This window comes from Variovorax sp. LjRoot84, assembly GCF_964254305.1.
In the GTDB taxonomy this organism is placed as follows: Bacteria; Pseudomonadota; Gammaproteobacteria; order Burkholderiales; family Burkholderiaceae_C; genus Variovorax.
In genome coordinates, this window is record NZ_CAXUTE020000001.1 from 5,456,161 (window position 1) to 5,899,963 (window position 443,803).

Here is a 443,803-nt window from a genome sequence, read left to right on the forward strand (position 1 = left end):
CCGGCCTCCACCAGCGATCTCAGAAATCGAAACTGCTCGGGGAGATGCGGATCGAAATGATGCAGGGATCCATAGCGGGGCAACCCATTCCATGCGAGGTGCACGACGATGTCAGGCCGTCCCATCCGTTCGAAGGCATCGGGAAGAGGCGCGGCGAGATCCAGTATCAGGTGTTCGAAAGGCTTCGGGAGCCACTCGCCCGGCGCGCCCCTGGACACTGCCAACACATCGACGCCGGTCTGCCCGGCCAGCACCTGCAGGACATGGCGGCCGACAAAGCCGCTTGCACCAGTGACGGCGATTCTCATTCGACCTGCAGCTTCGGTACTGCGCATACGAACTTGCCGCCCCATTCCCGCACATAGGCCAGTTGGTCGAAGACTTCCGTCCGCAAATTCCACGGAAGTATCAACACAAAGGCGGGGCGCTCTCGCCGCAGATGCGATTCATCGAGGATGGGGATGCGGCTCCCCGGCATGAAGTGCCCTTGCTTTGCGGGATTGCGATCGATCACCCAGGGAAGCAGGCTGGGCCGGATGCCTGCGTAGTTGAGCAACGTGCTCCCCTTGGCGGCGGCGCCATAAGCCCCGACGGCATGGCCGGAACGACGGGCCTCGACGAGAAAGGTCAGCAATCCGTCGCGGATATCGTCTGCCCGCCGCTGGAATCCTTCGTAGTAGACCGCGGTCGAGAGGCCCGCCGACGTTTCGATGTCCAGCAGGCGCTTCACGGCCGGTTCGATGGCGCGGGTGCCGGCATCACGCCGCTGTGCGTAGACCCGCAGGCTGCCGCCATGGGTCGGCAACTCCTCGACATCGAAGACGCTCAGGCCGTTGGCGTCGAACATTCGGCTCACCGTCGCGAGCGACAGATAAGAGAAATGTTCGTGATAGATCGTGTCGAACTGACAATCCGCCACCAGTCGCATGAGGTGCGGGAACTCGAAGCTTGCGACGCCGCTCGGCTTCAGAAGCCGCGCAAAGCCTCCGATGAAATCGTTGATGTCCGGCACATGCGCAAGCACATTGTTGGCAATCGTCAGATCGGCCGCGCCACCGGCTGCAGAGAGTTCCTGACCTAGCACCCGGCCAAAGAATTTCTCGACCACCTTGATGCCCTTGGCACGCGCGGCGCTGGCGGTGCTGGTCGTCGGCTCGATGCCGGTACAGGGAATGCCCGCTTCTTGCACGAACTGAAGCAGGTATCCGTCGTTCGACCCGATCTCCACCACATGGGACGCTCCCGACAGGCCGAAACGGCGCACGGCCTTTTCGACGAAACGCCGACTGTGGTCGAGCCAGGTCGTGGAAAACGAACTGAAGTAGGCGTACTCGCTGGAGAAGAGCTCGGCGTAGTGCGCATAGTCTTCGGTCTGCACCAGCCAGCATTGCGTGCAGGTGAAAACTCGCAACGGATACCAGCTTTCCGGTTGCGCGAGTTGCGTCTTTTTCAGATAAGCATTCGAAGGCGGCGAGGTGCCCAGGTCCATGAAGGGAAGGCTGAGCTCCGCGTGGCAATGGCGGCATTTCATCTAGAGGCCTCTGAACGCAGGGACGAGATGCGCCTGCTTGGAATCACGCTCGGAGACGTCGGCGAACGGCAAGGGCCAACGAATCGCAAGGGCGGGGTCCGTCGGGTTCAATCCGCCTTCGGATCCGGGTACATAGGGCGTGGTGTGAAGGTATAACAATTCCGCGTCGTCGCTCAAGGTTTGAAAGCCGTGCGCGAAACCCTTCGGTATCAGAAGGCTCCGACCATTGTCTGCACTCAGGGTCTCTGCATGCCAGTGAAGAAAGGTCTCGGACCCGCGTCGCAGGTCCACCGCGACGTCGAACACAACGCCCCGTAGGCAACTCACCAGCTTGTCTTCAGCATGAGGAGGGTGCTGGAAGTGCATCCCTCGCACCGAGCCGGTCCGGCGCGTCAGTGTGTGATTGATTTGAGAGACCGGTAGCGCGAAACCGGCATCCCGCAGTTCCTCGGCGCAGAACAGGCGGGAGAAGAAACCTCGCGCGTCCTGCTGCTTCTGGCGCTCGATCAGCTTGAGACCGGCCAAAGGTGTATCGATTACGTGGAACCTGGACATGACGATGGCGGGATCAAGGACTTGTGAGCGATCTGCTCGGTAATATTCGGAGGGCTTCGCAATCGCCGCTGGAATTGCAAGCTCCCGACCACCGCAATCAAGACGCGGTGCCGCGAGGGTTTCGCATCATATGGAAGATCTTTCGCGCCAAGCGCTTCGGCACGTAACGCAACGAACCGGTCCGGTTTGCCTCGCTCAGCTCAAGCTCCAGACGCGTCGATGACGCGCGGCTTTCTTGCAGCGCCTCCTCCAGGTCTTGTTGCGAGGCCTGCAATGCCTCGATTCGTTCCGAAGCGACCTGCGCCGCGGCATTGGCCTGCGAACTCCGCTCTGCCACGCGACGCTCTGCCTCGGCGACCGCAGCTTGAGCGCGCAATGCCTGCGTCTGCAGGCTGTGAAAGGATGGAAGTCCGAAGGGAATCGGACCGGCGTCGAAACCGAGGAGCGACGTCGCCACCTGAACCGCGCCGGCAATATCCTTCACGCCCAGCGCCGCCGCATCGAGGCTCAGGGAATTTCCGTCATAGCCGAGTCGCGCGGGCCGGAAGGTGAACGGCGGTGCCGGCGGCAGCGACGGCGCTTCCCGGTCGAACCAGCGCAAGAGTTCTGCGTCGTCGACTAACGAGTCACGAATGACGCTTCGCGCGGCCGTACGCTGGTCAGGGTCCGTTTCGGTGATCGAGGCGAGGTAGCGAAGGGTGATGGCCTTGCGATCGAGTTGAAGCGCATCGTCGTTTGGAAAAATCGCATCCTTCGCATGCAGGAAGCAGTCCACGACGTGCACTGGCATCAGGGCCATCTTCTTCGGCACCAACGGATGCGGTAGGTATCCGAATCGGGCGTTGAGCTGATCGAAATCGGTCGCAACGGCGTTCCGCTTCTCGTTCATCAACGTAGCGACGCCATTGCTGGCATGCGACAAGCCCGCGATGTTCATCGGAACGCTGACCGACACGTAGCGTTCAGCCAGGTACCCGAAGCCGAAGGCCGAATAGACGTCCGGATAGACGTTCAGGAAGACGCGGCCAGCCAGTGCCTTGTGCTTCTCGATCAGCTCGCGGTGGATCACCGAGCAATAGATCATCGGCAGCGAATCTGCACCGGCTTCGAAGCGAATGACTCGGTTGATCTGGTCACGGCCATCGACCTCAGTGATGGTTCGTGCGAGCGGAACCTGAAGCAGACTTGCTTCGCCGGCGATGCCGATCGTGGGCCAAGTGTAGATCCCCCGATTCCATTGGATCGCCTTGGCGCCGGTGCCCGAAATCAGCTGATCCAGCTCGCGCAGCGCGTAGGGCATGAATCCATCGTCGTCGCCGAGCACCGTCACGTACTCGCCTCGTGCTTCTTCGAGCGCGCGCTCCCAGTTGGCGCTCATCGCCAGCGGCTGGCTCGGGGCGAGGTAGCGCACGCGCGGCGACGCCGCAGCGGCAACCACTTCGGCCGCTGCCGACGAGTCGCCGTTGTCGCACACGACAACCTCGTAGTCCTCGAAGCTCTGGTTCAGGCAGGTCGCCAGGGCGGGGCCCAAGGTCTCCGGACGGTTCCTGGTCGGTATGACGATGCTGAATCGCGGTCGTGCCATGGCAGGTCGAAGCTGTTTCAATCGAAGATCTCGGCACTCAAGAACGCGCTGCCGGCTGCATCCTTTGCTGACAACTGCGGGCCGCCACTGGGCCATTCGATGCCAAGCTCGTTGTCGTTCCAAACGATGCATCGCTCGTGGAGCGGCGCATAGTAGTCGGTGGTCTTGTACAGGAATTCGGCGACATCGCTCAGCACCAAAAAACCATGCGCGAAGCCCTCGGGCACCCACAACTGCTTGTGATTCTCTTCCGTGAGCTCCACCCCCACCCACTTCCCAAACGTGGGCGACGACCGGCGAATATCCACCGCTACATCGAACACGCTCCCCCGCACGCAGCGCACCAGCTTTCCCTGCGGCTGCTGGATCTGGTAGTGCAACCCGCGCAGCACGCCTTTCGCCGAACGCGAATGATTGTCCTGAACGAATTCGACATGCTTCTCCACGGCCTCATCGAAGGCTTTGCCGTTGAAGCTCTCATAGAAAAATCCGCGCGCGTCGCCGAACACCTTGGGTTCGATCACGAGCACGTCAGGGATGGCAGTCGGCGTAACCTTCACGAGCGCACCTCATCGGTCAGCAGGCGATTCAGGTACTTGCCGTAGCCGCTCTTCTCCAGCGGCTTCGCCAGCGCCGCGAGCTGCTCGGTGCTGATGAATCCATGCCGCCATGCCACCTCTTCGGGACATGCAATCTTGAGTCCCTGCCGATGCTCGAGCGTCGCGATGAACTGCCCGGCCTCCAGCAGGCTGTCGTGCGTGCCGGTATCCAACCACGCATATCCACGCTGCATGATCTGCACATTGAGCTTGCCGAGGTCCAAGTAGGCTTGGTTGACGGCGGTGATCTCCAACTCGCCGCGGGCGCTCGGCTTTACGGCTTTGGCGATTTCGATCACCTGCTTGTCGTAGAAATAGAGTCCCGTCACCGCATAGCTGCTCTTGGGCTTGAGGGGCTTTTCCTCGATGCTGCTGGCCTTGCCCTTGGCGTCGAACGAGACCACACCGTAGCGCTCCGGATCGTGCACATGGTAGGCGAACACGGTCGCACCCGTCTGCTTGGCGTCGGCATCGGAGAGCAGATGTTCGAAGTCGTGGCCGTAGAAGATGTTGTCGCCGAGCACCAGTGCACTTGGAGCATCGCCGATAAACTTGTCGCCAATGATGAAGGCCTGCGCCAGGCCGTCCGGGCTCGGCTGCACCGCGTACTGCAGGTTGATGCCCCACTGGCTGCCATCGCCCAGCAATTGCTGGAAGCGCGGCGTGTCCTGCGGCGTGCTGATGATCAGGATGTCACGAATGCCACCGAGCATCAGCGTACTGAGCGGGTAGTAGATCATCGGCTTGTCGTACACCGGCAGCAGTTGCTTGCTCAGCGCGAGCGTGGCCGGATGCAGCCGGGTGCCGGAGCCGCCGGCGAGGATGATGCCTTTGCGTTGCGTCATGGGTTTTCTTCTCGGTCGTGATTCAGAGCGTCTCGTCCAGCATGCGCGCGACGCTGGCCTGCCAGGGCGGCAGGCGGAGGCCGAAGGTGGACTGAAGCTTGATGGTACTCAGGCGCGAGTTGTGCGGCCGCTTGGCGGGCGTAGGAAAGGCGCTGGTCGGGACCGGATCGACGCTGGCAGGCGTTGCCTTCAACTCGACACCCGCGTCCAGCGCCTGTTGAAGCACGAGGCGCGCATAGCCATGCCAGGTGGTTTCGCCGCCCGCCGCCAGGTGATAAAGCCCGGCCTTGGCCGGATCGCGCAGCGTGTCGCGGATCGCGTGCGCGGTCACGTCCGCGAGCAGCTCGGCACCGGTCGGCGCGCCGAACTGGTCGTCGATGACGGTGAACCGCTCGCGTTCCTTGGCCAGCCGCAGCATGGTCTTCGCGAAGTTGCCGCCACGTGCGGCGTAGACCCAGCTGGTGCGAAAGATCAGGTGGCGCGGGCAATGCTCGGCGATCAGTTGCTCGCCCTCGAGCTTGGTGCGACCGTACACGCTGAGCGGGCCCGTGGGGTCGTCTTCCTGCCACGGCTTGCTGCCGCTGCCGTCGAATACATAGTCGGTCGAGTAGTGCACCATCAGCGCGCCGATCTGCTGCGCGGCCTGCGCGATCGCGCCGGGCGCTGTCGCATTCAAGGTGCGCGCGAGTTCGGGTTCGCTCTCGGCCTTGTCGACCGCCGTGTGCGCCGCGGCATTGACGATCACGTCGGGCCGCAGCCTCAGCACCGTCTGCGCCACCTGCTCGGGGTGCCGGAAGTCGGCATGGAACTCGCTGCTTGCGGAATCCAGCGCGACCAGCTCGCCGAGCGGCGCCAGGCTGCGCTGGAGCTCCCAGCCCACCTGTCCCGTCTTGCCGAGCAGCAATAGCCTCATACCGCCTCGTACTGTTTCTGCACCCACTCGCGGTATGCGCCGCTTTGCACGTTGCGCACCCATTCGGCATGGTCCAGGTACCACTCGACCGTCTTGCGGATGCCGGTGTCGAAGGTCTCGGCCGGTTTCCAGCCCAGCTCGCGCTCCAGCTTGCGCGCATCGATGGCGTAGCGCCGGTCGTGCCCCGGACGGTCGGTCACATAAGTGATCTGTTCGCGGTAGCTCCTGCCGTCGGCACACGGGCGCAGTTCGTCGAGCAGCGCGCACACGGTGTTGACGATCTCGATGTTGGGCTTCTCGTTCCAGCCGCCGACGTTGTAGGTCTCGCCGAGCCTGCCGGCTTCTAGCACGCGGCGGATCGCGCTGCAGTGGTCCTTGACGTAGAGCCAGTCGCGCACCTGCATACCGTCGCCGTACACAGGCAGCGGTTTGCCGGCGAGCGCGTTGACGATCATCAGCGGGATCAGCTTCTCGGGGAAGTGGAAGGGGCCGTAGTTGTTCGAGCAGTTGGTGGTGAGCACCGGCAAGCCGTAGGTGTGGTGCCATGCGCGCACCAGATGGTCGCTGGCGGCCTTGCTGGCCGAGTAGGGGCTGTTGGGCTCGTACTTGTTGTCTTCGGTGAAGGCCGGGTCGGTGGCCGACAGCGAGCCGTAGACCTCGTCAGTCGAAACGTGCAGAAAGCGGAAAGCGGCCTTCTGGTCGGCCGGCAATGCGCTCCAGTAGCCACGCACGGATTCGAGCAGGCGGAACGTCCCCAGCACATTGGTCTGCACGAAGTCTTCGGGGCCATGGATCGAGCGGTCCACATGCGATTCGGCCGCGAAGTTGAGCACGGCGCGCGGCTTGCGCTCGGCCAGCAGGCGGTCGACCAGGGCGCTGTCGCCGATGTCGCCCTGCACGAACACATGCTTGGGGTTGCCGTTGAGCGAGGCCAGGGTCTCGAGGTTGCCGGCGTAGGTCAGCTTGTCGAGATTGACGACCGCTTCGTCGCTTTGCGCCACCCAATCGAGGACGAAATTGGCGCCGATGAAGCCGGCGCCGCCGGTAACCAGGATCATGGAGTCTCCCGCTAGTGGAAAAAAACCGCCGGGTGGCGGTCGAGCCGCGATTATCCCATTGGGGAATGTTTCAAGAGATGGCTAGAGACCAGTCCCTACCGGGCAACCCGAAGCGCGGATAGAGTGCTTCCGACGTACTTCAAGGAATGCCCATGGCCAGCAAAGACGACGACAAGACCGACCGCATCAAGGACTCCGCCCAACAGATCTGGCTCGCCGGCCTGGGCGCCTTCGCCAAGATGCAGCAGGAAGGCAGCAAGGCCTTCGAGGCGCTGGTGAAAGATGGCATCGGGGTGCAGAAGAAGACCCAGCAGGCCGCCGAGGAAACGCTGGCGCAGGCCCAGGCCCGGATGGCGGGCTTCGCGAGCGAGTTCGGCACCAAGGCCGCGGGCGGCTGGGGCAAGCTGGAGACCATCTTCGAAGACCGCGTGGCTCGCGCCCTCGAAAAGCTCGGCATGCCCTCGGCCCAGGAAGTGGCCGCGCTGCAGGCGCGGGTAGAGGCGCTCGAGGCTCAGTTAAAACGAAAGAACGCGACTGGCGCCGGACGCAAGACCGCCGCGCGCACGCCTCCCGAGGCCGCGAAGCCGTCGCGGCGGCACAAACCGGGCAGCCAGGCCTGAGGGGCAGGAAGAACACCCACCCCGGCCGGCACAGACTTGCGCTAGAGTGGCCCCAGGAGACAAAAACCAGGGCTACGACATGGCCAAGAAAGCGCCACGCCGCACTGCACAACGCATCCTCGAAGCCGCGCTTGACCTGTTCAACCGCTTCGGGGAGCCGAACGTCTCGACCACGCTGGTGGCGGGCGAGCTCAACATCAGCCCCGGCAATCTCTACTATCACTACCCCGCCAAGGACGAGCTGATCAACCGGCTCTACGAGGCCTACGAGACCGAGCTCAACGAGCTGCTGCATGCCAGCGAAGGCGTGCACGATGTCGAGGATGCCTGGTTCTTCATGCACAGCCTGTTCGAGCTGATCTGGCGCTACCGCTTTCTCTACCGCGACCTCAACGATCTGCTGAGCAAGAACCGGCACCTGGAAACGCAGTTCCAGCTGGTCCTGAAGAACAAGGCGCGCGCCATCCGCACCCTGCTCGCCGGCATGAGCCGCGCCGGCCACCTCGACATCGACATGCGCGAGGTCGACCCGCTGGCGCAGAGCATGGTGGTGGTGCTGACCTACTGGCTCAGCTACGAGTACGTGCGCAACCCGCGCGAAGCGCTGGAGCCGGCGCACGCCCAGGGCGCCCTGCTGCGCGGCGCCCACCATACGCTGCATCTGCTGGCACCCTACTTGGCGACGGAACAACGGCGGCATTTGCTGACACTGAGCAGCGCTTACGCGGGCGAAGATCACACCGCAACCGTCTGAAATTCCAACCTTCCATCGCATGCCCCACCACGACATCCAACCCCTTTCGCTGCTGTCGACCGGCTCGGTGCCTGCAACGGAGCCATGGACACTTTTGCCCTACAGAGACGCGCCGTACTTCGACACGGCCAACCTGCTCAGCCACTGGCCGCGGCTGCATGCCGGCCAGGGCATGCAGCCGCCGGTGCCCGGACCGCTGGCCGAGGGCTGGGCGCTCTATCACAGCGGCGAATTCGAGCGAGCCGCCGCCGTGGGCCTGCGACACGGCCACGAGGGGCTAGCGCTCGCGAACCAGGCCACCGCCATCTATGCCAACTACCTGGAACCGCGCGAAGCCGTGCGGCAGGCCTTGTTCAGGCAGGTGGTCGAACGCGCCACCGCGCAGGTCGGGGCTGAACCGGACAACTGCCAGGCGCTCTTTTGGCAGGCCTATGCGCTGGGGCGCTACAGCCAGGGCATCAGCGTGGCACGCGCGCTGGCGCAGGGCCTGGGCACCAAGGTCAAGGGCGCGCTCGAGCGCGTGATCGAGTTGCAGCCGCACCATGCCGATGCGCACATCGCACTCGCCGCCTTCCATGCCGAAGTCATCGACAAGGTCGGGATGCTGGTGGGCCGCATGACCTACGGGGTGCGCGCGGAAACCGCGATCGAGCTGTTCGGGCGCGGCCTGCAGCTCAATCCCCATTCGGCCAGCGCGCTGATGGAATACGCCCGCGGTCTTTTGATGCTGGAGGGCGATTCGCGCATGGCCGAAGCCACGCGCCTCTATGAGAAAGCGGCTGCCCTGGAGCCGGCCGATGCGCGAGAACGGCTTGACGTGGAACTGGCGCGCGCGGGGCTCTCCGACTGATCTTTATCAACGACAGCGTCACTTAAGATGCGCGTCCTTGTTCCACCCGCCTGCCGCCATGTCCGATCTGAACGCCCTGTTCGAAGCCGCCCAAGCCAATTCCAAACTGCTCGCCGAACGGCCGGACAACCCGACGCTGCTCAAGATCTACGGCCTCTTCAAGCAGGCCACCCAGGGCGACAACGCCGAGAAGAAGCCCAGCTTCAGCGACATCGTCGCGCGCGCCAAGTGGGACGCCTGGACGGCTCAGAAAGGCCTGGGCGCCGACGAGGCCAAGCAGAAGTACATCGACCTCATCGAATCGCTGCGCTGAACGCGCCCGCGCCTACAACCAATCTTTATCGTTGTAGGCGTCGTCGTCCGCCTCGCTCGCGCCCAGCAGCTCATCGAGGTTGCGCTGCAGGCGCTGCTCGATCTGATCGCTGAAGCTGGCGTACAAAAGGCCGAGCGTCGCGCACAACCTGAAGCTGTCGGCGGTGACTTCGACGCTGCCGTCGATGCCGGGGCGCGTGAACTGGGCGACATCGCGGCGCTCGCCTTCGTCGTAGCTGCATGCGAGGCCGTAGTCGCGCTCGACTTTCTGCATCCACTGGCGCGCCACCGCGCGCGCGGCCTCGATGCCCAGGGTGTGGCTGCGTTCGATATGGATGTCAGGCACCGCGGCCTCCCTTGTCGTGGTTGTGGGGTTGTGGGGTGTGCGTGTCCGCCGTGGCGGGGACGGCAGCGGCTTTCAGCGCCTGCGCACGCCCGGCCTTGGGCAGCGCGGCGAAGCGCTTGACCGCGGCGTAGAAGCGCGGCCAGTCCCGGCCCTCGCGTTCGAACAGCGCTTCGAAGGCAGGCACCAGTTCGTCGTAGGCGGCCTGCGCGCCGAACATCGCATTGTTGGCGCGCGCCACCCAGCCGTCGTAGGCGCCCTGGCGCGGGCCGGTCCAGCCTATGCGCAGCACGGCGTAGCGCTGGCGGAAGTCGTCCAAGGCCGCCTTCTTCATCGCATCGACCGCCGGCCAATCGCCGGCCTGCGCCTCCTTCGAGGCATAGATGCCCGCGAGCGCGCGGCGCGTCTCGTTTGCAAGGGCGCGGAACTGCTGGCGCCGCCCGTCGAACTGCGCGTACTCGAGCCGCGCGGCCTCGCCGGCCTCGGTCTGCAGCCAGCGCGCACCGCCGATGCGCTCCACCGCGGTCGCGAAGGACTCGTTGAACATCGTGTCGTCCGGCACATAGAGCACCTGGTGCGCGAGTTCGTGGAACACAATGCGCGCCAGCTCGCCTTCCGGGTAGCCGATGAAGGTGGAGAGCAGCGGATCGCCACCGGCCCAGTTCATCCAGCCCAGCGTGGAATAGGCCGGCACCGGGTAGACGGCCGCCTCCAGGCCCAGCGCGCGCTGGGCCTCCGCCTCGGCCCTGGCATCGGCGTCGTTGTAGTAGCCGCGATAGCCGACGCAGCCCGCGACCGGGAAGCACCAGGTCTTGAGCGTGAGCGAATATGGCGGCGCGGCCACCACGTTCCAGACCGCGGCCGGGCGATGTAGGTTGGCATAGGCCTTGTAGCTCGGGTTGTCGGGCAGGCCGAGCTCGGAGGAGGCGAAGCGGCGGATGCGTTGGGTGAGTTCCAGCTTGGCCTTGAGCGCGTCGGATGCGCCGGGATCCTGCAGCCATTCGGGTACCGGCCGCGCCGCGCGCATGAGCCCGAGATGGCCGCTGGCCGACTGCCAGTAATAGCCGAGGTCGGCGCAGCCGGCCAGGCACAGCATGGCAGCCGCAGCGAAGACCGCGCGCCTCCTGTTCACGCGTGCCTCTCAGGCATCTGGAGCTACCTCGACCAGGCAGTCGTAGAAGGTCGGCCCACGCCCGATGTCGGTCAGCCGCTGGCTCGTGAGCTGGTTGACGTTGGTGCCGTCGATCCCCAGCTTGCGCCACCAGATGCCGAGGCCGTGCACCACGCCGGGCCGGGCCCGGCGCGAGACTTCGGCGCGGCAGCGGTGCTCGCCGCGCTGGTTGAACACGCGCACCGTGGCGCCGTCGACGATGCCGCGCGCCGCGGCATCGGCTTCGTGGATCTCGAGCAGCGGCTCGCCCTCGATGGCACGCAGGCTTTTCACGTTGACGAAGCTCGAATTGAGGAAGTTGCGCGCCGGCGGCGAGATCATCGCGAGCGGAAACTCCTTGGAGCTGCCGGCCGGCTCGTAGTTCGGCACATGGTCGGGCAGGCCGTCCTGGCCCATCGCGGCCAGCCGGGCGCTGAAGAACTCGCAGCGGCCCGAGGGCGTGGGGAATGCGCCTTCGGCGAAGGGCGCATCGGGCAGCTTCAGACTGGTGAAGCCCTGGGCCTGCAGCTGGTCGAAGTCGACCGCGCCGGGCGCGAAGGCGCTGCGGCACAGCGTCTCATCGTCGTCCGAGAAGCAGGGCTCGTCGAAGCCCATGCGCCGCGCGAGTTCGCGGAACACCCAGGTGTTGCTGCGGGCCTCGCCACGCGGCGCCACGGCCGGGCGGTTGAGCAGCACGTCGGTGTGGCCATAGCTCGTGTGGATGTCCCAGTGCTCGAGCTGCGTGGTGGCCGGCAGCACGTAGTCGGCATAGTCGGCGGTGTCGGTCTGGAACTGCTCGAGCACCACCGTGAACAGGTCCTCGCGCGCAAAGCCGGCCACCACCTTGCCCGACTCCGGCGCGACCGCGACCGGGTTGCTGTTGTAGACCACCAGCGCGTGGATCGGATTCGCGGCGTCGAGCAGCGCATCGCCGATCGCGCTCATGTTGATGGTGCGCGGGCGCCGGCCGGCCAGCAGGTCGGGCCGCTGCAGCGCGGCGCGGTCCACCGGGAACAGGCCCGAGCTGCTCAGGAGCAGGCCGCCGGCCCGATCCCGCCAGGCGCCGACCAGCGCGGGCAGGCAGGCGATGGCGCGTGCCGCATTGCCGCCGCCGCGCACGCGCTGCATGCCGTAGTTGAGGCGGATCGCGGCCGGCTTCGTGGTTCCGTAGGCGCGCGCGAGCGCCACGATCTGCGCCTCGGGCACGCCGCAGACTTCGGCCGCGCGCGCGGGCGGCCATTGCAGCGCGCGCTCGCGCAGCTGCTCCCAGCCCAGGGTGTGCTGCGCGATGTAGTCGTGGTCCAGCCAGTCGTTGACGATCAGCTCGTGCATCAACGCCAAGGCCAGCGCCGCGTCGGTGCCTGGCAGCAAGGCGACGTGCTCGTCGCACTTGTCTGCGGTCTCGGTCTTGCGCGGATCGATGCACACCAGCCGCGCGCCGGCGCGCTTGGCGGCTTGCGCGTGGCGCCAGAAATGCAGATTGCTCGCGATCGAGTTGCTGCCCCAGATCAGGATCAGCTTCGCCTCGGCGAAAAACTCGACCCGCATGCCGACCTTGCCGCCCAAAGTAAAACTTAAGGCCTCACCGCCTGCGGTCGAGCAGATCGTACGGTCCAGCAGCGACGCACCGAGCTTGTGAAAAAAACGACGGTCCATCGATTCGCCTTGCACCAAACCCATGGTTCCGGCGTAGCTGTAAGGCACAATCGTTTCCGGATTGTTACTTTTGCACTCGCTCAAGCGCGCGGCGATGTCGTCAAGGGCAGCTTCCCATGTCACAGCTTCGAAGCGGCCGCTGCCCTTGGGGCCGATGCGCTTCAAGGGCTGGACAAGACGCTCGGCATGGTCGTTGCGTTCGATGTAGCGCGAGACCTTGGTGCAGAGCACGCCGGCCGTGTGCGGATGCGCCGGGTTGCCTTGCAGCTTGACGGCGACGCCGTCCTGCACGGTGGTCACGAGTGCGCAGGTGTCGGGGCAATCGTGCGGACAGGCGCCGAGCACCTGGATCGAAGAAGTCATGGTGGGCCGGGGACAACGAGTATTCAGTCGAGTCTAAGTTGCGCGCCGAAGATGCGCTGAGGGGTTTTCACGATGATCAATCGCAGGCACTTTTCGGTCGCGGCGGGCGCTGCGGCGCTCGGCGGCTTTCATATCGCGCGGGCACAGAGCGAAACGCCGATCGTGCTCGGCCAGTCGGCGCCCTTCTCGGGGCCGGCCGCGCAGCTGGGCATCCAGTTCTACCAGGGCGCCAAGCTGTTCCTGGACCAGTACAACGCGCAGCCCGGCCATCGCGACATCGAGATCAAGTTCCTCGACGACGGCTACGAGCCCGACCGCTGCGTCGCCAACACCAGGAAGCTGATCGACGAGGAGGCCTTCGCGCTGTTCGGCTACATCGGCACGCCCACCAGCCTGGCGGCCTTGCCGCTGGCCGTGGGCGCGAAGATCCCGTTCATTGCGCCCTTCACCGGCGCGATGGCGCTGCGCGAGCCCTTCCACAGGAACGTGTTTCACCTGCGCGCCTCGTACAACGACGAGACCGCGCTGATCGTGAAGCAGCTCACCCACCTGGGCCTGAAGAAGATCGCGGTCTTCTACCAGAACGACGCCTACGGCAAGGCCGGTCTCGACGGCACGACGCTCGCGCTGTCGCAGCTGGACCTGAAGCCGGCAGCGCTCGCGACGGTCGAGCGCAACTCGGTCGACGTTGCGGCAGCGGTCAAGACCATCGTGGCCGCGAAGCCGGATGCCGTGGTCCAGGTCAGCGCCTACAAGTCCTGCGCCGCCTTCATCCGTGAGGCGCGCAAGGCCGGCTATGGCGGCACCTTCTACAACGTGTCTTTCGTCGGCACGCAGGCGCTGGCCGACGAACTCGGCAAGGACGGCGCCGGCGTCGTCGTCACCCAGGTCGTGCCCTCTCCCTACTACGCCGCGAACGGCATCACGCGCGAGTTCAACGACGCGGTGAAGAAGAGCGGCGGCGCCACCAAGGCCAACTTCTCCAGCATGGAAGGCTATCTGGCCGCCAAGGTACTGACCGAAGGCCTGCGCCGCGCGCCGGGCAAGCTCACGCGCGACGGGTTGATCGCGGGACTGGAATCCATCGACCGGCAGCAGTTCGGCGGCTTCGAGGTGTCCTTCTCGCCGCGCAACCACGTGGCTTCGAAGTTCGTCGAGCTGTCGATGATCACGGGGGATGGGCGAATTCGGACCTGATGGCTCCCTCTCCCTCTGGGAGAGGGTTGGGGTGAGGGCACTCGGGCCTTTGATTTGTACGCTGCGCCTGTGTGAGGCCGGGGCCGGAAAGTCGCCCCGGCGGGCGACTCACTTTTCTTGTCTCGCTGTACGGGCCGGGGACCTGGGTAACGGGTGCGGGGACATAGTAAACACCTTGAATGCTCAGGATGGAGTGGCGGGGTTACGCAGATCCAGCCGCATGAAGCGGTGATGACAGATGCGTCGAAGCAGGCATCTGCCTTGGGGTCCGGGCGCATCGCCACAGGCAGCCTGTGCAAGGCACTGGACAGGCGCAGCTTGCGACCCTCGAAGTACACCCAGCCGTTCCAGCCCACCGTCAGCACTCGGTCATTGGGTCCATATTCAATCGGTGCCAGCGCGGCAGGCAAGGCCCGAGGGCTTACTTGATAGCGCGCCGCTGGCGTTTGCATGTCCAGCGCCTCTTGCGGGCGCTCGTGGTTGTACACGCTGCGCCAGTGCTCGAAGGCGTCCTGGGCCTGAGCCAGGTCCATGAAGCTGCGCCCATTGAGCACCTCGGCCTTGAGCGAGCGATGGATGCCATCTCCCGGCGTTCGTATTCCTGCATGAGGGGGGACGTATGACCGAGTGGATTCCGCATCTCAACATCGAGATACTGCCGAGCGGCCTTATCAGGCTCGAGAACCGAATCGATGGGCGACAGCTACATAGTCGATCTACATCCGATCCATCTGCGCTACATCGCCGAGAAGACGGGTCTGGTCCGCGAGGTGTTCGCATCGGAAGCGGACGCGCTGCGGATGGTCGTGAAGCTCAAGCGCCGACTGCTGGTGCTCAAGGCCCGCATCGATCACCTCGGGCAGTTTCTGTCGTGCTTCTCGGACTCCGAGCACGCGGACCTTGAGTACGAGCAGACCTATGCGACAGCGACGGCCGACATCTGCGACGAGTTCTGTGCTGACCTCGACGACATCTGCAGCGGGCCTGAAACGTTACAGGTAACGACAGCGAGCGTCACGCCGAACGCCCCCGAAAGCGGTGTTCTTGAAGAACCCCAAAAGCGGGGGGCTTCGGAAGCAGGGCCGAAATCGGGACCGCTAAGCAGTCCCAAAAACGGCACCACCTCGCAGCTTCGGCTGGAGGTGTCGCCATGAACACCAAGCCCGCGCCGCCTTTCTCGGTGCACTCATATTTCGGCGCTGCAAAGCGGGGCAAGCCTCGCGCGCGGCCAGAACATCACGCCACGAAGGATTGAAATGAAGCAGAAATGCATTGAAGCGGTTCAAGCCGCTGCAAAATCGATGGGCCGCAAGCCCTTGACCGACGCCCAGACTCAGGCCGTCGATGACCGGATCAGCGCGACCATGCGCCAGCTCGCGCGCACCAACCCCGAATGGCAGGCCAAGAGCCGGGACGATCGGGTGATGGCCGCCTCGCAGCAGGCCATGGCCGACATCCAGGCCGAAGCCGCGCGCAAGGTCGAGAACACCCAGCGCCAGATCCTGAAGCCCGCAGCGACTGAAGCCCGCATCGCCGAACTCACAGCTAGCCGCGAAAAACTCGCCGCCGCGCTCCAGGTGCTGCAGGACAACCCGCCGCCGGCCGACGACGGCACCAAGAAATCGAAGCGCGCAATCAAGGATTGGGCACTCGACATCGCCAGCTTCGAAAAGCTGATCGCGCAGATCGACGCCACACTTCCATGCCCTACTGACGCAGCTCCCGATAGTGCGGCGGGGGACGCGGCGTCATGGGTTCAGCGCGGAATCAACATCGCGAGCATTCCGAAAGGTTAGCGTGCCGAGTTGCGCGTCTCGGTCAACGAATGGCAAGGGCTGCGCACGATCGATGTGCGGCACTGGTACATCCCGAAGGGCGGCGGGCATTGGGGGCCGAGCCGCAAGGGAGTGAGCTTCGAGGCTGGAAAGGCGGATGCGCTGCTTGATGCGCTGCTGTTGGCGAAGCAGCATGTCGGCGCCCAGGTGTGAAGGATGGCGCCTGGTCTACGTCTTTGTGATCGAGTTGGCGGTGGCGTCTTGACTCAGAGACTTCACGATAGCGAGCACGGCGTGATTGGCGGCAAGCGCTTCGCGCTCAGTGCCTTGTTGCGTGCCATATCGCACGCTGGTGGAACAGGCGGCTTGTCCAGTAACCTTGGGATCAAGAGCGATGCCAGTGCTTTCAAATAGCTTGCCCGCAAGCACAGGCAAGTCGTGCCCATCTTTGCCGGTGGGATATTTGACGTGCACTCGCTGCAAGAGCCCTTTGATGGTTTTCTCGACAGCCTGCTGCGCGCCCCACATCGCCTGGTTGTAGCGCCGGCCCAGAAGATCCGACGTGGCGCTGTCGTAGTCGTTCCGCGCCATTACAAACAGGTCATCCCGCGGCAGCGCATCTCGCCACATCAATGCGATACAGCCCGTTTGAAACTCATTCTTGAAGCGCTCAAGTTCGGTCATCGGGAGGCGGTCGGCCAACGCTTGCGACAGGCCTTCGACCGAGGCGAGCATGTTTGCGCTCGCCCCGTCAACCCGCCCGATGCCATCGTCCCCTTGATCGGTGAGGTCGCGATTGAGGAAGAACAGGCATTGGCCATAGATGACTGGAATGCGAACGCGCCAGATTGCATTGCCGAGTTTGACGGGCATGCGGCTGAACATGGCGTCGTTCTGGATCTGATTTTCGAACAGTGTGTCGTACCACCGCAAAGCCTTCGCCATAAGCACGTCGCCCTGGTATCCTCCTTCACCCGCAAGTGCTCGGTCGGGGAAAACCGCCCCGCCCCAGCCAAGTGCTTCCCACAACAAGCGCCCGACGTGCATCGGCCTTTGGTCAGGGCGTAGCCCGCGCGAATCGAGTTCTCGGTCAATCGCGCTCATAAGCGCTTCGAACTCGTCTTCGGTCAGAGGATATGCGTTCCAGCGAAACTTCTTTTTCTGGGCTTTCATACTGGTTCGCTGCGAAGAATGGGGGTCGCGCGCGCATTTTCACATGTAGGGCAGGCGCGACCCCGGCCCGGGCCGCCTGCGCAGCTCCGATGTTTCCATGACGATGCGGTCCTTCTTGGCCGGGTTCCTCAGTCGCGATCGCGGCGACGCTGTTTCATCGCCCGATCAAGGCGGCCAGCTGCCCACCACATACCTCCAAGCCAAATGCCGGCGACGGTGGTGCCCGCCAGTAGCTGCATAACGACGCCGTCGTGCTCGGCCCGCATCAGCAGCGCTGGGCCAGATGCGAACGCGCATAAGAGGAGAAGCGTGTCTTTCGCCCACCAGGGCATTGCAACCTTTCAGGAGCGGAGCTGCGGCCGCGTGTGACAGGGCAGCATCTTGCGGTCGGAATGCAGTCTCGTCGAGCAGTTCGCGATGCTTGGGCTCGGTCAAGTGCGGAGGATGTGCGCTTTTGGCAGTTGATGGCCCGGACGATTATGTGCCCGGGCGCGCGGGCGATCCGGGCGAACCCCGTGCGCATCGGCAAAGGGCATATCGCCGGGATTCCGGCAGGCGTACAGCGTGAAATCTGGCGGCCCACATCGGGCATCCATGAAGTCACGCTGGAGTCCTCTGAATGACCGTCCCCGTCCAAAGCCCGGTCTCGAACCATGTGGGCAACGGCGTCACCAAGACGTTTGCCTACACGTTCAAGCTGCTGAACCAGACCGACCTGAAGGTGAGAGTCAGCGGCGTGCTCAAGTGCTCAAGACGCTGAACGTCGATTACACCGTCACTGGCGTCGGTGTCGAGGCCGGCGGCTCTGTGGTCTTCGGCGCTGCGCCCGCTGCGCTGGTCGCTATCGGCCTGGTGCGCCAGGTTGCAATCAAGCGCGATACCGATTACCAGCACGCGGGCGACTTCGAGAGCACCGATGTGAATCGGGATTTCGACCGTATCGTGATGATGCTCAGGACAGCGGGCTCGCGACTGCCAACGCCCTGCGCTTCCCGCCCGGTGATCCTGCCGATGGCGTGCTGCCGAGCGCGGCCAATCGTGCCCTCAAGGACTTGGCTTTCGATGCGGCGGGCAACCCTGTAGCGACTGCTGGCGCAGGCGATGCCGACGTGCTGGCCGCAGCGCTGATCTCGACCACTCCAGCCACTGGCGGGGCACTCGTCGGCTTCGATCAGGCGAACACCTATCCGGCCGGGACCGTGGGTCTCGCACTAAAGAATGCCGCTGTGTTCAACACCGACGTGTCCAGCATTGCCGACGTGGCAAAGGGCGCGGCCCTCGTCGGCTACAAATTGAATGCGCCGGGCTCGGTGGGCCGCACGCTCCCCGACAAGCTCGCCGAACGGATCAGCGTCAAGGACTTCGGCGCGGTCGGGGATGGCGTGGCGGACGATCTTGCGGCGATCACCGCGGCGATTGCAGCACTCGGCGCCGGCGCGGATCTCTATTTCCCGCCCGGCGTCTACAAGGTCAGCGGGACGATCGTGATGAACAAGCAGGCGCGCATGTACGGCTGCGGCACGCTGTCGGTGATCCAAACGTCGCACGCCACGGCCGACGTGCTTCAGATCGTCTCGTTCCACAACATCGTCAAGGATCTGACGTTCGAGACCTCGGTCACACGCACAGGTGGCTACTTCGTCAACGTCGTCAACGGCAGCCGCTGCACTCTCGACGGTCTGATCATGACGAACTGGTTCAACGGCATCGGCCTGACCGGCGCCGGCGGGGCGTTCTATCGCATCCTGAATTGCCAGATCGGAACGAATGTCATCGGCGGCATCGGCGGCATCGGCGGCATCGGCGGCATCGGCGGCATCGGCATCAACGTCGGCACCACGGCGGTGGTTGACGCGGCTATCCAGAATTGCCTGATCGCGGGCGGCGTTGCCACGCAACCGCTCATCGGCGTGCAGCTTCTGAACGTCGGAGACCTCACGATTGACCACGTTTCTACAGTTTGGTGCCAGGTTGGTCTGCACGTCGCTCCTGTTGGGGCGACCACGTCCGGGCCCTCTTCGTCACGAATTAGTTTTTTGACTCTGGCTCATCTACGGGCGTCAATCTGAACCCTGGCAGCGGCTCACAGGTGCAGCTGGCCAAGTTCTCGAACGTCTGGTCGGCGAGCAACGCCAATGGCTTTGTGATCGGGGCTACTGGCACGGGCGCGGTGCTGAAGTCCGAATTCATCAACTGCTCGGGCGTCAACAACGCCGCTGGCGCGGGCCTCAACATCGCGAGCACGAACAACATCGATGTGCTGGTGGTGGGCGGGAACTACGCGGCGAACACGCACGGCCGTCGCAGCAAGCGTACAGAAATTCAAGTTCATCGGCGTGAAGCCTGGAGCCTCTGGTCAGTTCGGGCCGAACAGCGGCTACGGCGTGGTCATGGGGAACAACCCCGACCTTTTCACCATCACCGATTGCGACTTCAACAACAACACGACCGGCCCCTTCGCGTTCGGCACACTGCCGGCGACAGGCGGCCAGACGTTCTTCATCAAGGGCAATCAAGGCATCACCACCTACAACAGCGCGACGATCACCCTGAATGCGCCGGTTGACGCAGGAGCGCACCTCACACATGAATCGCATCGGCTCGCTGCTGGTGCTGCACAACCTGCGCCCGCACATCACCATCGGCGGGCGCGACTGGGCGCGCTGGTGGGAACGTACCTGCGAGCAGGTGCCGCCTGTCTTGCGGGCCGAGATCGAGCGCGAGAGCGCGCGGCTTGCGCTAATCAAGCAGCAGGTCAAGGTGCTGGAGGCCTGCAGCGTGAGCAGGTGGCGACTGGCAAGCAGCCGCTGGTGGCGCAACTGGCCCAGCTGCGCGCCATCGGGCCCAAGGGCGCTTGGGTGTTGGTCAAGGAGGTGTTCGGCTGGCGGCGCTTCGCCAACCGGCGCGAGCTGGCCGGCTGCATAGGGCTGACGCCCACGCCCTACGACAGCGGCGGCACCCAGATTAGCCTTGGCGCGCTCAGCCTTTGGCTTCGGCGCCTTCGGCGAGAGCGGCCTTTGCGTTCGCGTCTGTCTACCGTCACAGTTGTTGGAACCACAGATTCGCGAACAAGCATCGCGCTGCTGATCAAACGCCGCATCACAGCTACGATGCGCGCCAAAGGAACCAACAAGATGCTGAGTCGAGAAGAGGTAGTGGATGCTTTTCAAGAATTGCTGGGGCGAGGACCAGAGTCCGACGTGACCATCGAGCTGTATCGAGCGGCTCATCAGACGGCTCTGACCCTCAAGGCAGACCTGCGCCAGTCAGACGAGTACAAGCTGGGTGAGGCTACTCGCGCAGAGCGAAAAAAACGACGCGACGAGTTCACGCGCGAAGCCCTCATCGCGACCTACCGTCAAGTGCTCCGGCGCCCTCCCGAGAGCGAGGCAGCCATTGCATTGCATCTTGCCGCACACGAAGACCTCGACTCCTTTCGCTCGAGCCTCATGCAGTGCGAAGAGTACCGTTTGCTGCAGAACTTCAGCGCCGGCCGGAAGGTCCAGCTCGCCGACCTCGATGCAGAGGTGGCCCTGCTCGAGCGGCTGCAGAACGAAGATCCAGCCGAATTCCATCGCCTCATGAGCGATTTCTGGCTGGAGATTGCCCCCTGTAGCGCGGCACCGTCATCACCCGAGTACCTGACCTGGGTCATGGACAGCTATGCGACCATCGCGAACCGCTCCTACGAACACGCCAGCGAGGTGAGCACCTTCGACATCGACGAAAACGCGAAGATGCCATTCCCCTATTCGACGGGTAGCGCGAAGATCGTCGGAGAACAGCTGATGGCGATCGGCCATGTCATCCAATCGATGGACTTGAAGCCAGGCGCGCGTGTGTTGGAGATGGGCTTCGGATGGGGCAACACCACGGTGCAGATGGCGCTGTCCGGCTACCATGTGACCGGGATCGACATCACACCCAACTATGTCGAGCTCGTGCGCCGTCGGGCGCAGACTCTGAGTCTCGATGTTGACGTGAACGTGGGCAACTTCTTCGACGTGGAGAGCACTCAGGACAAATTCGACGCCGTACTGTTCTTCGAATCCTTCCACCACTGCTCTGACCATGTTCGCCTGCTAAAGGCGATCCCGCAGGTGCTGAAGCCCGGTGGCAAGCTCGTGCTGGCCGGCGAGACGATCAACAACGCGCTGCCCTATCCATGGGGCATCAATCCGGACGGACAGGCCATCTACTGCATCCGAAAGTTCGGCTGGCTCGAATTGTCTTTCCGCGAGGAGTACGTCCTTGGCCTGCTGGACGAGATGGGGTGGAGCGTCACCAAGCACGCATTCCACCAGGCGGCCGGGATCACATACGTGGCCGAGCGAAGATAGGCAATCTCATGCCCCCCAAAGTCTAGCCCTGAAGCCGATCAGCACGCCAGCGCCTGGGTTTGCATTGGTGTTGACCGTGAACTGCGTGCTTGTCGGGTTGGTCACCCAGAAGCTGGACGCGGCGCCCCAGCCACCATTGTTCGCAATCGAAATATCCGAGAGCTTCGGGGTCGCAGCGAGACCGTGGTTTACCAGCGTCGTAGTCGCCGCCGCATCGCATTGACTCATCGGATTTGCTACCCGGGCTGACCCGTTGCCTCACGTAATTTGCTACTCGCCGGATGGTCCGGCGGGAGTAGTACTACGTGACGAGGCGAATCAGCATGGCAACACGCAAGGAGTTGATTGAAGCGCTACGAGCGCGCTACAGCGGCGCGCCACCAATGGAGAAGACGAAGATTCTGGATGAGTTCGTGGCCCTGACCGGATAAATATCCGGGGGACGGCCTTCCGGCTCTGCACGGCCGACTTCGACCAATGTACCCGGAAGGAAGGCCGCCACCTGAAGGAAACTTGCGATGCGGCAGCCCCAATCCCGTGCTGACGCCGGTGGCTCGCAACTGAGCCCTTTGTCGGCATTTATGTGTCCATCACGCCCTGGCTAGGCTAGTGCAATGACCTCGACGGCAGCGACCTGCTGTGGGGTTGGGCTTCACCAGAACGTGTTCCGCGAGTTCAGCAAGCAGGACTTCGATGTGTCCGGGCGGGTGCACTCGAGAGAGTGCCGCCGTTCCGACAACTCGACTCGCCAAATGTCGCGCGGTTTGTGGCGGTGGGCATCTAGCCTTGAAGCAACGCCAGCGGACTAGTATTCCGCTCTAGGAGCATGCGGCCTCTCAACGAGCTTTGCTTCCGTCTCCATAAGAAGCTCCCCTGCACTTCGCCCAAGGGCCCTTGCGAGCCGCAAAATCAACGCCAGGGTCGGCATATGCTCGCCGCGCTCGATCTTCCCCATATGCGAGCGCTCGATGCCTGCTCGATGAGCCAAGGCTTCTTGCGCTACTCCATCTTCAAGCCGTAGCGCGCGGATCACAGCGCCAAACGCACGAGCTGGCGCGACTTCAAAGGTGGTCGCACCAGCCGGTCGCCCCCTCTGAGTAGTCCGCTTCTGCATGGACAGAAGCGTCAGGGTTTGAAATAATAAAAACCACGTTATCTTTAACTCAGATTGTCCTAGGCGGATGTATGTTCTTCCTGGCCCCCACGATCAGCAAGGAAGCTGAATAGCACATGGGCGATAAGCAACTTGCCTCGCCGTTCCCGACCGCTCAGCCGTTTCGGCTGCCGGCGTCAGTGCTTCGCGCGCGCTTGCCCCGAGTGTCCCCACCTTCGCGCAGCAGTTCAGCAACGCGCATCGGCCAGCAAGTACGCGCCCTACGGATCGCCTCTGGCGCTTCCGGTGGCGAGCTGGCCTCCTCTGCTGGCGTTTCGAGCTCCATGCTCTCCCGCATCGAGCGCGGTCTCGTGTCCCCTTCCGTCGAAACCTTGGATCGCATCGCCACCGGCCTGGGCGTGCCCGTCTCACGCTTCTTCAGCGACCAGTCCAGCCGCACCGATTTCTCGCACGTACCCGCAGGGCGGGGCATCTTGGTGGATCGGGTCGGTGCTGTGGCCGGCTACCGTTACGAGCTGCTCGGCCATCAGCTCTCCGGCAACCTGTTCGTAGAGCCTTACCTGGTGACGCTGCAGCCGGAGGCTGAGCCCTACGTCACCTTCCAGCACCCGGGCGTGAAGTTCCTGCACCTTCTCTCAGGCCGAGTCTCCTACCGCTACGGCGCGAGAGTGGTGAAGCTGGGGCCAGGGGACTCGCTGCAGTTCGATGCCACAGCGTTGCATGGCATCGAGGCCGTTGAGGCTGGCCCGGTGACGTATCTATCGGTCGTGTTCACGATGCGAGACTAAGCCCTCGTCACCTGCGTCAGCGCGTGAATGATCAATCCCACCAATCCACCCACCAGCGTCCCGTTCACCCGTATGAACTGCAGGTCCCGCCCGATGTTGCGCTCGAGCTCGAGCGTCATCTCGTCCGCATTCCACGCCTCGACCCGTTCGACGATGTAGCGCCGGATGTCCTCGCGGTAGCGCTCGATCGTGCGCGGCGCCGCGTCCACGATCTGCTCGTTGATCCAGCGCCGCATCGCCTCGTCGGCCGCAAGGCGCGCGCCCAGCGCACCCGCCATCGCGACGATGCGCTGGCGAATGCCCGAGTCGATCTTCGCCAGGTCGTCGTGCAGCCAGGCCAGCAGCTCGCCCCACAGGCCGTGCAGGTAATCGCCCAGCGCGGGATGCGCCTGCAGCTCCGCGCGGATAGCCTCGCCGCGGCGATGGAATTCGGGGTCGGTCTTGAGCTTCGCGATGAAGACGTGCATGAAGACGTCGAAGCGCAGCCGCAGCGGATGCGCGGGCTCGGCCGCCATCTCCGCGATGGTGCGTGCCACGGCGGCCACGATCTTGCGCGTGGCCAGCTTGGCGGCGACCTGGTCCAGGCCCACATAGCGCAGCGCCTTGATCTCGCGCGCGATCGCCTCGGTGATCTGCTCCTGCACCTCGTCGCCTTCGACCACGCCGGCGACCTGCGCAAGCACGTCGTCGAGCAAGGCCTGGTGCCGCCCGTCTGAGGTCAGCGCATCGAGCGCCTGGCCCGCCAGCCGCGAGATGTCGACCTGCGCCAGGCCCGCGGTCGCGATGCGGCCGAGGAAGTCGCGCACGCGCGCATCGTCGAAAGCGCTGAGCCCGTAGCGCGCGGCAGCCACCAGGTGCTCGCCGAGCTTGGCCGCATGCTCGGGCGCCGAAAGCCAGTGGGCCAGTCGCGCGGCCGGGTCGAGCTGCTCCAGCTTGGCCAGCACCTGCGGCGTGCTCAGGAAGTTGTTGCAGATGAAGCCGGCGAGCTTGGCGCCGATGCGGTCCTTGTTGGCCGGGATGATCGCGGTGTGCGGGATCGGCAGGCCCAGCGGATGCCGGAACAGCGCCACCACCGCGAACCAGTCGGCGATCGCGCCGATCATCGCGGCCTCGGCGAAGGCGGCAACGTAGCCCCAGGCGGAGTGTCGCGCCTCGAGCGCGGTCGCCGCCGCGTACAGCAGCGCGGCGGCGCAGAGCAGGCCGAAGGCAATGCGCTTCAGCGGATTTCCTTCGTCGTTGCCAACCCCCGCAGGAACTGCTCGCAGCGCGCCAGCTGCTCCAGCGTCACGTACTCGTCGGGCTGGTGCGCCTGATTGATGCTGCCGGGGCCGCACACCACGGTCGGGATGCCGGCGTTCTTGAAGATGCCGGCCTCGGTGCCGAAGGCGACCAGCGTGGTGCGCGACTCGTTAGCCAGGCGCTGGGCAAGGCGCGTGACCGGATCGTCGGCCGTGGTCAGGAAGCTCGGGATCTCGCAGATGGTCTCGAAGCTGAAGCCGGCGTCGGGCGCGACCTTCTTCATGCCGGCCTCGATGCGGCTCGCGTAGCCGCGGAGCTCCTTCTGCATCTGCTGCGCATCGGCGGTGGGCAGGTCGCGGAATTCGTAGCGGAACTCGGCGTCGCGCGGCACCACGTTGTCGGCGATGCCGCCGTGGAACTGGCCCACGCTGGCGGTGCTGAAGGGCACGTCGAAGCCGGCGTAGCGCGGTTCGTCGCGTTCGAAGCCCTCGGCCATGTCGCGCAGCTTGCCGACCACCCGCGCCGCCATCTCGATCGCATTGACCGACTGCGGCGTGAGCGAGGAATGCGCCTCCTTGCCGCGCACGCAGCAGCGGTAGCGGTAGACGCCCTTGTGCGCGATGGCCGGCACCATCAGGGTCGGCTCGCCGACGATGCAGGCCAGCGGCTTGATGCCCTGGTCCTTCATGTCGGCGATCATTTCCTTGACGCCGAAACAGCCGACCTCCTCGTCGTAGCTGAAGGCGAAGTGCACCGCGAACGGCGACTCGCTTTCGATGAAGCGCTCGGCATTGGCCAGCGCGATCGCGATGAAGCTCTTCATGTCGGCCGACCCGCGGCCATAGAGGCGCGGCTCGGCATGCACCGCCTCGCCGTCGTGGTCGTCCTGCGGCCAGTCCTGCACGGTGGCGGAGAGCGGGTCGATGCTCCAGTCCTGGCCGTCCCAGGGCACGGTGTCGGTATGGCCCGAAACGATGACGCCGGCCTTCTTGCCGGCGCCCAGCGTAGCGAACAGGTTGGCCTTGGTCTTGTCGGCGTTGTAGGTGAGCCGGCTGCGCACGCCCAGGCCGGCGAGGTGGTCGCGCGCGAAGTCGATCAGCTCCAGGTTGCTGTTGGCGCTCACGGTGTTTATGCGCACCAGCGTTTGCGCGAGTTCGAGGCTGCGGGTGGAAAGCACATAGGGCATGCGGACGATTGTCCCGGAAGTCCGGCCAGCCCGCCGCTGTCGCCGGGAAACTGTCACCGCATGGGAGTAGGCTGCGCCTTTTTTCAAACCGGATGGAGAAGAAGCTCATGACGCTATCGAAGATCGCGGCGACCGCACTGGCCGCAAGCGCCGCCCTCGGCCTGGCCGCCTGCAGCCTGCCGGGCACCGGCCCGTCGGGCAAGCTGCTCACGCTCGACGGCCAGCCGCCGCTGGTGGTGGCGCACCGCGGCGCCTCGGGCTTGCTGCCCGAGGAAACGCTGGAAGCCTATGCGCGCGCGATCGAACTCGGCGCCGACATGATCGAGATGGACCTGGTGTCGACCAAGGACGGCGTTCTGATCACGCGCCACGACCCCAACCTCGCGATCAGCACCGACGTCGCCAAGCGCCCCGAATTCGCGGCGCGCAAGAAGACCATCCAGGTCGATGGCGAAACCCAGACCGGCTGGTTCAGCAACGACTTCACGCTGGCCGAGATCAAGCGCCTCGGCGCGATCTCGACCGATGCCGAGCGGCCGCAGCAGTTCAACGGCCAGTACAAGGTGCCGACCTTCCAGGAAGTGATCGACCTGGCCAAGGCCAAGTCGCGCGAGACCGGCCGCACCATCGGCATCTATCCCGAGACCAAGAACCCGACCTACTTCCGCGACCTGGGCATGCCCATGGAAGACAAGCTGATCGCCATGCTCGAGGCCGCGGGCTGGAACAGCCGCACGGCGCCGGTGCTGGTGCAGTCCTTCGAGCCCGGCAGCCTCAAGTACATGAAGAGCAAGGGCCTGAAGACCCGGCTGATCCAGCTGATCGACGGCGACGGCGTCGACATGAAGACCGGCGCCATGACCTATGCGGTGCCGGTGGACCGCCCCTACGAGTGGACCAAGGCCGGCGACAAGCGCAACTTCGACGTCATGGTCACGCCCGCGGGCCTGGCCGAGATCAAGACCTATGCCGACGGCATCGGCCCGTGGAAGCGCTACATCGTGAGCATCAAGGGCACCGTCGGCGCCGACGGCAAGCCGGTGGACGTCAACCGCGACGGCAAGGTCAACGATGCCGACGCCACCTCCACCGCGCCGACCAGCCTGGTGGCCGACGCGCACAAGGCCGGCTTGTTCGTGCACCCCTTCACCTTCCGCAACGAGTCGCGCCGGCTGGCGGCGGACTACAAGGGGGACGCGGCCAACGAGTACCTGGCCTACTACCGGCTCGGCGTCGACGGCGTCTTCACCGACTTCACCGACACCGCGCTGGCAGCCCGCCGCAGCTGGCTGAAGGAAACCGGCCGCTGAGTCGGATGAGGGGGCACGGTCTTTGCGAGCCTCTTGCGCAAAGCCTAGACTCGTGCCCATGAAACTCATCGATTCCCTCGTCACCGAGGCGGCCGGCATCGCCGCGGTTCGACGTGACTTGCATGCCCATCCCGAACTCTGCTTCCAGGAAGTGCGCACCGCCGACGTGGTGGCGGCCAAGCTCACCGAATGGGGCATCCCGATTCACCGCGGCCTCGGCACCACCGGCGTGGTCGGAATCGTCAAGAACGGCACCGGCACACGCGCCGTCGGCCTGCGCGCCGACATGGATGCGCTGCCGGTCACCGAGCTCAACACCTTCGCGCATGCGAGCAAGCACCCCGGCAAGATGCACGCCTGCGGCCACGACGGCCACACCGCGATGCTGCTGGCGGCGGCGCAGCATCTCGCCAGGCACCGCAACTTCGACGGCACGGTCTACCTGATCTTCCAGCCCGCCGAAGAAGGCGGCGGCGGCGCGCGCGAGATGGTCAAGGAAGGGCTGTTCGAGCAGTTCCCGATGGAAGCCGTGTTCGGCATGCACAACTGGCCGGGCATGAAGGCCGGCCAGTTCGCGGTGAGCCCCGGGCCGGCCATGGCCTCGAGCAACGAGTTCACCATCACCATCCGCGGCAAGGGCGGCCATGCGGCGCTGCCGCACACCGGCATCGACCCGGTGCCGGTGGCCTGCGAGATGGTGCAGGCCTTCCAGACCATCATCACGCGCAACAAGAAGCCCACCGACGCCGGCGTGATCTCGGTCACGATGATCCATGCGGGCGAAGCCAACAACGTGATTCCCGACAGCTGCGAGCTCAAGGGCACGGTGCGCACCTTCACGCTGGAGGTGCTCGACCTGATCGAGGCGCGCATGCAGAAGATCGCCGAGCACGTGAGCGCGGCGCACGACGCGCAGTGCGAGTTCCGCTTCCACCGCAACTACCCGCCCACCATCAACACGGCCGACGAGGCGAACTTCGCCCGCCGCGTGATGGCCGGCATCGTCGGCGCGGACAACGTGCTGGTGCAGGAACCAGCGATGACGGCCGAGGACTTCGCCTTCATGCTGCTGGCCAAGCCGGGCGCCTATGCCTTCATCGGCAACGGCGACGGCAGCCACCGCGACATGCACCACGGCGGCGGGCCCTGCATGCTGCACAACGCGAGCTACGACTTCAACGACGATCTGATTCCGCTGGGCGCGACCTGCTGGGTCCGGCTGGCCGAAGAGTTCCTCCAGGGGCCGAAGGCGCCTGAAGGGACGGCCGCATGATCGGCGTCGGCGAGGCCTTCTCCCCTCGCTACGCGCAGGCACGCCAGAAGTTCCTGCAGGGTTGCGCGAGCGCGGGGCTGGCCGTGCGCTCACATGTCCATCCGCGGAAGGGGCGCGACGGCGAAGCGCTCGCGATGGATGTGGCGCTGGATGGCGAAGCGAAGGCCGAGAACCTGTTGATCGTGAGCAGTGCCTGCCACGGCGTCGAAGGCCATTGCGGCAGCGGCGTGCAGGCCTTCGCGCTGCACGATGCCGAGTGGCGCGAAAAGGCGCGCGACCAGGGCGTGGCCGTGCTGTACGTGCATGCGCTCAACCCGTACGGCTTCTCGTACAGCCGCCGCGTGACGCACGAGAACGTGGACCTGAACCGCAACTTCCTCGACTTCTCGCAGCCGCGGCCCGTCAACGAGGCGTACGCCCGCTTGCATCCGTTGCTCCTGCCCGATGAGTGGCCGCCGACGCCGGCCAACCAGGCCGAGATCGGCAGTCTCATCGAACGCGAGGGCCTGGGCTTCTACCAGGCCGCCGTGACGCGCGGGCAGTACCAATTTGCCGACGGCTTGTTCTACGGCGGCGACGCGCCGACCTGGAGCAACAGGACCTTGCGCGAAGTGCTGCGCACCCATGCCGGTGGCGCGCGGCGCATCGGCTGGATCGATTTCCACACGGGCCTCGGCCCCAGCGGCATCGGCGAGCGCATCTTCGCCGGCAGGGACGACAAGGCCGCCTATGCGCGCGCCAATGCCTGGTGGGGCACGGCGGCGGCGCCGGTGACTTCGATGTACGACGGCTCGTCCACCTCCGCCTTTCTGACCGGCTTGATGTGCTATGCGCTCGACGACGAATGCCCGCAGGCCGAGCACACCTCAATCGCGCTCGAGTACGGCACCTTGTCCATGCTCGAAGTGACGCAGGCCCTGCGGGCCGATCACTGGCTCCACAAGCATCCGGAGGCGCCGGCCGAACTGGCCGCGGCCATCCGGTCGCAGATGCTGGAGACCTTCTACACGGACACGGATGCCTGGCGAGGGCAGGTCATCAGCCAGGCGCGGCAGGCGATGTTCCAGGCGGTGGACGGGCTGGCTTCTTAGGACGCCAACAGGCGCTCCTGCGCAATCACCAGCAATCCGTCCATGATCAACCCATCCACGAGCTCGAATTCCCCGTTCATGCTCGGCGCCATCTTCCAGGCCGCCCCGCCCGTCATGTAGCAGGCCGGCTCCACGCCGCAATGCGAGCGCACATGCTGCACCATGCGCTCCACCGCCCCCGCGATCGCATAGGTGCCGCCGCTGGTCAGCGCATCGCTGGTGTTGGTGGGGAATTCGCGCACTTCACCGGTCGGCACGTGCAGGCCCGCGGTGCCCGATTCGAGTGCGCGCAGCATGATGCCGTGGCCCGGCAGGATCAGGCCGCCGAGGAACTTGCCGTTCGCATCCACGCCCTCGACCGTCACCGCGGTGCCGATCATCACCACCACCATCGGACGCGTCGGCCCCTGCGAGAGCATGCGGTGGCGCGCGCCGATCATCGCGACCCAGCGATCGGAGCCCAGGCGCGTCGGATGGTCATAGCCGTTCACGATGCCGGCTTCGGCGGCGCTCGAAACCACCCAGCGCGGGGAACAGTCGAAGCGCTCCACCACCTGCTCCTCCGCCCGCCGCCGCACCGTGTCGCCGGCCACCACGCAACCGAGCATCGAGGCCGGCGCGGGCAGGTCCGCCCAAGGGCCGTCGGCCAGCCGCTCGATATGGTCGAGAAACTCGGCACCGTGCGCCAGCAGCGACGCGCCCGGCCGCGCCGCATCGTAGAGGGACCACTTGAGGCGGGTGTTGCCGATGTCGATCGCGAGGAATGCCATGCGCGGCATTATTGCGAGTTCTTACGGGAGCTTGCACATGCGGCCGCAGCCTACGCGCGGCGGTCACTTTCCGACGGTACAGTGCCCTTCCGATCAACCAAGGCGCAAGGAGAACACCATGGGTTTGCTGAGTTTCATCAAAGAGGCGGGGGAAAAACTGTTCGGAGGCTCCTCGGCCCAGGCGGCGGAACCGGATGCCAACCAGAAGGCAGCCGCCGCGATCAAGACCTACATCGAGACCCAGAACCTGGGCCTGACCGGTTTGGAAGTGACTTACGTCGCCGCCTCGGGCGTGGTCACGCTCGCGGGCAACGCACCCTCGCAGGAGGCCAGCGAAAAAGCATCGCTCGCGGCGGGCAACGTGGCCAACGTGAGCCAGGTCGACAACAAGCTGGTGGCACCCGCGGCCGATCCGGCGCAGTACCACGACGTGGTCAAGGGCGACACGCTATCGGCCATCTCGAAGAAGTACTACGGCGATGCCAACAAGTACAACGCGATTTTCGAAGCCAACAAGCCGATGCTGAGCCACCCGGACAAGATCTACCCCGGCCAAAAACTCCGCATCCCTCCCCTTAAGTAAACGGTCAGTTCTGCCTCCAGGGCAAGCCGCGCAGGCGCCAGCCGCCTTTGCGCCCGCGGTGGCCCTCGGCGTCGGCGTCGCCCTCGAAACCTTCGAGGATGTTATAGGCCTCGAGGCCCAGTTCGGTGGCGCGCCGCGCGGTCGAGATGGAACGCACGCCGCTGCGGCACAGCATCACAACCTTCTTGCCCGCCGGCACGGCGGCCTTGAGTCCTTCGTCGAAACCCGCGTTGAGCGCCATCCCCGGCCACTGCTTCCAGGCCAGACCCACCCCGCCGGGCACATAACCCACCCATTCGCGCTCGGCATCGCTGCGCACGTCGACCAGCACGGCTTCGCCGCCGGCGACCCACGCGTAGGCCTGTTCGGGCGTCACGTCGCCGGCATAGCCCTCGGCCGGCCGCACGCCCGCTCGTTCACCGGCTGGTGCGTTGCCTGCGCTGGTTGGGTTCGGGTCCGGCTGGGTCATGGCACTGTCATCCTTCTGTTTGCTAGGGTTACTGCTTAGAAGCGGGCGGTCTTTGCGTCAGAAGTCCGTTCCGCATCCCACGATTTTTCACCAGTTCGTGAAAACCCTCTTTGTCGCGAATGTTCACGTGTCAAAGATGGCAGTCTGGGGTTTTCCAGACACATCAACGGAGAAATACGCAATGACCGAGAACAAACCGAACCGCCGCCGCAGCCTGCTCAAAGGCGCAGCCGTGGCGGCCGGCGCCATGTCCGCGCCCATGGTCAGCATGGCGCAGACCGCGTCCTTCCGCTTCCAGAGCACCTGGCCCGCGAAGGACATCTTCCACGAGTACGCACAGGATTTCGCCAAGAAGGTCAATGACATGGCGGGCGGCCGCCTCAAGATCGAGGTGCTGCCCTCCGGCGCGGTGGTGCCGGCCTTCCAGCTGCTGGAGGCGGTGAACAAGGGCACGCTCGACGGCGGCCACGGCGTGGTCGCCTACCACTACGGCAAGAACTCGGCCCTGGCGCTCTGGGGCTCGGGCCCCGGCTTCGGCATGGACGCCAACACGGTGCTGGCCTGGCACAACTACGGCGGCGGCAAGGCGCTGCTCGACGAGATCTACAAGAGCCTGAACATGGAGGTGGTGTCCTATCTCTACGGCCCGATGCCGACGCAGCCGCTGGGCTGGTTCAAGAAGCCGGTGGCCAAGGTGGAAGACATGAAGGGCCTCAAGTTCCGCACCGTCGGGCTGGCGGTCGACGTGTTCACCGAGATGGGCACGGCCGTGAACCCGTTGCCGGGCGGCGAGATCGTGCCGGCGCTCGACCGGGGCCTGATCGACGCGGCCGAGTTCAACAACGCCTCCAGCGACCGCGTGCTCGGCTTCCCCGACGTGGTGAAGAACTGCATGCTGCAGAGCTTCCACCAGTCGGGCGAGCAGTTCGAGATCCTGTTCAACAAGGCGAAGTACAGCGCGCTGCCGCAGGAGCTCCGCTCGATCATCGACTACGCCGTGCAGGCGGCCAGCGCCGACATGAGCTGGAAGGCCGTGCAGCGCAATTCGCAGGACTACGCGGACATGAAGAAGGCTGGCATCAAGTTCTACAAGACGCCCGATGCCGTGCTGCGCGCCCAGCTCGCGGCCTGGGACAAGACCATCGCCAAGAAGGCCGAGGAAAACCCGCACTTCAAGAAGGTGCTCGAGTCGCAAAAAACCTTTGCCGAGCGTGCCCTGCAGTGGCAAAACGACTACAACGTCGACTTCAAGATGGCCTACAACCACTACTTCAGCAAGAAGAAGGCCTGAGCTTCAGGGGTCGCCGATGCCATCAGCCATCCGGGCGTTTCCGGGTGGCTGATTTTTTTGATGTGTGAATCTTCCGCGTTCCATGACCATTCAACGATTCCTCCACACCGTCGACCGCTTCAGCATGGTGGTGGGCAAGACCTTCTCCTGGCTCATCATCGCGCTGATGCTGCTGGTGTGCGGCGAGGTCTTCAAGCGCTATGCGCTCAACGCGCCGACGGCCTGGATCTTCGACGCCAACAACATGCTCTACGGCACGCTCTTCATGATGGGCGGCGCCTACACCCTCGCGCAGGCGGGCCATGTGCGCGGCGACTTCTTCTACGGCAACATGAAGCCGCGCACCCAGGCGGCGCTCGACCTGGCGCTGTTCGCGCTGTTCTTCCTGCCCGGCGTGGTGGCGCTCACCTGGTCGGGCTGGACCTATTTCAATGACTCGCTCGCGATGCGCGAGCAGACCTTCAATGCCGACCCGATCCCGGTCTACCCCTTCAAGTTCGTGATCCCGGTCGCCGGCATCGTGCTGCTGCTGCAGGGCTTCGCCGAGATGGTGCGCTGCGTCGTCTGCCTCAAGACCGGCGAGTGGACGCCGCGCCTGAAGGATGCCGAGGAAATGGACGTGGTCGGCGACCAGCTGGCCAGCAGCAGCTATATCGACGAAGCCGACAAGCGGGACGTGATGGAGCGCGCGAAGGACATCGAACACGCGGCCCAGCAGCGCAGCGCCGGAGGCCAGTCATGAGCGAAGCCGTACTCGGCCTGACGATGCTGGGGCTGATCATCGTGGTGATCATGCTCGGATTCCCGACAGCGTTCACGCTGATGGGGCTGGGCATGTTCTTCGGCTTCATCGCCTTCTACGACCCGGCCGTGCCGTGGCTCGACAACAAGGTGTTCGACCTCATGGTGCAGCGCGCCTTCGGCGCGATGACCAACGAAACCCTGCTCTCTATACCGCTCTTCGTGCTGATGGGCTATGTGATGGAACGCGGCGCGCTGGTGGACAAGATGTTCCACAGCGTGCAGCTCGCCTTCCGCCGCGTGCCCGGCTCGCTGGCGGTCACGACGCTGATCGTGTGCACCTTCTGGGGCATCGCGAGCGGCCTGGTCGGCGCGGTGGTCGTGCTGATGGGCGTGATCGCGATGCGGCCGATGCTGAATGCCGGCTACGACACGCGGCTGGCGGCCGGCGTCATCACGGCCGGCGGCACGCTGGGCATCCTGATCCCGCCCTCGGTGATGATCATCGTGTACGCGGCCGTCGCCGGGCAGTCGGTGGTCAAGCTCTATGCGGCCGCGATCTTCCCGGGCTTCTTCCTCGCCCTCCTCTACCTGATCTACGTGATCGGCTGGGCCATGCTGCAGCCCAAGGTCGCGCCCAAGCTGCCGATCGAGCAGCAGCGCGCGCCGGTCTCGCCCTGGGTCGCCCACGTCGCGGCCAGCTATTCGCCGCGCATGCTGCCGGCGCTCGCGGCGGCCGTGCTGGCGCCGGCGCGTGCCCTGCGCGGCAGCGTCGAGGGCATGAAGATCACCTGGGCGTTGCTGCTGCGCAACCTGCTCACCGCGCTGGTGCCGCTGGCGCTGACCGCGGTCATGCTGGGCGCCGTGTGGTGGTACGTGACGCTCTATTCGCAGCAGGACAGCAACCCGGCCAGCCCGCCCGTCGCCGCCCAGTCGGCGGAGGCGACGAAGGCCGGCGCGGGCGCATCGCTGCCCGAGCCGTCCGGCGGCGGACTGGCGGAGCCGCCCACGACCGAAGGCGCGCAGGAGCCGGAATCGTCCGGCGGCGGCGTCGAGGAGCCGCCGGGCAGCGAAAGCGCCGCGCCGCAAACCCAGGAAGGCGGCCTGCAGCAACTGGGCGAAGCCGTCGATGCGCCGAAGACGGCGGCCGTGCCGGAGGCCTTCTACATCGGCTTCGCGGTGGCCTGCGCCTTCGCGCTCGTGCTTCTGGGCTGGTACTACTGGCGAATGGACGCGGAGCAGTTCGAGATCCTGCGCATGCTGGCCTCCTCGGTCATGCCGCTCGCGACGCTGACGCTGGTGGTGCTGGGCGTGATCCTGTTCGGCATCACGACCGCCACCGAATCGGCCGCGGTGGGCGCGGCAGGCGCCTTCCTGATGGCGTGGCAGGCCGGCACGCTGAACTTCAAGAAGATCAAGGAGGCGGTGTTCCTGACGCTCAAGACCACCTCCATGGTCTGCTGGCTGTTCGTCGGCTCGGCGCTGTTCTCGGCGGTCTTCGCGCTGCTCGGCGGACAGCGGATCATCGAGGAATGGGTGCTCGGGATGAACCTGAGCCCGCTGCAGTTCCTGCTCCTGTCGCAGGCGATCATCTTCATCCTGGGCTGGCCGCTCGAGTGGACCGAGATCATCGTGATCTTCGTGCCCATCTTCCTGCCCCTGCTGGCGCACTTCCAGATCGATCCGCTGCTGTTCGGCGTGCTGATCTTCGTGAACCTGCAGGCGGCCTTCCTGTCGCCGCCGGTGGCGATGTCGGCCTTCTATCTGAAGGGCGTCTCGCCGCCGCATGTCACGATCAACCAGATCTTCGCGGGCATGATGCCGTACATGCTGATCGTGATCCTGTGCATGGTGTTCATGTACATCTGGCCGGGCCTGACGCTGTGGCTGCCGCAATACCTCTACGGGGGCTAGCCGACGCCTGATGGCTTCCCTGTTAGAAGGATTCAAGCGCCGCCTTGCGCAATGGGCCGGTGCCGTCCCGCGCGCGCTGCGGCGCGCCGGGCTGCTGGGTCCTGCGCGCGAAGCCGAACCCGACCAGTGGCTCGAAGGCAGCTTCACGCACCAGCACCGCGGCATCGCCTACAAGCTCTTCGTGCCGGCCAAGGGCGCCGGCCGGCGGCGCCCGCTGCTGCTGATGCTGCACGGCTGCACGCAGGACCCGGATGACTTCGCCGCCGGCACGCAGATGAACCGGCTCGCTGCCGAGCGCGGCTTCCTGGTGCTCTACCCGACGCAGACGAAGCAGCACAACGCCGCGAGGTGCTGGAACTGGTTCCTGCCGCAGCACCAGCAGCGCGAGCGCGGCGAGCCGGCGCTCCTGGCCGCGCTCACACGATCGGTAATGGCCGAACAGGCGGTCGACCCGGCGCGCATCTACGTGGCGGGCCTCTCCGCCGGCGGCGCGATGGCCGACATCCTGGGACGCACCCACTCCGAGCTCTTCGCCGCGGTCGGCGTGCACTCGGGCCTGCCGATCGGCGCGGCGAAAGATCTGATGTCGGGGCTGGCTGCGATGAAGAACGGCGCGGCGGCGGCCGCGACGGCGGGCGCGGTGCGGCCAACCATCGTGTTCCATGGCGATGCCGACGAGACGGTGCATCCGCGCAACGGGGAAGAGGTGGCGACGGCCGCGCTCGCCGCCGAGGCCGACGCCGGCAGGCTGCAAGCGCACAAGACGCAGGGCCGGTCGAAGCAAGGCCGCGCCTATGCCCGCCGCACCTACGCCGATGCCCATGGCCGCATCGCGGTCGAGCACTGGCTGCTGCACGGCGCCGGCCACGCCTGGGCCGGGGGCAGCGCCGAGGGTTCGTTCACCGATCCCACCGGGCCGGACGCGAGCGCCGAGATGCTGCGCTTCTTTCTCTCGCATCCGCAGACGCCCTAGACGCTTACATCAGGTTGCGCACCGGGCGCGATATTTCCAAAGCTTTGCAAAGCGGATGCCAGCGCCGGGCCCGCTCGCGCGTTAATAGGGACGTCACGAAGGGAACGACCCATGAAACACCGCACCACCTCGACGTCCGGCCGCCGCGCGGCCGGCTGGCTGCTGGGTCTGGCGCTGCTCTTCACCGGGCTTGCAGCCTTTGCCCAGCAAGATCCGCCGGGCCGCGTGGCCCGCCTCAATTTCCACCAGGGCACCATCAGCTTCTCGCCGGCAGGCGACGACAGCTGGTACGACGTGGTCCCGAACCGGCCGATCACCACCGGCGACCGCCTCTGGACCGACCGCAATGCCCGCGCCGAGTTACACGTCGGCTCCGCCACGCTGCGCCTGGACGACCAGACCAGCATCGCGATGTCCGAACTCGACGACGACACCGCCCGCATCACCGCCCAGCAGGGCCGCCTGCAAGTGCGCGTGCGCGACGAGCTGGCAGGCCAGCGCTTCGAGATCGATACCGGCAACCTTGCCGTGGTGATCGACGCACCCGGCGACTATCGCATCGAGGCCGATCCGGCCGCCGGCACCACGCGCGTGGCCATTGCCGCCGGCAGCGCCACGCTCTATGGCGAAGGCGGCGAATCGATGCCACTCGGCGCGCGCCAGCAGCTCACGGTATCGGGGCGCAATCTGGCCGCAGTGAGCGCAGGCCCAGTGCGCGCCGGCAACGACGCCTTCGAGCGCTGGGTGGCCGAGCGCGACCGCATCGAAGAGCAGTCGATCTCGGCGCGCTACGTCTCGCGCGAAGTGGTCGGCTACCAACAGCTCGACAACTACGGCGACTGGCAGAACGTTCCCGAATATGGCAACGTCTGGTACCCGCGCAATGTGGACGCCGACTGGGCGCCCTATCGCGACGGCCAGTGGGTCAATGTGGCGCCCTGGGGCTGGACCTGGGTCGATGCCCAACCGTGGGGCTTTGCACCTTCCCACTACGGCCGCTGGGCACGCATCGGCTCGCGCTGGTGCTGGGTCCCGGGCCGGCCGAATGTGCGGCCGATCTATGCGCCGGCGCTGGTCGGCTTCGTGGGCGGTGCCAACATCGGCGGCGGCCGCAACGGCGTGGGCTGGTTCCCACTCGCGCCGGGCGAACCCTGGCGGCCGGGCTACCGCGCCAGCCAGCGCTACATCGACGAGGTCAATCGCGCGATCGCCTACCAGCAGCAACTGGCGCGCGCTGAGTACCTGCACCGCAACACGCCCGGTGCGCTCTCGCTGGTGCCAGTGGATATCTTCGGCCGCGGCCCCATCGCCCGGCGCGATTTCCTGCGCGTGCCCGAGGACCGCATCGCGCAAATGCAGGTCGCACCGGCGGTGCCGATCCCGCCGCGCAGCGATCGCCACTTCGGCGGCTTCGGGCGCCCCGCCGCTTCGCTGCCGCCGCCTGCCTTCCAGGCACGACAGCAGCAGCAATTCCAGTTCGAGCAGGCACGGCAACAGCAGCAGGCACAGCAAGCGCAGCAACAGCTCCAGCAGCGCGCAGCACAGGCGCAGGCGCAGCAGCAACTTCAGTCGCAGCAGGCACAGCGCTTCCAACAGGCCCAGCAGTTGCAACAGGCGCAACAGGCGCAACAGGCGCAGCAACTCCAGCAGGCGCAGCAACTTCAGCAGATGCAGCAACGCGACGGGCTGCGCCAGCAGCAACAGGAGCGCGCCGCGCAGGCACAGGCCCAGCAGCAGATGCAGTTGCAGGCCATACGCCAGCAGCAGGAGATGCAGCAGCGTGCCGCTGCCCAGGCACAGGCCCAACAGGCCCAGCAGATGCAACAGCAGCAGGCCTTGCGGGCACAGCAGCAAATGCAGGCGCAGCAGCAGGCCCAACAGATGCAGCAGCTGCAACAGCAGCAAGCCCTGCGCGCGCAGCAGCAGATCCAGGCGCAGCAACAGGCCCAGCAGATGCAGCAGTTGCAACAGCAGCAGGCCTTGCGCGCGCAGCAGCAGATGCAGGCGCAGCAGCAGGCCCAGCAACACAACGCGATGCGCCAAGCGCAGGAAGCCCAGCAACGTGCCTTGCAACAGCAACAGCAACAGCAACAGCAGCAGTTGCAGCAGCGCGCCGGCGATCCGCGTGTGCAGCAGCGCTGGACGTCGCGGGACTCCGCGCAGCAGGGCGATCGCCCCTGAGTGGGCCGCGGCCGATCACGAAACCCGCGCGCAGCAGCCGCTCCTTCGGCCGGCTACAGTCGGCCGCAAGGAGCACCCATGCGCACATTCGACTTCGACCTTTTCGTGATTGGCGGCGGCAGCGGCGGCGTGCGCGCGGCGCGCATGTCGGCCCAGCGCGGCGCTCGCGTGGCGCTAGCCGAATGCGCCGAACTCGGCGGCACCTGCGTCAATGTCGGCTGCATTCCCAAGAAGCTCTACAGCTACGCCGCCAGCTATGCCGAATCCTTCGAGGAAGCCGCGGGCTTCGGCTGGCGGCTCGGTGAACCGCACTTCGACTGGAACCGGCTCAAGGTCAATCGCGCACGCGAAATCACGCGGCTCAACGGCGTCTACCGCAGCCTGCTCGAAGGCGCAGGCGTCACGCTGATCCAGGGCTGGGCGCAACTGGCCGACGCCCACACGGTGCAGATCGGCGAGAAGAAGCGCACGGCGCGCCACGTGCTGGTCGCCACCGGCGGCATGCCCTTCGTGCCGGAGGTGGCGGGTCGGGAGCACTTGGTGGTCTCCGACGCGATGTTCGACCTTGACCCTTTTCCGAAGCGGCTGCTGGTGGTGGGCGGCGGCTACATCGCCTGTGAGTTCGCCTCCATCTTCAACGGCCTGGGCGCACAGGTCACGCAGCTGTACCGCGGCGCGCACCTGCTCAACGGCTTTGACGAGGACCTGCGCCAGTTCCTGGCCAAGGAGATGACGCGCACCGGCATCGACATCCGCTTCAACTGCGAGATCGACATGATCACGCACACGGACAGCGGCCTGTGCGCGCTGCTCTCGCGCGGCCAGCGCGTCGAGGCCGACACCATCCTCTACGCGACCGGCCGCGTGCCCAACACGCAGGGCCTGGGTCTCGAAGCCGCGGGCGTGGCGCTCGACGAGCGCGGCGGCGTGGTGGTCGATGCGCACTACCGCAGCTCGGTGCCCTCGGTCCTTGCAGTGGGCGACGTGTCGACGCGCCAGCAGCTGACGCCGGTGGCGCTGGCCGAAGCCATGGTGGTGGTGGACACGCTCTTCGGCAAGGGACCTCGGCAGCTCGACTACGAATTCACGCCGACGGCCGTCTTCACTCATCCGAACATCGGCACCTGCGGCTACACCGAGGCCGCGGCGCGCGCCAAGTTCGGCAAGGTCAGCGTGTTCAGCAGCGAGTTCAAGGCCCTGCGCCACACGCTCTCGGGGAGCGGCGAGCGCACCTTCATGAAGCTGATCGTCGAGCACGCCAGCGACCGCGTGGTCGGCTTGCACATGGTGGGGCCGGACGCGGGCGAGGTGGTGCAGGGCTTCGCGGTCGCGATGCGCGCGGGCGCCACCAAGGCGATGTTCGACAGCACCATCGGCATCCACCCCACCGTTGCAGAGGAGTTCGTCACGATGCGGGAACCCATGCCAGGCTAGCCCCGCGCAAGTCGCCGCCGGCACGCTGCACAATGAGCGGATGCCCTACATGCCCGCCTTCGTCGCCCCCGCCCGCTTCACCGACCCCGACGCAGCCCTCGAACAGGTGCGGCTCATCTACAACGGCGGCCTGCAGCACCTGCGCGACGCGATGCAGCGCTTCGTGGCCGGCGACAGCCTGGCCGGCCGCGTGCGCGCCTGCTACCCCTTCGTCCGCGTTCATACGCACACGGTCTCGCGCCGCACGCCGGCGGCCAACGCCTGGCTGAGCTACGGCTTCGTCGCCGGGCCGGGCCGCTATGAAACCACGCTGACGCGGCCCGATCTGTTCCACCGCTACTACCGCGAGCAGTTCCGGCTCTTGCTCGAGAACCACGAGGTCGAGCTCGAAGTCGGCACCAGCACGCAGCCGATCCCGGTCCACTTCTCCTTCGCCGAGAACGACCACATCGAAGGCACGATGAGCGCCGAGCGCCGCGCCCTGATGCGCGATGTCTTCGACCTGCCCGATCTCGGCGCCATGGACGACGGCATCGCCAACGGCACCTTCGAGCCCAAGCCCGGCGAGGCGCAGCCGCTCTCGCTCTTCACCGCGGCGCGCGTGGACTACTCGCTGCACCGGCTGCGCCACTACACCGGCACCGCGCCCGAGTGGTTCCAGAACTTCGTGCTCTTCACCAACTACCAGTTCTACATCGACGAGTTCGTGCGCCTCGGCCACGAAGCGATGACCGACGAGCAGAGCGAATACATTGCCTTCATCGAGCCCGGCAACGTGATCACGCGCCGGCGCGGGCTCGCGGCGGGGTCGAGCGGCACCTTCCGTGTGCTGCTCGACGGTACGCAAGGCACGCCGCCGGGGCGCCTGCCGCAGATGCCGGCCTACCACCTGGTGCGCGAGGACTACAGCGGCATCACGATGGTCAACATCGGCGTCGGCCCGGCCAATGCCAAGACCATCACCGACCACGTGGCGGTGCTGCGCCCGCACGCATGGATGATGCTCGGCCACTGCGCCGGCCTGCGCCAGGGGCAGCAGCTCGGCGACTACGTGCTGGCCCACGCCTACGTGCGCGAGGACCACGTGCTCGACGAGGAGCTCCCGCTGTGGGTGCCGATCCCGGCGCTGTCCGAAATCCAGCTCGCGCTCGAGAAGGCGGTGGCCGACGTCACCGGCATGCAGGGCACGCAGCTCAAGAAGATCATGCGCACCGGCACGGTGGCCAGCACCGACAACCGCAACTGGGAGCTCTTGCCCGGCAACCAGCCGCAGCGGCGCTTCAGCCAGAGCCGGGCGGTGGCGCTCGACATGGAAAGCGCCACCATCGCGGCCAACGGTTTCCGCTTCCGCGTGCCCTACGGCACCCTGCTGTGCGTCAGCGACAAGCCGCTGCACGGCGAGATCAAGCTGCCCGGCATGGCCAACCAGTTCTACCGCGAGCGTGTGGAGCAGCACCTGCGCATCGGCATGGCCGCGATCGACGTGCTGCGCAGCGAAGGCTCGAGCCGGCTGCACAGCCGCAAGCTGCGCAGCTTCGCCGAAGTGGCCTTCCAGTAGGCGAAGCGCCGCTTTTCGAGATTTTGTTGGCGCGAGACTGGCGTTTCCTCGCGACAGTCGTCACCGAACTCTGCGGGTCGTGGGCTAGGATTCCGCCTGTCAGCAACAAATTGACACAATCTGTGTCTCCACTCCACCATGGTTGACCCGACGCGGCGCATATTCACCTCGTGGCTTGCTGCCACCGCAGCCGGCGCCCTGCCGGCATCCGCATGGGCCCAGGCGGCACGGCCCGCGCCCGCCGCCGCAGCAGCAGCGACCGCCGCAGCAATCCCGCGCCTGCGCATCGTCATCCCGGCCAACGAGGGCGGCGGATGGGACCAGACCGGCCGCGCCCTCGGCGCCGCGCTGATCGCCGCCGGCGCGGTCGGCCAGATCGAGTACGAGAACATCGGCGGCAAGGGCGGCACCATCGGCCTCGCGCGCTACGTCGAGAAGTACGACGCCGACCCCGACACCCTGCTGATGAGCGGCATGGTGATGGTCGGTGCCGTGGCGCTGCAGAAGCCCCCCGTCGACATGAACCGCATCGCACCCGTGGCGCGGCTGACCAGCGACTACGAGATGGTGGTGGTCAAGAGCGACTCGCCAATCAAGACCGCGAAGGACCTGATCGCGAAGATGCGCGCCGAGCCCACAAGCGCCGCCATCGCCGGTGGCTCCGCCGGCGGGGTCGACCACATGTTCGCCGGCCTGCTGGCACGCGCGGCCGGCAACACCGCGGCACTCGTCTACCAGCCCTTCCCCGGCGGCGCCCAGGTGGTGTCGGCGGTGGAGTCCGGCCAGGCCGTCGCCGGCATTTCGGGCTACAGCGAGTTCAGCGAGCACATCGCCAGCGGCAAGCTGCGCGCGATCGGCGTGTCGTCGAAGAGCCCGTTCCAGGGCATCCCCTCGGTACGGCAGCAGGGCGTGGACGCGGATCTCGCCAACTGGCGCGGCGTCTTCACCGGTCGCGCGGTGCCGCCGCAGCGCCAGGCCGCGCTGCTGGAAGCCGTGCGGCGCGCGGTGGCCACGGACGCCTGGCAAAAAACCATCAAGCGCAGCAACTGGGACAGCTACTGGATGGAAGGGAAGGACTTCAAGTCCTTCCTCGAACTGGACGTGGCAACGGCCGGCGTCCTGACCTACATCCTCAAGCTCAAAGCCTGAAGAAGTCCCTCAGGCCAGGCCGAAGAGTTCCGGCATTTCGCGCTTTGCCTTGGGCGTAAGCGCGAGGGCCCGGCCGTCCAGTTCCTGGCGCACCCAGCCGCGCCGCAGCGACAGTTGCAGCCAGGCCGCGCCGAGCGCGCCGCCCAGGTGCGGTCGCCGCTCGCTCCAGTCGAGGCAGGCGCAGGCAAAACGCCGGCGCGAACTGCGCGCGTTCTCGATGTCCAGCCCCAAGCTTTCGAGCGCCACCGCGCCCTCGGCCGTGAGCTCGTAGACGCCGCCCTCGGCTGCCGCGTGCAGCCAGCCCTGCGCGTGCAGCCGGTCGTGCAGCGCGACGCCGGCCGTGCCGGCCATGTGGTCATAGCAGGTGCGCGCCGCACGCAGGCGGCTGGGTGCGGTCGGCTGGAATTCGCTGCGCGGCGCGCCGGCGACCACCAGCAGGCCTTCGAGCACGGCGGCGACTTCGCTGCCCGCGAGCCGGAAATAGCGGTGCTTGCCCTGCGCCACCGATTCGACCAGCCGCTGCTCCTTGAGCCGCGCCAGGTGCGCGCTCGCGGTGGAGGCCGCGACCTCGCCCACGGCCGCCAGCTCGGTCGCGGTGCGGGCGTGGCCGTCGAGCAGGCAGCACAGCATGCGCGCACGCGCCGGCTCGGCGATGGCGCCGGCCAGCCGCGCCAGGTGAGTGTCGGCCGTGGATGCATCCATACTTCGATGCTAAGCGAAGTGTGTGCGTGCGGGAAGCATCACACTTCGGACATGAACCACGACATCGCCCCGCCAGCCGACGCCATCGCGGCCGTCACGCATCCCGACCCCTACCCCTGGTACGCCGTACTGCGCCAAGGACCCGCGCTGATCTACGACGAAGGCCTGAGCCTCTGGGTCGCGAGCCGTGCCGAGACCGTGCGCGAGCTGCTCGCCAACCCTGCGCTGCGCGTGCGGCCCGCGGCGGAGCCGGTGCCGCGCGCGATCGCCGGCACGCCGGCCGGCGAAGTGTTCGGCCGTCTCGTGCGCATGAACGACGGCGCGCCGCATGCCGCGCACAAGCCGGTGCTGCAGCGCGCGCTGGCCGGGCTCGATCTGCAGTCGGCGCACTCGGGCGTTCTGGAAGTCGCGACGCGAATGCCCGCCGCGTCGCTGTCCGACGCCTGCTTCGCGTTGCCGGTCGCGGGCGTTGCGCACCTGTTGGGCTTCGCCGACGAGGAGTTGCCGCGCATCTCGGACTGGATGCGCGACTTCGTCGCCTGCCTGTCGCCGCTGTCCACCGCGGCGCAGCTGCAGGCCGCGAGCGAGGCCGCGCAAGCGCTGATGGCGCGCTTCGAGCAGCTCGTCGCCGCGCAGCCCGCTCGCGACGGCAGCTTGTTGGCTGCGGTGCGCGCCCAGGCGCCGGACGACAACTCGCGCGCCCTGCTGGCCAACCTGGCCGGCCTGCTGTCGCAAACCTGCGAGGCCACGGCCGGCCTGCTGGGCAACAGCCTGGCGGCGCTCGCACGCGAGCCGGGACTCGGCCGCACGATCGAATCGCAGCCCGAGCTGCTGAACGCCTTGGTGCAGGAAGTCGCGCGACACGATCCCTCGGTGCAGAACACGCGCCGCTTCGTCGCCGAAACGACCCTCGTGGCCGGCACCGCGCTCGCGCCGGGCGATGCGGTGCTTTTGGTGCTCGGCGCCGCGAACCGCGACCCGGCGCTGAACTCCTCGCCGGCGATCTTCGAATTGGCGCGCCCCGATCGCCAGACCCTGGGTTTCGGCCATGGCCTCCACAACTGCCCGGGCCCGGCGCTGGCCTGCACCGTGGCAGCGGCGGGCGTGCAGGCGCTGCTGGCAGGCGGTGCCGACACCGCATCGCTGCGCGAACGCGGCTGGGACTACCGGCCCTCGGTCAACGCCCGCATCCCCGTCTTCCGCTGAGCTGCTTCACGCGGGCGCCGGCCAGCGTCCCGTCGCCTCCAGATGCGGCGACAGGGCCGCGGGCCCGAAGCGCAGCGGCAGCGCGGCCGGCGCATGCTGCGCGGCCACCACCTGCATGCGCAGCAAGCGCTCTGCGCCGGCGAATACAGCGACCTCCGGCCCGTCCCAGACGATCTCGGCCTTGACGAAGAGCTGCAGCAGATCGCCGGTCTCGAAATCGATGAACAACAGGCCGGCGACCGGATTGATCGCGATGTTGCCCAGGGTGTTGAAGAAGGTGTTCCCCACGAAGTCCGGCACCGTGAGCGTGTCCTCGCCGCTCAGCTGCACGAAGCCGGGGCGGCCGCCGCGGTGCGAGACGTCGATGCCGTGGGCCGGCGAGCCTGCATCGCCGGCCGACGGATGCGCAGTGGCGATGAAGAAGGTGTCGGCCGCGCGCACCATGCGCTGCGCCTTCATATCGAGCCGGTCGCTGCGGGGCCCGACATGCGCGTCCTGCGCACCGCCGACGAACAAGGGCTCGCGCGCCTGGATGTACTTGGGGCAGTTGCCGAAGCTCTGGCCCACCGCGACCGAGAAGCCCCGCGCGTCGAGCGCCTCGACCACGCCGTTCATGCGATTGCGCCTGCGCGTGTGCGGCTCGATGCCGAGCAGTCCGATCGGCGCGCCGGGCGCGAGCGCGGCGCCCAGCGGGTCGTCCGGCAGCGGCCGCGCGTCGATACGCAAGTGCATCGAGTCGGGCGAATGCGCAAAGCCCGGCGGCGCCGCCAGCACGCTGGCCCAGGGACGGCCTTCGGCATCCAGGCTGCCCGCGATCAGGAAGGGCAACTGCGCGAAGAAGCTGCGGTGCTGGTCGGGCATGTGATCGCGGACCACGCGCGGGCCGATCTCGGCCATGCGTTGGCCGATGCCGGCGCGCGACTGCAGCGCACGCTCGCCCTCGTGCCAAGTGGCGACAGCGGCGTTCATGCTCTCAGCCCAATGCGCGATGCCACCATCGGCACGAAGCCCGGCAGCTCCTCGATGCGTGCCAGCCATTCGCGCACCTTCGGATAGGGCTCCAGCGACACATTGCCTTCGGGCACATGCGCGACGTAGCTGTAGTTGGCGATGTCGGCGAGCGTCGAAGAGTCGCCTGCGAGGAAGGGGCGGTCGCAGAGTTCGGCCTCCATCACTTTCAGCAGGTTGTGGGAGCGCGCGATCACGTCGGACGGGTCGGTGGCCAGGCCGAACAACACGATCACGCGCGCCATCGAAGGGCCTTGCGCCAGCGGCCCGGCCGCGACCGAGAGCCAGCGCTGCACCCGCGCCGCGCCGAGCGCGTCGCGCGGCAGCCAGCGCGATGGATCGGGTGCGTAGCGTTCGTTGAGGTAGAGCAGGATCGCGTTCGAATCGGCCAGCGTGACCTCGCCGTCCTCGATCACCGGCACCTGGCCGAAGGCGTTGCGGCGCAGGAACTCGGGGCTGCGCTGCGCGCGCGCTGCGAGATCGATCTCGACGACTTCGAAAGGCAGCCCGAGCAGTCCGAGGAACAGGCGCACGCGGTGCGAGTGACCGGAGATCGACGAGCTGTAGACCGTGATGGGGCGGGCGGGACGGGTGGGCATGGCTTTCTCCTGTCGGGTGGGTGGATGAAGCCGATTCTTCTTTGATACGTCCTTCGGAGTAATAGGCTTTCCTGTATTTCACTGCTGCGATTTCCGGTCTAATCGCCTCATGGACCGACTCAAAGCCATGCAGACTTTCGTGCAGATCGCCGACCAGGGCAGTCTGACCAATGCCGCCGATGCGCTGGACAGCTCGCTGCCCGCCGTCGTGCGCTCGCTGGCTGCGCTCGAAGCGCACCTCGGCGTGCGCCTGTTCCACCGCACGACGCGGCGCATCTCGCTGACCGAGGAAGGCCGCCGCTACCTCGACAGCGCACGCGAGGTGCTGGCCGCGGCCGATGCCGCCGACCGCGCGCTCACGGTCGATGCGGCTGAGCCCGCCGGGCAGCTCACGGTCACTGCTCCGGTGTTGTTCGGCCACATGTACGTGGCGCCGGCGATCGTTCGCTTTCTCCAGCGCTACGAGAAGATGCGCTGCAGCGTGCTCTTGCACGACCGCAATGTGAACCTGCTGGAGGAAGGTATCGATGTCGGCATCCGCATCAGCCCGCTCGAAGATTCGTCGCTGGTCGCGCAGCAGCTCGGCAGCATCCGCCGCGTGGTGGTTGCGAGCCCGGCTTACCTGCGGCAGCACGGCATCCCGCGGCATCCGCGCGAGCTGCTGAAGGCCAACTGCGTGCGCATCCATCCGAGCGCCCCGGTTCACTTCCGGGAGAACGCCCGGAGCTTCGCGGTCGCGGCCAAGGGCAACCTGGAGTTCAACCACATCGCGCCCGCGGTCGAGGCCTGCGCCGCAGGCATGGGTTTCGGCATGTTTTTCTCCTACCAGGTGCAGCCCTTCGTGGCGCAGAGGCGGCTTGCGATCGTGCTCGAGGAGTTCGAGCTGGAGCCGAGGCCGGTGAGCGTGATCTATCCGCACGCACGGCTGCTGCCGGCACGCACACGCGCCTTCATCGACTGGATGAAGAAGGAGTTCGAGGGGTTGCATCTTTGATGCGCGAAGGCGCCGCCCGCTTGCGCCACAATGCCGCGGTGCCCAGCCCTGCTTCCCCTCTTTTCCACGCCAGCCACCTGCACAAGCGCTACGGCGCGACCACCGTGGTCGACGACCTGTCCTTCGAGATCGCGCCCGGCGAGTGCCTCGGCGTGATCGGCCCCAACGGCGCCGGCAAGACCACCACCATCCGCATGTGCCTGGGGCTCACCACGCCCGACGGCGGCACGATCGATGCGCTCGGCGGGCTCTCGATGCCGCGCGATGCGCGCGCCATCAAGGCGCAGCTCGGCGTGGTGAGCCAGTTCGACACGCTCGACCCCGACTTCAGCTGCGCCGAGAACCTGATGGTCTACGCGCGCTACTTCGGCATGCGCCGCGCGCAGATCGCACCGCGCATTCCGCAGCTGCTCGAATTCGCGGCGCTCTCGCACAAGGCCGATGCGAGGCCGGGCGAGCTGTCCGGCGGCATGCGGCGGCGCCTGTCTCTCGCGCGCGCGCTGGTCAACGATCCGAAGCTGCTGATGCTCGACGAGCCCACCACCGGCCTCGATCCGCAGGCGCGGCACCTGATGTGGGAGCGGCTGCAGCTGCTGCTGCAGCAGGGCAAGTCGATCCTGCTCACCACGCACTTCATGGACGAGGCCGAGCGCCTGTGCTCGCGCTTGCTGGTGCTCGACCACGGCCGCAAGATCGCCGAAGGGCGGCCGCGCGACCTGATCGCCGAGCACCTGGAGCCCGACGTGGTCGAGGTGTACGGCAACGGTGCGCTCGGGCTCGCGCAATCGCCACTGAAAGAGTTCGCGGCCCGCGTCGAGGTCAGCGGCGAAACGGTGTTCTTCTATACGCAGGATGCGCGCGGCCTGCTGGCAGCCTTGGCGAGCCACAGTGGCTTGCGTACCTTCCATCGACCTGCCAATCTGGAGGACCTGTTCCTCAAATTGACCGGCCGCCAGATCCGCGAAGACGGCTAGTCGGAGCACATCATCATGTCGAGTCCAGCTTCTTCTCTGCCGGGCGCTTCCCCCGCCCCTCGAGCGCCGTCGGTCTGGCGACCGCCCGAGCTCTCGATGCGCTGGTGGCCCGTGTTCCTGCGCAACCTGCTGGTATGGCGCAAGCTCGCGATCCCGAGCCTGATCGGCAACATCGCCGAGCCGCTGATCTGGCTGGTGGCCTTCGGCTACGGCATGGGCGCGCTGGTCGGCCAGGTCGAGGTGGGCGGCAGCAGCGTGCCCTACATCCTGTTCCTCGCCAGCGGCTCGATCTGCATGAGCTCGATGAACGCGGCCTCCTTCGAGGCGCTGTACTCGGCCTTCTCGCGCATGCATGTGCAGAAGACCTGGGACGGCATCATGAACGCGCCGGTGGGGCTCGACGACGTGGTGCTGGCCGAGATGCTGTGGGCCGGCTTCAAGGCCATCTTCACGACCACCGCGATCCTGTTCGTGATGCTGGGGCTCGGCATCAGCCACAGCCCCAAGCTCCTCGTCGCCTGGTTCGTGCTGGCCGGCGTGGGGGTCACCTTCTCGTGCATCGCGCTGATCTTCAATGCGCTGGCGAAGGGCTACGACTTCTTCACCTATTACTTCACGCTCTTCATGACGCCGATGATGTTTCTCTCGGGCGTTTTCTTTCCGCTGGAGCAGTTGCCGGGGGCGGTGCGCGCAGTGGCTGGCTGGCTGCCGCTCGCCAGCGCGGTGGAGCTGGTGCGACCGCTGTTCATGGATCAATGGCCTGTGGATTGGTGGCGGCATGCGGTGGTGCTTGTGGTCTACACCGTGGTGTCGTTCTGGGTGGCACTGGCCTTGACGCGCAAGAGGTTCAGGGCCTGATCCTTGTCCCGAGGGTGACTGCAAAGCCCCCCCTCGTCTTCTCCTAGACTCCCCCGGCGACCAAGAAAAGGAGACAACACATGCCCCGAATCCTCGACGCAGCGCTGCTCGCCTCGCTACTCATCCTCGGCGCCTGCACCACCACCGCCCCGCCCACCCGCCCCACGGGCTGGGCTCCGCCCGAAACGCTGGTCGCTCCCTCCTCCTTCAGCGGCGTCCACGGCCTGGCCGTCGACCGCCAGGGCCGCTTGCTCGCGGGCTCGGTGGTCAGCAACACGATGTGGGAAGTCGACCGCAACAGCGGCGCCGCCCGCGTACTGATCGAGGGCCTCGAAGGCCAGGCCGACGACATCGCGGTGGGCCCCAAGGGGGAACTGGCGTGGACCAACTACCTGATGGGCATGGTCCGCTACCGCGAAAGCGACGGCGCGCCGATGCGCGTGCTCGCCAAGGACCTGCCCGGCATCAACTCGCTCGACTTCGACCGCCGAAACGGCAAACTCTACGCTTCGCAGGTGTTCCTCGGCGACGCGCTGTGGGAGATCGACATGGCGGGCCAGAAGCCACCACGCCTGATCAAGAAGGACATGGGCGGCTTCAACGGCTTCGAGGTCGGACCGGACGGCATGCTCTACGGCCCGCTGTGGTTCAAGGGCCAGGTCGTGAAGATCGATCCGGCCGACGGCAAGCTCACGGTGATCGCCGAGGGCTTCAAGATCCCGGCCGCCGCCAACCTCGACGGCAAGGGCAATCTGTGGGTGGTCGATACGAGGAGCGGCGAACTGGTGCGCGTCGATCTCGCGACCGGCCGCAAGACGGTCGCCAAGCAGCTCAAGCCCTCGCTCGACAACCTCGCCATTGCGCCCGACGGGACGATCTACGTCTCGAACATGGCCGACAACTCGGTCGAGGCCTTCAGCCCGGCGACCGGCGAGGTGCGCATGCTGACCAGCGGCAAGCTCGCGGTGCCGGCCGGCCTCAAGATCGACGGCAACGACTTGTGGGTGGCCGACATCTTCGGCTTCCGCCAGGTCGACGCGAAGACGGGCGCGGTGCGCGACATCTTCCGCATGCAGCGCGATCCGGAGCTCGAATATCCGTTCGGCGTGGGCCTGTCGGCCACCCACTTCGCGCTGTCGTCGTGGTTCACCGGCTCGGTGCAGCTGGTCGATCGCAAAACCTTCAAGACCACTGCGATGCTGCATGGCCTCAAGGCGCCGGTGGATGCGATCCCAATGCCCGACGGCAGCCTGGTCTATGCCGAGATCGCGACCGGCAGCGTGACGCGCGCGAGCGGCCCCAAGTTCGAGACCCGGCAGGTGCTGGCCAGCGGGCTCGGCGGGCCGGTGCAGATGATCCTCGGGCGCGACGGCGCGCTCTACGTCACCGAAGCCGCGGGCAAGCTGACGCGCATTCCGCTCGACGCCAGCGCGCCGCTGCGTGCCATCGCCGACGGGTTGGCGCTGCCCGAAGGCCTGGCACAAACGCCCTGGGGCAGCTTCATCGTGGCCGAGAGCGCGGCGCGGCGGGTGGTGGAAATCGATCCCGCGAACGGCACGCGCCGCACCGTGGCCCAAAACCTGCCGATCGGCCTGGCCGGCGGGCCCGGCATGCCGCCGCCCTACGTGCCGACCGGGGTGGCGGTGGGCAGCGACGGCACCATCTACATGACGGCCGACCGCAACAACGCGCTCTACCGGATCCGGCCGCAGCGCTAGAGCGGGCGGCCCTCACCGCCGCTGCAGTAGGCGGACAGCGCTTTCACCAGGTGGCCGAAGGTCGTGCGCACGCGCCGCACGCGCCGCAGGTCCTCGTGCATCGTGACCCAGGTTTCGAGATCGTGGGTGAACAGCTCGGGAAGCACCGGCACCAGCGCCGGGTCGCGCCTCGCCAGCGCCTTCTGGCAGATGCCGATGCCGAGTCCGGCCCGGATGGCGCCCAGTTGTGCCAGCTGGTTGTCGGCGCGGCAGCTGAACATCGCGCGGCGCAGATCCAGGCCCCGGGCTTGCAACGCGCGCAGGACACCGGTGTCGCGGTCGGGCCCGATCAGCGCGAAGCGGCCGAGCTCTTCGAGGGCGCGCGGCGTGCCGTGCTTCTCCAGATAGGCGGCCTTGGCAAAGAGGCCGAGCTGCACCGCGCCCACGTGCGTGGCGACGACCGCCGCCTGGGTGGGCCGCACCATGCGCACCGCGATGTCCGCCTCGTGCCGCAGCAGATCTTCGGTGCGGTTGGTCAGGCTGAGTTCGAACACCAGCCCCGGCTGCGCCTCCTGCAGCTCGGCCAGCACCGCGGGCAGCACCTCGGCGCCCATCACATCGCTCGCGGTGATGCGCACCGTACCGAAGGCAGCATCGGTGTCGGCCGAGGCCGCTCGCGCGAAGGCATCCGCGGCGGCCGCCATGGTTTCGGCATGGGCGCCGAGCTCGCAAGCGGCTTCGGTCGGTGACAGGCCGCTCGGCGAGCGCGTGAACAGCGCGACGCCGAGGGAGCGCTCCAACGCATCGAGTCGGCGGCGTACCGTCGGTTGAACGACGTTGAGCGCTCTTGCCGCCACGGAGAGGCTTCCTTCACGCAGTACGGCGAGGAAGGCGCGCTGGTTTTCCCAGTCGAGATGGTTGGAGCTCATACATTTCATACTAGCTGATAGCACCGCTATGACAATTGTGTTTAGTGCGAACCGCCTCAAGAATTGCGTTCATCCAACGAAAGGAACACGCAATGGAACAAGGTACGGCATTGGTGCTCGGTGCGACGGGCGGTATCGGCGGCGAAACGGTGGCGGCCTTGCTGCGGCGCGGCTGGCAGGTACGGGCGCTGGCCCGCGACCCGGTCCAGGCTGCGGCGCAATGGCCGGCTGGCCTGGCACAGCCGGAATGGGTGGCAGGCGATGCGCTCGACGCTTCGAGCGTGGTGGCGGCGGCGCGCGGCGCGGCGCTGATCGTCCACGCGGTCAATCCGCCCGGCTACCGCAACTGGGAGACGCTGGTGCTCCCGATGCTGGAGAGCACGATCCGGGCGGCCGAGGCTTCAGGCGCCCGCATCGTGCTGCCGGGCACGGTCTACAACTACGGGCCGGATGCATTCCCCGACATCGCCGAGAGCGCACCACAGCGTGCGCTGACGCGCAAGGGCGCGATCCGCGTGCAGATGGAACAACGGTTGCGCGCGGCGGCGCAGCGTGGTGTGCGCTCACTCATCGTTCGCGCCGGCGACTTCTTCGGGCCCAGGGCCCGCAACAACTGGTTCTCCCAGGGGCTGGTGAAGCCCGGCCAGGCGCTCGCGGCGATCAGCGACCCCGGACGACACGGCGTCGGCCACCAATGGGCCTACCTGCCCGACGTGGCCGAAACCATCGTTCGCCTGGTCGAACGCGAAAGCGCGCTGGCGGTGTTCGATACCTTCCACATGAATGGCCACTGGGACGCGGACGGCACGCAGATGCAGGCCGCCATCCGCCGCGCCAGCGGACAGCCGGAGCTGCCGGTCAAGCGCTTTCCCTGGTGGCTGATCACACTGAGCTCGCCCTTCGTGCCGATGTTTCGCGAGCTGCGTGAGATGCGCTACCTGTGGCAGCAGCCGGTGCGCCTGCGCAATACCCGGCTGCGGTCGGTGCTGGGGACCGAGCCGCATACGCCACTCGACGTTGCGGTAGGGGCCACGCTGGCCGGGCTGGGCTGTTTGCGCGGCACAGCCGTCCACGTTCAAGTGCCGCAAAAAGCGGAAATAAGTCACACGTCGGCATCGATCTGAGTAACAAGCGCTTAATTTACTTACAGAAACAGCTGTTACAGACTGGCGCGGCCCTCGGGCGCCGCGTCGGTCTTCTCACGGGGCCGGCCTTTCTTGGTTTTTCTTGGAAGGAAAACGTCATGGACCCCCTCATCGGCCAATTGCTGACCCCGAAATACGCCCTCGGGACGGTGGTGCTCTCCTACGTGATTTCGTTCTTCGGCTCCTTGCTGGCCCTCTTGTGCGCGAGAAAGATGGTCCGTGCCGACGGCACGGTGGACTTCGCCATGCTGGCCTCCGGCGCCGTGGCCCTGGGCGGCATCGGCATCTGGTCGATGCACTTCATCGGCATGGTGGCCTACCGCCTGCCCATTCCCATTGCCTACAACGTGCCGCTCACCGTCATTTCCCTGGTGGCTGCGATCGTCATCTCCGGCGTCGCCCTGTACCTGGCGGGCGGCAAACGCTTCAACGCCAAGGGCTGGGTCGCCGGCAGCCTGCTGGCGGCGGTGGGCGTCTGCGTGATGCACTACATGGGCATGTTCGCAATGAGCTTGCGCGCGACGATGAGCCTCGACTGGAACGTCGTGGCGGGCTCGTTCGCCATCGCCGTCATCGCCGCCGCCTCGGCGCTGTGGCTGGCCTTCAACCTGACCGAGCTGACGCACCAGGTGGTGGCCGCCGCAGTGATGGGCGTGGCCGTCTGCGCGATGCACTATGTCGGCATGATGGCGGCCAGCATGGTTTGCATCGCACCCACGGCCCCGAGCGCCTTCTCCATCGGCGGCAGCAACATCGGGCTGGGCGTGTTCGGCACCGCGGGCACCGTGCTGATCTTCATCCTCTGGGTGGTGACGGGCCGCGCGATCGACAACTCGCCACGGGGCACGGCGCACGCATAGCCAGTTTGCGCAAGCGGCGCGCCGCGCTGCGCGCCTAGAGTGGGGCATGCAGTACACCCACGAACACCTCGAGATCCAGAAGACGCTGCGGCGCTTCATCGACGAGGAGATCAACCCGCATGTCGACGCGTGGGAAGCGGCGGAGAGTTTTCCCGCGCACGAGGTGTTCAGGAAGCTCGGCGCGCTGGGCTTGCTCGGCCTGAACAAGCCGGAGGAATACGGCGGCGCCGGGCTCGACTACTCCTACGCTATGGCGCTGGCCGAGGCGCTCGGCCATGTGAGCTGCGGCGGCGTGCCGATGGCCATCGGCGTGCAGACCGACATGTGCACGCCGGCGCTCGCACGCTTCGGCAGCGACACGCTGAGGCGCGAGTTCCTCGCACCCGCGATCGCCGGCGAGACGGTGGGCTGCATCGGCGTCAGCGAACCCGGCGCCGGCAGCGACGTGGCCGGGCTCAAAAGCCATGCGCGCAAGGACGGTGGCGACTACCTGATCACTGGGCAGAAGATGTGGATCACCAACAGCCTGCAGGCCGACTGGATGTGCATGCTGGTCAATACCAGCGACGGACCGGCGCATCGCAACAAGTCATTGGTCATCGTGCCGATGGACAGCCCCGGCATCGAAAAGGCGAAGAAGATCAAGAAGATCGGCATGCATTCGAGCGACACCGGCCTCATCTACTTCGACAACGTGCGCGTGCCGCAGCGCAACCGCATCGGCGAGGAAGGCCAGGGCTTCGTCTACCAGATGCAGCAATTCCAGGAGGAGCGCCTGTGGTGCGCCGCCAGCTCGCTCGAACCGATGGAAGCCTGCATCGCCGACACCATCGAGTGGGCGCAGCAGCGCAAGCTCTTCGGCGGCACATTGGCCGACCAGCAGTGGGTGCAGTTCAAGCTGGCCGAGCTCCAGACCGAAGTGGAGGCCTTGCGCGCGCTGACCTACCGCGCCTGCGACCTCCATGTGCAGGGCGAAGACGTGACCGCGCTGGCCTCGATGGCCAAGCTCAAGTGCGGGCGCCTCACGCGCGAGGTGGCCGACACCTGCTTGCAGTTCTGGGGCGGCATGGGCTTCACCTGGGAGAACCGCGTGTCGCGCCTGTACCGCGACGGCCGGCTGGCCTCGATCGGCGGCGGCGCCGACGAGGTGATGCTGGGCATCCTGGCCAAGACCATGGGGATCGCAAAGCGGCCACCGCAGTCATGATGCGGATGCTTTGGCCGCCCTCAGCTTGTCTTTCTTGCTCGGCCTCTTTCCCTTGACGCCGCCGTTGCTGTCCGGCGCTCTTGCAGGCGCTTGGGTTTCCACCGGCTCGAAGCCCGCCACCCGCTCCCGCGGCACGTTCAGGCCCTGGCGCTTCTCGATGAGCCTGAAATGCGCCTCGCTGTCCGCGCTCACGAAGCTCAGCGCCACGCCGCTCTCGCCGGCACGGCCCGTGCGCCCGATGCGGTGCACGTAGTCGACGGCCGAGCGCGGCAGGTCGTAGTTCACCACCGCCGGCAGCTGCACCACGTCGATGCCGCGCGCCGCGAGATCGGTCGCGACCACCACCTTCACCCTCGAAGCCTTGAAGTCGGCCAATACCTGCGTGCGCTTGCCCTGGCTCAGCACGCCGTGGAAGGGTTCGGCATCGATGCCGGCCTTGCGCAGCTTGTCGGCCACGATCTCGGCCGCGTGCTTGGTGGCGACGAAGACCAGCACCCGCGCCCAGCCCTCGTGCTGGACCAGATGACGCAGCAGCTGCGTACGCCGCCCGGCATCGACCTCGATCGCGCGCTGCAGGATGGCGGGCGCTTCGGCCGGTTCGGCCTGCACCTCGACGCGCGCCGGTTCGCGCAGCAGGCCTTCGGCCAGCGAACGCACCGCGGCTGGGAAGGTAGCCGAGAACAGCAGGTTCTGACGCTGCGCCGGCAAGAGCGCGAGGATGCGACCGAGCTCGTCGGCAAAACCGAGGTCCAACAGCCGGTCGGCCTCGTCGAGCACCAGCATCGATACCGCGGACAGCTTCAGCGCGCGATGGTCGACCAGGTCCAGCAGCCGGCCCGGCGTGGCGATCATGACGTCGGCGCCGCCGCGCAGCGCCATCATCTGCGGATTGATGGAGACACCGCCGAACGCGACCGCGATCTTGAGCGACGACGCCAGATGCTGCGCCAGGCCACGCATCGACTCCCCGACCTGCGCGGCGAGCTCGCGCGTCGGCACCAGGATCAGCGCCCGCAGCCGGCGCGGCGCGGTCGGGCGCTCGCTCGCCAGCCGCTGCAGCAGCGGCAGCGAGAAGGCGGCCGTCTTGCCGGATCCGGTCTGGGCCGCGCCCAGGATGTCGCGTCCCTGCAGAATCGGCGGAATGACCGCGGCCTGGATGGCGGTGGGTGCGGCATAGCCCTTGTTGGCCGCGGCGCGCGCCATGGCAGGATCGAGGCCCAGAGAGCTGAATGGCATGAATGAGAAAGTTGGAGCGAGTGAAGGAGCATAGCCAGCATGACGCCCGATGACCTCGAACGCGTGGTCACGCTCGAAATGCCCTTCGGCAAGCACAAGGGCTGCGTGATCGCCGACCTGCCGGGCAACTACCTCCAGTGGTTCGCGCGCGAGGGCTTTCCCAAGGGCGAGATCGGCCGCCTGCTGGCGCTGATGCACGAGATCGACCACAACGGGTTGAGGGCCCTGCTGGCCCCGCTGCGCAGGCCGCGTTAACCCTTAATAAAAGCATTTCTGACAAATTCAGAATAGTGAACGACAATACCGGGGCGTCCTGGCATTTTTTCTGCCAAAGACGTGATCCGGTGATCGGTCAGTTTCGCGCCACAGCGCTGTTTTAGTTTGTTGTGATACAGGGACTCCATCGCTTTGTTTTGTTGGTTTGAATTAGGAGTCCTTCCATGGGCAAGAAACTTTACGTAGGCAACCTCGCTTACTCCGTGCGCGACGACACACTCGAACAGGCTTTCGGCCAGTACGGCTCGGTCGCCAGTGCCAAGGTCATGATGGAACGCGACAGCGGTCGCTCCAAGGGCTTCGGCTTCGTCGAAATGAGCAGCGACGCGGAAGCGCTCGCAGCCATCGAAGGCCTGAACGGCCAATCCCTCGAAGGCCGCAGCCTGACCGTCAATGAAGCCCGTCCGATGGAGCCCCGTTCGCCCGGCGGCTTCGGCGGCGGCGGTGGCCGCAGCGGCGGCGGTGGTTATGGCGGCGGTGGTGGCGGCTACGGCGGCGGCGGTGGCGGCAATCGCAGCGGCGGTGGCGGCTACGGCGGCGGTGGCGGTGGCCGCGGCGGCTACTAAGCACATACCTCACGCTTCACAGCGTCGATGAAAAGGCTCCTTCGGGAGCCTTTTTTCGTTGCGGCCGCGACAGGGAGAGAGGGGCCGATACGTGGAAGTCCGTACAGTACTGGTCAGCAAGCGGTCAGGCACGGGCGACGACCCTCGGGTTCACATCAACGAGGGTCGAGACAATGCGCATCAAGAGCCAGGCTGACTTCTATTCGGGAGTCATGTTCACATCGGTGGGAGGGGCCTTCGCGATCGGCGCCACCACCTACAACATCGGCGACGGGGCCCGCATGGGGCCCGGCTACTTCCCGCTCATGCTGGGGATCCTGCTGGCGATCCTGGGCGCCGCGATCATGTTCCAGGCGCTGGTGGTCGAGACCAACGACGGCGACAAGATCGGCAAATGGGCCTGGAAACCACTCGCCTTCGTGCTCGGCGCCAACCTCGCCTTCGGCGTGCTGCTCGGCGGCCTGCCCAGCATCGGGCTGCCGGCGATGGGAATGATCCTCGCGATCTACGCGCTGACCATCATCTCCAGCCTGGCCGGCGCGCATTTCAAGCTGCGCGACGTGCTGATTCTCTCGACCATCCTGGCGGCCGGCAGCTACGTGGCCTTCATCTGGGCGCTCAAGCTGCAGATCCAGGTCTGGCCCACTTTCATTTCGGGCTGAGGGCGAGCGCACCATGGATCTGATTCACAACCTGGCGACCGGCTTCGGCGTCGCCTTCACCTTCACCAACCTGCTGTACTGCCTGGTGGGTTGCATTCTGGGCACGCTGATCGGCGTGCTCCCCGGCATCGGCCCGGTCGCCACCATCGCGATGCTGCTGCCGGCGACCTACGCGCTGCCGCCGGTGTCGGCGCTGATCATGCTGGCCGGTATCTACTACGGGGCGCAGTACGGCGGCTCCACCACCGCGATCCTGGTCAACCTGCCGGGAGAGTCCTCGTCGGTCGTGACCTGCATCGACGGCTACCAGATGGCGCGGCAGGGCCGCGCCGGTCCGGCGCTGGCGGCCGCGGGCCTGGGATCCTTCTTCGCGGGCTGCGTCGGCACGCTGATTCTTGCGGCCTTCGCGCCGCCCTTGACCGAACTGGCCTTCAAGTTCGGCCCCGCCGAGTACTTCTCGCTGATGATCCTGGGCCTGATCGGCGCCGTGGTGCTGGCCTCAGGCTCGCTGCTCAAGGCGGTCGCGATGATCGTGCTGGGCCTCCTGCTCGGCATCGTCGGCACCGACGTCAACTCGGGCGTGGCGCGCTACAGCTTCGACATTCCGGAGCTCACCGACGGCATCGGCTTCGTGGTGATCGCCATGGGCGTGTTCGGCTACGGCGAGATCATCGGCAACCTCTCGCAGCCCGACGACGAGCGCGAAGTGTTCACCTCCAAGGTCAAGGGCCTGTGGCCGACCAAGGAGGACTTCAAGAACATGGCGCCCGCGGTGCTGCGCGGCACCACGCTGGGCTCGGCGCTGGGCATCCTGCCGGGCGGCGGCGCGCTGCTGGCGGCCTTCGCGGCCTATGCGCTCGAGAAGAAGATCAAGATGCGCCCCGGCGAAATCGCCTTCGGCAAGGGCAACATCCGCGGCGTGGCCTCGCCCGAATCGGCCAACAACGCGGGCGCGCAGACTTCCTTCATCCCGTTGCTCACGCTGGGCATTCCACCCAACGCGGTGATGGCGCTGATGGTCGGTGCGATGACCATCCACAACATCCAGCCCGGCCCGCAGGTGATGACCAGCAATCCCGAGCTGTTCTGGGGCCTGATCGCCTCGATGTGGATCGGCAATGCGATGCTCATCATCCTGAACCTGCCGTTGATCGGGATGTGGATCAAGCTCTTGACCGTGCCCTACAAGTTCCTGTTCCCGGCCATCGTGCTGTTCTGCGCGATCGGCGTGTACTCGACCAACAACAACACCTTCGACGTCTGGATGGTCGCGATCTTCGGCTTCGTCGGCTATCTCTTCCTCAAGCTGCGCACCGAGCCGGCCCCGCTGCTCTTGGGCTTCATCCTCGGGCCGATGATGGAAGAGAACCTGCGCCGCGCGCTGCTGCTGTCACGCGGAACCTGGAGCGTGTTCGTCACGCGGCCGTTGTCGGCCGGGTTGCTGGTGGCGGCGCTGGCGCTGCTGGGCATCGTGCTGCTGCCCTCGATCAAGGCGAAGCGGCAAGAGGCTTTCGTCGAGGACTGAGCAGGCCCAGCAGTTGCAAGGCCCGCCGATGCGTTGGCGAGTGCGGGTCCGCCAGCTCGTTGAGCACGTCCATGTGGTTGCGCTGCGGAACGCGTTCTGCAGCGATGACGACGCGCGGACCCCAAGCCTGCGAGATCAGCGCCGCCTGCCGCAGAAACTCCTCGCTCTCGTCGCCGCCGACCACCGTCACCAGCGATCCGCGCGACGGCGGTGGCATCGCGGCCGGGCTCAGGCGCTGCGCCGATGCTGCGCTCAGGCATAGGTCTGGAGCCAGGAAGGGCGCGTGCCGCAGCGGTTCGAGCTCGTACAGCCCCGAGATGGCCAGCGCCGACTTCACCAGGTCCGCAGGCAGGTCGGGCGCCACGGCGCGCCAGTCGCAGGCCAGCAGCATCGTTGCCAGGTGTCCGCCCGCGGAGTGGCCGGCCACCACGATGCGCCCGGGATCGCCGCCGTGTTCCGCCGCATGGCGATAGACCCAGACCAGTGCCTGCACGAGCTGCAGCACGATCTGCTCGATGCTGACTGCCGGGCACAGCGCATAGTTCGCCAGAACCACCATCGCCCCGGCATCGACGAAGGGCGGGGCCACGAAGCTCTGGTCGCGCTTGTCCAGCGCGCGCCAGTAGCCGCCGTGGATGTACACCAGCACGGGCGCACTGGAACGCACGGCCGGATGCACGTCGAGGCGCTCGCTGGCGTCGTCGCCGTATGCGAGATCGCACACCCAGCCGGGCAGCTCGTAGGCCCTGGCCGAGGCATCGGCCCAATGCTTCAGGATCGAAGGATGCTCGGGAATGCGCGCGCGGTTGTTGTATTGCGCATCGAACCAGGCAGGCGATGTGCGGCGCACGACGGTCCCCGCGCTCAGCGCCGCTTCGCGGTGGCCGCGACGGCCTTCGCGCCGTTCACGCGGACTGCGCGCGGCGCGGGCTTCTGGTCGGATTCGCGCAGCGCCGCATCGATCAGCGCATCGGCCATCCACAGTGCCGTGCGCTCGACTTCGCGATCGCGCAGGCCCCAGATGTCCTTCAGGATCACATAGGGCTCGATGCCGTAGACCACCGAGAGCGCATGGTGCAGCCGGTCCCGCACAGCCGGCCGCAACTGTGGCGCGAGCGGCTCGATCGCATGCTGGAGGATGCGCACGCGGTGGCCGCGGCGATAGGGCTCCTCCTCCAGCAGCCCGGCGCGCTCGAGCGCCCACTGCTCCAGCGACAGCTGCGCGGCCGCACGCAGCTGGGCCTCGAATTCCTTGAAGCGCGGAAAGGTCTGCGCGAACAGTTCGTGCACCCGCTCGCGGCCGCTCGGGTTGTCGGAGGCGAGCTTGCGCACCGGCCCGAGCGAGCTGTCGATCACCGCGGTGATCAATGCACTGCGACTCGGAAAGTAGCGGTAGGCCGTAGCGCGCGACACCTTCGAGCGCGCCGCCGCCTCGGCGACCGAAGGGATGTGGCCGTTCTGGCGAATGATGTCCATGGCGGTGTCGAGCAGGAGCTTGAAGGTGGCCGCCTTGACGCCGCGCTCGGGCGGCAACGGGGGTTCGCTCAGCTTGTGCTTCAGTCGCGCCATGGGGTTTGTACGGAGTGCCGAAGGGCTGGGCTTCGCTTGTGGAGGTCTGAGGTCGGCACGTATGATGCACCGATCCCGATTTGAGACGCAAGTCTCAAAATGGGCAGTTCCCTGATCTCGAGGCGGCCGGTGCCACCGGCAAGAACCGCGAGACATGATGGAGACAAATGCGATGCGCTTGGCCAGCTGGAGTTGGGGCGGACGCGATCACGTGGGCACGATCTCGCCGGACGGGCGTGAGGCCACGCCGCTTGCCGTGCGCGACGCATCGCTGGGCGCCCTGCCGCTGATCCAGGCGCTCGCGCGCCACGAGCCGCTGCCGCAGCCTTCCGGCGCGCGGCTGCCGGTCGAGGTGCTCACGCTGCGCGCGCCGCTGCCGCGCCCGCTGCGCAGCCTGTTCTGCATCGGGCGCAACTACCGCGCGCACGCCACCGAGCTCGCGAGCACGGTGTTCCGCGAGACCATGCCCGAAAATGACCCGTGGCCGATCGTCTTCGGCAAGCTGGGCGAGTGCGTGGTCGGGCCACACGACGTGGTGCGCCTGCCCTCGCCCGCCACCTCGGTGCAGATCGACTACGAATCGGAGCTGGCCGTGGTCATCGGCCGCGGCGGGCGCGACATCCCGCGCTCGCGCGCGATGGACCATGTGTTCGGCTACACGATCGTCAACGACGTGACCGCGCGCGACGTGCAGATGCGCCACCAGCAATGGGAGCTGGGCAAGAGCTTCGACGGCTTCTGCCCGATGGGACCGTGGATCGTGAGCGCCGACGAGCTCGACGGCCGCGCGACGCGCGTGCGCGGCTGGGTCAACGGCGCGCTGCGCCAGGACGGTCTGACGAAGGACATGATCTTCGACATCCCCACGCTGATCGAGACCTGCTCGCGCGGCATCACGCTGCATGCGGGCGACGTGATCGCGACCGGCACGCCGGCCGGCGTGGGCATGGGCCAGACGCCGCCGCAGTGGCTGAAGTCCGGCGATCTCATGCGCATCGAGATCGACGGCGTGGGTGTGATCGAGAACAGGTTCGAATAGATGACCTTCCAGTTGATCGACCGCATCGCGGTGGAAGAGGAAGGCGAAGGCCCTGCCGTCGTCTGCGTGCACGGCCTGGGCGGCAGCTCGAACACTTACACGCCGCTGATGCCGGCGCTGGGGCGGCATCGCGTGATCCGCGTCGACCTGCCGGGCAGCGGGCGCTCGCAGCGGGCCGAGGGCGCGCTCTCGATCGAGCGCTATGTCGAAGCGCTGCTCGCCGTTTGCGAGCGGCTGAAGGTCACGCGGGCCCACTGGATCGGGCATTCGATGGGCACCATCGTCTGCCAGCACATCGCCGCCGACCATCCGAAGCTGGCGGCCAGCGTCGCGCTGTTCGGGCCGCTGATCGCGCCGCCCGACGCCGCCCGTACCGCCATGCAGGCCCGCGCGGCCAAGGCACGTGAGGGCCCGGCCGGCATGCACGAGATCACCCAGTCGCTGCTGCAGGCGGCGATCTCCGCGGACACGCGCCAGCGCCTTCCGCTGGCCGTGGCCTTCGTGCGCGAGAGCCTGATGCGGCAGGAGGGTGAGGCCTATGCGCGCAGCTGCGAAGCGCTCGCCGGCGCGCAAGCCGCGGCGGTGGAGCGCATCGAGGCGCCCGTGCTGCTGGTCACCGGCGACGAGGACGGCGTGGCGCCGCCGCAGGCGGTGCGCGCCATGGCCGACAAGCTGCACAACGCGGCCAGCAAGCGCGTGGTGGTGCTGCCGCGCTGCGGCCACTGGACGCCGGTCGAGCGTCCGGAGGAATGCCAGCGCGAGCTGCGCGACTTCCTGGCAGCCAACGCGAGGAGCTGAACATGGCCGATGTGATGTTCACCAACGTGCGCATCTTCGACGGCGGCGGCGAGGCCCCCTTCACCGGCGACGTGCTGGTGCAGGGCAATCGCATCGCACGCGTCGTGCCCACCGGCTACGGCGCCCGTTCCGCGCCGGTGATGGGCGCGCAGTTGATCGACGGCGCCGGTGCCTTCCTGATGCCGGGCATGGTGGAGGCGCACACGCATTTCTCGTGGAACGACCAGCCCAGCCTCGACGCGATCCAGCGCATGCCGCCCGAAGAGCACATCCTGTGGTGCGCCGAAGTCGCGAAGCGCTACCTCGACATGGGCTGGACCAGCTGCGTCGGCGCCGCGGCGGCCAAGCCGCGGCTCGACGTGGTGATCCGCAACGCGATCGCCGACGGCACCATCGTCGGCCCGCGCTACCTGGCCGCCAGCCAGGAAATCACCGTGCCCGGCGGCCTCGGCGACACCACGCAGCCGCACCTGCCGCAGCCCGAGTTCGCCTTCGGCGCGGTGGTCAGCGGTGTCGAGGAGATGCGGCGCTGCGTGCGCATGTTCGTCAAGTACGGCGTCGACTCGCTGAAGATCAATCTCTCGGGCGAGTCGATCACCGGCATGCCCAGCGAGATGAGCCAGTTCACCGAAGAGGAGATCGCGGTCTGCGTGCAGGAGGCCAAGGCCTGGGGCAAGCGCGTCGCGGCGCATGCGCGCTCCACCTGGTCGATCAAGCAGTGCGTGAAGCAGGGCATCGAGGTGATCTACCACGCCAGCTTCACCGACGAAGAAGCGCTCGACATGCTCGAGGAGCACAAGTTCGAGCACTTCATCGCGCCGGGGCTGGCCTGGCTCATCAACACCTGCCATCACGCGAGCGAATGGGGCCTGACGCCCGAGGTCACGCGCAAGATGGGCTACCACCGCGAGCTCGAAGCCGCGGTCGAGAGCATGCGTGCGATGCGCAAGCGCGGCATCCGCATCCTGCCCGGCGGCGACTACGGCTTCGCGTGGACGCCGCACGGCACCAACGCGAAGGACCTCGAGTACTTCGTCAAGTACGTCGGCATGAGCACGATGGAAGCGCTCTTGTCGGCCACCGCGTGGGGCGGCCCGATGATGCGCATGGGCAAGGTGCTCGGCTACATCCGCGAGGGCTACCTGGCCGACATCCTGCTGATCGACGGCGACCCGCTGGCCGACATCAGCGTGCTGCAGGACAAGACCCGGATCCTGGCCGTGATGAAGGACGGCGAGTTCCACCGCGCGCCGCCGGTGCGGCGCACCCAGCCGACGCGCTGGGCTGCCTAGGAGAACCACGATGGCCGATGTCGTCTTCACCAACGTTCGCATCCTCGACGGCACGGGCCAGAACCCCTACACCGGAAGCGTGCTGGTGCGCGGCAACCGCATCCGCCAGGTCGGCCGCAGCACGGCGCCGATCGCGCCGGGCGGCGCGATGGTGGTCGACGGCGCCGGCGCCACGCTGATGCCCGGCCTGTGCGAGGCCCACACGCACTTCTCCTGGAACGACGCGGCCACGCTCTCGGCGATCCAGCGCATGCCGCTGGAGGAACACGTGCTGTGGTGCGCCAAGGTCGCAAAGCGCTATCTGGAGGCCGGCTTCACCTCCTGCGTCGGCGCGGCCTGCGCCAAGCCGCGGCTGGACGTGGTGATCCGCAACGCCATCAACGCCGGCCAGATTCCCGGCCCGCGCTACCTGGCCGCGAGTCAGGAGATCACCGTGCCCGGCGGCCTGGGCGACGAGACCTTGCCGCACCTGCCCTTCCCCGAATTCAGCTTCGGCGTGAACGTGAACTCGGCCGACGAGATGCGCAAGGTCGTGCGCATGTTCCTCAAGTACGGCGTCGATTCGATCAAGCTCAATCTCTCCGGCGACAACTTCACACCCGACTCGCCGGCCGAGACCACCTGGATGAGCGATGCCGAGGTGCACGCCGCTATGGAGGAAGTGCGGGTGCGCGGCAAGCGCGGCACCGCGCATGCGCGCTCGGCGGCCTCGGTCAAGCAGGCGCTGCGCCACGGCATCGACGTGATCTACCACGCCAGCTTCACCGACGAGGAGACGCTCGACATGCTCGAGGCCGCGAAGGAGCGCGTCTTCGTCGCGCCGGGCATCGCGATCATTTACGCGATGCTGCACGAGGCCGCGCCCTACGGCATCACGCACGAGAAGGCGGTCGCCATGGGTTACCAGATCGAGTGGGATGCGGCGCTCGAATCGCTCAAGGCCATGCACCGGCGTGGCGTGCGCATCCTGCCCGGCGGCGACTACGGCTTCGCCTTCACGCCGCATTGCCAGAACGCGCGCGACCTGGAGTTCTTCGTCAAGTACCTGGGCTTCACGCCGGCCGAGGCGATCCGCTCCGCCACGGTCTACGGCGGCCAGATCATGATGCGCGGCCACGAGCTCGGCGCCATCCAGGACGGCTACCTGGCCGACCTGCTGCTGGTCGACGGCGACCCGCTCGCCAACCTCGCCATCCTGCGCGATCCGAAGCGCATCCTCGCGGTGATGAAGGACGGCGAGTTCGCCAAAGCGCCGGAGATCGCGTCGCAGCGGGCGTGGGAGCGCGCTGCATGACGAAGAAGGCCCGCTGGCTGCTCTGGCTGCTGGTAGGCGGCCCGATCCTCGCGTTTTCGCTATGGGCGCTCGTCGACAACGCCCGCCTCTACCTCGTCACGCTGCTCAACGGCTTGACGCTCGCCTCGCTGTACTTCATCGTCGCCAGCGGCTTCACGCTGGTCTTCGGGCTGATGCGCAACGTCAACCTCGCGCACGGTTCGCTGTACCTGCTCGGCGGCTATGTGGGCTACGTGGTCGCGAACCACACCGGCTGGTGGATCCTCGCGGTGGCGGCCGGCTTCGCCGCGGCGGCGATCGCCGGGCTCCTGATCCAGTGGCTGATCCTGCGCCACATGCAGGGCCAGGAACTGCGCCAGACGCTGGTGACGATCGGCCTCTCGATCGTGATCGCCGACGTGCTGCTGTGGATCTTCACCGGCCAGGTGCACCAGCTCGAAGCGCCGGCCTGGCTGCAGGGGCCGATCCGCGACATCCCGCTGATCCGCGCGTATTCCGCCTACCGGCTCAGCCTGCTCGGCTTCGGCATCCTTATCGGCGTCGGGCTGTGGTGGCTGCTGAACCGCACGCGGGTCGGCATGATGATCCGCGCCGGCGTCGACGACCGCGCGATGCTCGCCGCCGCCGGCGTCAACGTGAACCGCGTGTTCGCGATCACCTTCATGCTCGGCGCCGGGCTGGCCGGCTTCGGCGGCGTGATCGGCGCGGTCGAGCTGTCGATGGTGCCGGGCGAGGACATCCGGCTGCTGCTCGCCTCCTTGATCGTCGTGATCGTCGGCGGCATGGGCAGCGTCGTCGGCGCCGCGATCGGCGCAGTGATCCTCGGCCTCGCGGAAACCTACGGCCTGGCCTACGCGCCGACCTACAGCGTGGTCTTCACCTTCGGCATCCTGATCCTCGTGCTCGCCTTCCGGCCGCGCGGGATCATGGGGAGGGCGTCATGAGTGCCGCGCCGGGCCGCCCCAAGCAAGCGAACGTCCCCTTGGGGGACCGGCGCCGGTACTCCGGCGACGAGGGGCTCACATGAGCGCCGCGCGCTGGCGGCGGGCGATGAATGCGCGCGGCACCGTGGCGCCGCCGCCGCGCCCGGCGCCTGCCGTGTCCCTCCGGACCGTTCCCTCGCAGCCCATCGACAACGCGAGACGCTGGATCGATGCGCTGCGCGAGCACATCGGGCCGCACCACATCGTCGTGCTCGCCGGCCTGCTGGTCCTCCCGTTCGTCGCCTCGCCCTTCTTCACCTTCCAGGTCGCCGCGCAGGCGCTGGTGCTCGGGCTGATCGCGCTGTCCCTGACCTTTCTGGCCGGCTACGGCGGCATGGTGTCGCTGGCGCAGATGACGGTGGCCGGCATCGCCGGCTATGCGCTCGCGGTGCTCGGCACCAGCAGCAGCGCCGAGATCAGCCTCGGCTGGCCGTGGTGGGCCGCAGTGCCGTTCGCGCTCCTCATCGCCACCATCGCCGCGACCTTGATCGGCTGGCTCTCGGTGCGCACCGAAGGCATCTACACGATCATGATCACGCTGGCGATCGGTGTCGCGTTCTACTACCTGGTGCTGCAGAACTACAGCCTCTTCAACGGCTTCCAGGGCCTGCGCGAACTGAAACCGCCGACCGTCTTCGGCATCACCTGGCGCGACCCGCTGCCCTTCTACTTCCTCGCGCTGGCCTGGTCGCTCGGCGGCTACCTGCTGGTGCGCTGGATCGTGCGCACGCCCTTCGGCATCGCGCTGCAGGGCATCCGCGACAACCCGCGGCGCATGCGCGCGCTCGGCTTCCATGTGGTCGCGCATCGCGTGGCCGCCTATGCGCTGGCCGGCGCGATCGCGGCGGTCGGCGGCATCCTGCTCGCCTGGTACAACGCGCTGATGTCGCCGGGTTCGGTCGGCACCTCCTGGCTCATCAACATCCTCGTGATCGCGGTGCTCGGCGGCATGCGGCACCCGATCGGCGCCTTCCTCGGCGCGCTGGCCTTCGTGCTCTTGCAGACCTTCGCGATCGACCTGATCGACCGCGAGCGCTTCAACCTCGTGATCGGCGGCGTGTTCCTCGCCATCGTGCTTTTTTCCCCCGACGGCCTGCTCGGACTGTGGGCGATGTTGCGCTCGCGTTTAGCACCGAGACCAGGCTTGACTTCCAACCAAAGGAGACAACCGTGAACGTGAACAAGCGACTCTGGGTTCGTTCGATGTTGGGTGCGGCCGCCGCGGCGGCGCTGGCCGGTGGCGCGTGGGCACAGGGCCAGCCGGTCAAGATAGGCCTGCTGGCCACGCTCGAAGGGCCGTTCGCGGCCGGCGGCGCGGACGGCATGCGCGGCGCCGAGCTGGCGGTCAAGCAGCGCGGCGGCACGGTGGCCGGCCGCAAGATCGAGGTCATCAAGGCGAGCTCGGACGCCAAGCCCGACGTCGCGGTCAACGCGACGCGCAAGCTCGTGGAGCAGGACAAGGTCGACATCATGGTCGGCCCGCTGTCGGGCGGTGAAGGCATCGCGGTCAAGGACTATTCCAAGACCCAGCCGCAGGTGACCTTCATCAACGGCGCCTCCGGCGCGCAGTCGACCACGCTGGTCAACCCGAGCCCGAACTTCTTCCGCTTCAACACCGAGGGCGCGCAGTGGATGGTGGGCCTCGGCAAGGCGGCGCTGGCCAAGGGCTACAAGCGCACGATGGTGATCGCCGAGGACTACGCGTTCCCCTACTCGCAGGTGCAGGGCTTCATGGCCGAGTACTGCAAGGCCGGCGGCAAAGTGCCCGAGAAGGCCTGGGTGCCGCTGGGCGGCAAGGACTACTCGTCGGTGATCGCGAAGATCCCGAAGGACGTCGATGCGCTGCTGGTCGTGCTCGGCGGCGCCGATGCGGTCAACTTCCTGACCCAGTACGAGAACGCGGGCGGCGACAAGCCGATACTCGGCGGCTCGATCACCGTCAGCCAGGACATTCTGAACTACAAGGGCAAGCGCCGCGACTCGCTGATCGGCACGCTGTCGGCCGGACCGCTGGCCGACGCCTACGACGGCGCGGACTGGAAGGCCTTCGTCTCCGACTATCAAAAGAACTACCCGGTATCGGCCGGCGGCTACCCGAGCCCGAGCCTGTTCGCCTACGTCTACTACGTCAACATGAAGGCGGCGCTCGACGGGCTGGCCGCGGTCAACGGCGACCTCTCGAACAACCAGGCGAAGTTGCGCGATGCGCTGGCCAAGATGACCTTGAAGACGCCGAACGGCGACGTCAAGCTCGACGCCAACCGCCAGGCGATCGGCACCACCTTCGTCACCGAGGTGGTGAAGGACGCGCAGGGCAACCTCTTCAACAAGGTGCACAGCAAGGTCGACAACGTCAATCAGCTGCTGGGCATGAAGCCGGACGAGTTCAAGATCGGCTCGCGCGACGTGCCGAGCTGCCCGTAAGCGAAAGGCGCCGGTGGCTTCCGTCACGTCCATCGCCAGGCCGCCCGCACCGCTCGCGTCCAGCGACGCGCTGGTGTTGGCCGGCGTCACGCGAACCTTCGGCGCGCTGCGGGCGGTCGACGACATCTCCTTCGCGGTCGCCGCAGGGCAGAAGTACGCGGTGCTCGGCTCCAACGGGGCCGGCAAGACCACGCTCTTCAACGCCATCACCGGCGACTTTCCGCCCACCGCCGGGCGGATCCGCTTCTTCGGCGAGGACATCACCGAGCTGCCGCCCTACGAACGCATCCGCAAGGGCTTGCGGCGCACCTACCAGTCCTCGTTGCTGTTTCGCGAGCTGACGGTGCGCGACAACCTGTTCCTCGCGGTGCGCGGGGTTGCCAGCGGCCGCTTCAGCTGCTGGCGGCCGCGCGCGACCGACGCGTCCATGGTCGCGACCCAGGACCTGCTCGAACGCTCGCGCCTGGCCCACATCGCGAACGAGCGCGTCGCCAATCTGGCCCATGGCCAGCAGCGCCAGCTGGAGATCGGCATGGCGTTGGCCGGCGCGCCGCGCCTGATCCTGTTCGACGAACCGGCCGCGGGCCTGTCGCCGGCCGAGCGCCGCGAGCTCGTCGCGCTGCTGCGCTCGCTGCCTGCGCACATGAGCTTCGTCCTGATCGAGCACGACCTCGACATCGCCTTGCGCGTGGTCGACAGAGTCACCGTGATGCACAACGGGCGCGAGCTTCGCACCGGCAGTCCCGGCGAGATCGAGAACGACGCGCAGGTGCAGGCGATCTACATGGGGAGCCGGCACTGATGACCTGGTTCCGCGCCAAGCACGACAACGCGAGCAGCGGCAGCGCTACAGCGCTCGCGATCGAATCGCTCGACGTCTTCTACGGCCGCGCCCATGCACTGCAGGGCGTGAGCCTGACGCTGGAACGCGGCGTGCTCGGCATCGTCGGCCGCAACGGCATGGGGAAGACCACGCTGTGCAACGCGCTCACCGGGCTGGTGCCGGCGCGCGGCAGCATCCGGCTCGCGGGCAAGGAGATCCTCGGCCTGGCGCCGAACGAGATCACGAAGCGTGGCATCGCCTACGTGCCGCAGGGACGCCGCGTGTGGCCCTCGCTCTCGGTCGACGAGACGCTGCGCCTGGTCGCCGTCCGGCGGCGCGAAGTCGACCGCATCTACGCCATGTTCCCGCGCCTCGCCGAACGCCGCGGCCACGGCGGCGCGCAGCTCTCCGGCGGCGAGCAGCAGATGCTCGCGATCGGGCGCGCGCTGCTGCTGGACCCGAAGCTGCTGGTGATGGACGAGCCCACCGAAGGCCTGGCGCCGGTGATCGTCGAGCAGGTGGCGCAGGCTCTGCGCGATCTCGCGACCGAAGGCAAGATCGCGGTGCTACTGATCGAGCAGAACCTCGGCGTGGCGATCTCCGTGGCCGACCGGATCGGCGTGATGGTCAACGGCCGCATCGCGCAGCAGATGCCGATCGCCCAGCTCGCCGGCGATCGCGAGCTGCAGGAGCGCCTGCTCGGCGTGCGCTCGAACGGCCATGACGAGGAAGCCGAGCTCGGCGCCGCGGACGGCGGCATCGAGCAGCCCGCGCCCACGCAGGTGTTCACCGTGCGCCGCGCGCATGGCGAGGGCGCGCCTTCGCTCGACGATCTGGCGCCCAGCAGGGTGCGCGGCTTCACGCGCTGGAACGCCGGCGGCACGGCCGCGCCCGTGGTCGACATCGCGCGGGTCGCGCCACTACCGCCCGCAGCGCCGGCATCGGCCATCGCGCCGGCCCCGCCTCCGGCCGCATCGCCCCGGGTCTTCGACTTGCCCGTCGCCGCCAGCAGCGCTCGCGCGGCCTACGTGGCCGGCACCTTCGACACCAAGGGCCGCGAGCTGTTCTTCCTGCGCCAGTGCCTGGAGCGCTCGGGCCTGCGCGTGGTCACGGTCGACCTGTCGACCTCCGGCCGGACCTCGTCGGCCAGCGTGCATCCGCGCGAGGTGGCGCGCCACCACCCGCAAGGCGAGTCGGCCGTTTTCAGCGGCGACCGCGGCAGCGCGACCGCCGCGATGGCGCTCGCCTTCGAAGCCTTCGTGCAGACGCGGCGCGACCTCGGCGGCATCATCTCCGCCGGCGGTTCCGGCAACACCTCGATGGCCACCCAGGGCATGCGCGCACTGCCGATCGGCGTGCCGAAGATGATGGTCTCGACCATGGCCAGCGGCGACACACGGCCCTACGTGGGTCCGAGCGACATCTGCATGATGTACTCGGTCACCGACGTGCAGGGCATCCATCGCATCAGCGAATGCGTGCTTGCCAACGCCGCGAACGCGCTGGCCGGAATGATCGCCCACCCGCCGGTCCGCTCGACCTCCAGCAAGCCGGCAATCGGCCTCACGATGTTCGGCGTGACGACGCCCTGCGTGCAGGCGGTCACGAAGCGCCTCGAGGACAGCTACGACTGCCTGGTGTTCCATGCCACCGGCGTCGGCGGCCAGTCGATGGAAAAGCTCGCCGACTCGGGCATGCTCGCCGGCGTGATCGACGTCTCGACGACCGAGATCGCGGACGAGATCGCAGGCGGCGTGCTCTCGGCCGGCGCGGCGCGCATGGACGTGTTCGCGCGCCATGCGCTGCCCTATGTCGGTTCCTGCGGCGCGCTGGACATGGTGAACTTCGGCGCCTGGGACACGGTGCCCGAGCGCTTCAAGGCGCGCAAGCTCTACCGCCACAACCCGACCGTGACGCTGATGCGGACCACGGCCCACGAATGCCGCGCCATCGGCGAGTTCATTGCCGCCAAGCTCAATGCGATGCGCGGACCGGTGCGCTTCCTGATTCCCGAGGGCGGCGTCTCCGCGATCGACCGGCCGGGTCAGCCCTTCCACGACCCGGAGGCCGACCGGGCGCTGTTCGCCGCGATCGAGCATTCCTTCCGAAGCGGCATCGACCGCAAGCTGCAGCGCTTGCCGCTGCATATCAACGACGAGGCCTTTGCCGACGCGCTGGTCAGCGCGTGGTACGAGGTGTCCAGACCCACGGCCGGCGCACGGCGCGCCTGATCACACACGACCCGACCATGCCCCGCATCGCCAGAACGACACTGCTCGAACGCTTCCGCGCCAAGATCGCCGCCGGCCGGCCGATCATCGGCGGCGGCGCCGGCACCGGCCTGTCGGCGAAGTGCGAGGAAGCCGGCGGCATCGACCTGATCGTGATCTACAACTCCGGCCGCTACCGCATGGCCGGCCGCGGCTCGCTCGCGGGCCTGCTGGCCTACGGCAACGCGAACCAGATCGTCTGCGAGATGGCGCACGAGGTGCTGCCGGTGGTGAGGAACACGCCAGTGCTGGCGGGCGTCAATGGCACCGACCCGTTCATGATCCCGGAGGAGTTCCTTCAGCGGCTGATCGGCCTCGGCTTCTCGGGCGTTCAGAACTTCCCGACCGTCGGGCTGATCGACGGCACCTTCCGCGCGAACCTCGAAGAGACCGGCATGGGCTATGCGCTCGAGGTCCAGATGATCGAACGTGCCCGCGCGCTCGACCTGCTGACCACGCCCTATGTGTTCAGCGAGGCCGATGCGCGCGCAATGGCCGCGGCCGGCGCGGACATCATCGTGTGCCACCAGGGGCTCACCACCGGCGGCGTGATCGGCGCGCAGACCGCGCTCACGCTGGCCGACTGCATGGACCGCATCAACCTGTGGGCCGCGGCAGCGCATGCAGTGAACCCGGAAGCGATCGTGCTGTGTCACGGCGGCCCGATCGCCACGCCCGAGGACGCGCAGCACGTGCTGGCGCATTGCCCCGCATGCCACGGCTTCTACGGCGCGAGTTCGATGGAGCGGCTGCCGGTCGAGGCCGCGCTCACCGAGACCACCCGCCGCTTCGTTCAGATCACCCGATAACAGGAGAGCAGATCCATGTCAGGCGCTCAATTCGGCAATTTCATCCTGGGGCTGATCGTCGTCGCGATCGTCGTCGCGATCGCGGTCTGGCTGCTCCACTGGCTGTACCTGCGCAGCTCCAAGGAGCGGGCCTTCGTGCGCACCGGCCTCGGTGGCCAGAAGGTGGTGCTCGACGGCGGCGCCTTCGTGCTGCCGATCGTGCACGACGTGATCCCGGTCAACATGAACACGCTGCGCCTCGAAGTGAGCCGCGGCCGCGACAAGGCGCTGATTACGAAAGACCGCATGCGCGTCGACGTGATCGCCGAGTTCTATGTGCGCGTGGCCGCCAACGCCGATGCAGTGGCCGCAGCGGCGCAGACGCTGGGCCTGCGGACGATGGAGCCGGACCAGTTGAAGGAGCTGGTCGAGGGCAAGTTCGTCGACGCGCTGCGTACCGCCGCCGCCGAGATGACCATGGAGGAACTGCACGAGAAGCGCGGCGCCTACGTCAGGCGCGTGCGCGAAGCCGTGGCCGAGGATCTGACGAAGAACGGCCTCGAACTCGAAGCCGCCTCGCTGACGCAGCTGGACCAGACCGGCATGGAGTTCTTCAACCCGAGCAACGCCTTCGACGCCGAGGGCCTGACGCGCCTGACCGAACAGATCGAGCACCGCAAGAAGCAGCGCAACGACGTCGAGCAGGACACGCTGATCGCGATCCGCAACAAGAATCTCGAGGCGGAGAAGCTCTCGCTCGAGATCGATCGCGAAGGCGAGTTCGCGCGCCTGACGCAGCAGCGCGAGGTCGAGATCGCGCGGGCCCGCCAGCGTGCCGAGGTGGCCACCGAACGCGCGCAGCGCGAACAGGCGGCCGAGGGTGCGCAGATCACGGCCAAGCAGAGCATCGACGCGGCGCGCATCCGCTCCGAGCAGACCATCGAGGAGGAGCGCATCGGCAAGGAGCGCGCGATCCAGAGCGCCGAGATCGAACGCCGCATGTCGCTCGAGCTCGCCGAGCAGCAGCGCGCGATTGCGGTCGCGCGCGAGAGCAAGGCGCAGAGCGAGGCCCAGGCCGAGGCCGAGACCGCCCGTGCGCTGGCGGTCTCGGCCGAGGAGAAGGTGTTCACGGCGCGCGAGGTCGAGATGGCCGAGCGCAAGAAGGCCATCGAGCTGATCGGCGCGGCGCAGATCGCCGAGCGCGATGCCCTGCGCCTCACTTCGGCGGCGCAGGCCGAGAAGGACGCCAGCGCCGACCGCGGCGCCGCGGTGCGCGCCCAGGCCGAAGCCGACGCCGATGCCGAGAAGATCAAGTCGATGGCGATGCGCGTACGCGCCGAGATCGAAGCCGAGGCGGCGCGCATGATGAACGAGGCGCACAACATGCTGTCGCCCGAAGCGCGCATGTCGGCACTGCGCATGAAGCTGGTCGAGAAGGCCGAAGCGATCATCCGCGAGTCGGTGCGGCCGATGGAGCGCATCGAGGGCATCAAGATCCTGCACGTCGACGGCCTCGGCGGCTCGTCGGGCACGGGCGCCCAGAACGGCGACGGCGGCGGTTTCGCCGACGGGTTGGTCAACTCCGCGTTGCGTTTTCGCGCGCAGGCGCCGCTGGTGGATCAATTGCTTCGCGAGATCGGCATCGAAGGCGGCGACATCCAGCGCCTGGTGGGTGATGTCAGCGGCGCCCACGTCGCGCTGCCTTCGGGCACTGGCAAGGCCAAGGAATAACGCATGGTGCAGGTGTACGTTTCGAGCGTCATCGACGCCAGTGCCGACAGCGTGTGGTCGCGCATCCGCGATTTCAACGGCCTGCCGCAATGGCATCCGCTGATCGCGGACAGCCGGATCGAGAACAACCAGCCTGGCGATCGTGTCGGCTGCATCCGCCACTTCCACCTGCGCGATGGCGGCATGGTCCGCGAGAAGCTGCTGGCCTTGTCGGACTATGAATACAGCTGCACCTACGAGATCCTCGAGAGCCCGATGACGGTAGAGCACTACACCGCCACGCTCAAGCTGACGCCGGTGACCGATGGCGCGCGCTGCTTCGCCGAGTGGAGCGCGGAGTTCGATTGCGATGAGGGCCGCGAGCGCGAGCTGACCGAGTCGATCGGCAGCGGCGTGTTCCAGGGCGGCTTCGATGCCCTGAAGCGCCACTTCGGGGGTCGGTGATGGGCCCCCACGCTCATCACTTCGTGTATTCGCTGCCCCCCGAGGGGGCGCAGGCCTCCCTGGGGGCGGCCCGGCGGGAGTCCTGATGCTCCAACGCGTGGTGCGCTCGACCATCATCGACGCACCGATCGAGCGCGTGTGGGCGGTGCTGCGCGACTTCAACAGCCATGAAGCGTGGCATGAAGTGGTCGAGACCAGCCGCATCGAAGGCGGCGAGCGCAGCGACCAGGTCGGCTGCGTGCGCAGCTTCACCCTCCGAGACGGCAACCGCATCCGCGAGCAGTTGCTGACGCTGTCGGACACCGAGCACAAGAGCACCTACTGCATCGTCGAGGCCACGGTGCCGCTGCAGCGCTACGTGGCCACCGTCACGCTCAAGCCGGTGACCGACGGCAACCGCACCTTCTGGCATTGGGAATCGACCTTCGCCACGCCGCCCGGCATGGAACGCGAACTGCGCGACATGGTGGCGCAAGGCGTCTACGAGGCCGGCTTCGAGAACCTGCGCCGGCATTTGCGGCAAGGCAGCGATCTGCAACCGGCGGGCCGCGCCGCGGCGATGCCCATGGCTCTGGCCGTGCCCACGCGCCGTGTCGTCGTCGAGCGCTACGGCGGGCCCGAGGAGCTGCGCCCGCAAGAGGCCGAAGCCCCGGCGCCGCGCGAGGGCGAGGTGCGCATCCGGCAGCGCGCCATCGGCGTCAACTTCATCGACGTGTACCTGCGGCGCGGCTGGGTGCCGTCCCTGCTTCCCCTTCCCGGCGTGCCCGGCATGGAGGCCGCCGGCAGCGTGCTCGATGTCGGGCCGCAGGTCAGCGGCCTCCTGCCGGGCGACCGCGTGGCCTACCTCGGCCCGGTGCCCGGCGCGTATTGCGAGGTGCGCTGCGTGCCGGCCGCTTGGGTGGTGCGGCTGCCCGCGGCAGTCGAGGACGAGCTCGCCGCCGCGCTGCTGCTCAAGGGCATCACCGCCGACTACCTGTTGCGCGACCTCGGGCGCGTGCAGCGCGGCACGCGGCTGCTGGTCCATGCGGCAGCCGGCGGCGTGGGCCTGCTGGTCTGCTCCTGGGCGCGCCGTCTCGGCGCGGTCGTGTTGGGCACCGTGTCGAGCGAGGAGAAGGCCCGCGTCGCGCGCGAGCACGGCTGCGAGCACGTGATCGTGACCCGCGACTACCGTTTCGCCGATGCCGTGCAGCGCGCCTGCGGCGGCGCCGACGTGGTGATCGACGGCCTGGGCGACGCGGCGCGCGACGAGAACCTCGCCGCCCTCGCGCGCCGCGGCCACTGGATCAGCCTCGGCCAGGCCAGCGGCCCGCTGGCGCCCTTGCCGGCCGACGCGCTGCTCGCCAAGTCGCTGAGCTTTTCGCGGCCCGTGGTGTTCGACTACGTAGCGACGAACGAGCAGCTCGCGGAGCGCGCGCAACGGGTCTGGGACGCGCTCGCCGACGGCACGATCAAGGCGCCGCCGATCGAACGCTATTCACTGAACGCCGCGGCAGAGGCGCACGCGCGGCTCGAATCGCGCGCCACCATCGGCGCGCTGGTGTTGCTGCCATGAACAAGGAGAGAGCGAAATGATCGTCGGGATGAATCACTTCACCGTCACGGCCGAAGACGAGAAGAAGACCCTGGATTTCTACACGGGCCTGCTCGGGCTCACCATCGGCCATCGACCGGACCTCGGCTTTCCCGGCGCATGGCTCTACGGCGAGGGGCCGCAGGCGGTGCTGCACCTCTACTTCGAGCGGCCGGTGCCGGCGCAGCGCACCGGCGTCATCGACCACATGGCTTTCACCGCACGCGACCTGCGTGCCGTGAAAGCCCGCTTCGACCAGAGCGGCACGAAGTACGAGCTGCGGCAGCAGGCGGGTGCGGGCACCTGGCAGCTGTTCTGTCATGACCCCAACGGAGCGAAGGTCGAACTCGACTTCGACGCCTCCGAGAAGCCGTAGCGGCGGCCGCATTTTGGCAAGACTCGTCAATGAGACTAAAGTCGAGTCTTTCCAAATCTCGGAACCAAGGTCAATGACTCAAAGCTACAAGCAGATCCAAAAGCAAATCGAGACTCTCCAGCGCCAAGCTGAGAATTTGCGCAGGCAGGAGGTCGATGGAGTAGTTGCGCGCATCAAGGTGGCCATCGCCCACTACGGGCTCACTCCAGAGCAGTTGGGCTTCGGAGCGACTGCCGGCAGTGTGAAGGCGAAAGCAGGAAAGACTGCCCCCACTCGGTCAACGAAGTACAGCGACGGTCAAGGCAATTCCTGGTCAGGCATTGGGAAACGCCCGTACTGGCTGCGCGACGCTCTCAATGCCGGCAGGGCGCTTGAAGAGTTCGCCACCGCGGCTTCGTCGTCGGGCGCGTCGAGCGTAAAAAAGCTCAATAAGTCCAAGAAGCGGAAGTCCAAGGTTGTGTATCGAGATGAGGCTGGACACACATGGTCGGGAATGGGCCCGCGGCCGCGCTGGTTGAAAGAGGCGCTGGATGCGGGAAAGACACTCGAGGAGATGACTGCCTGAGACACGGCTGACGCGCCGCACCGGAAGTCTGCAATGCAGGTTCTGAGGAGTTTCAAATGGCAGTGTTCGTAGCGACCGACCCTGAGGGCTATGAAGCATATGTCGGTCGAGGAAGCCAACGCCTTGCACCGTCCGTTGTTCGATTCGCAGGTGTTTCGGCAAACGAGGCCATCCTTGACGTGGGTTGCGGCACAGGCCATCTGACGCGTGCCATATCGCTCGCCGGGGCGCGCGCAACCGGCGTCGATCTGTCTCCCTCTTACGTTGAATTTGCACAGCGTGTGACCGCAAGGCAGGACGTGGTCTTCGAAGTCGGCGATGCCCTTAACCTTTCGTACCAGGATGGGGTTTTCGACCGCGCCCTATCCATGCTCGCGCTGGACGTGCTTCCGGACTCCGCCCAGGGCCTGCGCGAGATGAAGCGGGTCACGCGCAAGGGCGGCATGGTCACTGTGGTCGTCAACAATTTCCGCTGCGGCTGGACGCCATTCAGCCTGGTTTGGGACGCCGCTGCCGTCCTCGATGCAGACGGCGCTGCAATGCGCGACGAAATGGTCTCGAAGGCGCTCGGTTGGCCCGGAGGACTCGCGGACTTGTTCGAAGCTGCGAGCTTCACCGCCGTCGTGGAAGACCAACTTGCCGCCCTATTCGAGTACCAGTCGTTTGATGACTACTGGTCTACGTTCCTCACCGGGCAAGGAAAGACGGGCAGCTACGTGACGCAGCTTGCAATGTCGAAACGCGACGAACTGAAGCATCATGTCCGAGCAGCGTATCTCTGCGGCTTGCCTGACGGACCACGCGCCCTGACAACGTCGTTTTGGGCTGTACGCGGAGTTGTCTAGGGCGCGCTGCAGCAAGAGCAATGTCTGTTTAGGGCCAGAAGCTCGCCGGCCGCGACCGGCGACAGTCGGCCAACAGATGCTATGTGGACTACCCGAGTCATCCCCGTTTAGTTAGAGTCAAGGCGCAGGCGCCCCTAACTCGCAATCAGGACGCGAACAAGAATGACGAGGAACCCCACAGCAACGAGCGCGGTGACTGCCGCCGTCACGGGGTTGGGCGATCCGTCGTCCGCGTTTTGTCGTGTCGACGTGGCGTAGGCGTGCGGTGTTGACGCGGCCATGTCAAAAGCGGTGCTGAACGGGCTGTAGAGCGCGCCGCCATGGCTTGCCAAGCCAGACTCGTCGGCCTGGACTTCGACGCCGGCTGATTGTTCGATCCGATCGGCTTCAGTGGAGGAAGGCCGTCGAGCTTCGGCTGCGAACGGCGGCGCCGCAGCAGCTGCCGAGAGGGTTGCCAGGCCAAGACCTGCAAGCGCAAGGCGCGCTCCACGTTGTCCATGCACCACGACGATGTCCTTGGTGTTGGCCGAGATGGCCGTTATTACTTGCTTCCGGTTGCCTGGTGCGCTTGATGAGTGTCGAAGATCAAGACGCTGGCCTGATCGCATCCGGGCACGGCGAAACCACAACGGGGAAGGGCCCCGAGCTTGCCCAGGGTCCCTTCCGACGCGGCCTCTTGCTTAGTTGGGACAAGAGCCTGGGATGCTGAAGAAGTTTCTGGAGAAGGTGCCAGTTGGCACAATCGAGACGCCGTTGGTCAAGTCAGTGAGCAGCACATCTGTGTATCTGACGCATGCGATGATGAGATCTTGACCGGATGGGCAGGCAAAGTTGCCCTCGTCCGGAGGGCCAGCTGCCAGGCTCCCCCTGACTCGGCCATTCTTGGTGGCCGGGAATGTGTCGTCAGCCCGAACGGCTCCCGTGACGGTGGTCTTGTTGCTGGCGCTCGGATTCTTTCCCCCGTGGTTGATGCACGCGTACACCGCCGTGCCCTGAGCTGTAAGGCTTTCGAGCACTGTTGCATTCCCCACTCCGGCTTCATCAAAACTGACCACTAGGGCCCCATTCGAATTCACGGATGCGTCGGCGCTGAAGAAGTGTGCCGCGGCGAGCGCCTGTCCGGCTCCAAACGTCAGCATTGCCGCTATCAGTAGTGTCTTCTTCATATTAAGCCTCCAAGTAAGATTGAAAATCATCTGTTCTTGGGTGCGTCTCGGTGCTGGCGCTGAGGTCAACATCGCGGCGCCCTGAGAACACATGGCATGCTGAACTTAATAATAAAGTTTGACATTAGACAAACGAAATAGGCGAAGGCGGAACTTATCCCCGTTGAAACACGCAACAGGTTCCGAACACAAATTCCTCGGATGCGCAAGCTCATTGCCCTGCGAGACGGGTACCGTTTCGCTGTACCGCCCTCTATGGCTTCAACAGAAAGCCTTGCGGCTCGATACCCTTTTGGCGACGGTGTCGGAATGCGCTGACATGTTGGCCCTCCTATGGCCAGTTGCACCCGTTGTAGTTGGTTACGATAGTTTCGTTCGTCAGTTACGAATTGATGCCTGCCATTTCGGAAAGCTACAAGTCGCAAAAGCGGACGTTTACGTTGGCACGTTCGAAAACTCGATTTATGGACGCTGCCTCTTTGCAGCCGCACGGCGACCCTTCACTCTGATGCGTTGCTGCCAGTGACGGCGTACACCTCGACCGGCGCCGCCTTGCCCCGGAACGACGCCGCCCCGAGGGGCTCGACCGGAATGCGTCCACCGAGTGCCATGCAGGTTGCCGGATCGATCAGGATCGTCCGCTTCGCAAGCTTGGTGTGCGCCTCGAGTCGTGCGGCAAGGTTCACCGTGTCGCCGATGCAGGTGTAGGTCGCGCGCTGCTGCGTGCCGGTGTAGCCCGCCACCATTTCGCCGCTGGCGATTCCCACGCCGATGCGGATCGCAGGCTTGTCCGCAGCGATGCGCTCTGTGTTCAGCAGCTCGATCATCTCGACCATGTCGAGCGCCGCGCGCACCGCGGCCGCACTGTGGTCGGGCAGCGGCAGCGGGGCGCCGAAGATGGCCATCAGCCCGTCGCCGATCATCTGGTTCACCACGCCGCCATGGCCGTTGATCGCGTCGAACATCAGCGTGTAGTACGTGTTCAGCAGTTCGATCGTCTCTTCGGGCGGCTGCGACTCGACCAGCGCGGTGAAGCTGCGAATGTCGGAGAACATCACCGCGCCTTGCACGCGTCGCCCGCCGAGCGCGAAGCCGGATTGCTGCAGGTCCTGCGCGACCTCGGAGGTGGCGAAGCGGCGCACCAGTTCCTTCTGCTGGTCGCGCAGGCGCTTCTTCTCGAGGCTGGCGCCGATGCGCGCCTTCAGCAGTACCGCATTGACCGGCTTGTGCAGGTAGTCCTCAGCGCCGAGCTCGATGCAGCGCACGATGGTGGCCACGCCCTCGAGCGACGAGGTCACGATCACGGGCAGGTCGCGCAGCTTCGGATCGGCGGTCAGTTGCTCCAGCACCTGGAAGCCGTCCATCTCGGGCATTTCCATGTCGAGCAGCAGCAGGTCGTAGGTGTCGCGCCGCAGCAGCTCCAGGGCGACACGTCCGTTCTCGGCGCTTTCGACGCGGTGGCCCTGCAGTTCGAGGCTGCGGGTCAGCAGCAGGCGGTTGACCTTGTTGTCGTCCGCCACGAGGAGGTGGGCCGGCGCGTGGCGCAAGTCAACCATGGATCAGCTCCGTCAGAGCCGCGGCGACCCGGGCGTACTCCAGCGCCAGCGCGTCGAGTGCATTCGATTGCTGCGCGGCCGCCAGGCCCCCGAGTTCCTGTTCGCGCGCCATCGCGCCCAGCGTATGCGCGCCGAAGGTGAGACTGTTCGACTTGAGCGAATGCGCAGCGCGGCGGAAGTCATCAGCATTGCCCGAGTCCATCGCGTCGCGAAGCTCCTTCAGCATCGCCGGTGCCTCTTCGAGAAAGGTCTGCACCAGTTCCTTGACAAAGTCGGCTCCCGCAGTGTCCTGCAGTTCCGCAAAAGTCGCGAGGTCGATGGTCGCAGCGCTCATGTCATCGCTCCTTTCATCGGTCCTTTCGTACGAGCACGCTGTTCAGCGCTTCGACCAGCCGATCGACGCGGATCGGCTTGGTCAGGTAGTCGTCCATGCCTGCGGCCATGCACATCTCACGGTCGCCCTGCATGGCGTTGGCCGTCATCGCCACGATGCGCGGCCGTTGCGGCGCCTCCAGCAGCTTGCAGATCTGCCGCGTCGCGTCCAGTCCGTCGAGTTCGGGCATCTGCACATCCATGAGCACCACATCGTAGGCCTGGCGCTGCACCGATTCCACCGCCTCGATGCCGTTGGAGGCGAGGTCGGCCCGGTAGCCCATCTGCTGCAGCAGGCGCATGGCGAGCTTCTGGTTCACCGCGTTGTCTTCGGCGAGCAGGATGCGCAGCGGGTGGCGTGCTGCCATCGTCGGGTCGATCTGCGGCTTGGCCGCATCGGCGGCTGCAGGTTTCGCAGGCGTGTCGTGCGCGAGCAGGCCCATCAACGTGTCGAACAGGTGCGACTGGCGGATCGGCTTGGCCAGGTACGCATTGAAGAACGATTCGGCGGCATGCGTCTCGTGCCGCCCCAGCGAGCTGAACAGCACGAGTGGCAGCACGGCGTGGCTCGCCCGGATGCGTCGCGCGAGGTCGATGCCGTCCATCTCGGGCATGTGCATGTCGAGGATCGCGAGATCGAAGCGCTCGCCCTGTTCGAGCCAGCGCAAGGCTTCGAGCGGCGATTCCGTGTCGCGCGAACTCATGCCCCACTTGCCAGTCTGCAGCGAGAGCACGCGCCGGTTCGTCGCGTTGTCGTCGACGATCAGCACGCGCTTTCCCTGCAGTCCGGCCTGCACGCCGACATGGTCGCGGCGCCGGCTCGGCGGCAGGTTCGCGGTCGGCGCCTCGATGGTGAAGAGGAAGGTCGAGCCTTTGCCCACACCCTCGCTTTCCACCCACATGCGTCCGCCCATCAGTTCGGCCAGCCGCCTGCTGATCGCCAGGCCCAGGCCGGTGCCGCCGTACTTGCGCGTGGTGCTCGAGTCGGCCTGCGTGAACGACTGGAACAGCCGGCTCATGCCTTGCAGCGACAGGCCGATGCCGGTGTCGCGCACGGCGAAGGTCAGCGCCACCTTGCCGGCGGAGGCGGCCTGCGAACTCACCGTCAACACCACCTCGCCGGCCTCTGTGAACTTCACCGCGTTGCTCAACAGGTTCAGCAGGATCTGCCGCAGCCGCGCGAGGTCGCCGCTCACGGCCGCGGGCACGTCGCCCTCGAACACATAGGCAATGTCGAGCTGCTTCTCGGTCGCGCGCGTGCTGACGAGGTCGAGCGCCGCCTCCACGCAGTCGCGCAGGTCGAACGGGTGCGATTCGATGTCCATGCGCCCGGCCTCGATCTTCGAGTAGTCGAGGATGTCGTTGATGATGGTCAAGAGCGCATCGCCCGAATCGCGGATGGTCGCGACGTAGTCCTGCTGCTCGGTGTCGAGCCTCGTATCGAGCAAGAGGCCGCTCATGCCGATCACCGCGTTCATGGGCGTGCGGATCTCGTGGCTCATGGTCGCCAGGAACGAACTTTTCGCGTCGTTGGCGGCCTCGGCCGCGGCACGCGCCTCCTGCGTCTGATTGAACATTCGGGCGTTCTGTATGGCAATCACGGCCTGGTCGGCGAAGGTCTTGAGAAGCTCCACCTGGTGGCTGGAGAACGGCCCGGCCGCGCTGCGGGTCACGCTGATCATGCCGATGGGCGCGCCCTCGTGCACCAGCGGGACGCCGGCCTGGCCACGCCATCCCCTTCGGCGCGCCAGCGCTCGCAATGCATCCGAGACTTCCGCATTCGCCTCGATGTCTTCCATGACAAGCGGCTTGCCCGTCACCAGGGGCTGGTAGATATAGTCCGACGTCACCGGGGCGGGAAAGTAGTTCTTCAGCGCCTGGTCGCCCTCCTCGCTGGTGGGTGTGTATGCGGCGAGATGGATCGAATCGTCGATGCGCCGCAGCAATGTCGCGGAGAACCCGCCGACCAACTGCCGCGCGCTTTGAACGATGGCGCTGAAGACAGGTTGCACGTCGGCGGGCGAACTTGCAATGACCTTCAGGATTTCCGCTGTCGCCGTCTGCCGTTCCAGCGCTTCCTGGGTCTCACGGAACAGGCGCGCGTTCTCGATCGCGATCACGGCCTGGCTGGCGAAGGTCTGCAGCAGGGCGACGGACTTGGCGGGGAAAGTACCGGCCTGCTCACGCGCAACGCCGACCGTGCCGATGGCGCGGCCCTCGCGCAGCAGGGGCACCGACAGCACACTGCGAAAGCCCGCTTGCCTGGCCTGTTCATTCAGTTCGTAATCAGCGTCCGCGTGCACATCGGGAATCTGCACTGGCGCGCGTTCCATGATGGCGCGGGCGTTGCTGGAGCCGCGCCCGAGCTTCATCGGAAATGCGGCGCGCATGGACGCCTCCGCTTCCGGTGTCGTGCCGTGGTAGCCCACCATGTGCAGCAGTTGGCCGTCGAAACGCGTGGCCGTGCCGATGGTCGCGCCGCACAACGCCCTGGCGCGCTCCGCGATCGCTTCGAACACGGGCTGCGCATCGGTGGGCGAACTGCTCATCACGCGCAGGATCGCCGCCGTGGAGGTCTGCTGCTCCAGTGCCTCCTTGGTCTCATTGAACAGTCGCGCGTTCTGGATCGCGATCACGGCCTGGTCGGCGAAGGTCTTCAGCAGCCCGGCCTCCTGCTCGCTGAAGGGCACGGGCGGGTTGCGGGTCACGTACAGCATGCCGATGCCCCGCCCTTCCCACTGCATCGGCGCGAAGACCTGCGAGTAGTTGCCGGTCCCGAGCATCACCGCGGCGTTGCGCACGCTCTTGGGTGTGTCGGCCCCGTTCATCACGTCGGCGTAGCGCAGCACGCGGTTTTCGCGGATCGCCTGGTGGACCGGCTCCTCGCGCAGCGGGAGCGGAAAGATGCGCGCCACCGCCGGCGCCGACTCGCCGCGGTAGGCCGCGGAGCGCAACAGCTGCTGCTCCTCGTCGATGATCACGATGCCGAGCTCGGAGCTGCGGAACAGGCGGGCGCAGCTCTCCAGGATCTTGTCGAACACCGGCGCGGTGTCGGCCACCGAGCCGCTGATGACCTGCAGGACTTCGGCGCTTGCCGTCTGCCGCTCCAGCGCCTGCCTGGTTTCGTTGAACAGACGCACGTTCTCGATGGCGATCACCGCCTGGTCGGCGAAAGTCTGCACCAGGCCGATCTCCGCTGGCGCAAAAGGCCGTACCTGGTTGCGCAGCAGCGCGATCACGCCGATCGATTCGCCATCGCGAATCATCGGCACGGCCAGCACCGTGCGAAAGCCGTTGCGCGCCTGAAGCTCGCGCACGTCCGGATATTCGGTGTCGAGAAGAGGGACGACGTCTTCGACATGCACGCTACGGCGCTCCAGGAACGCACGGCCGCCGATCGAGCTGGCGCGCAGCGGCAGTTCTGCGCCCAGTGAGTAGTCGCCGTACGCCGGCCCGTAGCTCGTCATCGCGCGCAGGTGCTCGCCTGCGGCCAGCCACACCCGGCTGCCGTCGGCCCGGCACAACAGGCCGGCGCGCTCGGCCACCGTGTCGAGCACCGGCTGCACGTCGGTCGGCGAGCCGCTGATGACCTTCAGCACCTCGGACGTTGCGGTCTGGCGCTCCAGCGCCTCCCGGGTCTCATTGATCAGCCGCACGTTCTCGATCGCGATCACGGCCTGGTCGGCAAACATCTTGAGCAGATCGAGCTGCCGTCGCGGCGTCTTGCCGGGTTCCAGCCACGCGGTGACGATCACGCCGATCGGCGCGCCATCCTTGAGCATCGGTGCAGCGATCATCCGGCGCCAGTTTCCGGTCTTCGCCATCGTGCGGTCGTAATTCGGGTCCGACCCCGCATCCTCGTTGCTCAGGGCCCTTCGCTCGATGATGGCGCGACCGCTCATCAGGTGCGAATCGGGAGGCGCCGGGTACAGCGTGCGTGCCGCCTCCAGCGCCGGTGCAGCCCAGTTCCGGGTGGCTGCCAGATGAACCAGGCGCCCGTCGAAGCTCAAGATCGCGGAAGTCGGGCTGCCGAGCAGCCGCGTCGCGCAATCCAGGATCGCCTCGAACACGGGAGCCACATCGGTCGGCGATTCGCTGATGACGCGCAGCACCTCGCTGATCGCGGTCTGGTACTCGAGGGACTCGGTCAGCTCGGCGGTGCGTTCCTCGACCTTGTGCAGCGCCTCCTGGGTCTCGTTGAACAGCCGCGCGTTCCGGATTGCGATCACCGCCTGGTCGGCGAAGGTCTTGAGCAGAGCGCGCTCACTGGGCCTGAACGGACCCACCTCGCCGCGCTGCATGCTGAGGATGCCGATGCCGCGGCCCTCCCACATCAGCGGAGCGGCCAGGTTCGCGAAACTCCTTCCCAGATGCTCGGCGTTGCGGCGCAACACCAGTGGCGCCCCGACGTCGTTCAGCACGTCGGCAAACTCCACCAGGTCTCCGGTGCGGAACGCGGGTTCGGCAGACGTATCGGCCAGCGGCATCGGGTAGTTCGACTGCATCAATGGCTCGAGCTCGGCTGCGCGTGCCTCGCCGATCGCGGCGCGGCCGGCCGCCGTCATCCGCCAACGCGTCAGCGCAAGCTGGCCCTGAGCGTCGACCATCAACAAGGCGAAGGAACCGGCGTCGAACAAACGGTCGCAGCACTCGAGGATCTTGTCGAACACGGGCCCGGTGTCGGCCACCGAGCTGCCGATGACCTGCAGCACCTCGGCGGTCGCGGTCTGGTGCGCCAGCGCCTCCTTCAATTCGCGGGCGCGGCGCTGCGTCTCGTCGAACAGGCGGGCGTTCTCCAGCGCCAGGCCCATGCTCGCCGCCACCGTTTCGAGCAGTCGGACCTCGTTGCTCCCGAAGGCGTATTCGCGCTCGTGGTTCTGCAGCACGATGGCGCCCAGAGCGCGATCGCTGCCGATGATGGGGACCGCGACGATCGAGTGCGCCCAATCGGTTCCCGGTGCCGGGCTCATGCCGATCCAGGTCTGTTCCTCGCGCGTGTTCGCCACGCCGGTCCGGCGTTCGCGGAGGATTCGTTCTGCCGCCTCGCCGGGCTTCAACGGCCGCGCCGGCGGGAGCGGCAACGGCACGTTGTGTTCGTAGCGATACAGCGCCTGGATCAGGTTGGTCTTGTCATCCCACCACACGATGTTCAGGTCGCCGGTGGCAAACACTTCCCGCAGCTTGTCGCCCACCAGGTTGATGATGGCCTGAAACTCCAGCCTGGCGGCCACGCCTTGCTGGATGCTGTTGATGAGTGTGAGCTCCCCGGCGCGTTGCGCGAGCTCGGCCGTGCGCTCAGCCACCTTGCGCTCCAGGCTCTCACGGAAGCGGATATTGGCCAGGGCCACGGAGGCCTGGCTCGCAAGCATGGCCAGCAGGTCGCGGTCCGCGCCATGGAAGCGACCGGCCGCGCCTTCGATGTCGGCGTAAAGACAGCCGATCAGCTCGCGCCGGGCGATCAGCGGAGCGATGAGGCACGAGCGCTGGGCGGCGGGTTCGGCACCGTCGGGCCCGTGCCGCAGGCTCACGGCGCGGGTGCGGCGGGTTTCGGCGAGCCAGGGTCCAATGGCGCTGAGCAGGCCGGCGGCGTCTTCGCCCTGCGGCAGCATCGAGGCGACGATGCGCGGGCCGTCGTCGCTGTCGAGCACCAGCAGCACGCGCTGCGCGCCGCTGAGTTCGATCGCCTCGTCGATCAGGAATTCGTGCAGCTCACTCTCGCGGCGCAATTCATTCAGGCGCAGCCCGCTGTAGACCAGGCGCTCGAAGGGCTCGCGCCGGTGGGTGTCGGCGCGCAACGCGCGCATCGACAGTGGCCGGGACCGGGACCTTGCCATATGGCAATTGCCTCCTGCGATCAGGGGGTGATGCGCGAGTGGCGCACACGGCGTGGAGTCTAACGGCGAAGCGGTGAGCGGGTGTGAGGCCCTATGGCCGGTGCTTCAATTGCTTGAAACCACATTGCCCACGCGGCCAGACTTTCAAGGCAAGCGCACAGGAGTAAGCTGGCATAAAGGGGACAAGAACATGCTGGCGGCCGAATGCGCGTGGATCATCTTGCGTGCCGAGCACACTCGCATTCGTGAGCTGTTGGCGCTTGTCGACGGCACGCTGAAAACAGGGGATTGGACACGACCGGGGCCGCAGGCGGCGTCGCTCGTCGAACTCATCGAACGCCTTCAGGCATTCGACGAAACGACGCATCGCCCGAAGGGCGTCGTCCTGCTCGAGATACCGGGACCGTCGAAGCCCTGTTGCAAGAGCACCGCCAGCTGATGCATGCCCATCTGGACCGAGAAGACACGCTGCTCCATTCCCAAACGGCGCTGTTGCTGAGGGGCGAGGAGTGGGCTGCCGTGGTGTCGTCGATGTCCGCGGCCATGGAGGCCGCGAAAGAACGCGACCGTGGTCGCCCGTTCTCCTGAGGATCGCGCCGCCGCTACCGCTACTGCGGCTGCAAGCCGATTTCCTTCGCCACCTTCTGCCAGCGCTCGGCCTCCGCGCGCATGAAGGCGCGCAACTCGCCGCTGCTGGACGCTTTCAGTTCCACGGCCAGGGCCGACAGCCGCTCCTTGACGGCCGGCTGAGCCAGGGCTGCCGCGGCCTCCTTGCGCAGGTGTTCGGTCACCTCGAGCGGTGTGGTGGCCGGCGCCACCATGGCCCACCACTGGTCGATCTCGACGCCCTTGATGCCGGCCTCCGACAGCGTGGGCACGCCCCGCAGCGCCGGCAGGTCCACACGCTGCGGGCTGGCCACGGCCAGCGCGCGGATCTTGCCGGCCGCGAGCAGGCTGGAGCCGCTGGCCAGCGTGGCGAAGTGGCCCGCCACCATGCCCGCCGCCACGTCGTTGAGCGCAGGCGCCGAACCTCGGTACGGCACCATGTTGAACCTGATCCGGCTGCGGGTCGCCAGCAGCTCCGCGGCCAGGTGGCTGACGGTGCCGGCGCCGCTGTGCGCGATGGCGGGCGGCGACGCAGCAGCGGCCGCAGCCGCCTTCATGAAGCTCCTGAAATCCTTGCTGTCGGCACCGATGCCGCCGAAGAAAACCAACGGCGAGGTGCCGATCATCGTCATCGGCGTGAAGTCGCGCAGCAGGTCGTAGGGCAGGCGGGTCATCACCGCCGGCGCGATGGCATGCGGGAGTTCCACGATGGCGATCGTGTAGCCGTCCGGCGCGGCCCGGGCGGCGGCTTCGGTGCCGATCTGGCCCGCGGCGCCGGGCCGGTTGTCCACGATGACCGAGATACCCATCGCGCTGCTCATGCCTTGCGCCATGGCGCGCGCAATGGCATCGGTGCTGCCGCCGGGAGCCCAGGGCACGATCAGCTTGATCGGCTTGTCGGGAAAGGCGGCCCAGGCCTTCGGCCCGGCGGCCACCAGCGCGGCTGCGCTCAGGAAGGTGCGGCGATGCATCGGCGACATGGGAAGCTCCTTGAAACTCAAACAGGATCGGGCCAGCTCGGATCGCGCGAGGCGTCCGCGGTGAGCATCAGCAGCACGTGTTCGTCCGCCGCGATCGCGCCGCGTTCGCGCAATTGCGAAAGCGCAGCCAGGCCGCCCGCGGCGCAGAGCTCCGCGCTGACGCCCGCCTGCGCGAGCAGGCGCCGGGCCGCGCGCGCCTGGTCGTCGCCCACGACCACGGCGCCGCCGCCGGTGGCGGCGACCGCCTGCCATTGAAGATACGTGACGGTAGCGCCGGCCGTGGAGAACTGCGCGGTGCGGCCGGAGTAGTCGGCATCCAGCGCGCCGCCTTCGAGCACGCGCGAGAGCCGCGCGAAAGGCTCGACCGCCCAGATGCGCGGCAGCTTCGCGATGCGGCCGGCGGCCAGCAGATCGCGAAAGCCGGCAAAGAGGCCCCACGCCAGGTCGCCGCGTGCCGTCGGCACCAGCACATGGTCGGGCAGGCCGCCCTGCTCCAGGCATTCGTCGGCGATGGGCTTGTAGCCTTCGATGGCCAGCGGCGCGCTGCCGAGCGCCGGCAGGCTGTAGTTGGTGAGCGCGAAATAGCCCGCGAGCGGCGCGCGCTCGCGCACGAAGGCCCAGCGGCCGGCGTTGTCGGCGAAGGCGAAACGCCTGGCGCCCGCGGCGTCGAGCGCGCGCAAGTAGGCGGCGGGCATGCCGTCGTAGGTCGCGACCTCGCAGGCCAGGCCCGCCGCCTGCGCGTAATGCGCGGCCGACACCGCGGCGTTGCCCGAGGAGGCGAGCACCAGCGTGCGAGCGCCGAAGTCCAGCGCCTGCGTGACGCCAATCGCGGTCATCCGGTCCTTGTGCGAGCCGGTCGGATTGCAGGACTCGTCCTTGAAGCTGAGGCGCGCGACGCCGAAGCGGCGCGCCAGATCGGGCATCGCGTACAGCGGCGTGCCGCCCTCGCCCAGGCTGAAGCCCCGTGCATACGGCATGAGAGGCGCTGACGCCGCGTCGGCCCGATAGCTCGCGCGCAGGCCGACATGCACGCCCTCTGCGCGGCAGGCCGGGCAGCCCTCTTGCGCGAGGCGGATCGGGTACTCGGCGTTGCAGCGCAGGCATTGCAGGCCGCGCAGCAGCGGATTCCTGATCGGCCGGATCGGCTGGGCCAGGGCGCAAACCGGGTGGGTCATCTCTTTGGCTTCTCTCTTGTCGCTGAAATCGATGCCCGAATGCTAGGCGCAGATAAATAAAATAAAGTCGATCGATCTATTCATCCGATAACCAAACTTATCAATGCGATTCACCGAGATCGAGACCTTCCGGGCCCTGATGCGCAGCAGCACCACGCGCAAGGCGGCGGCTCAGCTGCATGTGACGCAGCCTGCCGTCAGCCAGTCGCTCAAGCGGCTCGAGGCGCAGGCGGGCATGGTGCTGTTCCAGCGCACCAGCGGGCGGCTGGTGCCGACACCGGAGGCCCGCGCGCTCTGGACCGAGGTGGAGCGCGTGTTCATCGGCATGGACGCCATCGAGCACCGGCTGCGCAGCCTGCGCGACTTCGGCGTCAACCAGCTGGAACTCAGCTGCTATCCGGCCTTCGGGCTCGGCTTCATGCCGCGCGCGCTGGCGCGGCTGAAGGCGCAACGCGGGGACGGCGCGTGGCCGCAGGTGTCGCTGCAGGTGCTGAGCTCGAAGGATGTGCGCGACCGCGTGGCCATGGGCATTTCGGATTTCGGGCTCATGGCCGACGAGCTGTCGCTGGAGGGCATCGAGCATTCGACCTTTGCGCGCATGCCCGGCGTGATCGTGATGCGAGAGGGCCACGCGCTGGCGCGCTTCAAGACCGTCAAGCCCCAGCAGCTCGCGGAGCTTCCCTTCCTGGCCCTGAACCCCGAGGACCCGGCGCATCGCCGGCTCGAGGCCGCCATGGCGCAGCAGGGCATCGCGCTGCGCGTGGCCGCGCAGACGCCTTATGCGGCCAGCATCTGCGAGATGGCGCTGCGCGGCCTGGGCGTCGGCCTGGTCAATCCGATCACCGCACTCGACTACGCCGAGCGTGGGCTGGTCGTGCGCAAGCTGTCGATCGACGTCTCGTTCGCCTGCCTGCTGGCCCTGCCGGCGGGCAAGGTGCTGTCGGCCACGGCCAGGGAGTTCCTGTCCGTCATGCGCCAGCAGCTCGCCGAGGATAGTCAGCGGCTGCAGCGCCATTTGCGCTGAACCGCCGCGTGAACCACACTGCCGGAAGCATCGACATGGTGACCGAACTTGCCCACTCCTGGTTGACCCGCAGCGCACCCGTGGCCGCTGCGCAGGCCGCCGGCCGCCCGCTGGTGGCGCTGGAATCGACCATCATCGCGCACGGCATGCCCTACCCAGAGAACGTTCGCACGGCACGCGAAGTGGAGGCCTTGATCCGCAGCCTGGGCGCCGAGCCCGCGACCATCGCGCTGATCGGCGGGCGAATCCGCATCGGCCTCGCGGACGACGAGCTCGAACTGCTGGCCCGCTCGGGCGATGCGTACAAAGTCAGCCGCCGCGACCTGCCGGCCGTGCTGGCCGGCGGCGGGCTCGGCGCCACCACCGTCGCCGCCACGATGATCTGCGCGGCGCTGGCCGGCATCGAAGTCTTCGTCACCGGCGGCATCGGCGGCGTGCACCGCGGTGCGCCGGAGAGCTTCGACATCTCGGCCGACCTGCAGGAACTGGCGAAGACCTCGGTGGCCGTGGTGTGCGCCGGCGCGAAGTCGATCCTGGACATCGGGCTCACGCTGGAATACCTGGAAACGCACGGCGTGCCGGTGCTCAGTTGCGAGCAGGACAACTTCGCCGCGTTCTACACGCGCGACAGCGGCTTTCGCGCCGACTTCAGGCTGGACGACGCGGCGGCGCAGGCACGCTTCATCCGCACCAAGTGGGACCTGGGCCTCGCGGGCGGCGTGGTGCTGAGCACGCCGGTGCCGGAAGCGGCCGCGATGCCGCGCGAGGAGATCGATGCGCTGACCCGGCAGGCGCTCGCCGAGGCCAAGGCGCAAGGCGTCACCGGCAAGGCGGTGACACCCTTCCTGCTGGCTCGCATCAAGGCGCTGACGGGTGGACGCAGCCTGGCGACCAACATCGCGCTCGTCAAACACAACGCCGAGGTGGGGGCCAGGCTGGCGCTGGCGTTGGCACGAGCGGGACGGGGAGCAGGCGCACAATGAGTGCCTCATGCGCCAGCTCCTCTTTCTTGCCATCCTGAGCACGCTCGCTCCCCTCTCCAGCGCGGAGGTGATCCGCTGTGCAGACGCGGCCGGCAACGTGAGCTATACCGACGGCACATGCCCGCCGGGCGCCAGGCCGGTGGGACGCGTGTCGGAACCCCCGCCTGCGCTGCGAGACGGAGCCGAACGTCAGCGTGAGGAGCGCGGCCCGATGGCAGCGGCCCCGAACCCGTCTCAGGCGCCGGCAGGCCCGGCCATCATCGACTCTCGCGGCGCCAGCAGCAACGAGCGGCCCGGCGATTCGCGCTGGAGCGAGCGCGGCAGCGATCCCGTGGCGATCGACGATGGATATCCCTACCCCGGCACCTATCGCCAGCCCATGCCGCGTCGCGACATGCGGCCGCGCATCCGCAACTGCGATGCGGCGGGCTGCCAGGACACGCAGGGCAACCATTACAACCGCTCCGGCCAGCTGGACCGCTACCAGACCCCCGATGGAAAGACCTGCCGGCCGGTGGGTACCACCACGATCTGCCGCTGAGCCGGCGACGCCTCAGGGCGCCACGTAGTCCGACACCACCTTCCACTTGCCGTCCACGATCTGCGACAGGCGCGACTGGTCGTTGCCCAGGCGCTTGGTGGCGGTGTAGCTGCTCTTGGGGCCGCCGAACATGTCGGGCTCGAAGGTCATGCCGTCCATCGCCTTGATGAAGCTGTCGGTCGTGAGGTTGGGGCCGGCCTTCTGCGCGGCCCTGATGAACTGGTCGATGATGGTGTAGCCGTAGACCGAGAACACGGTCGGGTCCTCGTTGAACTTGGTCTTGTACTTGTTGGCCCAGAAGCGGATCGGTTGCGACTGCTCGTCCGTGTAGGGATTTTGCGCGGTCATGGTCGCGTAGAGGCCGTCCATCGCCTTGCCGCCGAGCTTGTGGATCAGGTCGGTGTAGGCCGCGCTGGAGCCCAGGAAGGTCGGGTTGAAGCCGGTCTTGCGCGCCTCGCCGATGGTGCCGATGGTTTCGCGGATGATGGTGCCCATCACCACGAGATCGCAGTTGGCCGCCTTCATCTTCGCGACCTGCGAGGAGAAGTCGGTCGCGCCGCGCTTGAACGAAGTCTTCTCGGTCAGCTCCATGCCGGCGGTCTTGAGGCCGGCTTCGGCGCCGCGCTGCACTTCGAGCCCGAACTCGTCGTCCTGGTAGATGGTGCAGACCTTCTTGGCGCCCTTCTCCTTGATCATCTTGGGCAGCGCGTTGCGGATCTGGTCGTAGTAGGTGGCGGCGAAGGAGTACTTGAGCCGGTGGAAGGGCTCGTACATTTCGCGCGCCGCCGTGATCGGCATGAAGTTGATCACGTTCTTGTCGAACTGCACCGGCATCGCCGCCATGTTCTGCGCGGTGCCGATGTGGCCGGCCATGATGAAGATCTTGTCCTGGTTGACCAGCTTCTGCGCCGCCAGCACCGCCTTCTTGGGGTCGTAGCCCGAGTCCTCGACGAAGAGCTTGAGCTTGCGGCCATGCACGTTGCCCTGCTCGTTGAGCTCGTCCACGCGCAGCTGCATGCCGTTGCGCGACTGCTTGCCGAAGCCCGCGATCGGGCCCGAGAGATCCTGGATGGTGCCGATGCGGATCTCGTCCTTGGTGACGCCCTGCGATTGCGCGCCGGCCAGGCCGGAGCCCAGCGCGAGACCGGCGACTGCGGCCAGGGGAAACAGTGTCTTGATCTTCATACAGGAATCTCCTTGGTTGACGAACTGAACGAGTCGGCTATCGGTACATGGCCTCGATGCGGGGGGAGTATTTGGTCTGCACCAGCTTCCGCTTGAGCTTCATCGTCGGCGTGAGCTCTTCGTCCTCGGCGCTGAGCTGCGTTTCGAGCAGGAAGAACTTCTTGATCTGCTCCACCCGCGCGAACTTGGCGTTGACGCGGTCGATCTCGCCCTGGATCAGGTCCTGCACTTCCTGTGCGCGCGTGAGGCTCTCGTAGTTGCTGAAAGGCACGTCGTGGTCCTGCGCGAATTTCTCGACGTTCTCCTGGTCGATCATGACGATCACCGTCAGATAGGGCCTGGCATCGCCGATCACCACGGCATCGGTGATGTAGGGGCTGAACTTGAGCTCGTTCTCCAGCTCGCTCGGCGTGATGTTCTTGCCGCCTGCCGTGATGATGATGTCCTTCATGCGGTCGGTAATGCGGAAATACCCGTCCTCGTCGACGGTGCCGACGTCGCCGGTGTGCAGCCAGCCGTCGGCGTCGATGGTCTCCGCCGTCTTCTCGGGCAGGTTGAGGTAGCCCATGAAGACGTTGGTGCCGCGCACCAGGATCTCGCCGGTGGCCGGATCGAGCCGTACCTCGTTGTAGCCGGCGGCCGGGCCGATGGAACCCGGCTTGATGCGCGCGGCCGGCACGCCGGTGGAAGCGCCACAGGACTCGGTCATGCCCCAGACCTCGAGCATCGGCACACCGAGCGCCAGGTACCACTTGACCAGCTCGGGCGAGATCGGCGCCGCGCCAGTGACCAGGAAGCGCGCGCGGTGGATGCCGATCAGCTTGCGCGCGTTGTCGAGCGCGAGCCAGCGCGCGAGGCGGAACTTGAAGCGCAGCAGGCCGCCCACCGGCTGCCCCGCGAGCACGCGCTCGGCGATGGCGCCGCCCACGCCGATGCTCCAGCGGTAGGCCGCCTGCTGCAGGCTGCTCGCTTCCTTCAGCGCGATCATCACGCCCGAATAGAACTTCTCCCACACGCGCGGCACGGCGGTGAACACGGTGGGCGCGATCTCGCGCACGTTCTCCGGCACGGTCTCCGGGTTCTCGACGAAGTTGAGGATGGCGCCGGTGTACATCGCGAAGTACTCGCCACCCATGCGCTCGGCGATGTGGCACAGCGGCAGGAAGCACATGCGCTCGTCGTGCTCGTCCTGCGCAACCAGCATGTTGTAGCCGCGCATGGTGTGGACCAGCCCGCGATGGCTGTGCATCGCGCCCTTGGGCTTGCCGGTGGTGCCCGAGGTGTAGACCAGGATCGCCAGGTCTTCGGGGCGGCAGGCGGCGATGCGCTGTTCGAGTTCCTGCGGGTGGCTCTGGAGATAGTCGCGGCCCAGGGCGCGCAGCGCATCGAGGCTCATCACGCCCGGATCATGAAGCTCGCGCAAGCCTTCCATGTCGAACACGATCACGCGGCGCAGGAGCGGCAGCCCGGCGCGCACTTCGAGCGCCTTGTCCAGCTGCTCGTCGTCCTCGACGAAGAGCACGGTGGTGCGCGAGTCCTCGCACAGGTACTTCACCTGCGAGGCCGCGTCGGTCGGATAGATGCCGTTGGCCACGCCGGCGCAGCTGAGCACCGCCAGGTCGCACAGCACCCATTCGACGACGGTGTTGGCCAGGATCGATGCGCACTCGCCGGGCGCGAAGCCGATCGCCATCAGCCCGCCGGCGATCTCGCGCACCGCCTCGGCGGTCTGCCGCCAGCTCCAGCTGCGCCAGATGCCGAACTCCTTCTGCCGCATCCAGACCTGGTCGCCACGCGCGCGCTCGGCGTTCCAGAAGACCGCGGGAACGGTGTCGCCCTGCACCACGATCTCCTGCCGCGGCTGGATGTGAGAGAGATCCCAGAGTCCTTGCTGCTGCTGATGCTGCTTGGCCATGGTCTTACCTCCAGGTCTTCTTCTTTTTCCAGCGCCGCTCGCCGCGCACGCCCTCGTCCTTCAGGCCGAGGTAGAACTCCTTGATGTCCTCCTTTTCGCGCAGGCGCTCGCAGGTGTCTTCCATCACGATGCGGCCGTTCTCCAGCACGTAGCCGTAGTCGGAGGCGTTGAGCGCCATGTTGGCGTTCTGCTCCACCAGCAGGATGGTGGTGCCGCGCTCGCGGTTGATGCGCACCACGATCTCGAAGATCTCGCGCGTGAGCTTGGGCGAAAGGCCGAGGCTGGGCTCGTCGAGCAGGATGAGCTTGGGCGCCGCCATGATGGCGCGCGAGATCGCGAGCATCTGCTGCTGGCCGCCGGAGAGCAGGCCGGCGTCCTGCGTGGCGCGCTCGCGCAGGATCGGGAAATAGCCATAGACGGTTTCGATGTCGCGCGCGACGCCGTCGCGGTCGGTGCGGGTGTAGGCGCCCATCAGCAGGTTGTCTTTCACCGACAGCAGCGGGAACACTTCGCGACCTTCGGGGACGTGCGAGAGGCCTTGCTGGACGATATGGGCAGGATCCTTGGCGGTGATGTTCTGACCTTGGAATTCGATGCTGCCTTTTCTCGGATCGATGATTCCGGAGATCGTTTTGAGGATGGTGGTCTTGCCGGCGCCGTTGGAGCCCAGCACGGTGGCGATCTCGCCCTGGCGCACCTTGAGGCTGACGCCGCGGATGGCCTTGATGGGGCCGTAGGCGCTTTCGACGTTGAGGAGCGCAAGGACGATGTCGCTCATGCCGTCCTCCTCAATCCGCTCACATCCCCCACAGTCCCCAGATAAGCCTCGATAACCTTCACATCCGACTGCACCTCGCGCGGCGTCCCCGAGGCCAGCGCCTCGCCCATGTTCATCGCCAGCACGCGGTCCGACACCTTCGACACCAGCGACATGTCGTGCTCCACCATCAGCACCGAGATGCCGAGCTCCTGCTGGATGTCCTGGATCCAGAAGGCCATGTCCGCCGTCTCCTCGACATTGAGCCCGGAAGACGGTTCGTCGAGCAGCAGCAGCTTGGGCTCGGTGCACAGCGCGCGGGCCAGTTCCACCACCTTGCGCACGCCGTAAGGCAGCCCCGCCACCATCGAATCGCGGTGATGCTGCAGGTCCAGCAGGTCGATCACCCGCTCCGCTTTTTCGCGCGCCTCGATCTCGGCGCGGCGCGTGGCGGGCGTGAAGAAGACCTCGCTCCAGAAGCCGGTCTGGCGATGCGTGTGGCGGCCGATCAGGAGGTTGTGCAGCACGGTCGCGTGCTCGAACAGCTCGATGTTCTGGAAGGTGCGCGCGATGCCGAGCGCGGCAATGGCATGCGGCGCCTGCTGCGTGAGCGAGAGCGCCGCGCCCTCGCCGTGCCAGACGATCTCGCCCGTGGTCGGCGTGTAGATGCGGCTGATCAGGTTGAAGACCGTGGTCTTGCCGGCGCCGTTGGGCCCGATCAGCGTGAACACCTCGCCGCGCCGCACGTCGAAGCTCACCTTGTTCACGGCCAGCACCCCGCCGAAGCGCACGCTCAGGTCCCGGGCTGCAAGGAGTACATCGCCGCTCATCTCAGGCGATCCGACTTGGTGAAGGACTTCTGCCGCCTGAACAGTCCGCGGCGGTAGAACGGAAAGAGCTGCAGGTAGGTGCGGATCTTGAGCCAGCGCCCGTACAGGCCCAGCGGCTCGAACAGCACGAAGCCGATCAGCACCACGCCGTACACCAGCCCCTGCAGTCCGGGCGCCTGGCCGATCACCGGCGGCAGCCAGTCCTTGCCGAGCGCGATCAGCTGCGGCATCGCGATCAGGAAGATCGCGCCGAGAAAAGCGCCGTGCACCGAACCGAGCCCGCCGATAACCACCATCAGCAGCAGGTCGATCGATTGCAGGATGTTGAACTGGTCCGGCGAGATGAAGCTGAGCTTGTGCGCATAGAGCGCCCCGCCGAGCCCTGCCAATGCGGCCGAGATCGCGAAGGACATGGTCTTGTAGCGCGCCAGATGGATGCCCATGCTCTGCGCCGAGATCTCCGAATCGCGGATGGCGACGAAGGCGCGGCCGGTCGGCGAGCGCAGCAGGTTCAGGATGGCCAGCGTGCAGACCACCGCGATCACCAGGCACACGATGTAGAAGCCTTCGCTCGAACTGATGTCCAGCCCGAAGAGCTTGGGCGACTTCACGTGCAGTCCCGAGTTACCGCCGGTGACGCTCTCCCAGCGCGCGAACACCTCCTCGACGATGAAGCCGAAGGCCAGGGTCGCGATGCCGAGGTAGATGCCCTTGACGCGCAGGGCCGGCAGCGCGACCACCACGCCGACCGCGGCCGAGAGCGCAGCGGCCGCCACCATCGCGATCGGAAAGGGCACCCCCATGTTCGCGAGCACGGCCTGCGTGTAGGCGCCAGTGCCCAGGAAGGCCGCATGCCCGATCGAGAACTGCCCGGTGAAGCCGGCCAGGAGCATCAGGCCGAGGCCCACGATGCCGTAGATCAACACGAAGGTCAGCTGCGCGAGCCAGTACTCGGGCAGCAGCCACGGCGCCGCGATCAGCGCCGCACCGAGCAGGCTGTACCAGAACACGTGGCCGCCGTGCTTGGCCAGGCCAATGTCCTGCGCGTAGGAGGTCTTGAAGATGAAGCGCATTCAGACTTTCTTGCGCAGCTTCTCGCCGAACAGGCCATTGGGCTTCACCATCAACATCACGAGCACCACGATGTAGGGCGCCGTGTCCTTGAACCCGTCGGGCAAATAGAAGCCGGCAAAGGATTCGACGATGCCGATCACCAGCCCGCCGACGATCGCCCCCGGCAGGCTGCCGAAGCCGCCCACTACCGCCGCCGGAAAAGCCTTGAGGCCGATGAAGCCCATGTTGGCGTGCACGAAGGTGATCGGCGCGAGCAGCATGCCGGCGATGGCGGCCACCGCGGCCGCGAGCCCCCACACCAGCCCGTTGAGCCGCTTGACCGGAATGCCCATGTAGTAGGCCGCCAGCTGGTTCTGCGACGAGGCCTGCATCGCGATGCCGAGCTTGCTGTAGCGGAACATCGCGAACAGCAGGCCGCACAGCACCGCGGTGGAAAGGATGATGGCCATCTGCTCCACGTTGACCACCAGCTCGCCCAGCTTCCAGATCTGGTCCTTGTAGGGCACAGGCAGCGTGTGCGTCTCGGTGCCGATGGCGGGAATCATGGTGATCAGCCCGCGCGCCACGTAGCCAATGCCGATGGTCAGCATCACGATCGAGAACTGCGGCTGCCCGAGGATTGGCCGGATCACGACCAGCTCGAGCAGCACGCCGAAGGCGGCCATCGCCGCCACGGCCAGCAGCGCCGCCAACCAGAAGGGCAGGCCGAGCAAGGACATGCCGGCGAAGGCACAGAAGGCGCCCAGCATCATGAGCTCGCCCTGGGCGAAGCTCACGGTTTCGGTGGCCTTGTAGATCAGCACGAACCCCAGCGCGATCAGGCCGTAGATGCAGCCTTGCGCAATGCCTGAGAGCAGGAGCTGGAGGACTTGCAATCAGGCCTCTTTCATTGATACACGGCGAGTCGTCGCGAGCCGGCGAGGATGTCGCTGGGACGCAGGCCGTAGACCTGGCGGATCGAGTGGCTGAAATGGGTCGAATCGGGATAGCCGGTGTCGAGCGCGATGTCGGTCAGCGTGGCGGACTCCCGCACATGGCGCAGCAGGCTGCGGGCCCGCTTCCAGGCGCGGAAGGCGCGGAAAGGCACGCCGATCTCCTGCTTGAACAGATGCAGGAAGCGCGAGAAGGAGAGCTGCACCGAGGCCGCGCATTCCTCGGCCGAGGCCAGCAGCGCCGGGTCGGCGACGATGCGCTCGACCACCTGGCGGATGCGCGCGTCGATCGGCCGCACGACGAGCGGCTGGCCGAAGAACAGCGTGTCGAAGTCAAGGGCGTCGAAGCCGTCGCGGCCGGCGGCGGCAAGCAGTTGCGCGTGGGCCGCGCGAACGCGCTGGACGAAGTCCGGCGCCTCGACCGCGCCGCAGTGCTGCAGAAAGTTGGGCAGCTGCGCTGGATCGACCGACTCCGATTCGATCAGCAGGTTGAGGATCAGCGGCTCTTCGCTCACGACCTGGTGCGGCACCTGCGGCGGCACCACCAGCAGCTCGCCGCTTTGCCAGGCGCCGCCGCCGATGCGGATGCGCATCGGCTGTCCCGTCGGCGACACGTAGACGCCATGGCCTCCCAGGCTGCGCTCGGCCGCCGCGCCCAGCAGGCCGGCGTAGAAAACGCGCTCGCGGGTCAGCCACATGAGGCGCTCGCCCCTGCTGCCGTTGCCGCTGCGGTCGGTGTCCGTCCTGGTGCCCAAGATGAATGTCTCCTGCGCTCGCGTCGCGCTCGCAGGATCGTAGCGGCGCCGCAGCGGCGCGGCGATGTCGAGGTGCGGGGACTTTCCCTACATGCGCCCTGACTTCGACAAGCTCAGTCCGAACGGTTCCTGGTCATGCTGCCAGCGCCGCCGCAGTTCGCCGGCGCACAGCGCCACCGCCGCGTTCGCCTCGTCGAGCAGCCGGCCCATGGTGATGAAGCCATGGATCTGGCGCTCGAAGCAGACGTAGACCGCGCGGTTGCCGGCCGCAGTCAGCGCCCGCGCGTAGTCCAGCCCCTCGTCGCGCAGCGGGTCGTAGCCGGCGGTGAGCACCAGCGCCGGCGGCAGGCGCGACAGGTCGGGGTGCAAGAGCGGCGAGGCGCGCCAGTCGAGGTCGTGCTGCGCGTCGGTGATGTAGTGGTCGTGGAAATACTTGATCGTGTCGCTGGTCAGCACATAGCCCTGACCGTTGCTGGTGTGCGAAGGGTGCACGCAGCGCATGTCGGTTGCCGGGTAGATCAGCAACTGGAAGGCGATGGGCAGATCGCCCGCATCGCGCGCCGCGATCGCCACCACCGCCGCGAGGTTGCCCCCGGCGCTGTCGCCGCCGACCGCGAGGCGATTTGCGTCCACGCCGAGCGAATCCGCTTCCTTGCGCACCCAGTAGGTGGCGGCGAGCACGTCGTCCACCGCGGCCGGGAAGCGATGCTCCGGGCCCATGCGGTAGTCGACTGCGATCACCGCGCAGCCCGAGAGGTTGGCAAGCTCGCGGCACAGCGTGTCGTGGGTGTCGAGGTCGCCGATGGTCCAGCCGCCGCCGTGGTAGTAGACCAGCACCGGCACCGAGGCGCCGGCCGTGCTGCCCAGTGGACGGTAGAGCCGCAATGGGATCGCGTCGTGCGGGCCGGGCGCGCTGAGCTCGCGCACCTCCGCCACTTCGCCGGGCTCCGGCTGCGTGACCGCGCGCCGGTCGCGGTAGAACTTGCGCGCATCGGCCGGCGTCAGCGTGTGGGTCGGCGGCACGCCGCGCTGCACCAGCAGGTCAATGAAGGCTTGGGCTTGGGGATGCAGCATGGCGGACTCCTGGAAGGGCCGGAACTCAGGCCTTGCGCGGCTTGACGCGCGAAGCGGCTTCCTTCGCGTTGCGGCGCGCCGTCTCCACATCCGCCGCATGCGCCAGCGCCACGCCCATGCGCCGCTTGACGAAACTTTCGGGCTTGCCGAACAGGCGCACCTCGCTGCCCGGCACCTGCAGCGCGTGGGCCACGCCTTCGAAGGCAATGCCGGTCGCGTCCACGCCGCCATAGATCACCGCGCTGGCGCCCGGGCTCTTGAGCGCGGTGTCCACCGGCAGGCCCAGGATGGCGCGCGCATGCAGCTCGAACTCGTTCTGCCACTGGGTCGCCATGGTCACCATGCCGGTGTCGTGCGGCCGCGGGCTGACTTCGCTGAACCAGACCTCCTCGCCCTTCACGAACAGCTCGACGCCGAACAGCCCCTGGCCGCCGAGGTCGGCCGTGACCGCCTGCGCGATCTGCTGCGCCTTTTGCAGCGCAGCCGGCGCCATCGGATGCGGCTGCCAGCTCTCGACGTAGTCGCCGCTCACCTGCACGTGGCCGATGGGCTCGCAGAACTGCGTCTGGACCCGGCCTGCCGCGTCGAGCGCGCGCACAGTCAGGAGCGTGATCTCGTAGTCGAAGTCGATGAAGCCCTCGACGATCACGCGGCCGTGGCTCACGCGGCCGCCGGCCATCGCGTAGTCCCAGGCCTTCTGCACGTCGGCAGGGCCGTCGATCTTGCTCTGGCCCTTGCCCGAGCTGCTCATCACCGGCTTGACGATGCACGGATAACCGATGCCGGCGTCGATCGCCGCCTGCAACTCGGCCAGCGAATCGCAGAACTTGTAGGGGCTGGTCGGCACGCCCAGCGTTTCGGCGGCCAAGCGCCGGATGCCCTCGCGGTCCATCGTGAGGCGCGCCGCGCGCGCGGTCGGGATCACGCGCACCGTGCCCGCGTCTTCCAGCTGCTGCAGCATGGGCGTGGCGATGGCCTCGATCTCGGGCACCACGAGCTGCGGCTTCTCGGCCTCGATCAGCGCCTTCAGCTGATCGGGGTCGCTCATCGTGATGGTGCGCGCATGGTGCGCCACCTGCTGGCCGGGCGCGTTCTCGTAGCGGTCGACGGCGATGGTCTCCACGCCCAGCCGCTGGAGCGCGATCAGCACCTCCTTGCCGAGTTCGCCGGAGCCGAGCAGCATCACGCGGGTTGCAGAGGGGGAAAGAGGGGTTCCGAGGGTCGTCATGGTGACCACTTTAAATCACGGGCTGACCCACAATGGCGGATTTTCAAGGAGCATTCGAAATGACGATTCAGACGGTCGGCATCATCGGCGTGGGCACGATGGGCAACGGGATCGCGCAGGCCTGCGCGGTCGCAGGCGTGAAGGTGGTGATGGTCGACATCGCGCAAGCCGCGGTCGACAAGGGTCTCGCCACCGTGGCCGGCAGCCTGGACCGCCTGATCAAGAAGGACAAGCTCACGGCCGCCCAGAAGGATGCGGCGCTGGCGCTGATCAAGGGCTCGACGAACTACGAGGACCTGAAGAGCGCAGAGCTCGTGATCGAGGCCGCGACCGAGAACCACGAACTCAAGCTCAAGATCCTGAAGCAGATCGACGCCATGCTCGCGCCCGAGGTCATCATCGCCTCCAACACCTCGTCGATCTCGATCACCCAGCTGGCAGCGGCGACCTCGCGGCCGGACCGTTTCATCGGCATGCACTTCTTCAACCCGGTGCCGATGATGGCGCTGGTGGAGATCATCCGCGGCTACCTCACCAGCGACGCCACGCACGATGCGGTGAAGGCGCTGGCCGTGACGCTGGGCAAGTCGCCGATCACCGTGAAGAACGCGCCGGGCTTCGTGGTCAACCGCATCCTGGTGCCGATGATCAACGAGGCCTTCTTCGTGCTGGCCGAAGGCATTGCGAGCGCGGAAGACATCGATGCCGGCATGAAGCTCGGCTGCAACCAGCCCATCGGCCCGCTGGCGCTGGCCGACATGATCGGGCTCGATGTCTGCCTGGCGGTGATGGAGGTCTACCTCGAGCAGTTCGGCGATTCGAAGTACCGGCCCTGCCCGCTCTTGAAGGAGATGGTCGCGGCAGGCCAGCTCGGCCGCAAGACCGGGCGCGGCGTCTACACCTACTAAGAAGCACTACTCGCACCCCATGCTTCATGCGCCGGGGTCGGGCCTGCCCGATGAACAACTACTAAGAAGCACTACTCGCACCCCATGCTTCATGCGCCGGGGTCGGGCCTGCCCGATGAACAACTACTAAGAAGCACTACTCGCACCCCATGCTTCATGCGCCGGGGTCGGGCCTGCCCGATGAACAACTACTGAGCCCGCCATGACCGCCATCCCCACCACGCCCCCGCCCGAAGGCTGCATCGACACCCAGGTGCTCGACCACGTGCTCTTGATCGGCATCAACCGCCCCGCCAAGCGCAACGGCTGGACGCCGCGCATGTTCCGCGAGCTGGCCGAGGCCTACACACGGCTCGACGACGACCCGAGCCTGCGCGTGGGCGTGCTGCATGCCTTCGGCGATCACTTCACGGCCGGGCTCGACCTGCCGGCCGTGGCCGAGTACATGAAGCGCGGCGAGAAGGCGATTCCCGAGGGCCTGGTGGAGCCGCACGACTTCGGCCTGCCCGGCTACCGCCGCCGCGAGAAGCCGATGGTGGTCGCGGTCAAGGGCATCTGCTTCACGGTCGGCATCGAGCTGATGCTGGGCGCCGACATCGTGGTGGCGGCCGACAACTGCCGCTTCTCGCAGATGGAGGTGCAGCGCGGCATCATGGCCACCGGCGGCGCGACCCTGCGCATGGCCGAGCGCGCCGGCCTGGGCAATGCGATGCTGCATCTGCTCACGGCCGACGAGTTCGACAGCGCCGAGGCCTATCGCCTGCATTTCGTGCAGAAGGTGGTGCCGGCCGGGCAGGAGCTGGACGAGGCGCTGCGCATCGCCCAACGCATCGCGGCCCAGGCGCCGCTCGCGGTGGTCGCGACCCGGCTCAACGTGATGAAGGCGATCGAACAGGGGCCGCTCGCGGCGGTGGCGGATTTCATTCCGGTCCAGCAACGGCTCGCCAACAGCGAGGACGCGGACGAAGGCGTGCGCTCCTTCGTCGAGCGGCGGCCGGCGCGTTTCAGCGGGCGCTGAGCACGGCGGCGCAGGACGCCGCCTTTTCCGGCAATATGCGCTTACCATTTTGATTGCACACAATTCAATTGACAGCTATAATTCAGCCCATGCCTTCCACGCCCTCCGCCGACGACATGCTGCGGCTCGACAACCAGCTCTGCTTTGCGGTCTATTCCGCCTCGCTGGCGATGACCAAGCTGTACAAGCCGCTGCTCGACAAGCTCAAGCTCACCTATCCCCAGTATCTTGTGATGCTGGTGTTGTGGGAGCGTGACGGTCTCATGGTGTCGGAGCTGGGCGAGCGGCTCTCGCTCGATTCGGGCACGCTGACGCCGCTCCTGAAGCGCCTCGAGGCCAACGGCCTGGTGGCGCGCATCCGCGACGTGGCCGACGAGCGGCGCGTGCACGTCAGTCTCACGGCCGCCGGGCGCAAGCTCAAGGCGCGCGCGGCGAGCGTTCCGGCCTGCCTGATGGCCGCCTCCCAGTGCTCGGTCGAGGAGCTGGTGGCGCTCACGCAGCAGATCCAGCAACTGAGGGATCGCGTCAAGGCCGCCGCATAGGTTCCCCCCCGCTTCGGCCCGCCGAAGCATTTTTTCTCCCCCCAACCAACCTGAAGGAATCACCATGGCCACGAAGCTCGACAAAGTCCTGTACACCGCCCAGTCCCACACCACCGGCGGCCGCGACGGCGGCGCCGGCAAGTCCAGCGATGACGCGCTCGACGTCAAACTGAATCCGCCCGGCTCCGGCAAGCCCGGCACCAACCCCGAACAGCTGTTCGCGGTCGGCTACTCGGCCTGCTTCATCGGCGCGATGAAGGCCGTGGCGCCCAAGATCAACGTCAAGGTGCCGGAAGACGTGGCGGTGGACGCCAGCGTTTCGCTCGGCCCGATCAACGAGGGCAAGGCCTACGGCATCGCGGTCAAGCTGGCGATCACGCTGCCGGGCCTCGACGACGCGCAGAAGAAGCTCCTGGTCGACACCGCCCATCAGGTGTGCCCGTACTCGAACGCCACGCGCGGCAACATCGACGTCGAACTCTCGATCGCCTGATCGCTCCCGTCGGAACTGCGGCCGGCGTCACGCAGGTGACGCCGGCCGCAGCTTTGGACATGACAGGCGTCATGCGCCTGCGCTAAGGTGGTTGCCATGAACGCCACCACCCTCCTGATCCGCAAGGATGATCTCTCTGCCACTCGCGTGCGCGCCGACGACGACGCGCCCCTGGCCGACGGCCAGGTCCGGGTGCGCATCGACAGCTTCGCCCTCACCTCCAACAACATCACCTACGCCGCCTTCGGCGAGTCGATGAACTACTGGCAGTTCTTCCCGACCGGTGAAGAGGGGTGGGGCTCGATCCCGGTCTGGGGTTTCGGCTCGGTGGTGCAGTCACTGCACCCGGGTGTCGCGGTGGGCGAGCGGCTCTACGGCTATGTGCCGATGGCATCGAGCGTGGTCCTGACCCCCGAGCGACTGTCGGCCGCCCGCTTCACCGACGGCGCGCCGCACCGCGCGGCGCTGCCGGCCGTCTACAACCAGTACTTCCGCGCCGCGAGCGATCCGCTCTACAGCGCCGACACGGAAGACCTGCAGGCCCTGCTGCGGCCGCTGTTCATCACCTCCTGGCTGATCGACGACTTCTTCGAGGACAACGATTTCTTCGGCGCCAGGCCGGGCATCGCCCTGCTTTCGAGCGCGTCGAGCAAGACGGCCTACGGCACCGCCTTCCAGATGCATCAGCGCCCCGGCATCGAGGTGATCGGCCTCACCTCCTCTGCCAACAAGGCTTTCTGCGAAAGCCTGGGCTGCTACCACCGCGTGCTGGCCTACGAGGAGCTCGACCAGGTCGCGGCCGACGCGCCCTGCGTCTACGTGGACTTCGCGGGCAACGGCGAACTGCGGCGCGCCATCCACACGCGCTTTACCCAGTTGAAGTACAGCTGCTCGATCGGCGGCACGCACGTCGAGCAGCTGGCCGCGAGCGGCAGCGGCAAGGACCTGCCCGGCGTGCGCGCGACGCTGTTCTTCGCGCCGGCCCAGATCAAGAAGCGCACCGGGGAATGGGGCGGCGACGAATTCGGACGGCGGATGGTCGAGGCCTGGCGCAATTTCATCGCGCAGGTGACCCGGCCCGCCGCGCCGTGGCTCGTCGCCCAGCACCACGAGGGGCCCGAAGCGGTGCAGGCCGCTTACGCGCAGGTGCTGTCGGGCCGCGGCGATCCGCGCACCGGGCACATCTTGTCGCTTTCCAGGGCTTCGAGCTAGCGACAATGGGCGGATGACCTCATCCGCCGAGAAAGCCAGCGCCCATCCCTACGAAAGCCTCACGCCCGACGTGGTGCTGGACGCGCTCGCCGGGCTCGACCTGCACGGCGACGGCCGGCTCATGGCGCTGAACTCCTACGAGAACCGCGTCTACCAGGTGTACCTGGAGGACCGCAGCGCGGTGGTGGTCAAGTTCTACCGCCCCGGCCGCTGGAGCGATGAACAGATCGCCGAAGAGCACGCCTTCTCCACTGAGCTCACGGCCGCCGAGGTGCCGGCCGTCGCGCCGCTCGAGTTGCAGGGCGCCACGCTGCACCACCACGGCGGCTTCGCCTTCAGCGTCAGCCCCTACCGCGGCGGGCGCGGGCCCGAGCTCGACGACTTCGAGGTGCTCGAATGGGTGGGCCGCTTCCTCGCGCGCATCCACACGGTCGGCGCCGCGCGGCCCTTCGAAGTGCGGCCGGCGCTGGACCTGCAGAGCTTCGGCATCGCCTCGCGCGACTGGCTGCTGGGCCACGAGATGATCCCGCTCGACGTGCAGCGCGACTGGGAGAAGACCTGCAACACCGCCTTCGAGATGATCGAGGGCACCGCGCTGGGAACGGCCGCCGATACCGACCTGAAGAAGCTCCGCCTGCATGGCGACGTGCACCCCGGCAACATCCTCTGGACCCCGACCGACCGTCCCGACGGCGGCCCGCACTTCGTCGACCTCGACGACGCGCGCACCGGCTTCGCGGTGCAGGACTTGTGGATGCTGCTGTCGGGCGAGCGCCCGCAGCGCACCGCGCAGCTGAGCGGCCTGCTCGAGGGCTACGAGCAGTTCCGCGAATTCGACCGCCGCGAGCTGGCGCTGATCGAGCCGCTGCGCACGCTGCGCCAGATCCACTACAGCGCCTGGCTCGCACGGCGCTGGCGCGACCCGATCTTCCCGATCAACTTCCCCTGGTTCGGCTCGAGCGACTACTGGAAGGAGCAGATCCAGATGCTGCAGGACCAGTGCGAGGCGATGGCGGAGGAGCCGCTGTACGCCTGAAAGCGCGCCGACGCGATCAGGACTCGATCGGCAGCCCCAGGCTCAGCGGCACATGCAGGTAGCCGCGAAAGCGCGCACGGCCGCCACGCACCACCGGCCCGCAGAGCCCGTAGTCGGGAAAGCGCGCCAGGAAGGCCGCGATCGCGACCCGGCCCTCGAGCCGCGCGAGGTTCATGCCCACGCACTGGTGCGTGCCCGAGCCGAAAGCCAGATGCCGGTTCGGCGAGCGCGTGATGTCGAGCCGATCGGGCGCATCGAACACCGCCGGATCGCGGTTCGCCGCGCCGATGGCGAGCGTGATCTGCGTGCCGGCCGGCACCTCGATGCCGCCGACCTTGGCGGCGACGGTCGTGATGCGATTGCCCAGCTGGTTGGAGCTCTCGAAGCGCAGGAATTCTTCGATCGCGCTTCGGATGAGCGAGGGGTCATCCAGCAGACGATGCTTCTCCTCGGGCCATTCGAGCAGCGCGACCAGGCCGTTGCCGATCAGGTTGGTCGTGGTCTCGTGGCCGGCGTTGAGGATGAAGATGCAGTTCTGGTAGAGCTCGTTCTCGCTCAACTTGTCCTGTCCTGAGCCTGTCGAAGGAGCCTGTCCTGAGCCTGTCGAAGGAGCCTGTCCTGAGCCTGTCGAAGGGTCCTCCTCGCCCTGGATCAACCGCGTGAGCACGTCGTGCGCCGGATCGCCGGGATGGCGCCGCCGCTCGGCCACCAGCGCGCGCAGATAGGCCACCATCTCGGTCACGGCGCGGTTGCCGGCTTCCATCTGCGCCTCGGTCAGCCGCGGCTCCAGCGCGCCGAGGATCGCGAGCGACCAGTTGCGCAGCGGCTCGCGCTCGTCGCGCGGCACGCCCAGCAGGTTGCCGATGATCTCCACCGGAATCGCGGCCGCGAAGTCCTCGATCAGGTCGACCTCGCCGCCGGCGCGCTGCCGCTCTTCCATGCGGTCGAGCAGGCCGTTCACCAGGTGCACGAGCCCATCCTCCAGCGACTCGATGGCCTTGGGCGTCAACGCACCGGCGATCAGCCGGCGCACGCGCGTGTGCAGCGGCGGGTCGTTGAACACCAGGCTGGTCGTGTGATGCGCGTAGAGCGGACTGCCGGCGCCGTACTTGGGCGCGTACTCGGCGCGCTTGTCGGAGCTGAAGGTGTGCGTGTCCTTGTAGACCGCCACGCAGTCGGCATGCCGCGTCAGCAGCAGCGAACCGTCGGGCATGCGCCGCACCGGCGTCGATTCGCGCAGCGCGGCGTACCAGGGATAGGGGTTCTCGTAGAAGGCCGGGCCGAGGCTGCGCAAGTCGAAGCCCGACAGGTCGGGCGCTTGCGAGGACTCGGTCAGGCTCATGTCACACCAGCAAAGCGTTGACGCGCCGCACGTACGCGGCCGGGTCGGCCGGCAAGCCGCCCTCGGCCAGGAGCGCCTGGTCGAACAGGATGTTGGCCAGGTCCTCGAAGTGCTCGGAGCCATCGAGCTTCTTGACCAGCGGGTGCTCGGCATTCACTTCCAGCACCGGCTTGAGTTCCGGCGCCGGCTGGCCGGCCTGCTTGAGCATGCGCGCGAGCTGGGTGCTCATGCCGCCGTCCTGAACCACCAGGCAGGCCGGCGAATCGACCAGGCGCGTGGTCACGCGCACGTCTTCGGCCTTGTCCTTGAGGGTCAGCTTGAGCCGTTCCAGCATCGGCTTGAAGGATTCGGCCGCCTCTTCCGCAGCCTTCTTCTCGGCCTCGTCCTGCAGCTTGCCGAGGTCGACCGCGCCCTTGGCCACGCTCTGCAGCGGCGTGCCATCGAACTCGGTGAGGTAGTTGAGCGCCCACTCGTCGACGCGGTCGGTCATCAACAGCACCTCGATGCCCTTCTTCTTGAAGATCTCGAGCTGCGGGCTGTTCTTGGCCGCGGCCGGGGTGTCGGCCGTGATGTAGTAGATCGCTTCCTGGCCTTCCTTCATGCGCGACTTGTAGTCCGCGAAGCTGACGCTCACGGTGTCGCTGGTGCTCGATGCGAAGCGCAGCAGCTTGGCGATGCGCTCGCGGTTGCCGAAGTCTTCGCCCAGGCCTTCCTTGAGCACGGCGCCGAACTCGGCGTAGAACTTGGCGTACTTGCCCGATTCGTCGCTGTACTCGGCCGCGGCTTCAGCGGCCAGCGTGGTGTCCGCGTCCTTCTTGTCGACCGCATCGGTCACACCCTCGCCCGGCTCGGGCGCCGGCACGCTCTCGCCGGAGCCGACATCGAGCTTGCCCTCGTGGCTCTGGCCGGCCGCCTTCTGCTTTTTCGCCAGGTCCTCCAGCATGCCGAGCACGCGCTTGGTGCTGCCTTCGCGGATCGCCTTCACGTCGCGGCTTTCCTGCAGCAGCTCGCGGCTCACGTTGAGCGGCAGGTCGGCCGAATCGATCACGCCCTTGACGAAGCGCAGGTAGCTCGGCAGCAGCGCCTCGGCGTCGTCCATGATGAAGACGCGCTTGACGTAGAGCTTGACGCCCGCGCTCTTCTCGCGGTTCCACAGGTCCATCGGCGCCTTGGACGGCATGTAGAGCAGCTGCGTGTACTCGGTCGTGCCCTCGACGCGGTTGTGGCTCCAGGCGAGCGGCGGCTCGAAGTCGTGGCTGATGTTCTTGTAGAACTCGACGTACTGCTCTTCGCTGATGTCCTTCTTCGGCCGGCTCCACAGCGCATTGGCCTGGTTGACCGGCTCCCATTCGCCGGTCTTGACCATCTGGCCGCCCTTGTTCTCCTCACCCTCTTTCCACTCCTCCTTCTCCATCAGGATGGGCAGCGAGATGTGGTCGGAGTACTTGGAGATGATGGACTTGAGCTTCCACAGGTTCAGGTATTCCTCGGCATCCTCGCGCAGATGCAGCGTCACGCTGGTGCCGCGCTGCGCTCGCGCGATGGTGTCGACTTCGAAATCGCCGGCGCCTGCGCTGACCCAGCGCACGCCTTCCTCGGCGGGCAGGCCCGCGCGGCGCGACTCGACCGTGATCTTGTCGGCCACGATGAAGCCCGAGTAGAAGCCCACGCCGAACTGCCCGATGAGCTGGGCATCGGCCTTCTGGTCGCCCGAGAGCTTGCTCATGAACTCCCGGGTGCCGCTCTTGGCGATGGTGCCCAGGTGGTCGATGGCCTCCTGCTGGGAGAGGCCGATGCCGTTGTCGGCAATCGTGATCGTCTTGGCTTCCTTGTCGAAGGAAACGCGCACCTCCAGCGTGGGCTGGTCTTCATACAGGGCCGACTGGTCGATGGCCTCGAAACGCAGCTTGTCGCAGGCATCCGACGCGTTCGAGATCAGCTCCCTCAGGAAGATTTCCTTGTTGGAGTAGAGCGAATGCGTGACCAGGTGAAGCAGTTGCGCGACTTCGGCCTGGAAGGGGAGTTTGGTCTTGGAAAGGGTCATGGCACGAGAAGAAAAAGGACGGTCGCCTCAGGCGAATCGACAACTTTACAAGACCCCGCCGCGGCGAGCCATCCGAAAGAAATGCCCGGCTTCGCAGATGGAATGCTGCACGGTGAGTGGCAAAGGCACGACAGATCCCAAAGTACTACATCGTAACTATTTAACGAAAGTTCTCTTCTCGTTATGCATGAGAACTAAATAGCGCCCGAACTTGTAGGCCATCGCCTACATTTCACCCGGCACCGAAACCAACCACTTACTCCACCGCTCATGAAAAAACTTATTCTGGTCACCGCGCTTGCTGCCATCGCCCCCCTGGCCGCGCAAGCCGAATCGAACTTCGTCACCGGCTCGGGCGCCCAGAGCGCCGCCGCGAAGCTCGACTTCAAGGTCGTCGTTCCGAAGGTGCTCTTCCTGCAAGTCGGTACCGGCACCAATCTCGCCAACAACGCGACCGTGGACAACGTCACCTTCGACGTGCCGGCAGGCGCTATCGGCAACGGCACTGCCGTGGCCGGCACCGGCGGCGACCTGGCCGGCGGCGGCGTCACGGTGCGTGTGCTCGGCAACAGCGGCACCGTCAGCCTGACCAACGCGACCACCGGCCAACTGAGCAGCGGCGTCGCCGGCAACCCGACCGTGCCGTGGGCCGACATCGTCGTGACCGCAGGTGCACTGGCAACGACCACCACCGGCTACACCAACGCGGCCATCGCCCACCCGCCGTTCAACGACGCAGCCGGCGGCGGCGCGTCGGCGACGGCCACCACGCTGGCCGCCTCGGCCGGCCTCGTGCGCCGCGAAGGCAGCTGGACCTTCGCCTATGCCAACACGGCCACGCTGCCGGCCGGCACCTACGGCGACACCGTGGGCAACAACGGCCGCGTGACCTACACCGCGACCGCGCCCTGATCGCCAACACGACTGTCCGGGACGCGCGGCTTTCGAGACGCGATGAACGAAGGCAGGCCCGTCCTGCCTTCGCCGTCTAGGAAAAAGCCGCATGGAACCTTGGTTGTCACCACCTTCCCGCGCCCGGCGCGCCGCGCTGGCGCTTGCCGTGCTGGGCGGCGTCTGGCTGCCTGCGGCACACGGCTTCACGATCGGCATCACACCCGGCACCCGCGCGCTTTTTCTTCAGGTGGGCGCCGGCACCATGTCGGGCGGCAATTTCAGAACCGGCGGCACGCCCGGCAACAACACGACCGTCAACTCCGTGTCGGTCACCGTTGCGGCGGGCCAACTGGGCTCGGGCACGGCCCAGGCCATGACGACCGACAGCACCGTCACCATCAGTCCATGGGACGGCTTCGCGTTCTGCAATTCGCCGGCCACCACCGGGCAGGTGTACGTGGGCGGCTTCTATCGCATGCCGGGTTCGAGCAACGCCGGCGCGGCGACCCTGTCCGTCACCACGCCGGCGAGCCTGACCGATGGCGGCAACACGATCCCCTTCAATAGCATCGCGTGGACCTCTTCGGGCAACGGCGACACGGGAACAACGATCCCCAGCGCCACCTTCGCGGGCGGCGCCCAGACCTTGCTGTCGGTCACCCGCAACACCTGGTTCGAAAGCTGCCTGGCCTTCCGCTACCTCAACACCCAGCTGGTCCCCGCCGGCACCTTCACCGGCAGAGCGACCTACACGCTCACCGCGCCATGAAGGCCCGCGCTTCGCTTGCCATGCTGGCCGGCCTGCTGGCCCTGGCCACGCCGCCGACGGCCGGCGCCGCGACCTTTCGGGTCGACGACACGGGCACCTACGTGAGCCAGCCGGTCACACCGATGCGCTGGCGCCAGCTGGCACCCGGCCGCGCGGGCGACCACACGATCGAAGGCCGCGTGGCCGTGGCGCTGCGGCTCAACCTGTCGCCCTGGCTCAACCGGCCGGCGCGCATCTACATGTCGCTGGCACCGACCGAGGGCGAGCAGCTGATCGCCACGTGGCGCACGCAGGGCCGGCTGCTTCCGGGCACGGTCCGCGGCGGCAGCCGCACGCTGGTGTTCGAAGGCGTGGTACGCGACGCTTTTCTGCAGGAAAGCATCGTGCTCGATCTCACGGCCGATGGCCGGAGGGTGGAGCGCGCGCAATCCCTGCAATTCTTCTTTGAGATCGAGGTATCGCCGTGACGCGCCGTGCCGCACTTTTCCGCCGCGTGCACTCCGCGGCCTTTCTGCTCGCGACCGGCATTGCCGCCCTGACGACCGGCGCGCCAGTGCAGGCACAGTTTTCGCTCGCCGTATCGCCGCCGCGTTTCGAACTGTCGGCGAAGCCGGGCGAACGGGTGCGCGAGGTGATCGAACTCACGCATCGCGACACGCGCGCCGGCGCCTACAAGCTCAAGACCACCGACTGGACCTTCAGGCCCGACGCCTCGGTCGACTTCAGCGACGAGCTGCTGTCGGGCAGCTGCCGGCCCTGGGTCGCGATCGAGCGCCGCGAACTCAGCATCACGCCCGGACGCCCCTACCGCTTCCGCTTCGAAGTGACACCGCCGGCCGGCACGCCGCCGACGGAATGCCGCTTCGCGGTGATGATCGAAGGCCAGCAGCCCGCGGCAGCACCGGGCGTTCCGGTTGCACTGGGGGCGCGCATCGGCGTCATCGTCTATGTCGCCGTGGGTGACGTGGCGCCGGTGCTGGAGCTCGCAGGCAGCTCGGTCCAGACGGTCGACGGCCAGGCCACGCCGATGCTCAAGATCCGCAACACCGGCACCGCCCACGGCCGGCTAGCCGGCTTCCTCTCCGGTACCGATGCAAGCGGCACGGCTTTGGAGCTGCAGGCCAGCACCACCCCCATCATGGCCGGCGAGACACGCGACATCGCGCTCGTGGCCAACAAGCCCGGCGACACCGAAACGGCCGTCGCCGTACGCTTCCCGATCACGATCACCGGCAAGCTGGAGTGGGGCAAGAACGGCTCGATGCCGATCCATCAACGCTTCGCCCCATGAGACGCTGGCTCCGATGCAGCGCCCTCGGACTGTGCGGCGCGGGCCACGCGCTGGCCGGCGCGCCGGCATGGGCACAGGCCGCGCCCGCTGCCACGGTGGTGCAGCCCGAGGCGGCCGGCTATGCCGACCGCGTGCTGGACGACAGCCCGCAAGCCGAGCCGGCCGATGAGCCCCAGGTCCGCGACACGGGCTGGCCGCGCGGCTGGAGCATCGAAGGCCAGTCGACCCAGCAGAGCGGCATCGTGCGCCAGCGCAGCCAGTCGCTGTTGTTCTCCGGCTACCTCGACACGCCCGACTACGGCACCTTTTCGGCCAATGCGAACCTCAACCGCGACGCCGCGCCGGTGAACGGCCTCGGCCTGGTGGGCACCACCGGCACGCCGTATAGCGTGGTGCCCTACAGCTACCGCACCGGCAGCACCTGGCGCATCGACCAGCGCGGCATGCCTTTCGACGGCGGCTGGTTCGGCAACAACAGCGTCGGCAACATCAACATGGCGGCGACGCCGCTGGCGCGCGGCGTCGGCCGCGTCTACCTGCCCAGCCTGCCGATCGAGGGCGTTGCCGCCAGCCTGGAGCAGCCGGGCAGGACCACCGTCAATGCCTCGGCCGGCCGGCTCGGCTTTTTCGACGGGCTCTCCTTCCAGGGTTTCTCGGCCAACCAGGGCACGGCCGCGAGCGCCGGCGCCCAGACGCAGCTGACCGGCGGCGACGGCCCGCTCGCGCTGGGCCGCACCGATGCAGCCGTCCAGCTGATCGAGACGCGCGACTTCAACGCCAACGGCGTGCCCGGCTTCGCCCAGAACACGCGCTCGCTCTGGACCGCCGTGTCCTGGCAGGGCCTGGCGCCCTGGGCCGATTCGCTGGGAACCGGCTTCGGCGGCGTCGCCGACAAGGTGGGCGGCCTGCGCGTCCAGGCCAACCTGGCGCAAAGTTCCGGCCGACCTTCGGACGCGTCCTCCTTCGCCCCGCGCGATTCGGCCACCGGCGCTTGGGTCGATGCCGCCTGGCGCACGGAGCTGATGCAACAGGCCGCCTCGGTGTTCCATTTCGAGCCCTCGCTGCGCTGGGGCGGCGATTCGCTGCCGAGCGATCTGCGCGGCGCCTCGTGGCGCGGCGACATCTCGACGCGCCAATGGCAGCTCGGCACCAACCTCGAAGTGAGCGACAGCGTGAGCGGCCTGCGGCGCAGCTCGGTGTTCGGCAACCTGTTCGGCCGCTATCGCTTCGACTCGCGCGACGCACTCTCGGCCACCCTCGCCGCGCGCACCGGCACTTTCGCCGCGCAGTCGGCCCAGCTGACCTGGGAGCACAAGTCCGACTGGGGCTACACGCAATGGCGCACCGACGCGGCGCACGGCACCAGCCTGCGCGTGCTGCGCACCGGCGTCGACCATGCCTGGAGCGTGAGCGAGACGCAGACCCTCTCGACCTCGCTGGCGGTCGAGGAGTCGCGCGAGATCGGCCTCAGCAAGCGCACGGTCCACTGGGGCGTGCTCGGCACCACGCCCCTGGTCGCCGGCGCCCGGCTCGACCTGAGCCTGCGCGGCAGCAACGGCATCGGCGGCAACGACTCGCGCTTCCTGAGCGCCAATGCGCGCCTGACCTGGCCGCTCGGCCTGGGCTGGTCCTTCATCGCCCAGTACACGGCGGCGCGCGGGCAGGAGTCGCTCAATCCGGCGGTGGTCTCGGCGCTGACGGCGGCGACGCTGCAGCCGGTGCTGGTCACGCCTTACAGCAGAACCTTCATGGTGGCGCTGCGCTACGAGAACCGGGCCGGCCTGGCCAGCGCGCCCATCGGCGGCGCACCCGGTGCCGGCGCGGGCCGGCTCGAAGGCCACGTGTTCTTCGACCAGGACAACAACGGCCGGCGCGAAGCGAACGAAGGCGGCGTAGCCAACGTGACGGTGGTGCTCGACCGCCGCTACGTGGCGCGCACCGACGCCCAGGGCTTCTACAGCTTCCCGTCGGTGGCGGCCGGCAGCCACGAGATCGAACTGATCCAGGACAACCTGCCGCTGCCCTGGAGCAGCGCGGGCTCGGCTTCGCGCCGCGTCGACGTGTACGTGCGCGACACCGCCTCGGCCGATTTCCCGATCCAGAAAGAGCGCTGAAGCGCGGCCTTTGTCTCGCGGCGGCGCGTTTCGCACGCGTCCTACGACCTAAGTCGGTTGCGCTGCACCGCAGCAAGGTATTTACTGGTCGGCAACGGAGGCCACGGATCTCGCCGACCCTTCATTTTTCCGTGACTCCGCCGATATCCAAAGGACCGGTCGTCGATGCGACGCCTGCCTGTCCTGTTTTTTCTTGGGTGCCGCCATATGTACGGAAGCGCGTTCTCAACGGGGGTTTGCATGAAAAGCGCCCTCACCGCCCTGCTGCTGCTGCCGCTGGCCTGCACAGCCGAGACCACGCTCGGCGTGAACAGCGCGACCGGAGGCCTGAACTTCACGGTGATCATTCCGCCCGTGTTCCGCGTGCTGCAGGTGACGCCGGCGACGGACGGGTACGAGTACCGCGTCTGGACCAACAGGCCCAGCGTGATGCTCAACGGCCGCGAATACCGGTTCCACCGCGTCGGCGAGACAACGCTGAAGATTCCGACGCCGCCGCAGGGCCTGTTGCTGGTTCACGGCCTCTGAGCGGGCTCAGTGGCTGCTGCCCGAGGGCGGCATCGGCGAGGTCGACTGGCCCGGCAGCTCGGTGCCGCTCGCATGGGAAGCGGCGAGCGCGCCGGCATAGACCTCGGTCTCGGACACCTTGGAGCTCATCGCCGGCGCAGCCGTCGACTGGCCCTCGACCTCGGTGCCGGCCGGATGCGCGGCCGCCACCGCGCCGGCCTACACCTCGGCGCTCGGCGGCGAGTTCATCATGAGCGGGTGGTAGTCGGAACCGTCGGTGATCTCCTGCGCCTGCGCGAATGCAGCGCCGAAGGATGCGAGCGCGGCGACCGCGGCGAGCGCCATCCAGCGTGTGGAAGCATGCATGGTTGTCGACAAGGATGGGCCGATCGCGCCGCGGCGCGACATGCGCCGCGACGGATCGTCCATCGAGGACTCTAGGAAGCCACACTTAGGACAAGCTGACCTCGCTCGACGAAGGCCTTGAGCTCTTCTTCCCTCAGCATGTCGGCGCGCACGCAGAGCGCCTCGCCGCCGGCCGCCCGGATGGCGGCCTCGACCTCGGGGCCCAGCGCTTCGCCACGGCCGCAGAAGAGCACGCGGCCGCCTTCGACCGCGAAAGCGGCCCCCACGGCGCGGCCGATGCCCGAGGCGGCGCCGGCCACGACGATCAGCTTGCCTTCGAAACGGCCCGCGCGGCCGATCGTGCTGCGATCCCACTTCGCTTGCGACATGGCTCGGCTTCTCGTGTCCTCAGTCGACCCGCGCCCACCAGGCGGTCACCACCGACGGCGCCTTCATGTCGACCGCCTGCCCGATCTGGGGTGTCATCAGGTCCACGCCGCGCGCCGCGGCGAGGGTGGTGATGCGCGCCAGCGGGTCGTGCCAGTCGTGCAGCGCCAGATCGAAGGTGCCGTTGTGCACCGGCAGCAGGCGCTTGCCGCGCAAGTCCAGATGGGCCTGCAAAGTCTCTTCGGGCTGCATGTGGACGCCGGACCATTGGCGGTCGTAGGCGCCGCACTCGATCAGCGTGACGTCGAAGGGCCCGTACTTCTCGCCGATCGCCTTGAAGCCGTCGAAGTAGCCGCCGTCGCCGCTGAAGAACAGCTTGAACGACGGCGCCTCGATGACCCACGAGGCCCACAGCGTGGGGTTGTCGCTGAACAGGCTGCGCCCCGAGAAATGCTGCGCCGGCGTCGCGATGAAGCGGATGCCGTCCACCGTGGTGGATTGCCACCAGTCCAGCTGCCGGACCTTGGCCGGATCCACGCCCCATTCGACGAGCAGGTCGCCGACGCCCAGCGGCGCCAGGAAGTGATCGACTCTTGCCGCCAGCTGCAGGATCGCGGCACGGTCCAAATGGTCGTAGTGGTCGTGCGACAGCACCACGCCCCTGATCGGCGGCAGCCCGTCGATCGAAATCGGCGGCGCATGAAAGCGCTTCGGCCCGGCCCACTGCACCGGCGAGGCGCGCTCGGAGAACACGGGGTCGGTCAACCAGAAGGCGCCTTGCAGCTTCATGAGCACGGTCGAGTGCCCGAGGCGCACCAGCGTCTGGTCAGGCGCGGCCAGCAGCTGCTCGCGCGTGAGGCTGGCCACGGGCAAGGGCGCGGCAGGCGAGGCCTCGGCCGGCTTGTCGAACATGAAGCGCCAGAGGACCCTGGGCATCTCGCGCCAGCCGACGGTCTGGGGCGTCACGGGGTTGCGAAAACTGCCGTCGCGGAACTGCGGCGATTCGGGATAGCGGGCGGTCCGGCAGGCGCTCAATCCGAGGGTGGTCATGAAGGCAATCAGAATGAAAAGCAGCGCGGCCGCAAGCGGCCGCGTTCGGTGGACGGGCGGCGCCAATCAGAGCCTGCTCGCGCCGGCCGCGGTGCGCTGGTCCATCGGATTGCGCATCGTCGAGATCACCTTGCTGTTCACGCGCGAACCGGAGGACACGTTCTGGTCCGGCGCGTAGGCTGCGCGCATCGCTTCCTGGGCCACGGCGGAACGGTCGGCGACCGCCTTGAAGGGTTCCGCGCCGCGCGAGCCGCGCACCACGTTCTGATTGGGCGCGACGGCGCTGCGAACCGCTTCCGCGTCCACATCGGCGCGGCTCAGGGCCGACACGTGGCTGTGCACGCCGTCATAGCTTTCGGCCTGGGCGGCGACCGAGCCCAGCGCGGCAAGGGCGCTGAAAGTGGTGACGGCGAGAAACTTCAGGGAGGCTGCTTGCATGGTGATGAACTCCAAGACTGGGATGACCGGCAGGTCTCGCGCCGCATGCGACATGCATCGCGGCTGACCTGGGCTTCACTCTAGGCAGGCAGATTGAGCCGATCGTTAGCGAAGAGTTAGGCGAGAGTTAGGCGAGTCCACCCCACCACCGCTTCAGCCGGCGCAGCAGCTGAGCCGGGCGCTCGCCTTTGCCGACGCCGGCAAGTTGGTCGAGTTAGTGCGCGCGCTGCATGCTCAATGCCGCCTTGAGCGCGGCAAGATTGTGTTCCGTGCAGGACGTGCGCCGGCTGACGTACTCGATCAGCGCCTTCAGTTTCGAAGGCTGGTCGTGCCTGCTGGGGTAGTACAGGTAAAAGCCAGGGAACGTCGGCGAGAACGAAGTCAATACGCGCTTCAGGCGCTTGGCTCGGATGTAGGGCCGCGCCAGCTGCTCGAAGGTGTAGGCCAATCCGACGCCTTCGAGTGCAGCTTCCAGGCCGAACATCGTGTCGCTGATGGTGAGGTTGCCCGTGATCTCGTAATCCACCGGGCGACCGTCCACCTCGAATTCCCATTTGTAGATTGCACCTGTGGCCGCAAAGCGAAAGCGCACGCAGTTGTGACGCACAAGGTCATCCGGATGACGAGGCGCGGGAATCCGCCGCAGGTACTCCGGTGACGCAACCACCGCGACGGCGACCGGTCCGCCTATGGGCACTGCGACCATGTCCCGGTGGATGCTCTCGCCAAAACGGATTCCAGCGTCGAAACCTTTCTCGACGATGTCTACGAAGCCCTCATCGTTGGTGAGTTCAAGCTGAACGTAGGGGTGCTCTTGGAGGAAGCCGGCCAGTATGGGTTGCAGGACCAGCGCGGTGGAAATCCGCGCGGCGTTCAGGCGCAATGTGCCGGCAGGCCGCCCCTGAAGGACGTGCAGTTCCTCCCCCGCATCGATGACTTGACCGAGGGCGGGGCCGATCCGGGCGAGGTAGGCCTGGCCGGCTTCAGTCAGGCTGACGCTTCGCGTAGTCCGATTCAGCAGGCGCACGCCCAACCGTGTCTCCAGCTGCCGGATAGCCTGGCTCAGGGCAGAAGGTGATACCTCCAGGTCCGCAGCAGCAGCGGTGAACCCGCGATGTTCTGCCACTTTCCAGAACGCCATCAATCCATCCAGTTGGCTGAGTTTCATACCTTGAAGCTTAGCTTCACAAGGCATTCAGCATTGACCACTTTTTCTTTTTTATGCCAGCTCCTAGAGTCGACCCACCCATAGAGGATGAAACAGAAATGACGCAAGACTGGAAACAGCCACGCAGCACTGACCACGGCACGGCCACCCACGGTTCCTTGGCCGCCTCTCTCGTTGTGGTTCTGGGTATCTGTGTGAGCGTCGCGTGGCCGACCCGCGCAGTGGCCAGCCAGGCGCTGGCGCAGAAGTACGCGTGCGTCGCATGCCACCAGCCCACCGCCAAAGCGGTTGGCCCATCCTGGAAAGACATCGGGGCACGGTACGGCGAGGGAAAAGGAACTGCCGCACAGCTGGCGGCAAGCATCAAGGCCGGCAGCTCGGGAAAGTGGGGCGCGATGCCCATGCCGGCGCAAGCCCAGATCCCCGATGCCGATCTGCAGTCGCTTGCGCAATGGGCGCTCGACGGCGCCAAGTAATCACAAGGAACACATCATGCGCAAAGTCTGGTTCATCACCGGTGCGGGAAGCGGTATCGGTGCCGGCACTGTCAAGGCCGCATTGACGGCCGGTGATCGCGTCGTCGCCACCGGCAGGAACATGCAGAAACTGCGCAATGCCCTGCGCGACGTTGCGAGCGACGACCTGGAGATTTTCCAGCTGGACGTCTCCGATGAGGCGCAAGCAACGACTGCCGTCGACCAGGCGGTGAAAAGGTTCGGCCGCATCGACGTGGTGCTGAACAATGCCGGCTACAGCCTGCTTGGCAACTTCGAGGAGCTGAGCACGCAAGACATCGAGCGCCAGTTCGCAACCAATTTCTGGGGCGCGAGCAACGTGATGCGGGCAGCGCTGCCGGTCATGCGCAAGCAGCGCTCCGGTCACATCATCAACATGAGTTCCGTTGCCGGCGTTGTCGGGCTGAAGCACTGCAGCGCATACGGCGCGAGCAAGTTCGCCGTCGAGGGCCTTTCACTTGCGGTGGCCGAGGAAGTCGAGAAGTTCGGGATCAAGGTCACGGCTGTAGAGCCGGGCTTCTTCCGCACGGACCTGCTGGACGCGGCCAATGTCAAATGGCCGAGCGGCCGCATCGACGACTACGCTGCCGCGGAGCAAGGCGCCCAGGAGATGTGGTCCCCCTACGCTGGCCAGCAGCCGGGCGATCCCGAGAAGCTCGGCCAAGTCCTGGTGAAGCTCTCGGGCATGGCGATTCCGCCGCGGTTGTTCGTGGCGGGGAGCGACGCGATAGCTGTGGTTGCACCGGCCGTGGAGGCTCGACTGAAGGCAGTGCACGCCCTCGAAGACCTTTCCACGTCGACCGACGGGAGCTTCCGATGAGCGCGCTCAACGTCAACGGCCGTGAGCGCACGGTCGACGCCGACCCCGGCACCCCCATCCTCTGGGCCCTGCGCGACACGCTGGGCATGACCGGCACCAAGTTCGGTTGCGGCGCCGCGCTGTGCGGCGCCTGCACCGTGCATCTGGACGGCCAGGCCATCCGGTCGTGCGTCACGCCCATTTCCGCCGCCGAGGGCAAGAAGATCACCACCATCGAAGCAACGACCGATGGCAGCGACCGGGTCGGTGCGGCGGTACACACCGCATGGGTCAAGCACGACGTGGCGCAGTGCGGCTACTGCCAGAGCGGCCAGATCATGAGCGCGACGGCCTTCCTCAAATCGCTGCCTCGGGGCAAGCAGCCCAGCGCTGCGGAGATCGATTCGGCCATGGCCGGCAACATCTGCCGCTGCGGCACCTACGCCCGCATCCGCGCCGCGGTGGCCGATGCCGCCAAAACCCTCGCCTGAAGGAGGCGCCATGTTGCCCAACATCGACTATCGCGAACTGCCACGCGCCATGCAACGCCTGATGGCCGGAGGCCCGGCCGACGAAGCCGCCGCGCTGCCTCGCCGCAGCTTCCTGAAGCTGGCCGGTGCCGGCGGCCTGGCGCTCGGCGCCTTTCCTCACCTGGCAACGGCGCAGGCCAACGGCGCCGGCCAGGCCGCCAGCGCCCTCAAGCCGACGCAACAGCCGTCGGCCTTCGTGCAGATCGCACCCAGCGGCGAAGTCACGGTGACCATCAACCGCCTGGAGTTCGGCCAGGGTGTGCAGACCGGCTTGCCGATGATCCTGGCCGAGGAACTGGATGCGGACTGGAGCCTGGTGCGCAGCCGCAACGGCTCGAACGACGCCGCCTACCTCGACCCGGCCTTCGGCATTCACATCACCGGCGGCTCGAATTCGATCAAGAACAGCTTCACGCAGTACCGCGAACTCGGTGCGCGCGCCCGGGCCATGCTGCTGGCGGCGGCAGCGGCGCGCTGGAACGTCGACGCGGCCACGCTGCGCACGCAGGCCGGCACGGTGCTCGGCCCGGGTGGCCGCAAGCTGGGTTACGGCGAGCTGGCCGAAGCGGCCATGGCCCTGCCGGTGCCCGAGAAGGTGACGCTGAAGGACCCCAAGGACTTCCGCCTCATCGGCCGCCCCACCACGCGCCTGGACGCGCGCGCCAAGAGCAGCGGGCGCCAGGACTTCGGCATCGACGTCAAGCATCCCGGCCAGCTCACGGCGGTCGTGGCCCATCCGCCGGTGTTCGGCGCCCGCCTGGCCTCAGTGGACGACAGCGCGGCGCGCGCCGTCAAGGGCGTCAAGGCCGTGCTGCGCGTGCCGCTGGACCGCGGTGCCGAAGGCGTGGCCGTGGTGGCCGACGGCTACTGGCCAGCCAAGCTGGGGCGCGACGCGCTGAAGCTGCAGTGGAATACCGCCGCCGTCGAGAAGGTGGACAGCGAAAAGCAACTGGCCCAGTACCGCGAGCTGGCGGCTCGGCCCGGCCCGCGCAAGTTCGACGCCGACATGGCGCCGCTGGCCACCGCGCCCCGGCAACTGGAAGCCGAGTTCGTGTTTCCCTACCTGGCCCATGCGCCGATGGAGCCGCTGAACTGCACCGTCAAGCTGTCCGAAGGGCGCGCCGAGGTGTGGACCGGCTCCCAATGCCCCGGTCTGGACGCTGCCGCGGTCGCGCGCGTGCTGGGCCTCAAGCCCGAGCAGGTGGCAGTGCATGTGCAGATGGCGGGCGGCGGCTTCGGCCGGCGTTTCTCGAGCACGAGCGACTTCGTGGTCGAGGCCTGCGAGATCGCCAAGGCCGCACGCGGCGCCGGCCTCAACGCGCCGGTGCGCCTGCTGTGGAGCCGCGAGGACGACATCAAGGGCGGCTACTACCGCCCCATGCACCTGCACCGCGCACGCATCGGCTTCGACGAGCGCGGCAAAGTGCTGGCCTGGGACCACGTCATCGTCGGCCAGTCCATCACCACGGGCTCGGTGTTCGAGCCCTTCCAGGTGAAGAACGGCATCGACGCCACGGCCACGGAGGGCATGCGCGATCCCTACGCGCTGCCGATGCGGCTGACCGTGCATCACCCCAAGCTCAACGTGCCGGTGCTGTGGTGGCGCAGCGTGGGTTCCACCCACACCGCCTTCGTGATGGAAACCCTGATCGACGAGATCGCCCGCAGCACGAAGCAGGACCCGGTGGCCTACCGGATGCAGCTCTTCGGCGACAAACACCCGCGGCACCGCGCCGCGCTGCAACTGGCGGTGGACCAGAGCGGCTACGGCAAGAAGCAGCTGCCGGCCGGCCGGGCCTGGGGCGTGGCAGTACACGAGTCCTTCAAGTCCGTGGTGGCCTACGTGGCGGAAGCCTCCGTGCGCGACGGCCAGCCGGTGCTGCACCGGGTTACCGCCGGTGTGCACTGCAACCTGGCAGTGAACCCGCGCAGCGTGGAGGCGCAGGTGCAGGGCGCGGCGGCCATGGGCCTGTCGATGTGCCTGCCCGGCGGCGCCATCACATTGAAGGAGGGCGTCGTGCAGCAGAGCAACTTCGGCGACTTCACCGTGGCCCGCATCACCGACATGCCGGAGTTCGCTGTCCACATCGTGCCCAGCGCGGACCCGCCTACCGGCATGGGCGAGCCCGGCCTGCCGCCGCTGGCACCCGCGTTCGCCAATGCCGTTGCGCGGCTGACCGACAAGCCGCTGCGCCAGTTGCCTTTCAACCTGGCGTGACCGTATCAACCGCAGCCCACGATCCTGAACTCGACCCTGCGGTCCAGCGCATCGACCGCATCGTCGGTGCCGCTGCCGATGATGTTCTCGCGAAAACCCTTGCCGCTGGGCGTGGTGCGCTCGCCCAGCACGGTGGATTCGCCGACCAGCCGCTGGCGGATGTAGCGCGCGCGCTGCATCGACAGCGTGTCGTTGAACGCCACCGAGCCGGTGCGGCTGGTATGGCCGACGATGTCCATGCAGACCCTGGCATCGGCGCTCGCCCTGGCGATCTCGCGCAACCACATGGCGTAGGGGCTGCTGATCTTGGCGTCCGACCAGAACGCGGTGCCGCCCGGATTGAACAGGAACTTCACGCCGAGCTGCCGGTTGGCGATGCCGTAGGCGACGATCTTGCCGAAGGCCTGCTCGGCCTCGGCCGTGCGGCCCAGCTTCGCCGAACTCAGATAGATGCCGTTGAGCACGCGCAGCTGTTCGCCGTTGGACGTCGCGCCGGCGGCGCTGTACCGGGTCAGCGCCTCCTCATAGCGCTCGGCGTTGTAGTGCGTGGTGGCCTCCTTGATCACCGGTGCCACCGCGAGGCGCTCCAGGTAGTACGGATCGGCGCGCTGACCGGGCGGCGTGGCGGTGGTGCGCACGTAGCTCTCGATGACCAGGTCCTTGGTGGGCACGGGCGTGTCGCGGTCGTAGGGCAGCGGCGTGTGGTCCAGGCCGTCGTCGCGCGCCACGGCCGAGGACTGGGCGGCCACGATGCCGGTGGCCAGTTCGGTCAGCGCGAGATCGATGCGCAGCGGGCTGCGCGCCTCGCTCACCGACAGCCGCGTCATGGTGCCCGTGAGCAGGTAGCGGGCCTTGCCCAGGTTGGCGCTCTGGAAGGGCAGGATCTCGATCGCGTCGTACTTCGAGCCCAGCCGCTCGCCGACCCGCTCCTGCAGCAGCTGCGTGGCCACGGTCTGCTGCGCGCTGCCGGCATCGATCATCGGATCGAGCACCACGCCGCGCTTGGCGCCCATCCTGGCGATGAAGGCCGGCTGCTTCTGCGTCTGCACGACGAGGCCGTCGGTGACCTGCGCGACGGCCTGCTCGAAGGACAGTTCGCCCTTGGACGGAGCGGCCGGCGGCGCGGCGCAGCCGGCCAGCCCCCAGACGAGCAGCACGGCGCCGGACCCGAACACGGCCGGCAGCCAGCGAGCGAAGGTCGTGGTGATCATTCGCATCCCTTTCTCAGTAAGGCAGCCTCGCCGGGCGACAGGGGTTCGAGCGAGGCCCGTTGAAGAATCTCGGCGCACCGGTTGTCCTGCGGCACGGCTTCGGTCCGGGCGATCTGGGCCGGGGCCGGACGCGGGGCTTGCTCGAGCTCCAGTGCCGGCGCCAGTGCCCGCGCCTCGCGCCGCGCCTCACGCCGCGCCTCGCGTCGTATCTCGCGCCGCGCGGGGGGTGGTGGCTCGATGGACACGCTCGTCGTCGGCTGCGGCGCCGGCTGGATGCCCAGCGCACGCAGCGCGGCTTCGGCCGCACCGGACGGCTCTTCCAGCGTGTCGAGCGGGGCCGGGGGCAAAGCAGCGATCGCGCGCGCCGGTGCCTCCGGCGTCGCCCGCTGGGGACTGGCCGGCATCACGCGTGCCTGCACCGGTTTGGCCGGCGCGGGACTGGTCGCCACGGGACTCGCCTGCAGCGAACTCGCGGGCAAGGCCGCGAGCGAGGCCTGCGGCGCCGTGCGGATCGGATCGCCGAAGCGCGAATAGCCGGCCGCAGCCAAGCCGACCACCAGCACTGTCGCCGCCAGCGCGGCGATCTTGCCCTTGCTGCCGCGCCGCTTCAACGGGCGCGGCGCGGCGCGCGAAGCTCGCGTGCCATCACCGCCCAGCTGCGCCCAGAACTCGGCCACGCTCTGCGGACGGTTGTGCGGGTGCAGCGCCATCGCGGCGTCGATGGCGGCCAGGAAGGGCACGCTGTAGCGGCCGCGCGCGAGTTCGGACAGCGGCTGCAGTGGGGTGCCCATGAGGCGCTCGATCGAGGGGACCGGCGGCCGCCCGCTGATCGCCATGTACACCACGCTGGCCAGCGCGTACAGGTCGGTCCATGCGCCCTGCTTCATCGAGGCGCCGTCTCCGCACTGCTCTATCGGCGCGAAGCCGGGCTTGAACACCACCGTCGGCGACGCCCCCATGCCGTCGATCACGCGCCGCGCCGCGCCGAAATCCAGCAGCACCGGGCCGTCGTCGGTCAGCAGGATGTTGTCCGGCGCGATGTCGCGATGGAAGCAGCTCAGCGCGTGCATGGTGCCGAGCGCGTCCACCAGCGGACGCAGCCAGCCGATGAGCTCGTCCTCGTCGGGTGCGCGGCCCATCTCGGCCAGCGCGCGTGCGAGCGTCGGCCCCGCGTAGTACGGCATCGCCATGTAGGCCGTTGCGTTGCCTTCCCAGAAGTGCAGCACCCTGACCAGCGCCGGATGATCGAAGCGCGCCAGGATCCGCGCCTCGTTGACGAAACTGCGCAGGCCGATGCGGAAGCTGTCGCCATGGCGCTGCGACTTGAGCACCACCCCGGGCGAGGCGCTGGCGCGCGAAGCCAGGACGGCCGGCAGGTATTCCTTGATCGCGACATGCCGCTCGCGGACATGGTCCCAGGCCAGGTAGACGATGCCGAAGCCGCCCTCGCCGATCGGGCCGACGATCTCGTAGTCGAGCAGCCGTGTGCCCTCGGGCAGGATGTGCGCGCTGTCCCGGTTGGGGGCGTCCCAGGCCGGCGCCGGCGTGTCGTGTTCGCCGAAGCCCGTCACCGGGCCGGGCACGGTGCGCATGTCGAGTGTGATCACGGAGGACCCCCAGTCGTGAGCGCCCACTCTACTGCGCACAGAGTACGAAAGCATTCACCGGAAGCACTAGCCGAAAGGAGGCCCCGGCCCGTGCCCTAGAGCCTGTTCAGGCCCTAGCCTTCGGCCGCCTGCTGCGCCCTCATCTTGGCGTGCACATAGGCGCCGTGCGGGATGTAGAGCAGGTCGGCGACCTTGCGCATCAGGTGGTTCTCGTGCGCGCTCAGGGTGCCGTCGGCATAGGCAACACGCCACATGTGCTCGATCATGCGCAGCTTCTGCACCATCTCGAAGCGCTCGTTGATCCTCGAAGTGAAGCTGAAATAGTCCGTTGCGGTCCGGGCGGTCTGCTCGGCCAGTTCGAGCAGGCGCTCGATCTCGTCATCGGCCAGCGCGAACTTGTCGCGCAGCGCGGCGATGACGGCGCGGCGCTCGGCCGCCCCGAGTTCGGGATCGGCGCGCATCACCTCCACCAGCAGCACGGCCGTGGCCAGCTGCAGCAGGTGCTGCTGGTTCTGCGCCGAGTCGGCGGCCTCCGGCGGCCGCAGCGCATCGAAAAGGTCTTTCAGGGTCTTCAGCATGGCAGGGTCAGCCGCTCAGGTACACGCGCGCCACCAGCCCGGTGCCGCCGCGCTCGTCGTCGCTGCGATTGCTGAGTGCAATGCGCAGGCCGTTGCGCAGCGCCGCGGTGCGCGCAATCGCGAGGCCGAGGCCGCTGCCGCCGGCGGAGGTGCCGGGCACGCGGAAGAAGCGGTCGAAGACGCGGGCCATGAATTCCTCCGGGATGCCGGGCCCGTTGTCCATCACGTCGACCACCGGCTGGCCCTGCACCTCGTGCAGCCGCACGTCGACCACGCCGCCCTCGGGCGCATGGCGCAGCGCGTTGTCGATCAGGTTGTCGAACACGCTGCGCAGTTCGGCCGCCGGCGCGCTGACCACGGGCGCCACCTTGCCGTCGAAGCCGACGTCGATGCGGCGCCGGTCGGCCACCACCATCAGCTGACCCAGGCTTTCGCGCAAGAGCGCCGCCACGTCGACCTGCTCGGGCGCCGCGGCCGGCGCCGCGCTCTCCTGCCGCGACAGGCGCAGCAACTGCTCGATCAGGTGCTGAGCGCGCGTGACGCCGGCCTCGAGCTGCCCGAAGCGCTCGGCCGCATCGCCGGGCGGCACGTGCGCGCGCAGGTTCTCGAGCTGCAGCCCGATGGCGGCGACCGGCGTGCGCAGCTCGTGCGCGGCGTCCTGCACGAAGCGCCGCTGCGTCGCGAAGGCTTCGCGCAAGCGGGCGAGCAGGCTGTTGAAGGCGCTCACCAGCGGCGCGATCTCGTCCGGCACGCGCGCAAGCGAGAGCTCCGACAGGCTGCGCTCGTCCTGCGCCGCCACCTCGCGCGCCACCGCATGCAGCGAGTACGAGGTGAGCCACACCACGAGCCACAGCACCGCCAGCGAGACGGGCAAGAGCAGCACGATCGGCAAGGCCGCGAACAGGGCGCGGTGCTTCACCTCGTGGTGCAGGAAGCTGCCGCTCTGCGCGATCTGCACGCGGGATTGCCCGGCCCGCGTGCCCGGCGCCGCGGTGTAGACGCGCCAGACATCGTCGTGGCGGGTACCGGTGCGCACGTCGCGCAGCCCGGGCTCGGCTTGCAGCGGCACGGCCAGCTTCGGCCACGAGCTCGCGAGCAGACGGCCGTCGGGGCTCCAGATCTGCACGATGAAGGCGCCCCACTTGAAGACGCTCTGGTCGCCGAGCGGCTGCAGGTCCGGCGTGCTGTCGTTGGCCGCATAGGAATTCGCCAGCAGCTGCATCTGGTCGTCCATGAAGGTATGGACCATGCGGCCGTAGCTCATGTACGAGGTCCAGGCCGCCGCGCCGGCCGCGATCAGGTGCAGCGACACCAGCCACAGCAGCAGCTTGCCGCGCAGCGAGCAGGGCATGTACCAGGGACGGGGATAGGCTTTCTTCATGCCGCCGCCACCCGCCATCCGAGCCCGCGCACGTTGCGGATCGCCTCCGGCCCGAGCTTGCGCCGCATGCCGTGGATCAGCACGTCGACCGCATTGCTCGTGACTTCTTCGCCCCAGCCGTAGATGCGGTTCTCCAGCTGCTCGCGCGAGAGGATCGCGCCGGGCCGCTCCAGCAGCGCGTGCAGCAGCGCGAACTCGCGCGCCGTCAGGGGCTCGCGCGTGCCGTTGCGCAGCACCTCGCGCGTGGTCAGGTCCAGCTGCAGCCCGCCGCCGCCGATCACCGAATGCGCGGCGCCGTCGCGGCGCCGGATCACGGCGCGCATGCGCGCCAGCAGCTCGCGGAACTCGAAGGGCTTGAGCAGGTAGTCGTCGGCGCCGAGGTCCAGGCCCTGGATGCGGTCTTCCAGGCCGTCGCGCGCGGTGAGCACCACGACCGGCGTAGTGTCGCCGCGCTCGCGGGCGCGGCGCAGCACCTCGGTGCCGTCCTGCTTGGGCAGCCCGAGGTCGAGCAGCACGCAGGTGTAGCCGCCGTCGGCAAAGGCGCTCTGGGCCAGCGCGCCGTCGCGCACCCAGTCGACCGACCAGCCTCCGCCCTCGAGCGCCTGCCTGAGGCTGCGCCCGATCATTTCATCGTCTTCCACCAGCAGTACACGCATTGCTTTTTCTCTCTGGCCGCGACGGTAGCACGGCCCTCCCGATCGTTTCGACAGGCCCTATGACGTCGTGGCCTTTGCGAGCCGCCGCGCCGAAGCGCTGGCCGCCAGCTGCGGCAGCACCGGCAGCGCGCGGATGCGCAGGCCGGTCAGCGCGAACAGCGCATTGCCGAGCGCCGGCGCCACCGGCGGCACGCCGGGCTCGCCCAGGCCGCCGAGCGGCCCCTCGCTGGCCAGGAAGTGGATGTCGAGCTCGGGCGGCACCTGCGCCATACGCAGGATCGGGTAGTCGGTGAAGTTGCGCTGCTGCACGGCGCCGCCCTGCACGGTGATCTGCTCGCCGAGCGCCGCGCTCAGGCCCATGAGGATCGCGCCCTCGACCTGCTGGCGCGCCGTGTCCGGATGGATCACGCGGCCGCAGTCGACCGCCGAGGTGATGCGGTGCACGCGCGGCACGCCCTCGTCCGACAGCGACAGCTCCAGCACGTGGGCCACGGCGGTGCCGAAGCTCTCCACCAGCGCGATGCCGCGGGCGCGCCCGGCCGGCGGCGCGCTGCGCCAGCCGGATCGCCGCGCGGCCTCGTCGAGCACGCGCGCGAGGCGCGAGCCGGCCGGCAGCAGCGCGCGGCGATACTCGACCGGGTCCTGCCGCGCGGCGTGCGCGAGCTCGTCGATGAAGGTCTCGGTATAGAAGCCGTGCTGCGTGTGCGAGACGCTGCGCCAGGCGCCGGTGCGGATCGGGTGCGGGTGGTCCACCGCTTCGATCGACTGGTTCGCGATCGCGTAGGGAATCTCGAAGGCCTCGTTGCGGCCCGCGGTGTCGATGTAGCGCTGCTCCCAGCTCAGGGGCCGCCCGTCCGCGTCGAGCACCGCCTGCACGCGGCTGCTGAGCGCCGGCCGGTAGGCGCCCTGCGCGAAGTCTTCCTCGCGGCTCCAGATCATCTTGACCGGATGCGGACTGGCCTCGGCGGCCAGGCGCGCGATCTGCGGGATGTGGTTGGACATCTCCGGCAGCCCGTGGCGTCCGAAGGAGCCGCCGAGCGGCATCGGGTGCATCGTCACCTGCTCGAGCGACAGGCCGGCGAGCTTTGCGAGTTCGCTGCGCGCCCACAACAGGTTCTGCGTGCCGCCCCAGTAGCTGAAGCGGCCTTCGGCCTGCTGCGCCGTGGCGTTCATCGGCTCCATGGCCGCGTGATGCAGAAAGGGCACCTGGTAGTGCGCATCGACGCGCTGCCGGCCGTCCACGGAGGCCTGCACCACGTTGCCGATCGCAACCCGGCTCTTGCCCTCGCCCTCCAGCGCCGCACGCTGGCCCGCGAACAGGCGTTCGCTGGAAAGGCTTTCGTCGCCGCCCTCGAAGCGCGGCCGCAGCGCCGCCAGCGCGCGGCGCGCGCTGGTGTAGCGCGTCGCGATCACCGCCACCGCATCGGGCAGCGAAACCACGCGCTCGACGCCGGCCATCGCGAGCGCCGGCGCGGGATCGACCGCCGCCAGGCGGCCGCCGTGCCGCGGCGTCGCCAGCACCGCGGCATAGCGCATCTCGGGCAGGCGCACGTCGATGCCGTATTGAGCACTGCCGTCCACCTTGGCCGGGATGTCGAGCCGCGGCACGGAAGTGCCGACCAGCCGGTAGTCACCGGGCTGCTTGAAGCGCGGCTGCGACGGCAGCGGCAGCCGTGCGGCTTCTGCGGCCAGTTCGCCGTAGCGCAGGCTGCGGCCGCTGGCGGCATGCAGCACCCGGCTGGCCGCCGTGCTCAGTTCGCCGGCGGGCACGCCCCAGCGCTGCGCCGCCGCCTCGACCAGCATCATGCGCGCCAGCGCGCCGGTGATGCGCATGCCGCTCTGGCCGGTGAAGCGCACGGCGGTGGAGCCGCCGGTGATCTGCAGCTTGATGAAGCCCGCGATGGTGCCGAAGGTGGTGTCGATGACGCCGTCGAACAGCGCCGGGATCTGCCGGTTCTGCAGCACCCAGCCGCGCGCCAGAAAGCGGTTGGCGAAACGCGCGTCGCCCGGCGCCGGCTCGGTGCGCACGCGCGGCCAGTCGGCGTCGAGCTCCTCGGCCAGCATCATCGCCAGCGCGGTGCCGACGCCCTGCCCCATGTCGGCGTGCGGCAGGTAGACGGTCACGCTGTCGTCCTCGCCGATCTTGACCCAGCCGGCCAGGATCGCTTCGCCGGACGCCGCGGCCGAGGCCGGCAAGCCGCGGCCGCTGCCCATGGCCGCCATCCCGACATAGCCCAAGGCCAGCCCGCCGGCCGTCGCGGCGGCCGAGCCGATCAGCAGCGTGCGGCGCTTCATGCAAAGGCTCCGGCCGCCACCGCGTGGATGGCCTTGCGCACGCGCGGGTAGGTGCCGCAGCGGCAGATGTTGGTGATCGCGCCGTCGATCTGCTCGTCGGTCGGTTTCGGCGTGTGCGCCAGCAGCGCGGCAGCGGCCATCAGCATGCCGGACTGGCAGTAGCCGCATTGCGGCACCTGATGCGCGATCCAGGCGCGCTGCAGCGGATGCAGCAGCGCCTTGCCGCTGCCGCCCTGCGCCGCCGCCAGGCCTTCGATGGTGAGGATCTGGTGCCCGGCCGCCGCGGCAACGGGCAGCGCGCAACTGCGCACAGCCTGGCCGTCGAGGTGCACCGTGCAGGCGCCGCAGGCCGCGACGCCGCAGCCGAATTTGACGCCGGTATGGCCGAGGTCCTCGCGCAGCACCCACAGGAGCGGCTCCTCGGGCGCGACCGCCACGCGATGGCGCTGGCCGTTGACCTGAAGCTCGAGCGCGGCAGTGGAAGAAGAGTTCATGTGGGGCTCCTGCATGAAGGAGTCCCCGAGCCTAGGCCGCAACTATTAGCAGCGCGTTAGACCGTCAGAAGCGCTCGTGCGGCCCCAGGTAGCGCCACAACCCCACCGGCAGGTTGCCCAGCACCACGCGGCCGATGCGAATGCGCTTCAGGCCCACGACCTTGAGCCCGACCAGCTCGCACATGCGCCGGATCTGGCGCTTCTTGCCTTCGGTGAGCACGAAGCGCAGCTGCTCGGGGTTCTGCCATTCGACCTGCGCCGGCTTGAGCGGCTGGCCGTCGAGGGCGAGGCCATGGCGCAGGCGCGCGAGCTGCTCGCGCGGAAAGGCGGCCTGCGAGTTCTGCGCCACCGGCCCGTAGGAAACGCGCACCAGGTACTCCTTCTCCATCTCCGAGTCCTCGCCGATCAGCTGACGCGCGACGCGGCCGTCCTGCGTGAGCACCAGGAGGCCCACCGAATCGATGTCGAGCCGGCCGGCCGGCGCCAGGCCGCGCAGCTGCGGCGGCGAGAAGCGGTGGCGGCTCGGGTCCTCGCGCCAGTGGGTGCGCGGGTTGATCAGCACCACGGCCGGCTCGTGCCCGTCCTCGGCCTGGCCGCTCACATAGCCCATCGGCTTGTTCAAGAGGATCGTGACCTGCTGCTGCTGCTGGTTCTGCGCCTTCCTGTCGACCTCGATGCGGTCGGCCGGCCCCACCTTGACGCCCATCTCGGCCACCTGGCCGTTGACCTTGACCCAACCCTGCGCGATCCAGTCGTCGGCTTCGCGGCGCGAGCACAGGCCGAGTTCGGCCATGCGTTTGTTGAGGCGTGAGAGTGCGGGCGCGTCGGTCATCCGGCGATTGTCACGGCATCAAGCGGTAACCCACCGCGGTCTCCGTCAGCAGGTGCCGTGGCTGCGCCGGGTCGGCCTCGAGCTTCTGCCGCAGATGGCCCATGTAGATGCGCAGGTAGTGGCTCTGCTCGCCGTGCGACGGGCCCCACACCTCGCGCAGCAGCTGGCGCTGCGTGAGCACGCGGCCGGCGTTGGCGACCAGCACCGAGAGCAGCCGGTATTCGGTGGGCGTGAGGTGCACCTCGGTGCCCGCGCGCCGCACCAGCCGCGCCGTGCGGTCGACCTCGACTTCGCCGAAGCGGAACACCGGCTCGGGCTCTTCGGCGCCGCTTGCCGTGCGCGGCCGGCGCAGGTTGGCGCGCACGCGGGCCAGCAGCTCGCCGGTGCCGAAGGGTTTGGTCAGGTAGTCGTCGGCGCCGGCATCGAGCGCGGCGACCTTGTCGGCCTCGTCGGTGCGCGCCGAGAGCACGATGATCGGCACGCTCGACCAGCCGCGCACGTCGCGGATCAGCGCCACGCCGTCGCCGTCGGGCAGGCCGAGGTCGAGCACCAACAGGTCCGGCTGGCGCGTGCCGGCCGCCGCCAGGCCCTCGCGCAGCGTCGCGGCCTCGTGCACCTGCCAGCCCTCGGCCTCGAGCGCGCCGCGCACGAAGCGGCGGATCTGCGGCTCGTCCTCGATCACGATGGCGGTGGGGCTGGGCATGGTTCAGGCGGCAAGGTCGCTCGACTCTGCCGGCTCGGGTGGTTCCCGGCGCGGCAGCGTGACGGTGAATTCTGCCCCGCCGCCGGCCGCGTTGGCCGCCGCGATCTCGCCGCCATGGGCGCTCACCACCGCCTTGCAGATCGCGAGGCCGAGGCCGACACCCGGCGTGGCCGATTCGGCCTGGCCGCGCGTGAACTTGTCGAACAACGTCTGCTCGCGGCCGTGGAGCGCGGCCGGCAGACCGCGGCCGTGGTCGCGCACGCTGAGCGCCAGCGCGCGCTCGGTGGCGCGCGCGCCGACCTCGATCGGCGGCGCGCCGTACTTCACAGCGTTCTCGAGCAGGTTGACCAGCACGCGCTCGATCAGCACCGCATCGAACTCGACCAGCGGCAGCTCGGCCGGCAGCGCGGTCTGCACCGCCATGTCGCCGAGCGCGGGGCGCGCGGCGCGGATCGCCGAGCCCACCACCTCCTCCACCGACTGCCACTCGCGCCGGAGGTTGACCGCGCCGCCGGCGATGCCGCTTTCGAGCCGCGCCATGTCCAGCAGGTTGCTGACCAGCGCGTGCAGCTGGTGCGCCTGCGCGACGATGGCGCGCGCGATGTGGCGCTGATCGCCGGGCGCCTCCGGCAGCGCCTGCAGCGATTCGGCCAGCGCGATCAGCGCGGTGAGCGGCGTGCGCACGTCGTGCGAGATCGCGCCGAGCAGCGCATTGCGCAGGCGCTCCGATTCCATCTCGACCACCGCCTGCTGCGCCACGTCGACATAGTGCACCCGCTCCAGCGCGATCGCGATCTGCCGCGCCAGCGTGTCGAGCTGCTGCGCCTGCTCGGGGATCATCAGCCAGCGCGGCTGCGCGGGCTCGAGCGCGAGCACGCCGCGCACGCGCATCGGCGCCTTGAGCGGCACGTAATGCCAGGGCTGCGCGGCCAGCGTGGCGGTCGCGAGGCCGGCCGGCTGGCCTTGCCTGAAGGTCCAGTCGGCCACGCTGGCATCGAAACCGGGCGGTGGCTGGGTGGGCATCACCAGGCGGTCGGACGCGTCGGGCACCAGCACCAGCGCATGGCCGCCGAAGTGGCCCTGCACCGCGGCCGCGCCGAGCGCCACGACCTGGTTCGTTTCGAGCGCCGCCGAGAGCTCGCGCGTGAGCTCGAACAGCGACTGCGCGCGCCGCTCGCGGCTGGTCGAGACGCCGGCCGCGAAGCGCAGGCCCGCGGTGAGTTGCCCGACCAGCAGGCCGACGCCGAGCATGACCGCGAAGGTCACGACGTACTGCGCATCGCTGACCGCGAAGGAGAAGCGCGGCGAGACGAAGAAGAAGTCGAAGGCCGCCACGTTGAGCGTCGCGGCGAAGGCCGCAGGCCCGCGCCCAAAACGCATCGCCACGCCGACCACGCCCAACAGGAACAGCATCACCATGTTGGCCAGCTCCAGCACGCCGACCAGCGGTGCGGCAAGCAGCGTGATCGCGACGCTGCTGGCGGCCGCCCAGGCATAGCCGGGCCAGCGCGCATGCGGACGATCGCTGTCCTCCACCTCGGGGTCGCCGCGCCGCCCGCCCGGACGCGCCTGCGCGATGCGGCGCGAGCTGTCGGCGCGCGCGACCTCGACGATGTCGATGCCCGGCGCATGGCGCGCAAGTTCGCGCGTGAGCACGCGCTGCGGCCACCAGCGCTGCCAACCGCGGGCCGGCTCCGCGCGACCCACCACCAGCGTCGCGCAGTTGAGCCGCTGGGCCTGCGCGGCGAGCTCTTCGGCCACATCGACACCGGTCAGCACCGCCGTCTCCGCGCCCAGTTCCTCCGCCAGCTTGAGCACTCCGAGGATGCGGTCGCGCTGCGGCGCATCGAGCCGCTGCAGGCGCGGGGTTTCGACGTAGGCCGCATGCCAGCGCACGTTGAGCTGGCCGGCCAGCCGCGCCGCGGTGCGCACGGTCTGGCCCGCGCCCTCGTGCGGGCCGACGCAGGCGAGGAGCGCGCCCGAGGTGTTCCAGGCCGGCGGCCCGACTTCGCCTTGGCGGCCGGACTGCTCGATGCGCCAGCCGCGCACGTCGTCTTCCACGTGCTCGGCGGTGCGGCGCAAGGCGATCTCGCGCAGGGCGATGAGGTTGCCCTTGCGGAAGAAGTTCTGCGCCGCTCGATCGGCCTGTTGCGGGATGTAGACCTTGCCGGCCGCGAGCCGCGCGGTGAGTTCGTCCGCGGTGACGTCGACCAGCACCACCTCGTCGGCCTCGTCGAGCACCGTGTCGGGCACGGTCTCGTGCACGCGCACGCCGGTGATCGCGCCGACCGTGCCGTTGAGGCTTTCCAGATGCTGCACGTTGAGCGCCGACCAGACCTCGATGCCCGCGGCCAGCAGCTCCTGCACGTCCTGCCAGCGCTTGGCATGGCGCGAACCCGCCGCGTTGGAATGCGCGAGCTCATCGACCAGCAGCACGGCCGGCTTGCGCGCGAGCGCGGCGTCGAGATCGAACTCGGCCAGCGTGCGGCCGCGGTAGGCCACGTCGCGCAGCGGCAGCGTTTCGAGACCGGCCAGGAGCGCCGCGGTCTCGCTGCGGCCATGCGTTTCGACCACGCCGATCACCACGTCGCGGCCGGCCGCGTGCTCGCGCTGCGCGGCGCTGAGCATGGCCCAGGTCTTGCCGACGCCGGCGCTGGCGCCGAAGTAGATGCGCAGCTTGCCGCGCCGGGCGCGCTCCTCGTCCGCACGCAACTGGGCCAGCAGCGCGTCGGGGTCGGGGCGGGCGATTTCGTTCATGCGGTGCATTGCAGGTTATCGCATCGGCCGCTCCTTGCGCCGATCGCGACGGGCGTGCCGCCGCGCGGTGCGCGACACCATGAACCACGCGAAGCCCATCGGGATGAAGAAGGCTGCGAGGGCGCACAGCGCATGGAGCAGCTCATCGGGCATGGCAGGTGCTCCTTGCTCAGCGTGGGGCGTCAAGCGCCAGGTTGAGCGCGAGCACATTCACGCGCGCTTCGCCGAGCAGGCCCAGGAGCGGCGTTTCGGTGTGGTCCTCGATCAGCCGGGCCACATGGTCGGCCGGCATGCCGCGCAGGCGCGCCACGCGCGCCGCCTGGTAGCGGGCCGCCGCCGGGCTGATGTGCGGGTCGAGCCCGCTGGCCGAGGCCGTGACCAGGTCCACCGGCACCGGCTGCGTGTTGCCGGGGTCGGCCGCGCGCAGTGCCTCGATGCGGCCCTTGATCGCCTCCGTCAGCGCGGGATTGAGCGGGCCCTGATTGGAGCCGCTCGATGCGCCCGCGTTGTAGGGCATCGGCGCGGTGGCCGATGGGCGGCCCCAGAAGTGCTTGGGGTCTTGGAAGTTCTGGCCGATCAGCGTGGAGCCGACGGGCTTGCTGTCGCGCACGACCAGGCTGCCGGCCGCCTCAGCCGGGAACACCGCTTGCGCGGCGCCGGTCACGGCCAGCGGATAGACGAGGCCGGTGATCACGCTGAGCAGCACGAAGAGCACGAGCGCGGGACGAAGAATGGTTTTCATGATGATGGTGAGGTTCTCAGACGAGATGCACGGCGACCAGCAGCCAGTCGATGAGCTTGATGCCGATGAAGGGCACGACGAGGCCGCCCAGGCCGTAGATCGCCAGGTTGCGGCGCAGGAGCGCCGCGGCGCCCACCGGCCGGTAGCGCACGCCCTTCAGCGCCAGCGGGATCAGGAACACGATCACGAGCGCATTGAAGATCACCGCCGACAGGATGGCCGACGAGGGACTCGCGAGCCGCATCACGTTGAGCGCACCGAGCTGCGGGTAGGTCGAGACGAAGATCGCCGGGATGATGGCGAAGTACTTCGCCACGTCGTTGGCGATCGAGAAGGTGGTGAGCGAGCCGCGCGTCATCAAGAGCGCCTTGCCGGTCTCGACCACTTCGAGCAGCTTGGTCGGGTTCGAGTCGAGGTCGACCATGTTGCCGGCCTCCTTGGCAGCCTGGGTGCCGGTGCCCATGGCCACGGCCACGTCGGCCTGCGCGAGCGCGGGTGCGTCGTTGGTGCCGTCGCCGGTCATCGCCACCAGGCGGCCTTCGGACTGGAACTTGCGGATCAGCGCCAGCTTGTCCTCGGGCGTGGCCTCGGCCAGGAAATCGTCGACGCCGGCTTCGGCCGCGATCGCGGCGGCCGTGAGCTTGTTGTCGCCGGTGATCATCACGGTCTTGATGCCCATGCGGCGCAGTTCGGCGAAGCGTTCGCGGATGTCGGTCTTGACGATGTCCTTGAGCTCGACGATGCCGAGCACGCGCGGACCCTCGGCCACGGCCAGCGGCGTGCTGCCGCGGCGCGCGACCTGGTCGGCGGCGCGCAGCACTTCGGGCGCGATCGAGCCGCCGAGCGCTTCCACATGCCGGCGCACCGCATCGACCGCGCCCTTGCGCAGCGCGATCGCATCGGTATCCAGGCTGTTCGGCGCCGCCGGCAGGTTGACGCCGCTCATGCGGGTCTGGGCCGTGAAGGGCACGAAGTGCGCACCTTCGACGCCCCGGTCGTCGATGCCGCCGCCACCACCACGACGCGCCAGCTCGACGATGCTGCGGCCCTCGGGCGTTTCGTCGGGCAGTGAAGCGAGCAGAGCGATGCGCGCCAGCTTGTCCTGCGGGACGCCGGGCGAAGTCAGGAAAGCGCTGGCCTGGCGGTTGCCGTGCGTGATGGTGCCGGTCTTGTCGAGCAGCAGCACGTCGACGTCGCCCGCGGCTTCCACCGCGCGGCCCGAGGTGGCGATCACGTTGGCCTGCGTCATGCGGCTCATGCCGGCCACGCCGACGGCCGACAGCAGGCCGCCGATGGTGGTCGGGATCAGGCACACCAGCAGCGCGACCAGCGCAGTGAGCGACACCACGGTGCCCGCGCCCATCGCACCGACGCTGAAGATCGAGTACGGCAGCAGCGTGACGGTGACCATCAGGAACACCAGCGTCAGCGCCACCAGCAGGATGGTCAGCGCGATCTCGTTCGGCGTCTTCTGGCGCTTGGCGGCTTCGACCATGCCGATCATGCGGTCCAGGAAGGACTCGCCCGGGTTGACGGTGATGCGCACCACCAGCCAGTCGGACAGCACGCGCGTGCCGCCGGTGACGGCCGAGAAGTCGCCGCCCGACTCGCGCACCACGGGGGCGGATTCTCCGGTGATCGCGCTCTCGTCGACCGAGGCCACGCCTTCGATCACTTCGCCGTCGAGCGGGATCACGTCATGGGCCTCGACCAGCACCACGTCGCCGCGGCGCAGCTCGGGCGCCTGCAAGGGCAGCCATTTGGCGCCATGGAAGGGCTCGGCCATCTTCTTGGCCCAGGTGTCCTTGCGCAGGCCGCGCAGCGACGCGGCCTGCGCCTTGCTGCGGCCCTCGGCCAGCGCTTCCGCGAAGTTGGCGAACAGCACCGTGAACCACAGCCAGATCGAGACCGCAAGCACGAAGGCCGGCGGCATCCCGGTGTCGCCCGGGAAGCTCAGCGCATGCATCCACAACAGCGTCGTCAGGATGCTGCCGATGTAGACGATGAACATCACCGGGTTGCGCCACTGCACGCGCGGGCTCAGCTTGGCGAAGGCGCCCCAGAGCGCGGGCGTGAGCAGCTCGGCATCGAAGAGCGAGAGATGCTTTTTCTTCCGGGCAAAGGCCTTGGCTTCGGCCGCAGCGGTGGCTTCAGCCACGGCCGCCTGGGCTGGCTGGCCCAGGGAAACAGGAGAAGGAATTTTTTTCATGGTCTGCGGCCTCATTTCCACAGCATCAGGTGCTCGACCACCGGCCCGAGGGCCAGCGCCGGCACGTAGTTGAGAAGGCCCACCAGCAGCACGGTGCCGATCAAGAGCGTCACGAACAGCGGGCCATGCGTGGGCATGGTGCCGGCCGTGACCGGCAGGCGCTTCTTGGCGGCCAGCGAACCCGCGATGGCGAGCACCGGCACGATCACGCCGAAGCGGCCGAACCACATCGCGACCGCAAGCAGCGCGTTGTAGAAGGGCGTGTTGGCCGACAGGCCGGCAAAGGCGCTGCCGTTGTTGTTGCCGGCCGAGGTCAGCGCGTAGAGGATTTCGGAGAAGCCATGGGCGCCCGGGTTGGCGATGCCCGCCTTGCCGGCGCCCGCGATCACGGCGACGGCCGTTCCGGCGAGCACCAGGATGGGCGTGACCAGGATCGCGATCGATGTCAGCTTCATCTCGTGCACCTCGATCTTCTTGCCCAGGTACTCGGGCGTGCGCCCGATCATCAGGCCGGCGATGAACACCGCCAGCACGGCGAAGATCAGCATGCCGTACAGGCCGGTGCCGACGCCGCCGAACACCACTTCGCCGAGCTGCATCAGCACCAGCGGCACCATGCCGCCCAGCGGCGTGAAGGAGTCGTGCATCGCGATCACCGCGCCGCAGGAGGCGGCGGTGGTGATGGCCGCGAACAGCGCCGAGGCAGCGATGCCGAAGCGCACTTCCTTGCCTTCCATGTTGCCGCCGGCCTGCAATGCGCTTGCGGTCTGGTCGACGCCGAGCGGCGGCAGGAGCGGATTGCCGGCCTGCTCGGCCGGAATGACCGCAACCACCGCGAGCACGAACATCACGGTCATCGCCGCGAGGATGGCGAAGCCCTGCCGCTGGTCGCCGACCAGGCGGCCGAAGGCGAAGCACAGCGCCGCCGGGATCAGGAAGATCGCGATCATCTGCACGAAGTTCGCGAGCGCCGTGGGGTTTTCGTACGGGTGCGCCGAATTGGCGTTGAAGAAGCCGCCGCCGTTGGTGCCGAGCATCTTGATCGCCTCCTGCGAAGCGACCGGGCCCATGGCCAGCGTCTGGGTGGGCGTGCTCGCCGGCTCGGTCACCGGGTTGCCGGCCGCGTCCTTCAGCGGCTGGCCGGCGGCATCCAGTTTGGGATTGTCGTAGTTGGTGACCTCCAGCGTCGTGACCGTCTTGTAGGCCTCGAAGTTCTGGATCACGCCCTGGCCCGCGAGCACCATCGCGATCACGAACGAGATCGGCAGCAGCAGCCAGGCGGTGATGCGCGTCACATCGACCCAGAAATTGCCGACGAAGCCCTTGCCGTCCGTGCGGCGCGCCGCGAAGCCGCGCGCCAGCGCGAAGGCGACCGCGATGCCAGTGGCGGCCGAGAAGAAGTTCTGCACCGTGAGCCCCAGCATCTGCGTGAGGTAGCTCATGGTGGCTTCACCAACGTAGCCCTGCCAGTTGGTGTTGGTGGCGAAACTCACCGCGGTGTTGAAGGCCGAGTCCGGCGCGACGGCCCCCATGCCGGCCGGGTTGAGCGGCAGCATGGCCTGCAGCCGCTGCAGGCCGTAGACGGCGAGCGCACCGATGGCATTGAAGGCCATTAGGCCCAGCGCATAGCTGCGCCAGTGCATCGATTGCTCGGGCGAGACACCAGCGAGCTTGAAGAGCGGCGCTTCGACGCGCTGCATCCAGCGCGGCAGGTGGCCGTCGCAAAGGGCCGCCAGATAGCGGCCGAGCGGCCAGGCGAGCACGCCCAGCACAATCAGAAAGAGGGCCAACAGGCCCCAGGCCGAGCTGTCCATCTCAGAATTCCTCGGCGCAGATCAGCGCAAACACCAGATAGGCGAACAGGATCACCGCGATGAGGCCCGCGAATCCATAGAGAGCATCGAGGCCGATCACGTGCGCTCTCCCTTGGGTGCGTCGAGCTTGCACAGCCCGACCACGGCCTCGGCCATCACGACCCACAGTGCCGCAACGGCGGCAATCCATATGAAGTCCATTCACCACTCCTGCATCGAGAAACAATGCAGTCAGTGTCCGCACGGTTGCATAAAAGCGGGAAACAGAGTGCGCTGAGCGGCGTAAAGAAAGCATAAAAATCGCAAGCCCCCGCCAGCGCATGCCGATCGCTCGCCTATAACCGCAGTCTCGACAACAACCGGTATCTGCGCATGCATCCACCTCGGCAAGGTCTTGGAATTCTCACGCTGAGCGCGCTGGGGGTCGTCTATGGCGACATCGGGACGAGCCCGCTCTACACCATGAAGGAGGTCTTCAACCCGGCCCATTCGCTCGCCCTCAATGCTGCGAACGTCATCGGCGCTGTTTCGACGATCCTGTGGGCGCTGATGGTCGTTGTCACGCTGAAGTACGTGGTGCTGATCTTGCGGGCCCACAACCGGGGCGAAGGCGGGATCATGGCGCTGACCGCTCTCGCAGCCAAAGCGGCGGGGAGCACGCCCAAGCGCCACACGCTTCTCCTCCTGATTGGCGTGCTCGGCGCGGCGCTTTTCTACGGTGACGCCGTCATCACGCCGGCCATATCCGTGCTGGGTGCCATGGAAGGATTGGAAACCATCACGCCTGCGCTCAAACCGTATGTGCTGCCCATCTCGACGGCCGTGATCATCGGACTGTTTCTTGGGCAGCGCTTTGGCACCGCTGCAGTAGGCAAGCTGTTCGGCCCCATCGTCGTCGTGTGGTTCGCTGTCCTCGCCATCACCGGCGTAGCGCAAATCGTCGAGCATCCGGCCATCCTGGCGGCCCTCAATCCGTTGCGGGCCATTGAATTCATGCAGGCGCGCGGGTGGCACCTGTTCGTCGTCATGGGTGCAATCGTCCTGGCGCTGACGGGTGCCGAGGCCCTTTACGCGGATATGGGCCACTTCGGCAAGAAGCCGATTCGCTTGGCCTGGAACACCTTCGTACTTCCGGCCCTGGCGCTCAACTACATGGGACAAGGAGCCCTGCTCCTCAGCGATGCCAGCGCGCTCGAGAACCCATTCTTTCGGCTCTTTCCGACGTTCTTGCTGATTCCCGCCGTCGTGCTCGCGACGATGGCCTCGGTGATCGCATCGCAAGCCACGATCTCCGGAGCCTATTCGCTGACCAAGCAGGCCGTCCAGTTGGGCCTGCTTCCACGAATGCAGGTGCTGCACACCTCAGAGAAGGAATTCGGGCAGATCTACGTGCCTTTCGTCAACTGGGTCGTGATGGTTGCGGTACTGCTCGCGATGGTGGGCTTCGGAAGTTCTTCCGCGCTCGCGTCCGCGTATGGAATTGCGGTCACGGTCACGATGTTCATCACCACCTTGCTCACCTTCTTTGTTGTTCGGCATGCATGGGGATATCCACTGCCGCTTGCTTGGGCAGCGACCGGCGCATTTCTGTTGGTCGATGCCGTGCTCGTGGTTTCGTGTGCGCTCAAGTTCTGGCAGGGCGGTTGGTTTCCGATCGTCCTCGGCAGCGTCATATTCGCGATCATGGCGACCTGGCGGCGTGGCCGCGAACTCCTGATCGAGCACATTCAAAAAGACGACCCGGACCTGTTGCCCTTCATCACGGAGCTGGCAGCCGACGAACATGTGCGCCGCACCCCCAGAACTGCGGTCTATGCCGTGGCCAATCCGGACACGGTGCCACAGGCCCTGCTGCACAACATCAAGCACTACCAGGTGCTGCACGAGCAGAACGTGATCCTCACCGTGCGCTTTCAGGAGGTGCCGTGGGTGCCAGAGGAAGAACGCCTGCAAGTGGAGCCCCTGGTCGATGGCTTCTGGAGAGTGCGGGTGAACTACGGTTTCAAGGACGAGCCCGACGTGCCGCGCGCATTGCGCCTGTGCATGCGCGAGGGGCTCAAGGTCGACGAGGCCGCGATTTCATACTTCCTCAGTCGTGAGATCGTGATCCCGACACGCGGACCCGGAATGGCCCATTGGCGCGAAGCCCTGTTTGCCACGATGTCGCGCAACGCCGGCAGCGTCGGGGATTTCTTCCGGCTCCCCCACAACGCTGTGGTCGAACTGGGGACGCGAGTGCAAATCTGAATGAAGGCACTGCCCCGTGCGTATTGCACACATGCGCGGGCTTTTTGCGACCTCGGGTGTCTTCCTGTGAATTCGTTGCTATCGATTCGTCCTCTGCCTGCGTACAACCCGACGCATGGATTGAAAGATGAGGACACCATGGACACGGAAGCCATTGCACTGATCGTCGACGAGCCGATCGCCGGCCATTTCTACTGGGTGCTGCAGAAGCAGGACGGCTCGGACTGCCGCCCCGTCGATGCCGCCGAAGGGCCGATGCCGACCTACGGCGCGGCGATGATGGCCGGCATCGCGGCGCTGCAGCGCCGCAGCGATGCGCGCACCAAACCCGGCGCGCAGACCCTGCACTGAGCCCCGGCTTCCCGCGCCCCGCGCGCGGGAATTCGCGATTCGAGAAGGCAGCCATCTCGAATCGCGTACTCTTCGTTGCCCCCGATCCGGCACACTCGCCGGCCGATCGCGCAGCATTCAGGCTGCGCCTGAAACGAAGAGACAACCCCATGATCCGAAAGCTGCTGACTTCCGCGGTCCTGGCACTGGCGTTCGCCGCCGTGCAGGCCCAGCCCTATCCCGCCAAGCCGGTGCGCCTGATCGTGCCCTTCCCGCCCGGCGGCGGCACCGACATCCTCTCGCGGCTGGTGGCGACCAAGCTCACCGAAGTCAGCAAGTGGACGGTGGTGCCCGACAACCGCGCGGGCGCCGGCGGCACCATCGGCATCGCCGAGGCCGTGCGCGCCGCGCCCACCGGCTACGACATGGTGATGGGCCAGAAGGACAACATGGTCGTCGCGCCCTGGCTCTACAAGAACCTCAGCTACGACCCGACCAAGGACCTGACGGCCGTGGCCCACGTGGCCTACACGCCGGTCGTGATCGTGACCCGCGCCGAGTCGAAGTTCAAGACGCTGGCCGATGTGGTGAGCGCCGCGCGCGCCGCGCCGGACAGCATCACCTACGGCTCGCCCGGCAACGGCACCACCATCCACCTGGCCGGCGAGATCTTCAAGACCGCGGCCAACATCAAGATGCGGCACGTGCCCTACAAGGGCTCCAACCCCGCGATGATGGACGTGCTGGCCGGCAACGTCGACCTCATGGTGTCCTCGCTGCCCTCGGCCATGGGGCAGATCAAGTCCGGCAAGCTGCGCCCGCTGGCCGTGACCTCGGCGCGCCGCAGCAGCTCGCTGCCCGAGGTGCCGACCGTCGCCGAGCTGGGCTACAAGGACTTCGACGTCAGCACCTGGTACGGGCTCTTCGTGCCGGCCGGCACGCCGAAGGAGATCATCGTCACGGTGAATGCCGAGGTGAACAAGCTGCTGGCCACGCCCGAGATGAAGGCCGCGATCATCGCCCAGGGCGCCGAGCCGCAAAGCATGACGCCCGAGCAGTTCGGCACGCTGCTGAAGAACGACTACCTGAAGTGGCGCGACATCGTGAAGGCTTCGGGCGCGACGATCGAGTAGTGATGTCCTCCTCCGCGCCCCGCCATCGGTGCCGCGTGATCGCCTCGCCCTGGCCGGGCGTCCACAGCGTCCACACCGACAGCGCGCGCAGCTTCGCCAGGCATTCGCATGCGAGCTTCGGCATCGGCGTGCTGGCGCAGGGGGCGCACAAGTCCGCCAGCGGACGCGGGCAGGTGGAGGCCTGCGCGGGCGATCTGCTCGCGAGCAATCCCGGCGAAGTGCATGACGGGCGGCCCGCGCGGGGCGAGACAGCCCGGCGCTGGCACATGGTCCACCTGGAGGCCGAGGTCCTGGCGTCGATGGGCGGGCCGGAGCGGCCGGCCGGCGATGTGGAATGGACACGCCCGGTGATCCGCGACGCGCAGCTGCGCGCGGTGCTGGTCCGCCTGCTGCGGCGGCTGGACAACTGGGACGCGGGCCGGCGCACGGATGCGGATGCGCTGGCGTGCGAGGAATCGCTGGTGCAGGCCTGCGGCCTGATGCTCGCGCACCACGCCAACGTCGCGCCGCCCCCGGCGGATGTGGATCGCGGGCTCGCGCAGGTGCGCGAGCGCATCGCCGACGACCTGCTCGCGCCGCCCTCGCTCGCCGAACTCGCGGCCATGGCCGGGCTCGGCAAGTACCAGCTGCTGCGCCGCTTCGCCGCCGCCTACGGCATGCCGCCGCACGCGTGGCTGCTGCAGCAGCGCGCGGAGCGTGCGCGGTGCCGCATCCGCGCGGGCGACACGCTGGCCGCGGCCGCGCTGGCCAGCGGGTTCGCCGACCAGAGCCACATGACGCGCGTGTTCGCGCGGCAGTTCGGCTTCACGCCGGGCGCCTGGCAGCGCGCCGCCACCGCGGGCCGGCTGCAATAACGTTCAAGACGCGAGCGGGCGCGCGGTTCGAGACTCGGCGGCTGATCAACTCAGGACAAGCGCCGTGCCGAATGCTTTCTTTCATCGTGACGAGATCTGGTCCGCGCATCCCGCGCTGGTGCCTTGCGCATGGGTGGTCGATGGCGTGACGCCCCGGCTGGCCGTGGCCGCGCAGATCGAGGCGCAGCAGTCGATCGCGCGTGCGCGCCTGGCCACCGGCCCGGAAGGCGAGTTCCCGGAGATCCAGGCCTGGCGACGCGTGTTCTCTTCGATGGGCCTCAAGCCCACGCAGGTGCGCTGCGCGGCGGAATCGCTGCTGCGCCGCTTCCGCAAGGAGGACGCCTTGCCGCGGCTGCACCCGCTGGTGGACCTCTGCAATGCGGTCTCGATGGCCTTCGCCACGCCGATCGCGGTCTTCGACCTCGCGCACATCGCCGGACCGCTGGAGGTGCGCTTCGCAAGCGGCAGCGAAAGCCACGAGGATTTTGCGGGCGTGCACGAGGCGCCCGGCGCCGGCGAGATCATCTTTGCGGACGCGCATTCGCATGCGCACGCGCGGCGCTGGTGCCACCGCCAGAGCGCGCGTTCGGCCGTGCGCGGCGAGACGCGGCAGGTGCTGATCGTGGCGGAAGCCATCCACGCGTCGGCCGGCGCGGACATTGCACGCCTCAAGGACGTGCTCTCGCGCGCGCTCGGCGATGCAGGCTGCACGGTCGAGGCGTGCAGCCTGCTCAGCCGCGCCGCACCGCGCATCGCGCTGCCGGAACGACCGGCGCTGCCCGGCTGAAAGCCGGATGCGGCGGGTCAGCCCGCGTCCCGGACGTCGGCCACCGGCTGGGTGCCGAAGTCCGCACGCGCCAGGTACTTCAGCACCTTCGCCGCCGCGGTGGCCGGCGTGTCGAGCTGGCCCTCGGCCTTCAGCCGCTCGAAGCGCGCGCGGTCGGGGAACATCTCGGCCTCCGCCCCGCGCAGCTGCACCTGCATGTCGGTGTCGATGACGCCGGGCGCGAGCGAGACGATCTTCGCGCCGCCGCCCAGCGCCGCCTCCTCCAGCGCCACCGCGCGCGAGAAATGGTCCATGCCGGCCTTGGCCGCGCAGTAAGGCGCCTGGCTGGCCATCGCGTTGCGGCCGAGGCCCGAGGAGATGTTGAGCACACGGCGCTCGGCGCGCCAGCCCTGGGTGGCGGCGAGGAAGGCGGAAGTCAGCAGCATCGGCGCCTCCAGCCCCACGCGCAATGCGTGCGCCAACTCCGCTGCGATCGCTTGCGACAAGGGGCGCGGGCGGCCGATGGTGCCGGCGTTGTTGATCAGGGTGGCGCTGGCGAAAGCCTTCGCATCCAGGTCTTGCAGCCATGCCGAAAGCCGCGCCGCGGCCGCGACCGGCTCGGCCAGGTCCTGCTGCCATTGTTCGAGCTCGGCGCCGGCCTCGCGGGCGCGCGCGGCGAGCTGCTCGTCGGCCTGGCGCGAAATGCACAGCAGGCGCTGCCCCGGCTGCAGCAATTGTTCGGCCATGGCGCGGCCCAGGCCGCGGGAAGCACCGGTGATGACGGTGAGCTGGGATGAATTCATGCGTTCTCGTGAAATGGTTCATTGACGGCGAAGCGCCGTGCGGCATTGATGCTAAAGGCGAGTTGACTAAACGCGATTCGCCTTTCTAAAGTCGGCCGATGCCGATCCAATACGAGCCCGCCCGCGATCAGCGCCACTACGCCGCGCACTTCGGTCTCGCGTGTCCCGTGCAGGCGCCGCTGGTTCGGCCCGGCGGGCAAGGGCTCTTCATCCGCCGGCCGCGCGCCGACCGCGAGGGCAGCGCCGCGGCGGCGCGATTCGAGATCGCCCCGGGTCGCTGGGGCCTGATTCCCCTCTTCGCCAAGGAGCGCGAATACCCTTTCACCTTCGAAGCGCGCGGCGAGAGCGCCGCGAGCGAGCGCAATTTCTACCAGCCGTGGAAGCGCGGGCATCGGTGCGTGATCCTGGCCGATGCGCTGTTCCGCCGCGGCGACAGCGAAGACTCGGTGGCGCGCGTCTCGCGTGCCGACGGCCAGCCGCTGGCGATGGCAGGGTTGTGGAACGGGTGGCGTTCGCCCGAGGGCGAGTGCGTGGAGAGCTTCGCCTTGCTGACGCTGCCTGCCCTGGATCAGCGCGAACTCCGCTGGGTGGTCTTTCTTCGCGAGGCGTGGATCGACGACTGGCTGCACTGCCCGGTGGAGGAAACGGCCGCCTACCTTCGGCCCTACGCCCTCGACAAGCTGGTGCGCCGGACCATCGTGCGCGACCCGAGCATTCCCCTGCCGGAGCGGGCGCCCGCCGCCTGAGGCCTCAAGCGACGCCCTTGCCGCCCACCGCACCCTCGCGCAGGGCCGCGAGGTCGAGCACCCGCAGCCCGCCGTATTCGACACGGATCGCGCCCTGCGCCTGCAGCGTGCGCAAGGCCTCGTTGACGCGCTGGCGCGAGAGGCCGATGAGGTAGGCCAGCTCCTGCTGCGTGATGCGCAGCAGTTCGCCCACGCCGGGGAACAGCACCGGGTTGAACAGCGCCGCGAGGTTGCGCGCCACCCGCGCATCGGGGTTGTTGAGCCGGTCGGCCTCGCGCGCGGCGATGAACTGGCCGAGCCTTTCGTTGAGCTGGTTCATCACGAAGCGGTTGAAGCCGATCGAGTGGTCGAGCAGCCAGTGGAAGTCGTCGATCGGCAGGCCCGCCACCACGCTGCGGCGCAGCGCCTGGATGTTGTAGCGGTAGGGCTCGCGCTTGAGCGCCGTGCCTTCGCCGAACCAGCCGCCTGGCGGCAGGCCGCTGTAGGTCATCGAGGTGCCGTCGGCGTTGTCGTTGCTCATCTTGAGCAGCCCTTCGACCACGCCGAACCAGTAGGTCGGCGCGCGGCCGATGCGGCACACCAGGTCGCCCGGCTCGGCCTCGCCGACCACCACGGCCGCCTCTGCGCGGCGCCGCTCGGGGGGCGTGAGCGTGCGCAGCCAGGGGATGTTGGCCAGCTCTTCGAGCGTGGCCGGCCGCACGCGATCGCGTATCGACGAAGTGCCGCTGGAACTGCCGGGGGTCATCGGGAAACTCCGGGGAGGGGTGTCCCTAGGATTGTCGTTGAAACGACAAGATGACGACAAGCTTGGTTCTACAGTCCGACCCATCGTGCAGACCAAAGCCACCACTTTTCCCCGCCTGCTGCTGGCCCATGCCCAACAGCAGCCCGACGCGCCGGCCGTGCGCGAGAAGGACCTCGGCATCTGGCAAACCTGGAACTGGGCGATGGTGGCCCGCGAGGTGCGCGAGATCGCCTGCGGGCTCGCCAGCCTGGGCTTCAAAGCCGGCGACAACCTCGCGATCGTCGGCGCCAATCGCCCGCATCTCTATATGGCGGTGCTGGCGGCGCAGAGCCTGCGCGGCGTGCCGGTGCCGCTCTACCAGGACGCGGTGGCCGGCGAGATGGTCTTCATGCTGGAAGACGCATCGATCGAGTTCGTGATCGCCGAGGACCAGGAGCAGGTCGACAAGCTGCTGGAATGCCGCGAGCTGAAGAAGCAGGGTGCCGGCATCGGCCACATTGTCTACGACGACCCGCGCGGACTGCGCCATTACGACCAGCCGGGCCTGCTGGGCTACGACAAGCTGCGCGAACTGGGCCGTGCCTTCGACGCCGCGCATCCGGGCTTCTTCGACGAGAGCGTGGCGAGCGTGGAGCCCGGCGATGTCGCCGTGATCCTCTACACCTCGGGCACCACCGGCCGGCCCAAGGGCGTGTGCCAGACGCATGCAAGCTTCATCGCGGCGGGCCGCGGCGGCGTCGAGACCGACCGTCTCGGCCCCGGCGACAACGTCATGAGCTACCTGCCGATGGCCTGGGTCGGCGACCACCTGTTCTCGGTGGCGCAATGGCTGGTCGGCGGCTTCACGCTCAACTGCCCCGAGTCGAGCGAAACGGTGATGAACGACATGCGCGAAATCGGGCCGAGCTACTACTTCGGCCCGCCGCGCACCTTCGAAGGCCTGCTCACCGCGGTGTCGATCCGCATGGAAGACGCGGCCGCGCCCAAGCGCTGGCTCTATGCGAAGTTCATGGCGCTGGCGCGGCGCGTGGGCGCCGACCTCCTGAACGGCGCGCCTGTCGGCCTGGGCGACCGGGCGATGTATGCGCTCGGCAACCTGCTGGTCTACGGGCCGCTGCGCAACGTGCTGGGCATGAGCCGCATCCGCGTGGCCTACACCGCCGGCGCGGCGATCGGGCCGGACCTGTTCCGCTTCTACCGCTCGATCGGCGTCAACCTGAAGCAGTTCTACGGCCAGACCGAGACCTGCGCCTACGTGTGCCTGCAGCAGGACGGCAAGGTCAAGCTGCAGACCGTGGGCAGCGCGGCGCCGGGCATCGAGCTCAAGATCGCCGACGACGGCGAGGTGCTGGTGCGCGGCGTGTCGGTGCTCAAGGAGTACTACAAGCGGGCCGACGCGACGGCCGAGGTGCTCGATGCCGACGGCTACTTCCACACCGGCGACGCCGGCGTGATCGACGCCGAGGGCCACCTGCGCATCATCGACCGCGCCAAGGACGTGGGCCGGCTCGCCGGCGGCGCGATCTTCGCGCCCAACTACATCGAGAACAAGCTCAAGTTCTTCCCGCAGATCAAGGAAGCCGTGTGCTTCGGCAACGGGCGCGACGAGGTCTGCGCCGCGATCAACATCGACTTCGAGGCGGTGGGCAACTGGGCCGAGCGGCGCGGGCTGGCCTACGGCGGCTACGTCGACCTCGCGGGCAAGCCCGAGGTGCTGGCGCTCATCGGCGAATGCATCGCCAAGGTCAACGCCGATCTCGCGAGCGAGGACGGCATGGGCGAGACGCAGATCGCGCGCTTCCTGGTGCTGCACAAGGAACTGGACCCCGACGACGACGAGCTCACGCGCACGCGCAAGGTGCGGCGCGGCTTCATCGCGGACAAGTACCGCGTGCTGGTCGATGCGCTCTACGGCGGCAGGACCGAGCAGTACATCGAGACGCAGGTCAAGTTCGAGGACGGGCGTACGGGCGTGGTGAATGCCACGCTGAAGATCATCGAGGCCAAGACCTTCCCGATCCTGAAGGCGGCAGCATGAGCAGCGCACGCAAGATCGGCGAGGTCATCCTCGACGTCCAGAACATCTCCTTGAGCTTCGGCGGCGTCAAGGCGCTGGCCGACATCAGCTTCGACGTGCGCGAGCACGAGGTGCGCGCGATCATCGGCCCCAACGGCGCAGGCAAGAGCTCGATGCTCAACTGCATCAACGGCGTCTACCAGCCGCAGCAGGGCTCCATCACCTTCCGCGGCCAGACCTTCCATCACATGAACTCGCGCCAGGTGGCCGAGATGGGCGTGGCGCGCACCTTCCAGAACCTGGCGCTGTTCAAGGGCATGAGCGTGCTCGACAACATCATGACCGGGCGCAACCTCAAGATGAAGAGCGGCCTGCTCGCCCAGGCGCTGCGCTGGGGCCCGGCCGAGCGCGAGGAGATCGCGCAGCGCGAGTTCGTCGAACGCATCATCGATTTCCTCGAGATCCAGCTGCACCGCAAGACGCCGGTGGGGCGGCTCCCCTACGGCCTGCAGAAGCGCGTGGACCTCGGCCGCGCGCTCGCGATGGAGCCGCAGGTGCTGCTGCTCGACGAGCCGATGGCCGGCATGAACGTGGAAGAAAAGCAGGACATGAGCCGCTTCATCCTCGACGTGAACGACGAGTTCGGCACCACCATCGTGCTGATCGAGCACGACATGGGCGTGGTGATGGACATCTCCGACCGCGTGGTGGTGCTCGACTACGGCAAGAAGATCGGCGACGGCACGCCGCACGAGGTGCGCAACAACGAAGACGTGATCCGGGCGTATCTCGGGACGGAGCACTAGCATGGCCTTCTTCCTCGAGACATTGTTCGGCGGCCTGATGGTCGGCATGCTCTATGCGCTGATCGCGCTGGGCTTCGTGCTGATCTTCAAGGCTTCCGGCGTGTTCAACTTCGCCCAGGGCGCGATGGTGCTGTTCGCCGCGCTGGCGATGGCGCGCTTCGCCGAATGGGTGCCGGTCTGGAGCGGCATCGCCAACCCCTGGTTCGCCAACATCGCGGCCTTCGTGCTCGCGGGCGCGCTGATGTTCGCGCTCGCCTGGGCAATCGAGCGGCTGGTGCTGCGCCACCTGGTCAACCAGGACGGCGCCACCCTGCTGATGGCCACGCTGGGCATCGCCTATTTCATCGACGGGCTGGGCCAGACGATCTTCGGCAGCAACATCTACAAGATCGACATCGGCATGCCCAAGGATCCGATCTTCGCCTTCGATTCGGTGTTCCAGGGCGGCATCCTGCTGAGCAAGGAAGACCTGATCGCCGCCGCCATCGCAGCCGCGCTGGTGGCGCTGCTGTCGCTCTTCTTCCAGAAGACCGGCACCGGCCGCGCGCTGCGCGCCGTGGCCGACGACCACCAGGCGGCGCAATCCGTCGGCATTCCGCTCGCGCGCATCTGGGTCACCGTGTGGTGCGTGGCGGGCATGGTGGCGCTGGTGGCCGGAATGATCTGGGGCAGCAAGCTGGGCGTGCAGTTCTCGCTGGCGACGGTCGCGCTGCGCGCGCTGCCGGTGGTCATCCTCGGCGGGCTGACTTCGGTGCCCGGCGCCATCCTCGGCGGGCTGATCATCGGCGTGGGCGAAAAACTGTCCGAGGTCTACCTCGGCCCCTACGTGGGCGGCGGCATCGAGATCTGGTTCGCCTACGTGCTGGCGCTGGTGTTCCTGCTGTTCCGGCCGCAGGGATTGTTTGGCGAGAAGATCATCGATCGGGTCTGAGCATGCTTTATAGAGAAAACGGCCAGTTCAAGACCACCTACCGCGCCGACCAGCAGGTCTTCCCGATCCTGCAGGACCGCGTCTTCATCGCCCTGGTGCTGGCTTTCGCCTTCGTCGGCGTGCCGCTCATGGCGAGCGACTACCTGTTCCGCGCCATCCTGATTCCCTTCCTGATCTTCTCGCTGGCGGCCGTCGGCGTGAACATCCTGGTCGGCTACTGCGGCCAGATCTCGCTCGGCTCGGGCGCCTTCATGGCCGTGGGTGCCTACGGCGCCTACAACTTCTTCGTCCGCGTGCCGGGCATGCCGCTGATCCCCGCACTGATCCTGGGCGGGCTGTGTGCCACCGCCTTCGGCATCCTGTTCGGGCTGCCCAGCCTGCGGGTGCGCGGCCTGTACCTGGCGGTGGCGACGCTGGCGGCGCAGTTCTTCGCCGACTGGATGTTCCTGCGCATCAAGTGGTTCACGCTCGACACGCCTTCGGGCTCGGTCGCGGTGTCGAACCTGCAGGTGTTCGGCCTGCCGCTGGAGAGCGCGCTGAGCAAGTACCTGTTCTGCCTGGTGGTGTTGGTGATCATCGCGATCCTGGCCAAGAACCTGGTGCGCGGCGCCATCGGCCGCGAATGGATGGCGATCCGCGACATGGACGTGGCCGCCGCGGTGATCGGCATCCGGCCGATGTACGCCAAGCTCAGCGCCTTCGCGGTCAGCTCCTTCATCATCGGCGTGGCCGGCGCGCTGTGGGCCTTCGTGTACCTCGGCGCCTGGGAACCCTCGGCCTTCTCGGTGGACTACTCGTTCCGCCTGCTGTTCATGGTGATCATCGGCGGGCTGGGTTCGATCATGGGCAGCTTCTTCGGCGCCGCCTTCATCGTCGTGCTGCCGATCGCGCTCAACCAGCTGCTGCCGATGCTGGCCGGCGTGTTCGGCATCGAAATCTCCACCGCCGGCATTGCGCACGCCGAGTTGATGATTTTCGGCGGCCTCATCGTTTGGTTCCTGATCGTGGAGCCGCATGGCTTGGCCAAGCTCTGGTCGACCGCCAAGCAGAAGCTGCAGCTATGGCCGTTCCCCCATTGACGCCGCCGCGCATGTTTTTCTGTTGACCGGGTAGTGCTTCGTTCATTCATTCGACTAGGAGACACACATGAAAAAACTTCGCAAACTGATGATCGCCCTGGCTGCCGGCGCTGCCTGCCTGACGACGACGGGCACCTTCGCCCAGGACAAGGAGCAGTTCATTCCCGTGCTGTCCTACCGGACCGGCGCCTACGCACCCAACGGTGCGCCGTGGGCCAACGGCTTCGTGGACTATCTCAAGCTGATCAATGCGCGCGGCGGCCTCAACGGCGTGAAGCTCACTTTCGAGGAGTGCGAAACCGGCTACGACACAGCGCGCGGCGTCGAGTGCTACGAGCGCCTGAAGGGCAAGGGCGGTGGCGCCTCCTTCGTGCAACCGCTGTCCACCGGCGCGACCTTCGCCATCACCGAGAAGGCCCCGGCCGACAAGATCCCGGTGGTGACCATCGGCTACGGCCGCAGCGAGAGCGCCGACGGCACGGTGTTCAAGTGGAACTTCCCGATCGCGGGCACCTACTGGGTGGCCGCCGACGCCATCCTCCAGGCCATCGCCAAGAAGGAAGGCGGGCTCGACAAGCTCAAGGGCAAGAAGATCGCGCTGGTCTATCACGACAGCCCCTACGGCAAGGAGCCGATCCCGCTGCTGCAGGAGCGCGCGAAGATGCACGGCTTCGACGTGCTGCTGCTGCCGGTGACGCACCCCGGCGTGGAACAGAAGGCGACCTGGCTGCAGGTGCGCCAGAACCGGCCGGACTACGTGCTGCTGTGGGGATGGGGCGTGATGAACTCCACCGCACTGAAGGAAGCGCAAGCCACGGGCTACCCGCGCGAGAAGATGTACGGCGTGTGGTGGTCGGGCTCGGAGCCCGACGTGAAGGACGTGGCCGACGGTGCCAAGGGCTACAACGCGGTGACCATGCAGCACGGCGCGGAGCCGCAATCCAAGGTGGTCAAGGACATCCTGATCCAGGTGCACGACAAGGGCCAGGGCACGGGACCGAAGGGCGATGTCGGCCAGGTGCTCTACATGCGCGGCGCCATGAGCGCGATGCTCGGCGTGGAAGGCATCCGAGCAGCACAGGAGCGTTTCGGCAAGGGCAAGGTCATGACGGGCGAACAGGTGCGCTGGGGCCTGGAGAACCTGAACCTGACGCAGGCCAAGCTCGACGCGCTGGGCTTCGCGGGCGTGATGCGGCCGATCAGCACCTCGTGCGTCGACCACATGGGTGCATCGTGGGCGCGCATCCACACCTGGGACGGCAAGGAGTGGAAGTTCAGCTCCGACTGGCTGCAGGCCGACGAGCAGGTGATCAAGCCGCTGGTCAGGAGCACGGCCGCCAAGTACGCCGCCGACAAGAAGCTCACGGCGCGCACGCCCGCGGAATGCCAGTCCTGACGAAGCACAGCCCATGAGCGCAGCGAACATCGTTCTCAACGTCAACGGCATCGAGGTCATCTACAACCACGTGATCCTGGTGCTCAAGGGCGTTTCGCTCCAGGTGCCCGAGGGCGGCATCGTGGCGCTGCTCGGCGGCAACGGCGCGGGCAAGACGACCACGCTGCGCGCGGTGTCGAACCTGCTGGCCGGCGAGCGCGGCGCGGTGACCAAGGGAACGATCGAGCTGCGCGGCGAGCGCATCGAGGCGCTCACACCGGCCGAGCTGGTCAAGCGCGGACTGATCCAGGTGATGGAGGGACGCCACTGCTTCGCCCACCTGACGATCGAGGACAACCTGATGACCGGCGCGTACACGCGCACCGATGGCAAGGCCGCCGTCGCCGAGACGCTGGAGAAGGTCTACGCCTACTTCCCGCGGCTGAAGACGCGCCGCGCTTCGCAGGCCGCCTACACCTCGGGCGGCGAGCAGCAGATGTGCGCCATCGGCCGCGCGCTGATGGCCAACCCGAACATGGTGCTGCTCGACGAGCCTTCCATGGGGCTGGCGCCGCAGATCGTCGAAGAGGTGTTCGGCATCGTGAAGGACCTGAACGAGAAGGAGCGCGTGACCTTTCTTCTGGCCGAGCAGAACACCAACATGGCGCTGCGCTATGCCGACTACGGCTACATCCTCGAGAACGGCCGCATCGTGATGGACGGCGAGGCGCAGAGCCTGCGCGAGAATGAGGACGTCAAGGAGTTCTATCTCGGCGTCGGCGGCGCGGACCGCAAGAGCTTTCGTGATGTCAAGAGTTACAAGCGGCGCAAGAGGTGGCTCGCATGACCGATTTCTACGACAAGCTGGAAGTGCGCGATCCGGGTGAGCGTGAGCAGGACTTGCTGGCCGCGCTGCCCAAGCAGATTGCGCAGGCGCAGACCGCGGCGCCGGCCTTCGCGAAGATCCTCGACGGCATCAACGCTCGCGATATCACGAGCCGCGACGCCTTGGCGAAGCTGCCCGTCACGCGCAAGTCCGAGCTGCTCGACTTGCAGAAGGCGCACCGCGCGAACGATCCCTTCGGCGGTTTCGCGGCGATCCACTTCGGGCCGCGCATGACGCGCGTGTTCGCCAGCCCCGGCACCATCTACGAACCCGAGGGCGAGGCGCGCGACTACTGGCGCACTGCGCGCGCGCTGCATGCCGCGGGCTTTCGCGGCGGCGACCTGGTGCACAACTGCTTCAGCTACCACATGACGCCGGCCGGCGCGCTCATGGAAAGCGGCGCGCGTGCGCTCGGCTGCACCGTGTTCGCGGGCGGCACGGGACAGACCGAGCAGCAGGTGGAAGCGATCGCGGATCTCAAGCCCGCGGGCTATGTGGGCACGCCGAGCTTCCTGAAGATCATCCTCGAGAAGGCGGCCGAGAAGAAGGTCGCGCTGCCCTCGATGACCAAGGCGCTGGTGTCGGGCGAGGCCTTCCCGCCCAGCCTGCGCGACTGGATCGCCGAGCGCGGCGTGGCCGGCACGCAGTGCTACGCGACGGCCGACCTGGGCCTGGTGGCCTACGAGACCTCGGCGCGCGAAGGCCTGGTGCTCGACGAGGGCGTGATCGTGGAGATCGTGCGTCCGGGCACCGGCGACCCGGTGCCCGAGGGCGAGGTCGGCGAGATCGTCGTCACCACGCTGAACCCCGACTACCCGCTGATCCGCTTCGGCACCGGCGACCTCTCGGCCGTGCTGCCGGGGCATTGCCCCACGGGCCGCACCAACACCCGCATCAAGGGCTGGCTCGGCCGCGCCGACCAGACCACCAAGGTGCGCGGCATGTTCGTGCATCCGGGCCAGGTGGCGGAGATCGCGCGGCGCTTCCCGGAAGTGCAGCGCGCACGGCTGGTGGTCGAAGGCGAGATGGGCGACGACCGCATGACGCTCAGGCTCGAATGCGCTGCGGCCGCGCAAGGCCTGGCGGAGCGCGTGGCCGAGGCCATCCGCGATATCACCAAGCTGCGCGGCACGGTCGAATTCCTGGCGCCGGGCAGCCTGCCCAACGACGGCAAGGTGATCGAGGACGCGCGCAGCTACCGTTGATACGGAACGCCCGGCTGCGCTGCGATCGGCTTGCCGACATCGACGAAGGCGCGGCGGCGCAACGCTCGCGGCATGCTCCTTGCAACGCCGGGAGCTCGTTACGATTCTTGCGATGACCCACGCCTTCTTCCAGCCGCCCAGCACCCCGCGCTTCGCGCTGCGCAATCTGCGTGCGCCCCGCTGCCTCGTCCAGGCCGATGTACCGACCGGGGCCGACGATGAACTCGCACCCATCGACCTGCTGGTGGACCACGGCCGCATTGCCGCCATCGAGCCCGCCGGCACCCTGCCGGCCGAACTCGGCCCCGATCTCGACGCATCGATGCTGCTGCCGGGCATGGTCGACTGCCACACGCACCTGGACAAGGGCCACATCTGGCCGCGCCAGGCCAATCCCACCGGCGATGGCGCTGGCGCCTCGATGGCCACGCAGCGCGACCGCAACGCGCGCTGGCATGCCGAGGACGTACGCCGGCGCATGGAGTTCGGCCTCGCCACCGCTTATGCCAAGGGCGTGGTCGCGATCCGCACGCACCTCGATTCGCTGGCGCCGCAGGCCGCGATCTCGTTTCCCGTGTTCCGCGAGCTGCGCGAGCGCTGGGCCGGACGCGTCGAGCTGCAGGCGTCGTCGATCGCGCCGCTCGACATCTTCCTGACCGAAGAAGGCCGCCAGCTCGCCGACATCGTCGCCGAGAGCGGCGGCCGGCTGGGTTGCGTGACGCGTTCGGGCGCCTACCCCGGCGACCCGATGCCGCCGGACCTGGACGCGGCGCTCGTGCGCGTGTTCGAACTCGCCGCCGAGCGCGGGCTCGACCTCGACCTGCACGTCGACGAATCCACCGATCCGCGCTCGCGCGCGCTGATCCGCGTCGCGCACACCGCGGTGGCGCAGGACTTCGCCGGCCGCATCCTGTGCGGCCACTGCACCGCACTCGCGTTGCAGACCGACGAGTTCATCGAAGAGACCATCGCGGCCTGCAAGGACGCCGGCATCGACATCGTGAGCCTGCCCACGGTCAACATGTACCTGCAGGACCGCAGCCAGGAAGCGCGCACGCCGCGCTGGCGCGGCGTGACGGTGCTGCACGAGATGAAGGCACGCGGCCTGCGCGTGGCGGTGGCCGGCGACAACTGCCGCGATCCCTTCTATGCCTACGGCGACCACGACATGCTCGACACCTTCACCCAGGCAGTGAAGATCCTGCACCTGGACCATCCGCTTTCCGACTGGATCCGCGCCGCCACCGAGACGCCGGCCGCGATCATGGGCACCGCCCACGGCGTGCTGAAGGCCGGCGCTGTGGCCGACCTGCTGGTCCTCAAGGCGCGCAGCTATTCCGAGATGCTCGCGCGCACGCAATTCGACCGCACGGTGCTGCGCGCCGGCCGCGCGATCGACACGCGCTTGCCGGACTACAGGCTGCTCGACGACCTCATGCGCGCCTGAACAGCGGCCCGCCCCAGGGCGGCGAAACCCTACACGCGCCGTCAGGCGGCACTGACGTTCCCGGCACGGTGCGGCGCAATCATGAAAGCTCCAGCAACCCTCCTCGCGGAGGCAACCAAGGAGTATTTTCATCATGGCAATGGACACCGGAATTCTGGCCGCCGACGAGGTGGTCGACGTGCTGAACGACCTGATCGAGAACGCGCGCGACGGCGAATACGGCTTTCGCACCTGCGCCGAGGAAGTGAAATCGGCCAGCCTGAAGCAGCTGTTCAACGACCGCGCCGCGTCCTGCGGCCAGGCGGCCAGCGAACTGGCGCAGTTGATCCTGGGCTACGGCGGCAAGCCGGCCGAAGGCGGCACCGCCAGCGGCGCGGTGCACCGCGGCTGGGTGCATGTGAAGGGCCTGGTGGGCGCCAACAGCGAGCTCTCGATGCTCGAGGAATGCGAACGCGGCGAAGACGCGGCCGTGGCGCGCTACCGCAAGGCCTTGAAGCAAAACCTGCCGGCCGATGCGCGCGCGGTGGTCGAGCGCCAAGCCGAGGGCGCCCAGCGCAACCACGACCAGATCAAGCTGCTGCGCGACGAGGCGCGCGCGCGCCGCTGACCGACGGGGCTGCACGGCGCGCCCAAGGCGCTCCACAATGTCGGCGCCATGGCCTATTCGCGCCGCATCGTTTTCGAGAGTGCCTTGCTGAGCTGGCAGCAGCTGACGCTCGCCGCGCCCGACCCTGCGTGGAGCGACAGCTACCGGGTCGACGGCCCGCGCCTGCTGCTGCCGCTATCAGCCTGCTTCGAGTGCCATATCGGCTCCCACGGATTCGTTTGCGATCCGGCGTCCGCTCTGTGGCTCTCCCCGTCGCAGCGCTACCGCCTCCGTCGGCCCTGGGCGGACCAGCGCAGCGCGCTGCTGATCGTCGGCGAGGACCTCGGCCCGTCGGGCCGATCGCCGCTTCCGCTCGCGGTGCATCTGCAGATGGCCGGCTGGTCGCAGGCGCTGGCGGCGCAGCAGCTCGAGCGGCTGGATATCGATGAACGGCTGGCCGCCGTCGTGCGCGCGCTGGTGCCCACGACCGGCGAGGCGTCGATGCGGCGTCCGCACCGCGCCGTCGAACGGGCTCGCGAATACATCGCCGCCGAGCCGCAGCGAGACGACACCCTCACGGAGATCGCCAGGGCGGCAAACTGTTCGGCATTCCACCTGGCGCGACGCTTACGGCTGCAAACCGGCCTGAGCCTGCACGGCTTTCGCACGCGGCTGCGAATGACGCTGGCGCTCGACCGGCTGCGGCAGGGCGAGCGCAACCTGAGCGCACTGGCCGCGGAACTCGGCTATGCCAGCCACAGCCACTTCACGGGCGTGTTCCGCCGCAGCTTCGGCCTCACGCCGAGCCGAATGCGCACGAATCTGGCAGCGCCCGCACTTCGCTGACCCGACACTGCCGGCTTCGCAGCTGCCTGTGGAGCCGATCTTGTTGCACCCTTCCCGTCTCGCTGCCGGCATGCTGGCCGGCGTCGCCGCCGCGCTGGTCGGCGGCGCATGGCAGGTCGTGACCCGCCAGTCGACGACGACCACGATCGCTCCGCCCGACCTGGCGATCCTGCGCTACGGCATCGCCGCGCTGGTGTTGCTGCCGCTGCTGCTGCGCACCGGCCTGCTGCCGCGCGGCGTGCCGCGCCGGTTGTTGGCCGGCACGGTGATCGGCGCCGGGCTGCCCTTCGGGCTCATCGCGATGACCGGAACGATGTTTGCGCCCACTGCCCACATGGGCGTTCTGATGGCGGGCGCCTCGCCGCTCTTCGCCGCCGTATTCGCGTGGGTTCTCTGGCGCGAACGCCCCGACCGCTGGCGCACGCTCGGCCTCGCGTGCATGGCCCTGGGCGTGGCCCTGCTCGGCAGCAAGCTCGGCACGGCGGGGCACGCCGGCGCATGGCGGGGCGATCTGATGTTCCTGCTGGCCGCCGCGTTGTGGGCCGGCTTCACGCTCTCGTTCCGGCAGAGCGGCCTCGGCGCATGGCAGGGCGCCGCGCTGGTCAACGCCTGGTCGACGCTGCTCCTGTTGCCATGGCTCGGGTGGCTCGGGTGGCGCGGCAGCGAGATCCACCTTTTCGATGCGCCGGTTCGCGATCTGCTGTGGCAGGCCCTGTGGCAGGGCGTGCTCGCCGGGCTGCTGGGGCTGTGGTTTTTCGCGGCCGCCATCGCACGGCTGGGCGCTGCACGGGCGGCGGCCTTCGGCGCGCTGGCGCCCGTGGTCTCGGCGCTGGGCGGGTGGTGGTGGCTCGGCGATCGGTTGACTGCGGTCGATGCCCTGGCGGTGGCCAGCGCCGTGCTGGGCGTCGCGCTCGCCAGCGGCGGGATTCCCGGCCGGGGGGATGTGCCGCGTCAATAGTTCGCCATCGGGCGGGCCCGACCCCGGAGCATGAAGCGGGGGACGTGGCTGGCGACGGATGGCGGGTGGTTGTAGGATGAAATTGGGCGCTGCTGACGAGGTCGGCTTCTCCTTGGTGCAACAAGCCCGTTCAATAGTTGGACCCGCAGTCCTGCGAGCACCCCGGAATGTGGCAGAGGGCGGCGACGTCCCGAAGCACGCTTAGTAGAGTTCGATGACGAGGACTGCCTGCGGCGCCCATCAACCGTCAGGAGGTTCTCATGCAAGTGCTTTACACGCGCTGTGCGGGCCTGGACGTGCACAAGGACACCATCGTGGCCTGCGTGCGGTGCGTCTCGCCGCCCATGCACCAGGAGGTGCGCAGCTTCGGCACCACGACTGCCCAGTTGCTCGAACTGGCCGATTGGCTGGCCGAGCACGACTGCACCCACGTGGCGATGGAGGCCACCGGCGTGTACTGGAAGCCGGTGTGGCATGTGCTGGAGGCCGAGTTCGAGTTGGTGCTGGCCAACGCCGCGCACATTCGCAACGTGCCCGGGCGCAAGACGGACGTCAACGACGCGATGTGGATTGCCGATCTGCTGGCGCACGGCCTCATTCGCTCCAGCTTCGTGCCGCCGCAGGCGATCCAGCAGTTGCGCGACCTCACGCGCACGCGCAAGCAACTCGTGCGGGAGGTCTCCCAGCACTCGCTGCGTATCCAGAAGGTGCTGGAGGACGCCAACCTCAAGTTGGGCAGCGTCCTGTCGGATGTACTGGGCAAGAGCGGCCGTGCGATGCTCGATGCCATCGTGGCCGGCCAGAGCGATCCGGCGCTGCTGGCCGCGCTGGCCCAGGGCACGGCGCGCAACAAGACCGCCGAGTTGCGCGAGGCGCTGCGCGGGCGCATCACCGAGCACCATCGCACGATGCTGCGGCTGCACCTGCAGGTCATCGATGCCTTGCAGCGCACGCTGGGCGAACTGGATGCGGCCGTGGGAAAAGCGCTGGCGCCGATCCGGCAGCGCGCCCGCCTGCTCACGACGATGCCCGGGGTCTCTGACCTGACGGCCAGCGTCGTGGTGGCGGAGATCGGCGTGGACATGTCGCGCTTCCCCACTGCCGGCCATCTGATCTCCTGGGCCGGACTGTGTCCACGCAGCGACGAGAGCGCCGGCAAGCGCCGATCCACCCGCGTGCGCAAGAGCGGCACCTGGATCAAGACCACCCTGGTGACTGCCGCCTGGGCCGCGGTGCGCGTGAAGACCAGCTACCTGCGTGCGCAGTTCCTGCGTATCAAGGCACGTCGCGGAGCCAAGAAGGCCATCCTCGCCGTGGCCGCTTCCATGCTCACTGCCGCGTACCACATGCTTCGCGACGGCACCGAGTACAGCGACTTGGGTAGCGAATACCTCGACCGCCACGACCGATCCAAAATCATCCGCCGCTTGATCAAGCGCCTTCAAGACCTCGGCTGCGAGCTTCCTGTGGTTGCTCATACGGGATAGCGCTTCTTAGTAGCGTGAATGCGCGTCGGCCTGATTACGACGGACGGCCGGGTAATACCAATGGCCACTACCGACAGCAGACGGGCCTGAACACAATCGCCGCAGCGAACTCTGGGAGAAAGCGATGCAACCTGCCGTTGAAATCACCAAGCGCGGCGACAGAAACTTCAACTCGTATGTCGGGATCGGCGACGGCACACGGCGCTACGAGCGCGAAGGCCTGCCCTCGGTGGCCGAATGCCTGCAGGACGCGGCGGCTGCGCTGGGCGCCGAATTCAGCTACGCCACCATCACCTACGACAACGTCATGATCGGCAGCTATCCGGTCGCGGTCATGGGACACCGCGCCGTCGAGGTTGCCGACGAACTCCTGGTGAAGCGCTCCAACCGGCGCATCCAGTACGCCTGAGCGCGCTTGCGCGGGTGCGTCGCGCGTCCAGGACATCTCTTTTCGCCCACCTGCTATGACGATGCGGTGGAGATCCTCCACCGGGCAACCACCAAGGTTTCGATGTCATGCACGTGGCGCCCCGTCGCTCGCGCAACAGCCTCGCGGTAGGGTGGCATGTTGGTGCACTCGAGCACGATGTCTTCGACCGAGGGAAACAGATTCACAAGGCGCCGTGCGGCGTCGACCACGTTCCTGCGCGCTTCGACAAGATCGAGCCGATCTTCGTTGTTGAGTATGCGCCGGTGGAACTCGCATCCTGGCTCCACGCCCTGCACAGGCGTCGCCTCCGGAACGCCGACCGCCTCGAGAATGCTTGCGTTCAACGCAGCCGCGTCGAAGGTGACGATACCGGGACGCGCGAACTCCCGGCAATGCAACAGGCTCGAGGTGAAGACCGGCACGGGCACTGCTTCGGCCAGCGTGTTCTGGTAGGCGGCCAGGAAACCGCAGCTGGTCGTGACCATCGCGGCACCCTCCTCGACCAGCTGCAAGGCGGCGTCGACGAATGGTCGAAGCAACGCGGGATCTGCCTCCTTCACGATCCGTCGGGGTGACGCCCCCTCGACAACCCGGAAACGAACCGGAATGCCGTTGCGGCTGAAGGTCTCCGGATTGCCGATGTCGCCAGGCGGCCGCGGGAACCGCGTATCGAGCATCAGAACACCAAGGAATCTGTCAGGGCTGGGGGTCATTTCTGGCTGGGATGGCTATCCGCTTTTCGAGACGGTGCTGCGACGATCGATCTTTCGACTGAGCACGATGGAGGTGTGTGTCTGGTTGATGCCGTCGATCTGACCCAGCTGATCGAGCAGCTTGTCCAACTGTTCAGGCGTTTCGCACCGGAGAAGGACCATGTAGTCGAACTGGCCGCTCACGGCCCAGACCTCCTCCACCTCGGGCAGACGCTCGAGCGCCTTGATGACCGCCGGCGCAGCCTTGGCGTTGACGCTGAGCCCGCAGAACGCTCGAACCGCCGCTTGCTCGAGCCGCTGGCCGAGGCGAACCCCATAGCCCGAGACGACGCCCTCCCGCTCCAGTCGCGCGATTCGCGCGACCACCGTGGTCCTGGCTATCTTCAGCTTGCGCGCCAGGTTGGCCGCCGGCTCGCGGGCATTGGCCTGCAGCAAGGTCAGAAGGTGGCGATCAAGGTCATCGAGTCGTAGGTCCATGGGCGGCCTTGCAGCGGAGATCAGCGATTGTGGCGCGGCCGAGCAGGTGCTCGTGGGTCTACAGGAAGCGCAGCGCCTCTTCAAGGCGCGACACCCCGATCGCGATGCCCGCCTCGTCTTGGCTGGCGAACGAGAGTCGAAAGGTCGCGTTGTCCGCTTCTTGCGCATAGAAGGCAGACCCCGGCACAAAGAGCACACTGCGCTCGATGGCCGCCTTGAGCCATTCAGCCGTATCGACCCCCGGCGCGCGACCCCAGACGAACATGCCGCCGCCCGGCGCGGTGAACTCGATGCGGTCGCCCAACTGCAGGTTCAAAGCTCGCACCAATGCCTTGGCGCGCTTGCCGTAGATGGAGCGCAGCCGGGGCAGGTTCTCGGCGAAGAGCCCCTGGGCCAGGTACGCAGCCGCGGCCGCCTGCGTCAGCGTCGACGCGTGCATGTCGTCGGTCTGCTTGGCGAGCACGCACGCGCGTCGCAGCTCTGCCGGCCCCAGCATCCAGCCGAGCCTCAGGCCCGGCGCAAGCGTCTTCGAGAGGCTCGACAGGTAGGTCACTACGCGTTCGGCACCATCGACCGCATGCCGCATCGAATAGAGGGAGGGCGGAGGAGCCTGGTCGAACCAGAGGTCGCCATAGGGGTCGTCCTCGATCACGAGGCATCGATGCCGAACCGCCAGTTTCAGCAACTCGCGCCGTCGGCCTTCCCCGAGGGTGCGGCCGCTCGGATTGCCGAACGTGGGTACGGTGTAGAGGGCCTTGGGCTTCAGCCGGATCAGCGCCCGTTCCAGATCCTCGAGAACGAGTCCCTCGTCATCGGTGGCGACCTGATGGATGGCTGCGCCTGCGAAGCGGAAGGCGGAGATCGCGGCCGGGTACGTGGGCGCCTCGACCAGGACAGTGTCGTCCTTGGACAAGAGCGTGCGCGCCAGCAAATCGATCCCTTGCTGCGAGCCGCTCAAGGTCAGGACTTCGCCGGGTTCCACGGTGATACCGCGCGAATTGGACAGTCGCGCCAGTTCCGTGCGGAGGGCAATGGCGCCCTCGGTGCCGCCGTATTCGAGCGCGCTTGCGAATGCAGGTCCGCTCAGGCTGCTGAAGATCTTCTGCAATCCGCTGGAATCCATCAGTTCGGGCGCTGGGTACCCGCCGGCCAGCGAGATCATCCCAGGCAGTTCCGTGAAGCGCTTCAACTCGCGTATGGGGGACCCCGGTGCATTGGCGTAGCGATCATTGACGAATGAGATGTGGGTCATTTGCTTCCTTCAATCGAGCCGAACGTTCCCGAGTCGGCCCTGGGGGTCGAGCTGGGCATGAAGTGCGCCAGCCAGCGCGCGCGTCGGCTGATCGGTGAAGCACCGGTAGAAAGCCTGGTTGTAGGGGCCGACTCCATGCTCGGCGCTGAAGCTTCCGTCGAACTCCTCGACGACAACTTGGTACAGCTTCGAGCGCAGCCGAACAATGGCATCGACGCTGGTCTCCGGAGCAACGACGATGTTGAGATGCACCCCGCCGTCGCCCAAGTGACCGAAATCGCACACAAGGGCGGACGCAACTTCGGCGGCGATCAGCTCCACGGAACACGCGCGAAATGCGGCAAAGCGCGAGCGACTGACGGACACGTCGAAGGCGACGAGCTTCCCGAGCGCCTGCACCGATTCGCTGATGGCATGGCGGATCCGCCAAAGACGTTCTGGCTTGTCCACCACGGCGTCCAGCATCCCTGGGCGCTCGATCTGCGTCTCGAGCCAGCCCATAAGAATCGACTCCAGGTCGAGCCCGGAGGCCTTCGATACCGCGCTCGACACCTCCAGCAGGACGGCATACGGCGGCGCGACCGGGAAAGGGGCAGACACGCCCGGAAGATGCTCGACGGCTGCAGTCAACGCGCTGCCGGACATACCTTCGAACGCGCTCACGAACTCGCCGAGCGCATCCTCGAAAGAGCAAAGAATCTCCATAGCCACTTCCGCGGAATCGACCGCAACGAGCGCAGCGGCGGTTTGCCGCTGAACAGGATGGAGCTTCAGCGTGGCATGAGTCACGACGCCGAAGGCACCGAAGGTGCCCGTCATCAGCTGGGTCCAATCGAGACCGGTATTGTTCTTGCGTAATCCGCGCGTCGATCCGACACGTGCGCCCGGCGGATTCGCGAGAACCCCAGCAATGGCCAGCACGTTCTCGCGAACACCGCCATAGCGGATCAGTCTCGAACCTCCAGTGTTGGTGGCCGCCATCCCGCCAATGGACGGATCCGCACCGAGATCGATTGGAAAGGTCAGACCATGCTCGGCGGCGGCGCGGTTGACGTCCGACAGCCGGTACCCGGCAGCCACGACCGCGCTTCGATTGACCGGGTCGATCTCCAATCTGTCTCGCAAGCGCTGTGTGGACAGCACCCATTGCGTGCCGCTGCCGCTCGGCGTGGCCGCTCCGACGAGGCCCGTGGCAGCGCCCTGGACAACGAAGGACGCATCTGCGCCGACGAGTTCCTGGACCACCCATGCCAGCTCTTCGGCGCTTGCCGGCCGCACCACGGCACGCGCGATGCCCCGCCCGTGTCGAGCGGAGGCTTCAAATGGCGCCTTGTCGCCCGCGTCCGTCAGAAGTCCCTGCACACCCAATCGGCTGGCCAGCCTGTCGATGAGGCCATGGTCCGGTGCTTGCGCCGCAACGGAAGAATGATGGGTTTCCGAGTTCATGGCGTTCAGTTCGACGCCATGACCGGTACGTTGGCCAGTTCGCGCCTGCACTCTTCGAGTGAGGCTGCTTGCGCGGCCTCGTACAAGGCGAACTCGTTCATGACGCTCGTGCCCAACGCGGTTTCGAAGGCTTCCCGGTTGCCGCCGGCGACGTAGTGCGCGGCTCCTTCCGATCCCAGGTTCGAGCGGAAAATGCCTGCGGCGCTGACAGGGAGGAAGTCCTCGTACACGAGCGGCTCCGCACGCACCAGGCTCTGGTCCAGAAGCTCGTCGACGCTCGCGTTCGCCGATACCGGCCTCGAACGGACCAGGTTGCGTCGGTCGACCGAATAACGGAAATATGCAAGTCCCGCCCGCTGCAGCGCCCGTGCATCATCCGGGAAGGCTTCGAAGACTCGCGCCAGAGCCGATGCCCTCGACCCTGCATCGCGCCCGGCCTCCAAAGAGGCTTTCAATAGATCGTCGTAGAGCGCACGCCCTTTGGGCGTGAGCGCGCAACCGCGCTGTTCGATCTCGCCGAACCGGGCCGTGTGGGTGCCGTCAGCGCCTTCGGCTCCCTGGAAGCGGATCGGCTCTTCCAGGGCGAGAAAGCTCGTTTGGCGCAACAGGATCGGGCACTTGCGCTTCGGCGGACCTTCGATCGCGTCTTTCGCGCGGATGCCCTTCTCCAGCATCGCCGCCTGCGCCTGGTCGATGTCGAGCACGCGGGGGGTCAGATGGTTGATATGCGGCCCCTTGAAACACACCACATCGGCGATGAGCGGATGCGACGCTCTCAGCTGCCGATAAGTCTCGATGTCGACGGTCGCCTCGCTGTGCCAGCGAAAGGTCTCGAGCGCCTGCGCGACGAACTCTTGCGTGTCCCGGCCGGACAGGCCGCCGTCGCGCTCCGCGCGGTCAATGAGCTCGAGGCAACGCGGCGTGAAGATGCTGCGCCCGACGAGGATCTTCGCGGCACGCTCGCGCAGCGCGGCGTCGCCGATCAAGTCCAGACGCAAGAGCGACGTGAACACCCGGAAAGGGTTTCGCTTGAGCGAAGAATCTTCGACGGGACGGAAGGCTGTCGCGTGCACCGGAACGCCGGCCACCGAAAGGTCGTAGTAGCCGACCGCTCGCATGCCCATGACGGCGAACAAGCGGCGCATGACCGCGAGCTCCTCGACGGTCCCGAGACGAATCGCGCCGTGACGCTCCACGTCCAGGCGATCGTGCTGGCCGGCCTCACGCAGGCGGTCGGCGAGCTCCTTGCTCTCTTGCAGCACCTCGGCATTGATATCGGCGACGAGATCGAGCAGGGCACCGTACTGAGGCACCTCGGTTTTGTACATGCCGGACAGTGCCCGCGAAAACAATGTACGGATGTCGTCGGGTTCCACAAAAGCGTTCGTCTTCATGGGCGGTTCCTGTGAAGAATTCGGAGGGGTAACTATCGTCAAAAGGGCGAGCGATTGATAGCGATATGTTGGAACGATTTCATGTCAAAATGGAATCAACTCGCTCAGCAGGCGCGCACGCTGTATATAGGGCAGCCCTTCAACCTATTGCGCATTGATCATCATGTTCAGACGAGAATTTCTTCCCTCCATGGCGCAGCTCATGGCGTTCGAAAGCGCTGCACGCCATGCAAGCGTTTCGCGCGCAGCACAGGAACTCCATCTCACGCAAAGTGCGATCTCGCGCCAGATCAAGCAGCTGGAGGATCAGCTCGGCACAGCACTCTTTCATCGCGTGCGTCAGCGCATCGTGCTGACGGATGCGGGCCGCGTCTATGCGGCGGAGCTGCGCGCAGGCCTTGAGACAATGTCGAACGCCACCCAGCGCGTGATGACCATGGGCGGCATCGGCGAGGTTCTCAATCTGGCCGTGCTGCCGACGTTCGGGACGCGATGGCTCATTCCCCGGATGAGGCGCTTCGCTGCGCTGCAGCCTGGCGTCACGGTCAATTTCGCGTCAAGAACGGAACCCTTCGACTTTGCGCGCGAGCCCTTCGACGCGGCCATCCACTTCGGCGTCGACTTCTGGCCGGGCGCCTCCTGCGATTACCTTCTCGGCGAAAGCGTCGTCCCTGTTTGCAGTCCTGAGTTCAAGCGCCGCAGCGGCATTCACACCCGCGAGGATCTTGCGGGTCAGTGCCTCCTTCACCAATCGTCGCGGCCCATGCAGTGGGCGGAATGGTTCGAGCAGGTCAAGATCGCGGCGCCGCATGCCATGCGCGGCCCGCGCTTCGAGCAATTCGCAATGCTCGCGCAGGCCGCGGCGAATGGACTCGGGGTGGCGCTGGTACCCAAGTTTCTCGTCGAGGAAGAGCTCGCATCCGATCGATTGATCGTCCTGTTCCGTGAGGCGCTGATCACCCAGCGGGCCTACTACGTCGTCGTTCCAGAGACCGGCGCAGAAAATCGCCTTGTGCTGGCATTTCGGGACTGGCTCGTTGGCGAGGCCGCCGCGGCGCGGCCGCGCGGCCAGACGAAATCACGCGAGCCAGCTGCGGCCGTCGTACGCTGAAACCTCGATGGCGCGGCCCGCTGTCGCGACCTCGCCGACGCAATTCAGGTTCACGTTCACCTGTTCAGGCGCCGAGCGCGGGTTGCAGTGCGTGTGGATGCCACAGTGCCGACAGAAGTAATGATTGGCGCGTAGCGTGCCGAAGCGATACACGGACAGCTCGTCTGCTCCCGACTTCAGAACGAAGCGCTCCGCCGTGACCCGGTGATGCAGTGCAGCCTTGCGCACGCAATAGCTGCAGTTGCAGCGCACACCCTTGGTGAGATCCGAAGAAAAACAGAAGCGGACCGCACCGCAGTGGCATTGCCCAGGGTGCCAGGACAGTCGCGCCTCCACGCTCATGCCAACGCAGCGTTGGCAGACTCCGACGCCTTGAATCGCCCGAGAAAGGCGCGCGTCGATTCCTGCCGCGGGTTGTCGATCACAACGCTCGGCGGGCCGCATTCCGCGACAACGCCGTCGCGCATGAAGATCACCTGATCGGCGACCTCTCGCGCGAAGCCGATCTCGTGCGTCACCAGGATCATCGTCATGCCTTCTTTGGCCAGGGCCTTGATGACGTTCAAGACTTCCCCGACCAGTTCCGGATCCAAGGCCGAAGTGGCTTCATCGAACAGCATGACCGTTGGCTTCATGGCGAGTGCTCGCGCGATCGCGACGCGCTGCTTCTGTCCGCCGGAAAGCTTGTCCGGGTAGTAGTCCGCTCGGTCCAGCAAACCCACCTTGGCCAGCAGCGCGCGCGCCTCGGACTCGGCTTGCGCCTTTGGCGTCTTGAGGACGGTGACCGGGCCTTCCATGACGTTCTGGAGGGCCGTCATGTGCGGAAAGAGATTGAAGTGCTGGAACACCATCCCCGTAGACGCCCTGAACCGCGCGAGCTTGCGCTCGTTGGGCAGCGCCGTGTGCGCGCCGTTGAACTCGATCGTCTGCTCGCCCACCGTGATGCGGCCACCGTTCGGGATCGACAGGAGATTGATGCAGCGCAGAAGCGTCGACTTGCCGGACCCGGACGGCCCGATCATCGCGACCACCTGACCACGCTCGATCGCGAGCGTGATGTCCTTCAGGACCACGTTCTGTCCAAAGGCCTTTTTCAGGTTGGAGATTTCGATCAGGGGACGGGACACTTCACACCTCCTTCGGGCCAGCGCCGAATTCCATGCGTTTGGCCCAGATCGTGATGGGCAGAAGAACCGCGAAGTACGTGATCGCGATGAAGGTGTAGATCTCCAGAGGACGGTAGGTGTCGTGTGCGATCACCTGACCTTGATACAGCAGGTCGGGGACGGCCAGTACGGAGAGCAGCGAAGTGTTCTTCAGCTGCATGATGGATTGGTTCATCAGCGGCGGGACCATCTTCTTGAACGCCTGAGGAAGGATGACGCGTCGCAGCAGTTGCAGGCGCGTCATGCCGAGCGCCTTCGCTGCCTCCGTTTGTCCGGCGTCGATCGAGATGATCCCCCCGCGAACGATCTCCGAGTAGAAGGCGCCGCCATAGAGCGTCAGGCAGAGCGTGGCGGCCACCATGGCCGACATCTCGATGCCAGTCAGAACAGGCAAGGCGTAGTAGAACCAGACAAGCTGAACGAGCACGGGCGTGCAGCGGAACACCTCGATGTAAGCGCGCAGTGGCGCGGTCAGCAAGGGACTGCTGGAGAGCCGGCCCAGGCCGGTCACCAAGCCAACCAACAGCCCCAGGATGACGCAGACCACCGTGAAGATCAGCGTGTACATCAGGCCGCTGAGCAACAAGCCCCGGTACTTCCACAACACGGCGAAGTCCCAGTCATACCCTGCTGCCCCGGGGACCGGACCACCGCCGGAGAAGTGCTTCATGGCCGCCCAGATGCCAGCAAGGGCGAAAAGCACCAGGAGCGCTATGCCAAGTTGAGAACGGCTCTTCGGCTCGTTCGAGGTGTCCGCGTAGTCCATGAGAATCTCCTCAGAACTTGATTTCAGGCGGGAATGCGCTTGCGGGAACGCCTGCGAGCTTCTCCATGTTCTTGAGGATCACGCCGCGGACTTCGCCCTTGCCGCGAACTTCGGACAACCAGGCGTTGACCGCCTTCTGCATGCCCGGATCCGACTCCTTGCGCAGGCCGATGCTCACCGGCGCGGTGTAGACGGGCTGCGGGATGTACATGGTGCCGATGGAGCCGCGCTTCGCGAGCAACGGCTGCGCCAGCAAGATCACGAGAATCTGGCAATCAGAGCGTCCCGCTTGCAGGGACATCGTGGCGGCGCCCGAGTTTTCCAGGCGCGTGACCTCAGCCTTGGGCAGCACGCGCGTCGCCAGTTGGTCATGACTCGAGCCGACGTCCACGACGATCTTCGTCTCGGGCGTGTTCAGCTGCTCCCAGGTCTTCTGCGGAATGCCCTTCTTGCAAACCACGGTGTACGTGTTGTCGAAGAGCGTCTCGGAGAAGTTCACAACTTCCTTGCGGGCCGGCGTCGGCGCCATGCCGAACATGGCATCGATCTTGTTGGATTGCAGGTCGAGCACGGCGTTGCCCCAGGTGGTCTCGACGTACTCGACCTTGGCCCCGAGCTTTTGTGCAAGGCTTTCCGCGAAGTCCGGTCCGAAGCCTTCCCACTTGCCACTGCTGATGCCCTTGGCGAAATACGGAACGGCGCCGGCAACCGCACCGACGCGCAGGACCTTGGTTCGTTGCACCCTTGCCAACGAGCTTTCAGGCTCTTGCGCGGAAGCCGAACCGAAAGCGCAGACGGTAGCCACGGCCACGAGAGCGCGGAAGAAGTTTCGTTTGGTAAACACGGTATCTCCAAGCAAGAAGCTCGCCATTGAAAAAAAGGAAAGAACGCTTTCCAGCTCGGGATGAAGTCTAGAAGTCAGTGCTGTCACAAACAACGTGGCACATCGTCAATACGACGAAAATCTAACGTCATACCGACAGCGTTCTCGGCGAAACGTATGCTATCTCGCCTTTCCGCGGTTTCTTAGCCGCTGACTGCCACAACGGGCGCGCAGGCCAACTTCAGACCTAAAGCTCATCAGCCTCGGCGATCTTGCGTTCGGAATGCGTCTGCGATGGACAACTTGAGGCGCATGGTGCACCAGTTGCAAGCGGCACGAGGATCTCAACCGCGACGCATCCAGCCAATCGGGAAAAACGCGAGTGGGGCGCTGCGTGCTCACACACGCTCAACCTCGCGCGCCGGCAACTCGACGAACACCCTCGTCAGTTTGACGAAGCGGCTGGCTCTTTCGACGATCTGCTCTCTACCATCTGTCAAGACTCGCTTCTACATTTTCATTCAACGGGCACACATGCTCACTGGGGAATGAAATGACGAAGCTGCAGATCGACAACGTTCTGGTTCTGGGTGCTGGCAAGGTCGGCAGCACGGTGGCGGACATGATCGCGGAGTACCACCGCTTGCCGGTCACGCTCGCCGATGTGAAGCCGGGTCGCGGTGTTGAGAGCGACACGTTGGTGCGCCGAATCGCGCTCGACGTTGAGAGCGCGAAGGATCTGGGTGCGGCGCTCTCGGCCCATTCGGTCGTGATCAACTGCCTGCCCTTCTACCTCGCGCAGCGCGTGGCCACCGAGGCTGCAAGGCGCGGCGTCCACTACTTCGACCTCACCGAGGACGTGGCTGCGACGAAGGCCATCCGAGAGATCTCGAAGGATGCGACTTCGGTCCTCATGCCGCAGAGCGGCCTGGCGCCCGGCGTGATCGGCATGCTCGGAGGCTACCTGGCCAGCCGCTTCGACGAGCTCTACGACCTGCGTCTGCGCGTCGGCGCCCTGACGCGCAACGCAACGAACAGCCTGCGGTACAACTTCACGTGGAGCATCGACGGCGTCATCAACGAGTACTGCAACCCGTGCGATGCCATCGTCAACGGCCAGCTCGTATCGGTGCAACCGATGGAGGGACACGAGACCTTCACGCTCGACGCAGAAGCGTTCGAAGCCTTCAACACGTCGGGCGGCCTGGGTACGCTGTGCGAGACCCTGAAGGGGAAGGTCAGAAACCTCGACTACAAGACCATCCGCTATCCGGGGCACCGCGCCGCGATGGACTTCCTCCTGCACGACCTGCGCCTGATCGAGCGCCGCGACCTGCTGCGCCAGGTGCTCGAGCACGCCGTCCCGCACAGCCGTGAAGACGTCGTGATCCTGTTTGCCTCGGCGTCCGGCCTGCGCGACGGCCGCTTCGAACAGGAGACGCGCGTCGGACGTGTGTTTGGTGCTCCGCTGCGCGGAAAGGACCGCACGGCCATCGAACTCACCACCGCCGCTGGCGTTGTCGGCGTGTTCGAGTTGCTGCAGCAGGGAAAGCTTCCGGCGCGCGGCTTCGTCGGCCAGGAGCAGGCCCCGCTCGAACAGTTCCTCGCGACCAGGGTCGGTCACTACTACAAGGGCCTCGGCGTCTCGTCCGCCGCCAGCGCGGCCACAGGCGAACCCGCGCACGCCTGATCAGTTCTTCGGCGGTGCCGGCATCGGGTCGGCACCGCTGCCCTCTTTCGCAATCCAAAAGTGGAGCTTCCCATGCGTGGTGCAGATGTGCTCGTGCAAATGTTGATCAACTACGGCGTCGACGTTCTCTTCGGCGTCCCCGGGGACACGAACGTTCCCTTCTATGAGGCGCTCCAGCGCCGCACGGGCGATATCGAACACGTGATGGCGCGCGACGAGCGCTCCGCCGGGTACATGGCCGACGCATACGCGCGCCTGACCGACAAGCCGGGCATCTTCGAGTGTCCGTCGGGAGCCGGCGCGATGTACTCGCTTCCTCCGGTTGCCGAGTCGAACGCCTCCTCGGTGCCTGTCATTCTCCTGACGATCGACCTCCCGCTGCCGGGCGAAGGCCGCGGCATGATCACCGAACTCGATTGCGCGAAGCTGTTCGAGCCGGTGACGAAGATGTCGGTGCAGATCAAGTCGGCGGACAAGCTCCCCGAGATCATCCGGCGCGCGTTCCGGGTCGCCTGCTCCGGAACCCCCGGTGCAGTGCACCTGCAGATCCCGGAGGACATGCTGCTCGCCGAGATCGACCCGAACACGATCTCGCTGCACGCCGAGCCCGAGTGCAAGACCTTCCCCGCATTTCCGATGGCGCCGGCTCCTGGAAAGCTGGACGAACTTTTCGGCCTGCTCAAGGCGGCGCGCAAGCCGCTGTTCGTCGCAGGCGGTGGCGTGAACCGTTCGTGCGCCGGAAGCGCTCTCACCGACATCGCGGCCAGGCTCAACGCTCCGGTCGTCAACACGATCACCGGGCAGGGCTCCTTGCCGGACGACCATGTCCTGGCCATCGGCGTCATCGGCGACAACGGCTTCCACCCCCACGCCAACCGCGCCCTGGAAGAGTCCGACCTGGTGATCTTCGTCGGCTCGCGGATGGGCTCCGTGGTCACGGTGGGGTGGACCTTCCCGAAATCGACGCTGAACAAGCGCGTGGTGCAGATCGACATCAATCCCGAGCGTCTCGCGAACAACTACGAGAACCTGCTGTCGATCGCCGGCGATGCGCAGCTCGTTCTGCAGCAGATGTTGAAAGAGACTCCCGTGGACTTCGACACGTCGAAGCACCAGAAGTGGGTCGACCACCTCAACGAGTACCGTTCGAATTTTTGGGAGCATGCCGAGTCGGTGCTGTCCCTGGACGACGTGCCGCTGCGGCCCGAGCGCGTCGTTCGCGAGTTCAACAAGCGCCTGGAGAAGTACGGCAAGGCCGTCCACATTCTTTCGGACGCCGGCACGCCGACCCCCTATATGACCCGCTTCCTGCGGATCGGCGATCGTCGCACCCGTTTCGTGATTCCCCGTGCATTCGGTGGCTTGGGTTCGGCCATCCCGGCGGTGGTCGGCGCCTGGTACGCGGACAAGAACCGGCGGCCGATCGGCATGTTCGGCGACGGGTCTTTCAACATGACCGTAGGCGAACTCGAGACGCTGGTGCGCAAGAAGGTCCCCGCGCTGATGATGCTGTTCAACAATGGCTGCTTCGGCTGGATCAAGGGGCTTCATCGCCTGAAGGGTCACGACGAGTGCTTCGGCGTCGACTTCCTGCCGCCGCGCGGCCAAGCCATTGCAGAGGCCTTCGACATCAAGGCCTGGACCGTCACGACGCCGGACGAGTTGATCGCTGCGCTGGACGAAGCTTTCGAATACGACGGCCCTTGCCTCATGGACATCCGCGTCGAATCGCTCGCCGATCGAGTGCCGCCGGTCTATTCCTGGCTCACCAAGAAGGGGCTCGACCCCCTGGCACTGCAGCCCGAAGACGTCGCCTACCTGTAAACCCGTGGGCGCGCGCAGCCGCACGCCCAGTTGCCAATGAGTCGAGGAAACAACATGAGTGAACTGCTGTCCGTCTTCCAGCGCTGCGGCATCGAACCGGGCGAATACCAAAGCGGCTCGCTTGCCGTGCGCTCTCCCGTTGACGGCGCCGAGCTGGCCCGCCTGCACGAGACGCCAGCGTCGCAGATGAACGAGATCATCTCCAAGTCCAAGGCCGCCTTTCTCAAGTGGCGCACCGTGCCGGCCCCCGTGCGCGGCGAACTGGTGCGCCTGTGGGGCGAGGAGTTGCGCCAGGCGAAGAAAGACATCGGCTACATCGTCTCGATCGAGGTCGGAAAGATCATCGAAGAAGGCCAGGGCGAGGTTCAGGAAGGCGTCGACATCTGCGAGTTCGCGCTGGGCCAATCGCGGCAGCTTTGCGGCAAGACCATCGTGTCCGAGCGTCCTGGCCATCGGATCATGGAGCAATACCATCCGCTGGGCCCGGTCGCGGTCATCACCGCGTTCAACTTTCCGAGCGCGGTGTTTGCGTGGAATGCGGCGCTCGCCCTGGTGTGCGGCGATCCGGTGATCTTAAAGCCGTCGGAAAAGGCACCGCTGTCGGGGCTCGCCACATTCAAGGCGCTCGAGCGCGCCATCGCCCACTTCGGCAACAAGGCGCCTGAAGGACTGGCCCAGATCGTGATCGGAAAGGCGCCACTGGCCGAAGCCCTGGTCGAAAGCCCATCGATTCCGCTCATTTCGGCGACCGGATCCACGCGGATGGGTCGCGCCGTCGGCCCCAAGGTCGCCAGCCGGTTCGGCAAGCGCATCCTTGAACTCGGCGGCAACAACGCCATGGTCGTCACGCCGGCGGCAGACCTTGACATGGCGCTGCGTGCCATCCTGTTCGGCGCTGTCGGCACCGCGGGGCAGCGCTGCACGTCGCTGCGCCGCCTGATCGTTCATCGCTCCGTCAAGGACGCGCTCCTCCAGAAGCTGTTGAAGGCCTATTCGACACTGCGGATCGGAAATCCTCTGACATCCGGCACCTTGGTCGGCCCGCTGATCGACGAAGACGCCTACAACGCGCTGCAGAAGTCGATCGCGGCCGCCAAGGAGCAAGGCGGCAAGGTGTTGATCGGCGGAGCGCGCGCGCTCGAGCAGGAGTTTCCGAAGGGGTTCTACGTGCATCCAGCCATCGTCGAGATGCCAGAGCAAACTGCCATCGTGCGTCACGAGACCTTCGCCCCCCTGCTCTATGTGCTGACCTACGACGACTTCGACAACGCGATCGAAGTGCACAATGATGTGCCGCAGGGCCTGTCATCCTGCATCTTCTCGAACGACATGCGCGAGGTCGAGACCTTCATCTCCGCAGCCGGCTCGGACTGCGGGATGGCCAACGTCAACATCGGGCCGAATGGCGCCGAGATCGGCGGCGCCTTCGGTGGGGAGAAGGAAACCGGCGGCGATCGTGAAAGTGGCTCCGATTCCTGGAAGCAGTACATGCGTCGCACCACCAATACCATCAATTACTCGACCGAACTGCCTTTGGCCCAGGGCATCAGCTTCTTCTGAGCTCAACCGGCGCTGCGCCCCTCTTCCTTCCCTTTCCTCAACGCATCCGAAATGGAGTCGATCATGAAACGTCGCAATTTTGTTGCTGGTTCGATGTTGGTGGCCTCCGCCGCTCCGTGGACGGCGGCGTTCGCGCAAGCGAACGAATCGACTTGGGAGCGTGTGACGCGCACCAAGGTCATGCGCGTCGGCGCCGTGGATGGCGGACTCCCGTACTACAAGAAGGATCTCGTGAGCGGTGAGTGGCTCGGCTGCATGGCCGACCTTTACCGCGGTCTGGCGAAAAGCATGGATGCAAAGCTCGACATCACACCGACCAGTTGGGGCAACTCCGTGCTCGAACTGCAGTCGCAGAAGATCGATATCTTCTTCGGCCTGAATCCGACGCCCGCACGCCTGGCGGCGATCGACTTCACAGATCCGATCCTCAATATCGCATTCACCGCGGTGTGTAGAAAAGGCTTCACGCCCAAATCCTGGGCAGATCTCGATCAGCCCAACATCAGGATCGTGGTGGACAAGGGCTCTTCGCATGACACCCTCGTCACGCGGCTACTCAAGAGCGCGAACATCACGCGCCTGGAAAGCGCGGTTGATGCGACGCTCGCGTTGCAGGTCGGTCGCGCTGACGCTCAGATCCTTGTCTTGCCGTTGGCCCTGAGCCTGGCCAGCAAGAATCCCGCGGTGGGTCAAGTGGTCATACTGACGCCCGAAGAAAATGCGACCTCTAACGGCGGCGTTCGCAAGGAGGCCGACTCGAGGTGGCTCAAACATGTCAATGGTTGGCTTGCCGCCGAACGCGCAAGCGGCAACATTCGCAAGATCTTCATCTCGAACCTCAAATCTGTCGGGGGCGTCAGCGAAGACAAGATTCCGCCCCAGATCAAGGTCTGACCGTCGGGGCCCATGGTCTCAGCAGAAAACGGACCGCGTTTGACCTTTAAGGATCACGATCACACATCATGAAAATCCAAAACATTGAGGTACACCTGCTCGAATCGCCCATCAAGATGAAGCGTTCGCAAGGTGTCGGAAGCATTGCCGCCTCCATCAAACGCGTGGTGGTCCGTGTTCGAACCGACCAAGGCATCGATGGCATCGGCGAAGGGCAGGCATGGGAGGTCTTTTCGGGAACCAACGAGAACCTGTTCCATGGGATCGCGCAGTACTTGCGGCCCGTGCTCTTGGGCAAGGATCCACGCGATATCCCACTGCGCATGATGGAGTGCGACCGCGCGCTGGTCGGTAGCCCAGAAGCGAAGGCGGCCGTGGAAATGGCGCTGTTCGACATTTGCGGCAAGGCGGCTAGCTTGCCCCTGTACGCGTTGATCGGCGGCAAGGTAAGGGACAAGATTCCCTTTTCCTTCTCCATCGCCAATCCAGACATCGACGCCGACATCGAGCTGGCAAAACAGATGCTGTCCGATGGACATCACATTTTCAAGATAAAGACTGGATTCGCATCGCATGCCGAAGACATGCGCAGGCTCTCGCTACTTAGAGAACATCTTGGCTTCGAATTCGATCTCCGGATCGACTACAACCAGGGTCTTCAGCCCTACAACGCGCTTCAGCAGCTGCGCGATGTCGAACAGTTTAAGCCCACTTTTATCGAGCAACCGGTGCCGCGAGATGCCATCGCGGCGATGACGCAGATCGCGGCGGCATTGGACACGCCTGTCATGGCCGACGAAAGCGTATTCTCGCCGGCCGAGGCGCTTCGCACTATCGTGGAGCGCGCCGCCGACATCATCAGCATCAAGCTCATGAAAGCCGGCGGAATTGGCAAGGCCATGAAGGTGAATGCGGTGGCCGAAGCTGCAGGTCTTCCATGCTACGGCGGCACGCTATGGGAGGGCGGCGTCGCGCTCGCTGCGGCTTCTCATTTCATTGCCGCGAGCTCCAACGTGTCTTTGGGCTGCGAGTTCTACATGCCCAAGTATGTCTTCCAGGAGGACATTCTTGTGCAGATGACACCGGCCGAAGCAGGGCACGTGCATGTGCCGAGCGGCCCGGGAATCGGCGTCGAGATCGATTGGAAGATCGTAGAAAAGCAACGCATCGCGCTCGCCGCGTAAATGTGGATATCAGCGCACGCAGCGAGACCGCGCCATCCGGCGCCATGGACCGGCCGAGTGTGGGCATCCAGCCATTGGGCAGCATCTATGGACAAAAGCGTTCTGCTCGTGGGCGTCGATCTGGGGGCTTTTCCTGCGCTCTCGAACTCCAGCGTCGGGGCGCCACCATCACCCTGCTGGAGCGCATGGAATCGGGCCGGGAAACGTCACGATGCAATGTCGGCGCCATCGCACGCAGCTCGTTGATGCTGGTCAGCAGTCCCTGCCAGCGGCGCTCCCGCTCCAGCCTTCTGGGGAATTGCACGACCCCGTCTCGCAACTGCCGCTGGCGCAGGCCATCACGGTCGATTGATCCGACTGCGCCCTGCGCCGCCGGCATGCAAACTCGGATGGATCTGTTCACCCGATGAAAAACACCGTTGCCATTCTGGGCGCCGGCATCGTTGGCGTGTCGTGCGCGCTCGAGCTGCAACGGCGGGGCCACGACGTGACGATCTTCGATCGCGTGGCGCCAGGTCGCGAGACCTCGTACGGAAACGCCGGCGTCATCGCACGCAGCTCGCTGATGCCCTTCAACAATCCCGGGCTGTGGGCATCTCTTCCAAAGCTGTTGAAGAACAATTCGGCGCAGTTCCGCTACGACCCACTGTTCCTGGCAAGGAACCTGCCTTGGGCGCTGGGCTTTCTTTCCAGCGCGCGCTCGAGCGTCTTCAACGAGACCACCGCCGCGCTCGACGCATTGATCCAGCTCTCGACCAAGGAGCACCAACGCTTGCTCGCCGAGGCGGGAGCCGCACACCGATTGCGCGCCAATGGCTGGCTTTTTCTCTATCGAAGCGAACAGGGCTTCGACGGCAGCCGGCTGTCTCGCGACACCTTCGACAAGTTCAGCATCTCGACACAGGCGCTCGATGCGCAAGAGCTTTCGGACCTCGAGCCTGATCTGAAGCATCTTTTTCCCCGTGCGCTCTGGATCAAGGACACGTCCTCTGTCGACAGTCCCGGCCGAGTGGTGGAAGCGTACGCGAAGCTTTTCGTCTCACGAGGAGGACGGATCAAGCAGGCACTCGTCGGCGGACTTCGCCGGGCGGCTGCAAATGACGCGTGGCAGATCGTCGAGGAGGACGGCAGAGCCCATGAGGTCTCTCGGGTCGTGCTCGCCCTGGGACCATGGACCAAGGAATTTGCCAGGAAGTCGCTCGGCATATCGGTGCCGATGGCGTTCGAGCGTGGCTATCACATGCACTATGGCGCCGCCGGCGGCGCCACGCTCGGTCGCCCGATCTACGACACCGGCGGCGGGTATGTGCTTTCACCCATGGAGCAAGGCTTGCGCTTGTCCACCGGTGTGCAACTCACCGCGCGCGATGCGCCGAAAAACCTGAGCCAGCTCGAACTCGCGGAACGATCGGCACGGGAAGCTTTTCCCTTGGACAGACGGCTCGAAGCAGACCCTTGGCTCGGAAGCAGACCCACGCTTCCGGACAGCCGGCCGATGATCGGTGAATGCCCTCGACATCCCGGCCTGTGGCTCGCGTTCGGCCATCAGCACATCGGCTTCAGCACCGGCCCCGGCACTGCCTCCTTGCTGGCGTCCATGATGGTCGGCGAAGCTTGCGCCTTCGACCCGGCGCCATTCCGGCCTTCTCGCTTCATTCACTGAGGACAAGTGTGGGCCTGGCGCTCGCACGCCCGGTCTCTATGGCATTGCCAGGTGCTAAGCCTGCATCCAGATCGCCATGCCGTCGAGCACTTCTTCCATCACCTCGCCGTCGTCGCGGCCGGAGCGCCGGGGCACGTGAAAAGAGTGGTCCGCATAAGCGACCTCCATCAGCGACCCACAGTCTCCCAGTTCCTCGACCACCGAGCGAATCCTGCCGAGCTCGGCGAGCTTGTCCTGCGTGCCTTGAATGAACAGCATGGGCAACTGCACGTCGAACAGGTGCGCCGCGCGTTCGGTCGAAGGCACCCCTGCCGGATGCAGCGGAAAACCCAGAAAGACCAGGCCGGCCACGCCGGGCAGCGGCGCCAGCGCCTGCGCCTGCGACGTCATTCGGCCGCCGAATGACTTGCCGCCCGCGAAGAGGGGAAGGGATCCGAAGATGCCGGAGGCTCGCGCGACAGCGGCGCGAACCGCGGCATGGGCAACGGGAGGGGAATCGGGACGCTTGCTGCCAAGCTCCATGTACGGGAACTGGTAGCGCAAGGTTGCGATCCTTCGTGCGGCCAAGCCGTCCGATACCGCGCTCATGAACGGATGCGCCATGCCCGCACCCGCGCCGTGAGCGAACACGTAGCAGGCAGTCGGATCAGCCGGCGCCTGCACGAGCGCGGAGACGCTCGCGCTGCCGTCGACGGGAATGGAGATCTTCTGCGTTTCAGGCGTCATGCAGAGTGGGAGGGAGCTGAACCCCAAGTATGCAGCGCACCGCCCCTACCAGCGCAGCGCCGCCGTGTGCACCGGCGCATCCCACAGCGACACTAGCTCATCGTCGAGCAAGCTCACGGTCAGCGAGGCGCCCGCCATGTCGAGCGAAGTCGTGTAGTTGCCGACCAGCGATCGGACCGGCTTGAGTCCCTCGGCCTCGAGGCGCCGGTTCGCCGCATGGTGCAGCAGGTAGAGCTCCATCAAGGGTGTGCCGCCGAAGCCGTTGACGTGCAGCAGCACCTGGCGCCCGGCCTGGGCCTTCAGGTCGCCGAGGATCGCATCCATCAGCGTGCGCACGATCTCGTCGGCCGGCATGTGGGCCGCGCGCCGCCGCCCCGGCTCGCCGTGGATGCCGACGCCGATCTCGATCTCGTCGGGTCCGATGTCGAAAGTGGGCCGCCCGGCCGCCGGCACCGTGCAACTCGTGAAGGCCACGCCCATCGATGCGGTGGCCGCGTTCACGCGGTCGCCCAGCGCCTTGCACTCGGCCAGCGTCGCGCCCTGCTCGGACAGCGCCCCGACCATCTTCTCGACGACCAGCGTGCCGGCCACGCCGCGGCGGCCGGTCGTGTGGGTGGAGTTCTCGACCGCCACGTCGTCGTTGACCAGCACGGTCGCGTTCTCGGTCTCGGTCTCGAGCATCTCGCTCGCCATCTGGAAGTTCATACCGTCGCCGGCATAGTTCTTGACGATGAAGAGCACGCCCTGGCCGGTTTCGGTGGCGGCCGCGGCGGCCAGCATCTGGTCGGGCGTGGGGCTGGTGAACACCTGGCCCGGGCAGGCCGCATCGAGCATGCCGCGGCCGACGAAGCCGGCGTGCAGCGGCTCGTGGCCCGAGCCGCCACCGGAGATCAGCGCCACCTTATTCGCGCTGCGCTCGCGCCGCGCGACGAAGGTGGGCTCGAACTCGACGCGCAGCAGCTGCGGATGCGCCTCCACCATGCCGGCCAGCGCCTCGCGCAGCATCGCGTCCACGTCGTTGACGAACTTCTTCATGCGATTTCCTTCCATGTGTCGCACACCGCGGTAATGGCGACTTCGCAGGTCTTCGAGCCCGGGTCGATGTGGCCGAGCGCGCGTTCCCCGAGGAAGGAGGCGCGGCCCTTGGTGGCGGTCATGTCGCGCGTGGCGAGCATGTTGCGGTGCGCCTCGGCCGTGAGCTGCTCGCACACCTGCGGCAGCGGCGTGTTTTCTTCGGCGAGGCGTTGCAGCAGGCGCGAGACCGGGATCAGCACGTCGAGCATGGTCTTCTCGCCGAGATCGGCCTTGCCGCGGCTCTTGATGGCCTCGACGCCATCCGCGAAGGCGGCGGCGAACTGCCGGCGCTCGGGCTCGTCGATGCCGGCGAGGGTCTTGCCCATCGCGATGAAGAAGCTCGAGATCAGCGGACCCGAGGCGCCGCCGATGGTCGACAGCAGCTTCAGGCCGATCTTGCCGAAGGCCGCACCGGGCGCGAGCGGCGCCAGCTCGTCGCGCATCGCCATCAGCACATCGCAGCCGCGACGCACGTTGATGAAGTGGTCGCCGTCGCCGATGGCGCGGTCCAGCGATTCGATCTGGCTCTCGTTGGCGAGGATCGCCGCCTGCACGGCTTCCAGCGCGTCGATGATGTGTACCGTTTTCATGGGACTTCCTGGATTCGGGGTGCGGCGATGCGGCATCCGGCCGCATCGAAGAAAAGACAACGCTCGGCGGGAAAGCCGAAGCGCGCCTCGGAACCCGGCGCGAGCGGCTCCTCGAGCATCACGCGCGCATGCACTTCCACGCCCTGCCGCTCGGCCACCAGCTGGTGCTTGACCAGCGAGCATTCGATGACCTGGAAGCCGGCCGCCTCGCCCTCCGGCGAGAGCAGCACGTCTTCAGGCCGGATCGCCACGTGGGCGGTGCCGGCCGGCGAGCGGCCGTCGAACCACTGCGCCGGCAGCACGTTGATGGCCGGCGATCCCAGGCGCTGCGCCACCGGCAGCGTGCGCGGGTCGCCGTAGACCGCGAGCGGCGTGCCCACCTGCTGCAGCACGCCGCGTTCGAGGATGCCGATGCGGTCGGCCATGGTGGTGGCTTCGACGTGGTCGTGCGTCACGTAGATCACGGTGGCGCCGGTGCTGCGCTGCAGGCGCCGGAGCTCGACGCGCAATTCCTCGCGCAGCTGCGCATCGAGCGAGGAGAGCGGCTCGTCCATCAGGAACACGCGCGGCCGGCGCACCAACGCGCGGCCGATCGCCACGCGCTGCATCTCGCCGCCCGAGAGCTCGGTGGCGCGGCGCGTGAGCTTGGCCTCGATGTGCAGCAGCGCGGCGACTTCCTCCACCCGGCGCTTGACCTCGGCCGGCTCGCTGCGCCGCAGCGGCGAGCGCAAGGGGAAGGCGAGGTTGTCGAAGACGGTGAGATGCGGGTAGAGCGAGTACTGCTGGAACACGAAGGCGCAGTCGCGGCTCGCGGGCAGGCTGTCCGTGATGTCGTGGCCGTCCATGCGGATGCGCCCGGCATCGGGACGCTCCAGGCCGGCGATGAGGCGCAACGTGGTGGTCTTGCCGGCGCCGCTCGGGCCCAGCAGCACGAGGAATTCGCCGTCGGCCACGTGGAGGCTCAGCTCCGTCACCGCCTTGACCTCGCCGAAGGCGCGGCTCACGCCGCTGAGTTCAATGCTGGCCATGGCGCAAGGCCTCCCGGTGGTGGCGCGTGGTCGCGCTGGCGAGCAGCTGCTCGGTGCCGGCGTCGAAGAGCACGATGCGCGCGGTGTTGAAGCCGATGGCGACACGGTCGCCCAACGCCGGCCGTTGCGACTTGTCGATCAGCGCCTTCAGCGCGCCGGCCGCGGTGGCGAGCTCGGCGATCCAGTGGGAGCCGAAGTACTCGACATGCCGCACCTCGGCCGCGAGCCCTTCGCCCGACGCGCCGACCTGAACGTGCTCCGGCCGCACGCCGAGCACCGCCGCGCCGGCGCCTTGCTCGATGCGCGGCACCGTCACCGGCAAGCCGGCCAGCGAGACCGCGTCATCGCCCGCGCGCACCGCGCCCGAGATCGGCACGAAGTTCATCGGCGGCCGGCCGATGAAGCGCGCGACGAACATGCAGCTCGGAAAGTTGTAGATACCGCCGGGCTCGTCGGCCTGCAGGATCTCGCCCTGGTTCATCACGACGATGTGGTCGGCCAGCGCCATCGCCTCGTTCTGGTCGTGCGTGACGAAGACGGTAGTGGTGCGCAGGCGCTCGTGGAGCTTGCGCAGCTCCACGCACATCAGCTCGCGGAACTCGGCGTCGAGTGTGCCCAGCGGCTCGTCCATCAGGAAGGCCTGGGGCTGCCGCACGATCGCGCGGCCCAGCGCGACGCGCTGCCGGTCGCCGCCCGAAAGCCCGCCCACCCGCGCGCCGAGCAGGTGCTCGATGCGCAGGATGGCCGCGACATCGGCTACGCGCCGATCGATCTCGGCGCGCTTCAAGCCTTCGTTGCGCAGCGGGAACTCGAGGTTGCCGCGCACACCCAGGTGCGGGTAGAGCGCGAAGAGCTGGAACACCATCGCGATGTCGCGTTCGCGCGGGCGCAGGTAGGTCACGTCCTGGCCCGCGAGCGTGATCGAGCCCGAGGTCGGGAACTCGAGGCCGGCCAGCATGCGCAGCGTGGTCGTCTTGCCGCAGCCCGAGGGGCCGAGCAGGACGACGAACTTGCCGTCTTCCAGCGTCAGTGTGGAGTCGCGCACGGCGACGAAATCGCTGAAGCGCTTGTGCAGCTTTTCGATGCGGATCTCGGCCATGTCAGTGCAGCTTTCCGGCGACCGTGTAGCCCGCGACCCCGGCCAGCAGGACGGCGAAGGACCAGCTGTAGATCTCGAGCGACCAGGGCTGCATCAGCATCGCGAGGCCGAGCCCGATGAGGGCGATGCTGGCGGGCTCCCAGCGCGCGCGGGACAACCAGTTCTTCTTCATTTCCGAATCGCTCCGAAGGTGATGCCGCGCAACAGGTGCTTGCGCAGCAGCACGGTGAACACCAGCACCGGCAGCAGGAACAGCGTGGTGCCCGCGGCCATCGCCGGCCAGTCAAGGCCGCCCTCGCCAATGATGGTCGGGATGAAGGGCGGCGATGTCTGCGCCGTGCCGCTGGTGAGCAGGAGCGCGAAGGCGTACTCGTTCCACGCGAAGATCAGGCAGAAGATCGCGGTGGTCGCGATGCCGGTGGCGGCCTGCGGCAGCACCACCTTGACGAAGGCCTGGAAGCGCGTGTAGCCGTCGACCATGGCGGCCTCCTCGTACTCGCGCGGGATCTCGTCCATGAAGCCCTTGAGCAGCCACACCGAGAGCGAGAGATTGACCACCGTGTAGAGCAGGATCAGCCCGAGGTGCGTGTCCGACAGGCCGACCGCGCGGTACATCAGGTAGATCGGGATCGCCACCGCGATCGGCGGCATCATCCGCGTCGACAGGATGAAGAACAGCAGGTCGTCCTTGCCCGGCACGCGGAAGCGCGAGAAGGCATAGGCCGCGAGCGTGCCCAGCACCACCGACAGCAGCGTCGAGCCGAAGCCGATCAGCACCGAGTTGAGATAGCGGTCCGAGAAGCGCGAGGGCCCGGCCAGGATCATCTGCTGCTCGCGCACCAGGCCTTCGTACCAGGTGGCGGGCGGCGGCAGCGCGGCCAGTTCCTGTGCGCCCACACGCGAGCGGGTGGTGAAGAGGTTGACGTAGCCGATCAGCGAAGGCTGCGTGATGACCTGCGGCGGATAGGCGATCGCATCCTGCGGCGTGCGAAAGCTGGTCAGCAGGATCCACACCAGCGGAATCAAGGAGATCAGCGCGTAGCCGATGACGACGATGCCGGCGAAGGTCTTCGCCCGCGGCGTCGGGTCCAAAGGGCTGTGGACGGCGTTCTTCATCGCTGCTTCACCCGGTCGAGGAATCGCACCGTCACGAGCGAGAGCCCGTAGATCGCAACGAAGAGGATGATGGCCAGCGCTGAGCTGTAGCCGGTGCGCCATTTCTCGAAGGCCTCGCGCTTGAGCTTGATCGACGCCAGCTCGGTCACCGAGCCCGGGCCGCCGTTGGTGAGCTGGTCCACCAGGTCGAACATCTTGAAGTTTTCGATCACGCGGAACAGCACCGCGAGGATGATGAAGGGCATCACCATCGGCAGCGTGATGCGCCAGAACTTGGTCCACTCGCTCGCACGGTCGATCTCGGCGGCCTCATAGAGATAGGACGGGATCGAGCGCAGGCCGGCCAGCAGCAGCAGCATCACGTAGGGCGTCCACATCCAGGTGTCGACCAGCACGATGGCCCAGGGCGAGAGCCTGGTGTCACCCAGCATCGTGAAGGTGCCGGGGCCGCCGAAGAAGTTGACGATGTAGTTGAAGATGCCGTACTGCGGCTCGAAGAAGTACTTCCAGAAGGTGCCGACCACCGCCGGCGCCAGCATCATCGGCAGCAGGATCGCGGTGCTCCAGAAGCTGTGCGTGCGAAAGCGCCGGTTCAGCATCAGCGCCAGGCCGAAGCCGATCAGCAGCTGCAGCGTGATCGAGCAGGTGAGGAAGTGCGCGGTGGCGCGCATGTTCTCCCAGATCGACTCGTCGTTGAGCACCCGCGAGTAGTTGCCGATGCCGACCCACAGCACGTCGGCGCCCGGCCGGTTGGCGCGGAAGTTGGTGAAGGACAGCCAGATCGTCCAGACGAGCGGGAAGATGTTGAAGGCCAGCAGCAGCAGGATCGTCGGGCCGACGAAAAGCCATGCCAGCGCGCGGTCGGAGAGGCCTTGGCCGGGCACCCTGCCGCGAACGGCGATGCCCGGCTCGGCGCGAACGGTGGTGGCCAACGGTAGGGCGCTCATGGTCGGCTCCGCCGTCTCACGCTTCAAGGCTTGATCTTCCCGTCTTCCTTGAAGACCTCGGTCCAGTCCTTCAGCAGACCGTCCAGCGCTTCCTGCGGCGTGCCCTTGCCGGCCACCACGTAGTCGTGCGTGCGCTTCTGCATCGCCAGCAGCAGTTGCGCATAGCTCGGCTCCTGCCAGAAGTCACGCACGATCTTCATCGAGTCGAGGAACACCGGCGCGTACGAGGTGCTCTTCTCGAAGCCCGGCTTGCCGAGCACCGCGTTGTGGCACGAGAAGCCGCCCGCGTCCCACCACTTCTGCTGCACCGAGGGCTGCGCGAACCACTTGATGTAGTCGAGCGCGAGCTCCTTCTTGTCGGAGTACTTGACGACCGAGATGCCCTGGCCGCCGAGCTGCGCCGCGGCGACCTTGGCCTTGGGCATGGTGAAGAAGCCGGTCTTCTCGCCGCCCACGTTCGGATCCTTCGCGATGCCGGGGAAGAACGCGATGAAGTTCATCTGCATCGCGACCTGGCCCGACTTGTAGGAGTCGAGGTCCTCGGTCATGTAGGCGTTGGAATGCCCGGGCGGCGTGCAGCAGTCGAACAGCTCCTTGTAGAACTTGAGGCCGGCCACGGCCTCGGGCCCGTTGATGAAGCCTTTCATGTCGTACGGCTTCTTCGGGTTGTCGTACTGCATGCCGTGGGCGTACAGGGTGTTCGTCACGCCCATGGTGATGCCCTCGGAGCCGCGCTCGGTGTAGAGCGCCGCGCCGTAAACCTTCTTGCCGTCGATCGTGCGGTTCTGGAAGAACTGGCCGATCTGCTTGAACTCGTCCCAGGTCTTGGGCGGCGCGAGCTCGCGGTTGTACTTGGTCTTGAACTCCGCCTGCAGCTCGGGCCGGGCGAACCAGTCCTTGCGGTAGGTGAAGGCCACGGCATCACCCATCGCGGGCAGCGCCCAGTAGTTCTTCGTGCCCTTGGGCCAGGTCGAGTAGCCCTCGACGGTGGCGGGCATGAAGTCGCTCATCTTGATGCCGTTCTTGTCGAAGAACTCGTTGAGCTTGATGTAGTGGCCCTCGGTCGCGGCCGAGCCGATCCACTGGCTGTCGCCGATCAGCAGGTCGCAGAGCTTGCCCTTGGAGTTGAGCTCGTTGAGCATGCGCTGCGCGAAATTCGGCCAGGGCACGAACTCGTACTTCATCTGCACGCCGGTCTGGGCGGTGAAGTCCTTCGACAGCTCCACCAGCGCGTTGGCCGGATCCCAGGCCGCCCAGCACAGCGTGAGCTGCTTGGTCTGGGCCTGCGCGGCACCGGAGGCCAGCGTCAGCGCCGCGAGGAGCGCCGTGCCGAAAGTCGATCGCTTGTTCGTCAACCACTTCATTGCTTCATCTCCTGTTGGTCATGGGACGATTGAAGAATAAAGATGGCAAAAAATAAATCAATCAACGAAAACCCTAAGACCTCAGACGAATCGGGATAGTCCGGTGAAGCCCGGCGATCGACATCGGCGACACTCCTGATTGATTTATTGAGGCGCTTTCCGCACTTGGCCACTACCGTCACCATCACCCAGATCGCCGAAGCGGCCGGCGTCAGCACCGCCACCGTCGACCGCGTGCTGAACAGCCGCCCCGGCGTCAACCCCGTCACCGTGCAGCGCGTGCGCGACGCGATGAAGGAACTGGGCGGCGCCGTGCCGATGCGCGGCCGGCCGCGCTCGACCGAGAGCTACCGTTTCGCCTTCGTGCTGCCTTCGACCCGGCGCGGCTTCTTCGACCTGGTGGATCGCGTGATCGCGCAGGCGGCCGGCGATTTCCGGCACCAGCACATCACCGAGGTGACGCGTCGCCTGCCGGCCCACGATGCGGCGGCCTTCGCCGAGGAGCTCGCGCGCCTCTCGGACATGGACGGCGTGGCCCTGCTGGCGCCCGACACGCCGGCGGTGAAGCTGGCCGTCAACGAACTGGTGCGCGCCGGCGTGCACGTGGTCACCCTGTTCTCCGACGTCGCGGGCTCGATGCGCGAGACCTTCATCGGCGCCGACAACCGCGCCGCCGGCCGCACCGCGGGCCTGCTGCTCGGGCGCGAGGCGCCGGCCGGCCAGGGTCACTGCGCGCTGCTGTCGCCGGCCACGCGCTATGCGGCCGAGATCGATCGCGGCATCGGCTTCGCGCAGGTGCTGGAAGAGCGCTTCGCGGGCGCCCGGCTGCTGCGCGTGGACGACATGCCGGAATCGGAAGACGAGGCCTACCGCCGCGCGCGCGAGGCGCTGGACCCGCAAGCGACGGGCGGGCGCCTGACCGCGGTCTACAACGTCGGCCCCGGCAGCCACGGCGTGCACCGCGCGCTGGCCGAGCACGGCTACGACGCCTCGCTCGGCGTGATCGCGCACGACCTGCTCGACATGCATCGCGCCATGCTGATCTCCGGTGCGCTGAGCTTCGTGCTGCACCAGGACGTGCACTACGTGGTTACCACCGCCGCGCGCGTGCTGCGCGCGCTGTGCGAAGGCGTGCGCGGCGCGCTGGCGGTCAGCAATCCGCGGGTCGACATCCTCACTGCGGAGAACCTCGCATGACAGCCGCCCACGATCGCCCCACGATGCGCTCTTCATGTTCGCCCCGCGAGGACACGCGATGAAGAAATTCATCAACTACGTCGACGACGCGGTCGTCGAAAGCCTGTCGGGCCTCGCGTCGGCACACGAGGCGCTGCTGGCCGTCGAGTTCGACCCGACCTTCGTGTGCCGGCGCGTGCCCAAGAAGGACGCGGTGGCCGTGGTGTCCGGCGGCGGCTCGGGGCACGAGCCGCTGCACACCGGCTACGTGGGCCGGGGCATGCTGGACGCGGCCTGCCCGGGGCAGGTGTTCACCTCGCCGACACCCGACCAGTGGATGGCGGCCGCGCACCGTGTGAACGCCGGCCGCGGCGTCCTCTTCATCGTCAAGAACTACGCCGGCGACCGCCTCAACTTCCAGATGGCGAGCGACATGCTGGTCGATCTCGACCACCTGATGGTGGTGGTCGACGACGACGTCGCGATCGACCATTCGACCCACGGGAGCGGCCGCCGCGGCGTGGCCGGCACGGTCGTCGTCGAGAAGATCGTCGGCGCCGCGGCCGAGGCCGGCGCCGACCTGTTCGACTGCAAGGCGCTGGGCGACCGCATCAACAGCTGCACCGCCTCGATGGGCGTGGCCTTCAACAGCTGCATCGTGCCGGCCTCGGGCGTGGCCACCTTCGAGATCGGCGAGCAGGAGATGGAGCTCGGCGTCGGCATCCACGGTGAACCGGGGCGGCAGCGCCTGCCCTTCGCGCCGGCGGTCGAGATCGTCGACCTCTTGCTCGACCCGATCCTCAAGGATCTTTCGCTCGCGCGCGGCCGCGAGGTGCTGCTGCACGTCAACGGCCTGGGCGGCACGCCGCTGATGGAGCTCTACCTGCTGCAGCACCATGCGCGCCGGCGGCTCGCCGCCGAAGGGCTGACGGTGGCGCGCACGCTGGTGGGCAACCACACGACCTCGCTCGAGATGGCGGGTGCCTCGCTCACCGTCACGGCGCTCGACGACGAGGCCAAGCGGCTGTGGGACGCGCCGGTGCATACGCCGACACTGCACTGGTAGCGCTATCGCGGCGCTAGAATCCGGCCCATGAACCCCGAGGCCACCCCGGCACGCCGCAGCCGCCGCGGCAGCGGCGCCGTCACGCTGCACGACGTCGCCAAGCTCGCCGGCGTGGCGCCCATCACCGCGTCGCGCGCGCTCAACACACCGGCGCAGGTGTCGGCCGAGGTGCTGAAGAAAGTCACCGATGCGGTGGCCCGCACGGGCTATGTGCGCAACGGCCTGGCCGGTGGCTTGGCATCGACGCGCAGCCGGCTGGTGGCCGCGGTGGTGCCGACCATCGCCGGGCCGGTGTTCCTGCAGACCGTGCAGGCGCTGACCGAGGCGCTCGCCGAGGGCGGGTACCAGCTCATGCTGGGCCAGAGCGGCTATGCCGAGTCGCGCGAGGATGCGCTGCTCGAGGCCATCATCGGCCGCCGGCCGGATGGCATCGTGCTCACCGGCATCATGCATTCGGCCGAGGGACGCAAGCGCCTGCTGGCCGCGGGCATCCCGGTGGTCGAGACTTGGGACCTCACGCCCACGCCGCTGGACATGCTGGTCGGCTTCTCGCACGTCGAGGTGGGGCGCGCGGTGGTCGACTTTCTGCGCAGCAAGGGGCGCAGCCGGCTCGCGGTGGTGGCCGGCGACGACGAACGCTCGCGGCGGCGTCACCAGGCTTTCCAGGATGCGGCGCGCGCCGCCGGCCTGCGCGAGGTGCGCCTGATCTACGTGCCGGCGCCCACCACGATGAAGAGCGGGCGCCGCGCGCTGGCCGAACTGCTCGCGGTCGCGCCGGACATCGACGCCGTGTTCTGCAGCTCCGACCTGCTCGCGCTCGGCGTGATGACCGAGGCGCAGGCGCGTGGCATCGCGGTGCCGGCGCAGCTGGCGGTGGTCGGCTTCGGCGACCTCGAGTTCGCGGCCGACCTGAATCCGGCGCTGAGCACGGTGCGCATCGACAGCAAGGCCATCGGCCGGCAGGCCGCGCGCTTCATCGTGGACCGCGCGGAAGGCCGCCAGGTCGACCCCCGTGTAGTCGACATCGGCTTCTCGATCGTCGACCGCGACAGCGCCTGATCCGTATAAACCCCTAGATTCGGTTGCTTGACGCCGCATTTGGTAGCGCTATCATTTAGACCATCGAATGGTAGCGCTACCTAAGCCATCGACCTCTTTCAATTTCAAGGAGACAAACCCATGAAGAAGCTACTCGGCGCCCTCGCCATCGGCCTGGCCGCCAGTGCAGCCGCCTACGCCCAGGCCACTTCGACAAGCTCAGGACAGGATTGGCCCCAGAAGCCCGTGACGCTGGTCGTCCCCTTCCCGCCCGGCGGCTCCACCGACATGGTGGCGCGCGCCATCGGCCCCAAGCTCACGGAGAAGCTCGGCCAGCCCTTCCTGGTCGACAACAAGGCCGGCGCCACCGGCACCATCGGCGCGACGCTGGTCAAGCGCGCGGCACCCGATGGCTACACCTTCCTCGTCACCTCGCTCGGCCCGCTGGTGATCGCACCCCACCTGATCAAGGGCATGCAGTACGACGCGCTGAAGGACTTCGACCTGATCACGGTGGCCGTGCAGGCGCCCAACGTGCTGGTGGTGCCGGCCAGCTCGCCGCACAAGACGGTGGCCGACGTGATCGCGCACGAGAAGAAGAACCCGGGCAAGATGAGCTTCGCCTCCTCCGGCAACGGCTCCAGCGACCACCTCACGGCCGAGCTGTTCTGGCAGCAGACCGGCACCACCGGCCTGCACGTGCCCTACAAGGGCGGCGCGCCGGCCATGACCGACCTGCTCGGCGGCCAGGTCGATGCCTCGTTCCAGAACGTCAACGCGGTGGTGCCGCACATCAAGTCCGGCAAGCTCAAGGCGCTCGCGGTCACCGGCGACAAGCGTTCGCCGGTGCTGCCCGAGGTGCCGACGATCAGCGAAGCCGGCGTGAAGAACGTCGAGGTCTATTCCTGGCAGGCCGTCGTCGCGCCCAAGGGCCTGCCGCCGGCGCTGCGCACCAAGGCCGCCGAGTCGGTGGTGGCCGCGCTCAACGACCCGGCCATCAAGCAGCAGTTCACTTCCATCGGCCTCGAGGTAGTGGGCAACACGCCGGCACAGTTCGCGACTTTCCAGCAACAGGAGTTCGCCCGCTGGAAGAAAGTGATCGAGACCGGCAAGATCAGCATCGATTGAGAAAACCCATGTCCCTCAACGCCACCCCCCTGATCACCGACCTGCGCGTGATCCCCGTCGCCGGCCGCGACAGCATGCTCTTGAACCTGAGCGGCGCCCACGGCCCCTTCTTCACCCGCAATCTGCTGATCCTGACCGACAACGCCGGCCGCACCGGCGTCGGCGAAGTGCCCGGCGGCGAGAAGATCCGCCAGACGCTCGAAGATGCACGGCCGCTGGTCGTCGGCCAGCCGATCGGCGCGCACCAGCGCGTGCTGCAGCAGATGGGCAAGCAGTTCGCCGATCGCGATGCCGGCGGCCGCGGCCTGCAGACCTTCGACCTGCGCACCACGATCCACGCGGTGACCGCGGTCGAATCGGCACTGCTCGACCTGCTGGGCCAGCACCTGGACGTGCCGGTCGCCGCGCTGCTCGGCGAAGGCCAGCAGCGCGAGGCGGTCGAGATGCTGGGCTACCTGTTCTACATCGGCGACCGCGACAAGAGCGATCTGCCCTATGCGCGCGAAGCCGATGCCGGCAACGACTGGTTCCGCCTGCGCCACGAGAAGGCGATGACGCCCGAGGCCATCGTGCGCCTGGCCGAAGCGGCGCGCGAGCGCTACGGCTTCAACGATTTCAAGCTCAAGGGCGGTGTGCTGCGCGGCGAGGAAGAGATCGAGGCCGTGACCGCGCTGCACGAGCGCTTTCCGCAGGCGCGCGTCACGCTGGACCCCAACGGCGGCTGGCTGCTGAAGGACGCGATCCGGCTCATGCGCGACATGCGCGGCGTGGTCGCCTATGCCGAAGACCCCTGCGGCGCCGAAGAAGGTTTCTCCGGCCGCGAGGTGATGGCCGAGTTCCGGCGCGCCACCGGCCTGCCGACCGCCACCAACATGATCGCCACCGACTGGCGCCAGATGAGCCATGCGCTCGCGCTGCAGTCGGTCGACATCCCGCTGGCCGATCCGCATTTCTGGACCATGGCCGGCTCGGTGCGCGTGGCGCAGACCTGCCGCGACTGGGGCCTCACCTGGGGTTCGCATTCGAACAACCATTTCGACGTCTCGCTCGCCATGTTCACGCACGTCGGCGCCGCCGCGCCCGGCCGCGTGACCGCGATCGACACGCACTGGATCTGGCAGGACGGCCAGCGCCTCACCAAGGAGCCGCTGCAGATCCAGGGCGGCCTGGTACAGGTGCCGAAGAAGCCGGGCCTGGGCATCGAGCTCGACATGGCCGAGGTCGAGAAGGCGCATCAGCTCTACCAGCAGCACGGGCTGGATTCGCGCGACGATGCGGTGGCGATGCAAGCCCTCATCCCCGGCTGGAAATTCGACCCCAAGCGGCCGGCCTTCGACCGTTAGCCAAACCAACCAAGGACGCCCCATGAGAGAAAACCGCCTGCGCACACTGTGGAAATCCGGTGGGGCGGCCGTCAACGGCTGGCTCGCGATTCCGAACAGCTTCTCGGCCGAAACCATGGCCCACCAGGGCTGGGACTCGCTGACCATCGACCTGCAGCACGGCGTGGTCGACTACCAGGCCATGCTCCCCATGCTGCAGGCGATCTCGACCACCAACACGGTGCCCGTGGTGCGCGTGCCGTGGCTGGAGCCAGGCATCCTCATGAAGACGCTGGACGCCGGCGCCTACGGCGTGATCTGCCCGATGGTCAACACGCGCGAGGACGCGCAGCGGCTGGTGGCCTACACACACTACGCGCCGCGCGGCACGCGCAGCTTCGGCCCGGTGCGCGCGCTGCTCTACGGCGGCGCCGACTATCCCGAGCATGCCAACGACACCATCGTCACCTTCGCGATGATCGAGACGGCACAGGCACTCGACAACCTGGACGACATCCTCTCGGTCGAAGGGCTGGATGCGGTGTACATCGGCCCGTCGGACCTCTCGCTCGCGCTCGGCTGCCGTCCCGTCTTCGACGACGTGGACCCGCCGGTCGCGCAGGCCATCGACCACATCCTCGACCGCGCCAAGGCGCACGGCCTGGTCGCCGGCATCCACAACGGCAGGCCCGACGTGGCGCTCGCGCGCATTGCCAAGGGCTTCCAGTTCGTCACGGTGAGCTCGGACGCGCGGCTCATGGCCGCCGGCGCCCAGCAGATGCTCGCAGCGATGCGGGCCACGCCGGCGCCTGCGGCATCTTCTTCCACCTACTGAACCAAGGAAATCGAAATGAAAGTCGGATTCATCGGACTCGGCATCATGGGCGCGCCGATGGCGCAGAACCTCCTGGCCGCCGGCCACGAGATGTTCGTGCGCACGCGCAGCAAGGTGCCCGAGGCGCTGGCCAAGGCCACGCAGTGCAAAACCAACGCCGACGTCGCGCGCGCCGCCGATGTCATCGTGCTCATGCTGCCGGACACGCCCGATGTCGAGTCGGTGCTGTTCGGCAAGGACGGCGTCGCCGACGGCCTGAGCGCCGGCAAGACGGTGATGGACATGAGCAGCATCTCGCCCATCGAGACCAAGGCCTTCGCCAGCAAGATCAACTCGCTCGGCTGCGAGTACCTCGACGCGCCGGTCTCCGGCGGCGAAGTCGGCGCCAAGGCCGCCAGCCTGACCATCATGTGCGGCGGCTCGCAAGCCACCTTCGACAAGGTGAAGCCGCTGCTCGAAGCCATGGGCAAGAACATCACGCTGGTCGGCGGCAACGGCGACGGCCAGACCACCAAGGTGGCCAACCAGATCATCGTCGCACTCAACATCGCCGCGGTCGGCGAGGCGCTGCTGTTCGCGAGCAAGGCCGGCGCCGATCCGGCCAAGGTGCGGCAGGCGCTGATGGGCGGCTTCGCGGCCAGCCGCATCCTCGAAGTGCATGGCGAACGCATGATCAAGCGCACCTTCAACCCGGGCTTCCGCATCGCGCTGCACCAGAAGGATTTGAGCCTCGCGCTCGCCGGCGCCAGGTCGATGGGCGTCGCGCTGCCGCAGACGGCTTCGGCCGCGCAGCTGATGCAGTCCTGCGCCGCCCACGGCTGGGACCAGCTCGATCATTCGGCGCTGGTCAAGGCGCTGGAGCAGATGGCGGCGCACGAGGTGGCGAACCCGCAGACCTGAAGCCGCATCGCGCCGCCGACGAAGAACAACAACCCTGGAGACGAGCATGCAAGAACAACAAGGCGCGAGCGCGCGCCCCGCTTTCCTGAAGACGGCCGCGGGCAGCACGCTGGCCGCGCTCGGCGGCACCGCCGCCGCGCAGGCCTTCGACTTCAAGCCCAGCCAGCGCTACCCCGATCCGGCGGTGCAGGTGCTGGACCCGAGCTTCGGCAAGTACCGCATCTACAGCAGCACGGTCGAACAGCTGGGCACCGGCATGCGCTGGGCCGAAGGCCCGGTGTGGTTCGGCGACGGACGCTATCTGCTGGTGAGCGACATCCCCAACAACCGCATCATGCGTTTCGACGAGGCCACCGGGACTTTCGGCGTGTTTCGCCAGCCGTCCAACTATTCCAACGGCCTGGCGCGCGACCGGCAGGGGCGGCTGCTGGCCTGCGAACACCTGACCCGGCGCATCACGCGCACCGAGTACGACGGCAGGATCACCGTGCTGGCCGACAGCTTCAACGGCAAGAAGCTCAACTCGCCCAACGACATCGTCTGCAAGTCCGACGGCTCCATCTGGTTCACCGATCCGCCCTTCGGCATCGGCGGCAACTGGGAGGGCGACAAGGCCGCCTCCGAACTGCCGCACTCCGTCTACCGCATCGCGCCGGACGGCAAGATCGGCCTCGTCACCGCCGACCTGAACGGCCCCAACGGCCTGGCCTTCTCGCCTGACGAGAAGAAGCTCTACATCGTCGAGGGACGTGCCCAGCCCCACCGCGTGATCTGGAGCTACGACGTCGGCAGCGGCGCCAGCCTGTCCAACAAGACCCGGCTGGTGGACGCCAACGGGCCCGGTTCGATCGACGGCTTCAAGGTCGACGTCGACGGCAACCTGTGGTGCGGCTGGGGCAGCAACGGCGCGCCCGGCGCAAACCCGGCGGACCTGGACGGCGTGATGGTGTTCAACCCGCAGGGCAAGGCGATCGGTTTCATCCGCCTGCCGGAGCGTTGCGCGAACCTCAGTTTCGGCGGGGCCAAGAACAACCGGCTTTACATGGCAAGTTGCCACTCGCTTTATGCGCTCTATGTGGAAATGCATGGCGCGGCTTGAATGGCGACCGGAGCAAGTCTTCGTTAGAAAGTAAGTAAAAAGCTCTTGAAATACCTTGTTACGGCGTGCACAGCTAGGCACAATGTATTACATGAAACGTCAAAACCTCTCCCAACCGCGGTGGTCCCCCGAGGGGCTGCTCAGTCTCTTGCGCGCCAGCCTGCCGCCTGCGGGACCCGGGGCGACCTCACTCCCTCCGCCCCCGGCGCGCCTCGACAGCCGTCAGCTGGCCGAGGTGGCCAGCCAGTGGCGCAGGCGTTCGGAGTCGGGCGACGAAGGGGCAGAATCCGTGGCGGCCGCACTGGACTACATCGCCACGCGCCGCGCGCGGGAAAGAGGCGAGCGGATCCAGGCGATGGGCAAGCGGCTTTCGCAACTGATGCAACTGAGTTGAGGCGCGCCATGAAGACCCAGACCGAAGCCATTCGCGAAGGCTACGAAGTCGATCTGTCCGGACCCGGCCGGCCGTTGGGAGCGCGAGGTAGATACCCCGACTACGAGATGATTCCCTTGCTGACCGACATGGAAGCGGAACTGATCAACACGCTGAGCCTGGTGCGCAAGATGCTCGCCGAAGGCCCGCCCAGCAAGGATGCCCAGCAGGGCGTGGTGCTCGCGATCGACGGCCTGCTTTCCGTCGCGCGCGCCTGAAGGCGCTCAGCGCCGCGCGGCCGCCGGCTGCACGCGCTCCTGCGCCGTGACCGTGCGTGTCACGAGCCGCCCTTCCCGCAGCAGCGACACCTGGACCGGCCGCCCGATGCGCTCCGCATTGAGCAATCGCAAGAGATCGTCCGCACCGGCAATCGTCACGCTTTCCAGCGCGACGAGGATGTCGCCCACCCTCAGGCCTGCCAGGTCCGCGGGGCCGCCGGCCTGCACTTCGCCGATGCGCACCGCGTTGGCGCCCGCATGAATGGCCAGCGCCACGCGCCGCGCCAGCGGCACCGTCTGCGCCGCGATGCCGAGATGCGCGCGCCGAACCCGGCCATGGGCGATGAATTCGCCGATCACGAAGCGGGCCGTGTTGCTGGAGACGGCGAAGGCCAGCCCCTGCGCGCCGGCGATCATGGCGGTGTTGATGCCCACCACCTGGCCCGACGCAGCCACCAGCGCGCCGCCGGAGTTGCCCGGGTTGAGCGCCGCGTCGGTCTGGATGACATCGTCGATCAGGTACCCGCTCTGCGAGCGCAGCGAGCGGCCCAGCGCCGAGACGATGCCGGCCGTGACGGTGGATTCGAAGCCCAGCGGATTGCCGATGCCCACCACCAGGTGGCCGCGCTTCAGCACCTTCGAATCGCCCAGCGTCGCAGTCGCGGCGCCGCGCGGGAGTTCGACGCGCAGCAGCGCCAGATCGGTGGCCGGATCGTCGCCGAGCACCTCGGCTTCCCTGTCGCCGCCTTCGGCCAGCCCGATGCGCACGCGCCGCGCGCCTGCCACCACGTGGCTGTTGGTGAGCACCAGCCCGTCGCCGGCGATGACCACGCCGGACCCGAAGCCGCCGCCGCGCCGGCCGGGCGCTGCGCTTTGCACCCGCACGACGGCCGGCCCGACGCCGTCGGCCACGGTGGCGACCGCGCGCGAGTAGGCGTCGATCAGGGCGTCCTGGGCCGGCTCGGGGCCGGTGCCTTCCGTGTTGAGCATGGCTTCAGATGGCTTCATTCTGTGAAGCCACAAGGGGCTGAAGCCACTGCCCGGATGGGCAGGTACCCGCTTTCCGCGTCGATCAGCCCAGCCGCCCCTCCTCCCGCAGCCGCGCGCCGATGCGCCGGATCCCGACCTCGCCCTGATCGAGCGCCGCCTTGCTGGTGTGCACCGAGTAGTAGCCCATCACCAGTTCGTGCGGATGCTTCACGGCCGAGCCCAGAACGAAGGCCGTGTCGCCGTGGGCCACGAAGTCGATGGCCTCACCGGATTCCTCGAACACCGCGAGCTCGCCGGTAACGACCGGTCCACCCGCATCGAGCCCGCCCGCATTGACCGCGACCCAGCCCACCGTGTGGCCGGCGGGCGGCGTGTAGCGCCAGCACTCGCCGTCTTTCAGGCGCACGGCCAGATAGTTCATCGACGCCGGCGCCGGAATGGCGCTTTGCGCCTTGCCGTAGCGCCCGAGCAGCACGCGCGCCGGACCCTCTTGCGGCACCTGCGAGGGCGCGAGGTAAAGGCTTTGGGCCGGTGCGTTCTCTTCCGAAGCGGGCAACGCCACCCAGAGCTGGAAGCCCAGCACCGGCGAGTCGCCGACCGGCGCGCCGGTGTGCCACACGCCGTTGCCGGCGCGCATCCACTCCACGCCGCCAGCGGGCAGCACACCCTTCTTGCCGGTCGTGTCTTCATAGCCCACTTCACCTTCGATCATTAAGGTCAGCGTCGCGATGCCCGAGTGCGGGTGCATGCCGAAGCCCTTGTGGCCGGGCTCGGGCTGGAAGCCGAAGAGGTCGAGAAACACGAAGGGCTTGAGAAACTCGCCCAGCTCGCCCGGACTCACGAGCCGCGTGATCGGCCCATGCGTGCTGCCGCTTGTGCGGTAGACGATGGCGCGGGCTTTGGTGTCGACGGCGGCGGTCATGCGGCTTCCTTCAAGCCGCCGCCAAGGAGCGAGACGGGCCGCAGTCGCCAGGCCACGAAGGCAGCGAGCGCACCGAGCACCACGGCCGGCGCGGGATTGCCGCCGATCAGCACCACGTGCGTCGCCACCGCACCGACCATGGTTGCGGCGAGCAGCAAGCCGCCGAAGAAGCCGGTTGCAGGTACGAGCAGCAGCACGGCGCCCACGACTTCGACCGCGCCCGTCAGGTAACGAAACCACTGGCCGAAGCCGATGGCATCGAACACCTGGACCATCTGCGGCACGCCGGCCAGCTTGGAGAGGCCAGCCGCGCCGAAAGCCAGCGCCAGAAGAATGCGAACGCCCCAGACGATGCGGCGCTGCGTGGGGGAAACCGGAAAAAAAGCCATGGAAAGAGGTGTCCTTGCGTGTGCGTTGAGGCGTGGGAGCCCGATGCGCAGAAGATTAGGGTCGCACCCATTGATCGACTAGACGGCACAATCGGATTGCACTCGTCCACAGATAGAAGGAATCGCCTCGTGCTCGACCTGAACGACATCGCCATGTTTGTGGAGGTGGTGCGCTGCGGCAGCTTTGCCGAGGCGGCGCGGCGGCTGGGCGTGCCGCCCAACACCGTGAGCCGGCGCATCCAGCAGCTCGAAGCCCGGCTCGGCACACGGCTGATGCAGCGCTCCACCCGCAAGCTCACGCTCACCAGCGCCGGCCAGGCCTTTCACGAGCGCTGCGCAGGCGCGGTCGACGGGCTGGTCAAAGCCGGCCAGGCGTTGTTGACGGGCAGCCAGGAACCCAGTGGCCTGGTGCGCGTGGCGGCGACAGCCGATTTCTTCGACTTCTTCCCGATGGAGTGGGTGGCCGACTTTCTGGCCGCGCATCCGCTGGTGCGGCTCGACTTCGTGCTCAGTGATGCCAAGGCCGATCTGATTGCCGAGCAGATCGACGTCGCGTTTCGCGGCGGCCCGCTGCGCGACTCGGGCTATGTCGGCCGCCGGCTCCTCGGCGCCCGCAGCGGCGGCATGGTGGCCAGCCCCGCCTACATCGCCGCGCGCGGCGCGCCCGCCACGCTGCAAGATCTGGCGAACCACGACTGCGTGAGCTCCGCCCACCCCAGCGGCCGCACCACCTGGCGCCTGGCCGGCCCCGACGGGGTGCAGGAGGAAGTGCAGGTCGCCGGCCGCTTCAGCGGCAACACGGCCCAGGCGCTGCGCAAAGCCACCCTGGCCGGCCTCGGCATCGCGCTGCTGCCGCCCGCCATGGCCAGGCTCGACATTCAGGCCGGCCTGCTCGTGCCGGTGCTGCCGCAATACCAGCGCACCAGCCAAGGCCTGAGCGTGCTCTACCCGAGCCGGCGGCACCTGCCGCTGGCGGTGTCGGCGTTCATCGGGTTGGTGTTGGAGAAGCTGAGTGCGGTAGAGACGTTGCCGGAGGTGCTCCGGTCCTAGGCCGGCACGCCGTCCACGTTCGCCCGGTCCCAGTGCCGGTGCTTCGCGATCGCCGCGATGAAGTCCTGCGCGATCTGCGTGGCGGCGCTGGTGTCGCCCAGGTTCGTGGTCGGCGTGGCGGCCACCACCACGCCGGCCGGCGCCTTGCCCGGATCGGCGCCGACGCCCAGCGTCGCGAGCAGCTTCACGCCCTCGCCCACCGTGCAGATGGCCTTGCAGTGCTTGTAGGCCTCGAGCACGAAATGCAGCGCATCGCCGTTGCGCGCCAGCGCCTCGGCGCCCTGCGCGCCGGCCGGCACGAGCACGGCGTCGAACATCACCGAAGGCATGTTGACGAAGGTGGCGTCGACATCGAGCTGGCGCCTGGACGCGCTCGCGACGGTGCCGAGCCGCGGGCCGACCACCTTGCACCGCGCGCCAGCCTGTTCGAGGGCTTCGCGGATCGGCTTCAGCGAGGCCGAGTCGATGCCGTCCATCACCAGGATCGCCACCTTGCGCGTCTTGATCGAGCCATCGCCGGTGTCCGCCATGCTGAGCGCGCGCGATTCCTCGATCGGCAGCGTCATGCGGTGCTCGCGATAACCGGCCCGGCCCGCGGCCGCCTTGGCATCGGGGGCGTCGATGCCCAGCGGCTCGGCCACGCGGCGCGCGAGCTTCTCGTCGACGTGCGCGAGGTTGTCCACCATGCGCTGGCGTATCGCCGGCGCCTCGACCTTCGAGAGCTCGAAGCGAAAGGCCGCGATGATGTGCTCCTTCTCGGCCGCGCTCTGGCTGTTGAAGAACAGCCGCGCCTGCGTGAAGTGGTCGTCGAAGGAGGGGCTGCGGCGCCGCAGCTTGGGCGGGTCGATTTCCTCGGGAAAGGACTGGAAGCCGCCGCTCGCGCCGTCGATGCGGAACTCCTTGCCGTCGAGGAGCGAGTGCGGTTCGTAGGCCACCTTGCCGCGCGCGATGGTCTGGCGGTGCATGCCGTCGCGCTGGAAGTTGTGGAAGGGGCAGACGCTCCTGTTGATCGGCAGCTCGTGGAAGTTGGCGCCGCCCAGGCGCGAGATCTGCGTGTCGGTGTAGGAGAACAGGCGGCCCTGCAGCAGCGGATCGTTCGTGAAATCGATGCCCGGCACCACGTGGCCCGGATGGAAGGCCACCTGCTCGGTCTCGGCGAAGAAATTGTCGGGGTTGCGGTTGAGCACCAGGCGGCCGATGCGCTGCACCGGCACCATCTCCTCGGGCACGATCTTGGTCGGGTCGAGCAGATCGAAGCCGAAGGCATGCTCCTTGTCCTGCGGAATCAGCTGCACACCCAGCTCCCATTCGGGGAAATCGCCGCGCTCGATGGCCTCCCACAGGTCGCGCCGGTGGAAGTCGGCATCCTTGCCGGCGATCTTCTGCGCCTCGTCCCACGCCAGCCCGTGGATGCCGAGCTTGGGCTTCCAGTGGAACTTGACGAAATGGCTCTCGCCGCGCGCATTGATGAAGCGAAAGGTGTGGACGCCGAAGCCTTCCATCATGCGCAGGCTGCGCGGGATCGCGCGATCCGACATGATCCACATCAGCATGTGGGTGGTCTCGGGCATCAGCGAGGCGAAGTCCCAGAAGGTGTCGTGGGCGCTCGCGGCCTGCGGCATCTCGTGGTGCGGTTCGGGCTTGACGGCGTGGATCAGGTCGGGGAACTTGATCGCATCCTGGATGAAGAACACCGGGATGTTGTTGCCCACCAGGTCGTAGTTGCCCTCGCGCGTGTAGAACTTGACCGCGAAGCCCCGCACGTCGCGCACCGTGTCGGCCGAGCCGCGCGAACCCGCCACGGTCGAGAAGCGCACGAAAACGGGCGTGCGGATCGCCGGATCCTGCAGGAAATCGGCAGAGGTGAACTGCGACATCGACTTGTAGACCTCGAAGTAGCCGTGCGCCGCCTCGCCGCGTGCATGCACCACGCGCTCGGGAATGCGCTCGTGGTCGAAGTGCGTGATCTTCTCGCGCAGGATGAAGTCTTCGAGCAGCGTCGGCCCGCGCGCGCCCGCCTTCAGCGAGTTGTGGTTGTCCGGGATCTGCAGGCCCTGATTGGTGCTGAGCTGCGGGGTGTTGTCGCTCGTGAAGGCGGCCAGTTGTTCCTGCTTGGCATTGCTGCCGTCCCCCGGCTTGGGGCGACGGGCGGCGGCCGCCTTGTTCTGTGGCGTCATCGAGATTCCTTCGTTCTCTTGGAATGCGGCGCCTCGAAGCGCCGCAGGATCAGCCGGCTTCCGCGTCGAAGAGCACATCCAGTGCGCTGACCACCGCCACGAGTCCGACGACGCCGGCCGCAGCCGCTATGGCCCAGAACAGGACATCGTCGATCCAGGCATCTCCGAGCGCGCCGAACAGTGAGGAAAGCTCCATGATTCGCTCCAGATCATCGTTGCGGGACGGTTCGACAGGCGCTGCATGCCGGCTGCGAGCAAGCCATGAGCTTAGATTTGGCACCGCGCAAACCCCGTAGTGGCCGCGCGCTCCGGCGTGTGGGAGCGGCGAGGAGTACACAGTAGGACCGCGCTGACGGCTTTGTGGGCTTGCCTACGCCGCTTCGCGTACCCATCTATGCCCGCCAGCCGCGGCGGGCGATAGGATGAAGCGGCTGCGCTCGGCACCAAACCTGCTTGTGCGGCATCACACCTCTGACCTTCGCAACCGGCCCGCGCCACCATGCTCATCAAAATCGGTTTCGACATCGAACTCGGCGTCACGGCGCCCACGGCGTTGCTCTACATGCTGCAGGTGCATCCTTCGCGCGCCGCCGACATCGCGGACGGCGAGCACATCACGATCAGTCCGCCGCTCTACACCGACCACTACCGCGACGCCTTCGACAACCATTGCGCGCGCGTGCAGGTGCCCGCCGGCGTGAGCAGCGTGCGTCTGCGCAACGAAGCGGTGGTCTTCGACACCGGCTGGGCCGACCCGATCGACCTGGGGGCCGTCGAGCACATGCCGGCCGATCTGCCGGTGGAAACGCTGCCCTTCCTGCTGCCCAGCCGCTACTGCGAGGTCGACAGCGAACTGCTGCAGTTCGCATGGAACACCTTCGGCCAGGTGCCCAAGGGCTGGCCGCTGGCGCAAGCCATCTGCGACTACGTGCACCAGCACCTGCGCTTCGACTACCAGCGTGCACGCGCCACGCGCACCGCACTCGAAGCGTGGCGCGAGCGCGTCGGCGTGTGCCGCGACTTCACCCACCTGGCGATCACGCTGTGCCGCTGCATGAACATTCCGGCGCGCTACGTGACCGGTTACCTCGGCGACATCGGCATTCCGCCCGTGCCCTACCCGATGGATTTCAGCGCCTGGTTCGAGATCTACCTCGGCGAGCGCTGGCACACCTTCGATGCGCGCCACAACACGCCGCGCATCGGCCGCATCACCATCGCGCGCGGCCGCGACGCGGCCGATGTGCCGATCACGATGGTGTTCGGGGAGAACACGCTGCAGCGCTTCGAGGTGACCACCGAGGAGGTGGTCTGAAGCTTCAGTCCGGCGCCGGCGTGTAGCCCAGCGTTTTCATCGCCGCGCCCAGGCCCTTTCGGCTCTTCTCCATCGCAGCCCACGGCTTGTTGCCGATGGCGATGCGCTCGCCGATGTTCCTGATCGTCCATTGCGAGGCGCTCTTCAGCTCGGGCAGCTCGTCCCATTCGAGCGGCACCGACACGCCCAGCCCCGGTCGCGAACGCGCCGACCAGGCGCTGACCGTGGTGGCGCCGAAGCCGTTGCGCAGGTAGTCGACGAAGATCTTGCCGACCCGGTTGCGCGGCCCGCTCTTGGCGACGAAACGATCGGGGATGGTCTGCGCCAGGTGCTGGACCGCCGCCTGCGAGAAACCCTTGACCGCATCCCAGCCGTAGTGGCGCCGGATCGGCACCAGCACGTGCAGGCCCTTGCCGCCGCTGGTCTTGAGGAAGGCCGGCAGGCCGAGTTCGGTGAGCAGCGTGCGCACCAGCATCGCGGCCTCCAGCATCTTCGACCAGTCGACGCCCTCGCCCGGGTCCAGGTCGAAGGTCATGCGGTCGGGCCGGTCGATGTCGTTGGAGGTGGCGTTCCAGGTGTGCAGCTCGATCACGTTCATCTGCGCGGCCGAGAGCAGGCCGCGCGCGGCATCGATCTGCAGCAGCGCTTCGTGCTCGGGATCGAGCGCCGGGTCCAGCAGCTTCACGCCCGGCAGCTCGCTCTGGTTGGCATGCTTCTGGAAGAACAGCTCGCCGCCCACGCCCTCGGGTGCGCGCACCAGTGCTACCGGCCGGCCCTTCAGATGCGGCAGCAGGAGCGCCGACACCTCGTGATAGAAGGCGACGAGCTCGCCCTTGGTGGTGCCGCTCTTCTTGTCGATCACGCGTTCGGCATGGGTGATGCGCAGGTCCATGGTGCGGCTCGCTCCTTTGTTGCTGCTGCTGCCGGCGCGCGCGGCGGCAGCCGGCTTGGGCGGCGCCTGCGCTTTCTCGCGGCGGATCTCGGTGGCCGGCTTGTCGGTGCGCAAGCCCAGGAAGACGGCCTGGCGCACGCGACCATCGCGCGTCCACTCGCCGAAGGAGATCTCGGCCACCAGCTTCGGCTTGACCCATTGCGTCTTGACGCCGGCGGGCCGCTCGTCGAAGGGGCAGTCGTCGCTCGCCAACTTGTCGAGCCGGGCCTTGATGTCCGCCAGGCGATCGGCGTCGAAGCCGGTGCCGACGTTGCCGCAGTACTTGAGCGCGCCCTGGTCGTCGCACACGCCGAGCAGCAGCGAGCCGAAACCCGTGCGCGCGCCCTTGGGTGCGGTGTAGCCGCCGATCACGAACTCCTGCCGCTGCTGGTTCTTGAGCTTGATCCAGGTCGGCGAGCGGCGCGAGACATAGCCCGAACCCTTCAGCTTGCCGATGATCCCCTCGAAGCCGAGCTGCGCGGACGACGCCAGCAGAGCGCGCGGCGCGGCCTCGAAGGCCTCGGACAGCCGCAGCGACGCCGGCGGCTTCTTGCCCAGCAACTTCGCCAGCAACGCGCGGCGCTCTTCCACCGGCGTCTCGCGAAGGTCGCGGCCGTCGAGGAAGGGCGCATCGAAGAGCCAGTAGACGATCGATGAGGTGGCGCCGCGTTCGAAGGCGTTCTGCAGCGCCTGGAAATCCGGCGCGCCGTTCTCGCCATGGACCACGATCTCGCCGTCCAGCCAGGCCGAGCGCGTGGGTAGCTTCGCGAGCGCCTTCACCAGGCCGGGAAGCTTCGCGCTCCAGTCGTGGCCGTTGCGCGTGATGCATTGCACCTTGTCGCCGTCGATGCGCGCCAGCAGGCGGTAGCCGTCGAACTTGAGTTCGTAGAGCCAGTCGTCGGCCGCAGCGGGCGGCGCCGCGACCAGCGTGGCGAGCTGGGGCTCGAGGCTGCGCGGCAGCGCGGCCTTGGGTGCGGCTTTCGCCTTCTTCGCTGCAGGCGGCTGCTTCGTCGTCGTCTTTGCGACCGGCGGCACCGCGTCGTCGACGCCGCGGCCGCTCAGCACGCTGTCGGGCAGTTCTTCCACCACGTCGAAGTCGGCCAGCGGGCGCGCTTCATCGTCGTTCTCCTTGATCAGGAGCCAGGGCTCCTGCTTCTCGTCCCTGCCGCGCATGCGCACCAGCGTCCAATGGCCGCGCAGCTTGTCGCCGTACAGCTCGAACTTGAGCTTGCCCTCGGCCAGCCCCTGGCGCGCATCGCCCTCGGCCGCCCACTCGCCGCGGTCCCAGACGATCACCGTGCCGGCGCCGTACTGCTTGGGCGGAATGGTGCCTTCGAAGTCGGCGTACGAGACCGGATGGTCTTCCACGTGCACCGCCATGCGCTTGACGCTCGGATCGAGGCAGGGGCCCTTGGGCACGGCCCAGCTCTTGAGCGTGCCGTCGAGCTCGAGCCGGAAGTCGTAGTGCAGGCGGCTCGCATGGTGCTTCTGGACCACGAAGGAATGCGCGCCTCGGCTGCCGCGGCCGAGCTTGTGCGGCTCCGGCGTCTTCTTGAAATCGCGCTTGCCGTGATAGCGCGCCAGCGCTTCGCGCGCACTCGGTTTGCTCGCCACGCGCTGCCTCAGGCCGCCTTGTGGCGCGATGCGGACTTGCGGGCCGGCGCGCGCTTGCGGGCCGTGGCCTTGGCGGCCGGCTTGCGGGTCGGCTTGGCTTCTTCCGACTCTTCCTCCTCGTCTTCAGCCGCCGCCTTGCCGCCCTTGCGCAGGCTGCGCTGCAGCAGCTCGGTGAGGTCGAGGATCTTCGCGCCAGAACGCCCTGCCTGTTCCTCGATCGGCTCGAGCTTCGTGACCTCCTCGGTCTGGCCCGCTTCGACCTTCTGGTCGACCAGCCGCATGATCTCGTCCTTGAACGAGTCCTTGAATTCATCGGGGTCCCAGTCCGAGCTCATGTCCTTGACCAGTTCCCCGGCCATCTTGAGTTCGCGCTCCGAAAGGCCCACCTGCTTGGCGCTTTCGGAAGGCAGGGGCAGGTCTTTCCATGGCCGGATGTCGGCACCCCAGCGCAGCAGGTTCAGCACCAGCCCCGGCCCCACCGGCACCAGCGCCGCGAGATGCTGCTTGGTCTGGATCACGACCCGGGCGACGCCGATGCGGCCGGCGCGCTTGAGCGTTTCGCGCAACAGCGCGTAGACCTTGGCGCCGCGGTTGATCGGCGCGACGTAGTAGGGCCGCTCGAGGTAGACGAAGGGAATGCTGTCGGCCGGCACGAAGGTCTCGATCTCGATGGTCTGCGTGGTCTTGGGATAGGCGTCGGCGATTTCCTTGTCGCTCAGCAACACGTACTCGCCGTCCTCGTACTCGATGCCCTTCACGATCTGCTCGCGCGCGATCTCCTTGCCGGTCTTCTTGTTGACGCGCTTGTAGCCCACCGGGTCCATGGTGCGCTTGTCGAGCCAGTCGAAGTCGATGCTGTGGTCGACGGTGGCCGAGTACAACGCCACCGGGATGTGGACCAGGCCGAAACTGATGGCGCCCTTCCACAGGACGCGCGGAGCGGGGGTTTTGGATGTGGGCATGACGACGATCCTCCGGACGGCCACCGTAGGACGGCCGGCCGGCGCCGCATGTAGGAACGCGGCGTTGCGCGTCGTAAGGCCTAGGCGGCGAAGCCGTAGAGCTCGGCCGGGTTGTCCACCAGCAGCTTGCGGCGCGCGGCTTCGCTGTCGAAGAGCGCCAGCGCCCAGTCGAGCAGGGCCGCATTGGAGGGCTCGGGCTTGACGTTGGGATGCGGCCAGTTGCTGGCCCAGACGCAGCGCTCGGGATAGCGCCGGGCCAGCAGGCGCGCGAGCGGCACTGCGTCGGCGTACGCGGGCGGGCCGCTCTTGGAGGTCTCGTAGGGCGCGGCCAGCTTGATCCAGCAGTTGCCCTTGTCGAGCAGGCGGCAGAGCGCGCCCACGGCCTCGCCGTCGAGCGCCACGGGTCCGAGGAACTTGCCGATGTGGTCAATGACGAAGCGCCCCGGCAGGCGCTCCAGCATCGCCATGTGCTGCGCCAGCTCGCGCCCGTCGAGCTGCAGGTTGATGTGCCAGCCGAGCGGCGCGATCCGCGCGGCCATGCCCTCCAGACTGGACCAGGGCAGCAGGCCGCCCGACAACATCATGAAGCGCACGCCGCGCATACCGGCACGGTGCAGGCGCTCGAGCTCGGCATCGGCCACCTCGGGCGGCACCACCGCGATGCCGCGCGCCTCGGCGCCCAGCTGCTCCAGCGCCGACAGCGTGCAGCGGTTGTCGAAGCCGTAGCCCGTGGGCTGGACCACGATGGCGCGCGTGAGGCCGAGCGCCTGCTGCACCTCGCGGTAGGCCGAGGCCGGCGCATGCGGCGGCTTGAAGGTCGCGGTCGGCGCGAGCGGCCAGGCGTCTTCGTAGATGTGGACATGGCAATCGCATGCGCCGGCGTAGTCGATGGGAGCAATCGTCATGCGGCAAGCCTCCATTGCGCAATCCGCGTGGCATGCGCCGCATTCACGGCGCCGGGCGGCATCTCGCCGCGCATCAGCGCGGCGATCTGGGACACGGTCTCGAGCGCCTGGTGCTCCACCGCCGGCAGCGTGAGCCCGCCGATGTGCGGCGTGGCGACGACGCGCGGATGGCGCGCGAGCGCCGGCGCAGGCATCTGGTCGGTCGCGCGGCCGACATCGAGCGCAGCGCCGCCCAGATGGCCGGATTCCAGCGCGGCGAGCAGGGCCTCGTCATCGACCAGCTCGCCGCGCGCCGCATTGACGAAGAAGGCGCCGGGCTTCATGGCCGCGAAGGCCTCGGCGTTCATGAGCTTCTCGGTCTGCGCGTTGGCCGGCGCCAGGCAGACGACGAAGTCGGACTGGGCCAGCAGCGCCGGCAGCGCCACCTGCTCGCACATCGCCTGCCTTGCAATCGGCTGCGGATCGTTGACCAGCAAGCGCATGCCGAAGGCCTGCGCCAGATCGCCCAGGTAACGGCCGATCGCGCCAAAGCCAATGATGCCCAGCGTCGACGCGCGCAACTGCCGGCCCATGAAGGGCGCCGGCGGCTCGCCGCGGTGATAGGCATGCGTGTAGCGCCCGATGCCGCGGGCGAGGTCGACCATCGCGGCGACGATCCACTCGGCAACCGCCGGCACGAAGCCCGGGCTGGCCTGCGTCACCAGCACGCCGTGCCGGCTCGCGGCCTGGACGTCGACGGTGCGGATGTCGACCGCGCAGCGCACGAAGGCGGCCAACTGCGGCAGGTCGCGGAAGAGCGATTCGGGGCCGGGCGTCTGCCGGTACGCGATCAGCGCATCGCAGCCCTGCGCCGCGGCCACCAGTTCGGGCGTCGAAAGCTCGCGCGCCTCGGGATTGAAGCGCACTTCGGCGATCGCCTCCAGCGCCTGGGTGGCCTTGGGGCCGAAGTACTGCGCCAGCTTGTCGGCTGGATGCGTCACGAAAACGGTCGTCATGTGGCTGCCTTCTCCGGCTTGATTTTTCTTGTGCTGCGGGGCCGGCCGGCCGCGGGCGGCGGCGGCGCGACGGACTCGCGTTCGATCAGTTGAACTTCGGTGAAGACCTGCTCGCGTTCGTCCTCGCCGGCCTCGCTCGGGTGCTGCATCACGCGCTCGACCATGGCGCGCGCCATCTCGCGCACCGGCAACTGCACCGTGCTCAGCATCGGGTTCGACAAGGTCGCGAGGAACAGGCCGTCGATGCCCACCACCGAAACCTCCTCCGGCACGCGCAGGCCGGCTTCGCGCAGTCCCGCCATCAGCCCGAGGGCCATCAGGTCGTTGAGCGCGACGATGCCTGTCGGATGCTCGGGCAGGCCTGCGATCTGCAGCGCGGTCGCGCGGCCGACCTCGGCGATCACCGAATCGCCGTATTCGTTGAGCGCGCCGCCGTCGAGCACCTGAGCACTCGCACGCAGGCCTGCGGCCTCGGCGGCGGCGAAGAAGCCGTCGATCTTGGCGCTGCGGCTCATGGTCATGCCGGCCACGGTGGCGAAGGCCAGGCGCCGGTGGCCCTTGTCGATCAGGTGCTGCGTCGCCAGGCGCGCGGCCTCGAAGTTGTCGGGCATCACGTGGCCCACCTTCGAAGGCTTGCCCGGCGTCGCGCCGCGGTCGTAGCTCACCACCACCATGCCGCGCTCCACCGCCGACTCGAAGTGGCGCTCGTCGGCCAGCGAGGAGATCACGATCACGCGCCGCACGCCGTGCGCCAGCAGGTCTTCGAAGAAGGCGCGTTCCTTCTCGCGGTCGCGGTAGGTGCTGCCGATCAGGAGGCGAAAGCCGAAGCGCTCCTGCGCGATGCTTTCGATCTCGCGCGCGATGTAGCCGTACATCGGGTTCGCCATCGACGGCACCAGCAGGCCCAGGAGCGGCGTCTGTCCGGTCTTCAGCTGCTGGGCCAACTTGCTGGGCCGGAACTGCAGCGCCTGGATCGACGCCTCGACGCGCGCCAGCGTTTCGGCGCGCATGCGGTCGGTGCGGCCATTGAGCACGTTGGACACGGTGCTCACCGACACGGCGGCATGGCGGGCGACGTCCTGGATGGTGGTCATGAATTCGGTTTTCTCGGCTACAGCCCGAGCCGGTTCGGGAGCCACAAGGAGAACGACGGGACGAGCACCAGCACGACCAGCGTCACCAGGAGCACTGCCAGGTATTTCATCATGGGCCGGGCCACGTTCTTCACCTCGGTGCCGGTGATCGCGCAGGTGGCGAACAGGCCGAGACCGATGGGCGGCGCGAACAGGCCCAGGCCCATCGCGATCACCATCACCGTGCCGAAGTGCAGCGGGTTGATGCCTAGCTGCTGCGCGATCGGCGTCAGCAGCGGGCCGAAGATGATCAGCGCCGGCGCGCCTTCGAGCACGGCGCCGAAGACGATCATGATCGCCACGGACAGCAGGATGAACATCACGCTGCCGTACTGCTGCGCGAAGACGATCATGGTGGACGACACCAGCTGCGGGATCTGCTCGATGGTCAGCGCGAAGGACACGCTGGACGCGGCCGCGACGATGAAGAGGATGCTGCCCGCCATCGAGGCCGAGCGCACGAAGAGCTGCGCCATGGCGCGCGCGCTGAGCTCGCGGAAGGCCAGGCTGCCGACCACCAGCGCATAGACCACGGCGAAGGCCGAGACCTCGGTCGAGGTCGCGACGCCCGAGGTCACGCCTTTGCCGATCATGCCCACCATGACGATCGCGACCAGCGCGCCGCCGAGCAGCTTGAAAAGCGGCGTGCGCTTTTCGAAGGCATCGTCGGGATTGATCTTGCGCCCGACGATGATCGCCAGCGCGCCCAGCGCCAGCGCCATCACGGCCGCGGGCACCAGGCCGGCCATGAAAAGGCCGGCGATCGAGATGTTGGCCACGAAGCCCATGATGATCATGTTGATGCAGGGCGGGATGGTCTCGGCCATCACGGCCGTGCAGGCCAAGAGGCCCGCGGCTTCGTTCGGGTCCTGCTTGGTGCGGCGCACCGCCGGCATCACGATGCCGCCCACCGCGGCGATGTCGGCCAGCTTGGAGCCCGACACGCCCGAGAAGAAGGCGGTCGCGGAGATGGTGATCAGGCCCAGCCCGCCGCGCACGCGGCCGAAGATGCGCAGCAGCAGCTCGATCAGCCGCGAGGACATGCCGTTGGACTCCATCAGCAGGCCGGCCAGCACGAAGAAGGGAATGGCCAGCAACACGAAGTGGTCGGTGCCGGCCATGACCTGCTGCGAGTAGATCAGCATCGGCAGCGAAGGATCGGAGAGAAAGTAGAGCAGCGCCGAGAAGGCCAGCACGAAGCCGATCGGCACGCCCAGCACCAGCCCGCCGATGAAGCCGGCCGCCAGCAGCAGGCCGCTCGGGATCGCATGCTGCGGCACCAGCGCGTTCCAGCCGAAGACCATCGCCGCGAGCAGCACGCAGGCAGCCAGCGTACCGAGCACCACGCGTCGCGGACCGTTGAGCGCATTGGCCAGGCCGAACAGCGTCATGAACAGGCTGCCGATCACCACCGGATAGACGTAGAGCCATTGCGGCAGGCCGATCGAGGTGGTCTGTCCGTAGGTGTCGACGAGCAGCAGGGTCGACGAGACGAAGAGGCTCGCGGCCACGCCCGCGATGATCCAGTGGCTCACCTGCATCAGCGCCGGCTGCCAGTGCGCGGGCAGCAGGTGGCGGAACAGGTCGATGCCCACGTGCTGGCTGCGCGCGAGCACGGTGGCAGCGCCGAAGAAGACCAGCACGATCATCAGCGCACGTGCGATCTCCTCGGCCCAGTCCACCGGGTCGTGCAGGAAGTAGCGGAACACGACCGAGAGGAAGACCACGACCACGTCGGCCGCCAGCACGACGGCCGACAGGATCTCGGTCCAGCGGTTCAGTGCGCTGAGCCAGCCGCCCGAGACGGTGTCGTGGCGAAAGCCCAGCGAGGGTGCGGCAACCGCGACCATGGCCTCAGACCCGCGCCGCGTTGACGGCAGCGAAGAGGGGCGCCGTCACCGGGTACTGCTTGGCGAAGTCGGCCCAGAGCCTGCTTTCCATCTCCTTGCGCACAGCGGCGCGGTCGGCCGCGGCCATCGGAAAGAAGCTCATGCCCTTGCGCTGCAGCTCCTCGATCGCGGCCTTGCCCTTGTCGCTCGCGATGGCGCGCTGCTGCGTGGTCGCATCGTGGACCGCCTTCAGGAAGGCCGGGCGCAGGCTGGCGGGGATCTTGTCCATGCCGCGCTTGCCGATCACCACCACCATCGGGCTGAACAGGTGCTCGGTGAGCCAGCAGGACTTGACCACCTCGTTGAGCTTGCTGGCCAGCACCGTGGCCGCATCGTGCTCGAAGCCGTCGACCACGCCGGTCTGCGCCGCCATGTAGAGCTCGCCGAAGGGAATCGGGGTGGGGATCGCGCCCATCAGCTTGAAAGTCTCGATGAAGGCCGGCGTGGGCAGCACGCGCAGCTTCACGCCCTTGATCTCCGCCAGCGACTTCACCGGTGCCTTGGTGTAGACGCTGCGCGCGCCGAAGTGCGAGGCCCAGGTCAGGATGGTGCAGCCCGAGCGCTTCTGCAGCAGTTCGTTGAGGGTTGTCCCGGCCGGGCCTTCGAGCGCCTTGCCGGCATGGGCGTAGCTGTCGAACAGGTAGCCCAGGTCGAGCATGCCGATCTCGGGCGAGATGGTGGCGAAGATGGAGGAGCCGGTCACCATCATGTCGACCGAGCCGACCTTGACCTGCTGAACCACGTCGCTTTCCTTGCCCAGCTGGTTGTTGGGGAAGTAGTCGATGCGGATGGCGTCGCCGACGGCCGCCTTGAGATTGGCCTGCAGGCGCTGGCACCACACGTAGTGGGCGGCGTTGTCGTCCGCCAGCATCGAGGAAGAGAAGCGCAGCGCAATGCTCGATTGCGCGCGGACGAGGGCAGGAAATCCTGCAAGGACGGCCAGCGATGCGGCAGCGCCCGCATGCACGAATCGGCGGCGTGGGATCGAAACCATGCTTTGTCTCCAGTCTTGTATCGAAAGAGTGCACAGAATCGCGGTGTATCGATTTACTGTACCGATTTACTATATCGATATACAAGCTGGCTGCCGATCAGGGTTTTCCCGCCCTCCGCGGGGAAAAGTCAGCGCGAACCGTCCGGCCTCAGGATCAGCCTGCCATCGGGAGCTAGCTCGCAGGTGCCCGAGAGGGTGTCGCCGCGCCGCCCCGGCATCTCGAAGCGCGCGCCTTCGGCTTGGCCGGCGCAGGCGTCCGACACTTCCGGAGGCGGTCCGCGGTAGGCGAAGGGCGGCATCGAAGCGCCGGGCCGGGGCGGCGGCGCGAACGGTGGAGGCGGGGGCGGGGGCGGGGGCGGCAGCATGATGCAACCCGTCAAGGTCGCGGCCAGCAGAAGGGCCGTGCAGGCGTGTGTCGTTTTCATCCGTTCATCCAGTCGAGGGATGGGACGAAGTGTGCGAATCGACTTGGGAGAAATCTGGGAAGGGTTTCCTATTCCTATTCGAGCGGCGCCTCGAACGCGAAGCCCACACCGTAGACGGAACGGATCCAGTCGTGCGAGGGTGCGGCGCTCGAGAGCTTGCGGCGCAGGTTCTTGACGTGGCTGTCCACGGCCCGTTCGGACACGTCGGCGTCGTCCTCGTAGGCCAGTTCCAGGAGCCGGGCGCGCGAGAAGATGCGGCCGGGGTGCCGAGACATCGCCTGCAGCAGACGGAACTCGCGCCGCGTCAGGTTGAGCGCGGTGCCGTTCAGCGATGCGCGCCAGTGCACGTCGTCCAGCTGGAGGGACGCGGTCGCCTTGTCCGCCGCCTCTTCGGTTTGAACGCGCCGCAGAACAGCCTTCACGCGCGCTACGACTTCGCGCGGCGAGAAGGGCTTGCACACGTAGTCGTCGGCGCCCAGTTCCAGGCCAAGCAGGCGGTCGACCTCCTCGATGCGCGCGGTGAGCATGATGATCGGGTGCCGGGTGTGCACGCGGGCCTGCCGCAGCACGCTCAGGCCATCGAGGCCCGGCAGCATGATGTCCAGCAGGCTGAGGTCGGGCGGCGCCTCGAGCATGCGGGCCAGCGCGCTGTGGCCATCGGCCACGTGCTCGGTCTCGTGGCCGGCATGGCGCAGGTAGTCCTGCAGCACCGAGGCGATGTCGGCTTCGTCTTCGACGATGAGGATCCGGCTCATGACGTTGGCGCCAGCGGGAGCCACAGCGTGATCCGCACGCCGCCGAGGGGAGACGCCGAGGCGTCGATCTCGCCGCCGTGCGCCTCGATCGTGGCGCGGCAGATGGACAGGCCGAGGCCGGAGCCGCCCAGCGCGCGGCTGCGCGACCCTTCGGTGCGGAACAGCCGCTCGAACAGCCGCGGCAGCTCGTCGGCCGCGACGCCCGGCGCGCTGTCGTCGAAGCGCAGCACCAGCCGCTGCGCGCCGCTGCTTCCCTCGACGGTGGCGCCGATGCGCAGGGCGCCGCCCGCATCGGTGTAGGAGAGTGTGTTTTCGAGCAGGTTCATGAAGACCTGGTGCAGGCGATGCGCATCGCCGTCGACCACCGGTTGCGATTGTGCCGCCAGGGCCTCGATAGCCTGCGCATCCACCGCAATGCGGTGCTGGGCAAAGCGATTGCGCGTCATGGCCAAGGCCTCCTTCAGCAAGGTAAGCGGAAAGACGGGCGCCTTCGTCAACGATTCGGCCGGCGGATCGCGCATGCTGCTGCGCAGGTCGTCGACCAGCTGGCCCAGCCGCATGACCTGCCGGTGCAGCCGCAATGCGGTGCGATCGTCGAAGCTGCGCACGCCATCCTGCAAGGCCTCGATCTCGGCGCGCATGGCGGCGAGCGGCGTGCGCAGCTCGTGCGCCACGTCCGCCAGCCAGGCGCGCCGCGAGGTCTCGACGGTGTCCAGACGCGCGGCCATGTTGTTGAAGGTGCGGCCCAGCAAGGCCAGTTCGTCCGAACCGCGCACCTGTACGCGGGTGCCGAGCCGTCCGCGCGCCACGTCCTGCGCACCCTGCGTGAGCGCATCGATCGGGCTGAGCCAGCGCCGCGCCAGCTGCCAGGACAGCACCAGCGCGAAGACCAGGCCGACCAGGCCGGTCAGCACGATGACCCCCGACTGGCGCGCGAAGAACGCCCGGTCGGCTTCGCTGTCGAGTCCTTCGACGGGCGCCAGCACCAGATGGCCGATGACCAGGCGGCCGCTGCGTATCGGCAGCTGGGCGGCCGACGCCATATCGACGCTGGCGCCGGCGACCCGTGCGCCGGATGCGTCCACCACGCCCAGCCGCTGGTAGATCGAATCTGCCGCTTCTCGCGGATCGCCGAAAAAGCCGGGCGGAGGCGGAGGCATGAAATGCCTGGGCAAGAGCTCCAGCTGCGGCGCGAAACCAGGCGGAGGACGGTCTTCGAAGCGCCGCGGCCGTGCGTACCACGGCGGCAGCCGGGCATCGTCCTTGTCGCGGGTCTCGACCTGCGCCGTGCCCGGATCCCCCATCTGCAGCCGATGCCAGGCGCCCTCGTCCTTGCGCAGCTTGTCCCAGCTGCCGTTGGCGGCGTAGTGCTTCTGCAGCAACTGCGCCAGCCAGTCCATGCGGCGGATCTCGATCTCCGCGACATAGGGGCCCAGGCCGCGCTGCAGCGCAAAGATGGAAAAGGCCGCGGAAAGCAGCAGCAGGACGACCAGCAGGGTGGCCAGGGCGAAGAAGATCTTTCTGCTGAGCGTCAGGCGTGGCATTGGTGGGGAGGTCGGCGCATGGCCGCATTCTGCGGCACGCGCGTGGCGGCAGTTCCATCACGCGCGGCGGGCGGATGTTGGAAGCCGAATTGGGAGGAAATTGGGAGAAGATCCGAGCGGAGGCTCCCACGCAAACCCTGCGCCATAGACCGATCGGATCCACTCGTGCGTGGGCGTGACGACGCCAAGTTTGCGCCGCAGGTTCTTGACGTGGCTGTCGATCGCGCGATCGGTCACGTCGGCTCCGGCGCTGAACGTGAGTTCGAGCAGGCGTGCTCGCGAATAGATGTGGCCCGGATGCCGCGACAGCACCTGCAGGAGGCCGAACTCGCGGCGCGTCAGATTGAGCGCTGTTCCGTCGAGCGAGGCTCGCCAGTACACGCCGTCGAGCACCAGGCCTGGCAGGTGCTGCCCGGTTCGGGTCCTTGCATCGTTGGGGGAAAAGCGCCGCAACACGGCGCCCACGCGTGCGACCAGCTCGCGCGAGAAAAGGGTTTGCACACATAGTCATCGGCACCGAGCTCGAGGCCGAGCAGGCGGTCGAGCTCCTCGATCCGGGCAGTGACCATGATGACCGGGTGGTCGGTGTGCTCGCGCGCGCTGCGAAGTACTTCGATGCCATCGAGGCGCGGCAGCCCGATATCGAGCAGTGTCAGGTCGGGCGGCGATTCGACGATGTGCTCGAGCGCACCTTGGCCATCGGCGAAATGCGTGGTTTCGTAACCCGCAGCGCGCAGGTAGTCCTGAACGACCGATGCGATATCGAGTTGGTCCTCGACGATGACGATGCGGGCCATCAGGATGCCGGGACGCGACTCATTGAGTCGTCAGGGCCAAGGCTCCTTCCCTGCCTTCCCTGCCTTCCCTGCCTTCCCGGCAGTTGTGCATGTGGTCGTCGATCGTCAGCTCGCCCTGGATGTCCACCAGCAATTGCACCGTCCGTTCGATGGCATCGGCATTCAGGAGCGGATAGCTTCGCGCGGTACGGCCGTTGTTGCGTGCCAGGCGCGCGATATAGGACAGGTCCTGATGCGTGACGATGGCGGCCGGCATCACGCCTTCGAGCTCGACGCCTTCGCAAGGCAGCAGGACGAAATACTGCAGCCTCAGGTCGTCGGGCAGCAGGCTTCGCAGTTGCGTGGTCTTGCGGCCGCCCTGCAAGGCAGGGTCCGAGACCTCGCGAGCCCTGCTGCACCCATGGAGGCGCAAGAACCAGCGCGGCGGCGCCTGGTCGGAGTTCTTCCGGTAGACAAAGGCATTTCGCCAAGCCTTGATCTCGAAGAGATAGACGCCGGTTTCGCACACGATCACGGCATCGATCCTGGCGGTGCGCACCGGGCAAGCTGCGGGCATCGGGATGACGAGGTCCCGCAAGATGCGCATGTGGGGGAACGCAGGACCGAACGTACGGACGAGCTGCTGCACGCCCAGCGATGCCGCCAGCTCGTGGAAAGACGCTGTGCCGGGGATGCGGTATGGGCTCTGGACCGGGTCCGATGTCGGGTATCCGTGGCGGGGCAGCATGGACACTGCGCCGCCGTGCGTTCTCTGCAAGGAAATGGTGGTCATTCAGGGCTCCTTCGAATCCCGAGGATCACGCGTCTTTTGGGAGACTTTAGGTAGAGCATCGAGCAGCGCCGATCTCGAAGCCGGGCTGCCGTCGATCGACGTTCCGGTGCCCAGCCGAGCGAAGAGTGCGATCCAAGCGACCGCGAGATCGCCGTTGGCGACGGCGACCATTTGCAGATGCTGCAACAGACCCAGGAAATCCTCCATGAGCTGGACTTCCGACATTTCGCCCCGATCGCGGCGCTTCTTGGCCGCCTCGAATTCGGCATTCGCGTCGCGCATCCGGTTGTATGCGGCGTTCGTGATATCGCTTTGCGATTGCAGGCGCTGCAAGGCCTCGGACACTTCGTTTCGCGCCTGGGCCACGATGGCGAGATAGAGGGAATGGCCGAGGGGCGCCGCCTGAGCCTCATCGTTCGCCGCGCGCTCGCTCGACGCATCCGTGGCCTCGATCGCGTCGGCGAGTGCTGCCGCCGAGTCGATGCCGTAGAGCGCCGCAGCGAGATTGACATCGTCGCGGTTTGCGAGCAACGCCTCCGGCAGCGCGCGCGGCACCGGCGCAAGGAACTTGGGAAGCGTTCTCGTCCGGTCTGCGAGGGCGGCGCCGATGACGTCGGTCAGGGCCGCTTCCGACATGCCGCACTGGGCGGCAAGAAACGCGATATGGATTTCGCGCTGCGCCCTGATCTTCCTGATCGCATCGTCAGCCCTGGTCTTGCGGCCGACGAGTTCCTTGATGAAGTCATCGTGCTCTGGATTGCTCGCAATTATCAGCTGCAACTGCCGTGTGGCGGCGGACCGCGCGTTCTCCAGGTACGTCAGGCTGAAGGCCTGTACCCTGAGCGAGACGTATGCGGCGGCAACACCGATCTCGACAGGCACTGCATTCAGCGGCCTCGCAGCGCTCGTCGAAGCTGAATGCCGGCGTGCCATCCCGATCAGCTCGTTCATCGTCTCGTCGTCAAAGCCGGACCACCAAGACTGCGAACGGGAGGGCATCGCGCCGTCGAGGAACGATCCGACTTCGAGGGCCGAATTCGAACTCGTCATAGCGCGGCTTGTGTCGGCGCAGCCAAGCGCCAGCGTGCCGCAGATCACTGCCATCAGTGGCCAGGAGCGAATCATGTGTGTGGATCTCCAGCAGTCGGTCTTCAACCGCTCGCGCTTTCGCGTTGCGACAGCGGGCGATGCCGACATCATTTCGTGCGAATGGGGAGAAATCTAAGCGGCTCGTTGAGACGAGGTTCCGAGCCGACGATTTGCAGATGGTGCGTACAAACAACGGGCAATGCGATGCATCCCGCACTTACCAGATTCCTCCAACTTTGAACGAGACCATCCGACCAGCTGCCCGATGAGGGCGGTCGCGATGTTGTCCAGGATCGCCTCGCACCTGGACCAATTTCGGCCTGTTGAGCGGGTCATGGCTCGAAGAGGTCGTGCCTCGTTCGAAACCGGAGAAAACCTGAATGAAAAAATCCCTTACGGCAATCGCCGCTCTCGCTGTGACCGGCCTGGCCGCTGCGCAGTCGTCCGTCACGATGTTCGGCGTCGTTGACGCCGGCGTCAGCTATCAATCTGCGACTTCACGAGATGCGGCGACCGGCGCCAGCTCCAAGCAGACCAGGACGACGCTCTCCAATTCCGGCTACAACTCGAGCCGCATCGGTTTCCGCGGCACCGAAGACCTCGGCGGCGGCCTCGCCGCCAGCTTCTGGCTCGAAGCGCCGATCACCAACGACGACGGCGCGACGGGCATCTCCACCTTCAACCGCCGCTCGACGGTGAGCCTATCCGGCGGCTTCGGCGAACTGCGCCTGGGCCGCGACTACACGCCCACCTTCTGGAACGACACCGTGTTCGACCCCTTCGGCACCAACGGATCGGGCACCAACGTGATCAGCTCCGTCAACGGCAGCACCGGCCTGAACAACACGAACTACGTGCGCGCCAGCAACTCGATCAGCTACTTCCTGCCGCCGAACCTGGGCGGCTTCTACGGCCAGCTCCAGTACAGCCTGCACGAGAACACCGACAGCAGCACGGCGGCCGACACGGCGTCGACCAACAGCAACGCCGGGCGCTACATCGGCGGGCGCTTCGGCTGGGCGAACGGGCCGCTGGACGTCGCAGTGTCGGCGGGCCAGAACATCGCCGTCGACACCCTGGCACTCACGCGCAAGGTGCAGACCATCAACCTCGGCGCGTCCTACGACTTCGGGGCGGTCAAGCTGTTCGGTGAACTCTCGAACGTGCAGAACAAGTTCGATACCGCGCTCGGCAACACTCATGACAGCTACAACGGCTACCTGATCGGCGCGACCGTTCCCGTGGGTGCAGGCCTGATCCGCGCGTCGTACTCCACGGTCCGCTACAACGAAGGCGCCGCCGGCATCACCGGCGAGGATCCGCGCGTTCAGAAGTTGGCCCTGGGCTATGTGCACAACCTGTCCAAGCGCACCGCGCTGTACGCCACCGTCGCGCGCGTGAACAACCGCAACGATGCGGCCTACACCGGCAGCCTGAGTTCGGCGATCACCACGGGCTATAGCAGCAACGGCGTGAGCTACACGGGCCTGCCGCGCTCCTCCACCGGCTACGACTTCGGCATCCGCCACGCTTTCTGATAGCGCACTGTGAGTCGCGACGGGACTCTGCCCCGTCGCGACCCGGCCCTGTCATCAACCTGGCGCCCTGAGTGGCGCCATTTGCCGTGCCTGGCATCACGGCTCCCCTGCCGATTGCCAGGGCGAGAAACCCCGGAGGTTTCGGGCTGGATGCCTACCTGGCCGCGTTGCGGTCGGCAATCATCTTCGGCGTGATGAAGATCAGGAGCTCGGTCTTCTTCATCTCGCGCGTGCGCGATCGAAACAAGGTGCCGACGACCGGGAGTTCGCCCAGCACCGGAACGCGCGACTCGTCGTTGTTGTCCGTCAGTTCGAAGATGCCGCCAATCACGACCGTCCCGCCGTTGTCGACCAGCACTTCGGTCTGCACATGCTTGGTGTTGATCGCGTAGCCGGCGGTTGTCGATTGCCCGACGGAATCCTTGTTCACGTCCAGCGTCAGGATGATGTTGCCTTCCGGCGTGATCTGCGGCGTGACCTCGAGCTTGAGGTTCGCTTTCCTGAACGCGACCGAGGTGGCGCCGCTCGAAGTGGCCACCTGGTAGGGAAGCTCGGTGCCCTGTTCGATCAGGGCCTTGGTCTGGTCGGCGGTGACGACGCGCGGGCTCGCCACGACCTTGCCCTTGCCATCCTCTTCCAGCGCGGATATTTCGAGGTTCAGGATCTTCGACATGCTGGCGTTGTAGAGAGAGACGGCAAAGCTTCCCACCGAGGCGCCGCTTGAGCTGCTCGCCGGCAGGTTGACGAAATTGCTGGTGGAGGTCTCCGAAAAGGAGGCGGTGCCGTCGCTGCTCGTCGTGGGCTGGGTGCCGATCGAACTGCGGCTGCCCCTGGACGACCCGCCGAACTTGACGCCCAACGATTTGCTGAAGGTGTCCGACGCCTCGACGATGCGCGCCTCGATCAGCACCTGGCGCACGGGGACGTCGAGCTTCTGGATCAGCTCGGCCACCTGCGCGAGGCGCGAGGGGATGTCCGAAACGAAGAGCTGGTTGGTGCGCGATTCGGCGATCACGCTGCCGCGCGCGCTGAGAATGCGCGTCGTCGTGCCCGCGCCGCCGCCGCTGGACGTGCCGGTGCCGGTCAGGCCCTGTGCGATCGCGATGGCCTTGGTGTAGTTCAGCTGGAAGGACTGCGTGCGCATCGGCTCCAGGTTCTGGATCGTGGCCTGCGCCTCGAACTTGAGTTTCTCCTTGGCGTTGATCTCGTCCTCGGGTGCGATGCGCAGCACGCTGCCGCTCTTGCGCATGCCCAGGTTCTTGGCCTCCAGGATGATGTCCAGCGCCTGGTCCCAGGGCACGTCCTTCAGGCGCAGCGTGAGCGTGCCGGTGACGGAGTCCGAGGTCACGATGTTGAAGTTCGTGAAGTCGGCAATCACCTGCAGGAGCGAGCGGATCTCGATGTTCTGGAAATTCAGCGAGAGCTTCTCCCCGCTGTAGCCGGCGCCCTGCGTGAGCTTGGTCGGATCGACCTTGCGCGGGCGCACTTCGACGACGAACTGGTTCTCGCTCTGGTAGGCGCTGTGCTCCCAATCGCCCTTGGGCTCGATGGTCATGCGCACGCGGTCGCCCGACTGCTGCGTCGTCACCAACTGGACGGGCGTGCCGAAATCCGAAACGTCCAGACGGCGGCGCAGGCCCTCGGGCAGGGTCGACTTGGTGAATTCGACCACCAGGTTCTTGCCTTGCTGGCGAATGTCGACGCCCACCTGGTTGTTGGCCAGGTCGACGATCACGCGGCCGGTGTTGTCCGAGCCCGGGCGGAAATCGACGTCGCGCAGCGGCAGCGTGTCGCGGCTGCGGTCTTCCGCGAAGGCCGAGGAAGTGGACGCGACCAGCGCCGCGCCGGGCGCCGGCTCCAGCGACACCAGCAGCGACTTGCCCTGGATGTCCATCTTGTACGCGGTCGCCTGCTTCAGGTTCAGGACCAGGCGCGTTCGCTCAGCCGCCTGCACCACATTGACCGAGCGCAGATTGCCCTGGTTGATCTCGATGGCCGATCGGCCGACGGCGTTCGCGACCTCCGGGAAATCGAGCGCAATGCGCGCCGGCGACTGGACGGAAAAGCCGTTCGGCAGCGCGGCCAGCGGCTGCGCGAAATCGACACGGATGACTTCCGAGCCGGATTGCATCGAACTCGTGACCGATTCGATCGCGTTCTGCGCCTGGGCTGCGACGGCGGCACCGGCCATCGCGAGCAGAAGAGATGCGGTGCGCAGCAATGGCGCAATGGGCGAGTTTTGTTCGTTCACTTGGAGCTCATGTTGGCAGCGGTTATGGACAGCCAGTGCCGGCATTGATTGGGTGTGACCCCTCTCCAGCGCACTGGTCTTCGCCCTGTGACTTTGTGTGTCAACTGCGGAGACATTGAGGAATTCGCAGATCGGCGCCGTCAGCCTTCGATCGCTGTTGCCGCGGCCCCACGCCGGCGGTGCGGAGCAGCTCCCAGATTTCTCCGAACTCGGCATCGATCATCGGTGCCATGAACTTCGCTCGGCATGTGCGCCGCTCACTCGACGGCACCGCCCCTGCGGCGCCGTGCTTCGCCCCATTCATCCCTGCAACAGGTACTCGCTTCCGCCTCCGTCGCGTGGCGGCGTTCATCGGCATGGCCGTGTCCGCATGCGCCGCCTGGGCCGTCGAGCCCTTCACGGTACGCGACATCCGGGTCGAAGGCCTGCAACGCGTGGAGCCCGGCACCATCTTCGCCTCGCTGCCGCTGCGCGTGGGCGACACCTACAGCGACGAGCGCGGCACGGCTGCCATCCGCGCGCTGTTCGACCTGGGCCTGTTCAAGGACGTGCGCATCGACGTCAGCGGCAACGTGCTGGTGGTGATCGTTGAGGAGCGCCCCACCATCGCCGACGTCGACTTCGTGGGCACCAAGGAGTTCGACAAAGCCGCGCTGCAGAAGGCGCTGCGCGAGGTCGGCCTGGCCGACGGCCGCCCCTACGACAAGGCCCTGGCCGACCGCGCCGAGCAGGAGCTCAAGCGCCAGTACGTCAGCAGGAGCCTGTACAACGCCCAGGTCGTCACCACCGTCACGCCGATCGAGCGCAACCGCGTCAACCTGACCTTCACCGTCACCGAAGGCGAGGCCGCGCGCATCCGCGAAGTGCGCATCGTGGGCAACAAGGCCTTCAGCGAAGGCACGCTGCTGGATCTCTTCGACCAGGACGCGGGCGGCTGGATGAGCTGGTACACCAAGAGCAACCAGTACTCGCGCGCCAAGCTCAACGCCGACCTGGAGACGCTGCGCTCCCACTACGTCACGCGCGGCTACCTGGAGTTCCGCATCGACTCCACGCAGGTGGCGATCTCGCCGGACCGCCAGGACCTCGCGATCACGGTGAACCTCACCGAGGGCGAGAAGTTCGTGGTGGCCGGGGTCAAGCTGGAGGGCAACTACCTCGGGCGCGACGAGGAGTTCAAGTCGCTGGTGACGATCCAGCCCGGGGAGCCCTACAACGGCGAGCAGGTGACGGAGACCACCAAGGCCTTCACCGACTACTTCGGCACCTTCGGCTATGCGTTCGCGCGGGTGCAGGCCGAGCCCGAGATCGACCGCACCAACAACCGTGTGTCGCTGACGCTGAAGGCGGAGCCCTCGCGGCGGGTGTACGTGCGGCGGGTGGCCATCGGGGGCAACAACCGCACGCGCGACGAGGTGATCCGGCGCGAGTTCCGCCAGTACGAGGCGTCCTGGTACGACGGCGACAAGATCAAGCTGTCGCGCGACCGGGTGGACCGCCTGGGCTTCTTCACCGAGGTGAACGTGGAGACGCAGGAGGTGCCGGGCTCGCCGGACCAGGTCGACCTGACGATCAACGTGGCCGAGAAGCCCACGGGCGCGCTGCAGCTCGGCGCGGGCTATTCGAGCACCGACAAGATCTCGCTCAGCTTCGGCATCACCCAGGAGAACGTGTTCGGCTCCGGCAACTACCTGGGGCTGCAGGTCAACACGAGCTCCTACAGCAGGACCGTCTCGCTCACCGCCACCGACCCCTACTTCACGATGAACGGGATCTCCCGCACGATCAATCTCTTCCACACCTCGACCCGCCCGTACTACGAGGCCGACGGCAACTACAAGCTGGTGAGCCAGGGCGGCTCGGTGAAGTTCGGCGTGCCCTTCGGTGAGCTGGACACGGTCTACTTCGGCGCCGGCCTGGAGCGCTACGTCTTCACGCCGGGCAGCAATGGCAGCTACACGCTGGTCAACGGCAGCTATGTCTACACCGCCACGCCGCAGGCCTACCTCGACTACTTCCAGTGCACCGGCACGGCACCCAGCGTCACCTGCGCGAACAACAGCATCTACACCGTTCCCTTCACCATCGGCTGGTCGCGCGACGACCGCGACAGCGCACTGGTGCCGACCCGCGGCAAGCTGCAGAGCGCCAACCTCGAGCTGGGCGTGGGCAAGGACGTGCGCTACATGAAGAGCAGCTACCAGTACCAGCAGTACTTCCCGCTGTCGAAGCAGTACACGCTGGCCGTCAACGGCCAGCTCGGCTATGCCAACGCGCTGGGCGGCACGGACTTTCCCATCTTCAAGAACTTCTATGCAGGCGGCCTGGGCTCGATTCGCGGCTTCGAGCAGAACTCGCTGGGCCCGCGGGATGCCGTCACGGCCGGCGCGCTCGGCGGCACGCGCAAGGCCATCTTCAACATGGAGCTCAGCACGCCCTTTCCCGGCGCGGGCAACGACCGCTCCCTGCGTCTCTACAGCTTTTTCGACGCGGGCAATGTCTTCGCCGAGCGCACGGCCGGCATGACCGACGCGCAATGGCGCGCGCAGAACCGGATCCGCACCTCCGCGGGGCTGGGGATCAGTTGGATCTCTCCGCTCGGTCCCCTGCGCCTGGCCTATGCGGTTCCGATCAACTACCAGAAGCAGGACGATGCCAACGGCATTGCCGCGGACCGGACTCAGCGAATCCAGTTCCAGATCGGAACCTCTTTCTGAGCATTCGAAACTTCAGCAACAAGAGATCCATGACACAAGACCAACACCCCACGCTGCGCCGCCGCAGCCTGCTCGCAAGCCTGGGCGCCGCGGGCCTGGCCGCCGCCGCCCCCGCCGCGCAAGCCGCGGCCCCGAAGCTGCCGCTGACCGCCGCAACGACCGAGGGCCCCTACTACTTCGACGCGCTCAAAGTCCGCTCCGACATCACCGAAGGCCTCGAAGGCGTACCGCTCGAGGTGCGCTTTGCCGTGCTGGACGTGAACGGCAAGCCGCTGCCCGGACTGCGCGTGGACATCTGGCACTGCGATGCGCAAGGCCGCTATTCGGGCTATGCCGGCCAGGGCGACGATCGCGGGCTGTCGATGCAGGGTAAGACCTTCCTGCGGGGCAGCCAGACCACCGCCCATGACGGTACCGCCGTGTTCAGCACCATCTATCCCGGCTGGTACGCGGGCCGCACCACGCACATCCACTTCAAGGTGATCAACGCAACGCACGCCGTGCTCACCTCGCAGTTCTTCCTGCCCGATGCGCTCAGCGAGTTCCTCTACACCCAGCTGCCGCAGTACCGGCGCGCCAGCCTTCGCGATACCTTGAACAGCAACGACGGAATCGCGCTCCAGGCCGGCGGCACGACGATCGGTGCCGTGCGCGAGGAAGGCAAGCAGTACGTGGCCACGCTGACGCTGGTGGTGGATCCGGCGGCCAGCCTGGCAATCGATCGCCCGCCGGTCCCGGGCGGGCGCCCGCCCCGCGGCGCCGGGATGCCCGACATGCCGGGCCCGGGCCGGCCGCAGGCGCTGCAAGGCAGCGCTCGCACGGCCGCGCTTATTCCGTCGGCGCGCCGCTGACGCCGGCTTGCGGCCTGCATTCGCCGTCGGCAGCCGGCGCCGGTTGGGCGGTCGACATCAATGGCGCCAGCGTCGAGGGGTCCGCAGCGGCGCCGTCGCAACGGCGCTCGTCCAGCGCCGCGACGAGGACCGCCAGCAAGAAGCACAGCGCTGCCGCATAGGGCAGAACGGCCTCGAGGATCGCACGCGCATCGAGCCCATCCGGGGGGCCGCTCTTTGCATGCATGGGCTGCCGGGCATCGCCGGCCATCATGACAGCACACCCCATGGCGCCGGTGCCGCATCGACGTTCGCCAAGGGCATGCGCAAGGTGATCCCGAGACCGCCGAGAGACGAGGGCGCGGCGTACAGGCGGCCGCCATGGCGATCGGCGATCCGCCGCGACAGCACGGCGCACTCGCGGATCTCGCTGTCGACCGGGTCCGTCTTCTGCCGCGCGGCAGACAGGCGATCGAACATCGGCGCCAGCCGCGGCTGCTCCGACGCGAGGCTCGAATCCATGAAGCTCACCGCGGCCTGCGCGCCTTCGGAACGCGCCAGTATTCGCAGCACGCCGCCGCGCGGCATGGCATCGCAGGCCAGGCGCACGATGTGCGCGAGCATGCGCCGCAACTCCTCCGCGTCGGCCCAGACGCAGAGCGCGCCATCCGGCAAGCGTTGATCGATCTCGATGCCGGCGGCTCGCAGCGCCGCCCCGCTTGCGCGGGGCATCTCCTCGAGCAGCTGCCGCAGATCGATGCAGCGGCGCTCGACGGGCTCGAATCGCACGGCGGCGGGACTTGCGGCGCGGGCCTCGCGCCTGGCGATGACGCGCGGCAGCGCAACGAACAAACAGCTCAGGCTGAGGGCAACGCCGACGACGGGCGAAAGTGCCATGGGAATAGCTCCGAATGGGTGACAGGCACTCGATGCTCGCCGGCAAAAACGGAGGAAATTGGGAGGCGGCGGGCGCTTTCGCGCCTCAGACGCCCGGCAGGGGCCGGCTCAGGTCGCGTTCGCTCTCGACCGCGAAATAGAACCATTCGGTGCCGGGCAGCGCGGCCGAATTCGGGAACACGATGAAGCCGTCGCGATCGGCCTGCACCACGCTGCCGTCGGCGCGCACGCCGATGGGCTCGCCCTTCGCCACCGGATCGAAGGTGGCCCATTCGCGCACGAACTGGTCTTCTTCGTCGAGACGATCGGTCACGCTGACCAGCCGCAGCAGGGAGGGTGCCGCCGGCGGCGCTGCCTGAGGATCGGGCGCGATCATGCCCAGCAGGCGCAGCGCCGCCAGGATCGCCCGGTGGGCCACCTCGGGCGCGGCCGGGTCCTCGTGCTGCCCGCATTCCAGCGTGACACCATAGCCGCCGCGGCTGCGCATGTACTCGTTGGTGCCCCAGCCGAAGGCCAGCGCCGCATCGTCGGCCGGCTGTCCGCCGGCGCGCTGCGCGAGCCCCGCGGCATAGATGTCGAGCCAGCCCTCGACCACGCGCGGGGTGCCCAGGTGCAGCGCGAGCTGGCCCTCTTCGAAAGCGCGCGCGAAGGGCTCGAGCGTGCCGGTGTTGTCGCGCGGGCCGATCATCGCGAAGGCCTCGCCCGCACTCTGGAAGGAATGCAGGTCGAGCAGCACCTCGTGCCGGTCGAGCAGCGGACACAGCAGGTCGGTGATGCGGCCTTCGTAGTCGGCCGGATCGAGGCCCGGCCGGCTCGGACGGAACAGCCGGTTGAGATTGCGCTCGCCCTCGCGCCGGCCCAGGCGGCGCGCGAGCGGATTGGCGACCGGCACCATCGTGAGCTGGCCGCGCAGCAGCTGCAGCAACCCGGCGTCGAGCTCGGCGACCACGCGCTCGATGCCGGCGGTGCCGCAAGTCTCGTCGCCATGCACGCCGCCCAGCACCATGAGCCGCGGGCCCGATTGCAAGGCGGCGTAACCGTGGATGCGAAGGGTGTCGGCGGGTTGCGGGCTCATCTCGTCGGCCATCCTACAACGCGGCGCATGGCGGTCCTACCGGGCTTGGCACTTCGCCGTGCGACAACCGACCGATGACAAAGGAGCAAGCCATGGCCCGCAAGCCCAAAGCCCCCGCGAAGACCGATCCGGCGAAGGACGCTGTAGGCGGAAAGACCAAGGTCGAACAGGGCGACGAATCGGCGCCGCGCCTGCCGCACGAGCGCGACCAGTCCTCGGACAGCCAGCAGAACCAGGACGGCAGCGGCGCCCCGCGCGTGGGCCGCCAGGCGCTGGAGGACGTGGAGCGCGGCGTGGTCGACACCGACCGCGGGCCGGTGACGGACCGCGTCTACAACGACAAGCTCAAGCCGTGAGCGGGGTCTGGAGTTGAGCGCGCATGGCCGAGATCACGCTCGCGTAGTCCTTGGCATTGAAGATCGCGCTGCCGGCGACGAAGGTGTCGGCGCCCGCGCTGGCGACCCGGGCGATGTTGTCGACCTTGATGCCGCCGTCGACTTCGAGGCGGATGTCGCGCCCGGTCTCTTCGATGCGCTTGCGCGCCAGTTCGATCTTGCGCAGCGCCGAATCGATGAAGCTCTGGCCGCCGAAGCCCGGGTTCACGCTCATGATCAGGATCAGGTCGATCTCGTCGATCGCCCAGTCCAGCGGCTCCAGCCCCGCGCCCGGGTTGAACACCAGCCCGGCCTTGCAGCCGGCCGCCTTGATGGCCTGGATGCTGCGGTGCACGTGCGGCGAGGCGTCGGGATGGAAGCTGATGTAGTCGGCCCCGGCCTGGGCGAAAGCGGCGGCCAGCGCATCGACCGGCTCGATCATCAGGTGCACGTCGATCGGCACCGGCGTACCCTCGGCAGTCTTCGCGTGCGGCCGGAGCGCCTGGCAGACCATGGGGCCGAAGGTGAGGTTCGGCACGTAATGGTTGTCCATCACGTCGAAATGGATCCAGTCGGCGCCGGCGGCGATCACGTCGCTCACTTCGGCGCCGAGGCGCGCGAAATCGGCCGAGAGGATGGAGGGGGCGATGCGGAACGGGCTGCTCATGGCCTGGATTGTCGCAGGGAGCTTGTCCAGGCCGACGCCGGGCCGCCAGCGCGGCGAAGTCCGCGCTTCGCGCAGACGGGCGGCCTGCAGCTGCCCCCTCGGGGGACAGCAAGTACACGCAGTGACGGAGCGTGGGGGCAAGGTACCATTCCGGCGATGTCCAGCAATCCGATGAACGTTCAGGTGGAGCCCCGCTACCTGCCAGACCAGTCTTCCCCCGAAGACCGGGTCTACACCTTTGCCTACACGGTGACCGTCACCAACACAGGCAAGGAGGCCGCGCAGCTGATCTCGCGCCACTGGCTCATCAACGATGCATCCGGACACACGCAGGAGGTCAAGGGCCTCGGCGTGATCGGCCAGCAACCGCTCCTGGCGCCGGGGCAGTCCTTCCGCTACACGAGCGGATGCCGGCTGCAGGGGCCGAGCGGTACCATGCACGGGAGCTATTTCTTCGTGACCGAGCGCGGCGAACGCTTCGACGTCCCGATTCCCATGTTCGTGCTGGAAGCCGACGCGGGCGGTGTGCCCGTCTCGCGCGTGCTGCACTGACGCAACTCCTCTCTTCGAACCATGAACGCCGTGCGCGCTCTGGTGTCTTGAATCTGCCCGCCTGATGACGTCCTTCTTTTCCAACGATCTGCTGGGCTTCTGGGCCGAATGGGTGCGGCCCTCGGCCGGCCTGCCCACGGTCCTGTGGTCGCTGCTGCTGGCGGCCGCCGCCGCGGCCGGCCACCTGGTGCAGCGCTACATGGGCATGCCCAAGGTGGTCGGCTACTCGGTGGTCGGCACCGTGGTCGGCTTTGCCGGTTTCGAGGGCGCGATCTGGCCGCTGCAGGGCATCAGCCTGTTCCTGCTCGAGCTCGGCGTGGCGATCGTGCTGTTCGAGGCCGGCGGCCGCCTGCCGCTGCGCTGGTTCCGCCACAACCCGATGGTGCTGGTGCAGAGCCTGCTGGAGGCGACGCTGACCTACTTCTGCGTGTTCTGGGTGCTGCACTGGCTCGACGTGCCCGACCCGGTGGCCAATCCGATCGCGCTGATGGCGATCGTCGCCTCGCCGGCCGTGCTGAGCCGGGTGGTGATGGACACCCGCGCCTCGGGCCCGGTGACCGAGCGCGCCATGACGCTGGCCACGCTCAACACCTTCTACGCGCTCGCCCTCGGCTACGCGCAGGCCGGGCTGATCGAGCACGCGCCGCTGGGCCTGCTGCAGAAGCTCTACCCGGTGGCGGTGGTGCTGGGCCTTTCGTTCGTGGTCGGCGCGCTGATGGCGCTCTCGCTGCGCTCGGCGCTGCGCGTGATGAGCCCGGCCAGCGAGAACACCTCCATCCTGCTGCTCGCGATCATTGCCGCCGGCGCCGCGCTGGCCGCGCACTTCGGCGGCTCGGCGCCGCTGGCGGCGCTGATCGGCGGCGTGCTGCTGAAGGCGCTGCATCCCAAGCCCTGGGCCTGGCCGCGCCAGCTGGGCACCGCGGCCTCGCTGCTCACCATGCTGATGTTCGTGCTGGTGTCGATCGTGGCCGCGCAGGCCGACTGGAGCCTGCCGGTCGCCAGCGTGGTGCTGGCGGTGATCGGCGTGCGCACCTTCGCCAAGATCGCGGGCGTCGCGATCGCCAATCCGGGCAGCGGCGCGAGCTGGAAGCAGGCCTTCTGGGTCGGCTGCGCGATGTCGCCGCTGTCCTCGATCGCGCTCCTGATCACCTCCGCCTTCGTGTCGGCATCGCCGCTGCTGGGTGCGATGATCACGCAGATCGCATTGCCGGCGATCCTCTTGATGGAAGTGCTGGGCGCCGTGCTCGCCACCATCGCCATCCACGGCGCCGGCGAGAGTTCCCAACCCTGGACGCCCGAGGCGTTCAGCACGACGGAGGACACGCAACGATGAGCGACGTGACCACCACCACCGACCTGCGCGCCGACGGCCCCCCCGCCCTGCCCGCCTCGCCGTCGAGCCGCGTGGTGCCGCTCGAGCCCTTCAACAAGTCGGTCGCGCTCTCGCTCGGCGTCGAGCTCGAGCTGCAGCTGGTCAACACCCACGACTACGACCTCGCGCCCTATGCCGAGGACATGCTGCGCCTGATGGCGCAGACCCCGCTGCCCGGCAGCGTGGTGCCCGAGATGACCTCGAGCATGATCGAGATCTCGACCGACATCTGCCATTCGGCGAAGGACGTGATCGCCCAGCTCACGCCGATCCGCGACGCGCTGGTGAAGAACGCCGACAAGCTCAACATCGCGGTGGTCGGCGGCGGCACCCATGCCTTCCAGCAGTGGCACGAGAGGCGCATCTACGACAAGCCGCGCTTTCGCGAGCTGTCCGAGCTCTACGGCTACCTGTCGAAGCAGTTCACCATCTTCGGTCAGCACGTGCACATCGGCTGCCCCGATGCCGACGGCGCGCTGCTGATGCTGCACCGCATGTCGCGCTACATCCCGCACTTCATCGCGCTGTCGGCCTCCTCGCCCTTCGTGCAGGGGCAGGACACGCAGTTCGACTCGGCGCGGCTCAATTCGGTGTTCGCCTTTCCTTTGTCTGGCCGCGCGCCCTTCACCTTGTCGTGGAAGGAGTTCGGCAACTACTTCGAGCGCATGACCCGCACCGGCGTCGTGCGCAGCATGAAGGACTTCTACTGGGACATCCGGCCCAAGCCCGAGTTCGGCACCATCGAGATCCGCGTGTTCGACACGCCGCTCACGGTCGAGCGCGCCGCGGCGCTGGCCGGCTACGTGCAGTCGCTGGCCGCCTGGTTCCTGCAGGAGCAGCCCTTCACACCGACCGAGGACGACTACCTCGTCTACACCTACAACCGCTTCCAGGCCTGCCGCTTCGGGCTCGATGCGCTCTACGTCGACCCCGCGAGCGGCGAGCACATGCCGCTGCGTGACCACATCCTCATGACCATGACGCAGCTCGAATGGCACAGCGAGGCGCTCGACGCCACGCAAGCCCTCGGCGAGCTGCGCACCAGCGTCGAGGCCAACCGCAACGATGCGCGCTGGCTGCGCGAACGGCAGGGCAAGGAGCGCCTGCTGGCCGAGGTCGTGCGCCAGGCCGCGCTGCGTTTCCGCGGCTCGGCGGTGTGAGGGCGACGTGAGCGGCCTCGGCGAATTCGACCTGATCGCGCGCTACTTCAAGCGCCCCGCGAAGCGCTCCCCGCTCGGCGTGGGCGACGACTGCGCCCTGCTCGCGCCGGCCGCGGGCATGCAGCTCGCGGTGTCGTCCGACATGCTGGTGGAAGGCCGCCACTTCCTTTCCACCGTCGACCCGGCGCGGCTCGGCCACAAGGCGCTCGCGGTCAACCTGAGCGACCTCGCGGCCTGCGGCGCGAAGCCGCTGGCCTTCACGCTGGCGCTCTCGCTGCCGGCGGTCGACGAGGCCTGGCTCGAAGCCTTCTCGCGCGGCATGTACGCGCTGGCCGATGCGCACGACTGCGAACTGGTCGGCGGCGACACCACGCGCGGCCCGCTCAATCTCTGCATCACCGCCTTCGGCGAGGTGCCGGCCGGGGCGGCGCTGCTGCGCTCGGGTGCAAAACCCGGCGACGAACTCTGGGTCAGCGGCACGCTCGGCGATGCGCGGCTCGCGCTCGAGGTCTTCCGCGGCACGCTCGCCTTGCCGGCCGCGCTCTTCGAACTGGCGCGCGCGCGCATGGAGCAACCCGAGCCGCGCGTGGCACTCGGGCAGGCGCTGCGCGGCATCGTGACGGCGGCGGTCGATCTCAGCGACGGGCTGGTCGGCGACCTCGGCCACATCCTGGCGGCCAGCGGCGTGGGCGCGACGCTCGACGCCGACGCCGCGGCCGCGTTGATCGCCGTCTGCGCCGATCCGGCGCATGCGGCGGTGCTCAGCCCGGAACTGCGGCGCGCCTGCGCGCTCGCCGGCGGCGACGACTACGAACTCCTCTTCAGCGCGCCGCAGGACGCGAGCGCCGCGGTGCTCGAAGCCGCCCGCCGCAGCGCGACCCCGGTCGCGCGCATCGGCCGCATCGAGGCCGCGCCGGGCCTGCGCATCGTCGATGCGCAGGGCACGGCGATCGCGCAGCGCTTCAGCGCCTTCGACCACTTCGCCTGAAGCGCTCCCGGCGAGCGCTGCGGCTCGCGAGCGGAAACCGGCCGCAGAAGGTATGCTGGCGCCCGGCCTGCCGGCCGCCGACACTTTCGACGCGCCTTCCCGCGTCCCTCCCATGCCCAGTTTTCTTTCCTACAAGCTTCTGATTCCCCTGGCCTTCCTGAGCGCAGGCCTGTACGTGCATTTCCGCGGCCAGGTGCGGCACCGCATCGGCCGCCAGCTGAGCGACCACTCGACCTTCCTGGCCCCTCTCAACGTGCTGATGTACTGGTTCTCTTCGGTGCCGTCGAAGCCCTACATCGACTTGCAACAGTTCCCCGAACTCGACGTCCTGAAGAACAACTGGCAGGCCATCCGCGACGAGGGCCTGAGCCTGTTCGACGAAGGCCATATCCGCGCCGCGGCCGGCTACACCGACATCGGCTTCAACTCCTTCTTCCGCACCGGCTGGAAGCGCTTCTACCTCAACTGGTACGGCGACTTCCTGCCTTCGGCCCGCGGCCTGTGCCCGAAGACCACCGAACTTCTCGCCGGCATTCCCTCGGTGCGCGCGGCGATGTTCGCCATCCTCCCGCCGGGCAGCAAGCTGGTGCGGCATCGCGACCCCTTCGCGGGTTCGCTGCGCTACCACCTGGGACTCAAGGTGCCGCAGGATGCGCCGAGCTGCCGCATCTTCGTCGACGGCCAGTCCTACCACTGGAAGGACGGCGAGGCCGTGATGTTCGACGAGACCTACATCCACTACGCCGAGAACCTCACTGATGAAACGCGGCTGATCCTGTTCTGCGACATCGAACGGCCGCTCAACAATCCGGTGGCGCGCTGGATCAATCGCGAGATCGGCTGGCGCATGATCAAGGCCGCGGCCACGCAGAACGTGGACGGCGAGCCGATCGGCGGCTTGAACAAGGCCTTCGCCCAGGTCTACAAGATCCGCGTGCTGGGCAAGCGCCTGAAGGCCTGGAACAAGCCCAGCTACTACGCCGTCAAGTGGCTGATCTTCGGCGGCCTGTTCTACCTGCTCTTCTTCTGAGCGCCGGCGCGGCGCGCCCAAGTGTGCGTTGTTACGCGCGCGCGAGCGGGCCGGGGCCTGAAATCATTGGAAAATAGAGCCCCCACAAAATCATCCAGGTGCCGCCGAGCATGCACGCGACAACCCTTGACGAGCTGTTTGCCGAGAATCACTCGCTGCCCACGGTGCCGAGGGTGGTGCGCGATCTGATCGAGGTTCTGCAGAACGACAACGCCACGCTGTCGCAGGTGGCCCGCAAGATCGACATCGACCAGGTGCTCACGGCCAAGATGCTGCGCCTGGCCAACTCGCCGTACTACGGCGTGCGCAAGAAGATCTCGACGATCGAGGAAGCCATCCGCATGCTCGGCCTGTCCTCGATCCGGACGCTGGTGGTCAGCTCGAACCTCGCAGGCGCTTTCAAGCGGATCCCCAACGTCGACCTGCCGACGTTCTGGCGCCACAGCCTGCGCGTCGCTTCCGTCGCGCGCCACCTGGCCGGCACAACGCGCGCCATCGACCCGAACCTCGCTTTCACCGTGGGCAGCATGCACGCGATCGGCCATCTGATCATGTCCATCGTCATGCCCGAGGAGATGGCCCCGCTCAACGCCTCCTGTCCGATCGATGCCATGAACCGGCTCCAGGTCGAGGAGCAGGCTTTCGGCTACCACTTCGGCGACGTCAGCGCCAAGCTGGCTTCGCGCTGGAATTTCTCCGACGAGTTCATCACGGCCCTCGTCGGCTTCGCGCGGCCCATGGACGTGCAGCCTTTCGATCCGCTCGCCGGCATCGTGCACCTGGCCGTCTGGCGGGTGGCGCTGGATCGCGAAGGCCCGGCGGCGATCGAGGCGCTCGAGGGCTGGCCGTCGGAGGTCGCGGAGGCCGCGGAGGCCGCGGAGGCGTCGCGCGAGGTGTTCCAGGAGATGCCGGCGCCGGCCGAACTCGCCGCCGACCTCGAGGTCATGATCGCCTGATCTCGTCGAGGCTCGCCGCTCAGCGCGGCTGGGCCCTGTTCACAGGCTCTAAGGCAAGTCTGATCAAGTCCCCTGGCCCGTGGCTTGCTGTGTTGAAGGCATAGTCATAGCGAGAGTGCCGAACATGAAGCAGCAGACATTGGCGATGGCGGCGGACCAGGGTGCGGGATTCGAACGATTTCGTCGTCGCACCAAGCGCGAGGACTTTCTGAAGGCCATGGACGCGATCGTTCCGTGGGCCGCGTTGTGCGCAGTGATCGAGCCGCACTATCCCAAGGCTGGCAATGGGCGCCCTCCAATCGGACTGGAGCGCATGCTGCGCATCCACCTGCTGCAGCACTGGTTCAACCTGGCTGACAACGCGGTTGAGGAGGCGTTGTATGACATCGCCAGCCTGCGCAGCTTTGTGGGCATCGACCTGGGTGTCGAGCGGGTGCCTGACGAGACCACGGTGCTGAAGTTCCGCCATCTGCTGGACAAACACGACCTGGGCAAGAAGCTGTTTGACGAAGTGGGCAAGGTGCTGCAGTCCAGCGGCTTCCAGATCAAGACCGGCACCATCGTGGATGCAACACTCATTGGCGCACCGAGTTCGACCAAGAACGCAGACAAGGCGCGAGACCCCGAGATGCACCAGACGCGCAAGGGGATGCAATGGCACTTCGGCATGAAATTGCACATTGGCGTGGACAGCCAGAGCGGGCTGGTACACAGCGCCGTGGTGACGGCTGCCAACGTGCATGACAAGCATCCACTGCCCGACTTGCTGCACGGCAACGAGCGCCGCGTCTACGGCGACAGCGCCTACGCGAGCCAGAAGGACCTGATTCGGGGCAAGGCGCCGAACGCGCTGGACTTCACCAACCAGCGCACGCGCAAGGCGGGGTGCGAGGTCGACGAGGTGAAGAAGGCGAAGAACCGCAACAAGTCGAAGATTCGCTCGCGGGTCGAACATGTCTTCGCGGTGGTCAAGCGCTTGTGGGGTTTCAACAAGGTGCGATATCGAGGCCTCGCGAAGAACGCGACCCGGGCGTTCGTGGCGCTGGCGATGGCCAACATCTATCTGGCGAGGCAACCACTGTTGGCACAAATGCGTGCAAAGTGAACCAGGAGTGGGCCAATGGCCCCCAGCCAGAGTCCGAACGGGCCAATTCGCCTTTGAATGCGCCCCACAATCGATCAGACAGCAGTGAAATCGCCGGATTTCACGTCGCCCGCAAGCCATCACCACTGTTCAACGAAAACAGTGGCTTGATCAGCGTTGCCCTAAAGCGCCAGCGGCGACGTATCGAGCCCCGCGAACGAGGAATCGAGCTCGCGCCCGTTCAGCACGAAGGTCATCGCGCGGTAGAGCTCGCTCGGCAGCACCGGCTTGTGCAAGAGCGGCACGCCGGTGGCGCGCGCTTCGCGCAGCCGCTGCGGCGCGGTGTCGCCGGTGATCAGGAGCGCCGGCAGTTCGGCGCCGAACTCCGCGCGCAGCGCCGCGATCGCCTCCGCACCGGTGCGCAGCTCGCGCAGGCGGTAGTCGCTGATGACCAGGCCCGGCGGATGGGCGCGCGCAAGCGCCTGCGCCTCCTCGATGGAATCGGCCACATCGCATGCGCAGCCCCAGGCGCCGAGCAGTTGCCTCATGCCGGTGCGCACCGACTCGTCATCGTCGATCACCAGCACGCGCACGTCGAACACGCGCGCGGCGCTGGGCGCGGTGTCGGCGCTGCCGGCCACCACGCCGATCAGCGCCACGGGCAGGCTGAGCCTGAAGACGGTGCCGCGCCCCGGCTTGGAGACCAGCGAGAGCTGCTGCCCGAGTGCGCGTGCCAGTCCCTGGGCGATGGCCAGGCCCAGTCCCAGGCCCTTGCGGCGGTCGCGCTCCGCATTGCCGAGCTGGTGGAACTCGAGAAAGATCGCCTGGTGCTGCGTGGGCTCGATGCCGATGCCGGTGTCCCACACCTCGACGAGCAGCTGGTCGCCGCGCGCGCGGCAGCCCACCAGCACGCCGCCGCGCTCGGTGTAGCGGATCGCGTTCGACACCAGGTTGCGCAGGATCAGGCCCACCAGCGCCGGGTCCGAGTGCACGGCCGCATCGGTTTCGCGCGAACGGTAGACGATGCCCTTGGCGTCGGCCTGGGGCGCGAGTTCGTTCTCGATCTTGTTGAGCAGGGGCTGCAGGTGGAAGGACTGCATCTGCGGCTCGACCACGCCGGCCTCGATGCGCGAGAAGTCGAGCAGGGTGTCGAGCATCTCGGCCGAGGCCTGCCATGTGGCGCGCGCGTTGGCCAGCGCGTCGTACTGGCCGGCCGAGAGCTTGCTGCGCGCCAGCACTTCGAGGAACAGGCCCTGCGCATGGATCGGCTGGCGCAGGTCGTGGCTGGCCGCGGCGAGAAATCTGGACTTGGCGAGATTGGCTTCTTCGGCCGCGCGGTGCGCCGCCTGCGCATGCTCGGTCTCGACGCGCAGGCGCTCGATCAGCTCGAGGTTCTCGAAGCGCAGCCCGATCGCCGCGCGCGCCGCCCGCGAGCCATTGCGTGCCTGTCCCAGCAGTGCTGCGGTGTAGAGGATCGCGGCCACGCCCAGCGCGTCGTACGCCGGGTCGTCCATGGTCCACAGCTTCGCCCCCAGCACGATCAGCTCGGCGGCGCCGAAGACGATGAAGACCGGCAGTATCGGCGCCAGGGAGGACATCGAGCTTCCCGCGACGCCCGCGAGCACGGCCACCACCAAGATGCTGCCGGCGACGGTGGTGGTGCCCAGCGCGGCCCAGGCCAGCGCGCCCCAGACCACGCCGTCGATCGCATTGAGCACCATCTTGTGCCGCAGCAGCCGGCGTGCACGCTCGGGACTGATCTCGGAAGCCAGCCAGCGCCGCGCCTCCCACGCCAGGTACAGCTTCAGCACCACGATGGCAGCGCACCAGGCGCGCAGCGCCACTGCGTTGCGCTCGTTGGAGAGCACCCACACCAGCAGCAGCGCGACCAGGATGGTCGGAATGACCGAGCTGCCGATATTGCCCAGCTGCAGCCGCAGCTGCTCGACCAGCATGCGCTCTTCAGGCAGCCGCGACGGTTCTCCCATTAGGAAACCAGGCCCCTGCGCCGCGCGGCGAAACCGGCTTCCGAGCGGCTCGACACCTGCAGCGCCGCGAGCACCGCCTGCACGTGGCCGCGCACCGTGTTCTCCGAGAGGTTGAGCCGGCGCCCGATCACCTTGTTCGAAAGCCCCTGGCACATCAGGTCGAGCACCTCGCTCTGGCGCGGCGTCAGAAGCTGCCGTGAAGCATCGGCTTCGCCTGCCGGCACGAGCATCGAGGACGATGCGGGCACGACCGGCAGGCCGCGCCGCAGTTGATCGATCACGGCGAGGATCTTGTCGGCCGGCTCGGCCTTGGACACGAAGGCGAGCGCGCCGCGCTCCAGGGCCAGCCTGACGTTCTGGTGCGCGACGTCGGAGGAGAGGATGACCACCGCCGCCTCCGGCCATTTGCGCTTGACCAGCGCGATGCCTTCCAGGCCGTTGAGCCCATGCAGCTGGATGTCCAGCAGAACCAGCGCCGGGCTCTCCATCGGCGAGCGCATGGCCTCCTCGAGCGAGGCCGCCTCCGCCACCTCCAGATCGGCAATGCCCGCGGCAAGCACCATGCGCAGCCCGCAGCGGAACAGCGCGTGGTCGTCGATGAGAAGAATTCTGGGTGGCAGCATGAAGGCGGTGCGATCTCGAAAGCGCAATCATTCTGCGTCAGTCCGCCGGGCCTTCGCCCGGTCCAAATGGACTATTTACCCGCCGGGGTGTTGCGGCGACCATCGAGTACCCAAAAGTTCACGCCCACCGCCCTTTTCCCCTGTCGAATGAAGCCCCTCATCGAAATCCACCGCATCGGAACGGACGCCTATGGCTACCGCATCAGTGCTCTAGGCACCGATGGGCAGGACAAGAGCGGCAGCGGCGCCTTCGATTCGCTGGAGCACTGCCTGTTCGATGCCGGCGCCTCGCTGGGCACCTATTTCTCACGCGTGGAACTCAATCTCGAGGGCATGTTCCTGGGCTCCTGTTCCACCGACACGCTGCGGCGCAATCCCAAGGGCGTGGCCCAGCGCATCCAGCAGCACTTCCAGCCGGCCTGATCAACGCTCTTTCAGCGCCGAGTCCGGCGGCTTCAGTGGTCGCTCCTGCAGCCGCAGATGCGCGACACTGTCGGTCGATGCAGACTGCTTCCACTTCCGGTGCCATGCCCGTTCCTTCGCTGCAGCGCCCGACGCTGCGCTTCCTGTTCGCACACCCCGCGCACCTGATCGCGCTGGGCTTCGGTGCCGGCCTGCCGCGGCGCGCGCCGGGCACGGTGGGCACGCTGTGGGCCTGGGTCGCCTTCCTGGTCATGCAGCGCTGGCTGTCGACGCCGGCGATCGGCTGGGTGATCCTCGTTTCGCTGCCGATCGGCTGGTGGGCCTGCACGGTGACCGCGCGCCACATGAACATCGCCGACCCGGGCAGCATCGTGTGGGACGAGGTGGTCGCCTTCTGGCTGATCTTGTGGCTGGTGATGCCGGCCGGCCTGCTGGCGCAGGCCATCGCGTTCGCGCTGTTCCGCTTCTTCGATGCCGCCAAGCCCGGGCCGGTGGGCTGGGCCGACAAGCTGTTCAAGCAGCGCGACAGCGCACCGGGCGCGGTGCGCTGGGGCGCGGCGGGCTTCGGCATCCTCTTCGACGACCTGGTGGCCGCCTTCTGCACCCTGCTGGTGATCGCGGCCTGGCGCGCATGGTAGCTACACGATGAATGAATCCGAACACGACACGCCTGCGCTGGCGGGCCTCCTGGCCGAGCTGCTGCAGCAGAAGGGCTGGATGCTCGCCACTGCCGAAAGCTGCACCGGCGGGCTGATCGCCGGCGCCTGCACCGAACTGTCGGGCTCCAGCCTCTGGTTCGAGCGCGGCTTCGTCACATATTCCAATGCGGCGAAGACCGAGCTGCTGGGCGTCGACGCGGCGCTGATCGCGGCGCACGGCGCGGTCAGCGAGCCGGTCGCGCGCGCGATGGCCGAGGGTGCGCTGGCGCGCTCGCAGGCGCAGGCCGCGGTGTCGGTGACCGGCGTGGCCGGCCCCACCGGCGGCACGGCCGAGAAGCCGGTCGGCACGGTCTGGTTCGGCTGGTCGGTGGCGGGCCGCGTGCACACCGAACACCGCCGCTTCGACGGCGACCGCGCCGCGGTGCGCGCCGCCACCGTGCGGCATGCGCTGCAGACGCTGGTGAACCTGGTTCGCGCAGCCTAGGCTACGATGCCCGCCCATGCACAACGAAGAAACCATCCAGCGCCTCTACCAGGCCTTCGCGAAGCTCGACGCCGAGACGATGGCCGCCTGCTACGCGCCGGATGCGCGCTTCGACGACGAGGCCTTCTCGCTCAAGGGCGCGCGCGAGGTCGGCGGCATGTGGAAGATGCTCTGCGAGGCCACGCGCGCCAAGGGCGCCGATGTCTGGAAGCTCAGCTGGCGCGACGTGAAGGCCGACGCCTCCACCGGCAGCGCGCACTGGGATGCGCACTACCGCTTCAGCACCACCGGCCGCATCGTCGACAACTCGATCGACTCCAGCTTCACCTTCACGCCCGAAGGCCTGATCGCCACCCAGCGCGACCGCTTCGATTTCTGGACCTGGTCGCGCCAGGCGCTCGGCACGCCGGGCCTGCTGCTCGGCTGGACGCCGATGCTGAAGAACAAGGTGCGCGCCGGCGCCGCGAAGAACCTGGCCGCCTACCTGGCCCGCAATCCATGACCGACATCACGATCACCAACCAACCCGAGCGGCACCGCTACGAGGCCCACATCGACGGCCAGCTCGCCGGCTATTGCGAATACAACCTGCTCAGCGAAGCGGTGATGTTCACCCACACCGAGGTCATGCCCGAGCACGAAGGCAAGGGCGTGGGCTCGGCCATCGCCAGGCACGTGCTCGACGAGGCGCGGGCCCAGGGCAAGCAGGTGATCCCGGTGTGCCAGTTCATCGCGGGCTGGATCCGCAAGCACCGCGAGTACGCCGAGCTGGTGCGGCCCGACGTTCAGCGCGCCTTCAAGATCTGAGCGTCGCGCCAGGTTTCGGCAGCCAGGCGAAGGCCGCCGTCCCGGCCACCAGCAGGACCGCGATGGTGACCAGCACCACCTTGAAGGTCTCGATGCCATCGGCCGCGGCCACCGAGGCCGCCACGCCGGTGAGCCACTGCATCAGCGCCACGCCGAGGAACATCGCCATCGTGAACACCGCCATCGCGCGGCCGGTGAGCGCCGTTGGGTAGGCGACCCGCACGTCGGCGTATTGCCAGACGATGAAGCCGGAAATGAGGCCGATCAGCATGGTGGCCGCGATGTCGATCCAGGCCGCGTTCAGGAAGGCGATGACGGCGAACAAGCCCGCATACGCGAGGCTGCACGCCACGATCCGGCGGCGCCGTGCCGGGCCGTCGCGGTCCAACCGGCCGAACAGCGGCGCACCGACGAGCGAAATGACCGAAACGATCAACGCCACGTTGCCGCTCTGCACCAGCGAGTAGCCATGGCGCTCGACCAGCAGCGGCCCGAGCCACAGCCCGCGCAGCGAGATGAAGGCGGCATAGGTCACGGCGCCGAGCAGCAGGATGCCCAGCGTGTGCGGCATCGCGAACAGCGTGCCGAACTGGCGCAGCGCCGCCGGCACCGATTCCTTCGGCTGCGAGCCTTCGCGTGCCGGCTCGCGCACCCACAGCAGGATCGCCAGCCAGGCCAGCACCGAAGCCGCGCCGAGCACGACGAAGCCCGCGCGCCACGAATGCGCCTGCACCAGCCACGCGAGCGGCGTGCCGGTCACGAGCATGCCCACGCCGCCAATGCCAAGCACCAGCCCCGAGACCGAGGCGAAGCGCGCGGCCGGAAAGTGCCGCGCGATGAACACCGTGCACACCAGGAAGGCCGGCGCGCAGCCGACGCCGATCAGCACCTGGCCGGCCACCAGCACGAGGTAGTCGGAGGACAGCGCCGAGACCGCCGCGCCGACGATGGCGAGCGGAAAGGCCGTCAAGACCGTGCGGCGCACGCCGTACAGATCGATGCCGATGCCCATCAAGAGCTGCATCGCGCCGAAGGCAAAGTGGAAAGAGCCCGAGAAAACGCCCAGCGCCTGCGCCGAGAGCTTGAAATCCGCCTGCAACTGCCCGGCCATGATCGCGCCCACGGTGCGGTAGGCCTGGCTCAAGGCAAAGGCGGTGCACAGCGCCAGCACCATGCCCCAGGCGCGGCGCGAGGTCAGCTCAACTGGCACCGTGACATTTCTTGTATTTTTTTCCGCTGCCGCAGGGGCAGGGGTCGTTCCGACCAGGAGTCGCTTCCTTGCGGATCGTCTCCACGCGCGGGCCCATGCTGCGCCAGAGCTGGCGCAGGTCGTACACGGCCCAGATCGCGGCACCGAAATCGTCCACGCGCTGCTGGCTCACGCTCGGCGGGCCGTCTTCGCTGTACATCGAAACCTCGGGTTTCGCGCGGTCGTCCTCGGTCAGGGTGACGATGGTGTCGAGCGCCTCGTCGAGCATCTGCGCCGCCTCCTTGTCGCGCGGCGGCGCCCAGTCCTCGGGCCAGTTCTCGACCGCGAACATGAAGCCGAGCGCCCAGACCTGCGCAAAGGACGGGATGGCCTCGCCCTCCATCCCGGTGCGCTCCTCCTCGGGCAGCGCCGCAATCGCGCCGCGCGTGTCCAGCACTTCGGGCTGCCAGGTGCGTTCGTCGTCGAGCGACTGCACGTCGGCGTCGAGCCCGGTTTCGATCTCGCGCCAGCGCCGCTTCCAGCGCCAGACGAATTCCATGTGCTGCGCCGGCACGAAGCCCTCGCCCAGCAGAACCGGCCAGTATTCGGCCGGCTCGATGGGCCGGCGCGTGCACACCAGCGCGGCCATGAAGCCCTCGCAGAACTCCCATTGCGGAATCTCGTCGTCGTGCTCGCGCATGGCGTCGAGCGCCTGGTCGAGGGCGTCGAAATCGTCGGGGCCGAGGGGTGCGTTGTCGGGCGAGGAGGCGGGCGTCGGGGAGTCGATGGTCGTCATGGCGTTGCGGCTGCAGCCCTCTATGATGCAGCAAGGCTTTGGGGGACTCACCATTTCAACACCGACGATTCCGTCGTTTCCGACGCGTTACAGCGCCTTTGCGCTGTGCGCGCTCGGCCTGATCGCCAGCCTGCCAGCCTCATGAACCCTGTCAAACGAGGTACGCGCGTGCAGACGCGCAAGGGCCAGGCTTCGGCGCCGGCGCCGCTGGAGGCGAGCACGCCGCCGCTGGAACCCGGCGATTACGCGGAATTCCTGCGCACCATGCTGCCGCAGCAGCAGAAGGCGGTGGCCAGCCATCGTCTCGGCAGCGAGCGCGTCTGGCTCAAGAAGGCCGGCCCGCCCCACGGCAAGCTGGGCTACCACCTGATGGCGGCGGTCGCCGGCCTGCTGCGGCTGGACGTGCTGACGCCGGTGCCCAATCCGGGCGGCGAGGCGGCCATCGCCACCGAGGCGCGGCGCCTGCGCGCGCTGGGCGCCGCGGGCCTGCGCGTGCCGGCGGTGCTGGCCCAGCAGCCCGACGGCCTGCTGATCTCCGACCTCGGCGAGAGCGGCCGGCCGCCGGTGGTGCTGCAGGAACGGCTCGACCAGGCCGCGGCCGCGGGCCCGGTCGCCCTCCTCTCGGTCTGGCGCGAAGGCCTGGCCGCCATCGCCACCGTCCATGCGCACGGCGCCTACCTGAGCCAGGCCTTCGATCGCAACCTCGTGCAATGCCCGGACGGCGTCATCGGCTACATCGATTTCGAGGACGATCCGCGCGAGACCTTGCCGCTGGCCGAATGCCAGGTGCGCGACTGGCTCAGCTACCTGCATTCCACCGCCATGCTGGTGCGCGCGGCTTCGCCGCAGGCGGCCGGTGCGCGCTGGCACGCGGCGATGGCAGATGAAAGCGACGAGGTGCGCGAGCGGCTGGCCCTGGCGGCACGCCGCATGCGCTGGCTGCGGCACCTGCCGGCCGGCCGGCGCTGGGGCCGGGACACGCAGCGTTCGCGCGCGGTGGCGCGGCTGCTGGCGCGCTGGTACGGCCACGAGCTGCCCGCGCCGCCGACGACGAACTGAGCCGCCGGCAGCCGGCAATCCTTCATCAACGCTCCCGCACGGCGCGGCGCAGCACCTGCGTGACCGGCTCCACCAGGTATTGAAGTGGCGTGCGCTCGTCTCCCTTGACGTAGATCTCGGCCGGCATGCCGGCCAGCAGTTTCAGCTCCCCTGCCGTCGCCAATGAAGCCGGGTCGGCCTCGACCAGCACCGAGTAGTAAGGGGCATTGGTCGCGCGATCGATCAGGCGGTCGGCCGAAACGTAGACCACCTTGCCACGCACCAGCTGCGTGGTGCGATACGTGAATGCGGTGAAACGGATGTCGGCTGCCTGGCCACGATGGATCCGGCCAATGTCCTCGGTGCGAACGCGCGCATCGGTCACCAGCCGGGTGTCGTCCGGCACAACGTCGGCAATCGTCTCGCGCGGCGGGATCACCGAACCGGGCGTCGAATACTTCAGGTCGATGATTTCGCCGCTGGCCGGGGCCGTGATCACCTGGCGCGCCGACGCATCGAGCGACTTGCGCCGCTCCTGCTCGATCTCGGACAGCCGCGCCGCCGTGACCTTCAGCTGGTCGCTCGCATGCTGGCGGTAGTCGCTCTCGAGCGAGCGGATGCGCAGATCGGCATCGACCGTGCGCTGCTCGGCGCGCGCCAGCTCCGCGCGCCGTTCCTCGATCTTCACGCCGTAGTCGGCCACGGTGCCTTCCAGCTGGGCGATGCGGGTGGCCGAGATGAAGCCGTCCTTGAGCAGCTTCCGGTTGGTCTCGAGATCGTTCTTCTGGAATTTCATCGACTCGCTCGCCTGCGCGATCTGCGCGCGCAGCGCGACGATTTCTTCAGCGACCTTTTCGCGCTGCGAACGCAGCAAGCGCACCTGTCCCACGAGCGCATCGCGCCGCGCATCGAACAGCGAGCGTTCTTTCGTCAGCTGCTCGGCCAGGCGCGGATCGTTTGCCGCGGTCTCGATCACGTCCGGCGGGAAGGTGATCGCGCGCGCCATGGTCTGCTCGGCGTCGAGTCGCGCCAGGCTCGCGCGCTCGGTCTTGACGCGATGGTCCAGCCGGTTCCTGTCGGCATCCACCGACACGTCGCCCAGCACCAGCAACGGCTCTCCCTGCCGCACGCGCTGGCCATCGCGCACCAGTACTTCGCGCACGATGCCCCCTTCGGCATGCTGCACGGGGCGCCGGTTCAGGTCCACCTTCACGTACGCCTGCGCCACCACGGCGGACGACAGCGGCGCGAAGCTCATCCAGGCGGCTGCCGGCAGCAGTCCGCAGACAAGCACGGCCATGCCCCAGTGCGTCAGGCGACGCGCGTCGCGCACATGAAGCGCCAGAGGATCATTGGCCGCGATGGCATGCGCCGCGTTGTTCATGACACCTTCTCCGCAGGGCGCGGCGGCATCGCCACCACCTGGCCGCCGCCCGTGCTCTGGCCTGTTCGCTTGATCGTCTGCATGACCTCCGCCACGGGTCCATACTGCTGCACACGACCGGCTTCCAGCACCAGCAGCTTGTCCATGTGCTGCACCAGCGTGCTGCGGTGCGTGACGACGATCACCGTGACCTGCCCGCGCAGCGCCTTCAGCGCCTCCCCGAGCGCGAGTTCGCCGGCCCCGTCCAGGTTGGAATTGGGTTCGTCCAGCACCAGCAGCTTCGGGTTTCCATACAGCGCGCGTGCCAGCGCAATGCGCTGGCGCTGCCCCGGCGACAGCATCACGCCCATGGCGTCGATCACGGTGTCGTAGCCCTCGGGCAGTGTCAGGATCAGCTCATGCACGCCGGCGCGCTCGGCTGCGTGCACGACCTTGTCCGGGTCGACTTCGCCCAGCCGCGCGATGTTGTCGGCAACGGTGCCGGCGAACAGCTCGACGTCCTGCGGCACGTAGCCGAGCCAGGGGCCGAGTTCCTCGCGCGGCCATTGCGCGAGGTCGACGTGGTCCAACCGCACGACGCCGGCGTTGGGCTTCCACAGGCCCGTCAACAGGCGCACCAGGGTCGACTTGCCGGCGCCGCTTGCGCCCGTGATGGCCAGCGACTCGCCGGGCTCCAGGCTCAGCGACACGCCGGCAAGGATCATCCGCTCGCTCTGTGGCGGTCGGAACACCAGGCCCTGCGCATCCAGGCGGCCGATCGGGGCCGGCAGCGTCATGCGTTCCGGCTGGCGCTCGGCGGCGCCCAGCAGCTCCGACAGGCGCGCGAAGGCGAGACGTCCCTCGGCCAGCACCCGCCAGCTCCCCACCACCTGTTCGACCGGCGCCAGCGCCCGGCCCAGCAGGATGGTGCAGGCCACGAGGATGCCGGGCGTGCCTTCGCCCGTGATGACGAGGTAGGCGCCGAGCGCCTGCAGCAGCACCTGGACCGCCTGGCGCGTGGTCCGCGTGAGCGCCGCCATCGCCACCGACTTGCGCGCGGTCGGGCCCTGCAACGCGGTGACGCCAGCGTTGAGTTGACGCCAGCGCCCGATCAGCGCGTCGCCCATCCCGAGCGACTGCGCCAGCTCGGCGTTCTGCATCGAGGCTTCGAGGTAGCGCGTGGCCCTCGCAGCTTCCTTTTGCAGCGCTTCGATGTCGCGGCGCGTCGCACGGTCGTTCACCACGGCAAGGACGAGCATCAGCAGCGACGCACCGGCGGCCGCCATGCCCAGCACCGGATGCGCCAGCCAGATGACGGCGACGTAGACGAATGCCCAGGGCGTGTCGAACAGCGCCAGCAAGCCCTGGGCGGAAAACAGGTTGCGCAGTGCCGCGACGTCGCGCAGCCCTTCCGACGGCGCCCGCTCCGCGCGCCGCGCCGAGCGGGCCAGCATGACCTTGGCCACGGTCGGGGACAACTGCTCGGCGACCAGATGGCCGGCGACGCCCTGCAGGCGGCTGCGCAGGTAGTCCAGCATCAGCATCAGGCCGAGAGCCACGGCCACGCCGAGCAACAGGACCAGCAGCGTTTCCTGGCTTTGGCTCGTCAGCACGCGGTCGAATACCTGCAGCATGAACAGCGCGGGGGCGAGCAGCAGCAGATTGACGAAGAAGGAGAAGCCCGCGACGAAAAAGAGCGGTCGCCTGAGAAGCTGGAAAAGAGGCTTCATGCCACCCGCGCCGGCTGGCGAACGGCAGGAAGTCACGCGCCGACCTTGATGTCGTTGTTGTCGAACGTATCCAGCGGATTGCTCTGCGTCAGCGTCGCCACCAGCGTGCGGTTGGCGGCGCTGAGGCCGTCCGCGTCGTAGTACAGGTTGCCAGTCGCGCTGTCGTAGATCACGTGCACGCCCGAGCCCACTGCGTCTCCGGCACCGCCGCCGTCCAAGGATGCAAACTCGGTCGCCGACAGCGTGCTGCCGCTCGCAGTCGAGAGGGCCGTGAAGGTTCCGAGCGACAGCTCGATCAGGTCGCCGCTCGCCGCCGACCCCGAGGCGTCGAAGTCGGAGATGGCGTCCACGGCGTTCGGCGCCGAGTCGAAGACGAAGGTGTCGTTGTCGGCGCCGCCGGTGAGCGTGTCGGCACCCGTCCCGCCGACGATCCGATCGTCGCCGCCGAGGCCGTCGATCGCATCGTTGCCGCCGCCGCCGCGCAACTGGTCGGCCGATGCCGAGCCGGTGATCGTGTCGGCGAAGGCCGTGCCGATGACGCCCTCGAAGTTCTTGTAGGTGTCGGAGCCGAGCCCGGCGGCGCTGGCATTGAAGCTCGTCGCGCTGCTGCCTTGTGTCAGCGTGAACGTGAGGCCGGCCGTGCCGTCCGAGAGGTCGAGCAGGTCTCCTGCGCCGCCGGCGCCGTCGAGCGTGTCGCTGCCGGCGCCGCCGCGCAGGATGTCGTTCGAGGCGCTGCCGGTCAGGGTGTCGGCGCTGGCAGTTCCGATGACGCCCTCGATGTTCCGGTAGGTGTCATTTCCGAGGCCGGCCGCTGAGGGTGTATTGAAGGTCGTGTCGCTGCTGGATTGAGTCAGCGTAAAGGTGATGCCGGCCGCACCGGACGCGTCCGAGAAGTCGATCAGATCCTCCGTGCCGGTCCCGCCGTCGATAGTGTCATTGTTGCTACCCCCACGCAGAACATCGTTGCCGGCACCGCCGCTGAGGGTGTCCACGTTGTCGCCACCAATCAGCAGGTCCGAGCCCGCGTTGCCGTTCAACCCATCATTGCCACCGCTACCGACGAGAACCGATTGGAACGCCCCGTCGCTCAAGGTATCAACGCCCGCCTTGCCGTCGATATAGGAGCCTTGGTAGCTCGCGACACCTGTGAGGTTGACATTATTCCCACCCGAGGTCGTGTCCAACACGTTCAGCGTGATGGAGCCGGTCGCAGTTCCACTGGCGCCGTCGCCGAGCGTGTAGCTGAGCGTGACGACGGTCGGACTGGCGACGGTGCCACCGGTCGCCCCCGTCGTGAACGAGAAGGTCCCGTTGGGGTTGATGGTGACCGGGGTGGCCAATGTTCCCGTGACGACGCTGATCGCGATCACGCTGAGCGCGGCGCCGTCGATGTCCGTGTCGTTGGCCAGCAGCATGCTGGTCGGCAGCGTCACGGTGGTGCTGTTCGACACGTAGAGAACATCGCTGGCCGGAATCGGGTTGTCGTTGACGGCCGCCACACTGATGCTGGCCGTGTCGGTGGTGCTCGAGAATGCGGAGCTGCCTCCATTGGTCGCAGTGGTGACCATGGTGCCCACCGTACCGCTGGTTTGATCCCAGGCGCGGAAGGTGATGCCGTCGCTGACGGTGCCGTTGAAGTTGGAACCTCCCTGAAAGTAGACGCGCGTGTTCGTGTCGGCAGCCAGCAGCAGCGCGGAGGTGTCCGAAACTGCACCGACCGCCGTCCAGTCGCTCCCTCCATTGGTGGAATACCACCAAGTCCCATTGGCGCTATTCACACCCGTCAGCGCAATGCCGGTGATGGCGCCGTTGTCTGCATCGGTCACGTTGTCGAGACCGCCGGCCGGCGGGTTGAGATTCACCAGGCTGGACACGAGCGTGCCGACGGCTCCAGCCGGTGCGCCCGCATCCTCGTTGACCGATGCCAGGACCGGTGTCGCGGCAGCACTCAGGACCGGCGCATCGTTGGTGCCGTTGATGGTGACTGTGACCAGCCGGCTGGCCGTGCCGTCGGATGACGTCGCCGTGAAACTGTCGCTGATCGACTGGCCGGCGCCTAGCCCATCTTTCTCAACTGACAGGTGTGAAGCCGGCTAAGTGCTTGATTTGATTCAGCACGACCTCGAAGGTCTCCACTACATCGGGATGGGTTGGGCAGTGATGCGGGCGTGTTTGGCGGTGATCTTCGGCGGGGGTTGATCGGGCAGGCTCAGCCGCAGCAGGTCCAGCAGCATGCGGTGATCGGCCTCGGGCTGGGTGTATCGCGACAGCACGAGCTCTCTGCCGTCGGTGGTGGGCACGTGCACGTCCACCATCTGCATGGTCTTGAACTTGGCGATGACCTCCGCAGGCGTGATGCCGTGCGCCAGGCGCTTGAGTTGGGCCTTCAAGGTGACCTGCAGGCAGTAGGCGAGGAAGGCCACGAAGATGTGCGCCTCGATGCGCTTCTCGCTGGAGTGGAAGATCGGGCGTACGGCCAGGTCGTGCTTGAGTTCCTTGAACGCCTGCTCGACCTCGGTGAGCTGGATGTAGAACGTCCACAGCTGCGCGGGATCGTGGGCTGCGAGGTTGGTGCGCAGCAGATAGCGCCCTTCACGGCGGCGCACCTGGCGCAGCCGGGCGCGATCGAGCTCGAACTCGAAGGACGCTGTCTTGGCGCTGCTGCTGGCCTCGGGCAGATGAACCTTGATCAGCTGGGCGCTTCGCCCGGCGTCGTGCTTGGCTGCGCCCAGCTTCATGAGCAGTTGATCGCGCGTGAGCGTCTGGCCCTGCAAGGCCTGCAGGCGCTGCACGTAGCGGCCGAGCCGGCGGCGGCGCATCGCACGCTCCTTGTCGATGCGTGCCGCACTTTGCGCGAGCACGTAGGTGTCTTCGTCAGCGCCCAGGCGCTTGACAGCGACGCCTTCGCGCACGCGCTGCCACGGCTGTGCGAGGAAGCCTTGCTCAAGCTTGGTCAGCCGCCCCTTGGGTGTGCCCACGAGATAGGACGCTCCCATGCGGCGCATCTTCGCCAGGCTGTCTTCGGTGGGCACGCCGCGGTCCATCACCCAGATCCGGTTGGCGCGTCCGTAGCGCTGCTCGATGCGATCGAGGAAGTCGCCAAGCGTCGTGGCGTCGGCCGTGTTGCCCGAGAGCACCTCGTAGCTCAGCGGGAAGCCCTCGGGCGTGACGATCAGCGCGATCACTACCTGGCGGCAGTCGCCTCGCTTGTCGCGGCTGTAGCCGTACTGGCGCTTGTCGTGCTCGCTGCGCTCCACGTCGCTCTCGAAGTAGGTGCTGGTCAGGTCGTACAGCAGCACGTCGAACTTGGCGCCGAACAGCTCGCCCCAGCGCTGGCACAGAAACTTGAACAGTTCGTCCTTGTGGGCCGTGAGCTTGTCCAGGCAGCGGTACAGCGTGTTCTTCTCGGCCAGCGCGAAGTCGGCGTGCAGCAGGTCGGCCATCGCGCTGGCGTCGAACCAGTGGCGGTGCAGGCGCCATTCGCTGCCGGGGTCGATGAGACGGTAGGCCACCAGCGTTTGCAGCACCTGCAGCCACGGGGTGCCTTCACGCGAGGGCGCCAGTCGAGCGCTCCAGAAGGCATCGAGTTCGAGTTGCTGCCACAGCACGCATGACAGCCAGCACGCGCCCCACTGGCGCGGGCGTTCGAGGCGCAGTTCGTCCAGACGGATGCCAATCGCATTCGCGTCGTCCGCGGGCATCGAGCCGGCCGGGAACAGCGCCACCTGGCGTCTCCTTCCCTCGTCGTGCACTTCGATGGTCTTGCGCCAGGCTTCGCGCTGGCTCGCGTTGATCTCGCCCAGGTAGAGCACCTGCCTTTGCACCACGCGCCCATCGGCCAGTCGGCGGTTCTCCACCACGCTCCAGTACTCGTGCGTCTTGCCGTCCTTCAGGCGTCGGTTGCAGCGCAGGAACATGCGCCGCAGTTTAGGAACCACTCGCCTGCACGCCAAGGACCAAGGTCTCCACCACAAGCGTTTTGCCGCGTCACCCCTATACGGATCAACCACTTGCGTCGCTCGACACCCGAAAAATCGTCGGAATCGGGGTTGGGTTGAGAAAGATGGGCTAGCTGCTGGATCGCACTTTGGCCGTTGGTGGCTGTGTAGCTCCAGCTGCCGTTGGCCAGCAAGCTGAAGTTGCCATAGCCGTTGCTGCCGGCGGTGCCGGCCTGGGCCTCGAAGCTGGACTGGCCCTGGTCGATATCGGCAATGGTCAGCGCACCGCTGGTGCTCAGGTTGGGCGTCGAACCATCCTCGGTCACCGCGCCACTTGCAACCCCACCGATGACCGGCACGTCGTTGGTGCCGGTGATGGTCACTGTCACCACCTGGCTGGCCGTACCGTCGGCAGACACCGCCGTGAAGCCGTCGCTGATCGACTGGCCGGCACCCAGCTGCTGGATCACTGCTTGGCTGTTATCAGCCGTGTAGCTCCAACTGCCATCAGCCAGCAAGCTGAAGCTGCCATAGCCGTTGCTGCCGGCGGTGCCGGCCTGGGCGATGAAGTCGGACTGGCCCGCATCGACATCGGCAATGGTCAGCACACCACTCGTCGCAAGGTTGCTGCCGACCACGCCCACATCTTCGTGCACCGCGCCGCTGGCCACCCCACCGATGACCGGCACGTCGTTGGTGCCGGTGATGGTCACCGTCACCACTTGGCTCGCCGTGCCGTCGAAGGAGACTGCGGTGAAGCTGTCACTGATCGACTGCCCCACACCCAGCTGCTGGATCGCGCTTTGGCTATTGTTGGCCGTGTAGCTCCAGCTGCCATCAGCCAGCAGGCTGAAGCTGCCATAGCCGTTGCTGCCGGCGGTGCCGGCCTGGGTCGCGAAGCTCGACTGGCCCTGGTCGACATCGGCAATGGTCAGCACGCCGCTCGTGCTCAGGTTCGGCGTCGAGTCGTCCTCGCTCACCGCGCCGCTGGCCACGCCACCGATTACCGGCACGTCGTTGGTGCCGCTGATGGTCACGGTCACCACCTGGCTGGCCGTACCGTCGGAAGACACCGCCGTGAAGCTGTCGCTGATCGATTGGCTGGCGCCCAGCTGCTGGATCGCCGCTTGGCCGTTGTCGGCGGAGTAGCTCCAGCTCCCGTCCGCCGCCAGCGTGAAGCTGCCGTAGCCATTGCTGCCAACCACGCTCGCTTGGGCCGCAAAGCTGGACTGTCCTTGATCGACATCGGCAATCGTCAGCGCACCGCTGGTACTCAGGTTCGGCGTCGAGTCGTCCTCGCTCACCGCGCCGCTGGCGACGCCGCCGATCACCGGCACGTCGTTGGTGCCGCTGATAGTTACCGTCACGGGCTGGCTGGCCGTGCCGTCGAAGGAGACTGCGGTGAAGCTGTCGCTGATCGACTGGCCAGCACCCAGCTGCTGGATCGCGGCCTGGCTGTTGTTGGCCGTATAGCTCCAGCTCCCGTCGGCCAGCAGGCTGAAGCTGCCATAGCCGTTGCTGCCGACGGTGCCGGCCTGGGTCGCGAAGCTCGACTGGCCTTGATCGACATCGGCAATGCTCAGCGTACCGCTGGTGCTCAGGTTTGGCGTCGAGTCATCCTCGCTTACGGCGCCGCTGGCCACGCCACCGATCACCGGCACGTCGTTGGTGCCGGTGATGGTCACGGTCACGAGCTGGCTGGCTGTGCCGTCGAACGACACGGCAGTGAAGCTGTCGCTGATCGACTGGCCCGCGCCCAGCTGTTGGATCGCGCTTTGGCTATTGTTGGCTGTGTAGCTCCAGCTCCCGTCGGCCAGCAAGCTGAAGCTGCCATAGCCGTTGCTGCCGGCGGTGCCGGCCTGGGCGATGAAGTCGGACTGGCCCGCATCGACATCGGCAATGGTCAGCACACCACTCGTCGCAAGGTTGCTGCCGACCACGCCCACATCTTCGTGCACCGCGCCGCTGGCCACCCCACCGATGACCGGCACGTCGTTGGTGCCGGTGATGGTCACCGTCACCACTTGGCTCGCCGTGCCGTCGAAGGAGACTGCGGTGAAGCTGTCACTGATCGACTGCCCCACACCCAGCTGCTGGATCGCGCTTTGGCTATTGTTGGCCGTGTAGCTCCAGCTCCCGTCGGCCAGCAAGCTGAAGCTGCCATAGCCGTTGCTGCCGGCGGTGCCGGCCTGAGCCGCGAAGCTCGACTGGCCCTGGTCGACATCGGCAATGGTCAGCACGCCGCTCGTGCTCAGGTTGGGCGTCGAGTTGTCCTCGCTCACCGCAGTGCTGGCCACGCCGCCGATCACCGGCACGTCGTTGGTGCCGCTGATGGTCACGGTCACCACCTGGCTGGCCGTACCGTCGGACGACATGGCCGTGAAGCTGTCGCTGATCGACTGGCCAGCACCCAGCTGCTGGATTGCTGCTTGGCTGTTGTCGGCGGTATAGCTCCAGCTCCCATCGGCCAGCAAGCTGAAGCTGCCGTAGCCGTTGCTGCCGGCGGTGCCGGCTTGGGGCGCGAAGCTGGACTGACCTTGGTCGACGTCGGCAATCGTCAGCGCACCGCTGGTGCTCAGGTTCGGCGTCGAGTCATCCTCGCTTACGGCGCCGCTGGCGACGCCACCGATTACCGGCACATCGTTGGTGCCGGTGATGGTCACGGTCACGAGCTGGCTGGCTGTACCGTCTGAGGAGACTGCGGTGAAGCTGTCGCTGATCGACTGCCCCGCACCCAGTTGCTGAATTGCGCCTTGGCCGTTGCTGGCCGTGTAGCCCCAGCTGCCATCAGCTGCCAGCGTGAAGCTGCCGTAGCCGTTGCTGCCAACGGTGCTTGCCTGAGGCGTGAAGTTGGACTGACCTTGGTCGACATCGGCAACCGTCAACACGCCGCTGGTGCCCAGGTTCGGCGTCGAGTCGTCCTCGCTCACCGCGCCGCTGGCCACGCCACCGATGACCGGCACGTCGTTGGTGCCGGTGATGGTCACGGTCACGAGCTGGCTGGCCGTGCCGTCGAACGACACGGCAGTGAAGCTGTCGCTGATCGACTGGCCCGCGCCCAGCTGTTGGATCGCGCTTTGGCCGTTATTGGCTGTGTAGCTCCAGTTACCGTCCGCCGCCAGCGTGAAGCTGCCGTAGCCATTGCTGCCGACCACGCTCGCTTGGGCCGCAAAGCTGGACTGTCCTTGATCGACATCGGCAATCGTCAACACACTGCTGGTGCTCAGGTTCGGCGTCGAGTCGTCCTCGCTTACGGCGCCGCTGACTACCCCGCCAATCACCGGCACGTCGTTGGTGCCGGTGATGGTGATGGTCACCGTCGCCAGACCGCTGCTTCCGTCGGCGTCCTTCACCTCGTACGTGAAGGTGTCGGTCGCGCTCTCGCCCGCGGCCAGGTACTGGAAATCAGCCGGGTTGGCCTGGTACTGGAAATACCACGTCGATGGACTGTCCATGGCCGGCTGAACAAGGGTCGCCGTTCCGTGAGTCGGAGCCGAGGCGAGCGCCAAGGGTCTTGACCAGGTCGGGAACCAGATCGTTCTGCAGAACATGGATCTGCACCCCCGGGCCATCTTCGGTCGTCGTCTTGACCTCGCTCAGCGCCGTCACCGCTTCGTTGGCCGGATTCTGTTCGATGCCGTCCACGAGGATTCTCAAGACTTCCGTCATCTGGACCGTCAGCGTTGACGACCCGAAGCTAAAGACGAAATCGCTGGCCGAGCCATTGGAAACCTCACCCGTCCTGGCGTTGGTGACAGCGGAAAGATGCGCCAGGTAGGCGGCAATTTGTGTCTGGGTGGAAGACTCCAGCCACTGCGCCGTGGTGAGTTGGAGTTCAAGCGTATCGACACCCGACCCGCCCGTGTACACGTCCTTCGTGCCCGCCGCGAGGTTTTCGCTCACGTTGTAGATCAGCGTGTCGCTCCCCGAGCCCCCGTTGAGCTGGTCGCTGCCGCTGCCGCCGTCGAGGGTGTCGGTTCCCGCTCCGCCATTCAGCGAATCATTCCCGCTACCGCCATCGACGCTGTCATCGCCGTTGCCGCTGTTGATGGTGTCGTCGCCGACGGTGCCTGTGAGGTTGTCGTCTCCGTTGGACCCGGTCATGGTCGCCATGTTTTTCCTTGAAGAGCACCGGGAATGCCGGCGATATGAAGACCATCATCAAGGTCATCGCTCTCAAGCGCATGGGACGGATGCCCTCTTTTCCTCGTCGACAAGTACCGGAACGGTTTAGATGAAAGTAGTATTTTTGCCCTGGCAACGCCGTCATGTCGGAGCCGCTTCGTCGCCGGCCGCCGCGCTGCGCGCGTCGAGCGGGTAGTGGGCCTGCCCTAGATCCCGGAGACTGCAACACCCAGCGTCGCCAGCCGCCTGCGCATCGCGAGCACCGCGCGGTCCTTGCTCAGGAGCCGCGCGCGGTGCGCCACCGCGAGGTCGATGAAGATCTGGTCGTCGGGGTCGCTGCAGGTGCAGGGCGCGCGCGCCGGCGCCTCGCTCACCGGCCCCACCCGGCGGTCGAAGGCCGCCAGCACGCTCTCGGCATCGCGGCCGCTCTGCGCCAGGCGCGCGGCGATCAGGCGATAGCCGAGCACGCGCGCGAACTCGTCGCGCATCGCCGCGGTGGCGAGCCAGCGCAGCTCGCCGGCATCGAGGGCCGCGGCGAGCGGCAGGCAGGCGGGGTCGTCGAAGACCAGCAGGTCGAGGGCGATGTTGGTGTCGATCACGATACTCATGTGCTCGCTGCTGTTTCTTCTTCCATTCTGTCGTCAGTCACTAGAGTTCGACCGTATAGCCGTCGTCCAGTATGCGGGCCAGGTCGGTGTCCTTGATCCAGCCGAAGCCGCCCGATCCCCATCCCGTTCCCCAGTCGTTGGCGAACTTGAACTCCGCGGTCTTCGCGTCATAGCCGACGATGGTGATCGTCTTTCTCCCAAGGTCGCGCAGCGGCAGCTTGATGGTTACCCGACCTTCCTTGGACACGTGATCGAAGTCCTCCGTCACCTGCACGGTCAGCGCGACGACCTTCTTCTCGCGCAGCGCGTTCAGGATGGCCGTGATGGACTTTGCCTGCGCATAGCTCTTGAGCTTGAAGGCAGGCTTCTTGCCGACGGGCACGGTTTTCTGATCGTAAGGCCAGTCCTTCTCGAGGTAGACCCCCTCCTCCTTGGCGGCCTTCACGGCACCGAGCAAGGACGAGCCTTCATAGTTCTCGCCGGGCCACTCGTCGTATTTCTTCGACAGCACATAGATGCCGCGCGGCGAGACCACCACCTCCTTGCCGGCCTCGCTGGCCGCCGCCTGGATGGCATAGGCCACCGAGAAGCCGACGGTCGTGCCTTCGGGGCCCGTGTCGCCGATCTTGCCGATGACGGACGAAAGATCGATCTCGTCCTGCCGCGGATCGGCGGTTTGCGGCCGGTATTGCGGCGGCAGTACCGGCTTGCCGAGTTCCATCTTGAACGGCCCCAGTTCGGCCTTGCCTCGGTGGACTGCGCGAAGCGGGTGATGAGCCCGCCCAGCGTGTCATGGAAAAGATAGGCAACGACCAGCACGACCAGCGGCCAGGAAACGAGCACTGGCAGCAGAAGCCTGGCCCATTCCAGTGCCGCACTCGAATATGCAGGCGCGTCCTTGGCTTCCGGGGGTGTCGGCTTGGAAGTGGCCATGCGTCGAGCGCTCAGAAGCCCCGCAGATCGTCCACCGGCAGCGCGAGCTCGGCGCCCGTGATGCGCTTGAGGGTGCGCGTGACGACGTCGATGTCGTTGTCGAAGCCGCCATGTGCCGCCGCTTGCAGCACGGGCCGGCCCGCTGCATCCTTCGCGACCTGGACGCGCTCGTCCTTGACCCGCCTGGTGCGGCTGTCGAGCCTGGCGGCCTGGCGCCAGAGCGCGAGCGCTTCGCCCGTGTCGGAGGAGCCGTCCCAGCCGGAGTAGGCCTCGTCGTGGATGCGGTCCAAGCCCAGGATCGGCGTGTTCGCCTTCTTCAGCGAAGGGAAGAGCTCCGCGTCGCCGCCCAGCGCATTCGCGAGTGCGCGGCGCAGCCGCTCCACATCGTCGCCAACGCTTCCCTTGCTCATCAGGATGTGCATCGCAGCTCCTCGGGCGGCAGTGGCAGCCGCGCGTCGCATGGTGATGCGCGCGGATGCGGGTGTCCATCTCACGAAATGGGTAGACCTTCGGCTTAGCCTTGGGACTGTTGCGCGCGCCGCCTATGATTTGCGCTGGCGCGGCCCTTGCGTGGGTTGCACGCAAACGTTTCTCCTTGAGGGCCTTCCATGAAACCTGTCTCCGAACTGCTCAAGCGTCGCGACTCGGCTGTCTGGCGCATCGAACCGGGCGCCACGATGTTCGACGCGCTGGAGGCGCTGGCCCGTCACGAGGTTGGCGCGCTCATGGTGATGTCGCACGACAAGCTGGTCGGCGTGATCTCCGAACGCGACTACACGCGCAAGGTGGCGCTGCAGGGCCGGAACTCCAAAGAGGTGCTGGTCGCCGAGCTCATGACGCCCGACGTGCTGACCGTGACGCCCGCCACCCGCACGCGCGAGTGCATGACGCTGATGAGCCAGAAGCGTATCCGCCACTTGCCGGTGGTCGATGGCGACAGGGTGGTCGGCATGATCTCGATCCGCGACCTGATGGACGACATCATCGCCGACCATGAACAGACCATCGAGCAGCTGCGCACCTACATCCAGAGCTGAGCGCCCCGTTACGCATTCGCGGGATTGAAGGACGCCCCCGTGCGCGGGACGATTCTTCTGCGCGGAAGGTCCGCGAAGAAGGGGCCCTTCATGAAGATTCTGCCGATCCAGGTGCTGGCGTTCGCGCTGGCATTCAACGCGCATGTCGTCCACGCCGATGCGCCGAGCTTCATTGCAGCCGCATCGATCCAGCAGCTCAAGGACGTCTACCTCCGGTGCGCCGAGACATCGTCGAACGAAGTGCTGGACCGCGGCACCGCGGCGCATTGCTCGCTGGTGGCCGACGCGCTGCGCGACCGCGGCTTCGAAGGCAGTTTCGAGCGGATGCTGCTCTGGTGGCATGTGGCGCGCCAGGCAGGCGCCGAGCGGGCGCGGGAGGACGCTAGCCCTGCAGCGACGCCGGCGCTCTTGCGCTAGGGCCTGTTAACGCTATTTGCGGGGTCGCCGGGATCGTCGAACTCGTCCTGGGGCCCGATGGCCAGATCGTCCGAGAGCCGCTTGAGCATGAGGTAGCCCGCGTCGAGCGCTTCGATATAGGTTTCGAACCCGCTCGCGGATTCCATGAGGGACTCGAACTCCATCGAGTTGTCGAAGGACTCGAGGAGCATCCAATAGAAATCGCCATCGTCGTGCTGGTCGACGGTAAGGGCGATGGAAAGAAGTTGACGCGCCATCCGCGGATTCTCAAAAAGCCGTGTGACGCTGCCATAACGCTGCCCGGCGCAGGGTCGCCGGGCGCGCGGATGTCACACAACCGTCATGTCGAACCGGAGCATGGGTCCGGCGCCGGCCAAGAAAACCGGCTTGGCCCAGGCCTGATGCGGCAAGCCCTCTTGGCACGAGGCCGCATTCGCAGTTCAATCGGCGGCGACTCCTAGTCCGAAACGGGTCTTCTGACAAGAGCACCTTTGGAGGAGGTGCGAGAACGTCTGCCTTGCCACACTGCCGGGATGGAAGGAAGTTGCCGTGACAAAGAAAATCCAGCTCAATGACGAACAGTGGAGAACGCTTCAGGCGCTCCGCGAGGCCGCTGCCCAGCGATCCCCCACCGATTCGATCAAGGTTTCCAGCCGCCTGCGGTCCAACGGCTTCGTCGCCTCGGACCAGCGGGGCACCATTTTCCTGACCGACCAGGGTCTCAGCCGGTTGAGCCAGGGACGCTAGGGCCTGTCCCCATGGGCCCCGCCGCGATCGACGACTTCGAGACCGCCGAGATCCAGACCGGCGAAACCCATATCTTTGCGCGCTGGTCCGGCTCCGGCCCGCCGATCCTGCTGTTGCACGGTTTTCCGCAGACACACCTGATGTGGCGCAGCGTGGCGCCGTTGCTGGCCCGCAACTTCACCGTCGTCTGCGCCGATCTTCGCGGCTATGGGCGAAGCGGCTGCCCGGCCTCCGCGCCCGACCACGCGCCGTACTCGAAGCGCGCCATGGCGCGCGACATGGCGATCGTCATGGAGCGGCTGGGGTACCCGCACTTCTCGGTCGCCGGACATGACCGCGGCGGTCGTGTCGCCTACCGCATGGCACTCGACCATCCGACCCGCATCGACCGGCTTGCCGTCCTCGACATCCTGCCGACGGAAACGGTGTGGGCCCGCGCCGATGCTCGCTTCGCGCTCGGCTACTGGCCCTGGTCGCTGTTGGCCCAGCCCGAGCCGCTGCCGGAGCGTCTGCTGGCCGCGGCACCCGAGGCCATCCTCGACGCCGCGCTCGGCGGGTGGGGCTCTCCCGCGGAGGTGTTCCCGCCGGCGGTGCGCTCGGCCTATCTGGAGACGCTGCAGGATCCCGAGCGCGTCCATGCCATCTGCGAGGAATACCGCGCGGCCGCGAGCCTCGATCGCACGCACGACCAGGGCGACGTCGCCGGCAGGCGGCGCATGGACTGCCCCGTGCTCGCGCTCTGGGGCACGCAGGGAGCGCTCGACACCTGGTATCCCGAAGCGGGCGGGCCGCTCGCGCTCTGGCGCGCATGGGCCGAGGACGTGCAGGGCCACGCCATCGATGCCGGCCATTTCTTCCCGGAGGAAGCGCCAGGGCCCACAGCCGAAGCCCTGACCCGCTTCTTCTCGGTGCCGGTTTCGAACCATCCGGCCGGGCCGCTGCTGCACCCCGACCCTCCCTGATCGAAGGGCGCCCTCAGACCCGGTTGCGCGCCGAACCCGCCACCATGTCGAAGCGGAACAGCCGGCACTCGATCGGCCCGTTCCACATCGGCACGCGGCGCGATTCCTTCAGGCGCATGCGCTTGGGCAGCTGGAGGTCGGGCGTCAGCACCCAGGCGGTCCAGCCGGCGTAGTTCTTCTTCCAGTGGCTGGCGAGCTGCACGAAGAACTCGCCGCCGTCTTCGGTCTGCGCCTCTTCGCGGCCGCCGCCCTTGCCGCCGCCTGCCGCCGCGACGCCGCCGACCTCGATGCGCTCGCCGTAGGGCGGATTCAGCACGATCACGCCCGACTCGGCCGGCGGCATGCGCTGCAGCGCGTCGCCGCCCCTGAACTGCACCGCTTCGGCCACGCCGGCGCGCTCGGCATTGCGCTCGGCGAAGTCGACCATGCGGTGCGACACGTCCGAGCCGAAGATCGCGACCCCAGGTGCCGCGGCACGCTGCGCCTCGGCCTTGAGCCCCGACCACACGTGGGCCTGGAAGGGCAGCAGCTTCTCGAAGCCGAAGCGCCTGAGCGACCCGGCGGCGATGCCGCGCGCGATCTGCGCCGCCTCGATCGCGATCGTGCCGCTGCCGCAGCAGGGGTCGTAGAGCGGCTCCCCGGCGACTTCGCCGGTTTCCGGGTTCCACCAGCCGCTGGCGGCCAGCATGGCGGCGGCCAGGGTTTCCTTCAGCGGCGCATCGCCCTTGTCCTGCCGCCAGCCGCGCTTGAAGAGCGGCTCGCCCGAGGTGTCGATGTAGAGCGTGCACTGGTCGGTGGCCAGGTGCGCGAACACGCGCGCGTCGGGCCACTGGGTCTCGATGCTGGGGCGCACGCCGTTCGCCTTGGCGCGGAAGCGGTCGGCGATCGCGTCCTTGATACGCAGCGTGGCGAAGTTGAGGCTGGTGAGCGGGCTGTGCTGGGCCGTGGTCTCGATCTTGAAGGTCTGCTTGGGCGTGAACCAGATCTCCCAGGCCACGCCGCTCGCGATGGCGTAGAGGTCGTTCTCGTTGCGGTACGGCGCGTGGGCCAGTTCGATCAGCACGCGCTGCGCGAGGCGGCTGTGCAGGTTGAGCTTCATGGCTTCGCGCCAGTCGGCACGTACGCGCACGCCGCCGCGCAGGGTCAGCAGGTCCTGGCCGACACGGCCGGTCAGCGCATGCACCTCTTGCGCGAGAAAGTCTTCGACGCCAGCGGCGCAGGGCAGAAAAAGGGAGAGGTCGTTCATGGCGGGATTCGAAGGCCAGTATCCCATGTGGCCCTACCGCGTTTGCGCTATCGCCACGCAAGTCCCCGGTGCGAAAATCGCCGGACCGCGTCGCCAAGGGGCTCACATGACCACCAGCGTGCTGATTGTCGAAGACGAACCGGAGTTCATGCGCCGTTTTTCGGACGCGGTGCTGGCGGACCCCGGCCTGCAGCTCATCGCTGCGGTGGCCACCGGGCGCGCGGCGCTGGCGATGCTGGACGCGCAAGCGCCCGACGTCATGCTGGTCGATCTCGGGCTGCCCGACATCGACGGCGTCGAGGTGATCCGCCACGCGGCCCGCCATCGTCCGCAGTGCGACGTGCTGGTGGTCACGATGTTCGGCGACGACCAGCACGTGCTTTCTTCGATCGAGGCCGGCGCCACCGGCTACCTGCTCAAGGACGCCGGGGCGGACCGGATCGCCGCCAGCATCCACGAAGTGCGCGCCGGCGGTTCGCCCATCAGCCCGAGCATCGCGCGTCGCGTGCTGGCGCGCTTCCGCGTCAGCGCCCAGCCGGCGCCCGCGACGCAGCCGCCCACGTCCGAGGCGCCCTCGCCCCTGACCGAACGCGAGACCGAGATCCTGCGCCTCACGGCCAAGGGCCTGAGCTTCGACACCATCGGGGAGCTTATCGACATCTCGCCGCACACCGTGGTCGCGCACGTGAAGAAGATCTACCGCAAGCTGGCCGTCCACTCGCGCGGCGAAGCGGTCTACGAAGCGAGCCAGATGGGATTGTTGTGATGCACCGGCTCGCGGTCGCCGTGCTGATGGCGGCCTGCATCGCGGGCATCGCCCATGCGGCATTGCAGGAGCCGCGCCAGGCCTCGGTGTTCGCGGCGCCGGTCGTCACTAGAACCCCGCCGCCGGCCGACGCGGCGTGGGAAACGGTGACGCTGCCCGACGACGCCGGGTATTCGCGCCCGGACCGCGCAAAGGCGCCCGCCTGGTACCGCGTCGGCTTCGACTATCCCGACGATCCGGCCCGGCAGGCGCAGTGGGCCGCCTACGTGCCCTACTTCTACGACGGCGGCGACCTTTGGCTCAACGGCACCCTGGTCGCGAGCGTGCCCGAGAACACCGAGCAGGTCTACGCGCGCACCTACCGGCCGCAGATGACGGTGTTTCCGGCACCGCTGCTGCGCCCCGGCCGCAACGAGCTGGCGATCCGCGTCGCGGCCCCCAAGGGCTACCCGCTGCGCTTCCCGCGCGTCGCCGTCGGGCCGCAGGCCGAGCTCCAGCCGCTGCACGACCGGCGCCTGTTCTGGACCCGCACCGTGCCCGAGCTCACGGTGCTCGTCTCCGTGCTGGTCGCCGGCTTCGTGGTGTTCATCTGGTGGCGCCGCCGCAGCGAGGTGCTCTACGGCCTGTTCGGCCTGGCGGCCGCGCTGTGGGCCACCCGCACCATGACCTTCCTGATCGATGCGATGCCCATGGCCCAATGGCAGTGGTGGCGCGTGATCTACAACAGCGCCACGGGCGGCTTCGTGATCGTGATGGCGGTGTTCACGTTGCGCTACGCCGGCGTTCGCCGGCCCGGGCTGGAGCGCGGGCTGGTGGCCTACTGGCTGCTGGGTCCCCTCGCCTTCGCGATCGGCGGCTTCGCGGCGGAGCCGTTCGTGGCGCGCTACTGGCTGGGCGGCATGATGGGGGTCGGCCTGCTGATCATCGCGACCTCGATCGGTTATGCGCGCCGCCGCGGCACCCTGACCTCTGCGGCGCTCTCCGCCGTGATGGCCTTTGCGGTGCTGGTGGGCGTGCACGACTACCTGATCACCTGGGACCCGCGCCTGCTCGGGCGCTTCCTGCCGGCATGGGTCGGGCATCGCATCCACCTGCTGCATTTCGGCTCGAACATGCTGCTGCTGGCGATGGCCGCCCTTCTGACGGCGCGCTTCCTGCGCACGCTGAGCTCGCTGGAGGACCTGAACCGCACGCTGGAAACGCGCGTCGCCGACCGCGAGCGAGCGCTGGCGGCCAACTACGAGCGGCTGGCCGCACTGGAGCGCGAGCATGCCGCATCGGAAGAGCGCCAGCTGATCATGCGCGACCTGCACGACGGCCTGGGCTCGCAGCTCTTCACCTCGCTGTCGCGCGTGGAGCGCGGCGACATGGACGACGGCCAGATCGCCACCGCGCTGCGCAGCTGCATCGCCGACATGCGGCTCGCGCTCGATGCGCTGGCCTCCGACGAGCACAACCTCGGCGCCGCGCTCGGCAACTTCATGTTCCGCTGGGAGGCGCAGCTGATCGCGGCCGGCGTGCGCCCGCGCTGGGACATCGACCTGCCCGACGATGCGATGCCCCTGGCGCCGCACGCCGCGCTGCAGCTGCTGCGCGTGGCGCAGGAGGCGCTGACCAATGTGCTCAAGCATGCGCGGGCCACGCGGGTCGAGGTGCGGCTGCGCCAGCTCGGCGACATGCTCGAAATGGAAGTCGAAGACGACGGCCATGGCCTGGTCGGCGAACCCCGGCGCCAGGGTCACGGCCTCGGCAACATGCGCTCGCGGGCCCAGCGGCTCGGCGGTGCGCTCGAAGTGCGCTCGGGTCCGACCGGCACCTGCGTCGTGCTGCGCCTGCCGATGACGGCGCCGGTCGCCTGAGCGCTGTCGCGCGGCCCCTCCCGCGAACGCGGGATCCCGAACGCGAAGGCGGCATTTTCCGCGCACGGCTTCCTGCCTAGATTGCATGCACACGCCTTCATCGCGTGTCATCCGAAGGAAGGAAGGCCCCGCATGCAGTTCCAATCCCACGCAGCGTCCAGATACCGGCTCTCGGCGCTCGCCGGAAAAAGCCGGAAAGAAAGCCGCACGCCCCGGCTGCTGCTCGGTTCGGTGGCCCTGGCCGCCATCCTGCTCGTCGGCCTGGCCCTGCTCGGCCACTGGCAAGCCGAGGCCAGCGGCGCCGCGGCGCAGCGCCAGGCCCCGCCTGCGGCCGCCTATCGCAGCAGCGATCCCTCGGTTCCCGCCGCGAGCGAGGTGCTGACCGACCGCACGCCCGAACAGGCCGATCACGTTCCGACCTTCTGACCATGAACAACCAGCTCGCCTCCGACAAAGAAGAGCACGACGCGCCCTGGCTCGTGGTGCCCTTCGTGCTGATGCTGGTGCTGGGCCTCGGCCTGCTGCTGATCGCGCGCTGGAGCATCGGATAGGCGGCTTGCGGGGCGATATGCTCTGTGCATGCCCGCCGAGCCGCTCCATCCCGCGCTTGCCCACGACCGTGCCGACGCCCCACGCTACGGCGCGGTCGCCATGGGGCTGCACTGGCTGCTCGCGCTGCTGATCGTGGCTGCCTTCAGCGTCGGCCTCTACATGGCCGGCCTCCCCTTCTCGCCGATGCGGCTCAAGCTCATCAACTGGCACAAGTGGGCCGGCATCACGATCCTGACGCTTTCGGCCTTGCGCCTGCTGTGGCGCCTGTCACACCCGCCGCCGCCGCTGCCAGCCTGCATCGTGGAGGCGATGCCGGGCTGGCAGCTCGTCGCGCACCGCGGCACGCATCTGCTGCTGTATTTGCTGTTCTTCGCCGTCCCCCTGTTCGGCTGGGCCTACAGCTCGGGACTGGGCATTCCAATCGTCTGGTTCGGCCTCGTGCCGCTGCCGGACTTCGTGCCGGTGGACAAGGACTTCGCCGAGGCGGTGCTGAAGCCGATGCACAAAGGCAGCGCCTTCACGCTGGCCGCCGTGGTGCTGCTGCACGCGGCGGCGGCGCTCAAGCATCACTTCGCCGACCGCGACGGCCTGCTCGATCGCATGTGGCCTTTTTCGCACCAGGGACACCCAAGATGACAAGACTTCCCATCGCCTGGCGGGCACTCTGGGCCGCCGCTGCGGCGCTCGCGATCGCGGGGCCGGCGAGCGCCGCAGAACCGATGGCGAAGCTGGTCCCCGGCTACGGCCAGATCGTCTTCGTCACCAAGCAGATGGGCGTGCCGGTCGAAGGCGCGTTCAAGAAGTTCGACGCCCAGATCGCCTTCGACCCGCAGAAGCCCGAGGGCGGCACGGTCTCCATGCAGATCGACATGGGCAGCGCCACCCTCGGCGTGCCGCAAAGCGACGCCGAACTGCCCAAGGCGCCGTGGTTCGACACCGCGCGATTTCCGAAGGCCAGCTTCCAGTCGAGCGCCATCAAGAGCCTCGGCAGCGGGCACTTCGAGGTCGCGGGCAAGCTGACGATCAAGGGCACCACGCAGTACGTCATGGTGCCGGTGACCATCACGCAAGCCTCGGGGCAGTCGGTGGCGACTGGAAGCTTTACGATCCAGCGCCTCGCCTTCAAGATCGGCGAGGGCGAATGGACCGACACCTCGATGGTCGGCGACGACGTGCAGGTGCGTTTCAAGCTCGTGCTCACCGGCCTGCGTCCGATTTGACCTGACCTTCGTTCATACTTTGCATCGCCCCATTCGAAAGCTCGTCATGATGAAGTCCATTGCCGTCGCTGCGCTCGCGGCCGCAGCGACCCTCGCCGCCGCACAGCAGGCACCGGAAATGGCCGCCTTGCCGGCAGGAGGTCCGGTCAAGGGCGCCAGCTACGTGGTCGACCCAACCCACACTTTCGTGATGTACGAGATGGGCCACTACGGCACCACCACCAACCGCGGCCGCTTCAGCACCAAGGACGGCACGGTCAAGATCGATACCACGGGCAAGAACGGCAAGATCGACATCACGATGGACATCGGCTCCATCAACACCGGCGTCGACCTGCTCAACCGCCACGTGCTGAGCAAGGACTTCTTCAACGTCGCGGAATTTCCGACCGGCCGCTTCGTGGCCGACAAGATCGATTTCAACGGCGACAAGGTCGCTGAAGTCGACGGCACGCTCACGCTGATGGGCCAGACGCGGCCCATCAAGCTCAAGGCCAGCCGGTTCGGCTGCTACCTCAGCCCGCTGATCAAGCGCCAGGTCTGCGGCGGCGACTTCGAGACCATCGTGGAGCGCAGCGAGTGGGGCATCACCTGGGGCATCAACTTCGGCTTCGAGAACAAGGTGCGGCTCCTGGTGCAGGTCGAGGCGGTCAACATCACGGACCGGCCGAGCTAGGGCGCGATCGCTTCTTCGCTGCCGGTCCGAGGGCGAGCTCGAACTGTTCGAGCGCTTGAGGATGTCCACTCAAGGCCCTGCGCAAAGCAGGCAGGCGGGTTCTCGCCACTTCCTTGAGTGCGGCTGGCGCATCCCGAAACGAATCGGACAGAAGCTCGTCTTGCTGCTCGGCCAGGACGGCTCCCAGGGTCGCTGCCTGCAGCAGGTCCTTTTCGGCTTTCTCGGGCTTGGCCTTGCGCTCGGCGCTCGCGTAGAGCTTGTGCCAGACGAAGCGCTCCGGCTGCGGCAACGTCAAAGGGATGCAATGGCCGCCGGCAAGCGATGCGGCGCGACTTGGCTCCGCGAGCAGATAGTCATAGTGGGGCACGGTCTCGGCATGCCATTTCAGCTGCGGCAGGGGAACGGTCTTTCCAAGCTCCTCGCCATGCGTCAGAACGTCGACTCGCAATCCATCCCTGCCCTTGAGCTTCACGGAAGTCGAGGGCGCCTGGCTTGGCATCCCGGGAACAGGATGAAAACCAAGCCTGGTGGCTTCCATCGCTTCAAGAAAGGACGCCGGCGCTGCAAGCCTCAGCTTTTGCCGGGCGGCAATGTCGACGTCCTGCGTGCGGGCCGATACCGCCATCGCTCCGAGTTCGTTCAACCAGGCCATGAAGCCCAAGGTTCCGACCAGTGCGAGGCACGCGCCCAGGATGCCCGCGTTGTGAAGCTCGACCAGCACGCTCGCCACGCCTTTGTCCGCCACCTGGAAATCGAGCTTCCTGAGATTTCTCACCTGGGCGCTTGTCCATTGGGCGAACTCGATCTCGCGGGACACTTCGTCGAGTGCCGCGGTGTCCCCGTCTTTGCAGACGATCTGCTCGGCCTTCTTGCCAGGCGCCGGATAGAAGACCCGATACCAGTAGGCATAGCCTGTCCCCCGGCGCAACTGAAGGCTCCCGGGCGTTCCTTGAAGAAGGCGGCCCGCAGACGCAGTGCGTTCCTTGAGCTCGGCGTACTGCGTGCGGAAAGCCAGCTCATGCATGCGGTACAGGGCGTGCTGGACAGGCATGGATTCCTTACCCCACAAAAATGCATTTTATGTGGTAAGTCCCGCTCCTGCGCTGTACGTCCGCGCTGCAACATTCAGCAACAAGCTTCACAGAGCAGGCGGGTCCTGCTTTACGCGGGCCGGGTGCAATGACCCCAACGGCACTTCATGCCTTCAGGAGTTTCTTCATGAACATCGCGCACACCCGTTTCTTCAAGTGGATCGCCGCCGGCGCCTTCTCCGCCGCGGCCGTGCTGGGCGCCACGTCCGCCAGCGCCAGGGACCTGGCCGTGTCGGTGGGCATCCATGTGCCAGGGGTCGCCGTCGGCATTGCCAGCCCGGTCCACTATGCCCCGGCGCCGGTCTACTACGACCCGCCGCCGCGGCACTACCGTCCGGCTCCCGTGTATGACTACCAGCGCCCGCCGCCGCGGCACTTCTACCGCCATGAATACCGCGACGAGTACCGGCACGGTCATCGCCATCACTACCGCCATGACCGCCATGACCGCCATGACCGCCATGACCGCCATGACCACCATGACCGTCATGACCGCTATCGCTACTGATGAGGTCTAGATCTAGAGCAGGCTCTCCGGCGCCAGCGGCGCCAGCAGTTCCAGCATCAGGTGGTCCCAGAAGCCCGCATCGGGCTCGCTGGTGAGCACCTGTTCGACGCCGGCCTCCTCGCTCACCCATTCCATTTTCTCGGTGCCGGGCGCGAAGCGCACCTTGTAGGCGCCCTGCTGCTTGAGCACCTCGACCAGCTTCAGCACCTGCTGCGCCATCTCGCGGCTGAAGATGAAGAGGCCGATCTCGGTGTTGTGCACTTCCGAGCGCGGGTCGAAATTCATCGAGCCGACGAAGAGCGTGCGCCCGTCGATCACGGCCGACTTGGCGTGCAGGCGTCCGATCTGCGTGCCGAACAGGCCCAGGCGCACGCTGCGCCGCGTGCGCACCGAACTCAGCTCGTGGATCTCGGCGCCGAGCCGCAGCATGTCGGCCCGGTAGCGGCGGTAGCCGGTGTGGACCACGGGCTCGTCGGTGGCGGCCAGCGAGTTGGTGACCACGCTGATCTTCATGCCACGCCGGCGGATCTCGCGCAGCACCTCCAGCCCCTCCTTGCCGGGGATCAGGTAGGGCGACACCAGCGTCACGTCGGAACGCCCGCGCCGCATCTGCTCGACCACGTTGTAGCGCACGCTGTCGACGTCGAGCAGCGGCACGCCGCCGTAAGTGACCTGTTTGCCGATCACGCGCTCGGGCGAATCGGCATACGCCTCGGCGGTGGTCCAGATGAGGTCGAGCTTGCCGGCGTTGAGGTTCTCGACGATCGGGCTGTAGCCCAGCAGGTCGTTGGGCGCCGGCGGACGCGGTGCCGGGGTGGTGGCCGGTGCAGTCAGCTCCTCGAAGCGCCGCTGCCGTGCCTCCCGCGCGAGCGTGGGCGCGACCACGGTTTCGATCGGCCGCACGTGCTCGCTGTTCCAGTACAGGTCGAACAGGCTGGAAAGGCGCGGGATCAGAGCGCCGGCGACGAAGGTGTCGAGGTCGATGAAGTTCGCGCCGGCCGTCTGCGTGAAGTACGGGTTGCCGATGTTGCGCCCGCCGGCTACCGCCATCGCGCCGTCGGCGATGAAGAGCTTGTTGTGCATGCGCCGGTTGACGCGGCTGAAGTCGAAGAGCGAGGCCGAGAAGCGCCTGAGCATGCTGCCGCGCCCGGCCGGAAACGGGTTGAAGAGCCGCAGCTCGAGGTTGGGCGTGGCGGCCAGCGCGAGCAGCAGCTCGTCCTCGCCCGCGGTGTAGAGATCGTCCATCAGGAGCCGCACGCGCACGCCGCGCTGGGCCGCGTCGCGCAGCGTGCGCAGCAGGTAGCGGCCGGTCTCGTCGTTGTCGATCTGGTAGTACTGGACGTCGAGCGTGCGCTCGGCGCGGCGCGCGAGCTCGAGCCGCGTGTTGAGCGCGAAGTCGCCGCTGGGCATGAGCCGGAAGCCGCTCAAGTCCGCATCCGGCTGCGAGGCCTTGGCGATGCGGCCCAGCACGGTTCCGGTGGACAAGGGCATCGCCTTGGACGGCGTGCGCTCGAATTCGGCCGGCAGCATCGCGCAGCCGCTGGAAAGAAGAAGCACCGCCATCAAGGCCAGGCCGAGGCGAATCCAGCTTGGGAGCGGACTCGGACGGCGACTCATCGCTAGAGTGCCTTGCGCAGATTCGCAGGCGCGATGCGCAGTGCCTCGCGGTACTTGGCCACCGTGCGGCGCGCGCACTCGATGCCCTGCTCCTTGAGCATCTCGGACACCTGGCTGTCGGACAGCGGCTTCCTCACGTCCTCGGCGCTCACGAACTGCTTGATCAGCGCGCGCACCGCGGTGCTGGAGGCGTTGCCGCCGGTTTCGGTGCCGAGCGCCGAGCCGAAGAAGTACTTGAGCTCGACGGTGCCGTAGGGCGTGGCCATGTATTTGGCGGTGGTCACGCGGCTGATGGTGGATTCGTGCAGGCCCAGCTCGTCGGCGATCTCGCGCAGCACCAGCGGCCGCATCGCGAGCTCGCCGTGCACGAAGTAGCTCTTCTGCCGCTCGACGATCGCGTTGGAGACCCTGAGGATGGTGTCGAAGCGTTGCTGGATGTTCTTGATGAACCAGCGCGCTTCCTGCAGCCGCTGCGACAGCGCCTGGCTGCCCTCGCCCTTGTGCTGCTTGAGCGCGCCGGCATAGATGTCGTGCACGCGCAGCCGCGGCATGACCTCGGGATTGAGCATGACGCGGAACCTCGCGTTGGTGCCGTGGCCGATGCGCGTGACGATCACGTCGGGCACGACGATGTTGCGCTCGACGTCGACGAAGCGGCGCCCCGGCTTGGGCTCGAGCCTGGCGATCAGCTGCAGTGCGGCGCGCACCTCGTCCTCGTTGCTGCGCGTGAGCGTGGCCAGGCGCTTGAAGTCGCGCCGCGCGAGCAGCTCCATCGGCTGCTTGCAGATCGCGATGGCGGTCTTGCGCACCTGGGCCTCCTCCTCGCTCTCCTTGGCGCTCGCCAGCTGGCGCAGCTGGATGGTCAGGCATTCGCCGAGGCTGCGGGCGCCGACGCCGGCCGGCTCCAAACTCTGCAGCAGGCCCAGCGCGACCTGGAAGTGATGCACCAGTTCGTCGAACTGGTCGTTGTCGTCGCCCGCGAGGCCCGAGGCCAGCGCCGGCAGCGAATCCTCGAGGTAGCCGTCGTCGTTGAGCGATTCGATCAGGAAGCGCAGCGCGGCGCAGTCGTTCTCGTTCAGGCGCAGCGACAGCGCCTGCCGGTGCAGGAAGGACTGCAGCGATTCCTGGCTGCGCGCGAGCTCGGTCGCATCGGTGCGCTCGTCGTCGCCGAGGTTGTTGGCGCGCGCGGGCGCATCGCCGCCCCATTCGCTGTCGTCGGGCGCGAGGTCGACCGTACCGTCGCCCTCCCAGTCGGGTTCGCTGTCGACGGGCGCAGCCGCTTCGGCATCGCCGTTGGCGGCGACCGCCACCTCGGCCGGCGCCGCGGCCGAGCCGGGGACGAAGTCAGCCTCGCCCTCGGCCTGGCGGTCTTCGTCGCGCACCGGCGCATCGGCCGCCTCGAGACCGAACTCCTCGCGCGGCGCCTCTTCGGCCGTGCGTTCGAGGAACGGGTTCTCGTCGAGCATCTGCTCCACTTCCTGGCTCAACTCGAGCGTGGAGAGCTGCAGCAGCCGGATCGACTGCTGGAGCTGCGGCGTGAGCGCCAGGTGCTGGGAAACGCGAAGCGAGAGCCCTTGCTTCATCGAAGTACGGTCCCCTACATCCGGAAATGCTCGCCCAGGTACACGCGTCGTACCTCGGCGTTGTCGACGATCTCCGAAGGCGTGCCTTGTGCCAGCACATGCCCGTCGCTGATGATGAAGGCGTGATCGCAGATGCCCAGCGTCTCGCGCACGTTGTGGTCGGTGATGAGCACGCCGATGCCGCGTTCCTTCAGGAAACTGATGATTCGCTGGATCTCGATCACCGCGATCGGGTCGATGCCCGCGAAGGGCTCGTCCAGCAGGATGAAGCGCGGCTGCGTGGCCAGCGCCCGCGCGATCTCGACTCGGCGGCGCTCGCCGCCCGACAGCGCCAGCGCGGGCGAATCGCGCAGATGGTCGACGCGCAGGTCGTGCAGCAGTTCGCCGAGGCGTTCCTCGATGCGCTGCTTCGACAGCGGCACCGGCCGGCCCGCGTCGTCGAGTTCGCGCTGCAGCTCGAGCACGGCGCGCACGTTCTCCTCGACCGTGAGCTTGCGGAAGATCGACGCTTCCTGCGGCAGGTAGCTCAAGCCCATGCGGGCGCGGCGGTGGATCGGCATGTGCGCGATCGGTTCGCCGTCGATGCTGATCTCGCCCGCATCCGCCCGAACCAGCCCGACGATCATGTAGAAGGAGGTGGTCTTGCCCGCGCCGTTGGGCCCCAGCAGGCCGACCACCTCGCCCTTTTGCACGCCGAGCGAGACGTCCTTGACGACCTTGCGGCTGCCGTAGCTCTTCTGCAGGCCGCGCGCCTCGAGGCGGCTGCCCAGGACTTCGTTGCCGCCGCTCACTTGCGCTGCTCTCCGCCGAGCGTGGTGGTCGAGCGCAGGCCCGTTCCGGACGCCGGCGCGGAGGCGGCCGGCGCCGCCGGCCTGGCGGACCCGGCAGCGGGCGCCGAGGCGGCCGCCTTGGGCGTGAGGATGGCCTTGACGCGGCCGCCGGGCTGGGTCGCCACGCCCGCATTGGGCGGCAGCGGCGAGCCGTTGACGGTGAAGGTGTCGTTGCTCTGGTCGTAGACGATCAAGGGTCCGCTGCTTTCGTCGTTGGGTGTCGCGCCGACCAGGCGACGCATCACCGCACGGCGGATGAACTTCACGTTGTCGGCGCGGCTGTCGTACTCGATGACTTCCGACTCGCCCTCGATCCACTCGTCGGGGCCGGCGTCGCGCTTCTGCTTGAAATAGGCCAGCTTGCCGGGCGCGGCCGTGACGATGCCGTACTGGTAGCCCTCGGGATCCTGCCGCACGTCGATGCGGATGCCGCGGATGATGATGGTGCCCTTAGTCACCACCACGTTGCCGGTGAAGACGCTGGTCTGCTTGAGGTCGTCGTAGCGCATGGCGTCGGCCTCGATGTTCATCGGCTTGGTGCGGTCCGCCTTCTCGGCCTGCGCCGCCGACACGAGGCCGGCCACGCCCAAGGCGAATACGAAAGCGCGACAAAGGTGGCGAGAAACGGAGGAGGAATGTAACGATGTCATAAAAGGCACGAAACTTGCTGGGCGATTGTATGCGGCCTCATGGATCCGGTTTCCGCCGGCGGATGAAAAAGCCCGCCGAAGCGGGCTTCCTGCTGGTTGCCGCGACGAGCGGCGGGAGGCGCTTTTTTACGCGCTCTTGCGCGCTTCGCCGACCAGGAAGTCGGTGACCTGCAGCGCGCGATCCATGCTGCGCGCGAGTTCGCCGTCCGTATACCACCTGCCCGCGATGCCCATCGCGGGCACGCCGGCCACCTGGTAAGCCTCCTGCAGCTGCTTGGCGCGCTGGATCTTGCTCGCCACGCTGAAGGACTTGAAGTTCTCGGTGAACTTGGCCTTGTCGAGGCCGTTGGCGGCGGCCCAGTCGATGATCTGCTGCTCGCCCGAGAGGTTCTGGCGCTGCTGGTGGATCGCGGCGAACACCTTACGCTGGTATTCGTCGACCTTGCCCATCGCTTCCAGCGCGTAGTAGAGCCGCTGCTGCGGCTGGAAGCTGGGCTGGAAGGCGACCGGCACGCGCTTGAAAGACACGTGGGCGGGCAGCTTCTTGATCCAGGTCTCGAGCGTCGGCTCGAAGGCGTTGCAATGCGGGCAGCTGTACCAGAAGAACTCGATCACCTCGACCTTGCCGGCCGGCGCGTCGACCGGCACGCGCTTGTCGAGCACGGCGTAGTCGGTGCCCGCCTTGGGCGCGAGCGTCTGGGCGTGCGAGGGTGAGGCGAAGGGAAGAAGCCCCAGCGAAGTGGCGGCCAGCGAAAAGTCACGACGTTTCATATTAAGAAGTTCTCCTGTGCGGCTGACAGAGCCCGCGGCTGGCCCGGAGTTCCCGGACCGGCGAGCTTGAGTATGGATGAAGGCTCAGCGCTGGACGCGCACCAAGGCGGATTCGAGGCCACCGCCGTCGAGCCGCTCCTTGAGCCGGTCCGCATCTTCCTTCTTGTTGAAAGGCCCCGCGCGCACGCGGTAGACGGTGCGGCCGGCCTGCTCGCGCTCGGTGATGCGCGCTTCCACGCCCATCAGCGAAAGCTTGGCGCGCTGCGCCTCGGCGTCCTCGGGGGTGCGGAAGGCGCCGGCCTGGACGAAATACATGAAAGGATCGGTGGTGCTGGCGCTGGGCGCCGCGGCGGCGGTGGTGGCGCCGGGGCTGGCGCCCGAACGTGCCCGCGCGAGATCGCCGATCGGGTCATTCGATGGCGGCACCGCGTTGGCTTCGGCCGGCAGGGGCGGCCGTCCGGCGCGCTGTGGCTGTTGCTGCTGCGCGCCGGGTGGCACCACCACGGGCGCCGGCGCGGTCGGCGGCGTGGGCGCCCCCGCCGTGGCGGGCTGGGGCGGTGCGGGCGTCGCGGGTGCCTGCGGGCGGGCGGCGCCTGCCTTGCCGGCGAGCGGGCCGTTGGGGTCCCAGTCGCGGTTCTTGCGCGCCTCGGCTTCGTCTTGCTCGGGGCCGCCGCGCTGGGTCTTGGTCATGAAGGGGATCGGCACCTTGGTCACATAGACCGCGATGCCCAGCGCCACGCCCAGCCCCAGCACCAGGCCGACGATCAGCCCGATGACGATGTTGCCGCTCTGTCTTTTAGTCATGGTTCGAAATCACATCTTGCGCGGCGCGCTCACGCCGAGAATTGCCAGCCCATTGTGCAGCACCTGCGCGGTGGCCGCGACCAGCGACAGGCGGGCCCGCTTGACCGGCTCCTCGTCCACCAGGATGCGCTCGGCGTCGTAGTAGCTGTGGTAGCAGGCAGCCAGTTCGCGCAGGTAGAAGGTGACGTCGTGCGGCGCAAAATCCTTGGCCGCGGCCGCGAGCATGTCGGGGTACTTGGCCAGCAGCAGCAGCAGCGCCTGCGCAGCCGGGCTTTGCAGCGGCGCGAGCTCGACATCCGCCAGCGCAGCCGCATCGCCGCCCCAGGCCGCCAGCACCGAGCAGATGCGCGCATGCGCGTACTGCACGTAGTAGACCGGGTTGTCGTTGTTCTGCGCCAGCGCGAGGTCGATGTCGAAGGTGTATTCGGTGTCGGGCTTGCGGCTCAGGAGGAAGAAGCGCACGGCGTCGGTGCTGGTCCACTCGATCAGGTCGCGCAGCGTCACGTAGCTGCCGGCGCGCTTGCTGATCTTGACCTCTTCGCCGCCGCGCATCACGCGCACCATGGTGTGCAGCACGTACTCGGGATAGCCGGCCGGGATGCCGACGTTCGCGGCCTGCAGGCCGGCGCGCACGCGCGCGATCGTGCCGTGGTGGTCGGTGCCCTGGATGTTGACCACCTCGCCGAAGCCGCGCTCCCACTTGGCGATGTGATAGGCGACGTCGGGCACGAAGTAGGTGTAGCTGCCGTCGCTCTTGCGCATCACGCGGTCCTTGTCGTCGCCGTAGTCGGTCGACTTCAGCCACAGGGCGCCGTCCTGCTCGTAGGTCTTGCCGGCCTCGATGAGCCGCTTCACCGTCGCCTCGACCCGCCCGCTGGTGTAGAGGCTCGATTCGAGGTAGTAGTTGTCGAAGCGGACCTGGAAGGCCTTCAGGTCCAGGTCCTGCTCGTGGCGCAGGTAGGCCACTGCGAACTGGCGGATCGAGTCGATGTCGTCGACGTCGCCGCTCGCGGTGTATTCGCGATCGTCCGAGCGCACGGTCTTCTTCGCCTTGAAGTCCTCGGCGATGTCGGCGATGTATTCGCCGTTGTAGGCCTGCTCGGGCCATTCGGCATCGCCGGGCTTGAAGCCCTTGGCGCGCAGCTGGGTGCTGGTGGCGAGCGTCTGGATCTGCACGCCCGCGTCGTTGTAATAGAACTCGCGCCAGACCTGCGCGCCCTGCGAGGCGAGCAGGTTGCAGATCGCGTCGCCGAGCGCGGCCTGGCGGCCGTGGCCCACATGCAGCGGGCCGGTCGGGTTGGCGGAGACGAACTCGACCAGCACGCGATCGCTGCGCGCGGGCTGGCGGCCGAAGGCCTCGCCCGCGGCCAGCACCTCGCGCACCACCTGCTGCTTGGCAGCGGTCTTGAGGCGGATGTTCAAGAAGCCGGGGCCGGCGATCTCGATGGCATCGACCCACTGCGCGAAGGCCGGGGTGGCCTGGAGCGCGGCGCTGATGTCCTCGGCCAGTTCGCGCGGCTTGCGCGCCAGGGGCTTGGCGAGTTGCATCGCCGCGGTGCTTGCGAAATCGCCATGCGCCGCGACCTTGGGCGATTCGAACGCGGCTTTGGCGCCGGCGCCGGGCGAGAAGGATTCGAGCGTGTTCGCGAGCGCCGCGAGCAGCTCCTGTTTGACCAATAGCATCGCGGGATTTTACCGGGGGCAAACCCGGCCCCGGCCGGCCATGGTCATCCAGGCGTTGCCTCGGGCCGTTAGCATGGGCGGCCCCGGCCGGGGCTCCTGTCACAACCACCCTCGAGGACACCTACACCATGAAGAAGCTTCTCTCCCTGTTTGCCGTGGCCGCCTGTCTCTCCATCGGCGTCGCGCATGCGCAGGACAAGGCCCCTACGGCCCAGCAAAGCAAGATGGCGACCTGCAACAAGGACGCCGGCGACAAGAAGGGCGACGAGCGCAAGGCCTTCATGAAGACCTGCCTCTCGGCCAAGCCAGTGACGCAGCAGGACAAGATGAAGAGCTGCAATGCCGACCCCAAGGCCAAGGCGCTGAAAGGCGACGAGCGCAAGGCCTTCATGAAGGAATGCCTCTCGGCCAAGCCGGCTGCCTGAGCGACGCCGCAAGCTGGCAAAGAAAAAGCCCCGCAGGCTTCGGCCTGGCGGGGCTTTTTCTTTTTTGGGGGTCAGCGCACTTCGCAATCGACGGCGGCGCTCCTGTTTGCAGAACCCGTGCTGCTCGAGGTCGAGATTGAAAGCACCGGAGGCAGGGTGAATTTAAGTCCAGGGTTGTTGGGCAATACCACCGGCGGTTGTACGAAGGAGGGCGTGAAGCCAAACTGCCCGGCCGAGAATTGTTGCGACCCTCCCTTGTTCGACAGGTTGATCAAGCCGTCGATCACGTGCACATACAGGCCTGGCGCGAGCGCGCCCGGCACGGCAGGTGCGCGCGGCACGGAGGGGATCTGGACCTGCGCAACCCTCTCCCAGACGGGCAAGACTGTCCCCGCATCGCTTCGCACCGGGCTGGCGGCCGAGGCCAGGCTGGCTTGCGCATAAGCGCGCCGCGCCAGGGCGACGGCTGGATCCGGCCGGTAGAAGAGATTGAAACTGCCTGCGCCGGCGTCGACGGTGGTTTCGCCGGCCTCGATGGCCAGGCGGCCGGCGCCGGGGGTTGCGCTGGCGACCACCTGCAGCTGACCGGCGGCCAGCTCGAGCGTGGCGGCACTGGCGATCTTCAGCCGGGTCTTGGGGCCCAGCACGGCTTGTCGGCCGTCGGCCAGGGCGATGCGAACGTAGGTGTCCTGCTCGCTCGTCAGGGTGTCGCCCACGTCGACCACGGATTGCAGCGACAGCACTTTCAGCACGCCATCGGCCTTGACGGCCATGACGAAGCCGCTCAGCTGCGTCACCTGGGCGGCCGGCGTGCCGGCGTGGGCTTGCGCTGCGCAGAGCGACAGCGCGGCCAGGAAGGATGCGAGGACAGGGAATTGGAGGTTCATGGTCGGCCCCGGTTAGTTGCAGTACATCTTCTTGGTCGGCTCGTTCTTGGCGCCGACCGTGTCGCTCGCCGCTTCCTTTGTTTCTTCCTTGGTCGCTTCTTTCTTGGATTCCGACTTGACGACCGGCTGAGACACCGTGGAGCTGACGGTGTTGATGATGTCGACGGTCGTGTTCACGGCCTGGGTGAGGGGCGTTGACGAGAGGGTGGTCTGCACAGGTGGCAGCACGACCGAGCAGCCCATCAGTGCAGGGGTCGCGGTGCAAGCGGCGAGGTTCGGCAGCACGGCGGAGCAACCCGTCGTGCTGGGTGCACTGATGCATTGCGACAACGTTGGCAGCACGGCAGAACACCCCGACCGCGTGGGCACGGCCGTGCAGGTGCCGAGGCTCGGCAGGATCACGCTGCATCCGGGCATGCTGGGCGTGCTGGTACAGGCGGCCAGGCTGGGCAGCACGGCGGTACAGCCGTCCATGGCCGGGTCGGCGATACATACGCTCAGCGTGGGGAGCGCTGGCGCAGGCGCAGGTGACAGGGGCGGCGCAGGCGGCGGCAACACGACCGAGCAGCCGGCGGTGGCCGGATTTTCCTGGCAGGCCGCGAGGGTCGGCAGCACCGCGGCGCAGCCTGTCAGCGCCGTGTCGGCCATGCAATCGGCCAGCGAGGGGCGCAGCACGATGCCCTGCGCCGTCACGCGGCCGCTGATCGAATCCACGGTGGACTGGTTGTCGAAGGTGGCCGCGGAGGTCAGCACGATGTTGCCCGCCTGCGAACTGACGGGGCTTTGCAGCGTGAGGTTGCCGGCGACGTCGATGTTGATGGGGCCGCTGCCCAGCGAAGTGATGCCGGTTTCGGGGCCGGCAATGCCGATGATCAAGGGCGTGTTGTTGCCGCGGAAATTGAATCCGCCGGCCCCGCCGGCAAAGCCGGCCAGCTGCTGCACCTGGTTGCCCGCGTGGGTGAGGTTGACCGATCCGGTGTCCGCGCGGGCCGACAGCGTCACCACGGTGATGGGCGCCGTCTGGTTGATGTCGCCCGCAGCGGTGCGCAGTTCGAGCCGGCTGCCGGGCCCGCCGGTGATGGCCCCGTTGATGTTGATGCCCGCGGCGGCATGTAGCGCCAGGCTCGTGTCGCTGGTCCACGTCACGGGGTCGACCACCTGGATGAAGCCGGCGCCCGTGCCCGCCGCGTTGTCGGTGGTGACCACCACCATGCTGCTGGCGAGCGCGGCCTGCAGCGTGCCGACGGTCAGCAGCGAGTCGCTCACTGCGCCGGTGGCGACGAAGGTGGCGGCCGAGCTATCGGTGCCCACCATGCCGGCGGCGGTGGCGCTGGCCTGGTCGTTCGCGATGTAGATGTTGGTCGGGTCCAGCAGCAGGGTGCCGGTGCGGCCGTTCGGCGCGCGCGTATCGACGCGGCCGCGCATGTCCAGCGTGCGGCCCGAGGTCTCGATGAAACCGCCGTCGCCCGAGCGGGCGCCGCCGCGGGCGCTGATGCTGCCGTAGACGCGCGTGGTGCCGTCGGACCAGGCGATCACCTTGCCGCCGTTGCCGGATTCGATGGCGTCGGCGCGGATGCTGGCGTCGCCGGAAACGTAGAGCTGCTGGGCGTTGGGGATGGCCGGGTTCTGGCCGCGGTAGTCGCCGCCGGCCAGCACGGTGCCGCCGCCGGCATCGCCGCTGGCATCGACGCGCGCGTTGCCCGTCAGCCCCACTCGCTCACCCAGGAGATGGATGGTGCCGCCGGTGCCGGTGCCGGCACCCGTGGCGCTGGTCAGGCTGCCGCCCTCCAGCAGCAGGTCGCCGCTGGCCTTGAACACGATCTGCCCGCCGGCGCCCACCGTCGCGCTGTCGGCGCTGACCAGCCCGCGCTGGTTGACCAGGTTGCCGTAGATGCCGATGCGCCCGCTTTGCGCCACGATCTCGCCCAGGTTGACGGCCTGGTCCTGCGGCGCGCTAACCACGACGTGCAGGGCCGGGTTGGCGCTGTCGGCCAGCTTCACGCTGCGCCCCGCGGCCAGCACCACGTCGCCGCCGGGCGAATGGATGAGGCCGCTGTTCTGGACGTCCGGCGCGATCAGGACCACGTGGCCGCCTTCCGGCGTCGAGATCCGGCCCTGGTTGGCGACGCGGCCCGCCACGGGGCCGGCATTGAAGTTCATCCTGCCGGCCAGGAAATCGCTGTTGGAGATCGCCAGGCTGGAGGCCACCAGCCCGTTCACGTCCACCCGCGAACCGGCGCCGAACACAACGCCGTTGGGGTTGACCAGGAAGACGCGGCCGTTCGACTGCAGCGCGCCCAGGATCAGCGAAGGCTCCTGGCCCGTGATGCGGTTGAGCACCGTGCTGGTGGGGCTCTGCTGGATGAAGCGCGTGACCTCGCCCGCCGCGATCGAAAACCCGGGCCACTGGATGATGGTGCCCGGGGTGTTGGTGATCGCGCGGACATTGCCCAGTTGCTGGAAGCTGGCCTGGCCGTGGACGACGGTCTGGGCTACAGCCCCGCCCGTGCCGGCGAGCATGAGCGCGGCTGCCAGCAAGCCCCGTGCAGTTCGTGCGTGGGTTGTTTTCATTTTTTTCATCCCTCGGGTCATGTCAGTAGTTGTTCATCGGGCAGGCCCGACCCCGGCGCATGAAGCATGGGGTGCGAGTAGTGCTTCTTAGTAGTTGTTCATCGGGCAGGCCCGACCCCGGCGCATGAAGCATGGGGTGCGAGTAGTGCTTCTTAGTAGGAAAGCGACAGGGCGACGTGCACCCGGCTGTCGCCGGACGCGCGCAAGCCGCCGCCGTCGAGCACGCGGGCGTAATCCACCTGCAGGCTGGCGCGCCGGTCCATGGCGAATCGCAGCCCCAGGCCCGCGCTGGAGATGGACGTGCGCTGCTCTTCGCCGGGCAGCGCCTTGTTGCGCGACACGCTGGCAGCGTCGACGAAGGCCAGCGCGCGGCATTGCACGACGATGGCAGCCGTGGACGGGCACCAATTGGGCGTCTGGATTTCCACGTTGGCGAACTGGCCCTTGTCGCCGGCGACCTCGCGCTCCTGGAAGCCCCGCACCGAACCGGCGCCGCCGGCGCCGAACTGCTCGCCGGAGATGAGTGCCGAACGGGTGGCCTGGCCGTTGAACTGCAGGCGCAGCTGCCAATCGTCCGCCAGCCGCCGGCTGTAGGCCGCGCCGTAGCGCAGGATGCGGTAGCTGGCCGAGGCACCGGCGCGCTGGCGGGCGAAATCCTCGCTGCGGCCGTTCGACCCGCCGGGGATGTTCTGCAGGCCGATGAGCTGGACCCCGAGCATGGCGGCGGGCAGGGCCCATTGGCCGGAATAGCCGAGCGACAGCGGATGGACCGTGACCTCGCCGCCCAGCTGGGCGCCCTCGAGGTCGATGTCGTTCTTGTAGGTCCGCCAGTCGACGCCGTAGATCAGCGTGGAGCTCAGGTCGCCCCACTGCGGCAGGTTGTGGTTGTAGCGCGTGCCCAGGACCGTTCCCTTGCCGCTGACCTGCAGGTTCAGCACGCCGGCCGTCAGCATGCCGGAGTTCACGTCCGAATGGCTGGCGAAGAAATCCAGCGAATCGCCCAGCGCATACAGCGGCACGTGGTAGCCCGCACCGAACACGCTCAGCTTCGAAGGCTTTTCGGCCGACGTGATGTACTGCAGGCTCGCCACGTGGTCCAGGCCCCAGAGGTTGGCATGCTGGTAGAGAGTGCTCAGGCGCGTGCGGCCGATCTCGGCGTTGCCGGTGTTGTCGGCGGCGAGGCCGATGCGCCATGGCTTGTCTTCGGCCACGCGGACCACGGCGTCGACCTGTTCGGGCTGCTCGGCAGCCTGCAGCGCCAGCGTGATCTGCTTGGCGGGATTGGTGTTGGCCACTTTCAGGCTCGCCGAAACGTCGCGGATGTTGGGCGTGGCGCCTTCCTTCAGTGCCGGCAGGCTGGCGCGGATGTTGGCGGTCGAGAAGGTCTTGTTGCCTTCCACCGCGACGCGGCCGACGCGCGGCTCGATCACCTTGACGCGCACCACGCCCTGGGCGAGCTCCTGCTCGGGCAATTGCACGAGGACCACGCTGTAGCCGCGCCGGCGGTACGCTTGCTGCAGCGCTTCCACCGCGCGCCGCACGTCGCCGAAGTTGCGCGCCGGGCCGGCAAAAGGAGCCAGCAGGCCATCGACCTCTGCGCCGGACAGCAGGCTGTTGCCCTCCACGGCGAAGCGGGAAATGGCAAATCGGGGTCCGCTGCTGCCAGCCTCGTCGGCGGCCTGAACGGCAGGCGCGGCAGCGGCGAAGGCCGCGAAGATCAGGAACATCTGGGTACGACGCAGCCGCATCCCGCTTTTGGTTGTTTTCATTGGGAGGCCAGGTCGAAGTAGCGGGAGCGGATTGCCGCCGGCGGGTTATACCGGCGGCAAGGCGCAACGCCGGCCAAAGGACCGTCGATAACTTCTCCTCGTGTGACCTAGTGCCGCCAATCGAGGGAAGACCGCAGCACTTTTCTTACTTCAGCACACTGAAGAGGTTGTTGAAGTCGTCGGTCCAGGGCTTCTGGCCCGGGATCGGCTCGAGGACGGAAGTGGCGCCGCGGATCGGGTCGCGCACCAAGGCCTGCGGGTCGCGCGACACCAGCACCCAGTCGGTCTCGTGCAGGCTCGTCGATTTGTCTGGCTGGTCCACCACCAGCGCCGCGTGCAGGCCCTTGGCGCGCGCGATCTTGTCGACCACTGGCGCCAGGGCCAGGTAGCGATTGCTCACATGGAAGGCGATCACGCCGCCGGGCTGCATGTGGCGCAGATAGACATCCATCGCCTCTGCCGTGATCAGGTGAACGGGTATCGAGTCGCCCGAGAAGGCATCGACCGCGAGCACGTCGAATCGTTGCGGGCTCTCGCGCTCCAGCGCGAGCCGGGCATCGCCCAGCACCCGCTCGATGCGCGCCGCACTGTCGGCCAGGAAGCTGAACTCGCGATCGGCCAGCTCGAAGACCAGCGGGTTGATCTCATAGAAGCGGTAGATGTCGCCCGGCCGGCCGTAGACCGCCAGGGTGCCGGCGCCGAGGCCGATCAGCCCGACGCGGCGCGGGCCCGCCGGCGCGGCGGCGATCGCGCGTCCGATACCTGAGGTGGGCCCGTAGTAAGTCGTTGGCTCGCGGCGCAATGCGGGCGCGAGGTACTGCTCGCCGTGCTTGATCGAGCCGTGATAGAGCTTGCGCATCGCGCCCTTCGCACCGCTGCGCGTTTCCGTGGTGAGCAGCGCGCCGTAGAAATTGCGCTCCATGCGAAAAATGCCGACCGCATCGCTCTTCACCTGCTGTACGAAGAACCAGGCGCAGCAACCGGCCAGCGCCAGCGAGGCCGCGAGGCCGATGCGCTTGCGGCGCCACAGCGCGGCAGCAACCAGCGCGCACAGGACCAGGCCGAGCCCCAGCTCGTAGTAGGCCGGCAAGACATGCGGTGCGACGAGCCCCACGCTCACGCCGCCGATGGCGCCGCCGAGCGAGAGCATCAGGTAGAAGCGCGTGAGCCAGGCCGCCGCGGGACGCATGCGGGCCATCTCCCCATGCAGGAACATGCACAGGGCGAACAGGCCGACGACGTAGATCGGCAGCGCGGTCTTGATGTTGGTGCCGATGCGGTGCTGCAACCCGAAGGCGCACAGCAGGAGCATCGCTGCGGCCAGCGGCAGGAACACGCGGCGGCGGTACCAGCGGTCACTCTCGAAGGTGAGCACGAAGGTCAGCAGGTAGACCGACAGCGGCAGCACCCACAGGAAGGGGATGGCCGCCACGTTCTGCGTAATGTGGTTGGTGATGGCGAGCAGCAGCCACGAACCGAGCGCCGGCAGCGCGAGCCAGAGCAGGTAGTCAGTGCCGCGCGGCTTCGCGGCCGGCGCAGCGGCCGGCGCGGACGCGGGCGCGGCTTGCGTGGCCGTGGTCCAGTTCCGCGCCATGTACAAGGTGGTGCTCGCACACAGCAGCACGAAGACGGCGTAAGCCACCGACCAGCCCCAGGCCTGGTGCAGCAGTGTGCTGCGCGGTTCGATCAAAAGCGGATAGCACAGGAGCGAGACCAGCGAGGCCAGGTTCGAGAGCGAGAAGTAGCGGTAGACCTGCGCACCCCAGGGCGTGCGCGCCACCCAGGACTGCACCAGCGGCCCGGTGGTGGAGAGCAGGAAGTACGGCAGGCCGATGGTGCCGACGAGCAGGCCGAGGATCCACAGCGTCGGGTCTTCGGTACCGGTGGGCTTCCAGCGCGCGCTGGTCACGATCGGCAGGAAGACGAGGCTCGCGAGCAGCAGCGCGACATGCAGCCGCGCCTGCGCGCGCACGCCGAGCCGACGCGTGATCCAGTCCGAGTAGGCATAACCTGCCAGCAGCACGACCTGGAAGAACACCATGCAGATCGACCACACCGCGGCCGAGCCGCCGAACCAGGGCAGGATCTGCTTGGCGATCAGCGGCTGGACCAGGAACAGCAGGAAGGCACTGGCGAAGATGGTGCCGGCGAACAGTGCCTTGACGTAGGCCGGCCGCATGCCGGCCGCGCCTCGCGAGAACCCCTTGATCGTCATGCAGGCGTTCTCGGACCCGGACCCTACTTCAGCACGCTGAAGAGATTGTTGAAATCGTCGGTCCAGGGCTCGAGGCTCGCAATCGGCTCGGGCGCAGAGGTCGCGCCGCGAATCGGATGGCGCATCAGCGCCTGCGGATCGCGCGTGACCAGCACGTAGTCGGTGGCGCGAAACGGGGTGCTCTCCGCCTCGTCGTGAACCAGCGCCCCGTGCAGGCCCTTGGAGTCTGCGATCTTCTGGATCACCGGGGCCAGCGCGATGTAGCGGTTGGTGACGTTGAAGACGATCACGCCGCCCGGCTGCATGTGCCGCAGATAGACATCGATGGCCTCGGCAGTGAGCAGGTGGACGGGCACCGCGCCGCCCGAAAACGCATCGACCGCCAGCACGTCGAAGGCCTGCGGGCTGTCGCGCTCGAGCGCCAGCCGCCCGTCGCCAGTCACGCGTTCGATGCGCGCGGCGCTGTCGGCGAGGAAGCTGAACTCGGTGTCCGCTAGCTTGTACACCTGCGGATCGATCTCATAGAAGCGGTAGACGTCGCCGGCCCGGCCGTAGGCCGCGAGCGTGCCGGCACCGAGCCCGATCACACCGACGCGCCGCGGCCGCAGCGGCGCCGCGGCGATCGCCCGCCCGATGCCGGAGTCGGGGCCGTAGTAGGCCGTCGGCTCGCGCCTGCGCGCGGGCGCCAGGTACTGCTCGCCGTGCTTGACCGAGCCGTGGTACATCTGGCGCACGTCATCGGCCGGATCGGCGCGGTGCGAGTCGAACGTGATCACCGTGCCGTAGAAATTGCGGACCATGCGCCGCGCGCCAGTCACGTCGTGGCGCACCTGCAGCACAAGGAACCACGCGCAGCAGGCGGCGAGCGCCAGCGTCGAAAACAGCAGGATGCGCCGGGTGCGCAGCAGCGCCACGCCGGCGAGCGCGACGAGCACCAGGCCGATGCCCAGCTCGTAGTAGGCCGGCAGCACGTGCGGCGCCACCAGCCCCACCGTCACGCCGCCTGCGGCGCCGCCGAGCGACAGCATGAGATAGAAGCGCGTGAGGTAACGCGCGCCCGGGCGCAGCCGCGCCATCTCGCCGTGCAGGAACATGCACAAGACGAACAGGCCGGCGACATAGATCGGCAGCCCGGTCTTGACGTTCGAACCGATGTTGTCCTGCAGCCCGAAGGCGCAGAGCACCAGCATGACCGCCGCCGCCGGCAGCACCACGCCGCGGCGGTACCAGCGGTCGCTCTCGAAGGTCAGCACGAAGGTCAGCAGGTACACCGACAGCGGCAGCACCCACAGGAAGGGGATGGACGCCACGTTCTGCGTGATGTGGTTGGTGACCGCCAGCAACAGCCAGGACGCGAGCGCCGGCAGCGCCAGCCACAGCAGGTAGTCGGCGGTGCGCGGCGGCGCGTCGGGCACGGCGGTGGCGCGATCGACCTTCGAGGCGGGCACGACCGTGCTCGCGGCCCAGCGGCGCGAGACATAGAGCGTGGTGGCGCTGCACAGCACGGCGAAGAGACCGTATCCCCATGACCATCCATAGCTCTGCTGAAGCACCGTACTGCGCGGTTCGATCAGCACCGGGTAGCTCAAGAGCGAGACCAGCGAGGCCAGGTTCGACAGCGAGAAGTAGCGGTACACCTGCGCGCCCCAGGGCGTGCGCGCCACCCAGGACTGCACCAGTGGCCCGGTGGTGGAGAGCAGGAAGTACGGCAGGCCGATGGTGCCCATCAACAGGCCGAGGATCCACCAGGTCGGATCTTCGGCACCGGTCGGTTTCCAGCGCGCGCTGGTCACGATCGGCAGGAAAGCCAGGCTCGCCAGCAGCAACGCGACGTGCAGCCGGGTCTGCGCGCGCACGCTCAGCCGGCGCGTGATCCAGTCCGAGTAGGCGTAGCCCGCCAGCAGCACCACCTGGAAGAACACCATGCACACCGACCACACCGCCGCCGAGCCGCCGAACCACGGCAGGATCTGCTTGGCGATCAGCGGCTGCACCAGGAACAGCAGGAAGGCGCTGGTGAAGATGGTGCCGGCGAACAGCGCCTTGACGTAGGCCGGCTTCATGCAGGCTAGCTCCGCGCGCCGAAGCCGCGTGCCAGGAAGACGGCGACCAGCGGGATCAGCACGAGCAGGTGCGCCTGGATCATCACCAGCCGCCGGGTCTTCTTGATCTCGGCCTCGCTCGGCAGGGTGCCGGTGGAACGCACCGCCTTGCGCCAGCGGAAGTAGGTCAGCGTCGGGAAGATCGAGATCACGCCGATGATGATGAAGAGCGTGAGCTTCACGTGCAGCAGCGGATTGGTCCAGTACCAGGTGGTGCCCTTCATGCCCCACCAGGTGCGCGCGACGCCGGTCGCGAGCACGGCGATGGCGGAGAAGCCGTAGACCATGTCGACCTTGGCGAGGCGCTCGACCACCGCGGCGTTGAGCCACTGCACGCGGCACAGCGCGGCTTCGCTCGAGATGAAGACCACCATCGTGAGGATGGCCAGGATGTGCAGGGAGGCAAGGATCGCTTCGAGGGTCATCGTGGTTTTTCCTGTTGTTTCGACTGCCCAGCGATTGTGCCGCCCCAGAACTCCGGCCGCGCATACTGCGCCTTCAGAAAATCGAGCCACAGCCGCACGCGCAGCGGCAGGTGCTTGCGTTGCGGGAACACCGCGTAGATGCCGTTGGGCGGCGCCGCGAACTCGTCGAGCAGCGGCACCAGCAGGCCGGCGTCGATCTCGGCCTCCACCTCCCAGGTGCTGCGCCAGGCGATGCCGTGGCCGGCCAGGCACCAGTCGTGCAGCACCTGGCCGTCGGAGCAATCGAGCGGGCCGGTCGGCTTGAGGTAGATCACTTCGTGCTCGCCGCCCGCGGTCGGCACGCGGAAGGCCCAGCCGCGGGTCTGCGAGGCATCGCTCGACAGGCTGAGGCAGGCGAAGCGCGCCAGCTCGCCCGGATGCCGCGGCGCGCCGTGCCGGCGCACGAACTCGGGCGTGGCGACGCAGCGGCGCCGATTGTCGGCCAGGCGCAGGCTCACCAGCGAGGAGTCCGGCAGATCGCCCACGCGCACCGCGCAGTCGTAGCTCTCGCCCGCCACGTCGATCACGCGGTCGCTGAGGTTGAGCGAGATCGTGACCTCCGGATGCAGCTCGTGGAAGCGCGGCACCAACGGCGCGACATGGCGCCGGCCGAAGCCCGCCGGTGCCGTCACGCGCAGATGGCCGGCGGCCTTGACGCCGCCGGCGCTCACGCTGGCCTCGGCGTTCGCGAGCTCGACCAGCAGGCGCTGGCAGTCCTCGAGGAAAGCGCTGCCCTCGTGCGTGAGCGTGATGCGGCGCGTGGTGCGCAGCAGGAGCTTGACGCCCAGGCGCTCCTCCAGCGCATCCAGGCGCCGGCCCATGATCGCCGGCGCCACGCCCTCGGCCTTGGCCGCGGCCGTGAGGCTGCCGCGGGTGGCGATGGCGACGAAGGATTCGAGTTGCTTGAGTCTGTCCATGGCGGGGCGTCAATGATGCATGCGCTGCCGGCGCCACCAATCCCAGCTCCGAATTTTGATATTGATACTACATTGTTTGTAGCGTATGCTACTCACCATGTGGGCCATCCTGATCGTCACCCTTCCGACCCAGCCGAACGCGGTGCGCCTGCGCATCTGGCGGGCGCTCAAGGCGCTGGGGTGCGCGGCGCTGCGCGACGGCGCCTACCTGCTGCCCGACGCGCACGCATCGATCCTGGAGTCCCTGGCCGCCGAGGTGCGCGAGCACGGCGGCACGGCGTCGGTGATGACGCTCGCGCCGCGCGACGAAGCCCAGCGCGTCGAGGTGCTGGCGCAGTTCGATCGCGCCGATGCCTATGCGCAGTGGCGCGAAACCGCGACGGCGCTGCAGCTCGAACTCGAAGGCCTGGCCGAAACCGAGGCCAGGCGCCGGCTGCGCGGCGTGGCCGACGCGCTGCAGGGCTTGCGCGGCATCGACTACTACCCCGGCCCGGCCGCCGAACAGGCCGAGTCCGAACTGCTGGCGCTGCGGCGCACGCTCGACGCCAGGTTCTCCAAGGGCGAACCGCAGCCGCGCCCGAACGACGGCATCGAGCGACTGGATCGGGCCCGATTCCAGGGCAAGCGCTGGGCCACCCGCGCGCGCCCGTGGGTGGACCGGCTGGCCTGCGCCTGGCTGGTGCGGCGTTTCATCGACCCAGCGGCCGAGTTCGTCTGGCTGGACGGGGCCCGCGCCCCGGTTCGCACGCCGCGCGGCGCCATCGGCTTCGACTACGACGGCGCGCGCTTCACCCACGTCGGGACGCGCGTCACCTTCGAGGTGATGGCCGCGAGCTTCGGCCTGGAATCCGATCCGAGGCTGCAGCGCGTCGCCGGCGCGGTGCACTATCTCGACGTCGGCGGCATCCCCGTGCCCGAAGCGGCCGGGCTGGAAGCGGTACTGGGCGGCCTGCGCGAAGTGCACGCCAAGGACGACAAGCTGATCGCCGCCGCGGCGGCCGTATTCGATGCGCTGTATGCGGCGCCGGGAGCATCTTCGTGAGCGCCACTTTGGAGAAAACGGGCGAGGCGATCGCCGCGCCCGACCCCGTCAGCTTCGGCGAGGCCTTCCGCTTCTGGCTCAAGCTCGGCTTCATCAGCTTCGGCGGGCCGGCGGGGCAGATCGCGATCATGCACACCGAGCTGGTCGAGCGCCGGCGCTGGATCAGCGAGAAGCGATTTCTGCACGCGCTCAACTACTGCATGCTGCTGCCCGGTCCGGAGGCCCAGCAGCTGGCCACCTACATCGGCTGGCTCATGCACCGCACCTGGGGCGGCATCGTCGCCGGCGCCTTGTTCGTGCTGCCCTCGCTCTTCATCCTGATCGCGCTGTCGTGGATCTACCTGCGCTTCGGCGATGTGCCGGTGGTGGCCGGCATCTTCTACGGCATCAAGCCGGCCGTGACGGCGCTGGTGCTGCACGCGGCGCACCGCATCGGCACGCGCGCGCTCAAGAACCCCTGGATGTGGGGCATCGCGGCGGCGGCCTTCGTGGCCATCTTCGCTTTCGACACGCCCTTCCCGGCCATCGTCCTCGCGGCCGGGCTGATCGGGCACTTCGGCGCGCGCCGGGCGCCCGCGGTGTTCGCGCTCGGCGGCGGCCACGGCAGCCAACAGCAGAGCTACGGACCGGCGCTGATCGACGACGACACGCCGACGCCGGCACACGCGCGCTTCTCGCGCAGCCACCTGGCGAAGCTGCTGGCCGTCGGGCTGGGCGCGTGGGCGCTGGCGATGGGCGCGCTCGTCGCCATCCAAGGCCTGCAGGGCACGTTGACGCAGATGGGCTGGTTCTTCACCAAGGCGGCGCTGCTGACTTTCGGCGGCGCCTACGCGGTGCTGCCCTATGTCTACCAGGGCGCGGTCGAACAGCACCATTGGCTCAGCGGCGCGCAGATGATCGACGGCCTGGCCCTCGGCGAGACGACCCCGGGCCCGCTGATCATGGTGGTGGCCTTCGTGGGCTTCGTCGGCGGATGGGCGAAGCAGGCGCTGGGACCCGATGCGCTGTTCCTCGGCGGGGCACTGGCTGCCACGGTCGTCACCTTCTTCACCTTCCTGCCCTCCTTTATCTTCATCCTGGCGGGCGGGCCGCTGGTCGAGTCGACCCACGGCAAGCTGGGCTTCACCGCGCCGCTGTCCGCGATCACCGCGGCGGTGGTGGGCGTGATCCTGAATCTCGCACTGTTCTTCGCGTACCACGTGCTGTGGCCGCAGGGCTTCGGCGGCCGCTTCGATCTCGTCTCCGCCGTCATCGTCGTGGCCGCGGCCATCGCCCTGTTCCGCTTCAAGCTCGGCGTGATGCCGCTGCTCGGCGCCTGCGCACTGGCGGGGCTCGCCGTCACGTTGGGCAGGCCGCTGCTTTTCCCCTGAGGAGAGTTCCATGGATGCATCCGTCCTGCCCCCACCGATGGCGCTGGCCCTGGCCGCCAATTTCGGCAGCGTCGAGCGTTGGCGCGAGGAGTTCATCGCGATGGCCAGGACGCCCGGTGGCGCTTCGAACTCCGTGCTGCTGATGTTCCAGCCGCGCGAGGGCACGCTCGTCAATCAGCAGGCGCCCGGCGGCGACGGCATACCGATCCTGGCCGTCGACAAGCAGGAAGACATCGAAGCGTTCATCGCCGCCATCGACTGGAATCCGGTGTACGAGCGCTACCGGGAGGCCGTGCATGCGGCGAGCGAGCCCTTCGGTGCGAGCCAAGACGAGGTCGCGGACGCCTTGCTGCTCGACGTGCGTCGCGCCGGCGTGTTCGAACAGGCGGCATCGATGATTCCCGGCGCCCGTTGGCGCGACCCGGCCGCCGTCGGCCATTGGGCCGGCGAATTGCCCACCGACCGCGAGGTGGTCGTCTACTGCGTCTACGGCCACGAGGTGGGGCGCTCGACGGCGATGCGCCTGCGCGCCGCGGGCCTGCAGGCGCGCTACCTGCGCGGCGGTATCGACGGCTGGCAGAGCGCCGGGCAACCACTCGCCGCCAAGCCCGGCAAGCAAGGAGGAACATCATGAAGTGGGTGACCCGCGAACGCCCGAAGATCGACCGCATTGCCTGCCCCTGGCTGATCCTGCGCTTCATCGACCGCGAGGCCGAGTTCCTCTACGTGCCGGCGCCGGAGGTGCTTCGCATCGCGGCGGACACCGGCGCCACGCCCTACGACATCCCAGGAGTGGAGATGAGCCACGTCGGCGCGCTGTGCAGTTTCGACGCCTTCCTGGCGAAGTACCGTCTCGACGAGCCGTCGCTGCTGCAGCTGGCCGCCATCGTTCGCGGAGCCGACACCTCGCGGCTGGACCTCACGCCGCAGTCGGCGGGGCTGTACGCCATCTCGCTCGGTCTGTCCCGCATGTTTGCCGACGACCACGAGATGCTGCGCCACGGTTTGGTGATGTATGACGCGCTATATGCATGGTGCCGCGAGGGGCGCGGCGAAACGCACAACTGGCCGCCGCTGATGACGGCCTGAGGGGGCAGGGCCCGCCGCTGCGGCGGCACCGAACTGGCCCTGTTTCCCCAAGCCGGAAGGAACGAAGGCCAAGCGCTTTCGCGTGGAACGCATCGAGCAGGCCGTTGCCGCGCTGGAGGCCCTATACGGGGCTCAATCTAGGCGTCATGGGTTCAGTCTCCGCTGGTGATGTTCTGCGTCTTCAGTTCGGCGATCTGCGCGTCGCTGTAGCCGGCCTCCTTCAGCAGCGCGCTCGTGTGCTCGCCGAGCAGCGGCGGCTGGATGCGGATGCCCGGGCGTTCACCGCCGAGCGTGAAGGGCATCAGCGGCACCTTCGAGGTGCTGCCGTCGTTCATGCGGATCGGCGCCAGGCCGCCGGTGGCGTTGAGGTGCGGATCGTCGAACAGATCCTGCGGCTTGGTGATGGGCGCGAAGGGCAGCTCGTTCTTCTCGAACACAGCGCTCAGTTCGGCCGCGCTGTGGCCCGCCAGGTGCGAGCGCAGCATCGGCATCATCCAGTCGCGCGCGAGCACGCGGTCGTTGTTGGTCTTCAAACGCGGATCGGCCAGCATCTCCTCGAGGCCGAAGGCCTTGCAGAAGATGGTCCACTGCTTGTCGCTGACGGCGGCCAGGAATATCTGCTCGCCGTCCTTGACGGTGAAGACGTCGTACACGGCCCAGGCCGAGATGCGGCTGGGCATCGGATCGGCCGCTTTGCCGGTAGCGGCGAACTGCATCATGTGCTGCGCGACCAGGAAGATGTTGTTCTCGAACAGCGCCGACTGCACCTCGCAGCCGCGGCCGGTCTGCTCGCGCTGGCGCAGCGCCGCCATCGCGCCGATGGCGCCGAACATGCCGCCCATGATGTCGTTGACGCTGGTGCCGGCGCGCAGCGGGTCGCCGATACGGCCGGTCATGTAGGCCAGGCCGCCCATCATCTGCACCACCTCGTCGAGCGCGGTGCGATGGTCGTAGGGGCCGGGCAGGAAGCCCTTGTGGCTCACGTAGATCAGGCGCGGGTTGAGCTGCTTCAGGCTCTCGTAGTCAAGGCCCAGCTTCTTCATCGTGCCGGGCTTGAAGTTCTCGCTCACGATGTCGGCGGTGGCGATGAGGCGCAGCGCGGCCTCGACGCCCTCGGGCTTCTTGAGGTCGAGCGCGATGCTCTTCTTGTTGCGGTTGAAGGTGGGGAAGAAGCCGGCGCCGGAGCCCAGCAGGCGCCGCGTGGCATCGCCTTCGATCGGCTCGACCTTGATGACCTCGGCGCCGAGGTCGGCCAGCAGCATGCCGCAGGTGGGGCCCATCACCATGTGGGTGAATTCGACGACGCGGACGCCTTCGTAAGGCAGGGGATTGTTTTGCTCAGACATGTGCTTTTCCTTGGATGAATCCCTTGGGCAGGCCGGCCTCGGGCGTCATGCCGTAGACCGGCTCGCCCGGCAGGCCGGCCATGAGCGGCGCGCGCGCTGCGATGAGTTTTTCGATGTCGATGCCGGTGGCGACGCCCATGGCCTCGAACATGAAGACCAGGTCTTCGGTGACAACGTTGCCGGATGCGCCGGGCGCATAGGGACAGCCGCCGAGGCCGCCGAGCGAGGCATCGAAAGTGCGCACGCCCTCCTCGTAGGCCGCGAGGCAGTTGGCCAGGCCCAGGCCGCGCGTGTTGTGCATGTGGGCGGCGCCGGCCTTGTCGCCGAGCTCGGCGCGCAGGCGCCTGAAGAGACGGCGCACCTGCGCCGGGTTGGCATAGCCGACCGTGTCGGACAGGCCCGATTCGTCGGCGCCCGCGGCCACGCATTGCGCGGCCAGCCAAATGACTTCGTCTTCCGGCACCTCGCCCTGCAGCGTGCAGCCGAAGGCGGTCGAGATGCCGGCCTCGAGTTTCACCTGCGGCGCGATCTCGCGGCGCAGTTCGGCGATGGCGCGCACCTCTTCGACCATCTCTTCGCGCGTCTTGCGCACATTGGCCAGCGAATGCGCGGCGCTGGCCGACACCGGCATCGTGAGCTTGTGCACGCCCGCCGCGAGCGCGGCTTCGGCGCCCTTGCGATTGGGCACCAAGGCCATCACCGTGAGGCCGGGCAGCGTGACGGCGTGGCGCACCACCTCAGCAGCGTCGGCCATCTGCGGCAGCAGGCGGGCCGGCACGAAGGAGGCAACCTCTATCTCGCGCACGCCGGCGGCGTACAGGGCATCGATCCAGAGCAGCTTGTTGTCCGTGGGCATCGTCGCCTTGACGGACTGCAGGCCGTCGCGCGGGCCGACCTCGCTGATGAGGACATCGGGACTTGTCATCGGGCTTGTCTCCTTGAAGGGCGCTTGACAGTTCTATCTAACAGAACTAAATTCTGTTTTACAGAATTAGACCGCAGCACGCCCTCCACTGTCAACCCGAAACCATGCCCCGCAAAGCCCACACCGAATCGGTCTCCGACCTCAACGCCGCGCCGGGCGGCGCCGCTGCGGTCGATCGGGCGCTGAGCCTACTTTCATGCTTCCGGCCCGGCGACGAGGCGCTGACGCTGGCGCAGTTCGCCGAACGCACGCAGCTCTACAAGAGCACGGTGCTGCGCCTGCTCGCCTCGCTCGAGCATGCGCGCCTGATCCGCCGGCAGGAGGACGGCCGCTATGCGCTCGGCATGGAGATCGCGCGGCTGCACGGCCTTTACGCGGCCTCGCTCTCGCTCGACCGCATCGTGCCTCCGGTGCTGCGCGAGCTGGTCGCGGCCACCGGCGAGAGCGCGTCCTACCACGTGCGTCAGGACCAGGGCGACAGCTGGGCGCGCCTGTGCCTCTACCGCGTCGACTCACCTCACGTGGTACGCGACCACGTGCGCGCCGGCGACCTGCTGCCCAACGACCGCGGCGCCGGCGCCCGCATCCTGATCGCCTTCGGCCCCGAGGCCGAACGCCCGCGCGGCAGCAAGGAGCGCAAGCTCTACGACGCCATCCGCGCCCAGGGCTACTGCGCGATGGTCGGCGACCGCTCGGCCGAACTGGGCGGCATCTCGGCGCCGGTGTTCCACGCCGACGGCCGCCTGGCCGCGGCGCTCACGCTGACGATGCCGGCGCATCGCTATGACGAGCGGCACATCGAACCCGTGCGCGCCGCCGCGAGCCGACTCAGCGGGCAGGTTTGAAGGACCGGACTTTGCCGAGCGGGATCAGCGTGCTGGCGCGTTGTCGCGGAGCGCGTCAAGCACGGCCTCGTTCTGCTCGGCCAGGCCGACCGTGATGCGCAGCCAGTGCGGCAGGCCGTAGTTGTCGAGCAGCGAGACCTCGATGCCGGCGGCCAGCAGGCGCGCATGCACGGTGCGCCCCTCCCCGACCTGCACCATCACGAAGTTGCCCGACGACGGAATAGAAGCCAGCCTGAGCTCGTGCAGCCCGTTCGCGAGTTGCGCCCGCCCGATGGTGTTGAGCTGGTAGCTGCGCGCGAGAAAGGCCGCGTCAGCCAGCGCCGCCACCGCTGCGGCCTGGGCCGGCGTGCTCACGTTGAAGCGCGGCCGCTGTGCATTCAGGCGCGCTGCCAGCGCCGGCTGCGCGACGCCGTAGCCGATGCGCAGCCCGGCCAGCCCGTAGGCCTTGGAGAAGGTGCGCGCCACGATCAGATTCGGGAAGCGCCGCACCCAGGCGATGCTGTCGTAGCGTTGTGCCGGTGCGAGGTACTCGGTGTAGGCCTCGTCGAGCAGCACCGTGACGTGCGCCGGCACCGCCTGCAGGAATTCGAGCAGCGGGCCCGCTTCGATGAAGGTGCCGGTCGGGTTGTTGGGATTGGCCACGAAGACCAGGCGCGTGTCTTCGCCGATGGCCGCCCGCATGGCGTCGAGGTCGTGGCCGAAATCGCGCGCCGGCACCACGGTGCTTCTCGCATGGGCATGGGCCGCCGCCTGCGCATAGACGATGAAGCCGTATTGCGAATAGACCACGCCTTCGCCGGGCTTGACGCTCACCTGCGCCGCCAGCTCGAGGATCTCGCTCGAGCCGCTGCCCAGCGTCAGCCAGTCCATCGGCACGTCCAGCCGCGAGGCCAGCGCATGCTTGAGCGCGGTGCCGTTGCTGTCGGGGTAGTTGCCCGCGCCTTCCAGCGCTGCTGCGGCGGCGCGGCGCGCCGATTCGGGCATGCCGAGCGGGTTTTCGTTGGATGCCAGCAGGATCATCGCTTCGAATCGTAATTATTTAAGAAGTTAAATTATCCGGGGCATGTACATGGCTCCTATCAGGGCCTACCCTTTGAGCCGAAGCCTGGGCGGGCCGCGATTACCTTCAATTTGGTCATTGATAAAACCCGCGCACGGCTCTTACTGATCAGCCAGGTATCGAATAAAGTCTTCGGCTGCATTCGATTTCAAGGAGTAGAGAACATGACCGCCCGCACCACCGTCCACGGCCTCCAGGTCGCCGACGAGCTCCATCGCTTCATCGAAGACAAGGTGCTGCCCGCCACCGGCGTGGCCAGCGCGACCTTCTGGAGGGGCTTCGACGCGATCGTCGGCGAGCTCGCGCCGAAGAACATCGCGCTCCTGGCCGAACGCGACCGGCTGCAGTCCGAAATGGACGCCTGGCACAAGGCCCACCCCGGTCCGATCGCCGACATGCCGGCGTATCGCACCTTCCTCGAGAAGATCGGCTACCTGCTGCCGCAACCCAAGGACGTGAAGGCCAGCACCGCCAACGTCGACGCCGAACTCGCGCTGCAGGCCGGCCCGCAGTTGGTGGTGCCGATCCTCAATGCGCGCTACGCGCTCAACGCCGCCAACGCACGCTGGGGCTCGCTGTACGACGCGCTCTACGGCACCGATGCGATCCCCGAGACCGGCGGCGCCGAGAAGGGCAAGGGCTACAACCCGGCGCGCGGCGCCAAGGTGATCGCCTTCGCGCGCGGCGTGCTCGACCAGGCGGCCCCGCTCGAGAACGGCTCGCACAAGAACGCGACCGGCTACTCGGTCAAGGACGGCCAGCTCGTGGTGGCGCTGCAAAGCAGCAGCACCCACCTCGCCGACCCGGCGCAGTTCGCCGGCTACCAAGGCGACGCGGCGGCGCCGAAGTCGGTGCTCATCAAGCACAACGGCATCCATATCGACATCCAGATCGACCGCACGACCGCCATCGGCAAGACCGACCCCGCCGGCATCAGCGATGTGGTGCTCGAAGCCGCGCTCTCCACCATCCTCGACCTCGAGGACTCGGTGGCCGTGGTCGACGCCGCCGACAAGGTGCTCGCCTACTCGAACTGGCTCGGCATCCTGCAGGGCACGCTGACCGAGGAAGTGGCCAAGGGCGGCAAGACCTTCACGCGCGGCCTGAACCCCGACCGCGAATACACAGGCGCCGACGGCCGGCCGGTCAGCCTGCACGGCCGCTCGCTGATGTTCGTGCGCAACGTGGGCCACCTGATGACCAACCCGGCCATCCTCTATGGCGGCGGCAAGGAGATTCCGGAAGGGATCATGGACGCGGTGATCACCACCACCATCGCCACCGTCGACCTGAAGCGCAAGGGCAACTCGCGCACCGGCTCCGTCTATATCGTGAAGCCGAAGATGCACGGCCCGGCCGAGGTGGCCTTCGCGAGCGAGCTCTTCGGCCGCGTCGAAGAGATGCTGGGCCTGCCGGCCAACACCGTGAAGCTGGGCATCATGGACGAGGAGCGCCGCACCAGCGTCAACCTCAAGGCCTGCATCGCCGAAGCGGCCGCGCGCGTGGCCTTCATCAACACCGGCTTCCTCGACCGCACCGGCGACGAGATGCACACCGCCATGCACGCCGGCCCGATGCTGCGCAAGGGCGACATGAAGACCACGCCGTGGATCCAGGCCTACGAGAAGAACAACGTGCTGGTGGGCCTGTCCTGCGGCCTGCGCGGCAAGGCGCAGATCGGCAAGGGCATGTGGGCCATGCCCGACCTGATGGCCGCGATGCTCGAACAGAAGATCGGCCATCCCAAGGCCGGCGCCAACACCGCCTGGGTGCCCTCGCCCACCGCCGCAACGCTGCATGCGCTGCACTACCACCAGGTGAGCGTGGCGAATGTCCAGAAGGAGCTGGAGAAGACCGACGCCAACGCCGAGCGCGACAACATCCTGGGCGAACTGCTCAAGGTGCCGGTCGTGCCCGAAGCGAAGTGGTCGGCCGAGGAGCGCCAGCAGGAGCTCGACAACAACGTGCAGGGCATCCTCGGCTACGTGGTGCGCTGGATCGACCAGGGCGTCGGCTGCTCCAAGGTGCCCGACATCCACAACGTGGGCCTGATGGAAGACCGCGCCACGCTGCGCATCTCGAGCCAGCACATCGCCAACTGGCTGCTGCATGGCGTGGTGACCAAAGAGCAGGTCGACGCCACCTTCCAGCGCATGGCCGCGGTGGTCGACGGGCAGAACGCCGGCGATCCGCTCTACCAGAACATGGCCGGCAACTTCGCGACCTCGGCCGCGTACAAGGCGGCGCAGGAGCTGGTGTTCAAGGGCATCGCGCAGCCGAGCGGCTACACGGAGCCGCTGTTGCATGCTTGGCGGTTGAAGGTGAAGGCGGGCGAGGCCTGACGCCGAGTCTTCAGGCGCCGCCGGCCAGGCGCGACTGCACCTCCCGGCGGCTGAGCTGCCGCTTGGCGACCGCGTACACGCAGTCCTGTCCATACATGGCGCGCGTCGCCGGCACACCGGGCGCCGGCGGCTGGCGCGTGTGCGCGCGGGTCACCTTGCAGCGGCGCAGCACGTCATAGCGCTCTGCCGTCGCTCCCGTGCCGAGCGGCAGCGGCGCGAGCCTCACTTCGAACCAGCAACCATCGACCCGATGCCATTGCGTGACGCTGTCGATCACGTGGTACTCGGCATAGGGTTGGTCCGTGTGCCGCTGCACCCGTCGCGCCCGCTCCTGCTGCCGCGCCTTGTGCTGGCCTCGATTCGGCAACAACACGCCGGTGACGGGGTGAACGAACAGTTCGGTGTATGAATGCTCGCGCACCGGCACCCACGCCGGAGGTCCAGGCCAACGGCGCCAGACCATCACCATGCCATCGATCCATCGCGTCTCGCGTTCGACGAACTGGTCGACGTGCTGATGGATGTGGGCCTGCACCGTGTTGCGACGGTCGATGCCCCTGCACAGCTCGGAATACACCGCGTCCCACGGCCGGTGCGCCTGCTTGTGCAACCAGCGCTTGAGCGGCGCGAGGTTCTCGTTGAAACCCTTGGGGTGCGCGTATCCGCGCTGCATGCCCAAGTGCGCGCCGCGATCCCTGCTGTTGCGCCAGATGCGCCCGTCGCCCTGCACGCCGCCGCCGCGACGGGGGCGCTCGACGATGACCTTGTCCATGTCCTCGCGCATCTCAAGGCTCCTCGATCCATCGCACGGCTTTTTGCAAGGCCACGCGTTGCGCGCGCCGTTCGGCGCGGCGGCTGCGCAAGTGCCGGCCTGCACCCTGGCTCGACGCGCGATGCGCCATCGCGGCAACCACGGGGTTGCGCGGCGCCGGCGCGGCCGGCAGCGGAAAGTAAAAACGGGCGAGACGTTTGTCGTCGTCACGCGCCCTGCGTCGCGAACTCATATCCGCACTCCAAAAACAAAGCCCCGGCAGATGGCTGCGCCGGGGCCGTTGTGTCGACGGGCCGCGGCGGGACGTATGCACGTCCGGCCGGGGCGGTCGGAGTGCGGGTCAGAAGTTCAGAAAACGGTTCATGGAAAGTAAAGCTCGTCAGGGAGGTTGATCGTCACCGGACGCACAGCAAACGCTTGCTGAAACGAAGCGCGGATTGTGGCGAGACCGGCCACCGCCTGCAAGCGCAGAGCCGGTGGTTGTGGCGCGAAGACGACGGCGGTTGCGTTCGTGTGGCTACTCGGACTGCGCGCGCGCCCGCGCGCGCTCCAGCGTCCGTCCTACCTCGGCCGGATCCATCCCATACATTTCCGCGAACTCCGCCACGCTGCGCCCGCTGGCCTCGAAGGCACGCAGCAGCGCCTCGCGCTTGGCGGTGCGCGCACCCCATTCGGCGAAGGCCTCGTCGAGCACGGCGTTCGATGCCTCGTCGTTCGTGCGAACGACGAGCATGTATTCCTCGCGCGAGAGGCCCGAGGCTTCGATGGCTTCGACCAGCCGCGCGCGCAGTTGGGGCCGCAAGTCGTCGGCCGTGCGCGCCTGGCGCCGGCGGAACACTTCGAGGATCGCGTGGTGAACATGCTCGGGCGCGACGTCTTCCACTGGCAAGCCGTTCAGGTCATGGCGCTTCTCGCCCGCGGCCACCGCCTCGAGGTAGCGGGTGGAGCGCGCATGAAGGCCCAGCGCGATCTTCAGGTCCTCTTTCTTGAATTCGTCGGGGTGCAGCGCCAGCAGGTCCTGGAACACGCCGAGCTTGAGCGGCAGGAAACGCGCGCCGAACATCTTCGGGTAGAGCTCGAACAGGCGTTCGAGCACGGGGTTCACCTTGCGCGGACGCGGCGGGGCCTTGGGCGCCTTGGCGTCCTGGGACTGGGGCTTGCGGCGGGGGCGGCCGCCTTCCTTCTTCTTGTTTTCGGTGGTCGGTGCGGGAGCGGTGTCGGTCATCAGAAAAAACTTTTCTCTCGATATGGTTGCCCCGGACTGTAATGCCGCGTGGTCTCCTTCCTACAGGACTGCGCGCCGGGTGCCGACCCGGCGCATGCACAGGGGTCGCCTAAGTTGAACGCAGCTGGTCATTCGGGCCGGCGCATTCCATCGAACCCTCAGTCCGTCCTCAAGGAGTAATCGCATGAACGCACGCAAGCATCTTCTCGCCGTCCTCGCGCTAGGCGCCAGCGGCTTTGCCTTTGCGCAGGCCACGCCACCGACGACTTCGTCACCCGATCCGGCCACCGCCGTCGGCCAGCAAAGTCCCGCGGGCGGCCCGATGGGCTCGACCGGCACCTCCGTGGCGCAAGCTCAGACGCCGACAAGCCCGGGCACGACCACAAGCCCGAGCCAAAGCCAGGCACCTGCAGCCATGCCCGCGCCCAGCACCGACACCACGACGCCGGCACCGATGTCTCCGCCGCGCGCAGACCGCAACTGAGGTGCTGTGAGATAGCATTTTTCGCCACGAGCCGGGCTGCATGCCCGGCTTTTTCAGTCCATTCGGAGTCGACGCATTGAAGCGCTTCACCTCTTTCGTCCTTTGTCTGGCGGCCTGCTCGGCCGCCGCCGCAGCAGCAGCGGATGCGCCCGCGGAGATCGCGCAGTTCGCGCAGCGCGCGGTGGCCACGGGCGACAGCGCCCAGCGGCCGTTCGCGATCGTGGACAAGCGCAACGCGAGAGTTTTCGTGTTCGATGCCGACGGCCGCCTGCGCGGCGACGCGCCGGTGCTGCTGGGCCTGGCCCGCGGCGATCGATCGGTGCCGGGCATCGGCGAACGCAAGATGTCGGAGATCCGCCCCGAGGAGCGCACCACGCCGGCCGGCCGCTTCGTCTCCGAGCCGGGGCGCAACATGCAGGGCGAAGACATCGTCTGGGTCGACTACGGCGCGGCCGTGTCGATGCACCGTGTGCGCGCCACCGAGAAGTCCGAGCGCCGCCTCGAACGCCTGGCTTCTCCCGGCGTCGACGACAACCGCATTTCCTACGGCTGCATCAATGTGCCGGCCGATTTCTACGACGCGTATGTGAAGCCTGCGCTCGGCGCCTCGCGCGGCCTGGTCTATGTGCTGCCCGAGACCGCTCCCGCCGCCGAACTGTTCAGCTTCGCGGCCGATGCGCGCTGAAGCTCAGGCGCGCTGCGCCGCCTCGGCCTCGGCGCGCAGCCAGCGCACGAAATCTTGCGCGTCGGCATTGCCGGCCGCGCGGCGCGAACTCTCGATGAAGTAGGCGCGACGCGATGCAGCGCCTTCGCTGAAGGGCGCCACCAACTGCCCGCTCTGCACCAGCTCGCGCAACAACGGCAGGCGGCCGATCACCACGCCCTGCCCAGCCACGGCGGCCGCCACCGCGTCGGTGTACTGGGTGAAGCGCATGGTGTTCTTCATGCGCAGTTCGGGCAGGCCCATCACCTCGAACCAGGGTTCCCAATCGACAGTGGGCGCCTCGCTGTGCTTCGGCATCTCGATGGTCAGCAGGGTCTGGTCCGCCAGATCGTCCGGCACCCGCAGCAGGGCGGCCACCTGCGGCGCGCACAGGGGCATCACCGACTCCTCGAACAGCGCCGGCCCGGTGCCGCGTTCGATCGGCACGAAGCGCACCGCGATGTCGAGACGGCTGCGCTCCAGGTCGAGCACCTCGAGCGTGGCCGAGAGCCGCACGTCGACCAGCGGATGGTTGGCCGTGAAGCGCGCCAGGCGCGGGATGAGCCAGAAGGACGCGAAGCCCGGCGTACAGGTGATCGCCACCTGGCGCGGCGCCGGCGCGGCGCGCAGGCGCGCGGTGGCGTCGCGCAGCCGCTCCAGGCTTTCGACCACGGCGCGCTGCAATACGCCGCCGGCCTCCGTCAGCGCCAGCGCTCGATGGCGGCGCTCGAACAGCAGCACGCCGAGGCTGGCTTCGAGCTGCTGGATCTGGCGGCTGACTGCCGACTGGGTGAGAAAAAGCTCGCCGGCCGCCTGGGTGAAGCTCAGCGTGCGCGCCGCCGCCTCGAAGCTGCGCAGCAGCTCCAGGGGCGGCAGGTCGGCCGCGGCGGAAAAGAGTTTCGCATTCTCAGCACGCATGCAATGAGTTCCGGATGACCGTGTGACATACAGGGATTCACTCACTATATTCATTCTCATACCGAATGCAAAGGAGTCCGCCATGACAACCGACACCAGCCGCTTCCACCTGAGCCTGGCGAAGCGCGCCATCTTCACCCTGCCCGACGCAGCCGGCGTCGGCATTGAGTGCCGCAGCGGCACCGTCTGGGTCACGCTCGACAACGATCCGCGCGACGTGGTGCTGGAGCCCGGCGAGCGCTTCGAAGGCGATTCGCACCGGCGCATGCTGGTGTCGGCGCTGGAGCCGTCGTGCATCACCGTCTCCGGCTCGCGGCCGGCGGCGCTGCCGGCACATTCGGCCAAGTCGCGCGAACGGTCGCCTTGGCGACTCCGGCCCCACGGGATGTCCCCGGCTTGACCATTGGGGCCCGAGCGTAGAACTATCGACGCTCGTGGCCCTGGATGCACCGATGCACGCCGTCCCTCGGGACGGCGTTTTGCTTGGGAGGCGCCGGCCATCGACTTTCTTCTAAGGAATTCACATGGCAGAGGCATACATCGTGGCCGCCGCGCGCACCGCAGGCGGCCGCCGCGGCGGCAAGCTCGCGGGCTGGCATCCGGCGGATCTGGCGGCGCAGGTGCTCGACGCGCTGGTGGCGAAAAGCGGCATCGACCCGGCCGCGGTGGAGGACGTGATCCTCGGCTGCGTGAGCCAGGTCGGCGAGCAGGCGAGCAATGTGGCGCGCAATGCGGTGCTGGCCTCGAAGCTGCCCGAATCGGTGCCGGGCACCTCGGTCGACCGCCAATGCGGCTCCTCGCAGCAGGCGCTGCACTTTGCGGCGCAGGCCGTGATGGCGGGCAGCATGGATGCGGTGATCGCGGGCGGCGTCGAGAGCATGACGCGCGTGCCGATGTTCACGCCCAATGCGCTGCCGGCCAAGGCGGGGCTCGGGACCTACGCCAGCCCCGGGATGCAGCGGCGCTACCCGGGCGTGGAGTTCAGCCAGTTCGTCGGCGCGGAGATGATCGCGAAGAAGTACGGGATCGATAAGGATGCGCTCGACCGCTATGCGCTGGAGAGCCACAAGCGCGCCATTGCCGCGACGCGCGAAGGCCTGTTCAAGGACGAGATCCTGGCCGTCGAGATCCGGCTGGCCGACGGCTCGGCCTCGGGCGAGATGCACACGATCGACGAAGGCATCCGCTTCGATGCCACGCTGGAAGGCATCGCCGGCGTCAAGCTGATCGCCGAGGGCGGCCGATGCACCGCCGCCACCGCCAGCCAGCTCTGCGACGGCGCGAGCGGCGTCCTGGTGGTCAACGAGCGCGGCCTGAAATCGCTGGGCGTGAAGCCCCTGGCGCGCATCCATCACATGAGCGTGCTGGGGCACGACCCGGTGATCATGCTGGAGGCGCCGGTTCCCGCGACCGCGCGGGCGTTGCAGAAAGCCGGCATGAAGATCGAGGACATCGATCTCTACGAAGTCAACGAGGCCTTCGCGCCGGTGCCGCTGGCCTGGCTGCAGGCCCTGGGCGCCGACCCGGCCAAGCTCAACGTGAACGGGGGCGCGATCGCGCTCGGCCACCCGCTGGGCGCATCGGGCACCAAGCTCATGACCACGCTGATCCATGCGCTCGGGCAGCGCGGCAAGCGCTATGGGCTGCAGACCATGTGCGAGGGCGGCGGGATGGCCAACGTGACGATCATCGAAAGACTCTGATGTCGACCGTCCTCTGGGATCTTGAAAACAGCGTAGCGACGCTGACGCTGAACCTTCCACACAAACTCAATCCGATCGCGCTCGACCTTCAGCACGAACTGCGTGGGGCCTTCGCCCGCGTGCGCGAGGACCGCAGCGTGCGCGCCGTCGTGCTCACCGGCGCCGGCAAGGCCTTCTGCGTGGGCGCGGACCTGAGCGCGATGCGCGCGCCCGAAGCCGGCGAGACGCTCGGCGACCAGACGGCGAAATGGATGCAATCGGTCAGCAACCCGCTGATCGAGGAGATGCGCGCGCTGCCGGTGCCGGTGGTGTGCGCGGTCAACGGCGCCGCGGCGGGCGCCGGGGTCGGCCTCGCGCTCGCGGGCGATGTGACCCTCGCGGCGAAGAGCGCCTACTTCTACCTCTCCTTCCTGCCCAAGCTGGGCATCGTGCCCGACCTGGGCTGCACCTGGTTCATCCCGCGCCTCGTGGGCCCGGCGCACGCGATGGGCATGAGCCTGCTCGACGAGCGGCTGCCGGCGGAACGCGCGGCGCAGTGGGGCCTCATCTGGGCCTGCGTCGACGACGATCTGCTGCTGCTCGAAGCGCAGCAGATCGCCGAGCGCCTGGCGCGCCTGCCCGCGCATGCGGTGCTCGAAGCGCGCAAGGCCTTCGAGGCCTCGGCGCGGCATACGCTGCCGGAGCAGCTGCGCTACGAAAGCGAACGCCAGCGCGAGCTCCTGAACCGGCCCGAATTCGGCGAGGGCGTGAGCGCCTTCCTGCAGAAACGTGCACCCACCTTTCCGGGCCGCGAGTCATGATCGAACGCACCCTCTTCGGCCCCGACCACGAAGCCTTCCGCGACAGCTTCCGCCGCTTCATGGACAGGGAGATCGCGCCTTTCCACGAGGCCTGGGAAGAGCAGGGCTACGTCGCGCGCGAGGTCTGGAACAAGGCCGGCGCGAACGGCTTTCTCTGCATGGCGCTGCCCGACGAATACGGCGGTGCGGGCGCCGACCTGCTCTATTCGGTGATCCAGTTCGAGGAGCTCTGGGCGCGCGGCTTCACCGGCATCGGCTTCGGGCTGCACAGCGAGATCGTGGCGCCCTACATCCTGCGCTACGGCACCGAGGCACAGAAGAAGAACTACCTGCCGAAGCTCGCGAGCGGCGAGATGATCGGCGCCATTGCGATGAGCGAGCCGGCCGCCGGCAGCGACCTGCAGGCCGTGCGCACCACCGCCATCCAGCAGCCCGACGGCAGCTACCTGATGAACGGCAGCAAGACCTTCATCACCAACGGCTGGCATGCGGACCTCGTGATCGTGGTCGCCAAGACCGACCCCGCAGGCGGCGCCAAGGGCACCAGCCTGTTCCTGGTGGAGCGCGGCATGGCTGGCTTCGAAAAGGGCCAGCGTCTCAAGAAGCTGGGCCTGAAGGCGCAGGACACCTCGGAACTGTTCTTCAACGACGTGCGCCTGCCGGCCGAGGCGCTGCTCGGCGGCGCGGCGCAGGAGAACCGCGGCTTCGTCTGCCTGATGGAGCAGCTGCCGTGGGAGCGGCTGCAGATCGCGATCAGCGCGGTGGCCGCTGCGCAGGCCGCGATCGAGCACACCGTGGCCTATGTGAAGGAGCGCAAGGTCTTCGGCCAACCCGTGGCGGCGTATCAGAACACGCGCTACACGCTGGCCGAGCTGCAGACCGAGGTGCAGGTAGCGCAGGTCTTCGTCGACAAGTGCATCGAGCTCCTGATGCAGGAAAAACTCGACACCGCGACCGCGAGCATGGCCAAGTACTGGACCACCGACCTGCAGTGCAAGGTGATGGACGAGTGCGTGCAACTGCACGGCGGCTATGGCTACATGTGGGAGTACCCGGTGACGCGCGCCTACGCCGATGCGCGAGTGCAGCGCATCTACGGCGGCACCAACGAGATCATGAAAGAGGTGATCACGCGGGCGATGGGGTTGCCGGGGCGCTGAGGGGAAGCGCTTGTTTTAGTCCCAATTTGGGACTAAGCTTGACCGCGATGCGGATCATTTCGGTGAAGTACTTGAGGGACTTTTGGGTGCGCCACCCCGCCTCGGAACAGCCGTTGAAGGCTTGGCATGAAGAGGCCAAGGCGGCAGTTTGGAAGACACGGCAGGGCATCAAGGACCGCTATCGCAGTGCTCGCTTTATTGGAAGCAACCGGGTCGTTTTCAACATCAAGGGCAATGACTACCGCCTTATCGCTGCCATCGCTTACAGATGCGAGGCCGTTTACGTCAAATTCATCGGCACGCATTCGGAATATGACCGAATCGATGCCCAAACTATTGAAGTGGAGTAGTCCATGGACATCCGACCCATCCGAACCGAAGCTGATTACAAGGCCACACTGAAGGCGGTGTCGCCGTACTTCGATCAGGAGCCGGCGCCGGGCACGGAGGACGCCGATCGCTTCGAAGTGTTGCTGGCATTGATCCAGAGCTATGAATCGAAAAATCACCCGATCGACCCGCCGGACGCGATCGAGGCGATCAAGTTCCGAATGGAGCAGCAGGGCCTCTCGGCGAAGGATCTTGAGCCTTTCATCGGGCAGTTGAATCGCGTGTACGAAGTCCTCAATCACAAACGTCCCTTGACCTTGAGGATGATTCGTCGAATCCACAAGGGGCTCGGCATTCCAGCTGAGGTATTGATCCAAACCGAAAACGACGTCAAGTTCTCGCTTGCCGCATAGGAGCCCGCGTCATGCCCACCAATGCCTTCTACGCCCAGTCCGGCGGCGTCACCTCGGTCATCAACGCCTCGGCCTGCGGCGTGATCGAAACGGCGCGCCGGCACGCCGATCGAATCGGCACCGTCTACGCCGGACGCAACGGCATTCTCGGCGCGCTCGCCGAGGAGCTGATCGATACCAGCCTGGAGTCGGCCGAGGCGATCGCGGCGCTGCGCTCCACGCCCGCGGGCGCCTTCGGTTCCTGCCGCTACAAGCTCAAGTCGCTGGAAAAGAACCGGCGCGAGTACGAGCGCTTGATCGAGGTCTTCAAGGCGCACGGCATCGGCTACTTCTTCTACAACGGCGGCGGCGATTCGGCCGACACCTGCTTCAAGGTGAGCCAGCTGTCCGCTTCGCTCGGCTACCCGCTGCAGGCGATCCATGTGCCGAAGACCATCGACAACGACCTGCCGCTCACCGACTGCTGCCCGGGCTTCGGCTCGGTCGCCAAGTACGTCGCGGTGTCCACGCTCGAAGCCTCGCTGGACGTGCGCTCGATGGCCGCCACCTCCACCAAGGTGTTCGTGCTCGAGGTGATGGGCCGCCACGCGGGCTGGATCGCGGCGGCCGGCGGCCTGGCGGCGGACCACGGCATTCCGGTCGTGATCCTGTTCCCCGAGATTCCCTTCGACCAGCCGGCCTTCCTGGCGCGCGTCGATGCGCTGGTCAAGCACCATGGCTATTGCACGGTGGTGGTGTCGGAAGGTTGCCACCATCCCGACGGCACCTTCCTCGCCGAGCAGGGCACCAAGGATGCCTTCGGCCATGCGCAGCTCGGCGGCGCGGCGCCTGTGGTGGCGCAGATGGTCAAGGAGGCGCTGGACTACAAATTCCACTGGGCGGTGGCCGACTATCTGCAGCGCTCGGCGCGCCACATCGCCTCGGCCACCGACGCGCGGCAGGCCTATGAGCTCGGGCAGCGCGCGGTCGAGCTGGCACTCGAAGGCAAGAACTCGGTGATGCCGACCATCGATCGGACCTCCGACTCGCCCTATGCCTACCGCATCGGCAGCGCGCCGCTCGACCAGGTGGCCAACACCGAGAAGTTCATGCCGCGCGACTTCATCTCGGCCGACGGCTACGGCATCACCGACAAGTGCCGCAGCTACCTGCTGCCGCTGATCCAGGGCGAGGACTATCCGGCCTACCGCGACGGGCTGCCGGTCTACGTGACGCTGCAGAACCACGTGGTCGCGAAGAAGCTGCCGGCCTTCGAGATCGCCAAATGAACGCCGCAGCTGCACGGCCCGATCCTTCGCGTTGCCCGCTGTGCGGCGAGGCGAACCGCTGCGCGATGGAGATCGAGCGCGAGACCGGCCAAGTGCAGCCGCCTTGCTGGTGCATGCAAACCGACTTCGACCGCGCCGTGCTCGCGCGCGTCCCTGCAGAGATGCGCGGCCTTGCCTGCATCTGCGCGCGCTGCGCTACTGCAGCCGCTGTTGCTGCGACTGCTGCGGATCCTGCTCCTGCGCCGGCGGTTCAGGATTGACGGGCGCTGGCGGCTGCTGGCCGCGCTCCCGCTCTTCGGCGATCACCTCGTGGATGAACTGCAGCTTGCCTACGGCCACGTGCGGCAGCACGAAGGGGTAGTAGTCGGGCTGGCCCATGCTGCGCGACAGCTCGTTGAGCACATTGGTGAGGCGCACCCAGCCGTTGAGGAAGTCGAGGAAATTCGCCGCTCCGGGATGTTCGGGCTGCCAGAGATCCGAGAGCTCGAACAGGTCGCTGGTGACTTCGACGTTCTGCGCATCGACGCCGAAGCTCTTCGCCGTGTCCGCCGTGTCGGCCATGTGCAGGTAATGGGCCCAGGTTTCGGCCCAGTCTTCCCACGGATGCGCGCTTGCATAGCTCGTGGCGTAGCGGTTCGCCCAGTCAGGCGGCGGGCCGTTGTCGTAGTGGTTGCGCAGCGCCGTCGCGTAGTCGGCCCGCTCGTCGCCGAAGAGCTCGCGAAAACTGTCGAGCCACGGCGTCGGGAAGACCAGCAGGTCCCAGTAGTAGTGGCCGATCTCGTGGCGGAAATGGCCGACCAGCGTGCGGTAGGGTTCGCGCATCTCGGCGCGGATGCGCTCGCGCACTGCGTCCTCGGCCTCTTCGGCGTTGAGCGTGATCAGGCCCATCTCGTGGCCGGTCATCACATGCGGGCCGCCCGGCATGTTGCTCAGGAAGTCGAAGGCCAGGCCGTGCACCGGATCGGTCAGCCGCGTGACGACCGGCAGGCCCAGCGCCAGCAGTTGCGAGATCAGCCGGCGCTTGGAGAGTTCGAGCTTGCGCCACAGTTCGCCATTGCTCTCGATCGACAGGTCGGGGATGGTGCGCGTGACGCTGCATGACAGACACAGGCCGGGCACCAGGCCATCGGTGTGGAAGGCCGGGTCGTCACCTTCGCGCGGCGCGGGCACCATCCAGTTGCAGGCGGCCGGGGTCATCAGGTTGGCGCAGCGGCGGTAGGTCTTGCCCCCGGCATCGCCGAAGACGGTGAAGGTGTCGGGCTCGGCGCCTTCAAACGTTGCGGGCGCGAGCGGCACCACGCCCAGGCTTTCGATCACGAAGCCGAGCGGCGTATGGCAGGCCAGGCACTGGCTGTTGCGCAGGAACACGGGGCGGCCGCACTGGCACTGGTAGGCACGGGTGACGGTGGGCGCCTGGAGCTCGGCCGCGAGCGAGGGCGCGGCTTCGGCTTCGACGGCGGGGCCGCTGTCGTCGGGGGTGGGGGATTCCATGGCTCTGTGTTCTTTTGGATTTCGGGCGGGACAGCCGGACCATTGTGAAGGCTGCCCCTGCGCCAGGACCGGCGCGCAAACCCCGATATCCTTGTAGGACGGCCCGAACAGGCTGCCTCCCCCGATGACCTCGACGCTCCCGCCGCAATCCCTCAGCAGCCGCTACGGGCCCCGCTACCGCTGGCTGCTGCTCTTTTCCGTGATGGTGGGCGTGATGGCATCGATCATGTCCTCGACCATCGTCAACGTGGCGATCCCGGGCATGAGCCACCACTTCGCGCTGGGCCAGGAGCGCGCGCAGTGGGTCAGCTCGGGCTTCATGGTCGCGATGACGGTGTCGATGTTGACCACGCCCTGGCTGCTCGCGCGCTACGGCTACCGCCGCACCTATGTCGGCACCATGGTGCTGCTGCTGGCCGGCGGCGTCGCGGGCGGGCTGGCCAACCACTTCCCGCTGGTGCTGATCGCGCGGGTCGCCGAGGGCCTGGCGGCCGGCGTGGTGCAGCCGATCCCGGCCATCATCATCCTGCGCGCCTTCGAGCCCCACGAGCAGGGCCGCGCAACCGGCATCTTCGGCATGGGCGTGGTGCTGGCGCCGGCCATCGGCCCCAGCATCGGCGGCGTGCTGGTCGACCTGTTCGGCTGGCGCTCGATCTTCTTCATGGTGGTGCCTTTCTGCATCGCCTCGATCTGGCTGGCCTACAAGTTCGTGCCGACCACGGCGCCCGGCGGCGTGGTGGCGGCGCGCAGCGGCGGGCTCGACTGGGGCGGCCTCGCGCTGGGCACCGCCGGCACCTTGTGCCTGCTGAACGGGCTGGTCGAACTGCGCGGCGACGCGCCGCTGCAGGCCGCGGCGCTGCTCGTCGGCGCGGTCGTGGCCTTCGGCGCCTTCGTGGGCTGGCAGCGGCGGCTCGCGGCCGCGGGCGGCACGCCGCTGATGAACCTGGCGCTGTTCCAGTACCGGCAGTTCGCGATGGGCAGCGTGGTCGCCTTCATCTACGGCACGGCGCTGTTCGGCTCGACCTACCTGCTGCCGGTCTACATGCAGGTCGGGTTGCAGCTTTCGGCCTCGCACGTCGGCACCATCCTGCTGCCGGCCGGCATCGTGCTCGCCTTCACCATTGCCGGCGTCGGCCGGCTCGCGGACCGGCACCCGACCTGGCTCCTGGTGTGCACCGGGCTCGCGCTCCTGGCCGTCTCCTTCGCGCTGATGCTGTTGCTGCGGCTCGACAGCGCGCTCTGGCTGCTGGTGGCCTTCGCGATCATCGGCCGCGTCGGGCTGGGCTTCATCCTGCCCTCGCTCAACCTGGGCTCGATGCGCCCGCTGGCCAAGCCGCTGATTCCTCAGGGCGCGAGCGCAATCAACTTCCTGCGCATGCTGGGCGGTGCGGCCGGCGTGAGCCTGTGCGCGATCGTGCTCGAATGGCGGCTGGCCGTGCATGGCGATTCGCTGGTCAACACGGCCACCAGCCCGGCGCGGTTGGCGGCCTTCGACGAGGTGTTCGCGATGCTGGCCGGCCTCTGCGCGCTGGCGATCTGCGCGGCCTGGCAGTTGCGCGAAAAGCGCTCTAATTGACCCATGTGCCAACTGCTCGGAATGAACTGCAACACGCCGACCGACGTGACATTCAGCTTCACGGGCTTCGCGCAGCGCGGCGGGCGCACCGACCACCATGCCGACGGCTGGGGCATCGCCTTCTTCGAGGACCGCGGCCTCAGGCATTTCGTCGACCACCAGCCGGCCTGCGAGTCGCCGGTGGCCGAGCTGATCCGGCGCTACCCGATCCAGAGCCGCAACGTCATCGCGCACATCCGCAAGGCCACGCAGGGCGCGGTGAACCTGCAGAACTGCCACCCCTTCGTGCGCGAGCTGTGGGGCCGCTACTGGGTGTTCGCGCACAACGGCGACCTGAAGGACTTCAGGCCGAGGCTGCACGGCAACTTTCATCCCGTGGGCAATACCGACAGCGAGCACGCCTTCTGCTGGATCATGCAGGAGATGGCCAAGTCGCATGCCGACGTGCCGAGCGTCGAGGAACTGACGCTCACGCTGCGCGAGCTGGCGCCGCGCTTCGCGCGCCACGGCACCTTCAACTTCATGCTCTCGAACGGGCAGGCGCTGTGGTCGCACGCCTCGACGAACCTCTGGTACATCGAGCGGCGCCATCCTTTCGTGACGGCCGAGCTGTCGGACGAAGACCTCAGCATCGACTTTGCGCAGCACACCACACCGAACGACCGGGTGGCGGTGGTGGTGACGGCGCCCCTGACCACCAACGAGACCTGGACCGCCTTCGCGCCCAACGAGCTCGCGGTGTTCGTCGACGGCCAGCGCGCCGGCTGAATTCGGGCGCCGCGCACGGGCTTCGCCGAGGCGGTGCGCGCGCCGGGCCAGGCGCTAGCGGAGGTACGCCTCCAACGCATCGATGAACATCGCCGGCACGTCGAAGCCGGTCTGCTCGGTGATTTCCTGGAAGCAGGTCGGACTGGTCACGTTGATCTCGGTGAGCGAGCCGCCGATCACGTCGAGCCCGATCAGGAGCAGCCCGCGTTCGTTGAGCACCGGTCCGATCGCTTCGGCGATGCGCCGGTCCTGGTCGGTCAGCGGCTGCGCCACGCCCTTGCCGCCGGCCGCGAGGTTGCCGCGCACCTCGGTGCCCTGCGGAATGCGCGCCAGGCTGTGCGGCACGGCCTGGCCGCCGATCACGAGGATGCGCTTGTCGCCCTGCGCGATCTCGGGCACGAAGCGCTGCACCATGATGGTTTCGGCGCCGTTCTTGTTGAGCGTCTCGACGATCGAGCCGAGGTTCAGCCCGTCGGCCTTGACGCGGAAGATGCCCATGCCGCCCATGCCGTCGAGCGGCTTCAGGATGACGTCCTGGTGCTCGGCATGGAAGGCGCGCACCGCGGCCGGATCGCGCGTGACCAGCGTGGGCGTCGTGTACTCGGCGAACTCCATGATCGCGAGCTTCTCGGGATGGTCGCGCAGCGCGCGCGGCCGGTTGACGACGCGCGCGCCTTCGCGCTCGCCCTGTTCGAGCAGGTGAGTGGCGTAGATGTACTCGGCGTCGAAGGGCGGGTCCTTGCGCATCAGCACCACGTCGAAGGCGTGCAGCGGGCGTTCGATCACGGCCTCTTCGTGGAACCATGCCTGCTCGCCGGTCAGCACGATCTCGCGCACCCTGGCGGTGACCGGCCGGCCGCGCTGCCAGTTCAGGTGCCGCGGCTCGCAGGCCGAGAGCGTGTAGCCGCGGCGCTGCGCCTCTCGCATCATCGAGAAGGTGGTGTCCTTGTAGATCTTGAACTGCTCGAGCGGGTCAGCGATGAAAAGGATGTGCATCAGGATGTCTTTCCGGCGATCGATGAGGAAGGGGCGGCTTCGGCAGAAGCGGCCCGTGCGTCTTGCTTGATCTTGCAGGCAGCTGCGATGTCCTTGCCGGCGAAGGGTTTGCCGCAGCCGAGCTGCTGGATGGCCGAGAGGCTCAGGTCCTTGAAGAATCGCATCGACGGCCTCGACGCCCTAGATCTCGATCTTCGAGCCGAGCTCGACCACCGCGTTGTTCGGCAGCCCGAGGAAGCCCGCCGCCCCGCTCGCGTTGTGGTGCATCTGCGCGAAGAGCTTCTCGCGCCAGGGCGCCATGCCGCTGCCGAGCGTGGGGATCACCACGTCGCGCGAGAGAAAGTAGCTGGTCGTCATGGGCTCGAGCTGGCAGCCGCGCAGCCGGGCATGCTCCAGCGCGCGCGGCAGGTCGACGTCATTCTTGAAGCCGTAGTGCACCACCACCTGCCAGCAGTGATGCCCGAGCGGCTCCATCTCGATGCGCTTGTCCATCGGAATCCACGGCACTTCGTGGCTGCGCACGGTGACGAACAGGTTCTGCTCGTGCATCACCTTGTTGTGCTTGAGGTTGTGCAGCAGCGCATTGGGCACCACGCCCGGCTCCGCGGTCATGAACACCGCGGTGCCGTCGACGCGCGCCGGCGGATTGACGAACACCGAATCGAGGAAACCGCGCAGGTCGATGGCTTCGGCCAGCTGCATCTGGCCCATGAGGCGCCGGCCTTCCTTCCAGGTCAGCATCAGCATGAAGATGGACCCGCCGATCAGGAGCGGGAACCAGCCGCCTTCGAACAGCTTCAACAGGTTGGAGGCGAAAAACAGGAAGTCGACCACGAAGAACCAGCCGGTCGCGGCGATGCACAGCCACAACGGGTACTTCCAGGCATAGCGGATCACGAAGAAAGTCAGCACCGTGGTGATCAGCATGTCGGTGGTCACGGCGATGCCGTAGGCCGCGGCCAGGTTGCTCGACGAGCGGAACATGACCACCGCCAGCACGATCGCGACGAACAGCCCCCAGTTGACGAAGGGAATGTAGATCTGCCCCGCGGTGCGCACGCTGGTGTGCTCGATGTTCAGGCGCGGCAGGTAGCCGAGCTGGATCACCTGCCGCGTGACGCTGAAGGCGCCGGTGATGAGCGCCTGCGACGCGATCACCGTGGCGGCGGTGGCGAGCAGCACCAGCGGTATCAGGGCCCATTCGGGCGCCATCATGTAGAAGGGATTCTTCACCGCCGATGGGTTCTCCAGCAGCAGCGCGCCCTGGCCGAAGTAGTTGAGCGTGAGCGCCGGCATCACGACCGAGAACCAGGCGACGCGGATCGGCCGCTTGCCGAAGTGGCCGAGGTCGGCGTAGAGCGCCTCGGCACCGGTCACGCACAGCACGGTCGCACCCAGGATGATGAAGCTGGTGCCGGGGTTGTCCCACATGAAGCGCAGCGCGTAGTGCGGGCTCATGGCCTTGAGGATTTCAGGATGGGCGAGGATCTGCCACACGCCCAGCAGCGCGATCGCGAAGAACCAGACCAGCGTGATCGGGCCGAAGTAGCGGCCGATGCCCGTGGTGCCGTGCTTCTGGAGCGCGAACAGGCAGAACAGCACGACCAGCGTGATCGGGATCACGTAGTGCTTGAAGTGCGGCGACACCACCTCCAGGCCCTCGACCGCCGACAGCACCGAGATGGCCGGCGTGATGACGCCGTCGCCGTAGAAGAGCGAGGTGCCGAAGATGCCGACCATCAGCAGCACGTGGCGCAGGCGGGGCTTGTCGACCACCGCCTGCGAGGCCAGTGCCAGCATCGCGACCAGGCCGCCCTCGCCCTCGTTGTCGGCCCGCAGGACCAGCACCACGTACTTGAGCGAGACGATCACCGTCAAGGTCCAGAAGAACATCGACAGGATGCCGTAGACGTTCTCGACCGTGAAGGGAACGTGGCCGTGGCCGAACACCTCCTTGACCGCATACAGAACGCTGGTGCCGATGTCGCCGTAGACGACACCGATGGCCGCAAGGATCAGCGCGGCAGAGGAGGATTTGGTGGGGGACACGGAGTCGATGAAAAAGGGTGTCCGGCGCGACGCTGCACGCCCGGGCGCCTGGGCAGCTGGGTGCAGCCGCCGCGTCGCCTTCCGCCCTCTTGTTTGCGTTGCTGTGGGGTCGCTATTTTGCCGCCGCCGGAAGGCCTGGCAACACGTACTACGAAATCATTCGTAGATTTCGGCGTCCGGATCGGTCGCCTCGAGCTCGTAGCTGGCCGCCACCATGGCCAGCCGTCCGATCACGCCGTACATGTAGAAGCGGTTCGGGGCGCTCGCGCCGGGTTTGGCACCCGGTTGCGGTAAGTGCGCACTCTCCGAAAATGCCAAGGGCACGAAGCTCGCACCCGGCAGGTTGAGGTTCTCGTCGGGGCTGCGCTCGGCATGCACCCGGTAGAAGCCGCCGACCACATAGCGGTCCATCATGTAGACCACCGGCTCGGCGACGCCGTTGTGCACGCGCTCGTTGGTCAGCACGCCCTCCTGCACGATCACCTCGCCAGGCTCCTGGGCTTCGCTGGCGGTGCCGGTCTTGTTGTTGCGCGGCCTGCGGCCGAGGGCCTCGAGATCCTTGACGTCGCGCACCGTCATGACACCCATGCCATGGGCGCCGTTGTCGGCCTTGACGACCACGAAGGGCTTCTCGTTGATGCCGTATTCCTTGTACTTGCGCCGGATCTTGGTGAGCAGCGCGTCCACGTGGCTGGTCAGCACGTCCATCCCCTGGCCCTCGGCGACATCGACGCCGCCGGCGCGCGCGTACATCGGGTTGATCAGCCAGGGGTCGATGCCCAACAGCTTGCCGAAGCGCTTGGAAACTTCCTCGTAGCTGTGGAAGTGGTTGCTCTTGCGGCGTACCGACCAGCCGGCATGCAGCGGCGGCAGCAGGTACTGCTCGTGCAGGTCTTCCAGGATGCCGGGCGTGCCGGCCGCGAGGTCGTTGTTGAGCAGGATGGTGCAGGGGTCGAAATGCTTGAGCCCCAGGCGCCGCTTGCCGCGCACCACGGGCTCCAGGCACACGGTCTCGCCGTTCGGCAACTCGATCTTCTTGGGCGACTTGATCGCCGGATCGATCGAGCCCACGCGCACATTGAGCCCCGCCATATGAAAAATCCGCACCAGCCGGGCCACGTTGGCCAGGTAGAAGGTGCTGCGCGCATTGTTTTCCGGGATCACCAGCAGGTTGCGCGCTTCGGGGCAGATCTTCTCGATCGCGGCCTGCGCGGCCTGCACCGCCAGCGGCAGCATGTCATCGGTCAGGTTGTTCCAGCCGCCAGGGTAGAGGGTGGTGTCGACCGGCGCCAGCTTGAAGCCGGCATTGCGGATGTCGACCGAGCTGTAGAAGGGCGGCGTGTGCTCCATCCATTCGAGCCGGAACCAGCGCTCGATGGCCGGCATGGAGTCGAGAACGCGTTGTTCGAGTTCGTTGATGGGGCCGGTCAGGGCGGTGACGAGATGGGGAACCATGCGACGGCCTTGTTATGCGTGTTCTGCGACGAAAGGTGGAGTGGAATTGTAGGATTTGGGGGCGCTGGGGCAGATGACAAGCGCTGCCCCGATCCGCGCCACCTTCAGCTCCGCACTTCGCCCTGGCCCAGCACCACGTACTTGAGCGAGGTGAGCCCCTCGATGCCGACCGGCCCGCGCGCATGGAACTTGTCGGTGCTGATGCCGATCTCGGCCCCGAGCCCGAACTCGAAGCCGTCGGCAAAGCGCGTGCTCGCGTTCACCATCACGCTGGCCGAGTCGACCTCGCGCAGGAAGCGCTGGGCGTGCATGTGGTCGCGCGTGACGATGGCGTCGGTGTGGTGGCTCGAATAGCGGTTGATGTGCGCGATGGCTTCGTCCACGCCCGCGACCACCTTGATGCTGATGACGGCGGCCAGGTACTCCTCAGACCAGTCGGACTCGACCGCGTCCACCACCCGGGCGCCCGGCGGGAGCGCACCGTCGGCGCGCAGGATGCGCGCCGCTGCGGGGTCGCAGCGCATCTCCACCCCCTTGGCCGCGAAGATCGCGCCGATCTCCGGCAGGAAGCTCTCGGCCATCGAGGCCGCCACCAGCAGGCCCTCGGCCGCATTGCAGGGGCTGTACTTCTGCGTCTTGGCGTTGTCGACGATCTTGACCGCCATGTCGAGCTCGGCCGTGTCGTCCACGAAGACGTGGCAGTTGCCGTCCAGGTGCTTGATGACCGGCACCTTGGCCTCGCGGCTGATGCGCTCGATCAGGCCCTTGCCGCCTCGCGGGATAACCACGTCGACGAACTCGGGCATCGCGATCAGCTGCCCCACCGCCTCGCGGTCGGTGGTCTGCACCAGCTGCACCGCCTCGACCGGCAGGCCCGCCTCGGCCAGCGCCTCCGACACCAGCAGCGCGAGCGCCTTGTTCGACTCGATCGCCTCCGAGCCGCCGCGCAGGATCGCCGCGTTGCCGCTCTTGATCGCGAGGCTCGCGGCCTCGATGGTCACGTTGGGCCGGCTCTCGTAGATCATGCCGAAGACGCCGATCGGCACCCGCATCTGGCCGACGCGGATGCCGCTGGGCTGCTGCTTCATGCCGATGACTTCGCCGATCACGTCGGGCATCGCGGCGAGCTGTTCGCAGCCCAGCGCCACGGTCTCGATGACCTTCGGCGTGAGCTTGAGGCGGTCGACCATCGGGGCCGAGAGACCGGCCGCGACAGCGCGCTCGATGTCGCGCGCATTGGCCGGGGCCAGGCCCTCCGCCCTCTCGCGCAGGCGCCGTGCCAGCGCCTTGAGCGCCTTGTTCTTGGTGGCCGCGGAGGCCTTGGCCATGAGGGCGGCGGCCGCCTTGGCCTGCAGCCCCAGGGTCTGCATGTGTTCGTTGACGTTGAACGCGTTCATCCGCGCATTTTCCCACGCGGGCTGCGGGCAGGGCGGCAATGCGTGGAAACGCGGGGTTCGCGAAAGAGGAACGATCGCGCGCTCAGCCCCGGGCCGGCGCCGCGCAGGCCCGGCACAGCATCAGCGCCAGCCGCTGCAGCGCCTGCCAGCCGCCGGCCGGCCAGTCGGGCTGCTTCAGGCCCTTGACGATGCCGTCCACGATGTGCGCGGCGCGCAGCATGCGGGCCAGCGCACGATCGTCCAGCCGCGGCAGCACGCGCTCGAAGGCGCGCTCGCGCGGGCCCCAGATGCGGTTCTCGCGCAGCGCCATGGGCAGCGGCCGGCCGGCGGCCATCGCGTCCTTGACGCGCTTCAGCGCCCGGATGTCCTCGGCCAGCGTGTAGTGCACCAGCACCTCGGCCTCGCCTTCGGCCTGCAGGCCGTCAAGCATGCGCGCGACGCGCTGCGGATTGCCGCCGAGCACGGCTTCGGAGAGCTTGAACACGTCGTAGCGCGCGACGTTGTTGACTGCGCCTTCGACCTGCTCCCACGACAGCTCGCCCTCGGGATGCAGCAGCGCGAGCTTCTGGATTTCCTGGTGCGCGGCGAGCAGGTTGCCTTCCACGCGGTCGGCGAAGAACTGCAGCGTGCGCTGGCCTTCCTCGCCGCCTCTCACGCGCTGGCCCTGCTGCGCGAGCCGCTGCGCGATCCACTGCGGCAGCGCGGCGCGCTCGATGCTCTCGATCTGCAGGCTGATGCCGTTGTTCTCCAGCGCCGAGAACCAGGCGCCGGTGCGCGTGGCCTTGTCCAGGCGCGGCAGCATCACCAGCGTGAGGGTGCTGTCGTTGCCCTGCGCGGCCTCGGCGATCTGCTGCAGCGCGACGCTGCCGTCCTTGCCCGGCTTGCCCGAGGGGATGCGGATCTCGACGATCTGCCGGTCGGCGAACAGGCTCAGCGACCCGCCCGCGGCGAGCACCGCGCTCCAGTCGAAATGCGCGCCGGCCACGGTGTACGAGCTGCGCTCGGTGTAGCCCTGCGTTCGTGCCGCTGCGCGGATCGCGTCAGCCGCCTCCTGCGCGAGCAGCGGCTCGTCGCCGTGGATGGTGTAGAGCGGCTTGATGCCCTTCTGCAGATGGGCTTCCAGCTGCGCGGGGCCGAGCTGCATCAGAGGCTCTTCACCGCGCCCAGCCGCCGCATCGTCTGCTGGGCGATGTCGCTCTGCATGTCGCGGAACAGCAGCTCCGCTTCGCTTTCCTTCGCCAGCGCCGCGGTTTCGTTGTAGGTGATGTCACGCTGCTGCTGGATCTCGGTCGGTGGCAGCAGTTCCTTGCCGCCCGGCGTGCGCAGCCTGAAGCGCATCGTCAGGCGCAGCTGGAGCTCGCGCACCTGGCCGGCTGAATTGGTGGAGAGCACGATGCGCTCGCGGTTTTCGGCAAGGATGTCGAGCACCGCTTCGGCCGTGTCGAGCTTGTCGGCCGGAATCAGCTCGACGGTGCCGGCGGCGCGGATCTGGCGCCGAAGATCGTTCACGAAAGCCGAGCTGCCCGGCACCGCCAGCGTCTTGAACGCGAAGATCGGCGCACGGCGCAGCTCGAAGCCGCAGCCCGCGACCCCAAGCGAGGCCGCCGCGGCAAGGGCGAGAAAGCCGCGACGCGGCAGGAGGCGCTGAGACCGGGTGCGTGTATTCATGCTTTCCTTCATACCACCACGTTGACCAGCCGCCCGGGCACCACGACCACGCGCTTGGGCACGGCGCCCTCGGCATGCTTGGCCAGCACCTCGCTCGCGAGCGCGATCTTCTCGATCTCCTGCTTCGAGGCATTGGCCGGCACGCGCAGCGAGCCGCGCAGCTTGCCGTTGACTTGCAGCATGAGCTCGATCTCGTCCTGCTCCAGCGCGACCACGTCGACCACTGGCCAGGGCGCGTCGAGCAGCGGGCCGTGCAACTTGTCGTAGCCCAGCTGATGCCACAGTGCGTGCGTGATGTGCGGCGTGGCCGGGTAGAGGCAGCGCATCAGGATGCCGAAGCCTTCGCGCACGGCCGCCCTGTCGCCCATGCTGCCGTCGGACTTGAAGCCCTCCAGCGCGTTCAGGAGCTTCATCGCGCCCGACACCACGGTGTTGTATTGCATGCGCTGGTAGTCGTAGTCGATCTGGCGCAGCACGGTATGGACCTCGCGGCGCAGCGCCTTGGCCTCCTTGCCGAAGGCCGAGCGCGGGTCGATAGCGTCGATCTCGATCTCCGCGCTCTCCGCGGCGCTGACGGTCGCCGCTTCGAGCGCCACCCCGAAGTTCCAGACCCGGCGCAGGAAACGGTAGCTGCCTTCCACAGCCGCATCGTTCCACTCCAGCGTGGCCTCGGGCGGCGCGGTGAACATGGTGTAGAGGCGCGCGGTGTCGGCGCCGTACTTCTCGATCAGGTCCTGCGGGTCGACGCCGTTGCGCTCGGTCTTGCCCATCTTGCCGACGCCGCCGTATTCGAGCTTCATACCGTCGGCCAGGGTGCCGCCGGTGGTGCGCCCCTGCGCATCGAGCACGGGCGTCACCTCGGAAGGCGGGAAGTACTCCTTGGCCCCCTTCTCGGTGCGCCGGTAGAAGATGTGGTTGAGCACCATGCCCTGCGTGAGCAGCTTGCTGAAGGGCTCGTCGATCTTCACCAGACCGAGGTCGCGCATCACCTTGGTCCAGAAGCGCGCGTAGAGCAGGTGCAGGATCGCGTGCTCGATGCCGCCGATGTACTGGTCCATCGGCATCCAGTAGTCGGCGCCTTCGGCCACCATGGCCTGGTCGTTCTTCGGGTCGCAGTAGCGCATGAAGTACCAGGCGCTGTCGACGAAGGTGTCCATCGTGTCGGTCTCGCGCCGCGCCGGCTTGCCGCAGACCGGGCAGGCCACGCCGGCGTGGAAGCCTTCGTGCTTGGCCAGCGGGTTGCCCGAGCCGTCGGGCACGCACTCGGTGGGCAGCACGACCGGCAGGTCCTTCTCGGGCACCGGCACCGCGCCGTGCTCCTCGCAGTGGATGATCGGGATCGGCGTGCCCCAGTAGCGCTGGCGGCTCACGCCCCAGTCGCGCAGGCGCCAGGTGGTCTGCATCTCGCCCAGGCCCTTCTGGCCCAGCGCGTGCGCCACCGCCTTGACCGCCTCGGCGTAGGACATGCCGCTGAAGTTGTCGGAGTTGATGGTCACGCCGCGCTGCTTGTCGGCATACCAGTCCTGCCAGCGGTGGTAGTCGAAGTGCGGCTCGTCGTCGACCAATACGACCTGGATGATCTCGATGCCGTACTTGTTGGCGAAGGCGAAGTCGCGCTCGTCGTGCGCGGGCACGCCCATCACGGCGCCGTCGCCGTAGCCGATCAGCACGTAGTTGCCGACCCACACCGGAATCGGCTCGTCGGTGATCGGGTGCCGCACGTGGAGGCCGGTGGGCACGCCCTTCTTTTCCTGCGTCGCGAGCTCGGCCTCGGTGGTGCCCCCGCTCTTGCATTCCTCGATGAAGGCGGCGACTTTCGGGTCTTTCGTCGCGGCATGCACGGCCAGCGGGTGCTCGGGCGCCACGGCGCAGAAGGTCACGCCCATGATGGTGTCGGCACGCGTCGTGAAGACGTACATGAGGCCGCTCTGGATCAGCTTGCCGTGATCGTCCTTGATGTCGTGCAGGAAGGCGAAGCGCACGCCCTCGCTCTTGCCGATCCAGTTCTCCTGCATCAGCTTCACGCGCTCGGGCCAGCCCGGCAGCTTGTGCTGGGTGTGCTCGAGCAGTTCTTCGGCGTAGTCGCTGATCTTGAGGTAGTAGCCCGGGATCTCGCGCCGCTCCACCGTGGCACCGGTGCGCCAGCCCTTGCCGTCGATCACCTGCTCGTTGGCCAGCACGGTCTGGTCGACCGGGTCCCAGTTGACGAGCTGGGTCTTGCGGTAAGCGATGCCTTTTTCGAGCATCTTCAGGAACAGCCACTGGTTCCACTTGTAATAGCTGGGGTCGCAGGTGGCGATCTCGCGGCTCCAGTCGATCGCCAGCCCCATGGCCTGGAGCTGGCTCTTCATGTAGCCGATGTTCTCGTAGGTCCATTGGGCCGGCGGCACGCCGTTCTTGAGCGCCGCGTTCTCGGCCGGCAGGCCGAAGGCGTCCCAGCCCATCGGCATCAGCACGTTGTAGCCGCTCATGCGCAGGTAGCGCGTGAGCATGTCGTTGATCGTGTAGTTGCGCACGTGGCCCATGTGCAGCTTGCCGCTGGGATACGGCAGCATCGAGCAGGCGTAGTACTTCTTCTTGCGCGCGTCCTCGGTCACGCGGTAGGCATCGGCCGCCGTCCAGGCGGCCTGGGCAGCGGACTCGACGTCGCTGGGTTTGTAGCTGGGGTTCATTGGGCTTGGGGCAACAGCCCGGCATCAGGCGGCCGGGGAATGCGGATTATCGCGGGTGAGGAAGCTCAAGGCTTCCTGGTGGCTGGCGCTTCGGTCACGAAGCCGATGCGGCTCAGCCCCGCCTTGTTCGCGATGCCCATCAACTCGACCACCTTGCCGTAGGGCACGGTCTGGTCGGCGCGCAGCTGGACCTCGGTGTCGCGGTTGGCGGCGGCGGCCTTCTCGAGGCCGGCCGCGAGCTCCTCGACACTCACGGCCTGGTCGTTGAGGAAGACCTTGCCCTGCGCATCCACCGCGAGACTCACGAACTTGGGCGTGTCGGCGGGCTGGCCGGCGTCGCTGCGCGGCAGGTCGAGCTTGATCGAGCTGGCCATCAACGGGGCGGTGATGATGAAGATCACCAGCAGCACCAGCATCACGTCCACCAGCGGCGTGACGTTGATGTCCGACAGCGGCCGCTGCCCGCCGGCGCCGATCGCCCGCCCGCCGGTGGCGGTGCTGCCGAGCGAGGTGCGACCGAAGGCCATGGGTTCTGCGCCCTTCTCAGACCGGCATCGGCCGCGCGGGCGGCAGCGGCGCTTCGCGCTGCGGCTCGTCGCCGAGCGCGCCGAGCAGGTCGTGGGCGAAGCCTTCCAGCTCGGCCTCGATTCGGCTGACCACGCGGCCGAACACGTTATAGGCGAGCACGGCCGGAATCGCGACCGCGAGGCCGAAGGCGGTCATGATCAGCGCCTCGCCAACCGGGCCGGCCACCTTGTCGATGGTGAATCCGCCGGATTCCCCGGCAATGCCCACGAGCGCGCCGTAGATGCCCCAGACCGTGCCGAGCAGCCCGACGAAGGGTGCCGTGGCGCCGACCGTAGCGAGCAGGATCTGCCCGGCCTGCAGGCGCCGCAGCGCGGCATGCAAGGCGTCGCGCAGGGCGCGCGTGAGGCGCTGGGCGCGGTCGACCGCGCCGCCGAGCGTGGCGGCATCGGACTTGGCGGCCAGGCTCCTGACCGCGCTCACGGCCGGCCAGACCAGGGCCGCGCGGTCGAAGGCCCTGAGCTTCTGCTCGGCGTCGCCGAGCGACGGCGACTGCCAGAAGGCCGCGATGCTGCGCACCACGTCGCGCGTGCCGCCGCGCAGCAGCCAGGCCTTCCAGAGGATCACGACCCAGCTGGAGACCGACATCAGGAGCAGCAGCACGGCCACGGAACGGCTGACGCCGTCGCCGTGGGTGAGCAGCTCCAGAACACTCATGCCGAGGGCGGGCCCTAACGCAGGCCGAGGACGTCGAACATGTCGAACAGGCCGCTCTGCTGCCCGGCCAGGAAGCGCACCGCACGCAGGCTGCCCTGCGCATAGGTCGCGCGGCTGGCCGATTTGTGCGTGATCTCGATGCGCTCGCCGGTGCCGGCGAACAGCACCGTGTGGTCGCCCACGATGTCGCCGCCGCGGATGGTCGCGAAGCCGATGGTGGACGGGTCGCGCTCGCCGGTGACGCCCTCGCGCGCATAGACAGCGCATTCCTTGAGGTCGCGGCCCAGCGCATCGGCAATCACCTCACCCATCTTGAGCGCGGTGCCCGAGGGTGCGTCGACCTTGTGGCGATGGTGCGCCTCGATGATCTCGATGTCGTAGCCGGTAGCGAGCGCCTTGGCCGCCATTTCGAGCAGTTTGAACGTGACGTTGACGCCGACGCTCATGTTGGGCGCCATCACGATCGCGATGTCTTTCGCCGCCGCGGCGATCTCGGCCTTCTGCGCGTCGCTGAAGCCGGTGGTGCCGATCACGGCCTGCACGCCGAGCTCGCGGCACACGGCCAGATGCGCCAGCGTGCCTTCGGGCCGCGTGAAGTCGATCAGCACCTGGGCGTCCTGGAGGCCGGTGCGCAGGTCGGCCACGATCGGGACGCCGCTCGTGAAGCCGAGAAAGGCAGCCGCATCGCTGCCGATCGCGGGACTGCCGGCGACATCGAGCGCGCCGGCGAGGCGGCAGTCCTGCGCCTCGCGCACGGCCTCGATCAGCATGTGCCCCATGCGCCCGGAAGCGCCGGCGATCGCGATGCGGCGCAGCGGGGGAATGGAGGGAGAGGAAGAATCAGTCACGCGTTTCAGCCTTGAAGCCTGGAAGAAAGCCGGCCGGCGCGGCCGGCGCGCGCTAGCGCGATGCTTCGAGCGGGGGATAGCTCGGCGGCAGCGGAGGCAGGGAGGCGGCGGACTCGCCGTCCGCCTTCTTGTCCTTGGCCGGATCGAATTTCTTGAGCTGGTCTTCCGAGGCTTCCAGGGCCGGCACCTTGCCGCTGCGCTTGCGGGTGTCGAGCGCGGCGACGAATTCTTCCTCGCTGGGCATCGGGTCGCCTTCGAAGCGTTCGAGCACTTCGCCATTGAAGAACACCGTCAGCCGGCGTTGCTGGGGCTCGACGCCCTGGCGCCGGATCGTGAACACGTAATCCCAGCGATTGGAATGGAAGACGTCGTTCAGCAGGGAGGTGCCGAGGACTTCGCGCACCTGCTGGCGCGACATGCCGGGCTTGAGCAGCTCGACCTGCTCCTTCGACACGAAATTGCCCTGGACCACGTCGACCTTGTAGGGAGTGATGGCATGCAGCGCATTGCGCGAGCGCTCGGTGACGCTGCTGCAAGCGCCGAGGCAGAGGCTCCCAGCGACGGCGCCGACGAGCAGCCAGAGGCGGCGTTGTGGAATGTCAGGCATGGGCAAAAGGGCAAAGAGGGGTAGCGATATGATCGGGCCATTGTAGCGGCTGCCCCCCGGCGTGCCCCTCTCGCACAGCCGGCGCAGGAACCATCATGGGCAACATCGACGAACTGAAGAACACCGGCCTCAAGGCCACGCTGCCGCGCCTCAAGATTCTCGAAATCTTCCAGAACGGCGGCCAGCGCCACATGACGGCGGAAGACGTGTTTCGGGTGCTGCTCAACGAGCACTCCGACATCGGCCTGGCCACGGTCTACCGCGTGCTGACGCAGTTCGAGCAGGCCGGCATTCTCGAGCGCAGCCATTTCGAGAGCGGCAAGGCGGTCTACGAACTCAACGAGGGCAAGCACCACGACCACCTGGTGTGCACCTCCTGCGGCAAGGTCGAGGAGTTCTACGACCCCGAGATCGAACGCCGCCAGCAGATGATCGCGACCGACAAGAAGTGGATCTTGCAGGACCACGCGATGTCGCTCTACGGCCTGTGCGGCGACTGCGCCAGCAAGCGCTGAACTGAAAGACGGTGGCCGCCGCCGGGCCGCCCCAAGGCGGGCCGCGCCTCCCCCTTGGGGGGGTGGAGTTACACGCAGCGCAGCGAAGCGAAGTGAAAAGCCGGGGGGCTAATCGTCCTCGCGGGCGCCTTCCATGGCCTTGTGGTGGCGGGCGACGAAATCGGCGTAGGTATCGATGCCGCGCAGCTGCAGGATCGAATTGCGCACCGCCGCTTCCACCAGCACCGCGATGTTGCGCCCGGCCACCACCTGGATGATCACCTTGCGCACCGGAATGCCCAGCACGTCCTGGGTCAGCGGCGCCGAAGGCATGCGCTCGTAGTCGCGTTCGAAGCTGTCGCGCCGTACCAGGTGCACGATCAGCTTGAGGCGCATCTTCCGGCGCACCGCCGTCTCGCCGAAGATCGCGCGGATGTCCAGCAGGCCGATGCCGCGCACCTCGAGCAGGTTCTGCAGCAGCTCGGGGCAGCGCCCTTCCAGCGTGGTCTGGTTGATGCGGTAGAGGTCGACCGCGTCGTCGGCCACCAGGCCGTTGCCGCGCGAGATCAGCTCCAGGCCGAGCTCGCTCTTTCCGAGTCCCGACTCGCCGGTGATCATCACCCCCAGGCCCAGGATGTCCATGAACACGCCGTGCATCGAGGTGCGCTCGGCGAAGTGCTTGGAGAGGTAGGCGCGCAGCAGGTCGATCACGAAGGCCGAGGATTCCCGCGTGGCGAACAGGGGCAGTTGCGCCCGCTCGCAGATCGACAGGAGTTCGTCGGGCGCCGGCTGGCCGTCGGCCAGCACCAGCATGGGCGGCTCCAGCGTGACGATGCGGGCGATCCGCCGCACGCAATCGTCGGGCGTGCCGCGCGTCAGGTAGGCGACCTCGCGCGCACCGAGAATCTGCACGCGATAAGGATGGATGTAGTTGAGGTAGCCCACCAGGTCGGCGGCCGACTGGGCGCGGCTGATGACGCCGGGGTCGAACTGGCGCTCCGAGGCGCCCAGCCCCGCCAGCCACTCCCACCGGAGCGAGCCGCGGAACTCCTCGAACATCGCGTCGGCACTGATGACGGTCGGCTTCATGCGCCAGACTGTCTCATGCGGATGCGCTTCAGGCCACCTGGGCGGACTGCCATCCTGCGATCAGGGCGTGGAGCGCGGCGGCGTCGGAGCTCGACTTGATCTGCTCGCGCAGGCCGGCATCGCTGAGCAGCTCCGCGATCTCCGAAAGTATTTCAAGGTGTTTCTGGGTGGCCGCTTCGGGCACCAGCAGGAAGATCAGCAGCACCACCGGCTGCTCGTCCGGCGCGTCGAAACCGATCGGATTCGCGAGCTGGAACACCGCGGCCATCGGCGACTTGAGGCCCTTGATGCGCCCGTGAGGGATGGCCACGCCGTGGCCGAGGCCGGTGGAACCCAGGCGCTCGCGGGCGAACAGGCTGTCGGTGATGAGGGCACGGCCCAGGCCGTGCAGGTTTTCAAACAGCAAGCCCGCTTCTTCAAAAGCACGTTTCTTGCTGGTGGCGTCAACGCTCACGAGGACTTGAGCGGGCGGCAGGATGGACGCGAGTCGGTTCATGTTGGGGCGGGGCGGGGGCGATTATGCACCTGCTCCGCAAAAAGCAAAGGGCCGCCCTGAGGCGGCCCGCAAGAGTATTTGCCCGGAGAGGTACTACATCACGCGCTTCGGCGCCTCGTGATGGTGGTCCTGCAGGCGGTCTTTGTGACGGACCACCTGCCGATCGAGCTTGTCCACCAGCTCGTCGACCGCGGCGTAGAGATCAGCGTGGCTCGATTCCGCGAACATGTCATTGCCCTTGACGTGAATATTGCATTCGGCGCGTTGCCGGCGTTCCTTTTCCTTTTGCTTTTCCACCGTGAGGATCACCTTCACATCGACCACCTGGTCGAAATGGCGGGTGATTCGGTCCAGCTTGCTCGTAACGTAGCTGCGCAAGGCGGGGGTGACGTCGAGGTGATGACCGCTGATCGTCAAATTCATGAATGACCTCCTGGATTGACGGTTGGGGAAAAAGACCCCGCTTCAGGGTGAAGCGTGGCCGGCGAAATGGGGAAACGCGGGGGAAGGAAAGAAGAAGGAAGGGGGAGGGAGAGGAACGGGGGAAGGTCGGTTCACTATGCCCATGCTGTCATCGAATTGCAATCCCTTCCATGGCAAACCCCGGCATCGCCCGCCCACGCTCACGGCGCGCTATCGATTTGATAGTGCTAAAGACCTCGCGCGGCGCTCAGCGCCACGCGGCCCGCATGCGGCTCAGCAGATCGATCGTGGCCGCCGGCGGCGGTACATGGGGTGCGCGTTCGGGCGGCGGCGGCCAGGTCTGCTCGTCGAAGCGCTCGGCATCGGCGGCCGAAATGAAGCGCGTGCGGCCGGCGTACAGATGCCGGTCGCCGCGCGCCGCCTGCTGCGTGACGTAGAAGCGCTGAGGCACCAGCAGGTGCAGGTGATCGCGCGCGCGGGTCATCGCCACGTAGAGCAGGCGCCGCTCCTCCTCCAGCTCCTGTGCGCCCTGCGCCACGTCGGCGGGGATGCAGCCGTCGACCACATTGAGCACGTGCACCGAGCGCCACTCCTGCCCCTTGGCGGAGTGGATGGTCGAGAGAATCAGGTAGTCCTCGTCGAGCAGCGGCGGACCCGGGCGGTCGCTCGTCGCTTCGGGCGGATCGAGCGTGAGTTCGGTCAGGAAGCGCTCCCGCGAGGCATAGCCCGAGGCCAGGCGCGCGAGCTGCTCGACGTCGCCGCGCCTGAGGCCGGCATCGTCGTGAAGCCGCTCGAGGTGGGGCAGATACCACTGCAACGCGAGCTCCATGTCGGCCGGCCAGGCGAGCGTGGGCGCGCGCAATTCGGCATAGATGGCCGCGAAGCGCGCCCACTCTTCCTTCGCGGCGGCAGGCGGCACGAAGGCCTGCACGACGGCACCGGGGTCTGAAGCCTCGGCCATCGCGTCGAGCAGCCGCGTGGAGCTGACCGGCCCGATGCCCGGAATCAGCTGCGTGACGCGAAAGCCCGCCATGCGCCCGCGCGGATTCTGGGCGAAGCGCAGCACCGCCAGCAGGTCCTTCACATGCGCGGCTTCGAGAAACTTGAGGCCGCCGTACTTGACGAAGGGGATGTTGCGCCGCGCCAGCTCGAGCTCGAGCGCGGCGCTGTGGCTCGAGCTGCGGAACAGCACGGCCTGCGATTTCAGCGCCAGACCGCCTTCGCGGTGCGCGAGCACGCGCTCGGCCACGAAGCGGGCCTGCTGTGCTTCGTCGGGCACCAGCACCAGCTGCGGCCGTCCGGCCGAGGGCTTGTCGGTCCAGAGAGTCTTGGCGTGGCGCTCCGCAGCGGCGGCGATCACCGCGTTGGAGACATCGAGGATGGGCTGGGTCGAGCGGTAGTTGCGCTCCAGCGTGACCACCCGCGCGGGCTGCGTGAACTGCTGCGGAAAGTCGAGGATGTTGCGCACCGTCGCGCCGCGGAACGAGTAGATCGACTGCGCGTCGTCGCCGACCACGGTGAGGCCGCGGCCGTCGGGCTTGAGCGCGCGCAGGATGGCGGCCTGCAGCAGATTGGTGTCCTGGTACTCGTCGACCAGCACGTGGTCGAAGCGCGCGCCGATCTGCGCCGCCAGCGCGGGCTCCGCCACCATCTCGGCCCAGTACAGTAGCAGGTCGTCATAGTCGAGCACCTGCTGCGCCTGCTTGGCTTCGACGTAAGCGCCGAAGAGGCGCTTGAGCTCGGCCCCCCATTCGGCGCACCACGGAAACGCATGCGCGAGAACCTCGGCCAGCGGCGCGCAGCTGTTGACGGCGCGCGAGTAGATCGAGAGGCAGGTTCCCTTGCGCGGAAAGCGCCGCTCCATGGACGCGAGGCCGATGTCGTTGCGCACCAGGCCCATCAGGTCTTCGGCATCGCCGCGGTCGTGAATAGTGAAGTTCTCGTGCAGGCCGATCTGCGCCGCGTGTTCGCGCAACAGGCGCGCGCCGATGCCATGGAAGGTGCCAGCCCAGGGCAAGGCCGGCGGCGCATCGGATTTCAGGCCGAGCACGCGCGCCAGCACTTGGCCCGCGCGGCGCTCCATCTCCTGCGCCGCGCGGCGCGAAAAGGTCAGCAAGAGGATGCGCTGCGGATCGGCGCCGCGCGCGATCAGGTGGGCCACGCGATGCGCGAGCGTGCTGGTCTTGCCTGAGCCCGCGCCGGCAATCACGAGCAGCGGCCGCTGGTCTTCCGGAGCCTCGCCGAGGGCCGTGCCGACACCGTGCTCCACCGCCGCACGCTGCTCGTCGTTGAGCGTGGCGAGCGCGGCCGCGAGGCGCTCGGCCTGGCTCGTGGGTGCGGGTGTCGCGAGGCTTTGCATCGCCGCGACTTTACTGGATGTCCATCCAGATGCCAGCGGAAAAGCGCCGGGGCCGATGACATAATCGCGCCTCGCTGCAACCGGAGACTTTGCATGGAAACCGTTCCGCCTCGGCAGCTTTCAACTCCCCTGTGATGCGTTGTTGGCCAGGGACTTGAAAGCGCCCCGAACCCTCGCCAACCGCCACAAAAATTCACCGGGAGTGAGCCATGCTCAATATCTTCACGCTCGCCAACGGCCGCCTTGTCCAGGAAGAAATCGAGGCCCTCGAAGAGCTCTCTCAGTTCCAGCCGATCTGGGTCGATCTCGAATCCCCCACACTCGAAGAAAAGCGCTGGATCAAGCAGTACTACGGCCTGTCCATCCCCGAGGATGCGATGGACGAGGACATCGAGGAGTCGGCGCGCTTCTACGAAGAAGACAACGGCGAGCTGCACGTACGCAGCGACTTCCTGATCGATGACGCCGAGAACCCGCGCTCCGTGCGCGTCGCCTTCATCCTCAACCAGCACAACACCGAACTGCGCAGCCGCGGCGTGCTGTTCTCGATTCACGACGAAGACGTGCCGGTGTTCCGCCTGCTGCGCATGCGCGCGCGCCGCGCACCCGGCCTGATCGAGGATGCCAAGGAAGTGCTCTTGAAGCTCTTCGATGCCGACGCCGAGTACTCGGCCGACTCGCTCGAGAACATCTACGACGAGCTGGAAGTCGCGGGCAAGAAAGTGCTGGAAGGCAACGTCAGCGACGAACTGGCCGGCGAGGTGCTGGCCGCGATCGCGCGGCAGGAGGACCTGAACGGCCGCATCCGCCGCAACGTGATGGACACGCGCCGCGCGGTGAGCTTCATGATGCGCAGCCGCATGCTGAACGCCGAGCAGTTCGAGGAGGCGCGCCAGATCCTGCGCGACATCGAGTCGCTCGACAACCACACCGCCTTCCTGTTCGACAAGATCAACTTCCTGATGGATGCGACCGTCGGTTTCATCAACATCAACCAGAACAAGACCATCAAGATCTTCTCGGTGGCGAGCGTCGCGCTGCTGCCGCCGACCTTGATCGCGAGCGTGTACGGCATGAACTTCAAGCTCATGCCGGAGCTGGAATGGGGCTACGGCTACGCGTACGCGATCGTGCTGATGGTCGCCAGCGCCCTGGTGCCGATGTGGTACTTCCGCCGCCGCGGCTGGCTCAAGTAGCCGCTCGGCCGGACAGCGTGGCGAGCCAGGCGTCGATCACCGCGAGGCTGTAGCGGCTCGCGACGGCGGCGACGAAGCGCAGGAAGTCGGCATGCGCCGCGTCGTCGGCGCGGTCCGAGATCGTGCGCACCGCGGCGAATGGCACGCGGTAATCGTGGCACACCTGCGCCACCGCGGCGCCTTCCATCTCGACCGCCAGCGCGTCGGGCAACTCGCGCCGGAGCGCATCGCTTTCGGCGGCGGTCGAGACGAAGCGGTCGCCGCTCACCAGCAGGCCGCGATGCAGCCGGGGCGCCTGCAGGCCGAAGTCGTCGACCACCGTCTGCCCGAGCAGCGCGACCGGATCGCGCAGCAGGCCGGCGGCCACGGCGGCCAGCGCATCGCTGATCGCGGTGTCGGCCGCGAAGCGCGCATGCCCGGTCAACGGCACCTCGTATTTGGGAAAGATCGGCGAGGCGTCCAGATCGTGCTGCAGCAGCTTGGTCGCCACCACCACGTCGCCCACCCGCACGCCGGGCCCGAGCCCACCTGCAACGCCGGTGAAGACGATGGCGCGCACGCCGAAACGCTCGAGCAGCACAGTGGCCGTGGTGGCCGCTGCGACCTTGCCGATGCGCGACAGCACCGCCACGACGGCTTGCCCATGCAGATGGCCGACCCAGAAATCCCGCCCGGCGACGCGCACACGCTGCTCGTCGGGCATCGCGGCGAGCAGCGCGCCCAGCTCCTCCTGCATGGCGGCAACGATCGCGACCGGCCCCGCCATGGAAGTGCCCGCTACTTCTTGTCGCGCAGCTCGCGCCGCAGGATCTTGCCGACCGGCGTCTTCGGCAGCTCGGTGCGGAACTCCACCACCCTGGGCTGCTTGTAGCCGGTGAGATTGGCGCGGCAGAAGTCGCGCACCTGGGCCTCGGTGAGATCCGGGTTCTTCTTGACGATCACGAGCTTGACGGCCTCGCCGGTCTTCTCGTCGCCGATGCCCACGGCCGCGCATTCGAGCACGCCCGGAATCTGCGCGACCACTTCTTCGACCTCGTTCGGATACACGTTGAAGCCCGAGACCAGGATCATGTCCTTCTTGCGGTCGACGATCTTGAAGAAGCCGCGCTCGTCGACCACGCCGATGTCGCCGGACTTGAAGTAGCCGTCGGCCGTCATGACCTTGGCCGTTTCGTCGGGACGCTGCCAGTAGCCGGCCATCACCTGCGGGCCCTTGATGGCGATCTCGCCCGGCTGGCCCATCGGCACCTCATGGCCGTCGTCGTCGAGCAGCTTCAGGTAGGTGCTGGGCAGCGGCACGCCGATGGTGCCGGTATAGGCGGTGCTGGTGGTCGGGTTGCAGGTGGCCGACGGCGAGGTCTCGGAGAGGCCGTAGCCTTCGCAGATCGGGCAGCCGGTCTTCTCGAGCCAGAGCTTGGCCACCGCGCCCTGCACCGCCATGCCGCCGCCGACCGAGACCTTGAGGTTCTTCCAGTCGACGGTGCCGAAGTCCGGATGGTTGGCCAGCCCGTTGAATAGGGTATTGACGGCCGGGAAGCTGTGGAAGGTGTGCTTCGACAGTTCCTTCAGCACGGCCGGGATGTCGCGCGGATTCGGGATCAGGATCAGCTTGCCACCGGTGCGCATGCTGAGCATCATGTTCACGGTGAACGCGAAGATGTGATAGAGCGGCAGGGCGCAGACGCTGGTGGGCTGCTCGCCGGCCGGCACCTTCTGCATGACCGGCTCGTTCCAGGCCTCGGACTGCAGCACGTTGGAGATCACGTTGCGATGCAGCAGCACGGCGCCCTTGGACACGCCGGTGGTGCCGCCCGTGTACTGCAGCACCGCGACATCGTCAGGCCCGATCGGCGCCGGCGTCGGCCCGCGCCCTGCCCCCTTGTCGAGCGCGTCGTTGAAGCGCACGGCGCCGGGCAGGCTGAAGTCGGGCACCATCTTCTTGACGTTGCGCACCACGTAATTGACCAGCGCGCCCTTGAGCAGACCGAGCCGATCGCCCATGCCGCTCAGCACGACGTGCTTGACCGGCGTGGACGCGATGCATTGCTGCAGCGTGGCGCCGAAGTTCTCCATGATCACGATCGCCTTGGAGCCGGAATCCTTCAACTGGTGCTCGAGCTCGCGCGGCGTGTAGAGCGGGTTGACGTTCACGAGGATCAGCCCGGCGCGCAGGATGCCGCACACCGCGATCGGGTACTGCAGGCAGTTCGGCATCATGACCGCGACGCGATCGCCCTTCGCGAGCCCGAGTCCCTGCAGGTAGGCCGCGAAGGCCCGGCTCAGCTTGTCGACCTCGCCGTAGCTCAGATCCTTGCCCATGAAGCTGTAGGCGGTGCGCTCCGCGTACTTCGAGAAGCTCTCCTCCATGAGCGCCACCAGGGAGGGATAGCGCGAGCCATCGATATCGGCGGGCACGCCTTGCGGGTAACTGGTGAGCCAGGGGCGGTCTGTCATGGATGGGTCTCCTCAACGAAATTCTGAGTTCTGGTCAACGGGGCCGCCGCCGGCGATGCCGGCAAGGCGGAGGCGCGGGCGCAAGGCGCCCTTATTCGATCGCCTTGCCCATGTCCTCGACCACCTTCTTGGCGTCGCCGAAGACCATCATGGTCTTATCCATGTAGAACAGCTCGTTGTCCAGACCGGCATAACCCGCAGCCATCGAACGCTTGTTCACGATCACCGTCTTGGCCTTGTAGGCCTCCAGGATCGGCATGCCGTAGATCGGCGTGCCCTTGGTGAGCGCCGCCGGGTTCACCACGTCGTTGGCGCCCAGGATGATCGCGACGTCGGCCTGCGCGAACTCGCCGTTGATGTCCTCCATCTCGAACACCTGGTCGTAGGGCACCTCGGCCTCGGCCAGCAGCACGTTCATGTGGCCCGGCATGCGTCCGGCCACCGGATGGATCGCGTACTTCACCGTCACGCCCTTGTGGGTGAGCTTCTCGGCCAGCTCGTTGACCGCATGCTGGGCCCGGGCCACCGCCAGGCCGTAGCCCGGCACGATGATCACGGTCTCGGCATTGGAGAGCATGTAGGCCGCGTCGTCGGCGCTGCCGCTCTTGACCGGGCGCTGCTCCTTGGCGCCGCCGGAAGCCGCCGCCGCCTCGCCGCCGAAGCCGCCCAGGATCACGTTGAAGAACGAGCGGTTCATCGCCTTGCACATGATGTAGCTCAGGATCGCACCCGAGGAACCCACCAGCGAGCCGGCGACGATCAGCATCGCGTTGTTGAGGCTGAAGCCGATGCCTGCCGCGGCCCAACCCGAGTAGCTGTTGAGCATCGAGACCACCACCGGCATGTCGGCGCCGCCGATCGGGATGATGATCAGCACGCCCATCACGAAGGACAGCAGCACCATCAGGAAGAAGGCGGTCCAGCTCTCGGTGAAGACGAACACCAGGCCGAGCGCGATGGTCAGCAAGCCCAGCGCCAGGTTCAGCATGTGCTGGCCCTTGAACTGGACCGGCGCGCCCTGGAACAGCCTGAACTTGTACTTGCCCGAGAGCTTGCCGAAGGCGATGACCGAGCCGCTGAAGGTGATGGCGCCGATGGCCGCGCCGAGGAAGAGCTCGAGCCGGTTGCCCGCGGGGATGAGCTCGCCCTTGGGAACGATGCCGAAGGCCCAGGGCTCGACCACCGCCGCCACGGCGATGAAGACCGCGGCCATACCGATCATGCTGTGGAAGAAGGCCACCAGCTCGGGCATCTGCGTCATCTCGACGGTCTTGGCGCGGTAGGCGCCGTAGCCGCCGCCGGCCACCAGGCCCAGCAGCACCCAGGCCATGCCCATGGCCTTGCCGTCCGAGATCTGCACGATCAAGGCCGCGGTGGTCAGGATGGCGATCGCCATGCCAACCATGCCGAACAGGTTGCCGCGAATGGAGGTGGTGGGGTGGGACAGGCCCTTGAGCGATTGAATGAAGCAGACCGATGCGATCAGGTACAGCAGCGTGGCGACATTCATGCTCATGCTGCATTCCCCTTGTCGGCCGCGGGCGCCTTCTTGTCCTTCTTCTTGAACATCTCCAGCATTCGCCGCGTGACGAGGAAGCCGCCGAAGACGTTGACCGCGGCCAGCGCCACGGCCAGCACGCCCATGGTCTTGCCGAGACCGCTCTCGGTGAGCGCCGCCGCCAGCATGGCGCCGACGATCACGATCGCCGAGATCGCATTGGTCACGGCCATCAGCGGCGTGTGCAACGCCGGCGTGACGGTCCAGACCACGTGGTAGCCGACGTAGATGGCCAGCACGAAGATGATCAGGTTGATGACGGTATGGGAAACGGGATCCATGGTCTTAATTCCTTCTCTCTCACTTCCGGGTCACTTGACCGTCTTTGCTCATCAGGCAGGCGGCCACGATGTCGTCTTCGAGGTCGATGTTGAGCGCGCCTTCCTTGTTCACGATGAGCTTGAGGAAGTCGAGCACGTTGCGCGCGTAGAGCGAAGACGCGTCGGCCGCGACCAGCGCGGGCAGATTGGTTTCGCCCACCAGCGTGACGCCGTGCTTGATGACGGTGCGGTCTGCTTCGGTGAGCGGGCAGTTGCCGCCTTGCGGCGCGGCCAGGTCGACGATGACCGAACCGGGCTTCATGGCCTTGACCATCTCTTCGGTCACCAGCACCGGCGCGGGCCGGCCCGGGATCAGCGCGGTGGTGATGACGATGTCGGCCGCGGCCACGCGCTTGGCCACTTCGACCTTCTGCCGATCGAGCCAGCTCTGGGGCATCGGCTTGGCGTAGCCGCCGACGCCCTGCGCCGCTTCCTTCTCTTCGTCGGTGTCGTACGAGACATCGATGAACTTGGCACCCAGCGACTCGACCTGCTCCTTGACGCTCGGGCGCACGTCGCTCGCTTCGATGACGGCCCCGAGCCGCTTGGCGGTGGCAATGGCCTGCAGGCCGGCGACGCCGACGCCGAGGATCACGATGCGCGCCGCCTTCACGGTGCCGGCGGCCGTCATCAGCATCGGAAAGAAGCGCTGGTACTTGTCGGCCGCGATCATGACGGCCTTGTAGCCGGCGATGTTGGCCTGGCTCGACAGCACGTCCATGCTCTGCGCGCGCGTGGTGCGCGGCGCGGCTTCGAGCGCGAAGCCGGTGAGGCCGGCCGTCGCGAGCCTTTGGAGGCCCGCGGCATCGAAGGGGTTGAGCATGCCGATGACGACGGTGCCGGGTTTCATGAGCGCCGCCTCGGCATCGCTCGGCGCGCGCACCTTGAGCACGATGTCGGCGCCGAAGGCGCCGTTGTCGTCGGTGATCTCGGCGCCGGCGGCCTGGTAGGCCGCATCGGTGACGCTGGCCACCACGCCGGCGCCGGACTGGATGCGCACGGTGTGACCCTGTGCAACGAGCTTCTTGGCCGTCTCCGCAGTGACGGCCACACGGGTTTCGCCTGGCGCAGTTTCGGCCGGCACGCCTATCAGCATGGGGGATCTCCTCGGGGCAGCGTTGGAATTCGGGCCGAGCTTACATGAAGATGACAAAGAACTGGCCGAGGACCGCATCCCTCTGTACAGTAGCGCCTCGCGAATGACCGGCGCACAGATCGCCGGCTTTACGGAAAGAAATCAGGGGGATGAAAGATGCGAATTGCAGCGCTCGACGACGAGCCGCGCCAGCTCGAACTGGTTCGGCATGCCATGGCAGTGATCGGGCATGAATGTCATGGTTTCGAAGACGGGCGCTCCCTGCAGCGTGCCCTCTACCAGCAAAGCTTCGATCATGCTGATCCTCGACTGGCGGCTTCCCGACGTCGACGGGTCGGACGTCGTCAGGTGGATACGCGAAAAGCTCGCCAGCAGCCTCCCCATCCTCTTCGTGGCCAAACGGCGCAAGGAAGAGGACATGGTCGAGGCGCTGACGCTCGGCGCCGACGACTTCATGGCCAAGCCGATCCGCGTGGCCGACCTCAAGGCGCGGGTGCAGGCGCTTTTGCGCCGCACCGGTTACCGGCTCGAGTTCATCGACCAGAATGGGATCGAGTCGCCGTACCCCATGGCGGGCGCGTCCGAATGAGCCGGTCCCCGATCGAAGGAGCATCACCACGATGATGAGTCGAATGACCCGACTTTTGTCCGCGGCCCTGCTGCTCGGCGGCTGGCTGCACCTCGTGGCCGCGCAGGAGGTGGACCCGAGCGAGCTGGTGCGCGGCGGCCTGCAGGCGGTCCAGATGATCGACCAGAACAAGACCGGCGAGCTCTGGGACGGCGCCGCGCCGGCTGCCCGCAAGCGCGTCAGCCGCAGCGACTTCATGAGCCAGGTCGCGAAGGCCCGCACGCCGCTCGGCGCCGCGCAGCAACGCACCTGGGTCGCGATCAACCGGCAGGTCGTCGGCGATGGCGATCCCGACCTGGCCGGCCAGTATGTGAGCATCGAGTACGAGACCCGCTTCGCCAACAGCAGCACGACCACCGTGCGCGAACTGGTGACCTTTCAGCTGGGCAGCGACCGCGTCTGGCGCTTCTCGGGCTACGTGCTGCGCTGAATGGCCTCGGTCGCTCGCTGGAAACCCAACGTCACCGTCGCCGCGGTGATCGAGCAGGACGGACGCTTCCTGCTGGTCGAAGAGCGTACGAAGGCCGGCCTCAAGCTCAACACGCCGGCCGGCCATCTCGACCCGGGCGAATCGCCGGCCGAGGGCTGCGCGCGCGAGACGCTGGAAGAAACGGCCCACCACTTCACGCCGACCGTCCTCGTCGGCATCTACATGGCGCGCTTCCTCGGCGACGAAGACGTGACCTACATGCGCTTCGCCTTCGCCGGCACGCTCGGCGCCTTCGAGCCGGGCCGGCCGCTGGACGAAGGCATCGTGCGCACCCTGTGGATGACGGCCGACGAGATCCGTTCGAGCGTGGCGCGCCATCGCAGCCCGCTGCTGCTGCAATGCGTGGAGGACTACCTGGCAGGACAACGCTATTCGCTGGACCTGATCCACACCCACGTGTCGGTCGCCGCACCGTCGCAAATCTAACCCGCCCGCGCGATCACCCCGCCACCCAGGCACACATCCCCGTCGTAGAGCACCGCCGACTGCCCCGGCGTCACCGCCCATTGCGGTTCGGCAAAGGCGAGCCGGAAAGCGCCGTTGGCGCCTTCACCCAGCTCGCAGCCCGCATCAGCCTGGCGGTAGCGCGACTTCGCCGCATAAGCGCCCGAGGGCGGCGCGCTGCCCGCGACCCAGCTCGCATCGTCGACTTCGAGCGCCGGCGACAGCAGCCATGGATGGTCGTGGCCCTGCACCACCCACAGCGTGTTGTTCGCTACGTCCTTGCGCGCCACGAACCAGGGCGAGTGATCCCCCGCCCCGCGCTGCGCTCCCTTGGGCTTGATACCGCCGATGCCGAGTCCCTGCCGCTGGCCCAGCGTGTAGAAGCTCAGGCCCTGGTGCTCGCCGATTTGGCGGCCGCGCTCGTCGCGGATCGGGCCCGGCTCCTTGGAGATGTAGCGGTTGAGAAACTCGCGGAAGGGCCGCTCGCCGATGAAGCAGATGCCGGTCGAGTCCTTCTTCTTCGCGTTCGGCAGGCCGATCTCGTCGGCGATGCGGCGCACCTCGGTCTTGCGCAGTTCGCCGACGGGGAACAGCGTCTTAGAGAGCTGCTGCTGGTTCAGGCGGTGCAGGAAATAGCTCTGGTCCTTGGCCGGATCGAGTCCCTTGAGCAGCTCGTAGCGCCCGCTCGCCGCGTTGCGCCGCACGCGCGCGTAGTGCCCGGTAGCAATCTTCTCGGCGCCGAGCCGCATCGCATGATCGAGAAAGGCCTTGAACTTGATCTCGGCATTGCACAGCACGTCCGGGTTGGGCGTGCGGCCGACCTGGTATTCGCGCAGGAACTCGGCGAACACGCGGTCCTTGTAGTCGGCCGCGAAGTTGACGTGTTCGATTTCGATGCCTAACACGTCGGCCACACTCGCGGCGTCGACGAAGTCGATGTTCGACGAGCAGTACTCGCTGTCGTCATCGTCTTCCCAGTTCTTCATGAAGATGCCGACCACCTCGTGGCCCTGCTGCTTGAGCAGGTGCGCCGTGACCGCGGAGTCCACTCCGCCGCTCAGGCCCACCACGATGCGCTGTTTTTCCATGAGGAGGCGATTGTCCCAGCCTCGGCAAGCCGGTGCCCGCATCCGGGAAATCACCGAGCGGCCCATGCCCGCAGGGAGGCGGCAGGCTCCCACAATGGGCTGCCTCAACTGGAGACACGCATGAACAGTCTTCCCCCCGGCCCCGCGTGGCCGCCCCCGGTCTCGCGCCGGCTGGTTTGCCAGTCGCTCGCGCTTTTCGCCGCGGGCGGCGCCCACGCCGTGCAGGCCCAGGGCGCCTGGCCGCAGAAGAGCATCCGGCTCGTTGTGCCCTTCGCGCCCGGCGGCTCCAGCGAGGTGGTAGCGCGCTCGGTCGCGGCCGAACTCACCAAGCAGCTGGGCCAGAGCGTCTACGTCGAGAACAAGCCCGGCGGCGCGGGCACCATCGCCATGCAGGAGATCGCCAAGGCGCCAGGCGACGGCTACAGCCTGATCCTCGGCCATGTGGGCACGCTGGCCGTCAACCCCTACATGCTGCCGAACCAGCCCTACGACGTGAACCGGGACTTCGTGCCCGTGACCTTGCTGGCCAAGGTGCCGAACGTGCTGGTGGTGCATCCGGACGTGCCGGTGAAGACCTTCAAGGAGTTCATCGCCTACGCCAAGGCCAACCCGGCCAAGCTCAACTACTCGTCGGCCGGCAACGGCAGCGCCGGCCACCTGAGCATGGAGTACCTGAAGCTCACGGCCGGCTTCTTCATGACGCACATCCCTTACCGCGGCAGTGGCCCGCAGATGACCGACTTGCTGGCCGGCCGCACGCAGGTGGCGATGAACGGCATGCCCAGCGTCTCGGCCTTCATCAAGTCGGGCAAGCTGCGCGCGCTGGCCGTGGGCTCGGCGCAGCGCATCGCCGCTCTGCCCGACGTGCCCACCATCGCGGAGAGCGGCTACAAGGGCTTCGAGACCTCGCAGTGGTATGGCCTGCTTGCACCGGCCTCGACGCCTGCGCCGATCGTGAAGCGGCTGCAGGAAGAAAGCCTGAAGGCCCTGAAGACCGGCCCCGTGACCGAGCGCTTCGCGCACGATTCGGCCCTGGGCGTGGGCGATACGCCGGAGCAGTTCGGCGCCTTCATCTCGGCCCAGCAGAAGACCTGGAAAGAGATCGTCGCCAAGGCCGGCATCAAGCCCGATTGATCAAGGAGCCCGTCATGATTCACCTCAGCGGCATGGACGCATCGTTCCTGCACCTCGAAACACCCGAATCGCCGATGCACGTGGGCAGCCTGCAGCTCATCGACCTGCCTGCAGGCTACGAAGGCGACTTCGCCGAGGACGCCAAGAAGTACCTGAGCGGCCGGCTGCACCTGGCTTCGGTGTTCGTGCGCAAGCTCGCGATGATGCCCTTCGACCTGGCCAACCCAGTGTGGGTGGACGACGACGACCTGGATCTCGACCACCACATCCGTCACGTGATCATGCCGAGGCCCGGCACCATGGCACAGCTCGAGCGCCTGGTCGGCCGGCTCCACTCCACGCTGCTGGACCGCAGCCGGCCGCTTTGGGAGATCTACATCATCGAAGGGTTGCAGACCGGCCAGGTCGCGCTCTACAGCAAGATGCACCATGCGGCCATCGACGGGCAGGCCGGTGTTGCGGTGGCCAAGGCGCTGTTCGACATCTCCGCCACGCCAGCACCGGTGAAGGCGCCGCGCGCCAACCGTCGCCCCGATTCATCGCAGCTAGGCATGGCCGAGCTCGCGAGCGCGGCGCTCAGCAACACCGTGCAGCAGTACGTGAAGCTGATCCAGTCGATCCCCGCCACCGCCAAGGCGATCACGAGCGTGCTGCTGCCGGTCTCGGAAACCACCGGCAAGCGCAGCTTCGAGCTGCCCAAGGGATTGAAGACCGCGCCCAGGACGCCGCTCAACGTCTCGATCACCAACCAGCGTTCCTTTGCCGGGCGCTCGGTGCCGCTGGCCGAGGTCAAGCAGATGGCCAAGGCCACGAACACCAGCCTCAACGACATCGTGCTGGCCATCTGCGCCGGCGCGCTCAAGCGCTACCTGGCCGACTACGGCTGCAAGCCCGCCAAGCCGCTCATGGCCGGCGTGCCGGTATCGCTGCGCAGCGAGGGCAACACTGATCTCAACAACCAGGTGTCGGTGATGCTGGTCAGCCTGGCCACCGACATTTCAGATCCACTGGAACGCCTCGCCGCCATCCACGAATCGTCGAGCGAGGGCAAGAAGCTCACCGGCAACGTGAAGGCCGCGATCCCGACCGACTTCCCGTCGCTCGGCGTGCCATCGCTGATGTCGGGCCTGGCCTCGCTCTACGGCCGCTCCGGCCTCGCGGACAAGCTGCCGCCGATGGCCAACGTGGCGATCTCCAATGTGCCCGGCCCGTCGTTCCCGCTCTACTTCGCGGGCGCCAAGCTGGCAACCTATTTCCCGGTGTCGATTCCGGGGCACGGGCTGGCGCTCAACATGACGGTGCAGAGCTACAACGGCTCGCTCGAGTTCGGGCTCACGGCCTGCCGGCGCGCGGTGCCGGACATCGCCGATCTGGGCGACTATGTGGTCGCGGAGCACAAGAAGCTCTTCGGGCTGATCGTGGGACAGGCGGCGACTGCGCCTGTTGCTGCTCCAGTTGCCGCGCCTGTTGCTGCGCCAGTGGCGAAGAAGCGGGCAGCGCCGAAGAAGAAGGTCGTTGCGAAGGCGGTGCGCGCTGCCGGGACGCGGGCGCCGCGCAAGGCAGCTGCCCCGAAGCGCGCTGCCGCGTTGAACTGAGGACTTGTCTATTCGCGCAGCTCGGCCAGGATCTCGTAGGACCGCAGCCGGGCCTCGTGGTCGAACACCTGCGAGGTGATCATCAGCTCGTCCGCCCCCGTGCGTTCGACGAAGGCCTCGATGCCGGCGCGCACCGTCTCGCGCGATCCCACGGCCGAACACGAGAGCACCGAATCGAGCAAAGCGTTCTCCGCCGGCCCGACACGCTGGCGGTAGTTCTCGACCGGCGGCGGCAGGCGCCCCGGCCGCCCGCTGCGCAGGTTCACGAAGGCCTGCTGCCACGAACTCGAACGGAACACCGCCTCCTCGTCGGTCTCGGCCGCGAACACGTTGAAGCCGAGCATCACGTAAGGCTTGTCCAGCTGCTTCGAGGGCTTGAAGGTCTCGCGGTAGATGCGGATCGCCTGCATCAGCTGCTGCGGCGCGAAATGCGAAGCAAAGGCGTAGGGCAGCCCGAGGTGAGCCGCAAGCTGCGCGCCGAAGGTGCTCGAGCCCAGGATCCAGATCGGCACTTCGAGTCCCATGCCCGGCACCGCACGCACCGGCTGCTTCGGCTCCTTCGACATGAAATCCATCAGCTCGACCACGTCCTGCGGAAACTGGTCGGCATCGGACTGCAGGTCGCGCCGCAGCGCCTGCGCGGTGCGCTGGTCCGAGCCCGGTGCGCGGCCGAGACCGAGATCGATGCGGCCGGGATAGAGCGACTCGAGCGTGCCGAACTGCTCGGCGATCACCAGCGGCGAATGGTTGGGCAGCATCACGCCGCCGGCGCCGATGCGGATGGTGGAAGTGCCGGCGCCGATATACGCCAGCAGCACGGCCGTCGCGGCGCTCGCGATGCCCGGCATGCCGTGGTGCTCGGCCAGCCAGTAGCGCCGGTAGCCAAGCTTCTCGCCATGCTGCGCCAGGCTGAGCGAATTGCGGAAGGACTGCGCGGCGGTGCTGCCCTCGGTGATGGGCGACAGGTCGAGGATGGAAAGTGGGGTCATGGATCGGCCGGAGCGAACGAAGCAGGGCCGGCATCTTGGACCGAAGTGCGGGGCCCGCGAACGCGAAGGGCCATTGCAGCCTTGCAGCCGCTCTGCTAGGCGAGCTTGATCAAGCCAGCTTCATGGGAGACCGCTTGCCGTGACGGTGCACTGCATCGTCACGACCACGCCGCCGGCAGGCAGCACGGCCACGAACGCGCCCGGCGCGCTCACCGTTCCAAACGTCAGGCCCGTGCTCAGCGTGTCGTCCGTCAGCACCACCGGCTGCGTCGTCGCCCCTCCCGTCACCGTCGCCGTCACCGTGTACGCGATCGTCTGCTGCCGCTCGCAGGGTTGGCGCTCCTGCTCACCGTCACCGCCCACACATCGATCGTGGCGGACGAGGTGTTGTTTCCCGTGCAGTTCGGCGGCGTTGCCGAGTCGCAACCGCCTACCGTATCCGTCACCCCCGCCGGCGGCGCAATGGTTGCGGTATTAACTGCCGTGGTCGCCGCAAACGCTTGGGCACCGGCAAAGGCAAGCCATATCCACAGAAACCAAAGGGTGCTGCGGCGGAAAATCTCAATTGCGTTGCGCTTCATCATGACGGACGGACTTTTCTCAAGACCCGAACTCCCTCACGCATGAATAGAGAAACCCGGACCGCAGGACTGCAAAAGGACAGCAATTCCAAAAGGAATAAATAGACAGGCGACGCAACGCTTTGCGCTCTTGTCAGCGGGTGCGGATGGTGCGGGGGGAGGGTTGGCGCGACAGAATTACCGCGACAATTCATCAGAATTGGCTCGGGCCGAGCAGTAGTTCTTGCGATTTACTTCACACTTCTTGTGTGATCCACCTGCTGGATACCCTGTGAGAGGGTGCGCGAGGCGTGACAGGTGAGAACAAGGTCGTTCTACGAATGCGCCGGCTGGACGGACTAACCGAGCGATGTGGTCTGTTTAGGCCGTCCGTCAAAAAAAATCAGATTTGCACGCGTGTTCTGGACACTGCTGACTTCGTCCCAAAGACTTGCTGATCACAATCAGTGCGCAGTCAATTGATATACCGCTGACTTTCGCCTCTCGTGCTTGGCGCCATGCGCGTATTGAGGTGCAACAAGAAAGGCGCAGCGCCGCCAAGCCCTGCGCCTTTATGAGATCTCTGAAAGATTTCGTCAGAACGGAATATCGTCGTCCATATCGTCGAAGCCCGACGAGGATTTGGCCGGCGCCTGCCGTGGTGCCGGTGCCGCAGCGCGAGGTGCCGCCGCGGGAGGACGCGAATAGCCGCCGCCTTGCGCCCCCTGCGAGTAGCCGCCGTCGTCGTCGCCGCCCGAAGGCCCGCCCTGGCCCTGGCGGCTGCCGAGCATCTGCATCTGGTCGACGCGGATGTCGGTGGCGTATTTTTCGACGCCGTCCTTGTCGTTGTACTTGCGGGTGCGGATCTGGCCCTCGACGTAGATCTGCGAGCCCTTGCGCAGATACTGGGCGGCGATCTCGGCCAGGCGGCCGTTGAACACGAGACGGTGCCACTCGGTGGCTTCGCGCATCTCGCCGCTTTGCTTGTCTTTCCACTTGTCGGTGGTGGCGAGGGTCACGTTGCAGACCTGGTCCCCGCTGGGAAAGGTGCGCGTTTCCGGATCGCGCCCGAGATTGCCGACGAGGATGACTTTGTTGACCGATGCCATATGCACTGCCCCTGATGAATGGATGGAAGAGGAGGAAAGCGGAGATTGTGCCGCAGCCGGTCGCGCCGGCCGAGGAGCCGAAAAAGTCCGCCGAATCCCGCCGCGTGCCCTGAAATCGCCGGGGACTTATCATGCTCGGTTGCCCAAGACCGACCGCCCCGTGAATTCCCCCAACGACGATGCCTACCTCGGCGCCGTGCTCGCGCAGCAGCGCATCAGCATCCGCGGCGCACGCACGCACAACCTCAAGAACGTCGACCTCGACATCCCGCGCAACAAGCTGGTGGTGATCACCGGCCTGTCGGGCTCGGGCAAGTCGAGTCTGGCCTTCGACACGCTCTATGCCGAGGGCCAGCGCCGCTACGTCGAGAGCCTGTCGGCCTATGCGCGGCAGTTCCTGCAGCTGATGGACAAGCCCGACGTCGACGTGATCGAGGGCCTGTCGCCCGCGATCAGCATCGAGCAGAAGGCGACCAGCCACAACCCGCGTTCCACCGTGGGCACGGTGACCGAGATCCACGACTACCTGCGGCTGCTCTATGCGCGCGCCGGCACGCCCTACTGCCCCGACCACGACCTGCCGCTGCAGGCCCAGACCGTGAGCCAGATGGTGGATGCCGTGCTCGCGATTCCGGATGAACCGCGACTCATGATCCTGGCGCCCGTCGCGCGCGAGAAGAAAGGCGAGTTCCTCGAGCTCTTCGCCGAGATGCAGGCGCAGGGCTACGTGCGTTTCCGCGTCAACGGCGAGACCTTCGAATACAACGACCTGCCCAAGCTCAAGAAGACCGAGAAGCACGACATCGACGTCGTCATCGACCGGCTGCGCGCGCGGCCCGACATGCAGCAGCGCCTGGCCGAGAGCTTCGAGAACGCGCTGCGCCTGGCCGAGGGCCGCGCGATCGCACTGGAGATGCACGAGGACGGCAGCACCAAAGAGCACCTCTTCAATGCCAAGTTCGCCTGCCCGATCTGCCACTACTCGCTGGCCGAACTCGAGCCGCGCCTGTTCTCCTTCAACTCGCCCGTGGGCGCCTGCCCGAGCTGCGACGGCCTCGGTCACAGCGAAGTCTTCGACCCGGCGCGCGTGGTCGCCTTTCCGTCGCTGAGCCTGGCGAGCGGCGCCATCAAGGGCTGGGACCGGCGCAACGGCTACTACTTCAGCATGCTGGAGAGCGTGGCCAAGCACTACAAGGTCAACGTCGACACGCCCTTCGAAGAGCTGCCCGCCTCGGTGCAGCAGGCGGTGCTGCACGGCTCGGCCGAGGAAGAGATCAAGTTCAGCTACACGATGGAAAGCGGCCAGCAGGCCGGAAGGAAGCTGACCCGCAAGCACCCCTTCGAAGGCGTGATCCCGAACATGGCGCGTCGCTACCGCGAGACCGATTCGGCGATGGTGCGCGAAGACCTCGCGCGCTTTCGCAACATGCAGCCCTGCCCCGATTGCAGCGGCACGCGGCTTCGGCGCGAGGCGCGCAGCGTGTTCCTGCTCGACGAGTCGGGCCCCGAGCCTCGGCGCATGGCGATCTTCGAGATCAGCCGCGCGACGCTGCGCGAAAGCCTCGCCTACTTCCAGGGCCTGCATCTGCGCGGCGCCAAGGCCGAGATCGCCGACAAGGTGGTGCGCGAGATCGGGCTGCGCCTCAAGTTCCTCAACGACGTGGGCCTCAACTACCTGAGCCTGGACCGCAGCGCCGAGACGCTCTCGGGCGGCGAGGCGCAGCGCATCCGCCTGGCCTCGCAGATCGGCTCCGGCCTCACCGGCGTGATGTATGTGCTCGACGAGCCCAGCATCGGCCTGCACCAGCGCGACAACGACCGGCTGATCGGCACGCTCAGGCATCTGCGCGACATCGGCAACAGCGTGATCGTGGTCGAGCACGACGAGGACATGATCCACGCCGCCGACCACGTGATCGACATGGGCCCGGGCGCCGGCGTGCACGGCGGCCGCGTGATGGCGCAGGGCAGCTATGCCCAGGTCGCGGCCCATCCGGATTCGCTGACCGGCCAGTACCTGTCGGGCGCGAAGAAGATCGCGGTGCCCAAGCGCCGCACGCCCTGGCTGCCGGCGGTCGCCAAGCCGGCCTTCAACGAGGGCAAGAAGGCCTCGCGCTTTCCGCAGAGCCCGGCGGCCGAACGGCGTGCGGCGCGCGAGGCGGCGCACCTCGCATCGCAGACCGATCTGCAGGAAATCCGCGTGATCGGCGCCACCGGCAACAACCTCCAGAACGTGGGCGTGGCCTTTCCGGTCGGCCTCTTGACCTGCGTGACCGGCGTCTCCGGCTCGGGCAAGTCGACGCTGGTCAACGACACGCTCTACAGCGCCGTGGCGCGCACCCTCTACCGCGCCCACGAAGAGCCTGCCGCGCACGAGGCGGTCGAGGGCATCGAGTACTTCGACAAGGTCATCAACGTCGACCAGTCGCCGATCGGCCGTACGCCGCGCAGCAATCCCGCCACCTACACCGGCCTCTTCACGCCGATCCGCGAGCTGATGGCCGAGACCAACACCGCACGCGAGCGCGGCTACGGGCCCGGGCGCTTCAGCTTCAACGTCGCGGGCGGCCGCTGCGAGGCCTGCCAGGGCGACGGCGTGGTCAAGGTCGAGATGCACTTCCTGCCTGACGTCTACGTGCCCTGCGAGGTCTGCCACGGCCAGCGCTACAACCGCGAGACGCTGGAGGTGCAGTACAAGGGCCGCAACATCGCGCAGATTCTCGACATGACGGTTGAGGCCGCGCACGAGTTCCTGAAAGCCGTGCCGACCATCGAACGCAAGCTGCGCACGCTGCTCGACGTCGGCTTGAGCTACATCAAGCTGGGCCAGGCCGCGACCACGCTGTCGGGCGGCGAGGCGCAGCGCGTGAAGCTCGCGCTCGAACTCAGCAAGCGCGACACCGGCCGCACGCTCTACATCCTCGACGAGCCGACCACCGGGCTGCACTTCGCCGACATCGAGCTGCTGCTCAAGGTGCTGCACCAGCTGCGCGACGCCGGCAACACCATCGTCGTGATCGAGCACAACCTCGACGTCATCAAGACCGCTGACTGGCTGATCGACATGGGTCCCGAAGGCGGCGCGGGCGGCGGCACGGTGGTGGGCGTGGGCACGCCTGAAGAAATCGCGGCGAACGAGGCGAGCCATACCGGTCGATATCTGAAGCGGCTGCTGCCCTGACAGGCTACAGTCGGCGATGACCCAAATCACTCCTCCTGACTCAGGCCCTGAGGAGCCGGACGACCTGCAGACGGAGGCATCGGCATTTGCAGCCGCCTGGATCGTCTTCGGCGTGCTCATGCTGCTGGTGCTTCTGTTTCTGGCAGGCGTCGCTCACTTCTTTCCCTGACGATCGCGCGCCGGCGGACGGCCCATCCGTCCGCTATCGCACTGAAAGAACGGCAGGTTCGGAATACGCTGGCATGCCCTCGATGCATGGAGCCATCTCATCGCCCTTTTCCTGTTTGCCGCCGAATGCCTCGTTCGTGACTACCTGAACGGCCGCACGATGCCGACGCTCGTGCACCGCAGGTGGTGAGCATTGTCGAAGCACGGCTCGTCGGCGGCGCGCTGCCGGTGCTCGATCCGGACCTCTGCAGAGACGTCGACAGCGAGGCCAGCGCCCCTGCGCGCTTCATCAAAGCCTCCTGAGAATCCGCGCTTCAGGCGCCCTCGCAGCTTTGTGCGATATCGAACATACTGCGCAATGGCCACGCCCCCCGACCCCCGCAAGAACCACCTGCTCGCCATGCTGCCGGACGCCGAGTGGCAGCGCTGGCTGCCGCAACTGGAGTGGGTGGACATGCCGCTCGGGGAGGTGCTCTACGAGTCGGGCAGCACGCTCAGCCACGTGTACTTTCCGACCACCGCCATCGTTTCGCTGCTCTATGTGATGGAGAACGGCGCCTCGGCCGAGATCGCCGTCGTCGGCAACGAGGGCATCGTCGGCATCTCCCTCTTCATGGGGGGCGAATCCACGCCCAGCCGCGCCGTGGTGCAGAGCGCAGGCCAGGGTTGGCGACTGAAGGCGCAGATGATGAAGGACGAATTCAACCGTGCCGGTTCGGTGCTGCACCTGCTGCTGCGCTACACCCAGGCGCTGATCACGCAGATGGCGCAGACGGCGGTGTGCAACCGGCACCATTCGCTGGACCAGCAGCTGTGCCGCTGGCTGCTGCTGAGCCTGGACCGCCTGCAAGGCAACGAGCTCGTGATGACGCAGGAGCTGATCGCCAACATGCTCGGCGTGCGCCGCGAAGGCGTGACCGAGGGCGCCCTCAAGCTGCAGAAGGCGGGGTTGATCCGGTATGCGCGCGGCCGCATCACGGTGCTGGACCGCGAGGGACTGGAGAAGCGCACTTGCGAATGCTACGCCGTGGTCAAGAAGGAGTACGACCGTCTGCTTCCGGAGCGGTTGGCGACCTGATCCCGCGGCTGCTCTGTGCGCTGGCAGACAGTCGCGCCGCGGCGCGGCGCGCAGACTGGAAGCCCTTTCATCACCGGAGTGCCTTTGCCTGCCGCCGAAAACCACCTCATCGAGCTGCTTTCCCGCAGCGACCGCCAGAGTCTGCTCGCCATCTGCGAGCCGGTCCAGCTGGTGCTGGCCGAGGTGATGTGCGAGCCCGGCGAGCCGACCCGGCATGTCTACTTCCCTGTCGATGGCTTCATTTCGCTGATCGCACGGATCGACGGCCATCCAGGCCTGGAAGTCGGCATGGTGGGCCGCGAAGGCATGCTGGGGACGCAACTGGCCCTCGGCGTGGCGACGACGCCCCTGCATGCGGTGGTTCAGGGCCCGGGTGCTGCATGGCGCATCGCCGCCCCCGACTTCCAGCGCGAACTGGCGCGCAACGCGGGCCTGCAGCGCGGCCTCCACCGCTACATCCACGTCCTGATGTCCCAGCTGGCCGATTCGGCCGCGTGCCTTCGCTTTCACCTGATCGGCCCGCGCCTGGCGCGCTGGCTGTTGATGAGCCAGGACCGCGCCCATTCGGACAGCTTCCGCGTGACGCAGGAGTTCCTGGCCTACATGCTGGGCGTGCGCCGCGTCGGCATCACGGAGGCTGCCGGCGCCTTGCAGCGTGACGGATTGATCCAATACAGCCGTGGCGATCTGAAGGTGCTGGACCGCCCCGGGCTCGAAGCGATGGCATGCGCCTGCTACGCCGCAGACAAGAGAGCCTACGCCGAGTTGCTCTGAATGTGCGGTCGCGAACAGACAGGGCGCACCCGATCGCCTACAAGGGGTCATGGACTATGACTTCGCTTCCAAACGCCTTCCGTACCAAGGATGGGAGGTGCGCAGCCGCCTCACCCATGTTTCCCTGGAGGGCACCGTGGCGGCCGGTGCGGAACTCTTCGTCGACGACGTTTGCATCTGCCACCTCGTGTCGTGCAAGCAGTTCGCTCATGGGGGCGACGCCATCAGCGCGATCGAGCGCAAGGCCACCCTCTGGATCGATGACCGCGGAACGCATTCCAGGAGCAGCGATGTCGCAGCCGCCCTTCTTTCATGAGGCTTCCGGCACCGTCCGTTTCTGGGTCGAGGTCGAGGGGCAGCTCGTCGGCGCCAGCGTCGGCAAGGAAACCTTGCACTACCGCTATCGGTCGACCGCCACCGACGACGAAGCACTGGACACCTATGCGCTGCACGCGCAGGAAATCGATGACGCCGTGCGGCGCCGTGTTGCACAAGGTTCCACCGAACCCGTGATGCTGCGCGAGTTCGATCTGCGCCATGACGCTCCGCGCCCCTGAGGCCCGGCCAGCGGCCATGACCGGCAAGGTCATCGACGCCGCGCACCCGCTCTGAGACATTGGATGCAAGCCGGAACCGGGGTGGTTCCGGCAGCCACCAGGCCGAACTTCAAAGGCCGCGAAAGAGCACCATGACCTCAGGTTTCGACATCCTCCCCCTCGCCGTCGCGTTTCTCATCGGCATCGCCGCCGTGGGTTCCTGCATCGGCATCGGCATCGTCGGGTCGAAACTGCTGGAAGGCACGGCGCGGCAACCCGAGCTCAAGGACACGCTGCAGACCCTGTTCTTCCTGATCGCGGGTGTGACCGACGGTGCCTTCATCATCGCGACCGGCATCGGCCTCTGGTTCGCGACTGCCAACCCCTTCCGTTGAGGTGCGAGCTCAAGCGGCCTTGAGTTCGATCTCGCGGTACGGCCGCTCCGGAACCGCCGCTGCCGTGCGCGCCGCCGCCTCACTCTGCAGCGCCTCCCACAGCGCGGCATCGCCGGCCCGGCGCGCGGCCTCCATCGCCGTCAGGTAGATCAGGCTGCGCTGCGCCTGGCTGCCGCCGAAGCCGTGGGCGACGGGCAGCAAGGGAAGCAGCAGCTGCGCGCAGTGGCCGTAGCGGCCTTCGCCGAAAGCCATGGCCGCCTCGCAGACGGTGCCCGCCTCGCGCCACCACGGCGCGGGCGCCGTGGCCGGCACGGCGGCGATCGCGCGCTGCCCGGCCTCGATCTGTATGGGCTCGCCGGCGCCGACCAGGGCCAGCATCGCATGCACGTCGTTGAAGACCGACCAGCCCCAGGCGGCCTGGTCGCGCCAGCGCGGCGCCAAGGCCTCCCAGCGCCTGGCCACATCGACGCCGCGCAGCCCGAGCCGCCACAAAAGCGCGCTCGCATCGACCAGGTCCAGCGCCATCGAGGCCGGCCCGGGCGCGATCGCGCGGTCGTAGAGTGCCAGCGCCGAGGCGTGGTCGTCGTTGCGCAGATGCTGCAGCGCCAGATGCCAGTGGTTGTGCACCGCGAGCGCGTTGTCCTGCTGCCAGAGCGAGGTGTCGGTGGTGAGCCAGCGGATGCCCTCGGCCACCCGGCCCTGCATCTCGTAGACGTGGGCCACTGCATGCACGGCCCAGGCGTCCTGCGGATTGCGCGCCAGCGCCTCCATGCCCAGCGCCTCGGCGCGCGCGTATTCGTTGCATTCCTCGAGGCCGAAGGCATGCATGCCCAGCACGTAGCTGTAACCGACGTCGTCCTCGCTCCATTGGTCCAGCGCGCGACCGATGCGGTCGCGCAGCATGGTCGACTGGCCGAGCACCAGGTCTGCCATGTGCGTGAGCTGCAGCGCGAAGAGGTCGCGCGGATGGTCGATCAGATGGCGGTCGAGCAGGCGGTTGGCGCGGCCCATGTCGCCGTCGGCCCAGACCTGCAGGGCCGCCTGGAAGGACTGCTCGCGCTCGTTCGGCCGTCGGCGGCTCGCGGCCGCGGCCGCGGCCGCCAGGCTCTCGCGCGCGGCGGGCAGCGCCTGGCCATCGATGGCGCTGAGCATGAAGCCGGCCATCAGGAGGTGGCCGGAAATGAAGTCCGGATCCTGTTCCAGCGCCGGCTGCAGCACCGAGACCGGATCGAGCCGCAGGCTGTTGAAGAGGTCGAGCGCCTGCTCGTAGGCGGCCACGGAAGCCGGCTGGTCGGTGGAAAGCGCCAGGCCGCGCGCGTCGTGTTGGGTCATGGTGGCTCCTTGTACGAAAGACGCAAGAAGCGTAAGTTCGCCCGGCCGAAACCCCCGCAGCGATTCCCGCAACAAGGCTGACGATTCCGCCAATCGATGAGTTCCGCAGTTGCTTCTTCCGGCGATCGGCCCGTGATCGCCATCCTCGTCACCGCCGAGAGCGCAGCCTCGGTGGTCTACGGCATATTCGACCTCCTGAAGTGTGCGGGCCGCGACTGGCCGATGGTCGTCGACGGCCGGCCGGGCGCCGAGCTGCTCGAACCCGTGCTGGTCGCCGCGAAACCGGGCATCGTGCGTGCCGCCAACGGCGTGCCCATCGAGGCGCACCGCAGCTTCGACGAGGTCATTGCGCCGGCGGTGGTCTGCGTGCCCGAACTCATGATCTCGCCCTACGGGCCGCTCGACGGACTGTTCGCCCGGGAGGTCGCGTGGATGCGGCGCTGCCATGCGGCCGGCTCGCTGGTCGCCGCCTCCTGCTCGGGCGCCATGCTGCTGGGCGAAGCGGGCCTGCTCGACGACGAGGACGCCACCACGCACTGGGCATTCTGCGAGGTGCTGCAGCGCCGCTATCCGCTCGCGCGCGTGCGACCGCATTGCGCGCTGATCACCTCCGGCGAGGGCCAGCGCCTGGTGATGACCGGCGGCGGCAGTTCATGGATGGACCTGGCGCTCTACCTGATCGCGCGCTATGTCGGCATCGAGGCCGCGATGCAGGTCGCCAAGCTCAACCTGATCGACTGGCACCACGTGGGCCAGCAGCCCTTCGCGCGCGTGGCGAGCACGCGGCAGGCGGAGGACGCGGTCATCGGCCGCTGCCAGACCTGGATTGGCGACCACTATGCGCAAGCCGCGCCGGTGGCCGCGATGGCCGCGCTGAGCGGGCTGGCGGAGCGCTCGTTCCAGCGCCGCTTCAAGCTCGCGACCGGCATGACGCCGATGGAATACGTGCAGACCCTGCGCATCGAGGAAGCCAAGCACCTGCTCGAGACCACGGAAGCGCCGGTCGAGGCGATCGCGGGAGAGGTGGGCTACGACGACGCGGCCTTCTTCAGTCGCATGTTCCGCCGCGCGGTGAGCCTGAGTCCGGCGCAGTACCGGCGGCGCTTCGGCGGCCTGCGCGCGGCGCTGGCCGGCACGCGGCACTGAGTGCTATATCGGCGCCGCGCCGCCGGCGCTCGACAAGGGACTTCCTTCGGGCAGCACGCGCAGCATGCCTTCCTGCGCGGTCGAGGCCACAAGCCGCCCGTCGCGCGTGAACAGGCTGCCGCGGCACAGGCCGCGGGCGCCGCCCGCGCTCGGCGAATCGAGCAGATAGAGCAGCCAGTCGTCCATGCGGAAATCGCGGTGGAACCACATCGCATGGTCGAGGCTGGCGGGGCGCACCCGGCCGCTCATGAAGCTCAGGCCGTGGGGCAGCATCGCGGCCCGCAGCAGCCCGTGGTCGGAGGCGTAGGCCAGCAGCGCGCGATGCACGATCGGGTCGTCGGGCAGCGGCGCGATGGCGCGCAGCCAGAGCGCACTGTGCGGTGGACGCGGCGCGGGCGTGAGCAGGTCGTCGGGATCGACGCGGCGGTACTCGATGCCGTGCGGCGCCAGCGCGTTGTTGCGCCAGCGTTCGGGCAGCCGCTCGCCGAGCGCGCGGCGCTGTTCCAGTTCGCTTTGCAAGCCTTCCGGCCCGGCCACCTCGGGCATCGCGAGCTGGTGCTCGATGCCCTCGTCCACCGTCTGGAAGGAGGCCGACATCTCGAAGATGATGCGCTCCCGCTGGCGCGCCACCACGTGCCGGGTGGTGAAGCTGCGGCCGTCGCGCACGCGGTCGACCGCGTACTCGATCGGTGCATGTTCGCCCGGCAGCAGGAAGTAGGCATGCATCGAGTGCACCGGCCGGTCGGCGGCGACCGTGCGGCTCGCCGCCACCAGCGCCTGGCCCAGCACCTGGCCGCCGAACACGGCCGGGGTGCCGATGTCCTCGCTCTGAGCCCTGAAGCGGTCATCGCCCAGGGGTTCGAGGTGCATCAGGTCGACGAGCTGGTTGACGAGACGGGCGGCGGTGGCGGGATCGGTCATCCGACGACGATAGCAAACACCCCGCCACTGCGCTGTCGCGCACGGCGCGCCCCATTCGGGAGACGCCGCGGCTCTGCCGGGCCGCTGGCGTCGCCCCCGGCAAGGGGGTTGGCGGCTACGCGACGCGAGCAAGCCTGGGGGGTGGGCTTAGCTTCGGTCGAGGTCGACGCCGTCGACGATCAGTTTGCGCTGCAAGGCCGGCACGTCGACGCCGGCAAAGCTTTCGGCACCCAACGTGGCCGCAGCCGTCCCCGCGGCCTGCCCCATCACGAAGCAGCCGCCGCTCGCCCGCGCGGCCGACTGGCCCTCGTGCGTCATCGAGGCGCAGCGCCCGGCCACCAGCAGGTTGTCGACGCCGCGCGGCACCAGCATGCGCCAGGGCAGCTGGTTGTAGGTGCGCGTTTCGTCGCGCGGAAAGGCCCATTCGATCTTGCCGGCGGCATGCATCTCCATCGGCCAGGCGTTGATGCCGATGCTGTCCTCGAAACGCGCCGACGAGAGGATGTCTTCGCCGGTCAGCGCATAGAGGCCCTCGATGCGCCGCGTCTCGCGGATGCCGACCTGCGGCGCGATCTCGACGATGGCCGATTGCTCGAAGCCCGGTACCTCGGCCTTCAAGAAGCGGAAGTACTCGCCGATCTGGCGCCGGCCCTCGACCTCGCCGTCGCTGAGTTCGCGCGCGTCCACGCCGTTCATCGCGTCGCCCTTGGCGTTGCGGATCTGCGTGACGTTGGCGCGCCATTCGCGCGGATCGATCTGCGGCCGCAGGATCGCGCCTTCGCGCGGGAAGCGGTAGGCCTCGGGGTCGCGCTCGCGCGCCTTCGCCATGAGATCGTTGATGGCCTTGAATTCGCCAACCGCGGCCAGTGCGCGCGGGGCATCGACGTGGCCGACGCGGAACATGGTGGACGGAAAAAGTCCGCTGCCATGGCCGTCGCCGACCGCGAAAGGCACGCCCGCGAAGACCGCGACATCGGCATCGCCGCTGCCGTCGATGAAGGCATTGGCGCGGATCGCCTGCCGGCCCGACTTGGTCTCGACCACCAGCGCGGCGATGCGCCGGCCTTCCATCACCACGGCCGCGGCCCAGGCATGAAACAGCAGTTCGACACCCGCATCGAGCAGCAGCTGATCGGCCGCGCACTTGTAGATCGAGGTGTCGTAGGAGCGCACGCGGATGCGGCCCTGCATGCCGTCCTGCGGCTTGTTGAGGCCGCCCATCGCATCCATGCGTGCGAGCAGCTCGTCGACCACGCCGTGCACCAGCTGCGTCATCTCCCCGTTGCGCTTGCCGTAGAGGCCCGCGAAGTTGGTCACGCCGCCGGCCGTGCCCATGCCGCCGAGGAAGCCATAGCGTTCGACCAGCAGCGTGCGCGCGCCATGGCGCGCGGCGCTCACGCTCGCCGCGATGCCGGCCGGGCCGCCACCGACCACGACCACGTCGTATTCGCCGAAGACCGGCAGGCTGCGCTCAGGCTCGACGATGGAAGCGCTCATTGCAGCTTGATGTTGTTGGCCGAGATGATCTTGCTCATGATCGCCGCCTCTTCCTTCACGCGCGTGCGCATGCCGTCCGGCGAGGTGCCGACCGCCTGCCAGCCCTGCTCGAACAGCTTCTGCCGCACTTCGGGCGCCTTCATGATGACGGCGAGTTCGCGCGTGATGCGCTCCTGCGCGGCCTTGGAAAGACTGGCCGGGCCGAGCAGCGCGGTCCACACCTCGAGGTTGAAGTCCTTCACGCCGGCATCGGCCAGCGGCGCCAGTTCGGGCACCAGCGTGCTGCGCCCGCTCGTGATGCCGATGGCCTTGACCTTGCCGGCCTTGACCTGGGGCATGGCCACGCCGGGCGGGATCAGAGCCATCTGGATCTGGTTGCCGATCAGGTCGGTCATGACCTGCGGATTGCCCTGGTAGGGCACGTGCACGGCCTTCAGGCCCGGCACGCGGCCCTTGAGCAACTCCATGCCCAGGTGGCCCACCGAGCCGACGCCCACCGAGCCGTAGCTCCACTTGTCGTCGCTCTTGCGCGCCGCATCGACGAAGGCTGCGCCGCTGGGCAGGCTGTTCTGCGCCACCAGCACCAGCGGCGCGGTGGTGAGCAGCGAGAGATAGGTGAAGTCCTTGGCCGGGTCGTAGGGCAGCCTGGAATAGAGCATCTTCGACGAGGTCAGGTTGCCGTTGATGACCACGCCGATGGTGTGATCGTCGGTCGCCTTGGCCACTTGGTCGGCCGCGATGTTGCCCGAGGCCCCCGGCTTGTTGTCGACCACCACGGGCTGGCCCAGCGCCTTGGCCAGCGGCTCGGCGATGGTGCGCGCCGCGATGTCCGGCGTCGAGCCGCCGGGGAAGCCGACGATCAGGCGGATCGGCTTGGTGGGCCAGGCGCCGTTCTGTGCCGCGGCGGCCAGCGGCAGCGCGCAGGCGGCGATCAAAAGAGCTCTCTTGGAAAACTGCATGGGAGTGAGGCGGGAATGGAAAGAGAAGCGAAGGATAAGGCCGGGTTGTGACCAGGCGTTACTCGAGGCTGATATTGCCCCGGCGAACCAGTTCCCCATAGACCTTGGACTTGGCCTCGGCCTGCCGCTGGATCTCCTCCGGCGACCAGGCCAGCGGCTCGAAGGCGAAGGTGTCGAAGCGCGCGCGGATCTCGGGGTCGGCGATGACCTTGGCGACGTCGGCATGGATCCTGGCCCTGATCGCCGGCGGCACGCCCTTGGGCGTGAGCAGCGAGACGAAGGAGCTCACGTGCAGGCTCGCCGGGCCGCCGGCCTCGGCCATGGTGGGCACATCGGGCATTTGCGGAATGCGCTGGGGCGCCGCAATCGCGATGTAGCGCAGCTTGCCGGCCTTGTAGACGCCCTGGCTGGAGGGGATGGTCGCGAAGCTCCACGGCACATCGCCCGAGCCCACGTTGGCGTAGAGCTGCGAGACCTCGCGGTAGGGCACATGCTGCATGTGCACGCCGGTCAGGGACTCGAGCTGCTGCGCGCCCAGATGGCCGGCGCTGCCGACGCCCCAGGAGCCGTAGCTCTGCGGGTTGGACTTGGCGGCAGCGACCAGGTCGCTCATGTTCTTCCACTTCGAGTCGCTGGCCACGGCGACGAAGAAGGGCGTGCGGAACAGCGAGGCCACCGGGTCGAAGTGCTGCAGCGTCACGAAGTTGCGCGACTTGTACAGATGCGGCAGCGCGGCGACATGCTCGCTGTCGAGCTGCAGCAGGGTGTAGCCATCGGGCGCCGCGCGCCGGGCCTGGTCGATCGCGATGAAGCCGCCGCCGCCGGGCCTGTTGTCCACCACCACGCGCTGGTTCCAGAGCCGCCCCAGCTTGTCGGAGACCAGCCGCAGCACCGCGTCCGGCCCGCTGCCGGCGGCGAAGGGTGTGATCAGGGTGACGGGCTTGTTCGGGTAGTCGGCGGCCGATTGCGCCGCGGCGCCGACGGTGAAGAAGGCAGCGGCCAGGCCGGCGATCAGCGGGAGGATGGGTTTCATGCAGTTTGTCTCCGTGGTGTGTCGTTGAAATAAGGTGGGCCGTCTCAGGCCGCGGTGCGCGGCGCGTCGGCCAAGCATTGCGCCGGATCCCACGCATAGAGCCATTCGACCGCGTCGTAGAAGCGCTCGGGCGTGCGGCCGGTCCACAGGCTGTTGCGCACCAGCCGCTCGACGCCCTTGGCGTGGTAGAGCCGGCCCATCTCGCGCACCGACAGCACGACGCGGGCCGTGCGTGCCACGCGGGCCGACGCATAGAGCTGGAAGGCGGCGGGCAGGTCGAACTCGCAGGCCTCGACCGCCGCGCCCAAGGTCACCGCGTCTTCGAGCGCCATGCAGGCGCCCTGCGCGAGGTACTGCATCATCGGATGGGCCGCATCGCCCAAGAGCGTGGCCGGGCCTTCGCTCCAGTTCGCGACCGGATCGCGGTCGGCGGTGCTCCAGCGGCGCCAGGAGGTGGGCCGGTCCAGCAGCTGGCGCGGGCGCGCATGCACGCCGTCGAAGTAGGACAGCACTTCCTTCTTGCTGCCCTCGGTCACGCCCCACTCTTCCCGCTCGCGGCTGTGGAAGGTCACGACCAGGTTGTATTGCTCGCCATGGCGCAGCGGGTAGTGCACCAGGTGGCAGTTGGGGCCGGCCCAGACCACCGGCGCGTTCCAGCGCAGGTCTTCGGGCATGTCGGCGGCCGGCACCACGGCGCGGTAGACCACGTGGCCCGAGACGCGCGGCGCATCGCCGATGAGCTTGGCACGAACCACCGATTTGACGCCGTCGCAGCCGACGATCGCATCGGCATGGAAGCGCCGGCCGTCGCGCGTGACCGCCGTCACGCCGCTGCCGCCGATGTCCAGATGCTCGACCTGCGCCGAGGTGTGGAAGCGGATCAGCGGATGCTCTTTGACAGCCTCGTGGATCGCGCCATGCAGGTCGGCGCGGTGGCTGACCGCATACGGATTGCGAAAGCGCGCGCGGAAGGCCTCGCCCACCGGCACCGAGGCCACCTCGCGGCAGTCGACGGCATCCATCATCACCAGCCGGTCGGTGAAGACCGAGCCGCGCCGCACCGCTTCGCCGACGCCCAGGGCATCGAGTGCGGCAAAGGCATTGGGGCCCAGCTGCAGGCCGGCGCCGATCTCGCCGATGGCCGCGCTCTGCTCCAGCAGGTCGATCGAAATGCCGAGCCGAGCCAGCGCCAGCGCCGCCGCCATGCCGCCAATGCCGCCGCCGACCAGCAGCACCGAAGGCTTGGAGTTCTGCGTCTTGCTCATTCCACTCGCACTGCGATCGGCTCGAGGCCGTCGATGCGCACCTGCATGGTCTGCCCGCGCTGCACCGCGCCCACGCCTTCGGGCGTGCCGGTGAAGATCAGGTCGCCGGGCTGCAGCGCGAACAGCGTCGACAGGTTCGCGATGACCTCGTTCACCGACCAGATCAGGTTGCGGATGTCGCTCTTCTGGCGCGTTTCGCCGTTCACTTCGAGCGAGATCGCGCCGGCCGCGATCTCGCCGGCTTCCTCGCGACGGCGCACCACGCCGACCGGCGCCGAGAAGTCGAAGGCCTTGCCGATCTCCCAGGGCCGGCCCTGCTCGCGCATCTTCATCTGCAGGTCGCGGCGCGTCATGTCGAGGCCGACCGCATAGCCGTAGATGTGCTTCGCCGCATCCTCGACCGCAATGTCGCGGCCGCCCTCGCCGATCAGCACCACGAGCTCGGCTTCATAGTGGTAGTTGGCGGTCTGGCCTGGGTACGGAATGCCCACCGTTTCACCCGCGGGCACCGGCACGATCGACGCATCGTCGTTCGGCTTGCAGAAGAAGAAGGGCGGCTCGCGGTCGGGGTCGAAGCCCATCTCGCGCGCATGCGCCGCGTAGTTGCGGCCGACGCAGTAGACGCGGCGCACCGGGAACAGATCGGACGAGCCGGCGACGGGAAGGCCGACGACGGCCGGGGGAGTGAGGACGAAAGACATGGGAACTCCTGCCGCGGTGCGGCGCATGGATCGAGAAAAGAGAAGGCTGCCGGGGCAGCGCGGGTCAGGCGTTGTCGAGAAAGGCTTCGCGCAGCACGCCCATCGCCTGTTGAACGGGCCGGTCGGAAAAACTGAACAGCACCACCTCCTCGCTCGCCGCGAGGCGCAGCGGCGCCCACGAGGGCACGACGAAGCTGTCGCGCGGACCGAAGTCGAAGCGCTGGCCGCCGATCTCGGCCGTGCCGCGGCCCTCGACCACGCTGTAGACCGTGCCGTCGGTCGCGCGGTGCGTCTTGCCCGCGAAGCCCTTCGGCAGCAGTTGCAGGTTCGTCGCGATGGTCGGCATCGGCGAGCCGCCGGTCAGCGGGTTGATGTAGCGCAGCTTGTGGCCCAGCCAGGCGTCGGGCGCCTCCTGCTTCTGCAGCTGCGCCAGCGCCTCGCGGCTGCGTGCATAGGGGTAGTTGAAGATCGGCGAGGTGGGCGCGCTGTGGTCATGGCGCACCGGCACCATGTTGTGGCCGAAGCGCGCCAGGCTGTGCCCCTCGGGCCGCGCGACATGCTGCACCTTCGCGTCGTCGTTCTCGGCGAAGCCGGCGTCGAAGAAGCGCAGCATCGGGATGTCGAGCCCGTCGAGCCACACCACCGGCTCGGCCACGCCTTCGATGCCCTCGTTGCCGTGGTCGTGCCAGGCCCACGAGGGCGTGATGATGAAGTCGCCCGGGTACATGGTGGTGCGCTCGCCGCCCACCGTGGTGTAGGCGCCCTTGCCGTCGACGATGAAGCGCAGCGCCGACTGCACATGCCGGTGCGAGGGCGCGACCTCGCCCGGCATGATGAGCTGCAGGCCGGCATAGAGCGATTGCGTGATCGACGAACGGCCCGGGATCGCCGGGTTCTCCAGCACCAGCACGCGGCGCACCGCCTCCTCGGCCGTGATCAGCGCGGCCGACTCCATCAAGAGCGGGCGGATCTCGTCGTAGCGCCAGAGCGCGGGCACGCAGGGCGTCTGCGGCTCGCGCGGCACCAGCGCATGCAGCGATTCCCACAGCGGCGTGAGGTGCAGCGGGCGGATGCGCTCGTAGTAGTCGCGGCGCTCGGCGGCGTTGGTGCGCGCGGCCTGGGGGGCGGTGTTCATCTGGGCGTGTCTCCGGGGGATGGCCGCATTGTTTTCCCGCACCACTATTTGTTCAAGACGCACAGCCAATACCTGGAATCCGATTTTTCGATAATGGTCGCTACATCCCATCCAAGGAATCCCATGTCCAAGCTCGATCTCGAATGGCTCGCGGTCTTCGACGAGGTCTACAAGACCGGCAGCGTCTCGAAGGCGGCCGAGCGCCTCGACATGGCGCAGGCCGCGGCCAGCACCATGCTCAACAAGCTGCGCGCGCATTTCGACGACCGGCTGTTCGCGCGCACCGCGCAAGGCATGCAGCCCACGCCCTATGCCCAGCGCATCTACACCCACGTGCGGGAGGCGCTCGCGCAGCTCGAGCAGGCGCGCGGCAGCCGCAGCAGCTTCGACCCCGGCGCGGCGAGTCGCAACTTCCGCATCTGCATGACCGACATCAGCGAGGTGGTGATCCTGCCCGGGCTGCTCGACCACCTGCGCCGCACGGCGCCCGGCGTGCACATCGAGACCGAGATCATCTCGACCGAGAGCGGCCGCCGGCTGGAAGACGGCGAGGTCGACCTGGCGGTGGGCTTCATGCCGCAGCTCGATGCCGGCTTCTACCAGCAGACGCTTTTCATGCAGAACTTCGTCTGCCTGGTGGCGCGGAACCATCCGCGCATCGGCGAGCGGCTCACGAAGAAGCGCTTCGAGGCCGAGGCGCATGCGGTGATCTCGTCCTCGGGCACCGGCCATGCGATCGTCGACAAGACCATCGCCCGCCTCGGCCTGGCGCGCAACGTGGTCGTGCGCTTGTCGAGCTTTCTCAGCGTGGCGCGCATCGTCGCCCACACCGAGCTGGTCGTGATCGTGCCGCGCATCCTCGGCGAGGTACTGGCCACGCAGGAGCCGGTGAAGCTGCTGGAGCCGCCTTTCGCGCTGCCGTCCTATGCCGTCAAGCAGCACTGGCACGAGCGCTTCCACGCCGATCCGGGCAATGCGTGGCTCAGGCGCACGGTGGCCCAACTTTTCGGCGCCCAAACCGCTTCGCCGCTCACATAATCGCCGCGGGCGCTCCACGACATCAACTCATCGCCCAGGCACTCCATGAGCTCGATCACCCTGCGTTTCCTGGCCGAACCCAGCACCGTCAACTTCGGCGGCAAGGTCCACGGCGGCACCGTCATGAAATGGATCGATGAGGCCGGCTACGCCTGCGCGACCAGCTGGTCCAAGCGCTACTGCGTGACGGTGTTCATCGGCAGCATCCGCTTCCATCGGCCGATCATGATCGGCGACCTGGTCGAGGTCGAGGCGCGGCTCGCCTACACCGGCAGCAGCAGCATGAACATCTCGGTCGAGGTGCGCAGCGGCGACATGAAGGGCGGCGAGATGCAGAAGACCACCGAGTGCCTGGTCGTCTTCGTCTCGGTCGACTCGCACGGCCGGCCGCTGCCGGTCGACAGCTTCACGCCGGGAACCCCGGGCGAGTTGGCGCTGGCGGAGCGGGCACGCACTCACCTCGAGGCTTCGCGCGCCGCTTCGGGCGGCGGCTAGCCGCAAACGCTGCGGCTGCCTATGCCGCAGCGGGCGCTCCCTGGCTACACTGCGGCGTGCCGAGGCACGCCGCTTTCGTCTAAGGCACTTTTTCCTCACTCCGAGAGGGGCAAGAGATGAACGTTCTGGACAAATCCGTCGCGACCAGCTCACTGGAAGAGATGGCAACGCTTCTGGATGCGCTGACCCGGTTCCGCAAAGGCGATGCCAAGGTCCGGCTGCCCGTGCACTGGACCGGGCTTTCGGGCAAGGTGGCCGACGTCTTCAATGACCTGGTCGAGCAGAACGCCACGCTGGCCGCCGAGCTGGTCCGCCTGCGCCAGGTGGTCGGCAAGGAAGGCAAGCTCAAGCAGCGTGCGGTGCTTTCCGAAACGCGCGGCTTCTGGGGCGAATCGGTCGAATGCGTGAATGCGCTCATCGACGATCTCGTTCACCCGACCACCGAAGTGGCTCGCGTGATCGGCGCCGTGGCCCAGGGCGACCTGTCGAAGAGCATGGCGCTTGAGGTCGACGGGCGCAAGCTCGAAGGCGAGTTTCTTCGCACGGCCAAGACCATCAACAAGATGGTCGAGCAGCTCGGCAACTTCTCGGCCGAGGTCACGCGCGTGGCGCGCGAGGTCGGCACCGAGGGCAAGCTCGGTGGCCAGGCCAAGGTGAAAGGCGTGGCCGGCACCTGGAAAGACCTGACCGATTCCGTCAACTCCATGGCCGGAAACCTGACCGACCAGGTGCGCAACATCGCCGACGTGACAACCGCGGTGGCCAAGGGCGACCTGTCGAAGAAGATCGATGTCGACGTCAAGGGCGAATTCCTGACCCTGAAGAACACGATCAACACCATGGTCGACCAGTTGCGCTCCTTCGCATCGGAGGTGACGCGGGTGGCGCGCGAGGTCGGAACGGAAGGATCCCTGGGCGGGCAGGCGCGGGTCGAAGGCGTCTCGGGCACCTGGAAGGACCTGACCGATTCGGTGAACTCGATGGCCGGCAACCTGACCAGCCAGGTGCGCAACATCGCCGACGTGACCAAGGCAGTGGCGGCCGGCGACCTCTCCAAGAAGATCACCGTCGACGTGAAGGGCGAGATCCTCGAGCTGAAAAACACGGTCAACACCATGGTCGACCAGCTGCGCTCCTTCGCGGCCGAAGTCACGCGCGTGGCGCGCGAGGTCGGAACGGAAGGGATCCTGGGCGGACAGGCCGACGTGCAGGGCGTGGCCGGCACCTGGAAGGACCTGACCGAGTCGGTCAACTTCATGGCCGGCAACCTGACTTCCCAGGTGCGCAACATCGCCGAGGTGACCACGGCCGTGGCCGCCGGCGACCTGTCCAAGAAGATCACGGTGGACGTGAAGGGCGAAATCTCCGAACTGAAGAACACGGTCAACACGATGGTCGACCAACTGCGCTCCTTCGCCGCCGAGGTGACGCGGGTGGCGCTCGAGGTCGGCACCGAGGGCATCCTGGGCGGGCAGGCCGATGTGCAAGGCGTGGCCGGCACGTGGAAGGACTTGACCGACTCGGTCAACCTGATGGCATCGAACCTCACATCGCAGGTGCGCAACATCGCCGACGTGACCAAGGCAGTGGCGACCGGCGACCTTTCCAAGAAGATCACGGTCGACGTGAAGGGCGAGATCCTGGAGCTGAAGGCCACCATCAATACGATGGTGGACCAGCTCTCGTCCTTCGCCGCCGAAGTGACGCGCGTGGCGCGCGAGGTCGGCACCGAGGGCCGGCTCGGCGGCCAGGCCCAGGTGCGCGATGTCTCGGGGACCTGGAAGGACCTCACGGACAACGTCAACTCCATGGCCGGCAACCTGACCGGCCAGGTGCGCGGCATCGCGAAGGTGGTGACCGCGGTGGCCAACGGCGATCTGCAACAGAAGCTCACGGTCGAGGCCAAGGGCGAGATCGCGGCGCTCGCCGAGACCATCAACAGCATGACCGAGACGCTTGCCACCTTTGCCGACCAGGTGACGACCGTCGCGCGCGAGGTCGGCGTCGAAGGCAAGCTGGGCGGCCAGGCGAAGGTGCCCGGCGCCGCCGGCACCTGGAAGGGCCTGACCGAGAACGTGAACCAGCTGGCGGCCAACCTGACGACCCAGGTGCGCGCCATCGCGGAGGTGGCCACCGCCGTGACGCAGGGCGACCTGACCCGCTCCATCACCGTGAAGGCTCAGGGCGAGGTCGCGGCGCTGAAGGACACGATCAACGAGATGATCCGCAACCTGAAGGACACGACGCAGAAGAACACGGAGCAGGACTGGCTCAAGACCAACCTCGCCAAGTTCAGCCGCATGCTTCAGGGCCAGAAGGATCTGCTCACGGTGGGGCAGCTGATCCTGTCCGAACTCGCGCCGGTGGTGGGTGCGCAGCAGGCGGAGTTCTACGTGCTGAACACCGCCACGGCCACGCCGAAGCTGAAGCTCTTCGCCAGCTACGCCTCCGGCGGCCAGACTTCGCACGGCAAGGAGATCGAGCTGGGCCAGGGCCTCGTCGGCCAGTGCGCGGTCGAGAAGTCCAAGATCCTTCTGACCAACGTGCCGAGCACGGCCTTCCGGATCGTCACGGGCCTCTCCGAAGGCGCGGCCATGGACGTGATCGTGCTCCCGGTGATCTTCGAAGGCGAGGTGCGGGGCGTGCTGGAGCTGGCCTCGCTGGAGCGCTTCAACCCCGCGCACCAGGCCCTCCTGGACCAGTTGACCGAATCCATCGGCATCGTGATCAACACCATCGCCGCCAACATGCGCACCGAGGACCTGCTGACCCAGTCGCAGTCGCTGGCCGAGGAGCTGCAGAACCGCCAGCTCGAGCTTCAGCAGACCAACGAGGCGCTGCAGGAGAAGGCCCGGCTTTTGGTGCACCAGAACCAGGAGGTGGAGCGCAAGAACCAGGAGGTGGAGCAGGCGCGCCAGGCGCTGGAGGAAAAGGCGGAGCAGCTCGCGCTCACCTCCAAGTACAAGTCCGAGTTCCTGGCCAACATGTCGCACGAACTGCGCACGCCGCTCAACAGCCTGCTGATCCTGTCGGACCAGCTGTGCAAGAACAGCGAAGGCAACCTGACGGCCAAGCAGGTGGAGTTCGCGAAGACCATCCACCTCTCGGGCAACGATCTGCTGATGCTGATCAACGACATCCTGGACCTGTCGAAGATCGAATCCGGAACGGTCGCGGTGGAGGTCAGCGAACTGCGGCTGGACGACCTGCAGCGCTCGGTCGAGCGCAGCTTCCGCCACGTCGCCGAGGCCAAGCACGTCGGCTTCGACATCCACGCGTCGGGGCCGCTGCCCGAGACGATCGTGACCGACGTCAAACGCCTGCAGCAGGTCATCAAGAACCTGCTGTCGAATGCGTTCAAGTTCACGCACCAGGGTTCGGTCGCGTTGACGGTCGAGGCCGTGGACAGCGGCTGGTCGCGCGACAACGAAGAGCTCAACCGGGCCGGCCAGGTCATGGCCTTCGCCGTGTCCGATACCGGCATCGGGATTTCCGCCGACAAGCAGCAGATCGTGTTCGAGGCCTTCCAGCAGGCGGACGGCTCGACCTCGAGAAAATACGGCGGCACCGGCCTCGGCCTCGCGATCAGCCGTGAACTGGCGCGCCTTCTGGGCGGCGAGATCCGCCTGGTGAGCACGCCCGCGCAGGGCAGCACGTTCACGCTGTACCTGCCGCAAAGCTACAGCTCGGCGCGCAGTGCACGGCTGGGCCGCACGGCGGCGGCGCGGGCGGAAGTTCCTCGCCGCGCCGAACGCAACCGGGTCGCTGAGCTGCGGCCCGGTCCCGGTCCCGGTCCGCAGAAGTCGGCCCGGCGCATCGTTGCCGCAGGGGCCAAGCCCGTCCAGGCCGCCGAACGCGGCGATGCAGCCGACATGCTCCCGTCGCTCAACATCGCCGACGACGACCGCGACAGCATTCTTTCCGGGGACAAGGTGCTCCTGATCGTCGAGAACGACCTCGCCTTCGCCAAGATGCTGTTGCAGGCCGGGCGCAAGAGCGGCTTCAAGGGCCTGGTCAGCCCCAGCGGCGCCGGCGCATTGGCGCTCGCGCGCGACTACCGCCCGGCACTCATCACGCTCGACATCTTCCTGCCCGACATGGAAGGCTGGCGCATCCTCGAGCGCCTGAAGGCCGACCTTGCCACGCGGCACATTCCGGTCTGCGTGGTCTCGACGGACGACTCGCGGGAGCGGGCCCTGAACTCCGGCGCCGTCGGCTTTCTGGCCAAGCCGCTGCAATCGATCGACGAAATCGATGCGGGGCTCGGGCATCTTTACGGCTTCGTTCAGGCGGACGCCAGGAAGCTGGTGGTCGCCATGCGCCCCTCGTCGCTGCGCGATCGCTATGTCGCGGCCCTGGCCGGCAGCGAGATCGACAGCGTGGTCGTGGAAACCGCCGAGGCGGCCAAAGACGCGCTGGCGCTGAACGACGTGCACTGCCTCGTGACCGACGGCATGGTGGCCGGCTTCGGCCGCGCGGATGCCGCCGAGTTTGTCGAGGCCCGCCCGGCGACGCGGCAACTGCCGGTCGTCCTGTACAGCGCGGCTCCGGGCGGCCGCGTGCCGGGGTGGGAGCACGGCCACGGCGGCTCGGCGATGCGCGTCGCGGATTCGCTGGAGCGGCTGATCGACGCAACGGCCTTCTTCCTGCATCGGGGCCTGGCTTCGATGTCCGAGCAGGAACGGAGAGCGGTCGAAGCGGTCAACGCCGGCGCCGGCACGCTGGCCGGCAGGAAGGTGCTGATCGTCGACGACGACATGCGCAACATCTTTGCGCTGGCGACCATCCTCGACGCACAGGGAATGCTCATCGTGTCGGCGGAGAACGGCCGCGATGCGATCCGGCTGGTGCAGGAGGATGCCGGCATCGACATCGTCCTCATGGACATCATGATGCCGGAGATGGACGGCATGCAGACGATGCGCGAGCTGCGCCGCCTGCCGCGCGGCAAGCAGCTGCCGCTGGTGGCGGTGACGGCGAAGGCCATGAAGGGCGACCGCGAGAAGTGCATCGAAGCGGGGGCCTGGGACTACCTGTCGAAGCCGGTGGACACGACCTATCTGCTCGCCGTTCTGCGGGGGTGGCTGTGCAAGTAGAAGAGCCTCCTGCACTGCCCGAGGAACGGGGCCCCGACGGGGGGCCGTTCGACGAGAAGGCCGACATCCTGGTCGTCGACGATCTGCCCGAGAAGCTGCTGGTCTTCCGGACCGTGCTCGAGGACCTCGGCCAGAACCTGGTGCTGGTGCGCTCGGGCACCGATGCGCTGCGGGAGATCCTGCAGCGCGAGTTCGCGGTCATCCTGCTGGACGTCAACATGCCCGGCATGGACGGGTTCGAGACGGCGACGCTGATTCGCCAGCATCGGCGAAGCGCCCATACGCCGATCATCTTCATCACCTCCTACGCCGACGAGATGCAGACCGCGCGCGGCTACTCGCTCGGCGCGGTGGACTACATCCTCTCCCCCGTGGTGCCGGAGATCCTGCGCAGCAAGGTGAGCGTCTTCGTCTCGCTGTACCTGATGCGGCGCCAGGTCCGGCGCCAGGCCGATGCGCGGGCCGCAATGATGGCGGCGCAGGCGGCTCGCCGCGTCGCGGAGGAGAACGACAGGCGCTCCGCATTTCTCGCCCATGCGAGTCGCGCGCTCAGTAGCTCGCTGGAGATCACGGTCGCGATGAACCAGCTGGTCGAACTGCTAGTGCCCAGCCTGGCCCCGCTCGCCGTGCTGCTCCTGATCGACCCCGAGCTCGGCGCGGGAGAGATGCTTGCCGCGGCGGTGCGGCCGGGCCACGCGAGGCTTCAATGGTTCGCAGGCCCCGAAACGGCGCTCGCCCCGGGCATCCGCGCCGCGCTGCACGCCGCGGCGAACCGCGGGCGGCGAACCACCGTGGCGGAAGAAGCGCTGAAGCCGCTCACGGCCGCATCGTTCGGCCTCGCTCCGGCGGACGCCGAGTTCCCGCTGCTGCGCTCGGCCGCGGCCGTGCCGATGGTCTTCGGGGAACGTGTTCTGGGCGCGGTTCTGGTCGCATCCGACAATCCGAACGACTCGGGCGCCGGCGCCCAAGCCGGGATGGTCGACGAGTTGGCGGCCCGGGCCGCGACGGCGTTCGAGAACGCGCGCCTCTACCGCATCCTGCAGCGCGAAATCCTCGAGCGGCAAGCGGCGCAGGAAGAGCTGCAGCAGTCCAACCAGCGCAAGGACGAGTTCCTCGCGATGATGTCGCACGAGCTGCGCAATCCGCTGGCGCCCATTCATACCGCCGTCGAGGTGATCCGCCGCGTCGCCGCGCCGCACCCCAGGGTCACGTGGGCGCTCGACATTGCCGATCGGCAACTGCGGCAGATGACGCGTCTGATCGAAGAGCTGCTCGACGTGGCCCGCATCAGCCAGGGCAAGATCGCGCTCAAGCGCGAGACGATGGATCTCAACTCGGTGATCGTTCAAGGCGTGGAAACGGTGCAGCCCTTCATCGACAGCCGTCGCCAGGTGTTGAGCGTCGCGATACCCGAAGAGCCGGCATGGCTTCTGGGCGACGTGGCCAGGCTCACGCAGGTGATCGCCAATCTGCTGCACAACGCTGCCAAGTACAGCCCGGAGGGAACCGACATTGCGCTCGCCTCCTGGTTCGAGGACGACGACATCGTCGTCTCGGTGCGCGACCAGGGCATCGGCATCGACGAGGAACTGTTGACGCGCATCTTCGACCTCTTCGCGCAAGGCCAGCGCGGCCTCGACCGCGCCCAGGGCGGGCTGGGCGTCGGGCTGACGCTGGCACGGCGCCTGACGGAGATGCACGGCGGCCAGATCGAGGTCTTCAGCGAGGGGCGGGACCAGGGCTCCGAGTTCAAGATCCGCTTGCCGCGCGTTGCGGCGGTGCCCGAAGCCGGGCAGATCGCGTCCGCGCTCCCGTCAGCGCCGCGCCTCGAGCCCCAGCGCATCCTGATCGTCGACGACAACCGGGACGCGGCCGCAGGCGTCGCGGCGGTCCTCGAGCTCGAAGGACACCAGGTTCGCACGGCGGGCGATGGCGAGGAGGCGCTCGCGATCGTCGCGGCGTACCGGCCCAGCGTCGTCGTGCTGGACATCGGACTGCCGCTGCTCGACGGCTACGAGGTCGCGCGCCGGATGCGCAAGATGCCCGAGACCGAAGACGCGCTGCTGATCGCGCTGACCGGCTACGGCCAGAACGAAGACCGCCAAGCCGCGCTCGGCGCCGGCTTCGATCACCACTTCGTCAAGCCCGCGGAGCCGAATGCGCTCCTGGCCTGCATCCATCACTGGTTCGAGCGGCGCACCAGCGAGAGGCGCACCGTATCACCGTCCAGCGCCACGAAGTAGCCCAGGTCTTCGGCCAGCAACTGCAGCGCGACGGCATCGATCGCCAGCTTGCGTGGCGCCCGGTGCGGATCCGCCAGCTGCGCGAGCTCGGCTGCCCCGCGTGTCGCGCTGAAGCGCACGATGTCGCGGCCTTCGGGTTCGATGTGCACCGCGCCGAGCTGCGGTGCGCCGTCCTGCAGATAGCTCAGGACGCCGAGACACATGTAGCGCAGCGCGGCGCCGGCCGCAAAGCGCTGCTCGCTCTCTCCGGGCGCCAGCCCCTCGCCAACATGCAGCCGGATGCCGTTCAGTTCGAAGGCGGCGCGCATCAGCCCGGTGCACTGGGCCACCAGCGCGCTGCGGGTCACGCCCTCGTCGCTGACGGCCAGCTCCCAGTCGCGCAAGGAACGCACGCCGGTCGCCAGCGCACCGACCTGGCCTTCCACCAGCGCCACTCTCTCCTGCCAGGCCGCGGTGTCGGCGGGCTTCACCGTCGCCTGGCGCTTGAACATCAGCATGGCCATCCGGATCACCGACACCGGCGAAGCCAGGTCGTGGCGCAGCGCCGGGAAGACGCGCGTGAGCAGTTCGTGGCGCACGCCGGCAGCCATCCAACTGCGGGCTCCGGGGGTTGCCTTCATCGTGCGGCAGGCGGCGCCAGGATGCGATCCAGATCTTCGAAGTCGATCGGCTTCTGCAGATGATGGTCGAACAGGCCCGGCGTGGTCGTGCCGCCGGCCTCGTCGGCGCCGAAGCCCGAGATCGCGATCAGCAACAGCGGCTTGTTCCCGGCGCTTGCACGCATGCGCCGCGCAAGCTCGGCGCCGGGGAGATCCGGCAGCACCAGATCGACCAGCGCCGCATCGAAGGCTTTCTCGGCGGCGGCGGCGATCGCCTGTTGCGCGGTGTAGGTGCAATGCGCCTCATGGTCCTGCAGCGCCAGCAGTTCCCGCAGCAGATCGGCCGCGGCCTTGTTGTCGTCGACGATCAGCACGTTCACGGCAATACCCCTGAAACAAGGGTTTGCAGTATCGGGGCCGGTCGCGGAACGCCGCGTAGGAGCGTGCCTCGTCCGAACCGAGGCAGTGAACGCTCAGGCGCCGGCCGCTTCGACCGTCGCGCTGACTTCGCCCAGCCCGATGCGCACCGCGCCTTCGCGCTCGCAGAAGCCCCGCAGGCTGAGCGTATCGCCGTCTTCGAGGAAGCTGCGGCGCTCGCCGTTGGGAAGCAGGATCGGCTGCTTGCCGCCCAGCGTGAGCTCGAGCAGCGAGCCGGCCTCATCGGGCTTCGGGCCCGAGAGCGTGCCCGAACCGAGCAGGTCGCCCGGCTGCAGGTTGCAGCCGTTCACCGTGTGGTGCGTGACGAGCTGCGCGGCCGTCCAGTAGGCGGCGTCGCGGGCGTTGCCGCGCGTGAGGCGCACGGCGCCCTCGCCGGCTTCGCGCATCTTCGCCGTCTGCAACCACACCTCGAGCGTGATGTCGAGCGCGCCGCTTTCGCGGTTGGCGGGTGCATCGAGGTAGGGCAGCGGCTGCGGATCGCCGGCCGGGCGCTCGAAGGCGGCGCGGAAGGGCGCGAGCGCCTCCATCGTCACGATCCAGGGCGAGAGCGTGCTGGCGAAGTTCTTCGACAAGAAGGGCCCGAGCGGCTGGTACTCCCAGGCCTGAATGTCGCGGGCCGACCAGTCGTTGAGCAGGGTGACGCCGAACAGGTGCGCTTCCGCTTCGGCGATGGCGATCGGCTCGCCGAGCGCATTGCCCTGGGCGACCAGGAAGCCGAGTTCGAGCTCGTAGTCGAGCCGCTTCGAAGGGCCGAAGGAAGGCGTTGCGGCATCGGGTGCCTTGGTCTGGCCTTGCGGGCGCTTGAAGCGCTGGCCGCTGACGCCGATCGACGAGGCGCGCCCGTGGTAGCCGATGGGCACCCACTGGTAGTTGGGCAGGAGCGGCTGGTCGGGACGGAACAGGCTGCCGACCGTGCGGGCGTGATGGATGCCGGTGTAGAAGTCGGTGTAGTCGCCGATGCGGCAGGGCACCGTCATCTCGGCGGCCGACTGGGCCAGCAGGGCCTTGGCCCACTCGGGGGCCTGCTCGCTGCCTTCGGCCAGGCCGGCGGAGATCGCGGCACGCAGGGTTTGGCGCTCCGTCGGGCTCTTCGCCATCAACACGTTCATGTCGTCCGTATGGACGAGGCCGGTCGCCTTCAAGTCGAGCACCTGGTCGCCGATCGCAACCCCGATGCGAAAGGCCTCGCCGCTGCCTGCAGGCCGGAAGCGGCCGAAAGGCAGGTTCTGGATCGGGAAATCGCAGCCGGCCTCGTTGGCCGAAGCAACCCAGCTGCGCAGCTTCGGATCGTGGGTGGCGTTCAGTTCGTTGTTCATGGCTTGAATTGGTCCTTGAGGCCGGCCCAGCAGTCGGCATAGTCGGTGTCCAGCGCCGAGCTCTGCAGCGCCCAGGCGGTGGGGATGAAGCGCAAGCGGCTCTCGAACATGAAGGCCAGCGTGTTGTCCAGCTTCTGCGGCTTGAGGTCGGCACTGCTGGCCTTCTCGAAGGCTTCCTCGTCGGGGCCGTGCGGCACCATCGCGTTGTGCAGGCTGGCGCCGCCGGGCTTGAAGCCGCCGGGCTTGGCGTCGTACTCGCCGTAGACCAGGCCCATGAACTCGCTCATGAGGTTGCGGTGGTACCAGGGCGGACGGAAGGTGTCTTCCATCACCAGCCAGCGCGGCGGGAAGATCACGAAGTCGCAGTTGGCGGTGCCGGGCGTGTCCGAGGGCGAGGTGAGCACGGTGAAGATCGACGGGTCCGGATGGTCGAAGCTGATCGAGCCGATGGTCATGAAGTTGGCGGTGTCGTACTTCACCGGCGCCAGGTTGCCGTGCCAGGCGACGACGTTGAAGGGAGACTGCTTCGTGGGCGCCGACCAGAAGCGGCCGCCGAATTTCTTGACCAGCTCGTAGCCACCGCCCTCGTCCTCGAAGGCCGCGACCGGCGCCTGGAAGTCGCGCGCGTTCGCGAGCCCATTCGATCCGATCGGGCCCAGCTCGGGCAGGCGAAACTGCGCGCCGTAGTTCTCGCAGATGTAGCCGCGGGACGGTCCATCGGGCACGGCAACCTTGAACACCACGCCGCGCGGCAATAGCGCAATTTCGCCGGGCTTGACCTCGAGCACGCCCATCTCGGTGGTGATCGCGAGGCGGCCTTGCTGCGGCACCAGCAGCATCTCGCCGTCGGCATTGACGAAAGCGCGGCGTTCCATCGATCGGCTCGCGAGGTAGACGTGCGCGGCGATGCCGCTGTGCGCCTCGGCGTCGCCGTTGGCGGCCAAGGTATGGATGCCGTCGATGAAATCGACATCGGCGTTGTCGAGCGGAAGCGGATGCCAGCGCATCGGCTCGGGCGCGAGCGCGATATCGCGGTCGGCGCCGGTCTGCCAGTGCGGCTGCGCATAGGCCTGGTAGCGGCCGGAGACCACCGAGGGCTGGCGCCGGTACATCCAGCTGCGCCGGTTCTCGTGGCGCGGCGCGGTGAAGGCGGTGCCCGAGATCAGCTCGGGATAGAGGTCGAAGGGCGCGCGCTGCGGGCTGTTGCGGCCCTGCGGCAGGGCGCCGGCCACGGCCTCGCTCGCGTATTCGTTGCCGAAGCCGCTCTGGTAGCGCAATGCGTCGGTGCTCATGAGGATCCTTTCATATCAATCCACGCGGATGTTGTTGGTTTTGATCAGGCGCCCCCAGCGCTCGCGTTCGGCCTTCACGTAGCTCGCCATGTCGCTCGGCGAGCCGGGAAGGCCTTCCACGCCGAGTGCGTCGAAGCGCGCCTTGACGGCGGGCGATGCCAGCGCCTCCTGCAAGGCCTTGGCGTAGCGCGCCACCGTCGGCTCGGGCGTGCCGGAGGGCACGGTGAGGCCCTGCCAGGCATAGGCCTCGTAGCCGCTCAGCCCCTGCTCCATCAGCGTCGGCACGTTGGGCAGCGAGGCGATGCGCTTGGCGCTCGCCACGCCGATCGCCTTGACCTTGCCCGCCTGCACGAACTGGTTGCCGCTGGCGGTGTCGACCAGCATGAACGGCACCTGCCCGCCCAGCACGTCCTGCATCGCCGGTGCCGCGCCGCGGTAGGCCACGTGGGTGAGCTTGAGCTCGGCCTTCTCGCGCAGCAGCTCGGTGGCCAGGTGATGCGGGCTGCCGACGCCGGCCGAGCCGTAGTTGACGCCGCCCGGCTGCGCCTTGGCCCAGGCCACGAACTCCTTCCAGTTGCTCGCCGGCACCTGCGGGCCGACCACCAGCACGAGCGGGAAGCGCGCCAGCAGGCCGACCGGCTTGAGGTTCTTCTCGGCGTCGTAGCTCAGCTTGGAAAAGAGGAAGGGATTGGCCGCCAGCGTCGCGAAGTCGGCGGTCAGCAGGGTGTGCTCCACGTCCTTGGCGCGCGCCACGTACTCGGCCGCGATGTTGGTGGCGGCACCCGGCTTGTTGTTGATGACGATGGGCGCGCCCAGGCTCTTGCTCATGGCTTCGGCGGTCGCGCGCGCCACCGAATCGGAGCCGCCGCCGGCGGCATAGCCGACCACCCATTCGATGGGCTTGCCGTCCTGGGCGGCGGCGGCAAAGGATAAAGCGGCCAGCCCGAGGGCGGCCAGGGTCTTGCGGATCATCAATATCTCCAATGGTGTTGAAATTCGCGTGATGCCTTGCGCGCGCATCAGGCGCGCGCCGCCTCCAGGGCCTTGCGCAGCACCGCCAGCGAGCCGATGTGATTGGCCAGCACCAGCACCAGGCGCGCATTGAAGGCGTGGCTCTCCTCGGTGGACAGGCCCTGGTGCGCGTCGAGCAGGGCCTCGTAGAAGTCGTCCGGAGCATCCAGGTGGGGCGTCAGGATCAGGTGGTCGTTCGGCATGGTCGTGGTCTCCTGGGGTCTCAGGTTTTGCCGAGCGCACGCGCGTGGGCGGCGCGGATGGCGGCGGCCGTGGGGCTGCGCCAGCGCGCGCACACGTGCTGGTCGGGCCGCAGCAGGTAGGTGGTGCCGGGCCGGGCGTCGTAGCGCTGCGCGGCCAGGGCATGGGCGTCGTCGAGCGGAATGCGTACGACGCTGACCGGTGCTTCGGCCTCGGCAAGTGCGCGCAGGCTGGCCTCGGCGGCGGCGCCGTCGCCAAACACCAGCGCGGCAAAGCGGCCGTCGGCGCCAAGCGAGCGCAACAGCCAGTTGCGCTGGCAGCCGCTCGCAGTGAAGGGTGCATCGGCCGCCACCGCGCCGGGCACCATGCGCCCTTCGAAGTCCCCGCTATCCGGCGTGTTGAGCGTCGAGCCATGCAGCGTGGCCGGCACCGACAACCGCCCGCTGTTGACCAGCGTACGGGCGAAGGGGTGGCGGCTCGCCAGCTGCAGCACCGCGTCGCGGAACAGCCGGCTCAGCTCGCTCTTGGGCGTGATGAAGTCGGTGGCGCGGGTGGAGTTGCGGATGTTCTCGTCGGCCGCGTACTCGCGCTCGCGGGCGTAGCTGTCGAGCAGCGCCTGCGGCGCCTCGCCGCGCAGCACCGCGGCCAGCTTCCAGGCCAGGTTGTCGGCGTCCTGCACGCCCGAGTTGGCGCCGCGCGCACCGAAGGGCGAGACGCCGTGCGCCGAATCGCCCGCGAACAGCACGCGGCCGTGGCGGAAGGCCTCCATGCGCAGGCAGGCGAAGGTGTAGACGCTGGCCCATTCGAGCTCGAACTCCGCGTCCCTGAAGGGCGAGGCCGCCAGCAACGCCTTGACGCGCGGGATGATGTTCTCGGGCTTCTTCTCGGCCTCCGGATCGGCCTCCCAGCCGAGCTGGAAGTCGATGCGCCACACGTTGTCGGGCTGCATGTGCAGCAGCACGCTCTGGTGACGGTGGAAATGCGGATCGAACCAGAACCAGCGCTCGGCCGGGAAGTCGACCTTCATCTTCACGTCCGCGATCAGGAAGCGGTCCTTGAAGATGCGGCCCTTGCTTTCCTGGCCGATCAGCTGCCGAACCGTCGAGCGCGAGCCGTCGCACGCGGCCAGCCAATCGGCCTGCAGCCGGTAGCTCCCGTCCGGCGTCTCGACGGTCAGGAGCGCGTGGTCCTCGTGCTGCTCGACGCCGACCACCTTGTGGTTCCAGCGGATGTCCAAAAGCGGCAGCTCGGCCGCGCGCTCGGCCAGGTAGCCCTCGACGTAGTACTGCTGCAGGTTGACGAAGGCCGGGCGCTGATGGCCCTCTTCGGGCAGCAGGTCGAACTCGTAGATCTGCGCGTCCTGCAGGAACACGCGGCCCAGCTTCCAGGACACGCCTTTCGCCGCCATGCGCTCGCCGCAACCGAGCCGGTCGAAGATCTCCAGCGAGCGCTTGGCAAAGCAGATGGCGCGCGAGCCGGTAGACAGCTTGTTGTCGTTGTCCAGCAGCACCACAGGCACCTGGCGTTGCGCCAGGTCGATGGCCAGCGCCAGGCCGACCGGGCCGGCGCCGACCACGACGACGGGGTGCCGGGCGGGCGTGGCGGCGTCCTGGTCGGGGTGGTGCCTGTAGTCGTAGCGCAGGTTCTGGTAGTCGATGGGCGCGGCGGCTGAAGCAGCAATGGCGTTCACGTTCCTGTCTCCGTATCTTTGTCTTGCTCCTCCCGGCTCAGCCTTCGAGGGTCTTCCACATCTCGACGTCGCGCTCGGCGGTCCACACGCGCGGGTCGGCGTACTGCGTGGCCTCGTCGTAGCAGCGCGTCACGTCGAAGGGCATGCAGTGGTCGAAGATGACCCAGTGGCCGTACTTGGGCTTGAGCTTCGCGTAGGTCTCCTTGTAGACCGCGTTCAGGTCCTTGCCGGACTTGGCGCCTTCCGAAACGCTGGCGTACACGTCGGCAATGAAGTCGCGCGTGCCGGCGAGACCCTTGGCCACTTCTTCCGGCGTGGTGAGCGCGGCGCCGCGGCCGGGCACCAGGGCCTTCGGCTTGAGCGCGGCGATGTTGTCCAGGGTCTTGGGCCAGTCCTTGAAGTAGGCGTCGCCGGCATAGGGCGTGGCGTCGAACTCGACCAGGTCGCCCGACAGCAGGGTCTTCTCGCCCGGCAGCCAGACCACGGTGTCGCCCTTGGTGTGGCCGCGGCCGAGCTGCAGCAGCTGGACTTCGAGCTTGCCCAGCCACAAGGTCATCTTGCCGGTGAAGGTCATGGTCGGCCAGGTCAGGCCCGGCGGCACGGTCTCGACGTTCTGGAACAGGCGCGGGAAGCGGCCGATCTCGCTCGCCTTGTCTTCCTCGCCGCGCTCGACGATCAGGTCGCGCGTATCCTGGCTGGCGATGATGTGCTCGGGCTTGTAGCCGGTCGCGCCCAGCACGCGCACCGCGTGGTAGTGCGTGAGCACCACGTACTTGATGGGCTTGTCGGTCACTTCGCGGATGCGGCGCACCACGTCGGCCGCCATCGCGGGCGTGGCCTGGGTGTCGGCCACCAGCACGCAGTCGTCGCCGATCACGATGCCGGTGTTGGGGTCGCCCTCGGCGGTGTAGGCCCAGGCATGCTCGGAAATCTGGCTGAAGGTGATCTTCTTTTCTTCGAGATCGGCCTGGCTGGCGAAAACCTTGGTCTGGCTCATCGGGGTCTCCTAGGGTGTTTGTCTAACACGAACGAATTCGCAGGGAACGAATTAAGCGGAGTGTAAACCGGAGATCAGTTAATGTCTAATGTCTTCTGCATGAACGAACAAAGAGACGGAAATGGCCGCTGACGGCAACGATCGCGCGCAGCGCGGCATCCAGAGCATCGAAGTGGGCGGCCAGCTGCTGCGCGCCCTGGTGCACCACGGCCGGCCGATGGCATTGAAGGACCTCGCGCGCGAGGCCGACATGTCGGCCGCCAAGGCGCATCCCTACATGGTCAGCTTCGGTCGCCTCGGATTGATCGAACAGGACCGCAGCAGCGGTCACTATCTGCTCGGCCCGCTGGCTTTGCAACTGGGATTGATCAGCCTGCAGCAGGCCGATCCGGTCCACATCGCGACACCGCTGGTTGCCGAGCTCGCGCAGCAGATCGGGCACACCGCGGCCATCGCGGTGTGGGGCGACCGCGGCGCCACCATCGTGCGCGTGGCCGAGTCGCCGGCGGCCTTGCACGTGAGCATGCGGCACGGCACGGTGTTTTCGCTGACCAGCACCGCCTCGGGCCGCCTCTTCGCCGCCTACCTCGATGGCGCGATCGTCAAGCGCCTGCTCGACAAGGAGCGCCAGCGCGAGAAGAGCAGCACGGCGCCGGCGCCGCATGTGGGCATGCCGCCGCCCCCGCCGCTGCCGGACTGGAAGGCTTTCGAGGAGCAATTGCACGAGGTGCGCGCGCGCGGCATCAGCCGCTCCGAAGGCGAGATCGTGCCGGGCGTGAGCGCGATGTCCGCGCCGGTGTTCGACCACACCGGCGCGATCGCGCTGGCGATCACCGCGATCGGGCCCGCGGGCGTTTTCGATGCGAAATGGGACGGGCCCGTCGCCCGCGCGCTCAAGCAATGCGCCGGCGAGGTGTCGCAGCGGCTCGGCGCGGCACGCGCCTGAGAGATCGGGGCGGCTAGGCCCGCTTGAGGAGGCGGACGATCAGCAGAAGCACGATCGCCCCGATGGTGGCGACGACGATGCTGCCCAACAGGCCGCCGCCCAGCGAAACGCCGGCCGAGCTGAAAAGAAGGCCGCCGAGAAAGGCGCCGATCACGCCGACGACCAGGTCGCCGACGAGGCCGAAGCCACCCCCTTTGACCAGCACCCCGGCCAGCCAACCCGCCACGCGAGACCCACGACAAGAAACAACAAAAGGCTCATTTTTTACTCCCTGATTGAACATGTATGGGCGGCGGCGGCGCCCGGGCGCAGGGTATCAGCGGCCGTCGGAGCTGGCAATCAACCGGCCATCGGCCCCGCGGGCGGGCGCGAGGCCTTCAGCGCCCTGGCGCGTTCCAGGCTCTCGGCCGGCCAGTGCTCGGCGCGGCTGTAGTACTCGGCCACGGCCGGCGTGCCCGGCGGCAACAGCACCCATGGCTGCTTCGACATCGTGAAGATGTGGATGTCGGGGGGCAGGTGGTCCGGCGCGTCGAGCGTGCCCACGCGCACGAAGCACACGACATCGCCGGCACCCGCGTAGTGGCTCCACAGCGCGACGCGGCAGTGCGGACAGCGCGCGATCTTCTGCCCTTTGCCGCTTTCCGACGGCGTCACGACGAGCTCGATCTCGCCCTGGAGCAGTTGCACGCGCTCGGCCTCGACCATCGCGTTGAGCGCGAAGGCCGAGCCCGTCTCGCGCTGGCACCAGCGGCAATGGCAGCAGTGCACGAAGAGCGGTCGCGTCGTCATGCGGTAGCGAACCGCGCGGCAGGTGCAGCCGCCTTCGAGCGGGAAGGGGTCGGGGTCGGTCGGGATGGCGCTCATGGTGCGCCGTACTTTGGCGCGGCCGCGCCCGAAACGCAAACGCGGGCGTTCTCAGGCCGCGGCCGCCCCCAGCGCCACGAACTCGCCCTCGAGGCGGCCCACCGTCCGGCCCCCTTGTTCGAGTACGGCGGCGACGGCGATGCGGGCCCGGCCCTTGCGATCGAGCATGCGCAGGAAGGCCGGCCATGCCTGCGGCTGGGCAATGAGCGAGCGCGCAGTGAATTCCCCGGTGATCGGCAGGTCGTAGTCCATGGTATTGCGCTGAATGACCAGCCGGCTCGAGATACCGGCACGCTGAAGCCGCGTGTGCAGCAGCGACCAGGCCGCCAGGATGGCGACGGCCGAGGCGCTGCCGCCGAACACGGTCTCGCGATGGTTGATGTTGGGCGCCAGCGGCGCGCTCAGCACGACCTCGTCTTCATGCAGAGCGAGCACCGCGACCTGCATCGCCTTCGACAGGGGAATGTGCGCGTGCAAATAGTCCTGCAACTCGCCGGGGCTCACCGCGAACGCCCGTCGAAATGCGTCACCGGCACCGATTCGAACTCGATGCCCTCGATGCAGCGGATGTTGACCGCCGACATCTTGTTGCCCTTGGGATCGCTGCCCTCCGCAAAGGGATGGATGCCGCAGGTGGGACAGAAGTGGTGCTCCAGCACATGCTTGTTGAACAGGTAGGTCCCCATGTCCTCGCGCGGGGTGAGCAGCGTGAAGCTGTCGCGCGGCACGAACCAGAGCAGCGAACCCTTGCGCTGGCACATCGAACAATTGCATGCCATCGCACCCTTGATCTCGCCCTCGACCTCGAAGGCGATCCGGCCGCAATGGCAGCTGCCTCTGTACTTCATCGGAGTCTCCTGAAAAGAAAAGCGCGGACTGCAGAGTATGCAGATCGCGCCCCGCTTCCGATGTAGGCAGGCGCCCTCAGGCCATGAAGCCCACGTTCTTCGGGTAGTCGATGCCGTTGACGTTGCCGCCGAAGTTCTTGAGGTTCGGCAGGATGCTTTCCAGATTGCCCGCCGGCACGCCGAACCAGCTCGCGAGCGTGGCGCCGTACTGGTCGACCGAGGTGGTCGGAATCAGCCGGCCCTGCCCCACATGGCCTTCGTAGCCGGCCAGCTTCGAGTCGTTGTTGATGCTGACCACCTGCGGCGTGCCGTAGATCTGCTTGCCCTTCACCGCGCCGCCGACGATGAAATGGTGGCCGCCCCAGCCGTGGTCGGAGCCGTCGCCGTTGGAAGCGAGCGTGCGGCCGAAGTCGGAGGCGGTGAAGGCTGTGACCTTGTCGGCCAGACCTTGCGCAACCATCTGCCGGTGGAACGCGGCCATCGCATCGCTCAGCTGCTTCATCAGGCCGGGCTGGTTGGCGATCAGGTTGTCGTGCAGGTCGAAGCCGCCCATCGAGACGAAGAACACCTGCCGCTTGGTGCCCAGCGTGCTGCGGCCGCGGATGAGCCGCGCGACCATCTTGAGCTGGTTGCCCAGGCCGGTGGCCGGAAAGGTACCGGCCGCGAAGTCAGTTCCGATGGCCGAAGTGACCGAGCCCTCGGCCTCGACCGCGCGCTTGGTGACCTTGTTGTATTCGTTCTCCAGCACATGGCCGCGCGCCTGCTGCACGAGCTGCGCCATCGCGGCCTTGACCGAACTGGAGCCGTACACGTTGGCGTTCTTCACGCTGTTGATGCCGACCGCGCCGCCCGTGCTCACCTGGTATTGCAGCGCGGTATCGCCCGAGAGGAACACCGCGTTGCCCGCCACCGACATGCAGGTGAAGAGCGAGTTGGTGTTCTGCGTGAGCATCAGGTCGCCGATGTTGCCGCCCCAGCCGACGGTCGAGCCCTCGGGCGAGGACGACTGCCAGGTCGACTGCTGGTCGTTGTGCGAGAACAGCTTCGGCGGCTGCGGATAGAGCTTCTTGTTGCTGTTGTTGTACTGGGCGCGCGTGAGCGGCACCACCAGCGGGCCGACATTGAGCTGCACCGCCATCTTGGCATCGGTGAACAGCGTGGCCAGCTCGGTCATCGCCGGGTGCAGCGCGTACTGGCGTCCGTCGGGCAGCGCCGTGGTCGGGACGAGCAGCGTCGGCGTCAGTTCGGCCTTGCCGATCGCCACGCCGCCGGCGGCCTGGCCAGCGGCCCCGCCGCGAATCGTGCTGTAGGCGTTGTAGCTCGGATCGTCGTAAGTGACGACAGTATTGGCATAGTCGTTGCCGCCGAACAGGAAGACGCAGACCAGCGCCTTGTAGTCGTCGCCGGCCGCCTGCGCGGCGGCCTCGCCCATCGCGGCCAGGTTGAGCGCAAAGGGCAGTGCGGTGCCCGCCACGGCGAGCTGGCCGGAGCGGCGCAGAAAGGCGCGGCGGGTGTGGGCTGCGGGATTGATCAGGTACATCGCGCGCTTCCTTATTTCTGGATCAGGTATTCCGGCGAGGCCATCACCATCAGCACCGCGGCATAGACGCGGTTGTTCTTGACACCGTCGCTGCTGGTCGAAGTGACCGCCGGCGTGGCGAGCGCATTGACGACCAGCGCCTGCGTGGCGGCGGTGAGTTGGTTGCCGGTGAAAAGCAGGTTCAGCCGCCGCACCAGCGCGGCCGGATCGAGCACCAGCGCCTTCTCGGCCGCATAGCTCGGGATCACATCCTTGCTGTTGAAACCGTTGGGCACCACGTTCTGCATGAAGTTCAGGTAGCCGCCGACGCTGGTCTCGTTGACCATCTGGAACTCGGGTGCCACCAGCTTGGCGCTGGCGATCGCGGTCGAGGGCGGCACGTAGCCGGGCCGGAAGAAGTTGAAGACCGAGGGCGAGCGCAGCGGGCTCTGGCCCAGCTGGTCGTTGGGGCGGGAGAGGTTGCCGATCTTCCAGGTGCCCAGCGTGGAGCCGATGCCGCAGGTGCGGCCCCACTGCACGAGACGCAGCATCGGCTCGCGCAGGCGGCCGAAGTTCGGGTCCGTGAGGCCGGCCGGGCTGCGCGCCTCGTTGTCGAGCAGCACGGCGGCGAACACGCTCTTCATGTCGCCGCGCACGCCGGCGCCGTTGTTGGCGAACACGTCCGCCACGCGCTTCACGTAGGCCGCGCTCGGGTTGCTGGTCACGAGGCGCTGGATCAGCTGCTTGCTGATGAAGGGACCGACGTTCGAGTGATTGAACAGCGTATCGAGCGCGATCTTGAGCGCCGCCTTGCCCTCGGTGTTGGCCGGCACGGTGGCGCCGAGGAACTTGGCTTCGAGCATCGAGTGGCGGGAGGCCGTGAGCGCCATCGGCCGCCTGGTCCAGGCGTTGCTCTCGATGGTGTAGCTGGCGCCGGGCGGCGTGAAGGTGTTGCGCTCGGCGGCGGGGATGTCGAGGTCGTAGCCGGTGAACACGCGCGCCAGGTTGGTCACGTCGTCCTGCGTGTAGCTGTCCAGCGGTGTGCCGTCGGCACCGGTCTTGACCGTGCCGTCGGCATTGAGCTGGTAGAGCCCGATGGTCATGAGCTGCATGACCTCGCGCGCGTAGTTCTCGTCCGGCTGGCGGCCCTGCGCGTTTTCCTTCTGGTTGCCGCGCGTGTTGAGGTAGTAGCCCATCGCCGGGTTGAGCGTCACGTCTTCCAGCAGCTTGCGGAAGTTGCCGGTGACGCCCGCGACCAGCATGTCCCAGTACTGGGCCATCATGTGGTCGTTCCAGTTGGAACTGAGGTCGTTGGCCGAGACTACGAAGATCTCGGTGAACGCCAGCGCCATGCGCTTGCGCATCCCGTCCGGCGCGGTCATGAGCTGGTTCCAGATCATGTCGTCGGTGTAGACGGTGTTGTAGGGCTTGCTCGCGATCCAGTCCCAGCCGGTCTGCGTGGGCGCCCGGTCGACCTGCTCGCCGAGCCAGGGCAGGTAGCCCTTGGCGCGCACTTCGGCGATCTCGGCCTCGGAGGCCGAGAACTGCGACTGCAGCAGGAAGCGCGCGGCCTCGTCGTCGGTCTTGGCCTGCGTGTAGATGTAGGTCTGGCCGGTCGGCGTGCTGGCCAGGGGCGTCAGCGAGCCGGCCTGGACCTCGCCGCCGCCCATGCCGGCGAAACTGCTGCCGCCCCCTCCGCCGCCGCCACCGCCGCAGGCAGCGAGCGCCGCTGCGGCAGCCAGCGCGGCAGCCAGGGGCAGGGGATTGTTGTGCGCCGCCGGCGCCTCGGGAACTGCGTGCGTTTCGGACACGCGCAGCACTTCGTCGGTCGCCTCGGAGCGACCGGTCGCAATATCTTCCACCATGAGTTCCTCGCTCCTCGGCGCCCTTGCGCCGTTCTTCTCAAGGCAAATGCCATGCCGGACGCAGGCCGGGCTGCGAGGACTCTAAAGGCGGTGCAAAGGCGGTGACTACGACAACAATTGTTCTGAAATGTGACTTTTTCCGTCACTCCGATACAACCGCGCCCTTGCCGACGACGCGAAAAGTCGCTCAGGGCTTGGCTTTTTCGAGGCTGTCGCGGGTGCGGATCGCCTCGCGCCGAGCGGCTTCGGCGAAGTCGGCGCCGGCCGAGGCGTAGCAGATGGCGCGCGATGAACTGACCACGATCGGCGCATCGGCGCGCCAGCCTGCACGCACTGTGGCGACCGCATCCCCGCCCTGGGCGCCGACGCCGGGAATCAGGAGCGGAACCGTGGGCGCCAGCGCGCGCACGCGCTCGATCTCGGCCGGGTAGGTGGCACCGACCACGAGGCCGAGTTGGCCGTTCAGGTTCCAAGGCCCCTGGACGAGTCTTGCAACGTGTTCATACAAAAAAGGTTCTCCTTCCAGGCCTGCGAGCCGCTGGCCCTGCAGGTCGGCACCGCCCGGGTTGCTGGTGCGGCACAACAGGAAGGCGCCCTTGCCGTAGTGGCGCAGGTAGGGCTCGACCGAATCGAAGCCCATGAAAGGCGACAGCGTGACGGCGTCGGCGCCGTAGCGCTCGAAGGCCTCGCGCGCGTACTGCTCGGCCGTGGACCCGATGTCGCCGCGCTTGGCATCGAGGATCACCGGCACATGCGGCGCGTTGCGCCGCATGTGCTCCATGAGCTGTTCGAGCTGGGCTTCGGCGCGGTGGGCGGAGAAGTAGGCGATCTGCGGCTTGAAGGCGATCGCCAGGTCGGCGGTGGCATCGACGATGCGCGCGCAGAAGTCGTAGATCTTGCCGGCATCGCCCTTCAGATGGGCGGGGAATTTCGCGGGCTCGGGGTCGAGGCCCACGCACAGCAGCGAGCCGTTTTGGCGCTCGGCGGCGCGCAGCTTGTCCAGAAAGGTCATGGGGCGGAATTTTAGGCCGCCACCGGCAGCGCTCAGCCCGAGCGCAGCAGTTGCTCGGCCGCCAGGCACAGGTCGGCCCATGCACGCGCCTTGTCGGCCGGATTGCGCAGCAAGTAGGCCGGGTGGTAGGTCGCGACGACCGCGACGTCCTCCAGATCCGGGATGGCCAGCCGCACCGCGCGGCCGCGCAGCTTGCCGAGCGGCTCGCCGCTTTGCAGCAGGCTCTGCGCCGCCAGCGGGCCCATCGCGAGCACGACGCGCGGCGCCAGGGCGGCGGCGGGCGCCGCAAAGGCCTCGGCGATCGGGCGCGGGCTGCCCGGCTGGCCCGAGGCCACGCCGCGGTGCGTGCGCATCAGATGCACGGGCGTCGCTGCGCCATGCAACTGCAGCGCGCGCAGCATGTTGTCGAAAAGCCGGCCGGCATCGCCCGCGAAGGGTTCGCCGTGGCGCCCGTCGAGCTCGGGCGGCATGTCGGCGACGATCAGCCAGCCGCCTTGCACGGCCTTCTCTTCATCGCCGTAGAGACGACGCGGCGCATCGATCAGCACGGTCGCACCGTGGGACGGCGCAGCGGACGGACGGACAGGAGGAGCGGACACAGGCACCGGCGCACGCGGCGCCGCCGGCATGGCTTCGGCTTCGACGCGCGGCGCCGCGACCACCACCTCGACCGCCTGCGCCTCGGCAGGTTCCGCCACCGGCCACCAGACCTTGACGCCCATCTCGTCGAGCATCGCGCGCTGCCGCGCGTCGAGATTCAGCGTGCCGGCGCTCATTTCAACGCACCCCATGCGCTGGTCGATTCGTTGAGCCGCAGGCTCATCACCACCGCGTCCTCGCGTGCGTTGCCCTCCGCCGGGTAGTAGCCCTTGCGCACGCCCACGCGGCGAAAGCCCTGGCGCTCGTAGATGGCAAGCGCGCGCAGGTTGCTCGCGCGCACTTCGAGCCACAGCCACTGGGCGTTCTGGCCGCGCGACCAGCCGGCCAGCGCCTCGAGCATCAGCGGCGCCCAGCCCTGGCCCTGGAAGGCCGGCGCGACCGTGAGGTTGAGCAGATGGACTTCGTCGACCCCTTTCATGGCCACGAAGTAGCCGATGATGGTTTCGTCGCCGGTCCGGGCCGCAGGCCGCCCCCAGAGCGCGCGCGGTCCGCCCGCGGGCGGGGGCGAGGGCTCTGTGCCGAGTGCGGAAGGAACGACCAGGCACTGGCAGTGGTAGCCGGCGGCCAGCGAGTCGCTGAAGTTGGCCGGCGTCCAGGGGTGGGTGAAGGCGGTTTTCTCGATCGCGCAGACAGCCGGAATCCGCTCGATCGTGATCGGCTCGAGACGGGCTTCACGCGGCTGTTGCAGGACTGCGCTCATGATGATGATGAATCGGTCATTGCCGCCTTGAGGGCGGCACGCTCTTCGGTGGTCTGCGCCACTTTATCGCGAACATAGAGCGGCCAGGCCTCGGCGGGTGCGACCGTTCGGCCGGCTGCAAGCAATTCGGGGGCCAGGCGCAGCATCGCGGCCGCGGTGGGCAGCACCTCGTGGCGCGCCACGGCTGCGGGAAGGCGCTCGCCATAGGCCGCGAAGGCATTGCCGGCGAGCGCCCAACCGGACGGCACCTCGACCTGCTCGGGCGCCAGCAATTCCGCTTCGCCGGCAGGCGCCGCTGCGCTCCCGAACTCGTAGCGCGCGGCATAGACCTGGTCCATGCGGGCATCGAGCACGGCGACCACGTGCATGGCACCGAAACGGTGATGCGCCTCCTCGGCCACCGCCTGCAGCGTGTCGATGGGCAGCAGGCGCACGCCGGCGCCGAAGCCCAGGCCCTGCGCCACCGAGCAGGCGGTGCGCAGGCCGGTGAAGGAGCCGGGCCCGCGCCCGAACGCGATCGCATCGAGTTCGGCCAGCGCGAGGCCGGCTTCGGCCAGCAGTTGCTGGATCAGCGGGATCAGCGTGGTCGAGGATTGCGCGCCGCCGGCGCCGCTGTGTTCGAACAGCCGGTCGCCGTGGCGCACCGCGACCGAAAGCGCTTCGGTGCTGGTGTCGAAGGCCAGGAGCTTGAGCGCCGTCGCCATGGCCGTCATCCGCGCGCCGGCGTGGCGGCCGGCCTTGCTGCTGCCGCGGCGCGAACGCGCTGCACGCCGAACAGGATGCCGGCCGTAACCAGCAGCAGCCCGGCGATCAGGTTCCAGTGCAGCGGCTCGCCGAGGAAGACCACGGCAGCGAGGGCCGAGAGGCCCGGCACCACGGCCGTGATCATGGTCGAACGCACCGGCCCGAAGTACTGGATCATGCGCGTGAAGGTGATGCCGGAGATGACGACCGAGCCGACGCCCTGGAACAGCATCTGGAACACGATCTCGCCCACCGGTGCGCTGTCGAGCCGGCTCGCGACCACGCCGGCGGCGGCCAGCAGGGCATAGACCGGCACGTAGGTCACGAAGGCGAACACGGTGATGGCGATGGTGGCGCGCACCGCGTCGAGCCCGTGGCGCCGCACCACCACGCTGTAGCAGGCCCAGCAGAAAGCCGCGCTCATGAAGAGCAGGTCGCCCTTCCAGATCTGGCCGCCCTCGAGGGCATGCAGCAGGCTGGCGCCGCCGACCAGCAGGTCGCCGACGACGATCAGCGCGAGGCCGAGCGCGCGGGCTGTAGTGATGCGGTCGTGCAGCACGATGGCCGCGAGCACCGCCGTCCAGAGCGGCAGGCTGCCCGGCATCAGCACGGCGGCATGGGTGGCCGGCGCGTAGAAGAAGCCGGTGTAGGCGAGCAGGGCATAGGCCAGGCCGCCGAAAGCGCCTGCGGTCGCGGTGACGCGCAGTGAAGCGGGCGACAGGCCGAAGAGCGAGCCCGCTGACGGATCGCTCCGGCGCGCCTGTTGCATCACCAGCCAGGCGCCCCAGGGCATGAGCACCAGGCTCGCGCCGCAGATGCGCGCGAAGGCAATGTCGAAGGGGGTCAGCGAGCGCCCGGCCGAGGCCCGCGCGATCACGATGAAGGCGGTCCAGACCAGGACGGTGACGACGGCCGCGCCGATGCCGATGGTGCGAGCGGAGAAGCGGGGTGCGGCGGGCATCACGCGATTATCGAGGGACGGCCATGCACCGCGCTGCGATGGGCCCATGACGCTGCCGGCCGGGATAATCGCGCGATGCCCTTTGCCCTGCCCCTTGCCACGCGCCGCGCCGTTCGCATGCTGTCCCTGGTTCTGGCGCTGGCGGCGCTGGGTTCGGTGCCCGCCATCGCCCAGAACCTCCCGCCCGAGGTCGAGGCCGCACTGGCCCGCGCCAAGGTGCCGCGCGATGCGGTGACGATGCTGGTGGCCGACGCCGACGCCACCCACGCCCCGCGGCTCGCGTGGCGGGCGCAGGTGCCGGTCAACCCGGCCTCGGTCATGAAGCTGGTCACCACCTACGCCGCGCTCGATCTGCTCGGCCCGGCCTTCACCTGGACCACGCCCGTGTACGTCGACGGTCCGATCCAGAACGGCGTGCTGGCCGGCAACCTCTACATCAAGGGCCAGGGCGATCCGAAGCTGGTGCTCGAGCGCCTGTGGCTGCTGCTGCGCCGCGTGCAGGGGATGGGCATCCACACCATCAACGGCGACATCGTGCTGGACCGCAGCGCCTTCGAGGTTCCCGATGCCGATCCGGCCGCCTTCGACGGCGAGGGCCTGCGCCCCTACAACGTCGCGCCCGATGCGCTCCTGATCAACTTCAAGTCGGTGGTGATGACCTTCGTGCCGAACCGCGACAGCCAGACGGCGCAGGTCAACTTCGAGCCCTACCTGGCCGGCGTGGCGACGCAGGCCACGGTGCCGTTGTCGGCCGGTGAATGCGGCGACTGGCGCGCCGCGCTGGCGCCGGCCTTCACCGATCCGGCGCGCGTGAGCTTTGCCGGCAGCTACCCCGCCGCCTGCGGCGAGAAGGTGTGGCCGGTGGCGTATGCGGACCCGCGCAGCTACGCAGTGCGCGCGGTCGGCGGGCTGTGGGCCGAGATGGGCACCAAGCTCCGGGGCCAGGTGCGCGAGGGGCAGGTGCCGGCGGGTCTCCAGCCCGCATTCGAAGCCGTCTCGCCGCCGCTGGCCGAAGTGATCCGCGACATCAACAAGTACAGCAACAACGTGATGGCGCAGCAGCTGTTCCTCACGCTCGGCCTGCAGCAAAAGAAGCGCGGCACGCTCGAGGGTGCGCGCGCCGCAATGCGCCAGTGGTGGAACGAGCGCATAGGCACCGGCGAAGGCCAGCCGGTGTTCGACAACGGCTCGGGGCTCTCGCGCGAGGAGCGCATCAGCGCAGCCGCGCTCGCGAAGATGCTGCAGGTGGCCTGGCGTTCGCCGGTGATGCCCGAGCTGGTGTCCTCGCTGCCCGCCACGGGCGTCGACGGCACGCTGCGCAAGCGCGCGCTGCGCTCGGGCGGCGCGGCGCATCTCAAGACCGGCACGCTGCGCGACGCGGCCGGCGTCGCGGGCTACGTGCACGGCGCCAGCGGCCGGCGCTGGGTGGTGGTCGCGATCGCCAACAACGGCAATGCAGCGGCGGCGCGGCCCGCCTTCGATGCGCTGGTCGACTGGGCCGCGCAGGACAACTGACCGAGCGTCGCCAACGCGACTTCCACGCCGTTCCGGCTCCGGGTTTCCCTTGTCTTGCTTTGCAGATCGCAAGCCTAGGATCGGTGCGCCCTTCACAACAAGACTCCCGGAGACATCCATGAAGCGTCTGCATCTTCTGAGCGCCGTCGCCATGGCCAGCCTGCTGGCCGCCTGCGGCGGCGGCGGCGACGGCCCCGGTTTCAACTTCGGAGCCGGCGGCGGCGGGACCGGCACCGGCGCGCTCCAGGAACCGGCCGTGACCGTGACGACGCTGTCGGCCGCGCAGATCGATGCCGGCACTGCGCAGAACGGCCTGCAGCCGATCAGCGGCAAGGCCAAGTGCGACGTGAGCGTGGTGGCGCTCAACTACAGCACGGTGGGCCCCAAGGGCGAAGCCACCAACGCCTCCGGCGTGCTGCTGATGCCCGCGGGCAGCTGCGCCAACAACGCGCCGCTGGTGGCCTACGCCAAGGCCACCGACGTGCAGAAGCCGCGCACGCTGGCCAATCCGCAGGATCCGGAGACCTTCTTGCTGACGGCGATGTACGCAGCCCAGGGCTACGCCGTGGTCGCCACCGACTACCTGGGCTATGCCAAGTCGAGCTTTTCGTACCACCCCTATCTGCACGCCGATTCGGAGGCCCGCTCGGTGCTGGATTCGATCCGCGCCGCGCGTACGGCGCTGGTGGCGACGGGCGGCTCCTTCTCGGGCAAGGTGATGTTCACCGGCTACTCGCAGGGCGGGCACTCGTCGATGGCGGCACACCGGGCCGCCGAGCGCGACAGCCCGCTCGAATTCAACGTGGTGGCCGGGGCTCATCTGGCAGGTCCGTACAACATGTCGGGATCGTTCAAGCTCACGACGGCGATCGCGGGCTACCAGTTCTTCGTTCCGTTCATCGTCACCTCCTATCAAAAGATCTACGGCGACGTCTACACCGACGTCAACACGGTCTTCAAGGCGCCCTACGCAGCGACCATCGAAAACCTGCTGCCGAGCCCGACGCTGAACTTCACCACGCTGGTGACGAGCGGCGCGCTGCCCGGTGCCAACGGCGAGACGCCGGCCCAGGCACGCGACGCGCTGTTCCAGAGCGCGTTCCTGACGGACGTGCAGACCAACCCCAACAACACGCTCTTCCTCGACGCGAAGAAGAACGACCTGTTCGGCTGGAGCCCACGCGCCAAGACGCTGCTGTGCGCCGGCGCCGGCGATCCGACGGTGCCGCCGGCCGTGCATATGGTGCCCATGAAGACGGACTTCGATGCGCGCGGCGTGACCACCGTGTCGACGGTGGACGTCGACGCGCAGATTCAGGCGACCTATGGGCCGGGCGGCACGGCGCCGACCGATCCGACGACGGCTGCCTACGCCACCTACTTTGCCGCCTATCACGGCACTTACGAGCCGCCGTTCTGCCACGCGCGGGCGCGGGCCTTGTTCGACACAGTCAAGTAACGGGGGCGATCAGGCCGCAGCGGCCCGTTGCAGGCGGTCGCGCACCCCTTCCCATTCGGGACCGGCCGGCGGCGTCTCGACCCAGATCAGCTTGACGCCCTCGGCGTCGAAGGCGCGCAGCACCGCGAAGAGCTGCTGCGCGGCGGTGGCGGCGTCGTCGGGCATGCGGCGCTGCAGGATGTGCTGCGAGCGGCTCTTGAGCGCGCTGCGCGACCAGACCGCGATGTGCGCCGCGTTGGCGCCGAGCACGTCGAGGCCGGTCTGCATGGCCTTCGCATCCATCAGCCGCAGCTTGGCGCTCGGCGCGTAGTGGGCCTCGAGCGTGCCCGAGGCGCGCGGGTCGGGGGCGGCCAGCTCGTGCTTGTCGCGCAAGGCCTCGCCGCAGGCCGCCTCGATCTGGGTGCGCGTGATAGCGCCCGGCCGCAGCAGCACCGGCGCGCCGCGGCTGCAGTCGACGATGGTCGATTCGATGCCCACCTCGCAGGGACCGCCGTCGATCACCAGCAGCGCGTCGCCGAACTCCTGCTGCACGTGCTGCGCGGTGGTGGGGCTCACGCGGCCGAAGCGGTTCGCGCTCGGCCCCGCCACGCCCGGCACGCCCTGCTCGGCGCAGGCCGCGAGCAGCGCCTGCGCCACCGGGTGCGCGGGGCAGCGCAGGCCGATGGTGTCCTCGCCGCCGGCCGCCGCCGCGGCCACGCCGGGCTGGCGCGTGACTATCAGCGTCAGCGGGCCGGGCCAGAAGGCAAGCACGAGTTTCTGGGCGAAGGCCGGCAGCGGCTGGGCAAAGCGGGACAACGCTTCGGTCCCCTTGACACCGGCCGCCACGTGCACGATCAGCGGATGGTTGCTGGGCCGGCCCTTGGCCTTGAAGATGCCGGCCACGGCCGCGTCGCTGGTCGCATCGGCGCCCAGACCGTAGACCGTTTCGGTCGGGAAGGCGACCAGGCCGCCGGCGCGCAGCACGCGCACGGCCTCGTCGATGGCAGCGGGCGACTGGCCGTCGCGAATCATGGCGCTCACTCCGAGAGAGGGATCGGCAGTCCGAGCAGCGCAGCCGCGAAGTCGGCGGTGCTGCGAACCGTGTCGATGTTCTCGCCCGTGATCGTGAGATGGCCCATCTTGCGGCCGCGGCGCGCCTCGGTCTTGCCGTAGAGATGGAGATGCGTTCCAGGCAGCGCGAGCACATCGGCCCAGCGGGGCTCGACCGCCGTCTCCGACGACCTGGGTCCGCCCGAGGCCTCGGCATCGGCAAACCACAGATCGCCCAGCAGGTTCAGCATGAGCGCGGGACTGTGCTGGCGCGGCGCGTTCAGCGGCAGGCCGGCGAGGGTGCGCACCTGCAGCTCGAACTGCGAGATGTCGCAGGCCTCGATGGTCCAGTGGCCGCTGTTGTGCGGGCGTGGCGCCATCTCGTTGACCACCAGCGATCCGTCGGCCAGGACGAAGAACTCGACGCACAGCACGCCGACATAGCCCAGGCCCTCCGCGATGGCGACGGCCGAATCGACGGCGTGCCGCGCCTGCGCTTCGCCCATGTTGCCGGCATGCACCTCGGTCACCGCGAGGATGCCGTCGCGGTGCAGGTTGCGCTGCGGCGGGAAGTGCACGACCTGGCCATCTTCGCCGCGCGCGACGATCACCGAACATTCGAAATCCAGCGGCAGCAGCTTTTCGAGCACGCAGGGCACGCCGCCCATCGCGCTCCAGGCGGCTGCGAGTTCCTCGCGCGTGCCCACGCGCCGCTGCCCCTTGCCGTCGTAGCCGAGCCGCGCGGTCTTGAGGATGCCGGGCAGCAGGTTCGGCGGCACGGCCATGTGGTCGGCCGACTCGATGATCGCGTAGGGCGCACAGTCCACGCCGCAACCGACGAAGTGGCTCTTCTCGCGGATGCGGTCCTGCGCGATCGCCACCGAGGTCGCCGCCGGCCATACCGGACGCGCGACCGAGAGATGTTCCAGCGAGGGCGCCGGCACGTTCTCGAATTCGGTCGTGATGGCATCGGCCAGGCCCGCGAGCCGCGCGAGGCCGTCGACATCGGTGTAGTCGGTGTGGATGTGGTGGTGGCTCACGCGCCCTGCGGGGCTGTCGGCATCGGGGTCGAGCACCGCCGTGAAGTAGCCCATGCGCTGCGCCGCATGCACGAACATGCGGCCGAGTTGACCGCCCCCGAGCACGCCGAGCGTGGCACCCGGCAGGATCGCGCTCACAGCGCGCCTCCGCCCTGGGGCGAGAAAGGCGATATCGCCGGCGGATCGACCGGCGGCAGGGCCATCGACCGGGCCACCTCGGTCTGCTGCGCGCGGAAGGCGTCGAGCCGGGCGCGCAGCGCCGGATCGGCCACGGCCAGCATCGCAACCGCGAACAGCGCCGCATTGGCTGCGCCGGCGTTGCCGATGGCAAAGGTCGCGACCGGCACGCCCTTTGGCATCTGCACGATGCTGTAGAGCGAATCCACGCCCTGCAGGTGCCGGCTCGCGACCGGCACGCCGAGCACCGGCACGGTGGTCTTGGCCGCCAGCATGCCCGGCAGATGGGCCGCCCCGCCCGCGCCGGCGATGATGGCCGCGAGGCCGCGCGGCGCCGCGCTTTCGGCATAAGCGAACAATTCGTCGGGCATGCGGTGGGCCGAGACCACCCGCGCCTCGTGGGCGATGCCGAATTGCTGGAGAATCTCGACCGCGTTGCGCATCGTCTCCCAGTCGGAGTTCGAGCCCATCACCACGCCGACCTGAATTGCTTGCTTCATGGTTTCAATTTTACGTTTCACCCCCAGGTTCCCGCGATGATCGACATCACCCTCGAAAACTTCCAGACCGAGCTGATCGACGGCTCGATGACCACGCCGGTGCTGCTCGACATCTGGGCCGAGTGGTGCGGCCCCTGCAAACAGCTCGGCCCGGTGCTCGAAAAGCTCGAGCTCGAGTATGCCGGCCGCTTCACGCTGGCCAAGCTCGATGCCGACAAGGTGCCGCAGATTTCGCAGCAGCTGAGCCAGATGTTCGGCGTGCGAAGCATTCCCTTCTGCGTGATGTTCAAGGACGGCCAGCCGGTCGACGGCTTCGTCGGCGCGATTCCCGCCGACCAGATCCGCAGCTTCCTCGACAAACATGTGCCGGGCGCCGACGAGGCCGCGGCCACCGAGCAGGAAGAAGCTGCCCAGGAAGCGCTGGCCGAGGGCGACACCGAAGGTGCGCTCGAACGGCTGCAGCACGCGGTCGCGACCGACCCGGCCAACGACGACGCGCGCTTCGACTACATCAAGCTGCTGCTGCAAGAGGGCCGCGTCGACGATGCCAAGGTCGCCTTCGCGCCGGTGATCGCCAAGACCTCGCTGGTGCGCCGTTTCGACGCACTGCAGCGCTGGATGGACGCGATCGACTTCGCAACGCCGGCCACCGGTGCGGCACCGACGCTCGCCGGCGCCGAAGCCCGCATCGCGGCCAACAAGCGCGATTTCGAGGCCCGCTTCGACCGTGCGCGCCTCTTGATGAGCGCGCAGCGATGGACCGAGGCCATGGACGAGCTGCTCGACATCCTGATGCGCGACAAGGGCTGGAACGACGAACTGGCCCGCAAGACCTACATCGCGATCCTCGACATCATCGAGCCGCCCAAGCCCAAGGTGGCGGACGGCCAGATTCCGCCGGACGATCCGACCGTGGCGAGCTACCGGCGCCGCCTGAGCAGCGTGGTGCTGAGCTGAGACCGAGCGCCTCAGAAAAAGATCATCAAACTACTCATATCTATCAAAAAGCTACTTTCGAGTGGCTTTTTTGTTGCCCGCCAAAACTGAGGTAGCTACTATCGCTACTCAATTTCTACATTTTGAGTAGCTTGATGCTCATCGACGAACTGGAAAGAGCCCGCAAGGCGGCCGGCTGGAGCCAGGAAACCCTGGCCGAACGTGCCGGCCTCTCTCGCATGACCGTCCAGCGCACCGAAAGCGGCCAGATCGATCCCCGGCTTTCGACACTGCTCGAAATGGCACGCGCGCTGGGCCTCGAACTCATGCCTGTGCCGGCCGCTCTGCGCCCGCAACTGGCGGACTTCGTGCGCTCGGGAGGCCGCGTGCTGGGCCAGCCGGCCGGTGTAGGGGCGCCGCCTTCCATCGCACAGATCATTGAGGACAAGTGAGCACAAGCTCAGCCTTTATCACCAGCATCCGCTGCCTGCGGATGTCGCTGCACCTGCCAGGCGGCGGGCGGCGGGCGATCGGCTACCTGTCCCAGTACGGCGACATCCTGCGGGTCTCCTTCGACGCCGACTACGTGGCCGATCCGGCAAGGCCGACGCTGTCGCTGGCCTACCGCGGCGCGGACGAGGCGTCGACCCGGGCCATCCTCTCGTCGGCGCGCGACATCCGCCTGTCGCGCAGCGACAGCCACTGGCCCACCTACTTCCAGAATCTGCTGCCCGAAGGCCACAACCGCGAGCGCCTCGCGCAGCAGCGCGGCTGTAGCGCCGACGACGAATTCGAGCTGCTGGCTGCCGCTGGCCACGATCTGATGGGCGCGATCGAGGTCGAGCCGGTGCCGCCGGCCGAAGGCATTCCCGACACCGTGCGCCACTGGCACACCGCGCTCGGGCTCGACGTGCTGGAGCCCGGCTTCGTCGAGGCGCCGGTCGAGGACGCGGCCTCGATCCCCGGTGTGGTCGTCAAGTTCTCCGCGGTGCAGGAGGGGCGGCGCTACGTGGTGCGGCGCCATGGCGCGGCCGGTTCCTTCATCCTCAAGCTGCCGACGGTGCGCCATCCCGACTTGGTGGCCAACGAGTTCGCGGGCTACCGTCTCTGCGCCGCGCTGGGCCTCGACTGCGCCGAGGCAAGCGTGATTTCGCGCGCCGACGCGGAGCTGCCCGAGCAGATCCCTTTCGACCAGATCCTCGCAGTGCGTCGCTTCGACCGCACGACCGAGGGCGGTCGTGTGCACATGGAGGAGTTCGCGCAGGTGGTCCAGTACGAGCCGCGCCAGAAGTACGACCGCGGCCTTGAGGTCGACTGGCCGCAGATGCTGCGCGTGCTCGACCGCCTGTCGCCCGAGCCCGTGGCCGACGTGCGCGAGTGCGTGCGCCGCATCGTCGCTTTCATCCTGCTCGGCAACAGCGATGCACACTTGAAGAACTGGGCGCTGCGCTATCCCGACGGCATGACGCCCACCCTGGCGCCGCTCTACGACCCGGTGTGCGTGGCTGCCTTCTTCGAGGGCGTGCCGGCTACCGACTACGGCGTGAACCGCGCCATCGATGCCAAGCTTGCCGCCTTCGACTGGCCGGCCTTCGACGCGCTGCTGCGCAACGCCGGCCTGCTGCGGCCGGCGCGGCTCGTCGCGATCGCGAAGAACACCGTGCGCCAGGCGCAGGCCGACTGGCCGGCGCTCCTGCGCGACGCGCCGGGCAGCGTGCAGCGCTGCATCCAATCCCGGCTCGCGGGCGGGGTCGCGTTGGCGCGCTGAACGGGCTCGCATACGATTGGCGCGTATTTCAATTTGTTGCCAAAGGAAAGTTCGGCCATGCGTTCCTTGTTCTTCACGACTGCATTGCTCGCATCCGCCCTCGCGGCCGGTTGCGGCAGCGGCATCAGTCTCGACGAGCCGATCGAAGGACCGGTCTGGCAGCTCGAGCAGCTCGGCAGCGAGCTGATCGAGCCGAGCAGCGATCCACGGCGCAACGCACAGATCCAGTTCGACCGCAACAGCGGCCGGGTCAGCGGTTCGGGCGGCTGCAACCGCGTGTCGGGCACCTATGAGCGCAGCGGCAGCACGCTCAGGCTGCGCCAATTGGGTGCGACCCGCATGGCTTGCCCGAGCGAGGCGGTGAACATCAACGAGACCCAGTTCTTCGCCGCGCTGCAGGCCACGGCCAGCTACCGGCTGCAGGGGAGCTCGCGGCTCTCGCTGCTGGACGCGGCCGGACGGACCGTGGCGACGTTGAGCAGCGGCAGCGCAGCGCGCTAGCTGCGAGCTTTGCCAGTTTCGGCAGCGCGCGCCGGAAACATGTAGTGCTTATAGCTTCCTCGCCGTAACATCGAGCGCCGACGCTTCGTTTTTAGTACGCCGGTCCGCCTGGGGCTCGCTCCAGCAGGTTCTGTACCCCATCGAGGATGAACTTGAGCGCGAATCCACCCACGACCGCCGCGCCGGACGCAGACCTTGGACTGCCGCACCACTCAACAGTGGTGCTGGTGGTGGATTTGGTCGAATCGGTGAGCCTGATGCAAAACGACGAAGCCGGTGCCATTTCGCGCTGGCTGGCGTTCGTGGCGCACGTCGACCACATCATCGTTCCCGAGACCAAGGGGCGCATGGTGAAGAGCCTGGGCGACGGCCTGATGCTGGAGTTCGACAGTGCGCAACGGGGTGTAGCCGCGGCGTTGGCCATGCACGCGTGGATGAAGGCAGAGTGCAGCGCAATGCAGACCTCCATGTCCCTGCGCATAGGTCTGCACAGCGCCGAGGTCTATGCCGATGAGCACGACATCTATGGCACGGGCGTCAACCTCGCGGCGCGCATCGCGACCCTGGCGGGCCCTGCAGAAACGGTGGTGACCACGCAGATTCGAGACAGCTTGACCGACGGTCTGGATGGCACCCTCGAGGATCTCGGGGAGTGCTATCTCAAACACCTTGACGCCCCTGTGCGCGTTTGGCGGATTGGCGCCGCCGGGCAACAGCCCGTCGTGATCGCGCAGCGGGACTACGCCACACCACTGCAGCCAACCATCGCGGTGATTCCTTTTGAATGCAGAAATGTCGATCCCGGTCAGTTCGCACTCGGCGAACTGCTGGCCGACGGCGTGATCGGCCAGCTCAGCCGCACGCGCGAATTGAAGGTGATCTCACGCCTCTCCACCTCGCTCTTTCGCGGGCGGCTTACCGACATCAGCGATGCCCACACGCATCTGGGCGCTCACTACGTTCTTTCCGGAAGCTATGCGGTCAGCCAGGGAAAGATGCTGGTGAGCGTGGAGTTGGCCGACACGCGGAAAAACACCATCGTATGGGCTGACAGGATCACAGGCGATGTGGTCGATCTTTTTCAGACACGCAGCGAGCTGTGCGACGGCATCGCGTGCGGCTGTCACCGCGCGCTTCTCGAAAAGGAAGCGCAAGTCGCGCTCACCCAGCCTCTTCCGACGCTGCAAAGCTACAGCCTGCTGCTCGGAGGAATCGGACTCATGCATCGCAGCGCCGCGGCGCAGTTTCTCAAGACGCGCGAGGTTCTGGACGCGCTGATCGAACGTCACAGCCGGTGTGCCCTGCCTCGCGTCTGGCTGGCCAAGTGGTATGTGCTCTGCACGACGCGCGGGCTGGTAAGCGACCCCCGATCGCAAGCGCAGATCGCCCTGAACGAGACGCGGCGCGCACTGGATGCGGAGCCCGGCAATGCGCTTGCGTGGGCCATGCAAGGCTTCGTGTACTGCCATCTGGCCAAGGACATCGACAGCGCCGTTCATAGCTGCGACCAGGCGCTCGAATGGAATGCGAACGAATCGCTGGCCTGGCTTTTCAAAGCCATGGTGCACGCGTTTGACGGCGACGGCGAAGTGGCATTTCCGGCAGGCCAAAGGGCGCTCGAGCTGTCCCCCCTGGATCCGCTGAAGTACTACTACGACTCACTGATGGCCTCGATTGCCATTTCCGCCGGCGAGTATGCACTGGCCGTCTCCTATGCCGAACAGTCGTTGCGCGTCAATGCCGCGCATCTGTCGAGCTACCGCGCCTTGATCCTGGCACAGGCCTTTTCAGGACAGATCGATGCCGCGCGCAAGAACATGGCGCTCCTGATGCAGCGGGATCCCGAGTTCAGCATTGCGCGCTTCGAACGCGGCTATCCCTCGCGCGAGCGGGTGCCGGCCTATCTGGAGCGGCTCAAGGACGCGCTGCGCGCTGCAGGCGCGAAAGAACGCTGAGAGTGCATGCGATTCAACCCATCAAAGGGGGATGAATTCGCGCATCTCGGCGGCTATCGTGGTCAGGGCGGGTCAATCCAACCTAGGAGGATGAAATGGCACAACTCGGCGGATACGGCGGATACGGCGGATACGGGGGATACGGGGGATACGGCGGCTACGGCGGCTACGGCGGGTCAGGCGGCACGACGCTCGCCGACGCTTTCGCCAACCCCCTGCTGACCACCGCGCTGGTTGCGAGTCGCGACGCCACGTCGAATCCGACCGATCCCCCCCGGGCCCGGCCGGAGCCTCCGTTCAATGATTCCGTCAACTTCACGCGATGGGAGACGTGGGTGCGCTCGCATGTGCTGCAGTGGGAGCTTTGCCAGGAGATCTCGATCTCCGCCACGCCCGGGACCCCTCATGTCTGCGAGCTCAAGATCAACAACACCCCCGTCGCAACCCTGGCAAGACCCGCCGTTTCATTCTTCAAGGACCAGATGGGTCTCGTGCAGGCGTGGGGCGAGTTGCGGCTCGACCGCACCGCGGAGATCCTCGCGCAGATCGACAATCAGTCCCCGTTCGTTGCGGCCGTGATCGGGCTGCATCCCGAACGACACCGCTTCACCATCGAGCTGTTGGTGAATGCCATCCAGTTCACGGTGCTGGTCGAGATGCAGTTCAAGCACGCGCTCGCCTGCTGGAGGCCACACCAGTTTTCACCGCAGGTGCAACCGATGATCACGACGCCGGGCCACGGGGCTTTTCCCAGCGGTCACGCCACGCAGGCCTTCATGCTCGCCCGGCTGCTCGATGGCTTGCTGGACCTGTCATCGAGGGTCCCAGCAACAGCGCTGCAGCTCTACCGGCAAGCCGCGCGCATCGCCACCAATCGCGTGGTGGCCGGCGTGCATTTTCCGGCCGACAGCATTGCCGGACGCCTGCTCGGGCACGTCATCGCCGAGTACGTGCTTGCCCGGCTCGGCGTCCGCAGCGATGTGTGCGTGCGCGGCTTCGACACGACGAGCGTCAACGGCAAGACCCTGGACCTGGACCTCACCGGGCAGATCATTGACCGACCAAAGACGGCTCTTCCCACGGACCCTCCCACAGTTCTTTCGATGGGCTACACGATCGGGGGCGTGGTGCCCGTTTCCGCGGCGGCGGCGCCCTCCTCGATGCTGGTCGAGCTTTTCAACCTGGGCGCAGGGGAGCGCGCCGCGCTCAGCGTGTAGTCTGCGCCGCTCCTCGAATTCAAGAAAGGCGCCTCGATGCTGCTCTCTCATTCGTCCGAATTGAAGATGGACGCCTACCTGCTGTGGGCCCTCTACACCGGCTTCCGCTATTTCGATATCGGCGAGTCGCGAAAGACGGTCCTGCTCGTGAAGTTCGACAAGCGCCTCGACGCGACAACGCTCAGGGCGCTGCGAAACGCCGGGCTTTGGCTCTGCGACTTCTACGTCGGGTACAGCTGCGCGACGGTGACCGCGAGCATTCCCAACCTCGATCAGCAACTGGCCGACTTGAAGCGCCTCGGTGCCGAATACTGCGAGCTCGCGGCGCCCGTCGCGCCACCCACCCAGGATGAAGGTCCTGCCCCCCGAATCGCCCAGAACGGCCCCGCCACGGTGATCGGCATCATCGACGACGGTTGCCCGTTTGCCCATCTGCATTACCGGCGGCCGGACGACCCCTCCCTGCGCGTGCGCTACATATGGGACCAGGGCGGCAGCGCCCCATCCGGTGCCGTGCCGCCGTCCACGACGCCCTTTGCCTATGGGGCGACCTACGGCCACGACCAGTTGGAGGAAATCCTGTCTCGCGCAACCTTGCAGGGGGTTGTCGATGAAGACGCAGCCTACGGCCTGACCGAATTGCCCAGCCTTCGCGGCGCAACGAGCCACGGTGCACAGGTGATGAGCCATGCCGCCGGGTTCGCACGCAAGATCGATGGCCGCCAGCAACCCAAGCCTCTGATCGGCAGGACGGATCTGGCTTTCGTGCAACTGCCTCCGGACGCGCTCGACGATCCCTCGGGCGGATGGCTGGAGCACTATGGTCTGGACGCCTTGCATGCGATCCGGTTCTACGCACGCCACACCCACAAGACCTCCGCGAACAAAGTCATCGTGAACCTGAGCTACGGCCCCCAGACAGGTCCGCATGACGGGACGTCGGTCCTGGAACGCGCGATCGACGAGATGACGTCAACGGCGATAGAGGAGAACTACCAGTTCCTCGTCGTGGTCCCCACGGGCAACAACCATCAGCTGCGAGCGCACGCCGAATTCGACCTGGCGCGTCGTGGAGGAACCATCGACTGGTTCGTCTCGCCGGACTCCCAGGTGCCCTCGCTCTTGGAGATCTGGCTACCGGACGGCGTCACGCTGGACGATGTCGAAGTCGCCGTCGAAACGCCGGCGGACGAGCACATTGTGGCCAGCGACATCCTTCCCGAGCCTCCCAAACCTCTCACGGTTCCCGACGACACGCAGGTGCTCATCGTGGCGATCGAAGGCCCTCCGCCGGGCAACCGCATCGAGGTGATCATCGGGATCGCGCCGACCGCGCGGCCCTCCGCCGGGAGCGGCGCAGCTGCGTTCGCCTTGGCCACACCCGGGATATGGCGCGTCACCGTCGAACCGAAAGCCGGGAAGACGGTCCCGGGCGTTGCGCATGCCTACCTGGGTCGCAGCGACGCCAACATGGGTCGCGCTCGCCGGGGCCGCAGCGGCTACCTCTACAGCCCCGGCTACGATCCGAAGCGGTTCTCGCGTGCGGACGAACAACTGGATGTCGGGCGCGAGAATGCGCCGGCGGAAGTGGTCGCGAGCGGCGCCATGAATGGCATCGGCACGGGCACCCACAGCCTGGTGGCGGCCGGCTACCGCCTTTCCGATGGCCAACCGGCGCCCTACAGCGCCGGTGGCCCGACCCGCGGTAATCGCAAGGGGCCCGACTGGGCCTACCCCACGGAAGAAAGCCGCGTGCTGGCCGGACTGCTCGCGGCCGGCAACCGAAGCGCGACGGTACTGCGGCTGACGGGCACCAGCATCGCCGCGCCGCAGTACGTCCGGGAACTGGCGGCCATGCCCGGTTCCAACGCCCTCCCGCCGCCGACGCCAACGCCTCCATCGCCGCCGGCGCCACCCCCGTGGCTCAAGGCAAGGGCGGGCGCGGGCTTGCGTTGACGCAACGCTTCACCAGCGTGCCGGAAGCTCTCGCTGGAGGGCCAGCTGCCGTCTCGCGACCGACAGGTACCCGCCGGTTTCCAGATCCTTCAGCAGGCGGCTCACCATCTCTCGCGAACACCCGATCTCGCTGGCAATGGCCTGGTGCGTGAGACGCTCGGCGACAACGCGCGTGCCGTCGGCCTGCGTCTCGGCCCGTTCTTCGAGCAGGCGCCGCAACCGGCTGTAGACATCGAGCAACGCCATGCTGCGCGCACTTTCCGTCGCCAGCCGCGCCCGCCGTATCAATCGCACAATGAGCGCCAGCGCGAATTCCGGCTCGTCCGCGATGTGCCGCAGCATCGTCTCGCGCGCGACCACGGCGCAGACGGTGGGTTCCACCGCCTGCACGCTCGCCGAGCGCAGACCGCCATCGAGCGACATTTCGCCGACGTACTCGCCCGGCCCATGCAGACCCAAGGTGACCTCGCGCCCGCGCGCATCGGACACAAAGGCGCGCAGCCGGCCCGAGAGCACGATGTAGATCGAGTCACCCTGATCACCCTCTTCGATCAGCACGGTGTGAGTACGGTAGCGGCGCTGCACCCCCAGCGCCGCGAGCTTGCGCAGCTCTGCCGGCAGCGCATCGGCAGGCGAGTCTTCGGCGCGGGCTGCAGCGGGCTTGGGCGGCATGCGCGGACTATACGGTCCGCGCGGTGCCGCCCCAAGGTCTTTCAGTCTTGCGCCGTCAGCCGCAGCGCCGACACGATCTGCGGCATGCGCGAAACGTCGTTGACGACCTGCCGGATGCTGCCGCGACCGGTCTTCTGCCGCACGTTCTTGATGTGGGTGCGCACCGTGGACAGGCAGATGCCCTGCAGGCAGGCGATCTCTTCGGCCCTGCGCCCGGCGCACAGCTGCGCCAGCACGTTCTGCTCCGTGCGGGTCAGGCGCTTGGCGCGGGCGAACATCTGCATCGTGAGCATTTCGCAGCCCGAGCGGCGGCCGCACATGATCAGCACGGTGTCGACCGACGCGGCACCGTGCAGCATGGCCAAGGGGATGAAAGCCAGCGACAAGGGTTCGCCCGCGTGCTCGAGCTCGACGATGCTGCGGCAGTCGTGCTCCGCATCCTTGAGCGCCCGTCGGATCTTCGACTGCGAGGCGATCTCGCCGGTGCACAGCATCCCCTCGACGCTGCGCAGCATGCGCCCGGCGGCGAGTTCGCGCCGCGCCGGATGGTTGGCATGCAGGATGCGGCCGGTCAGGTCGACCAGCAGCAGACCGTGGTCGATCTCGTCGAGCACGCGTGCCAGCATGGCGGCCTGCAGAGCGTCGGGCACGGGCGCGGCGATCTGGCTTCGGACCTTCTGAATGTCCGGGTCGGCTTCGGGGGTCATGGCGCTTTCCTCATCCGTTTTGGTGAGGAAAGTGTCCTAAATCGCGCCCCCGGCGGGTGGGGACTATTGCCACCGGATTTGTGATCTATTCACATCCGGCGCGCTGCCGCTCAGCCTGTCAGCCGCTCCAGCGCCTCGCGGTACTTGGCCGCCGTCTTCTCGATCACCTCGGCCGGCAGGCGCGGCGCCGGCGGCGTCTTGTCCCAGGGCTTGCCGTTGATCTTGGTGGCCTCGAGCCAGTCGCGCACGAACTGCTTGTCGTAGCTCGGCGGATTCGTGCCGGCTGCGAGTGCGGCTTCGTAGCCTTCGATCGGCCAGTAGCGCGAACTGTCGGGCGTCAGCACCTCGTCCATCAGCACCAGCGTGCCGGCCTCGTCGAGGCCGAACTCGAACTTGGTGTCGGCAATGATCATGCCCTTGGCCAGCGCGATGGCCGCGGCCGCCTCGTAGATCGCGATGCTGGTCTCGCGGATCTGTTGCGCGAGCGCCGGGCCGACGACTTCGACCACCTTGTCGTAGCTGATGTTCTCGTCGTGCGCGCCCGCCGCTGCCTTGGCCGCGGGCGTGAAGATCGGCCGCGGCAGCTTGCTCGCGTTGCTGAGGCCCTCGGGCAGCGGCACGCCGCAGACGGCGCGGCTCTCCTGGTATTCCTTCCAGCCGCTGCCGGCGAGGTAGCCGCGCACCACGGCCTCGACCGGGATCGGTTTGAGGCGCTTGACCAGCATGGAGCGGTCCTTGACCTGGGGCACCTCTTGCGGCGTCACCACGCTTTCGGGCGCGTCGCCGGTCAGGTGGTTGGCGCACAGGTGGCCCAGCCGGTCGAACCACCAGAGCGCCATCTGCGTGAGGATCACGCCCTTGCCGGGGATCGGCTCGCCCATGATGACGTCGAAGGCCGAGAGGCGGTCGCTCGCGACCATCAGGATGCGGTCCTCGCCGACCGCGTAGTTGTCGCGCACCTTGCCGCGCGCGAGCAGCGGAAGGCTCTGGATGGAGGAGGTGTGGACGGTGGTCATGACGGGGTGACTGTGTCGGATAGGCGAAGGACGACGGAGATTGTGCGCGCAGAAAAAAGCCACCGCGAGGGTGGCTTCTGCGCGCCAGCGGAAATATCAGACCACTTCTTGCGCGAGCTCGCCCTTGGCGTACTTGGCGGCGACGACCTGCAGGGTCTCGCCCTTGATCTTCGGGCCCTGGCCTCCGCAGCCGAACTGGACGTAGCGCTGCTTGGCGATCTGCTTTGCGGCTTCGCGCGCGGGCTTCAGGTATTCGCGCGGATCGAACTTCTCGGGGTTCTCGGTGAAGAACTTGCGGATCGCGGCCGTCATCGCGAGGCGGATGTCGGTGTCGATGTTGATCTTGCGCACGCCGTGCTTGATGGCTTCCTGGATCTCCTCGACCGGCACGCCGTAGGTTTCCTTCATGTTGCCGCCGTATTTGCGGATCTCGGCCAGAAGATCCTGCGGCACGCTGGAGGAGCCGTGCATCACGAGGTGGGTGTTGGGGATGCGGCGGTGGATTTCCTTGATGCGGTTGATCGCCAGGATGTCGCCGGTGGGCTTGCGCGTGAACTTGTAGGCGCCGTGGCTGGTGCCGATGGCGATGGCCAGCGCGTCGATCTGGGTGCGCTTGACGAAATCGGCGGCCTGCTCCGGGTCTGTCAGCAGCTGCTCCATGGTCATCGTGGCGTCGGTGCCATGGCCGTCTTCCTTGTCGCCCTTCATGGTCTCGAGCGAGCCGAGGCAGCCCAGCTCGCCTTCGACGGTGACGCCCACGCGGTGCGCCATGTCCGCCACCTTCTTGGTGACCTCGATGTTGTAGTCGTAGCTCGCGATGGTCTTGCCGTCGGCCTGCAGCGAGCCGTCCATCATGACCGAGCTGAAGCCCAGGTCGATCGCGCCCTTGCAGACGTCCGGGCTCTGGCCGTGGTCCTGGTGCATCACCAGCGGCACCTTCGGCCAGCTTTCGATCGCGGCTTCGATCAGGTGCTTGATGAAGGGCTCGCCCGCATACTTGCGCGCGCCTGCGCTCGCCTGGAGGATGACCGGCGCACCGACTTCATCAGCCGCCGACATGATGGCCTGCACCTGCTCGAGGTTGTTGACGTTGAAGGCCGGAATGCCGTAGCCGTTGGCGGCGGCATGGTCGAGCAGTTCGCGCATCGAAACGAGAGCCATGGGTGTACCTCGCGGGAATGTTGGGATGGAAGAAGAAAAAAGACTGCCTCAATTCTACCGAGCACCCCTGTCGGACAGGACCGACGCCCGCGCCGGGACGGCGTCGCCTTCAGCTCACTCTGCAAATTTTCAGCATGTTCGTCCCGCCGGGCGCGCCCATGGGCTCGCCGCAGGTGATCGCATAGACGTCGCCGGTCTGCACGATGCCGCGCTTCTTGAGGTGCGCCTCGGCCTGAAGCAGTGCCGTGTCGCGGTCGCTTTCGGGGTCCATGAGCAGCGGCCGCACGTTGCGGTAGAGCGCCATGCGCCGCTGCGTGGCCAGGCGCGAGGTCAGCGCGTACATCGGGATGTGGGCACGGTGGCGGCTCATCCACAGCGGGGTCGAGCCCGATTCGGTCAGCGCGACGATCGCCTTGGCGCCCAAATGGTGCGCGGTGAACAGCGCGCCCATCGCGATCGACTGGTCGATGCGGGCGTAGGACTGGCCGCTGAAGTCGGCGTCGAGTTGCAGGTCTTCGGCGGCTTCGGCCGCCTCGCAGATGCGGCTCATCTCCTGCACCGTCTCGAGCGGGTAGCGCCCCGAAGCGGTCTCGGCCGAGAGCATCACGGCGTCGGTGCCGTCGAGCACGGCGTTGGCCACGTCGCTCACCTCGGCGCGCGTGGGCACCGGGTTGGTGATCATCGACTCCATCATCTGCGTGGCGGTGATGACGACCTTGTCCATCTCGCGCGCCATGCGGATCATCTTTTTCTGCAGCGCCGGCACGGCCGCGTTGCCGACCTCGACCGCCAGGTCGCCGCGCGCGACCATGATGCCGTCGCTGGCGCGCAGGATCTCCTCCAGCTTGGGGATCGCCTCGGCGCGCTCGATCTTGGCGATCAGGCCCGGCTTGTGGCCGAACTCGGCGGCCGCCACGTTGCACAGCTGGCGCGCCATTTCCATGTCGGTCGCGTTCTTCGGGAAGCTCACCGCCACGTAGTCGGCCTGGAAGCTCATCGCGGTCTTGATGTCCTCCATGTCCTTGGCCGTCAGGGCCGGCGCCGTGAGGCCACCGCCCTGCTTGTTGATGCCCTTGTTGTTGGAGAGCTCGCCGCCCAGGCGCACCGTGGTGTGGACCGCGTCGCCCTTGACGGCTTCGACCGTGAGCACGATGAGCCCGTCGTTCAGCAGCAGGCTGTCGCCGGGCTTCACGTCGCGCGGCAGGTCCTTGTAGTCCAGCCCCACTTCGCTGACATCGCCCAGCTCCGTGCGCGAGGCGTCGAGCACGAACTTCGCACCGGCCTCCAGCCAGACCTTGCCTTCGGCGAACTTGCCGACCCGGATTTTCGGGCCCTGCAGGTCGGCCATGATCGCCACCTCGCGCCCTGTACGGCGGGCCGCCTCGCGCACCATGGCGGCGCGGTTGATGTGGTCTTGCGCCGTGCCGTGGCTGAAGTTGAGCCGGACCACGCTGACCTTGTGATGGATCATCTGCTCGAGCAGCTCGGGCGAACTCGATGCCGGGCCGAGCGTGGCGACGATCTTGGTGGCGTGGCGGGGAAGGCGGGGCGTGCTCATTCAGGTCTCCGGTTTGTATTCCACACTGTATACACTTTCTCGGCCGACCGATAGAGGGTATTCAGCCGGCTGCGCGTTTGGCCAGGATCTCGAAGGCCGGCAGGGTCTTGCCTTCCAGGACTTCGAGGAAGGCGCCGCCGCCGGTCGAGATGTAGCCGACCTTGTCCTCGATGCCGTACTTCGCGATGGCGGCCAGCGTGTCGCCGCCGCCCGCGATCGAGAAGGCGCTGCTCTCGGCAATGGCGCGCGCGATGGCCTCGGTGCCCTTGGCGAAGGCGTCGAACTCGAACACGCCCACCGGGCCGTTCCACACGATGGTGCCAGCTTCGCGCAGCTGCGCGGCCAGGATCTCGGCGGTCTTCGGGCCGATGTCGAGGATCAGGTCGTCGTCGGCAACCTGGTCGGCGGCCTTGACCGTGGCGGCGGCATCGGCCGCGAAGGTCTTGGCCGTGACCACGTCGACCGGGATCGGCACCGCGGCGCCGCGCGCGCGCATCGCTTCGATCACGGCCTTGGCTTCATCGAGCAAGTCGGGTTCGGCCAGCGACTTTCCGATCTGCAGGCCGGCCGCGAGCATGAAGGTGTTGGCGATGCCGCCGCCGACGATCAGCTGGTCGACCTTGTCGGCCAGGCTCTTCAGGATGGTGAGCTTGGTGCTGACCTTGGAGCCCGCGACGATCGCGACCAGCGGGCGCTTGGGCTGTGCCAGTGCCTTGGTGATGGCGTCGATCTCGGCCGCCAGCAGCGGGCCGGCGCAAGCCACCTTGGCGTACTGGGCGATGCCGTAGGTCGTGGCCTCGGCGCGGTGCGCGGTGCCGAAGGCGTCGTTGACGTAGATGTCGGTCAGCGCGGCGAGCTTGCGCGCGAGCGTCTCGTCGTTCTTCTTCTCGCCCTTGTTGAGACGACAGTTCTCCAGCAGCACGACTTGACCGGGCGCCACCTGGACGCTGTCGACCCAGTCGGTCACCAGCGGCACCTCGCGGCCCAGCAGCTCGCCCAGGCGCTTGGCGACCGGCGCCAGCGAATCCTCGGGCTTGAATGCGCCCTCGGTCGGACGGCCGAGATGGGAGGTGACCATCACCGCGCCCCCCGCGTCGAGCGCCAGCTTGATGCAGGGCACCGAGGCGCGGATGCGCGTGTCCTCGGTGATGCGGCCGGCATCGTCCTGCGGCACGTTGAGATCGGCTCGGATGAACACGCGCTGGCCGGCGACTTTGCCTTGCGCACACAGGTCGGTGAATCGAAGAACGTTCATGGGATGGGCGTGATGAGAAGCGGAGGGGACTGCCTTGAAAAAAGGCGAGAGGCCATTGTAGGTTTGTAGGTTTCGCCGGTGACGCCCTGTTGTCGATCAACCGCCAAGGCCCGGCTTCCGCACGAACTGCTCCAGCATCTCGACGAAACCGGCTGCCGCCGGCGACAGCGAGCGCCGCGATGCGGCGTAGACGCAGACCTCGCGATGGAAATCGGGCCGGTCGAGCTTGACCATCTGCAGCCCGTGGGCCTTGACCAGCGAGGCCGAGTAGGTCGGGCAGACCGTGAGCCCCAGGCCCGAAGCGACCATGCCCAACGCGGTCGTCATGTACGAGACCTCCTGCGTCGTGGCGCGCAGCATCAGCTCGCGCGCGTCGGCGTCCAGCTCGGGCAGCACGCGCTGGCGGAAATCGCGCGTCGGCGCGATGAAGGTGTAGGGCCCGAGCTCGCTCCAGCGCACCTGGCGCCGGCGCGCGAAGGCATGGTCGGGCGGACAGATCAGCCAGTGGCGGTCGCGAAAGAGCGTGCGGCGTTTGATCACTGCGGGATCTACCGCCACGTCCTGCCCCACCGCCAACTCCACCTCGCCCGAGAGCACGCCGGCCAGCAGGTGCTCGGGCAGCGTGTCGGCCAGGCGCACGTCGATGTCCGGGTAGCGCGCGCTGTAGGCCGCGATCACGCGCGGCATCAGCGTGCAGGCCATGAGCTGCGGCGCGGCGAGCCGCAGCACGCCCTTCTTCTGGTCGCGCAGCTCGGTCACGCCGGCCACCGCGCCCGCGAGATCGGCCAAGAGGCGCTGCACCGAGGGCTGGAATTCGCGTCCGGCCTCCGAGAGCAGCACCCGCCGCGTGTGGCGGTCGAAGAGCTGCACGCCCATTTCGCGCTCCAGTTCGCGCACCAGCACGCTGAGCGCCGACTGGGTCAGGTGCAGCCGGGCGGCCGCGGCGGTGAAGCTGCCGGTGTCGGCCACGGCGTCGAAGGCGCGCAATTGGCGCAGGGTCAGATTCATGGCCTCAGTTCATCAATCAATGAATTTATTTCGATTGAATCATAAGAAGAACGGCGGCCCAATTCGTTTCCGAGCCTTCACCGGAGACAAGCCATGACCCCCTCGCCCGTGCCCGTGCGCGGACTGCACCACTTCGCCTGGCGCTGCCGCGACAGCGAGGAGACGCGCCGCTTCTACGAGGACCTGCTGGGCCTGCCGCTGGTCCACGTGATCAAGAGCGACCATGTGCCGAGCACCGGCGAGTTCTGCCCCTACGTCCACATCTTTTTCCAGATGCGCGACGGCTCCTACATCGCCTTCTTCGACCTCGGCGACGACGTGGCCGCGCTGCCTTCGCCCAACACGCCGGCCTGGGTCAACCACATCGCACTGCGCGTCGATTCGGTGGCCGACCTGCTGGCCGCCAAGGCACGGCTCGAGGCGGCCGGCGTCGAGGTGCTGGGCGTGACCGACCACCACATCATCGAGTCGATCTACTTCTTCGACCCCAACGGCATCCGCGTCGAACTGACCACGCCCACCGTGCCGCAGGCCGAGATGGACGCGCATGCGAAGCGCGCCCATGCCGACCTCGATGCCTGGACCGAGCGCAAGGCCGAGCTGCGGAGAAAGGCGGCGCATGCCTGAGCTCCAACTCGCCGTCATCGACGTCAAGCCCGGCGCCGCGATGGAGAGCCAGTCGGGCCTCCAGATGCTGCGCCCGCGCATCTACGGCGCGTACCGCGCGCCGGCCGGCCCGAAGAAGATCGCGGCCATCGTGATGCACCCCACGAGCAACTTCATGGGGCACTACCTGATCGCGCCGCTGGCCGAGCGCGGCATCTGCTGCATGGGCCTCAACTCGCGCTACATGGGCAACGACACGGTGCTGCTGATGGAGCGCGCGATCCAGGACCTGGGCGCCGGCGTGCAATTCCTGCGCGCCGCGGGCTACGAGAAGGTGCTGCTCATCGGCAACTCGGGCGGCGCCGCGCTTGCGAGCTTCTACCAGGCGCAGGCCGAGAAGCTCACGGCACATCACTTCCCGGACGGCGACCCGACCCATCTGCATCCCGACGACCTGCCGCCGGCGGATGGCATCGCCCTGTGCGCGGCGCACCAGGGCCGCTCGAAGCTGATGCGCGACTGGATCGACCCCTCCGTCACCGATGAGCACGATCCGCTGTCGGTGGACCCGGAGCTCGACATGTACGACGCGCGCCACGGCTTGCCCTACAGCACCCAATTCCTCGCGCGCTTCAGTGCCGCCCAGAAGGCCCGGCTCGACCGGCTCGAGAACTGGGCCATGGGGCGCCTGCGCCTGCTGCGCAGCACGCCGGGTGCGCCGCGCGACCAGGCCTTCATCGTCTATCGCACGCACGCCGATCCGCGCTGCGTGGACCTTTCGATCGACCGCAACGACCGCGCACCCGGCAGCGTCTGGGGCGATGCGCGGCAGGTGAACTACTCGGCCAACGCGATGGGCCGCACCACTTCGCTGGCCGCCTTTCTCTCGCAGTGGTCCTCGCGCTCGCAGGCCGATGGGCCCTCGAACCTGGCGCGCACCACCTGCCCCAAGCTGCTGCTGACCTACACGGCCGACCAGTCCACCTTCCCGAGCACGCGCGATGCCTGGCTCCAGGCCGGCGGCGCGCGCATCCGCAACGTCGACATCGTCGGCGGCAACCACTACCTGGCGGGCCAGCCCGAGCTGGTGCCGCGCGCGGCCGATGCCATCGCCGAGTGGGCCCACGCGCTGTGAGCGCCGCGATGGAAAGCTTCCACTTCGCGCCCGACTACGAGCTGCCGCGCTGGCCCTTCCAGCCGCCGCCCGAACTGGACAGCGGCCAGGTTGTGCGCCATCCGATCGTCATCGCCGGCGCCGGTCCGGCCGGCCTCACGCTGGCCTGCGACCTCGCGCAGCGCGGCGTGCGCGCCGTGCTGCTGGACGAGGACGACACGGTAGGCGTGCGCGGCGCCTCCTCGCGCGGCATCTGCTACGCGCAGAAGAGCCTGGAGATCTTCGAGCGGCTCGGCATCTACCGGTGCATCGCCGACAAGGGCGTCACCTGGTCCTTTGGCCGCACCTTCTCGGGCGAGGAGGAGGTCTACAACTTCAACCTGAAGACCGACAGCGTCTCCGCACAGCCGCCCTTCATCAACCTGCAGCAGTTCTACCTCGAGTGGTTCCTGGTCGACCGCATCCTCGAACTCGGCTTCACGGACCTACGATGGAAGAACCGCGTGACGCGCATCGTGCCCGCTGACGACGGTGTTCGCGTCGAGGTCGAGACGCCCGCCGGCCCCTACGCGATCGAAGCCGGCTTGCTGATCGACGCGACCGGCGCCAACAGCGCCGTCCGCACCCAGCTCGGGCTCGACGCCCACAGCTCGCGCAGCACCGACCGCTGGTGCATCAGCGACGTGCGCTTCAAGAAGCCGCTGCCTGTCGAGCGCTGGACCTGGGTCGACGCGCCCTTCAACGAGGGCCGCGCGGTCTGGCAGCACCTGATGGCCGACGGCGCCTGGCGCATCGACTACCAGATGCCCGAGGACTGCGACACCGCCCACATCAGCAAGCCCGAGGTGGCCGGCGCGCGGCTGCGCGAGCAGCTCGGGCCGGGCGTGGAGTTCGAATTCGTCTGGATCGGCCCTTACGGCTACCGCGACCATCTGCTAGACCGCTTCCGCCACGGCCGCGTGTTCTTCATCGGCGACTCGGCCCACGTCGTGAGCCCCTTCGGCGCGCGCGGCGGCAACAGCGGCATCCAGGACGCGGCCAATCTCGGCTGGAAGCTGGCGCTGGTCATGAATGGGCAGGCCGGCGATGCGCTGCTCGATACCTACGACGCCGAGCGCCGCCCCGCGGCCGCGCAGAACCTCCAGGTCACGAGCCGCACCGCCCGCTTCCTCGCCCCGCGCTCGCCGGCCGAGCACACGATGCGGCGCGCGGTGGTGGCGCTGGCCGCGCGCTACCCCTTTGCGCGCGCGCTCGTCAACACGGGCCGAATGTCGGTGGCCAACGACTATCCGGCAGCGCCGCATCTGCCTGAAGGCGGCCGCAGCGTGCAGAACCTGCCGCTTCGCTGGAGCGATGGCCGGCCGACCTCGCCGATGCAGTTGTTGGCAGAGGGAACGAAGTGCCTCGGGATCTGGTTCGCACCGACGCGCGCGCAGGCCGAGGCTGCAGCCGGGATCGTGGCGTCGCTGCCGCTGCAGCTCGTCGCCGTGGGCGGCGAGAGCGGCCTGCCCACGCTGCAGCCCGACGAGACGCTGGCCCGCCATCTCGGCATCGAATCGCCCGGCGGCTTCTGCCTCGTGCGGCCCGACGCCTACCGCGCCGCCTTGCTCACCCATCCCACACCGGCGGCGATCGAAGCCGCCGTCCACGCCGCACTGGCGCAAGACGCATGATCACCGACCCTCACATCCCAGACCCCGACGGTTTCTACGCCGAGTGGCTCGCCGCCCACGAGGGCCTGACCGAGGCCCAGAGCGCGGACCTCAACGCCCGCCTGGTGCTGCTTCTTGCCAACCAGTGCGGCGACCAGGCCGTGCTGCTGGAATGCATCCAGGCGGCGCGCGCATGAACAGCACCGTTTCCTTCGCCTCCGCCTCCGACACGCGCGAACAGAAGCCGCAAGTGCGCGAGCTCGCGCCCAACGTCTACGGCTACATCAGCGACTTCGACCCCAACTGCGGCTTCATCGTCGGCGACGAGCACGTGGTGCTGATCGACACGCGCCCGACGCCGCGCATGGCGCGCGACTTCCTGGCCGACATCCGCAGCGTGACCGGCAAGCCGATCAAGTTCATCGTGCTCACGCACTACCACGCGGTGCGGGTGATGGGTGCCAGCGCCTTCGACGAGGTGCAGGCCATCATCGCCAGCCGGGGCACGCTCGACTGGGTGCGCGAGCGCGGCCAGGCCGACTTCGACTCCGAGGTGGAGCGCTTCCCGCGTCTCTTCGCCGGCGTGGAAGAGATCCCCGGCCTCACCGTGCCGAGCATGAGTTTCGAAGGCGAGATGAGCCTGTGGCTGGGCGCGCGCGAGGTGCGGCTCATGTGCCTGGGCCGCGGCCACTCGGGCGGCGACACCGTCGCCTGGCTGCCCGACTGCGGCGTGCTGTTCTCGGGCGACGTGGTGGAAAACCGCTGCGGCGTGTACGCCGGCGACGCCTATATCCAGGACTGGGCCGGCACGCTGGACGCCGTGGCCGCGCTCGAGCCCCGGGTGCTGGTGCCGGGGCGCGGCGCGGTGCTGCAGGGCGCCGCCGCCTGCGCCGAGGCGATCGCTCTCACCAAGGCCTTCTTGTCGACGTTGCTCGCGAGCGTGCGCTCGGGCATCGACGCGGGCGAGAGCCTGCGCGGCTGCTTCGAGCGCGCCGAAGAAGCGATGAGGCCGCGCTTCGGCGACTGGCCCGTGTTCCAGCACGTGCTGCCCTTCGACGTGTCGCGCGCCTATGACGAGCTGCGCGGCATCGAGCACCCGGTCGTGTGGACGGCAGAGCGCGACCGCGAGCTATGGCAAGCCTTGCGCGGCTGATTTCTTTTCTAACCCGGAGACAAAAGCGATGAAACGATTCCTGCAACTGCTGGCCGCCGCCGGCCTCGCGCTGGCCGCAACCAGCCATGCGCCGGCCCAGAGCGCCTACCCCAGCCAGCCGCTGCGCTGGATCGTGCCGTACCCCGCGGGCGGCGGCACCGACAACCTCGCGCGGGCATTGGCCGACGCGATGCAGCCTTCGCTCGGCCAGCCCATCGTCATCGACAACCGCCCGGGCGCCTCCACCAACATCGGCGTGTCGGTGCTGATGCAGGCCAAGCCCGACGGCTACACGATCATGCAGGCCGAGAACGCGGCGCTGCTGTTCAACGAGCACATGTTCGCCAAGCTGCCCTACAAGCCGGCGAGCGACTTCACTTACATCGGCACGATCGGCCGCTTCCCGGTCGCGCTGGTGGTGCATCCGGACTTTCCGGCCAAGACGGTCGCCGAGTTCGTGAGCTACGTGAAGGCCAATCCCGACAAGGTGAGCTATGCCTCGCCCGGCAACGGCACGCCGCACCACATGGCGATGGAGCTCTTCAAGCAGAAGGCCGGCCTCGGCATCGTCCACGTGCCCTACAAGGGCGCCGCGCCGGCCATGACCGACATCATGGGCGGCCAGGTGCCGACCATGATGCTGGACCTCGCCTCGGGCCTGCCGATCATCCGGTCGGGCAAGGTGCGGGTGCTCGCGATCGCACTGCCGCAGCGCGCGAGCGCATTGCCGGATGTGCCGACCTTCTCGGAAGTCGGCTTCAAGGACGTCAATGCCTATGCCTTCCACGGCCTGATCGGCCCGGCCGGCATGCCGCAGGAAGCGGTGAACCGGATCAACGGCGAGCTGCACAAGGCGATGAAGGCGCCGAAGGTGGTCAAGCTGTTCGCGGACTTCGGCTTCGAGGCGCTGCCCGGCACGCCGCAGGACTTCTACAAGCTGTCGCGCGCCGAGAGCGAGCGCTGGGGCAAGGTCATCAAGTCGGCCGGCGTACAACTCGACTAGCTACCAGCCGAGCCCCAAGTGAAGCGGCAGGTAGACCACCATGCCTGCCAGCATCGTGCCCAACACGCCGCGGCGCCAGAAGTAATAAGCGGCGCCGGCCGCTGCGGCATAGAGCCGCGCGTCCTTCCAGGTCGAGATCAGGTGCCCCTGCGACATCACGATCTCGGGCACGATCACGGCGGCGAGCGCGGCCGCCGGCGCATAGTGCAGCGCGCGGTGCGCCCAGTCCGGCAAGCCCCAGGGCCGGTCGAGGATGAAGAAGAAGCAGCGCGTCAGCACCGTAACGCCGGCCAGGCCGACGATCACCGCCAGGGTCCAGAAGTCGGTGGCGCCGCCGTTGCCGATGCTCACTTGTCGTCCTCCGCGTCGGGGTCCAGCCCGAACTGCTTCTCGAGCCAGAAACACAGCAGCACCGCGACGCCGATGCCGGCCACGATGTTGAGCTTGAGCGGCAGCGCGTAGGCCGCCACCGCCGTGGCGCCGGCGACCAGCGCGGCCAGGATGCGCAGGCGCGTCGTCGCCATCGAGCAGACGATGGCCACCAGGCTCAGAACGCCGGCGAAGCCCAGCCCCCAGCTCTGCGGAATCAGGTTGGCCAGCACGATGCCGAGCAGGCTCATGCCCATCCATGAGGACCAGGTCACGAAGTAATTGCCGGTCAGGTAGGCCTCCTGCGCCCGCTTCTCGGGCTCGCTCGCGGGCGGCTCGGGGTAGCGGCCGGTGAACATCGCGTAGCTCATGTCGGCCGTGAGGTAGCCGTGCGTCAGGCGGCGCCAGCGCGGCATGTGCATGAGGTAGGGCCGCAAGTGCAGGCTGAAGACCACGAAGCGCAGGTTGACGCAGAAGCCCGTGGCCAGCACCACCCAGGCCGGCGCGCCCGCGATCAGCAGCGGAATGGCGGCCAGCTGCGAGCTGCCGGCATAGACCAGCAAGGTCATCGCGACCGACTCGAAGACACTCATGCCCGACTTGACCATGGCCACACCGGTCATCAGGCCCCAGGCGCCGATGCCGACGGCGACCGAGGACATTTCGGTCGCGCCTTGGCGGAACTCCGGCTGGCGGCGGATGGAAGGAGAAAAAAACATCAGCCGAAGACCTGCCCCGGCTTGATGTCGAAGCCGCGCAGGAAATCGGCCGCGGCCAGGCGCTTGCCGCCGGGCCGCTGCAGCTCGGTGATCACGACGACGCCATCCCTGGCGGCGACGGCGATGCCCGGCGCGCCGGCTGCCAGCACCGTGCCCGCTGCGTCCGCAGGCGTCCCGGGCTGAACCCGCGCCGCCCAGTGCTTGATGGTTTCGCCGTCGAGCGCGCTGCTCGCGCCGGGAAAGGGATCGAAGGCGCGGATGCGGCGCACGATGGTGGCGGCATCCTGCGTCCAGTCCACCTGCGCCTCGTGCTTCTCGACCTTGTGCGCATAGGTCACGCCTTCGGCCGGCTGCGGCTCGGGGTGCAGCGTGCCGGCATCAGCCTGCTTCAAGGCGTCGGCGATCAGCCGCCCGCCGAGCGCGGCGAGCCGGTCGTGCAGTTGCGCGGTGCTGTCCTCGCCGATCGCGAGCGATTCGGCGAGCAGCATGTCGCCGGTGTCGAGCCCGGCATCCATCTGCATGATGGTGACGCCGGTCTCGACATCGCCGGCCTCGATCGCCCGATGGATCGGCGCCGCGCCGCGCCAGCGCGGCAAGAGGCTCGCATGGATGTTGAGGCAGCCGAGCCGCGGCGCATCGAGCACCCACTGCGGCAGGATCAGGCCATACGCGGCGACCACCATCACGTCGGGCTTGGCCCCGAGGATGGCGGCGCGTGCCGCGGCGGCATCCTCGGGGTACTTGCCGTCCAGGCGCAGGCTGCGCGGCTGCGCCACCGGCCAGCCGTGCGCTGTGGCGAACTGCTTGACCGGCGAGGCCTGCAGCTTCATGCCCCGGCCGGCGGGGCGGTCGGGCTGGGTCAGCACCAGCACGATCTTGAAGCCCGCGGCGGCGATCGCCTCCAGCGCGACGCGGGCGAACTCGGGCGTGCCCGCAAACGCAACCCTCATGCGACCCTCACATCCGTTCGAAGAGATCGCGCATCAGGTCGTCGCCCGTGTGGTAGCGCTGCACCACACCGGCAGGGTCGACATAGATGTAGAGCAGGCGGGGCGCGTTCATCATCTTGTAGCGCCAGCTCCAGATCACGCCGTCGAAGGAGCTCACGCGCGTGATCTCGAACGGGCGGCCGTAGATGCGCAGCACGTCGGCCTCGCGCCAGACGCCGACGCCGGGTTGAATGGTGCGGTCGAACAGGCGATCGTCGAGTTCCTGCCGGATCGAGACCACGCGGCCGCCGGCGTCGAGATCGACGTTGTTCACCTCGAAGCCGGCCGGCGCACGGGAATACTGGAGCCGCTCGCCGCCCCCCGGCAGCGGGTACGCGGCGGTGGGCGCGCCGAGCTGTTGCAGCGCGGCGGCCTTGGAGGTGCCCGGCGCGATCCGCGTGGGCTCGCCCGCACAGCCCGCCAGCCCCAGCGCCGCGGCAAGCAACGCGGCGGGCCAGGCGCGGGCGACGGCGCTCACCGTCGTCCTTCCCGTTGTTCGAGCTTCTGGTCTTCGCGCTGCTGCTTGAGCAGCTTGCTCTTGATGCGGTTGCGCTTGAGGGGGGAGAGGTACTCGACGAACACCTTGCCGAGCAGGTGGTCGAGCTCGTGCTGGATGCAGACCGCCAGCAGGCCCTCGGCCTCGACGGTCTGGGGCTCGCCGTTGGCGTCGAGGGCGGTCACGCGCACCGCGGTTGCACGCTCGACGCCGTCGTAGATGCCGGGCACCGAGAGGCACCCCTCCTCGTTGAGTACTTTTTCCTCACTCGCCCAGACGATCTCGGGATTGATCAGCACCAGCGGCTCGTTGCGCTCCTCGGAGATGTCGATCACGACCAGCCGTTCGTGCACGTCGACCTGCGTGGCGGCCAGGCCGATGCCGTTCGCCTCGTACATGGTTTCGATCATGTCGGCGACCAGCGTCTTGATGCGCGCGTCGACGCCCTGCACCGGCTTGGCGACCGTGTGCAGGCGCTTGTCGGGATAGCTCAGGATGGTTCTTTTGGCCATGAATGCGAGGAAAAATTGTCGTTATTTTCGCCATTTCCGCGACGGTACGACGCGCTGCGACCTGATAAACGTTGCCCCTTCAAGGGCTTCAGCGCAAAATTCGTTGCAAATTGTGAGGATTCGTACGTCCCCCTGGGCGTAGTGCGTGCACACCATCAAACCATGAAACAACTCCGAATCAACGACTGCCTGCGTCCGAACATCTTCGCCACGCTGGCGATGATCGCCATGGTGGGCAGCGGCACGACGGCCCTCGCGCAGAACTACCCCGTCACGCCGCAGCAGCGCGCCACGGCCCAGCAGACGGCGCAGACCGGCGTGCCGCTCAGCGAGCTGGCGCCGAACGCGCCCGACGAATACACGATCAAGCCCCGCGACACGCTGTGGGCCGTTTCCCGCCTTTACCTGCGCAGCCCCTGGCGCTGGCCCGAGCTCTGGGGCATGAACATGGGCGAGATCCGCAATCCGCACCTCATCTATCCAGGCCAGGTGCTCTATCTCGACAAGACCGGCGGCCGCGCCCGCCTGAGCACCCGCCGCGGCGGCTCGAGCGTGGCCGATGGAGGCACCATCAAGCTGACGCCCCGCACACGTTTCGAATCGCTGTCGGGCATGGCGCTGCCGACGCTCAACCCCAGCCTGATCGAACCCTTCCTGAGCGAGCCGATCGTGGTCGACCAGGAGACCCTGCTCACGGCGCCGCGCATCGTGGCGGGCAACGACAGCCGCGTGCTGCTCGCGCGCGGCGACCGCGCCTATGCGCGGGGCGAGGTCAACTCGCCGCTGGTGGAAACCGCCGGCCCGATCAAGACCTTCCGCATCTTCCGCAACGCAACGCCGCTGAAGGACCCCGGCACCGGCGAGATCCTCGGCTACGAGGCGCAGTACCTCGGCAAGGCCCAGCTGCAGCGCGGCGAGTCGAGCGTCACCGAGATGGTGGAAGGCAAGGAGCTCAAGAGCGTGGTGCCCGCGACCGTCGACATCGTCGCGGCGCGCGAGGAAATGCGCGCCGGCGACCGCCTGCTGCCCGAACCGCCCCGCCAGCTGCTGAGCTACGCGCCGCGCGCGCCCCAGCAGCCCATCGAGGAAGGCCGCATCGTCTCGGTCTACGGCAACGCGGTGCAGTTCGCGGCCCAGAACCAGGTGGTCGCGATCAACAAGGGCACCCTCGACGGCATCGAGAACGGCCACGTGCTGGCCATCCTCAAGAACGGCGAAACCATCATCGACAAGACCGGAGCGGCCAAGGAAACGCTGAAGCTGCCCAACGAGCGCATCGGCCTCCTGATGGTGTTCCGTCCCTTCGAGCGGGTTTCGTACGCGCTGGTGCTCGAAATCAACGACGCCCCGCGCATCGGCGATCTGCTGATCAACCCCTGACACCTCTCTCGCCCTCGCGTGGAACGTGAAGAACGCGCGGGCTGGCTCTGCGGCTCACGCTGACGCCGGGCATCGGCAACACGGCAGCGCGCCATGCCTTGATCCGCCAAGGTGCGAAGCTGGTCGAGACGGTGGGCGACGTGCTCGAAGAGCTGCGCCTGGACGGCGCCACGGCTTCTGCTGCTGCGAATCCGACGGCGCAGGACGCCGATGCCGACGCGGAACACGGGCTCTTGCACGACATTGGCTACGACCCGGTGAGCCTCGATGCGCTGTGCGCACGCACCAGCTTCAGCGCCGCCGAGCTGCAGGCGCAACTGCTCGAGCTCGAACTCGCCGTCAGCGTCGCCCGCCTGCCCGGCGGCCTGTTCCAGCGCGTTGCGCAGGGCTGACGGCGTCGCGTTCGAACAACGCAGCGGGCCAGGCGCGCCGAGTGGGCTATATTGGCCCCATGTTCGAAGTGCTCGTGTATGTCTACGAAAACTACTGGCGCGGCGATGCGTGTCCCGAGCCCGAGCAACTGGGCCGCAAGCTCAGCGCGCAGGGCTTCGATGCGGAAGAGATCCGCGACGCACTGCGCTGGCTCGACGGCCTGAGCCTCGCCACCCAGGGCGTGCAACTGACCCGGCACGCCGACGGGACCAGCGCCACGGTGAGCGCGCGCAGCCCGAACGATGCCGCCTTGCCCGAATCGCCGGGTTCGATGCGCGTCTATTCGACCGCCGAGCAGGAACACCTGGGCGCCGAATGCCTGGGCTTCATCAGCTTCCTCGAGTCCGCGAGCGTGCTGCCCCCCGGCATGCGCGAGATCGTGATCGATCGCGCCATGGCCACATCGGGCGACCCGCTGGCGCTTGACGAGCTCAAGATCATCGTGCTGATGGTGCACTGGAGCACCGGCGTCGAGCCTGATGCGCTGGTGCTCGACGAACTTTGCGACGACACGACAGGCCGCGTCGCGCACTGAAGCCGGCTAGTTCAGCAGCCGCTCCGGATTGGCATCCAGCTTGGCCAGCGCCTCGCGCGTGGCCCGCACCGTGAGCGTTTCCTCCTCGGCCGGCACCAGAAGACCCGCCTGCAGATAGGACGCCAAGCGCCCGACCTGGACCAGGAAGCTGCGCCCGTCGCTCGACGCGAACAGGTGCAATTGCTTGCGCTCGCTGCGCCAGACGAATTGAACCTGGCTCACGCGGTCGTTGTGGTCGAGCATGAACCAGGTACCGACCTGGAGTTCGCGCGCCCACGCGAGCATGTCCTCGCCGACCTTGGTGCCGGTGTCGGGCACGATCTCGAGCGAAGCCGCATCGACCCCGAGCAGCAGCTCGATGCTGGCGGCGTCCAGCGGCAGGTCGGTCGCGCCGTCGTCGTCGGAAACGAAATCCTCGAGGTTGGCCAGGCGCTTGGCCATGGCCTCGATCTTGGCCGGCGGAATGGCCTCGGTCTTCGACAGGAAGGCATCGGACAAGGTGGCGCCGATGGTCTTGATGTGCGCCTCCTGCGGATCGCCGACGATGCCCAGCAGGCTCATGCCCTGGCGCAGGCGCTGCAGCAGCTGGGGCAGGTCCTGGATCACGCGGGCGCGGTCGTTGCGATTGGGCTTGGCGCTCGCGGCCCACACCAGGTCGGAAGCGGCGCGCTTGAGCGTCACCGTCTGCTCGTCCTGGGCGCCGTGGCGCAGCGCCGCGATCGCGAGCACCTCGGCCCAGACCTTGAACAGGAACTCGCGGATCTCCTCGCGCACCGGCATGTCGTTGAGCATCTTGCGCAACTCGATGGTGTACTGGATCGCCATCGTCTCCTTCTGCTCGACCTGCTGCGCCACGCTCATCAGGCGCTGGGTGGCGTCACTCTGCGTCAGGTACTTGTTGAGGAAGGCAACGAATTCGTCGAACACCAGCTTGAACACGCGCTGGCCGGTTTCGGGGTACTGCTCGATCACCTGGACCACGCGGCGGATCTCGCCCTCCAGTGCGCTGCCCGAAATGGCGGCGGCGTCGAAGCCCATCACGCAGGAACCCATGCGGTCGATCAGCATGCGCGCGGGGTGCTGCAGCGTGCCGAAGAATTCCGGCTCGGCGATCGCGACGCGCAGCACCGGCATCTGCAGCCGCGCGAACCACACGCGCGCCGAGAACGGGATGCGCTCCTCGGCGAGGATGGCCTGGAACATCAGCGCCACGATCTCGACCGTGGCCTTGTCGGCGGTGGTCGGCGCCTTTTTCTTGAGTTCGCTGGTGCGCCGGCGCATTTCGGCCGCGGTCTGGTGAATCGCCGTGGCTTCGTCGCCGACCACGTACTGCGAGGACATCATCTGGTAGGCCGCTTCCGCATCGGCGATCGCGGCGGCGAAGGCCGGTGCGCCGAGGCCCACACCGCCACCCCCGCCACCCCCGTGACCGCCGTGACCGCCGTGACCGCCGTGACCGCCGTGACCGCCGCCTGCAGCCATGCTGCCCGCCGCCGCTGCGCGCTGCTGGGAGAGATCGCCGCCGATGCGCGCGGTCACGAAGCGCTTGAGATTGAGCAGCACGCCCTGCGCCCGCTGGCGTGCAAGGACCAGCGGCGAACCGCCGGTCGCGACCAGCGTGTCGCCGCCGGCAGTGCCCGGCCCGCGGCCGACGCCGATCGCCGCCGGCGCGAAGCTGCCCGGGGGCGCCCCGAAGGCGACCGGCGGGCCGCCCATGCCCATCGGCGCGCTGCCGGCATGGGCAAAACTGGTCCCGAGCGTCGCCGTCCCGGAATTGACGCTGCCCGTGCGCTTGACGAAGCTCTTGAGATCGATCTCGGGCATCACGCCCTTCTCGATCAGGAAGGCATTGGATTCCTTGTAGGCCTTGACGATCACGTCGACCAACTGGTGCTGCACCACGTCCTGCACCTTGGTCCAGAGGCTGCGGCTCAGGCCGGCGGCCAGCCACTGGTCGACCAGCACCTTGGCCAGCGCCTCGGGCTTGAGGATGTCCTTGGCGTTAAGCTCGGCCGTGCCTTCGAGATGCTGGATGCGCAGCCGCAGGTCGTTGAGCTCGAAGCTGGCCTTGTCCTGGATCGCCTGGGCCAGGCGGGAGTACAGGATGCCGGTCTCCACCACCTCGTCGCCAATCAGTTCGAGGCGCGACAGCGAGTTGACCGAAGGCCCGCTGCCGGTACTGCCGATCAGCGCCTTGCGCCATGCAGTCTGCGACAGCGGCACCCAGCTCGACCCCTGGGCCTGGAAAGCGATGTAGTCGTCGCGGTACTCCTGCATCTGGCGCACGTTGCCGGTCATTCCGGCGAGGGCGGCCAGCCGCTCGCGGATCGCGTGGGCGACCGGCGGGATCGCACCTTCGGTGGCGGCGACGAAGCGTTCGCGCGTCTCGCGAGCGAGTTGCTGGGAGGAAGCTGGAGACCGCGAGATCATGGACAGTAGCGACGGCTAATTAAAAACGTTTCAGGCGCGAGCTTGCCTCGGGAAGCGTAACCGCACAAGAGCAGGCCCTGCTCGGCAGCAACCCCAACATACGAAAGTCGGGGCCGGCGGCGCGCCGTTCACACGGTGGCGCCGGCGTTCGGATCGTCCGGATCGCCCTCGCGCTTGATCGGCCCCTTGACCAGGTCCTCCCGCTTGACGCCCAGCCACATCGCGATCGCCGCCGCCACGAAAGCCGACGAGTAGATGCCGAACAGGATGCCGATGGTCAGCGCCAGCGCGAAGTAGTGCAGCGTCGGGCCGCCGAAGAAGAACATCGAAAGCACCACCAGCTGGGTGCAACCGTGCGTGATGATGGTGCGGCTGATGGTCGAGGTGATCGCGTTGTCGATGACCTCGCGCGTCGTCATCTTGCGGTAGCGCCGGAAGTTCTCGCGCACCCGGTCGAAGATGACCACCGACTCGTTGACCGAATATCCCAGCACCGCCAGCACCGCCGCCAGCACCGCCAGCGAGAACTCCCACTGGAAGAAGGCGAAGAAGCCCAGGATGATCACCACGTCGTGCAGGTTGGCCAGCACGGTGGCGAGCGCGAACTTCCATTCGAAGCGGAAGGCCAGGTAGATCATGATGCCGACCACCACCATGCCCAGCGCCTTGAGGCCGTTGGTGGTGAGTTCCTCGCCCACCTGCGGGCCGACGAATTCGTTGCCACGCAGGGTGGCCGATGGGTCGACGGCCTTGAGCGCGGCCATCACCTGCTCGCTCTGCTGGGCCGAGGTCTGGCCTTTCTGCACCGGCAGGCGGATCTGCACGTCGCGCGAGGTGCCGAAGTTCTGCACCTGCACGTCGGGGTAGCCGAGCTTGCCGATGGTTTCGCGCACCTTGCCGACGTCGACCGACTGCTGGTAGGCGATCTCCATCACGGTGCCGCCGGTGAACTCGACCGACAAGTGCAGCCCGCGATGGAACAGGAAAAACACCGCCAGCAGGAAGGTGATGACGGAGATCGCGTTCAGCACCAGCGCATGGCGCATGAACGGGATGGTCCGGTGGATTCGGAAGAACTCCATTTTTCTGTTCCCTTACTTGGCGTCGGCCGTGGCCTTGCTGGCGTCCGGCTTCCAGACCGTACCGATCGACAGGCTCTTGAGCTTCTTCTTGCTGCCGTACCAGAAGTTCACCAGGCCGCGCGAGAAGAACACCGCCGAGAACATGGAAGTGACGATGCCGATGCAGTGCACCACGGCGAAGCCGCGCACCGGGCCCGAGCCGAAGGCCAGCAGCGCGATGCCCGCGATCAGGGTGGTCACGTTGGAATCGAGAATCGTGCCCCAGGCGCGGTCGTAGCCCGCATGGATGGCCGCCTGCGGCGAGGCGCCGCCGCGCAGCTCCTCGCGCACGCGCTCGTTGATCAGCACGTTGGAGTCGATGGCCACGCCGATCGCGAGCGCCATGGCCGCGATGCCGGGCAGCGTGAGCGTGGCCTGCAGCATCGACAGCACCGCCACCAGGAGCAGCAGGTTGACCGCCAGCGCGATCGACGAGAACACGCCGAACAGCGCGTAGTAGAGGCACATGAACACCATGATCGCGGCGAAGCCGTACATCACGCTGTCGAAGCCCTTCTGGATGTTGTCGGCGCCCAGGCTCGGGCCGATGGTGCGTTCCTGGATGATTTCCATCGGCGCGGCCAGCGAGCCGGCACGCAGCAGCAGCGCGAGGTCGTTGGCCTCGACCACGGTCATCGAACCCGAGATCTGGAAGCGGTTGCCGAGCTCGCCGTTGATCGACGGTGCGGTCAGGACTTCGCCCTTGCCCTTTTCGAAGATCAGCATCGCCATGCGCTTGCGGAAGTTCTCGCGGCTCACGTCGCGCATGATTCGGCCGCCCTTGGCGTCCATGGTCAGGTCGACCTTGGGCTGTTGGGTCTGCGAATCGAAGCCGGGTTGCGCATCGGTAAGGTTCTCGCCGGTCACCAGCACCTGCTTCTTGACGATGATGGGGCGGCCTTCGCGGTCGAGGAATTTCTCGGAGCCGAAGGGCACCGGGCCGCTGCCGGTTTCGGCCGCGCGGCCTTCGGCGGACTCGTCCACCAGCCGCATCTCGAGCGTGGCGGTGCGGCCCAGGATGTCCTTGGCCTTGGCCGTGTCCTGCACGCCCGGCAGCTGCACCACGATGCGGTCCAGGCCCTGCTGCTGGATCACCGGCTCGGCCACGCCGAGCTCGTTGATCCGGTTGTGCAGGGTCGTGATGTTCTGCTTGAGCGCCGCGTCCTGCAGCCGGCGCGCGGCCTCGGGCTTGATGGTGGCGACGAGCTTCCACTCGCTGCCTTCCTGGCTGTCGGTCGTCGCGAGGTCGGCGAACTGGTCCTGGATCAGCGCCTTGGCCGCTTCCAGCCCGGCGGCATCGCGGAAGCGCACCTCGATGGTCTGGCCGTTGCGGTTGACCGAGGTGCCGCGGACGTTCTTGTCGCGCAGGCCGGAGCGCAGGTCATTGGCGAAGGACTCGGCCCGCTTGTCGATGGCGCCCTTCATGTCGACCTGCAGCAGGAAGTCGACGCCGCCGCGCAGGTCCAGGCCCAGGTACATCGGATAGGCATGCAGCGCGGCGAGCCAGGCCGGCGAGCGCGACACCAGGTTGAGCGCCACGATGTAGGGCGGGTCGCTCGGATCCGGCACCAGCGCGCGCTGCAGCACGTCGCGCGCCTTCAGCTGGTCGTCGGTGCTGGCGAAGCGCGCGCGCACCGAGGTGGCGTCCAGCGTCAATAGGTCGGGCGTGAGGCCGGCAGCCTTCAGTGCCTCGGCCACGCGGGCCTGGGTGCCGGCATCGACCTTGACGGTCGACTTGCCCGCGGACACCTGCACCGCAGGCGCCTCGCCGAAGAAATTGGGCAGGGCGTAGATCAGCCCCACGAGCAGCACGATCACGATGATCGCGTACTTCCAGACCGGGTAACGGTTCATGATCGCGCTTGGAAATTGAGCCGAACCGTTCGGGCTGAGCTTGTCGAAGCCTTGCTCCGGCCCTTCGACAAGCTCAGGGCGAACGGGGATGGGTTACTTGATGGCGCCTTTGGGCAGCACTTGCACGACCGCCGAGCGCTGCAGCTGCACTTCGACGCCCTTGGCGATCTCGACCGTCAGGTACTGGTCGCCGAGCTGGGTGATCTTGCCGAGCAGGCCGCCGGCGGTCGCCACCTCGTCGCCCTTGGCCAGGGCGTCAATCATGGTGCGGGCTTCCTTCTGGCGCTTCATCTGCGGGCGGATCATCACGAAATACAGCACCACGAACATCAGCACCAGGGGCAGCATGCTGCCGAGCGAGGACATCATGTCGCCGCCGCCGGCAGCAGCAGCAGGCGCGGTCTGGGCGAAAGCAGAGGAAATGAACAAGGAAGTCTCCAGCAGAGGGAAGTGATAAGAGCGCGAACCCCAGCCGGGGTTCACGCTTCCGCGGCCGCATGACGCAGCCGCGCAGCGCGGGGCCTGGCCGCGCACAGCATCGAACATTGTATTCGGCGGCGTTCACCCCGCCGGGGCTAACCCGGCGGGGCGTTCGGGGCTTTCAGGGCAAGGCCCGGCGACCTGCCGGCGCCGGCCTCAGGCCGCGGCGCGCTGCGACCGCGGGTCGCGCCACTTGGCCACGAGCTCCGCCCAGCGCGTGCGCGCCGCGGCCAGGTTGCGCTCCTTGACGTGGCCGTAGCCGCGGATCTGCTCGGGCAGGCTGGCGATCTCCAGGGCAAGCGCGTGGTTGTCGGCGTTCAGCCCGGCCAGCACTTCGTCGATGCTGGCGCGGTATTCGGCGATCAGCGCGCGCTCGGTCTTGCGCTCTTCGGTACGGCCGAAGACGTCGAGCGCCGTGCCGCGCAGACCCTTGAGCTTGGCGAGCAGCCGGAAGCCGGTCAGCATCGCGGGGCCGAACTTCTGCTTCTGCAGTTCGCCCTTGGCGTTGCGCTTGGCGATGATCGGCGGGGCCAGGTGGTAGTTGAGCTTGAAGTCGCCCTCGAACATGCCCTCGACGCGGTCGAGGAAGCTGCGGTCGGTGTGCAGGCGCGCCACTTCGTACTCGTCCTTGTAGGCCATGAGCTTGAACAGGTAGCGTGCCACCGCTTCGGTCAGGCTGGTCTTGCCCAGCGCCGACTCTGCCTGCTGCACTTTGGCGACGAAGGCCTTGTATTGCCCGGCATAGGCCGAGTTCTGGTAACCGGTGAGGAACTCGGCGCGGCGCTCGACCAGGCTTTCGACCGTGTCGCGCTTCTTGAACTCGATGACCTGGCCGGGCGAGACGCGCTTCTGCACCGCCTCGGGGCGCTGCGCGGCCTGGCGGCCCCATTCGAAGGCGGCCTTGTTGTTCTCGATCGCCACCGCGTTGAGCTCGATCGCGCGCATCAGCGAGGCATGCTCGAGCGGGATCCAGCCCTTCTGCCAGGCATAGCCCAGGATCATCGGGTTGACGTAGATGGTGTCGCCCATCAGCGAAGTCGCGGCCGCATCCGCGTCGAAGGCGCCGACGCCTTCGGCTCCCACCGCGCGCGCGATCTCGGCGGCGCAGGCTTCCTGCGGGTTCTGCCAGTTGGCGTTGCGCACGAAGGCGGCCGTCGGCGTGCTGTGGCTGTTGAGCGCGACATGGGTGCGCCCTTCGCGCATGCGCGCCATGGTTTCGGCATTGACGCTGACCAGCGGGTCGCAGGCCAGCACCAGGTCGGCCGCCGCGGTGCCCACGCGCGTGGTGCGGATGTCGTCCTGCGTGTCGCCGATCAGCACGTGGCTCCAGGTGGCGCCGCCCTTCTGCGCCAGGCCGGCCGCGTCCTGCGTGACGATGCCCTTGCCCTCGATGTGGGCCGCCATGCCCAGCAGCTGGCCGATGGTGATGACGCCGGTGCCGCCGACGCCCGCCACCACCACGCCCCAGACCTTGCCGCCGGCGAGCGAAGGCAATGCAGGCTCGGCCAGCGCGCCCAGCTCGGCGGGCGTGGCGGACTTGTCCTTCGCCTTCTTCTTGAGCTGGCCGCCTTCGACGGTGACGAAGCTCGGGCAGAAGCCCTTCAGGCAGCTCATGTCCTTGTTGCAGGTGCTCTGGTTGATGGTGCGCTTGCGGCCGAACTCGGTCTCCAGCGGCTCCACCGACAGGCAGTTGCTCTGCACGCTGCAGTCGCCGCAGCCTTCGCAGACCAGCTCGTTGATGACCACGCGCTTGGCCGGATCGACGGCCGTGCCGCGCTTGCGGCGGCGGCGCTTCTCGGTGGCGCAGGTCTGGTCGTAGATGATGGCCGTGGTGCCCTTGATCTCCCGGAACTCGCGCTGGATTTCGTCCAGCTCGTCGCGATGCCGCACCTTCACGTCCTGGCCGGGCACGTTCACGCCTTCGTACTTCTCCGGCTCGTCGGTGACCACGACCACCTTGACCGCGCCTTCGGCATGCAGGCTCTCGGCGATCTGCAGCACCGAATGGCCCTCGGGCCGCTCGCCGACCTGCTGGCCGCCGGTCATGGCGACCGCGTCGTTGTAGAGGATCTTGTAGGTGATGTTGACGCCGGCCGCGATGCTCTGGCGGATGGCGAGCAGGCCGCTGTGGAAGTAGGTGCCGTCGCCCAGGTTGGCGAAGATGTGCTGGTCGGTGGTGAAGGGCTGCTGGCCGACCCATGGCACGCCCTCGCCGCCCATCTGCGTGAAGCCGATGGTGGAACGGTCCATCCAGGTCGCCATGAAGTGGCAGCCGATGCCGCCCATCGCGCGGGAGCCCTCGGGCACCACGGTGCTGGTGTTGTGCGGGCAACCCGAGCAGAACCAGGGCTGGCGGCCCGCGTCCGAGACGCCGGTGGCCTGTGGCGCGGCCATGGCGCGCTCCTTGGCCTCCAGGATGGCCAGTTGCGCATCGATGCGCGCGGCCATGTCGGCGCCGGCGGCAGCCAGGAGGCCGCTCTTCTTCAGGCGCTGGGCGATCGCCTTGGCGATCAGTGCCGGGTTCAGGTCGGCGTTGGAGCGCAAGAGCGTGTGCGAAGTCGGATTGGGCATCGACCATTCGCCGCCGGAGTAGCCCTCGGCCTCGTACACCTCGCCCTCGTCGAACTTGCCGACCACGTTGGGCCGGACGTCGGCGCGCCAGTTGTAGAGCTCTTCCTTGAGCTGGTATTCGATGACCTGGCGCTTCTCCTCGACCACCAGGATTTCCTGCAGGCCGGTCGCGAAGGCGCGCGTGAGCTGCGCCTCCAGCGGCCACACCACCGCCACCTTGTGCAGCCGGATGCCGAGCTGGCGGCAGGCCGCGTCGTCCAGGCCCAGGTCGACGAGCGCCTGGCGCGTGTCGTTGAAGGCCTTGCCGCTGGCCATGATGCCGAAGCGGTCGTTCGGGCCTTCGATCACGTTGTGGTTGAGCCGGTTGGCGCGGATGTAGGCCAGCGCGGCATACCACTTGTAGTGCATGAGCCGCGCTTCCTGCTCCAGCGCATGGTCGGGCCAGCGGATGTGCAGGCCGCCGGGCGGCATCTGAAAGTCGGTGGGCATCACGATCTCGACGCGCTCCGGGTCGATCATCGCGGTGGCGCTCGACTCGACGATCTCCTGGATCGTCTTCATGCCCGACCAAATGCCGGCGAAGCGGCTCATCGCAAAGGCATGGATGCCGAGGTCCAGAATCTCCTGCACGTTGGTCGGGAAGAACACCGGCGTGCCGCAGGCCTTGAAGATGTGGTCGCTCTGGTGCGCCGCGGTCGAGCTCTTGGAGATGTGGTCGTCGCCGGCCACCGCGATCACGCCGCCCCAGGGCGTGGTGCCGGCCATGTTGGCGTGCTTGAAGACGTCGGAGCAGCGGTCCACGCCCGGGCCCTTGCCGTACCAGATGCCGAACACGCCGTCGTACTTGTTGGTGCCAGCGGGCGAGAAGCCGAGCTGCTGGGTGCCCCAGAGCGCGGTGGCCGCAAGCTCTTCGTTTACGCCCGGCTGGAACACGATGTGCTGTTCCTTCAGGTACTTGCTGGCCTTCCAGAGCGCCTGGTCGTAGCCGCCGAGCGGCGAGCCGCGGTAGCCGCTGATGAAGCCGGCCGTGTTCTTGCCGGCCTGCTTGTCGCGCAGGCGCTGCAGCATCGGCAGCTTGACCAGGGCCTGCACGCCGGACATGAAGGCGCGGCCGTAGTCGAGTGAATATTTATCGTCGAGCGTGACCGTTTCTAGGGCCTTGCGGATGTGCTCCGGCAGCGGTGCGTTCATCTTCGTTGTCTCCGTTGGCTGTGCCTTGTGGGCGTGGCGGTTGGGTGGGGCGAGGCGTCCGGGTAGAACACTCCCCGCAGCCATCATGCTCGCAAAGTGTATGCCTGCCGCCTTGATAGGTGTTTGCGTTCTTTGCCCGTTCAAGCAGGCTTTTTGGAAGGATCTTGCTTAAACTAGGCCTTCATGGAAAGTATTGACAAGTTCGACCTCGCGATCCTGCAAGAACTGCAGGCCGACGCCCGGCTCACCAACGCCGAACTGGCGCAGCGCGTGGGGCTCTCGGCGGCACCCTGCTGGCGCCGCGTGCGCGCGCTGGAAACGGCCGGCTACATCCGCGGCTACCACGCCGAGATCGATCGCCACAAGATCGGCCTGGGCGTGCTCGCCTTCGTGCGCCTGGACACCGACCGCGCCACCGGCGAGGTCACGCGCAAGATCGAGGAGGCGATCCGCAAGCTGCCCGAGGTGGTGGCCTGCCACTACATCAGCGGCACCGGCATGTTCGAGCTGCAGGTGGTGGCCGAGGACCTGGATGGCTTCTCGCGCTTCGCGCTCAACAGCCTGATGCACCTGCCCAACGTGAAAGACCTGCACACCAGCTTCTCTCTCGGCGAGGTCAAGGCCAGCCGCGCGCTGCCGCTGGGCCACCTGGCGAAGAAGCCGGCGAAGTCCGGGAAGCCGGGCGCGGGACAATAGCGGCTCATGCCACCGATCTCGACCGAGGAAACCCCCGTCGCCCCGACGCGCGCGCAGCCGCCGCGCATCGGCCCCTTCGAACCGCTCATCAAGCAGCCGGTGTTCCGCATGCTGTGGAGCACCTGGCTGGTCGCCAACATCTGCATGTGGATGAACGACGTGGCGGCGGCCTGGATGATGACCTCGCTGACCACTTCGCCGATCTGGGTTGCGCTGGTGCAATCCGCCTCCACGCTGCCGGTGTTCCTGCTCGGGCTGCCGAGCGGCGCGCTGGCCGACATCCTGGACCGGCGGCGCTGGCTGGTCGCGACCCAGTTCTGGCTCGCCGGCGCCGCCATCGTGCTGTGCGGCGCCGTGGTGCTGGACCTCATGAGCGCGCCGCTGCTGCTAGCTCTGACCTTCGCCAACGGCATCGGCCTGGCGCTGCGCTGGCCGGTGTTCTCGGCCATCGTGCCCGAGCTGGTGCCGCGCACCCACCTGCCGGCCGCGCTCGGGCTCAACGGGCTGGCGATGAACGCATCGCGCATCGTCGGGCCGCTGCTGGCCGGCACGCTGATCGCGAGCGCGGGCACGGTCTGGGTGTTCGGGCTCAACGCGGTGCTGTGCGTGGCCTCGGGCTTCATCGTGCTGCGCTGGCGGCGCGAGCACAAGCCCAATCCGCTGGGCCGCGAACGGTTGATCAGCGCGATGCGCGTGGGCGTGCAGTTCGTGCGTCAGTCGCAGCGCATGCGCGCGGTGCTCACGCGCATCTCGATCTTCTTCCTGCACTCGACCGCGCTGCTCGCGCTGCTGCCGCTTCTGGCGCGCAACCTGCAAGGCGGCGGGGCCGGCACCTTCACGCTGCTGCTGGCGGCCATGGGCTCGGGCGCGATCGTAGCGGTGCTGTTCCTGCCGCGGCTGCGCCAGGCGCTCGCGCGCGACCAGCTGGTGATCCGCGGCGCCATGCTGCAGTCCGGCGCCACGGCCGTGATGGCGGTGGCGCCCAACGCCTGGGTCGCCGTGCCCGCGATGTTCCTCGGCGGCATGGCCTGGATCACGGTCGCCAATTCGCTCTCGGTCTCGGCCCAGCTCGCGCTGCCCGACTGGGTGCGCGCGCGCGGCATGTCGATGTACCAGATGGCCATCATGGGCGCGAGCGCCTTCGGTGCCGCGCTCTGGGGCCAGGTGGCCGAGCTCTCCTCGCTCTACATCAGCCTCGGGATCGCGGCCGTGAGCGGCACGACGTGCATGCTGGTCGCGCTGCGCTACGTGACCGACGGCGTCGGCGAGGAAGACGACACCAGCCCCGCGCGCAAGGGCTGGGCCGCGGGCCCGCCGGCGGAGGCGCCGGGCGAGGAAGGGCGGGTGGTGATCACCGTCGAATACATGATCGACCCCGCGCGCGCCGCCGCCTTCCACATCGTGATGCAGCAGACGCGCCGCGCGCGCCTCGGCCAGGGCGCGATCGGCTGGGAGCTCTTGCACGACATCGCCGAGCCGGGCCGCTACGTCGAGGAGATCGTCGACGAATCGTGGACCGAGCATCTGCGCCGCTTCCACCGCGCGACCGCGGCCGACATGGCGCTGCGCGAGCGGCGCCTGGCCTTCCACCAGGGCGAAACGGTGCCGGTGGTGACGCGCTACGTGGTGCGGCGCTGAGCGCAAGCCGTCAATTGAAGAAGAGCAGCCGTGCCAGCAAGGTGTGGCCGGCCTCCGCCGCCATCAGGCCGACCAGCACCAGCAGGGCCAGCGGCGGCAGCAGGATGGCATAGACCAGCGACAGCCGTTCCCAGGCCATGTGCATGAAGACCGCGACGATCAGGCCTGCCTTCAGCAGCATGAAGGTGAGGATCAGGCCCCAGCGCAGATAGCCCTGCACATGGAGGTAGTCCACCAGGTAGGACATCGTGCTGAGCACGAACAGGAGCCCCCAGATCTTGAGGTAGAGGCTGATCGGATGTTGCTGGCCGGTGCCGGGGTTCATGGTCGAAGTCCTCACCAGAGATAGAAGAGCGCAAAAATAAACACCCACACCAGATCCACGAAGTGCCAGTACAGGCCGACGATCTCGACGATCTGGTAGTTGCCGCCGCGGTCGTAATCGCCGCGCAGCAGCTTGAAGGCGATGATGAACAGGAACACCACGCCGCCCGACACGTGCAGTCCGTGGAAGCCGGTGATCATGAAGAAGGCCGAGCCGAACTGCGCCGCCCCCATCGGGTTGCCCCAGGGCCGCACGCCCTCTTCCATGATCAGCTTCGACCATTCGAAGGCCTGCATGCCGACGAAGATCTCGCCGCAGGTGGCGGTCACCAGCATCAGCGTGGCGGCGTTCACCTTGTCGCCGCGGTAGGCGCAATTGACGGCCATCGCCATCGTGCCGCTGCTGCTGATGAGCACGAAGGTCATGATCGCGATCAGGAGCAGCGGGACGTCGGCACCGGCGACGTGCAGCGCGAACACCTCGCTCGGATTGGGCCAGGGCACGACGGTCGAGACGCGCACCGTCATGTAGCCGACGAGGAAGCAGCTGAAGATGAAGGTGTCGCTCAAGAGGAAGATCCACATCATCGCCTTGCCCCACGAGACGTGGAAGGCTTCGCGGTCGGAGGACCAGTCGGCGATCAGCCCGCGCAGGCCTTCGGCTGCGGCGACCGGGGCCACGGGCACAACGGGCACAACGGGCATTTGCGCGATCGATGCGGCAGTGTTCATGGCAAGCTTCCTCTATCGATCAGGCGGTGCCGCAGATGAAGCGCGCCACCTCCGGCGTCAGCCAGCCCAGCATGGCGAACAGCAGCAGCCACACCGCCAGCATGAAGTGCCAGTAGCGCGCGACGAGCCCGATGCGCCATGCGAGATCGGCAAGGCGCGCCGCCGGCCGCCATGCGGCGCGTGCCGTCCACGCCCAGCCGGCGAGGCCGCCCGCCACGTGCAGCCCGTGCATGGCGGTCAGCAGATAGAAGAAGCTGCCGCCCGGATTGCCGGCCGGCATCACCTGCGCGGCGAGCAGCGCCTGCCAGGCCCACAGTTGCACCGCCAGAAAGGCCAGCGCGCAGAGGCCGCCGGCGAGCAGCAGGCGGCGCGTCCGCGCGAGGCCGTGGCCGCCACGCGCCGTCGCGCCGGCCTTCAAAAGCGCCACGCCGCCCGCGAACAGAAGCGCGGTGCTGAGCCACAGCTGCCACGGCAGCGCGAGCGCGACGGCATCGCTGGCGCTCATGCGCATCACATAGGCCGTGGCGAAGAGCGAGAACAGCGCGGTGGCCACGCCCATGAACACCCACAGGCCGATGCTCGCGGCGGCCGCGTGATCACGTTCTGCAAAAGGCAGCGCGGCGATCGCGTTCATGTCGGTGCCCCCCGAACCTCGTCGTCCTTGCCCTTGTGGGCCTCGGGTTCCATGCCGCCCGCCTCGGGCGGCTCGTTCTGCGCGACGTAGTCCTTCGGACCGTCCGGCACGCCGTAGCCGTAAGCCCAGCGGTAGACCACCGGCAGCTCCGGCCCCCAGTTGCCGTGCACCGGCGGCGTCTGCGGCGTCTGCCATTCCAGCGAGGCGGCGCGCCAGGGGTTGGCATCGGCGCGCCGGCCGTAGCGCAGGCTCCAGACGAGGTTGAAGATGAACAGCAGCTGCGCCGCGCCGACGACAAGCGCCACCACGGTGATGAAGGTGTTCAGGCTGTACGCGGACGGCGGGATGAACGCGTAGTTGTCGAAGTTGTAGTAGCGCCGAGGCATGCCCTGCACGCCGAGGTAGTGCATCGGGAAATAGATGAGGTAGGTGCCGATGAAGGTGATCCAGAAATGCAGCTGCCCGAGCCAGTCGTCGAGCATGCGGCCGGTCACCTTGGGATACCAGTGGTAGATGCCGCCGAAGACCACCAAGAGCGGCGCCACGCCCATCACCATGTGGAAGTGCGCCACCACGAAGTAGGTGCCCGAGAGCGGGATGTCGACGCTCACGTTGCCGAGGAAGAGGCCGGTCAGCCCGCCGATGACGAAGGTGCAGATGAAGGCCAGCGAGAACAGCATCGGCACCGACAGGTGTATGTCGCCGCGCCACAGCGTGAGCAGCCAGTTGTAGACCTTGATGGCAGTCGGCACCGCGATGACCAGCGTGGTGGTCGCGAAGAAGAAGGCGAAGTACGGGTTCATGCCGGCGACGAACATGTGGTGCGCCCACACCACGAGGCTCAAGCCCCCGATGGCGACGATGGCCCAGACCATCATGCGGTAGCCGAAGATGCTCTTGCGCGCATGCACGCTGATCAGGTCGGAGACGATGCCGAAGGCCGGCAGCGCCACGATGTAGACCTCGGGATGGCCGAAGAACCAGAACAGGTGCTGGAACAGCAGCGGACTGCCGCCCTTGTACTGGGTCGCCTTCCCCATCGAGAGCAGCGCCGGCATGAAGAAGCTGGTGCCCGCCACGCGGTCGAGCAGCAGCATCACGCCACTGACGAACAGCGCCGGAAAACCGAGCAGCGCGAGGATGGTGGCGACGAAGATGCCCCATACCGTCAGCGGCATGCGCAGCAGCGTCATGCCCTTGCAGCGCGCCTGCAGCACGGTGGTCACGTAGTTGAGGCCGCCCATCGTCGTGGCGACGATGAAGATCACGAGCGAGATCAGCATCAGGATGATGCCGCCGTCGTGCCCCGGCGTGCCGGGCAGGATCGACTGCGGCGGGTACAGCGTCCACCCCGCGCCGGTGGGTCCGCCCGCCACGAAGAAGCTCGCCATCAGCACGATCACCGACAGCAGGTAGACCCAGAAGCTCAGCATGTTGAGATACGGGAACACCATGTCGCGCGCGCCCACCATCAACGGGATCAGGTAGTTGCCGAAGCCGCCGAGGAACAGCGCGGTGAGCAGGTAGATCACCATGATCATCCCGTGCATGGTGACGAACTGGTAGTAGCGCTCGGGCGTGATGAACTCGAACACGCCGGGGAAGCCCAGCTGCAGGCGCATCAGGTTGGACAGCACCACGCCGATCACGCCCACCGTGATGGCCGTGCAGGCGTACTGGATCGCGATCACCTTGTGGTCCTGGCTCCAGACGTAGCGCGTCAGGAAGGTCTGCGGCGCGTGGTGGCCGGCAGTGTCGGCGATATCGCCGGTGGGGGTGGGAATCGCGCTCATCTTTGCGCCTTCTGTTCACCGGCAGCCTGCGCCGGCGGGCCGCCGAGGGTCTGGATGTAGGCCACCAGCGCGGCCAGCTCTTCGTCGCTCAGCTCGATCTTCGGCATGACCGGCGCGAAGCCCTTGACGCCGCGCGCCTGCGGTTCGCGGATGAAGTCGCGCAGGAATTTTTCGTCGACCTTCGCGGTGGAGCCGTCGCGCAGGCTTTCGGTCTTGCCGTACAGGCCTTTCCATGTCGGCCCCACGCGCGGGCTGCCGTCGATCGTGTGGCAGGCCACGCAGCCCTTGGCATCCGCCAGCGCGCGGCCCCGCTCGGCCAGCGAACCGGCGCCGGCCCCCGCTGCGGCAGCGGCGCGCACGTTGGCCTGCATCGCGGCGAAGGTCGGCAGCGCGTTGTGCCAGGCCTGGAAGCTCGCCGCGTCCTCCACCACCACGTGGGCGCGCATGTTGGGATGGCCGACGCCGCACAGCTGCGAGCACAGCGCCTCGTAGCGGCCGGTCACGGTCGGCGTGAACCAGAAGGTGCTGACCTGCCCCGGCACCATGTTCATGCGGGCACGGAAGGGCGGCACGTAGAAGTCGTGCAGCACGTCGTGCGAACGCAGCAGCACGTTCACCGGCTTGCCCAGCGGCAGGTGCACCTCGTCCGCCGCGATCAGGATGTCGTCCTGCCCGGCCGCGTCGGCGGGGTCGAGGCCGAAGGGATTGGTCGCGCTGACGAAGCGCGTCTCGGTCAGCCCCAGCTTGCCGTCCGCGCCGGCGAAGCGGAAGCGCCACTGCCACTGCTGGCCCAGCACTTCCAGCGTGAGGGCGTCATGCGGCGTCTTGACGTAGTTCGCGTACACCACCAGGCCGGGCGCCAGGAGCGCGATGATGCCCACGGTGGTGACGCCGATCAGCCAGCGCTCCAGCGACTTGCTTTCGGGCTGCCGGACCGCACGCACGCCCTCGCGGTGGCGAAAGCGCACCAGCGTGTAGACGACGAAGAGGTTGATGACGACGAAGAACAGGCCCGTGATCACCAGCGTGATGGTCAGGGTGTCGTCCATCGACTTCCAGTTGGATGCCAGAGGAGTGATCCACCACGGATTGACAATGTGAAAAAGCACCGATGCGGCGACGATGATTGCGAGCGCGATGGCCATGATCATGTGTGGCACCTCGACTCGTCATCGGCGATTCGCAGTCCACGCGCTTCAGGGCAGCGCGGGGACCAGCCGCTCCTCGCCCTCGAAGCGGGCCTCCGGATGGGCGGTTCGCAACAGCGCATCGATGGCCTGCACGCGCGACGGCGACAGGTCCACCATCAGAAGAATCTGCCCGCGCCCGATCGCGCCTTCGAAGCGCGCAAGCCGCGGACTGGGAATGGAGATGCCGATCATGCTGGCCGACCAGGCACCGATCAGGCCTCCGAGCACGGCCAGCAGCGCAGCCGTTTCCCATTCGGGTGCCTCCCCGACGACGGGGAACAGCAGCGCGGCCACGAGCCCGACCGCGGTACCGACGGCGCCGCCGATCACCAGACCGCTTTCTGCGGCATGAACGACGTCCGAGGTTTGCAGCGCGTTGGCCGCATGGAGCCCGGTCATGTCCATGCCTTCGGCAGCGGCGAAATGAATGTGCGCAGCGTCGACGCGCGCCTGCACAAGATCGTGCATCGCCCGCCTGGCACTCGCCGGATCCGGCATCAGCCAGTAAATGCGTCTCTTCATGGCGCTCTCCTTCCTCGTCGTGCGACGAGACAAAGAAACCATAGATGACTTATAGGCCAGGGGGAGGCCGTTAGCAACCCCACGCCGCCTCTAAAGGCGACGCCTGCAATCAGCCGAGCGGAAGGAACAGCCGCGCCAGTCCCTTGGCGCTCACGAGCTTGCCGGGATTGTGGGTCTCCTCGAGCACGCCGGCGAGGCGCCCGACGATGCGCGCGCTGCGGCGCGCACGCCAGATCACGAGATCGGCCAGCCACGGGTGTTCGTTGACGCGATTGGCCTGCGCGTAGGCGGCGAAGCGCGGCTTCAGCGCGGCGAGCGCGGCTTCGTAATGCGAGCGCACCGCCGCATCCTCGCCCGGCCCTGGTTCGCGGCCTTCGACCAGCGTTGCTGCAGCGAGCATGCCGGTCTCCAGCGCCTTGCCGATGCCCTCGCCGGTGAACAGATAGGTGCTACCCGCCGCCTCGCCCGCCACCAGCAGCCCGGGCCGCGACCAGCGCGCGCCTTCGAGCGAACAGCGCAGCGGCGCGCCCTTCAGCGCGCCGACCTGCGTGCCGCCCTGCAGCAGCTCGTGGGCCGGCGCATGCAGGTGCGTGAAGGCGGCGAAGAGCTCGCGCAGGTTGAGCTCCGGCATCGCTGCCTGACCCTGGCCGTGGGTGATGCGCCCGACACCGACATTGAACATGCCAGCGCCGCAAGGAAAGATCCAGCCGTAGCCGCGGCGCAGCGCGCGGTGCCACACGACTTCGAGCCCGGTGATGCGCGCGGCCATCGCCTCGTTCTTCACGTAGCCGCGCAGCGCGAAGCCGCTCGGCGCGCGCCGCACGCAGACGCCTGCCGCAATCAAAGGAACCGTCGCCGCGCCGGTGGCGAGCACGGTCCAGTGCGCGCGCAGCTCGTGCATGCTGCTGCCGGCCAGCCTGAGCCGTGCTCCGACCACGCGCTGGCCGGCATCGAAGAGCGGTGCATCAAAGCGCGCCGGCGCGAGCCACCGCGCGCCAGCCGCCAGCGCGGCCCGGCGCACGATGTCGTCGAGTTCGCGGCGCGGCAGCACAGCCAGCTGGGCCGGCACCTCGACCCGTCCGCCGTGCGGCGCGATGCAGCCGACATGCCTTGCGCTGCGTGCGCGCGCCAGCACTTCGTCGAGCACGCCGAGCCGCGCGAGCGCGCGGTGCGCATCGGGAATCAGGCCGTCGCCGCAGACCTTGTCGCGCGGGAAGTCGTGCCGGTCGCAGAGCACGACATCGAACCCGGCGCGCGCGAGCATCTGCGCGCAGGCGCTGCCGGCCGGCCCGGCGCCGACCACGAGCACCTCGCACGAAGCAGGGACAGAATGCATTGTCATGGCGACATGGAGGTCAACGATGAAACGCTCGACGCATCGTACGTGGAAGCGATGGGCCTTCGCCCTTCTCGCGCTCGCGGTGCTGGTCGCCGCCTTGTTCGTGCCGATGAATGCGGGGCGCACCCGCATCGTCACCGAGGCCGACATCGCGCGGCCGCCGGCGGAAGTTTTCGCCTACGTCACGACGCCGGCCAACTGGCCGCGCTGGCACCCGTCCTCGCTCGCCGTCAGCGGCGATGCCGATCATCCGCTCACGGTCGGCGAGTCGGTCGTCGAGGACTTCCAGGTCGCCGGGCGCCGCGGGCGCGTGACCTGGCGCGTCACGGCGCGCGAGCCCGAACGGCTCTGGCGCATCGCCGGCGAGATCGACGGCCGCGCGGCCGGCGTCGTCAGCTACTCGCTCGCACCCGCGGCGGGCGGCACACACTTCGTGCGCGAGTTCGAATACCGCGCACCCAATCTGCTGTTCGCGCTGCTGAACCGCTTCAGCCTGCGCGCGCGCATCGATGCCGAGTCGGCGCAGGCCGTGCGGCAACTGAAGGCGACGCTCGAGGGCAAGCATTGAGCATGGTCAAGCTGCGTCTCGGACTTGCGCGACCTGGTCGCGCATCGACCGGCTGCGGCGCCAGGCCGCCGGCGGCGCGCCGTACTCGCGCCGGAAGGCGCGGCTGAAGGCCGTGTCGGTCTGGTAGCCCACGTCCTCCGCGATGCTGGCCAGCGGGGCATTGCTGCGGCACAGCAGATTGGCGGCCAAGAGCATGCGCCACTGCGTCAGGTACTGCATCGGCGAGCTTCCCACCAGCTGCTGGAAGCGCTCGGCCAGCACCGACCTCGAACTGCCGGCCGTGCGAGCGAGCTCGTCCAGCGTCCAGGCATGGGCCGGGCTCTTGTGCAGCGCGTTCAGGGCGGCGCCGACGACCCGGTCGCCCACGCCCGCCAGCCAGCCGGTGCGTCCCTCGCCCTGCTCGTTCATGTACAGGCGCAGGACTTCGATGAACAGCACCTCGGACAGCTTGGCCAGCACGCCGGCGCCGCCCGGCCGCGGCGACCTCGCCTCGGCCAGCGCGTAGCGAACGGAGGCCTCCAGCCAGGTGCCGGCATTCGATCCGCGCACATTGACCCGGACCAGCGCAGGCAGCCCCGCCAGCAGCATCCCCGCGAGGCGGGCATCGCAGGCGAGATAGCCGCACACCAGGCGCGTGGTCGCACCGCCGCCGCCGTAGGCCAGCTGGCGCGGCCGGCGCGTCAGCACCTCGGCGAGCCGCCCGCCGGTTGCCGGCGGCAGCCCCGGCTGCGAAGTCATGCGATGCGCATCGCCCTGCGGAAAGATGATGGCGTCGCCCGCCATCAGGTGCACCGGCGGCTCTCCGGCGAGCTCGACATAGCACTCGCCCTCGGTGATCAGGTGGAAGATCACCACGCGCTCGGCGCCGGGCTCCAGGATCGGCGCCACCGTATCGGCGCGCGGCGACTGGTAGCACCAGGGCGCGGTGAACCGGGCGTTGATGAAGATGGCGCCGACCAGCCGCACGACGCGAAGGGTCTCGGACAGGGCGTCCATCAGCTGTCACCCACCTCGATGCGCAGGGTCACCGGCACCGCGAGCTGGATCGCCGAAGACATCGGCGAACAGCGATGACTCTCTTCGACCAGCGTTCGCAAGCGCTGCGGCGCCACGCCGGGTGCGGAGATCCGCACGAACAGTTGCATGTCCAGCGGCCCGGCGATCACCGACGTGCCGTCGGCCTCCGCCACGTCCAGCATGCCGCGCGCATCCGAATGGCTGTCGACCCGCACCTCGAGTTGCTCCAGTTCGATTCGCTCGATGGCAGCGCCCATCGCGATGCGGGTGGCGACGCAGGATGCGAATCCGGCGCGCAGCAGCCAGCCCGGCGTGACCCGATCGCCGCCACCGCCGAATTCGCCCGGCATGTCGGTCGCCACCTCGGTCCCGTTCGCATGGCTGGCGATCACCCCCAAAGCGCCTGTCCAACGCGCCACGGCCTGCGAGTCTTCGTGAAGGCCGGCCTCGGGGCGCCGCCGCAGCACCGCCTCCACCCGCTGCAATGCCGCCGCGATGTCTTCTGCTGCCATGGGTTGCTCTCCGCATCGAACTGGATACAGCCATTCTGGGCGCGTCGGCGCGCGGCGCCTAGAGGAGATATGGACTATGCCGCTCGGACGGATGAATGGGCAACCGGCCCGGACGCTCGGCATGCCGACGGCCGCATTGCGGACGATGGGGCAGGCCAGGCCGACGCGCAGGCAGGACGCCGCCGCGGCGGCGCGCGACAGTTCAGGCCTTCCCCCACTTCGACACCCCAAGGAGACCAGCGCCATGAATGCACCCGTCGATTTCAACGCCATCAAGAGCCGCCAGATGACCGCCTGGGCCAGCGGCGATTACGCCGTGATCGGCACCACGCTGCAGCTGGTGGGCGAGCAGCTGGCCGAAGCCTGCGACCTGCGCTGCGACGAGCGTGTGCTCGACGTCGCGGCCGGCAACGGCAATGCCACGCTGGCCGCAGCGCGGCGCGGCTGCCAGGTGACTTCGACCGACTACGTGGCCGCGCTGCTCGACCGCGGCGCCGAGCGCGCGCGCGCAGAACGCCTGAACGTGGAGTTCCAGACCGCGGACGCCGAGGCGCTGCCCTTCAAGGACGCCAGCTTCGACGCCGTGCTGTCGACCTTCGGCGTCATGTTCACGCCCAACCACGCGAAGGCGGCCTCCGAACTGGCGCGCGTGTGCCGCCCCGGCGGCCGCATCGGCCTCGCCAACTGGACGCCCGAGGGCTTCATCGGCCAGTTGTTCAAGGTGCTGGGACGCCATCTGCCGCCGCCGGCGGGCGTGCAGCCGCCTTCGCTGTGGGGCACCGAGGCGCACCTGAAAGAACTCTTCGGCGAACGCGCGGCGTCGATCGCGATCACGCAGCGGCAGTTCAACTTCCGCTACCGTTCGGCCGCGCATTTCATCGAGGTGTTCCGTACCTGGTACGGGCCGGTGCACAAGGCCTTCGCGGCCCTGCCCGCCGACGGCGCCGCCGCGCTGGAACGCGATCTGACGGAGCTGCTGGACCGCAGCAACCGGGCCGGCGCCGCATCGCTGGTGGTGCCCAGCGACTACCTCGAAATCGTGGTCACGCGGCGCTGAGCCATGGATGCCAGGCTGCAGCGGCGCGTCCAGCGTTACGGCTGGGACCTGGCGGCCGGCGACTACGAAGCGCTGTGGCAGGCGCAGCTCGCCGACGCCCGCGCCGGGCTGTTGGCCATGGCGGCGCCGGCAGCGGGCGAGCGCGTGCTCGATGTGGCCTGCGGCACCGGGCTGGTCGCCTTCGAGGCGGCGCGTGCGGTCGGTCCGGATGGCCGGGTGTTCGGCATCGACCTGTCCGGGCAGATGGTCGACGCCGCCCGGCTTCAGTCCTCGAAGAAGGCGCTGTCGAACGTGGGCTTTGCGCGCATGGATGCCGAAAGCCTGGCGCTGCCGGACGCGAGCTTCGACCTCGCGCTGTGCGCACTCGGCCTGATGTACCTGCCCGATCCCGAACGCGCCTTGCGGGAAATGCGGCGGGTCCTGCGGCCGGGCGGCCGCATGGCGCTTGCCGTGTGGGGAGAACGATCGCGCTGCGGCTGGTCGGCCGTGTTCCCGATCGTCGACGCCGAGGTCGCCAGCGAGGTCTGCCCGCTGTTCTTCCGGCTCGGGCAGCAGGACACGCTGGCACGCCTGTGCGCCGAGGCCGGCTTCGAGGCCGTCGAACAGCGCCGCATCGCGACGACGCTGTGCTATGCCGACGGCGACGAGGCCTGCAACGCGGCCTTTGCCGGCGGACCCGTGGCGCTGGCCTGGTCGCGCTTCGGCGAAGAGGTTCGCACGCGGGTCCGCGCGCGCTACCTCGAAGCGATCGATGCGTGGCGGCAGGGTGCGGGCTACCGGGTGCCGGGAGAGTTCGTGGTGGTCGGCGCTGCCGCGCCGGAGCGAAGGACGTAGTCGGGCCTGCGAGACCCGGAGTCGCGTTCGACCGCGACCGGGCGCCGCGCAGACGCCCATGCCGGCGCAGCAAACGGGTTGAAGATCGCGCCGCCCAGACTCTCCGGCTGGGCGGGCGCCGCGGTCGTCGCGGCGCCCGGGCCTTGCCCGACCGCAGCCGGCGAGCCGGGCAACCCGCCCTCGGCATGGGCCGGCTGCGCGAGCGCCACGGCAGCCAGGACCGCGCCCAGGATCCGCGCGAGCACCCGCTCAGTCATTGTTTCTCTCGCACCGGCGTGCATTGACCAGACAGCCGGCGTAGTCGGGATCGTGCTTGAGCAGGAACATCGCGCGCGCAGCGACCGCGGTGTCGGCGAAGTCGCTGAACAAGCCGTCGACGCCGGCCTCGTAGAACGCGAGGTATTCATTGACCGGGTTGCCGCCGAAGCTGCCGGTCAGCCGCTTCTGTTCGCTGCGGAAGGTGTACGGATGGACCAGCAGGCCCAGCCGATGCGCATTGGCGATCACGTCTGTGGGCGGCAGCAGCACGCGGTCGCGCTCGTCGACCACGCCGTCGCCCGTCACATCGGCGCAGGCGCCGTTCTGCACCGTCTTGCAGGCGCTCGATATCAGATAAGGCTTCCACGGGCCGATGCCGTCGGCGTAGCCCTTCACCTCCTGCAGGCCACGCGGCGTCACCAGATCACTGAACAGGCCAGCGCGGTTCGAGACCACCCAGTCGTAGGGCTTGTCGTAGGGCTTGCTCAGGTCGAGCGAGCCGTCGGGCTTGACGTCGTTGGCATCGACCAGCTGGATCAGCCGCACGCTGGTCTTGCTGCGCAGGTAGCGCAGGTTGGCGGTCTCGAAGGACTGGATGAAGACCGGGGCGTTGCGGTGGTTCCAGCCGGCAGCGCTCAGCACGCCCAGCAACCGGTCTTCCAGCGGCAGGCCGATGCCCTGGTGGTAGGTCGGGTGCTTGGTTTCCGGATAGATCCCGATGCGGCGCCCCTCCTCGCGCGACTTGCGCTTGGCCAGTTCGATCACCTCGGCCAGCGTCGGAATCTGGAACTTGCCGTTGAAGCCCTGGTCGCGCTCGGGAAAGGACTGGACGGCGCGCAGCTGCTTGATCTCGGCCAGGGTGAAGTCGCTGGCGAAAAAGCCGTCGGTGGCGATGCCGTCGACCATCACGGTCTTGCGGCGGCTGGCGAACTGCGGCAGGTCCTTGACGTTGGTGGTGTCGATCAGATTGGGCTCGTGGCGCGCGATCAGCTGGCCATCCTTGGTGGCGACCAGATCGGGCTCGATGTAGTCGGCGCCCAAAGCGATGCCGAGGGCATAGGCTTCCAGCGTGTGCTCGGGCAGATAGCCGTTGGCGCCGCCCCGGTGTCCGATCACCAGCGGCGCGTTGTCGGCGCGCCGGCGTGCTTTTTCTTCGTGCGCGGCGGCAGGCGCGGCGGCTGCGAGCAGCATGCCCATGCCCAGCAGCGCAGCCCAGAATTTCTTCGAATGGTTCACGAAAGTTCTCCTCGTTGATGTGGCGAACGGACGGTATGCGCCCTTCGTGACAACCGAGTGAACTAGATCAACCCGCGCGATGCCAGCTCCTGTGCCATGGCCTCGGCGCCGATGAACATGTAGGCATGGAGGCCGGCCTGGATCGCACCAGCGACATTCGAATCGACGTCGTCGATGAAGAGCGTTCCGGCAGGCATTGCATCCAATTCCTCCAGGCAGCGCAAGTAGGCTTGGGGGGCAGGCTTGGTGGCGCCGTACGACGCCGTGGAAAGGATCGTTCCCTCATCGAACAGTTCGCCGACCTCGGGACACACGCGATCCATGTGCTCGGTGAGCAGGCGGCTGTTGTTGGTGAGGACCGCGACGCGCCGGCTCGAGGCCACGGCCTTCGCGAGCCGGAGCACTTCGGCCTTCGGCGTCGTCGCGGCACGCCGCGCGGCCAGCCAATCGTCGAGCGTGATGCGATGGCCCAGCAGCAGGCCCAGTTCGCTGAGATAGTCCTTGCCGCTCATGAGGCCCGCATCGGCCCGCGCTTCCAGCCCGGAATCCCAGATCGCACGCCGCACGGCGTCGACGCCCTGCCCGGTCAGCGCGGCCAGGTGGGCGACCCGCGCCGAACGGTCGTAGTCGCAAAGCACGCCGTCGAGGTCGAACAGGACAAGAGAAATGGACATCGCGATGCGCAGCCAATGATCGGCAACACGATGTCAACGCCGGATCAATGACGTTCGCGGGCCTGGACGAAGGGCATCGCGTACTCGCGGCCGATCATGCCTCGAGCGAACAAGTAGTTGTTTCTGGCAGTTTCACTCATGGCGTCGAGGTCGACCAGGCCCGTG

Annotated in this window: 432 protein-coding genes and 4 pseudogenes (2 of these 436 running past the window's edge); 205 read left to right on the forward strand and 231 right to left on the reverse strand. The window is 67.6% G+C overall.

Annotated elements, in window-relative coordinates; all coding sequences use genetic code 11:
- The 8 genes from ACSQ9I_RS26910 to rfbB form a co-directional block, all read right to left on the reverse strand.
- A protein-coding gene (locus tag ACSQ9I_RS26910) for an NAD-dependent epimerase/dehydratase family protein (RefSeq protein WP_436315126.1) crosses the window boundary here: on the reverse strand, positions 1-308 show its 5' portion. The gene continues 538 nt to the left of window position 1, outside the view; only the first 308 of its 846 coding nucleotides appear in the window; its start codon is at positions 306-308; the stop codon falls past the left edge of the window.
- The gene (locus ACSQ9I_RS26915) at positions 305-1,531 is read right to left on the reverse strand and encodes a methyltransferase domain-containing protein (protein WP_436315127.1); all 1,227 of its coding nucleotides are present in this window, start codon (positions 1,529-1,531) and stop codon (positions 305-307) included. The genes ACSQ9I_RS26910 and ACSQ9I_RS26915 overlap by 4 nt, the downstream gene beginning before the upstream one ends.
- Positions 1,532-2,086, reverse strand: a complete 555-nt coding sequence (rfbC, locus tag ACSQ9I_RS26920) for a dTDP-4-dehydrorhamnose 3,5-epimerase (RefSeq protein ID WP_436315128.1) — start codon at positions 2,084-2,086, stop codon at positions 1,532-1,534.
- 97 nt (positions 2,087-2,183) lie between these two features.
- Positions 2,184-3,803: a glycosyltransferase gene (locus ACSQ9I_RS26925; protein WP_436315129.1), complete on the reverse strand. Its 1,620-nt coding sequence runs from the start codon at positions 3,801-3,803 to the stop codon at positions 2,184-2,186.
- The gene (rfbC, locus tag ACSQ9I_RS26930; RefSeq protein ID WP_436315130.1) at positions 3,689-4,231 is read right to left on the reverse strand and encodes a dTDP-4-dehydrorhamnose 3,5-epimerase; all 543 of its coding nucleotides are present in this window, start codon (positions 4,229-4,231) and stop codon (positions 3,689-3,691) included. Before rfbC (ACSQ9I_RS26930) ends, ACSQ9I_RS26925 begins: the two co-directional genes overlap by 115 nt.
- Positions 4,228-5,115, reverse strand: a complete 888-nt coding sequence (rfbA, locus tag ACSQ9I_RS26935) for a glucose-1-phosphate thymidylyltransferase RfbA (RefSeq protein ID WP_436305655.1) — start codon at positions 5,113-5,115, stop codon at positions 4,228-4,230. Before rfbA ends, rfbC (ACSQ9I_RS26930) begins: the two co-directional genes overlap by 4 nt.
- A 22-nt stretch (positions 5,116-5,137) precedes the next feature.
- On the reverse strand, positions 5,138-6,028 hold the full coding sequence (gene rfbD, locus ACSQ9I_RS26940) for a dTDP-4-dehydrorhamnose reductase (protein WP_436315131.1): 891 nt from the start codon (positions 6,026-6,028) through the stop codon (positions 5,138-5,140).
- Positions 6,025-7,086, reverse strand: coding sequence for a dTDP-glucose 4,6-dehydratase (gene rfbB / locus ACSQ9I_RS26945; RefSeq protein WP_436315132.1), 1,062 nt, complete (start codon positions 7,084-7,086; stop codon positions 6,025-6,027). Before rfbB ends, rfbD begins: the two co-directional genes overlap by 4 nt.
- A gap of 152 nt (positions 7,087-7,238) precedes the next feature.
- On the opposite strand from rfbB, the gene ACSQ9I_RS26950 reads away from it, so the two are divergent.
- From ACSQ9I_RS26950 to ACSQ9I_RS26965, 4 genes are all read left to right on the forward strand, one after another.
- The gene (locus ACSQ9I_RS26950) at positions 7,239-7,706 is read left to right on the forward strand and encodes a phasin family protein (RefSeq protein WP_436315133.1); all 468 of its coding nucleotides are present in this window, start codon (positions 7,239-7,241) and stop codon (positions 7,704-7,706) included.
- A 79-nt stretch (positions 7,707-7,785) separates the two neighbouring features.
- A complete protein-coding gene (locus ACSQ9I_RS26955; protein ID WP_436315134.1) occupies positions 7,786-8,460 on the forward strand; it encodes a TetR/AcrR family transcriptional regulator in 675 nt (224 codons plus the stop codon).
- A 19-nt stretch (positions 8,461-8,479) separates the two neighbouring features.
- Positions 8,480-9,310: a hypothetical protein gene (locus ACSQ9I_RS26960; RefSeq protein WP_436315136.1), complete on the forward strand. Its 831-nt coding sequence runs from the start codon at positions 8,480-8,482 to the stop codon at positions 9,308-9,310.
- Positions 9,311-9,368: 58 nt separating this feature from the next.
- Positions 9,369-9,623: an acyl-CoA-binding protein gene (locus tag ACSQ9I_RS26965; RefSeq protein ID WP_436315137.1), complete on the forward strand. Its 255-nt coding sequence runs from the start codon at positions 9,369-9,371 to the stop codon at positions 9,621-9,623.
- 12 nt (positions 9,624-9,635) lie between these two features.
- Here the strand turns inward: ACSQ9I_RS26965 and ACSQ9I_RS26970 are convergent, their stop codons facing one another.
- The 3 genes from ACSQ9I_RS26970 to ACSQ9I_RS26980 are packed head-to-tail and all read right to left on the reverse strand — an operon-like array spanning position 9,636 to position 13,134.
- Positions 9,636-9,968 carry a polyhydroxyalkanoic acid system family protein gene (locus tag ACSQ9I_RS26970; RefSeq protein WP_436315138.1) on the reverse strand — a complete coding sequence of 111 codons (333 nt, stop codon included), beginning with the start codon at positions 9,966-9,968 and terminating at the stop codon, positions 9,636-9,638.
- On the reverse strand, positions 9,961-11,061 hold the full coding sequence (locus tag ACSQ9I_RS26975; RefSeq protein ID WP_436315835.1) for an aminopeptidase: 1,101 nt from the start codon (positions 11,059-11,061) through the stop codon (positions 9,961-9,963). The genes ACSQ9I_RS26970 and ACSQ9I_RS26975 overlap by 8 nt, the downstream gene beginning before the upstream one ends.
- A 45-nt stretch (positions 11,062-11,106) precedes the next feature.
- Positions 11,107-13,134, reverse strand: coding sequence for a molybdopterin-containing oxidoreductase family protein (locus ACSQ9I_RS26980; protein ID WP_436315139.1), 2,028 nt, complete (start codon positions 13,132-13,134; stop codon positions 11,107-11,109).
- A 72-nt stretch (positions 13,135-13,206) separates the two neighbouring features.
- Here ACSQ9I_RS26980 and ACSQ9I_RS26985 point away from each other — a divergent pair, with 72 nt between their 5' ends.
- Positions 13,207-14,331 (forward strand): ABC transporter substrate-binding protein, encoded by a 1,125-nt coding sequence (locus ACSQ9I_RS26985; RefSeq protein ID WP_436315140.1) that lies wholly within the window; start codon positions 13,207-13,209, stop codon positions 14,329-14,331.
- A 183-nt stretch (positions 14,332-14,514) separates the two neighbouring features.
- Here ACSQ9I_RS26985 and ACSQ9I_RS26990 read toward each other — a convergent pair.
- Positions 14,515-14,909, reverse strand: a pseudogene (locus tag ACSQ9I_RS26990) (integrase core domain-containing protein); the annotation flags it as partial.
- 114 nt (positions 14,910-15,023) lie between these two features.
- Between ACSQ9I_RS26990 and ACSQ9I_RS26995 the strand changes: the two are divergent.
- From ACSQ9I_RS26995 to ACSQ9I_RS27005, 3 genes are all read left to right on the forward strand, one after another.
- Complete coding sequence (locus ACSQ9I_RS26995; protein ID WP_436315141.1) at positions 15,024-15,485, forward strand: hypothetical protein; 462 nt, start codon at positions 15,024-15,026, stop codon at positions 15,483-15,485.
- Positions 15,486-15,632: 147 nt separating this feature from the next.
- Complete coding sequence (locus ACSQ9I_RS27000; RefSeq protein ID WP_436315142.1) at positions 15,633-16,127, forward strand: hypothetical protein; 495 nt, start codon at positions 15,633-15,635, stop codon at positions 16,125-16,127.
- 9 nt (positions 16,128-16,136) lie between these two features.
- The gene (locus ACSQ9I_RS27005; RefSeq protein WP_436315143.1) at positions 16,137-16,319 is read left to right on the forward strand and encodes a transcriptional coactivator p15/PC4 family protein; all 183 of its coding nucleotides are present in this window, start codon (positions 16,137-16,139) and stop codon (positions 16,317-16,319) included.
- Between the two features lie 15 nt (positions 16,320-16,334).
- Here ACSQ9I_RS27005 and ACSQ9I_RS27010 read toward each other — a convergent pair whose 3' ends face one another.
- Entirely contained in the window at positions 16,335-17,279 is a 945-nt protein-coding gene (locus tag ACSQ9I_RS27010; protein ID WP_436315144.1) for a HEPN domain-containing protein, read from the reverse strand.
- Between the two features lie 619 nt (positions 17,280-17,898).
- Between ACSQ9I_RS27010 and ACSQ9I_RS27015 the strand changes: the two genes are divergently transcribed.
- The 4 genes from ACSQ9I_RS27015 to ACSQ9I_RS27030 all read left to right on the forward strand — a co-directional run bounded on the left by ACSQ9I_RS27015 (position 17,899) and on the right by ACSQ9I_RS27030 (position 21,619).
- On the forward strand, positions 17,899-18,039 hold the full coding sequence (locus ACSQ9I_RS27015; protein ID WP_436315145.1) for a hypothetical protein: 141 nt from the start codon (positions 17,899-17,901) through the stop codon (positions 18,037-18,039).
- Positions 18,024-18,362: a hypothetical protein gene (locus ACSQ9I_RS27020; protein ID WP_436315146.1), complete on the forward strand. Its 339-nt coding sequence runs from the start codon at positions 18,024-18,026 to the stop codon at positions 18,360-18,362. The genes ACSQ9I_RS27015 and ACSQ9I_RS27020 overlap by 16 nt, the downstream gene beginning before the upstream one ends.
- Complete coding sequence (locus tag ACSQ9I_RS27025) at positions 18,296-19,348, forward strand: glycosyl hydrolase family 28-related protein (protein ID WP_436315147.1); 1,053 nt, start codon at positions 18,296-18,298, stop codon at positions 19,346-19,348. Before ACSQ9I_RS27020 ends, ACSQ9I_RS27025 begins: the two co-directional genes overlap by 67 nt.
- Positions 19,349-19,534: 186 nt before the next feature.
- A complete protein-coding gene (locus ACSQ9I_RS27030) occupies positions 19,535-21,619 on the forward strand; it encodes a methyltransferase domain-containing protein (RefSeq protein ID WP_436315148.1) in 2,085 nt (694 codons plus the stop codon).
- 805 nt (positions 21,620-22,424) lie between these two features.
- On the opposite strand, the gene ACSQ9I_RS27035 is transcribed toward ACSQ9I_RS27030, so the two are convergent.
- Positions 22,425-22,733: a helix-turn-helix domain-containing protein gene (locus ACSQ9I_RS27035; protein WP_126837027.1), complete on the reverse strand. Its 309-nt coding sequence runs from the start codon at positions 22,731-22,733 to the stop codon at positions 22,425-22,427.
- Between the two features lie 239 nt (positions 22,734-22,972).
- Here ACSQ9I_RS27035 and ACSQ9I_RS27040 point away from each other — a divergent pair, with 239 nt between their 5' ends.
- Positions 22,973-23,521 carry a helix-turn-helix domain-containing protein gene (locus ACSQ9I_RS27040; RefSeq protein WP_436310304.1) on the forward strand — a complete coding sequence of 183 codons (549 nt, stop codon included), beginning with the start codon at positions 22,973-22,975 and terminating at the stop codon, positions 23,519-23,521.
- Here the strand turns inward: ACSQ9I_RS27040 and ACSQ9I_RS27045 are convergent.
- Together ACSQ9I_RS27045 and argE are read right to left on the reverse strand one after the other, a co-directional pair.
- Entirely contained in the window at positions 23,518-24,624 is a 1,107-nt protein-coding gene (locus ACSQ9I_RS27045) for a DUF445 domain-containing protein (protein ID WP_436315150.1), read from the reverse strand. The genes ACSQ9I_RS27040 and ACSQ9I_RS27045 overlap by 4 nt on opposite strands.
- 113 nt (positions 24,625-24,737) lie before the next feature.
- Positions 24,738-25,946 (reverse strand): acetylornithine deacetylase, encoded by a 1,209-nt coding sequence (gene argE, locus ACSQ9I_RS27050; RefSeq protein ID WP_436315151.1) that lies wholly within the window; start codon positions 25,944-25,946, stop codon positions 24,738-24,740.
- A 107-nt stretch (positions 25,947-26,053) separates the two neighbouring features.
- On the opposite strand from argE, the gene ACSQ9I_RS27055 reads away from it, so the two are divergent.
- From ACSQ9I_RS27055 to ACSQ9I_RS27065, 3 genes are read left to right on the forward strand one after another with little or no spacing between them, the layout of a single operon-like run.
- On the forward strand, positions 26,054-27,256 hold the full coding sequence (locus tag ACSQ9I_RS27055) for a glycerophosphodiester phosphodiesterase (RefSeq protein ID WP_436315152.1): 1,203 nt from the start codon (positions 26,054-26,056) through the stop codon (positions 27,254-27,256).
- Positions 27,257-27,314: 58 nt separating this feature from the next.
- Complete coding sequence (locus tag ACSQ9I_RS27060; protein WP_436315153.1) at positions 27,315-28,529, forward strand: M20 aminoacylase family protein; 1,215 nt, start codon at positions 27,315-27,317, stop codon at positions 28,527-28,529.
- Positions 28,526-29,620, forward strand: a complete 1,095-nt coding sequence (locus ACSQ9I_RS27065) for a M14 family metallopeptidase (RefSeq protein ID WP_436315154.1) — start codon at positions 28,526-28,528, stop codon at positions 29,618-29,620. Before ACSQ9I_RS27060 ends, ACSQ9I_RS27065 begins: the two co-directional genes overlap by 4 nt.
- Here ACSQ9I_RS27065 and ACSQ9I_RS27070 read toward each other — a convergent pair.
- Positions 29,617-30,390: a type III pantothenate kinase gene (locus ACSQ9I_RS27070; RefSeq protein WP_093108502.1), complete on the reverse strand. Its 774-nt coding sequence runs from the start codon at positions 30,388-30,390 to the stop codon at positions 29,617-29,619. The two genes, ACSQ9I_RS27065 and ACSQ9I_RS27070, sit on opposite strands and share 4 nt — an antisense overlap.
- 118 nt (positions 30,391-30,508) lie before the next feature.
- Here ACSQ9I_RS27070 and lysM point away from each other — a divergent pair, with 118 nt between their 5' ends.
- Positions 30,509-30,973, forward strand: a complete 465-nt coding sequence (gene lysM / locus ACSQ9I_RS27075) for a peptidoglycan-binding protein LysM (protein WP_093108445.1) — start codon at positions 30,509-30,511, stop codon at positions 30,971-30,973.
- Between the two features lie 4 nt (positions 30,974-30,977).
- Here lysM and ACSQ9I_RS27080 read toward each other — a convergent pair whose 3' ends face one another.
- Positions 30,978-31,442: a rhodanese-like domain-containing protein gene (locus ACSQ9I_RS27080; protein ID WP_436315155.1), complete on the reverse strand. Its 465-nt coding sequence runs from the start codon at positions 31,440-31,442 to the stop codon at positions 30,978-30,980.
- 181 nt (positions 31,443-31,623) lie between these two features.
- On the opposite strand from ACSQ9I_RS27080, the gene ACSQ9I_RS27085 reads away from it, so the two are divergent.
- The 8 genes from ACSQ9I_RS27085 (at position 31,624) to ACSQ9I_RS27120 (ending at position 42,683) form a co-directional block, all read left to right on the forward strand.
- A complete protein-coding gene (locus tag ACSQ9I_RS27085; protein WP_436315156.1) occupies positions 31,624-32,733 on the forward strand; it encodes a TRAP transporter substrate-binding protein in 1,110 nt (369 codons plus the stop codon).
- An 82-nt stretch (positions 32,734-32,815) separates the two neighbouring features.
- Positions 32,816-33,475: a TRAP transporter small permease subunit gene (locus ACSQ9I_RS27090; protein WP_436315158.1), complete on the forward strand. Its 660-nt coding sequence runs from the start codon at positions 32,816-32,818 to the stop codon at positions 33,473-33,475.
- Positions 33,472-35,388, forward strand: a complete 1,917-nt coding sequence (locus ACSQ9I_RS27095; RefSeq protein ID WP_436315159.1) for a TRAP transporter large permease subunit — start codon at positions 33,472-33,474, stop codon at positions 35,386-35,388. Before ACSQ9I_RS27090 ends, ACSQ9I_RS27095 begins: the two co-directional genes overlap by 4 nt.
- Positions 35,389-35,398: 10 nt before the next feature.
- Entirely contained in the window at positions 35,399-36,361 is a 963-nt protein-coding gene (locus ACSQ9I_RS27100) for an extracellular catalytic domain type 1 short-chain-length polyhydroxyalkanoate depolymerase (protein WP_436315160.1), read from the forward strand.
- Positions 36,362-36,472: 111 nt separating this feature from the next.
- Positions 36,473-38,542 carry a DUF6600 domain-containing protein gene (locus tag ACSQ9I_RS27105; protein ID WP_436315161.1) on the forward strand — a complete coding sequence of 690 codons (2,070 nt, stop codon included), beginning with the start codon at positions 36,473-36,475 and terminating at the stop codon, positions 38,540-38,542.
- 78 nt (positions 38,543-38,620) lie between these two features.
- Positions 38,621-39,976, forward strand: a complete 1,356-nt coding sequence (gene gorA / locus ACSQ9I_RS27110; protein WP_436315162.1) for a glutathione-disulfide reductase — start codon at positions 38,621-38,623, stop codon at positions 39,974-39,976.
- 40 nt (positions 39,977-40,016) lie between these two features.
- Complete coding sequence (locus ACSQ9I_RS27115; protein ID WP_436315163.1) at positions 40,017-41,534, forward strand: AMP nucleosidase; 1,518 nt, start codon at positions 40,017-40,019, stop codon at positions 41,532-41,534.
- A 138-nt stretch (positions 41,535-41,672) separates the two neighbouring features.
- Positions 41,673-42,683, forward strand: a complete 1,011-nt coding sequence (locus ACSQ9I_RS27120; RefSeq protein WP_436315164.1) for a Bug family tripartite tricarboxylate transporter substrate binding protein — start codon at positions 41,673-41,675, stop codon at positions 42,681-42,683.
- Positions 42,684-42,692: 9 nt separating this feature from the next.
- Here the strand turns inward: ACSQ9I_RS27120 and ACSQ9I_RS27125 are convergent, their stop codons facing one another.
- Positions 42,693-43,385, reverse strand: a complete 693-nt coding sequence (locus tag ACSQ9I_RS27125) for an ArsR/SmtB family transcription factor (RefSeq protein ID WP_436315165.1) — start codon at positions 43,383-43,385, stop codon at positions 42,693-42,695.
- A 51-nt stretch (positions 43,386-43,436) separates the two neighbouring features.
- On the opposite strand from ACSQ9I_RS27125, the gene ACSQ9I_RS27130 reads away from it, so the two are divergent.
- Positions 43,437-44,591: a cytochrome P450 gene (locus ACSQ9I_RS27130; RefSeq protein ID WP_436315166.1), complete on the forward strand. Its 1,155-nt coding sequence runs from the start codon at positions 43,437-43,439 to the stop codon at positions 44,589-44,591.
- 6 nt (positions 44,592-44,597) lie between these two features.
- Here ACSQ9I_RS27130 and ACSQ9I_RS27135 read toward each other — a convergent pair whose 3' ends face one another.
- On the reverse strand, positions 44,598-45,560 hold the full coding sequence (locus tag ACSQ9I_RS27135; protein ID WP_436315167.1) for a flavin-nucleotide-binding protein: 963 nt from the start codon (positions 45,558-45,560) through the stop codon (positions 44,598-44,600).
- Positions 45,557-46,198, reverse strand: a complete 642-nt coding sequence (locus ACSQ9I_RS27140) for a glutathione S-transferase family protein (RefSeq protein ID WP_436315168.1) — start codon at positions 46,196-46,198, stop codon at positions 45,557-45,559. The genes ACSQ9I_RS27135 and ACSQ9I_RS27140 overlap by 4 nt, the downstream gene beginning before the upstream one ends.
- A gap of 109 nt (positions 46,199-46,307) precedes the next feature.
- On the opposite strand from ACSQ9I_RS27140, the gene ACSQ9I_RS27145 reads away from it, so the two are divergent.
- The 4 genes from ACSQ9I_RS27145 to ACSQ9I_RS27160 all read left to right on the forward strand — a co-directional run bounded on the left by ACSQ9I_RS27145 (position 46,308) and on the right by ACSQ9I_RS27160 (position 50,742).
- Positions 46,308-47,192 (forward strand): LysR family transcriptional regulator, encoded by an 885-nt coding sequence (locus tag ACSQ9I_RS27145; protein ID WP_436315169.1) that lies wholly within the window; start codon positions 46,308-46,310, stop codon positions 47,190-47,192.
- Positions 47,192-48,166, forward strand: a complete 975-nt coding sequence (locus tag ACSQ9I_RS27150; protein WP_436305686.1) for an ATP-binding cassette domain-containing protein — start codon at positions 47,192-47,194, stop codon at positions 48,164-48,166. The genes ACSQ9I_RS27145 and ACSQ9I_RS27150 overlap by 1 nt, the downstream gene beginning before the upstream one ends.
- Positions 48,167-48,181: 15 nt before the next feature.
- Positions 48,182-49,024 carry an ABC transporter permease gene (locus tag ACSQ9I_RS27155; RefSeq protein WP_436315170.1) on the forward strand — a complete coding sequence of 281 codons (843 nt, stop codon included), beginning with the start codon at positions 48,182-48,184 and terminating at the stop codon, positions 49,022-49,024.
- A gap of 80 nt (positions 49,025-49,104) precedes the next feature.
- Positions 49,105-50,742, forward strand: coding sequence for an outer membrane protein assembly factor BamB family protein (locus ACSQ9I_RS27160; RefSeq protein WP_436315171.1), 1,638 nt, complete (start codon positions 49,105-49,107; stop codon positions 50,740-50,742).
- On the opposite strand, the gene ACSQ9I_RS27165 is transcribed toward ACSQ9I_RS27160, so the two are convergent.
- Positions 50,739-51,650, reverse strand: coding sequence for a LysR family transcriptional regulator (locus ACSQ9I_RS27165; protein ID WP_436315172.1), 912 nt, complete (start codon positions 51,648-51,650; stop codon positions 50,739-50,741). The genes ACSQ9I_RS27160 and ACSQ9I_RS27165 overlap by 4 nt on opposite strands.
- A 92-nt stretch (positions 51,651-51,742) precedes the next feature.
- On the opposite strand from ACSQ9I_RS27165, the gene ACSQ9I_RS27170 reads away from it, so the two are divergent.
- From ACSQ9I_RS27170 to ACSQ9I_RS27180, 3 genes are all read left to right on the forward strand, one after another.
- On the forward strand, positions 51,743-52,774 hold the full coding sequence (locus ACSQ9I_RS27170; RefSeq protein ID WP_436315173.1) for an NAD(P)H-binding protein: 1,032 nt from the start codon (positions 51,743-51,745) through the stop codon (positions 52,772-52,774).
- 119 nt (positions 52,775-52,893) lie between these two features.
- Positions 52,894-53,655, forward strand: a complete 762-nt coding sequence (locus tag ACSQ9I_RS27175) for an MHYT domain-containing protein (RefSeq protein ID WP_436315174.1) — start codon at positions 52,894-52,896, stop codon at positions 53,653-53,655.
- 46 nt (positions 53,656-53,701) lie between these two features.
- A complete protein-coding gene (locus tag ACSQ9I_RS27180; RefSeq protein WP_436315175.1) occupies positions 53,702-54,862 on the forward strand; it encodes an acyl-CoA dehydrogenase family protein in 1,161 nt (386 codons plus the stop codon).
- Here ACSQ9I_RS27180 and ACSQ9I_RS27185 read toward each other — a convergent pair.
- Positions 54,857-56,098, reverse strand: a complete 1,242-nt coding sequence (locus tag ACSQ9I_RS27185; RefSeq protein WP_436315176.1) for a DEAD/DEAH box helicase — start codon at positions 56,096-56,098, stop codon at positions 54,857-54,859. The genes ACSQ9I_RS27180 and ACSQ9I_RS27185 overlap by 6 nt on opposite strands.
- Before the next feature lie 39 nt (positions 56,099-56,137).
- Here ACSQ9I_RS27185 and ACSQ9I_RS27190 point away from each other — a divergent pair, with 39 nt between their 5' ends.
- The 4 genes from ACSQ9I_RS27190 to ACSQ9I_RS27205 all read left to right on the forward strand — a co-directional run bounded on the left by ACSQ9I_RS27190 (position 56,138) and on the right by ACSQ9I_RS27205 (position 59,127).
- The gene (locus ACSQ9I_RS27190) at positions 56,138-56,353 is read left to right on the forward strand and encodes a DUF3820 family protein (RefSeq protein ID WP_436315177.1); all 216 of its coding nucleotides are present in this window, start codon (positions 56,138-56,140) and stop codon (positions 56,351-56,353) included.
- A 185-nt stretch (positions 56,354-56,538) separates the two neighbouring features.
- Entirely contained in the window at positions 56,539-56,940 is a 402-nt protein-coding gene (locus tag ACSQ9I_RS27195) for an RNA recognition motif domain-containing protein (protein WP_436315178.1), read from the forward strand.
- 173 nt (positions 56,941-57,113) lie between these two features.
- The gene (locus ACSQ9I_RS27200) at positions 57,114-57,602 is read left to right on the forward strand and encodes a tripartite tricarboxylate transporter TctB family protein (protein WP_436305696.1); all 489 of its coding nucleotides are present in this window, start codon (positions 57,114-57,116) and stop codon (positions 57,600-57,602) included.
- A 13-nt stretch (positions 57,603-57,615) separates the two neighbouring features.
- Positions 57,616-59,127, forward strand: coding sequence for a tripartite tricarboxylate transporter permease (locus ACSQ9I_RS27205; RefSeq protein ID WP_093108419.1), 1,512 nt, complete (start codon positions 57,616-57,618; stop codon positions 59,125-59,127).
- Here ACSQ9I_RS27205 and ACSQ9I_RS27210 read toward each other — a convergent pair.
- Positions 59,090-59,977 carry an alpha/beta hydrolase gene (locus tag ACSQ9I_RS27210; protein ID WP_436315179.1) on the reverse strand — a complete coding sequence of 296 codons (888 nt, stop codon included), beginning with the start codon at positions 59,975-59,977 and terminating at the stop codon, positions 59,090-59,092. The genes ACSQ9I_RS27205 and ACSQ9I_RS27210 overlap by 38 nt on opposite strands.
- A gap of 14 nt (positions 59,978-59,991) precedes the next feature.
- Complete coding sequence (locus ACSQ9I_RS27215; RefSeq protein WP_436309902.1) at positions 59,992-60,696, reverse strand: TetR/AcrR family transcriptional regulator; 705 nt, start codon at positions 60,694-60,696, stop codon at positions 59,992-59,994.
- Positions 60,697-60,868: 172 nt separating this feature from the next.
- Between ACSQ9I_RS27215 and ACSQ9I_RS27220 the strand changes: the two genes are divergently transcribed.
- From ACSQ9I_RS27220 to ACSQ9I_RS27300, 17 genes and pseudogenes are all read left to right on the forward strand, one after another.
- Positions 60,869-61,735, forward strand: coding sequence for a fumarylacetoacetate hydrolase family protein (locus ACSQ9I_RS27220; RefSeq protein WP_436315836.1), 867 nt, complete (start codon positions 60,869-60,871; stop codon positions 61,733-61,735).
- The gene (locus ACSQ9I_RS27225) at positions 61,736-62,533 is read left to right on the forward strand and encodes an alpha/beta fold hydrolase (RefSeq protein ID WP_436315180.1); all 798 of its coding nucleotides are present in this window, start codon (positions 61,736-61,738) and stop codon (positions 62,531-62,533) included.
- A 2-nt stretch (positions 62,534-62,535) separates the two neighbouring features.
- Entirely contained in the window at positions 62,536-63,825 is a 1,290-nt protein-coding gene (locus tag ACSQ9I_RS27230) for an amidohydrolase family protein (RefSeq protein WP_436309904.1), read from the forward strand.
- A 10-nt stretch (positions 63,826-63,835) separates the two neighbouring features.
- Positions 63,836-65,119: an amidohydrolase family protein gene (locus ACSQ9I_RS27235; RefSeq protein ID WP_436315181.1), complete on the forward strand. Its 1,284-nt coding sequence runs from the start codon at positions 63,836-63,838 to the stop codon at positions 65,117-65,119.
- Positions 65,116-66,063 (forward strand): branched-chain amino acid ABC transporter permease, encoded by a 948-nt coding sequence (locus ACSQ9I_RS27240; protein ID WP_436315182.1) that lies wholly within the window; start codon positions 65,116-65,118, stop codon positions 66,061-66,063. Before ACSQ9I_RS27235 ends, ACSQ9I_RS27240 begins: the two co-directional genes overlap by 4 nt.
- 79 nt (positions 66,064-66,142) lie before the next feature.
- Positions 66,143-67,276, forward strand: a complete 1,134-nt coding sequence (locus ACSQ9I_RS27245) for a branched-chain amino acid ABC transporter permease (RefSeq protein ID WP_436315183.1) — start codon at positions 66,143-66,145, stop codon at positions 67,274-67,276.
- The gene (locus ACSQ9I_RS27250) at positions 67,273-68,526 is read left to right on the forward strand and encodes an ABC transporter substrate-binding protein (protein ID WP_436309908.1); all 1,254 of its coding nucleotides are present in this window, start codon (positions 67,273-67,275) and stop codon (positions 68,524-68,526) included. Before ACSQ9I_RS27245 ends, ACSQ9I_RS27250 begins: the two co-directional genes overlap by 4 nt.
- A gap of 13 nt (positions 68,527-68,539) precedes the next feature.
- The gene (locus ACSQ9I_RS27255; protein WP_436309909.1) at positions 68,540-69,328 is read left to right on the forward strand and encodes an ABC transporter ATP-binding protein; all 789 of its coding nucleotides are present in this window, start codon (positions 68,540-68,542) and stop codon (positions 69,326-69,328) included.
- Positions 69,328-69,825: pseudogene (locus tag ACSQ9I_RS27260) on the forward strand (ABC transporter ATP-binding protein); the annotation flags it as partial. The gene ACSQ9I_RS27255 and the pseudogene ACSQ9I_RS27260, both read left to right, overlap by 1 nt.
- A 516-nt stretch (positions 69,826-70,341) precedes the next feature.
- Complete coding sequence (locus ACSQ9I_RS27265; protein WP_436315837.1) at positions 70,342-71,580, forward strand: Tm-1-like ATP-binding domain-containing protein; 1,239 nt, start codon at positions 70,342-70,344, stop codon at positions 71,578-71,580.
- A 17-nt stretch (positions 71,581-71,597) separates the two neighbouring features.
- Complete coding sequence (locus ACSQ9I_RS27270) at positions 71,598-72,428, forward strand: phosphoenolpyruvate hydrolase family protein (RefSeq protein WP_436315184.1); 831 nt, start codon at positions 71,598-71,600, stop codon at positions 72,426-72,428.
- 15 nt (positions 72,429-72,443) lie between these two features.
- Entirely contained in the window at positions 72,444-74,138 is a 1,695-nt protein-coding gene (locus tag ACSQ9I_RS27275) for a flotillin family protein (protein ID WP_436315185.1), read from the forward strand.
- A 3-nt stretch (positions 74,139-74,141) separates the two neighbouring features.
- Positions 74,142-74,582 carry an SRPBCC family protein gene (locus tag ACSQ9I_RS27280; protein WP_436315186.1) on the forward strand — a complete coding sequence of 147 codons (441 nt, stop codon included), beginning with the start codon at positions 74,142-74,144 and terminating at the stop codon, positions 74,580-74,582.
- 85 nt (positions 74,583-74,667) lie between these two features.
- Complete coding sequence (locus ACSQ9I_RS27285; RefSeq protein ID WP_436315187.1) at positions 74,668-76,134, forward strand: SRPBCC family protein; 1,467 nt, start codon at positions 74,668-74,670, stop codon at positions 76,132-76,134.
- A gap of 16 nt (positions 76,135-76,150) precedes the next feature.
- Positions 76,151-76,528 (forward strand): VOC family protein, encoded by a 378-nt coding sequence (locus ACSQ9I_RS27290; RefSeq protein ID WP_436305700.1) that lies wholly within the window; start codon positions 76,151-76,153, stop codon positions 76,526-76,528.
- Between the two features lie 73 nt (positions 76,529-76,601).
- The gene (locus tag ACSQ9I_RS27295) at positions 76,602-77,093 is read left to right on the forward strand and encodes an H-NS family nucleoid-associated regulatory protein (RefSeq protein ID WP_436315188.1); all 492 of its coding nucleotides are present in this window, start codon (positions 76,602-76,604) and stop codon (positions 77,091-77,093) included.
- Positions 77,094-77,149: 56 nt separating this feature from the next.
- A complete protein-coding gene (locus tag ACSQ9I_RS27300; RefSeq protein WP_436315189.1) occupies positions 77,150-77,938 on the forward strand; it encodes a class I SAM-dependent methyltransferase in 789 nt (262 codons plus the stop codon).
- A 134-nt stretch (positions 77,939-78,072) separates the two neighbouring features.
- Here ACSQ9I_RS27300 and ACSQ9I_RS27305 read toward each other — a convergent pair whose 3' ends face one another.
- From ACSQ9I_RS27305 to ACSQ9I_RS27325, 5 genes are all read right to left on the reverse strand, one after another.
- Positions 78,073-78,546, reverse strand: a complete 474-nt coding sequence (locus ACSQ9I_RS27305) for a hypothetical protein (protein WP_436315190.1) — start codon at positions 78,544-78,546, stop codon at positions 78,073-78,075.
- A 72-nt stretch (positions 78,547-78,618) separates the two neighbouring features.
- Complete coding sequence (locus ACSQ9I_RS27310) at positions 78,619-79,104, reverse strand: hypothetical protein (RefSeq protein WP_436315191.1); 486 nt, start codon at positions 79,102-79,104, stop codon at positions 78,619-78,621.
- A 500-nt stretch (positions 79,105-79,604) separates the two neighbouring features.
- Positions 79,605-80,660, reverse strand: coding sequence for an adenylate/guanylate cyclase domain-containing protein (locus tag ACSQ9I_RS27315; RefSeq protein WP_436305705.1), 1,056 nt, complete (start codon positions 80,658-80,660; stop codon positions 79,605-79,607).
- Complete coding sequence (locus tag ACSQ9I_RS27320; RefSeq protein WP_436294049.1) at positions 80,653-80,994, reverse strand: Hpt domain-containing protein; 342 nt, start codon at positions 80,992-80,994, stop codon at positions 80,653-80,655. The genes ACSQ9I_RS27315 and ACSQ9I_RS27320 overlap by 8 nt, the downstream gene beginning before the upstream one ends.
- Before the next feature lie 13 nt (positions 80,995-81,007).
- Positions 81,008-86,836, reverse strand: a complete 5,829-nt coding sequence (locus ACSQ9I_RS27325) for a GAF domain-containing protein (RefSeq protein ID WP_436315192.1) — start codon at positions 86,834-86,836, stop codon at positions 81,008-81,010.
- Between the two features lie 220 nt (positions 86,837-87,056).
- Here ACSQ9I_RS27325 and ACSQ9I_RS27330 point away from each other — a divergent pair, with 220 nt between their 5' ends.
- Together ACSQ9I_RS27330 and ACSQ9I_RS27335 are read left to right on the forward strand one after the other, a co-directional pair.
- On the forward strand, positions 87,057-87,305 hold the full coding sequence (locus tag ACSQ9I_RS27330) for a hypothetical protein (protein ID WP_436315193.1): 249 nt from the start codon (positions 87,057-87,059) through the stop codon (positions 87,303-87,305).
- Positions 87,305-87,454: a hypothetical protein gene (locus tag ACSQ9I_RS27335; protein ID WP_436315194.1), complete on the forward strand. Its 150-nt coding sequence runs from the start codon at positions 87,305-87,307 to the stop codon at positions 87,452-87,454. Before ACSQ9I_RS27330 ends, ACSQ9I_RS27335 begins: the two co-directional genes overlap by 1 nt.
- A 20-nt stretch (positions 87,455-87,474) precedes the next feature.
- Here the strand turns inward: ACSQ9I_RS27335 and ACSQ9I_RS27340 are convergent, their stop codons facing one another.
- Complete coding sequence (locus tag ACSQ9I_RS27340) at positions 87,475-88,452, reverse strand: Bug family tripartite tricarboxylate transporter substrate binding protein (RefSeq protein ID WP_436315195.1); 978 nt, start codon at positions 88,450-88,452, stop codon at positions 87,475-87,477.
- A 17-nt stretch (positions 88,453-88,469) separates the two neighbouring features.
- Positions 88,470-89,627 (reverse strand): threonine synthase, encoded by a 1,158-nt coding sequence (locus ACSQ9I_RS27345; protein ID WP_436315196.1) that lies wholly within the window; start codon positions 89,625-89,627, stop codon positions 88,470-88,472.
- 103 nt (positions 89,628-89,730) lie between these two features.
- Between ACSQ9I_RS27345 and ACSQ9I_RS27350 the strand changes: the two genes are divergently transcribed.
- From ACSQ9I_RS27350 to ACSQ9I_RS27360, 3 genes are read left to right on the forward strand one after another with little or no spacing between them, the layout of a single operon-like run.
- Positions 89,731-90,651 (forward strand): LysR substrate-binding domain-containing protein, encoded by a 921-nt coding sequence (locus ACSQ9I_RS27350; RefSeq protein WP_436315197.1) that lies wholly within the window; start codon positions 89,731-89,733, stop codon positions 90,649-90,651.
- Positions 90,652-90,686: 35 nt separating this feature from the next.
- Positions 90,687-91,634, forward strand: coding sequence for a pseudouridine-5'-phosphate glycosidase (locus ACSQ9I_RS27355; protein ID WP_436315838.1), 948 nt, complete (start codon positions 90,687-90,689; stop codon positions 91,632-91,634).
- Positions 91,635-91,641: 7 nt separating this feature from the next.
- Positions 91,642-92,175 (forward strand): DUF4124 domain-containing protein, encoded by a 534-nt coding sequence (locus tag ACSQ9I_RS27360; protein ID WP_436305712.1) that lies wholly within the window; start codon positions 91,642-91,644, stop codon positions 92,173-92,175.
- Positions 92,176-92,187: 12 nt separating this feature from the next.
- Here ACSQ9I_RS27360 and ACSQ9I_RS27365 read toward each other — a convergent pair whose 3' ends face one another.
- The 9 genes from ACSQ9I_RS27365 to purT form a co-directional block, all read right to left on the reverse strand.
- Entirely contained in the window at positions 92,188-93,360 is a 1,173-nt protein-coding gene (locus tag ACSQ9I_RS27365; protein WP_436315198.1) for an ABC transporter substrate-binding protein, read from the reverse strand.
- 37 nt (positions 93,361-93,397) lie between these two features.
- On the reverse strand, positions 93,398-95,275 hold the full coding sequence (locus ACSQ9I_RS27370) for an AMP-dependent synthetase/ligase (protein WP_436305713.1): 1,878 nt from the start codon (positions 95,273-95,275) through the stop codon (positions 93,398-93,400).
- Between the two features lie 4 nt (positions 95,276-95,279).
- A complete protein-coding gene (locus ACSQ9I_RS27375) occupies positions 95,280-96,053 on the reverse strand; it encodes an ABC transporter ATP-binding protein (protein WP_436294041.1) in 774 nt (257 codons plus the stop codon).
- Positions 96,050-96,862: an ABC transporter ATP-binding protein gene (locus ACSQ9I_RS27380; protein ID WP_436294040.1), complete on the reverse strand. Its 813-nt coding sequence runs from the start codon at positions 96,860-96,862 to the stop codon at positions 96,050-96,052. Before ACSQ9I_RS27380 ends, ACSQ9I_RS27375 begins: the two co-directional genes overlap by 4 nt.
- Complete coding sequence (locus tag ACSQ9I_RS27385; RefSeq protein WP_436294039.1) at positions 96,859-97,935, reverse strand: branched-chain amino acid ABC transporter permease; 1,077 nt, start codon at positions 97,933-97,935, stop codon at positions 96,859-96,861. Before ACSQ9I_RS27385 ends, ACSQ9I_RS27380 begins: the two co-directional genes overlap by 4 nt.
- Positions 97,936-98,811, reverse strand: a complete 876-nt coding sequence (locus ACSQ9I_RS27390) for a branched-chain amino acid ABC transporter permease (RefSeq protein WP_436315199.1) — start codon at positions 98,809-98,811, stop codon at positions 97,936-97,938.
- Positions 98,812-98,822: 11 nt separating this feature from the next.
- Positions 98,823-99,566, reverse strand: coding sequence for a helix-turn-helix domain-containing protein (locus ACSQ9I_RS27395; protein WP_436315839.1), 744 nt, complete (start codon positions 99,564-99,566; stop codon positions 98,823-98,825).
- A gap of 144 nt (positions 99,567-99,710) precedes the next feature.
- Entirely contained in the window at positions 99,711-100,697 is a 987-nt protein-coding gene (locus tag ACSQ9I_RS27400) for an alpha/beta hydrolase (protein WP_436315200.1), read from the reverse strand.
- Positions 100,698-100,722: 25 nt separating this feature from the next.
- On the reverse strand, positions 100,723-101,925 hold the full coding sequence (gene purT / locus ACSQ9I_RS27405) for a formate-dependent phosphoribosylglycinamide formyltransferase (RefSeq protein WP_436305716.1): 1,203 nt from the start codon (positions 101,923-101,925) through the stop codon (positions 100,723-100,725).
- A gap of 59 nt (positions 101,926-101,984) precedes the next feature.
- On the opposite strand from purT, the gene ACSQ9I_RS27410 reads away from it, so the two are divergent.
- From ACSQ9I_RS27410 to ACSQ9I_RS27435, 6 genes are all read left to right on the forward strand, one after another.
- Complete coding sequence (locus tag ACSQ9I_RS27410) at positions 101,985-102,833, forward strand: 3-hydroxybutyryl-CoA dehydrogenase (protein ID WP_436315201.1); 849 nt, start codon at positions 101,985-101,987, stop codon at positions 102,831-102,833.
- 202 nt (positions 102,834-103,035) lie between these two features.
- Positions 103,036-103,851 (forward strand): crotonase/enoyl-CoA hydratase family protein, encoded by an 816-nt coding sequence (locus ACSQ9I_RS27415; RefSeq protein WP_436315202.1) that lies wholly within the window; start codon positions 103,036-103,038, stop codon positions 103,849-103,851.
- Between the two features lie 89 nt (positions 103,852-103,940).
- Positions 103,941-104,393 carry a MarR family winged helix-turn-helix transcriptional regulator gene (locus ACSQ9I_RS27420; RefSeq protein WP_093108396.1) on the forward strand — a complete coding sequence of 151 codons (453 nt, stop codon included), beginning with the start codon at positions 103,941-103,943 and terminating at the stop codon, positions 104,391-104,393.
- A 64-nt stretch (positions 104,394-104,457) separates the two neighbouring features.
- Complete coding sequence (locus ACSQ9I_RS27425; RefSeq protein ID WP_093108395.1) at positions 104,458-104,886, forward strand: organic hydroperoxide resistance protein; 429 nt, start codon at positions 104,458-104,460, stop codon at positions 104,884-104,886.
- 96 nt (positions 104,887-104,982) lie between these two features.
- Positions 104,983-106,098: a DUF2855 family protein gene (locus ACSQ9I_RS27430; protein ID WP_436315203.1), complete on the forward strand. Its 1,116-nt coding sequence runs from the start codon at positions 104,983-104,985 to the stop codon at positions 106,096-106,098.
- Between the two features lie 13 nt (positions 106,099-106,111).
- The gene (locus tag ACSQ9I_RS27435; RefSeq protein ID WP_436315204.1) at positions 106,112-107,134 is read left to right on the forward strand and encodes a serine/threonine protein kinase; all 1,023 of its coding nucleotides are present in this window, start codon (positions 106,112-106,114) and stop codon (positions 107,132-107,134) included.
- 16 nt (positions 107,135-107,150) lie between these two features.
- On the opposite strand, the gene ACSQ9I_RS27440 is transcribed toward ACSQ9I_RS27435, so the two are convergent.
- Complete coding sequence (locus ACSQ9I_RS27440) at positions 107,151-108,476, reverse strand: cytochrome P450 (protein ID WP_436315205.1); 1,326 nt, start codon at positions 108,474-108,476, stop codon at positions 107,151-107,153.
- Position 108,477: 1 nt separating this feature from the next.
- Positions 108,478-110,520 carry a molecular chaperone HtpG gene (htpG, locus tag ACSQ9I_RS27445; RefSeq protein ID WP_436315206.1) on the reverse strand — a complete coding sequence of 681 codons (2,043 nt, stop codon included), beginning with the start codon at positions 110,518-110,520 and terminating at the stop codon, positions 108,478-108,480.
- A 270-nt stretch (positions 110,521-110,790) separates the two neighbouring features.
- On the opposite strand from htpG, the gene ACSQ9I_RS27450 reads away from it, so the two are divergent.
- The 6 genes from ACSQ9I_RS27450 to ACSQ9I_RS27475 all read left to right on the forward strand — a co-directional run bounded on the left by ACSQ9I_RS27450 (position 110,791) and on the right by ACSQ9I_RS27475 (position 116,116).
- Complete coding sequence (locus tag ACSQ9I_RS27450) at positions 110,791-111,432, forward strand: hypothetical protein (protein WP_093108390.1); 642 nt, start codon at positions 110,791-110,793, stop codon at positions 111,430-111,432.
- A gap of 103 nt (positions 111,433-111,535) precedes the next feature.
- A complete protein-coding gene (locus ACSQ9I_RS27455) occupies positions 111,536-112,183 on the forward strand; it encodes a hypothetical protein (RefSeq protein WP_436315207.1) in 648 nt (215 codons plus the stop codon).
- Positions 112,180-112,650: a hypothetical protein gene (locus ACSQ9I_RS27460; protein ID WP_436315208.1), complete on the forward strand. Its 471-nt coding sequence runs from the start codon at positions 112,180-112,182 to the stop codon at positions 112,648-112,650. Before ACSQ9I_RS27455 ends, ACSQ9I_RS27460 begins: the two co-directional genes overlap by 4 nt.
- Positions 112,647-113,474 carry a hypothetical protein gene (locus ACSQ9I_RS27465; RefSeq protein ID WP_436309921.1) on the forward strand — a complete coding sequence of 276 codons (828 nt, stop codon included), beginning with the start codon at positions 112,647-112,649 and terminating at the stop codon, positions 113,472-113,474. Before ACSQ9I_RS27460 ends, ACSQ9I_RS27465 begins: the two co-directional genes overlap by 4 nt.
- Positions 113,471-115,588, forward strand: a complete 2,118-nt coding sequence (locus ACSQ9I_RS27470; protein WP_436315209.1) for an SdrD B-like domain-containing protein — start codon at positions 113,471-113,473, stop codon at positions 115,586-115,588. Before ACSQ9I_RS27465 ends, ACSQ9I_RS27470 begins: the two co-directional genes overlap by 4 nt.
- A 240-nt stretch (positions 115,589-115,828) precedes the next feature.
- The gene (locus ACSQ9I_RS27475; protein ID WP_436315210.1) at positions 115,829-116,116 is read left to right on the forward strand and encodes a hypothetical protein; all 288 of its coding nucleotides are present in this window, start codon (positions 115,829-115,831) and stop codon (positions 116,114-116,116) included.
- A gap of 6 nt (positions 116,117-116,122) precedes the next feature.
- Here ACSQ9I_RS27475 and ACSQ9I_RS27480 read toward each other — a convergent pair whose 3' ends face one another.
- The 6 genes from ACSQ9I_RS27480 to ACSQ9I_RS27505 all read right to left on the reverse strand — a co-directional run bounded on the left by ACSQ9I_RS27480 (position 116,123) and on the right by ACSQ9I_RS27505 (position 119,483).
- Entirely contained in the window at positions 116,123-116,305 is a 183-nt protein-coding gene (locus ACSQ9I_RS27480) for a hypothetical protein (protein ID WP_436315211.1), read from the reverse strand.
- A 9-nt stretch (positions 116,306-116,314) separates the two neighbouring features.
- Entirely contained in the window at positions 116,315-116,524 is a 210-nt protein-coding gene (locus ACSQ9I_RS27485; protein WP_436315212.1) for a hypothetical protein, read from the reverse strand.
- 8 nt (positions 116,525-116,532) lie between these two features.
- Entirely contained in the window at positions 116,533-116,829 is a 297-nt protein-coding gene (locus tag ACSQ9I_RS27490; protein ID WP_436315213.1) for an SDR family NAD(P)-dependent oxidoreductase, read from the reverse strand.
- A gap of 19 nt (positions 116,830-116,848) precedes the next feature.
- Positions 116,849-117,877 (reverse strand): MBL fold metallo-hydrolase, encoded by a 1,029-nt coding sequence (locus tag ACSQ9I_RS27495; protein WP_436315214.1) that lies wholly within the window; start codon positions 117,875-117,877, stop codon positions 116,849-116,851.
- Positions 117,878-117,943: 66 nt separating this feature from the next.
- The gene (locus ACSQ9I_RS27500; protein ID WP_093108497.1) at positions 117,944-118,315 is read right to left on the reverse strand and encodes a DUF4148 domain-containing protein; all 372 of its coding nucleotides are present in this window, start codon (positions 118,313-118,315) and stop codon (positions 117,944-117,946) included.
- 214 nt (positions 118,316-118,529) lie between these two features.
- On the reverse strand, positions 118,530-119,483 hold the full coding sequence (locus ACSQ9I_RS27505; protein ID WP_436315215.1) for a LysR substrate-binding domain-containing protein: 954 nt from the start codon (positions 119,481-119,483) through the stop codon (positions 118,530-118,532).
- Between the two features lie 98 nt (positions 119,484-119,581).
- On the opposite strand from ACSQ9I_RS27505, the gene ACSQ9I_RS27510 reads away from it, so the two are divergent.
- The 4 genes from ACSQ9I_RS27510 to ACSQ9I_RS27525 are packed head-to-tail and all read left to right on the forward strand — an operon-like array spanning position 119,582 to position 123,545.
- Positions 119,582-119,959, forward strand: coding sequence for a c-type cytochrome (locus tag ACSQ9I_RS27510; RefSeq protein ID WP_436315216.1), 378 nt, complete (start codon positions 119,582-119,584; stop codon positions 119,957-119,959).
- Complete coding sequence (locus tag ACSQ9I_RS27515; protein ID WP_436315217.1) at positions 119,910-120,818, forward strand: SDR family oxidoreductase; 909 nt, start codon at positions 119,910-119,912, stop codon at positions 120,816-120,818. Before ACSQ9I_RS27510 ends, ACSQ9I_RS27515 begins: the two co-directional genes overlap by 50 nt.
- Positions 120,815-121,288 (forward strand): (2Fe-2S)-binding protein, encoded by a 474-nt coding sequence (locus tag ACSQ9I_RS27520; RefSeq protein ID WP_436315218.1) that lies wholly within the window; start codon positions 120,815-120,817, stop codon positions 121,286-121,288. The genes ACSQ9I_RS27515 and ACSQ9I_RS27520 overlap by 4 nt, the downstream gene beginning before the upstream one ends.
- A 10-nt stretch (positions 121,289-121,298) precedes the next feature.
- On the forward strand, positions 121,299-123,545 hold the full coding sequence (locus tag ACSQ9I_RS27525) for a molybdopterin cofactor-binding domain-containing protein (RefSeq protein WP_436315219.1): 2,247 nt from the start codon (positions 121,299-121,301) through the stop codon (positions 123,543-123,545).
- A gap of 5 nt (positions 123,546-123,550) precedes the next feature.
- Here the strand turns inward: ACSQ9I_RS27525 and ACSQ9I_RS27530 are convergent, their stop codons facing one another.
- The 15 genes from ACSQ9I_RS27530 to kdpF all read right to left on the reverse strand — a co-directional run bounded on the left by ACSQ9I_RS27530 (position 123,551) and on the right by kdpF (position 140,924).
- Positions 123,551-124,756 (reverse strand): OmpA family protein, encoded by a 1,206-nt coding sequence (locus ACSQ9I_RS27530; RefSeq protein WP_436315220.1) that lies wholly within the window; start codon positions 124,754-124,756, stop codon positions 123,551-123,553.
- Complete coding sequence (locus ACSQ9I_RS27535; protein WP_436315221.1) at positions 124,753-126,363, reverse strand: serine/threonine protein kinase; 1,611 nt, start codon at positions 126,361-126,363, stop codon at positions 124,753-124,755. The genes ACSQ9I_RS27530 and ACSQ9I_RS27535 overlap by 4 nt, the downstream gene beginning before the upstream one ends.
- A 113-nt stretch (positions 126,364-126,476) precedes the next feature.
- A complete protein-coding gene (locus tag ACSQ9I_RS27540; RefSeq protein ID WP_436315223.1) occupies positions 126,477-126,941 on the reverse strand; it encodes a TerB family tellurite resistance protein in 465 nt (154 codons plus the stop codon).
- A gap of 7 nt (positions 126,942-126,948) precedes the next feature.
- Positions 126,949-128,322 carry a sensor histidine kinase gene (locus ACSQ9I_RS27545; protein WP_436315224.1) on the reverse strand — a complete coding sequence of 458 codons (1,374 nt, stop codon included), beginning with the start codon at positions 128,320-128,322 and terminating at the stop codon, positions 126,949-126,951.
- Positions 128,319-128,978: a response regulator gene (locus tag ACSQ9I_RS27550; protein WP_436315226.1), complete on the reverse strand. Its 660-nt coding sequence runs from the start codon at positions 128,976-128,978 to the stop codon at positions 128,319-128,321. The genes ACSQ9I_RS27545 and ACSQ9I_RS27550 overlap by 4 nt, the downstream gene beginning before the upstream one ends.
- A gap of 57 nt (positions 128,979-129,035) precedes the next feature.
- Positions 129,036-131,273: a molybdopterin cofactor-binding domain-containing protein gene (locus tag ACSQ9I_RS27555; protein ID WP_436315227.1), complete on the reverse strand. Its 2,238-nt coding sequence runs from the start codon at positions 131,271-131,273 to the stop codon at positions 129,036-129,038.
- Positions 131,270-131,767 carry a (2Fe-2S)-binding protein gene (locus tag ACSQ9I_RS27560; protein ID WP_436315228.1) on the reverse strand — a complete coding sequence of 166 codons (498 nt, stop codon included), beginning with the start codon at positions 131,765-131,767 and terminating at the stop codon, positions 131,270-131,272. The genes ACSQ9I_RS27555 and ACSQ9I_RS27560 overlap by 4 nt, the downstream gene beginning before the upstream one ends.
- Before the next feature lie 64 nt (positions 131,768-131,831).
- Positions 131,832-132,599, reverse strand: a complete 768-nt coding sequence (locus ACSQ9I_RS27565) for a pseudouridine synthase (protein WP_436315229.1) — start codon at positions 132,597-132,599, stop codon at positions 131,832-131,834.
- Positions 132,600-132,609: 10 nt separating this feature from the next.
- Positions 132,610-133,302, reverse strand: a complete 693-nt coding sequence (kdpE, locus tag ACSQ9I_RS27570; RefSeq protein ID WP_436315230.1) for a two-component system response regulator KdpE — start codon at positions 133,300-133,302, stop codon at positions 132,610-132,612.
- A gap of 3 nt (positions 133,303-133,305) precedes the next feature.
- Positions 133,306-136,059, reverse strand: coding sequence for a DUF4118 domain-containing protein (locus ACSQ9I_RS27575; protein WP_436315231.1), 2,754 nt, complete (start codon positions 136,057-136,059; stop codon positions 133,306-133,308).
- A 15-nt stretch (positions 136,060-136,074) separates the two neighbouring features.
- The gene (locus ACSQ9I_RS27580; RefSeq protein ID WP_170855629.1) at positions 136,075-136,212 is read right to left on the reverse strand and encodes a hypothetical protein; all 138 of its coding nucleotides are present in this window, start codon (positions 136,210-136,212) and stop codon (positions 136,075-136,077) included.
- Positions 136,213-136,228: 16 nt separating this feature from the next.
- Positions 136,229-136,801: a potassium-transporting ATPase subunit KdpC gene (kdpC, locus tag ACSQ9I_RS27585; RefSeq protein ID WP_436315233.1), complete on the reverse strand. Its 573-nt coding sequence runs from the start codon at positions 136,799-136,801 to the stop codon at positions 136,229-136,231.
- Between the two features lie 16 nt (positions 136,802-136,817).
- Positions 136,818-139,010, reverse strand: coding sequence for a potassium-transporting ATPase subunit KdpB (kdpB, locus tag ACSQ9I_RS27590; protein ID WP_436315234.1), 2,193 nt, complete (start codon positions 139,008-139,010; stop codon positions 136,818-136,820).
- A gap of 11 nt (positions 139,011-139,021) precedes the next feature.
- Positions 139,022-140,824, reverse strand: a complete 1,803-nt coding sequence (gene kdpA, locus ACSQ9I_RS27595; RefSeq protein WP_436315235.1) for a potassium-transporting ATPase subunit KdpA — start codon at positions 140,822-140,824, stop codon at positions 139,022-139,024.
- 1 nt (position 140,825) lies between these two features.
- Positions 140,826-140,924: a K(+)-transporting ATPase subunit F gene (kdpF, locus tag ACSQ9I_RS27600; RefSeq protein WP_436315237.1), complete on the reverse strand. Its 99-nt coding sequence runs from the start codon at positions 140,922-140,924 to the stop codon at positions 140,826-140,828.
- 272 nt (positions 140,925-141,196) lie between these two features.
- On the opposite strand from kdpF, the gene ACSQ9I_RS27605 reads away from it, so the two are divergent.
- From ACSQ9I_RS27605 to ACSQ9I_RS27625, 5 genes are all read left to right on the forward strand, one after another.
- The gene (locus ACSQ9I_RS27605; RefSeq protein ID WP_093108365.1) at positions 141,197-143,071 is read left to right on the forward strand and encodes a potassium transporter Kup; all 1,875 of its coding nucleotides are present in this window, start codon (positions 141,197-141,199) and stop codon (positions 143,069-143,071) included.
- Positions 143,072-143,209: 138 nt separating this feature from the next.
- On the forward strand, positions 143,210-143,422 hold the full coding sequence (locus tag ACSQ9I_RS27610; RefSeq protein WP_093108364.1) for a hypothetical protein: 213 nt from the start codon (positions 143,210-143,212) through the stop codon (positions 143,420-143,422).
- 149 nt (positions 143,423-143,571) lie between these two features.
- Positions 143,572-144,534 carry a Bug family tripartite tricarboxylate transporter substrate binding protein gene (locus ACSQ9I_RS27615; protein WP_436315238.1) on the forward strand — a complete coding sequence of 321 codons (963 nt, stop codon included), beginning with the start codon at positions 143,572-143,574 and terminating at the stop codon, positions 144,532-144,534.
- A gap of 2 nt (positions 144,535-144,536) precedes the next feature.
- A complete protein-coding gene (locus ACSQ9I_RS27620; RefSeq protein ID WP_436315239.1) occupies positions 144,537-145,388 on the forward strand; it encodes a helix-turn-helix domain-containing protein in 852 nt (283 codons plus the stop codon).
- Positions 145,389-145,452: 64 nt separating this feature from the next.
- Positions 145,453-146,175: a B3/B4 domain-containing protein gene (locus ACSQ9I_RS27625; protein WP_436315240.1), complete on the forward strand. Its 723-nt coding sequence runs from the start codon at positions 145,453-145,455 to the stop codon at positions 146,173-146,175.
- A gap of 17 nt (positions 146,176-146,192) precedes the next feature.
- Here the strand turns inward: ACSQ9I_RS27625 and ACSQ9I_RS27630 are convergent, their stop codons facing one another.
- Positions 146,193-146,957: an SDR family NAD(P)-dependent oxidoreductase gene (locus ACSQ9I_RS27630; protein WP_436315241.1), complete on the reverse strand. Its 765-nt coding sequence runs from the start codon at positions 146,955-146,957 to the stop codon at positions 146,193-146,195.
- A gap of 98 nt (positions 146,958-147,055) precedes the next feature.
- Here ACSQ9I_RS27630 and ACSQ9I_RS27635 point away from each other — a divergent pair, with 98 nt between their 5' ends.
- Positions 147,056-147,703 (forward strand): SOS response-associated peptidase family protein, encoded by a 648-nt coding sequence (locus tag ACSQ9I_RS27635; RefSeq protein WP_436315242.1) that lies wholly within the window; start codon positions 147,056-147,058, stop codon positions 147,701-147,703.
- Between the two features lie 4 nt (positions 147,704-147,707).
- Here the strand turns inward: ACSQ9I_RS27635 and ACSQ9I_RS27640 are convergent, their stop codons facing one another.
- The gene (locus ACSQ9I_RS27640) at positions 147,708-148,448 is read right to left on the reverse strand and encodes a Crp/Fnr family transcriptional regulator (protein ID WP_436315243.1); all 741 of its coding nucleotides are present in this window, start codon (positions 148,446-148,448) and stop codon (positions 147,708-147,710) included.
- A gap of 85 nt (positions 148,449-148,533) precedes the next feature.
- Here ACSQ9I_RS27640 and ACSQ9I_RS27645 point away from each other — a divergent pair, with 85 nt between their 5' ends.
- From ACSQ9I_RS27645 to ACSQ9I_RS27705, 13 genes are all read left to right on the forward strand, one after another.
- Positions 148,534-150,486 carry an AMP-dependent synthetase/ligase gene (locus ACSQ9I_RS27645; protein ID WP_436315244.1) on the forward strand — a complete coding sequence of 651 codons (1,953 nt, stop codon included), beginning with the start codon at positions 148,534-148,536 and terminating at the stop codon, positions 150,484-150,486.
- Positions 150,483-151,271, forward strand: a complete 789-nt coding sequence (locus ACSQ9I_RS27650; protein ID WP_436305755.1) for an ABC transporter ATP-binding protein — start codon at positions 150,483-150,485, stop codon at positions 151,269-151,271. Before ACSQ9I_RS27645 ends, ACSQ9I_RS27650 begins: the two co-directional genes overlap by 4 nt.
- Position 151,272: 1 nt before the next feature.
- Positions 151,273-152,202 carry a branched-chain amino acid ABC transporter permease gene (locus ACSQ9I_RS27655; RefSeq protein ID WP_093108355.1) on the forward strand — a complete coding sequence of 310 codons (930 nt, stop codon included), beginning with the start codon at positions 151,273-151,275 and terminating at the stop codon, positions 152,200-152,202.
- A 2-nt stretch (positions 152,203-152,204) separates the two neighbouring features.
- Positions 152,205-153,281, forward strand: coding sequence for a branched-chain amino acid ABC transporter permease (locus ACSQ9I_RS27660; protein WP_436315245.1), 1,077 nt, complete (start codon positions 152,205-152,207; stop codon positions 153,279-153,281).
- Between the two features lie 67 nt (positions 153,282-153,348).
- Positions 153,349-154,677: an ABC transporter substrate-binding protein gene (locus ACSQ9I_RS27665; RefSeq protein WP_436315246.1), complete on the forward strand. Its 1,329-nt coding sequence runs from the start codon at positions 153,349-153,351 to the stop codon at positions 154,675-154,677.
- 13 nt (positions 154,678-154,690) lie between these two features.
- The gene (locus ACSQ9I_RS27670; protein ID WP_093108352.1) at positions 154,691-155,503 is read left to right on the forward strand and encodes an ABC transporter ATP-binding protein; all 813 of its coding nucleotides are present in this window, start codon (positions 154,691-154,693) and stop codon (positions 155,501-155,503) included.
- Positions 155,500-156,747: a phenylacetate--CoA ligase family protein gene (locus tag ACSQ9I_RS27675; RefSeq protein ID WP_436315247.1), complete on the forward strand. Its 1,248-nt coding sequence runs from the start codon at positions 155,500-155,502 to the stop codon at positions 156,745-156,747. The genes ACSQ9I_RS27670 and ACSQ9I_RS27675 overlap by 4 nt, the downstream gene beginning before the upstream one ends.
- A 112-nt stretch (positions 156,748-156,859) precedes the next feature.
- Complete coding sequence (locus tag ACSQ9I_RS27680) at positions 156,860-158,194, forward strand: cytosine deaminase (protein ID WP_436315248.1); 1,335 nt, start codon at positions 156,860-156,862, stop codon at positions 158,192-158,194.
- Between the two features lie 133 nt (positions 158,195-158,327).
- Positions 158,328-158,801, forward strand: a complete 474-nt coding sequence (locus tag ACSQ9I_RS27685) for a ferritin-like domain-containing protein (RefSeq protein WP_436315250.1) — start codon at positions 158,328-158,330, stop codon at positions 158,799-158,801.
- A gap of 84 nt (positions 158,802-158,885) precedes the next feature.
- Positions 158,886-159,626: a helix-turn-helix transcriptional regulator gene (locus tag ACSQ9I_RS27690; protein ID WP_436315252.1), complete on the forward strand. Its 741-nt coding sequence runs from the start codon at positions 158,886-158,888 to the stop codon at positions 159,624-159,626.
- A gap of 40 nt (positions 159,627-159,666) precedes the next feature.
- Positions 159,667-160,584, forward strand: coding sequence for an EamA family transporter (locus ACSQ9I_RS27695; protein ID WP_436315253.1), 918 nt, complete (start codon positions 159,667-159,669; stop codon positions 160,582-160,584).
- Between the two features lie 260 nt (positions 160,585-160,844).
- Entirely contained in the window at positions 160,845-162,071 is a 1,227-nt protein-coding gene (locus tag ACSQ9I_RS27700; protein ID WP_436315254.1) for an IS110 family transposase, read from the forward strand.
- Positions 162,072-162,195: 124 nt separating this feature from the next.
- On the forward strand, positions 162,196-162,480 hold the full coding sequence (locus tag ACSQ9I_RS27705; RefSeq protein WP_436315256.1) for a hypothetical protein: 285 nt from the start codon (positions 162,196-162,198) through the stop codon (positions 162,478-162,480).
- A gap of 53 nt (positions 162,481-162,533) precedes the next feature.
- On the opposite strand, the gene ACSQ9I_RS27710 is transcribed toward ACSQ9I_RS27705, so the two are convergent.
- From ACSQ9I_RS27710 to hglS, 5 genes are all read right to left on the reverse strand, one after another.
- Entirely contained in the window at positions 162,534-163,214 is a 681-nt protein-coding gene (locus tag ACSQ9I_RS27710; protein ID WP_436315257.1) for an aspartate/glutamate racemase family protein, read from the reverse strand.
- Between the two features lie 15 nt (positions 163,215-163,229).
- Positions 163,230-163,691, reverse strand: coding sequence for an Lrp/AsnC family transcriptional regulator (locus ACSQ9I_RS27715; RefSeq protein WP_436315258.1), 462 nt, complete (start codon positions 163,689-163,691; stop codon positions 163,230-163,232).
- 58 nt (positions 163,692-163,749) lie between these two features.
- Positions 163,750-164,853 carry a PLP-dependent aminotransferase family protein gene (locus tag ACSQ9I_RS27720; protein ID WP_436315259.1) on the reverse strand — a complete coding sequence of 368 codons (1,104 nt, stop codon included), beginning with the start codon at positions 164,851-164,853 and terminating at the stop codon, positions 163,750-163,752.
- A gap of 99 nt (positions 164,854-164,952) precedes the next feature.
- Positions 164,953-166,389, reverse strand: coding sequence for an FAD-binding oxidoreductase (locus ACSQ9I_RS27725; RefSeq protein ID WP_436315260.1), 1,437 nt, complete (start codon positions 166,387-166,389; stop codon positions 164,953-164,955).
- Positions 166,390-166,394: 5 nt separating this feature from the next.
- Positions 166,395-167,783, reverse strand: a complete 1,389-nt coding sequence (hglS, locus tag ACSQ9I_RS27730) for a 2-oxoadipate dioxygenase/decarboxylase HglS (RefSeq protein WP_436315261.1) — start codon at positions 167,781-167,783, stop codon at positions 166,395-166,397.
- Positions 167,784-167,946: 163 nt separating this feature from the next.
- Here hglS and ACSQ9I_RS27735 point away from each other — a divergent pair, with 163 nt between their 5' ends.
- Positions 167,947-168,894, forward strand: a complete 948-nt coding sequence (locus ACSQ9I_RS27735) for a LysR family transcriptional regulator (RefSeq protein WP_093108494.1) — start codon at positions 167,947-167,949, stop codon at positions 168,892-168,894.
- On the opposite strand, the gene ACSQ9I_RS27740 is transcribed toward ACSQ9I_RS27735, so the two are convergent.
- The 4 genes from ACSQ9I_RS27740 to ACSQ9I_RS27755 form a co-directional block, all read right to left on the reverse strand.
- Positions 168,862-169,236 carry a GFA family protein gene (locus ACSQ9I_RS27740; protein ID WP_436315262.1) on the reverse strand — a complete coding sequence of 125 codons (375 nt, stop codon included), beginning with the start codon at positions 169,234-169,236 and terminating at the stop codon, positions 168,862-168,864. The two genes, ACSQ9I_RS27735 and ACSQ9I_RS27740, sit on opposite strands and share 33 nt — an antisense overlap.
- Entirely contained in the window at positions 169,233-170,021 is a 789-nt protein-coding gene (locus ACSQ9I_RS27745) for an amino acid ABC transporter ATP-binding protein (RefSeq protein ID WP_436305770.1), read from the reverse strand. Before ACSQ9I_RS27745 ends, ACSQ9I_RS27740 begins: the two co-directional genes overlap by 4 nt.
- Before the next feature lies 1 nt (position 170,022).
- A complete protein-coding gene (locus ACSQ9I_RS27750; RefSeq protein WP_244503918.1) occupies positions 170,023-170,730 on the reverse strand; it encodes an amino acid ABC transporter permease in 708 nt (235 codons plus the stop codon).
- Between the two features lie 106 nt (positions 170,731-170,836).
- Positions 170,837-171,757: a transporter substrate-binding domain-containing protein gene (locus ACSQ9I_RS27755; protein ID WP_436315263.1), complete on the reverse strand. Its 921-nt coding sequence runs from the start codon at positions 171,755-171,757 to the stop codon at positions 170,837-170,839.
- Positions 171,758-172,202: 445 nt separating this feature from the next.
- Here ACSQ9I_RS27755 and ACSQ9I_RS27760 point away from each other — a divergent pair, with 445 nt between their 5' ends.
- The 6 genes from ACSQ9I_RS27760 to ACSQ9I_RS27785 all read left to right on the forward strand — a co-directional run bounded on the left by ACSQ9I_RS27760 (position 172,203) and on the right by ACSQ9I_RS27785 (position 180,464).
- A complete protein-coding gene (locus ACSQ9I_RS27760) occupies positions 172,203-173,339 on the forward strand; it encodes a saccharopine dehydrogenase family protein (RefSeq protein WP_436305772.1) in 1,137 nt (378 codons plus the stop codon).
- A 72-nt stretch (positions 173,340-173,411) separates the two neighbouring features.
- A complete protein-coding gene (locus tag ACSQ9I_RS27765) occupies positions 173,412-175,163 on the forward strand; it encodes a thiamine pyrophosphate-binding protein (protein ID WP_436315264.1) in 1,752 nt (583 codons plus the stop codon).
- Between the two features lie 54 nt (positions 175,164-175,217).
- Positions 175,218-176,723 (forward strand): L-piperidine-6-carboxylate dehydrogenase, encoded by a 1,506-nt coding sequence (gene amaB, locus ACSQ9I_RS27770; protein WP_436315266.1) that lies wholly within the window; start codon positions 175,218-175,220, stop codon positions 176,721-176,723.
- A 63-nt stretch (positions 176,724-176,786) separates the two neighbouring features.
- Positions 176,787-177,617 (forward strand): transporter substrate-binding domain-containing protein, encoded by an 831-nt coding sequence (locus tag ACSQ9I_RS27775; protein ID WP_436305776.1) that lies wholly within the window; start codon positions 176,787-176,789, stop codon positions 177,615-177,617.
- A 68-nt stretch (positions 177,618-177,685) separates the two neighbouring features.
- Entirely contained in the window at positions 177,686-178,801 is a 1,116-nt protein-coding gene (locus ACSQ9I_RS27780) for an enolase C-terminal domain-like protein (RefSeq protein WP_436315267.1), read from the forward strand.
- Positions 178,802-179,207: 406 nt separating this feature from the next.
- The gene (locus ACSQ9I_RS27785; RefSeq protein ID WP_436315268.1) at positions 179,208-180,464 is read left to right on the forward strand and encodes an NAD(P)/FAD-dependent oxidoreductase; all 1,257 of its coding nucleotides are present in this window, start codon (positions 179,208-179,210) and stop codon (positions 180,462-180,464) included.
- Positions 180,465-180,518: 54 nt separating this feature from the next.
- Here the strand turns inward: ACSQ9I_RS27785 and ACSQ9I_RS27790 are convergent, their stop codons facing one another.
- From ACSQ9I_RS27790 to ACSQ9I_RS27830, 9 genes are read right to left on the reverse strand one after another with little or no spacing between them, the layout of a single operon-like run.
- Positions 180,519-181,190, reverse strand: coding sequence for an alpha/beta hydrolase family protein (locus tag ACSQ9I_RS27790; RefSeq protein ID WP_436315269.1), 672 nt, complete (start codon positions 181,188-181,190; stop codon positions 180,519-180,521).
- Positions 181,191-181,235: 45 nt separating this feature from the next.
- The gene (dhaK, locus tag ACSQ9I_RS27795) at positions 181,236-182,225 is read right to left on the reverse strand and encodes a dihydroxyacetone kinase subunit DhaK (RefSeq protein ID WP_436315270.1); all 990 of its coding nucleotides are present in this window, start codon (positions 182,223-182,225) and stop codon (positions 181,236-181,238) included.
- Positions 182,222-182,854, reverse strand: coding sequence for a dihydroxyacetone kinase subunit DhaL (dhaL, locus tag ACSQ9I_RS27800; protein WP_436315271.1), 633 nt, complete (start codon positions 182,852-182,854; stop codon positions 182,222-182,224). Before dhaL ends, dhaK (ACSQ9I_RS27795) begins: the two co-directional genes overlap by 4 nt.
- Positions 182,851-183,882, reverse strand: coding sequence for an ABC transporter ATP-binding protein (locus ACSQ9I_RS27805; RefSeq protein ID WP_436315272.1), 1,032 nt, complete (start codon positions 183,880-183,882; stop codon positions 182,851-182,853). Before ACSQ9I_RS27805 ends, dhaL begins: the two co-directional genes overlap by 4 nt.
- A complete protein-coding gene (locus tag ACSQ9I_RS27810; protein ID WP_436315274.1) occupies positions 183,869-184,981 on the reverse strand; it encodes an ABC transporter ATP-binding protein in 1,113 nt (370 codons plus the stop codon). Before ACSQ9I_RS27810 ends, ACSQ9I_RS27805 begins: the two co-directional genes overlap by 14 nt.
- 1 nt (position 184,982) lies before the next feature.
- Positions 184,983-185,153: a hypothetical protein gene (locus tag ACSQ9I_RS27815; protein WP_170855626.1), complete on the reverse strand. Its 171-nt coding sequence runs from the start codon at positions 185,151-185,153 to the stop codon at positions 184,983-184,985.
- Positions 185,150-186,097 (reverse strand): carbohydrate ABC transporter permease, encoded by a 948-nt coding sequence (locus tag ACSQ9I_RS27820; protein WP_436315275.1) that lies wholly within the window; start codon positions 186,095-186,097, stop codon positions 185,150-185,152. The genes ACSQ9I_RS27815 and ACSQ9I_RS27820 overlap by 4 nt, the downstream gene beginning before the upstream one ends.
- Entirely contained in the window at positions 186,094-187,044 is a 951-nt protein-coding gene (locus ACSQ9I_RS27825) for a carbohydrate ABC transporter permease (RefSeq protein WP_436315276.1), read from the reverse strand. Before ACSQ9I_RS27825 ends, ACSQ9I_RS27820 begins: the two co-directional genes overlap by 4 nt.
- 23 nt (positions 187,045-187,067) lie before the next feature.
- The gene (locus ACSQ9I_RS27830; RefSeq protein WP_436305784.1) at positions 187,068-188,408 is read right to left on the reverse strand and encodes an ABC transporter substrate-binding protein; all 1,341 of its coding nucleotides are present in this window, start codon (positions 188,406-188,408) and stop codon (positions 187,068-187,070) included.
- A gap of 165 nt (positions 188,409-188,573) precedes the next feature.
- On the opposite strand from ACSQ9I_RS27830, the gene ACSQ9I_RS27835 reads away from it, so the two are divergent.
- The 10 genes from ACSQ9I_RS27835 (at position 188,574) to ACSQ9I_RS27880 (ending at position 197,623) form a co-directional block, all read left to right on the forward strand.
- Positions 188,574-189,605: a LacI family DNA-binding transcriptional regulator gene (locus tag ACSQ9I_RS27835; RefSeq protein WP_436293976.1), complete on the forward strand. Its 1,032-nt coding sequence runs from the start codon at positions 188,574-188,576 to the stop codon at positions 189,603-189,605.
- Positions 189,606-189,663: 58 nt separating this feature from the next.
- The gene (gene dhaK, locus ACSQ9I_RS27840) at positions 189,664-190,650 is read left to right on the forward strand and encodes a dihydroxyacetone kinase subunit DhaK (RefSeq protein WP_436315277.1); all 987 of its coding nucleotides are present in this window, start codon (positions 189,664-189,666) and stop codon (positions 190,648-190,650) included.
- 27 nt (positions 190,651-190,677) lie between these two features.
- Entirely contained in the window at positions 190,678-191,709 is a 1,032-nt protein-coding gene (locus tag ACSQ9I_RS27845) for a LacI family DNA-binding transcriptional regulator (protein WP_436315278.1), read from the forward strand.
- 120 nt (positions 191,710-191,829) lie between these two features.
- On the forward strand, positions 191,830-192,816 hold the full coding sequence (locus ACSQ9I_RS27850; RefSeq protein ID WP_436315279.1) for a Bug family tripartite tricarboxylate transporter substrate binding protein: 987 nt from the start codon (positions 191,830-191,832) through the stop codon (positions 192,814-192,816).
- 8 nt (positions 192,817-192,824) lie between these two features.
- Positions 192,825-194,159, forward strand: a complete 1,335-nt coding sequence (gene gudD / locus ACSQ9I_RS27855) for a glucarate dehydratase (RefSeq protein WP_436315280.1) — start codon at positions 192,825-192,827, stop codon at positions 194,157-194,159.
- 22 nt (positions 194,160-194,181) lie between these two features.
- Complete coding sequence (locus ACSQ9I_RS27860) at positions 194,182-194,973, forward strand: HpcH/HpaI aldolase family protein (RefSeq protein ID WP_436315281.1); 792 nt, start codon at positions 194,182-194,184, stop codon at positions 194,971-194,973.
- 15 nt (positions 194,974-194,988) lie between these two features.
- Complete coding sequence (locus ACSQ9I_RS27865; RefSeq protein WP_436315282.1) at positions 194,989-195,873, forward strand: 2-hydroxy-3-oxopropionate reductase; 885 nt, start codon at positions 194,989-194,991, stop codon at positions 195,871-195,873.
- Between the two features lie 46 nt (positions 195,874-195,919).
- Positions 195,920-196,972, forward strand: coding sequence for an SMP-30/gluconolactonase/LRE family protein (locus tag ACSQ9I_RS27870; protein ID WP_436315283.1), 1,053 nt, complete (start codon positions 195,920-195,922; stop codon positions 196,970-196,972).
- 91 nt (positions 196,973-197,063) lie between these two features.
- Positions 197,064-197,366 (forward strand): hypothetical protein, encoded by a 303-nt coding sequence (locus tag ACSQ9I_RS27875; RefSeq protein WP_436315284.1) that lies wholly within the window; start codon positions 197,064-197,066, stop codon positions 197,364-197,366.
- An 8-nt stretch (positions 197,367-197,374) separates the two neighbouring features.
- Positions 197,375-197,623 (forward strand): hypothetical protein, encoded by a 249-nt coding sequence (locus tag ACSQ9I_RS27880; protein WP_436315285.1) that lies wholly within the window; start codon positions 197,375-197,377, stop codon positions 197,621-197,623.
- A 6-nt stretch (positions 197,624-197,629) separates the two neighbouring features.
- On the opposite strand, the gene ACSQ9I_RS27885 is transcribed toward ACSQ9I_RS27880, so the two are convergent.
- The 3 genes from ACSQ9I_RS27885 to ACSQ9I_RS27895 form a co-directional block, all read right to left on the reverse strand.
- A complete protein-coding gene (locus tag ACSQ9I_RS27885) occupies positions 197,630-198,631 on the reverse strand; it encodes a S1C family serine protease (RefSeq protein WP_436315286.1) in 1,002 nt (333 codons plus the stop codon).
- A gap of 64 nt (positions 198,632-198,695) precedes the next feature.
- A complete protein-coding gene (locus tag ACSQ9I_RS27890; RefSeq protein WP_436315287.1) occupies positions 198,696-199,535 on the reverse strand; it encodes a pirin family protein in 840 nt (279 codons plus the stop codon).
- Positions 199,532-199,924 carry a DoxX family protein gene (locus ACSQ9I_RS27895; protein ID WP_436315288.1) on the reverse strand — a complete coding sequence of 131 codons (393 nt, stop codon included), beginning with the start codon at positions 199,922-199,924 and terminating at the stop codon, positions 199,532-199,534. Before ACSQ9I_RS27895 ends, ACSQ9I_RS27890 begins: the two co-directional genes overlap by 4 nt.
- A gap of 129 nt (positions 199,925-200,053) precedes the next feature.
- On the opposite strand from ACSQ9I_RS27895, the gene ACSQ9I_RS27900 reads away from it, so the two are divergent.
- Entirely contained in the window at positions 200,054-200,974 is a 921-nt protein-coding gene (locus ACSQ9I_RS27900) for a LysR family transcriptional regulator (protein ID WP_436315289.1), read from the forward strand.
- On the opposite strand, the gene katE is transcribed toward ACSQ9I_RS27900, so the two are convergent.
- A complete protein-coding gene (gene katE / locus ACSQ9I_RS27905) occupies positions 200,971-203,151 on the reverse strand; it encodes a catalase HPII (RefSeq protein WP_436315290.1) in 2,181 nt (726 codons plus the stop codon). The two genes, ACSQ9I_RS27900 and katE, sit on opposite strands and share 4 nt — an antisense overlap.
- A 49-nt stretch (positions 203,152-203,200) precedes the next feature.
- Positions 203,201-203,347: a hypothetical protein gene (locus tag ACSQ9I_RS27910; protein WP_436315291.1), complete on the reverse strand. Its 147-nt coding sequence runs from the start codon at positions 203,345-203,347 to the stop codon at positions 203,201-203,203.
- 303 nt (positions 203,348-203,650) lie between these two features.
- On the opposite strand from ACSQ9I_RS27910, the gene ACSQ9I_RS27915 reads away from it, so the two are divergent.
- Positions 203,651-204,466 carry a transglutaminase-like domain-containing protein gene (locus ACSQ9I_RS27915; protein WP_436305801.1) on the forward strand — a complete coding sequence of 272 codons (816 nt, stop codon included), beginning with the start codon at positions 203,651-203,653 and terminating at the stop codon, positions 204,464-204,466.
- Between the two features lie 4 nt (positions 204,467-204,470).
- Here the strand turns inward: ACSQ9I_RS27915 and ligD are convergent, their stop codons facing one another.
- From ligD to ACSQ9I_RS27980, 13 genes and pseudogenes are all read right to left on the reverse strand, one after another.
- Positions 204,471-207,011: a DNA ligase D gene (gene ligD, locus ACSQ9I_RS27920; RefSeq protein ID WP_436315292.1), complete on the reverse strand. Its 2,541-nt coding sequence runs from the start codon at positions 207,009-207,011 to the stop codon at positions 204,471-204,473.
- An 8-nt stretch (positions 207,012-207,019) separates the two neighbouring features.
- Positions 207,020-207,973, reverse strand: coding sequence for a Ku protein (locus ACSQ9I_RS27925; RefSeq protein ID WP_436315293.1), 954 nt, complete (start codon positions 207,971-207,973; stop codon positions 207,020-207,022).
- Between the two features lie 80 nt (positions 207,974-208,053).
- Entirely contained in the window at positions 208,054-208,878 is an 825-nt protein-coding gene (locus ACSQ9I_RS27930) for an amidohydrolase family protein (protein WP_436315294.1), read from the reverse strand.
- Entirely contained in the window at positions 208,875-209,873 is a 999-nt protein-coding gene (locus ACSQ9I_RS27935; RefSeq protein ID WP_436315296.1) for a hydroxyacid dehydrogenase, read from the reverse strand. Before ACSQ9I_RS27935 ends, ACSQ9I_RS27930 begins: the two co-directional genes overlap by 4 nt.
- The gene (locus ACSQ9I_RS27940) at positions 209,870-210,967 is read right to left on the reverse strand and encodes a LacI family DNA-binding transcriptional regulator (protein WP_436315297.1); all 1,098 of its coding nucleotides are present in this window, start codon (positions 210,965-210,967) and stop codon (positions 209,870-209,872) included. The genes ACSQ9I_RS27935 and ACSQ9I_RS27940 overlap by 4 nt, the downstream gene beginning before the upstream one ends.
- A gap of 17 nt (positions 210,968-210,984) precedes the next feature.
- Complete coding sequence (locus ACSQ9I_RS27945; RefSeq protein WP_436315298.1) at positions 210,985-212,856, reverse strand: TRAP transporter large permease; 1,872 nt, start codon at positions 212,854-212,856, stop codon at positions 210,985-210,987.
- A gap of 4 nt (positions 212,857-212,860) precedes the next feature.
- The gene (locus tag ACSQ9I_RS27950; protein WP_436315299.1) at positions 212,861-213,889 is read right to left on the reverse strand and encodes a TRAP transporter substrate-binding protein; all 1,029 of its coding nucleotides are present in this window, start codon (positions 213,887-213,889) and stop codon (positions 212,861-212,863) included.
- Positions 213,890-214,017: 128 nt separating this feature from the next.
- Positions 214,018-214,314, reverse strand: a complete 297-nt coding sequence (locus tag ACSQ9I_RS27955; protein WP_436315300.1) for a hypothetical protein — start codon at positions 214,312-214,314, stop codon at positions 214,018-214,020.
- A gap of 74 nt (positions 214,315-214,388) precedes the next feature.
- Positions 214,389-215,069, reverse strand: a complete 681-nt coding sequence (locus tag ACSQ9I_RS27960) for a response regulator (protein WP_436315301.1) — start codon at positions 215,067-215,069, stop codon at positions 214,389-214,391.
- Positions 215,066-216,613 (reverse strand): ATP-binding protein, encoded by a 1,548-nt coding sequence (locus ACSQ9I_RS27965; RefSeq protein ID WP_436315302.1) that lies wholly within the window; start codon positions 216,611-216,613, stop codon positions 215,066-215,068. Before ACSQ9I_RS27965 ends, ACSQ9I_RS27960 begins: the two co-directional genes overlap by 4 nt.
- 57 nt (positions 216,614-216,670) lie before the next feature.
- Positions 216,671-217,410 (reverse strand): annotated as a pseudogene (locus tag ACSQ9I_RS27970) (response regulator).
- 19 nt (positions 217,411-217,429) lie between these two features.
- Positions 217,430-218,182 (reverse strand): nuclease-related domain-containing protein, encoded by a 753-nt coding sequence (locus tag ACSQ9I_RS27975; RefSeq protein WP_436315303.1) that lies wholly within the window; start codon positions 218,180-218,182, stop codon positions 217,430-217,432.
- Positions 218,183-219,307, reverse strand: a complete 1,125-nt coding sequence (locus ACSQ9I_RS27980; RefSeq protein ID WP_436315304.1) for a hypothetical protein — start codon at positions 219,305-219,307, stop codon at positions 218,183-218,185.
- Between the two features lie 344 nt (positions 219,308-219,651).
- Between ACSQ9I_RS27980 and ACSQ9I_RS27985 the strand changes: the two genes are divergently transcribed.
- Complete coding sequence (locus ACSQ9I_RS27985) at positions 219,652-220,809, forward strand: porin (protein ID WP_436315305.1); 1,158 nt, start codon at positions 219,652-219,654, stop codon at positions 220,807-220,809.
- 154 nt (positions 220,810-220,963) lie between these two features.
- On the opposite strand, the gene pilQ is transcribed toward ACSQ9I_RS27985, so the two are convergent.
- Positions 220,964-223,000, reverse strand: coding sequence for a type IV pilus secretin PilQ (gene pilQ / locus ACSQ9I_RS27990; RefSeq protein ID WP_436315840.1), 2,037 nt, complete (start codon positions 222,998-223,000; stop codon positions 220,964-220,966).
- 416 nt (positions 223,001-223,416) lie between these two features.
- Here pilQ and bamA point away from each other — a divergent pair, with 416 nt between their 5' ends.
- Complete coding sequence (bamA, locus tag ACSQ9I_RS27995) at positions 223,417-225,777, forward strand: outer membrane protein assembly factor BamA (RefSeq protein ID WP_436315306.1); 2,361 nt, start codon at positions 223,417-223,419, stop codon at positions 225,775-225,777.
- 29 nt (positions 225,778-225,806) lie between these two features.
- The gene (locus ACSQ9I_RS28000) at positions 225,807-226,628 is read left to right on the forward strand and encodes an intradiol ring-cleavage dioxygenase (RefSeq protein WP_436315307.1); all 822 of its coding nucleotides are present in this window, start codon (positions 225,807-225,809) and stop codon (positions 226,626-226,628) included.
- On the opposite strand, the gene ACSQ9I_RS28005 is transcribed toward ACSQ9I_RS28000, so the two are convergent.
- The 3 genes from ACSQ9I_RS28005 to ACSQ9I_RS28015 form a co-directional block, all read right to left on the reverse strand.
- Positions 226,606-226,881 carry a hypothetical protein gene (locus tag ACSQ9I_RS28005; protein WP_093110031.1) on the reverse strand — a complete coding sequence of 92 codons (276 nt, stop codon included), beginning with the start codon at positions 226,879-226,881 and terminating at the stop codon, positions 226,606-226,608. The two genes, ACSQ9I_RS28000 and ACSQ9I_RS28005, sit on opposite strands and share 23 nt — an antisense overlap.
- Positions 226,878-227,504, reverse strand: coding sequence for a sensor histidine kinase (locus ACSQ9I_RS28010; RefSeq protein ID WP_436315308.1), 627 nt, complete (start codon positions 227,502-227,504; stop codon positions 226,878-226,880). Before ACSQ9I_RS28010 ends, ACSQ9I_RS28005 begins: the two co-directional genes overlap by 4 nt.
- Positions 227,505-227,589: 85 nt before the next feature.
- The gene (locus ACSQ9I_RS28015; RefSeq protein ID WP_436315309.1) at positions 227,590-228,579 is read right to left on the reverse strand and encodes a succinylglutamate desuccinylase; all 990 of its coding nucleotides are present in this window, start codon (positions 228,577-228,579) and stop codon (positions 227,590-227,592) included.
- A 92-nt stretch (positions 228,580-228,671) separates the two neighbouring features.
- Here ACSQ9I_RS28015 and ACSQ9I_RS28020 point away from each other — a divergent pair, with 92 nt between their 5' ends.
- On the forward strand, positions 228,672-228,935 hold the full coding sequence (locus tag ACSQ9I_RS28020; RefSeq protein WP_436315310.1) for a hypothetical protein: 264 nt from the start codon (positions 228,672-228,674) through the stop codon (positions 228,933-228,935).
- On the opposite strand, the gene rpe is transcribed toward ACSQ9I_RS28020, so the two are convergent.
- Positions 228,925-229,620, reverse strand: coding sequence for a ribulose-phosphate 3-epimerase (gene rpe / locus ACSQ9I_RS28025; protein ID WP_436305821.1), 696 nt, complete (start codon positions 229,618-229,620; stop codon positions 228,925-228,927). The genes ACSQ9I_RS28020 and rpe overlap by 11 nt on opposite strands.
- 156 nt (positions 229,621-229,776) lie before the next feature.
- Here rpe and apaG point away from each other — a divergent pair, with 156 nt between their 5' ends.
- The 7 genes from apaG to ACSQ9I_RS28060 all read left to right on the forward strand — a co-directional run bounded on the left by apaG (position 229,777) and on the right by ACSQ9I_RS28060 (position 236,783).
- Positions 229,777-230,172 carry a Co2+/Mg2+ efflux protein ApaG gene (gene apaG, locus ACSQ9I_RS28030; protein WP_093110026.1) on the forward strand — a complete coding sequence of 132 codons (396 nt, stop codon included), beginning with the start codon at positions 229,777-229,779 and terminating at the stop codon, positions 230,170-230,172.
- 64 nt (positions 230,173-230,236) lie between these two features.
- Positions 230,237-231,505 carry a cation:proton antiporter gene (locus tag ACSQ9I_RS28035; RefSeq protein WP_093110025.1) on the forward strand — a complete coding sequence of 423 codons (1,269 nt, stop codon included), beginning with the start codon at positions 230,237-230,239 and terminating at the stop codon, positions 231,503-231,505.
- A 74-nt stretch (positions 231,506-231,579) separates the two neighbouring features.
- Positions 231,580-232,704 (forward strand): YbdK family carboxylate-amine ligase, encoded by a 1,125-nt coding sequence (locus tag ACSQ9I_RS28040; protein WP_436315841.1) that lies wholly within the window; start codon positions 231,580-231,582, stop codon positions 232,702-232,704.
- 7 nt (positions 232,705-232,711) lie between these two features.
- Positions 232,712-233,692 (forward strand): thiamine-phosphate kinase, encoded by a 981-nt coding sequence (gene thiL / locus ACSQ9I_RS28045; protein WP_436315311.1) that lies wholly within the window; start codon positions 232,712-232,714, stop codon positions 233,690-233,692.
- 112 nt (positions 233,693-233,804) lie between these two features.
- Complete coding sequence (locus ACSQ9I_RS28050) at positions 233,805-234,722, forward strand: aspartyl/asparaginyl beta-hydroxylase domain-containing protein (protein WP_436315842.1); 918 nt, start codon at positions 233,805-233,807, stop codon at positions 234,720-234,722.
- A gap of 110 nt (positions 234,723-234,832) precedes the next feature.
- Entirely contained in the window at positions 234,833-235,678 is an 846-nt protein-coding gene (locus tag ACSQ9I_RS28055) for an HDOD domain-containing protein (RefSeq protein WP_436315312.1), read from the forward strand.
- A 124-nt stretch (positions 235,679-235,802) separates the two neighbouring features.
- Positions 235,803-236,783, forward strand: a complete 981-nt coding sequence (locus ACSQ9I_RS28060; protein ID WP_436313353.1) for an IS5 family transposase — start codon at positions 235,803-235,805, stop codon at positions 236,781-236,783.
- A 161-nt stretch (positions 236,784-236,944) separates the two neighbouring features.
- Here the strand turns inward: ACSQ9I_RS28060 and ACSQ9I_RS28065 are convergent, their stop codons facing one another.
- Both ACSQ9I_RS28065 and ACSQ9I_RS28070 read right to left on the reverse strand, forming a co-directional pair.
- Positions 236,945-238,717, reverse strand: coding sequence for an ATP-binding response regulator (locus ACSQ9I_RS28065; protein WP_436315313.1), 1,773 nt, complete (start codon positions 238,715-238,717; stop codon positions 236,945-236,947).
- Positions 238,718-238,749: 32 nt separating this feature from the next.
- A complete protein-coding gene (locus tag ACSQ9I_RS28070) occupies positions 238,750-239,373 on the reverse strand; it encodes a response regulator (protein WP_436315314.1) in 624 nt (207 codons plus the stop codon).
- Positions 239,374-239,520: 147 nt separating this feature from the next.
- Here ACSQ9I_RS28070 and ACSQ9I_RS28075 point away from each other — a divergent pair, with 147 nt between their 5' ends.
- From ACSQ9I_RS28075 to ACSQ9I_RS28095, 5 genes are all read left to right on the forward strand, one after another.
- The gene (locus ACSQ9I_RS28075) at positions 239,521-239,796 is read left to right on the forward strand and encodes a hypothetical protein (RefSeq protein ID WP_436315315.1); all 276 of its coding nucleotides are present in this window, start codon (positions 239,521-239,523) and stop codon (positions 239,794-239,796) included.
- A 104-nt stretch (positions 239,797-239,900) separates the two neighbouring features.
- Positions 239,901-240,434, forward strand: coding sequence for a phosphatidylglycerophosphatase A family protein (locus ACSQ9I_RS28080; protein WP_436292192.1), 534 nt, complete (start codon positions 239,901-239,903; stop codon positions 240,432-240,434).
- A gap of 7 nt (positions 240,435-240,441) precedes the next feature.
- Complete coding sequence (locus ACSQ9I_RS28085; RefSeq protein WP_436315316.1) at positions 240,442-240,939, forward strand: CinA family protein; 498 nt, start codon at positions 240,442-240,444, stop codon at positions 240,937-240,939.
- A gap of 16 nt (positions 240,940-240,955) precedes the next feature.
- The gene (locus ACSQ9I_RS28090; protein ID WP_436315317.1) at positions 240,956-241,441 is read left to right on the forward strand and encodes a nuclear transport factor 2 family protein; all 486 of its coding nucleotides are present in this window, start codon (positions 240,956-240,958) and stop codon (positions 241,439-241,441) included.
- Complete coding sequence (locus tag ACSQ9I_RS28095; RefSeq protein ID WP_093110016.1) at positions 241,438-241,746, forward strand: GNAT family N-acetyltransferase; 309 nt, start codon at positions 241,438-241,440, stop codon at positions 241,744-241,746. The genes ACSQ9I_RS28090 and ACSQ9I_RS28095 overlap by 4 nt, the downstream gene beginning before the upstream one ends.
- Here the strand turns inward: ACSQ9I_RS28095 and ACSQ9I_RS28100 are convergent.
- Positions 241,736-242,920, reverse strand: coding sequence for an MFS transporter (locus ACSQ9I_RS28100; protein ID WP_436315843.1), 1,185 nt, complete (start codon positions 242,918-242,920; stop codon positions 241,736-241,738). The two genes, ACSQ9I_RS28095 and ACSQ9I_RS28100, sit on opposite strands and share 11 nt — an antisense overlap.
- Before the next feature lie 25 nt (positions 242,921-242,945).
- On the reverse strand, positions 242,946-243,731 hold the full coding sequence (locus tag ACSQ9I_RS28105; RefSeq protein WP_436315318.1) for a UPF0149 family protein: 786 nt from the start codon (positions 243,729-243,731) through the stop codon (positions 242,946-242,948).
- Here ACSQ9I_RS28105 and ACSQ9I_RS28110 point away from each other — a divergent pair.
- Both ACSQ9I_RS28110 and ACSQ9I_RS28115 read left to right on the forward strand, forming a co-directional pair.
- Positions 243,721-243,876 carry a hypothetical protein gene (locus ACSQ9I_RS28110; RefSeq protein WP_436309971.1) on the forward strand — a complete coding sequence of 52 codons (156 nt, stop codon included), beginning with the start codon at positions 243,721-243,723 and terminating at the stop codon, positions 243,874-243,876. The two genes, ACSQ9I_RS28105 and ACSQ9I_RS28110, sit on opposite strands and share 11 nt — an antisense overlap.
- A complete protein-coding gene (locus ACSQ9I_RS28115) occupies positions 243,873-244,790 on the forward strand; it encodes a hypothetical protein (protein WP_436315319.1) in 918 nt (305 codons plus the stop codon). Before ACSQ9I_RS28110 ends, ACSQ9I_RS28115 begins: the two co-directional genes overlap by 4 nt.
- Positions 244,791-244,815: 25 nt before the next feature.
- Here the strand turns inward: ACSQ9I_RS28115 and ACSQ9I_RS28120 are convergent, their stop codons facing one another.
- The 10 genes and pseudogenes from ACSQ9I_RS28120 to ACSQ9I_RS28165 all read right to left on the reverse strand — a co-directional run bounded on the left by ACSQ9I_RS28120 (position 244,816) and on the right by ACSQ9I_RS28165 (position 257,888).
- Positions 244,816-246,153, reverse strand: coding sequence for an HlyD family type I secretion periplasmic adaptor subunit (locus ACSQ9I_RS28120; RefSeq protein ID WP_436315320.1), 1,338 nt, complete (start codon positions 246,151-246,153; stop codon positions 244,816-244,818).
- Positions 246,150-247,862, reverse strand: a complete 1,713-nt coding sequence (locus ACSQ9I_RS28125) for a type I secretion system permease/ATPase (protein ID WP_436315321.1) — start codon at positions 247,860-247,862, stop codon at positions 246,150-246,152. The genes ACSQ9I_RS28120 and ACSQ9I_RS28125 overlap by 4 nt, the downstream gene beginning before the upstream one ends.
- Positions 247,863-247,894: 32 nt before the next feature.
- On the reverse strand, positions 247,895-249,688 hold the full coding sequence (locus ACSQ9I_RS28130) for a beta strand repeat-containing protein (protein ID WP_436315322.1): 1,794 nt from the start codon (positions 249,686-249,688) through the stop codon (positions 247,895-247,897).
- 93 nt (positions 249,689-249,781) lie between these two features.
- A pseudogene (locus ACSQ9I_RS28135) lies at positions 249,782-249,943 on the reverse strand (VCBS domain-containing protein); the annotation flags it as partial.
- Between the two features lie 54 nt (positions 249,944-249,997).
- The gene (locus tag ACSQ9I_RS28140; RefSeq protein ID WP_436315815.1) at positions 249,998-251,779 is read right to left on the reverse strand and encodes an IS1634 family transposase; all 1,782 of its coding nucleotides are present in this window, start codon (positions 251,777-251,779) and stop codon (positions 249,998-250,000) included.
- Positions 251,752-255,255, reverse strand: a complete 3,504-nt coding sequence (locus ACSQ9I_RS28145) for a VCBS domain-containing protein (RefSeq protein WP_436315323.1) — start codon at positions 255,253-255,255, stop codon at positions 251,752-251,754. The genes ACSQ9I_RS28140 and ACSQ9I_RS28145 overlap by 28 nt, the downstream gene beginning before the upstream one ends.
- Complete coding sequence (locus ACSQ9I_RS28150; RefSeq protein WP_436315324.1) at positions 255,206-255,913, reverse strand: calcium-binding protein; 708 nt, start codon at positions 255,911-255,913, stop codon at positions 255,206-255,208. The genes ACSQ9I_RS28145 and ACSQ9I_RS28150 overlap by 50 nt, the downstream gene beginning before the upstream one ends.
- Positions 255,914-256,131: 218 nt before the next feature.
- Positions 256,132-256,533 carry a PIN domain-containing protein gene (locus tag ACSQ9I_RS28155; protein WP_436315325.1) on the reverse strand — a complete coding sequence of 134 codons (402 nt, stop codon included), beginning with the start codon at positions 256,531-256,533 and terminating at the stop codon, positions 256,132-256,134.
- A 40-nt stretch (positions 256,534-256,573) separates the two neighbouring features.
- Positions 256,574-257,254, reverse strand: a complete 681-nt coding sequence (locus ACSQ9I_RS28160; protein WP_436315326.1) for a C1 family peptidase — start codon at positions 257,252-257,254, stop codon at positions 256,574-256,576.
- A 223-nt stretch (positions 257,255-257,477) separates the two neighbouring features.
- Complete coding sequence (locus ACSQ9I_RS28165; protein ID WP_436315327.1) at positions 257,478-257,888, reverse strand: hypothetical protein; 411 nt, start codon at positions 257,886-257,888, stop codon at positions 257,478-257,480.
- A gap of 186 nt (positions 257,889-258,074) precedes the next feature.
- Between ACSQ9I_RS28165 and ACSQ9I_RS28170 the strand changes: the two genes are divergently transcribed.
- Both ACSQ9I_RS28170 and ACSQ9I_RS28175 read left to right on the forward strand, forming a co-directional pair.
- The gene (locus tag ACSQ9I_RS28170; RefSeq protein ID WP_093110007.1) at positions 258,075-258,503 is read left to right on the forward strand and encodes a CBS domain-containing protein; all 429 of its coding nucleotides are present in this window, start codon (positions 258,075-258,077) and stop codon (positions 258,501-258,503) included.
- Positions 258,504-258,593: 90 nt separating this feature from the next.
- On the forward strand, positions 258,594-258,920 hold the full coding sequence (locus ACSQ9I_RS28175) for a hypothetical protein (RefSeq protein ID WP_436315328.1): 327 nt from the start codon (positions 258,594-258,596) through the stop codon (positions 258,918-258,920).
- Here ACSQ9I_RS28175 and ACSQ9I_RS28180 read toward each other — a convergent pair.
- The gene (locus tag ACSQ9I_RS28180; protein WP_436309977.1) at positions 258,917-259,177 is read right to left on the reverse strand and encodes a hypothetical protein; all 261 of its coding nucleotides are present in this window, start codon (positions 259,175-259,177) and stop codon (positions 258,917-258,919) included. The two genes, ACSQ9I_RS28175 and ACSQ9I_RS28180, sit on opposite strands and share 4 nt — an antisense overlap.
- 292 nt (positions 259,178-259,469) lie before the next feature.
- On the opposite strand from ACSQ9I_RS28180, the gene ACSQ9I_RS28185 reads away from it, so the two are divergent.
- Positions 259,470-259,667 (forward strand): hypothetical protein, encoded by a 198-nt coding sequence (locus tag ACSQ9I_RS28185; protein WP_436315329.1) that lies wholly within the window; start codon positions 259,470-259,472, stop codon positions 259,665-259,667.
- Positions 259,668-259,678: 11 nt separating this feature from the next.
- Positions 259,679-260,629, forward strand: coding sequence for an alpha/beta fold hydrolase (locus tag ACSQ9I_RS28190; RefSeq protein WP_436315330.1), 951 nt, complete (start codon positions 259,679-259,681; stop codon positions 260,627-260,629).
- A 13-nt stretch (positions 260,630-260,642) separates the two neighbouring features.
- Here ACSQ9I_RS28190 and ACSQ9I_RS28195 read toward each other — a convergent pair whose 3' ends face one another.
- Positions 260,643-261,875, reverse strand: coding sequence for a THUMP domain-containing class I SAM-dependent RNA methyltransferase (locus ACSQ9I_RS28195; RefSeq protein ID WP_093110002.1), 1,233 nt, complete (start codon positions 261,873-261,875; stop codon positions 260,643-260,645).
- 106 nt (positions 261,876-261,981) lie between these two features.
- Here ACSQ9I_RS28195 and ACSQ9I_RS28200 point away from each other — a divergent pair, with 106 nt between their 5' ends.
- The 7 genes from ACSQ9I_RS28200 to ACSQ9I_RS28230 all read left to right on the forward strand — a co-directional run bounded on the left by ACSQ9I_RS28200 (position 261,982) and on the right by ACSQ9I_RS28230 (position 266,948).
- Positions 261,982-262,641, forward strand: a complete 660-nt coding sequence (locus ACSQ9I_RS28200) for a response regulator (protein WP_436305842.1) — start codon at positions 261,982-261,984, stop codon at positions 262,639-262,641.
- Positions 262,641-264,500 (forward strand): ATP-binding protein, encoded by a 1,860-nt coding sequence (locus tag ACSQ9I_RS28205; RefSeq protein ID WP_436315331.1) that lies wholly within the window; start codon positions 262,641-262,643, stop codon positions 264,498-264,500. Before ACSQ9I_RS28200 ends, ACSQ9I_RS28205 begins: the two co-directional genes overlap by 1 nt.
- A 132-nt stretch (positions 264,501-264,632) precedes the next feature.
- Positions 264,633-264,926, forward strand: a complete 294-nt coding sequence (locus ACSQ9I_RS28210; protein ID WP_436315332.1) for a hypothetical protein — start codon at positions 264,633-264,635, stop codon at positions 264,924-264,926.
- Between the two features lie 2 nt (positions 264,927-264,928).
- Positions 264,929-265,051, forward strand: coding sequence for a hypothetical protein (locus ACSQ9I_RS28215; protein ID WP_280142663.1), 123 nt, complete (start codon positions 264,929-264,931; stop codon positions 265,049-265,051).
- 28 nt (positions 265,052-265,079) lie between these two features.
- The gene (locus ACSQ9I_RS28220) at positions 265,080-265,688 is read left to right on the forward strand and encodes a cytochrome b (protein ID WP_436315333.1); all 609 of its coding nucleotides are present in this window, start codon (positions 265,080-265,082) and stop codon (positions 265,686-265,688) included.
- Positions 265,685-266,272 (forward strand): YceI family protein, encoded by a 588-nt coding sequence (locus tag ACSQ9I_RS28225; RefSeq protein WP_436315334.1) that lies wholly within the window; start codon positions 265,685-265,687, stop codon positions 266,270-266,272. The genes ACSQ9I_RS28220 and ACSQ9I_RS28225 overlap by 4 nt, the downstream gene beginning before the upstream one ends.
- 49 nt (positions 266,273-266,321) lie before the next feature.
- A complete protein-coding gene (locus ACSQ9I_RS28230; protein WP_436306369.1) occupies positions 266,322-266,948 on the forward strand; it encodes a YceI family protein in 627 nt (208 codons plus the stop codon).
- Here ACSQ9I_RS28230 and ACSQ9I_RS28235 read toward each other — a convergent pair.
- Positions 266,929-267,972: a GSU2403 family nucleotidyltransferase fold protein gene (locus ACSQ9I_RS28235; protein WP_436315335.1), complete on the reverse strand. Its 1,044-nt coding sequence runs from the start codon at positions 267,970-267,972 to the stop codon at positions 266,929-266,931. The genes ACSQ9I_RS28230 and ACSQ9I_RS28235 overlap by 20 nt on opposite strands.
- A 194-nt stretch (positions 267,973-268,166) precedes the next feature.
- On the opposite strand from ACSQ9I_RS28235, the gene ACSQ9I_RS28240 reads away from it, so the two are divergent.
- Positions 268,167-268,547, forward strand: coding sequence for a hypothetical protein (locus tag ACSQ9I_RS28240; protein ID WP_436315336.1), 381 nt, complete (start codon positions 268,167-268,169; stop codon positions 268,545-268,547).
- A 12-nt stretch (positions 268,548-268,559) separates the two neighbouring features.
- Here the strand turns inward: ACSQ9I_RS28240 and ACSQ9I_RS28245 are convergent, their stop codons facing one another.
- The 7 genes from ACSQ9I_RS28245 to argS all read right to left on the reverse strand — a co-directional run bounded on the left by ACSQ9I_RS28245 (position 268,560) and on the right by argS (position 276,485).
- Positions 268,560-270,164 (reverse strand): phospholipase D family protein, encoded by a 1,605-nt coding sequence (locus ACSQ9I_RS28245; RefSeq protein WP_436315338.1) that lies wholly within the window; start codon positions 270,162-270,164, stop codon positions 268,560-268,562.
- Between the two features lie 2 nt (positions 270,165-270,166).
- Positions 270,167-271,747, reverse strand: coding sequence for an RNA polymerase factor sigma-54 (locus ACSQ9I_RS28250; protein ID WP_436315339.1), 1,581 nt, complete (start codon positions 271,745-271,747; stop codon positions 270,167-270,169).
- Positions 271,748-271,761: 14 nt separating this feature from the next.
- On the reverse strand, positions 271,762-272,538 hold the full coding sequence (gene lptB, locus ACSQ9I_RS28255; RefSeq protein ID WP_093109992.1) for an LPS export ABC transporter ATP-binding protein: 777 nt from the start codon (positions 272,536-272,538) through the stop codon (positions 271,762-271,764).
- Positions 272,535-273,227, reverse strand: a complete 693-nt coding sequence (gene lptA / locus ACSQ9I_RS28260) for a lipopolysaccharide transport periplasmic protein LptA (protein WP_093109991.1) — start codon at positions 273,225-273,227, stop codon at positions 272,535-272,537. Before lptA ends, lptB begins: the two co-directional genes overlap by 4 nt.
- Positions 273,228-273,353: 126 nt before the next feature.
- Positions 273,354-273,998 carry a thiol:disulfide interchange protein DsbA/DsbL gene (locus ACSQ9I_RS28265; protein ID WP_436315340.1) on the reverse strand — a complete coding sequence of 215 codons (645 nt, stop codon included), beginning with the start codon at positions 273,996-273,998 and terminating at the stop codon, positions 273,354-273,356.
- Positions 273,999-274,082: 84 nt separating this feature from the next.
- Entirely contained in the window at positions 274,083-274,802 is a 720-nt protein-coding gene (locus ACSQ9I_RS28270; RefSeq protein ID WP_436315341.1) for an SPOR domain-containing protein, read from the reverse strand.
- Between the two features lie 9 nt (positions 274,803-274,811).
- The gene (gene argS / locus ACSQ9I_RS28275) at positions 274,812-276,485 is read right to left on the reverse strand and encodes an arginine--tRNA ligase (protein WP_436315342.1); all 1,674 of its coding nucleotides are present in this window, start codon (positions 276,483-276,485) and stop codon (positions 274,812-274,814) included.
- Positions 276,486-276,613: 128 nt separating this feature from the next.
- Between argS and ACSQ9I_RS28280 the strand changes: the two genes are divergently transcribed.
- Complete coding sequence (locus tag ACSQ9I_RS28280) at positions 276,614-276,910, forward strand: PsiF family protein (protein ID WP_093109987.1); 297 nt, start codon at positions 276,614-276,616, stop codon at positions 276,908-276,910.
- Between the two features lie 71 nt (positions 276,911-276,981).
- On the opposite strand, the gene ACSQ9I_RS28285 is transcribed toward ACSQ9I_RS28280, so the two are convergent.
- The 7 genes from ACSQ9I_RS28285 to ACSQ9I_RS28315 form a co-directional block, all read right to left on the reverse strand.
- Positions 276,982-277,797, reverse strand: coding sequence for a hypothetical protein (locus tag ACSQ9I_RS28285; protein WP_436315343.1), 816 nt, complete (start codon positions 277,795-277,797; stop codon positions 276,982-276,984).
- A 12-nt stretch (positions 277,798-277,809) separates the two neighbouring features.
- Complete coding sequence (locus ACSQ9I_RS28290; RefSeq protein WP_436315344.1) at positions 277,810-280,368, reverse strand: two-partner secretion domain-containing protein; 2,559 nt, start codon at positions 280,366-280,368, stop codon at positions 277,810-277,812.
- A 152-nt stretch (positions 280,369-280,520) separates the two neighbouring features.
- Positions 280,521-282,137, reverse strand: a complete 1,617-nt coding sequence (locus ACSQ9I_RS28295; RefSeq protein ID WP_436315345.1) for a ShlB/FhaC/HecB family hemolysin secretion/activation protein — start codon at positions 282,135-282,137, stop codon at positions 280,521-280,523.
- A 145-nt stretch (positions 282,138-282,282) separates the two neighbouring features.
- Positions 282,283-284,352 (reverse strand): spermidine synthase, encoded by a 2,070-nt coding sequence (locus ACSQ9I_RS28300; protein WP_436315346.1) that lies wholly within the window; start codon positions 284,350-284,352, stop codon positions 282,283-282,285.
- A 23-nt stretch (positions 284,353-284,375) separates the two neighbouring features.
- Positions 284,376-286,415: a spermidine synthase gene (locus ACSQ9I_RS28305; protein ID WP_436315347.1), complete on the reverse strand. Its 2,040-nt coding sequence runs from the start codon at positions 286,413-286,415 to the stop codon at positions 284,376-284,378.
- Positions 286,416-286,420: 5 nt separating this feature from the next.
- Positions 286,421-286,879 (reverse strand): DUF2214 family protein, encoded by a 459-nt coding sequence (locus tag ACSQ9I_RS28310; protein WP_436305858.1) that lies wholly within the window; start codon positions 286,877-286,879, stop codon positions 286,421-286,423.
- Positions 286,876-287,835: a LysR family transcriptional regulator gene (locus tag ACSQ9I_RS28315; protein ID WP_436315349.1), complete on the reverse strand. Its 960-nt coding sequence runs from the start codon at positions 287,833-287,835 to the stop codon at positions 286,876-286,878. The genes ACSQ9I_RS28310 and ACSQ9I_RS28315 overlap by 4 nt, the downstream gene beginning before the upstream one ends.
- A 97-nt stretch (positions 287,836-287,932) precedes the next feature.
- On the opposite strand from ACSQ9I_RS28315, the gene ACSQ9I_RS28320 reads away from it, so the two are divergent.
- From ACSQ9I_RS28320 to ACSQ9I_RS28335, 4 genes are read left to right on the forward strand one after another with little or no spacing between them, the layout of a single operon-like run.
- Positions 287,933-288,877 carry a chromate resistance protein ChrB domain-containing protein gene (locus ACSQ9I_RS28320; RefSeq protein WP_436315350.1) on the forward strand — a complete coding sequence of 315 codons (945 nt, stop codon included), beginning with the start codon at positions 287,933-287,935 and terminating at the stop codon, positions 288,875-288,877.
- Positions 288,874-290,247: a chromate efflux transporter gene (gene chrA, locus ACSQ9I_RS28325; protein WP_436315352.1), complete on the forward strand. Its 1,374-nt coding sequence runs from the start codon at positions 288,874-288,876 to the stop codon at positions 290,245-290,247. The genes ACSQ9I_RS28320 and chrA overlap by 4 nt, the downstream gene beginning before the upstream one ends.
- Before the next feature lie 10 nt (positions 290,248-290,257).
- Entirely contained in the window at positions 290,258-290,881 is a 624-nt protein-coding gene (locus tag ACSQ9I_RS28330) for a rhodanese-like domain-containing protein (RefSeq protein WP_436315353.1), read from the forward strand.
- Positions 290,878-291,336 (forward strand): chromate resistance protein ChrB domain-containing protein, encoded by a 459-nt coding sequence (locus tag ACSQ9I_RS28335; RefSeq protein WP_436315354.1) that lies wholly within the window; start codon positions 290,878-290,880, stop codon positions 291,334-291,336. Before ACSQ9I_RS28330 ends, ACSQ9I_RS28335 begins: the two co-directional genes overlap by 4 nt.
- A 152-nt stretch (positions 291,337-291,488) precedes the next feature.
- Here ACSQ9I_RS28335 and ACSQ9I_RS28340 read toward each other — a convergent pair whose 3' ends face one another.
- Both ACSQ9I_RS28340 and ACSQ9I_RS28345 read right to left on the reverse strand, forming a co-directional pair.
- Positions 291,489-292,682, reverse strand: a complete 1,194-nt coding sequence (locus ACSQ9I_RS28340; RefSeq protein ID WP_436315355.1) for a CaiB/BaiF CoA transferase family protein — start codon at positions 292,680-292,682, stop codon at positions 291,489-291,491.
- The gene (locus tag ACSQ9I_RS28345; RefSeq protein ID WP_436315356.1) at positions 292,675-293,607 is read right to left on the reverse strand and encodes a hydroxymethylglutaryl-CoA lyase; all 933 of its coding nucleotides are present in this window, start codon (positions 293,605-293,607) and stop codon (positions 292,675-292,677) included. The genes ACSQ9I_RS28340 and ACSQ9I_RS28345 overlap by 8 nt, the downstream gene beginning before the upstream one ends.
- Positions 293,608-293,711: 104 nt before the next feature.
- On the opposite strand from ACSQ9I_RS28345, the gene ACSQ9I_RS28350 reads away from it, so the two are divergent.
- Complete coding sequence (locus ACSQ9I_RS28350; protein ID WP_436315357.1) at positions 293,712-294,452, forward strand: IclR family transcriptional regulator; 741 nt, start codon at positions 293,712-293,714, stop codon at positions 294,450-294,452.
- 24 nt (positions 294,453-294,476) lie between these two features.
- Here ACSQ9I_RS28350 and hisC read toward each other — a convergent pair whose 3' ends face one another.
- The gene (gene hisC / locus ACSQ9I_RS28355) at positions 294,477-295,472 is read right to left on the reverse strand and encodes a histidinol-phosphate transaminase (protein ID WP_436315358.1); all 996 of its coding nucleotides are present in this window, start codon (positions 295,470-295,472) and stop codon (positions 294,477-294,479) included.
- Positions 295,473-295,676: 204 nt separating this feature from the next.
- On the opposite strand from hisC, the gene ACSQ9I_RS28360 reads away from it, so the two are divergent.
- The gene (locus ACSQ9I_RS28360; RefSeq protein WP_436315359.1) at positions 295,677-297,854 is read left to right on the forward strand and encodes a malate synthase G; all 2,178 of its coding nucleotides are present in this window, start codon (positions 295,677-295,679) and stop codon (positions 297,852-297,854) included.
- Positions 297,855-297,864: 10 nt separating this feature from the next.
- Here ACSQ9I_RS28360 and ACSQ9I_RS28365 read toward each other — a convergent pair whose 3' ends face one another.
- The 3 genes from ACSQ9I_RS28365 to ACSQ9I_RS28375 all read right to left on the reverse strand — a co-directional run bounded on the left by ACSQ9I_RS28365 (position 297,865) and on the right by ACSQ9I_RS28375 (position 299,851).
- On the reverse strand, positions 297,865-298,638 hold the full coding sequence (locus ACSQ9I_RS28365; RefSeq protein ID WP_436315360.1) for a hypothetical protein: 774 nt from the start codon (positions 298,636-298,638) through the stop codon (positions 297,865-297,867).
- Between the two features lies 1 nt (position 298,639).
- On the reverse strand, positions 298,640-298,858 hold the full coding sequence (locus ACSQ9I_RS28370; protein WP_093109968.1) for a hypothetical protein: 219 nt from the start codon (positions 298,856-298,858) through the stop codon (positions 298,640-298,642).
- A 285-nt stretch (positions 298,859-299,143) separates the two neighbouring features.
- Positions 299,144-299,851, reverse strand: coding sequence for a ProQ/FINO family protein (locus ACSQ9I_RS28375; protein WP_093109967.1), 708 nt, complete (start codon positions 299,849-299,851; stop codon positions 299,144-299,146).
- Between the two features lie 184 nt (positions 299,852-300,035).
- On the opposite strand from ACSQ9I_RS28375, the gene ACSQ9I_RS28380 reads away from it, so the two are divergent.
- Positions 300,036-300,335 (forward strand): proteophosphoglycan ppg4, encoded by a 300-nt coding sequence (locus ACSQ9I_RS28380; RefSeq protein ID WP_436305872.1) that lies wholly within the window; start codon positions 300,036-300,038, stop codon positions 300,333-300,335.
- Between the two features lie 76 nt (positions 300,336-300,411).
- Complete coding sequence (locus ACSQ9I_RS28385) at positions 300,412-301,020, forward strand: L,D-transpeptidase (protein ID WP_436315361.1); 609 nt, start codon at positions 300,412-300,414, stop codon at positions 301,018-301,020.
- A 3-nt stretch (positions 301,021-301,023) separates the two neighbouring features.
- Here the strand turns inward: ACSQ9I_RS28385 and ACSQ9I_RS28390 are convergent, their stop codons facing one another.
- The gene (locus ACSQ9I_RS28390; protein ID WP_436305874.1) at positions 301,024-301,956 is read right to left on the reverse strand and encodes a LysR substrate-binding domain-containing protein; all 933 of its coding nucleotides are present in this window, start codon (positions 301,954-301,956) and stop codon (positions 301,024-301,026) included.
- Positions 301,957-302,038: 82 nt separating this feature from the next.
- Between ACSQ9I_RS28390 and ACSQ9I_RS28395 the strand changes: the two genes are divergently transcribed.
- The 8 genes from ACSQ9I_RS28395 (at position 302,039) to ACSQ9I_RS28430 (ending at position 307,890) form a co-directional block, all read left to right on the forward strand.
- Entirely contained in the window at positions 302,039-302,356 is a 318-nt protein-coding gene (locus ACSQ9I_RS28395) for a DUF2917 domain-containing protein (protein ID WP_093109964.1), read from the forward strand.
- A gap of 124 nt (positions 302,357-302,480) precedes the next feature.
- Positions 302,481-303,659, forward strand: a complete 1,179-nt coding sequence (locus ACSQ9I_RS28400) for an acetyl-CoA C-acetyltransferase (RefSeq protein WP_436315362.1) — start codon at positions 302,481-302,483, stop codon at positions 303,657-303,659.
- Positions 303,659-304,459: an enoyl-CoA hydratase-related protein gene (locus tag ACSQ9I_RS28405; RefSeq protein ID WP_436310001.1), complete on the forward strand. Its 801-nt coding sequence runs from the start codon at positions 303,659-303,661 to the stop codon at positions 304,457-304,459. The genes ACSQ9I_RS28400 and ACSQ9I_RS28405 overlap by 1 nt, the downstream gene beginning before the upstream one ends.
- Complete coding sequence (locus tag ACSQ9I_RS28410) at positions 304,456-305,619, forward strand: acyl-CoA dehydrogenase family protein (protein ID WP_093109961.1); 1,164 nt, start codon at positions 304,456-304,458, stop codon at positions 305,617-305,619. Before ACSQ9I_RS28405 ends, ACSQ9I_RS28410 begins: the two co-directional genes overlap by 4 nt.
- A 47-nt stretch (positions 305,620-305,666) precedes the next feature.
- Positions 305,667-305,969 (forward strand): type II toxin-antitoxin system HigB family toxin, encoded by a 303-nt coding sequence (locus ACSQ9I_RS28415; RefSeq protein ID WP_436315844.1) that lies wholly within the window; start codon positions 305,667-305,669, stop codon positions 305,967-305,969.
- Positions 305,970-305,972: 3 nt separating this feature from the next.
- Positions 305,973-306,362: a helix-turn-helix domain-containing protein gene (locus tag ACSQ9I_RS28420; protein ID WP_436315363.1), complete on the forward strand. Its 390-nt coding sequence runs from the start codon at positions 305,973-305,975 to the stop codon at positions 306,360-306,362.
- A gap of 11 nt (positions 306,363-306,373) precedes the next feature.
- Positions 306,374-307,630 carry a 6-phosphofructokinase gene (locus tag ACSQ9I_RS28425; protein ID WP_093109958.1) on the forward strand — a complete coding sequence of 419 codons (1,257 nt, stop codon included), beginning with the start codon at positions 306,374-306,376 and terminating at the stop codon, positions 307,628-307,630.
- Positions 307,631-307,695: 65 nt separating this feature from the next.
- Complete coding sequence (locus tag ACSQ9I_RS28430) at positions 307,696-307,890, forward strand: cysteine-rich CWC family protein (protein WP_436315845.1); 195 nt, start codon at positions 307,696-307,698, stop codon at positions 307,888-307,890.
- On the opposite strand, the gene ACSQ9I_RS28435 is transcribed toward ACSQ9I_RS28430, so the two are convergent.
- Positions 307,826-309,121 carry a zinc-binding metallopeptidase family protein gene (locus ACSQ9I_RS28435; RefSeq protein WP_436315364.1) on the reverse strand — a complete coding sequence of 432 codons (1,296 nt, stop codon included), beginning with the start codon at positions 309,119-309,121 and terminating at the stop codon, positions 307,826-307,828. The two genes, ACSQ9I_RS28430 and ACSQ9I_RS28435, sit on opposite strands and share 65 nt — an antisense overlap.
- 124 nt (positions 309,122-309,245) lie before the next feature.
- Here ACSQ9I_RS28435 and ACSQ9I_RS28440 point away from each other — a divergent pair, with 124 nt between their 5' ends.
- Positions 309,246-310,697 carry an MFS transporter gene (locus ACSQ9I_RS28440; RefSeq protein WP_436315365.1) on the forward strand — a complete coding sequence of 484 codons (1,452 nt, stop codon included), beginning with the start codon at positions 309,246-309,248 and terminating at the stop codon, positions 310,695-310,697.
- 3 nt (positions 310,698-310,700) lie between these two features.
- Entirely contained in the window at positions 310,701-311,465 is a 765-nt protein-coding gene (locus tag ACSQ9I_RS28445; protein ID WP_436315366.1) for a class II glutamine amidotransferase, read from the forward strand.
- 54 nt (positions 311,466-311,519) lie between these two features.
- On the opposite strand, the gene gshB is transcribed toward ACSQ9I_RS28445, so the two are convergent.
- The 12 genes from gshB to ACSQ9I_RS28505 form a co-directional block, all read right to left on the reverse strand.
- On the reverse strand, positions 311,520-312,461 hold the full coding sequence (gshB, locus tag ACSQ9I_RS28450; protein WP_436315367.1) for a glutathione synthase: 942 nt from the start codon (positions 312,459-312,461) through the stop codon (positions 311,520-311,522).
- Entirely contained in the window at positions 312,461-312,625 is a 165-nt protein-coding gene (locus tag ACSQ9I_RS28455; RefSeq protein ID WP_170855703.1) for a hypothetical protein, read from the reverse strand. Before ACSQ9I_RS28455 ends, gshB begins: the two co-directional genes overlap by 1 nt.
- 16 nt (positions 312,626-312,641) lie before the next feature.
- Complete coding sequence (locus ACSQ9I_RS28460; RefSeq protein ID WP_093109952.1) at positions 312,642-314,510, reverse strand: potassium transporter Kup; 1,869 nt, start codon at positions 314,508-314,510, stop codon at positions 312,642-312,644.
- Between the two features lie 156 nt (positions 314,511-314,666).
- Entirely contained in the window at positions 314,667-315,965 is a 1,299-nt protein-coding gene (gshA, locus tag ACSQ9I_RS28465) for a glutamate--cysteine ligase (RefSeq protein ID WP_093109951.1), read from the reverse strand.
- Between the two features lie 104 nt (positions 315,966-316,069).
- Entirely contained in the window at positions 316,070-317,362 is a 1,293-nt protein-coding gene (locus ACSQ9I_RS28470; RefSeq protein WP_093109950.1) for a glutamate-5-semialdehyde dehydrogenase, read from the reverse strand.
- An 82-nt stretch (positions 317,363-317,444) separates the two neighbouring features.
- Positions 317,445-318,506, reverse strand: coding sequence for a DNA polymerase III subunit delta (holA, locus tag ACSQ9I_RS28475; RefSeq protein ID WP_093109949.1), 1,062 nt, complete (start codon positions 318,504-318,506; stop codon positions 317,445-317,447).
- Positions 318,506-319,030 carry an LPS-assembly lipoprotein LptE gene (locus ACSQ9I_RS28480; protein WP_093109948.1) on the reverse strand — a complete coding sequence of 175 codons (525 nt, stop codon included), beginning with the start codon at positions 319,028-319,030 and terminating at the stop codon, positions 318,506-318,508. Before ACSQ9I_RS28480 ends, holA begins: the two co-directional genes overlap by 1 nt.
- Before the next feature lie 8 nt (positions 319,031-319,038).
- Positions 319,039-321,702 (reverse strand): leucine--tRNA ligase, encoded by a 2,664-nt coding sequence (gene leuS, locus ACSQ9I_RS28485; protein ID WP_436315368.1) that lies wholly within the window; start codon positions 321,700-321,702, stop codon positions 319,039-319,041.
- Between the two features lie 65 nt (positions 321,703-321,767).
- On the reverse strand, positions 321,768-322,229 hold the full coding sequence (locus ACSQ9I_RS28490) for an ExbD/TolR family protein (protein ID WP_436315369.1): 462 nt from the start codon (positions 322,227-322,229) through the stop codon (positions 321,768-321,770).
- 16 nt (positions 322,230-322,245) lie between these two features.
- Positions 322,246-322,944: a MotA/TolQ/ExbB proton channel family protein gene (locus ACSQ9I_RS28495; RefSeq protein ID WP_436315370.1), complete on the reverse strand. Its 699-nt coding sequence runs from the start codon at positions 322,942-322,944 to the stop codon at positions 322,246-322,248.
- A gap of 14 nt (positions 322,945-322,958) precedes the next feature.
- On the reverse strand, positions 322,959-323,759 hold the full coding sequence (dapB, locus tag ACSQ9I_RS28500; protein WP_436315846.1) for a 4-hydroxy-tetrahydrodipicolinate reductase: 801 nt from the start codon (positions 323,757-323,759) through the stop codon (positions 322,959-322,961).
- A gap of 85 nt (positions 323,760-323,844) precedes the next feature.
- The gene (locus ACSQ9I_RS28505) at positions 323,845-324,399 is read right to left on the reverse strand and encodes an outer membrane protein assembly factor BamE (RefSeq protein WP_436315371.1); all 555 of its coding nucleotides are present in this window, start codon (positions 324,397-324,399) and stop codon (positions 323,845-323,847) included.
- 95 nt (positions 324,400-324,494) lie between these two features.
- Here ACSQ9I_RS28505 and fur point away from each other — a divergent pair, with 95 nt between their 5' ends.
- Positions 324,495-324,914, forward strand: a complete 420-nt coding sequence (gene fur / locus ACSQ9I_RS28510) for a ferric iron uptake transcriptional regulator (RefSeq protein WP_093109943.1) — start codon at positions 324,495-324,497, stop codon at positions 324,912-324,914.
- A 108-nt stretch (positions 324,915-325,022) separates the two neighbouring features.
- On the opposite strand, the gene hprK is transcribed toward fur, so the two are convergent.
- The 4 genes from hprK to ACSQ9I_RS28530 all read right to left on the reverse strand — a co-directional run bounded on the left by hprK (position 325,023) and on the right by ACSQ9I_RS28530 (position 329,260).
- Positions 325,023-325,982, reverse strand: a complete 960-nt coding sequence (hprK, locus tag ACSQ9I_RS28515; protein ID WP_093109942.1) for an HPr(Ser) kinase/phosphatase — start codon at positions 325,980-325,982, stop codon at positions 325,023-325,025.
- 28 nt (positions 325,983-326,010) lie between these two features.
- Entirely contained in the window at positions 326,011-326,478 is a 468-nt protein-coding gene (locus ACSQ9I_RS28520) for a PTS sugar transporter subunit IIA (protein ID WP_093109941.1), read from the reverse strand.
- 93 nt (positions 326,479-326,571) lie between these two features.
- Positions 326,572-326,901, reverse strand: coding sequence for a ribosome hibernation-promoting factor, HPF/YfiA family (gene hpf, locus ACSQ9I_RS28525; protein WP_093109940.1), 330 nt, complete (start codon positions 326,899-326,901; stop codon positions 326,572-326,574).
- A 247-nt stretch (positions 326,902-327,148) separates the two neighbouring features.
- A complete protein-coding gene (locus ACSQ9I_RS28530) occupies positions 327,149-329,260 on the reverse strand; it encodes an ATP-dependent helicase (RefSeq protein ID WP_436315372.1) in 2,112 nt (703 codons plus the stop codon).
- Between the two features lie 209 nt (positions 329,261-329,469).
- Here ACSQ9I_RS28530 and corA point away from each other — a divergent pair, with 209 nt between their 5' ends.
- On the forward strand, positions 329,470-330,456 hold the full coding sequence (gene corA, locus ACSQ9I_RS28535; protein ID WP_093109938.1) for a magnesium/cobalt transporter CorA: 987 nt from the start codon (positions 329,470-329,472) through the stop codon (positions 330,454-330,456).
- Here corA and ACSQ9I_RS28540 read toward each other — a convergent pair.
- The 6 genes from ACSQ9I_RS28540 to ACSQ9I_RS28565 all read right to left on the reverse strand — a co-directional run bounded on the left by ACSQ9I_RS28540 (position 330,449) and on the right by ACSQ9I_RS28565 (position 336,181).
- Positions 330,449-331,222, reverse strand: a complete 774-nt coding sequence (locus ACSQ9I_RS28540) for a 5'-methylthioadenosine/adenosylhomocysteine nucleosidase (RefSeq protein ID WP_436315373.1) — start codon at positions 331,220-331,222, stop codon at positions 330,449-330,451. The two genes, corA and ACSQ9I_RS28540, sit on opposite strands and share 8 nt — an antisense overlap.
- 11 nt (positions 331,223-331,233) lie before the next feature.
- Positions 331,234-332,910, reverse strand: a complete 1,677-nt coding sequence (locus ACSQ9I_RS28545; protein WP_436305889.1) for a long-chain-fatty-acid--CoA ligase — start codon at positions 332,908-332,910, stop codon at positions 331,234-331,236.
- A 91-nt stretch (positions 332,911-333,001) separates the two neighbouring features.
- Positions 333,002-334,426, reverse strand: a complete 1,425-nt coding sequence (locus ACSQ9I_RS28550; RefSeq protein ID WP_436305890.1) for an NAD(P)(+) transhydrogenase (Re/Si-specific) subunit beta — start codon at positions 334,424-334,426, stop codon at positions 333,002-333,004.
- Complete coding sequence (locus ACSQ9I_RS28555; protein ID WP_286664638.1) at positions 334,423-334,749, reverse strand: NAD(P) transhydrogenase subunit alpha; 327 nt, start codon at positions 334,747-334,749, stop codon at positions 334,423-334,425. Before ACSQ9I_RS28555 ends, ACSQ9I_RS28550 begins: the two co-directional genes overlap by 4 nt.
- Positions 334,750-334,768: 19 nt before the next feature.
- The gene (locus tag ACSQ9I_RS28560) at positions 334,769-335,884 is read right to left on the reverse strand and encodes a Re/Si-specific NAD(P)(+) transhydrogenase subunit alpha (RefSeq protein WP_436310011.1); all 1,116 of its coding nucleotides are present in this window, start codon (positions 335,882-335,884) and stop codon (positions 334,769-334,771) included.
- Between the two features lie 141 nt (positions 335,885-336,025).
- Positions 336,026-336,181: a hypothetical protein gene (locus tag ACSQ9I_RS28565; protein WP_436315374.1), complete on the reverse strand. Its 156-nt coding sequence runs from the start codon at positions 336,179-336,181 to the stop codon at positions 336,026-336,028.
- Here ACSQ9I_RS28565 and ACSQ9I_RS28570 point away from each other — a divergent pair.
- From ACSQ9I_RS28570 to ACSQ9I_RS28580, 3 genes are read left to right on the forward strand one after another with little or no spacing between them, the layout of a single operon-like run.
- The gene (locus ACSQ9I_RS28570; RefSeq protein ID WP_436315375.1) at positions 336,180-336,473 is read left to right on the forward strand and encodes a response regulator transcription factor; all 294 of its coding nucleotides are present in this window, start codon (positions 336,180-336,182) and stop codon (positions 336,471-336,473) included. The two genes, ACSQ9I_RS28565 and ACSQ9I_RS28570, sit on opposite strands and share 2 nt — an antisense overlap.
- 43 nt (positions 336,474-336,516) lie before the next feature.
- Positions 336,517-336,942: a DUF4019 domain-containing protein gene (locus ACSQ9I_RS28575; RefSeq protein WP_436315376.1), complete on the forward strand. Its 426-nt coding sequence runs from the start codon at positions 336,517-336,519 to the stop codon at positions 336,940-336,942.
- Positions 336,943-337,428 carry an NUDIX hydrolase gene (locus ACSQ9I_RS28580; RefSeq protein ID WP_436315377.1) on the forward strand — a complete coding sequence of 162 codons (486 nt, stop codon included), beginning with the start codon at positions 336,943-336,945 and terminating at the stop codon, positions 337,426-337,428. It abuts the gene before it with no gap.
- Here the strand turns inward: ACSQ9I_RS28580 and mnmA are convergent.
- Positions 337,425-338,534 (reverse strand): tRNA 2-thiouridine(34) synthase MnmA, encoded by a 1,110-nt coding sequence (gene mnmA, locus ACSQ9I_RS28585; RefSeq protein ID WP_436315378.1) that lies wholly within the window; start codon positions 338,532-338,534, stop codon positions 337,425-337,427. The genes ACSQ9I_RS28580 and mnmA overlap by 4 nt on opposite strands.
- A gap of 120 nt (positions 338,535-338,654) precedes the next feature.
- Between mnmA and ACSQ9I_RS28590 the strand changes: the two genes are divergently transcribed.
- A complete protein-coding gene (locus tag ACSQ9I_RS28590; RefSeq protein ID WP_436315379.1) occupies positions 338,655-339,668 on the forward strand; it encodes a Bug family tripartite tricarboxylate transporter substrate binding protein in 1,014 nt (337 codons plus the stop codon).
- Positions 339,669-339,682: 14 nt separating this feature from the next.
- The gene (locus ACSQ9I_RS28595) at positions 339,683-341,263 is read left to right on the forward strand and encodes a WS/DGAT/MGAT family O-acyltransferase (protein ID WP_436315380.1); all 1,581 of its coding nucleotides are present in this window, start codon (positions 339,683-339,685) and stop codon (positions 341,261-341,263) included.
- Positions 341,264-341,271: 8 nt separating this feature from the next.
- Here the strand turns inward: ACSQ9I_RS28595 and ACSQ9I_RS28600 are convergent, their stop codons facing one another.
- The 3 genes from ACSQ9I_RS28600 to ssb form a co-directional block, all read right to left on the reverse strand.
- The gene (locus ACSQ9I_RS28600; RefSeq protein WP_436315381.1) at positions 341,272-342,252 is read right to left on the reverse strand and encodes an LLM class flavin-dependent oxidoreductase; all 981 of its coding nucleotides are present in this window, start codon (positions 342,250-342,252) and stop codon (positions 341,272-341,274) included.
- Between the two features lie 120 nt (positions 342,253-342,372).
- Entirely contained in the window at positions 342,373-342,678 is a 306-nt protein-coding gene (locus ACSQ9I_RS28605) for a hypothetical protein (RefSeq protein ID WP_436315382.1), read from the reverse strand.
- A 730-nt stretch (positions 342,679-343,408) separates the two neighbouring features.
- On the reverse strand, positions 343,409-343,921 hold the full coding sequence (ssb, locus tag ACSQ9I_RS28610) for a single-stranded DNA-binding protein (protein WP_436315383.1): 513 nt from the start codon (positions 343,919-343,921) through the stop codon (positions 343,409-343,411).
- A gap of 160 nt (positions 343,922-344,081) precedes the next feature.
- On the opposite strand from ssb, the gene uvrA reads away from it, so the two are divergent.
- The 7 genes from uvrA to atpE all read left to right on the forward strand — a co-directional run bounded on the left by uvrA (position 344,082) and on the right by atpE (position 350,053).
- Positions 344,082-347,102: an excinuclease ABC subunit UvrA gene (uvrA, locus tag ACSQ9I_RS28615; protein WP_436315384.1), complete on the forward strand. Its 3,021-nt coding sequence runs from the start codon at positions 344,082-344,084 to the stop codon at positions 347,100-347,102.
- Positions 347,103-347,118: 16 nt separating this feature from the next.
- Positions 347,119-347,271 (forward strand): hypothetical protein, encoded by a 153-nt coding sequence (locus ACSQ9I_RS28620; protein WP_170855702.1) that lies wholly within the window; start codon positions 347,119-347,121, stop codon positions 347,269-347,271.
- A gap of 357 nt (positions 347,272-347,628) precedes the next feature.
- The gene (locus ACSQ9I_RS28625; protein WP_436315385.1) at positions 347,629-348,348 is read left to right on the forward strand and encodes a Crp/Fnr family transcriptional regulator; all 720 of its coding nucleotides are present in this window, start codon (positions 347,629-347,631) and stop codon (positions 348,346-348,348) included.
- Between the two features lie 78 nt (positions 348,349-348,426).
- Complete coding sequence (locus ACSQ9I_RS28630) at positions 348,427-349,122, forward strand: Crp/Fnr family transcriptional regulator (protein WP_436305903.1); 696 nt, start codon at positions 348,427-348,429, stop codon at positions 349,120-349,122.
- Positions 349,123-349,219: 97 nt separating this feature from the next.
- Positions 349,220-349,438, forward strand: coding sequence for a hypothetical protein (locus ACSQ9I_RS28635; RefSeq protein WP_436315386.1), 219 nt, complete (start codon positions 349,220-349,222; stop codon positions 349,436-349,438).
- On the forward strand, positions 349,413-349,679 hold the full coding sequence (locus ACSQ9I_RS28640) for a DUF1488 family protein (RefSeq protein ID WP_436315387.1): 267 nt from the start codon (positions 349,413-349,415) through the stop codon (positions 349,677-349,679). The genes ACSQ9I_RS28635 and ACSQ9I_RS28640 overlap by 26 nt, the downstream gene beginning before the upstream one ends.
- Before the next feature lie 131 nt (positions 349,680-349,810).
- Positions 349,811-350,053, forward strand: coding sequence for a F0F1 ATP synthase subunit C (gene atpE / locus ACSQ9I_RS28645; protein ID WP_093109922.1), 243 nt, complete (start codon positions 349,811-349,813; stop codon positions 350,051-350,053).
- A 9-nt stretch (positions 350,054-350,062) separates the two neighbouring features.
- Here atpE and ACSQ9I_RS28650 read toward each other — a convergent pair whose 3' ends face one another.
- Positions 350,063-351,385: a tetratricopeptide repeat protein gene (locus ACSQ9I_RS28650; RefSeq protein ID WP_436315388.1), complete on the reverse strand. Its 1,323-nt coding sequence runs from the start codon at positions 351,383-351,385 to the stop codon at positions 350,063-350,065.
- 132 nt (positions 351,386-351,517) lie between these two features.
- Between ACSQ9I_RS28650 and ACSQ9I_RS28655 the strand changes: the two genes are divergently transcribed.
- Positions 351,518-352,531 (forward strand): GlxA family transcriptional regulator, encoded by a 1,014-nt coding sequence (locus ACSQ9I_RS28655; RefSeq protein ID WP_436315389.1) that lies wholly within the window; start codon positions 351,518-351,520, stop codon positions 352,529-352,531.
- Between the two features lie 3 nt (positions 352,532-352,534).
- On the opposite strand, the gene ACSQ9I_RS28660 is transcribed toward ACSQ9I_RS28655, so the two are convergent.
- The 7 genes from ACSQ9I_RS28660 to gtdA form a co-directional block, all read right to left on the reverse strand.
- Entirely contained in the window at positions 352,535-353,452 is a 918-nt protein-coding gene (locus ACSQ9I_RS28660; protein ID WP_436315390.1) for an acyl-CoA thioesterase, read from the reverse strand.
- Between the two features lie 147 nt (positions 353,453-353,599).
- Complete coding sequence (locus ACSQ9I_RS28665; protein WP_436315391.1) at positions 353,600-354,949, reverse strand: FAD-dependent oxidoreductase; 1,350 nt, start codon at positions 354,947-354,949, stop codon at positions 353,600-353,602.
- Entirely contained in the window at positions 354,946-355,908 is a 963-nt protein-coding gene (locus ACSQ9I_RS28670; RefSeq protein WP_436315392.1) for a Bug family tripartite tricarboxylate transporter substrate binding protein, read from the reverse strand. The genes ACSQ9I_RS28665 and ACSQ9I_RS28670 overlap by 4 nt, the downstream gene beginning before the upstream one ends.
- 58 nt (positions 355,909-355,966) lie before the next feature.
- A complete protein-coding gene (locus ACSQ9I_RS28675) occupies positions 355,967-356,941 on the reverse strand; it encodes a Bug family tripartite tricarboxylate transporter substrate binding protein (RefSeq protein ID WP_436315393.1) in 975 nt (324 codons plus the stop codon).
- A gap of 44 nt (positions 356,942-356,985) precedes the next feature.
- Positions 356,986-358,206: a 3-hydroxybenzoate 6-monooxygenase gene (locus ACSQ9I_RS28680; RefSeq protein WP_436315395.1), complete on the reverse strand. Its 1,221-nt coding sequence runs from the start codon at positions 358,204-358,206 to the stop codon at positions 356,986-356,988.
- A complete protein-coding gene (locus tag ACSQ9I_RS28685; protein ID WP_436315396.1) occupies positions 358,203-358,907 on the reverse strand; it encodes a fumarylacetoacetate hydrolase family protein in 705 nt (234 codons plus the stop codon). The genes ACSQ9I_RS28680 and ACSQ9I_RS28685 overlap by 4 nt, the downstream gene beginning before the upstream one ends.
- Before the next feature lie 64 nt (positions 358,908-358,971).
- Positions 358,972-360,042, reverse strand: coding sequence for a gentisate 1,2-dioxygenase (gene gtdA, locus ACSQ9I_RS28690; RefSeq protein ID WP_436315398.1), 1,071 nt, complete (start codon positions 360,040-360,042; stop codon positions 358,972-358,974).
- A gap of 123 nt (positions 360,043-360,165) precedes the next feature.
- Here gtdA and ACSQ9I_RS28695 point away from each other — a divergent pair, with 123 nt between their 5' ends.
- From ACSQ9I_RS28695 to ACSQ9I_RS28710, 4 genes are all read left to right on the forward strand, one after another.
- Complete coding sequence (locus ACSQ9I_RS28695; protein ID WP_093109912.1) at positions 360,166-361,080, forward strand: LysR family transcriptional regulator; 915 nt, start codon at positions 360,166-360,168, stop codon at positions 361,078-361,080.
- A gap of 45 nt (positions 361,081-361,125) precedes the next feature.
- Entirely contained in the window at positions 361,126-361,575 is a 450-nt protein-coding gene (locus ACSQ9I_RS28700; protein WP_436315399.1) for an acyl-CoA thioesterase, read from the forward strand.
- A gap of 116 nt (positions 361,576-361,691) precedes the next feature.
- Positions 361,692-366,671: a HAMP domain-containing protein gene (locus ACSQ9I_RS28705; protein ID WP_436315400.1), complete on the forward strand. Its 4,980-nt coding sequence runs from the start codon at positions 361,692-361,694 to the stop codon at positions 366,669-366,671.
- Positions 366,662-368,914: a response regulator gene (locus ACSQ9I_RS28710; RefSeq protein ID WP_436315401.1), complete on the forward strand. Its 2,253-nt coding sequence runs from the start codon at positions 366,662-366,664 to the stop codon at positions 368,912-368,914. Before ACSQ9I_RS28705 ends, ACSQ9I_RS28710 begins: the two co-directional genes overlap by 10 nt.
- Here the strand turns inward: ACSQ9I_RS28710 and ACSQ9I_RS28715 are convergent.
- From ACSQ9I_RS28715 to ACSQ9I_RS28750, 8 genes are all read right to left on the reverse strand, one after another.
- Positions 368,851-369,534 carry a hypothetical protein gene (locus tag ACSQ9I_RS28715; protein WP_436315402.1) on the reverse strand — a complete coding sequence of 228 codons (684 nt, stop codon included), beginning with the start codon at positions 369,532-369,534 and terminating at the stop codon, positions 368,851-368,853. The two genes, ACSQ9I_RS28710 and ACSQ9I_RS28715, sit on opposite strands and share 64 nt — an antisense overlap.
- Positions 369,531-369,893 (reverse strand): response regulator, encoded by a 363-nt coding sequence (locus ACSQ9I_RS28720; protein WP_093109907.1) that lies wholly within the window; start codon positions 369,891-369,893, stop codon positions 369,531-369,533. Before ACSQ9I_RS28720 ends, ACSQ9I_RS28715 begins: the two co-directional genes overlap by 4 nt.
- A 93-nt stretch (positions 369,894-369,986) precedes the next feature.
- On the reverse strand, positions 369,987-371,267 hold the full coding sequence (gene fahA, locus ACSQ9I_RS28725) for a fumarylacetoacetase (protein WP_436315403.1): 1,281 nt from the start codon (positions 371,265-371,267) through the stop codon (positions 369,987-369,989).
- The gene (hmgA, locus tag ACSQ9I_RS28730) at positions 371,264-372,559 is read right to left on the reverse strand and encodes a homogentisate 1,2-dioxygenase (protein WP_436315404.1); all 1,296 of its coding nucleotides are present in this window, start codon (positions 372,557-372,559) and stop codon (positions 371,264-371,266) included. The genes fahA and hmgA overlap by 4 nt, the downstream gene beginning before the upstream one ends.
- A 15-nt stretch (positions 372,560-372,574) precedes the next feature.
- A complete protein-coding gene (locus ACSQ9I_RS28735) occupies positions 372,575-373,531 on the reverse strand; it encodes a Bug family tripartite tricarboxylate transporter substrate binding protein (protein ID WP_436315405.1) in 957 nt (318 codons plus the stop codon).
- A gap of 47 nt (positions 373,532-373,578) precedes the next feature.
- Entirely contained in the window at positions 373,579-373,773 is a 195-nt protein-coding gene (locus tag ACSQ9I_RS28740; protein WP_436315406.1) for a DUF2783 domain-containing protein, read from the reverse strand.
- Positions 373,774-373,793: 20 nt separating this feature from the next.
- Positions 373,794-375,461, reverse strand: a complete 1,668-nt coding sequence (locus tag ACSQ9I_RS28745) for an FAD-dependent oxidoreductase (RefSeq protein ID WP_436315407.1) — start codon at positions 375,459-375,461, stop codon at positions 373,794-373,796.
- A gap of 37 nt (positions 375,462-375,498) precedes the next feature.
- Positions 375,499-376,458 (reverse strand): MBL fold metallo-hydrolase, encoded by a 960-nt coding sequence (locus ACSQ9I_RS28750; RefSeq protein WP_436315408.1) that lies wholly within the window; start codon positions 376,456-376,458, stop codon positions 375,499-375,501.
- Between the two features lie 121 nt (positions 376,459-376,579).
- Between ACSQ9I_RS28750 and ACSQ9I_RS28755 the strand changes: the two genes are divergently transcribed.
- Positions 376,580-377,404, forward strand: coding sequence for an IclR family transcriptional regulator (locus ACSQ9I_RS28755; RefSeq protein WP_436305923.1), 825 nt, complete (start codon positions 376,580-376,582; stop codon positions 377,402-377,404).
- Between the two features lie 13 nt (positions 377,405-377,417).
- Here ACSQ9I_RS28755 and ACSQ9I_RS28760 read toward each other — a convergent pair whose 3' ends face one another.
- The 11 genes from ACSQ9I_RS28760 to ACSQ9I_RS28810 all read right to left on the reverse strand — a co-directional run bounded on the left by ACSQ9I_RS28760 (position 377,418) and on the right by ACSQ9I_RS28810 (position 386,577).
- Positions 377,418-377,630, reverse strand: a complete 213-nt coding sequence (locus tag ACSQ9I_RS28760; protein WP_436315409.1) for a GlsB/YeaQ/YmgE family stress response membrane protein — start codon at positions 377,628-377,630, stop codon at positions 377,418-377,420.
- Positions 377,631-377,743: 113 nt separating this feature from the next.
- Complete coding sequence (locus ACSQ9I_RS28765) at positions 377,744-378,259, reverse strand: GFA family protein (protein WP_436315847.1); 516 nt, start codon at positions 378,257-378,259, stop codon at positions 377,744-377,746.
- A 60-nt stretch (positions 378,260-378,319) separates the two neighbouring features.
- Positions 378,320-378,772: a thioesterase domain-containing protein gene (locus ACSQ9I_RS28770; RefSeq protein ID WP_093108688.1), complete on the reverse strand. Its 453-nt coding sequence runs from the start codon at positions 378,770-378,772 to the stop codon at positions 378,320-378,322.
- On the reverse strand, positions 378,769-379,116 hold the full coding sequence (locus ACSQ9I_RS28775; RefSeq protein ID WP_436315410.1) for a GFA family protein: 348 nt from the start codon (positions 379,114-379,116) through the stop codon (positions 378,769-378,771). The genes ACSQ9I_RS28770 and ACSQ9I_RS28775 overlap by 4 nt, the downstream gene beginning before the upstream one ends.
- Positions 379,117-379,192: 76 nt before the next feature.
- Positions 379,193-380,656: a DUF1501 domain-containing protein gene (locus ACSQ9I_RS28780; protein ID WP_436315411.1), complete on the reverse strand. Its 1,464-nt coding sequence runs from the start codon at positions 380,654-380,656 to the stop codon at positions 379,193-379,195.
- 11 nt (positions 380,657-380,667) lie between these two features.
- Positions 380,668-382,500 (reverse strand): DUF1800 domain-containing protein, encoded by a 1,833-nt coding sequence (locus ACSQ9I_RS28785; protein ID WP_436315412.1) that lies wholly within the window; start codon positions 382,498-382,500, stop codon positions 380,668-380,670.
- 187 nt (positions 382,501-382,687) lie between these two features.
- Positions 382,688-383,512, reverse strand: coding sequence for an orotidine-5'-phosphate decarboxylase (gene pyrF / locus ACSQ9I_RS28790; protein ID WP_093108684.1), 825 nt, complete (start codon positions 383,510-383,512; stop codon positions 382,688-382,690).
- Between the two features lie 32 nt (positions 383,513-383,544).
- Complete coding sequence (locus tag ACSQ9I_RS28795) at positions 383,545-384,288, reverse strand: uracil-DNA glycosylase family protein (protein WP_436315413.1); 744 nt, start codon at positions 384,286-384,288, stop codon at positions 383,545-383,547.
- Complete coding sequence (gene rimI, locus ACSQ9I_RS28800; protein ID WP_436305928.1) at positions 384,285-384,872, reverse strand: ribosomal protein S18-alanine N-acetyltransferase; 588 nt, start codon at positions 384,870-384,872, stop codon at positions 384,285-384,287. The genes ACSQ9I_RS28795 and rimI overlap by 4 nt, the downstream gene beginning before the upstream one ends.
- Positions 384,869-385,576: a tRNA (adenosine(37)-N6)-threonylcarbamoyltransferase complex dimerization subunit type 1 TsaB gene (gene tsaB, locus ACSQ9I_RS28805; protein WP_436315414.1), complete on the reverse strand. Its 708-nt coding sequence runs from the start codon at positions 385,574-385,576 to the stop codon at positions 384,869-384,871. Before tsaB ends, rimI begins: the two co-directional genes overlap by 4 nt.
- A gap of 5 nt (positions 385,577-385,581) precedes the next feature.
- A complete protein-coding gene (locus ACSQ9I_RS28810) occupies positions 385,582-386,577 on the reverse strand; it encodes a DMT family transporter (protein WP_436315415.1) in 996 nt (331 codons plus the stop codon).
- 117 nt (positions 386,578-386,694) lie between these two features.
- Between ACSQ9I_RS28810 and dacB the strand changes: the two genes are divergently transcribed.
- On the forward strand, positions 386,695-388,092 hold the full coding sequence (gene dacB, locus ACSQ9I_RS28815; RefSeq protein WP_436315416.1) for a D-alanyl-D-alanine carboxypeptidase/D-alanyl-D-alanine endopeptidase: 1,398 nt from the start codon (positions 386,695-386,697) through the stop codon (positions 388,090-388,092).
- 118 nt (positions 388,093-388,210) lie between these two features.
- Complete coding sequence (locus ACSQ9I_RS28820; protein ID WP_436315417.1) at positions 388,211-389,551, forward strand: lipase family protein; 1,341 nt, start codon at positions 388,211-388,213, stop codon at positions 389,549-389,551.
- A gap of 9 nt (positions 389,552-389,560) precedes the next feature.
- On the opposite strand, the gene ACSQ9I_RS28825 is transcribed toward ACSQ9I_RS28820, so the two are convergent.
- Genes ACSQ9I_RS28825 through purE form a run of 3 tightly spaced genes read right to left on the reverse strand, consistent with a single transcriptional unit; the run spans position 389,561 to position 392,297 of the window.
- Positions 389,561-390,562 (reverse strand): L-threonylcarbamoyladenylate synthase, encoded by a 1,002-nt coding sequence (locus ACSQ9I_RS28825; RefSeq protein ID WP_436315418.1) that lies wholly within the window; start codon positions 390,560-390,562, stop codon positions 389,561-389,563.
- 5 nt (positions 390,563-390,567) lie between these two features.
- A complete protein-coding gene (locus ACSQ9I_RS28830) occupies positions 390,568-391,758 on the reverse strand; it encodes a 5-(carboxyamino)imidazole ribonucleotide synthase (RefSeq protein WP_436315419.1) in 1,191 nt (396 codons plus the stop codon).
- On the reverse strand, positions 391,755-392,297 hold the full coding sequence (purE, locus tag ACSQ9I_RS28835; RefSeq protein WP_436292092.1) for a 5-(carboxyamino)imidazole ribonucleotide mutase: 543 nt from the start codon (positions 392,295-392,297) through the stop codon (positions 391,755-391,757). Before purE ends, ACSQ9I_RS28830 begins: the two co-directional genes overlap by 4 nt.
- Before the next feature lie 36 nt (positions 392,298-392,333).
- Between purE and ACSQ9I_RS28840 the strand changes: the two genes are divergently transcribed.
- The 7 genes from ACSQ9I_RS28840 (at position 392,334) to ACSQ9I_RS28870 (ending at position 400,630) form a co-directional block, all read left to right on the forward strand.
- Positions 392,334-393,254: a tetratricopeptide repeat protein gene (locus tag ACSQ9I_RS28840; RefSeq protein ID WP_436310037.1), complete on the forward strand. Its 921-nt coding sequence runs from the start codon at positions 392,334-392,336 to the stop codon at positions 393,252-393,254.
- Positions 393,255-393,388: 134 nt separating this feature from the next.
- Positions 393,389-393,685, forward strand: a complete 297-nt coding sequence (locus tag ACSQ9I_RS28845; protein ID WP_436315420.1) for a helix-turn-helix domain-containing protein — start codon at positions 393,389-393,391, stop codon at positions 393,683-393,685.
- Positions 393,686-393,726: 41 nt separating this feature from the next.
- Positions 393,727-395,001, forward strand: a complete 1,275-nt coding sequence (locus ACSQ9I_RS28850; RefSeq protein WP_436315849.1) for a type II toxin-antitoxin system HipA family toxin — start codon at positions 393,727-393,729, stop codon at positions 394,999-395,001.
- Between the two features lie 57 nt (positions 395,002-395,058).
- Positions 395,059-395,502 carry an META domain-containing protein gene (locus ACSQ9I_RS28855; protein ID WP_436305938.1) on the forward strand — a complete coding sequence of 148 codons (444 nt, stop codon included), beginning with the start codon at positions 395,059-395,061 and terminating at the stop codon, positions 395,500-395,502.
- Positions 395,503-395,654: 152 nt separating this feature from the next.
- A complete protein-coding gene (locus tag ACSQ9I_RS28860) occupies positions 395,655-397,457 on the forward strand; it encodes an adenylate/guanylate cyclase domain-containing protein (protein WP_436305939.1) in 1,803 nt (600 codons plus the stop codon).
- 95 nt (positions 397,458-397,552) lie between these two features.
- Positions 397,553-398,674 (forward strand): phosphatase PAP2 family protein, encoded by a 1,122-nt coding sequence (locus tag ACSQ9I_RS28865; RefSeq protein WP_436315421.1) that lies wholly within the window; start codon positions 397,553-397,555, stop codon positions 398,672-398,674.
- Positions 398,675-398,710: 36 nt separating this feature from the next.
- Positions 398,711-400,630, forward strand: a complete 1,920-nt coding sequence (locus ACSQ9I_RS28870) for a hypothetical protein (protein ID WP_436315422.1) — start codon at positions 398,711-398,713, stop codon at positions 400,628-400,630.
- Positions 400,631-400,639: 9 nt separating this feature from the next.
- Here the strand turns inward: ACSQ9I_RS28870 and ACSQ9I_RS28875 are convergent, their stop codons facing one another.
- From ACSQ9I_RS28875 to ACSQ9I_RS28905, 7 genes are all read right to left on the reverse strand, one after another.
- On the reverse strand, positions 400,640-401,302 hold the full coding sequence (locus ACSQ9I_RS28875; RefSeq protein WP_436305942.1) for a Crp/Fnr family transcriptional regulator: 663 nt from the start codon (positions 401,300-401,302) through the stop codon (positions 400,640-400,642).
- 41 nt (positions 401,303-401,343) lie between these two features.
- Positions 401,344-402,009, reverse strand: coding sequence for a helix-turn-helix transcriptional regulator (locus ACSQ9I_RS28880; RefSeq protein ID WP_436305943.1), 666 nt, complete (start codon positions 402,007-402,009; stop codon positions 401,344-401,346).
- A gap of 110 nt (positions 402,010-402,119) precedes the next feature.
- Positions 402,120-403,025 carry a phosphoribosylaminoimidazolesuccinocarboxamide synthase gene (locus ACSQ9I_RS28885; protein ID WP_436315423.1) on the reverse strand — a complete coding sequence of 302 codons (906 nt, stop codon included), beginning with the start codon at positions 403,023-403,025 and terminating at the stop codon, positions 402,120-402,122.
- 96 nt (positions 403,026-403,121) lie between these two features.
- Positions 403,122-404,186 carry a class II fructose-bisphosphate aldolase gene (gene fba, locus ACSQ9I_RS28890; RefSeq protein WP_436315424.1) on the reverse strand — a complete coding sequence of 355 codons (1,065 nt, stop codon included), beginning with the start codon at positions 404,184-404,186 and terminating at the stop codon, positions 403,122-403,124.
- A 109-nt stretch (positions 404,187-404,295) separates the two neighbouring features.
- Positions 404,296-405,744, reverse strand: a complete 1,449-nt coding sequence (pyk, locus tag ACSQ9I_RS28895; protein ID WP_436315425.1) for a pyruvate kinase — start codon at positions 405,742-405,744, stop codon at positions 404,296-404,298.
- Positions 405,745-405,805: 61 nt separating this feature from the next.
- The gene (locus tag ACSQ9I_RS28900) at positions 405,806-406,999 is read right to left on the reverse strand and encodes a phosphoglycerate kinase (RefSeq protein ID WP_436315426.1); all 1,194 of its coding nucleotides are present in this window, start codon (positions 406,997-406,999) and stop codon (positions 405,806-405,808) included.
- Between the two features lie 96 nt (positions 407,000-407,095).
- Positions 407,096-408,007: a LysR family transcriptional regulator gene (locus tag ACSQ9I_RS28905; RefSeq protein ID WP_093108664.1), complete on the reverse strand. Its 912-nt coding sequence runs from the start codon at positions 408,005-408,007 to the stop codon at positions 407,096-407,098.
- A 93-nt stretch (positions 408,008-408,100) separates the two neighbouring features.
- Here ACSQ9I_RS28905 and ACSQ9I_RS28910 point away from each other — a divergent pair, with 93 nt between their 5' ends.
- The 6 genes from ACSQ9I_RS28910 to ACSQ9I_RS28935 are packed head-to-tail and all read left to right on the forward strand — an operon-like array spanning position 408,101 to position 413,535.
- A complete protein-coding gene (locus ACSQ9I_RS28910) occupies positions 408,101-408,634 on the forward strand; it encodes a VOC family protein (RefSeq protein WP_436315427.1) in 534 nt (177 codons plus the stop codon).
- On the forward strand, positions 408,627-409,748 hold the full coding sequence (locus ACSQ9I_RS28915) for an alpha/beta hydrolase family protein (protein ID WP_436315428.1): 1,122 nt from the start codon (positions 408,627-408,629) through the stop codon (positions 409,746-409,748). The genes ACSQ9I_RS28910 and ACSQ9I_RS28915 overlap by 8 nt, the downstream gene beginning before the upstream one ends.
- An 8-nt stretch (positions 409,749-409,756) precedes the next feature.
- The gene (locus ACSQ9I_RS28920) at positions 409,757-411,400 is read left to right on the forward strand and encodes an FAD-dependent monooxygenase (protein WP_436315430.1); all 1,644 of its coding nucleotides are present in this window, start codon (positions 409,757-409,759) and stop codon (positions 411,398-411,400) included.
- The gene (locus tag ACSQ9I_RS28925; RefSeq protein WP_436315431.1) at positions 411,397-411,576 is read left to right on the forward strand and encodes a DUF2783 domain-containing protein; all 180 of its coding nucleotides are present in this window, start codon (positions 411,397-411,399) and stop codon (positions 411,574-411,576) included. Before ACSQ9I_RS28920 ends, ACSQ9I_RS28925 begins: the two co-directional genes overlap by 4 nt.
- Positions 411,573-412,532: an MBL fold metallo-hydrolase gene (locus tag ACSQ9I_RS28930; protein WP_436315433.1), complete on the forward strand. Its 960-nt coding sequence runs from the start codon at positions 411,573-411,575 to the stop codon at positions 412,530-412,532. The genes ACSQ9I_RS28925 and ACSQ9I_RS28930 overlap by 4 nt, the downstream gene beginning before the upstream one ends.
- A gap of 28 nt (positions 412,533-412,560) precedes the next feature.
- The gene (locus tag ACSQ9I_RS28935; RefSeq protein WP_436315434.1) at positions 412,561-413,535 is read left to right on the forward strand and encodes a Bug family tripartite tricarboxylate transporter substrate binding protein; all 975 of its coding nucleotides are present in this window, start codon (positions 412,561-412,563) and stop codon (positions 413,533-413,535) included.
- Here ACSQ9I_RS28935 and ACSQ9I_RS28940 read toward each other — a convergent pair whose 3' ends face one another.
- The 5 genes from ACSQ9I_RS28940 to def are packed head-to-tail and all read right to left on the reverse strand — an operon-like array spanning position 413,536 to position 416,620.
- Positions 413,536-413,886: an AzlD domain-containing protein gene (locus ACSQ9I_RS28940; RefSeq protein ID WP_436305951.1), complete on the reverse strand. Its 351-nt coding sequence runs from the start codon at positions 413,884-413,886 to the stop codon at positions 413,536-413,538.
- Complete coding sequence (locus tag ACSQ9I_RS28945) at positions 413,883-414,623, reverse strand: AzlC family ABC transporter permease (protein WP_436315435.1); 741 nt, start codon at positions 414,621-414,623, stop codon at positions 413,883-413,885. The genes ACSQ9I_RS28940 and ACSQ9I_RS28945 overlap by 4 nt, the downstream gene beginning before the upstream one ends.
- Positions 414,623-415,573 (reverse strand): methionyl-tRNA formyltransferase, encoded by a 951-nt coding sequence (gene fmt, locus ACSQ9I_RS28950; protein ID WP_436315436.1) that lies wholly within the window; start codon positions 415,571-415,573, stop codon positions 414,623-414,625. The genes ACSQ9I_RS28945 and fmt overlap by 1 nt, the downstream gene beginning before the upstream one ends.
- Positions 415,574-415,580: 7 nt before the next feature.
- A complete protein-coding gene (locus ACSQ9I_RS28955; RefSeq protein ID WP_436315437.1) occupies positions 415,581-416,090 on the reverse strand; it encodes a hypothetical protein in 510 nt (169 codons plus the stop codon).
- Positions 416,087-416,620, reverse strand: coding sequence for a peptide deformylase (gene def, locus ACSQ9I_RS28960; protein WP_436315438.1), 534 nt, complete (start codon positions 416,618-416,620; stop codon positions 416,087-416,089). The genes ACSQ9I_RS28955 and def overlap by 4 nt, the downstream gene beginning before the upstream one ends.
- 162 nt (positions 416,621-416,782) lie before the next feature.
- Here def and ACSQ9I_RS28965 point away from each other — a divergent pair, with 162 nt between their 5' ends.
- The 3 genes from ACSQ9I_RS28965 (at position 416,783) to ACSQ9I_RS28975 (ending at position 418,967) form a co-directional block, all read left to right on the forward strand.
- Positions 416,783-418,000: a LysM peptidoglycan-binding domain-containing protein gene (locus ACSQ9I_RS28965; RefSeq protein ID WP_436315439.1), complete on the forward strand. Its 1,218-nt coding sequence runs from the start codon at positions 416,783-416,785 to the stop codon at positions 417,998-418,000.
- Between the two features lie 98 nt (positions 418,001-418,098).
- Positions 418,099-418,392: a hypothetical protein gene (locus ACSQ9I_RS28970; protein ID WP_436315440.1), complete on the forward strand. Its 294-nt coding sequence runs from the start codon at positions 418,099-418,101 to the stop codon at positions 418,390-418,392.
- 59 nt (positions 418,393-418,451) lie between these two features.
- On the forward strand, positions 418,452-418,967 hold the full coding sequence (locus ACSQ9I_RS28975; RefSeq protein WP_093108652.1) for a DUF494 family protein: 516 nt from the start codon (positions 418,452-418,454) through the stop codon (positions 418,965-418,967).
- A gap of 6 nt (positions 418,968-418,973) precedes the next feature.
- Here ACSQ9I_RS28975 and ACSQ9I_RS28980 read toward each other — a convergent pair whose 3' ends face one another.
- The 5 genes from ACSQ9I_RS28980 to ACSQ9I_RS29000 all read right to left on the reverse strand — a co-directional run bounded on the left by ACSQ9I_RS28980 (position 418,974) and on the right by ACSQ9I_RS29000 (position 428,614).
- The gene (locus ACSQ9I_RS28980) at positions 418,974-421,397 is read right to left on the reverse strand and encodes a DUF1631 family protein (RefSeq protein WP_436315441.1); all 2,424 of its coding nucleotides are present in this window, start codon (positions 421,395-421,397) and stop codon (positions 418,974-418,976) included.
- A gap of 128 nt (positions 421,398-421,525) precedes the next feature.
- On the reverse strand, positions 421,526-422,479 hold the full coding sequence (gene secF / locus ACSQ9I_RS28985) for a protein translocase subunit SecF (RefSeq protein WP_436315442.1): 954 nt from the start codon (positions 422,477-422,479) through the stop codon (positions 421,526-421,528).
- Between the two features lie 12 nt (positions 422,480-422,491).
- Positions 422,492-424,372 (reverse strand): protein translocase subunit SecD, encoded by a 1,881-nt coding sequence (gene secD / locus ACSQ9I_RS28990; RefSeq protein ID WP_436315443.1) that lies wholly within the window; start codon positions 424,370-424,372, stop codon positions 422,492-422,494.
- Between the two features lie 93 nt (positions 424,373-424,465).
- Entirely contained in the window at positions 424,466-424,801 is a 336-nt protein-coding gene (gene yajC, locus ACSQ9I_RS28995; RefSeq protein ID WP_436305959.1) for a preprotein translocase subunit YajC, read from the reverse strand.
- Between the two features lie 207 nt (positions 424,802-425,008).
- On the reverse strand, positions 425,009-428,614 hold the full coding sequence (locus ACSQ9I_RS29000) for an indolepyruvate ferredoxin oxidoreductase family protein (protein ID WP_436315444.1): 3,606 nt from the start codon (positions 428,612-428,614) through the stop codon (positions 425,009-425,011).
- 183 nt (positions 428,615-428,797) lie between these two features.
- Here ACSQ9I_RS29000 and ACSQ9I_RS29005 point away from each other — a divergent pair, with 183 nt between their 5' ends.
- Positions 428,798-429,310, forward strand: coding sequence for an Lrp/AsnC family transcriptional regulator (locus tag ACSQ9I_RS29005; RefSeq protein ID WP_093108646.1), 513 nt, complete (start codon positions 428,798-428,800; stop codon positions 429,308-429,310).
- A gap of 6 nt (positions 429,311-429,316) precedes the next feature.
- The gene (locus ACSQ9I_RS29010; RefSeq protein ID WP_436315445.1) at positions 429,317-430,948 is read left to right on the forward strand and encodes an MFS transporter; all 1,632 of its coding nucleotides are present in this window, start codon (positions 429,317-429,319) and stop codon (positions 430,946-430,948) included.
- A gap of 10 nt (positions 430,949-430,958) precedes the next feature.
- On the opposite strand, the gene ACSQ9I_RS29015 is transcribed toward ACSQ9I_RS29010, so the two are convergent.
- From ACSQ9I_RS29015 to ACSQ9I_RS29045, 7 genes are all read right to left on the reverse strand, one after another.
- Positions 430,959-431,273: a cytochrome C oxidase subunit IV family protein gene (locus ACSQ9I_RS29015; RefSeq protein WP_093108644.1), complete on the reverse strand. Its 315-nt coding sequence runs from the start codon at positions 431,271-431,273 to the stop codon at positions 430,959-430,961.
- A gap of 11 nt (positions 431,274-431,284) precedes the next feature.
- Positions 431,285-431,977, reverse strand: a complete 693-nt coding sequence (locus ACSQ9I_RS29020) for a heme-copper oxidase subunit III family protein (RefSeq protein WP_436315850.1) — start codon at positions 431,975-431,977, stop codon at positions 431,285-431,287.
- 46 nt (positions 431,978-432,023) lie between these two features.
- Positions 432,024-432,638, reverse strand: a complete 615-nt coding sequence (locus ACSQ9I_RS29025; RefSeq protein ID WP_436315446.1) for a cytochrome c oxidase subunit 3 — start codon at positions 432,636-432,638, stop codon at positions 432,024-432,026.
- Positions 432,635-434,431, reverse strand: coding sequence for a cytochrome c oxidase subunit I (ctaD, locus tag ACSQ9I_RS29030; protein ID WP_436315447.1), 1,797 nt, complete (start codon positions 434,429-434,431; stop codon positions 432,635-432,637). The genes ACSQ9I_RS29025 and ctaD overlap by 4 nt, the downstream gene beginning before the upstream one ends.
- The gene (locus ACSQ9I_RS29035; protein ID WP_436315448.1) at positions 434,428-435,582 is read right to left on the reverse strand and encodes a cytochrome c oxidase subunit II; all 1,155 of its coding nucleotides are present in this window, start codon (positions 435,580-435,582) and stop codon (positions 434,428-434,430) included. Before ACSQ9I_RS29035 ends, ctaD begins: the two co-directional genes overlap by 4 nt.
- A 45-nt stretch (positions 435,583-435,627) precedes the next feature.
- On the reverse strand, positions 435,628-436,143 hold the full coding sequence (locus tag ACSQ9I_RS29040; RefSeq protein ID WP_436315449.1) for a DUF1269 domain-containing protein: 516 nt from the start codon (positions 436,141-436,143) through the stop codon (positions 435,628-435,630).
- Positions 436,144-436,252: 109 nt separating this feature from the next.
- The gene (locus ACSQ9I_RS29045) at positions 436,253-437,485 is read right to left on the reverse strand and encodes an NAD(P)/FAD-dependent oxidoreductase (RefSeq protein ID WP_436315450.1); all 1,233 of its coding nucleotides are present in this window, start codon (positions 437,483-437,485) and stop codon (positions 436,253-436,255) included.
- Between the two features lie 19 nt (positions 437,486-437,504).
- Here ACSQ9I_RS29045 and ACSQ9I_RS29050 point away from each other — a divergent pair, with 19 nt between their 5' ends.
- Positions 437,505-438,050, forward strand: a complete 546-nt coding sequence (locus tag ACSQ9I_RS29050) for an SRPBCC family protein (protein ID WP_436292062.1) — start codon at positions 437,505-437,507, stop codon at positions 438,048-438,050.
- 6 nt (positions 438,051-438,056) lie between these two features.
- On the opposite strand, the gene ACSQ9I_RS29055 is transcribed toward ACSQ9I_RS29050, so the two are convergent.
- Together ACSQ9I_RS29055 and ACSQ9I_RS29060 are read right to left on the reverse strand one after the other, a co-directional pair.
- Positions 438,057-439,046, reverse strand: coding sequence for an AraC family transcriptional regulator (locus tag ACSQ9I_RS29055; RefSeq protein WP_436315451.1), 990 nt, complete (start codon positions 439,044-439,046; stop codon positions 438,057-438,059).
- Positions 439,046-439,579, reverse strand: a complete 534-nt coding sequence (locus tag ACSQ9I_RS29060; RefSeq protein ID WP_436315452.1) for an OsmC family protein — start codon at positions 439,577-439,579, stop codon at positions 439,046-439,048. Before ACSQ9I_RS29060 ends, ACSQ9I_RS29055 begins: the two co-directional genes overlap by 1 nt.
- A gap of 244 nt (positions 439,580-439,823) precedes the next feature.
- Between ACSQ9I_RS29060 and ACSQ9I_RS29065 the strand changes: the two genes are divergently transcribed.
- On the forward strand, positions 439,824-440,636 hold the full coding sequence (locus ACSQ9I_RS29065) for a class I SAM-dependent methyltransferase (protein ID WP_436315453.1): 813 nt from the start codon (positions 439,824-439,826) through the stop codon (positions 440,634-440,636).
- Between the two features lie 3 nt (positions 440,637-440,639).
- Positions 440,640-441,470, forward strand: coding sequence for a class I SAM-dependent methyltransferase (locus tag ACSQ9I_RS29070; RefSeq protein ID WP_436315454.1), 831 nt, complete (start codon positions 440,640-440,642; stop codon positions 441,468-441,470).
- Between the two features lie 249 nt (positions 441,471-441,719).
- Here ACSQ9I_RS29070 and ACSQ9I_RS29075 read toward each other — a convergent pair whose 3' ends face one another.
- From ACSQ9I_RS29075 to ACSQ9I_RS29085, 3 genes are all read right to left on the reverse strand, one after another.
- Positions 441,720-442,925 carry a glycerophosphodiester phosphodiesterase gene (locus tag ACSQ9I_RS29075; RefSeq protein WP_436315851.1) on the reverse strand — a complete coding sequence of 402 codons (1,206 nt, stop codon included), beginning with the start codon at positions 442,923-442,925 and terminating at the stop codon, positions 441,720-441,722.
- A 101-nt stretch (positions 442,926-443,026) separates the two neighbouring features.
- Entirely contained in the window at positions 443,027-443,638 is a 612-nt protein-coding gene (locus ACSQ9I_RS29080; RefSeq protein WP_436315455.1) for an HAD family hydrolase, read from the reverse strand.
- Positions 443,639-443,682: 44 nt separating this feature from the next.
- Positions 443,683-443,803, reverse strand: the 3' portion of a protein-coding gene (locus ACSQ9I_RS29085; RefSeq protein WP_436315456.1) for a hypothetical protein. It continues 80 nt past the right edge of the window; the window shows 121 of its 201 coding nt (coding positions 81-201); its start codon lies off the right edge, out of view — the gene reads right to left on this strand; the stop codon is at positions 443,683-443,685.

Coding starts and splice junctions, on each gene's coding strand:
- ACSQ9I_RS26915 (WP_436315127.1), bottom strand. CDS start 1,531: ATGAAATGCCGCCATTGCCACGCGGAGCTCAGCCTTCCCTTCATGGAC.
- rfbC (WP_436315128.1), bottom strand. CDS start 2,086: ATGTCCAGGTTCCACGTAATCGATACACCTTTGGCCGGTCTCAAGCTG.
- ACSQ9I_RS26925 (WP_436315129.1), bottom strand. CDS start 3,803: ATGCATCGTTTGGAACGACAACGAGCTTGGCATCGAATGGCCCAGTGG.
- rfbA (WP_436305655.1), bottom strand. CDS start 5,115: ATGACGCAACGCAAAGGCATCATCCTCGCCGGCGGCTCCGGCACCCGG.
- rfbD (WP_436315131.1), bottom strand. CDS start 6,028: ATGAGGCTATTGCTGCTCGGCAAGACGGGACAGGTGGGCTGGGAGCTC.
- rfbB (WP_436315132.1), bottom strand. CDS start 7,086: ATGATCCTGGTTACCGGCGGCGCCGGCTTCATCGGCGCCAATTTCGTC.
- ACSQ9I_RS26950 (WP_436315133.1), top strand. CDS start 7,239: ATGGCCAGCAAAGACGACGACAAGACCGACCGCATCAAGGACTCCGCC.
- ACSQ9I_RS26955 (WP_436315134.1), top strand. CDS start 7,786: ATGGCCAAGAAAGCGCCACGCCGCACTGCACAACGCATCCTCGAAGCC.
- ACSQ9I_RS26960 (WP_436315136.1), top strand. CDS start 8,480: ATGCCCCACCACGACATCCAACCCCTTTCGCTGCTGTCGACCGGCTCG.
- ACSQ9I_RS26965 (WP_436315137.1), top strand. CDS start 9,369: ATGTCCGATCTGAACGCCCTGTTCGAAGCCGCCCAAGCCAATTCCAAA.
- ACSQ9I_RS26975 (WP_436315835.1), bottom strand. CDS start 11,061: ATGCTGTGCCTGGCCGGCTGCGCCGACCTCGGCTATTACTGGCAGTCG.
- ACSQ9I_RS26980 (WP_436315139.1), bottom strand. CDS start 13,134: ATGACTTCTTCGATCCAGGTGCTCGGCGCCTGTCCGCACGATTGCCCC.
- ACSQ9I_RS26985 (WP_436315140.1), top strand. CDS start 13,207: ATGATCAATCGCAGGCACTTTTCGGTCGCGGCGGGCGCTGCGGCGCTC.
- ACSQ9I_RS26995 (WP_436315141.1), top strand. CDS start 15,024: ATGGGCGACAGCTACATAGTCGATCTACATCCGATCCATCTGCGCTAC.
- ACSQ9I_RS27000 (WP_436315142.1), top strand. CDS start 15,633: ATGGGCCGCAAGCCCTTGACCGACGCCCAGACTCAGGCCGTCGATGAC.
- ACSQ9I_RS27010 (WP_436315144.1), bottom strand. CDS start 17,279: ATGAAAGCCCAGAAAAAGAAGTTTCGCTGGAACGCATATCCTCTGACC.
- ACSQ9I_RS27015 (WP_436315145.1), top strand. CDS start 17,899: ATGACCGTCCCCGTCCAAAGCCCGGTCTCGAACCATGTGGGCAACGGC.
- ACSQ9I_RS27030 (WP_436315148.1), top strand. CDS start 19,535: ATGTGCTGGTGGTGGGCGGGAACTACGCGGCGAACACGCACGGCCGTC.
- ACSQ9I_RS27035 (WP_126837027.1), bottom strand. CDS start 22,733: ATGCAGAAGCGGACTACTCAGAGGGGGCGACCGGCTGGTGCGACCACC.
- ACSQ9I_RS27045 (WP_436315150.1), bottom strand. CDS start 24,624: ATGATCGGCGCGATCGCCGACTGGTTCGCGGTGGTGGCGCTGTTCCGG.
- argE (WP_436315151.1), bottom strand. CDS start 25,946: ATGCCCTATGTGCTTTCCACCCGCAGCCTCGAACTCGCGCAAACGCTG.
- ACSQ9I_RS27055 (WP_436315152.1), top strand. CDS start 26,054: ATGACGCTATCGAAGATCGCGGCGACCGCACTGGCCGCAAGCGCCGCC.
- ACSQ9I_RS27060 (WP_436315153.1), top strand. CDS start 27,315: ATGAAACTCATCGATTCCCTCGTCACCGAGGCGGCCGGCATCGCCGCG.
- ACSQ9I_RS27065 (WP_436315154.1), top strand. CDS start 28,526: ATGATCGGCGTCGGCGAGGCCTTCTCCCCTCGCTACGCGCAGGCACGC.
- ACSQ9I_RS27070 (WP_093108502.1), bottom strand. CDS start 30,390: ATGGCATTCCTCGCGATCGACATCGGCAACACCCGCCTCAAGTGGTCC.
- lysM (WP_093108445.1), top strand. CDS start 30,509: ATGGGTTTGCTGAGTTTCATCAAAGAGGCGGGGGAAAAACTGTTCGGA.
- ACSQ9I_RS27080 (WP_436315155.1), bottom strand. CDS start 31,442: ATGACCCAGCCGGACCCGAACCCAACCAGCGCAGGCAACGCACCAGCC.
- ACSQ9I_RS27085 (WP_436315156.1), top strand. CDS start 31,624: ATGACCGAGAACAAACCGAACCGCCGCCGCAGCCTGCTCAAAGGCGCA.
- ACSQ9I_RS27090 (WP_436315158.1), top strand. CDS start 32,816: ATGACCATTCAACGATTCCTCCACACCGTCGACCGCTTCAGCATGGTG.
- ACSQ9I_RS27095 (WP_436315159.1), top strand. CDS start 33,472: ATGAGCGAAGCCGTACTCGGCCTGACGATGCTGGGGCTGATCATCGTG.
- ACSQ9I_RS27100 (WP_436315160.1), top strand. CDS start 35,399: ATGGCTTCCCTGTTAGAAGGATTCAAGCGCCGCCTTGCGCAATGGGCC.
- ACSQ9I_RS27105 (WP_436315161.1), top strand. CDS start 36,473: ATGAAACACCGCACCACCTCGACGTCCGGCCGCCGCGCGGCCGGCTGG.
- gorA (WP_436315162.1), top strand. CDS start 38,621: ATGCGCACATTCGACTTCGACCTTTTCGTGATTGGCGGCGGCAGCGGC.
- ACSQ9I_RS27115 (WP_436315163.1), top strand. CDS start 40,017: ATGCCCTACATGCCCGCCTTCGTCGCCCCCGCCCGCTTCACCGACCCC.
- ACSQ9I_RS27120 (WP_436315164.1), top strand. CDS start 41,673: ATGGTTGACCCGACGCGGCGCATATTCACCTCGTGGCTTGCTGCCACC.
- ACSQ9I_RS27125 (WP_436315165.1), bottom strand. CDS start 43,385: ATGGATGCATCCACGGCCGACACTCACCTGGCGCGGCTGGCCGGCGCC.
- ACSQ9I_RS27130 (WP_436315166.1), top strand. CDS start 43,437: ATGAACCACGACATCGCCCCGCCAGCCGACGCCATCGCGGCCGTCACG.
- ACSQ9I_RS27135 (WP_436315167.1), bottom strand. CDS start 45,560: ATGAACGCCGCTGTCGCCACTTGGCACGAGGGCGAGCGTGCGCTGCAG.
- ACSQ9I_RS27140 (WP_436315168.1), bottom strand. CDS start 46,198: ATGCCCACCCGTCCCGCCCGCCCCATCACGGTCTACAGCTCGTCGATC.
- ACSQ9I_RS27145 (WP_436315169.1), top strand. CDS start 46,308: ATGGACCGACTCAAAGCCATGCAGACTTTCGTGCAGATCGCCGACCAG.
- ACSQ9I_RS27150 (WP_436305686.1), top strand. CDS start 47,192: ATGCGCGAAGGCGCCGCCCGCTTGCGCCACAATGCCGCGGTGCCCAGC.
- ACSQ9I_RS27155 (WP_436315170.1), top strand. CDS start 48,182: ATGTCGAGTCCAGCTTCTTCTCTGCCGGGCGCTTCCCCCGCCCCTCGA.
- ACSQ9I_RS27160 (WP_436315171.1), top strand. CDS start 49,105: ATGCCCCGAATCCTCGACGCAGCGCTGCTCGCCTCGCTACTCATCCTC.
- ACSQ9I_RS27165 (WP_436315172.1), bottom strand. CDS start 51,650: ATGAGCTCCAACCATCTCGACTGGGAAAACCAGCGCGCCTTCCTCGCC.
- ACSQ9I_RS27170 (WP_436315173.1), top strand. CDS start 51,743: ATGGAACAAGGTACGGCATTGGTGCTCGGTGCGACGGGCGGTATCGGC.
- ACSQ9I_RS27175 (WP_436315174.1), top strand. CDS start 52,894: ATGGACCCCCTCATCGGCCAATTGCTGACCCCGAAATACGCCCTCGGG.
- ACSQ9I_RS27180 (WP_436315175.1), top strand. CDS start 53,702: ATGCAGTACACCCACGAACACCTCGAGATCCAGAAGACGCTGCGGCGC.
- ACSQ9I_RS27185 (WP_436315176.1), bottom strand. CDS start 56,098: ATGCCATTCAGCTCTCTGGGCCTCGATCCTGCCATGGCGCGCGCCGCG.
- ACSQ9I_RS27190 (WP_436315177.1), top strand. CDS start 56,138: ATGACGCCCGATGACCTCGAACGCGTGGTCACGCTCGAAATGCCCTTC.
- ACSQ9I_RS27195 (WP_436315178.1), top strand. CDS start 56,539: ATGGGCAAGAAACTTTACGTAGGCAACCTCGCTTACTCCGTGCGCGAC.
- ACSQ9I_RS27200 (WP_436305696.1), top strand. CDS start 57,114: ATGCGCATCAAGAGCCAGGCTGACTTCTATTCGGGAGTCATGTTCACA.
- ACSQ9I_RS27205 (WP_093108419.1), top strand. CDS start 57,616: ATGGATCTGATTCACAACCTGGCGACCGGCTTCGGCGTCGCCTTCACC.
- ACSQ9I_RS27215 (WP_436309902.1), bottom strand. CDS start 60,696: ATGGCGCGACTGAAGCACAAGCTGAGCGAACCCCCGTTGCCGCCCGAG.
- ACSQ9I_RS27220 (WP_436315836.1), top strand. CDS start 60,869: ATGCGCTTGGCCAGCTGGAGTTGGGGCGGACGCGATCACGTGGGCACG.
- ACSQ9I_RS27225 (WP_436315180.1), top strand. CDS start 61,736: ATGACCTTCCAGTTGATCGACCGCATCGCGGTGGAAGAGGAAGGCGAA.
- ACSQ9I_RS27230 (WP_436309904.1), top strand. CDS start 62,536: ATGGCCGATGTGATGTTCACCAACGTGCGCATCTTCGACGGCGGCGGC.
- ACSQ9I_RS27235 (WP_436315181.1), top strand. CDS start 63,836: ATGGCCGATGTCGTCTTCACCAACGTTCGCATCCTCGACGGCACGGGC.
- ACSQ9I_RS27240 (WP_436315182.1), top strand. CDS start 65,116: ATGACGAAGAAGGCCCGCTGGCTGCTCTGGCTGCTGGTAGGCGGCCCG.
- ACSQ9I_RS27245 (WP_436315183.1), top strand. CDS start 66,143: ATGAGCGCCGCGCGCTGGCGGCGGGCGATGAATGCGCGCGGCACCGTG.
- ACSQ9I_RS27270 (WP_436315184.1), top strand. CDS start 71,598: ATGCCCCGCATCGCCAGAACGACACTGCTCGAACGCTTCCGCGCCAAG.
- ACSQ9I_RS27275 (WP_436315185.1), top strand. CDS start 72,444: ATGTCAGGCGCTCAATTCGGCAATTTCATCCTGGGGCTGATCGTCGTC.
- ACSQ9I_RS27280 (WP_436315186.1), top strand. CDS start 74,142: ATGGTGCAGGTGTACGTTTCGAGCGTCATCGACGCCAGTGCCGACAGC.
- ACSQ9I_RS27285 (WP_436315187.1), top strand. CDS start 74,668: ATGCTCCAACGCGTGGTGCGCTCGACCATCATCGACGCACCGATCGAG.
- ACSQ9I_RS27290 (WP_436305700.1), top strand. CDS start 76,151: ATGATCGTCGGGATGAATCACTTCACCGTCACGGCCGAAGACGAGAAG.
- ACSQ9I_RS27295 (WP_436315188.1), top strand. CDS start 76,602: ATGACTCAAAGCTACAAGCAGATCCAAAAGCAAATCGAGACTCTCCAG.
- ACSQ9I_RS27300 (WP_436315189.1), top strand. CDS start 77,150: ATGGCAGTGTTCGTAGCGACCGACCCTGAGGGCTATGAAGCATATGTC.
- ACSQ9I_RS27305 (WP_436315190.1), bottom strand. CDS start 78,546: ATGCGATCAGGCCAGCGTCTTGATCTTCGACACTCATCAAGCGCACCA.
- ACSQ9I_RS27310 (WP_436315191.1), bottom strand. CDS start 79,104: ATGAAGAAGACACTACTGATAGCGGCAATGCTGACGTTTGGAGCCGGA.
- ACSQ9I_RS27315 (WP_436305705.1), bottom strand. CDS start 80,660: ATGGTTGACTTGCGCCACGCGCCGGCCCACCTCCTCGTGGCGGACGAC.
- ACSQ9I_RS27320 (WP_436294049.1), bottom strand. CDS start 80,994: ATGAGCGCTGCGACCATCGACCTCGCGACTTTTGCGGAACTGCAGGAC.
- ACSQ9I_RS27325 (WP_436315192.1), bottom strand. CDS start 86,836: ATGCGCGCGTTGCGCGCCGACACCCACCGGCGCGAGCCCTTCGAGCGC.
- ACSQ9I_RS27330 (WP_436315193.1), top strand. CDS start 87,057: ATGCTGGCGGCCGAATGCGCGTGGATCATCTTGCGTGCCGAGCACACT.
- ACSQ9I_RS27335 (WP_436315194.1), top strand. CDS start 87,305: ATGCATGCCCATCTGGACCGAGAAGACACGCTGCTCCATTCCCAAACG.
- ACSQ9I_RS27340 (WP_436315195.1), bottom strand. CDS start 88,452: ATGTCGCCGATGCATCGCCGCACCTTCCTGAGCGCAGCCGCGCTGGTG.
- ACSQ9I_RS27345 (WP_436315196.1), bottom strand. CDS start 89,627: ATGACCCACCCGGTTTGCGCCCTGGCCCAGCCGATCCGGCCGATCAGG.
- ACSQ9I_RS27350 (WP_436315197.1), top strand. CDS start 89,731: ATGCGATTCACCGAGATCGAGACCTTCCGGGCCCTGATGCGCAGCAGC.
- ACSQ9I_RS27355 (WP_436315838.1), top strand. CDS start 90,687: ATGGTGACCGAACTTGCCCACTCCTGGTTGACCCGCAGCGCACCCGTG.
- ACSQ9I_RS27360 (WP_436305712.1), top strand. CDS start 91,642: ATGCGCCAGCTCCTCTTTCTTGCCATCCTGAGCACGCTCGCTCCCCTC.
- ACSQ9I_RS27365 (WP_436315198.1), bottom strand. CDS start 93,360: ATGAAGATCAAGACACTGTTTCCCCTGGCCGCAGTCGCCGGTCTCGCG.
- ACSQ9I_RS27370 (WP_436305713.1), bottom strand. CDS start 95,275: ATGGCCAAGCAGCATCAGCAGCAGCAAGGACTCTGGGATCTCTCTCAC.
- ACSQ9I_RS27375 (WP_436294041.1), bottom strand. CDS start 96,053: ATGAGCGACATCGTCCTTGCGCTCCTCAACGTCGAAAGCGCCTACGGC.
- ACSQ9I_RS27380 (WP_436294040.1), bottom strand. CDS start 96,862: ATGAGCGGCGATGTACTCCTTGCAGCCCGGGACCTGAGCGTGCGCTTC.
- ACSQ9I_RS27385 (WP_436294039.1), bottom strand. CDS start 97,935: ATGCGCTTCATCTTCAAGACCTCCTACGCGCAGGACATTGGCCTGGCC.
- ACSQ9I_RS27395 (WP_436315839.1), bottom strand. CDS start 99,566: ATGTGGCTGACCCGCGAGCGCGTTTTCTACGCCGGCCTGCTGGGCGCG.
- ACSQ9I_RS27400 (WP_436315200.1), bottom strand. CDS start 100,697: ATGCTGCATCCCCAAGCCCAAGCCTTCATTGACCTGCTGGTGCAGCGC.
- purT (WP_436305716.1), bottom strand. CDS start 101,925: ATGACGACCCTCGGAACCCCTCTTTCCCCCTCTGCAACCCGCGTGATG.
- ACSQ9I_RS27410 (WP_436315201.1), top strand. CDS start 101,985: ATGACGATTCAGACGGTCGGCATCATCGGCGTGGGCACGATGGGCAAC.
- ACSQ9I_RS27415 (WP_436315202.1), top strand. CDS start 103,036: ATGACCGCCATCCCCACCACGCCCCCGCCCGAAGGCTGCATCGACACC.
- ACSQ9I_RS27420 (WP_093108396.1), top strand. CDS start 103,941: ATGCCTTCCACGCCCTCCGCCGACGACATGCTGCGGCTCGACAACCAG.
- ACSQ9I_RS27425 (WP_093108395.1), top strand. CDS start 104,458: ATGGCCACGAAGCTCGACAAAGTCCTGTACACCGCCCAGTCCCACACC.
- ACSQ9I_RS27430 (WP_436315203.1), top strand. CDS start 104,983: ATGAACGCCACCACCCTCCTGATCCGCAAGGATGATCTCTCTGCCACT.
- ACSQ9I_RS27435 (WP_436315204.1), top strand. CDS start 106,112: ATGACCTCATCCGCCGAGAAAGCCAGCGCCCATCCCTACGAAAGCCTC.
- ACSQ9I_RS27440 (WP_436315205.1), bottom strand. CDS start 108,476: ATGAGCCTGACCGAGTCCTCGCAAGCGCCCGACCTGTCGGGCTTCGAC.
- htpG (WP_436315206.1), bottom strand. CDS start 110,520: ATGACCCTTTCCAAGACCAAACTCCCCTTCCAGGCCGAAGTCGCGCAA.
- ACSQ9I_RS27450 (WP_093108390.1), top strand. CDS start 110,791: ATGAAAAAACTTATTCTGGTCACCGCGCTTGCTGCCATCGCCCCCCTG.
- ACSQ9I_RS27460 (WP_436315208.1), top strand. CDS start 112,180: ATGAAGGCCCGCGCTTCGCTTGCCATGCTGGCCGGCCTGCTGGCCCTG.
- ACSQ9I_RS27470 (WP_436315209.1), top strand. CDS start 113,471: ATGAGACGCTGGCTCCGATGCAGCGCCCTCGGACTGTGCGGCGCGGGC.
- ACSQ9I_RS27475 (WP_436315210.1), top strand. CDS start 115,829: ATGAAAAGCGCCCTCACCGCCCTGCTGCTGCTGCCGCTGGCCTGCACA.
- ACSQ9I_RS27485 (WP_436315212.1), bottom strand. CDS start 116,524: ATGGACGATCCGTCGCGGCGCATGTCGCGCCGCGGCGCGATCGGCCCA.
- ACSQ9I_RS27490 (WP_436315213.1), bottom strand. CDS start 116,829: ATGTCGCAAGCGAAGTGGGATCGCAGCACGATCGGCCGCGCGGGCCGT.
- ACSQ9I_RS27495 (WP_436315214.1), bottom strand. CDS start 117,877: ATGACCACCCTCGGATTGAGCGCCTGCCGGACCGCCCGCTATCCCGAA.
- ACSQ9I_RS27500 (WP_093108497.1), bottom strand. CDS start 118,315: ATGCAAGCAGCCTCCCTGAAGTTTCTCGCCGTCACCACTTTCAGCGCC.
- ACSQ9I_RS27505 (WP_436315215.1), bottom strand. CDS start 119,483: ATGAAACTCAGCCAACTGGATGGATTGATGGCGTTCTGGAAAGTGGCA.
- ACSQ9I_RS27510 (WP_436315216.1), top strand. CDS start 119,582: ATGACGCAAGACTGGAAACAGCCACGCAGCACTGACCACGGCACGGCC.
- ACSQ9I_RS27515 (WP_436315217.1), top strand. CDS start 119,910: ATGCCGATCTGCAGTCGCTTGCGCAATGGGCGCTCGACGGCGCCAAGT.
- ACSQ9I_RS27520 (WP_436315218.1), top strand. CDS start 120,815: ATGAGCGCGCTCAACGTCAACGGCCGTGAGCGCACGGTCGACGCCGAC.
- ACSQ9I_RS27525 (WP_436315219.1), top strand. CDS start 121,299: ATGTTGCCCAACATCGACTATCGCGAACTGCCACGCGCCATGCAACGC.
- ACSQ9I_RS27530 (WP_436315220.1), bottom strand. CDS start 124,756: ATGATCACCACGACCTTCGCTCGCTGGCTGCCGGCCGTGTTCGGGTCC.
- ACSQ9I_RS27540 (WP_436315223.1), bottom strand. CDS start 126,941: ATGCTGAAGACCCTGAAAGACCTTTTCGATGCGCTGCGGCCGCCGGAG.
- ACSQ9I_RS27545 (WP_436315224.1), bottom strand. CDS start 128,322: ATGAAGAAAGCCTATCCCCGTCCCTGGTACATGCCCTGCTCGCTGCGC.
- ACSQ9I_RS27550 (WP_436315226.1), bottom strand. CDS start 128,978: ATGCGTGTACTGCTGGTGGAAGACGATGAAATGATCGGGCGCAGCCTC.
- ACSQ9I_RS27555 (WP_436315227.1), bottom strand. CDS start 131,273: ATGAAGCGCCGCACGCTGCTGATCGGCTCGGCCGCCGCGACGGCCGGC.
- ACSQ9I_RS27560 (WP_436315228.1), bottom strand. CDS start 131,767: ATGAACTCTTCTTCCACTGCCGCGCTCGAGCTTCAGGTCAACGGCCAG.
- ACSQ9I_RS27565 (WP_436315229.1), bottom strand. CDS start 132,599: ATGACCGACGCGCCCGCACTCTCACGCCTCAACAAACGCATGGCCGAA.
- kdpE (WP_436315230.1), bottom strand. CDS start 133,302: ATGCCCAGCCCCACCGCCATCGTGATCGAGGACGAGCCGCAGATCCGC.
- ACSQ9I_RS27575 (WP_436315231.1), bottom strand. CDS start 136,059: ATGAACGAAATCGCCCGCCCCGACCCCGACGCGCTGCTGGCCCAGTTG.
- ACSQ9I_RS27580 (WP_170855629.1), bottom strand. CDS start 136,212: ATGCCCGATGAGCTGCTCCATGCGCTGTGCGCCCTCGCAGCCTTCTTC.
- kdpC (WP_436315233.1), bottom strand. CDS start 136,801: ATGAAAACCATTCTTCGTCCCGCGCTCGTGCTCTTCGTGCTGCTCAGC.
- kdpB (WP_436315234.1), bottom strand. CDS start 139,010: ATGAAAAAAATTCCTTCTCCTGTTTCCCTGGGCCAGCCAGCCCAGGCG.
- kdpA (WP_436315235.1), bottom strand. CDS start 140,824: ATGGACAGCTCGGCCTGGGGCCTGTTGGCCCTCTTTCTGATTGTGCTG.
- ACSQ9I_RS27605 (WP_093108365.1), top strand. CDS start 141,197: ATGCATCCACCTCGGCAAGGTCTTGGAATTCTCACGCTGAGCGCGCTG.
- ACSQ9I_RS27610 (WP_093108364.1), top strand. CDS start 143,210: ATGGACACGGAAGCCATTGCACTGATCGTCGACGAGCCGATCGCCGGC.
- ACSQ9I_RS27615 (WP_436315238.1), top strand. CDS start 143,572: ATGATCCGAAAGCTGCTGACTTCCGCGGTCCTGGCACTGGCGTTCGCC.
- ACSQ9I_RS27620 (WP_436315239.1), top strand. CDS start 144,537: ATGTCCTCCTCCGCGCCCCGCCATCGGTGCCGCGTGATCGCCTCGCCC.
- ACSQ9I_RS27630 (WP_436315241.1), bottom strand. CDS start 146,957: ATGAATTCATCCCAGCTCACCGTCATCACCGGTGCTTCCCGCGGCCTG.
- ACSQ9I_RS27635 (WP_436315242.1), top strand. CDS start 147,056: ATGCCGATCCAATACGAGCCCGCCCGCGATCAGCGCCACTACGCCGCG.
- ACSQ9I_RS27640 (WP_436315243.1), bottom strand. CDS start 148,448: ATGACCCCCGGCAGTTCCAGCGGCACTTCGTCGATACGCGATCGCGTG.
- ACSQ9I_RS27650 (WP_436305755.1), top strand. CDS start 150,483: ATGAGCAGCGCACGCAAGATCGGCGAGGTCATCCTCGACGTCCAGAAC.
- ACSQ9I_RS27655 (WP_093108355.1), top strand. CDS start 151,273: ATGGCCTTCTTCCTCGAGACATTGTTCGGCGGCCTGATGGTCGGCATG.
- ACSQ9I_RS27660 (WP_436315245.1), top strand. CDS start 152,205: ATGCTTTATAGAGAAAACGGCCAGTTCAAGACCACCTACCGCGCCGAC.
- ACSQ9I_RS27665 (WP_436315246.1), top strand. CDS start 153,349: ATGAAAAAACTTCGCAAACTGATGATCGCCCTGGCTGCCGGCGCTGCC.
- ACSQ9I_RS27670 (WP_093108352.1), top strand. CDS start 154,691: ATGAGCGCAGCGAACATCGTTCTCAACGTCAACGGCATCGAGGTCATC.
- ACSQ9I_RS27675 (WP_436315247.1), top strand. CDS start 155,500: ATGACCGATTTCTACGACAAGCTGGAAGTGCGCGATCCGGGTGAGCGT.
- ACSQ9I_RS27680 (WP_436315248.1), top strand. CDS start 156,860: ATGACCCACGCCTTCTTCCAGCCGCCCAGCACCCCGCGCTTCGCGCTG.
- ACSQ9I_RS27685 (WP_436315250.1), top strand. CDS start 158,328: ATGGCAATGGACACCGGAATTCTGGCCGCCGACGAGGTGGTCGACGTG.
- ACSQ9I_RS27700 (WP_436315254.1), top strand. CDS start 160,845: ATGCAAGTGCTTTACACGCGCTGTGCGGGCCTGGACGTGCACAAGGAC.
- ACSQ9I_RS27705 (WP_436315256.1), top strand. CDS start 162,196: ATGCAACCTGCCGTTGAAATCACCAAGCGCGGCGACAGAAACTTCAAC.
- ACSQ9I_RS27710 (WP_436315257.1), bottom strand. CDS start 163,214: ATGACCCCCAGCCCTGACAGATTCCTTGGTGTTCTGATGCTCGATACG.
- ACSQ9I_RS27715 (WP_436315258.1), bottom strand. CDS start 163,691: ATGGACCTACGACTCGATGACCTTGATCGCCACCTTCTGACCTTGCTG.
- ACSQ9I_RS27720 (WP_436315259.1), bottom strand. CDS start 164,853: ATGATCTCGCTGGCCGGCGGGTACCCAGCGCCCGAACTGATGGATTCC.
- ACSQ9I_RS27725 (WP_436315260.1), bottom strand. CDS start 166,389: ATGAACTCGGAAACCCATCATTCTTCCGTTGCGGCGCAAGCACCGGAC.
- hglS (WP_436315261.1), bottom strand. CDS start 167,783: ATGAAGACGAACGCTTTTGTGGAACCCGACGACATCCGTACATTGTTT.
- ACSQ9I_RS27735 (WP_093108494.1), top strand. CDS start 167,947: ATGTTCAGACGAGAATTTCTTCCCTCCATGGCGCAGCTCATGGCGTTC.
- ACSQ9I_RS27740 (WP_436315262.1), bottom strand. CDS start 169,236: ATGAGCGTGGAGGCGCGACTGTCCTGGCACCCTGGGCAATGCCACTGC.
- ACSQ9I_RS27750 (WP_244503918.1), bottom strand. CDS start 170,730: ATGAAGCACTTCTCCGGCGGTGGTCCGGTCCCCGGGGCAGCAGGGTAT.
- ACSQ9I_RS27760 (WP_436305772.1), top strand. CDS start 172,203: ATGACGAAGCTGCAGATCGACAACGTTCTGGTTCTGGGTGCTGGCAAG.
- ACSQ9I_RS27765 (WP_436315264.1), top strand. CDS start 173,412: ATGCGTGGTGCAGATGTGCTCGTGCAAATGTTGATCAACTACGGCGTC.
- amaB (WP_436315266.1), top strand. CDS start 175,218: ATGAGTGAACTGCTGTCCGTCTTCCAGCGCTGCGGCATCGAACCGGGC.
- ACSQ9I_RS27775 (WP_436305776.1), top strand. CDS start 176,787: ATGAAACGTCGCAATTTTGTTGCTGGTTCGATGTTGGTGGCCTCCGCC.
- ACSQ9I_RS27780 (WP_436315267.1), top strand. CDS start 177,686: ATGAAAATCCAAAACATTGAGGTACACCTGCTCGAATCGCCCATCAAG.
- ACSQ9I_RS27785 (WP_436315268.1), top strand. CDS start 179,208: ATGAAAAACACCGTTGCCATTCTGGGCGCCGGCATCGTTGGCGTGTCG.
- ACSQ9I_RS27790 (WP_436315269.1), bottom strand. CDS start 181,190: ATGACGCCTGAAACGCAGAAGATCTCCATTCCCGTCGACGGCAGCGCG.
- dhaK (WP_436315270.1), bottom strand. CDS start 182,225: ATGAAGAAGTTCGTCAACGACGTGGACGCGATGCTGCGCGAGGCGCTG.
- dhaL (WP_436315271.1), bottom strand. CDS start 182,854: ATGAAAACGGTACACATCATCGACGCGCTGGAAGCCGTGCAGGCGGCG.
- ACSQ9I_RS27805 (WP_436315272.1), bottom strand. CDS start 183,882: ATGGCCAGCATTGAACTCAGCGGCGTGAGCCGCGCCTTCGGCGAGGTC.
- ACSQ9I_RS27810 (WP_436315274.1), bottom strand. CDS start 184,981: ATGGCCGAGATCCGCATCGAAAAGCTGCACAAGCGCTTCAGCGATTTC.
- ACSQ9I_RS27815 (WP_170855626.1), bottom strand. CDS start 185,153: ATGAAGAAGAACTGGTTGTCCCGCGCGCGCTGGGAGCCCGCCAGCATC.
- ACSQ9I_RS27820 (WP_436315275.1), bottom strand. CDS start 186,097: ATGAAGAACGCCGTCCACAGCCCTTTGGACCCGACGCCGCGGGCGAAG.
- ACSQ9I_RS27825 (WP_436315276.1), bottom strand. CDS start 187,044: ATGAGCGCCCTACCGTTGGCCACCACCGTTCGCGCCGAGCCGGGCATC.
- ACSQ9I_RS27830 (WP_436305784.1), bottom strand. CDS start 188,408: ATGAAGTGGTTGACGAACAAGCGATCGACTTTCGGCACGGCGCTCCTC.
- dhaK (WP_436315277.1), top strand. CDS start 189,664: ATGAAGAAATTCATCAACTACGTCGACGACGCGGTCGTCGAAAGCCTG.
- ACSQ9I_RS27845 (WP_436315278.1), top strand. CDS start 190,678: ATGAACCCCGAGGCCACCCCGGCACGCCGCAGCCGCCGCGGCAGCGGC.
- ACSQ9I_RS27850 (WP_436315279.1), top strand. CDS start 191,830: ATGAAGAAGCTACTCGGCGCCCTCGCCATCGGCCTGGCCGCCAGTGCA.
- gudD (WP_436315280.1), top strand. CDS start 192,825: ATGTCCCTCAACGCCACCCCCCTGATCACCGACCTGCGCGTGATCCCC.
- ACSQ9I_RS27860 (WP_436315281.1), top strand. CDS start 194,182: ATGAGAGAAAACCGCCTGCGCACACTGTGGAAATCCGGTGGGGCGGCC.
- ACSQ9I_RS27865 (WP_436315282.1), top strand. CDS start 194,989: ATGAAAGTCGGATTCATCGGACTCGGCATCATGGGCGCGCCGATGGCG.
- ACSQ9I_RS27870 (WP_436315283.1), top strand. CDS start 195,920: ATGCAAGAACAACAAGGCGCGAGCGCGCGCCCCGCTTTCCTGAAGACG.
- ACSQ9I_RS27875 (WP_436315284.1), top strand. CDS start 197,064: ATGAAACGTCAAAACCTCTCCCAACCGCGGTGGTCCCCCGAGGGGCTG.
- ACSQ9I_RS27880 (WP_436315285.1), top strand. CDS start 197,375: ATGAAGACCCAGACCGAAGCCATTCGCGAAGGCTACGAAGTCGATCTG.
- ACSQ9I_RS27885 (WP_436315286.1), bottom strand. CDS start 198,631: ATGAAGCCATCTGAAGCCATGCTCAACACGGAAGGCACCGGCCCCGAG.
- ACSQ9I_RS27890 (WP_436315287.1), bottom strand. CDS start 199,535: ATGACCGCCGCCGTCGACACCAAAGCCCGCGCCATCGTCTACCGCACA.
- ACSQ9I_RS27895 (WP_436315288.1), bottom strand. CDS start 199,924: ATGGCTTTTTTTCCGGTTTCCCCCACGCAGCGCCGCATCGTCTGGGGC.
- katE (WP_436315290.1), bottom strand. CDS start 203,151: ATGACGCCACAGAACAAGGCGGCCGCCGCCCGTCGCCCCAAGCCGGGG.
- ACSQ9I_RS27910 (WP_436315291.1), bottom strand. CDS start 203,347: ATGGAGCTTTCCTCACTGTTCGGCGCGCTCGGAGATGCCTGGATCGAC.
- ACSQ9I_RS27915 (WP_436305801.1), top strand. CDS start 203,651: ATGCTCATCAAAATCGGTTTCGACATCGAACTCGGCGTCACGGCGCCC.
- ACSQ9I_RS27925 (WP_436315293.1), bottom strand. CDS start 207,973: ATGCCCACATCCAAAACCCCCGCTCCGCGCGTCCTGTGGAAGGGCGCC.
- ACSQ9I_RS27930 (WP_436315294.1), bottom strand. CDS start 208,878: ATGACGATTGCTCCCATCGACTACGCCGGCGCATGCGATTGCCATGTC.
- ACSQ9I_RS27935 (WP_436315296.1), bottom strand. CDS start 209,873: ATGACGACCGTTTTCGTGACGCATCCAGCCGACAAGCTGGCGCAGTAC.
- ACSQ9I_RS27940 (WP_436315297.1), bottom strand. CDS start 210,967: ATGACCACCATCCAGGACGTCGCCCGCCATGCCGCCGTGTCGGTGAGC.
- ACSQ9I_RS27945 (WP_436315298.1), bottom strand. CDS start 212,856: ATGGTCGCGGTTGCCGCACCCTCGCTGGGCTTTCGCCACGACACCGTC.
- ACSQ9I_RS27950 (WP_436315299.1), bottom strand. CDS start 213,889: ATGGTTTCGATCCCACGCCGCCGATTCGTGCATGCGGGCGCTGCCGCA.
- ACSQ9I_RS27955 (WP_436315300.1), bottom strand. CDS start 214,314: ATGAAAACGACACACGCCTGCACGGCCCTTCTGCTGGCCGCGACCTTG.
- ACSQ9I_RS27960 (WP_436315301.1), bottom strand. CDS start 215,069: ATGAGCCGGATCCTCATCGTCGAAGACGAAGCCGACATCGCCTCGGTG.
- ACSQ9I_RS27965 (WP_436315302.1), bottom strand. CDS start 216,613: ATGCCACGCCTGACGCTCAGCAGAAAGATCTTCTTCGCCCTGGCCACC.
- ACSQ9I_RS27975 (WP_436315303.1), bottom strand. CDS start 218,182: ATGACCACCATTTCCTTGCAGAGAACGCACGGCGGCGCAGTGTCCATG.
- ACSQ9I_RS27980 (WP_436315304.1), bottom strand. CDS start 219,307: ATGATTCGCTCCTGGCCACTGATGGCAGTGATCTGCGGCACGCTGGCG.
- ACSQ9I_RS27985 (WP_436315305.1), top strand. CDS start 219,652: ATGAAAAAATCCCTTACGGCAATCGCCGCTCTCGCTGTGACCGGCCTG.
- pilQ (WP_436315840.1), bottom strand. CDS start 223,000: ATGGCCGGTGCCGCCGTCGCAGCCCAGGCGCAGAACGCGATCGAATCG.
- bamA (WP_436315306.1), top strand. CDS start 223,417: ATGGCCGTGTCCGCATGCGCCGCCTGGGCCGTCGAGCCCTTCACGGTA.
- ACSQ9I_RS28000 (WP_436315307.1), top strand. CDS start 225,807: ATGACACAAGACCAACACCCCACGCTGCGCCGCCGCAGCCTGCTCGCA.
- ACSQ9I_RS28005 (WP_093110031.1), bottom strand. CDS start 226,881: ATGATGGCCGGCGATGCCCGGCAGCCCATGCATGCAAAGAGCGGCCCC.
- ACSQ9I_RS28010 (WP_436315308.1), bottom strand. CDS start 227,504: ATGGCACTTTCGCCCGTCGTCGGCGTTGCCCTCAGCCTGAGCTGTTTG.
- ACSQ9I_RS28015 (WP_436315309.1), bottom strand. CDS start 228,579: ATGAGCCCGCAACCCGCCGACACCCTTCGCATCCACGGTTACGCCGCC.
- ACSQ9I_RS28020 (WP_436315310.1), top strand. CDS start 228,672: ATGGCCCGCAAGCCCAAAGCCCCCGCGAAGACCGATCCGGCGAAGGAC.
- rpe (WP_436305821.1), bottom strand. CDS start 229,620: ATGAGCAGCCCGTTCCGCATCGCCCCCTCCATCCTCTCGGCCGATTTC.
- apaG (WP_093110026.1), top strand. CDS start 229,777: ATGTCCAGCAATCCGATGAACGTTCAGGTGGAGCCCCGCTACCTGCCA.
- ACSQ9I_RS28035 (WP_093110025.1), top strand. CDS start 230,237: ATGACGTCCTTCTTTTCCAACGATCTGCTGGGCTTCTGGGCCGAATGG.
- ACSQ9I_RS28050 (WP_436315842.1), top strand. CDS start 233,805: ATGCCCAGTTTTCTTTCCTACAAGCTTCTGATTCCCCTGGCCTTCCTG.
- ACSQ9I_RS28055 (WP_436315312.1), top strand. CDS start 234,833: ATGCACGCGACAACCCTTGACGAGCTGTTTGCCGAGAATCACTCGCTG.
- ACSQ9I_RS28060 (WP_436313353.1), top strand. CDS start 235,803: ATGAAGCAGCAGACATTGGCGATGGCGGCGGACCAGGGTGCGGGATTC.
- ACSQ9I_RS28065 (WP_436315313.1), bottom strand. CDS start 238,717: ATGCTGGTCGAGCAGCTGCGGCTGCAGCTGGGCAATATCGGCAGCTCG.
- ACSQ9I_RS28070 (WP_436315314.1), bottom strand. CDS start 239,373: ATGCTGCCACCCAGAATTCTTCTCATCGACGACCACGCGCTGTTCCGC.
- ACSQ9I_RS28075 (WP_436315315.1), top strand. CDS start 239,521: ATGAAGCCCCTCATCGAAATCCACCGCATCGGAACGGACGCCTATGGC.
- ACSQ9I_RS28080 (WP_436292192.1), top strand. CDS start 239,901: ATGCCCGTTCCTTCGCTGCAGCGCCCGACGCTGCGCTTCCTGTTCGCA.
- ACSQ9I_RS28085 (WP_436315316.1), top strand. CDS start 240,442: ATGAATGAATCCGAACACGACACGCCTGCGCTGGCGGGCCTCCTGGCC.
- ACSQ9I_RS28090 (WP_436315317.1), top strand. CDS start 240,956: ATGCACAACGAAGAAACCATCCAGCGCCTCTACCAGGCCTTCGCGAAG.
- ACSQ9I_RS28095 (WP_093110016.1), top strand. CDS start 241,438: ATGACCGACATCACGATCACCAACCAACCCGAGCGGCACCGCTACGAG.
- ACSQ9I_RS28100 (WP_436315843.1), bottom strand. CDS start 242,920: ATGGTGCTGGCGCTGTGCACCGCCTTTGCCTTGAGCCAGGCCTACCGC.
- ACSQ9I_RS28110 (WP_436309971.1), top strand. CDS start 243,721: ATGGTCGTCATGGCGTTGCGGCTGCAGCCCTCTATGATGCAGCAAGGC.
- ACSQ9I_RS28105 (WP_436315318.1), bottom strand. CDS start 243,731: ATGACGACCATCGACTCCCCGACGCCCGCCTCCTCGCCCGACAACGCA.
- ACSQ9I_RS28115 (WP_436315319.1), top strand. CDS start 243,873: ATGAACCCTGTCAAACGAGGTACGCGCGTGCAGACGCGCAAGGGCCAG.
- ACSQ9I_RS28120 (WP_436315320.1), bottom strand. CDS start 246,153: ATGAACAACGCGGCGCATGCCATCGCGGCCAATGATCCTCTGGCGCTT.
- ACSQ9I_RS28125 (WP_436315321.1), bottom strand. CDS start 247,862: ATGAAGCCTCTTTTCCAGCTTCTCAGGCGACCGCTCTTTTTCGTCGCG.
- ACSQ9I_RS28140 (WP_436315815.1), bottom strand. CDS start 251,779: ATGTTCCTGCGCTGCAACCGACGCCTGAAGGACGGCAAGACGCACGAG.
- ACSQ9I_RS28145 (WP_436315323.1), bottom strand. CDS start 255,255: ATGGACAGTCCATCGACGTGGTATTTCCAGTACCAGGCCAACCCGGCT.
- ACSQ9I_RS28150 (WP_436315324.1), bottom strand. CDS start 255,913: ATGGCGACCATGACCGGGTCCAACGGAGACGACAACCTCACAGGCACC.
- ACSQ9I_RS28155 (WP_436315325.1), bottom strand. CDS start 256,533: ATGAGTATCGTGATCGACACCAACATCGCCCTCGACCTGCTGGTCTTC.
- ACSQ9I_RS28160 (WP_436315326.1), bottom strand. CDS start 257,254: ATGGAACTCGGCAAGCCGGTACTGCCGCCGCAATACCGGCCGCAAACC.
- ACSQ9I_RS28165 (WP_436315327.1), bottom strand. CDS start 257,888: ATGCACATCCTGATGAGCAAGGGAAGCGTTGGCGACGATGTGGAGCGG.
- ACSQ9I_RS28170 (WP_093110007.1), top strand. CDS start 258,075: ATGAAACCTGTCTCCGAACTGCTCAAGCGTCGCGACTCGGCTGTCTGG.
- ACSQ9I_RS28175 (WP_436315328.1), top strand. CDS start 258,594: ATGAAGATTCTGCCGATCCAGGTGCTGGCGTTCGCGCTGGCATTCAAC.
- ACSQ9I_RS28180 (WP_436309977.1), bottom strand. CDS start 259,177: ATGGCGCGTCAACTTCTTTCCATCGCCCTTACCGTCGACCAGCACGAC.
- ACSQ9I_RS28190 (WP_436315330.1), top strand. CDS start 259,679: ATGGGCCCCGCCGCGATCGACGACTTCGAGACCGCCGAGATCCAGACC.
- ACSQ9I_RS28195 (WP_093110002.1), bottom strand. CDS start 261,875: ATGAACGACCTCTCCCTTTTTCTGCCCTGCGCCGCTGGCGTCGAAGAC.
- ACSQ9I_RS28200 (WP_436305842.1), top strand. CDS start 261,982: ATGACCACCAGCGTGCTGATTGTCGAAGACGAACCGGAGTTCATGCGC.
- ACSQ9I_RS28205 (WP_436315331.1), top strand. CDS start 262,641: ATGCACCGGCTCGCGGTCGCCGTGCTGATGGCGGCCTGCATCGCGGGC.
- ACSQ9I_RS28210 (WP_436315332.1), top strand. CDS start 264,633: ATGCAGTTCCAATCCCACGCAGCGTCCAGATACCGGCTCTCGGCGCTC.
- ACSQ9I_RS28215 (WP_280142663.1), top strand. CDS start 264,929: ATGAACAACCAGCTCGCCTCCGACAAAGAAGAGCACGACGCGCCCTGG.
- ACSQ9I_RS28220 (WP_436315333.1), top strand. CDS start 265,080: ATGCCCGCCGAGCCGCTCCATCCCGCGCTTGCCCACGACCGTGCCGAC.
- ACSQ9I_RS28225 (WP_436315334.1), top strand. CDS start 265,685: ATGACAAGACTTCCCATCGCCTGGCGGGCACTCTGGGCCGCCGCTGCG.
- ACSQ9I_RS28230 (WP_436306369.1), top strand. CDS start 266,322: ATGAAGTCCATTGCCGTCGCTGCGCTCGCGGCCGCAGCGACCCTCGCC.
- ACSQ9I_RS28235 (WP_436315335.1), bottom strand. CDS start 267,972: ATGCATGAGCTGGCTTTCCGCACGCAGTACGCCGAGCTCAAGGAACGC.
- ACSQ9I_RS28240 (WP_436315336.1), top strand. CDS start 268,167: ATGAACATCGCGCACACCCGTTTCTTCAAGTGGATCGCCGCCGGCGCC.
- ACSQ9I_RS28245 (WP_436315338.1), bottom strand. CDS start 270,164: ATGAGTCGCCGTCCGAGTCCGCTCCCAAGCTGGATTCGCCTCGGCCTG.
- ACSQ9I_RS28250 (WP_436315339.1), bottom strand. CDS start 271,747: ATGAAGCAAGGGCTCTCGCTTCGCGTTTCCCAGCACCTGGCGCTCACG.
- lptA (WP_093109991.1), bottom strand. CDS start 273,227: ATGACATCGTTACATTCCTCCTCCGTTTCTCGCCACCTTTGTCGCGCT.
- ACSQ9I_RS28265 (WP_436315340.1), bottom strand. CDS start 273,998: ATGAAACGTCGTGACTTTTCGCTGGCCGCCACTTCGCTGGGGCTTCTT.
- ACSQ9I_RS28270 (WP_436315341.1), bottom strand. CDS start 274,802: ATGACTAAAAGACAGAGCGGCAACATCGTCATCGGGCTGATCGTCGGC.
- argS (WP_436315342.1), bottom strand. CDS start 276,485: ATGCTATTGGTCAAACAGGAGCTGCTCGCGGCGCTCGCGAACACGCTC.
- ACSQ9I_RS28280 (WP_093109987.1), top strand. CDS start 276,614: ATGAAGAAGCTTCTCTCCCTGTTTGCCGTGGCCGCCTGTCTCTCCATC.
- ACSQ9I_RS28285 (WP_436315343.1), bottom strand. CDS start 277,797: ATGAACCTCCAATTCCCTGTCCTCGCATCCTTCCTGGCCGCGCTGTCG.
- ACSQ9I_RS28290 (WP_436315344.1), bottom strand. CDS start 280,368: ATGAAAACAACCCACGCACGAACTGCACGGGGCTTGCTGGCAGCCGCG.
- ACSQ9I_RS28295 (WP_436315345.1), bottom strand. CDS start 282,137: ATGAAAACAACCAAAAGCGGGATGCGGCTGCGTCGTACCCAGATGTTC.
- ACSQ9I_RS28300 (WP_436315346.1), bottom strand. CDS start 284,352: ATGACGATCAAGGGGTTCTCGCGAGGCGCGGCCGGCATGCGGCCGGCC.
- ACSQ9I_RS28305 (WP_436315347.1), bottom strand. CDS start 286,415: ATGAAGCCGGCCTACGTCAAGGCGCTGTTCGCCGGCACCATCTTCACC.
- ACSQ9I_RS28310 (WP_436305858.1), bottom strand. CDS start 286,879: ATGACCCTCGAAGCGATCCTTGCCTCCCTGCACATCCTGGCCATCCTC.
- ACSQ9I_RS28315 (WP_436315349.1), bottom strand. CDS start 287,835: ATGGACAGACTCAAGCAACTCGAATCCTTCGTCGCCATCGCCACCCGC.
- ACSQ9I_RS28320 (WP_436315350.1), top strand. CDS start 287,933: ATGTGGGCCATCCTGATCGTCACCCTTCCGACCCAGCCGAACGCGGTG.
- ACSQ9I_RS28330 (WP_436315353.1), top strand. CDS start 290,258: ATGGATGCATCCGTCCTGCCCCCACCGATGGCGCTGGCCCTGGCCGCC.
- ACSQ9I_RS28335 (WP_436315354.1), top strand. CDS start 290,878: ATGAAGTGGGTGACCCGCGAACGCCCGAAGATCGACCGCATTGCCTGC.
- ACSQ9I_RS28340 (WP_436315355.1), bottom strand. CDS start 292,682: ATGTCTGAGCAAAACAATCCCCTGCCTTACGAAGGCGTCCGCGTCGTC.
- ACSQ9I_RS28345 (WP_436315356.1), bottom strand. CDS start 293,607: ATGACAAGTCCCGATGTCCTCATCAGCGAGGTCGGCCCGCGCGACGGC.
- ACSQ9I_RS28350 (WP_436315357.1), top strand. CDS start 293,712: ATGCCCCGCAAAGCCCACACCGAATCGGTCTCCGACCTCAACGCCGCG.
- hisC (WP_436315358.1), bottom strand. CDS start 295,472: ATGATCCTGCTGGCATCCAACGAAAACCCGCTCGGCATGCCCGAATCG.
- ACSQ9I_RS28360 (WP_436315359.1), top strand. CDS start 295,677: ATGACCGCCCGCACCACCGTCCACGGCCTCCAGGTCGCCGACGAGCTC.
- ACSQ9I_RS28365 (WP_436315360.1), bottom strand. CDS start 298,638: ATGCGCGAGGACATGGACAAGGTCATCGTCGAGCGCCCCCGTCGCGGC.
- ACSQ9I_RS28370 (WP_093109968.1), bottom strand. CDS start 298,858: ATGAGTTCGCGACGCAGGGCGCGTGACGACGACAAACGTCTCGCCCGT.
- ACSQ9I_RS28375 (WP_093109967.1), bottom strand. CDS start 299,851: ATGACCGACACCGCTCCCGCACCGACCACCGAAAACAAGAAGAAGGAA.
- ACSQ9I_RS28380 (WP_436305872.1), top strand. CDS start 300,036: ATGAACGCACGCAAGCATCTTCTCGCCGTCCTCGCGCTAGGCGCCAGC.
- ACSQ9I_RS28390 (WP_436305874.1), bottom strand. CDS start 301,956: ATGCGTGCTGAGAATGCGAAACTCTTTTCCGCCGCGGCCGACCTGCCG.
- ACSQ9I_RS28395 (WP_093109964.1), top strand. CDS start 302,039: ATGACAACCGACACCAGCCGCTTCCACCTGAGCCTGGCGAAGCGCGCC.
- ACSQ9I_RS28400 (WP_436315362.1), top strand. CDS start 302,481: ATGGCAGAGGCATACATCGTGGCCGCCGCGCGCACCGCAGGCGGCCGC.
- ACSQ9I_RS28405 (WP_436310001.1), top strand. CDS start 303,659: ATGTCGACCGTCCTCTGGGATCTTGAAAACAGCGTAGCGACGCTGACG.
- ACSQ9I_RS28410 (WP_093109961.1), top strand. CDS start 304,456: ATGATCGAACGCACCCTCTTCGGCCCCGACCACGAAGCCTTCCGCGAC.
- ACSQ9I_RS28415 (WP_436315844.1), top strand. CDS start 305,667: ATGCGGATCATTTCGGTGAAGTACTTGAGGGACTTTTGGGTGCGCCAC.
- ACSQ9I_RS28420 (WP_436315363.1), top strand. CDS start 305,973: ATGGACATCCGACCCATCCGAACCGAAGCTGATTACAAGGCCACACTG.
- ACSQ9I_RS28425 (WP_093109958.1), top strand. CDS start 306,374: ATGCCCACCAATGCCTTCTACGCCCAGTCCGGCGGCGTCACCTCGGTC.
- ACSQ9I_RS28430 (WP_436315845.1), top strand. CDS start 307,696: ATGGAGATCGAGCGCGAGACCGGCCAAGTGCAGCCGCCTTGCTGGTGC.
- ACSQ9I_RS28435 (WP_436315364.1), bottom strand. CDS start 309,121: ATGGAATCCCCCACCCCCGACGACAGCGGCCCCGCCGTCGAAGCCGAA.
- ACSQ9I_RS28440 (WP_436315365.1), top strand. CDS start 309,246: ATGACCTCGACGCTCCCGCCGCAATCCCTCAGCAGCCGCTACGGGCCC.
- ACSQ9I_RS28445 (WP_436315366.1), top strand. CDS start 310,701: ATGTGCCAACTGCTCGGAATGAACTGCAACACGCCGACCGACGTGACA.
- gshB (WP_436315367.1), bottom strand. CDS start 312,461: ATGCACATCCTTTTCATCGCTGACCCGCTCGAGCAGTTCAAGATCTAC.
- ACSQ9I_RS28455 (WP_170855703.1), bottom strand. CDS start 312,625: ATGCGATTCTTCAAGGACCTGAGCCTCTCGGCCATCCAGCAGCTCGGC.
- gshA (WP_093109951.1), bottom strand. CDS start 315,965: ATGGTTCCCCATCTCGTCACCGCCCTGACCGGCCCCATCAACGAACTC.
- ACSQ9I_RS28470 (WP_093109950.1), bottom strand. CDS start 317,362: ATGAACGCGTTCAACGTCAACGAACACATGCAGACCCTGGGGCTGCAG.
- holA (WP_093109949.1), bottom strand. CDS start 318,506: ATGCAGCTCGGCCCCGCGCAGCTGGAAGCCCATCTGCAGAAGGGCATC.
- ACSQ9I_RS28480 (WP_093109948.1), bottom strand. CDS start 319,030: ATGAATACACGCACCCGGTCTCAGCGCCTCCTGCCGCGTCGCGGCTTT.
- leuS (WP_436315368.1), bottom strand. CDS start 321,702: ATGAACCCCAGCTACAAACCCAGCGACGTCGAGTCCGCTGCCCAGGCC.
- ACSQ9I_RS28490 (WP_436315369.1), bottom strand. CDS start 322,229: ATGGCCTTCGGTCGCACCTCGCTCGGCAGCACCGCCACCGGCGGGCGG.
- ACSQ9I_RS28495 (WP_436315370.1), bottom strand. CDS start 322,944: ATGAGTGTTCTGGAGCTGCTCACCCACGGCGACGGCGTCAGCCGTTCC.
- ACSQ9I_RS28505 (WP_436315371.1), bottom strand. CDS start 324,399: ATGCCTGACATTCCACAACGCCGCCTCTGGCTGCTCGTCGGCGCCGTC.
- fur (WP_093109943.1), top strand. CDS start 324,495: ATGGGCAACATCGACGAACTGAAGAACACCGGCCTCAAGGCCACGCTG.
- hprK (WP_093109942.1), bottom strand. CDS start 325,982: ATGAAGCCGACCGTCATCAGTGCCGACGCGATGTTCGAGGAGTTCCGC.
- ACSQ9I_RS28520 (WP_093109941.1), bottom strand. CDS start 326,478: ATGAACCGACTCGCGTCCATCCTGCCGCCCGCTCAAGTCCTCGTGAGC.
- hpf (WP_093109940.1), bottom strand. CDS start 326,901: ATGAATTTGACGATCAGCGGTCATCACCTCGACGTCACCCCCGCCTTG.
- ACSQ9I_RS28530 (WP_436315372.1), bottom strand. CDS start 329,260: ATGCAAAGCCTCGCGACACCCGCACCCACGAGCCAGGCCGAGCGCCTC.
- corA (WP_093109938.1), top strand. CDS start 329,470: ATGCTCAATATCTTCACGCTCGCCAACGGCCGCCTTGTCCAGGAAGAA.
- ACSQ9I_RS28540 (WP_436315373.1), bottom strand. CDS start 331,222: ATGGCGGGGCCGGTCGCGATCGTTGCCGCCATGCAGGAGGAGCTGGGC.
- ACSQ9I_RS28545 (WP_436305889.1), bottom strand. CDS start 332,910: ATGACAGACCGCCCCTGGCTCACCAGTTACCCGCAAGGCGTGCCCGCC.
- ACSQ9I_RS28550 (WP_436305890.1), bottom strand. CDS start 334,426: ATGAGCATGAATGTCGCCACGCTGCTGTACCTGATCGCATCGGTCTGC.
- ACSQ9I_RS28555 (WP_286664638.1), bottom strand. CDS start 334,749: ATGGATCCCGTTTCCCATACCGTCATCAACCTGATCATCTTCGTGCTG.
- ACSQ9I_RS28560 (WP_436310011.1), bottom strand. CDS start 335,884: ATGCTGATAGGCGTGCCGGCCGAAACTGCGCCAGGCGAAACCCGTGTG.
- ACSQ9I_RS28570 (WP_436315375.1), top strand. CDS start 336,180: ATGCTGATCCTCGACTGGCGGCTTCCCGACGTCGACGGGTCGGACGTC.
- ACSQ9I_RS28565 (WP_436315374.1), bottom strand. CDS start 336,181: ATGATCGAAGCTTTGCTGGTAGAGGGCACGCTGCAGGGAGCGCCCGTC.
- ACSQ9I_RS28575 (WP_436315376.1), top strand. CDS start 336,517: ATGACCCGACTTTTGTCCGCGGCCCTGCTGCTCGGCGGCTGGCTGCAC.
- ACSQ9I_RS28580 (WP_436315377.1), top strand. CDS start 336,943: ATGGCCTCGGTCGCTCGCTGGAAACCCAACGTCACCGTCGCCGCGGTG.
- mnmA (WP_436315378.1), bottom strand. CDS start 338,534: ATGGAAAAACAGCGCATCGTGGTGGGCCTGAGCGGCGGAGTGGACTCC.
- ACSQ9I_RS28590 (WP_436315379.1), top strand. CDS start 338,655: ATGAACAGTCTTCCCCCCGGCCCCGCGTGGCCGCCCCCGGTCTCGCGC.
- ACSQ9I_RS28595 (WP_436315380.1), top strand. CDS start 339,683: ATGATTCACCTCAGCGGCATGGACGCATCGTTCCTGCACCTCGAAACA.
- ACSQ9I_RS28600 (WP_436315381.1), bottom strand. CDS start 342,252: ATGACCCCACTTTCCATCCTCGACCTGTCGCCCATCACCGAGGGCAGC.
- ssb (WP_436315383.1), bottom strand. CDS start 343,921: ATGGCATCGGTCAACAAAGTCATCCTCGTCGGCAATCTCGGGCGCGAT.
- ACSQ9I_RS28620 (WP_170855702.1), top strand. CDS start 347,119: ATGACCCAAATCACTCCTCCTGACTCAGGCCCTGAGGAGCCGGACGAC.
- ACSQ9I_RS28625 (WP_436315385.1), top strand. CDS start 347,629: ATGGCCACGCCCCCCGACCCCCGCAAGAACCACCTGCTCGCCATGCTG.
- ACSQ9I_RS28640 (WP_436315387.1), top strand. CDS start 349,413: ATGTCGCAGCCGCCCTTCTTTCATGAGGCTTCCGGCACCGTCCGTTTC.
- atpE (WP_093109922.1), top strand. CDS start 349,811: ATGACCTCAGGTTTCGACATCCTCCCCCTCGCCGTCGCGTTTCTCATC.
- ACSQ9I_RS28650 (WP_436315388.1), bottom strand. CDS start 351,385: ATGACCCAACACGACGCGCGCGGCCTGGCGCTTTCCACCGACCAGCCG.
- ACSQ9I_RS28660 (WP_436315390.1), bottom strand. CDS start 353,452: ATGACCGATCCCGCCACCGCCGCCCGTCTCGTCAACCAGCTCGTCGAC.
- ACSQ9I_RS28665 (WP_436315391.1), bottom strand. CDS start 354,949: ATGAGCGCTTCCATCGTCGAGCCTGAGCGCAGCCTGCCGGTCTTCGGC.
- ACSQ9I_RS28670 (WP_436315392.1), bottom strand. CDS start 355,908: ATGCAGTTTTCCAAGAGAGCTCTTTTGATCGCCGCCTGCGCGCTGCCG.
- ACSQ9I_RS28675 (WP_436315393.1), bottom strand. CDS start 356,941: ATGAAACCCATCCTCCCGCTGATCGCCGGCCTGGCCGCTGCCTTCTTC.
- ACSQ9I_RS28680 (WP_436315395.1), bottom strand. CDS start 358,206: ATGAGCAAGACGCAGAACTCCAAGCCTTCGGTGCTGCTGGTCGGCGGC.
- ACSQ9I_RS28685 (WP_436315396.1), bottom strand. CDS start 358,907: ATGTCTTTCGTCCTCACTCCCCCGGCCGTCGTCGGCCTTCCCGTCGCC.
- gtdA (WP_436315398.1), bottom strand. CDS start 360,042: ATGAACACCGCCCCCCAGGCCGCGCGCACCAACGCCGCCGAGCGCCGC.
- ACSQ9I_RS28695 (WP_093109912.1), top strand. CDS start 360,166: ATGTCCAAGCTCGATCTCGAATGGCTCGCGGTCTTCGACGAGGTCTAC.
- ACSQ9I_RS28700 (WP_436315399.1), top strand. CDS start 361,126: ATGAGCTCGATCACCCTGCGTTTCCTGGCCGAACCCAGCACCGTCAAC.
- ACSQ9I_RS28705 (WP_436315400.1), top strand. CDS start 361,692: ATGAACGTTCTGGACAAATCCGTCGCGACCAGCTCACTGGAAGAGATG.
- ACSQ9I_RS28715 (WP_436315402.1), bottom strand. CDS start 369,534: ATGAAGGCAACCCCCGGAGCCCGCAGTTGGATGGCTGCCGGCGTGCGC.
- fahA (WP_436315403.1), bottom strand. CDS start 371,267: ATGAACAACGAACTGAACGCCACCCACGATCCGAAGCTGCGCAGCTGG.
- hmgA (WP_436315404.1), bottom strand. CDS start 372,559: ATGAGCACCGACGCATTGCGCTACCAGAGCGGCTTCGGCAACGAATAC.
- ACSQ9I_RS28735 (WP_436315405.1), bottom strand. CDS start 373,531: ATGATCCGCAAGACCCTGGCCGCCCTCGGGCTGGCCGCTTTATCCTTT.
- ACSQ9I_RS28740 (WP_436315406.1), bottom strand. CDS start 373,773: ATGCCGAACGACCACCTGATCCTGACGCCCCACCTGGATGCTCCGGAC.
- ACSQ9I_RS28750 (WP_436315408.1), bottom strand. CDS start 376,458: ATGAGCCAGACCAAGGTTTTCGCCAGCCAGGCCGATCTCGAAGAAAAG.
- ACSQ9I_RS28755 (WP_436305923.1), top strand. CDS start 376,580: ATGGCCGCTGACGGCAACGATCGCGCGCAGCGCGGCATCCAGAGCATC.
- ACSQ9I_RS28775 (WP_436315410.1), bottom strand. CDS start 379,116: ATGAAGTACAGAGGCAGCTGCCATTGCGGCCGGATCGCCTTCGAGGTC.
- ACSQ9I_RS28780 (WP_436315411.1), bottom strand. CDS start 380,656: ATGTACCTGATCAATCCCGCAGCCCACACCCGCCGCGCCTTTCTGCGC.
- ACSQ9I_RS28785 (WP_436315412.1), bottom strand. CDS start 382,500: ATGGTGGAAGATATTGCGACCGGTCGCTCCGAGGCGACCGACGAAGTG.
- pyrF (WP_093108684.1), bottom strand. CDS start 383,512: ATGACCTTTCTGGACAAGCTGCGCGCCGCCGAGCGCCAAAACGGCTCG.
- ACSQ9I_RS28795 (WP_436315413.1), bottom strand. CDS start 384,288: ATGAGCGCCGGCACGCTGAATCTCGACGCGCGGCAGCGCGCGATGCTC.
- rimI (WP_436305928.1), bottom strand. CDS start 384,872: ATGAGCGCAGTCCTGCAACAGCCGCGTGAAGCCCGTCTCGAGCCGATC.
- tsaB (WP_436315414.1), bottom strand. CDS start 385,576: ATGGCGACGGCGCTCAAGCTCCTGGCCTTCGACACCAGCACCGAAGCG.
- ACSQ9I_RS28810 (WP_436315415.1), bottom strand. CDS start 386,577: ATGCCCGCCGCACCCCGCTTCTCCGCTCGCACCATCGGCATCGGCGCG.
- dacB (WP_436315416.1), top strand. CDS start 386,695: ATGCTGTCCCTGGTTCTGGCGCTGGCGGCGCTGGGTTCGGTGCCCGCC.
- ACSQ9I_RS28820 (WP_436315417.1), top strand. CDS start 388,211: ATGAAGCGTCTGCATCTTCTGAGCGCCGTCGCCATGGCCAGCCTGCTG.
- ACSQ9I_RS28825 (WP_436315418.1), bottom strand. CDS start 390,562: ATGATTCGCGACGGCCAGTCGCCCGCTGCCATCGACGAGGCCGTGCGC.
- purE (WP_436292092.1), bottom strand. CDS start 392,297: ATGAAGCAAGCAATTCAGGTCGGCGTGGTGATGGGCTCGAACTCCGAC.
- ACSQ9I_RS28840 (WP_436310037.1), top strand. CDS start 392,334: ATGATCGACATCACCCTCGAAAACTTCCAGACCGAGCTGATCGACGGC.
- ACSQ9I_RS28845 (WP_436315420.1), top strand. CDS start 393,389: ATGCTCATCGACGAACTGGAAAGAGCCCGCAAGGCGGCCGGCTGGAGC.
- ACSQ9I_RS28850 (WP_436315849.1), top strand. CDS start 393,727: ATGTCGCTGCACCTGCCAGGCGGCGGGCGGCGGGCGATCGGCTACCTG.
- ACSQ9I_RS28855 (WP_436305938.1), top strand. CDS start 395,059: ATGCGTTCCTTGTTCTTCACGACTGCATTGCTCGCATCCGCCCTCGCG.
- ACSQ9I_RS28865 (WP_436315421.1), top strand. CDS start 397,553: ATGGCACAACTCGGCGGATACGGCGGATACGGCGGATACGGGGGATAC.
- ACSQ9I_RS28870 (WP_436315422.1), top strand. CDS start 398,711: ATGCTGCTCTCTCATTCGTCCGAATTGAAGATGGACGCCTACCTGCTG.
- ACSQ9I_RS28875 (WP_436305942.1), bottom strand. CDS start 401,302: ATGCCGCCCAAGCCCGCTGCAGCCCGCGCCGAAGACTCGCCTGCCGAT.
- ACSQ9I_RS28880 (WP_436305943.1), bottom strand. CDS start 402,009: ATGACCCCCGAAGCCGACCCGGACATTCAGAAGGTCCGAAGCCAGATC.
- ACSQ9I_RS28885 (WP_436315423.1), bottom strand. CDS start 403,025: ATGACCACCGTCCACACCTCCTCCATCCAGAGCCTTCCGCTGCTCGCG.
- fba (WP_436315424.1), bottom strand. CDS start 404,186: ATGGCTCTCGTTTCGATGCGCGAACTGCTCGACCATGCCGCCGCCAAC.
- pyk (WP_436315425.1), bottom strand. CDS start 405,744: ATGAGCACGCCCCGCCTTCCCCGCCACGCCACCAAGATCGTCGCCACG.
- ACSQ9I_RS28900 (WP_436315426.1), bottom strand. CDS start 406,999: ATGAACGTTCTTCGATTCACCGACCTGTGTGCGCAAGGCAAAGTCGCC.
- ACSQ9I_RS28905 (WP_093108664.1), bottom strand. CDS start 408,007: ATGAATCTGACCCTGCGCCAATTGCGCGCCTTCGACGCCGTGGCCGAC.
- ACSQ9I_RS28910 (WP_436315427.1), top strand. CDS start 408,101: ATGACCCCCTCGCCCGTGCCCGTGCGCGGACTGCACCACTTCGCCTGG.
- ACSQ9I_RS28915 (WP_436315428.1), top strand. CDS start 408,627: ATGCCTGAGCTCCAACTCGCCGTCATCGACGTCAAGCCCGGCGCCGCG.
- ACSQ9I_RS28920 (WP_436315430.1), top strand. CDS start 409,757: ATGGAAAGCTTCCACTTCGCGCCCGACTACGAGCTGCCGCGCTGGCCC.
- ACSQ9I_RS28925 (WP_436315431.1), top strand. CDS start 411,397: ATGATCACCGACCCTCACATCCCAGACCCCGACGGTTTCTACGCCGAG.
- ACSQ9I_RS28930 (WP_436315433.1), top strand. CDS start 411,573: ATGAACAGCACCGTTTCCTTCGCCTCCGCCTCCGACACGCGCGAACAG.
- ACSQ9I_RS28935 (WP_436315434.1), top strand. CDS start 412,561: ATGAAACGATTCCTGCAACTGCTGGCCGCCGCCGGCCTCGCGCTGGCC.
- ACSQ9I_RS28945 (WP_436315435.1), bottom strand. CDS start 414,623: ATGTTTTTTTCTCCTTCCATCCGCCGCCAGCCGGAGTTCCGCCAAGGC.
- fmt (WP_436315436.1), bottom strand. CDS start 415,573: ATGAGGGTTGCGTTTGCGGGCACGCCCGAGTTCGCCCGCGTCGCGCTG.
- def (WP_436315438.1), bottom strand. CDS start 416,620: ATGGCCAAAAGAACCATCCTGAGCTATCCCGACAAGCGCCTGCACACG.
- ACSQ9I_RS28965 (WP_436315439.1), top strand. CDS start 416,783: ATGAAACAACTCCGAATCAACGACTGCCTGCGTCCGAACATCTTCGCC.
- ACSQ9I_RS28975 (WP_093108652.1), top strand. CDS start 418,452: ATGTTCGAAGTGCTCGTGTATGTCTACGAAAACTACTGGCGCGGCGAT.
- ACSQ9I_RS28980 (WP_436315441.1), bottom strand. CDS start 421,397: ATGATCTCGCGGTCTCCAGCTTCCTCCCAGCAACTCGCTCGCGAGACG.
- secF (WP_436315442.1), bottom strand. CDS start 422,479: ATGGAGTTCTTCCGAATCCACCGGACCATCCCGTTCATGCGCCATGCG.
- secD (WP_436315443.1), bottom strand. CDS start 424,372: ATGAACCGTTACCCGGTCTGGAAGTACGCGATCATCGTGATCGTGCTG.
- ACSQ9I_RS29000 (WP_436315444.1), bottom strand. CDS start 428,614: ATGAACGCACCGCTGCCGGAGCACATCCGCAAGGCCCTAGAAACGGTC.
- ACSQ9I_RS29005 (WP_093108646.1), top strand. CDS start 428,798: ATGGAAAGTATTGACAAGTTCGACCTCGCGATCCTGCAAGAACTGCAG.
- ACSQ9I_RS29010 (WP_436315445.1), top strand. CDS start 429,317: ATGCCACCGATCTCGACCGAGGAAACCCCCGTCGCCCCGACGCGCGCG.
- ACSQ9I_RS29015 (WP_093108644.1), bottom strand. CDS start 431,273: ATGAACCCCGGCACCGGCCAGCAACATCCGATCAGCCTCTACCTCAAG.
- ACSQ9I_RS29020 (WP_436315850.1), bottom strand. CDS start 431,977: ATGCCCGTTGTGCCCGTTGTGCCCGTGGCCCCGGTCGCCGCAGCCGAA.
- ACSQ9I_RS29025 (WP_436315446.1), bottom strand. CDS start 432,638: ATGAACGCGATCGCCGCGCTGCCTTTTGCAGAACGTGATCACGCGGCC.
- ctaD (WP_436315447.1), bottom strand. CDS start 434,431: ATGAGCGCGATTCCCACCCCCACCGGCGATATCGCCGACACTGCCGGC.
- ACSQ9I_RS29035 (WP_436315448.1), bottom strand. CDS start 435,582: ATGATCATGGCCATCGCGCTCGCAATCATCGTCGCCGCATCGGTGCTT.
- ACSQ9I_RS29040 (WP_436315449.1), bottom strand. CDS start 436,143: ATGAAGAGACGCATTTACTGGCTGATGCCGGATCCGGCGAGTGCCAGG.
- ACSQ9I_RS29045 (WP_436315450.1), bottom strand. CDS start 437,485: ATGACAATGCATTCTGTCCCTGCTTCGTGCGAGGTGCTCGTGGTCGGC.
- ACSQ9I_RS29050 (WP_436292062.1), top strand. CDS start 437,505: ATGAAACGCTCGACGCATCGTACGTGGAAGCGATGGGCCTTCGCCCTT.
- ACSQ9I_RS29055 (WP_436315451.1), bottom strand. CDS start 439,046: ATGGACGCCCTGTCCGAGACCCTTCGCGTCGTGCGGCTGGTCGGCGCC.
- ACSQ9I_RS29060 (WP_436315452.1), bottom strand. CDS start 439,579: ATGGCAGCAGAAGACATCGCGGCGGCATTGCAGCGGGTGGAGGCGGTG.
- ACSQ9I_RS29065 (WP_436315453.1), top strand. CDS start 439,824: ATGAATGCACCCGTCGATTTCAACGCCATCAAGAGCCGCCAGATGACC.
- ACSQ9I_RS29070 (WP_436315454.1), top strand. CDS start 440,640: ATGGATGCCAGGCTGCAGCGGCGCGTCCAGCGTTACGGCTGGGACCTG.
- ACSQ9I_RS29075 (WP_436315851.1), bottom strand. CDS start 442,925: ATGGGCATGCTGCTCGCAGCCGCCGCGCCTGCCGCCGCGCACGAAGAA.
- ACSQ9I_RS29080 (WP_436315455.1), bottom strand. CDS start 443,638: ATGTCCATTTCTCTTGTCCTGTTCGACCTCGACGGCGTGCTTTGCGAC.